The 449,501-nt window shown below is 72.8% G+C and carries 400 protein-coding genes, 8 pseudogenes and 1 riboswitch (2 of these 409 running past the window's edge); of the genes and pseudogenes, 185 read left to right on the plus strand and 223 right to left on the minus strand.

The genetic code is table 11. The features are described 5' to 3' along the window. Window positions 1-292, plus strand: the final stretch of a protein-coding gene (sigJ, locus tag ACQPW6_RS01675) for an RNA polymerase sigma factor SigJ (protein ID WP_433887694.1). The gene continues 755 nt to the left of window position 1, outside the view; 292 of the gene's 1,047 nt are visible here — the last part of the coding sequence; the start codon falls outside the window, past its left edge; it ends in the stop codon at window positions 290-292. A 236-nt stretch (window positions 293-528) separates the two neighbouring features. Here the strand turns inward: sigJ and ACQPW6_RS01680 are convergent, their stop codons facing one another. The 6 genes from ACQPW6_RS01680 to ACQPW6_RS01705 form a co-directional block, all read right to left on the minus strand. Continuing rightward, window positions 529-912, minus strand: a complete 384-nt coding sequence (locus tag ACQPW6_RS01680) for an antibiotic biosynthesis monooxygenase family protein (RefSeq protein ID WP_433887695.1) — start codon at window positions 910-912, stop codon at window positions 529-531. Between the two features lie 16 nt (window positions 913-928). Continuing rightward, window positions 929-1,297, minus strand: a complete 369-nt coding sequence (locus tag ACQPW6_RS01685) for an antibiotic biosynthesis monooxygenase family protein (RefSeq protein ID WP_433887696.1) — start codon at window positions 1,295-1,297, stop codon at window positions 929-931. Further along, window positions 1,297-1,797, minus strand: a complete 501-nt coding sequence (locus ACQPW6_RS01690) for a cupin domain-containing protein (protein WP_433887697.1) — start codon at window positions 1,795-1,797, stop codon at window positions 1,297-1,299. The genes ACQPW6_RS01685 and ACQPW6_RS01690 overlap by 1 nt, the downstream gene beginning before the upstream one ends. Window positions 1,798-1,944: 147 nt before the next feature. Next, window positions 1,945-2,484 (minus strand): flavin reductase family protein, encoded by a 540-nt coding sequence (locus ACQPW6_RS01695; protein WP_433887698.1) that lies wholly within the window; start codon window positions 2,482-2,484, stop codon window positions 1,945-1,947. Between the two features lie 188 nt (window positions 2,485-2,672). Continuing rightward, a complete protein-coding gene (locus ACQPW6_RS01700) occupies window positions 2,673-4,103 on the minus strand; it encodes a helix-turn-helix domain-containing protein (protein ID WP_433887699.1) in 1,431 nt (476 codons plus the stop codon). Beyond that, window positions 4,100-4,804 carry a thioesterase II family protein gene (locus ACQPW6_RS01705; protein ID WP_433887700.1) on the minus strand — a complete coding sequence of 235 codons (705 nt, stop codon included), beginning with the start codon at window positions 4,802-4,804 and terminating at the stop codon, window positions 4,100-4,102. Before ACQPW6_RS01705 ends, ACQPW6_RS01700 begins: the two co-directional genes overlap by 4 nt. A gap of 547 nt (window positions 4,805-5,351) precedes the next feature. Here ACQPW6_RS01705 and ACQPW6_RS01710 point away from each other — a divergent pair. From ACQPW6_RS01710 to ACQPW6_RS01720, 3 genes and pseudogenes are all read left to right on the plus strand, one after another. Next, window positions 5,352-5,699, plus strand: a pseudogene (locus ACQPW6_RS01710) (discoidin domain-containing protein); the annotation flags it as partial. Further along, window positions 5,686-6,674, plus strand: a pseudogene (locus tag ACQPW6_RS01715) (DUF1996 domain-containing protein); the annotation flags it as partial. The pseudogenes ACQPW6_RS01710 and ACQPW6_RS01715, both read left to right, overlap by 14 nt. A gap of 16 nt (window positions 6,675-6,690) precedes the next feature. Next, a complete protein-coding gene (locus tag ACQPW6_RS01720; protein WP_433887701.1) occupies window positions 6,691-7,272 on the plus strand; it encodes a hypothetical protein in 582 nt (193 codons plus the stop codon). Window positions 7,273-7,311: 39 nt separating this feature from the next. Here ACQPW6_RS01720 and ACQPW6_RS01725 read toward each other — a convergent pair whose 3' ends face one another. Then, complete coding sequence (locus tag ACQPW6_RS01725) at window positions 7,312-8,061, minus strand: L,D-transpeptidase family protein (RefSeq protein WP_433887702.1); 750 nt, start codon at window positions 8,059-8,061, stop codon at window positions 7,312-7,314. 166 nt (window positions 8,062-8,227) lie between these two features. Between ACQPW6_RS01725 and ACQPW6_RS01730 the strand changes: the two genes are divergently transcribed. Then, window positions 8,228-8,530, plus strand: a complete 303-nt coding sequence (locus ACQPW6_RS01730; RefSeq protein WP_433887703.1) for a hypothetical protein — start codon at window positions 8,228-8,230, stop codon at window positions 8,528-8,530. A gap of 30 nt (window positions 8,531-8,560) precedes the next feature. On the opposite strand, the gene ACQPW6_RS01735 is transcribed toward ACQPW6_RS01730, so the two are convergent. Both ACQPW6_RS01735 and ACQPW6_RS01740 read right to left on the minus strand, forming a co-directional pair. Further along, window positions 8,561-9,094 (minus strand): GNAT family N-acetyltransferase, encoded by a 534-nt coding sequence (locus tag ACQPW6_RS01735; RefSeq protein ID WP_433887704.1) that lies wholly within the window; start codon window positions 9,092-9,094, stop codon window positions 8,561-8,563. A gap of 147 nt (window positions 9,095-9,241) precedes the next feature. Further along, a complete protein-coding gene (locus tag ACQPW6_RS01740) occupies window positions 9,242-9,745 on the minus strand; it encodes an SRPBCC family protein (protein ID WP_433887705.1) in 504 nt (167 codons plus the stop codon). A gap of 229 nt (window positions 9,746-9,974) precedes the next feature. Between ACQPW6_RS01740 and ACQPW6_RS01745 the strand changes: the two genes are divergently transcribed. Further along, window positions 9,975-10,439 (plus strand): universal stress protein, encoded by a 465-nt coding sequence (locus ACQPW6_RS01745; protein ID WP_433887706.1) that lies wholly within the window; start codon window positions 9,975-9,977, stop codon window positions 10,437-10,439. Between the two features lie 34 nt (window positions 10,440-10,473). Here the strand turns inward: ACQPW6_RS01745 and ACQPW6_RS01750 are convergent, their stop codons facing one another. Both ACQPW6_RS01750 and ACQPW6_RS01755 read right to left on the minus strand, forming a co-directional pair. Next, window positions 10,474-11,031 (minus strand): winged helix-turn-helix domain-containing protein, encoded by a 558-nt coding sequence (locus ACQPW6_RS01750; RefSeq protein ID WP_433887707.1) that lies wholly within the window; start codon window positions 11,029-11,031, stop codon window positions 10,474-10,476. Between the two features lie 91 nt (window positions 11,032-11,122). Continuing rightward, window positions 11,123-11,251 carry a hypothetical protein gene (locus ACQPW6_RS01755; RefSeq protein ID WP_433887708.1) on the minus strand — a complete coding sequence of 43 codons (129 nt, stop codon included), beginning with the start codon at window positions 11,249-11,251 and terminating at the stop codon, window positions 11,123-11,125. 215 nt (window positions 11,252-11,466) lie between these two features. Between ACQPW6_RS01755 and ACQPW6_RS01760 the strand changes: the two genes are divergently transcribed. Beyond that, a complete protein-coding gene (locus ACQPW6_RS01760; RefSeq protein WP_433887709.1) occupies window positions 11,467-11,625 on the plus strand; it encodes a hypothetical protein in 159 nt (52 codons plus the stop codon). An 87-nt stretch (window positions 11,626-11,712) separates the two neighbouring features. Here ACQPW6_RS01760 and ACQPW6_RS01765 read toward each other — a convergent pair whose 3' ends face one another. Then, window positions 11,713-12,942: an acyl-CoA dehydrogenase family protein gene (locus ACQPW6_RS01765; protein WP_433887710.1), complete on the minus strand. Its 1,230-nt coding sequence runs from the start codon at window positions 12,940-12,942 to the stop codon at window positions 11,713-11,715. Between the two features lie 149 nt (window positions 12,943-13,091). On the opposite strand from ACQPW6_RS01765, the gene ACQPW6_RS01770 reads away from it, so the two are divergent. Beyond that, entirely contained in the window at window positions 13,092-13,736 is a 645-nt protein-coding gene (locus ACQPW6_RS01770; protein ID WP_433887711.1) for a TetR family transcriptional regulator, read from the plus strand. Between the two features lie 60 nt (window positions 13,737-13,796). Here ACQPW6_RS01770 and def read toward each other — a convergent pair whose 3' ends face one another. Beyond that, window positions 13,797-14,336: a peptide deformylase gene (gene def / locus ACQPW6_RS01775; protein WP_433887712.1), complete on the minus strand. Its 540-nt coding sequence runs from the start codon at window positions 14,334-14,336 to the stop codon at window positions 13,797-13,799. Between the two features lie 170 nt (window positions 14,337-14,506). On the opposite strand from def, the gene ACQPW6_RS01780 reads away from it, so the two are divergent. From ACQPW6_RS01780 to ACQPW6_RS01805, 6 genes are all read left to right on the plus strand, one after another. Beyond that, the gene (locus tag ACQPW6_RS01780) at window positions 14,507-15,745 is read left to right on the plus strand and encodes a MurT ligase domain-containing protein (protein ID WP_433887713.1); all 1,239 of its coding nucleotides are present in this window, start codon (window positions 14,507-14,509) and stop codon (window positions 15,743-15,745) included. 48 nt (window positions 15,746-15,793) lie between these two features. After that, window positions 15,794-16,522 (plus strand): type 1 glutamine amidotransferase, encoded by a 729-nt coding sequence (locus ACQPW6_RS01785; RefSeq protein WP_433887714.1) that lies wholly within the window; start codon window positions 15,794-15,796, stop codon window positions 16,520-16,522. Window positions 16,523-16,744: 222 nt separating this feature from the next. Then, entirely contained in the window at window positions 16,745-17,770 is a 1,026-nt protein-coding gene (locus ACQPW6_RS01790; protein WP_433887715.1) for a 6-phosphofructokinase, read from the plus strand. Between the two features lie 125 nt (window positions 17,771-17,895). Beyond that, on the plus strand, window positions 17,896-18,852 hold the full coding sequence (locus ACQPW6_RS01795; protein ID WP_433887716.1) for a cytochrome c oxidase assembly protein: 957 nt from the start codon (window positions 17,896-17,898) through the stop codon (window positions 18,850-18,852). Window positions 18,853-18,885: 33 nt separating this feature from the next. After that, window positions 18,886-19,899, plus strand: coding sequence for a hypothetical protein (locus ACQPW6_RS01800; RefSeq protein WP_433887717.1), 1,014 nt, complete (start codon window positions 18,886-18,888; stop codon window positions 19,897-19,899). A gap of 163 nt (window positions 19,900-20,062) precedes the next feature. After that, window positions 20,063-20,773: a lysophospholipid acyltransferase family protein gene (locus ACQPW6_RS01805; protein WP_433887718.1), complete on the plus strand. Its 711-nt coding sequence runs from the start codon at window positions 20,063-20,065 to the stop codon at window positions 20,771-20,773. A 26-nt stretch (window positions 20,774-20,799) separates the two neighbouring features. On the opposite strand, the gene ACQPW6_RS01810 is transcribed toward ACQPW6_RS01805, so the two are convergent. The 3 genes from ACQPW6_RS01810 to ACQPW6_RS01820 all read right to left on the minus strand — a co-directional run bounded on the left by ACQPW6_RS01810 (window position 20,800) and on the right by ACQPW6_RS01820 (window position 24,067). After that, complete coding sequence (locus ACQPW6_RS01810; protein ID WP_433887719.1) at window positions 20,800-21,399, minus strand: DUF1707 SHOCT-like domain-containing protein; 600 nt, start codon at window positions 21,397-21,399, stop codon at window positions 20,800-20,802. Between the two features lie 125 nt (window positions 21,400-21,524). Beyond that, complete coding sequence (locus ACQPW6_RS01815; RefSeq protein ID WP_433887720.1) at window positions 21,525-23,120, minus strand: alpha/beta hydrolase; 1,596 nt, start codon at window positions 23,118-23,120, stop codon at window positions 21,525-21,527. A gap of 158 nt (window positions 23,121-23,278) precedes the next feature. Beyond that, on the minus strand, window positions 23,279-24,067 hold the full coding sequence (locus tag ACQPW6_RS01820) for a CTP synthase C-terminal region-related (seleno)protein (protein ID WP_433887721.1): 789 nt from the start codon (window positions 24,065-24,067) through the stop codon (window positions 23,279-23,281). Between the two features lie 77 nt (window positions 24,068-24,144). On the opposite strand from ACQPW6_RS01820, the gene ACQPW6_RS01825 reads away from it, so the two are divergent. Beyond that, window positions 24,145-25,032 carry a LysR family transcriptional regulator gene (locus ACQPW6_RS01825; RefSeq protein ID WP_433887722.1) on the plus strand — a complete coding sequence of 296 codons (888 nt, stop codon included), beginning with the start codon at window positions 24,145-24,147 and terminating at the stop codon, window positions 25,030-25,032. A gap of 275 nt (window positions 25,033-25,307) precedes the next feature. Beyond that, the gene (locus ACQPW6_RS01830; protein ID WP_433887723.1) at window positions 25,308-28,781 is read left to right on the plus strand and encodes a discoidin domain-containing protein; all 3,474 of its coding nucleotides are present in this window, start codon (window positions 25,308-25,310) and stop codon (window positions 28,779-28,781) included. Window positions 28,782-28,893: 112 nt separating this feature from the next. Here the strand turns inward: ACQPW6_RS01830 and ACQPW6_RS01835 are convergent, their stop codons facing one another. The 7 genes from ACQPW6_RS01835 to ACQPW6_RS01865 all read right to left on the minus strand — a co-directional run bounded on the left by ACQPW6_RS01835 (window position 28,894) and on the right by ACQPW6_RS01865 (window position 33,901). After that, window positions 28,894-29,685, minus strand: a complete 792-nt coding sequence (locus tag ACQPW6_RS01835; protein WP_433887724.1) for an urease accessory protein UreD — start codon at window positions 29,683-29,685, stop codon at window positions 28,894-28,896. Continuing rightward, a complete protein-coding gene (gene ureG, locus ACQPW6_RS01840; protein ID WP_433887725.1) occupies window positions 29,682-30,374 on the minus strand; it encodes an urease accessory protein UreG in 693 nt (230 codons plus the stop codon). The genes ACQPW6_RS01835 and ureG overlap by 4 nt, the downstream gene beginning before the upstream one ends. Window positions 30,375-30,479: 105 nt before the next feature. Beyond that, complete coding sequence (locus ACQPW6_RS01845; protein ID WP_433887726.1) at window positions 30,480-31,163, minus strand: urease accessory protein UreF; 684 nt, start codon at window positions 31,161-31,163, stop codon at window positions 30,480-30,482. Between the two features lie 16 nt (window positions 31,164-31,179). Next, complete coding sequence (locus tag ACQPW6_RS01850; protein WP_433887727.1) at window positions 31,180-32,901, minus strand: urease subunit alpha; 1,722 nt, start codon at window positions 32,899-32,901, stop codon at window positions 31,180-31,182. Further along, complete coding sequence (locus tag ACQPW6_RS01855; protein ID WP_433887728.1) at window positions 32,894-33,205, minus strand: urease subunit beta; 312 nt, start codon at window positions 33,203-33,205, stop codon at window positions 32,894-32,896. The genes ACQPW6_RS01850 and ACQPW6_RS01855 overlap by 8 nt, the downstream gene beginning before the upstream one ends. A gap of 13 nt (window positions 33,206-33,218) precedes the next feature. Further along, complete coding sequence (locus ACQPW6_RS01860; RefSeq protein WP_433887729.1) at window positions 33,219-33,521, minus strand: urease subunit gamma; 303 nt, start codon at window positions 33,519-33,521, stop codon at window positions 33,219-33,221. Window positions 33,522-33,622: 101 nt separating this feature from the next. Next, the gene (locus ACQPW6_RS01865) at window positions 33,623-33,901 is read right to left on the minus strand and encodes a type II toxin-antitoxin system Phd/YefM family antitoxin (protein WP_433887730.1); all 279 of its coding nucleotides are present in this window, start codon (window positions 33,899-33,901) and stop codon (window positions 33,623-33,625) included. A gap of 59 nt (window positions 33,902-33,960) precedes the next feature. Here ACQPW6_RS01865 and ACQPW6_RS01870 point away from each other — a divergent pair, with 59 nt between their 5' ends. The 3 genes from ACQPW6_RS01870 (at window position 33,961) to ACQPW6_RS01880 (ending at window position 35,979) form a co-directional block, all read left to right on the plus strand. Continuing rightward, window positions 33,961-34,593, plus strand: a complete 633-nt coding sequence (locus ACQPW6_RS01870; RefSeq protein ID WP_433887731.1) for an ATP-dependent Clp protease proteolytic subunit — start codon at window positions 33,961-33,963, stop codon at window positions 34,591-34,593. Between the two features lie 6 nt (window positions 34,594-34,599). Continuing rightward, window positions 34,600-34,917: a hypothetical protein gene (locus ACQPW6_RS01875; protein WP_433887732.1), complete on the plus strand. Its 318-nt coding sequence runs from the start codon at window positions 34,600-34,602 to the stop codon at window positions 34,915-34,917. A gap of 407 nt (window positions 34,918-35,324) precedes the next feature. Beyond that, window positions 35,325-35,493, plus strand: a riboswitch (cyclic di-AMP (ydaO/yuaA leader). Window positions 35,494-35,496: 3 nt separating this feature from the next. Next, window positions 35,497-35,979, plus strand: coding sequence for a C40 family peptidase (locus tag ACQPW6_RS01880; protein ID WP_433887733.1), 483 nt, complete (start codon window positions 35,497-35,499; stop codon window positions 35,977-35,979). Between the two features lie 23 nt (window positions 35,980-36,002). Here the strand turns inward: ACQPW6_RS01880 and ACQPW6_RS01885 are convergent, their stop codons facing one another. Next, a complete protein-coding gene (locus ACQPW6_RS01885) occupies window positions 36,003-36,431 on the minus strand; it encodes an ATP-binding protein (RefSeq protein ID WP_433887734.1) in 429 nt (142 codons plus the stop codon). 261 nt (window positions 36,432-36,692) lie between these two features. Here ACQPW6_RS01885 and ACQPW6_RS01890 point away from each other — a divergent pair, with 261 nt between their 5' ends. Together ACQPW6_RS01890 and ACQPW6_RS01895 are read left to right on the plus strand one after the other, a co-directional pair. Continuing rightward, entirely contained in the window at window positions 36,693-37,547 is an 855-nt protein-coding gene (locus ACQPW6_RS01890) for a helix-turn-helix domain-containing protein (protein WP_433887735.1), read from the plus strand. Between the two features lie 44 nt (window positions 37,548-37,591). Further along, the gene (locus ACQPW6_RS01895) at window positions 37,592-37,825 is read left to right on the plus strand and encodes a DUF397 domain-containing protein (protein ID WP_433887736.1); all 234 of its coding nucleotides are present in this window, start codon (window positions 37,592-37,594) and stop codon (window positions 37,823-37,825) included. Window positions 37,826-37,902: 77 nt separating this feature from the next. Here ACQPW6_RS01895 and ACQPW6_RS01900 read toward each other — a convergent pair whose 3' ends face one another. Further along, window positions 37,903-39,075, minus strand: a complete 1,173-nt coding sequence (locus ACQPW6_RS01900) for an 8-amino-7-oxononanoate synthase (RefSeq protein WP_433887737.1) — start codon at window positions 39,073-39,075, stop codon at window positions 37,903-37,905. A 158-nt stretch (window positions 39,076-39,233) separates the two neighbouring features. Here ACQPW6_RS01900 and bioB point away from each other — a divergent pair, with 158 nt between their 5' ends. The 3 genes from bioB to bioD all read left to right on the plus strand — a co-directional run bounded on the left by bioB (window position 39,234) and on the right by bioD (window position 42,753). Further along, complete coding sequence (gene bioB / locus ACQPW6_RS01905) at window positions 39,234-40,430, plus strand: biotin synthase BioB (protein WP_433887738.1); 1,197 nt, start codon at window positions 39,234-39,236, stop codon at window positions 40,428-40,430. Window position 40,431: 1 nt separating this feature from the next. After that, window positions 40,432-41,796 (plus strand): adenosylmethionine--8-amino-7-oxononanoate transaminase, encoded by a 1,365-nt coding sequence (locus ACQPW6_RS01910; RefSeq protein WP_433894391.1) that lies wholly within the window; start codon window positions 40,432-40,434, stop codon window positions 41,794-41,796. A gap of 150 nt (window positions 41,797-41,946) precedes the next feature. Then, complete coding sequence (bioD, locus tag ACQPW6_RS01915; RefSeq protein WP_433887739.1) at window positions 41,947-42,753, plus strand: dethiobiotin synthase; 807 nt, start codon at window positions 41,947-41,949, stop codon at window positions 42,751-42,753. 68 nt (window positions 42,754-42,821) lie between these two features. On the opposite strand, the gene ACQPW6_RS01920 is transcribed toward bioD, so the two are convergent. Continuing rightward, on the minus strand, window positions 42,822-43,193 hold the full coding sequence (locus ACQPW6_RS01920) for a fic family toxin-antitoxin system, toxin component (RefSeq protein ID WP_433887740.1): 372 nt from the start codon (window positions 43,191-43,193) through the stop codon (window positions 42,822-42,824). Then, window positions 43,190-43,417 carry a toxin-antitoxin system HicB family antitoxin gene (locus ACQPW6_RS01925; protein ID WP_433887741.1) on the minus strand — a complete coding sequence of 76 codons (228 nt, stop codon included), beginning with the start codon at window positions 43,415-43,417 and terminating at the stop codon, window positions 43,190-43,192. The genes ACQPW6_RS01920 and ACQPW6_RS01925 overlap by 4 nt, the downstream gene beginning before the upstream one ends. 197 nt (window positions 43,418-43,614) lie before the next feature. Between ACQPW6_RS01925 and ACQPW6_RS01930 the strand changes: the two genes are divergently transcribed. From ACQPW6_RS01930 to mug, 7 genes and pseudogenes are all read left to right on the plus strand, one after another. After that, on the plus strand, window positions 43,615-44,043 hold the full coding sequence (locus tag ACQPW6_RS01930) for a GNAT family N-acetyltransferase (RefSeq protein WP_433887742.1): 429 nt from the start codon (window positions 43,615-43,617) through the stop codon (window positions 44,041-44,043). Between the two features lie 335 nt (window positions 44,044-44,378). After that, a complete protein-coding gene (locus ACQPW6_RS01935; RefSeq protein WP_433887743.1) occupies window positions 44,379-45,755 on the plus strand; it encodes a hemolysin family protein in 1,377 nt (458 codons plus the stop codon). Beyond that, window positions 45,752-46,768 (plus strand): hemolysin family protein, encoded by a 1,017-nt coding sequence (locus tag ACQPW6_RS01940; protein WP_433887744.1) that lies wholly within the window; start codon window positions 45,752-45,754, stop codon window positions 46,766-46,768. The genes ACQPW6_RS01935 and ACQPW6_RS01940 overlap by 4 nt, the downstream gene beginning before the upstream one ends. Before the next feature lie 47 nt (window positions 46,769-46,815). Continuing rightward, on the plus strand, window positions 46,816-47,610 hold the full coding sequence (locus tag ACQPW6_RS01945) for an SGNH/GDSL hydrolase family protein (RefSeq protein ID WP_433887745.1): 795 nt from the start codon (window positions 46,816-46,818) through the stop codon (window positions 47,608-47,610). 109 nt (window positions 47,611-47,719) lie between these two features. Next, complete coding sequence (locus tag ACQPW6_RS01950) at window positions 47,720-48,304, plus strand: PH domain-containing protein (RefSeq protein ID WP_433887746.1); 585 nt, start codon at window positions 47,720-47,722, stop codon at window positions 48,302-48,304. Between the two features lie 29 nt (window positions 48,305-48,333). Beyond that, window positions 48,334-49,767, plus strand: coding sequence for an adenylosuccinate lyase (gene purB / locus ACQPW6_RS01955; RefSeq protein WP_433887747.1), 1,434 nt, complete (start codon window positions 48,334-48,336; stop codon window positions 49,765-49,767). Continuing rightward, window positions 49,764-50,291, plus strand: a pseudogene (mug, locus tag ACQPW6_RS01960) (G/U mismatch-specific DNA glycosylase); the annotation flags it as partial. The gene purB and the pseudogene mug, both read left to right, overlap by 4 nt. 51 nt (window positions 50,292-50,342) lie before the next feature. Here mug and ACQPW6_RS01965 read toward each other — a convergent pair. Further along, window positions 50,343-50,846: a hypothetical protein gene (locus ACQPW6_RS01965; RefSeq protein WP_433887748.1), complete on the minus strand. Its 504-nt coding sequence runs from the start codon at window positions 50,844-50,846 to the stop codon at window positions 50,343-50,345. Window positions 50,847-50,997: 151 nt separating this feature from the next. Between ACQPW6_RS01965 and ACQPW6_RS01970 the strand changes: the two genes are divergently transcribed. Next, window positions 50,998-52,155 (plus strand): ROK family transcriptional regulator, encoded by a 1,158-nt coding sequence (locus ACQPW6_RS01970; RefSeq protein ID WP_433887749.1) that lies wholly within the window; start codon window positions 50,998-51,000, stop codon window positions 52,153-52,155. Window positions 52,156-52,251: 96 nt separating this feature from the next. Here the strand turns inward: ACQPW6_RS01970 and ACQPW6_RS01975 are convergent, their stop codons facing one another. Then, window positions 52,252-53,013 carry a GntR family transcriptional regulator gene (locus tag ACQPW6_RS01975; RefSeq protein WP_433887750.1) on the minus strand — a complete coding sequence of 254 codons (762 nt, stop codon included), beginning with the start codon at window positions 53,011-53,013 and terminating at the stop codon, window positions 52,252-52,254. A 203-nt stretch (window positions 53,014-53,216) separates the two neighbouring features. Between ACQPW6_RS01975 and ACQPW6_RS01980 the strand changes: the two genes are divergently transcribed. Beyond that, window positions 53,217-53,987 (plus strand): SDR family oxidoreductase, encoded by a 771-nt coding sequence (locus tag ACQPW6_RS01980; protein ID WP_433887751.1) that lies wholly within the window; start codon window positions 53,217-53,219, stop codon window positions 53,985-53,987. Window positions 53,988-54,151: 164 nt separating this feature from the next. Next, window positions 54,152-55,615, plus strand: a complete 1,464-nt coding sequence (locus tag ACQPW6_RS01985) for an NCS2 family permease (protein WP_433887752.1) — start codon at window positions 54,152-54,154, stop codon at window positions 55,613-55,615. A 281-nt stretch (window positions 55,616-55,896) separates the two neighbouring features. On the opposite strand, the gene ACQPW6_RS01990 is transcribed toward ACQPW6_RS01985, so the two are convergent. Continuing rightward, complete coding sequence (locus tag ACQPW6_RS01990; RefSeq protein ID WP_433887753.1) at window positions 55,897-56,880, minus strand: DMT family transporter; 984 nt, start codon at window positions 56,878-56,880, stop codon at window positions 55,897-55,899. A 46-nt stretch (window positions 56,881-56,926) separates the two neighbouring features. On the opposite strand from ACQPW6_RS01990, the gene ACQPW6_RS01995 reads away from it, so the two are divergent. Continuing rightward, window positions 56,927-58,456, plus strand: coding sequence for a PLP-dependent aminotransferase family protein (locus ACQPW6_RS01995; RefSeq protein ID WP_433887754.1), 1,530 nt, complete (start codon window positions 56,927-56,929; stop codon window positions 58,454-58,456). Between the two features lie 224 nt (window positions 58,457-58,680). Here the strand turns inward: ACQPW6_RS01995 and ACQPW6_RS02000 are convergent, their stop codons facing one another. Both ACQPW6_RS02000 and ACQPW6_RS02005 read right to left on the minus strand, forming a co-directional pair. Then, a complete protein-coding gene (locus ACQPW6_RS02000; protein WP_433887755.1) occupies window positions 58,681-61,608 on the minus strand; it encodes a tetratricopeptide repeat protein in 2,928 nt (975 codons plus the stop codon). Next, window positions 61,605-63,416: an HSP90 family protein gene (locus tag ACQPW6_RS02005; protein ID WP_433887756.1), complete on the minus strand. Its 1,812-nt coding sequence runs from the start codon at window positions 63,414-63,416 to the stop codon at window positions 61,605-61,607. The genes ACQPW6_RS02000 and ACQPW6_RS02005 overlap by 4 nt, the downstream gene beginning before the upstream one ends. Before the next feature lie 274 nt (window positions 63,417-63,690). On the opposite strand from ACQPW6_RS02005, the gene ACQPW6_RS02010 reads away from it, so the two are divergent. Then, the gene (locus ACQPW6_RS02010) at window positions 63,691-65,010 is read left to right on the plus strand and encodes an N-acetyltransferase family protein (RefSeq protein ID WP_433887757.1); all 1,320 of its coding nucleotides are present in this window, start codon (window positions 63,691-63,693) and stop codon (window positions 65,008-65,010) included. A 178-nt stretch (window positions 65,011-65,188) separates the two neighbouring features. Here ACQPW6_RS02010 and ACQPW6_RS02015 read toward each other — a convergent pair whose 3' ends face one another. Further along, complete coding sequence (locus ACQPW6_RS02015; protein ID WP_433887758.1) at window positions 65,189-66,382, minus strand: trans-sulfuration enzyme family protein; 1,194 nt, start codon at window positions 66,380-66,382, stop codon at window positions 65,189-65,191. Between the two features lie 60 nt (window positions 66,383-66,442). Here ACQPW6_RS02015 and ACQPW6_RS02020 point away from each other — a divergent pair, with 60 nt between their 5' ends. The 3 genes from ACQPW6_RS02020 to ACQPW6_RS02030 all read left to right on the plus strand — a co-directional run bounded on the left by ACQPW6_RS02020 (window position 66,443) and on the right by ACQPW6_RS02030 (window position 69,529). After that, complete coding sequence (locus ACQPW6_RS02020) at window positions 66,443-66,958, plus strand: Lrp/AsnC family transcriptional regulator (RefSeq protein ID WP_433887759.1); 516 nt, start codon at window positions 66,443-66,445, stop codon at window positions 66,956-66,958. Between the two features lie 51 nt (window positions 66,959-67,009). Beyond that, the gene (locus ACQPW6_RS02025) at window positions 67,010-68,698 is read left to right on the plus strand and encodes a DUF885 domain-containing protein (RefSeq protein WP_433887760.1); all 1,689 of its coding nucleotides are present in this window, start codon (window positions 67,010-67,012) and stop codon (window positions 68,696-68,698) included. Between the two features lie 306 nt (window positions 68,699-69,004). Further along, the gene (locus ACQPW6_RS02030) at window positions 69,005-69,529 is read left to right on the plus strand and encodes a GNAT family N-acetyltransferase (RefSeq protein WP_433887761.1); all 525 of its coding nucleotides are present in this window, start codon (window positions 69,005-69,007) and stop codon (window positions 69,527-69,529) included. Between the two features lie 46 nt (window positions 69,530-69,575). Here the strand turns inward: ACQPW6_RS02030 and ACQPW6_RS02035 are convergent, their stop codons facing one another. Further along, window positions 69,576-70,052 (minus strand): rhodanese-like domain-containing protein, encoded by a 477-nt coding sequence (locus tag ACQPW6_RS02035; protein WP_433887762.1) that lies wholly within the window; start codon window positions 70,050-70,052, stop codon window positions 69,576-69,578. 94 nt (window positions 70,053-70,146) lie between these two features. On the opposite strand from ACQPW6_RS02035, the gene ACQPW6_RS02040 reads away from it, so the two are divergent. Then, window positions 70,147-70,593 carry an Lrp/AsnC family transcriptional regulator gene (locus ACQPW6_RS02040; RefSeq protein WP_433887763.1) on the plus strand — a complete coding sequence of 149 codons (447 nt, stop codon included), beginning with the start codon at window positions 70,147-70,149 and terminating at the stop codon, window positions 70,591-70,593. A gap of 32 nt (window positions 70,594-70,625) precedes the next feature. Here ACQPW6_RS02040 and ACQPW6_RS02045 read toward each other — a convergent pair whose 3' ends face one another. Continuing rightward, window positions 70,626-74,087 (minus strand): AAA family ATPase, encoded by a 3,462-nt coding sequence (locus tag ACQPW6_RS02045; RefSeq protein ID WP_433887764.1) that lies wholly within the window; start codon window positions 74,085-74,087, stop codon window positions 70,626-70,628. Further along, entirely contained in the window at window positions 74,087-75,283 is a 1,197-nt protein-coding gene (locus ACQPW6_RS02050) for an exonuclease SbcCD subunit D (RefSeq protein WP_433887765.1), read from the minus strand. Before ACQPW6_RS02050 ends, ACQPW6_RS02045 begins: the two co-directional genes overlap by 1 nt. 355 nt (window positions 75,284-75,638) lie before the next feature. Between ACQPW6_RS02050 and ACQPW6_RS02055 the strand changes: the two genes are divergently transcribed. Continuing rightward, window positions 75,639-79,679 carry an SGNH/GDSL hydrolase family protein gene (locus ACQPW6_RS02055; RefSeq protein WP_433887766.1) on the plus strand — a complete coding sequence of 1,347 codons (4,041 nt, stop codon included), beginning with the start codon at window positions 75,639-75,641 and terminating at the stop codon, window positions 79,677-79,679. A gap of 104 nt (window positions 79,680-79,783) precedes the next feature. Next, complete coding sequence (locus ACQPW6_RS02060; RefSeq protein ID WP_433887767.1) at window positions 79,784-80,275, plus strand: hypothetical protein; 492 nt, start codon at window positions 79,784-79,786, stop codon at window positions 80,273-80,275. Here the strand turns inward: ACQPW6_RS02060 and ACQPW6_RS02065 are convergent. After that, window positions 80,260-80,889: a YigZ family protein gene (locus ACQPW6_RS02065; RefSeq protein ID WP_433887768.1), complete on the minus strand. Its 630-nt coding sequence runs from the start codon at window positions 80,887-80,889 to the stop codon at window positions 80,260-80,262. The genes ACQPW6_RS02060 and ACQPW6_RS02065 overlap by 16 nt on opposite strands. A 144-nt stretch (window positions 80,890-81,033) precedes the next feature. On the opposite strand from ACQPW6_RS02065, the gene ACQPW6_RS02070 reads away from it, so the two are divergent. Then, the gene (locus tag ACQPW6_RS02070) at window positions 81,034-81,450 is read left to right on the plus strand and encodes a CoA-binding protein (RefSeq protein WP_433887769.1); all 417 of its coding nucleotides are present in this window, start codon (window positions 81,034-81,036) and stop codon (window positions 81,448-81,450) included. Window positions 81,451-81,514: 64 nt separating this feature from the next. On the opposite strand, the gene ACQPW6_RS02075 is transcribed toward ACQPW6_RS02070, so the two are convergent. The 4 genes from ACQPW6_RS02075 to ACQPW6_RS02090 form a co-directional block, all read right to left on the minus strand. Then, window positions 81,515-82,045 (minus strand): YbaK/EbsC family protein, encoded by a 531-nt coding sequence (locus tag ACQPW6_RS02075; RefSeq protein WP_433887770.1) that lies wholly within the window; start codon window positions 82,043-82,045, stop codon window positions 81,515-81,517. A 103-nt stretch (window positions 82,046-82,148) separates the two neighbouring features. After that, a complete protein-coding gene (locus ACQPW6_RS02080) occupies window positions 82,149-82,901 on the minus strand; it encodes an acyltransferase (RefSeq protein ID WP_433887771.1) in 753 nt (250 codons plus the stop codon). A gap of 115 nt (window positions 82,902-83,016) precedes the next feature. After that, window positions 83,017-83,673 (minus strand): DedA family protein, encoded by a 657-nt coding sequence (locus tag ACQPW6_RS02085; RefSeq protein ID WP_433894392.1) that lies wholly within the window; start codon window positions 83,671-83,673, stop codon window positions 83,017-83,019. Between the two features lie 88 nt (window positions 83,674-83,761). After that, window positions 83,762-84,223 carry a DUF4442 domain-containing protein gene (locus tag ACQPW6_RS02090; protein WP_433887772.1) on the minus strand — a complete coding sequence of 154 codons (462 nt, stop codon included), beginning with the start codon at window positions 84,221-84,223 and terminating at the stop codon, window positions 83,762-83,764. 73 nt (window positions 84,224-84,296) lie between these two features. On the opposite strand from ACQPW6_RS02090, the gene ACQPW6_RS02095 reads away from it, so the two are divergent. After that, window positions 84,297-85,517 (plus strand): hypothetical protein, encoded by a 1,221-nt coding sequence (locus ACQPW6_RS02095; RefSeq protein WP_433887773.1) that lies wholly within the window; start codon window positions 84,297-84,299, stop codon window positions 85,515-85,517. Between the two features lie 75 nt (window positions 85,518-85,592). Further along, window positions 85,593-86,882: an MFS transporter gene (locus tag ACQPW6_RS02100; protein WP_433887774.1), complete on the plus strand. Its 1,290-nt coding sequence runs from the start codon at window positions 85,593-85,595 to the stop codon at window positions 86,880-86,882. 31 nt (window positions 86,883-86,913) lie between these two features. On the opposite strand, the gene ACQPW6_RS02105 is transcribed toward ACQPW6_RS02100, so the two are convergent. Both ACQPW6_RS02105 and tuf read right to left on the minus strand, forming a co-directional pair. Continuing rightward, a complete protein-coding gene (locus ACQPW6_RS02105) occupies window positions 86,914-87,924 on the minus strand; it encodes a spermidine synthase (RefSeq protein ID WP_433887775.1) in 1,011 nt (336 codons plus the stop codon). Between the two features lie 151 nt (window positions 87,925-88,075). Continuing rightward, window positions 88,076-89,257, minus strand: a complete 1,182-nt coding sequence (gene tuf / locus ACQPW6_RS02110) for an elongation factor Tu (protein ID WP_433887776.1) — start codon at window positions 89,255-89,257, stop codon at window positions 88,076-88,078. 442 nt (window positions 89,258-89,699) lie between these two features. Between tuf and ACQPW6_RS02115 the strand changes: the two genes are divergently transcribed. Beyond that, on the plus strand, window positions 89,700-90,965 hold the full coding sequence (locus tag ACQPW6_RS02115) for an MFS transporter (RefSeq protein ID WP_433887777.1): 1,266 nt from the start codon (window positions 89,700-89,702) through the stop codon (window positions 90,963-90,965). 225 nt (window positions 90,966-91,190) lie between these two features. Next, window positions 91,191-91,982, plus strand: coding sequence for a TVP38/TMEM64 family protein (locus ACQPW6_RS02120; protein WP_433887778.1), 792 nt, complete (start codon window positions 91,191-91,193; stop codon window positions 91,980-91,982). Window positions 91,983-92,061: 79 nt separating this feature from the next. Here ACQPW6_RS02120 and ACQPW6_RS02125 read toward each other — a convergent pair whose 3' ends face one another. Further along, a complete protein-coding gene (locus ACQPW6_RS02125) occupies window positions 92,062-93,849 on the minus strand; it encodes a multicopper oxidase family protein (protein ID WP_433887779.1) in 1,788 nt (595 codons plus the stop codon). Window positions 93,850-94,031: 182 nt separating this feature from the next. On the opposite strand from ACQPW6_RS02125, the gene ACQPW6_RS02130 reads away from it, so the two are divergent. Both ACQPW6_RS02130 and ACQPW6_RS02135 read left to right on the plus strand, forming a co-directional pair. Next, a complete protein-coding gene (locus ACQPW6_RS02130) occupies window positions 94,032-95,258 on the plus strand; it encodes a sensor histidine kinase (RefSeq protein ID WP_433887780.1) in 1,227 nt (408 codons plus the stop codon). Further along, window positions 95,255-95,956, plus strand: a complete 702-nt coding sequence (locus tag ACQPW6_RS02135) for a response regulator transcription factor (protein ID WP_433887781.1) — start codon at window positions 95,255-95,257, stop codon at window positions 95,954-95,956. Before ACQPW6_RS02130 ends, ACQPW6_RS02135 begins: the two co-directional genes overlap by 4 nt. A gap of 316 nt (window positions 95,957-96,272) precedes the next feature. Here the strand turns inward: ACQPW6_RS02135 and ACQPW6_RS02140 are convergent, their stop codons facing one another. After that, a complete protein-coding gene (locus ACQPW6_RS02140; protein WP_433887782.1) occupies window positions 96,273-96,887 on the minus strand; it encodes a flavin reductase family protein in 615 nt (204 codons plus the stop codon). A 427-nt stretch (window positions 96,888-97,314) separates the two neighbouring features. Between ACQPW6_RS02140 and ACQPW6_RS02145 the strand changes: the two genes are divergently transcribed. The 5 genes from ACQPW6_RS02145 to ACQPW6_RS02165 all read left to right on the plus strand — a co-directional run bounded on the left by ACQPW6_RS02145 (window position 97,315) and on the right by ACQPW6_RS02165 (window position 101,372). After that, the gene (locus tag ACQPW6_RS02145) at window positions 97,315-97,965 is read left to right on the plus strand and encodes a DUF7019 family protein (protein ID WP_433887783.1); all 651 of its coding nucleotides are present in this window, start codon (window positions 97,315-97,317) and stop codon (window positions 97,963-97,965) included. A 121-nt stretch (window positions 97,966-98,086) separates the two neighbouring features. Next, window positions 98,087-99,877: a HEAT repeat domain-containing protein gene (locus ACQPW6_RS02150; RefSeq protein WP_433887784.1), complete on the plus strand. Its 1,791-nt coding sequence runs from the start codon at window positions 98,087-98,089 to the stop codon at window positions 99,875-99,877. After that, window positions 99,874-100,005: a hypothetical protein gene (locus ACQPW6_RS02155; protein ID WP_433887785.1), complete on the plus strand. Its 132-nt coding sequence runs from the start codon at window positions 99,874-99,876 to the stop codon at window positions 100,003-100,005. Before ACQPW6_RS02150 ends, ACQPW6_RS02155 begins: the two co-directional genes overlap by 4 nt. Window positions 100,006-100,446: 441 nt before the next feature. Then, window positions 100,447-100,878, plus strand: coding sequence for a hypothetical protein (locus ACQPW6_RS02160; protein ID WP_433887786.1), 432 nt, complete (start codon window positions 100,447-100,449; stop codon window positions 100,876-100,878). A gap of 74 nt (window positions 100,879-100,952) precedes the next feature. Then, window positions 100,953-101,372, plus strand: coding sequence for a hypothetical protein (locus ACQPW6_RS02165; protein ID WP_433887787.1), 420 nt, complete (start codon window positions 100,953-100,955; stop codon window positions 101,370-101,372). Between the two features lie 440 nt (window positions 101,373-101,812). Here ACQPW6_RS02165 and ACQPW6_RS02170 read toward each other — a convergent pair whose 3' ends face one another. The 4 genes from ACQPW6_RS02170 to ACQPW6_RS02185 all read right to left on the minus strand — a co-directional run bounded on the left by ACQPW6_RS02170 (window position 101,813) and on the right by ACQPW6_RS02185 (window position 103,733). Then, complete coding sequence (locus tag ACQPW6_RS02170; RefSeq protein ID WP_433887788.1) at window positions 101,813-102,370, minus strand: hypothetical protein; 558 nt, start codon at window positions 102,368-102,370, stop codon at window positions 101,813-101,815. Between the two features lie 162 nt (window positions 102,371-102,532). Then, window positions 102,533-103,285 carry an amidohydrolase family protein gene (locus tag ACQPW6_RS02175; protein WP_433887789.1) on the minus strand — a complete coding sequence of 251 codons (753 nt, stop codon included), beginning with the start codon at window positions 103,283-103,285 and terminating at the stop codon, window positions 102,533-102,535. Then, window positions 103,282-103,461, minus strand: a complete 180-nt coding sequence (locus tag ACQPW6_RS02180) for a hypothetical protein (protein ID WP_433887790.1) — start codon at window positions 103,459-103,461, stop codon at window positions 103,282-103,284. Before ACQPW6_RS02180 ends, ACQPW6_RS02175 begins: the two co-directional genes overlap by 4 nt. Continuing rightward, window positions 103,458-103,733, minus strand: a complete 276-nt coding sequence (locus ACQPW6_RS02185) for a hypothetical protein (RefSeq protein WP_433887791.1) — start codon at window positions 103,731-103,733, stop codon at window positions 103,458-103,460. The genes ACQPW6_RS02180 and ACQPW6_RS02185 overlap by 4 nt, the downstream gene beginning before the upstream one ends. Window positions 103,734-104,027: 294 nt before the next feature. Here ACQPW6_RS02185 and ACQPW6_RS02190 point away from each other — a divergent pair, with 294 nt between their 5' ends. The 5 genes from ACQPW6_RS02190 to ACQPW6_RS02210 all read left to right on the plus strand — a co-directional run bounded on the left by ACQPW6_RS02190 (window position 104,028) and on the right by ACQPW6_RS02210 (window position 109,324). Beyond that, the gene (locus ACQPW6_RS02190; RefSeq protein WP_433887792.1) at window positions 104,028-106,109 is read left to right on the plus strand and encodes an MMPL family transporter; all 2,082 of its coding nucleotides are present in this window, start codon (window positions 104,028-104,030) and stop codon (window positions 106,107-106,109) included. A gap of 53 nt (window positions 106,110-106,162) precedes the next feature. After that, window positions 106,163-107,395 carry a sensor histidine kinase gene (locus ACQPW6_RS02195; RefSeq protein WP_433887793.1) on the plus strand — a complete coding sequence of 411 codons (1,233 nt, stop codon included), beginning with the start codon at window positions 106,163-106,165 and terminating at the stop codon, window positions 107,393-107,395. Next, window positions 107,392-108,117: a response regulator transcription factor gene (locus ACQPW6_RS02200; protein WP_433887794.1), complete on the plus strand. Its 726-nt coding sequence runs from the start codon at window positions 107,392-107,394 to the stop codon at window positions 108,115-108,117. The genes ACQPW6_RS02195 and ACQPW6_RS02200 overlap by 4 nt, the downstream gene beginning before the upstream one ends. After that, window positions 108,114-108,650, plus strand: coding sequence for a hypothetical protein (locus tag ACQPW6_RS02205; RefSeq protein WP_433887795.1), 537 nt, complete (start codon window positions 108,114-108,116; stop codon window positions 108,648-108,650). Before ACQPW6_RS02200 ends, ACQPW6_RS02205 begins: the two co-directional genes overlap by 4 nt. An 89-nt stretch (window positions 108,651-108,739) precedes the next feature. Continuing rightward, window positions 108,740-109,324 carry a hypothetical protein gene (locus ACQPW6_RS02210; protein WP_433887796.1) on the plus strand — a complete coding sequence of 195 codons (585 nt, stop codon included), beginning with the start codon at window positions 108,740-108,742 and terminating at the stop codon, window positions 109,322-109,324. Window positions 109,325-109,517: 193 nt separating this feature from the next. On the opposite strand, the gene ACQPW6_RS02215 is transcribed toward ACQPW6_RS02210, so the two are convergent. Further along, window positions 109,518-109,979 (minus strand): hypothetical protein, encoded by a 462-nt coding sequence (locus tag ACQPW6_RS02215; protein ID WP_433887797.1) that lies wholly within the window; start codon window positions 109,977-109,979, stop codon window positions 109,518-109,520. Between the two features lie 220 nt (window positions 109,980-110,199). On the opposite strand from ACQPW6_RS02215, the gene ACQPW6_RS02220 reads away from it, so the two are divergent. Next, window positions 110,200-111,072, plus strand: a complete 873-nt coding sequence (locus ACQPW6_RS02220; protein WP_433887798.1) for a hypothetical protein — start codon at window positions 110,200-110,202, stop codon at window positions 111,070-111,072. Between the two features lie 44 nt (window positions 111,073-111,116). Here the strand turns inward: ACQPW6_RS02220 and ACQPW6_RS02225 are convergent. After that, window positions 111,117-111,209: pseudogene (locus ACQPW6_RS02225) on the minus strand (IS5/IS1182 family transposase); the annotation flags it as partial. Window positions 111,210-111,803: 594 nt separating this feature from the next. Between ACQPW6_RS02225 and ACQPW6_RS02230 the strand changes: the two are divergent. The 4 genes and pseudogenes from ACQPW6_RS02230 to ACQPW6_RS02245 all read left to right on the plus strand — a co-directional run bounded on the left by ACQPW6_RS02230 (window position 111,804) and on the right by ACQPW6_RS02245 (window position 116,723). Beyond that, window positions 111,804-113,654, plus strand: a complete 1,851-nt coding sequence (locus ACQPW6_RS02230) for a TIGR03767 family metallophosphoesterase (RefSeq protein WP_433887799.1) — start codon at window positions 111,804-111,806, stop codon at window positions 113,652-113,654. 161 nt (window positions 113,655-113,815) lie between these two features. Further along, window positions 113,816-114,640: an SDR family oxidoreductase gene (locus ACQPW6_RS02235; protein WP_433887800.1), complete on the plus strand. Its 825-nt coding sequence runs from the start codon at window positions 113,816-113,818 to the stop codon at window positions 114,638-114,640. A 45-nt stretch (window positions 114,641-114,685) separates the two neighbouring features. Further along, a pseudogene (locus ACQPW6_RS02240) lies at window positions 114,686-115,642 on the plus strand (aldo/keto reductase). A 100-nt stretch (window positions 115,643-115,742) separates the two neighbouring features. After that, the gene (locus tag ACQPW6_RS02245; protein ID WP_433887801.1) at window positions 115,743-116,723 is read left to right on the plus strand and encodes an aldo/keto reductase; all 981 of its coding nucleotides are present in this window, start codon (window positions 115,743-115,745) and stop codon (window positions 116,721-116,723) included. Between the two features lie 117 nt (window positions 116,724-116,840). Here ACQPW6_RS02245 and ACQPW6_RS02250 read toward each other — a convergent pair whose 3' ends face one another. Next, on the minus strand, window positions 116,841-117,539 hold the full coding sequence (locus ACQPW6_RS02250; protein ID WP_433887802.1) for an alpha/beta fold hydrolase: 699 nt from the start codon (window positions 117,537-117,539) through the stop codon (window positions 116,841-116,843). 118 nt (window positions 117,540-117,657) lie between these two features. On the opposite strand from ACQPW6_RS02250, the gene ACQPW6_RS02255 reads away from it, so the two are divergent. The 3 genes from ACQPW6_RS02255 to ACQPW6_RS02265 all read left to right on the plus strand — a co-directional run bounded on the left by ACQPW6_RS02255 (window position 117,658) and on the right by ACQPW6_RS02265 (window position 118,645). Next, entirely contained in the window at window positions 117,658-117,996 is a 339-nt protein-coding gene (locus ACQPW6_RS02255) for a winged helix-turn-helix transcriptional regulator (protein WP_433887803.1), read from the plus strand. Between the two features lie 167 nt (window positions 117,997-118,163). Next, window positions 118,164-118,424, plus strand: coding sequence for a hypothetical protein (locus tag ACQPW6_RS02260; protein ID WP_433887804.1), 261 nt, complete (start codon window positions 118,164-118,166; stop codon window positions 118,422-118,424). Window positions 118,425-118,516: 92 nt separating this feature from the next. Beyond that, window positions 118,517-118,645, plus strand: coding sequence for an LPFR motif small protein (locus ACQPW6_RS02265; RefSeq protein ID WP_433887805.1), 129 nt, complete (start codon window positions 118,517-118,519; stop codon window positions 118,643-118,645). A 29-nt stretch (window positions 118,646-118,674) separates the two neighbouring features. On the opposite strand, the gene ACQPW6_RS02270 is transcribed toward ACQPW6_RS02265, so the two are convergent. The 5 genes from ACQPW6_RS02270 to ACQPW6_RS02290 form a co-directional block, all read right to left on the minus strand. After that, on the minus strand, window positions 118,675-119,766 hold the full coding sequence (locus ACQPW6_RS02270) for a hypothetical protein (protein ID WP_433887806.1): 1,092 nt from the start codon (window positions 119,764-119,766) through the stop codon (window positions 118,675-118,677). A gap of 383 nt (window positions 119,767-120,149) precedes the next feature. Further along, window positions 120,150-120,800 carry a DUF1349 domain-containing protein gene (locus ACQPW6_RS02275; protein ID WP_433887807.1) on the minus strand — a complete coding sequence of 217 codons (651 nt, stop codon included), beginning with the start codon at window positions 120,798-120,800 and terminating at the stop codon, window positions 120,150-120,152. Between the two features lie 171 nt (window positions 120,801-120,971). Further along, window positions 120,972-122,633, minus strand: a complete 1,662-nt coding sequence (locus ACQPW6_RS02280; protein WP_433887808.1) for a S41 family peptidase — start codon at window positions 122,631-122,633, stop codon at window positions 120,972-120,974. Between the two features lie 91 nt (window positions 122,634-122,724). After that, window positions 122,725-123,732, minus strand: coding sequence for a sensor histidine kinase (locus ACQPW6_RS02285; protein WP_433887809.1), 1,008 nt, complete (start codon window positions 123,730-123,732; stop codon window positions 122,725-122,727). A 464-nt stretch (window positions 123,733-124,196) separates the two neighbouring features. After that, on the minus strand, window positions 124,197-124,859 hold the full coding sequence (locus ACQPW6_RS02290) for a response regulator transcription factor (RefSeq protein ID WP_433887810.1): 663 nt from the start codon (window positions 124,857-124,859) through the stop codon (window positions 124,197-124,199). Window positions 124,860-125,074: 215 nt separating this feature from the next. On the opposite strand from ACQPW6_RS02290, the gene efeU reads away from it, so the two are divergent. The 5 genes from efeU to ACQPW6_RS02315 all read left to right on the plus strand — a co-directional run bounded on the left by efeU (window position 125,075) and on the right by ACQPW6_RS02315 (window position 131,221). After that, the gene (gene efeU / locus ACQPW6_RS02295; protein ID WP_433894393.1) at window positions 125,075-127,120 is read left to right on the plus strand and encodes an iron uptake transporter permease EfeU; all 2,046 of its coding nucleotides are present in this window, start codon (window positions 125,075-125,077) and stop codon (window positions 127,118-127,120) included. A 197-nt stretch (window positions 127,121-127,317) separates the two neighbouring features. Next, window positions 127,318-128,604, plus strand: coding sequence for an iron uptake transporter deferrochelatase/peroxidase subunit (gene efeB / locus ACQPW6_RS02300; RefSeq protein ID WP_433894394.1), 1,287 nt, complete (start codon window positions 127,318-127,320; stop codon window positions 128,602-128,604). Window positions 128,605-128,873: 269 nt separating this feature from the next. After that, window positions 128,874-129,665 (plus strand): polysaccharide deacetylase family protein, encoded by a 792-nt coding sequence (locus ACQPW6_RS02305; RefSeq protein WP_433887811.1) that lies wholly within the window; start codon window positions 128,874-128,876, stop codon window positions 129,663-129,665. A gap of 34 nt (window positions 129,666-129,699) precedes the next feature. Then, complete coding sequence (locus tag ACQPW6_RS02310) at window positions 129,700-130,128, plus strand: BlaI/MecI/CopY family transcriptional regulator (RefSeq protein WP_433887812.1); 429 nt, start codon at window positions 129,700-129,702, stop codon at window positions 130,126-130,128. 142 nt (window positions 130,129-130,270) lie between these two features. Further along, a complete protein-coding gene (locus ACQPW6_RS02315) occupies window positions 130,271-131,221 on the plus strand; it encodes a M48 family metalloprotease (RefSeq protein WP_433887813.1) in 951 nt (316 codons plus the stop codon). Window positions 131,222-131,250: 29 nt separating this feature from the next. Here ACQPW6_RS02315 and ACQPW6_RS02320 read toward each other — a convergent pair whose 3' ends face one another. The 7 genes from ACQPW6_RS02320 to ACQPW6_RS02350 form a co-directional block, all read right to left on the minus strand. Further along, window positions 131,251-132,102, minus strand: coding sequence for a COG4705 family protein (locus ACQPW6_RS02320; RefSeq protein WP_433887814.1), 852 nt, complete (start codon window positions 132,100-132,102; stop codon window positions 131,251-131,253). A 226-nt stretch (window positions 132,103-132,328) separates the two neighbouring features. Continuing rightward, entirely contained in the window at window positions 132,329-134,824 is a 2,496-nt protein-coding gene (locus ACQPW6_RS02325; protein ID WP_433887815.1) for an FtsX-like permease family protein, read from the minus strand. A 73-nt stretch (window positions 134,825-134,897) separates the two neighbouring features. Next, window positions 134,898-135,647: an ABC transporter ATP-binding protein gene (locus tag ACQPW6_RS02330; RefSeq protein WP_433887816.1), complete on the minus strand. Its 750-nt coding sequence runs from the start codon at window positions 135,645-135,647 to the stop codon at window positions 134,898-134,900. Continuing rightward, window positions 135,644-136,255: a helix-turn-helix transcriptional regulator gene (locus tag ACQPW6_RS02335; RefSeq protein ID WP_433887817.1), complete on the minus strand. Its 612-nt coding sequence runs from the start codon at window positions 136,253-136,255 to the stop codon at window positions 135,644-135,646. The genes ACQPW6_RS02330 and ACQPW6_RS02335 overlap by 4 nt, the downstream gene beginning before the upstream one ends. A gap of 138 nt (window positions 136,256-136,393) precedes the next feature. Beyond that, the gene (locus tag ACQPW6_RS02340) at window positions 136,394-137,107 is read right to left on the minus strand and encodes an FAD:protein FMN transferase (protein ID WP_433894395.1); all 714 of its coding nucleotides are present in this window, start codon (window positions 137,105-137,107) and stop codon (window positions 136,394-136,396) included. 34 nt (window positions 137,108-137,141) lie between these two features. Beyond that, window positions 137,142-137,639, minus strand: a complete 498-nt coding sequence (locus ACQPW6_RS02345; RefSeq protein WP_433894396.1) for an FMN-binding protein — start codon at window positions 137,637-137,639, stop codon at window positions 137,142-137,144. 16 nt (window positions 137,640-137,655) lie between these two features. Continuing rightward, window positions 137,656-139,020, minus strand: a complete 1,365-nt coding sequence (locus tag ACQPW6_RS02350; RefSeq protein WP_433887818.1) for a ferredoxin reductase family protein — start codon at window positions 139,018-139,020, stop codon at window positions 137,656-137,658. Between the two features lie 172 nt (window positions 139,021-139,192). On the opposite strand from ACQPW6_RS02350, the gene ACQPW6_RS02355 reads away from it, so the two are divergent. Both ACQPW6_RS02355 and ACQPW6_RS02360 read left to right on the plus strand, forming a co-directional pair. Beyond that, window positions 139,193-139,936, plus strand: a complete 744-nt coding sequence (locus ACQPW6_RS02355) for a response regulator transcription factor (protein WP_433887819.1) — start codon at window positions 139,193-139,195, stop codon at window positions 139,934-139,936. Then, complete coding sequence (locus tag ACQPW6_RS02360; protein WP_433887820.1) at window positions 139,933-141,387, plus strand: sensor histidine kinase; 1,455 nt, start codon at window positions 139,933-139,935, stop codon at window positions 141,385-141,387. The genes ACQPW6_RS02355 and ACQPW6_RS02360 overlap by 4 nt, the downstream gene beginning before the upstream one ends. Before the next feature lie 33 nt (window positions 141,388-141,420). Here the strand turns inward: ACQPW6_RS02360 and ACQPW6_RS02365 are convergent, their stop codons facing one another. From ACQPW6_RS02365 to ACQPW6_RS02390, 6 genes are all read right to left on the minus strand, one after another. Beyond that, on the minus strand, window positions 141,421-141,945 hold the full coding sequence (locus ACQPW6_RS02365) for a DUF2231 domain-containing protein (protein ID WP_433887821.1): 525 nt from the start codon (window positions 141,943-141,945) through the stop codon (window positions 141,421-141,423). 156 nt (window positions 141,946-142,101) lie between these two features. Beyond that, window positions 142,102-143,139, minus strand: coding sequence for a LacI family DNA-binding transcriptional regulator (locus tag ACQPW6_RS02370; protein ID WP_433887822.1), 1,038 nt, complete (start codon window positions 143,137-143,139; stop codon window positions 142,102-142,104). Window positions 143,140-143,173: 34 nt separating this feature from the next. After that, entirely contained in the window at window positions 143,174-144,898 is a 1,725-nt protein-coding gene (locus ACQPW6_RS02375; RefSeq protein ID WP_433887823.1) for a glycoside hydrolase family 13 protein, read from the minus strand. A gap of 55 nt (window positions 144,899-144,953) precedes the next feature. Further along, window positions 144,954-145,862 carry a sugar ABC transporter permease gene (locus ACQPW6_RS02380; RefSeq protein WP_433887824.1) on the minus strand — a complete coding sequence of 303 codons (909 nt, stop codon included), beginning with the start codon at window positions 145,860-145,862 and terminating at the stop codon, window positions 144,954-144,956. Between the two features lie 12 nt (window positions 145,863-145,874). Continuing rightward, window positions 145,875-146,870 carry a carbohydrate ABC transporter permease gene (locus ACQPW6_RS02385; RefSeq protein ID WP_433887825.1) on the minus strand — a complete coding sequence of 332 codons (996 nt, stop codon included), beginning with the start codon at window positions 146,868-146,870 and terminating at the stop codon, window positions 145,875-145,877. A gap of 140 nt (window positions 146,871-147,010) precedes the next feature. Beyond that, window positions 147,011-148,309, minus strand: coding sequence for an extracellular solute-binding protein (locus tag ACQPW6_RS02390; protein ID WP_433887826.1), 1,299 nt, complete (start codon window positions 148,307-148,309; stop codon window positions 147,011-147,013). A gap of 409 nt (window positions 148,310-148,718) precedes the next feature. Between ACQPW6_RS02390 and ACQPW6_RS02395 the strand changes: the two genes are divergently transcribed. Next, window positions 148,719-151,766, plus strand: a complete 3,048-nt coding sequence (locus tag ACQPW6_RS02395) for a carbohydrate binding domain-containing protein (RefSeq protein WP_433887827.1) — start codon at window positions 148,719-148,721, stop codon at window positions 151,764-151,766. A gap of 116 nt (window positions 151,767-151,882) precedes the next feature. Here ACQPW6_RS02395 and ACQPW6_RS02400 read toward each other — a convergent pair whose 3' ends face one another. The 7 genes from ACQPW6_RS02400 to ACQPW6_RS02430 form a co-directional block, all read right to left on the minus strand. Next, a complete protein-coding gene (locus ACQPW6_RS02400; RefSeq protein WP_433887828.1) occupies window positions 151,883-155,032 on the minus strand; it encodes a glycoside hydrolase family 15 protein in 3,150 nt (1,049 codons plus the stop codon). A gap of 155 nt (window positions 155,033-155,187) precedes the next feature. Beyond that, window positions 155,188-157,401 carry a carbohydrate-binding module family 20 domain-containing protein gene (locus tag ACQPW6_RS02405; RefSeq protein ID WP_433887829.1) on the minus strand — a complete coding sequence of 738 codons (2,214 nt, stop codon included), beginning with the start codon at window positions 157,399-157,401 and terminating at the stop codon, window positions 155,188-155,190. A 419-nt stretch (window positions 157,402-157,820) separates the two neighbouring features. Beyond that, a complete protein-coding gene (locus ACQPW6_RS02410) occupies window positions 157,821-160,202 on the minus strand; it encodes an FtsX-like permease family protein (protein WP_433887830.1) in 2,382 nt (793 codons plus the stop codon). After that, the gene (locus tag ACQPW6_RS02415; RefSeq protein WP_433887831.1) at window positions 160,199-160,951 is read right to left on the minus strand and encodes an ABC transporter ATP-binding protein; all 753 of its coding nucleotides are present in this window, start codon (window positions 160,949-160,951) and stop codon (window positions 160,199-160,201) included. Before ACQPW6_RS02415 ends, ACQPW6_RS02410 begins: the two co-directional genes overlap by 4 nt. Continuing rightward, a complete protein-coding gene (locus ACQPW6_RS02420; RefSeq protein ID WP_433887832.1) occupies window positions 160,948-161,472 on the minus strand; it encodes a PadR family transcriptional regulator in 525 nt (174 codons plus the stop codon). Before ACQPW6_RS02420 ends, ACQPW6_RS02415 begins: the two co-directional genes overlap by 4 nt. Window positions 161,473-161,577: 105 nt before the next feature. Continuing rightward, window positions 161,578-162,228 carry a hypothetical protein gene (locus ACQPW6_RS02425; protein ID WP_433887833.1) on the minus strand — a complete coding sequence of 217 codons (651 nt, stop codon included), beginning with the start codon at window positions 162,226-162,228 and terminating at the stop codon, window positions 161,578-161,580. After that, window positions 162,225-162,737: a SigE family RNA polymerase sigma factor gene (locus tag ACQPW6_RS02430; protein ID WP_433887834.1), complete on the minus strand. Its 513-nt coding sequence runs from the start codon at window positions 162,735-162,737 to the stop codon at window positions 162,225-162,227. Before ACQPW6_RS02430 ends, ACQPW6_RS02425 begins: the two co-directional genes overlap by 4 nt. 171 nt (window positions 162,738-162,908) lie before the next feature. Between ACQPW6_RS02430 and ACQPW6_RS02435 the strand changes: the two genes are divergently transcribed. Both ACQPW6_RS02435 and ACQPW6_RS02440 read left to right on the plus strand, forming a co-directional pair. Beyond that, window positions 162,909-163,667, plus strand: a complete 759-nt coding sequence (locus ACQPW6_RS02435; protein WP_433887835.1) for a hypothetical protein — start codon at window positions 162,909-162,911, stop codon at window positions 163,665-163,667. Beyond that, window positions 163,664-163,873, plus strand: coding sequence for a hypothetical protein (locus ACQPW6_RS02440; protein WP_433887836.1), 210 nt, complete (start codon window positions 163,664-163,666; stop codon window positions 163,871-163,873). The genes ACQPW6_RS02435 and ACQPW6_RS02440 overlap by 4 nt, the downstream gene beginning before the upstream one ends. A 48-nt stretch (window positions 163,874-163,921) precedes the next feature. On the opposite strand, the gene ACQPW6_RS02445 is transcribed toward ACQPW6_RS02440, so the two are convergent. The 3 genes from ACQPW6_RS02445 to ACQPW6_RS02455 form a co-directional block, all read right to left on the minus strand. After that, a complete protein-coding gene (locus tag ACQPW6_RS02445) occupies window positions 163,922-164,860 on the minus strand; it encodes a M56 family metallopeptidase (protein ID WP_433887837.1) in 939 nt (312 codons plus the stop codon). Next, window positions 164,857-165,309, minus strand: a complete 453-nt coding sequence (locus tag ACQPW6_RS02450) for a BlaI/MecI/CopY family transcriptional regulator (RefSeq protein ID WP_433887838.1) — start codon at window positions 165,307-165,309, stop codon at window positions 164,857-164,859. The genes ACQPW6_RS02445 and ACQPW6_RS02450 overlap by 4 nt, the downstream gene beginning before the upstream one ends. A gap of 64 nt (window positions 165,310-165,373) precedes the next feature. Continuing rightward, on the minus strand, window positions 165,374-167,080 hold the full coding sequence (locus tag ACQPW6_RS02455; RefSeq protein ID WP_433887839.1) for a SpoIIE family protein phosphatase: 1,707 nt from the start codon (window positions 167,078-167,080) through the stop codon (window positions 165,374-165,376). Window positions 167,081-167,435: 355 nt separating this feature from the next. Between ACQPW6_RS02455 and ACQPW6_RS02460 the strand changes: the two genes are divergently transcribed. After that, the gene (locus ACQPW6_RS02460; protein ID WP_433887840.1) at window positions 167,436-169,274 is read left to right on the plus strand and encodes an RICIN domain-containing protein; all 1,839 of its coding nucleotides are present in this window, start codon (window positions 167,436-167,438) and stop codon (window positions 169,272-169,274) included. Window positions 169,275-169,317: 43 nt separating this feature from the next. Beyond that, window positions 169,318-170,385 (plus strand): LacI family DNA-binding transcriptional regulator, encoded by a 1,068-nt coding sequence (locus ACQPW6_RS02465; RefSeq protein WP_433887841.1) that lies wholly within the window; start codon window positions 169,318-169,320, stop codon window positions 170,383-170,385. A 21-nt stretch (window positions 170,386-170,406) separates the two neighbouring features. Here the strand turns inward: ACQPW6_RS02465 and ACQPW6_RS02470 are convergent, their stop codons facing one another. Continuing rightward, on the minus strand, window positions 170,407-173,400 hold the full coding sequence (locus ACQPW6_RS02470; protein WP_433887842.1) for an IPT/TIG domain-containing protein: 2,994 nt from the start codon (window positions 173,398-173,400) through the stop codon (window positions 170,407-170,409). Window positions 173,401-173,716: 316 nt separating this feature from the next. Here ACQPW6_RS02470 and ACQPW6_RS02475 point away from each other — a divergent pair, with 316 nt between their 5' ends. Continuing rightward, complete coding sequence (locus tag ACQPW6_RS02475) at window positions 173,717-174,808, plus strand: esterase-like activity of phytase family protein (protein ID WP_433887843.1); 1,092 nt, start codon at window positions 173,717-173,719, stop codon at window positions 174,806-174,808. Between the two features lie 201 nt (window positions 174,809-175,009). On the opposite strand, the gene ACQPW6_RS02480 is transcribed toward ACQPW6_RS02475, so the two are convergent. The 4 genes from ACQPW6_RS02480 to ACQPW6_RS02495 all read right to left on the minus strand — a co-directional run bounded on the left by ACQPW6_RS02480 (window position 175,010) and on the right by ACQPW6_RS02495 (window position 180,500). Further along, window positions 175,010-176,281 carry a hypothetical protein gene (locus tag ACQPW6_RS02480; protein WP_433894397.1) on the minus strand — a complete coding sequence of 424 codons (1,272 nt, stop codon included), beginning with the start codon at window positions 176,279-176,281 and terminating at the stop codon, window positions 175,010-175,012. Window positions 176,282-177,341: 1,060 nt separating this feature from the next. Then, window positions 177,342-178,178 carry an SDR family oxidoreductase gene (locus tag ACQPW6_RS02485; RefSeq protein ID WP_433887844.1) on the minus strand — a complete coding sequence of 279 codons (837 nt, stop codon included), beginning with the start codon at window positions 178,176-178,178 and terminating at the stop codon, window positions 177,342-177,344. A gap of 85 nt (window positions 178,179-178,263) precedes the next feature. Further along, entirely contained in the window at window positions 178,264-179,031 is a 768-nt protein-coding gene (locus ACQPW6_RS02490; protein ID WP_433887845.1) for an SDR family NAD(P)-dependent oxidoreductase, read from the minus strand. A 92-nt stretch (window positions 179,032-179,123) separates the two neighbouring features. Then, the gene (locus ACQPW6_RS02495; protein ID WP_433887846.1) at window positions 179,124-180,500 is read right to left on the minus strand and encodes an RNA polymerase subunit sigma-70; all 1,377 of its coding nucleotides are present in this window, start codon (window positions 180,498-180,500) and stop codon (window positions 179,124-179,126) included. A gap of 107 nt (window positions 180,501-180,607) precedes the next feature. On the opposite strand from ACQPW6_RS02495, the gene ACQPW6_RS02500 reads away from it, so the two are divergent. Further along, window positions 180,608-181,081 (plus strand): GNAT family N-acetyltransferase, encoded by a 474-nt coding sequence (locus tag ACQPW6_RS02500; RefSeq protein ID WP_433887847.1) that lies wholly within the window; start codon window positions 180,608-180,610, stop codon window positions 181,079-181,081. Between the two features lie 30 nt (window positions 181,082-181,111). Here ACQPW6_RS02500 and ACQPW6_RS02505 read toward each other — a convergent pair whose 3' ends face one another. Then, window positions 181,112-181,579 (minus strand): winged helix-turn-helix transcriptional regulator, encoded by a 468-nt coding sequence (locus ACQPW6_RS02505; protein WP_433887848.1) that lies wholly within the window; start codon window positions 181,577-181,579, stop codon window positions 181,112-181,114. Between the two features lie 129 nt (window positions 181,580-181,708). Between ACQPW6_RS02505 and ACQPW6_RS02510 the strand changes: the two genes are divergently transcribed. Beyond that, window positions 181,709-182,092, plus strand: coding sequence for a TIGR03618 family F420-dependent PPOX class oxidoreductase (locus ACQPW6_RS02510; RefSeq protein ID WP_433887849.1), 384 nt, complete (start codon window positions 181,709-181,711; stop codon window positions 182,090-182,092). Between the two features lie 27 nt (window positions 182,093-182,119). On the opposite strand, the gene ACQPW6_RS02515 is transcribed toward ACQPW6_RS02510, so the two are convergent. Together ACQPW6_RS02515 and ACQPW6_RS02520 are read right to left on the minus strand one after the other, a co-directional pair. Continuing rightward, on the minus strand, window positions 182,120-183,205 hold the full coding sequence (locus tag ACQPW6_RS02515) for a hypothetical protein (protein WP_433887850.1): 1,086 nt from the start codon (window positions 183,203-183,205) through the stop codon (window positions 182,120-182,122). Window positions 183,206-183,256: 51 nt separating this feature from the next. After that, window positions 183,257-183,736: a MarR family winged helix-turn-helix transcriptional regulator gene (locus ACQPW6_RS02520; RefSeq protein WP_433887851.1), complete on the minus strand. Its 480-nt coding sequence runs from the start codon at window positions 183,734-183,736 to the stop codon at window positions 183,257-183,259. 97 nt (window positions 183,737-183,833) lie between these two features. Between ACQPW6_RS02520 and ACQPW6_RS02525 the strand changes: the two genes are divergently transcribed. Next, entirely contained in the window at window positions 183,834-184,745 is a 912-nt protein-coding gene (locus ACQPW6_RS02525; RefSeq protein ID WP_433887852.1) for an MEDS domain-containing protein, read from the plus strand. Further along, the gene (locus ACQPW6_RS02530; RefSeq protein WP_433887853.1) at window positions 184,742-185,200 is read left to right on the plus strand and encodes a hypothetical protein; all 459 of its coding nucleotides are present in this window, start codon (window positions 184,742-184,744) and stop codon (window positions 185,198-185,200) included. Before ACQPW6_RS02525 ends, ACQPW6_RS02530 begins: the two co-directional genes overlap by 4 nt. A 149-nt stretch (window positions 185,201-185,349) precedes the next feature. Here the strand turns inward: ACQPW6_RS02530 and ACQPW6_RS02535 are convergent, their stop codons facing one another. The 6 genes from ACQPW6_RS02535 to ACQPW6_RS02560 all read right to left on the minus strand — a co-directional run bounded on the left by ACQPW6_RS02535 (window position 185,350) and on the right by ACQPW6_RS02560 (window position 194,421). Continuing rightward, window positions 185,350-188,748, minus strand: coding sequence for a CARDB domain-containing protein (locus ACQPW6_RS02535; protein ID WP_433887854.1), 3,399 nt, complete (start codon window positions 188,746-188,748; stop codon window positions 185,350-185,352). A gap of 225 nt (window positions 188,749-188,973) precedes the next feature. Then, on the minus strand, window positions 188,974-190,692 hold the full coding sequence (locus ACQPW6_RS02540; protein WP_433887855.1) for a protein kinase domain-containing protein: 1,719 nt from the start codon (window positions 190,690-190,692) through the stop codon (window positions 188,974-188,976). Between the two features lie 425 nt (window positions 190,693-191,117). Continuing rightward, the gene (locus tag ACQPW6_RS02545; protein ID WP_433887856.1) at window positions 191,118-191,831 is read right to left on the minus strand and encodes a pyridoxamine 5'-phosphate oxidase family protein; all 714 of its coding nucleotides are present in this window, start codon (window positions 191,829-191,831) and stop codon (window positions 191,118-191,120) included. Window positions 191,832-191,945: 114 nt separating this feature from the next. Further along, window positions 191,946-192,644, minus strand: coding sequence for a TetR/AcrR family transcriptional regulator (locus ACQPW6_RS02550; protein WP_433887857.1), 699 nt, complete (start codon window positions 192,642-192,644; stop codon window positions 191,946-191,948). A 109-nt stretch (window positions 192,645-192,753) separates the two neighbouring features. After that, the gene (locus tag ACQPW6_RS02555) at window positions 192,754-193,869 is read right to left on the minus strand and encodes a hypothetical protein (RefSeq protein WP_433887858.1); all 1,116 of its coding nucleotides are present in this window, start codon (window positions 193,867-193,869) and stop codon (window positions 192,754-192,756) included. Between the two features lie 3 nt (window positions 193,870-193,872). Beyond that, window positions 193,873-194,421, minus strand: a complete 549-nt coding sequence (locus ACQPW6_RS02560; RefSeq protein WP_433887859.1) for a SigE family RNA polymerase sigma factor — start codon at window positions 194,419-194,421, stop codon at window positions 193,873-193,875. A 142-nt stretch (window positions 194,422-194,563) separates the two neighbouring features. Here ACQPW6_RS02560 and ACQPW6_RS02565 point away from each other — a divergent pair, with 142 nt between their 5' ends. The 3 genes from ACQPW6_RS02565 to ACQPW6_RS02575 all read left to right on the plus strand — a co-directional run bounded on the left by ACQPW6_RS02565 (window position 194,564) and on the right by ACQPW6_RS02575 (window position 197,178). Continuing rightward, window positions 194,564-195,256 carry a hypothetical protein gene (locus tag ACQPW6_RS02565; RefSeq protein ID WP_433887860.1) on the plus strand — a complete coding sequence of 231 codons (693 nt, stop codon included), beginning with the start codon at window positions 194,564-194,566 and terminating at the stop codon, window positions 195,254-195,256. 101 nt (window positions 195,257-195,357) lie between these two features. After that, window positions 195,358-196,062, plus strand: coding sequence for an SGNH/GDSL hydrolase family protein (locus ACQPW6_RS02570; RefSeq protein ID WP_433887861.1), 705 nt, complete (start codon window positions 195,358-195,360; stop codon window positions 196,060-196,062). Window positions 196,063-196,413: 351 nt separating this feature from the next. After that, window positions 196,414-197,178: a PIG-L deacetylase family protein gene (locus ACQPW6_RS02575; RefSeq protein ID WP_433887862.1), complete on the plus strand. Its 765-nt coding sequence runs from the start codon at window positions 196,414-196,416 to the stop codon at window positions 197,176-197,178. Window positions 197,179-197,315: 137 nt separating this feature from the next. Here ACQPW6_RS02575 and ACQPW6_RS02580 read toward each other — a convergent pair whose 3' ends face one another. After that, window positions 197,316-198,446, minus strand: a complete 1,131-nt coding sequence (locus ACQPW6_RS02580; protein ID WP_433887863.1) for a peptidoglycan recognition protein family protein — start codon at window positions 198,444-198,446, stop codon at window positions 197,316-197,318. 154 nt (window positions 198,447-198,600) lie between these two features. On the opposite strand from ACQPW6_RS02580, the gene ACQPW6_RS02585 reads away from it, so the two are divergent. Further along, the gene (locus tag ACQPW6_RS02585; RefSeq protein ID WP_433887864.1) at window positions 198,601-200,781 is read left to right on the plus strand and encodes an ATP-binding protein; all 2,181 of its coding nucleotides are present in this window, start codon (window positions 198,601-198,603) and stop codon (window positions 200,779-200,781) included. A 25-nt stretch (window positions 200,782-200,806) separates the two neighbouring features. Here ACQPW6_RS02585 and ACQPW6_RS02590 read toward each other — a convergent pair whose 3' ends face one another. After that, window positions 200,807-201,658, minus strand: a complete 852-nt coding sequence (locus ACQPW6_RS02590) for a helix-turn-helix transcriptional regulator (RefSeq protein WP_433887865.1) — start codon at window positions 201,656-201,658, stop codon at window positions 200,807-200,809. Between the two features lie 101 nt (window positions 201,659-201,759). Here ACQPW6_RS02590 and ACQPW6_RS02595 point away from each other — a divergent pair, with 101 nt between their 5' ends. Beyond that, a complete protein-coding gene (locus ACQPW6_RS02595) occupies window positions 201,760-202,467 on the plus strand; it encodes an SDR family NAD(P)-dependent oxidoreductase (protein ID WP_433887866.1) in 708 nt (235 codons plus the stop codon). On the opposite strand, the gene ACQPW6_RS02600 is transcribed toward ACQPW6_RS02595, so the two are convergent. Genes ACQPW6_RS02600 through ACQPW6_RS02620 form a run of 5 tightly spaced genes read right to left on the minus strand, consistent with a single transcriptional unit; the run spans window position 202,434 to window position 206,716 of the window. After that, window positions 202,434-203,807 carry a PP2C family protein-serine/threonine phosphatase gene (locus ACQPW6_RS02600; RefSeq protein ID WP_433887867.1) on the minus strand — a complete coding sequence of 458 codons (1,374 nt, stop codon included), beginning with the start codon at window positions 203,805-203,807 and terminating at the stop codon, window positions 202,434-202,436. The two genes, ACQPW6_RS02595 and ACQPW6_RS02600, sit on opposite strands and share 34 nt — an antisense overlap. Further along, complete coding sequence (locus ACQPW6_RS02605) at window positions 203,807-205,045, minus strand: ATP-binding protein (RefSeq protein WP_433887868.1); 1,239 nt, start codon at window positions 205,043-205,045, stop codon at window positions 203,807-203,809. Before ACQPW6_RS02605 ends, ACQPW6_RS02600 begins: the two co-directional genes overlap by 1 nt. Beyond that, complete coding sequence (locus ACQPW6_RS02610; protein WP_433894398.1) at window positions 205,033-205,386, minus strand: ATP-binding protein; 354 nt, start codon at window positions 205,384-205,386, stop codon at window positions 205,033-205,035. The genes ACQPW6_RS02605 and ACQPW6_RS02610 overlap by 13 nt, the downstream gene beginning before the upstream one ends. Window positions 205,387-205,430: 44 nt before the next feature. Beyond that, window positions 205,431-205,862 (minus strand): STAS domain-containing protein, encoded by a 432-nt coding sequence (locus ACQPW6_RS02615; protein ID WP_433887869.1) that lies wholly within the window; start codon window positions 205,860-205,862, stop codon window positions 205,431-205,433. Then, window positions 205,859-206,716 carry an STAS domain-containing protein gene (locus tag ACQPW6_RS02620; protein WP_433887870.1) on the minus strand — a complete coding sequence of 286 codons (858 nt, stop codon included), beginning with the start codon at window positions 206,714-206,716 and terminating at the stop codon, window positions 205,859-205,861. The genes ACQPW6_RS02615 and ACQPW6_RS02620 overlap by 4 nt, the downstream gene beginning before the upstream one ends. Window positions 206,717-206,978: 262 nt before the next feature. Between ACQPW6_RS02620 and ACQPW6_RS02625 the strand changes: the two genes are divergently transcribed. Beyond that, window positions 206,979-207,557 (plus strand): TIGR03086 family metal-binding protein, encoded by a 579-nt coding sequence (locus ACQPW6_RS02625; RefSeq protein ID WP_433887871.1) that lies wholly within the window; start codon window positions 206,979-206,981, stop codon window positions 207,555-207,557. A gap of 54 nt (window positions 207,558-207,611) precedes the next feature. Here the strand turns inward: ACQPW6_RS02625 and ACQPW6_RS02630 are convergent, their stop codons facing one another. Together ACQPW6_RS02630 and ACQPW6_RS02635 are read right to left on the minus strand one after the other, a co-directional pair. Continuing rightward, window positions 207,612-208,208, minus strand: a complete 597-nt coding sequence (locus ACQPW6_RS02630) for a GNAT family N-acetyltransferase (RefSeq protein ID WP_433887872.1) — start codon at window positions 208,206-208,208, stop codon at window positions 207,612-207,614. 62 nt (window positions 208,209-208,270) lie between these two features. After that, complete coding sequence (locus ACQPW6_RS02635) at window positions 208,271-209,794, minus strand: PLP-dependent aminotransferase family protein (protein WP_433887873.1); 1,524 nt, start codon at window positions 209,792-209,794, stop codon at window positions 208,271-208,273. A gap of 221 nt (window positions 209,795-210,015) precedes the next feature. On the opposite strand from ACQPW6_RS02635, the gene ACQPW6_RS02640 reads away from it, so the two are divergent. From ACQPW6_RS02640 to ACQPW6_RS02655, 4 genes are all read left to right on the plus strand, one after another. Continuing rightward, entirely contained in the window at window positions 210,016-210,792 is a 777-nt protein-coding gene (locus tag ACQPW6_RS02640) for a glutamate racemase (RefSeq protein ID WP_433887874.1), read from the plus strand. Further along, window positions 210,789-211,475: a YczE/YyaS/YitT family protein gene (locus ACQPW6_RS02645; protein ID WP_433887875.1), complete on the plus strand. Its 687-nt coding sequence runs from the start codon at window positions 210,789-210,791 to the stop codon at window positions 211,473-211,475. The genes ACQPW6_RS02640 and ACQPW6_RS02645 overlap by 4 nt, the downstream gene beginning before the upstream one ends. 342 nt (window positions 211,476-211,817) lie before the next feature. Next, window positions 211,818-212,729: a phosphotransferase family protein gene (locus ACQPW6_RS02650; protein WP_433887876.1), complete on the plus strand. Its 912-nt coding sequence runs from the start codon at window positions 211,818-211,820 to the stop codon at window positions 212,727-212,729. Between the two features lie 196 nt (window positions 212,730-212,925). Continuing rightward, window positions 212,926-214,197 (plus strand): D-alanyl-D-alanine carboxypeptidase family protein, encoded by a 1,272-nt coding sequence (locus ACQPW6_RS02655; RefSeq protein WP_433887877.1) that lies wholly within the window; start codon window positions 212,926-212,928, stop codon window positions 214,195-214,197. Between the two features lie 46 nt (window positions 214,198-214,243). Here ACQPW6_RS02655 and ACQPW6_RS02660 read toward each other — a convergent pair whose 3' ends face one another. From ACQPW6_RS02660 to ACQPW6_RS02680, 5 genes are all read right to left on the minus strand, one after another. Next, window positions 214,244-215,086 carry an alpha/beta fold hydrolase gene (locus tag ACQPW6_RS02660; RefSeq protein ID WP_433887878.1) on the minus strand — a complete coding sequence of 281 codons (843 nt, stop codon included), beginning with the start codon at window positions 215,084-215,086 and terminating at the stop codon, window positions 214,244-214,246. Between the two features lie 173 nt (window positions 215,087-215,259). Beyond that, complete coding sequence (locus tag ACQPW6_RS02665; RefSeq protein ID WP_433887879.1) at window positions 215,260-215,712, minus strand: DUF7144 family membrane protein; 453 nt, start codon at window positions 215,710-215,712, stop codon at window positions 215,260-215,262. Window positions 215,713-215,837: 125 nt separating this feature from the next. Beyond that, the gene (locus ACQPW6_RS02670) at window positions 215,838-216,683 is read right to left on the minus strand and encodes a hypothetical protein (protein WP_433887880.1); all 846 of its coding nucleotides are present in this window, start codon (window positions 216,681-216,683) and stop codon (window positions 215,838-215,840) included. 223 nt (window positions 216,684-216,906) lie between these two features. Further along, window positions 216,907-218,379, minus strand: a complete 1,473-nt coding sequence (locus tag ACQPW6_RS02675; protein WP_433887881.1) for an MFS transporter — start codon at window positions 218,377-218,379, stop codon at window positions 216,907-216,909. Between the two features lie 117 nt (window positions 218,380-218,496). After that, window positions 218,497-219,135, minus strand: a complete 639-nt coding sequence (locus ACQPW6_RS02680; protein ID WP_433894399.1) for a ricin-type beta-trefoil lectin domain protein — start codon at window positions 219,133-219,135, stop codon at window positions 218,497-218,499. Here ACQPW6_RS02680 and ACQPW6_RS02685 point away from each other — a divergent pair. Continuing rightward, window positions 219,031-219,303, plus strand: a pseudogene (locus ACQPW6_RS02685) (DUF3626 domain-containing protein); the annotation flags it as partial. The gene ACQPW6_RS02680 and the pseudogene ACQPW6_RS02685 sit on opposite strands and share 105 nt — an antisense overlap. Here the strand turns inward: ACQPW6_RS02685 and ACQPW6_RS02690 are convergent. The 9 genes from ACQPW6_RS02690 to ACQPW6_RS02730 form a co-directional block, all read right to left on the minus strand. Continuing rightward, window positions 219,297-219,596, minus strand: a complete 300-nt coding sequence (locus ACQPW6_RS02690; RefSeq protein ID WP_433887882.1) for a hypothetical protein — start codon at window positions 219,594-219,596, stop codon at window positions 219,297-219,299. The pseudogene ACQPW6_RS02685 and the gene ACQPW6_RS02690 overlap by 7 nt on opposite strands. A gap of 62 nt (window positions 219,597-219,658) precedes the next feature. Then, on the minus strand, window positions 219,659-220,225 hold the full coding sequence (locus ACQPW6_RS02695; RefSeq protein ID WP_433887883.1) for an isochorismatase family protein: 567 nt from the start codon (window positions 220,223-220,225) through the stop codon (window positions 219,659-219,661). 113 nt (window positions 220,226-220,338) lie between these two features. After that, on the minus strand, window positions 220,339-220,788 hold the full coding sequence (locus ACQPW6_RS02700) for a MarR family winged helix-turn-helix transcriptional regulator (protein WP_433887884.1): 450 nt from the start codon (window positions 220,786-220,788) through the stop codon (window positions 220,339-220,341). Window positions 220,789-220,867: 79 nt separating this feature from the next. Next, complete coding sequence (locus tag ACQPW6_RS02705; RefSeq protein WP_433887885.1) at window positions 220,868-221,779, minus strand: alpha/beta fold hydrolase; 912 nt, start codon at window positions 221,777-221,779, stop codon at window positions 220,868-220,870. Between the two features lie 133 nt (window positions 221,780-221,912). Next, window positions 221,913-222,170 carry a type B 50S ribosomal protein L31 gene (locus ACQPW6_RS02710; protein WP_433887886.1) on the minus strand — a complete coding sequence of 86 codons (258 nt, stop codon included), beginning with the start codon at window positions 222,168-222,170 and terminating at the stop codon, window positions 221,913-221,915. A gap of 67 nt (window positions 222,171-222,237) precedes the next feature. Further along, the gene (gene rpmG / locus ACQPW6_RS02715) at window positions 222,238-222,402 is read right to left on the minus strand and encodes a 50S ribosomal protein L33 (RefSeq protein WP_433887887.1); all 165 of its coding nucleotides are present in this window, start codon (window positions 222,400-222,402) and stop codon (window positions 222,238-222,240) included. 122 nt (window positions 222,403-222,524) lie between these two features. Next, window positions 222,525-223,376 (minus strand): hypothetical protein, encoded by an 852-nt coding sequence (locus ACQPW6_RS02720; RefSeq protein WP_433887888.1) that lies wholly within the window; start codon window positions 223,374-223,376, stop codon window positions 222,525-222,527. Then, entirely contained in the window at window positions 223,376-224,644 is a 1,269-nt protein-coding gene (locus ACQPW6_RS02725; protein WP_433887889.1) for a VWA domain-containing protein, read from the minus strand. Before ACQPW6_RS02725 ends, ACQPW6_RS02720 begins: the two co-directional genes overlap by 1 nt. A gap of 69 nt (window positions 224,645-224,713) precedes the next feature. Further along, window positions 224,714-227,452: a TIM-barrel domain-containing protein gene (locus tag ACQPW6_RS02730; protein WP_433887890.1), complete on the minus strand. Its 2,739-nt coding sequence runs from the start codon at window positions 227,450-227,452 to the stop codon at window positions 224,714-224,716. A 156-nt stretch (window positions 227,453-227,608) separates the two neighbouring features. Between ACQPW6_RS02730 and ACQPW6_RS02735 the strand changes: the two genes are divergently transcribed. The 3 genes from ACQPW6_RS02735 (at window position 227,609) to ACQPW6_RS02745 (ending at window position 229,916) form a co-directional block, all read left to right on the plus strand. Then, complete coding sequence (locus ACQPW6_RS02735; RefSeq protein ID WP_433887891.1) at window positions 227,609-228,283, plus strand: PhzF family phenazine biosynthesis protein; 675 nt, start codon at window positions 227,609-227,611, stop codon at window positions 228,281-228,283. Between the two features lie 161 nt (window positions 228,284-228,444). After that, on the plus strand, window positions 228,445-229,230 hold the full coding sequence (locus tag ACQPW6_RS02740; RefSeq protein ID WP_433887892.1) for a (Fe-S)-binding protein: 786 nt from the start codon (window positions 228,445-228,447) through the stop codon (window positions 229,228-229,230). Beyond that, window positions 229,227-229,916, plus strand: a complete 690-nt coding sequence (locus tag ACQPW6_RS02745; RefSeq protein WP_433887893.1) for a LutC/YkgG family protein — start codon at window positions 229,227-229,229, stop codon at window positions 229,914-229,916. Before ACQPW6_RS02740 ends, ACQPW6_RS02745 begins: the two co-directional genes overlap by 4 nt. Here the strand turns inward: ACQPW6_RS02745 and ACQPW6_RS02750 are convergent. Beyond that, a complete protein-coding gene (locus ACQPW6_RS02750) occupies window positions 229,903-230,913 on the minus strand; it encodes a LacI family DNA-binding transcriptional regulator (RefSeq protein WP_433887894.1) in 1,011 nt (336 codons plus the stop codon). The genes ACQPW6_RS02745 and ACQPW6_RS02750 overlap by 14 nt on opposite strands. 159 nt (window positions 230,914-231,072) lie before the next feature. Here ACQPW6_RS02750 and ACQPW6_RS02755 point away from each other — a divergent pair, with 159 nt between their 5' ends. Together ACQPW6_RS02755 and ACQPW6_RS02760 are read left to right on the plus strand one after the other, a co-directional pair. Then, the gene (locus tag ACQPW6_RS02755) at window positions 231,073-231,972 is read left to right on the plus strand and encodes an aminoglycoside phosphotransferase family protein (RefSeq protein WP_433887895.1); all 900 of its coding nucleotides are present in this window, start codon (window positions 231,073-231,075) and stop codon (window positions 231,970-231,972) included. A gap of 361 nt (window positions 231,973-232,333) precedes the next feature. After that, window positions 232,334-233,602 (plus strand): annotated as a pseudogene (locus tag ACQPW6_RS02760) (glycoside hydrolase family 71/99-like protein); the annotation flags it as partial. A gap of 69 nt (window positions 233,603-233,671) precedes the next feature. On the opposite strand, the gene ACQPW6_RS02765 reads toward ACQPW6_RS02760, so the two are convergent. Then, window positions 233,672-235,243 (minus strand): MFS transporter, encoded by a 1,572-nt coding sequence (locus tag ACQPW6_RS02765; RefSeq protein ID WP_433887896.1) that lies wholly within the window; start codon window positions 235,241-235,243, stop codon window positions 233,672-233,674. Window positions 235,244-235,468: 225 nt separating this feature from the next. On the opposite strand from ACQPW6_RS02765, the gene ACQPW6_RS02770 reads away from it, so the two are divergent. Continuing rightward, window positions 235,469-236,302 (plus strand): alpha/beta fold hydrolase, encoded by an 834-nt coding sequence (locus ACQPW6_RS02770; protein ID WP_433887897.1) that lies wholly within the window; start codon window positions 235,469-235,471, stop codon window positions 236,300-236,302. Window positions 236,303-236,372: 70 nt separating this feature from the next. Here the strand turns inward: ACQPW6_RS02770 and ACQPW6_RS02775 are convergent, their stop codons facing one another. Beyond that, on the minus strand, window positions 236,373-238,031 hold the full coding sequence (locus ACQPW6_RS02775) for an MDR family MFS transporter (RefSeq protein WP_433887898.1): 1,659 nt from the start codon (window positions 238,029-238,031) through the stop codon (window positions 236,373-236,375). A gap of 262 nt (window positions 238,032-238,293) precedes the next feature. Between ACQPW6_RS02775 and ACQPW6_RS02780 the strand changes: the two genes are divergently transcribed. Then, complete coding sequence (locus tag ACQPW6_RS02780; protein ID WP_433887899.1) at window positions 238,294-240,192, plus strand: ATP-binding SpoIIE family protein phosphatase; 1,899 nt, start codon at window positions 238,294-238,296, stop codon at window positions 240,190-240,192. Window positions 240,193-240,202: 10 nt separating this feature from the next. Here the strand turns inward: ACQPW6_RS02780 and ACQPW6_RS02785 are convergent, their stop codons facing one another. Continuing rightward, window positions 240,203-241,570, minus strand: a complete 1,368-nt coding sequence (locus ACQPW6_RS02785) for an NAD(P)/FAD-dependent oxidoreductase (RefSeq protein WP_433887900.1) — start codon at window positions 241,568-241,570, stop codon at window positions 240,203-240,205. A gap of 274 nt (window positions 241,571-241,844) precedes the next feature. Between ACQPW6_RS02785 and ACQPW6_RS02790 the strand changes: the two genes are divergently transcribed. Beyond that, a complete protein-coding gene (locus tag ACQPW6_RS02790) occupies window positions 241,845-242,921 on the plus strand; it encodes an NAD(+)/NADH kinase (RefSeq protein ID WP_433887901.1) in 1,077 nt (358 codons plus the stop codon). A gap of 31 nt (window positions 242,922-242,952) precedes the next feature. Here ACQPW6_RS02790 and ACQPW6_RS02795 read toward each other — a convergent pair whose 3' ends face one another. From ACQPW6_RS02795 to ACQPW6_RS02810, 4 genes are all read right to left on the minus strand, one after another. Further along, a complete protein-coding gene (locus ACQPW6_RS02795; protein WP_433887902.1) occupies window positions 242,953-243,654 on the minus strand; it encodes a ribonuclease H family protein in 702 nt (233 codons plus the stop codon). An 89-nt stretch (window positions 243,655-243,743) separates the two neighbouring features. Then, complete coding sequence (glgX, locus tag ACQPW6_RS02800) at window positions 243,744-245,933, minus strand: glycogen debranching protein GlgX (RefSeq protein WP_433887903.1); 2,190 nt, start codon at window positions 245,931-245,933, stop codon at window positions 243,744-243,746. A gap of 104 nt (window positions 245,934-246,037) precedes the next feature. Further along, on the minus strand, window positions 246,038-246,394 hold the full coding sequence (locus ACQPW6_RS02805; RefSeq protein WP_433887904.1) for a VOC family protein: 357 nt from the start codon (window positions 246,392-246,394) through the stop codon (window positions 246,038-246,040). Between the two features lie 29 nt (window positions 246,395-246,423). Further along, on the minus strand, window positions 246,424-247,125 hold the full coding sequence (locus tag ACQPW6_RS02810) for a beta-glucanase (protein WP_433887905.1): 702 nt from the start codon (window positions 247,123-247,125) through the stop codon (window positions 246,424-246,426). A 176-nt stretch (window positions 247,126-247,301) separates the two neighbouring features. Here ACQPW6_RS02810 and ACQPW6_RS02815 point away from each other — a divergent pair, with 176 nt between their 5' ends. Further along, window positions 247,302-247,847 carry a hypothetical protein gene (locus ACQPW6_RS02815; RefSeq protein WP_433887906.1) on the plus strand — a complete coding sequence of 182 codons (546 nt, stop codon included), beginning with the start codon at window positions 247,302-247,304 and terminating at the stop codon, window positions 247,845-247,847. 183 nt (window positions 247,848-248,030) lie between these two features. Here the strand turns inward: ACQPW6_RS02815 and ACQPW6_RS02820 are convergent, their stop codons facing one another. Beyond that, complete coding sequence (locus tag ACQPW6_RS02820; protein ID WP_433887907.1) at window positions 248,031-249,263, minus strand: MFS transporter; 1,233 nt, start codon at window positions 249,261-249,263, stop codon at window positions 248,031-248,033. A gap of 153 nt (window positions 249,264-249,416) precedes the next feature. Here ACQPW6_RS02820 and ACQPW6_RS02825 point away from each other — a divergent pair, with 153 nt between their 5' ends. Continuing rightward, window positions 249,417-249,881 carry a MarR family winged helix-turn-helix transcriptional regulator gene (locus tag ACQPW6_RS02825; RefSeq protein ID WP_433887908.1) on the plus strand — a complete coding sequence of 155 codons (465 nt, stop codon included), beginning with the start codon at window positions 249,417-249,419 and terminating at the stop codon, window positions 249,879-249,881. Window positions 249,882-249,927: 46 nt separating this feature from the next. Here the strand turns inward: ACQPW6_RS02825 and ACQPW6_RS02830 are convergent, their stop codons facing one another. Further along, window positions 249,928-250,245: a hypothetical protein gene (locus tag ACQPW6_RS02830; RefSeq protein ID WP_433887909.1), complete on the minus strand. Its 318-nt coding sequence runs from the start codon at window positions 250,243-250,245 to the stop codon at window positions 249,928-249,930. Between the two features lie 4 nt (window positions 250,246-250,249). Beyond that, the gene (locus ACQPW6_RS02835; RefSeq protein ID WP_433887910.1) at window positions 250,250-251,971 is read right to left on the minus strand and encodes a CHAD domain-containing protein; all 1,722 of its coding nucleotides are present in this window, start codon (window positions 251,969-251,971) and stop codon (window positions 250,250-250,252) included. A 123-nt stretch (window positions 251,972-252,094) separates the two neighbouring features. On the opposite strand from ACQPW6_RS02835, the gene ACQPW6_RS02840 reads away from it, so the two are divergent. Together ACQPW6_RS02840 and ACQPW6_RS02845 are read left to right on the plus strand one after the other, a co-directional pair. Next, a complete protein-coding gene (locus ACQPW6_RS02840; RefSeq protein WP_433887911.1) occupies window positions 252,095-252,505 on the plus strand; it encodes a DUF2795 domain-containing protein in 411 nt (136 codons plus the stop codon). A gap of 294 nt (window positions 252,506-252,799) precedes the next feature. Then, window positions 252,800-253,786, plus strand: a complete 987-nt coding sequence (locus ACQPW6_RS02845; protein WP_433892271.1) for an IS481 family transposase — start codon at window positions 252,800-252,802, stop codon at window positions 253,784-253,786. Here the strand turns inward: ACQPW6_RS02845 and ACQPW6_RS02850 are convergent. Both ACQPW6_RS02850 and ACQPW6_RS02855 read right to left on the minus strand, forming a co-directional pair. Beyond that, window positions 253,783-254,613, minus strand: a complete 831-nt coding sequence (locus ACQPW6_RS02850) for a VOC family protein (protein WP_433887912.1) — start codon at window positions 254,611-254,613, stop codon at window positions 253,783-253,785. The two genes, ACQPW6_RS02845 and ACQPW6_RS02850, sit on opposite strands and share 4 nt — an antisense overlap. 227 nt (window positions 254,614-254,840) lie before the next feature. Then, window positions 254,841-255,668, minus strand: a complete 828-nt coding sequence (locus tag ACQPW6_RS02855; protein WP_433887913.1) for a hypothetical protein — start codon at window positions 255,666-255,668, stop codon at window positions 254,841-254,843. 184 nt (window positions 255,669-255,852) lie between these two features. On the opposite strand from ACQPW6_RS02855, the gene ACQPW6_RS02860 reads away from it, so the two are divergent. The 4 genes from ACQPW6_RS02860 (at window position 255,853) to ACQPW6_RS02875 (ending at window position 261,080) form a co-directional block, all read left to right on the plus strand. Further along, window positions 255,853-256,398, plus strand: a complete 546-nt coding sequence (locus tag ACQPW6_RS02860) for a DoxX family membrane protein (protein ID WP_433887914.1) — start codon at window positions 255,853-255,855, stop codon at window positions 256,396-256,398. Window positions 256,399-256,480: 82 nt separating this feature from the next. Then, window positions 256,481-257,881: a Si-specific NAD(P)(+) transhydrogenase gene (gene sthA, locus ACQPW6_RS02865; protein ID WP_433887915.1), complete on the plus strand. Its 1,401-nt coding sequence runs from the start codon at window positions 256,481-256,483 to the stop codon at window positions 257,879-257,881. A 95-nt stretch (window positions 257,882-257,976) separates the two neighbouring features. After that, a complete protein-coding gene (locus ACQPW6_RS02870; protein WP_433887916.1) occupies window positions 257,977-258,720 on the plus strand; it encodes an HAD family hydrolase in 744 nt (247 codons plus the stop codon). After that, complete coding sequence (locus tag ACQPW6_RS02875; protein WP_433887917.1) at window positions 258,717-261,080, plus strand: glycoside hydrolase family 65 protein; 2,364 nt, start codon at window positions 258,717-258,719, stop codon at window positions 261,078-261,080. The genes ACQPW6_RS02870 and ACQPW6_RS02875 overlap by 4 nt, the downstream gene beginning before the upstream one ends. Window positions 261,081-261,152: 72 nt before the next feature. Here the strand turns inward: ACQPW6_RS02875 and ACQPW6_RS02880 are convergent, their stop codons facing one another. Further along, the gene (locus ACQPW6_RS02880) at window positions 261,153-262,136 is read right to left on the minus strand and encodes a magnesium and cobalt transport protein CorA (protein ID WP_433887918.1); all 984 of its coding nucleotides are present in this window, start codon (window positions 262,134-262,136) and stop codon (window positions 261,153-261,155) included. A gap of 55 nt (window positions 262,137-262,191) precedes the next feature. Continuing rightward, window positions 262,192-263,181: a YihY/virulence factor BrkB family protein gene (locus ACQPW6_RS02885; RefSeq protein ID WP_433887919.1), complete on the minus strand. Its 990-nt coding sequence runs from the start codon at window positions 263,179-263,181 to the stop codon at window positions 262,192-262,194. Between the two features lie 235 nt (window positions 263,182-263,416). Between ACQPW6_RS02885 and ACQPW6_RS02890 the strand changes: the two genes are divergently transcribed. Together ACQPW6_RS02890 and ACQPW6_RS02895 are read left to right on the plus strand one after the other, a co-directional pair. Then, entirely contained in the window at window positions 263,417-263,620 is a 204-nt protein-coding gene (locus ACQPW6_RS02890; RefSeq protein WP_433887920.1) for a hypothetical protein, read from the plus strand. Between the two features lie 196 nt (window positions 263,621-263,816). Next, window positions 263,817-264,950: an SMP-30/gluconolactonase/LRE family protein gene (locus ACQPW6_RS02895; protein WP_433887921.1), complete on the plus strand. Its 1,134-nt coding sequence runs from the start codon at window positions 263,817-263,819 to the stop codon at window positions 264,948-264,950. Between the two features lie 25 nt (window positions 264,951-264,975). Here the strand turns inward: ACQPW6_RS02895 and ACQPW6_RS02900 are convergent, their stop codons facing one another. Continuing rightward, a complete protein-coding gene (locus ACQPW6_RS02900; RefSeq protein WP_433887922.1) occupies window positions 264,976-265,173 on the minus strand; it encodes a DUF4236 domain-containing protein in 198 nt (65 codons plus the stop codon). Between the two features lie 72 nt (window positions 265,174-265,245). Next, window positions 265,246-265,515 (minus strand): glutaredoxin family protein, encoded by a 270-nt coding sequence (locus ACQPW6_RS02905; protein WP_433887923.1) that lies wholly within the window; start codon window positions 265,513-265,515, stop codon window positions 265,246-265,248. Between the two features lie 241 nt (window positions 265,516-265,756). On the opposite strand from ACQPW6_RS02905, the gene ACQPW6_RS02910 reads away from it, so the two are divergent. From ACQPW6_RS02910 to ACQPW6_RS02925, 4 genes are all read left to right on the plus strand, one after another. Next, entirely contained in the window at window positions 265,757-266,143 is a 387-nt protein-coding gene (locus ACQPW6_RS02910) for a chaplin (RefSeq protein WP_433894400.1), read from the plus strand. A gap of 124 nt (window positions 266,144-266,267) precedes the next feature. Beyond that, on the plus strand, window positions 266,268-266,867 hold the full coding sequence (locus ACQPW6_RS02915) for a GrpB family protein (RefSeq protein WP_433887924.1): 600 nt from the start codon (window positions 266,268-266,270) through the stop codon (window positions 266,865-266,867). Then, complete coding sequence (locus ACQPW6_RS02920; protein ID WP_433887925.1) at window positions 266,864-267,730, plus strand: aldo/keto reductase; 867 nt, start codon at window positions 266,864-266,866, stop codon at window positions 267,728-267,730. The genes ACQPW6_RS02915 and ACQPW6_RS02920 overlap by 4 nt, the downstream gene beginning before the upstream one ends. Window positions 267,731-267,859: 129 nt before the next feature. Continuing rightward, a complete protein-coding gene (locus tag ACQPW6_RS02925) occupies window positions 267,860-269,950 on the plus strand; it encodes a cellulose binding domain-containing protein (RefSeq protein ID WP_433887926.1) in 2,091 nt (696 codons plus the stop codon). Window positions 269,951-270,037: 87 nt separating this feature from the next. Here ACQPW6_RS02925 and ACQPW6_RS02930 read toward each other — a convergent pair whose 3' ends face one another. Next, complete coding sequence (locus tag ACQPW6_RS02930; protein ID WP_433887927.1) at window positions 270,038-270,805, minus strand: SDR family oxidoreductase; 768 nt, start codon at window positions 270,803-270,805, stop codon at window positions 270,038-270,040. 60 nt (window positions 270,806-270,865) lie between these two features. Next, window positions 270,866-271,315 (minus strand): ATP-binding protein, encoded by a 450-nt coding sequence (locus ACQPW6_RS02935; protein WP_433894401.1) that lies wholly within the window; start codon window positions 271,313-271,315, stop codon window positions 270,866-270,868. 432 nt (window positions 271,316-271,747) lie between these two features. Here ACQPW6_RS02935 and ACQPW6_RS02940 point away from each other — a divergent pair, with 432 nt between their 5' ends. Beyond that, the gene (locus ACQPW6_RS02940) at window positions 271,748-271,966 is read left to right on the plus strand and encodes a hypothetical protein (protein WP_433887928.1); all 219 of its coding nucleotides are present in this window, start codon (window positions 271,748-271,750) and stop codon (window positions 271,964-271,966) included. Here the strand turns inward: ACQPW6_RS02940 and ACQPW6_RS02945 are convergent, their stop codons facing one another. Further along, window positions 271,967-272,431 carry an ATP-binding protein gene (locus ACQPW6_RS02945; RefSeq protein ID WP_433887929.1) on the minus strand — a complete coding sequence of 155 codons (465 nt, stop codon included), beginning with the start codon at window positions 272,429-272,431 and terminating at the stop codon, window positions 271,967-271,969. 205 nt (window positions 272,432-272,636) lie between these two features. On the opposite strand from ACQPW6_RS02945, the gene ACQPW6_RS02950 reads away from it, so the two are divergent. After that, complete coding sequence (locus ACQPW6_RS02950) at window positions 272,637-273,737, plus strand: carboxylate-amine ligase (RefSeq protein WP_433887930.1); 1,101 nt, start codon at window positions 272,637-272,639, stop codon at window positions 273,735-273,737. A gap of 109 nt (window positions 273,738-273,846) precedes the next feature. Further along, the gene (locus tag ACQPW6_RS02955) at window positions 273,847-274,113 is read left to right on the plus strand and encodes a GlsB/YeaQ/YmgE family stress response membrane protein (protein ID WP_433887931.1); all 267 of its coding nucleotides are present in this window, start codon (window positions 273,847-273,849) and stop codon (window positions 274,111-274,113) included. A gap of 97 nt (window positions 274,114-274,210) precedes the next feature. On the opposite strand, the gene ACQPW6_RS02960 is transcribed toward ACQPW6_RS02955, so the two are convergent. Continuing rightward, the gene (locus ACQPW6_RS02960; RefSeq protein ID WP_433887932.1) at window positions 274,211-275,230 is read right to left on the minus strand and encodes a PHP domain-containing protein; all 1,020 of its coding nucleotides are present in this window, start codon (window positions 275,228-275,230) and stop codon (window positions 274,211-274,213) included. 152 nt (window positions 275,231-275,382) lie between these two features. Further along, window positions 275,383-276,132: a DUF4232 domain-containing protein gene (locus tag ACQPW6_RS02965; protein WP_433887933.1), complete on the minus strand. Its 750-nt coding sequence runs from the start codon at window positions 276,130-276,132 to the stop codon at window positions 275,383-275,385. Window positions 276,133-276,295: 163 nt separating this feature from the next. On the opposite strand from ACQPW6_RS02965, the gene ACQPW6_RS02970 reads away from it, so the two are divergent. Further along, window positions 276,296-276,694: a hypothetical protein gene (locus ACQPW6_RS02970; RefSeq protein ID WP_433887934.1), complete on the plus strand. Its 399-nt coding sequence runs from the start codon at window positions 276,296-276,298 to the stop codon at window positions 276,692-276,694. On the opposite strand, the gene ACQPW6_RS02975 is transcribed toward ACQPW6_RS02970, so the two are convergent. The 4 genes from ACQPW6_RS02975 to ACQPW6_RS02990 form a co-directional block, all read right to left on the minus strand. Then, window positions 276,681-277,331, minus strand: coding sequence for a DedA family protein (locus tag ACQPW6_RS02975; RefSeq protein ID WP_433887935.1), 651 nt, complete (start codon window positions 277,329-277,331; stop codon window positions 276,681-276,683). The genes ACQPW6_RS02970 and ACQPW6_RS02975 overlap by 14 nt on opposite strands. A gap of 51 nt (window positions 277,332-277,382) precedes the next feature. Further along, window positions 277,383-277,757 carry an ATP-binding protein gene (locus tag ACQPW6_RS02980; protein ID WP_433887936.1) on the minus strand — a complete coding sequence of 125 codons (375 nt, stop codon included), beginning with the start codon at window positions 277,755-277,757 and terminating at the stop codon, window positions 277,383-277,385. A 5-nt stretch (window positions 277,758-277,762) separates the two neighbouring features. Beyond that, the gene (locus tag ACQPW6_RS02985; RefSeq protein WP_433887937.1) at window positions 277,763-277,921 is read right to left on the minus strand and encodes a hypothetical protein; all 159 of its coding nucleotides are present in this window, start codon (window positions 277,919-277,921) and stop codon (window positions 277,763-277,765) included. 69 nt (window positions 277,922-277,990) lie between these two features. Then, window positions 277,991-278,347: a PRC-barrel domain-containing protein gene (locus ACQPW6_RS02990; RefSeq protein WP_433887938.1), complete on the minus strand. Its 357-nt coding sequence runs from the start codon at window positions 278,345-278,347 to the stop codon at window positions 277,991-277,993. Window positions 278,348-278,565: 218 nt separating this feature from the next. Between ACQPW6_RS02990 and ACQPW6_RS02995 the strand changes: the two genes are divergently transcribed. Next, window positions 278,566-280,296, plus strand: coding sequence for a RecQ family ATP-dependent DNA helicase (locus ACQPW6_RS02995; RefSeq protein WP_433887939.1), 1,731 nt, complete (start codon window positions 278,566-278,568; stop codon window positions 280,294-280,296). A 12-nt stretch (window positions 280,297-280,308) separates the two neighbouring features. Here the strand turns inward: ACQPW6_RS02995 and gndA are convergent, their stop codons facing one another. From gndA to ACQPW6_RS03025, 6 genes are all read right to left on the minus strand, one after another. Beyond that, window positions 280,309-281,751, minus strand: a complete 1,443-nt coding sequence (gndA, locus tag ACQPW6_RS03000) for an NADP-dependent phosphogluconate dehydrogenase (RefSeq protein ID WP_433887940.1) — start codon at window positions 281,749-281,751, stop codon at window positions 280,309-280,311. A gap of 83 nt (window positions 281,752-281,834) precedes the next feature. After that, on the minus strand, window positions 281,835-282,689 hold the full coding sequence (locus tag ACQPW6_RS03005; protein ID WP_433887941.1) for a response regulator: 855 nt from the start codon (window positions 282,687-282,689) through the stop codon (window positions 281,835-281,837). A gap of 302 nt (window positions 282,690-282,991) precedes the next feature. Beyond that, the gene (locus ACQPW6_RS03010) at window positions 282,992-283,210 is read right to left on the minus strand and encodes a hypothetical protein (protein ID WP_433887942.1); all 219 of its coding nucleotides are present in this window, start codon (window positions 283,208-283,210) and stop codon (window positions 282,992-282,994) included. Window positions 283,211-283,344: 134 nt separating this feature from the next. Further along, entirely contained in the window at window positions 283,345-284,544 is a 1,200-nt protein-coding gene (locus ACQPW6_RS03015) for an AI-2E family transporter (RefSeq protein WP_433887943.1), read from the minus strand. A gap of 239 nt (window positions 284,545-284,783) precedes the next feature. Beyond that, on the minus strand, window positions 284,784-285,068 hold the full coding sequence (locus ACQPW6_RS03020) for a GlsB/YeaQ/YmgE family stress response membrane protein (RefSeq protein ID WP_433887944.1): 285 nt from the start codon (window positions 285,066-285,068) through the stop codon (window positions 284,784-284,786). 78 nt (window positions 285,069-285,146) lie between these two features. Continuing rightward, window positions 285,147-285,995 carry a DUF1206 domain-containing protein gene (locus ACQPW6_RS03025; RefSeq protein ID WP_433887945.1) on the minus strand — a complete coding sequence of 283 codons (849 nt, stop codon included), beginning with the start codon at window positions 285,993-285,995 and terminating at the stop codon, window positions 285,147-285,149. Window positions 285,996-286,221: 226 nt separating this feature from the next. On the opposite strand from ACQPW6_RS03025, the gene ACQPW6_RS03030 reads away from it, so the two are divergent. After that, window positions 286,222-287,436 (plus strand): hypothetical protein, encoded by a 1,215-nt coding sequence (locus ACQPW6_RS03030; protein WP_433887946.1) that lies wholly within the window; start codon window positions 286,222-286,224, stop codon window positions 287,434-287,436. A gap of 142 nt (window positions 287,437-287,578) precedes the next feature. Beyond that, entirely contained in the window at window positions 287,579-289,882 is a 2,304-nt protein-coding gene (locus ACQPW6_RS03035; protein WP_433887947.1) for a protein kinase domain-containing protein, read from the plus strand. Window positions 289,883-289,898: 16 nt separating this feature from the next. Here ACQPW6_RS03035 and ACQPW6_RS03040 read toward each other — a convergent pair whose 3' ends face one another. The 3 genes from ACQPW6_RS03040 to ACQPW6_RS03050 all read right to left on the minus strand — a co-directional run bounded on the left by ACQPW6_RS03040 (window position 289,899) and on the right by ACQPW6_RS03050 (window position 291,074). Beyond that, window positions 289,899-290,282 (minus strand): ArsR/SmtB family transcription factor, encoded by a 384-nt coding sequence (locus ACQPW6_RS03040; RefSeq protein WP_433887948.1) that lies wholly within the window; start codon window positions 290,280-290,282, stop codon window positions 289,899-289,901. Beyond that, window positions 290,279-290,713 (minus strand): SRPBCC domain-containing protein, encoded by a 435-nt coding sequence (locus ACQPW6_RS03045; RefSeq protein WP_433887949.1) that lies wholly within the window; start codon window positions 290,711-290,713, stop codon window positions 290,279-290,281. Before ACQPW6_RS03045 ends, ACQPW6_RS03040 begins: the two co-directional genes overlap by 4 nt. A gap of 82 nt (window positions 290,714-290,795) precedes the next feature. Then, window positions 290,796-291,074: a helix-turn-helix domain-containing protein gene (locus tag ACQPW6_RS03050; RefSeq protein ID WP_433887950.1), complete on the minus strand. Its 279-nt coding sequence runs from the start codon at window positions 291,072-291,074 to the stop codon at window positions 290,796-290,798. 69 nt (window positions 291,075-291,143) lie between these two features. On the opposite strand from ACQPW6_RS03050, the gene map reads away from it, so the two are divergent. Further along, window positions 291,144-291,911 (plus strand): type I methionyl aminopeptidase, encoded by a 768-nt coding sequence (gene map, locus ACQPW6_RS03055; protein WP_433887951.1) that lies wholly within the window; start codon window positions 291,144-291,146, stop codon window positions 291,909-291,911. Window positions 291,912-292,090: 179 nt separating this feature from the next. On the opposite strand, the gene ACQPW6_RS03060 is transcribed toward map, so the two are convergent. The 4 genes from ACQPW6_RS03060 to ACQPW6_RS03075 all read right to left on the minus strand — a co-directional run bounded on the left by ACQPW6_RS03060 (window position 292,091) and on the right by ACQPW6_RS03075 (window position 295,641). Further along, complete coding sequence (locus ACQPW6_RS03060) at window positions 292,091-293,221, minus strand: P1 family peptidase (RefSeq protein WP_433887952.1); 1,131 nt, start codon at window positions 293,219-293,221, stop codon at window positions 292,091-292,093. A 69-nt stretch (window positions 293,222-293,290) separates the two neighbouring features. Next, the gene (gene ppk2 / locus ACQPW6_RS03065; RefSeq protein WP_433894402.1) at window positions 293,291-294,172 is read right to left on the minus strand and encodes a polyphosphate kinase 2; all 882 of its coding nucleotides are present in this window, start codon (window positions 294,170-294,172) and stop codon (window positions 293,291-293,293) included. A gap of 54 nt (window positions 294,173-294,226) precedes the next feature. Then, window positions 294,227-294,460, minus strand: coding sequence for a hypothetical protein (locus ACQPW6_RS03070; protein ID WP_433887953.1), 234 nt, complete (start codon window positions 294,458-294,460; stop codon window positions 294,227-294,229). A gap of 32 nt (window positions 294,461-294,492) precedes the next feature. Then, a complete protein-coding gene (locus ACQPW6_RS03075) occupies window positions 294,493-295,641 on the minus strand; it encodes an anion permease (protein WP_433887954.1) in 1,149 nt (382 codons plus the stop codon). A 310-nt stretch (window positions 295,642-295,951) separates the two neighbouring features. On the opposite strand from ACQPW6_RS03075, the gene ACQPW6_RS03080 reads away from it, so the two are divergent. Next, a complete protein-coding gene (locus tag ACQPW6_RS03080) occupies window positions 295,952-297,613 on the plus strand; it encodes a GDSL-type esterase/lipase family protein (RefSeq protein WP_433887955.1) in 1,662 nt (553 codons plus the stop codon). On the opposite strand, the gene ACQPW6_RS03085 is transcribed toward ACQPW6_RS03080, so the two are convergent. From ACQPW6_RS03085 to ACQPW6_RS03095, 3 genes are all read right to left on the minus strand, one after another. Continuing rightward, on the minus strand, window positions 297,603-299,399 hold the full coding sequence (locus ACQPW6_RS03085) for a CocE/NonD family hydrolase (RefSeq protein ID WP_433887956.1): 1,797 nt from the start codon (window positions 299,397-299,399) through the stop codon (window positions 297,603-297,605). The two genes, ACQPW6_RS03080 and ACQPW6_RS03085, sit on opposite strands and share 11 nt — an antisense overlap. A gap of 67 nt (window positions 299,400-299,466) precedes the next feature. Further along, complete coding sequence (locus ACQPW6_RS03090) at window positions 299,467-302,313, minus strand: glycosyl hydrolase family 95 catalytic domain-containing protein (RefSeq protein WP_433887957.1); 2,847 nt, start codon at window positions 302,311-302,313, stop codon at window positions 299,467-299,469. A gap of 387 nt (window positions 302,314-302,700) precedes the next feature. Beyond that, window positions 302,701-303,672, minus strand: a complete 972-nt coding sequence (locus ACQPW6_RS03095; RefSeq protein ID WP_433887958.1) for a LacI family DNA-binding transcriptional regulator — start codon at window positions 303,670-303,672, stop codon at window positions 302,701-302,703. A gap of 270 nt (window positions 303,673-303,942) precedes the next feature. Between ACQPW6_RS03095 and ACQPW6_RS03100 the strand changes: the two genes are divergently transcribed. The 7 genes from ACQPW6_RS03100 to ACQPW6_RS03130 all read left to right on the plus strand — a co-directional run bounded on the left by ACQPW6_RS03100 (window position 303,943) and on the right by ACQPW6_RS03130 (window position 314,018). Next, window positions 303,943-305,220, plus strand: coding sequence for an ABC transporter substrate-binding protein (locus tag ACQPW6_RS03100; protein ID WP_433887959.1), 1,278 nt, complete (start codon window positions 303,943-303,945; stop codon window positions 305,218-305,220). 85 nt (window positions 305,221-305,305) lie between these two features. Next, window positions 305,306-306,205, plus strand: a complete 900-nt coding sequence (locus ACQPW6_RS03105; RefSeq protein ID WP_433887960.1) for a carbohydrate ABC transporter permease — start codon at window positions 305,306-305,308, stop codon at window positions 306,203-306,205. Continuing rightward, complete coding sequence (locus ACQPW6_RS03110) at window positions 306,202-307,122, plus strand: carbohydrate ABC transporter permease (RefSeq protein ID WP_433887961.1); 921 nt, start codon at window positions 306,202-306,204, stop codon at window positions 307,120-307,122. The genes ACQPW6_RS03105 and ACQPW6_RS03110 overlap by 4 nt, the downstream gene beginning before the upstream one ends. Further along, the gene (locus tag ACQPW6_RS03115) at window positions 307,119-309,836 is read left to right on the plus strand and encodes a hypothetical protein (protein WP_433887962.1); all 2,718 of its coding nucleotides are present in this window, start codon (window positions 307,119-307,121) and stop codon (window positions 309,834-309,836) included. Before ACQPW6_RS03110 ends, ACQPW6_RS03115 begins: the two co-directional genes overlap by 4 nt. Before the next feature lie 360 nt (window positions 309,837-310,196). Further along, window positions 310,197-312,245, plus strand: a complete 2,049-nt coding sequence (locus tag ACQPW6_RS03120) for a CBM96 family carbohydrate-binding protein (protein ID WP_433887963.1) — start codon at window positions 310,197-310,199, stop codon at window positions 312,243-312,245. 68 nt (window positions 312,246-312,313) lie between these two features. Beyond that, window positions 312,314-312,814 carry a hypothetical protein gene (locus tag ACQPW6_RS03125; protein ID WP_433887964.1) on the plus strand — a complete coding sequence of 167 codons (501 nt, stop codon included), beginning with the start codon at window positions 312,314-312,316 and terminating at the stop codon, window positions 312,812-312,814. Between the two features lie 181 nt (window positions 312,815-312,995). Beyond that, complete coding sequence (locus tag ACQPW6_RS03130; RefSeq protein ID WP_433887965.1) at window positions 312,996-314,018, plus strand: LacI family DNA-binding transcriptional regulator; 1,023 nt, start codon at window positions 312,996-312,998, stop codon at window positions 314,016-314,018. Between the two features lie 24 nt (window positions 314,019-314,042). Here ACQPW6_RS03130 and ACQPW6_RS03135 read toward each other — a convergent pair whose 3' ends face one another. From ACQPW6_RS03135 to ACQPW6_RS03165, 7 genes are all read right to left on the minus strand, one after another. Further along, a complete protein-coding gene (locus ACQPW6_RS03135; RefSeq protein ID WP_433887966.1) occupies window positions 314,043-314,615 on the minus strand; it encodes a sugar O-acetyltransferase in 573 nt (190 codons plus the stop codon). A 9-nt stretch (window positions 314,616-314,624) separates the two neighbouring features. Beyond that, the gene (locus ACQPW6_RS03140; protein ID WP_433887967.1) at window positions 314,625-315,002 is read right to left on the minus strand and encodes a DUF427 domain-containing protein; all 378 of its coding nucleotides are present in this window, start codon (window positions 315,000-315,002) and stop codon (window positions 314,625-314,627) included. A gap of 146 nt (window positions 315,003-315,148) precedes the next feature. Further along, window positions 315,149-317,170, minus strand: coding sequence for a GTP-binding protein (locus ACQPW6_RS03145; RefSeq protein ID WP_433887968.1), 2,022 nt, complete (start codon window positions 317,168-317,170; stop codon window positions 315,149-315,151). Window positions 317,171-317,542: 372 nt separating this feature from the next. After that, window positions 317,543-318,196: a LysR substrate-binding domain-containing protein gene (locus ACQPW6_RS03150; RefSeq protein WP_433887969.1), complete on the minus strand. Its 654-nt coding sequence runs from the start codon at window positions 318,194-318,196 to the stop codon at window positions 317,543-317,545. Between the two features lie 194 nt (window positions 318,197-318,390). Then, window positions 318,391-319,140, minus strand: a complete 750-nt coding sequence (locus ACQPW6_RS03155) for a succinate dehydrogenase/fumarate reductase iron-sulfur subunit (RefSeq protein WP_433887970.1) — start codon at window positions 319,138-319,140, stop codon at window positions 318,391-318,393. Beyond that, a complete protein-coding gene (locus ACQPW6_RS03160) occupies window positions 319,137-321,086 on the minus strand; it encodes a fumarate reductase/succinate dehydrogenase flavoprotein subunit (protein WP_433887971.1) in 1,950 nt (649 codons plus the stop codon). Before ACQPW6_RS03160 ends, ACQPW6_RS03155 begins: the two co-directional genes overlap by 4 nt. A 39-nt stretch (window positions 321,087-321,125) precedes the next feature. After that, window positions 321,126-321,830, minus strand: a complete 705-nt coding sequence (locus tag ACQPW6_RS03165; protein ID WP_433887972.1) for a succinate dehydrogenase cytochrome b subunit — start codon at window positions 321,828-321,830, stop codon at window positions 321,126-321,128. Window positions 321,831-321,926: 96 nt separating this feature from the next. On the opposite strand from ACQPW6_RS03165, the gene ACQPW6_RS03170 reads away from it, so the two are divergent. Then, a complete protein-coding gene (locus ACQPW6_RS03170) occupies window positions 321,927-322,817 on the plus strand; it encodes a LysR family transcriptional regulator (RefSeq protein WP_433887973.1) in 891 nt (296 codons plus the stop codon). 94 nt (window positions 322,818-322,911) lie between these two features. On the opposite strand, the gene ACQPW6_RS03175 is transcribed toward ACQPW6_RS03170, so the two are convergent. Then, a complete protein-coding gene (locus ACQPW6_RS03175) occupies window positions 322,912-324,420 on the minus strand; it encodes an MFS transporter (protein WP_433887974.1) in 1,509 nt (502 codons plus the stop codon). A 213-nt stretch (window positions 324,421-324,633) separates the two neighbouring features. On the opposite strand from ACQPW6_RS03175, the gene ACQPW6_RS03180 reads away from it, so the two are divergent. Then, a complete protein-coding gene (locus ACQPW6_RS03180; RefSeq protein WP_433894403.1) occupies window positions 324,634-324,975 on the plus strand; it encodes a winged helix-turn-helix transcriptional regulator in 342 nt (113 codons plus the stop codon). Between the two features lie 69 nt (window positions 324,976-325,044). On the opposite strand, the gene ACQPW6_RS03185 is transcribed toward ACQPW6_RS03180, so the two are convergent. Beyond that, a complete protein-coding gene (locus ACQPW6_RS03185; RefSeq protein WP_433887975.1) occupies window positions 325,045-327,093 on the minus strand; it encodes a phosphocholine-specific phospholipase C in 2,049 nt (682 codons plus the stop codon). A 280-nt stretch (window positions 327,094-327,373) separates the two neighbouring features. Here ACQPW6_RS03185 and ACQPW6_RS03190 point away from each other — a divergent pair, with 280 nt between their 5' ends. Beyond that, window positions 327,374-328,972: a purple acid phosphatase family protein gene (locus ACQPW6_RS03190; RefSeq protein ID WP_433887976.1), complete on the plus strand. Its 1,599-nt coding sequence runs from the start codon at window positions 327,374-327,376 to the stop codon at window positions 328,970-328,972. 95 nt (window positions 328,973-329,067) lie between these two features. Here ACQPW6_RS03190 and ACQPW6_RS03195 read toward each other — a convergent pair whose 3' ends face one another. Continuing rightward, window positions 329,068-329,787, minus strand: a complete 720-nt coding sequence (locus ACQPW6_RS03195; RefSeq protein ID WP_433887977.1) for a class I SAM-dependent methyltransferase — start codon at window positions 329,785-329,787, stop codon at window positions 329,068-329,070. 65 nt (window positions 329,788-329,852) lie between these two features. After that, window positions 329,853-330,632, minus strand: a complete 780-nt coding sequence (gene uppS, locus ACQPW6_RS03200) for a polyprenyl diphosphate synthase (protein ID WP_433887978.1) — start codon at window positions 330,630-330,632, stop codon at window positions 329,853-329,855. A gap of 174 nt (window positions 330,633-330,806) precedes the next feature. Here uppS and ACQPW6_RS03205 point away from each other — a divergent pair, with 174 nt between their 5' ends. Both ACQPW6_RS03205 and ACQPW6_RS03210 read left to right on the plus strand, forming a co-directional pair. Then, window positions 330,807-332,276, plus strand: coding sequence for an MFS transporter (locus ACQPW6_RS03205; RefSeq protein ID WP_433887979.1), 1,470 nt, complete (start codon window positions 330,807-330,809; stop codon window positions 332,274-332,276). Between the two features lie 100 nt (window positions 332,277-332,376). Beyond that, on the plus strand, window positions 332,377-333,027 hold the full coding sequence (locus tag ACQPW6_RS03210; protein WP_433887980.1) for a TetR/AcrR family transcriptional regulator: 651 nt from the start codon (window positions 332,377-332,379) through the stop codon (window positions 333,025-333,027). Window positions 333,028-333,159: 132 nt separating this feature from the next. Here ACQPW6_RS03210 and ACQPW6_RS03215 read toward each other — a convergent pair whose 3' ends face one another. The 4 genes from ACQPW6_RS03215 to ykgO form a co-directional block, all read right to left on the minus strand. Beyond that, entirely contained in the window at window positions 333,160-333,819 is a 660-nt protein-coding gene (locus ACQPW6_RS03215; protein ID WP_433887981.1) for a double zinc ribbon domain-containing protein, read from the minus strand. A 175-nt stretch (window positions 333,820-333,994) separates the two neighbouring features. Beyond that, window positions 333,995-334,438, minus strand: a complete 444-nt coding sequence (locus ACQPW6_RS03220; protein ID WP_433887982.1) for a MerR family transcriptional regulator — start codon at window positions 334,436-334,438, stop codon at window positions 333,995-333,997. A gap of 97 nt (window positions 334,439-334,535) precedes the next feature. Further along, complete coding sequence (locus tag ACQPW6_RS03225) at window positions 334,536-335,336, minus strand: SDR family NAD(P)-dependent oxidoreductase (RefSeq protein WP_433887983.1); 801 nt, start codon at window positions 335,334-335,336, stop codon at window positions 334,536-334,538. 175 nt (window positions 335,337-335,511) lie between these two features. After that, window positions 335,512-335,634: a type B 50S ribosomal protein L36 gene (gene ykgO, locus ACQPW6_RS03230; RefSeq protein WP_433887984.1), complete on the minus strand. Its 123-nt coding sequence runs from the start codon at window positions 335,632-335,634 to the stop codon at window positions 335,512-335,514. A gap of 113 nt (window positions 335,635-335,747) precedes the next feature. Here ykgO and ACQPW6_RS03235 point away from each other — a divergent pair, with 113 nt between their 5' ends. Beyond that, window positions 335,748-336,056: a hypothetical protein gene (locus ACQPW6_RS03235; RefSeq protein WP_433887985.1), complete on the plus strand. Its 309-nt coding sequence runs from the start codon at window positions 335,748-335,750 to the stop codon at window positions 336,054-336,056. A gap of 81 nt (window positions 336,057-336,137) precedes the next feature. Beyond that, the gene (locus ACQPW6_RS03240; RefSeq protein ID WP_433887986.1) at window positions 336,138-336,839 is read left to right on the plus strand and encodes an excalibur calcium-binding domain-containing protein; all 702 of its coding nucleotides are present in this window, start codon (window positions 336,138-336,140) and stop codon (window positions 336,837-336,839) included. Between the two features lie 45 nt (window positions 336,840-336,884). On the opposite strand, the gene ACQPW6_RS03245 is transcribed toward ACQPW6_RS03240, so the two are convergent. Next, a complete protein-coding gene (locus tag ACQPW6_RS03245) occupies window positions 336,885-337,691 on the minus strand; it encodes a class I SAM-dependent methyltransferase (protein WP_433887987.1) in 807 nt (268 codons plus the stop codon). A 392-nt stretch (window positions 337,692-338,083) separates the two neighbouring features. Here ACQPW6_RS03245 and ACQPW6_RS03250 point away from each other — a divergent pair, with 392 nt between their 5' ends. Beyond that, window positions 338,084-341,008 carry a glycoside hydrolase family 3 C-terminal domain-containing protein gene (locus tag ACQPW6_RS03250; protein WP_433887988.1) on the plus strand — a complete coding sequence of 975 codons (2,925 nt, stop codon included), beginning with the start codon at window positions 338,084-338,086 and terminating at the stop codon, window positions 341,006-341,008. Here the strand turns inward: ACQPW6_RS03250 and ACQPW6_RS03255 are convergent. Then, a complete protein-coding gene (locus ACQPW6_RS03255) occupies window positions 340,999-341,904 on the minus strand; it encodes a LysR family transcriptional regulator ArgP (RefSeq protein ID WP_433894404.1) in 906 nt (301 codons plus the stop codon). The genes ACQPW6_RS03250 and ACQPW6_RS03255 overlap by 10 nt on opposite strands. 101 nt (window positions 341,905-342,005) lie before the next feature. Between ACQPW6_RS03255 and ACQPW6_RS03260 the strand changes: the two genes are divergently transcribed. Further along, on the plus strand, window positions 342,006-342,617 hold the full coding sequence (locus tag ACQPW6_RS03260) for a LysE/ArgO family amino acid transporter (RefSeq protein WP_433887989.1): 612 nt from the start codon (window positions 342,006-342,008) through the stop codon (window positions 342,615-342,617). A gap of 48 nt (window positions 342,618-342,665) precedes the next feature. Here ACQPW6_RS03260 and ACQPW6_RS03265 read toward each other — a convergent pair whose 3' ends face one another. Next, the gene (locus tag ACQPW6_RS03265) at window positions 342,666-344,756 is read right to left on the minus strand and encodes a SpoIIE family protein phosphatase (RefSeq protein ID WP_433887990.1); all 2,091 of its coding nucleotides are present in this window, start codon (window positions 344,754-344,756) and stop codon (window positions 342,666-342,668) included. Window positions 344,757-344,925: 169 nt separating this feature from the next. Here ACQPW6_RS03265 and ACQPW6_RS03270 point away from each other — a divergent pair, with 169 nt between their 5' ends. From ACQPW6_RS03270 to ACQPW6_RS03300, 7 genes are all read left to right on the plus strand, one after another. Continuing rightward, window positions 344,926-345,759: an aldo/keto reductase gene (locus tag ACQPW6_RS03270; RefSeq protein WP_433887991.1), complete on the plus strand. Its 834-nt coding sequence runs from the start codon at window positions 344,926-344,928 to the stop codon at window positions 345,757-345,759. Between the two features lie 120 nt (window positions 345,760-345,879). Next, entirely contained in the window at window positions 345,880-346,647 is a 768-nt protein-coding gene (locus tag ACQPW6_RS03275; protein WP_433887992.1) for an SDR family NAD(P)-dependent oxidoreductase, read from the plus strand. A 101-nt stretch (window positions 346,648-346,748) separates the two neighbouring features. Next, on the plus strand, window positions 346,749-347,345 hold the full coding sequence (locus ACQPW6_RS03280) for a TetR/AcrR family transcriptional regulator (protein ID WP_433887993.1): 597 nt from the start codon (window positions 346,749-346,751) through the stop codon (window positions 347,343-347,345). A gap of 121 nt (window positions 347,346-347,466) precedes the next feature. Beyond that, the gene (locus ACQPW6_RS03285) at window positions 347,467-348,063 is read left to right on the plus strand and encodes a hypothetical protein (RefSeq protein WP_433887994.1); all 597 of its coding nucleotides are present in this window, start codon (window positions 347,467-347,469) and stop codon (window positions 348,061-348,063) included. Window positions 348,064-348,180: 117 nt separating this feature from the next. After that, window positions 348,181-349,308 carry a hypothetical protein gene (locus tag ACQPW6_RS03290; RefSeq protein ID WP_433887995.1) on the plus strand — a complete coding sequence of 376 codons (1,128 nt, stop codon included), beginning with the start codon at window positions 348,181-348,183 and terminating at the stop codon, window positions 349,306-349,308. Further along, on the plus strand, window positions 349,305-351,164 hold the full coding sequence (locus ACQPW6_RS03295) for a 5'-methylthioadenosine/S-adenosylhomocysteine nucleosidase (protein ID WP_433887996.1): 1,860 nt from the start codon (window positions 349,305-349,307) through the stop codon (window positions 351,162-351,164). Before ACQPW6_RS03290 ends, ACQPW6_RS03295 begins: the two co-directional genes overlap by 4 nt. Window positions 351,165-351,382: 218 nt before the next feature. Next, window positions 351,383-352,225, plus strand: coding sequence for an SGNH/GDSL hydrolase family protein (locus tag ACQPW6_RS03300; RefSeq protein WP_433887997.1), 843 nt, complete (start codon window positions 351,383-351,385; stop codon window positions 352,223-352,225). A 97-nt stretch (window positions 352,226-352,322) separates the two neighbouring features. Here the strand turns inward: ACQPW6_RS03300 and ACQPW6_RS03305 are convergent, their stop codons facing one another. From ACQPW6_RS03305 to ACQPW6_RS03320, 4 genes are all read right to left on the minus strand, one after another. Further along, window positions 352,323-353,285, minus strand: coding sequence for a LacI family DNA-binding transcriptional regulator (locus tag ACQPW6_RS03305; RefSeq protein WP_433887998.1), 963 nt, complete (start codon window positions 353,283-353,285; stop codon window positions 352,323-352,325). Window positions 353,286-353,432: 147 nt separating this feature from the next. Next, the gene (locus tag ACQPW6_RS03310; protein ID WP_433887999.1) at window positions 353,433-354,413 is read right to left on the minus strand and encodes an ABC transporter substrate-binding protein; all 981 of its coding nucleotides are present in this window, start codon (window positions 354,411-354,413) and stop codon (window positions 353,433-353,435) included. A gap of 87 nt (window positions 354,414-354,500) precedes the next feature. Further along, window positions 354,501-355,565, minus strand: a complete 1,065-nt coding sequence (locus tag ACQPW6_RS03315; protein ID WP_433888000.1) for an ABC transporter permease — start codon at window positions 355,563-355,565, stop codon at window positions 354,501-354,503. Beyond that, on the minus strand, window positions 355,562-356,326 hold the full coding sequence (locus tag ACQPW6_RS03320; protein ID WP_433888001.1) for an ATP-binding cassette domain-containing protein: 765 nt from the start codon (window positions 356,324-356,326) through the stop codon (window positions 355,562-355,564). The genes ACQPW6_RS03315 and ACQPW6_RS03320 overlap by 4 nt, the downstream gene beginning before the upstream one ends. Window positions 356,327-356,637: 311 nt before the next feature. Between ACQPW6_RS03320 and ACQPW6_RS03325 the strand changes: the two genes are divergently transcribed. Further along, window positions 356,638-359,733, plus strand: a complete 3,096-nt coding sequence (locus ACQPW6_RS03325; protein ID WP_433888002.1) for a GH92 family glycosyl hydrolase — start codon at window positions 356,638-356,640, stop codon at window positions 359,731-359,733. Window positions 359,734-359,762: 29 nt separating this feature from the next. On the opposite strand, the gene glgC is transcribed toward ACQPW6_RS03325, so the two are convergent. The 4 genes from glgC to ACQPW6_RS03345 all read right to left on the minus strand — a co-directional run bounded on the left by glgC (window position 359,763) and on the right by ACQPW6_RS03345 (window position 364,852). Next, complete coding sequence (glgC, locus tag ACQPW6_RS03330) at window positions 359,763-360,980, minus strand: glucose-1-phosphate adenylyltransferase (protein ID WP_433888003.1); 1,218 nt, start codon at window positions 360,978-360,980, stop codon at window positions 359,763-359,765. A 67-nt stretch (window positions 360,981-361,047) separates the two neighbouring features. Then, window positions 361,048-362,220 (minus strand): glycogen synthase, encoded by a 1,173-nt coding sequence (glgA, locus tag ACQPW6_RS03335; RefSeq protein WP_433888004.1) that lies wholly within the window; start codon window positions 362,218-362,220, stop codon window positions 361,048-361,050. Between the two features lie 118 nt (window positions 362,221-362,338). After that, window positions 362,339-364,009, minus strand: a complete 1,671-nt coding sequence (locus ACQPW6_RS03340) for a glycoside hydrolase family 71/99-like protein (protein ID WP_433888005.1) — start codon at window positions 364,007-364,009, stop codon at window positions 362,339-362,341. 429 nt (window positions 364,010-364,438) lie between these two features. Next, entirely contained in the window at window positions 364,439-364,852 is a 414-nt protein-coding gene (locus tag ACQPW6_RS03345; RefSeq protein WP_433888006.1) for a nitroreductase family deazaflavin-dependent oxidoreductase, read from the minus strand. A 241-nt stretch (window positions 364,853-365,093) separates the two neighbouring features. Between ACQPW6_RS03345 and ACQPW6_RS03350 the strand changes: the two genes are divergently transcribed. Together ACQPW6_RS03350 and ACQPW6_RS03355 are read left to right on the plus strand one after the other, a co-directional pair. After that, window positions 365,094-365,651, plus strand: coding sequence for a GNAT family N-acetyltransferase (locus tag ACQPW6_RS03350; protein ID WP_433888007.1), 558 nt, complete (start codon window positions 365,094-365,096; stop codon window positions 365,649-365,651). Between the two features lie 285 nt (window positions 365,652-365,936). Beyond that, the gene (locus ACQPW6_RS03355; RefSeq protein ID WP_433888008.1) at window positions 365,937-366,836 is read left to right on the plus strand and encodes a SigB/SigF/SigG family RNA polymerase sigma factor; all 900 of its coding nucleotides are present in this window, start codon (window positions 365,937-365,939) and stop codon (window positions 366,834-366,836) included. Between the two features lie 126 nt (window positions 366,837-366,962). On the opposite strand, the gene ACQPW6_RS03360 is transcribed toward ACQPW6_RS03355, so the two are convergent. The 7 genes from ACQPW6_RS03360 to ACQPW6_RS03390 all read right to left on the minus strand — a co-directional run bounded on the left by ACQPW6_RS03360 (window position 366,963) and on the right by ACQPW6_RS03390 (window position 376,806). Beyond that, a complete protein-coding gene (locus tag ACQPW6_RS03360; protein WP_433888009.1) occupies window positions 366,963-368,777 on the minus strand; it encodes a beta-xylosidase in 1,815 nt (604 codons plus the stop codon). Then, entirely contained in the window at window positions 368,774-370,900 is a 2,127-nt protein-coding gene (locus tag ACQPW6_RS03365) for a glycoside hydrolase family 31 protein (protein WP_433888010.1), read from the minus strand. Before ACQPW6_RS03365 ends, ACQPW6_RS03360 begins: the two co-directional genes overlap by 4 nt. Further along, window positions 370,860-371,717 carry a carbohydrate ABC transporter permease gene (locus ACQPW6_RS03370; protein ID WP_433888011.1) on the minus strand — a complete coding sequence of 286 codons (858 nt, stop codon included), beginning with the start codon at window positions 371,715-371,717 and terminating at the stop codon, window positions 370,860-370,862. The genes ACQPW6_RS03365 and ACQPW6_RS03370 overlap by 41 nt, the downstream gene beginning before the upstream one ends. Beyond that, window positions 371,714-372,694 (minus strand): carbohydrate ABC transporter permease, encoded by a 981-nt coding sequence (locus tag ACQPW6_RS03375; RefSeq protein ID WP_433888012.1) that lies wholly within the window; start codon window positions 372,692-372,694, stop codon window positions 371,714-371,716. Before ACQPW6_RS03375 ends, ACQPW6_RS03370 begins: the two co-directional genes overlap by 4 nt. 20 nt (window positions 372,695-372,714) lie before the next feature. Continuing rightward, entirely contained in the window at window positions 372,715-374,001 is a 1,287-nt protein-coding gene (locus tag ACQPW6_RS03380; RefSeq protein WP_433888013.1) for an ABC transporter substrate-binding protein, read from the minus strand. Window positions 374,002-374,073: 72 nt separating this feature from the next. After that, a complete protein-coding gene (locus tag ACQPW6_RS03385) occupies window positions 374,074-375,120 on the minus strand; it encodes a LacI family DNA-binding transcriptional regulator (protein WP_433888014.1) in 1,047 nt (348 codons plus the stop codon). Window positions 375,121-375,288: 168 nt separating this feature from the next. Beyond that, a complete protein-coding gene (locus tag ACQPW6_RS03390) occupies window positions 375,289-376,806 on the minus strand; it encodes an MFS transporter (protein ID WP_433888015.1) in 1,518 nt (505 codons plus the stop codon). A 164-nt stretch (window positions 376,807-376,970) separates the two neighbouring features. Between ACQPW6_RS03390 and ACQPW6_RS03395 the strand changes: the two genes are divergently transcribed. The 4 genes from ACQPW6_RS03395 to ACQPW6_RS03410 all read left to right on the plus strand — a co-directional run bounded on the left by ACQPW6_RS03395 (window position 376,971) and on the right by ACQPW6_RS03410 (window position 381,243). Then, the gene (locus tag ACQPW6_RS03395) at window positions 376,971-377,702 is read left to right on the plus strand and encodes a YoaK family protein (RefSeq protein WP_433888016.1); all 732 of its coding nucleotides are present in this window, start codon (window positions 376,971-376,973) and stop codon (window positions 377,700-377,702) included. Window positions 377,703-377,850: 148 nt separating this feature from the next. Then, window positions 377,851-378,177 carry a YciI family protein gene (locus tag ACQPW6_RS03400; RefSeq protein WP_433888017.1) on the plus strand — a complete coding sequence of 109 codons (327 nt, stop codon included), beginning with the start codon at window positions 377,851-377,853 and terminating at the stop codon, window positions 378,175-378,177. After that, a complete protein-coding gene (locus tag ACQPW6_RS03405) occupies window positions 378,174-379,394 on the plus strand; it encodes an RNA polymerase sigma factor (RefSeq protein WP_433888018.1) in 1,221 nt (406 codons plus the stop codon). The genes ACQPW6_RS03400 and ACQPW6_RS03405 overlap by 4 nt, the downstream gene beginning before the upstream one ends. A gap of 487 nt (window positions 379,395-379,881) precedes the next feature. Then, the gene (locus ACQPW6_RS03410) at window positions 379,882-381,243 is read left to right on the plus strand and encodes a glycoside hydrolase family 3 N-terminal domain-containing protein (protein ID WP_433888019.1); all 1,362 of its coding nucleotides are present in this window, start codon (window positions 379,882-379,884) and stop codon (window positions 381,241-381,243) included. A 65-nt stretch (window positions 381,244-381,308) separates the two neighbouring features. On the opposite strand, the gene ACQPW6_RS03415 is transcribed toward ACQPW6_RS03410, so the two are convergent. Continuing rightward, window positions 381,309-382,076, minus strand: a complete 768-nt coding sequence (locus ACQPW6_RS03415) for a FadR/GntR family transcriptional regulator (protein ID WP_433888020.1) — start codon at window positions 382,074-382,076, stop codon at window positions 381,309-381,311. 84 nt (window positions 382,077-382,160) lie between these two features. Between ACQPW6_RS03415 and ACQPW6_RS03420 the strand changes: the two genes are divergently transcribed. The 3 genes from ACQPW6_RS03420 to ACQPW6_RS03430 all read left to right on the plus strand — a co-directional run bounded on the left by ACQPW6_RS03420 (window position 382,161) and on the right by ACQPW6_RS03430 (window position 385,911). After that, the gene (locus tag ACQPW6_RS03420) at window positions 382,161-383,639 is read left to right on the plus strand and encodes a sialate:H+ symport family MFS transporter (RefSeq protein ID WP_433888021.1); all 1,479 of its coding nucleotides are present in this window, start codon (window positions 382,161-382,163) and stop codon (window positions 383,637-383,639) included. Continuing rightward, window positions 383,639-384,556 carry a dihydrodipicolinate synthase family protein gene (locus ACQPW6_RS03425; protein ID WP_433888022.1) on the plus strand — a complete coding sequence of 306 codons (918 nt, stop codon included), beginning with the start codon at window positions 383,639-383,641 and terminating at the stop codon, window positions 384,554-384,556. Before ACQPW6_RS03420 ends, ACQPW6_RS03425 begins: the two co-directional genes overlap by 1 nt. A 128-nt stretch (window positions 384,557-384,684) precedes the next feature. Next, window positions 384,685-385,911 carry a sialidase family protein gene (locus ACQPW6_RS03430; RefSeq protein WP_433888023.1) on the plus strand — a complete coding sequence of 409 codons (1,227 nt, stop codon included), beginning with the start codon at window positions 384,685-384,687 and terminating at the stop codon, window positions 385,909-385,911. Between the two features lie 18 nt (window positions 385,912-385,929). On the opposite strand, the gene ACQPW6_RS03435 is transcribed toward ACQPW6_RS03430, so the two are convergent. Then, on the minus strand, window positions 385,930-386,859 hold the full coding sequence (locus ACQPW6_RS03435) for a LysR family transcriptional regulator (RefSeq protein ID WP_433888024.1): 930 nt from the start codon (window positions 386,857-386,859) through the stop codon (window positions 385,930-385,932). Window positions 386,860-386,988: 129 nt separating this feature from the next. Between ACQPW6_RS03435 and ACQPW6_RS03440 the strand changes: the two genes are divergently transcribed. From ACQPW6_RS03440 to ACQPW6_RS03460, 5 genes are all read left to right on the plus strand, one after another. Next, window positions 386,989-387,804 (plus strand): dienelactone hydrolase family protein, encoded by an 816-nt coding sequence (locus ACQPW6_RS03440; protein WP_433888025.1) that lies wholly within the window; start codon window positions 386,989-386,991, stop codon window positions 387,802-387,804. 178 nt (window positions 387,805-387,982) lie between these two features. Further along, window positions 387,983-389,176: an EfeM/EfeO family lipoprotein gene (locus tag ACQPW6_RS03445; protein ID WP_433894405.1), complete on the plus strand. Its 1,194-nt coding sequence runs from the start codon at window positions 387,983-387,985 to the stop codon at window positions 389,174-389,176. Continuing rightward, complete coding sequence (gene efeB, locus ACQPW6_RS03450; RefSeq protein ID WP_433888026.1) at window positions 389,173-390,510, plus strand: iron uptake transporter deferrochelatase/peroxidase subunit; 1,338 nt, start codon at window positions 389,173-389,175, stop codon at window positions 390,508-390,510. The genes ACQPW6_RS03445 and efeB (ACQPW6_RS03450) overlap by 4 nt, the downstream gene beginning before the upstream one ends. Before the next feature lie 209 nt (window positions 390,511-390,719). Further along, a complete protein-coding gene (locus ACQPW6_RS03455; RefSeq protein WP_433888027.1) occupies window positions 390,720-392,681 on the plus strand; it encodes an alkaline phosphatase family protein in 1,962 nt (653 codons plus the stop codon). Between the two features lie 221 nt (window positions 392,682-392,902). Further along, the gene (locus ACQPW6_RS03460; protein WP_433888028.1) at window positions 392,903-393,358 is read left to right on the plus strand and encodes an ASCH domain-containing protein; all 456 of its coding nucleotides are present in this window, start codon (window positions 392,903-392,905) and stop codon (window positions 393,356-393,358) included. Window positions 393,359-393,391: 33 nt separating this feature from the next. Here the strand turns inward: ACQPW6_RS03460 and ACQPW6_RS03465 are convergent, their stop codons facing one another. After that, the gene (locus tag ACQPW6_RS03465) at window positions 393,392-393,847 is read right to left on the minus strand and encodes a hypothetical protein (protein WP_433888029.1); all 456 of its coding nucleotides are present in this window, start codon (window positions 393,845-393,847) and stop codon (window positions 393,392-393,394) included. Between ACQPW6_RS03465 and ACQPW6_RS03470 the strand changes: the two genes are divergently transcribed. The 4 genes from ACQPW6_RS03470 (at window position 393,846) to ACQPW6_RS03485 (ending at window position 399,622) form a co-directional block, all read left to right on the plus strand. After that, the gene (locus ACQPW6_RS03470; RefSeq protein WP_433888030.1) at window positions 393,846-394,802 is read left to right on the plus strand and encodes a TIGR03621 family F420-dependent LLM class oxidoreductase; all 957 of its coding nucleotides are present in this window, start codon (window positions 393,846-393,848) and stop codon (window positions 394,800-394,802) included. The two genes, ACQPW6_RS03465 and ACQPW6_RS03470, sit on opposite strands and share 2 nt — an antisense overlap. 109 nt (window positions 394,803-394,911) lie before the next feature. Beyond that, complete coding sequence (locus tag ACQPW6_RS03475; RefSeq protein WP_433888031.1) at window positions 394,912-395,604, plus strand: maleylpyruvate isomerase family mycothiol-dependent enzyme; 693 nt, start codon at window positions 394,912-394,914, stop codon at window positions 395,602-395,604. A gap of 106 nt (window positions 395,605-395,710) precedes the next feature. After that, on the plus strand, window positions 395,711-396,688 hold the full coding sequence (locus ACQPW6_RS03480) for a class I SAM-dependent methyltransferase (RefSeq protein WP_433888032.1): 978 nt from the start codon (window positions 395,711-395,713) through the stop codon (window positions 396,686-396,688). A 360-nt stretch (window positions 396,689-397,048) separates the two neighbouring features. Further along, window positions 397,049-399,622, plus strand: a complete 2,574-nt coding sequence (locus ACQPW6_RS03485; RefSeq protein ID WP_433888033.1) for a discoidin domain-containing protein — start codon at window positions 397,049-397,051, stop codon at window positions 399,620-399,622. Between the two features lie 56 nt (window positions 399,623-399,678). Here the strand turns inward: ACQPW6_RS03485 and ACQPW6_RS03490 are convergent, their stop codons facing one another. After that, a complete protein-coding gene (locus ACQPW6_RS03490) occupies window positions 399,679-400,908 on the minus strand; it encodes an MFS transporter (RefSeq protein WP_433888034.1) in 1,230 nt (409 codons plus the stop codon). An 87-nt stretch (window positions 400,909-400,995) separates the two neighbouring features. On the opposite strand from ACQPW6_RS03490, the gene ACQPW6_RS03495 reads away from it, so the two are divergent. Next, on the plus strand, window positions 400,996-401,490 hold the full coding sequence (locus tag ACQPW6_RS03495) for a MarR family winged helix-turn-helix transcriptional regulator (RefSeq protein ID WP_433888035.1): 495 nt from the start codon (window positions 400,996-400,998) through the stop codon (window positions 401,488-401,490). Window positions 401,491-401,534: 44 nt separating this feature from the next. Here the strand turns inward: ACQPW6_RS03495 and ACQPW6_RS03500 are convergent, their stop codons facing one another. Further along, the gene (locus ACQPW6_RS03500; RefSeq protein ID WP_433888036.1) at window positions 401,535-402,977 is read right to left on the minus strand and encodes an MFS transporter; all 1,443 of its coding nucleotides are present in this window, start codon (window positions 402,975-402,977) and stop codon (window positions 401,535-401,537) included. Window positions 402,978-403,097: 120 nt separating this feature from the next. Here ACQPW6_RS03500 and ACQPW6_RS03505 point away from each other — a divergent pair, with 120 nt between their 5' ends. Then, window positions 403,098-403,838 carry a TetR/AcrR family transcriptional regulator gene (locus ACQPW6_RS03505; protein ID WP_433888037.1) on the plus strand — a complete coding sequence of 247 codons (741 nt, stop codon included), beginning with the start codon at window positions 403,098-403,100 and terminating at the stop codon, window positions 403,836-403,838. Here ACQPW6_RS03505 and ACQPW6_RS03510 read toward each other — a convergent pair. The 7 genes from ACQPW6_RS03510 to ACQPW6_RS03540 form a co-directional block, all read right to left on the minus strand. Beyond that, on the minus strand, window positions 403,813-404,583 hold the full coding sequence (locus tag ACQPW6_RS03510; protein WP_433888038.1) for a class I SAM-dependent methyltransferase: 771 nt from the start codon (window positions 404,581-404,583) through the stop codon (window positions 403,813-403,815). The genes ACQPW6_RS03505 and ACQPW6_RS03510 overlap by 26 nt on opposite strands. A gap of 114 nt (window positions 404,584-404,697) precedes the next feature. Then, window positions 404,698-405,975 carry a hypothetical protein gene (locus ACQPW6_RS03515; RefSeq protein ID WP_433888039.1) on the minus strand — a complete coding sequence of 426 codons (1,278 nt, stop codon included), beginning with the start codon at window positions 405,973-405,975 and terminating at the stop codon, window positions 404,698-404,700. Between the two features lie 128 nt (window positions 405,976-406,103). Continuing rightward, window positions 406,104-406,391: a DUF427 domain-containing protein gene (locus ACQPW6_RS03520; protein ID WP_433888040.1), complete on the minus strand. Its 288-nt coding sequence runs from the start codon at window positions 406,389-406,391 to the stop codon at window positions 406,104-406,106. A gap of 20 nt (window positions 406,392-406,411) precedes the next feature. After that, on the minus strand, window positions 406,412-407,014 hold the full coding sequence (locus ACQPW6_RS03525) for a hypothetical protein (RefSeq protein ID WP_433888041.1): 603 nt from the start codon (window positions 407,012-407,014) through the stop codon (window positions 406,412-406,414). Window positions 407,015-407,079: 65 nt separating this feature from the next. Then, a complete protein-coding gene (locus ACQPW6_RS03530) occupies window positions 407,080-407,577 on the minus strand; it encodes a DUF5709 domain-containing protein (protein WP_433888042.1) in 498 nt (165 codons plus the stop codon). Further along, window positions 407,574-407,744 carry a hypothetical protein gene (locus ACQPW6_RS03535; protein WP_433888043.1) on the minus strand — a complete coding sequence of 57 codons (171 nt, stop codon included), beginning with the start codon at window positions 407,742-407,744 and terminating at the stop codon, window positions 407,574-407,576. Before ACQPW6_RS03535 ends, ACQPW6_RS03530 begins: the two co-directional genes overlap by 4 nt. Before the next feature lie 149 nt (window positions 407,745-407,893). Next, on the minus strand, window positions 407,894-409,105 hold the full coding sequence (locus ACQPW6_RS03540; RefSeq protein ID WP_433888044.1) for a carboxylate-amine ligase: 1,212 nt from the start codon (window positions 409,103-409,105) through the stop codon (window positions 407,894-407,896). Window positions 409,106-409,278: 173 nt separating this feature from the next. Here ACQPW6_RS03540 and ACQPW6_RS03545 point away from each other — a divergent pair, with 173 nt between their 5' ends. Further along, window positions 409,279-410,811 (plus strand): MFS transporter, encoded by a 1,533-nt coding sequence (locus ACQPW6_RS03545; RefSeq protein WP_433888045.1) that lies wholly within the window; start codon window positions 409,279-409,281, stop codon window positions 410,809-410,811. Window positions 410,812-410,862: 51 nt separating this feature from the next. On the opposite strand, the gene ACQPW6_RS03550 is transcribed toward ACQPW6_RS03545, so the two are convergent. Next, entirely contained in the window at window positions 410,863-411,483 is a 621-nt protein-coding gene (locus ACQPW6_RS03550) for an alpha-ketoglutarate-dependent dioxygenase AlkB (RefSeq protein WP_433894406.1), read from the minus strand. A 90-nt stretch (window positions 411,484-411,573) separates the two neighbouring features. On the opposite strand from ACQPW6_RS03550, the gene ACQPW6_RS03555 reads away from it, so the two are divergent. Together ACQPW6_RS03555 and ACQPW6_RS03560 are read left to right on the plus strand one after the other, a co-directional pair. Next, window positions 411,574-413,115: an ATP-dependent DNA ligase gene (locus ACQPW6_RS03555; protein ID WP_433888046.1), complete on the plus strand. Its 1,542-nt coding sequence runs from the start codon at window positions 411,574-411,576 to the stop codon at window positions 413,113-413,115. An 81-nt stretch (window positions 413,116-413,196) separates the two neighbouring features. Next, a pseudogene (locus ACQPW6_RS03560) lies at window positions 413,197-413,852 on the plus strand (endonuclease). Here the strand turns inward: ACQPW6_RS03560 and ACQPW6_RS03565 are convergent. Continuing rightward, window positions 413,849-414,835, minus strand: coding sequence for an IS481 family transposase (locus ACQPW6_RS03565; protein WP_433894407.1), 987 nt, complete (start codon window positions 414,833-414,835; stop codon window positions 413,849-413,851). The pseudogene ACQPW6_RS03560 and the gene ACQPW6_RS03565 sit on opposite strands and share 4 nt — an antisense overlap. A 267-nt stretch (window positions 414,836-415,102) precedes the next feature. Here ACQPW6_RS03565 and ACQPW6_RS03570 point away from each other — a divergent pair, with 267 nt between their 5' ends. Further along, window positions 415,103-415,381 carry a hypothetical protein gene (locus ACQPW6_RS03570; protein WP_433888047.1) on the plus strand — a complete coding sequence of 93 codons (279 nt, stop codon included), beginning with the start codon at window positions 415,103-415,105 and terminating at the stop codon, window positions 415,379-415,381. A 108-nt stretch (window positions 415,382-415,489) separates the two neighbouring features. On the opposite strand, the gene ACQPW6_RS03575 is transcribed toward ACQPW6_RS03570, so the two are convergent. From ACQPW6_RS03575 to ACQPW6_RS03610, 8 genes are all read right to left on the minus strand, one after another. Further along, the gene (locus tag ACQPW6_RS03575; RefSeq protein ID WP_433888048.1) at window positions 415,490-417,349 is read right to left on the minus strand and encodes a complex I subunit 5 family protein; all 1,860 of its coding nucleotides are present in this window, start codon (window positions 417,347-417,349) and stop codon (window positions 415,490-415,492) included. Between the two features lie 8 nt (window positions 417,350-417,357). Beyond that, window positions 417,358-417,702 (minus strand): sodium:proton antiporter, encoded by a 345-nt coding sequence (locus ACQPW6_RS03580; RefSeq protein ID WP_433888049.1) that lies wholly within the window; start codon window positions 417,700-417,702, stop codon window positions 417,358-417,360. Further along, window positions 417,699-418,412, minus strand: a complete 714-nt coding sequence (locus tag ACQPW6_RS03585) for an MnhB domain-containing protein (RefSeq protein ID WP_433894408.1) — start codon at window positions 418,410-418,412, stop codon at window positions 417,699-417,701. The genes ACQPW6_RS03580 and ACQPW6_RS03585 overlap by 4 nt, the downstream gene beginning before the upstream one ends. Before the next feature lie 33 nt (window positions 418,413-418,445). Beyond that, window positions 418,446-418,787: a Na(+)/H(+) antiporter subunit B gene (locus ACQPW6_RS03590; protein ID WP_433888050.1), complete on the minus strand. Its 342-nt coding sequence runs from the start codon at window positions 418,785-418,787 to the stop codon at window positions 418,446-418,448. Next, window positions 418,784-419,158: a cation:proton antiporter gene (locus tag ACQPW6_RS03595; RefSeq protein WP_433888051.1), complete on the minus strand. Its 375-nt coding sequence runs from the start codon at window positions 419,156-419,158 to the stop codon at window positions 418,784-418,786. The genes ACQPW6_RS03590 and ACQPW6_RS03595 overlap by 4 nt, the downstream gene beginning before the upstream one ends. After that, window positions 419,149-419,463 (minus strand): monovalent cation/H+ antiporter complex subunit F, encoded by a 315-nt coding sequence (locus ACQPW6_RS03600; protein ID WP_433888052.1) that lies wholly within the window; start codon window positions 419,461-419,463, stop codon window positions 419,149-419,151. The genes ACQPW6_RS03595 and ACQPW6_RS03600 overlap by 10 nt, the downstream gene beginning before the upstream one ends. Continuing rightward, window positions 419,460-420,035 carry a hypothetical protein gene (locus ACQPW6_RS03605; RefSeq protein WP_433888053.1) on the minus strand — a complete coding sequence of 192 codons (576 nt, stop codon included), beginning with the start codon at window positions 420,033-420,035 and terminating at the stop codon, window positions 419,460-419,462. Before ACQPW6_RS03605 ends, ACQPW6_RS03600 begins: the two co-directional genes overlap by 4 nt. Window positions 420,036-420,214: 179 nt before the next feature. Next, a complete protein-coding gene (locus ACQPW6_RS03610; RefSeq protein ID WP_433888054.1) occupies window positions 420,215-420,595 on the minus strand; it encodes a hypothetical protein in 381 nt (126 codons plus the stop codon). Between the two features lie 367 nt (window positions 420,596-420,962). Here ACQPW6_RS03610 and ACQPW6_RS03615 point away from each other — a divergent pair, with 367 nt between their 5' ends. Together ACQPW6_RS03615 and ACQPW6_RS03620 are read left to right on the plus strand one after the other, a co-directional pair. Continuing rightward, entirely contained in the window at window positions 420,963-421,394 is a 432-nt protein-coding gene (locus ACQPW6_RS03615; RefSeq protein WP_433888055.1) for a YchJ family protein, read from the plus strand. Continuing rightward, window positions 421,391-422,074 (plus strand): hypothetical protein, encoded by a 684-nt coding sequence (locus tag ACQPW6_RS03620; protein WP_433888056.1) that lies wholly within the window; start codon window positions 421,391-421,393, stop codon window positions 422,072-422,074. The genes ACQPW6_RS03615 and ACQPW6_RS03620 overlap by 4 nt, the downstream gene beginning before the upstream one ends. A 137-nt stretch (window positions 422,075-422,211) precedes the next feature. Here ACQPW6_RS03620 and ACQPW6_RS03625 read toward each other — a convergent pair whose 3' ends face one another. Then, entirely contained in the window at window positions 422,212-423,474 is a 1,263-nt protein-coding gene (locus ACQPW6_RS03625; RefSeq protein WP_433894409.1) for an MFS transporter, read from the minus strand. A gap of 388 nt (window positions 423,475-423,862) precedes the next feature. Between ACQPW6_RS03625 and ACQPW6_RS03630 the strand changes: the two genes are divergently transcribed. The 5 genes from ACQPW6_RS03630 (at window position 423,863) to ACQPW6_RS03650 (ending at window position 428,916) form a co-directional block, all read left to right on the plus strand. Then, a complete protein-coding gene (locus tag ACQPW6_RS03630; protein ID WP_433888057.1) occupies window positions 423,863-424,036 on the plus strand; it encodes a hypothetical protein in 174 nt (57 codons plus the stop codon). A gap of 366 nt (window positions 424,037-424,402) precedes the next feature. Continuing rightward, window positions 424,403-424,648: a DUF5133 domain-containing protein gene (locus ACQPW6_RS03635; RefSeq protein WP_433888058.1), complete on the plus strand. Its 246-nt coding sequence runs from the start codon at window positions 424,403-424,405 to the stop codon at window positions 424,646-424,648. A 360-nt stretch (window positions 424,649-425,008) separates the two neighbouring features. Next, entirely contained in the window at window positions 425,009-425,827 is an 819-nt protein-coding gene (locus ACQPW6_RS03640; protein WP_433888059.1) for a chaplin, read from the plus strand. A 62-nt stretch (window positions 425,828-425,889) separates the two neighbouring features. After that, a complete protein-coding gene (locus ACQPW6_RS03645) occupies window positions 425,890-426,981 on the plus strand; it encodes an S-(hydroxymethyl)mycothiol dehydrogenase (RefSeq protein ID WP_433888060.1) in 1,092 nt (363 codons plus the stop codon). A gap of 168 nt (window positions 426,982-427,149) precedes the next feature. Beyond that, complete coding sequence (locus ACQPW6_RS03650) at window positions 427,150-428,916, plus strand: ABC transporter ATP-binding protein (protein ID WP_433888061.1); 1,767 nt, start codon at window positions 427,150-427,152, stop codon at window positions 428,914-428,916. A gap of 54 nt (window positions 428,917-428,970) precedes the next feature. Here ACQPW6_RS03650 and pgm read toward each other — a convergent pair whose 3' ends face one another. Beyond that, a complete protein-coding gene (pgm, locus tag ACQPW6_RS03655; protein ID WP_433888062.1) occupies window positions 428,971-430,611 on the minus strand; it encodes a phosphoglucomutase (alpha-D-glucose-1,6-bisphosphate-dependent) in 1,641 nt (546 codons plus the stop codon). 118 nt (window positions 430,612-430,729) lie between these two features. Here pgm and ACQPW6_RS03660 point away from each other — a divergent pair, with 118 nt between their 5' ends. Continuing rightward, window positions 430,730-432,265: an MFS transporter gene (locus ACQPW6_RS03660; protein WP_433888063.1), complete on the plus strand. Its 1,536-nt coding sequence runs from the start codon at window positions 430,730-430,732 to the stop codon at window positions 432,263-432,265. Here the strand turns inward: ACQPW6_RS03660 and ACQPW6_RS03665 are convergent. From ACQPW6_RS03665 to ACQPW6_RS03690, 6 genes are all read right to left on the minus strand, one after another. After that, a complete protein-coding gene (locus ACQPW6_RS03665; RefSeq protein ID WP_433888064.1) occupies window positions 432,256-432,768 on the minus strand; it encodes a MarR family winged helix-turn-helix transcriptional regulator in 513 nt (170 codons plus the stop codon). The genes ACQPW6_RS03660 and ACQPW6_RS03665 overlap by 10 nt on opposite strands. A gap of 32 nt (window positions 432,769-432,800) precedes the next feature. Beyond that, window positions 432,801-434,522: an MFS transporter gene (locus ACQPW6_RS03670; protein ID WP_433888065.1), complete on the minus strand. Its 1,722-nt coding sequence runs from the start codon at window positions 434,520-434,522 to the stop codon at window positions 432,801-432,803. A gap of 112 nt (window positions 434,523-434,634) precedes the next feature. Then, a complete protein-coding gene (locus tag ACQPW6_RS03675) occupies window positions 434,635-435,144 on the minus strand; it encodes a mycothiol transferase (protein ID WP_433888066.1) in 510 nt (169 codons plus the stop codon). A gap of 157 nt (window positions 435,145-435,301) precedes the next feature. Then, entirely contained in the window at window positions 435,302-436,741 is a 1,440-nt protein-coding gene (locus ACQPW6_RS03680; protein ID WP_433888067.1) for a ricin-type beta-trefoil lectin domain protein, read from the minus strand. A gap of 273 nt (window positions 436,742-437,014) precedes the next feature. Next, entirely contained in the window at window positions 437,015-441,304 is a 4,290-nt protein-coding gene (locus tag ACQPW6_RS03685) for a discoidin domain-containing protein (protein ID WP_433888068.1), read from the minus strand. A 354-nt stretch (window positions 441,305-441,658) separates the two neighbouring features. Next, on the minus strand, window positions 441,659-442,165 hold the full coding sequence (locus ACQPW6_RS03690; protein WP_433888069.1) for a MarR family transcriptional regulator: 507 nt from the start codon (window positions 442,163-442,165) through the stop codon (window positions 441,659-441,661). Window positions 442,166-442,383: 218 nt separating this feature from the next. Between ACQPW6_RS03690 and ACQPW6_RS03695 the strand changes: the two genes are divergently transcribed. Next, window positions 442,384-443,586 (plus strand): PP2C family protein-serine/threonine phosphatase, encoded by a 1,203-nt coding sequence (locus ACQPW6_RS03695; protein ID WP_433888070.1) that lies wholly within the window; start codon window positions 442,384-442,386, stop codon window positions 443,584-443,586. A gap of 61 nt (window positions 443,587-443,647) precedes the next feature. Here ACQPW6_RS03695 and ACQPW6_RS03700 read toward each other — a convergent pair whose 3' ends face one another. Next, the gene (locus ACQPW6_RS03700; RefSeq protein WP_433888071.1) at window positions 443,648-444,892 is read right to left on the minus strand and encodes an FUSC family protein; all 1,245 of its coding nucleotides are present in this window, start codon (window positions 444,890-444,892) and stop codon (window positions 443,648-443,650) included. A gap of 426 nt (window positions 444,893-445,318) precedes the next feature. Between ACQPW6_RS03700 and ACQPW6_RS03705 the strand changes: the two genes are divergently transcribed. Next, on the plus strand, window positions 445,319-447,415 hold the full coding sequence (locus ACQPW6_RS03705; protein WP_433894410.1) for a discoidin domain-containing protein: 2,097 nt from the start codon (window positions 445,319-445,321) through the stop codon (window positions 447,413-447,415). Window positions 447,416-447,589: 174 nt separating this feature from the next. Then, a protein-coding gene (locus tag ACQPW6_RS03710; RefSeq protein ID WP_433888072.1) for a glycoside hydrolase family 3 C-terminal domain-containing protein crosses the window boundary here: on the plus strand, window positions 447,590-449,501 show its 5' portion. It continues 1,355 nt past the right edge of the window; the window shows 1,912 of its 3,267 coding nt (coding positions 1-1,912); the start codon lies at window positions 447,590-447,592; its stop codon lies off the right edge, out of view.

Here is a 449,501-nt window from a genome sequence, read left to right on the forward strand (position 1 = left end):
CTACGCGGGCAACCGGCTGCCGGAGTCGCTGGACATCCGCTACCGGCACGTCAACGGCGACCCGTCGGCCGTGGTGTTCTCCGGCGACTCGCCCTACGCCGTCATGGTGATGGACCTCGACGAGAAGAACGACCAGGTCACCGACATCTACCTGGTCACCAACCCGGACAAGCTGTCCGGGGTCCGGCTGGACGACGACCAGCGGCAGGCCGCGGCGGGCGAGTCGTCCGCCGAGGGCGCCGAGGCCGCCGAAGACGCCGAGCCGGAGCACGACAGGGCCGCGGACCGCTGACGGCGCACCGCCGACCGGTACCGCGCACCACAGGCCCGGAGGCCGCCGGGTGAACCCCCGGACCGGCCGCCGCCCCGCCCGTCGGCGGGACGGCGGCCGGTCACCCGGCGGCCTCCGACTCCACCGCCCCGCGCACCCGGGGAGGGGAGGGCTCCCCGCCGCACGCGGGGAGGACGGACGGCGCCGCGAACCGCTGGACCGGTCCGCGACGCCATCGGCTCGCCGGCCGCGCCGGTTCAGGCGACGCAGACCCCGGGGACGGCCACCTTGCGGTAGACGTGCGGCAGCACCCGCACCCCGGCCGGGTACCGGCGCCCCTCACCCTGGAACGCGGGATCGGCGAATGCGGCGGCCAGCGCGGCGGTGGACTCCCACACCGCGACGTTCATCAGCAGGTTGCTGGCGCCGACGCCGCGGTGCAGCTGCGCCGAGATGTACCCGGGAGCGCCCTTCATGACGTCGCCGTCCCGCTGCCAGCTCTCGACCACCTCGTCCATCCGGCCCTCGGGCACGAGGAACGTGGTGACCACGACCACCGGGCCGGTGTCCGCGGCGAGCTGGTCCTCGAAGGAGGTCTCGGGGTCGAGGCTCTCCTGCCGCATCGCGTGGCCGCCCTTCATGTGACGTCGCCGCCCCTCATGAGACGCAGATCCCGGGGACGGCCACGGTGGTGAACAGGTGCGGGTGCGCGACGATGTCGGCGGGCAGCCTGCCCGAGAGCCGCCGGAAGGCCGGATCGGCATGTGCCGCGGCCAGCGCCGCCGACGACTCCCAGACGGCCAGGTTCACCAGCAGTTGGCTGCCGGCCGTGCCCTGGTGCAGCTGGATGGAGACGCAGCCGGGCTGCGCCTTCATGAACGCGGCGTCGTCCCGCCACAGTCCGAGGAACTCCTCGGTGCGCTCCCGCGGCACGAAGAAGGTGTTCATCAGCACCACGGGGCCGGCCTCCTCCTGGAACTGCGCGCGCATCGGCGTCGCGGGATCCAGGTCCACCGCTCGGGCCATCAGTTGCCGGCTCCGGCCGGCGGTCCGCCGTGCGGGCCGCCCTGCGGCCGGTCGGCGCTGATGCCGTGCCGCTCGCCGACCGCCTTGATCTGCTCCCACTCCGGCCGCTGCGGCCGGGTCAGCAGCTCGCTCAGCTCCTCGAAGAAGTGCTCGATGCCGCCGGGCGACATGGTGCAGAGCATCGTGCTGGTCCGGTGCCAGGTGTTGTAGAAGGAGTGCGGCACGCCGCGCGGCCCGTGGACCATGGTGCCGGCCGGCGCCTTGTGGATCTCGTCGCCGATCTTGACCTCGAACTCGCCCTCGGTGACGTAGAACGACTCGTCGGTGTCGTGGTGCACGTGCCACACCGAGCCCTCGGCCGCCGGCATCCGCACCTCGTAGAACGAGTACTGCCCGCCGGTGTCCTCGGAGCGCAGCAGGAACCTGGTCTCCTCGCCGCCGCCGTACGAGATCGGTACCACATCGTCCAGCCGGACGACCTTGCCGGAATCCACGGTCACCGCAACCTCCACAGGCATCTCGGAACGGGAATCGGAGCAGAGCGCGCACAGCCGCGCGGAACCGGCCGGCCGGGTCAGCCGGCGGGTCGGCGGGGTCGGCCGTCGGGGACGGTCGGCTGTCGAGGACGGTCGGCCGTCGCGGGCCGGTCAGCCGTCGACGATCGAGGGGACGCCGCGCAGTTCCTCGTCGAGCGCGCCCAGCCAGCCGCGGAAGAACACCAGCGGCTCCTGGTGCTGCCGGGGCACGCCGAGCTCCACCACCTCGCCGATGAACACCGTGTGGTCACCGCCGTCGAACTCGTCCACCAGCCGGCAGGACAGGAACGCCAGCGCGTCGCTGAGCACCGGCACGCCCGTCACCGACGGGTGGGTGGCGACATCACGGATCTCGGCGGTGCCCTTGCCGGCGAAGGCCCGGGCCAGGCCCTCCTGCTGTCCCTGGAGGAAGTTCACGACGAACTTCCGCGACGCGTCCACCACCGCCCGCAGCCGGGACTCCTTGTGCAGGCAGAACAGCACCAGCGGCGGGTCGAGCGACACCGAGGTGAACGAGTTCACCGTGGTGCCCTCCGCGTCGCCGTCCTCCCCACTGGTGATCACGGTCACCCCGGTGACGAACATGCCGCACACATCGCGCAGCGTGCGGCCGTCCACCGGCGCCGCCTCAGAAGACGTCGAGCCTGCCATCGTCCACCCCTCCCACCACGATCACCACGACCACCGCGACCGGCGGCGAACGGCCTCCGCCGACACCGCACCGGATCCTGACTAACAGGTTCTTCGCGCCGCCGGTTCGCCACAAGAACCCCGGTTTCAGAGCTCGGTCAGGAAGGACAGGGGCGCTGCCGGAATCTCCGGTGGCGGTCAGGGAGAGGTCAGAACGGTGTCGGCTGGGCGGCCTGCCGCGGGCCCGGCGAGGGGGTCCGCTGCCTGGTGACGAAGGTCCGGACGTGCCGCAGCATCCGGTACTCGTACACCGCCCCGCGGTGCAGCTGGAGCATCGAGGCGTCGGCGAGCTCGGCGAGCAGCCTGACCGCGTCGGCCCCGGTCAGGCCCTCCTCAGGCGCGGCAAGGCCCGGGGTGTCGCCGAGCACCGGCTGCGGCAGATCGGCGAGCCGGTGCATGAAGGCCCGCTGCCGGTCGGTGAGCAGGTTCCAGCTCCACTCCAGGCTGGCCGGCAGCGAGCGCTGGTGCGGCAGCAGCGAGAAGTCCGGGAACCCCAGGAGTTCCAGGGCGTGTTCCGGCGCCAGCAGGGCCGAGACCGGCATGCTGCGCAGCCAGTACGCGGCGAACTCGATCAGCCGCGGCAGGTGGTCGAGCTGCCTGCACAGGTCCCGGACGGCGCCGGGCCGGCAGGTCAGGTCCGCGGCGAGCGAGCTGCTGGCCAGCCGCATCCGCATCAGCTCGATCGCGGCGGACTCGGCCAGCGGAGCCGTCTCCCAGATCCGGGCCTCGGGCAGCACGGGCGGGCGGCGGGTGGTGATCATCAGGTGCAGATCGGGCCAGGACTCGCGCAGCTGCTCCACCAGCCGGGCGGTGACGCAGGGCAGGTGCTCGGCGGTGTCCAGGATCAGCAGCGCGGGGTAGCCGTCGGCCGGCTGCCGGTCGCCGCCGAGCAGTTCGCCGACCGCGTGCTGCGCGGCGGCCAGCGCCGCCAGGCCGTCCGCCCGGGTCTCGGGATCGCCGGCCCAGTCCCCTGAGCCGCCGGAGCCGTTCGGGACGGCCCGGATGGCGCCGAGCTGGGCCACCGCCACGCCGCCGCGGAACCGTACGGCGGTCCGGGCGGCGACGGACAGCGCGAGCCTGGTCTTGCCGGCCCCGCCGGGACCGGTCAGCACGGTGACCGGGCTGCCGGTGACCAGTTCCGACAGCCGATCCAGGTCCGGATCGCGGCCGACCAGCGCCGTTCGCGGCGGGTGCGGCCCGCGCCAGCGGGCCGGCGGCCGGCCGCCCGGCCGCCGGAACCGCGGACCGGCGGGCGAGCCGATGCCGAGCCCCGGCATCCCCACCGGCAGCACTCCAGACCCTCCTGGCCCACCGGGCACTCCGGCCGCCGGGCCGGTCGCCGTCCGCGGCCCCGCCCCTTCGCCCGGCCCTGTCCGGCCGGCGCCCAGTTCGTCGGCGCCGCCGTGCAATTCGGGGTCGAGTACCGAGAACAGCAGCTCCAGCGAGCTGCGCCGCGGGGTGTGGATACGGCCGCGTTCCAGATTTCTGATGGTGCGCACGCTGATCCCGGAGCGGGCGGAAAGCTCTTCCTGGGTCCAGCCGCGCTCGGTCCGTAACGCGAGAAGTAAGTCGTATCTCATACTCGTACCCCGTCCCGCAGTACGGTCCTGATGTGATCGGCGACGGAATCCGTTGACCCGTCGAGGTAGAAATGGCCACCGTCGAATTCGAGCAGTTCGAATTCAGCGGCGGTGTGCCGCGACCAGGCCAGCGCCCCGTCCTTCGACACCCGCGGATCGCGGTTGCCGATCAGGGCGGTGATCCGGCAGGCCACCTGCTCCCGGTACACGTCGGTGGCGAACCGGTATGACTGGAGCGCCCGGTAGTCCGCGCGCAGCGGCGGCAGCAGGATGCTCATCATGTCCGGGTCCTGGAGGATCTCCTCCGGTGTGCCGCCCAGCAGCCGGATATCGGCCAGCAGGGCCGCGTCGTCGAGCGGACCGGTGAGGTCGCCCGGCGGGTGCGAGGGCCCGACCCGGCCCGAGGCGAAGAGCGCGACGGGGGTCAGGCCGCCGCCCTCCAGCCGGCGGGCGGCCTCGAAGGCCACGGTCGCGCCCATGCTGTGCCCGAACAATGCGAAAGGCCCCGCTGCGACCCTTCTGGCCTCCGCCGCGACCGTTGCCGCGAGTTCGGTCAGGCTGGTCGCGAACGGTTCGCCGAAACGGTCCTGCCGCCCCGGGTACTGCACGGCGAGTACATCTATTTCCGGCGTCAGCGCGGTGGCCAGTCGCAGAAACGAGGTGGCCCCGCCGCCCGCGTGCGGAAAGCAGAACAGTGGCACGGAACCGGCTGCCGCCGGCTTGAATCGGTGAAACCAGGGTCCGAGTTCTCCAGACACGCCTTCCTGCCCCCCAAGTCGTCGCGCCGCATCATGGCACGGGAAATCCGGCCCGGACGAGTGTTCCGCCACTGACAGCGATGTCAACAGCCCCCGCACCCTCGCCACTTGATGAAGATTTTACAATCTCCGGCTCCCCGCGGGCCCGGTTCAGGACTTCGGTGAGCGCTCTCCGAACTCTCTCCGGAGCCGACGCCCCAGCTGGACGGCCGAGCTGTGAACCGCCACCGGGAGCACAGCCGCCACTTTCCGACCGTTGTGTACCAGCCAACCGGCCACTCTGCGCGGTCGGCTCGGTACAAACTCTTGACACCCTCGAAACGCCGGAGAAACCCTGTGCACCACAGGAGAGCGCTCTCCCGAGCGTCCTCCGCGCCTCTCCCTGGAGGTACCCGTGAGATCCCGCAGACGCCCGCCCCTCCGCCGCCGGCAGCTTCCACGGTGGCCCGCAAGGGCCGCCCTCGCCGTCGCGCTCGCCACCATGGTCTCGATGCTGACCTGGGGCGGCTCCGCCGCCACGCAGGCCAGTGCCGCCGACTCGCTGATCTCGGTGAGCCGGCCGACCATCGCCTCGTCCACCGAGAACGCCGGCACCCCGTCAGGGGCTGCCGTCGACTCCGACCCCACCACCCGCTGGGCCAGCGCCTGGAGCGACCCGCAGTGGCTCCAGATCGACCTCGGCGGCAACGCCACCATCTCCCGCGTCGACCTGAGCTGGGAGACCGCCTACGCCAAGGCGTTCCAGATCCAGACCTCGCCCGACGCCAACACCTGGACCCCGGTCTACTCCACCACCACCAGCACCGGCGGCAACCAGAGCCTGAACGTCACCGGCACCGGCCGGTACATCCGGGTCTACGCCACCGTCCGCGGCACCCAGTACGGCTACTCGCTCTATGACTTCAAGGTCTACGGGTCGGTCACCGTCAGCACCGCCGGCTACGTCCTGGCCAACCCCCAGGTCACCGGTGTGGTGCCGTCCACGTACAACCCGCCGCACGCGTACTTCCACGAGTTCCAGGCGAACTGCTCGACCATGAAGGAACTGCCCGACGACCCGATCGTCTTCCCCGGCCAGCCGGGCGCCTCGCACATGCACACGTTCCTGAGCAACGTCACCACGAACGCCAACAGCACGCTGGCCTCGCTCAACGCCGGCACCACCACCTGCAAGGCGCCGGGTGACAAGTCCGGTTACTGGATGCCGACGGTGTACAACGGCAGCCAGGTCGTCGAGCCGGTGGGCCCGCAGGTCATCTACTACAAGACCGGCGTGAACGACTACACCAGTGTCCGGCCGTTCCCGCCGGGCCTGCGCTTCCTGGTCGGCAGCCCGGCCGCCACCGCCACCCAGTTCCGCAACGACCCCGGCTTCGTGGCCGGTTGGGAGTGCGGCGACAACTACGGCAACATCGACTTCCCGGCATCCTGCCCGAACGGAGCCGACGTCCAGCTCAACATCCGCTACCAGGCCCCCAGTTGCTGGAACGGCCTCTACCTGGACACGCCGGACCACAAGAGCCACATGGCGTATCCGATCAACGGCGTCTGCCCGGCCGACCACCCGGTCGCGCTGCCGATGATCGAGTTCAAGATGGCCTTCCCGGTGCACGGGGACATGTCCCAGGTGCACCTGTCCAGTGGTCGGGGCTTCTCCTTCCACTACGACTTCTTCAACGCGTGGGACCCGGCCACCCAGGCCGCGCTGATCACCCACTGCATCAACGGCGGCCTGCAGTGCGACGCCCGCGGCTACGACGAGACCCAGCCGTCCAAGGGTGCCGCGCTCAACGCGCAGTACGAACTGCCGTAACCACCAAGGAGTCACTGTGAACAAGCCCGCGCCCCGGTGGTTGCCGGTCCTCGCCGTCGTGGCCGTCGCCGCCGGGGCGACGGGTTGCTCCTCCTCGCACCACTCCGCCGGCCCGACCCCCTCCGGCGCCCGGCCCACGGCCACCGCGGTGGCGTCCGCGAGCATCCCGGGCCCCACCCCCGCCACCGCGATCATCTGCGCGGACGAGGCGAAGTTCGAGATCAGCAGCGTCATCGGCGCCACCCCGACCGCCCCGCTGAAGCCCACCTGGACGAACGACCTCTACACTTGCGTCTACCACTACGGCCCGACCGCGGCCATGACCCTGTCGGTCAAGCAACTGCCCGACCAGGCCGGCGAGGCGGCGTACTACGAGTCCCTGCGGCACGCGGCCGGCTCCGGCGCGAAGGCCGTCCAGGGGCTGGGCGACCAGGCGTTCTCCGTCCCTGACGGCTCGGTCTACGTCCGCAAGGACCTGAACGTGCTGCGGGTGGACGTGCACGCGCTGCCGGCCCGCTTCGGGAATCCGGTCAGGACCCACCGGCAGGTCGGCCTGGTGGTGGCCACCACCATCATGAGCTGCTGGAAGGAGCTGTGAACCGGCCCGCCCGCGGCGGGAAGGCGGGCCGGGCGGCGCTCAGTAGCGGCTGACGGCGGTGTCCCCGCCGGTGGTGCCGATCGCGATGTGCGGGCTGTCGGCCGGCCGCAGCCAGGCCATGATCGCGTCCATCGACGCGGCCGGCACCGACACGCAACCCGCGGTGGCGCCGCTGCCGTTGACGTGCAGGAAGATCCCGGCGCCGCGGCCCTTGACCGGCTTGTCGTAGTTGAAGTCGATCAGCACGGCGTGCGCGTACTGGGTCGGGTAGTCGGCCAGGTGCTCGGACTCGCTGCCCCGGCAGTCCTTGGGCAGCGGGCTGACCCAGCGGTTGTACGAGGTCGAGGCGTTGTCCTCGCACCACCAGGCCGACGAGGTGACCCTGCGGTACGGCAGCACGGTGCCGGTCGGCGCGGCGGCGTTGCCGAAGGCGAACGGCAGCCCGAACAGGCCGGTGGGCGTGGTGCTGGTGTTCTGCCGGCGGGTCGCCCCCTCGGCGAGCCCGTGCGCGCCGAACCTGGCCGGCGCGCTGCCGGCCTTCTTCCAGACCGTGCCCTCCTTCTGCCACCAGATCAGGGTGCCGCTGGTGCTCGACAGCGTCGGCGCGGTGGCGGTGATCAGCTGGCTGCCGCCGCCGGTGTCCCGCATCAGTACCGGCGTCGGCAGCGTGATCGGCCCGGGCCGCCTGACCAGTGCGGACGCGTTTCCGGCGCCGAGCGTGAGGCTGGTGGTGACGGCGGCGACCGCGGCGGTGGCGGCGGCCAGGCGGACGGTGTTGCGGTGGGGCACGGCGGCTCCTCGGTGCGCGGGCGGGTGGTGGCGGGATCCCGCCGCCAGGTGTCGGCGGGTGTGCGGCGGGGCAGCACCTGTGGGTACGGCAACACCGCTTGAGAGGTTCCACGCTGATGCCGTCGTCTATCACGCGCGCGAGCGCGTCCACGAGGAGAAGCCAATCATGACCGCTCTGGTGATCGGCCGGATGGAGAGTGTTGTCAGCGCCGCTATCGCGGTGCTGCGCGAGGAGGGCTTCGAAGCCGTCGGGGTGACGACCGACGGGGACGCGGTGGCGCAGATCAACACGGGGAAGATCACCGCGCTGGTGATCGGCGGCGGGGTGGGCTGGGGTTCGCGCCGGCTGCTGCGCAAGGCGGCCGAGGCACACGGCACCGCCGTGATCCAGGGCGCCATGGGCGGCGGGAGCTTCGCCGACTACGTGCGCGGGCAGATCGTGCCGGGGCTGCGGGCGGCCGGCGCCTGAGCCGCGGTCCGGCGCGCCCGGGCCGGGTGGTCAGTCGCGGGGCTGCTCCAGGTCGATCGACCAGTCGTTGGACCTGATCGGATTCCCCTTGGGGTACTCAAAGGCGCACTCGCCGGCGAAGGTGAATCCGGCCTTGCGGCAGACCGCGTTGGACGCGGGGTGGTCCACCGAGGGGAAGGCGTGCAGCCGGCGGCGGTCGCCGTGGGCCGCCGCCCACTCCACCACCGCGCGGGCCGCGGCGACCGCGATGCCGCGGCCCTGGAACTCGGGCAGCACTCCCCAGCCGGTCTCGTAGACCGGCTCGTCCTGCCAGGTCTGCTCCCAGTAGCCGATCGAGCCGGCGACCTCGCCGCCCTGTTGGAGCACCACCCGGAACATGGTGCCCGCGGTGCCGCTGAGCCGCTGGTAGCGCTGGTGGCGGGCGAGCAGCTGCTGCTCGGTCTCGGGGCCGCCGAGGTGGTCGGTCATCTCGGGCGCGTTGGTCCTGCGCAGCAGCCAGAGGTCGTCGGCCGACCAGGGTTCGAGGCGGACCCGCTGCTGGGTGCGGTGTGGTGCGTCTGTCATGGCAGCACGCTACTGCGGGGGTCTGACAGCGGGCCGCGGGCCGTCGCCGGACAGAGAAGAGCCCCGGCCGGGACGGGGGGACCAGGCCGGGGCAGTCAGGGGCGAAGCTGATGTCTCCACCATTTCGTCACCTTGTTAGTTTAACACTCAATGAGCGTAGTCGAAGCCATGCGGCGTCGCCGGGGTCCGCAGCGGCGGGGTGGCCGGCGCGGCGGCGGGGCCGAGCAGGTCGCAGAACTTCTTGGCGTCGTTGGGCAGGTCCCGGCGCCAGGCCATGGCCACCACCGGGGCCAGCGCCAGCAGGCCGGCGCTGAGCGAGCTGTTCACCGACAGCCTGACCAGCGTGCCGTCCTTGTGCGGCAGCAGGTCGAAGCCGTACAGCGGTACCTGGGTGCCCAGCGGGCACCACATCCGCTGGCCGCGGAACGCTATCCGCCGGCACGGCTCGAAGCTGGCGCAGACCAGCCGGTGCGGGCGGCGGCGGCCGGGGTACCGGTAGCGGTACTCGGCGTCGGCGCCGGGCGGCACCGGGTCGGAGTCGACCGAGGAGACCCCGGAGCTCCAGAGGGCGAGGTTGCGGGCGTCGGCGAGAAAGTCGAACACCTCGGCGGGCCGCCTGGGTACGAAGACATCCGTGGACACACTCGGCATCACAAACCTCCCCGGTAGCGGCGTGGGCGGCGTGCTGTTCACACGGGGCGCGGACCGCACCTGAGTGCGTGCGCCGGGCGGAAGGACACCGCCTGTTTCACTCCTCACGGAAAGCGTGCATCGCAAAACTGCCCATGTCGTGGCAATGCGGCCATTGGAGTGAGGCCGGCCCGAGAACACCGCGTGCTGGGGGATGAACCCGCAGGCCATCGGCCGATAGCCTGGCCGCGTGGACGAGCAGAAGGTGCCCGCGCGCTTCGAACGCGGCACGGACGGACCGAAAGTGATCGTCGCCGGCCTCGACGGCTCCGATTCGTCCTGGCGGGCCGCGGCCTACGCGGCGGGCCTGGCGCGCCGGCAGAACGCGCTGCTGGCGCTCGTCTACGTGCAGCCCTACATGCCGACCGGCGCCGCGCTCGGGGTGCCGGTGACCCAGGTGGACACCGGGATCGCCGAGCAGCTGGTGGCCGAGATCCGCCGGTCGGTCGAGCGGCTGCGCGGCACCTTCGTGGTGCGCTGGGAGTTCCACACCTTCCGCGGCGACCCCTACGGCGGCCTGGCCACCGCCGCCGACCAGCTCACCGCCGACGCGGTCGTGGTGGGCGCCTCCGAGCGGGCCGGCCACCGGCTGGTCGGCTCGGTCGCCGTCCGGCTGGTGAAGGCCGGACGGTGGCCGGTGACGGTGGTGCCGTAGCCCCCGCCGGCGCGGCGGGGGCCCGGCGGTCCGGTCAGTGCCGGGCGGCGGCCACCGGGGCGTACTTGTAGCCGACCCGGCGGACGGTCACGATGCTGCCGCGGTGCTCCGCGCCGAGCTTGCGGCGCAGCCGGGCGATGTGGACGTCCACGGTGCGGCCGTCCCCCACATGGCCGTATCCCCAGACGGTGGTGACCAGCTGGTCGCGGGAGTGCACCCGGTGCGGGTGCGCGACCAGGTGGGCCAGCAGCTCGAACTCCAGGTAGGTCAGGTCGAGCGGGCGGCCGTCCACCTCGGCGGTGCGGCGGTCGTCGTCGATCCGCACCGGCAGCGAGGAGTCGTCCCGGGCGGACGGGACGGCCTGCGGTCCGATGTCGGGCAGGTGCTGGTCGGCCGGGACGAGCACCAGGTAGCCGACCATCGGGGCGCCGCCGACGGTCGCGGGCAGCACATTGCCGGGAGCGGGCATCCAGGTGGCGCCGGGCGGCAGGAAGTCCGGCGCGGGCGGCACCTCGTCGGGGCGTACCGCGCGCAGTCGCTGGCGGTGTGCGACGGGGGCGGGCACGGAGTGGATCTCAGGCAGGTTCGGCATGGTTCGGCTCTTTCGCGCGAAGGGTCGTGGGACTCCGTATTGCGCGGGACCGGTGTGCTGCCACCGCCGGGCTGGGCCGGGTGCGGGAAGGTCAGCGGGAGACGCGGGTCCGCGCGGGGATCGCGCGGCAACACCAGCGGTCGAAGTGGTGCTCCTGCCGGGACGGCCAGAAGGGCTCCAGGTCGCTGCGACCTGTCCCGGTGTCAGTAGTGCTGGCCATGTCCCCCATTGAAGCAGACCGCGCCCGGCGCAGGTACGGGGATCGGCCACGCCGCCGGGTGCCGGTCGTCACGTCCGGCTGCCCGGCGGCGGGCCCGCCCGCACATATGTGCCGCCTCACGGCTTTTGCCCGCTCCGGGTGGTGGATGCCCGCCCTGCGGCCGGGCCGCCGCGGAGGCGGGTCTAGGCTGGACAGCCGGACCAGAAGGAGACCTCATGCACCTCGGCGCGATGCACGCCCTCAGCATTCTCGCGGGGCCGTCCGACGACAAGGTCGGGCCGGGCGGCCTGATGCGCAGCATCATCGTGATCGCGGTGGTCGGCTCCGCGCTGATCGCGTGGTTCGTGCTGCGCGGCTACGGCAACAACGACTAGCCGGCCCCGCACCGGCGCACCCCCGCAGCGGCGCGGGCCCCGTGTCTGCACCGGGCCCGCACCTCCACCGCCACCGGCTCGCTCCGGTCAGCGGATCGGCAGCCCCGACAGCGTCCGGGCGATCACCAGGCGCTGGATCTCGCTGGTGCCCTCGAAGATGGTGTAGATCGCGCTGTCCCGGTGCATCCGCTCCACCGGGTACTCCCGGGTGTAGCCGTTGCCGCCGAGGATCTGCACTGCCTGGGCGGTGACCTTCTTGGCGGTCTCGCTGGCGAAGAGCTTGGACATCGAGCCCTCGGCCGAGGTAAACGGCTTGCCCGCGGTGGCCATCCAGGACGCCCGCCAGACCAGCAGCCGGGCCGCGTCGATCTGGGTGCGCATGTCGGCGAGCTGGAAGGCGACGCCCTGGTTGTCGATGATCGGCCGGCCGAACTGCTCGCGGGTGACGGCGTATTCGAGCGCGACCTCGTAGGCCGCCCTCGCGGTGCCGACCGCCATCGCGCCGACCGCCGGCCGGGACGCCTCGAAGGTGGCCATCGCCGCGTTCTTGGACCGCTCCCCCGCGCCCGACTTCGCCCGCTCGTGCGCCCTGGCCAGCCGCTCGTCCAGCTTCTCCTTGCCGCCGAGCAGGCAGTCGCCGGGCACCCGGACGTCCTCCAGCACCACTTCGGCGGTGTGCGAGGCGCGGATGCCGTGCTTCTTGAACTTCTGGCCCTGGGACAGGCCCGGGGTGCCGGGCGGCACGATGAACGAGGCGTGCCCCTTGGTGCCGAGTTCGGGATCGACCACGGCGACCACCACGTGGACGCTGGCGATGCCGCCGTTGGTGGCCCAGGTCTTGGTGCCGTTGAGCACCCACTCGCCGGTGGCCTCGTCGTAGACCGCGCGGGTGCGCATCGCGCCGACGTCGGATCCGGCGTCGGGCTCGGAGGAGCAGAAGGCGGCGACCTTGACGTCGTTCACGTCGCCGTACATCTGCGGCACCCAGGTGCCGATCTGCTCCTCGGTGCCGTTGGCCAGCACGCCGACCGCGGCCAGGCCGGTGCCGACGATGGACAGCGCGATCCCCGCGTCGCCCCAGAACAGCTCCTCCATCGTCAGCGGTATGCCGAGGCCGGTGGGGTCGAAGAACTGCTGCGCGTAGAAGTCCAGCGAGTACAGGCCGATCTTGGCGGCCTCCTGGATGATCGGCCAGGGCGTCTCCTCGCGCTCGTCCCATTCGGCCGCGGCCGGGCGCATCACGTCGGCCGCGAAGCCGTGGATCCAGTCGCGCACGGACTGCTGGTCGTCGTTGAGTTCGAGCGTGAAGTCGCCCATGGTCCCCTCCACGTGATGGTTACTAGCGGTAACAGCAGTCTGTTACCGCCCGGTAAGAGCTGTCAACTCCCTGCTCGGCGGGCGAGTACCGGCGCCGGGGATGTTACGTTGCGCAGACCACCGGCAATCGAACAGGCGGGGAGGCGCGGGTGGAGACCGGCCAGCGGCAGGACCAGCGGACGGCCGCGGAACGACGGCGCTCGCAATTGCTAGAGGCCGCCGACCGCGTGGTGCTGCGGGACGGCCCGGAAGCGTCGATGAACGCGATCGCCGCCGAGGCGGGCATCACCAAGCCGATCCTGTACCGGCACTTCGGCGACAAGAGCGGCCTGTACCGGGCGCTGGCCAAGCGGCACACCGACGCGCTGCTGGCCAACCTGCGCACCGCGCTCGACTCCCCCGGCGACCGCAGGGACCGGGTGGAGGCCACCCTGCACGCCTACCTGTCGGCCATCGAGACCCGGCCGCAGGTCTACCGGTTCCTGATGCACCCGGCCGAGACCCCCTCCGACGGCGAGAACGGCTTCGACGTCGGCCGGCACTCGGTCCCGCTGCTGCGCCGGATGGGCGAGGACCTCGGCGAGGTGATCGCCGAGCGGCTCGACCTCGGCCCCGACACCCGCGAGCTGGCCAGGATCTGGGGCCACGGCATCGTCGGCATGATGTACGCGGCCGGCGACTGGTGGCTCGGCGAGCGGCCGTGCTCGCGGGACGCGCTGGTCCGCACGCTGGCCGACCTGCTGTGGGGCCGGCTCGCGGCGGCCGGCGACCGGGCCGGCAGCCAGGGGCTGTGAGCGGCGCCGTACGGCTGTAGGGCCCAAGGAGCCGCGCGGCGGCGCCGGTTCCGCGGCAGCTCAGCGCGATCCGGCCAGCCGCCGCGCCGCCCACAGCGCGCGGGCCCGGCGGGGGCCGCGCAGCCGGTCGGTGAAGACCAGCCCGTCCAGGTGGTCGCTCTCGTGCTGGAGGCAGCGGGCGAAGAACCCGGTGCCGGCCACCGTCACCGGTGTGCCGTGGACGTCGAAGCCCTGGACCACCGCCTCGTCGTACCGCCGGGTGCCGGACTCCACGCCGGGCAGCGACAGGCAGCCCTCGGCGCCGGTGACGGACACCCCGCCGGTCGCCACCGGGCCCGGGTTGACCAGATGGCCCAGATGGCGGCGGTCCTCGTCGTCCGGGCAGTCGTAGACGAACACCCGCAGCGGTACGCCGATCTGATTGGCGGCCAGGCCGACGCCCGCACAGGCGTACATCGAGGCGAACATGTCCTCCACCAGCCTGGCCAGGGCCGCGTCGAAGGACGTCACCTCGGCGCACGGGGCGTGCAGGCAGGGGTCGCCGAACGGCCGCACCGGCCGGACGTCTCCGGTGCTGCCAGGGATGATGCCGGGTCGCATGCCGGTCAGGGTATGCGCTGACCGGGGCGGCGCGGTGCGGCCGGGGCCGCGGGAAGTCGATAGGCTGAGCACCGACCGGAACCTGCCGGCCGCCGCAGCGGCCCGCGGAGGCGGAGGACCGGCCGTCACCAGGGCAGGGCGGCGGCCGGAGTCGAGGAGGAAGACAGACGATGGCAGGCAACTCGGAGCCGCTGTCGCCGCGGGCCAAGCTGGCCGTGACGGCCGGCAGGGCCGCGGCGGCGGTGTCCCGCGCGGCGGGCAAGGGCAGCGGCTCGGTGATCGGCGGCAAGGTGGCGCTGAGGCTCGACCCCGACCTGCTGGCCCGGCTCGCCGGACACCTCGACGTGGTGCTGGTGTCGGCGACCAACGGCAAGACCACCACCACCCGGCTGCTCGCCGAGGCGCTGCGGGCCGGCGGCCAGGTGGTCTCCAACGCGCTCGGCGCCAACATGCCGGCCGGCATCACCTCCGCGCTGGCCGGCGGCTCCGCCGCGCGGTTCGCGGTGATCGAGGTGGACGAGAAGTACCTCGCCGGTGTCGCCCGGGACGTCAACCCCAAGGCCATCGCGCTGCTCAACCTGTCCCGCGACCAGCTCGACCGGGCCGCCGAGACCCGGATGCTCGCCGAGAAGTGGCGCGAGGGCCTGGCCGGCACCGACGCGATCGTGATCGCCAACGCCGACGACCCGCTGATCACCTGGGCGGCCTCCTCCAGCCCCACCGTGGTCTGGGTCGCCGCCGGGCAGGAGTGGAAGGACGACGCCTGGTCCTGCCCGTCCTGCGGCGGCGTGCTGCAGCGACCGTCGGAGGACTGGTTCTGCGCCGAGTGCGGCTTCCGCCGCCCGGTGCCGACCTGGGCGCTGTCCGGCGACCACGTGGTCGACCCGAACGGCGTCGCCTGGCCGATCCAGCTCCAGCTGCCGGGCCGGGCCAACCGGTCCAACGCGGCGGTGTCGGCCGCCGCGGCGGCGGCCTTCGGCATCGACCCCAAGGTCGCGCTGGAGCGGATGTACAAGGTGCAGGCGGTGGCCGGCCGCTATGACGTGGTCTCCTACCAGCAGCGCGAGCTGCGGCTGCTGCTGGCGAAGAACCCGGCCGGCTGGCTGGAGACGTTCTCGCTGATCGACGGCCCGCCCACGCCGGTGGTGCTGTCGGTCAACGCCCGCGGCGCCGACGGCACCGACACGTCCTGGCTGTGGGACGTGGACTACACCCGGCTGGCCGGGCACCCGATCCTGGTGATCGGCGACCGCAAGATGGACCTGGCGGTACGCCTCGAGGTGGCCGGGCTCCAGTTCCTGGTCTGCGCCGACCTCGACGAGGCGGTGCGCTCGGCGCCGCCCGGCCGGATCGAGGCGATCGCCAACTACACCGCCTTCCAGGACCTGCGCCGCCGGGTCAAGAACTGACCCGGCCGCTCAGGGTACGAACTTCAGAGGGTACGAGGAGAAGCACGCATGAGTGATTCCAGCCTGCGCCTGGTGTGGGTCTACCCCGACCTGCTCAGCACCTACGGCGACCAGGGCAACGCGCTGGTGGTGGAGCGGCGGGCGCTGCAGCGCCGGGTGCCGGTCACCCGGGTGGACGTCAGGTCCGACCAGCCGATCCCGACCTCCGGCGACATCTACCTGATCGGCGGCGGCGAGGACCGGCCGCAGCGGCTGGCGGCCGAACGGCTGCGCCGCGACGGCGGTCTGGGCCGGGCGGTGTCCAACGGCGCCATCGTCTTCTCGGTCTGCGCGGGCTACCAGATCCTCGGCCACGAGTTCGTCAACGACCTGGGCCGCCCCGAGCCGGGCCTCGGCCTGCTCGACGTGGTGAGCACCAGGGGCGACGGCGAGCGCTGCGTCGGCGACGTGCTGGCCGACATCGACCCGCAGCTCGGCCTGCCGCCGCTGACCGGCTTCGAGAACCACCAGGGCATCACGCACATCGGCCCGGCCGCCCGGCCGCTGGCCCGGCTGCGGGTCGGCAAGGGCAACGGCACCGGCGACGGCACCGAGGGCGCCTTCAACGACACGGTGTTCGGTACGTACATGCACGGCCCGGTGATGGCCCGCAACCCGCAGATCGCCGACCTGCTGATCAAGCTGGCGCTCGATGTGAACGCGCTGCCGCCGGTGGACGACCAGTGGTACGAGGCGCTGCGCAGCGAGCGGATCGCGGCGGCGGTGCAGCCCGCCTAGCGGCGGCGGGCCCACCGGGCGCGGCCGGGCGCCGCCACCCGGCGGCGTCGACGACCTGGCCACCGTCACGCTCCGCGCCCGTCTCCTGCCGTTCGGCCAACGGTCAGGTGTCCGCGGTACGGTCGCCGTGAAGCCTGCCCCGGCAGGCTCGGTAAGCTGGCTGCGATCCATCCGGACGACGGGGTCCGGCCGTCCGGTTGAGTTGCAGGATTGGCGAGAGCAATGCGTATTGGTGTGCTGACCAGCGGCGGCGACTGCCCCGGGCTGAACGCCGTCATCCGGTCCGTCGTGCACCGCGCCGTGGTGGACCACGGTGACGAGGTCATCGGCTTCCACGACGGCTGGAAGGGCCTGCTCGAGTGCGACTACCGCAAGCTCGACCTCGACGCGGTGAGCGGCATCCTGGCCCGCGGCGGCACCATCCTCGGATCCTCCCGGGTGCGTCCCGAGCACCTGCGCGGCGGGGTGGAGCAGGCCAAGGGCCATGTGGCCGACCTCGGTCTCGACGCGATCATCCCGATCGGCGGTGAGGGCACGCTCAAGGCGGCCCGGCTGCTGTCGGACGCGGGCCTGCCGATCGTCGGCGTGCCCAAGACCATCGACAACGACATCACCTCCACCGACGTCACCTTCGGCTTCGACACCGCGGTGACCGTGGCCACCGAGGCGCTGGACCGGCTGAAGACCACCGCGGAGTCGCACCAGCGGGTGCTGATCGTGGAGGTCATGGGCCGGCACACCGGGTGGATCGCGCTGCACTCCGGGATGGCGGCCGGCGCCCACGCGATCGTGGTGCCGGAGCGGCCGTTCGACGTCGCGGAGCTGGCCGCGGTGGTCGGCAAGCGCTTCGAGGCGGGCAAGAAGTTCGCGATCGTGGTGGTCTCCGAGGGTGCCAAGCCGCGGGAGGGCACCATGGAGTTCTCCGACGGCGCCACCGACGTCTACGGGCACGAGCGGTTCAGCGGGGTCGCCAACCAGCTCTCGGTCGAGCTGGAGGAGCGGCTCGGCAAGGAGGCCAGGCCGGTGATACTCGGCCATGTGCAGCGCGGCGGCACCCCCACCGCCTACGACAGGGTGCTGGCCACCCGGTTCGGCTGGCACGCGGTGGAGGCGGTGCACCACCGTCGGTTCGGCATGATGACGGCGCTGCGCGGCACCGACATCCGGCTGGTGCCGCTCGCCGAGGCCGTCGAGCACCTCAAGACCGTGCCGGCCGACCGCTACACCGAGGCCGAGTGCGTGCTGTGACCGGCTGATCTGCCGCAAGTCCGCCCCCGGCCGAGAACGGCGCCGGGGGCGGTTCTAGTCTGGAGCGGGCTGGGGGGCCGGATCGGCGCACGCCGGTCGGGCGCGCGGTGACGGAGGAGTGACGGATGGACCACGGCGGACACGGCATGCACATGGACCTGCCGCCGTTCACCGTCGGCCGGGGCCTGGCGTTCAGCAGCGGAGACCCGTTCTTCCTGATCGGCTGCGTCGTGGTGCTCGGGCTGTACCTGTGGGCGGTGCTGCGGCTGCGGCTGCGCGGCGACGCCTGGCCGGTGGGCCGGGTGCTGGCGTTCACCGCCGGGGTGCTGACGGTGGGTCTGGCGATGTGCACCCGGCTGAACGACTACGGCATGGTCATGTTCAGCGTGCACATGGTGCAGCACATGATCCTCAGCATGCTCTCCCCCATCCTGCTGCTGCTCGGCGCGCCGGTGACGCTGGCGCTGCGCACCCTGCCGTCGGCCGGGCGCGGCCGGATCGGGCCGCGGGAGCTGCTGGTGAAGCTGCTGCACAGCCGGTTCATGCGGGTGATCACGCACCCGGCGTTCACCATCCCGCTGTTCATCGCGAGCCTGTACGGGCTGTACTTCACCTCGCTGTTCGACACGCTGATGGACACCAGGGCCGGGCACATCGCGATGATGCTGCACTTCCTCGGCGTCGGCCTGGTGTTCTTCTGGCCGATCATGGGGGTGGACCCCGGGCCGCACCGGTCGGGCTACGTGATGCGGATGCTGGAGCTGTTCGCCGGGATGCCGTTCCACGCGTTCTTCGGGATCGCGCTGATGATGGCGAGCCAGCCGATGGTCAACACGTTCCTGCACCCCGCGGCCTCGCTCGGCATCGATCCGCTGGACGACCAGACCGCGGCCGGCGGCATCGCCTGGGCGTTCAGCGAGATCCCCTCGGTCCTCGTGCTGGTCGCCCTGCTGTTCCAGTGGTACACCTCCGAGAAGCGCCAGGCGCGCCGCACCGACCGGGCGGCTGACCGTGACGGAGACTCGGAACTCGTCGCGTACAACGCCTATCTGGCATCGTTGCAGGCGCGGGGGCGCGGCTGACCTTCGGTCGCGGCTGACGAAGGGGGGCCTTTCGTGGACGGTCAGGTGCGCTTATCGGGCGCGGCGCTGGAGCTGCCGGGCGGGGTGACGGTCCGGTTCATGCGGACGCTGCGGCTGCCGGAGCACGGCACCCATCCGCTGCCGCCGGGGCTCGGCACGTTCCCGCTGCGTAAGGTGGCCGACTACCCGGGCCGGGCGCCGTCCCGCTGGCTGGAGCGCGGCGGGGTGCTGCTGCCGGTCTACCAGCGCGAGGCGATGTGGCTCGGCTTCTCCTCGCCGGTGCCGGCCGCCCTCCAGGTGGGGGTCGGCAAGGTGTGCGCGGTGTCCGGGCGGCCGTGGAGCGACCGGCTCTCGCGCGACCCGCAGAACTACGTGGTGCTGCCGCGGCAGCCGTGGCTGGACGGCATCAACTCCGGGGCCGGCACGATCCGGCAGTTCGTGGCGGTGCCGCTGGGCCTCGGCGCCACCGTGGAGGGCCAGGTCTCGGGGGCGGAGGTGTGGGGCGGGGTGCAGCTCCAGGTCTTCGAGCTGCGCCGGGAGGCGCTGGACCGCTGGCGGGCGGCGCGCCGGCGGCAGGCCGCGGCGCGCGGCAACTGGGCGGACACCGGCGCGGGCTCGGCGCCCGGCGGCGCTCCGCTGCCGATGAGCACCCTCGGGCCGCCCGCGCCCGCCGCCCCGGCGATGGGCCTGGGGGCCGGCGGCCGGATGCGCCAGGAGGTGTTCCGCGACGAGCGGCCGGCGACGGACTGGCGGCAGGAGCCGTCCGGCCGGGTCTTCGTCCATCTGGCGACGGCCCCGCAGTGGCGGGCGGTCACCGGCGAGCCGGCCCCGGCGTCACCGGTGGACCGGGCGGCGTACAACTCGGCCGGCCTGCCCTGGTTCGACTACTACGACGCCGACGGCGACGACCTGGCCGCCGCCCCGCCGCTCACCGGCGTCCGACCGGTGGGCGACTGGCTCGGCGACGACGAGCAGGGCTGGGTGCCGCCGCAGCAGGTCCAGCCGCTCGGCGACGACCCCGGCCGGGTGACCGACGGCGAGTGGTAGCCCGGCCGGCCCGCGCGGCGACGGCAGGTGGCCCGGCGGGTCCGAGCGGCGCCGGCGGGTCCGCCCGCCGCCCGCTCTCGCGTCACCGGCCGTAAGGGCACTACTCTGCCGGGACACCGGAGCACCGGGCGGTGCGTTCCGGTCGAGGGGGAGGCAGCCGCAAGTGTTCTACCGTGTGCTCAAGTACGTCATCCTCGGGCCGCTGCTGCGGCTGCTGTTCAGGCCGCGGATCGAGGGCATGGAGCACGTGCCGGAGTCCGGCGCCGCCATCATCGCGGGCAACCACCTGTCGTTCTCCGACCACTTCGTGATGCCGGCGATCCTGCCGCGCCGGATCACCTTCCTGGCGAAGGCCGAGTACTTCACCGGCCGGGGCTTCAAGGGCCGGCTGACCGCGGCGTTCTTCCGCGGTATCGGGCAGATCCCGGTGGACCGCTCCGGCGGCAGGGGCTCGTCGGCGATCGACGCGGCGCTCGGCGTGCTGGGCCGCGGCGAGCTGCTGGGCATCTACCCGGAGGGCACCCGCTCGCACGACGGGCGGATGTACCGGGGGCGCACCGGCGTGGCGGTGATGGCGCTGCGCGCCGGGGTGCCGGTGATCCCCTGCGCGATGGTCGGCACCTTCGAACTCCAGCCGCCGGGGCGGAAGATCCCGCGGATCGGCCGGGTCACCATCCGGTTCGGCGAGCCGCTGGACTTCAGCCGCTACGCCGGCATGGCCGAGCAGCGGTACGCGGTGCGGTCGGTGACCGACGAGATCATGTACGAGATCCTGGCGATGTCGGGGCAGGAGTACGTGGACCGGTACGCGGGCGAGGTGAAGGCGGAGCAGGCGCACGGTGTGGCCGCCCGGCTGCGCCGCAAGTCCTCCTGACCGGCCGCTCCCCGTGCGGCGGGGGCTCAGCGGGACTCGTGCCAGGGCCACTTGAAGCGCCGGGTGACCCGGACATGGCCGAACACCGAGCGCCCGGTGATCCGGATCACCGGCCCGTCACCGCCCTTGGCCTCCCGGCGCCCGGTCTGCGAGCGCTTGCCGAACAGCGCCGTGCCGGTGTCGTAGACCTGGGCGTCGTCCGGGGCGACGATCACGACCTTGCCGCAGAAGGAGTTGGCCTCGATGACGACCTCGCGGCGGGTGAACACCGCTTGCCGCAGGTCGATCACGATCGCGCCGAACTGCGCCCTGGCGACGGTGTGCGGCGGCACCGGCCACTGGCCTGACCGCCGCACCTTGCTGAACAGCGCCCGCACCGGCGCGTTCTCGAACGGCGGCAGCGCCTCGGTGTGGGCGCCCGGCACGGGCAGGTCCGCGGTGATCGGCGCCAGCTCGCCCAGGGTGCGGGCGGCGTAGGTCGCCTCCAGCCGCTCGTTGTGCTCCTCGGCGGAGAGCCGGCCGGTGGCCAGGGCGTCGCCGAGCACGGCGGCGGTACGGTCGCGCTCCTCGTCGGAGGCCCGCAGCCGCCCGTCCGAGTGGTGCTGCCGTGGCGTCAGTTCGGACACCGGGGACCTCCTGGGGAAACGGGACACCGGTCACGCTATATCGCGTCTCACCCGTCGTGCAAGGCGCTCGCCCGCCCCCGGTGCGGGCCCTCCCTCGCCGCCGCATCGCGCGCCGCCGGCGGTCCCTACGACGTCGCGGGGACCGGTGCCGCGTGCGGGCCGCAGGTCACGTCGCGGGCGTCGAGGGTGCCCTCCAGCAGGTAGGCGTCGACCCGGGAGTTGACGCACGGGTTGACCAGTCCGGTGACGCCGTGCGAGCCCGCGTCCCGCTCGGTGACCAGCCGCGATCCGGCCAGCCTGCGGTGCAGTTCGAGCGCGCCCGCGTAGGGGGTGGCCGCGTCACGGGTGCTCTGCACGATGAGCACCCCGGGCAGTCCGGGCCGCGAGGTCACGTCCACCGGGCGCTGCTGCCGTACTCCCCAAGTGGCGCAGGGCAGGTTGAGCCAGGCGTTGGACCATGTCAGGAAGGGGTACTCGGCGTTGAGCGCGGTGTTGTCCCGGTCCCAACGGGGCCAGCTCGCGGGCCACTTGGCGTCGGTGCACTCCACGGCGGTGTAGACGGCGGTGCCGTTCTCCGCGGTCTTGTTGCCCGCGGTGTCGGACAGGTCGGGGCCGGCCGCGTCGGTCAGCGCCTTGGTGTCGCCGGCCTCGTACCTGCTCCACACTCCCGCGACGGTCGGCCAGTCGGAGTCGTAGTAGGGCGCGTTCTGGAAGAAGCCGATCAGTTCGGCCGGGCCGACCACGCCGCCGGCCGGGTGCGCCTTGACGGCGGCGCGCAGCGCCAGCCACTTCGCCTGCACCTTCGCCGCGGTGCTGCCGAGGTGGTAGACGGAGTCGTAGCGGGCGACCCACTTCTCCCAGTCCTGCCAGCGCCCCTCGAAGGCGACGTCCTGGTCCAGGTTGTTGCGGTACCAGATCTGGCCGGGGTCGGGGTTGACGACGCTGTCGACGATCATCCGGCGGACGTGGGTGGGGAAGAGCGTGGCGTAGACGGCGCCGAGGTACGTGCCGTACGAGGCGCCCAGGTAGTTCAGCCGCTGCTCGCGCAGCGCGGCCCGGATCACGTCCAGGTCGCGGGCGGTGTTGACGGTGGTCATCTGGGAGAGCATCGCGGCGCCGGTCCGCTCCAGGCAGCCGTCGGCGTACTCGGCCGCCAGCTTGCGCTGCGCCTGCTTGTCGGCCTCGTCGTCCGGCACCGGGTCGGCCTTCGGCGCGGCCACGTAGGCGCTCGGGTCCTGGCAGGAGATCGGCGCGGAGTGGCCGACACCGCGCGGGTCGAAGCCCACGAAGTCGTACGCCTTGGCCGTCTTCTTCCACAGCGCGGCGGAGGTGGTGGTGCGCAGCGGAAAGCGCAGCCCCGAGCCGCCCGGGCCGCCGGGGTTGTAGATCAGCGAGCCCTGCCGCTCGGCCGGGGTGCCGGTGCTCGCGGCCCGGTCCACGGCCAGCCGGATGCTGTCGCCGTACGGCCGGGTGTAGTCCACCGGCACGGTGACGTAGCCGCAGCTGACCGGCGCGGGCAGGCTCCAGCCGGCCGGGCAGGCCGACCAGTCGATGCCCTGCCGGCGGGCGTCCGCGGCGGCGATCAGCTGGCCGACGGCCGCCGGCACGGTGATCGTCCCGGGCAGGCCGGCATGCGGCGGCGCGGCGGCCACCGCCGGTGCCGCGGCGACGGCCCCGGCGACCAGCGCGCCGGCGGACACGAGCGCGAGCGTACGACGCACTTCCTGACCTCCCCCTCCGGACCGCGGCGGGCGGCCGCGGTGATCGCAGTGCTGATGTGCGGATCGTTCCCGCCGCCCGGCCGCCGCGAACGGGGCCAGACGGGTGACGTCGGGTCAGCCGCCGTCAGAAGGCCCGGTGAGAAACCGTCAGAACGGCGTCAGACCGGGGAGTTGGCCTGCCCCGCGTGCCGTACGGCGGCCTCGGCGAACGCCCGCAGGTACGGGTGCGGGACGGTGCCGTCGCCGGCCAGCTCCGGCTGGAAGAGCGCGGCGAGGTAGAACGGGTGCCCCGGCAGCTCGGCGACCCGGGGCTCGCCCTCGCTGTCATGGGCGGTGAACCGCATGCCGCCCTCCTCGAGACGCGGCACCAGCGCGCGCACCGGCCCGTAGGCGCAGTGGTAGCGCTCGACGCTCTCCCGGCTGCCGAGCAGCCGCTCGGCGAGGCTGCCCGGCAGGGTGCGCAGCCGGCCCTCGCGGCCGACCAGCGAGCAGCTGAGCGGCGCGATCAGGATGTCCGTGCCGCCCGCGCTGCCGGAGCCCCCCGCGGCCTCCGGGTCGTTCTCGGCGTGCCGGGCGCGGGCCAACCCGCAGGCGTCGCGGGCGAATTCGAGCAGCGCGTGCTGGAAGCCGCCGCAGGTGCCGAGGAAGGGGATGCCGTCCTCGCGGGCGGTGCGGATCGCGGCGAGCGCGCCCGCCTCGCTGCGGTACGGGCTGCCCGGCAGCGCCCAGACGGCGTCGAACCCGGTGACGGCGCCCGGCAGTTCGGCGTCCTCGGTGGGGATCCAGTAGGCGTCGACCGGCAGGCCGTGCCGCTCGCGGAGCGCGCCGAACAGGACGGGCACCCGCTGGTGCGAGCGGACGGCCGGGGAGCGGTCGCCGATCAGGGCGATCCTGGCGGTGCGGGGGCGGGCCGGCCGGGCGCCGGCGGAACGGGTCTCGGAGGTCATGGGACTCATCGTGCGACGCCGAGAAGTATCACGTCCAACGATGATCAGTGGTCTCGGCATCAGTAATACTGATGGCCATGGATCCGCATCTGCTGCGCACGTTCACCGCCATCGCCCGCCTGGGGTCGTTCTCGGCGGCGGCCGGGGAGTTGGGCTACACGCAGTCAGCCGTCTCCCAGCACATCGCCGCGCTGGAGGCGGACCTCGGCACGGAGTTGCTGAGCCGGCGGCCGGTCGCGCCCACCGAGGCGGGCGCCCGGCTGCTCGATCACGCCGGACCGCTGCTCACCCGTCTCGCGGCGGCCCGCGCGGACGTCGTACGGGTCGCCGGGGCGCCCGCCGCCGCGCTCGCCCTAGGCGTCTGCGGCATCGCCTTCGGGCCGCGGGCGGCGGACGCGCTCGCCACGCTGAGGGCCGCGCTGCCGCGCGCCGAGGTGACGCTACGGGCCCTGGACCGGGCCGAGTTGACCGCCGCGGTCGCCGCGGGTGACCTCGACGCGGGTCTGGTGGGCGGGGTCGCCGCCCCCACCGACCCGCTGCACCTCCCGCAGGACGCGGGCCTGACCGTGACCGGCTGCGGCGAGGAGCCGCTGTGCGTGCTGCTGCCCGCAGGCCACCCGCTGTCCGGCCGCGCCGGCCTGCGGCTGGGCGACCTGGCCGACGCGCTGTGGCTGGACGCCCCGGCCTGCGCGGCCCCGCTCGCCGACCTGCGCGCGGCCACCGGCGGCGGCTTTCCGGCGGCCCTGCGCTATGACGGACCCGATGTCCGTACGCTGCTGGCGCTGGTCGCGGCCGGCCACGGGCTGGCGGCACTCCCCCGCTCGGCGGCGCCCGGGGACCTGGCGGCCGGCACCGCGGCCGTACCGGTGACCGAACCGCGGCTGGCGCACCGGGTGGAACTCGTCCACCGCCCCGATCCGCGCGGTGCGGTGGCGCTGTTCGCCGAGGCGATGGGCACGGGATGAGGTCCGGGCGCATGCGGTAGGACAGTTGAGCGGTTCTCTCACGGCGCCGGCTGCCGTCGCGGCGGATACGGGCGAGAGAACGAGGGCTCCGCCAGGCCGCATCGCCCCGGTGGCCCCACCGCTTCCGCACCATTGCCTTCCCTTGGCACACGACCCTTGACGCCACCCTCGGCGGGCCGGTTCACTTCCGCGTTGGAGAGCGCTCTCCTAGCGCTGTCCTCCCCCACAACGGCACCAGCCTGTCCTCCCCCCACTGCGAAAGAGACATGTCTGCCATGCATCGCGTCACACGCCTCAAGCGTCCCTGGAATCCGAAGACCGCCAAGAGACCACCCGTCCTGTGGGTGGCACTCGCCTCCGTACTGGCGCTGCTCGCCTCGCTGTTCGCCACCGCCGGGTCGGCGCACGCCGCACCCACGCTGCTGTCGCAGGGCCGGCCGGCCACCGCCTCGTCCACCGAGAACGGCGGCACCCCGGCCTCGGCGGCCGTGGACGGCAACGACGGCACCCGGTGGTCGAGCGCCGCCGCCGACCCGCAGTGGGTCCAGGTGGACCTGGGCTCCACCGCGTCCATCACCCAGGTCGTCCTGAAGTGGGAGACGGCGTACGGGAAGGCGTTCCAGATCCAGGTGTCGGACGACGCCTCCACCTGGAAGCCGATCTACTCCACCACCACCGGAACCGGCGGTACGCAGACGCTCACCGTAAACGATTCCGGGCGCTACGTCCGGATGTACGGAACGGCCCGCGGCACCGCCTACGGCTACTCGCTCTGGGAGTTCCAGGTGTTCGGCACGGCGGGCGGCGGCAACACCGGCGCCGCCTGCGGAACGCAGAACGCGGCGCAGAACCAGCCCGCCACCGCCTCCTCCACCGAGAACGGCGGCACCCCGGCCTCGGCGGCCGTGGACGGCAACGACGGCACCCGGTGGTCGAGCGCCGCCACCGACCCGCAGTGGCTGCAGGTCGACCTGGGCTCCAGCGTGACGGTGTGCCAGGTCATCCTGAAGTGGGAGGCGGCCTACGCCACCGCCTTCCAGATCCAGCTGTCCGACAACGGCACCACCTGGACCCCCGCCTATTCCACCACCACCGGAACCGGCGGCAACCAGACCCTCACGGTGGCCGGTACCGGCCGCTACATACGGATGAACGGCACCGCGCGCGCCACGGGTTACGGCTACTCGCTGTGGGAGCTCCAGGTCCACACCGGCGGCAGCGGCACCACGGCCGGCGGCACCGGCGGTGACACCGGGGGCGGCGACACCGGAGGCACCGGCGGCGACGGCAACTGCGGCACCACCAACGCCGCGCTCGGCCACCCGGCCACCGCCTCCTCGCTCCAGGACGACGACCCGGGCTACGCCGCCTACTACGCGGTGGACGGCAGCACCATCAGCCGCTGGTCCAGCGCCTCGTCCGACCCGCAGTGGCTGCAGGTCGACCTCGGCGCGAGCCTGCCGGTCTGCCGGGTCGTGCTGCAGTGGGAGAACGCGTACGCCAAGGGCTTCCAGATCCAGGTGTCCGACGACGGCACCACCTGGCGGCAGCTGTACTCCACGGCGAACGGCCCCGGCGGCAAGCAGAGCCTGGACGTCTCCGGCACCGGCCGCTACGTGCGGATGTACGGCACCGCGCGGGCGACCACGTACGGCTACGCACTGTGGGAGTTCGAGGTGTACACCGTCGGCGGGGTGACGGGGACGATCCCGCCGCCGCCCACGAAGCCGGCGCCCGGCAACTGCGCCTGGCTCAACTCGACGGCGGCCACGTCCACCCGGGTCGCGCAGCTGATGGGGCAGATGACGCTCCAGCAGAAGGTCGCGATGCTGCACGGCACCGACGACCCGGACTACATCGGCAAGATCGACGGCATACCGTCGCTGTGCATCCCCGACCTCAACCTGGAGGACGGCCCGGCCGGGGTCGGTGACGGGCTCGGCGGGGTGACGCAGATGCCGTCCGGCATGGTGTCGGCGGCGACCTTCGACCCCCAGTGGGAGCAGGCGTACGGCAACGCGGTCGGCGAGGAGTTCGCCGGCAAGGGCGTGAACGTGGCCCTCGGCCCGACGATCAACATCATCCGCGACCCGCGCTGGGGCCGCTCGTACGAGACGTTCGGCGAGGACCCGTACCTGTCGGGGCAGATGGGCGCCGCCGACATCGAGGGCATCCAGCAGAAGGGCGTGATGGCCGAGGTCAAGCACGCGGCCGCGTACAACATCGAGCAGCCGGCGGGCACGGTGAACGTCGACGCGCGGACCCTGCAGGAGATCTACCTGCCGGCCTTCCAGACCGCCATCAAGCAGGGCGGGGCGGCGGCGGTGATGTGCGCGTACAGCAACGTCAACAACGAGCCGTCGTGCCAGAACCCGGACATCCTCAACAAGGGGCTCTACCAGCAGGCCGGCTTCACCGGCTTCGTCACCTCCGACTGGGGCGGCGCGCACTCCACCGTGGAGTCGGCGAACGCCGGCATGACGGTGGAGATGCCCGGCGGCTACTACTACGCCGACTTCCTGATCCAGGCCGTGCAGAACGGCCAGGTCAGCCAGGCGACCGTGGACACCATGACCTCCCGGGTGCTGACCCAGATGTTCAGGTTCGGGATGTTCGACAAGGCGCCGAGCGGCAACAACAAGGCGCTGGTCACCACGCCGGCCCACACCGCGGTCGCCCGGCAGGGCGTCGAGGAGGGCACCGTCCTGCTCAAGAACAACGGCGTGCTGCCGCTGAACGCGGGCGCGCTGTCCTCGGTGGCGGTGATCGGCCAGGACGCCGGCCCCGGCACCCAGACCATCGGCGGCGGCAGCGGCACCGTCACCAGCTCCGGCACGTTCACACCGGTGGTCGGCATACAGCAGCGGCTGGCCGACACCTCGGCGAAGGTCAGCTACGACGAGGGCACCGACCCGGCGGCAGCCGCCGCGCTGGCCAGGACCTCGGACGTGGCGGTCGTCTTCGCGTCGGACAACTACGGGCACGAGGAGGCCGACAACACCTCGCTGAACCTGCCGAACAACCAGGACGCGCTGATCTCCGCGGTGGCGGCGGCCAACCCGCACACCATCGTGGTGCTCAACAACAACTCGGCGATCCTGATGCCCTGGCTGGGCCAGGTCGCGGGCGTCTTCGAGGGCTTCTACGACGGCCAGGAGTACGGCCGGGCCATCGCGGCGCTGCTGTTCGGCGACGTGAACCCGTCCGGGCACCTGCCGGTGACCTTCCCGGCCTCGCTCTCCCAGGTGCCGGCCAGCACCACCGCGCAGTGGCCGGGCGCCGACGGCCACGTGGACTACTCCGAGGGCCTCAAGGTCGGCTACCGCTGGTACGACACAGCCGGCAGCACACCGCTGTTCCCCTTCGGGTTCGGCCTGTCGTACACGAACTTCTCGTTCGGGAACCTGCACGTCGGGGCGATCGCCGACGGCAAGGCCACCGTCACCGCGACGGTCACCAACACCGGAAGCAGAGCGGGCGCGGAGGTCGCCCAGCTCTACGTGGCCGATCCCGCGTCGGCCGGCGAACCACCGCACCAACTGAAGGGATTCCAGCGCCTCAACCTGGCGGCGGGCGCCTCCGGGACGGTCACCTTCACCGTCTCCACGCATGACCTGGCCAGTTGGAGCACCAGTGCGGGCCACTGGGTGGCGGGTGCGGGGACCTACCAGATCCTGGTCGGCGACTCGTCCCGCAACCTGCCGCTGACCGGAAACCTCAGCCTGCCGGCCACCGTGACCGCCGACTGACCCTCGGCGGCCCTTTCGAGCGCCGCGCGGTCGCCGTCCCGGGCGCCGCGCGGCGCTTCCCTTTTGCTCTTGCGCGCGGGCGTCGGGTCAGCTCGACGCGGCGGGCGTCGGGTCAGCTCTCCGCGCGGGCCGCCGCCAGGCCGCGGTCGAGCAGCCGGCGCAGGTGCAGGCCGTCGCGGGCCACGGCGGTGACCAGGACGGCCGGTCCGGCCAGCGGGGTGAGGACGGCCTGCCCCTCGGCCGGGTCCCGGGTCAGCGTCACCGCCTTCGGCGCCTGCGCGAACGACGGGCGGACCAGCAGGAGTTGGCCCACCGCGCGGTAGCCGCCGAGCGCGGCGGGGCCGTCCCAGGCGGGGGTGCGGGGGCCGAAGGCCAGGGTCTGGTCGAGCAGCGGGCGGCCGTCCACCCGGACGGTGAGCCGGGTGGTGAGGTCACCGGCGGGCTCCGCGTGCCGGCCGAGGATCTGCTCCTCGCGGAGCAACAGGGTGGCGTCCGCGGCGAGTTCGGCGCGGGTGGTCATCCGCAGGTCGCTGCCCCGGGCGGCGATCACCGGCTCGGGCAGCCAGTGCAGTTCGGCGCCGGCGCCGACGGTCAGCCGGACGTCGTAGGCCGCCTGCTCGCCGCTGCCGCCGGGCAGCGAGACGGTGGCGGCGGCCGACCCCACCGTCAGCCGGGCGCCCGCCGCGCACTCCGCCTCGATCCGCAGCCGGTCGCCGCCGAGCGGCGCGCTCATGGCGCCGACCACGGTGACCGCGGCGCCGCCGCCGGGCGCCCGGGTCCTGCGCAGGGCGAGCGGGCCGTCGCCGGCGAGCAGCGGCAGCGCGGTGCCGCCGCGGCCGTCGGCCACCGCGCCGATCCGCGCGGTGGCCCGGACGGCGCGGGGGCGCGGCGGGGCGAGGGTCATCCGGCCACCGAGGCCCAGGCGGCGAGCCGTTCGCCGATCCAGGCCGCGACCGGGGCGATGCCGTCGGGGGCGGCGAGCGAGGTGAACAGCACGGGCAGCGCCCCGCGTTGGGCGGCGGCGTCGCGGGCCATCCGCTCCAGGTCGGCGCCGACGTACGGGGCGAGGTCGGTCTTGTTGACCACCAGCAGGTCGGCGGTGGTCACCCCGGGGCCGCCCTTGCGCGGGATGTCGTCGCCGCCGGCCACGTCGATCACGAAGATCTGGGCGTCCACCAGGCCCTTGGAGAAGGTCGCGGTGAGGTTGTCGCCACCGGACTCGACGAGCACCAGGTCGAGCGGTCCCACCGCCTGCTCCAGGTCCTCGACGGCCTCCAGGTTCGCCGAGATGTCGTCCCTGATGGCGGTGTGCGGGCAGGCCCCGGTCTCCACCGCGACGATCCGCTCGGCGGGCAGCACGGCGTTGCGCAGCAGGAAGTCGGCGTCCTCCCGGGTGTAGATGTCATTGGTGACCACCCCGATCGCCAGCTCCGCCCGCAGCCGCCGGCACAACGCGGCGACCGTGGCCGTCTTCCCCGACCCGACAGGTCCCCCGAGCCCCACCCGCAGGGCTCGCCGCCGGCCGCCCCCGTCGAGCACGGGAGATGAGTGCGCGTACCGCTCGGGAAACGTCTCAGGATGATCGAGGTGCATGGCCAACTCCCTTGAGGATGAACGGATGACGGGTCGTTGCCTCCGGCCCGGCCTGAGCGCCCGACGCGGGTCGCTGGCCGTGCTCCCCCTTGCTGCGCGTGCCGCTCATGACGCGAACAGCCGTACCGGCCAGGTCGCATGGGACTCGGCGGCGATGTCGAGCAGCGGGGCCGATGGGGCGGGGAGGGCGGCCGGGCCTTCGGTCAGGGCGCGGGTCGCCGCCGTGGCCGCCGCGGCGGCCACCGCGTCGATCTCCGGGGACAGCCGGGCCAGTACCGCCGTGGCGTGGAACGGGTCGAGGCTGAGGAGGCGGACCGCCGCGGTGGCCGGGGACGCGGCGGACTCGTAGGCGGCGGCGTATGCGGCGTCAAGCGGTGAGAGGCCGGCCGCGGCGGCGGTGACGCCGAGGACGACCGGCTGGTGCGCGCCGCGCGGGCGGGCCGCGGCGAGCTGGTCGAGGGCGGGGGCCGGCCAGGCCGCGCGGGCGGCCCGGGTCAGCTGGCGGCCGAGCCGCCGGGACACCGCGCGCAGCGCGGGTGACGGTGTCCGGGCGTCCGCCGCCTCGTCGAGCCCGAGCGGGTCGAGCCCGGCGGTCGCCGCCGCGGCCAGTGCGGCGGCGACCAGTCCCGTGGTGTGCAGCCGCCCGCGGCAGAAGCCGGCGAGCGTCGCCGCGTCGCGGATCCGGCCGTCGGCGACCGCGGACTCCGCGCCGCCGGAGTGCGCGTGGCCGCCGGCCGGGAAGCGGCCGTCGGCGAGCAGCAGCAGCGCGGCCCGCACAGCGTGGGTCATGGTGTCGGTGCCCCGCTCAGAAGAGGAAGTACCGCTGGGCCATGGGCAGTTCGGCGGCCGGAGCGGGCTCCACCACCTCACCGTCGATCCGCACGGTGAACGTGTCGGGTTCGACCTCGACCCTCGGCAGCGCGTCGTTCTCCCGCATGTCGGCCTTGGTCAGCGCCCGGGTGCCGCCCGCGGCGACGAACTGCTTGCCGAGCCCGAGCCGTTCGGGAAGCCCGTCGTCGATCGCCGCCTGGGTCACGAAGTTGACGGAGTTCAGCGCGGGCGCGGCGCCGACCCCGCCGAACATCGGCCGGGGCAGCACCGGTTGCGGCGTGGGGATGGACGCGTTGGCGTCGCCCATCTGCGCGTAGGCGATCTGCCCGCCCTTGATGACCAGTTGCGGCTTGACGCCGAAGAACGCCGGTTCCCACAGCACCAGATCGGCCAGCTTGCCCGGCTCGACCGAGCCGATCTCGTGGTCGAGGCCCTGCGCCACCGCCGGGTTGATGGTGTATTTGGCGACATAGCGACGTGCCCGGTGGTTGTCGGCCGGGCCGTCGCCCGGCAGCGCGCCGCGCCGCCGCTTCATGACGTGCGCGGTCTGCCAGGTGCGCAGCGCCACCTCGCCGATCCGGCCCATCGCCTGCGAGTCGGAGCTGATGATGCTGATCGCACCGAGGTCGTGCAGCACGTCCTCGGCCGCGATGGTGGAGGGCCTGATCCGCGACTCGGCGAAGGCCAGGTCCTCCGGCACGGCGGGGTTCAGGTGGTGGCAGACCATCAGCATGTCGAGGTGCTCCTCGACGGTGTTGACGGTGTGCGGCCGGGTCGGGTTGGTCGAGGACGGCAGCACGTGCGGCTGCGAGACCACCGTGATGATGTCCGGCGCGTGCCCGCCGCCCGCACCCTCGGTGTGGTACGCGTGGATGCCGCGCCCGGCGATCGCCGCGAGGGTGTCCTCGACGAAGCCGGCCTCGTTCAACGTGTCGGTGTGGATGGCCAGTTGCGCGCCGGTCGCCTCGCACACCGTCAGGCACGCGTCGATCGCGGCGGGGGTGGCCCCCCAGTCCTCGTGGATCTTGAAGCCGACCGCCCCGGCCCGCAACTGGTCGTACAGCGACTGCTGGTTGACGGTGTTGCCCTTGCCGAGCAGCCCGACGTTGACCGGGTACTCCTCCAGGCCCGCGAACATCCGGCCCAGGTGCCACGCGCCGGGGGTGACGGTGGTGGCCTTGCTGCCCTCGGCCGGCCCGGTGCCGCCGCCGAGCACGGTGGTGACCCCGGTGCTCAGCGCCTGCCGCATCAGGGTCGGCGAGATGAAGTGCACGTGCGCGTCGATGGTTCCGGCGGTGAGGATCATGCCGTTGCCGGCGATCACCTCGGTCTCCGGGCCGATCACCAGGTCCGGGTGCACACCGTCCATGGTCTCGGGGTTGCCGGCCTTGCCGAGCGCGGCGATCCGCCCGTCCCTGATGCCGACGTCGGCCTTGACGATCCCCCAGTGGTCCAGCACGACCGCGCCGGTGATCACCGTGTCCGGCGCGCCCTCGGCGCGGGTCGCCCGCCCCTGGCCCATCGACTCCCTGATGACCTTGCCGCCGCCGAACACCGCCTCCTCGCCGGCCAGTCCGGGGCCGCCGGCCAGGTCCCGTTCGATCTCCACCAGCAGGTCGGTGTCGGCGAGCCGGATCCGGTCGCCGGTGGTGGGGCCGTAGAGGTCGGTGTAGACGGCGCGGGACAGTTCAGCCATCGAGGGCTCCGGCGGTCTGGCCGCGCAGTCCGGCGACGATCCGGCTTCCGGCTACGGGCACGAGTTCCACCTCGGCGGGGATGCCGGGCTCGAAGCGTACGGCGGTGCCGGCCGGGATGTTCAGCCGCAGGCCGTGCGCCGCCGCGCGGTCGAACTCCAGGCCGGGGTTGGCCTCGGCGAAGTGGTAGTGCGAGCCGACCTGCACCGGGCGGTCGGCGGCGTTGAGCACGGCCAGCCGGGTGACCGGGGCGCCGGCGTTCAGCGGCACCGGGTCCTGGGCGTGGACGATCTCTCCTGGAATCACGGCGGCTCCCCCGTCAGACGATCGGGTCGTGGACGGTGACGAGCTTGGTGCCGTCCGGGAAGGTGGCCTCGACCTGCACGTCGTGGATCATCTCGGGAATCCCCTCCATGACGTCGTCGCGGGTCAGCACCGTGCGGCCGGACGCCATCAGTTCGGCGACGGTGCGGCCGTCCCTCGCGCCTTCGAGCAGGTGCGAGGTGATCAGCGCGACGGCCTCCGGATGGTTCAGCCGCAGCCCGCGCTCGCGGCGGCGCCGCGCCACGTCGGCGGCAACGTGTACGAGCAGGCGTTCCTGTTCATGGGGGGTCAACCGCACAGCCACACCTCACAGTCGTCAGGACCCGCGAGATTAGTTCGGCGGGATTTCGACCGTGTTAACGCCTGTTACGAACACCGGTTACGAACCGCTGCCCGTGGTCAGCGGATCTCCGGTCCGCGGTGCTCCGCGGCGATCCCGAACCGCTGGCGTTCACCCTTGGCGGACGGGCCGGTGCTGATCGTGCTGACCGCACTGACCGCGTGCTCCTCGGCCTGTTCGTCAAGATCGCGGAGTCGTTGCAGGTCAGCGGCTGACACCAGGGCCACGAGCGGCTTGCCGTGGCGGGTGAGTACCACCTGTTCGCCGCCGTAGACCACGCGGTTGACCAGTTCCGCGAGCTGCGAACGCGCTTGTGTGACCGGGACGTCGTGAGTCATGCTCCCCATCATAACGAGATGTACGTCCTGTACATTTTGAACGTATGGAGGTGCACGCCATGATCCGTCCCACCGCCCGCTACGTGCTGCCGCAGTTCACCGAGCGCACCAGCAACGGGACCCTCACCACGGATCCGTACTCCAAGCTGCTCCAGGAGCGGATCATCTTCCTGGGCACGCAGATCGACGACACCGCGGCCAACGACGTGATGGCCCAGCTCATCCACCTGGAGAGCAGCGCCCCCGAGCAGGACATCAACATCTACATCAACTCCCCCGGCGGCTCGTTCTCGGCGATGACGGCGATCTACGACACGATGCAGTTCGTGACCCCGGACGTCGCCACGGTGTGCATCGGGCAGGCGGCCTCGGCCGCCGCGGTGCTGCTCGCGGCCGGCGCGCCCGGCAAGCGGATGATGACCCCGGCCGCCCGGATCCTGATCCACCAGCCGTCGCTGGGCGACGTGGTGCAGGGCGACACCTCCGACCTGGAGATCCAGGCCAACGAGCTGCTGCGCACCCGCGAGCGGCTGGAGGCGATGCTCACCCGGCACACCGGCCAGGACGCGGACCGGATCAGCGCGGACATCGAGCGGGACAAGGTCTTCGACGCCGAGGCCGCGGTGGCCTACGGGCTGGTGGACCGGGTGACGAGCAGCCGCAAGTCGATCCCCGCGTACCGGCCGCGGTGAGCCGCGGTGGTACCCGAACTGCCGCCGCTGCCCGCCCTGACCCGGTCGGAGGGCGAACTGATCGACAGCTACCTGGAGATCGTCGACCTGCTCGGCCGGATCAACCCGTCGCGGACCGCCGACACCTACAGCGCGCTGCGGGCCGCCCAGGCGCTGGTCGGCCGGGCGGCGGAGCTGCGTGACGCGCTGGCCACGATGCACCTGCGCGGCGAGTCCGCCTTCCACCACGCCACCCTCGGGCGGGCGCTGCGGGTGCTGGACGGCGAGCGCCGGTCGTCGCTGGTCGTGGTGGCGCCGGAACGGGCTCCCGGGCCGCCGGACTGAACCGCCAGACGTACCCGCCGGGGACCGGCCGGCCGAGCGGCGTCGCACCGCCGGTCGATCGCCGGGCCGGTCACTCAGCGGCAGGGGGTCCCCCGCACGGCGGTAGCGGCCACCTCCGTTGGGGTAGCCGGAAGCCGCCGGAAACGCGGCGTCCGACTTGCGCGTGGCGGCTTGACGCCGACCCGCGGATATGAGCCGCGCGCAGGTCAGGCGGTGCGGTAGTCGCACCGGTCGGGCTTTCGCGAGCGGACATTCACTCGATCGGATGACATGTGACGAGCATCACATAGCGCGTTTCCCGCCCGGTCGCGGCGGCCGGTGTGCGTGACGATCCGTAGTGACGACAAGCCCCCGCCGCCGTGGCGGGGCGGTCCGCGCGGAAGCCCAATCCCGCCGGCGCGCGGATGCCAGGTCGCGACTCGAGTGCAACGGCGGGAGCGGAGGACCCAGGCACGACGGGGCCGGTCCGGAACGCATCCGGGCCACTCCTTGGGGTGAAGCCGCAGCACGCGGCCGGGCATCTTCGCCTGCCCGAACCCGACAGGTCATCCTTCGCAGGCTGACGACGAAGGGTTGCGCATGACCACGCCCAACCGCGTGTCCACCCGGCTGACCCGGATCGGCGCCGCTTCCGTCCTGACCGCCGCCGTGGTCGCCGTACCACCGCTGCTGCCGCACACCGCGCAGCGGGCCGAGGCCGCCACCCAGGCCGCCAAGGCGCTCGGGGTCGCCGCCTCGAAGAAGGGCTCGCCCTACCAGTGGGGCGCGGCGGGCCCCAGCCGCTTCGACTGCTCCGGGCTGACCCTCTACTCGTTCAAGCGGGCCGGCAAGACCCTCCCCCGCACCGCCGCCGCGCAGTACGGCAGCACCAAGCACATCTCCGCCGGCTCCCGCCGGGTCGGCGACCTGGTGTTCTTCCACAGCGGCTCGGCGAGCTCCTCGGTCTACCACGTCGGCATCTACGCGGGCGACGGCCGGATCTGGCACGCGCCCAAGACCGGCGCCCGGGTGCGGCTGGAGAAGATCTGGACGGGGGGTGTCTGGTACGGGCGGGTGGGCTGACCCGCCGGGCGGCGCCGGTGCGGTCAACGCACCGGCACCGCCCAGGGGATCATCACCCAGACCGTCTTGCCGCCCTCGTCGGTCGGCGTGACCTGGAGCCTGCCGCCGGACTCCGCGGTGAGGTGACGGATGATCACCATCCCGCGCCCGTTGTCCTGCTGCACGGCCCCGGGTAGCCGCTGCGGCCAGCGCGGGTGGCTGTCGGTCACGCCGATGTGCAACCGCTCACCCCGCTCCCACCGGACGTCGATGGTGAAGGTCGGGGACATGCCCGAGGTGTGCAGCACCGCGTTGGTGGCCAGCTCCGAGACCATGAGCCGGACCGAGTCGGTGGCCGGGTCCCCGTCCGGCATGCCCCAGTCGGTGAGCAGCCCGCACACGTAGCGGCGGGCCGTCGTCACCGACGCCGGCTCGCTCGGCAGGGTGATGGACGCTTCCTGAAGATCTGCCATCGCGACACAGTCCCTTTCCCGCCGTGACCGGGCTCCGGTGCGTGGCGGCCGTCCGATGCGGGCCCGGAAGTGGGCCCGGATGCGGCGGGTTCGCGCCAGAGTGCCACTAATCGTGCCGCCATTGCCGGTGTCGCACAGCACAATGCATATATCTGTCGCTCAAATCGGTGAACTCTGCTACGTGAGAACGCATTAGGTCGGCACACTGTCGTAACGGTTCCCATACCGTCACACCGCGCACTTCTGGAGGTCCGAAGCACCATGGAACGAATGCCCGCCGTACGCCGGCGCAGGCTCGGCGAGGAGCTGCGCCGGCTACGTGATCTGGCCGGTCTGACAAGTGGGGAGGCGGCCCGGCTCGCGGGCTGGCACCAGTCGAAGGTCAGCCGGATCGAGACCGGCCGCAGCAGCGTCAGCGCCGAGGACGTCACCGTACTGCTCGACGTCTACGCGGTGCGCGACGAGGACACCAGGGAGCTGGCCGACACGCTGGCCGGGCAGGGCCACCAGCGCGGCTGGTGGCACGACTTCCGCGACGTACTGCCGGTGGAGTACCGGGACTTCATCAGCCTGGAGACCGGGGCGAGGCGGGCCAGGTCGATGGAGAACAACGTGGTGCCCGGGCTGCTGCAGACCCGGGCCTACGCCAAGGCACTGACCGGTGACGTCATGCCCGAACTCGGACCGCGCGAGGCCGACGCCCTGGTCGACGTGCGGATCGCCCGGCAGGCGGTGCTGCGGCAGGACCCGCCGCTGGAGCTGTGGGCGGTGCTCGACGAGGCGGTACTGCGCCGCGGTGTCGGCGGCCCCGAGGTGATGGCCGCTCAGCTGCGGGCGCTGGCCGGGGCCGCGGAACTGCCGAATGTCCGGTTACAGGTCTTGCCGTTCGCCGCCGGCGGGCACATAGGAGTTACGGGTTCGTTCGTTGTCTTCTCATTTCCGCGCATTGCCGATCTCGACGTGGTTGTTATTGACCATTTGACGAGTAGTCTCTATGTCGATCGGAAAGAGGATGTCGCAGCGTACGGTGCCGCATTCGCCCGATTGTGTAAGTTTGCTCTTCCTGACGACGAGTCCGTGGCGCTGATCGGTAAGATCGCGGACGATATGTCGTGATAGCCGGGCCCAACGACAGGCGGGCGCACTAAGAAGGGGGCTCCATGGCAGCTCTGTCCCGGTACGTTTCCTCCAGTGCGGCGCTTTCCGGCGTGACGTGGCGGCGCAGCAGCCACAGCACCGCCGCGAACAACTGCGTGGAGACGGCGAGACTCGCCACCGGTCTGCTGGCCGTCCGTGACTCCAAGGACCGGCAGGGGCCGGCGCTGCTCTTCGCGCCCGGCGCCTGGTCGGAGTTCGTGCGGGCACTGAGCGGGGACGAACTCGTCCGGTCCTGAACCGCTCGGTCCCGCTCGCTCCCGCTCGGTTCCGTTCACGCACCGCCCGATTCCGTCCGCGCTCTGCCCGGTTTTGTTCAGCCGCGCGGCGCGGTCCTCGCGATTGCGGCGACCGCCGCTTCGATCTGGCCCTCCGTCAGGTCGCAGCGGGCGGTCAGCCGCAGCCGGGAGATCCCGTCGGGCACGGACGGCGGCCGGAAGCAGCCGACGGCCAGGCCCTCGTCCCGGCAGCGCGCGGCCCAGCGCACCGCGTCGTCGGCCGACGGCGCGCGCACCGAGACCACGCAGGCGTCGGGGGCGGTCACGTCGAGGCCGGCCGCGGTCAGCCGCCGGTGGAACTCCCCGGCCACCCCGCGGGCCCGCTCCGCGCGCTCGGGCTCCCGGCGCAGCACCCCCAGCGCGCCGAGCGCCGCGCCCACCGCGGCCGGTGCCAGACCGGTGTCGAAGATGAAGGTACGGGCGGTGTTCACCAGGTGCTCGATCACCGCGGCCGGCCCGAGCACCACCCCGCCCTGCGCGCCCAGCGACTTGGACAGCGTCGCCGTGCACACCACGTCGGGCGCCCCGGCCAGTCCGGCGCCCCGCGCGGCGCCCCGGCCGCCGTCGCCCAGCACGCCGAGCCCGTGCGCGTCGTCGATCAACAGCCCGGCGCCGTAGGTCCGGCAGGCCGCCGACAGTTCCGGCAGCGGGGCGGCGTCGCCGTCCACCGAGAACACCGAGTCGCTGACCACGACGGACGGCCCCTCGTGCCCCCGCAGTGCTTTGCGTACGGCGTCCGGGGCCGCGTGCCTGACGACCTCGGTGGTGGCGCGGGACAGCCGGCAGCCGTCGATCAGCGAGGCGTGGTTGCCCGCGTCGGAGACCAGCAGGGTGCCGGGGCCGGTGAGCGCGGTGACCGCGGCGAGGTTGGCCGCGTAGCCGGAGGCCAGTACGAGCGCCGCCTCGAAGCCGGTGAACTCGGCGATCTCCGCCTCGAGTTCGGCGTGCAGCGCGGTGCTCCCGGTGACCAGCCGGGAGCCGGTGGATCCCGCGCCCCAGCGCAGGCAGGCGTCGGCGCCGGCCCGGGTCACCTCGGGGTGCCGAGTCAGGCCCAGGTAGTCGTTGCCGGCGAGGTCGAGCAGCGCCGAGTCCGCGGGGCGCGGGCGCAGTTCGCGCCGCAGCCCGGCGGCGGCGCGCACCGCGGCCTGCCCGCCGACCCAGTCGAAGGGCCCCGGCCCGGTGGGCGGCTGCGGTGCTCGCGTGCTGTTCACGGTGTTCCCTGGGGTCGCTGGCCTGCTGTCCGGTACGTCACCAGCAACGTACTGGCCCGCACACCTGTACCCGGTGTGGTGATGCACACACTCCCGGCCACCTCTGTTGTGCGGTCCGCCATTGGCCGCGGGCGCCCTCGTGAGCGAGGATCGCCCTCATGGATCTGCTGACCACGCTGGTGGACAAGGGGCTGCGTCGCGAGCTGCCCACCCGGGACGAGGCGCTGGCCGTCCTGAAGACCTCCGACGACGACCTGCTCGACGTGGTGGCCGCGGCGGGCAGAGTGCGCCGCCAGTGGTTCGGCCGCCGGGTCAAGCTGAACTACCTGGTGAACCTCAAGTCGGGGCTCTGCCCCGAGGACTGCTCGTACTGCTCGCAGCGGCTCGGCTCGAAGGCCGACATCCTCAAGTACACCTGGCTCAAACCGGACGAGGCCGCCGCCGCGGCGGGCGCCGGGGTGGCCGGCGGCGCCAAGCGGGTCTGCCTGGTGGCCAGCGGGCGCGGTCCCACCGACCGGGACGTGGACCGGGTCTCCCAGACCATCGCGGCGATCAAGGGCGAGCACGAGGAGGTCGAGGTCTGCGCCTGCCTCGGGCTGCTGTCCGACGGCCAGGCGCGGCGGCTGCGTGAGGCAGGCGCCGACGCGTACAACCACAACCTCAACACCTCGGAGAACACCTACGGCGACATCACCACCACCCACACCTTCGCCGACCGGGTGGACACCGTGCAGCAGGCCCAGGCGGCCGGCCTGTCGGCGTGCTCCGGTCTGATCGCGGGGATGGGCGAGAGCGACGCGGACCTGGTGGACGTGGTGTTCTCGCTGCGCGAACTCGACCCGGACTCGGTGCCGGTGAACTTCCTGATCCCGTTCGAGGGCACCCCGCTGGCCGAGGAGTGGAACCTCACCCCGCAGCGCTGCCTGCGGATCCTGGCGATGGTCCGCTTCGTCTGCCCGGACGTCGAGGTGCGGCTGGCCGGCGGCCGCGAGGTCCATCTGCGGACGATGCAGCCGCTGGCCCTGAACCTGGTCAACTCGATCTTCCTCGGCGACTACCTGACCAGCGAGGGCCAGGCGGGCCAGACCGACCTCGACATGATCGCCGACGCGGGCTTCGAGGTGGAGGGAGCCGGCACCACGACGCTGCCCCAGCACCGGGCCGATCAGGCCGCCGCGGCCGACTGCGGCACGCACGACGGGGGTTGCGGCTCCTGCGAGCACGGCGAGAGCGCCGCGGCGACGGTTCCGGCCGCCGCCGGGGCACCCGCGGCGGAGACGGTGACCGCCGCGCGTACCGATCTGGTCGCTGTACGGCGGCGCGGCGCGGGGACGGACCTGCCGCCGAATGCCTGAGCTGCCCGACCCGCACGTTCCGGCCGCCGGCCCGCGCTCCCCGGCGGCCGGTCGGCCCGATCCCGGCCTTCCGCTCGACCCCGGCGTACTGCTCGACCTCGACCGGGAGCACGTCTGGCATCCGTACGGCCCGATGCCCAGCAGGCAGCAGCCGCTGGTCGTCGCCTCGGCCTCGGGCGTCCGGCTGCGGCTGGCCGCGCCCGCCGAGGGCCGCGACGAGCTGGTCGACGGCATGTCCTCCTGGTGGTCGGCGATCCACGGCTACCGGCACCCGACGCTGGACGAGGCCGCCCGCGCCCAGCTCGACCGGATGAGCCATGTGATGTTCGGCGGGCTCACCCACGAGCCCGCGGTACGGCTGGCGGCCCGGCTGGTGGAGATCACCCCCGAGCCGCTGCGGCACGTCTTCCTGGCCGACTCCGGTTCGGTGTCGGTCGAGGTCGCGGTGAAGATGTGCCTGCAGTACTGGCGCTCGCTCGGCCGGCCGGGCAAGCACCGGCTGCTGACCTGGCGCGGCGGCTACCACGGCGACACCTGGCAGCCGATGTCGGTCTGCGACCCCGAGGGGGGCATGCACGAGCTGTGGTCGGGCGTGCTGCCCCGGCAGGTGTTCGCCGACGCGCCGCCGCCCGGTTTCGACGCGCCGCCGGACGCCGGCTACGCGCGGCGGCTGCGTGACCTGATCGGCGAGCACGCGCACGAACTCGCCGCGGTGATCGTCGAACCGGTGGTGCAGGGCGCGGGGGGGATGACCTTCCACTCCCCGGAGTACCTGCGGGTGCTGCGCGAAGCGTGCGACGAGCACGACGTGCTGCTGGTCTTCGACGAGATCGCCACCGGCTTCGGCAGGACCGGCGAGCTGTTCGCCACGGGACACGCCGGGGTCAGCCCCGACGTGATGTGCGTCGGCAAGGCGCTGACCGGCGGCTACCTGACGATGGCCGCGGCGCTGTGCACCTCACGGGTGGCCGAGGGCATCTCGCGCGGCGAGGTGCCGGTGCTCGCGCACGGCCCGACCTTCATGGGCAACCCGCTGGCCGCCGCCGTGGCCTGCGCGTCGATCGACCTGCTGCTCGGCCAGGACTGGGCGCTTGAGGTCAAGCGGATCGAGTCGGGGCTGCGCGAGGGGCTGGCGGAGGCGGCGCGGCTGCCGGGCGTCCGCGATGTGCGGGTGCTCGGGGCGATCGGGGTGGTCCAGCTCGACCACCCGGTGGACATGGCGGCGGCCACCCGCGCCGCGGTCAGGTCCGGGGTGTGGCTGCGGCCGTTCCGCGACCTCGTCTACACGATGCCGCCGTACGTCACCGGCGACGAGGACGTGGCGAGGATCTGCGCGGCCGTCACGGAGGCGGCCGCCCAGGGGTGAACGGGCCCGCCGCCGGGAGCGGCGGGAGTGAAGCGGCGGCCGGCGGGTAGCGGCGGATCTGCCGGCCCGCGAAACGGCCGGAACGAGACGCGGCCGCCTTGAGCTGGATGAGACGCCGCCGGAACGAGATGTCGAGGAACGGAGCAGTACATGGCCATCGTGGTCATCACCGGAACGGGTACCGAGGTGGGCAAGACGATGGCCACCGCCGCGGTCGCCGCCGCGTCACTCGCCCAGGGGCTGAGCGTGGCGGTGCTCAAGCCCGCGCAGACCGGGGTGCTCGGCGACGAGCCGGGTGACGCCGCCGAAGTGGCGCGGCTGGCGGGCGCGGTGACCGCGGTCGAACTCGCCCGCTACCCCGAGCCGCTGGCGCCCGCGACGGCCGCCCTCAGGGCCGGGCTGCCGACCGTCAGCCCGGAGGAGATCGCCGAGGCCGCCGCGAAGCTGGCCGCCGTGCACGACGTGGTGCTGGTCGAGGGCGCCGGCGGGCTGCTGGTGCGCTACGACGAGAAGGGCTCGACGCTGGCGGACGCGGCGGCGGCGCTCCGCGCCCGGGTGCTGCTGGTCGCGCCCTCGGGGCTCGGCACGCTCAACACCACGGCGCTGACCACGGAGGCGCTGGGCAGCCGGGGGCTGTCCTGCACGGGCGTGATCATCGGGAGCTGGCTCGGCGATCCCGGCCTGGCCGACCGCTGCAACATCAGCGACCTCCAGGAGGCCGCGAACGCCCCGCTGCTCGGCGCGCTGCCGCAGGCCGCGGGCGCGCTGGCGCCGGACGCCTTCCGGGCGGCGGCCCCCGACTGGCTGGCGCCGCAGCTCGGCGGCCACTGGGACGGCGAGGCGTTCGCCAGGGCGTACGCGCCGCCGCCGTACGTCAAGCCGCATGTCGAGGAGGAGCCGCAGGTCCCTGGGGACGTCCCGGAGCAGGCGGAGGCCGAGCCGGGGCCGGAGGCGTAAGGCGGGTCAGCTGCCTGGGGCGGGGCCGGGCGCCGGGGCACGCTGGATGCGGGGCCGGCGCGCGGTCGTCAGCGCGTCCAGGTCCGCAGCTCCCCGGCGATCCGGTCCACGCTCGCCGAGCCGTCCCGCACCATCCGGGCCAGGTCGCGGACCTGTTCCGGGGTGGTGCTGACCTTCAGCCCGCCGGCCACCAGATAGGCGTAGGCGACCGCGGTCGCGAACAGCGCGTTGGAGCGCTCCAGGGCCGGGACGAGCAGCAGCAGCTGCATCAGCGCGGCGGCCCTGGTGTGCTCGTCGGGGTAGACGGGCCGGCCGAATATCTCCGCCCGGTGCCTGGTGACGGCCGCGACCAGCGCGCCCCAGTCGGTGACCTGCGGATCCCCCGGGGTGTTGTGCTCGGCGACCATGAGGAGCCAGGCAAGGTCGATGCGCAGCGTCAACGCGCGCCTTCGTTCCGGGTGCCGAACTCCTCGTCGAAGACCTCCTCGTACTGCTTCATGAAGTCCGCCGCGGCCTGCACGAACGCCCGGCCGTTCTCGCCCTCGTCCTGCTGGACGAGTTCCTCGATATAGCGGTTCACGCTGATGCCGCGCTGCGAGGCGCGCTCCCGTGCGGTCTCGGCGGTGGCTTCTTCCACCCGCACGTTCAACTGGGTCTTCGCCATGACACCACGCTAGCGCCGATGCGCTAGTAGCGGCAAGGGCGCCTCCGCGCGCCCCGGCGCCGACCGACGGCTTCCAGCCGCCGCGCGCCCGCCGGCCCGCGCGCCCGCCCCGTCACGGCGCAGCGCCTCGCCCCGCCGCCGTCCCGGCAGCGGAAAACCACGGGCTCGCACCCCCCTGCCGGTGATTGGCTGGGCGCATGACCGATCTTCGTATACGGCCCGCCGCCCCCTCCGATGCCGACCGGGTGCTGGCCTTCTGGCGGATCGCCGCCGAGGGCACCAGCATCAGCGACGACGAGGCCGGCGTCGGCCGACTGCTGGCCACCGACCCGGAGGCGCTGCTGCTCGCCGAACGCGACGGCGAACTGCTCGGCTCGGTGATCGCCGGCTTCGACGGCTGGCGCTGCCACCTCTACCGGCTCGCGGTCCACCCCGACGCCCGCCGCCAGGGCGTCGCCCGGGCCCTGCTGGACGCCGCCGAGCTGCGGTTCGCCGCGCTCGGCGGGCGCCGCGGCGACGCGATGGTGCTCGAACGCAACGAGCAGGCCCACCACGCCTGGCGGGCCGCGGGCTACCGGCCGGAGCCGCAGTGGCGCCGCTGGACCAAGCCGCTGGCACTCGGCTGAGCGGGTCCGCGCCCGCGCGCAACGCGGCGCCCGACGTCCGGCCGCCGCCGAAGACGTAAGGGCGGGCGACCAGGCGCCGCCGAACCCGTGGGCGAGCGACCGGCCGCCGCCTGGAGACGTACGTACGCGCGACCGGCCGCTGCCGAACCCGTGGGCGAGCGACCGGCCGCCGCCTGGAGACGTACGTGCTCGCCACCGGCCACCGCCGAACCCGCGCGCGAGCGGCCGGCCGGCCGACGTAAGTGCTCGCGGCCGGGCGGCCCGTCCGTGGGCCGATTGCCCGGATGCCGTGCGGGCCGGGCGGCCGTAGCCGATCATGGGGTGCGAGGTGTCAGATGACCGAAGTGCTGCTTCTGCTGGTGGCCGTGGTGCTCAGCCTTCTCTGCGGGGTGTTCGTCGCGGCCGAGTTCTCGCTGACCACGATCGAGCGCGGCGAGCTGGAGCGGGCCGCGCGGGAGGGTGAACGGGGGGCCGCCGCCGCGCTGGCCGGGGTGCGCGGTCTGACGGTGCAGCTGTCCGGCGCGCAGCTCGGGATCACCGTGACCGGGCTGCTGATCGGCATGCTCGCCAAGGGTTCGATCGCCGAGCTGCTGCGCGGACCGCTGCGGGCCGCCGGCCTGCCGGGCTCCGCGGCCTCCTCGGTGGCGCTGGTGCTCGGCACCGCCCTGTCCACGGTGGTGCTGATGGTGGTCGGCGAACTGGTGCCGAAGAACTGGGCCATCGCCCGGCCGCTGCCGGTGGTCAAGGCGGTGGCCGCCCCGCAGGCCGCCTTCACCAGGGCGTTCGGCCCGCTGATCCACCACCTCAACAACACCGCCAACCGGGTGCTGCGCCGGATGGGCCTTGAGCCGGCCGAGGAGCTGGCGTCGGCCCGCGGGCCGCAGGAGCTGGTGGCGCTGGCCCGCCACTCGGCCAGCGTCGGAGCGCTGGAGGCCGACACCGCCGAGCTGTTCGTCCGCACCCTGAACCTGGCCGGCCTCACGGCCGAGAACGTGATGACGCCCCGCGTGCAGGTCACCGCCCTTGAGGCGCAGGCGACCGCCGAGGACGTGGCGAACGCGACCCGGGCCACCGGCCTGTCCCGCTTCCCGGTCTACCGCGGCAGCCTCGACCGGGTGATCGGCACCGTCCACATCAAGGACGTACTGGCCGTCTCCGCCGACCGCAGGGCACGGCTGCCGGTCACCGAGATGCTGCGCGAGCCGCTGCTCGTACCGGAGACGCTGGCCGTGGACCGGCTGCTCGACCGGCTGTCCGGGCGGCAGTCGATGGCCGTGGTGATCGACGAGTACGGCGGCACCGCCGGGGTGGCCACGCTTGAGGACATCGTGGAGGAGGTCGTCGGCGAGGTCAGGGACGAGTACGACCCGCAGGAGCTGCCCGACCTGCTGTATCTGCGGGCCGACGACCAGGGCCGGCGGATCTTCGACGCCGACGGCGCCACCCGCACCGAGGACCAGCTGGAGCGGATCGGGCTGCGTGCCCCCGACGGGCCCTACGAGACGCTGGCCGGCCTGGTGGCGCAGCGGCTCGGCCGGATCCCGGTCCGCGGCGACCGGGTCGAGCTGGCCGGCTGGCTGATCGAGGTCACCGAGGCGGCCGGGCACCGGGCGGCCAGGGCCCGGCTGGTGTCGCCGCCGCCGGGCGCCGAAGCAGAAGCGGACCAGGACGGGTCGCGGAGCCGGCCGGCCGCCGGGGGGCGCGGCCGATGACCGTACTGCAACTGCTGATCGGCCTGCTCACCGTGGTGGCGAACGCCTTCTTCGTCGGGGCCGAGTTCGCGATGATCTCGGTGCGCCGCAGCCAGATCGAGCCGCTGGCCGAGTCCGGCGACCGCCGGGCCCGCGCTGTGGTGTGGGGCCTTGAGCATGTGGCGCCGCTGCTCGCCGCCGCCCAGCTCGGCGTCACGGCCTGCACGCTGGTGCTCGGCATCGTCGCGGAGCCGGCCATCGCACACCTGCTGGAGCCGGTCTTCCACGCGGTGAACGTGCCGGACGGCGCCATCCATGTGATCGCCTTCGTGCTCGCGCTGGCGGTGGCGACGTATCTGCACATGCTGTTCGGCGAGATGGTGCCCAAGAACATCGCGCTGGCCGACCCGGTGCGCTCCGCGCTGCTGCTCGGCCCGCCGCTGGTGGCGCTGACCCGCGGGCTGCGCCCGGTGATCTTCGCGATCAACGCGCTGGCCAACGCGCTGCTCCGGCTGTTCCGGGTGGAGCCGAGGTCGGAGGTGGCCTCGGTGTTCTCCGACGACGAGCTGTCCCGGATGGTGCTCGACGCGGGCGCGGCCGGGCTGCTCGACCAGCGCGCCACCGGGCGGCTGCGGGAGGCGCTGGAGCTGGGCCGGCGGCCGGTCGGCGAGATCGTGCTGCCGGCCGGGAAGGTGGTGCGGGCGTCACTGGGGATCACCCCCGAGGGCCTGGAGGAGCTGTCCGCGCGGTCGGGCTTCTCGCGCTTCCCGGTGACCGGCGGGGACGGCCGGGTGCTGGGCTATCTGCACGTCAAGGACGCCCTGGACGCCGACCCGCGGGACGAGCCCTTCCCCCGGTCGGCGCTGCGCCGGGTCACCCGGGTCGGCGCGGCCACCCCGCTGGACGACGTGCTCACCGCGATGCGGGCCGGCAGCGCGCATCTGGCCGCGGTGGTGGACGACGAGGGACACGGCGTCGGCCTGGTCACCATGGAGGACGTGCTCAAGGAACTGGTCGGCCCCGGCCGCGCGTAGGGCCTGGGCGATCAGCTCCCGCCGGGGTCGCATAAGATCGCCGCGCCATGCAGAATCCTGTCACTTACACCAGTTTCGTCGCGATCGGCGACTCCTTCACCGAGGGCATGTCGGACCTGCTGCCCGACGGCGGCTACCGCGGCTGGGCGGACCTGCTCGCGGCCCGGCTGGCCGCGTCCGAGCCGGAGTTCCGGTACGCCAACCTCGCCGTCCGCGGCAAGCTGATCCGGCAGATCGCCGAGGACCAGGTCGACGTGGCCGCGGCCATGGGCGCGGATCTGGTCACCCTGGTCGGCGGCCTGAACGACGTGCTGCGGCCCAAGTGCGACGTGGACGCCGTCTGCGCGCTGCTGGAGAGCTCGGTGCGGCGGCTCGCGCCCGCCTGCGGGCAGCTGGTGCTGATGCGCAGCCCGGCCAGGCGCGGCCCGGTGGCCGCCCGGTTCCTGCCGCGGATGGAGCAGCTGTTCGGCTTCATCGACGACCTGGCGCTGCGCTACGGCGCGGTGGTGGTCGACCTGTACGGCGCCGAGGTGCTGGGCGACCAGCGGATGTGGGCCGACGACCGGCTGCATCTGACCGCCGAGGGCCACGAGCGGGTGGCCGAGGCGGTGTGGCAGGCGCTCGGCCTGCCCGCGGCGGCCGACTGGACGCTGCCGCTGCCGCCCGCGGTCCTCCCCGGCTGGTCCGCCAGGCGCGGCGCCGACCTGCGCTTCACCCGCGAGCACCTGCTGCCGTGGATCGGCCGCCGGCTGACCGGCCGCTCGTCGGGCGACGGCCGGCTGCCCAAGCACCAGGAGCTGCTGCCGTACGAGAGGGGCGACGGTACCCGCGGTCGGCGGTGAGCCGGCCGGCAGGTTGCCAGGGGTGGGACATGTGCGGGGACGGGGAGGGTGGGAGGATCTCGGGAGGCATCCCGGGCGGCGGACGTCCGGGCGGGGGTGGGGGGCCGGCATGTACGTCGAGCGGGAGTTCCTGGGCAGGGACCGCTATCGCATATCGTGGCCGAACGCGACGGGGGCTTTGGCGTTCGTGGCCCTTGAGATGGTCGTCACCCTGCTCCGGCTCGGGTTCGTCGGCTCCTGCTGGGTGGCTGCGGGCACTGTCGTGCTCATCAGCCTCATCCTCGTCGTGCTGCGCCGGAGCCGGACGGCTGTCGGCGCGGAGGGGATCAGCATCTCCTGGGGCTTCGGGCGCGGGCGCACCTATCCGTGGGCGGACATCCGCTGGGTCGAGGTCCGTGAGACGCAGAGCCGGACCGGGAGGGCGCAGACGGTGCGCATCACCCTCGCGGACAGCCGGCGCCGTTCGCTGCCCGCGGTCCAGAACAGCACGATGTACCCCGACCGGGACTTCGAGCTGAACGTGGCCCGCATCATGACCCGCTGGCGCGCGAACACCACCGAGGAGTCCCGCTACCGGCCGCCGGAGAAGCGGTACCAGCGCCTGTCCCCCAACGCGTGGGGCTACATCATCGGCGGTGTCATCCTGGTCGTGGTGCTGCTGGTCACGGTGATCGCCATCCTGGTCACCGGGTAGCCGCCGGCCGCCGGGTAAGCTCTGCATACGTGACTGCCAAGCCCCGTATCCCGAACGTCCTCGCCGGCCGCTACGCCTCCGCGGAGCTGGCCACCCTGTGGTCCCCCGAGCAGAAGGTGGTGCTGGAGCGCCGGCTGTGGCTCGCCGTGCTGCGGGCGCAGCGGGACCTCGGCATCGCGGTGCCCGACTCGGCGGTGGCCGACTACGAGCGGGTGCTCGAGCAGGTGGACCTGGCGTCCATCGCCGAGCGGGAGAAGGTCACCCGGCACGATGTGAAGGCCCGGATCGAGGAGTTCAACGCGCTCGCCGGGCACGAGCAGGTGCACAAGGGCATGACGTCCCGCGACCTGACCGAGAACGTGGAGCAGCTGCAGATCCGGCTCTCGCTGGAGCACGTCCGCGACCGTACGGTGGCGGTGCTCGCCCGGCTCGGCCAGCTGTCGGCGCAGTACGCGGAGCTGGTCATGGCGGGCCGCTCGCACAACGTGGCGGCGCAGGCCACCACCTTGGGCAAGCGCTTCGCGACCACCGCGGACGAGCTGCTGGTGGCCTTCGAGCGGGTCGAGGACCTGCTCGGCCGCTACCCGCTGCGCGGCATCAAGGGCCCGGTCGGCACCGCGCAGGACATGCTGGACCTGCTCGGCGGCGACACCGGCAGGCTCGCCGAGCTGGAGCACCGGGTCGCCGACCACCTGGGCTTCTCCCGGGCGTTCACCTCGGTCGGCCAGGTCTACCCGCGCTCGCTCGACTACGACGCGGTGACGGCGCTGGTGCAGCTGGCCGCCGCGCCGTCCTCGCTGGCCAAGACGATCCGGCTGATGGCCGGGCACGAACTGGTCACCGAGGGCTTCAAGCCCGGCCAGGTCGGCTCCTCCGCGATGCCGCACAAGATGAACACGCGGTCCTGCGAGCGGGTCAACGGCCTGATGGTGATCCTGCGCGGCTACGCCTCGATGACCGGCGAGCTGGCCGGCGACCAGTGGAACGAGGGCGATGTGTCCTGCTCGGTGGTGCGCCGCGTCGCGCTGCCGGACGCGTTCTTCGCCTTCGACGGGCTGCTGGAGACGTTCCTGACGGTGCTCGACGAGTTCGGCGCCTTCCCCGCGGTGGTCGCCCGCGAGCTGGACCGCTACCTGCCGTTCCTCGCCACCACGAAGGTGCTGATGGGCGCGGTGCGGGCCGGGGTCGGCCGGGAGGTCGCGCACGAGGCGATCAAGGAGAACGCGGTGGCCTCGGCGCTGGCGATGCGCGAGCAGGGCACCGAGCGCAACGAGCTGCTCGACCGGCTGGCCGCCGACGAGCGGATCCCGCTCGACCGGGCGCAGTTGGACGCGCTGATGGCCGACCGGCTGTCCTTCACCGGCGCCGCGGCCGGCCAGGTGGCCGAGGTGCTGCGCCGGATCGAGGACGTCACCAAGGCGCACCCGGTGGCCGCCGCCTACCGCCCGGGGGCGATCCTCTGACCCCGGAGGAGCTGGCCGCGGCCCGCGACCGCACCCTTCCGGACATCATCGGCAACGGGCTGCGGGTGCTGTTCTGCGGCATCAACCCGGGCCTGATGTCCGCCGCCAAGGGCCAGCACTTCGCCCGGCCCGGCAACCGGTTCTGGCCCGCGCTGCACGCCTCGGGCTTCACCCCGCGCCGGATGGCGCCGGCCGAGCAGCGCGAGGTGCTGGCGCTACGGCTCGGCATCACCAACGTGGCCGGGCGGGCCACCGCGCGGGCCGACGAGCTGAGCACGGAGGAACTGCTCGAGGGCGGCCGGCGGCTGCGGGCGAAGGTCGAGGCGTACGAGCCGGCCTGGCTCGCGGTGCTCGGCGTGACCGCCTACCGGGTGGCGTTCGCCGACAAGCACGCCCAGGTCGGCCCGCAGGCGCTGACCATCGGCCGGACCCGGATCTGGGCGCTGCCCAGCCCGAGCGGTCTGAACGCGCACTGGTCGCCTGCCGCCCTGGCCGAGGAGTTCGCCAGGCTGCGGGCCGCGGCCTTCCGGCCGCCGGCGCCGCGCCGCCCGGCCGTCCCGGCGCGGGCTGCCGCGCTACGGGCCGGACTGCCGGGGGATGTGGACTCCGGCGATCAGCAGCACCAGCCGGGACGGTAGTTCCTGGTCCCAGCGGCCCACGCCGAGCGCTATCCAGCGGTCGGCGACCTGCCAGCCGTAGGCCTCCGGCACGATCGCGGACAGCGCCACCATCGGCTCCGGTACCGGCTGGCCGGCCACCGCCCGTTCCAGATACGGCGTCAGGTGCACGGCCTCGGGCTCGCCCCAGCGGCCGGCCAGCGCGTCGACCAGCGCCTGGCAGTCGGCGGCGAAGTCCGCCTCGTCCTGCTCCCGGCGTTCGTCGTGCTCCCGGTCTTCGCCTTGCTCCCGGTCGCCGGGGCCGCCGACGTGCGGGTCGGCGCCGACCGCCAGATCGGCCAGCAGGAAGCCGGGCCCGCCGCGCACGCCGCCGGAGCCGGCCCGCTGCGCGGGCAGGTCCGCGACCCGCAGCCGGTCCAGCATCGCGAGCCGGTCGGCGAGGTCCATCCGCCCTTGATCCATGTGTCAAGTAAAGCGCCGCCCCATGACAATTGGCGACCCGTCAGGAAGCACCGGCCGGACGTCGGCGCACCGGGTGCGGAACGGCACTCGCCGCGCGGCCGTCGGCCGGGTACGATCCGCCACACACAGGTACAGGTTGGAAGGACATACGTTGGGGCGACTCACCGGCGGGGACCCGTCCCTGCTCCGTCGGATCAATTCCGCGGTCGTCCTGCACGCTCTGCGCGGGGCGCAGACCCCCACCATGACCGACCTGGTGCACAGCACGGGTCTGTCCCGGCCCACCGTCGAGGGCGTCATCGAGGGCCTGACCGAATCCGACCTGGTGGTGGAGGTCGGCCCGGACCCCGGCGACGCCCGCAGGCAGGGCCGGCCGGCCCGCAGGTTCCGCTTCCACGCCGAGGCCGGCCACCTGCTGGGCGTCGAGATCGGCGCGCACCAGGTGCGGGTGGTGCTCTCCGACCTCAGCGGGCAGGTGCTCGGCTCGCACGGCCGTGACGTGGCGGAGTCCGCGCCGGCCGACGACCGCCTCGAACGGGTCCGCGGCACCGTCGCCGAGCTGCTGCGCAAGGCCGGGGTGGCGCGCAGCACGCTGTGGGCGGTCGGGGTGGGCAGCCCCGGCATCGTGGAGGCCAACGGCGAGGTGCGGCTGAGCACGGCGCTGCCCGGCTGGACCGGGCTGCCGCTGGGCGAGCGGTTGCGGCGCTCGTTCCGCTGCCCGGTGCTGGTGGAGAACGACGCGAACGTGGCCGCGGTCGCCGAGCACTGGAAGGGCGTGGCGGTCGGCACCGACGACGTGGTGTTCGTCCTGGCCGGGCTCAGCCCGGGCGCGGGCTCGCTGATCGGCGGCCGGCTGCACCGCGGCTTCGGCGGCGCGGCCGGCGAGATCGGCGCGCTGCACCTGCTGGGCCGCGAGGTCACCCCCGAGTACCTGCTCTCGACCACCGGCACCCCGCTGCATCCGCTGGACGAGCCCGCCGTGGCGCGGGTGTTCGCGCTGGCCAGGAAGGGCGATGTGCAGGCCAAGGACGCGGTGGAGCGCTTCCTGCGCCGGCTGGTGCACGACGTGGCCGCGCTGGTGCTGGCGATCGACCCGGAGCTGGTGGTGGTCGGCGGCTGGGCGGCCGGCCTCGACGGGGTGCTGGAGCCGCTGCGGTCGGAGCTGGAGCGCTACTGCCTGCGCCCGCCGAAGGTGGTGCTGTCGGCGCTCGGCCAGGAGGCCATCGCGACCGGCGCGCTGCGGCTGGCGCTCGACCATGTCGAGGAGCAGTTGTTCGCGGTGGAGCAGACCTCGCTGGCCCGCCGCTGAGCGGTGCCGCCCGCAGCAGGGCCCGGACGTCACCCGGCCCGCCGCGTGCAGCTCTGCGGCGGGCCGGGATCGTACGACGGAACCTGATCCGGTGGCTCAGGAAGCCTGGCGGGCCTCCGGCTGGTGGTGGGTGACCTCCAGCGCGCCGGAGTCGCCGAAGGTCAGCCGGCAGGTGTCGGCGCGGTAGGTGGCGACCGAGGCGGCGGCGACCGCGCCGGCCACGAAGTACCGGGTGGTGACCACCAGCACCGGCGCGCCCGGCAGCCGGTCGAGCTGCTTGGCGTCCGCGGCGCCCGCCGAGCCCAGCTCGACCGCGCGGTCCTCGCCCTCCAGGTGCAGGTGGTGCAGTTCGCGCAGCACGGCGGCGGCGTGGCTCGCCGGGGTGAGCAGCTCCGACAGGCCGGGCACCGAGGCCGGCGGCACGTAGAGCAGTTCGGTGGCGACCGGCTGGCCGCGCATCACGCGCTCGCGGCGGATGGTGTGCACGGCCTCCTCGGCGGCGGTGCCGAGCAGCGCCCCGATCGCGGCCGGCGCGACCGCCTCGGCGCAGCCGACGGTGCTCCAGGCGTCCCGCCCGGCGCCGGGCCAGGTGCCGGTGGTCGGACCGACCGCCACACCCATCCGCGGCGGGGCCACCGTGGTGCCGACCCCGCGCCGCCGCTGCAGGCGTCCTTCCAGCTCCAGCTGCTCCAGTGCCTGCCGCAGGGTGGCCCGGGCCACGCCGAAGCGGGCCGCCAGGTCACGCTCGTTGGGCAGGATCTCGCCGACCTCGAACTCGGAGTCGAGCGCGTCGTTCAGCACGGTCTTCAGGTGCCAGTACTTCGGCTCCTGTACGGATTCGAGCTGCGTGGTCCCCACCCTGTCCTCACAATCAGCTCAAGGCTTGTTCAGCCTTGTTTCCGAACCACTGTTTATTAAAGGTTCTTGCACTACTCCCGACGATAGGGCCGCCGCCGGAGCTTGGTCAAGACCAATCGTCGAACGTGCGGCGGCCTGCGATAGCGTTCCGTGATCACCGCGGGAGCGCCTCTCCCCGCGGGAGCGTGCGAGGGAGTGGGCTCATGAGTTCTGCCACCGGTCCGGCCGGCGGTCCTGTCACGGTCGTGACGGGCGGCAGCCGCGGCATCGGCGCGGCGGTGGTGCTGCGGCTCGCCGCGGCGGGCCACCGGCTCGGCATCGGCTACGAGCGGTCCAAGGACGCCGCCGAGGACGTGGCCAGGCAGGTCCGCGAGGCGGGCGGCGCTTGCGTGGCGGTGCAGGTCGACACCAGTGACGCGGCCCAGGTGGACGCGCTGTTCGACACCGTCAGGGAGCGGCTCGGGCCGGTCACCGGGCTGGTGAACAACGCGGGCATCACCGGGCCGCTCGGCCGGTTCACCGAGACCCCGGTGGAGGTGATGCGCCGGGTGATCGAGGTGAACGTGATGGGCGCGCTGATCTGCGCCCGCCGCGCCACGCTGGAGATGTCCACCCGGCACGGCGGCGCGGGCGGCGCGATCGTGAACATCTCGTCGGGCGGGGCGTCGCTCGGCAGCCCGGGCGAGTACGTGCACTACGCGGCGAGCAAGTCCGCGGTGGACACCCTGACGGTGGGGCTGTCCAAGGAGCTCGCGGTCGAGGGGGTGCGGGTCAACTCGGTGCAGCCGGGCATGATCGTGACCGACATCCACGCGGCGATGGGCGACCCGGAGCGGCCGTGGCGCAATCCGGACCGGATCCCGATGCGCCGCCCGGGCCGGCCGGAGGAGGTCGCCGGCGCGGTGGCCTGGCTGCTGTCGGCGGAAGCCTCGTACACCACGGGCGCGGTGCTGCGGGTCACCGGGGGCCTGTAGCAGCCCGGGACCGTATCGGAATCGACACGGGTGTTGACCTGAACATGGCCGAAACCCGACGGTGATACCGGGTAACGCCACGGAAACCCGCGCGCGCTCGCGTACGGGCACAATCCGTGTGCCCTACCCGCGTTCCACCGGTTGTTGAATCCCTGAGGAGCCCCATGTCCGGACCCGTCGTGGACGACGTCAAGCCGACGTCCGCACCGCCGCCCGCCCCCCGCAACCCGCTGGACCGCTACTTCCGGATATCGGAGCGCGGCTCCACCCCCGGCCGGGAGATACGCGGCGGCCTGGCCACCTTCTTCACGATGGCGTACATCCTGGTGCTCAACCCGATCATCCTGGGCAGCGCGACGGACAAGTTCGGCCACCACCTCTCCACCACCCAACTGCTCACCGCCACCGCCCTGGTGGCCGCGGTGATGAGCGCGATCATGGGGGTCGGCGGCAACCTGCCGCTGGCCATCGCCACCGGCCTCGGCCTGAACGCGGTGGTCGCCTTCCAGCTCGCGCCCAAGATGAGCTGGCCGGACGCGATGGGCCTGGTGGTCCTCGAGGGCCTGCTGATCTGCGTGCTGGTCGCCACCGGGCTGCGCGAGGCGATCATGAACGCGATCCCGCTGCCGATCAAGCAGGCGATCAGCGTCGGCATCGGCATGTTCATCGCCTTCATCGGCCTGGTGGACGCCGGATTCGCCAGCCGGATCCCGGACGCGGCCAAGACCACCACGCCGGTGCAGCTCGGTGCCACCGGCACGCTCACCGGCTGGCCGGTGCTGGTGTTCTGCCTCGGGGTGCTGCTGACCGTGGCGCTGGTGGCCCGGAAGGTCAAGGGCGCGATCCTGATCAGCATCGTGGCGATGACGGTGGTGGCGATCATCGTCAACTCGATCGCCGACATCCCGGACGCCGCCTGGGGCCTGACGGTGCCGAAGATGCCCGACGACGTGGTGGCCAGCCCCGACTTCGGCCTGATCGGGCACTTCAGCCTGTTCGGCGGCTTCCGCGAGGCCGGTGTGGTCACCGCCGTGCTGTTCGTCTTCACGCTGGTGCTCTCGGACTTCTTCGACGCGATGGGCACGATCGTCGGCATCTCCAACGAGGCCGGGCTGCTCGACGAGCGCGGCCGGGTGCCGAACATCGGCCGGGTGCTGTTCATCGACGGCGCGGCGGCGGTGGCCGGCGGGATCGCCTCCAGCTCCTCCAACACCGCCTACGTCGAGTCGGCGGCGGGCGTCGGCGAGGGTGCCCGCACCGGACTGGCGAGCGTGGTGACCGGGGCGCTGTTCGCCGTCGCGCTCTTCCTGTCGCCGCTGGCCGGGGTGGTGCCCTCGCAGGCGGCGGCGCCCGCCCTGATCGCGGTCGGCTTCCTGCTGATGGCCCAGGTCCGCAACATCGACTGGACCCAGTACGACATCGCGATCCCGGCCTTCCTGACCATCGCGGTGATGCCTTTCACCTACAGCATCACCAACGGGATCGGGGCGGGATTCCTGTCCTACGTGGTGATCAAGGTGGCTCTCGGCAAGGTTCGCGACATCCACCCCCTGGTGTGGGGGGTCTCGGTCTGCTTCGCTGCTTACTTCGCCATCGATCCGTTGCAGCAGGCGCTCGGGGCCAAGTGACGGTCGCCGAGTGACGACGGCCGGGTGACGGCCGGGTGACGGTCGGGGCCGAGTGACGACTCGTCCGCCGGTGGAGGGGACCGGCGGACGCGGGGGCGGCGCCCCGACCGGGACGGGGGCGCCCGGCCGGGGCAGTTGGCCGGACCGGCGGGTTTCGCGCCGGCCCGTACTGAGACAACTCACCCCATCCTGGCGGAGTTCCCGCCTTCCGGAAAATCACCCTCGATCCATAGGAAGCGCCCGGGATCGCCGATTTCCCGCCGGCGCCGCCGGCGGCCCGATCACCCGCCGAAGCGGTCGGCGAGGACCGGCACCCGCCCTGCCTCCGGGACGGTGGCCACGGGCGCCTTCCCGGCCCGCTCCGAACTCACCGGCCGGCGGCGCGGCCCCTGCGCCCCCGCGCCGACCGCCACCCCGGCCGCGACCAGTACGCCGCCGGCCAGCTGCGCCGCGCCGAAGGTGCCGAGCGAGACCAGCGGCGCGGTCACGGCGGCCGACACCGGGATCAGCCCGGAGAAGAGCGTGGCGCGCTCGGCGCCGAGCCGCTGCATTCCCGCGTACCAGCAGACGAAGCCGATAACCGTGGCCACCACCGCCTGCCAGCCGAGCGCCATCGCCTCGTCGCCGGTCGGCATCCGCAGCGCGGCCCGGCCGTCGGCGGCCAGCCCCAGCACCATCGCCTCGGCGGCGGCCAGGCCGCACACGCAGGTCGACAGCAGCAGCGGGCCGAGCGGGGCGACCAGCGGGGCGGCGAGCAGCGCGAAGCCGACCTCGCCGACCAGGGCCATCACCGACCAGAACAGGCCGGGCCCGTCGCTGCCGCCCCAGCCCTGTACGACGAAGGCGCCGGCCGCCACCAGCAGGGCCGCGGTGGTCCCGGTCACCGCCGGCCGCCGGCCCCTCGCGAGCGGTACCAGGACGGCGACCACCACGGGCGCGCAGCCGACCATCACGCCGGGCACCGCCGGCTGAGCGGACCTTTCCGCCGCGAGCACCGACATGTTGAAGCCGACCATGCCGACGCCGGCGACGGCCGCGGCCAGCGCCCACTGTCGCCAGCCCAGGGCCCGCAGCCGGGCGGCGGCGTGGCGCCGGGCGGGCACGAGCAGCAGCAGGCAGGCGGCGCCGTACCGGAGCGCCTGGCCGCCGGCGTGCGGGTAGTCCACCAGGGCGCCGCCCGCGGTGAAGGACGCGCCGACCAGGACGCAGGCGGTGGCGGCGAGCAGCATGCCGGCCCGGGAGGAGGTGCGGGGTACGGAGTTCATGATCCGAGGCTAGGAACTGAGGCGGTCTGGTTTAAGGTCCAATCTCATGGATGTTACGAGGACCACTTCGGGGCCGGGGCCGGGGCCGGGACCGGGACCGGGGCCGGGGCCGGCGGCGGAGCCGGGAGCGGGCGGCGAGGGCGGTGACGGGGCCGGCCTGCCGGCCGCTCCTGCCGGGTGGACAGCGGCCTGGGAGCTGCTGCTGCCGTCCGCCGCGCTGCCCGCGCGCGGGCGGGGGCGGGCGCTCCAGACGGCGCTGCGGGAGGCGGTGCGCGACGGCCGGCTCGCGGCCGGAACGCAGCTGCCGTCGAGCCGGGAGCTCGCCGCCGACCTCGGCGTGTCGCGCGGGCTGGTCACCGACGCCTACGCGCAGTTGACCGCGGAGGGCTATCTGAGCGGGCGGCAGGGCTCAGGCACCTGGGTGACCGGGGCCGGCGGCGCGGCCCAGCAGCCGGCGGTGGCCGGGTTCGGCACCGACGACCGGGGCGGTCCCAGCGATCTGCGTCCCGGGCTGCCCGACCTGTCGCTCTTCCCGCGGGCGGCGTGGTCGGCCGCGCACCGGCGGGCGATGAGCGCGCTGCCGCACCGCGCCTTCGGCTATCCCGATCCGCGCGGCCTGCCCGAACTGCGGGCGGCGCTGGCCGACATGCTGGCGCGGCGGCGCGGGGTGGCCGCGGATCCCGAGCAGGTGGTGGTGACCTCGGGCGTGGCCCAGGCGCACACACTGCTCGGCCTGGTGCTGCACGCCGGCGGTCAGCGCGCGATGGCCGTGGAGGACCCGGGCAGCCCGGAGCACGCGGTGCTGCTCGGCGCGACGGGGCTGGCCGCCGTGCCGGTGCCGGTGGACGAGGACGGGCTGTCGGTGCCGGCGCTGGCGGCGACGGGGCTGCGGTCGGTGGTGGTGACCCCGTGCCACCAGTTCCCCTCCGGGGTGGCGTACTCGGCGGGCCGCCGGGCGGCGCTGGCCGAGTGGGCCCGGTCGGTGGACGGGCTGGTCGTCGAGGACGACTACGACGGCGACTTCCGGTACGACCGGGCGCCGGTGGGCGCGCTCCAGGGGCTGGCGCCCGGGCATGTCGCGTACACCGGATCGGTCAGCAAGACCCTGGCGCCGGGCCTGCGGCTGGGCTGGCTGGTGGCGCCGCCCGACCTGGTCGCCGAGATCGGCCTGCGCAAACGGACGATGGACCTCGGCCACCCGGTCACCGAACAGGCGGTGCTGGCCGACTTCCTGACCTCCGGCCAGTACGACCGGCACCTGCGCCGCTGTCAGCGGCTGTACCGCGGGCGCCGGGACGCACTGGTCGCGGCGCTGGCCGAGCACTTCCCGGGCGCGGCGGTCAGCGGCATCGCGGCGGGCCTGCACGCGATCGTCACGCTGCCCGCCGAGTACGGCCCGCAGGCCCGCTTCCTGTCCGCCGCGGCAGCCGCCGGAGTCCGCCTCCGCCCGCTGTCCGACTACCGGTCCACCGCGCCGGAACCGCCCGGGGCCGACGTATCGCTGGTGATCGGATACGCCCACCTCCCGGCCGAGTCCGTCACCCGCACGATCCGGCTACTGGCCGCGTCCCTCTGACCGCGACCGCGTGGGCGGGCCCCGCGGACCGCTACGCCTAAGCCTCCTTGGACGTGAAGTCCAGGATCGAGGCCGCCTCGGCCCGGCGGGCCGGTACGCCTAAACCTCCTTGCGGGTGATCGGCTACGCCCACCTCCCGGCCGAGTCCGTCACCCGCACGATCCGCCTGCTGGCCACGTCCCTCTGACCGCGACCGCGTGGGCGAGCCCTGCTGGCCGCTACGCCTACGCTCCCTTGGACGTGAAGTCCAGGATCGAGGCCGCCTCGGCCCGGCGGGCGTCCGGGAGCGAACCCGTGGCTTCCGCGTAGGCCGCGGTGACCTCGCGGGCGCGGGCTGCCGCCGTCGACGGGCGGCCCAGGTCGGCGTCGAGCCAGCCGGCCATCAGCAGGGCCGCGGTGCGGTCGTCGCGGGCCTGCGGGCCCAGCGGGGCGAGGGTCTGCGCGGCGAGGTCGGCCAGGGCCATGGCCTCCTCGTACGGGGGGACGGCGGCGGGGTCCTCCGCGGGGGACGTGGTGCAGCCACGGATGACGATCTCGGCCGTCTGCCGGTAGGTGTCGGCGAGGTCGGAGCGCAGGTGGGCCGCGCTCTCCTCGTCGGCGGCGACGTCGAGCGCCCGGGCGGCGGCCCGCGCCGCGGCGGCCATCAGCGGCCGGGCGGCGGCCAGGCCGGCGCGACCGTCGCGCTGCTCGATCCAGGCGCGGGCCCGCAGCGTGCGGACGACGGCGTGCGGGTCGCCGATCGCCCGCCACAGCTGCTCGGCGCGCTCATAGGCGAGGACGGCCTCGTCGTGCAGCCCGGCCCGGTTGAGCGCGTCCGCGGCGAGGTTGGCGAGCATCGCGTGGTCGTGCGGCTCGTCCCAGCCCTCGGCGATCCGCGCCGCCCGCAGCAGCTGCTCGGCCGCCTCCCGGGCCTCGCCCAGTTCGAGCTGGCAGTCGGCCAGCCACCAGCGGGCCTGTACGACCTCGCCCTCGTCGTGGCAGCGCTCCAGCTGCGGCAGCACCGACTCCAGGACGGACGCGCTCTCCTCGGTCCGGCCGAGCCGGAGCAGCGCGCCGCCGAACATCAGCCGCGCGGTGGCCCCGACGCCCTCGTCCTCGCCCGCCTCCTCGGCCCACTGCGCGGCGTCCAGGGCGTGCGCGGCGGTCTGTTCGTCGTCGCCGAGCGCGGTGTGCGCGCGGGCGAGCAGCAGGTGCAGGTGGACGCGGTGCGGCGGCTCCAGGATCTCGCCGCCGTGGTCGAGCGCGGCGAGCGCGGACCGGACCGCCCCCGCCGGGTCGCCGCCGTCGAGCAGCAGTCCGGCGAGCGCGTTCTCCGGTTCGGCCGCGAACCAGGGCTGCACCTCCCGGTGGCACAACTCGGCGGCACGGGTGAGCAGTTCGACGGCCCGGTCGGTGTCGCCGCGCTCCATGGCCAGCCGGCCGAGCAGCACCTCGGCGTCGGCGAGCCGTCCCGGCAGTCCGGGCTCGTCCTGGTGCCGGCGGGCGAACTCCGCCGCCTCCAAAGCCTGTCGCCCGGCCGCGGCCTGCTCGCCGGTCTGCAGCAGGATCCGGCAGCGCAGCAGTTGCGCCCCGGTCAACTGGCGTGCCGTGGCCCGCCCTTGGCCGTGCAGAGTGTGCAGCAGGGCGCACTGCTCCTCGACCGCGGCCAGTCCGTCCCCCGCGCCGGTGAGCGTCAGCGCGTACCCCGCGCGGGCCCGGCAGGCGGCGGCCTCGCCGGGCTCCCCCGCCGCCTCGAACTGCCGGGCCGCGTCCCGGAAGAGGGCCGCGGAGCGCTCCGGTTCGTCGATCGCGGTCATCGCCGCGTGGTCGGCGATCTCGGCGCGGGCCCTGGCGTCGAGCACCAAGCCGTCGCGCTCCACGGCCAGTTCGACCGCCGCCCATGCCTCGTGCGCCCGCGGGTGGCCGACCTCGCGCAGCCGGCGGGCCTCGGCCAGCAGCCCGGGCAGATCGGCCGGTGCGGGCGGGTCGGCGGCCACCGGCTCCGGCTGCGTCTGTGGCGGCGCCGGAGCGGTGGCCGGCGGCAGGCTGAGCCGCGCGGCCCGCAGACCGAGTGGCAGCCGCTGGGTGAACGGCTGCCTGGACAGCCGCTCGCGCAGTGCCGCCGACACCGCGCTGGTGCCGTTGCGCGCGTCGAACTGCCGCGCCAGCGCGGTGGCTTGGGCCCTGGCGTGGCTGTGGAGGGCTTCGGCGGTCCACTGCCGTCCCTCGGGCCCGGGCACCGGCTCCTCGCCGTGCCCGAGTCCGGTGAGCCGGCGGGTGAGGATCGCGGTGGCGGCCAGGTGGTCGAGCAGGCTGTCGGGGTCGCCGGTGGCGGTGAAGTACGACGGGTGCTGGGCCAGGATCTCCAGGCCGCGTGCCTCGTTGCCGGTGAGCGCGCAGAACTCGACGTGCTGGGCGACCGAGGCGCGCATGCTCTCCATGGCGCGGACCAGCCGGTAGCCGCGTAGGTGGTTGCCCCGGGCCTCGTCGAACCGGCCGAGCCGCAGCAGCGGCAGCAGTGAGGACGCCAGCACGCCGTGCGGCTCGTGCGCGCAGCTCTGCTCGCCGGCCAGCACCGGCTGCCAGCCGGCCAGCGCCTCCTTGTCATCGCCGAGTTGGGCCAGCCAGGCGCCCTGGAGGTGCAGCTCGCAGGCGTGGCAGTCGCTCATCCGGTCGCGGTCGGCCGACTGCCAGCGGGCGTAGGCCCGTCGGGCCCCGTCCAGGTCGCCGATGTGCCGGGCGATCCTGAACTCGCCCTGCCGCACCGCCCGTTCGGAGTGGCCGGCCAGCCGGTACCGGTGCTCCATCTCGCGCTGCCACTTCTCGATGGAGGCCAGCGGGATGTGCGGCTGGTCGAGCATGCCGCTGGAGACCCACTTGAAGTACCAGTGCAGGCTGTGGCCGGTGAACTCGTCGAAATCCGCCGGGTTCTCGTCCCACATCCGCAGCGCCTTGGCGAACGGCACGAACTTCTTGTCCGACTCGGAGCTGTAGTTGTACGCCGTCAGCAGGTTGAACAGCGCCTCGATCAGCAGCGGCCGGTCGCCGGTGCGTTCGGCCTCCTCCGCGAGGCGTTCGGCGCGGGCGTTGCGGGCCGTGCCCTCCGGTTCCGCGCGGTTGTCCTCCATGGCCTGGCGGATCGCGTCCACCGTCCGCGGCACCTGGGTGGTCATCGGCCCTCCTTGCGCTCTGCGGGGGTGTCCGTCGCCCACTGCAGCAGGTCGAGGAACGCGCGGTTGAGCAGCGCGGAGTCGGCCGGCCGCAGCGGGCGCTGGGCCATTAACAGTGCCTGTCCGTAGAGCGCTTCGACGGCGGTGCCGGCCAGCTCCATGCTGCCGAGGGCGCCGATGGTGCGGACCAGCGGGTTGAGCTGGTTGAGCACCAGCCGGGCCCGCGGCGCGCTGCCGCGCAGCGAGCCGAGGATGCCGGCCCACAGGTCGTCGGCCTGCTCCTGCTCCTCCTCGCGGGCCCGCTCGTGCCGCGCCGTGCGGTCGTCCAGGTGCAGGGCCGGCACGGTCAGCGGGTGGAAGGTGCGCAGCACGACGTCGCAGCCCAGCGGGTCGAGGGTGGCCCGGGCGGCGGCCAGGAAGCCGGACAGCGCCAGCTCCTGCTCGGGTTCGACGGTGTCCAGGTGGGCGGTGACGGTGTCGGCGTCGAGCTCGGCCACCACGCTGCCGGGCCGGACCCGGGGCAGCATCGCGATCAGCTCGGCGTCGTAGGTGTAGCCGCCGTTGACCACGCCGATGCCCTGCGCGGCCGCGATCGCCGCGACCTGGCGGTACTCCTCCACGGTGCGGGTGAAATGCACGGTGGGGTGCCGGCGGGCGAACTCGTCCAGCGACAGCCGACCGTCGGTGGTCTCGAACGGCAGCCACGGCAGCATCACCCGCAGCAGGTCGTGGTCGTGCCGGGCGAGCGTCTTCACGCCGAGGTGGTGCACCGACAGGAAGTGGGTGAGGCGCTCGGGTTCACCCGCTGCCATCGTGGTCATCCACTCCCTGATCCGGTCGCCGAGGGCGTCGCGGACGGCGGCGAGCGTGTCGTCGGCGTACAGGTGCTCGCGGGAGGCGGTGGGCCGCAGCGTGTCGGTGTCGATCACGCAGCGGACGAAGAACGCCCAGTCGGGCAGGAGTTCGTCGGCGCGATCGGTCAGCAGCATGCCCTTGAGGTGCACCCGGTGGCCGCCCCGCTGGGCCGGGCTGACCGCCGACGGCAGCACGTAGGCGACCCCGCGCACCCCGGCCAGCGGCACGTCCAGGTCGATGGCGTCGAGCGGCAGGAAGCCGAACTGGTCCCGGCAGTACCTGGCGAGTTCGGCCCTGCGGGCCGCGGCGCTCGCGAACGGCCGGTCCCACACCGGGGGCCGCTCGGTCACGGCCGTGCCGTCCACCGTCACGTCGTAGGGCAGCAGCGAGCCGAAGTCCTTCGCCAGCGCGGTGACCCGGGCGGGTTCGAACCACTCGGCCGCGCCGGGTCTCATCGTGAGGTGGACGGTGGTGCCCGGCTCGGTCCTGGCGCCGTCCGGCAGGGTCCTGACGGTGTACGAGCCGTCGTCGCGCGCGACCCACTCGACCGGCGGCGCGCCCGGCACCCGGGCGGACCTGCTGACCACCCTGATGGTGTCGGCGACCACGAAACAGGCGAGCAGGCCGATGCCGAACTGCCCGAGGAATTCGGTACGGGCGGTTTCCAGGCCGTCCCTTTTGGAACTGCGGCCGATGGTGGCGAGCAGGCTGTGCACGTCGGACTCGGTCAGGCCGATCCCGGTGTCCTCGACCCGCAGCCCGCCGGGCTGCGTCCGCAGCAGGACACGGGTGGGCGCCCCGGGGTCCACGGCGGTGCGCGCGGTGATCGCGTCCACGCCGTTCTGCAGCAGTTCGCGCAGGTAGACCCGGGGGCTGGAGTAGAGGTGATGGGACAGCAAGTCGACCAGGCCGCGAAGATCGACCTGGAACGTGTGCGGTGTCTCTTCTGCAGTCATCGTCGCAGCGCCGGTGGGGGGCGAGATTCGGCGCGGGTCGGGCGGCGCGGGGTCCGCGGCGGGCGAGGTCGGGCCATCGTAGGCGTGCGGGGACCTCGTTGACCATGGCTACCCGATGCAAAGAGGCACAACCTGCCCCGGAATTGCAGGGTTGTCTGGCGGCCAACCAACGGCAAAAACGTTGAAAAGGTAAGTTAACCCAGAAGATCCGTCCTTTACCGTCTGGCCATGGAACGTTCGTGGCGACGCAACACGGGTTGTGCAGGGTGGTTTCATGCCTGATTCGACTTCTGTCCATGCTCGCCCGCGGCGCCGCCGGCGGTCCCGCGATCTGGTCGAAGCGGCAGCCCTCCGCGCTGCGGGGGCCGCCGCCGACTTGGTCGCCTGGGCCAGACGGCAGGGCGGCCGGGCGGTCACGACCACCGCCGCGGACCTGGCGGGGGCCTGGCGGTGCCGGCTGACGGAGGGTCAACAGGCGGCGGGCGAAGGCGCGCAGGGCGCGGAGCCGTCGCTGTGGCGGATGCGCACCACCGTGCGGGACGCGCCCGGCAGCCTCGGCGCGGTGTGCACGGCGCTGGCCGGCCGCGGTGCGGACATCATCACGCTCCAGACCCACCCGCTGGCCGACAGCACGGTGGACGAGTTCCTGCTGCGGGCGCCCGCGGCGGTGTCGGCCGCGGCCCTGGCGCGTACGGCGGCCGAGGCCGGCGGCAGGAACACCTGGCTGGAGCGGGCCGACGCCCACGACCTGGTGGACGCACCGACCCGGATGCTCACGCTGGCCACCCGCACCGCGCTGGACACCGCGGAACTGCCGCTGGCGCTCCGGCAGTTGTTCGGCCGATGCACGATCAGCTCCACGCCCGCGGTGCTCGAGCCGGCCGAACCGGAGCCCGGCGAGGACGCGTTGCAGCCGACCGTGATGCGGCTGCGCGACCCGTCGGGCGGCACGATCACCGTGACGCGGGACCATCTGCCGTTCACGCCCACGGAGTTCGCCCGGGCCCGCGCCCTGGTCGAGCTCGACGCGCGGCTCGGCGTGCGGGTGCCCGGCAGCCGGCAGGTGCTCACGCTGCCGGAGGGCAACGCCATCAGCGTCCGCCGGGCGGGCCCGGAGGATCTGGCCGCGGCGCTCGCGATGCACGAGCGCTGCTCGGCCGCCACGCTCTCGCTGCGCTACCACGGCCCGGTCACCGAGGCCGACCGGTATCTGACGCACCTGCTGAGCCCGCGCTTCGGCCGGTCGCTGGCCGTAGAGACGGCATCAGGCCGGCTGGTCGCGCTCGGCCACCTGCTGTGGGACGGCGAGGAGAACGAGGTGGCGCTGCTGGTCGAGGACGACTGGCAGCGGCGCGGTATCGGGGCGGCGCTGCTGCGCCGGCTGGTGGAGATGGCGGCGGAGGCCGGCCGGGGCAGCGTCTACGCGGTCACCCAGGCGGGCAACACCGGCATGGTGGCCGGGATGCGCGAGCTCGGCCTGCCGCTGGACTACCAGGTGGAGGACGGCACGCTGGTGATCACCGCGACCCTGCCGACCGCGGCCGACCCGGCCACCCGGGCGCCGCTCCCCTGGACGGCCGGCCACCGCCCCTGACCGACGGCGCCGACCGCCGGGCGCGCCCTGTCGCGCAGCCCGGTCTCGCAGCCCGCTGATCCGATCACCAGCCTCGCCGGTGACCGCCGACGCTCAACTCCGTCACGCCACCGGCGTTCCCTGACCGGTGACCCCGCCGAGCCGACCGGCGGGGTCACCACCGGCCGGCCCGGAACCGTCAGCACTCCGCGACCGCCGCCGCATCGGCGGTCGCGGTCACCGACGCCGCAAGGGCGGTGTCCAGATCGCGCCACAGGTCCCCGGCGTCCTCCAGGCCGACCGACATCCGCAGCAGCCGGTCGCCGACCCCGGCGCCGTGCCGGTCCTCCTCGCCGACGATCCGGTGGCTGATCGAGGCCGGGTGCAGGATGAGGCTGTCCACGCTGCCGAGGCTCACCGCCGGGGTGATCAGCCGGACGGCGCCGATCACCGCGTGCGGGTCGCCGCGCACCTCGAAGGAGACCATCGCCCCGCCGATCCGCGGGTAGTGCACCGCGGCCACCCGGGGGTCGGCGGCCAGCCGCTCGGCGAGTTCGGCGGCGGTCGCGGACGCGGCCCGCATCCGTACCGGCAGCGTGGCGAGGCCGCGCAGCAGCAGGTAGCCGGCCAGCGGGTGCAGCACCCCGCCGGTGGCGAACCGCACGTGCCGCAGCCGGCGGGCGAAGTCCTCGTGGCAGGCGACCACGCCGCCGAGCACGTCGCCGTGCCCGCCCAGGTACTTGGTCGCGCTGTGCAGCACGATGCTCGCGCCGGACTCGGCGGGCCGCTGGAGCACCGGCGTGGCGAAGGTGTTGTCGACCAGCAGCGGCACCGCGCCGCAGGAGTACGCCACGGCCCGCAGGTCGACCTCTGCGAGCGTCGGGTTGGCCGGGGTCTCCACGATCACCAGGCCGGTGTCGGCGCGTATCGCGTCGGCGATCCCGGCCGGGTCGGTCCAGGTGACCTCGGTGCCGAGCAGGCCGGCGGTCAGCAGATGGTCGCTGCACCCGTACAGCGGCCGGACCGCGACCACATGGCGCAGTCCCTCGGCCACCCGGGCCAGCAGGCAGGCGCTGAGCGCGGCCATGCCGCTGGCGAAGGCGACCGCGGAGTCGGTGCCCTCCAGCCGGGCGAGCGCGGTCTCGAAGCGCGCGGTGGTCGGGTTGTCCAGGCGCGCGTAGACCGGCGGCCCCTGGATCTGCTCGCCGGTCGCGGCGAACGCGTCGATCCGGGCCGCCTCGCCCCGGCTGTCGTACGACGGATAGGTGGTGGACAGGTCGAGCGGTACGGCGTGCACGCCGAGCGCCGCGAGATCGTCGCGGCCCGCGTGCACCGCCTCGGTGGCCAGGGCCCGGTCGTGTTCGCGGGGCCCGGCGGAGGTGGTGGTCTGCATGCCGTCCACTCTGAACGCCTGCCGGGTGATGCGGGGGAACAGCCGTGCTACGTTCGCCCGATGGCCGATTCTGTCGCTCTCGACCCGGTGGATCTCACCATTCTCCGGCTGCTGCAGAACGATGCCCGGACGACGTACCGCGATCTGGCCGCGGCGGTCGGCGTGGCACCGTCCACCTGCCTGGACCGGGTGGCCAGACTGCGGCGCAGCGGGGTGATACTCGGCGACGAGCTGCGGCTGGACCCGGCCAAGCTCGGACGCGGGCTCCAGGCATTGCTGCTGGTGCAGGTCCGACCGCACCGCCGGGAGCTGGTCGGCCCGTTCGTGGACCGGATCCGCGGGCTGCCGGAGTCCCTGGCGCTGTTCCATCTGACCGGCCCCGACGACTACCTGGTGCATGTGGCGGTCGGCGACACGGCCGACCTGCAGCGGCTGGTGCTCGACGAGTTCACCTCGCGCCGGGAGGTGGCCCGGGTGGAGACCCGGCTGATCTTCCAGCAGTGGGACTGCGGTCCGCTGCTGCCGCTCGACCCGTCACCGGCGCCGCCGGTGCCGTCCGCACCCGGTAAGGCATGATCCTGCCGTTGGGTGATGACGTGGAGCCCGCTCTCATATCAGGATGTCCTTATGTCGCTAACCACCGGCAGTCCGCTGCCTCGCCAGATCGCCGACTCCTACCTCGACGATCTCCTCGAACTCGACCCGCTCCTCGGCACGTACCTCGGTGCGCCCGGAAGCGCGCGCCGGCTGCCGGACTTCTCGCCGGCCGGTGCGGAGGCGCTCGCCACGCTGGCGCGCGAGACCTTGGACCGGCTGACCGAGAGCGAGGGCCGGCCGGGCGCCGAGACCGGGGTGGAACGGCGCTGCGCGCGGCTGCTCCGGGAGCGGCTGACCGCCGAACTGGCCGTCCACGAGGCCGATGAGCACCTGCGGACGGTGAGCAACATCAGCTCGCCCGCGCACAGCACCCGCGAGGCGTTCACGCTGATGCCGCTGTCCTCCGCCGAGCACTTCGCGGACCTCGCCGCCCGGCTGCGCGCGGTGCCCGCCGCGATGGAGGGCTACCGCGCCTCGCTCGCCGAGGGCCTGTCCCGCGACCTGCCGGCCGGGCCGCGCCAGGTCGAGACGGTGATCGGGCAGTTCACCGAGTGGGTCGGCGACGGCGGCTCGGGCAGCTGGTTCGCCGAGCTGACCGCCGAAGGACCGCAGGAGCTGCGTACCGAGCTCGACGCGGCCGCCGCCGAGGCCACCGCCGCCTTCGTCAGCCTGCGCGACTGGCTGCGGGACGTCTACGCGCCGGCCGTCGCCGGCGCCCCCGACACCGTGGGACGCGAGCGGTACGCCCGCTGGGCCCGGCTGTGGAACGGCACGGACAGCGACCTGGAGGAGGCGTACGCCTACGGCTGGTCGGAATACCACCGGCTGTACGACGAGATGGTCGCCGAGGCCGGCAAGATCCTGCCCGACGCCACCCCGTGGGAGGTGCTGCGCCACCTCGACACGCACGGCGCGGCCGTCGAGGGCGTGGACGAGGTGCGGGACTGGCTCCAGGCCCTGATGGACGAGGCGATCACGGCGCTGGACGGCACGCACTTCGAGCTCGCCGACCGGATCAAGCACGTCGAGTCCAGGATCGCCCCGCCCGGCGGCGCCGCGGCGCCGTACTACACCGCGCCGTCCGAGGACTTCTCCCGGCCGGGCCGCACCTGGCTGCCGACCATGGGCAGGACCCGCTTCCCGGTCTTCGACCTGGTGTCCACCTGGTACCACGAAGGGGTGCCGGGGCATCACCTCCAGCTCGCCCAGTGGGTGCACGTCGCCGACGACCTGTCGCGCTACCAGGCGACCGCGGGCCTGGTGAGCGCCAACGTGGAGGGCTGGGCGCTCTACGCCGAGCGCCTGATGGACGAGCTCGGCTTCCTCACCGACCCCGAGCGGCGGCTCGGCCAGCTGGACGCGCAGATGATGCGCGCGGTCCGGGTGATCATCGACATCGGCATGCACCTGGAGCTGGAGATCCCCGCCGAGTCCCCGTTCCACCCCGGTGAGCGCTGGACTCCCGAGCTGGCCCGGGAGTTCTTCGGCGACCACAGCGGCCGGCCGGCCGAGTTCCTGGACAGCGAGCTGGTCCGCTACCTGGGCATGCCGGGGCAGGCCATCGGCTACAAGCTCGGCGAGCGGGCGTGGCGGACCGGCCGGGAGGCCGCCCGGGCCGCGCACGGCGACGCGTTCGACGCCAAGGCGTGGCACATGGCGGCGCTGTCGCTAGGCTCGCTCGGGCTGGACGACCTGGTGACGGAGATCTCCGCGCTGTGAGGCCGGCCGCCGGTCCCGGCGAGGTCGCGGTCGCGGTTGCGGTCGTGCGCCGGGAGCGGGACCGGCGGGCCGGGTGCCGGCGGCGAACGGGCCGCGGGTGACCGGTGGTTGCGGGCCACGGGTGCCCGGCGGGTGCGTGCCGGATGTGCCCGTCGGACGGGCGCCGGATGCCCCCCGCCGACGGGTGCCGGAGGTGCCGGCCGGGGCCATCTCGGACCCGAGCACACGAACCGGCCCGCCGGGCCGTTACGCTGCTTCTTCCCGGCGAGCGCCGGACCCCATCAGCGGACAAGGCGGTACGGCTCGATGACCCTGCACGCTTCCCATGACGGCGGACGGCTGGTCCTCACCCAGGGCCGCCTGACCCTGCGGGAGCAGCTGCCCGACGACGCCGCGCTGCTCGCCGACGGCAAGCCGGCGGGACTGTCGTGGATCGACGGTGTACCGGGTGAGGGCACGGTCGGCGCGGCCTCGATGACGGTGGCCGCCGCCGCGGCCGGCGTCTACACCTCCGGCTGGGGCGTCTTCGCCATCCAGCGCACCCAGGACCTGATGGCGCTGGGCGGCGCGGGCTTCCACGGCCCGCCGGACCGCGGCTCGGTGGAGATCGGCTACGACCTGTCGGAGTCGGCCCGCGGCATGGGCTGGGCGACGGACGCGGCGCGCACGCTGTGCCACTGGGCGCTGCTCCAGCCGGAGGTGGTGATCGTGCTGGCCACCACCGAGCCGGCCAACCGCGCGTCGCAGGCGGTGCTGGAGCGGGTCGGCTTCGTGCGGGTGCCGAACCGCGGCGAGTTGTGGGCGTACGAGCTGACGTCGCTGGTCACCTGACCGCCGGCCGGCCCGCCGGCTGCTCCGGGTGGGCCCGGCCGGCCGGTCAGCAGCCGCAGTCGTCGGCGCCGACGGGTGCGGCGAGCGGGTCGGCGTCGCGCCGGGCGGGGCCGTCCGCGGTCTCGTAGCCGAAGCCCTCCCTGATCCAGTACTCCATGCCGCCGAGCATCTCCTTGACCTGGTAGCCGAGCCGGGACAGGGCCAGCGCGGCGCGGGCGGCGCCGTTGCAGCCGGGTCCCCAGCAGTACACGACGACCGGCACGTCCCGGTCGAGGAACTCCGCGGCGAGCTGCGGGATCTGCCCGGTGGACAGGTGGACGGCGCCGGGGACGTGGCCCTGGTCCCAGGACTGCGTGCTGCGGGAGTCCACCACCACGAAGCCCGGGTCCGTGCCCGCCGCGAGTGCGGCGGCCACATCGGAGACGTCGGTGTGGAAGGCGAGTGCGGCAGCGAAGTGCCGGGCGGCCTCGGCCGGCGCGGCCGGCGGTACGGACAGGACGGGGCTCTCGTGTGTTGTCGTCATGACCGAGAATCTAGGCGGCCCGGGCCGCCGGTTGAACCGATGATCCACGGCATTCTGCTTGATTCGCGGGTGGATTCCCTGGTATTCATCGGCGATGACCGCTTATTCCCTTGACGCCACCGACTGGCGGCTGCTGGAAGCCCTGCAACGCGACGGGCGGGCCAGTTACGCGGAGCTGGCCCGTACCGTCTCGATGTCGCCGAGCGCCGTCACCGAGCGGGTGCGGCGGCTGGAGGAGGCGGGGGTGATCAGCGGGTACTCGGCGGTGATCGACCATGAGCGGGTGGGTCTTCCGCTGCTCGCGCTGGTCCGGCTGCGCTATCCGACCGGCAACTACAAGCCGTTCCACGACCTGCTCGCCGTCACGCCGGAGGTGCTTGAGGCGCACCATGTGACCGGTGATGACTGCTTCGTGATGAAGGTGGCCGCGCGTTCCATGCGGCACCTGGAGGAGGTCACCGGGCGGATCGCCGGCCTCGGGTCGGTGACCACCAGCGTGGTGTACTCCTCGCCGCTCGACCGCAGGCCGCTCAGCCTCTGACCGACCCCGGTCCCTGTCCGGCCCCTGACCGGTCAGTCCGCCCGGCGGCTTGCGGTACGCAGCCGTACGGTCGAGCCTTCCCGGCCCTTGACGACCCGCAGCTGGGCCGGGATGCGGTGCCGCAGGTCGGCGACGTGGCTGACGATGCCGACCGCCCGGTCCCGCTCGCGCAGGCCGTCCAGTACGTCGAGCACCTCGTCGAGGGTCTGGTCGTCCAGGCTGCCGAAGCCCTCGTCGATGAAGAGGGTGTCGAGCCGGACGCCGCCGGCCTCGTCGGTGACCACGTCGGCCAGGCCCAGCGCCAGGGCCAGTGAGGCGAAGAACGTCTCACCGCCGGACAGGGTGGCGGTGTCGCGCTCGGTGCCGGTCCAGGCGTCGACCACCATCAGGCCGAGGCCGGACTTGCCGCGGCCGCCGCTGCGGGCGTCGGTGTGCACGAGGGTGTAGCGGCCGGCCGACATCCGCTGGAGGCGTACGCCCGCGGCGGCGGCGACCTGTTCGAGCCGGGCCGCCAGGACGTACGTCTCCAGCTCCATCCGGTAGCGGTTCTCCGCGGTGGTCGCGGAGGCCAGGTCGGACAGCCGGGCGATGCGGGTGAACTCGGCGCGGGCCGGGGCCAGTTCGCGGACCGTGGCGGCGGCCTCGGCGCTCAGCCGGTCGAGTTCGGCGGTGCGCTGCTCGGCGGCGGACTCCGCGGCGGAGGCGGCGCGCAGCCGGTCGGTGGCCGCGGAGGCGGCGGCCTGCGCGGCGGCCGGGTCGGCGGGCGGGCGGAGCGCGGCGGCGGCGGGTTCGGGGGCGGCCAAGTCCGCCTCCACGGCGGCCTCTTCCCTGGCCCACTGCTCCACCTGCCGCTCCACGGACCACAGTTGCTCGGCAGGCAGCAGGGCCGCGGCGGCCTCCTCGGGCGTGGCGAATCCGGCGCGGGCCGCGGCGGCCACGAGGGCGGCTTCGGCCTCGGCGTGGCGGGCGGCGCTCTCGGCGCGGTAGCGGACGGCGTGCACGGCCCGGTCGAGCAGGGCGATCCGGGCGGAGAGCCGGCCGCGGCGGTCGGCGACGCTCGGGTGCCCGGCCCGCGCCCGGTCCAACTCGGCGCTCAACCGGGCGTGCTGCTCGTCCAGTTCCTCGCGCCGCGAGGTGCGGGCGGCGGCCCGGCTCAGCGCGTCGTGCCGCTGGGCGGTGCGGCGGTCGCGCTCCTGCCCGGCGCTCTCCAGCGCCCGGCGCGCCTCCGACAGGCCGGCCGCCTCCCGGGCGGCGTCGGCGTGCTCGGCCTCGAGTACGGCGCAGGCGGCGGTCAGTTCGGCCAGCGGTGCGTCGCCGGCGGTCGCGGTGGCGGCGTCCAGGGCGGCGGCGAGCCGGGTGGCGGCGGCGCGGGCCGCCTCGTGGTCGGCGGCGGCCCGCTCGTAGGCGGCGCCCGCGGCGTCCTCGTCGGCCCGGGTGACCTGCTGGGGCGCGGGCCGGGCGGGCGCCGGGTGCTCCGGTGAGCCGCACACACGGCAGGGCTCGCCGGAGGTCAACTGCGCGGCCAACTCGGCGGCGATCCCGTCGATCCGGGCCTGCCGCAGGTCCTGCCAGCTCTCCCGGGCCTGGGCGGCCAGGTCCCGCGCGTCCCGTACGTCGTCCTCGGCCCGCCGCAACTCCGCGCTGAGCCGGTCCCGTTGCCCGGCGGCGGCGCTGCGCCGCCGCGCCGCCTCCAGCTCGGCCCCCCGCTCACCGGCCCGCCCCACGGCCTCACCGGCAGCGTCCAGCCGCGCCTGAAGCCGATCCCGCACGGCCGGCCACTCCGCCAGCCACCCGTCCGCCTCCCGAACGGCCCCTTCGTCCACCCGCTCCTCGCGATCAAGCCCGATCCGCCGCGCGTGAATCTCCTCGACCCGCCCCTCGACCTCCCCGGCCTGAGCAAGCCCCCCCAACTCCTCCCGCAGTTCCCCCACCCGCCGAACAAGCGGCTCCACGAGCAGAACGGCCCCGCCGACGTCCCGACCGCCCTGGGCCACCACCCCGCCGCCCCCCTCGCGCCCGAAGGAGCTCGCAGCGATATCGCCCGCCCCGCCGGGAGCCCCCGTCTCGCCCTCGCCACCCGCACGCAGGCGTACGGCCTCCGGCTCCCGGACAACGGGGCCGGCCGCACCACCGTCGGCGGCCCCGTCCTGCCCAACGCCGTCACCCCGCCGGCCGGCCCCCGCCCGTTCCCCAGCAGTGGAGCCCGCAACCGGGTCCGCCGACCCTCCGGGGTCCGTCTCCGGCCGTGCCGCGCCCTCGCGTTCGAGCCCGGCCTGCTCCGGAACCGCGCCCAACGCGCCCTCTCGTTCGAGCCCGGCCTGCTCCGGGACCCCAGCCCCCGCCGGCGCGCCCTCCGCCGGGACCGTGGGTGCCCCGCCGCGTCCGCTCGCTCCCCGCGCTGCGGGCACCTGCGGCGCCGGGGCGCGGTCAACGGCGGGCAGCTCGCCCGCCGTTGCCAGGTCTGCCGTCACCGCGTGCTCCGCCGCGGCCGACTCCGCCGCTCGGGTCGCCGTCTTCTCGCGGGCCGCCAGGGCGTGTTCGACCGTTGCCGCGCGGTGGGCGCGGGTCAAGGTCGTGCGGGTGGATGTGCGGGTGGCCCGCGTTTCGGCGAGGGTGGTGGCGCGGCGCACGGCCTGGGCGTGGCGGGTCTGGAGGGCGTGCAGGTCGCGTTCTTCGGCGGCGGCCGCGGAGGCCGCGTCGTGCGCCGCCTCCGTGCCGCGCAGCGTCGCCGCGACGATCTCGTGCTGCTCGCGCGCGGTGCAGCGCAGGACCGCTGCCCACGGCAGCAGATCGGCCGCCGCGTCCGCCGGCAGCTCCGCCTCGGCGGCGGGGCCGGCGGCCTGCCGCAGGCGTTCGGCGAGGTGGCCGAGTTCCTGGTCGCCCTGCGCGAGCAGGTGCGCCGCCTCCTGCCTGCGGTCGCGCAGCCAGCTCTCCACCGCCTTGAAGCGCCGCGTGTCGAACAACCGGCCGAGCAGCGCGGCCCGTTCGATCGCGCTCGCCCGCAGGAACGTGGCGAACTCGCCCTGCGGCAGCAGCACCACCTGGCAGAACTGCTCGCAGCTCATCCCGACGAGCTGCCTGACCTCTTCGCCGATCTCCTGGTGCGACTTCGACAGCGCCCGCCACTCCCCGCCGGTCCACTCCCGCAGCAGCGTGACCGCCTTGTCCATCGTGGTGCCGCTGCCCCGCTTCTTGGCCCGCGGCTGCTCCGGGCGCCGGGTGATCTCCAACCGGCGCCCGCCGACGGTGAGTTCGAGCAGCACCTCGGTCGCGGTGCCGGCCGCCGCGTGGTCGCTGCGCAGCCGGGTGGCGGGCCGGGCGCCAGGAACCTGCCCGTAGAGCGCGAAGCAGACGCCGTCGAGCACGGAGGTCTTGCCCGCGCCGGTCGGGCCGTGCAGCAGGAAGAGTCCGGCGGCGGACAGCTCGTCGAAGTCCACGGTCTCGGTGCCCGCGAACGGCCCGAACGCGGTGAGCTGGAGGCGGTGCAGGCGCATCAGGCGCGTTCCGTCCGTACGGTGTCGGCACGTACGGCGTCGAACGCGTCGCCCAGCAGCAGCCGTTCGGCCGGGTCGGCCTCGGCGCCCCGCACGTGCGTGACGAAGTCCTCGGCGATCTGCCGGTCGCTGCGGCCGCGCAGCCGCCGCGCGTAGGAGAGCCGCTGGTCGTCGTTCCCGGCGTCGGGCTCGAACGCCAGGCTGAGGACGTGCGGGAAGCGTCCGGCCAGTGCCGCCATCGGCTCGTGCGGCCGGAACGGGTCGGTGAGGGTGGCCTCCACCCAGGCGTCCTCGTGCCGGTCGAGCGCCGGATCGGCCAGCAGGTCGTCGAGCCGGCCGCGGATCCTGGCCAGCCGGCGCGGTACCGGCGTGTCGATCCGCTCGGCGGCGGTCACGGCGCCGGGCCCGTCACCGACGCGGGAGGCGGGGTCGCCGCCGGGCCCGAGGGTGATCAGCCACATGCTCTTGCGGTGGTGCTCCTCGGAGAAGGAATAGGCGAGCGGCGAGCCGGAGTAGCGGATCCGCTCGGTGAGGGTCTGGCAGCCGTGCAGATGGCCGAGCGCCACGTAGTCGATGCCGTCGAAGACGGCGGCCGGCACCGCCTCCACGCCGCCCGCGGTGATGTCGCGCTCGCTGTCGCAGGGCGCGGCGCCGGTGACGAAGGCGTGCGCGAGGACGATGCTGCGGGTGCCGGCCGGGCGGGTCGCCAGGTCTGCTCTGATGCCGTCCATGGCGGCGGTCAGCACCGCCGTGTGGTCGGCCCGCTCGGCGTCGAACTCGGCCCGGGCCAGGGCGGGTTCGAGGTAGGGCAGGCCGTAGCAGGCGACCTCGCCGTCCGCGTCGGGCAGCATGACGGGCTGCCGGCTGCCGGCCGGTTCGGTGCGCAGGTGGACCCCGGCCCTGCCCATGATCCGGGCGCCGACGCCGAGCCGGCGGGCGGAGTCGTGGTTGCCGGAGATCATCACGGTGGGCACGCCGAGGTCGGCGAGCCGGTGCAGCACGTCGTCGAAGAGTTCGACGGCCGGCAGCGGCGGCACGGCCCGGTCGTAGACGTCACCAGCGACGAGCACGGCGTCCACCCGCTCCTCGCGCGCGGTGGCCACCAGGTGGTCGAGGAAGGCGCGCTGCGCGTCGAGCAGGCTCACCCGGTGGAACGAGCGCCCCAGGTGCCAGTCGGAGGTGTGCAGGAATCTCATGCCACCGCTCCGACCCGCACCTGTGCCCTCGCCGTTCCTGGAAGATCAGCCCCCATCGTGATCAAGATTGTAGAGGTCCCGGCCCCGCCCGGTGCTCCGACCGGCAGACAAGGCGCCCGCGACCGCGGGCCCGGTACCGGGCACGGGAATTCCCCCAGGGATCCGAACCTGCGGGTTCGTTGATCCGGACCCGGCCCTGTGCAAAGCTGATGAAGCTCGGATTTAGTACGAGTGTCAAATATTAAGAAGCCCCCGGTCTCTGCAATTCCCTGTAGCCGCACGGCCGATGCCGACGCGGTGTTCAGGCATGCCCCGGTCCGAATCGGCCGAGACCAGTCGAATCAATGGAGCCTCCTTGAAGCTGCGAAGAAGAACCCGAATACCGCTGGCCATCGCCACGGCCGCGGTGGCGGTCGCGGGCCTGACGCAGAGCGCCGCGCCGGCCTGGGCCGGCTCCTCCGGGACCGCCTCCTCCGCGGTGTCGCCCGCGAGTGACACCTCCCCGGCGCCGACCCAGGCGAAGTCCTCGCGGGTACTGGCACCGGACACCGACCTGCCCACGTCGTGGAAGTCCTCCGCCGACCAGGTGGTCACGGTGGCCGGGGACGGCTCCGGCCTGCACGTGCTGGCCGCCGACAGCGGCAAGGCCTACCAGTGGCGCACGGTCGCCACCCTCGGCGAGGCCGCCTTCGGCACCGACCTGTGGATCGGCAACGCCTGCGTGACCGGTTCGGGCAAGCGCGCGGTCGTGGTCTACGCGCCCCGGGAGTTCACCAACTCGCCGGACCTGATGGAGCACGGCGGCTTCGCGGCCGTCGTGGACCTGACCAGCGGCAAGGTGACCAAGCTGGCCGACACGGTGACGCTGGGGTACTTCAACCCCGGCTGCGGCACCGGTGAGACGGCCGTGCTGACGCAGCTCGGCGACGACAAGGACAACCAGACCCGGCTGCTGACGGTCGACACCGTCACCGGCCAGGTGACCCGCAAGCAGACTGAGAACGTCGAGGTCACCTCGGCCGTGCCGAACGGCGACACGATCGTCGGCGCCGCGGCCGGCCGGCTGATCGGCTTCGACCGGAAGAACCACGCGACCTCGCTCGGCACCACCTCGGGCGCCGCCTCGCAGCTGCGGGTGGACAGCCAGGGTGGCGTCAGTTTCCTGGACCACGCGAGCGGCAAGACCCGCGCCCGGCGCGCCTTCGGCGGGAAGACCACCACCTTCGCCCAGGGCCCGTCCGGCTCCCTCGGCCTCCAGTCGGGCACCGGCGGGCGGGTCTTCCTCACCGGCAGTCCGGCCTCCACCACGGCGCTGCCCTCGACGGTCCGGCGGCTGCAGGTGGCGGCGGACGCGACGGTCTCCTCCACCGGCGCGATCGCGGTGGACCAGGCGGTGTCCTCCACTCTGCGCAGCCACGTCGCCAACCCGCTGGCGGCCACCGCGTTCAACTCCCCGGCCACGCTGCAGATCAGCACCGAGGTGCCGGCCACCGGCAAGAAGCTCGCCTTCACCGCCGGCCAGGACTACGACAAGAACGACGCGGGCCGGGAGCTGTCACCCGCGCTCACCGGCGCCGGCGGCACGAGTTCGGGCACCGGTGGTGCGACGGTCCAGCCGAGGAGCGCGACGAAGTCCGCCGGTACCGCCACCGTCTCGCCGCAGGTGGCGGGCGACCCCAACACGCCGATCGACAACGACCGTACGTGCTCGATGGCGCGCAACGACGCCACCCAGCAGGCGTACCAGCCGACGCCCAACCAGGTGCAGTGGGCCGCGGACATGGCCGTCCGCGGCGACCTCACCAGCACCTACGTCCGGCAGGGCGGCTGGCGCACCGCGGACGGGCTCGGCACGGTGAACCCGCAGGGGATGTTCCCGCTGCCCGGCCTGGTCGGCGGCGGCCGGATCCCCGCGCAGGTGCTGCTGGGCGTCCTCGCCCAGGAGTCCAACCTGTGGCAGGCCGAGGGCGGCGCGCTGCCGGGCCAGACCAGCTCCACGCTGGCCAGCACCGACGGCTTCTACGGCCACCCGGCGCTGAAGGACGGTGAGGACCCAGAGGACCACTGGCTGATCAACTGGGACAAGGCGGACTGCGGTTACGGCATCGGCCAGCAGACCGACGGCATGAAGAACGGGGACGTCAACCCGCTGCCGGCCAGCCAGCAGAAGGCGATCGCCCTGGACTACACGTCCAACATCGCGGTCGCGGCCCGCACCCTGGAAGTGAAGTGGAACGAGCTGCACACCACAGTGGTGCAGCCCAACACGATCACGCTGCACACCGACAGCGCCTCCAACTTGGAGAACTGGTTCGCGGCGCTGTGGGACTACAACTCGGGCTTCAACTTCTACAACCCCGCCGCCCCCGCCTCGCCTTGGGGGCTCGGCTACCTCAACAACCCGGACAACCCGATCTACCCGCAGGACCGGGCCGCGTTCCTCGACAACAACGCGTACGCCGACGCCGCCCACCCCGAGTGGTGGTCGTACGAGGAGAAGGTGCTCGGCTGGGCCGCCTGGCCGATCGACACCGGCCGCGCGTATTCCGACAGCGGGCAGGCCGACAACAGCAACCCCGCGGGCTACTCGGCCGCGTGGTGGAACACCGGCAACAACCGCTCCCAGGTCAAGCCGCCGCTGGGCACCTTCTGCAAGCCCGACGTCAACGACTGCCACCCGGACGCCCCGCCGCGCTGCGAGATCGACCACCTCGGCGCGTCCTGCGACCCGCCGCACTGGTACCACGCGCCCATCACCAGCTGGCAGGTCGACTGCCCCGACAACTGCGGCCACGAGCTGATGGTCTACCAGACACTCAAGACCGAACTCGGCAACGGCAACAACGGAACCGGCCATATGTGCGACAACTCGGTGCCGGCCGGAGCGGTCGTGGTGGACGACGTGCCGAACTCGGTGCCGACACTGACCGACGGATGCAGCAAGGCCGGCTGGTCGAACGCGGGCACGTTCAGCTTCAGCCCGTTCAACGCCGATCCCGAGAGCCACTACGAGGCCAAGGCCGACCTCCACCAGATCGGCGGCGGCTTCGGCGACCACTTCTGGTACGCCCACACGCGGAACTACGGCACCGGCGTCGACAACCTGTACAGCAACAACCTGCTGCACACACCGCAGGTCTCCGGCAACATGGCGGTCACCGGCACCTGGAAGCTGAGCCAGCAACTCACCGGCTGGACACGGGTGCTGGTCCATCTGCCGGACACCGGATCGCAGACCCAGGACGCCACCTACACCATCCACGCCGGCGGCGGAGCGTCGCAGAACCGCACGCTGAACGTGGACAAGGAGGCCAACTCCTGGGTGAGCCTGGGGGTCTTCCAGTTCTCCCCGTCGAGCATCAACTACCAGGGCGTGTCGCTCAGCAACTGGACGAACGACGGCAACGCCGACGAGGACGTCTCCTGGGACTCCGTCGCCTTCCAGATCCTGCCGCAGAAGCCCAAGGACATCGTCGTGCAGATGGGCGACTCCTACTCCTCGGGCACCGGCACAGGACCGTACGACTACGGCACCGCCACCGGCCCGTACGCCGACATCGGCAGCCAGTCCTCGCCCGGCCACAACTGGAACGCCTGCCTGCGCAGCCCTGACTCCTGGGGCCGGCAGGCCAGGCTGCCCGGAACGACGACCAGCGTCGGAGCTCGCACCGACGCGCTGGACAAGACGATCGACTACCACTCGGTGGCCTGCAACGGGGCCTTCGTCTACGACCTCGACTCGTCCCTCGACACCGACGGGGACGGCGGGCCCGGCACTCTCGGGCAGTACGGCGAAGTGCCTCAGCTGGATTCGGGATTCCTCAACGACGACACCACGCTGGTCGAGCTGACCATCACCGGTAACGACGCCGAGTTCGGTTCGACGGTCTCCGACTGCGCCGATCCACGCAAGGGATGCCCGTCGGACGCCTCGGTGCAGAAGAACATCTCCGACGCCGTCGACAAGCTCCCGCCACTCCTGAGCCACATCAAAACCCTCGCCCCGCACGCGAAGATCGTCCTGATGGGCTATCCGCAGCTGTTCGGCTCGCACACTCCGTGCATCGGCGTGATCTCCTCCGCGCCACGCGACCAACTCGACAGCTGGGCGCGCGACCTACAGCTGAGCGAGACGGCCGCGGTCGGCGTGGCGGTCGCCGCGGGAGTGCCGGTGGAGTTCATGTCGCCCGACGCCGAGTTCGACGGCCACCGCGTCTGCGACAGCGCGAACGGGATCAACGACTACGTCGCCGGGCCCGCCTCCGACAACCCGGCCGACTTCTCCTGCCCGGGGGCGCTGATCTGCCCGGGCATGGAGAGCTACCATCCCAACCACAGCGGCACGCCGGCCTACGCCCGCGCGCTGGAGGACGCGCTGAACGGCTTCTACAGCTGATCCGACCGACCATCGCCGTCCACTGATCGGACCGGCTGACAGATTCCTGGTGGTGGCCCTCATGGCGTGAGGGCCACCACCCTCCTTCTCTTCAGGAGGCCCCTGTGACGCCCGCCACGGACGGCGCAAGCGCGGCCCGACCGCTGAAGTGGGCGGCCGTCGCCGCCGCCTGCCTGATCGCCGCCGCCATCGCCGGCTTCGTGCTGATCCTGTCGTTGTGGCCGCACCCGCCACCGGCCGGCTCCGTCAGCAAGGCGCAGGCGCAGCGCCGTATGGACCGCGAGGCCCAGCTGTACGCCGACGCCCTCGCACTGGCCGCACGGAGCGGCCCGCTCAGCACCGAGGGCCTGCGCGCCCACCCCGTGCCGCACGGCAGCACGGTCGGAGCCGCCGGGGTCAGCGCGCGCGGCGACCGCACCCTCGTGACGTTCCCGCAGGCCGCGCCTTACGGGCGGCCCGACCACACCGCCCGGTTGACGGTCTGCGTACAGGTCGTCCTCGCCCCCTCGCCGCAGGGAGTCGTGCCCGGCGGCGTCAGCGAGGTGGCGGCGTCCCGCTGCGCGCCCGCGCCGCGGCCGGCTCAGACATCCACGTAGGCGCTGCCCTCGACCGCGCAGCCGGCTGTCCCCGAGGTGGTGTCGGCCAGCCAGGAGCGGAACGCGGCGAGTTCGGGGTCCGGCACGCCGAGCGCGATCCGCACGCCCGTACCGCCGTAGGAGACCCCGCGCACCGCGTGGCCGGCGGCGCGCAGCTCGTTCTCCAGCCGGCCGGCCCGCTGGTGGTCGACGGTGACGGTCACCAGCGCCAGCAGCCGCCGCTGCGTGGTGCCGATCTCGTCGAGCGCGGCGGAGACCGCGCCGCCGTACGCGCGGGCCAGGCCGCCGGCGCCGAGCTGGACACCGCCGTAGTAACGGGTGACAACGGCGACGGTGTCCCGCACCTCCCGGGCCAGCAGCACCTGGAGCATCGGGGTGCCGGCCGTGCCGCCGGGCTCGCCGTCGTCGCTCGCCCGGTGCAGCCGGCCGTCCGGCCCGATGACGTACGCGAAGCAGTGGTGGCTCGCGCCGGGGTGCTCCTTGCGGACCGACCGGATCACGGCCTGCGCCGCCTGCTCGCTGCCGGCCGGGGCGAGCAGGCAGAGGAAGCGGGAGCGCTTGATCTCGCTCTCGTGCACGCCCTTGCGGGCCACCGTCAGGTACCGGTCCACCATCCGCCCAGCGTAGGGCGTCCCCCGGGTGGCGGACCGGGCGGGAATGGCCGGCCGCGGTTCCTCGTTCGTCCAGGCAGGACGCGGTCGCTCCGGGCGGCGGCGGGCGGGCAGGGCGATCCGGCGAGCGGCGGGAGTGAGCAGCGGATGTACGGCGACGAGGTCGGCGCGGATGCGGTACGCAGGATCCTGAAGGACAGCGGCGACACCTGGGCGGTGGTCGGCATGTCCAACAACACCTCACGCGCGGCCTACGGGGTCGCCGCGGTGCTCCAGCGGTTCGGCAAGCGGATCGTGCCGGTGCACCCGAAGGCGGAGACGGTACACGGCGAGCAGGGGTACGCCTCGCTCGCCGACATCCCGTTCCCGGTCGACGTGGTGGACGTCTTCGTGAACTCAGCGCTGGCCGGGGCGGTCGCGGACGAGGCGGTGGCGGTCGGCGCGAAGGCCGTCTGGTTCCAGCTCGGGGTGATCGACGACGCGGCCTTCGACCGCACCCGCGCGGCCGGTCTCGACATGGTGATGGACCGCTGCCCGGCGATCGAGATCCCGCTGCTGGCCTGAGCGGGGCGGCCGGACCGTTCGGACCGGACGGGCGACCCAGGACCGTCGGAACGGACGGGCCGGATCAGATGCCGAGACCGTCCAGCACCTCGGCGCCGGGCAGCGCCGCCAGCGTCTTGCCCGGCACGATGAGCTTGCCGCGCCGGTAGCCGCTGCCGAGCAGCACGTACGGGGTGTTCACCACCGCGGAGTCGATGAGCAGCGGCCAGTGCGCGGGCAGCCCGACCGGGGTGATGCCGCCGTACTCCATGCCCGTCTCCCCCACCGCGGTGTCCATCGCGGCGAAGGACACCTTGCGGGCTCCCAGGTGGCGGCGGACCGTGCCGTTGACGTCCACCCGGGTGGTGGACAGCACCACGCAGGCGGCGAGGGTGACCTCGCCGCCGCGCTTGCCGGCCACCACCACGCAGTTCGCCGAGGTCTCCAGCAGGCCGGGGCCGTAGGCGGCGGCGAAGACGGCCGTGTCCGCCTTGTCCGGGTCGCTGTCCACATGGATCATCTCGGCGGTGACGGCGGCGGCCACCGGGGGCGGCAGCAGGTCGAGGCGTTCGGTGGCGGGACTCGCGTCCTCGAAGGAGCCGATCGGTGCGCGCATACCGCCGAACCTAACAAAGCCCTGGGCGGGGGCCGTTGCCAGGCCGGTTCCCGCGGACGTTCTCCGGCGGGCGGACTTTGTCCGGCGGTCCCCGCGGACGTTCTCAGGCCGGTTCGTCCAGTTCGGCCAGCGCCGCCAGCTGGTCGGAGGTCATGTCCGCGGGCACCGGCACCGGCGCCGGAGTGCGCAGCGGCGGCTGCCAGCCGGTCTCCGGCTCCCAGCGGCGGACGATCCTGGCCGGCGCGCCCGCCACCACGGAGAAGTCCGGCACCTCGCCGCGGACCACGGCGCCGGCCGCGACGACCACGTTCCGGCCGAGCCGGGCGCCGGGCAGGATCACGCAGCCCGAGCCGAGCCAGCTGCCGCTGCCGATCAGCACCGGGGCGGTACGCGGCCACTGCCTGCCGATCGGCTGGGCGGTGTCGTCGTAGGAGTGGTTGTCGCTGGTGACGTAGACATACGGGCCGCAGTAGACGTCGTCGCCGAACACGACGGGCACCGAGGCGACCACATGGCTGCCGCGGCCCAGCACGACGCCGTTGCCGAGCAGCAGGATCGGGTCGGGGCCGAGGTCGAGGCCGGGCATCATGCCGGCGGTGAGGGTGACCTGCTCGCCGATGATGCAGTAGTCGCCGAGCTGGATCCAGCGCTCACCGAAGACGGTGCCCTGCGGGAAGGCCAGCCGGGTGCCCTCGCCGATCCGGCCGAACCGGAGCGCCCCGGGGCGCTCCGCGGTGACCGCCCCGGCCTCCTGGACCCAGCGCCAGCCGCGGTGCACCAGCCGGGATGCCGCGCGCCGCCGCCACGCCGCCGCGGCGCGGGCCGTGGAGGAGAACACGTTCTCATTCTTGGCCACGAGGCCACCGTATACGCTGCCGGCGGCTACCGGTGGACGGCGGGGGCGGCGTTCCACACGGCGCGACGGGCGGTCCGGCGGGACGGCGGGCGGCCCTGGCGGGTCGGCGGGCGGTTCACTCGCCGGCCGGTGCCACCGCCACCTCGCGCTCGGCGTCGCTCTCCAGCTCCGCCTGCGCCTTGGCCGCGCGCCGCCTGACAAGGACGAACGAGCCGATGCCGAACAGCACGGCGATGCCGAGGCCGACGTACCCGAACCGTTCGAGCCACGGCTCGGCGACCTTGCCGACGTAGTAGACGACGGCGGTGATGCCGCCGGCCCAGACGATGCCGCCGAGCGCGTTGGCGATCAGGAACCTCGGATACGGCATCTTCAGCACGCCCGCCAGCGGTCCGGCGAAGATCCGCAGCAGCGCGACGAAGCGGCCGAAGAACACCGCCCACATGCCCCAGCGCTGGAACGACCGCTCCGCGGTGGCCACATGGCCTGGTGAGAAGTGGCTGGGGAATCTCCTGCCGAGCCGTTCGAGCAACGGTTTGCCGCCCTTGTGGCCGATGGCGTAGCCGATCGAGTCGCCGCCGATCGCGCCGATGACGGCGCAGATGCCGACCAGCCACGGGTTGGCGTTGCCCTGCGAGGCCAGCAGCGCGGCCGTCATCAGCACGATCTCGCCCGGCAGCGGAATGCCCAGGCTCTCCACCCCGACCACCGCGAACACCATCAGATAGACGGCGACCGGCGGAATGCCGTCGAGCCAGTCCTGGACGTGCACAGCCGGTTCCTCCCCGAGCAGACGATCAGGTGTGCGCACGCGGCGCACACCGTCGAAGCCTAACCGACCGCCGATGTCCGCGGACCGGTCAGCGATTGGGCCGCAGCGTCCAGACGATGGTCAGGTGCGAGGTCTCGGCGCCGTCCTCGCGGCGGACCGCGACCTCGACCGGGAACTCCGGGCGCCGGCCCGCGTCCAGCTCCGCGATCACCTCGGCGACCGGCCGGCCGAGCTCCGCGGTGGCGGTCACCGGACCCTTCGCCAGCTTCATCCAGCCGAGTTCGGCCCGTACCGGCAGCGGCACCGCGCGGCCCATCTGGTCGCCGAACGCGGCGAGTACGACGGCGCCGCTGGCGGACTCCGCGAGGGTGAACATCGCCCCGGCGTGCGGCCCGCCGACGTGGTTGCGGTACTCGGGCTGGTCCGGCAGCAGCACCACGGCACGCTCGGTGGTGATCTCGGTGTACTCCAGGTTCAGCGTCCTGGTCATCGGCACGGTGGACTTGAGCATGTCGGCCAGCGAGGCCGTGAACTCTGATATCTCAGGCATGGCCTGATGTTACCAACCAGTAGCAGGCAGCCGCCGTGGAACCGCGCGGCCCGCTCCCCTAGTGTTTCCAGCCATGTGGCCAGGAGACCAGCAGTCCGGGGGACAAGGCGGGGGTCAGCAGTACCCGCAGGGCAGTCCTCCGCAGCAACCCCAGGGACCGTACGGACCGCCCGAGCCGTACGGCCGGCCCGGTTATCAGCAGCCGGGCACCCCGCCGCCGGGGCAGCAGCCAGGCGGCCAACAGCCAGGTCAGCAGCCCGGACAGCAGCCGGGTCAGCCGTCGGGCCCGCAGCCCGGTTACCCGACGCCGCCACCGCCGCCGCCGTACGGGCAGCCGGCGCCCAACCCGTACGCCCAGCCCGGCTACCAGCAGCAGCCCCCGCCCGGTGGCTACCCCACCCCGCAGAACTGGGGCCCGCTGACCCCCGGCGGACCCGAGGGGCCGCCGCCCGGCGGGCGCAAGACGTCCACCGTCGCCGTCGCGATCGTCGCCTCCCTCGCGGTGATCGCCGCGATCGTGGTCGGCGCCGTCTACCTCACCGGCGGCGACAAGAAGGACGACGCGGGCAAGGACCACTCCCCCACCCCGACCGCGACGGCCACCACGCCGGCGCCGACGGCCACCACCCCGACGCCCGCTCCCACCACCGCGGCCCCCGGGGCCGACGGCGGATCGAGCGACTCCCCGCGCGGCGCGCCGGACGCGCTGGTCATCAAGCCGGTGATCCCCGGCTGGAAGGTGGTCAGGCGCAGCGAGCGCAACGTCGCCTTCGACGTGCCGCCGGACTGGACGGTCGCCAGCGAGGGCCTGGACATCGGCTTCGAGGACGACAGCGGCAAGCCCGAGGTCCTGATGGGCGCACCGGCCTACTACAAGGAGGACTGGTGCACGGTCGGGAAGAACAGCACGGACGCGGCCGCGGTCGGCTCCAAGGGCGGCACCGGGGCCAAGAGCCTGCGTGACGCCGCGGAGTCCGCGGCGACGTCATGGGCCTACTGGGCCTTCCAGGAGAAGGGCAAGGGCACCTTCTCCAAGGCGCAGAACAGCAGGACGTTCCACAACGCGCACGGCATCAGCGGCTGGCAGGCCCAGGCCACCGCCACCAACGTGCCCAAGACCGGCAAGTGCACGACCGACGGCATCGCCTACACCGTCGCCTGGCTCGACCCGGCGCAGGCCGCGCCGACCCCGGTGGTGTGGGTGCTCTACGCCGCGCACAACGTGTCCGGCCAGGTCGCGCAGTCCGTGGTCGACCAGATCAAGAGCACCATCCGGCCGATCAAGACCAAGTAGCCGGCCGCCCGGCCGCCCCGACAGCCCGCAGAAACGGGTTTGCGGGCGGCCGGGGGCCCGGTGGATAGTCCCGGGGTGAAGACAGCCGGCGAATCCCTCGACCCGCGCACCCGTATCCCGGACTGGGCGGGACGCGACTTCCGGTTGCTGATCAGCGCGTCGTTCATCACCAACCTGGGCAACTCCGGTGCCACCATCGCCGCCGCCTACGCCGTCATCGAGTCCGGCGGCAGCGCCACCGACGTCGGCGTGGTGGCCGCCGCCAGGACGCTGGCCATGGTGGTCTTCCTGCTGCTCGGCGGGGCGGTCGCGGACCGGGTGCCCCGGCAGCGGGTGATGGCCGCGGCCAACTGCGTCAACGCGCTGTCCCAGGCGGCCTTCGCGGCCCTGGTGCTCGGCGGCGATCCGCAGCTCTGGCAGATGGCGGCGCTGACCGCGGTCGGCGGCGGCGCGTTCGCGTTCTTCTCACCGGCCTCCGAGGGCCTGGTGATGGCCACGGTGGAGACCGCGAGCGCCGGAAAGGCGTTCTCGGTCTACCGGCTCTCGATGAACGGCGCGACGATCGCGGGCGCGGCGCTCGGCGGCGCCCTGGTCGCCGGGATAGGCCCCGGCTGGGTGCTGGCGGTGGACGCGGCCGGCTTCATGGTCGCGGCGGCGCTGCGCTCCCGGATCGCCGTACCTCGGGTGGACCGGCAGCAGAGCGGCGGCATCGTGCATGAACTGCGGGCCGGCTGGCAGGAGTTCAGCTCGCGTTCCTGGCTGTGGGGCATCGTCGTGCAGTTCGCCGTGGTCAACGGCGTCGTGGGCGCCGCTGAGTCGGTCTACGGCCCGCTGATCGCCCGCGAGCACCTGGGCGGGGCCGGCCCCTGGGGCATCGCGATGGCCGCGACCGGGGTCGGCACGGTGTTCGGCGGCCTGCTGATGATCCGCTGGCGGCCACGCCGGATCCTGCTCGTCGGCACCCTGGGCATCGTCCCGCTGGCGCTGCCGAGCGCCGCGCTGGCTCTCACCGCGCCGGTGTGGCTGCTGTCGCTCGGGATGTTCTGCGCGGGAGTCGGCGTCGAGGTGTTCGCGGTCGGCTGGATGCTCGCGCTGCACCAGGAGATCCCGGAGGAGAAGCTGTCACGGGTCTCGGCGTACGACTGGCTGGGCTCGGTGTCCATGATGCCGATCGCGATGGCGGTGGCCGGTCCGGCGGCGAGCGTCTTCGGGATGGCCCCGACGCTGTGGGGTTCGGCGGTGCTGGTGCTCGTCCTGACCGGGGCGGTGCTGCTGCTGCCGGACGTGCGCAGGCTGGAGCGGGCCGGGCACGGGGCCGCCGCCGGGTCGGTGCCGGTGGCGGCCGGCTCCGTCGAGATGGTCTAGCTCTTTTCGGGCTGGGGGCTCCTTTGTGGGGTCAGCCGACCGAGAAGGCGCCCTCCGGCGGCACCGGGGACGCGGTGGCGGTGTCGTCGCGCACCGGCCGCGCCCGGCCGGTCAGCCGGGTGAGCGCCGGGCCGTGCACCACCCGGGCGGGGAACGCGTCGGCGGCCGACAGCCGGGCCAGCGCGTCCAGCGGCAGCGGGCGGTCGGTGGCCACCACGATCGCGTTGCCGAACCGCCGCCCGCGCAGCACGCCCGGCTCGGCCAGTACGCACATCTCGGCGTCGGCGCCGAACGCCGCCCGGACGGTGGCGAGCTGGCCGCCGAGGAAGCCGAAGGGCGCGGCGTCGGCGACGTTCGCCAGGTAGATCCCGCCGCCGCGCAGCACCCGGCGCACCTCGCGGACGAACTCCACCGACGTCAGATGGGCGGGCACCCGGGCGCCGCCGAAGACGTCGGCGACGACCAGGTCGGCGCTGCCGGTGGCCGCTGCGGACAGCCAGCGGCGGGCGTCGGCGGTGTGGACGGTGACGGCGTGGTCGCGGACGCCGTGGGCGCGGACGCTTCGGACGCCGTCGTCGCGGACGCTGTCGTCGCGCAGCGGCAGGAACTCGGCGACCAGCGCGGCCAGTTCACCGTCGGCCTCGATCACGTCCTGCCGCGCTCCCGGCCGGGCGGCGGCCAGCCAGCGGGGCAGGGTGAGGGCGCCGCCGCCGAGGTGGACGGCGTCGAGGGGTTCGGCGGCGGGCGGCTCGGGGTCGCGGGAACCGGGCTCGCGGGGGCCTTCGGGAGCGTGGGCACCAGGCTCTTGGGTGTCGGGCTCCTGGGGGTCCGCCGTGGCGAACGCGGCCCGGATCACGTACGACATCCGCCGCACGTACTCGAACTCCAGGTGCCCGGGGTCGTCCAGATCGACGTACGACTGGGGGGCGCCGTCCACGGTGAGCAGCCAGGCGCGCGGCCGGTCGAGGTCGGGCAGCAGCTTGGCGACGCCGAAATCGACGGTTCTGGTGACCGGTACCGGTTCGGCGTCGAGAGGGTTCACCCGGCCATTGTCCCAGCAGGGCGGGGTGCCGTCCGCGTCGGTGAGTGCTCGGCCGGGACGGGAGCGCGGCCCGCGCGGCACGGTTTCCCGTACCGCGCGAACCGCGCGCGTCCCCCTCTCGGCGCGGCCGCCAGTCGACGCGCCCCGCCGTTCAGCCGAGCGCGGTGACCGTACCCGCGCCGACCGTCCGCCCGCCCTCGCGGATCGCGAAGCCGAGCCCCGGCTCCAGGGGCAGGGCGCGGTCCAGCTCCACCGTCACGTCGGCGGTGTCGCCGGGCAGCGCGATGCCGCCGGGACCGAGGTCCAGGTTCCCGGCCACGTCCGCGGTGCGGACGAAGAACTGCGGCCGGTACCCGGTGGCGATCGGCGTGTGCCGCCCGCCGTCCGCCGCCGGGACCAGGAAGATCCGCGCGGTGAACCGGCGGTGCGGCGTGACACTGCCGGGCGCCGCGACGATGTCGCCGCGACCCACCTGGCTGCGCTGCACACCGCGCAGCAGCAGCGCCACGTTGTCACCCGCCTGCGCGGACTCCATCGGCTTGCCGAACGTCTCGAGCCCGGTCACCACCGTGCCGAGCGGCTCGCCGTCGCCCTCCCCGTACACCGCGACCCGCTCGCCGGGCCTGACGGTGCCGCGCTCGACCGCGCCGGTCACGACGGTGCCGCGTCCGGTGATGCCGAGCACGTTCTCCACCGACATCAGGAACGGCGCGTCGGTGTAGCGCTCCGGCACCGGCACCTGCTCGTCGATCGCGTCGAGCAGCCGCCCGACCGAGGCCGTCCACACCGGGTCGCCCTCCAGCGCGCGCAGCCCGGACACCCGGACCACCGGCAGCGTGTCGCCGGGGAAGCCGTGCTCGGTGAGCAGCTCCCTGACCTCCAGCTCCACCAGGTCGGTCAGCTCCGGGTCACCCGCGTCGGCCTTGTTGAGCGCCACCACGATGTGCCGGACGCCGACCTGCCGGGCGAGCAGCACGTGCTCGGCGGTCTGCGGCATCACGCCGTCCAGCGCTGAGACGACCAGCACGGCGCCGTCGAGCTGGGCCGCGCCGGTGATCATGTTCTTCACGTAGTCGGCGTGGCCCGGCATGTCCACGTGCGCGTAGTGCCGGGTGGCGGTCTCGTACTCGACGTGCGAGATGGTGATGGTGATCCCGCGCAGCGCCTCCTCCGGCGCCCGGTCGATCCGGTCGAACGGCACGAAGGTGCCGCTGCCGCGGTCGGCCAGCACCTTGGTGATGGCGGCGGTGAGCGTGGTCTTGCCGTGGTCGACGTGCCCCATGGTGCCGATGTTCAGATGCGGCTTGGTACGCACGTACGCCTGCTTGGGCATGGGTCTTTCGCTTCCTCGGAGCCCGGCTGGGAGCGGTGTCCCGCACGGGTGTGGTCGGCACGAGTGTCGTCAGCACGGTGCCCGGATCCCCTGGCCTGGCCGACCCTCCCCCTGCGGGGTCCGCCGGTGTGCGCTCCGGGGAGGGTCAGCTTCGTGCGCCGTCGAAGAAGGTGTTCAGGGCTGCCTTCGACGGCGCGACCGCTGCTGCGGTGGCGTCTGCGGGGAAGGTGAGCCGGAACATGGAAGTGATGGTGCCGTGCGGCGGGGCCCGGCGTCCAACGGTTTACCGGCCGGCCACGGGGGCGACGCGTCCGGCGGTTCACCGGCCGGCCGCCGGGGCTTGATCCCGTGGTGATGTGCGGGGCATGGATTTGATGCGAGGATTTGTTCCGCGCGTGAACTTAGCGCTGCCCGCCGTGCGTACCGCCCAGAAGGACCCTCCATGCCCCTGGCCATCCTCGCCCTGACCGTGTCCGCCTTCGGTATCGGCACCGCGGAATTCGTGATCATGGGCTTGCTGCCCAACGTCGCGGACGACCTGGGCACGTCGGTGCCCACCGCCGGCTACCTGGTCTCGGCCTACGCGCTCGGCGTCGTCGTCGGCGCGCCGCTGCTCACCGCGGTCGGCTCCCGGGTGCCGCGCAAGCGGATGCTCCTGCTGCTGATGGCGCTGTTCACCGCGGGCAACCTCGGTTCCGCGGTGGCCCCCGGCTACGGGACGCTGCTGGTCAGCCGGTTCCTGGCCGGGCTGCCGCACGGCGCGTTCTTCGGGGTCGGCGCGGTGGTCGCGGCCCGGCTGGTCGCGGAGGATCGCAGGGCGCGTGCGGTGGCCGCGATGTTCCTCGGGCTGACGGTCGCCAACATCGTCGGCGTGCCGGCCGCCACCGCGCTCGGCCAGCAACTGGGCTGGCGGGCCACCTTCCTGGTGGTCGCGGCGATCGGCGTGATCGCGCTGGGCGCGCTGGCGCTGCTGATCCCGCAACTGCCGGCCGAGGACCACGGCGGCGTCCGGCAGGAGATACGGGCGCTGTGCGAACCGCAGGTGCTGCTCGGACTACTCACCGCGGTGTTCGGCTTCGCCGGGGTCTTCGCTGTCTACAGCTATCTGGCCTCGATGATGACCGAGGTCACCGGCTTCGCCGACTCCTCCATGACGCTGCTGCTCGCGCTCTTCGGTATCGGTATGACCATCGGGGTGCTGGCCGCGGGCCCGCTCACCGACCGGGCGCTGCGCCCGACGCTCTACGGTTCGCTGGCGGCGCTCGCGGTGGTGCTGGTCGGCTTCCACTTCGCCGCGCAGTCGAAGATCGCGGCGCCGATCGCGGTGGTGGTGCTCGGCGCGGTGGGATTCCTCACCACCACGCCGTTGCAGATGCTGGTGATGAACAAGGCCCGGCTGGCCCCGACCCTGGCCTCCGCCTCCAACAACTCCGCCTTCAACCTGGCGAACGCGGGCGGTGCCTGGCTCGGCGGCGTGGCCATCGCGGCCGGCTGGGGCTGGACGTCACCGGCGCTGGTGGGCGCGGTGCTGGCGGTGGTCGGGCTGGGGGTGGCGGTGACGGCGGGCGTGCTGGATCGGCGTGCGCCGGGCGAGCCGGGGAGGGTGGCGGCGGGGGCGAGCGGGGCGCCGGCGGTGCCGGCAGGTCCGGGCGGGGCGGGAACGGGCGAGCCGGTGGCGGCGGATCTGACGGGGGCGGACGGGGCGTGACGGTCCCAGGTTGAGGTGCGCGGAGGGTTGAGGCGAGCCCTGTAGATCTCAACTTGACGGTGAGGTTCAGACCAGCCGGTCTGAAGTCGACGGGCGCGGACACGTTCGGCTCGCGGTGTCGTGCCGGCTCGTACCCGTACTGACGAAGGCTCAGCCGGCGGACCTGGCCGGGGCGCCCGCGACGTTCGTTCGTGGTCGGGCGCGTCGCTCGGATACGCTCGCCGGGTGGCTGACCGCTTGTCGTTCCTACACGGTCTCGGCGGACGGTGCTCGCGCGTGCTGGTGTCGCCGTGGGCGCGGTTCGGGCTTCTCGTCGTGCTGCTCGCGGCGGCGGCCGTCGCCGTGCTGGCCTGGCAGCCGCAGCATCTGCTGACCTCGGACCAGGGCTGGGCGCCCCGGAGTTCCGGCGGCGCGGCGGTGGTCGTCTTCGCCGTCGCGTACGGCCTGTGCACCGTCGCCTTCGTCCCCCGCCCGCTGCTCAACGCCGCCGCCGGCGCGCTCTACGGCATCCACGCCGGGCTCCCCGCGGCCATCGCCGGCACCGTTCTGGGCGCGGGGCTGGCCTTCCTGCTGGGGCGCTTCCTCGGCCGGGACGCCCTGCGCCCCCTGCTGCGCGGCCGGTTCGTGCTGTCGCTCGACCGGCAGCTCAGCCGGCACGGCTTCCGCAGCACCCTCGCGCTGCGGCTCTTCCCCGGCGTGCCGTTCGCCGCCGCCAACTACGCGGCGGCGCTCTCCCGGATCCGGCTGCTGCCCTTCCTGACCGCGACGGCGGCGGGCAGCGCGGCGAACACCGCGGCCTACGTGGTGGCCGGCAGCCGCGCGGCCTCCCCGACGTCCCCGGTCTTCCTCCTCGCCCTCGGCTTCCTCGGCGTCACGGGCGTGGCGGCAGCAGCGGTGGCCCGCCGCCGTACTTCTGGGCCGGGCCGCACGCCCACCGAAACACCGTGGCCCGAGCCCGCGTACGCGACCGTCAGCGACCCCGACGGGCCTCCCGCTCCCCCAGCGGAATCCGCCTGAGGTCCAGGACATCGTCCAGGACATCGCCCGGCGTCGACCACTCGACTGGCCGCAGCACCGAGGGTGACCTGGCCCGTGGTCAGACAATACGGAAGGTCGCCATCATCGCCATGTCCTCGTGCTCGAGGTTGTGGCAGTGGAAGACGAAGCGCCCCTTGAGATCGCTGAAGCGGATCGCGAGCTGGACTTTCTCGCCCTTGTTGACGAAGACGGTGTCCTTCCAGCCCTGGTCGTAGGGCCCCGGGGCTTTTCCGTCGCGTGCGACGACCTGGATGGTGGCGTTGTGGATGTGGAAGGGGTGGTGGAAGTCCGAGACGATCGTCCAGAGTTCTGTGCTGCCCGCGGGTACGTCCGCCTGCGAGACCGCGGGGTCGAAGGGCTGCTTGTTGATCAGCCATTCGCCCTGGCCACCGCGGACGAACTTCATGGTGCGCCGGGTCATGGAGCCGCTGGGAGTGATCGCGGTGCTCTTCGACAGCGCGGACGGAACGCTGCTGCTGTCCTTGGCCGCGCGCGCGACGACGAAGCGCATGACGGCGGCGGTGGAGTCCGAGCCGAGCTGGTTGAGCAGGGTGATCTCGTCGCCGACCTTGTGCCGGCTGAAGTCGATGACGACGTCGAACCGTTCGGCGGGGGCGATCACGATGGTGTCCTGGTGCAGTGGCGCCGGCAGCAGTCCGTGGTCGGTCCCGATCTGGGTGAACCCCTCGGAGGCGCCCTGGAGCGCGAGCTGGTAGGTGCGGGCGTTGGAGGCGTTCAGGATCCTGAATCGGTAGCGGGCGGTGTCGACCTTCATCACGGGCCACGGGGCTCCGTTGACGAGAATCACATCGCCCATGACGCCGTTGGCCGAAGGCTTGTCCACGCCGGGGGTCGTACGCATGGTGGGGTCGATCGCCGGATACATGAACGATCCGTCGGAGGCGAAAGCACGGTCGGCGATCATCAGCGGGACGTCGCGGGCGCCCCGCGGAAGCGGCAGTGCTTGTTCTTCGGCGTCGTGCGCGATGTGGAAGCCGGCGAGGCCGCGATAGACGCTGGCGCCGGTGAAGGCCATGCGGTGGTCGTGGTACCAGAGGGTTCCGGCACGCGGCTGCGGCGGGTAGGTGTAGTCGCGCCGCAATCTGCTGGTGACCGCGTCGGCATCGCCCATGGCGGGCATTCCAGGCATCGCCGGCATGGCGGGAAAGGTGCCGTAGGTCTCCGCGGGCAGGATGAAGTCGGTGGGATAGCCGTCGCTGTCATGGGGGGTCGTCCCGCCGTGCAGGTGGACCACGGTGGGTACCGGCAGGGCGTTCTTGTGCGTGACGACGACTCGGCGGCCGGGATTCTGCACGATCGTGGGACCGGGGAAGGTGCCGTTGTAGCCCATGATCGGCGTTCTCAGACCTGGGATGATCTCCACCTCGGCCTGCGAGTGCACGATGTCGTAGTAGTCGGTGTCGGAGGTCTGCCGGACGGGCTTGAGCTGCTGGGGAACCGGCAGGGGGGCGCGGAACTGCGCGGGGAGTCCGGCCTTGCTGGTCAGCGTGCGGATGTCGCTGTTCGGGTCGCCGCGGTCGGAGCCCTGGTACTGCCCGTTGTCGTGGGTGTCGTCGTGCTGGCCGTCTCCGTGCCCGTTGTTCTGGGTGTTGTCGTGTCCGCCCTTGTCGGGGACGGGTTTCGAGGGGTGAGCGGTGGGGTGGTCGGTGGGGTGGTCGCCTCCGGATGAGGTGCAGCCGGCGATGACGGCCAGTCCCCCTGCCGCACCCACCGATCTGACCAGGGTGCGGCGGCTCATCACGCCGTCCGGCAGAGGACGGCCGGAGGCTGCCCGCTCCGGGCCGTGAACGGGCGTGGACGCTGCGGGGGTGGTGGCGATCTTCATACCGTCAGCGTCGCAACGTCCCTGGCCGGGGGCGTCGCCTGACGGGAGGCTCCCGCTGCTGCACCGGATGTATCCCGGCCTACACCGGTGGATGTATACAAGCGGATGTACACCGGCGGATGTACACCGGAGCCTCCCGGCGGACGATCCCCCCGCCCCCACACGCGCCCTACCCTTGGCTTGTGGCGACCCTGAACATCACCAACTACTTCCGAGCCAGCGCGCACGGCACTCGGTGGCGGCTGCGGCCGCTGGGAGTCGACGTCGCCCTCGCCGCCGCCGTGACGGCCGTCACCCTGTGGGGCTGCTACAGCGAGTCCAACCCCTCCACCCAGGCCCTGCGCGTCATGCACGGGCACACCGTCACCCCCGCCCCCGCCTGGGCCTACCTGCTGGTGGCCGCCGCCGGCCTGGCGCTGATCTGGCGACGCCGCCACCCGCGAGCGGTGCTGGCCGCCGCACTCGCAGGCGTGCTCGCCTTCAACTCCCTCGGCTACGTCGGCAACGCCGCCCTGGTGATACCGCCCATCGCGCTCTACGCCGTGGCCCTGACAGCGCCGATACGCCACTCGGTCGCGCTGGCGGCGGTCACCCTCCTCACCCTGGGCACGATCGTCGCCACCAGTGCCTTCAACACCTTCGGCAGCGGTGACATAGCGCTGTGCGCACTCGTCGTGGTGGCCGTGCTCGGCGGGATAGCCAGCGCGAGCCGCCGCGAATACCTCGCCGCGGTCCGGACCCGCTCGGAACTGTTCGTACGCACCCAGGAGGAGGAGATCCGCCGCACCGTCGACGCCGAGCGGCTGCGGATCGCCCGGGAGCTCCACGACGTCGTCGCCCACACGATGTCGACCATCAACGTTCAGGCCGGCGTGGCGTCCTATGTGACCAGCGACCTGCCGCCCGCCGCGGCCGACGCCCTGCGCGCCATCAAGATCTCCAGCAAGGACGGCCTGCGCGAGCTGAGGGCCATACTGTCGGTCCTCCGCCAGGCCGACGACCCCGATTCCCACCAGCCCCAGCCGGGGCTGGCCCGCCTCGACGCCCTGGTCGCCGGGGTCAGCGCGGCCGGCCTGCCCACCCGCGTGATCTCGACCGGCCGTCCCTGTGCCCTGGCGCCCGCCGTCGATCTGGCCGCCTACCGCATCGTCCAGGAATCACTGACCAACGCCATCCGCCACGCGGGGCCGGCCACGGCCACCATCCGCATCGCGTACAACCCCCGTGATGTGTGCCTGTCGATCACCGACACCGGACACGGCCCCTCGGCCGGCTACCCGCACGCGGGACACGGCCTCATCGGCATGCGCGAACGGGCGGTGGCCGCCGGCGGATCGCTCAGCGCCGGGCCGGCCGCCAACGGCGGGTTCACAGTCACCGCACTCCTCCCGAAGGAACCCGGCACATGATCCGCGTCCTGCTGGCAGACGACCAGGCCCTCATCCGCGCTGGATTCCGCGCGTTGCTGGAGCACACCGACGGCATCGCCGTCGTCGGGGAGGCGACCGACGGCGAACAAGCCGTCAGCCTCGCCGCGACCACCCGCGCCGACGTCGTCCTCATGGACATCCGCATGCCGGGGGTCGACGGGCTGGAAGCGACCCGCCGCATCGCGGCCAGCGAGGATCTTGCCGGGGTGCGCGTACTGATCCTGACCACCTTCGAGTCCGACCACTACGTCTACGAGGCGATCCGCTCCGGCGCCTCCGGCTTCGTCGTCAAGGACACCGAGCCGGGAGACCTGATCCAGGCGGTGCGGATCGTCGCCCGCGGCGACGCGCTGCTGTCACCCGGCATCACCCGCCGGCTCATCGCCGACATCGCGGCCAAGGGCCGGCCGGACGCCGGCGCGACGGCCTACCGGACCGACCGGCTCACAGACCGCGAAAGCGAGGTGCTCGCACTGGTCGGCCGCGGCCAGTCCAACGACGAAATCGCGGGCGGCCTCTTCCTCAGTCCCCTCACGGTCAAGACCCACGTCAGCCGCATCATGCACAAACTCGCCGCACGAGATCGCGCCCAACTCGTCATCGTCGCCTACGAGACCGGACTCGTCACCGTGGGAGGCCCGGAGGCCGCCCCACCAGGGCTGCCCGAATCCGCGTGACACGGCGAGTCGATCCGCTTCGCGATGATCCGACGGGTGCCGGGGCCTCATCGTGGTCAGCCGGATCGGAGCTCGGCCGACTTCGGTTTACCGGGTCTCCCGCCACCCGTCGCCGTGGCGGGGCCGCGGCCTCCTCCCGGCGCGACGCCGAGCGGATCCTTGAAAACCTCGGCGCCGCGGAGCGGTCCGCCGCCACCGGCACGGCCGACGGCCGCGCACCTCCGGGGCCGGCCGCACGCCCGCTGAAACGCCTTGGGCGGGGAGAGCGGTGCCGGGACCGCATCCCGGCCCGGGACAGAGCCGCCGTACGGGACCCTCAGCGACCCCGGCCGGCTTCCCACTCCGCCAGCGGAATCCGCTTGAGGTCCAGCACATCGCCCAGCGTCGACCACTCGTTCCGCCCCATCCGGCTCAGCGGCCGCAACCGCTGCACCTCCGGGTGCCCGTCCACCAGCACGGCCTCCGACACCGCCGCGTGCACGACCCGCCCGAACACCACGGTGGAGTCCCCCAGCCGCAGCGTGCTGTGCAGCTCGCACTCCAGCGCGACCGGCGACGCCGCCACCCGCGGCGGCTTCACCCGCAGGCTCGGCTCCCGGGCGATCCCGACCTCGTCGAACTCGCTCGTCCCGCGCGGAAACTCCGTCGCCGTGGCGTTGATCTCCTCGAACAGATGCTCCGGCGCGAGGTTCACCACGAACTGCCCGGTCTCCTCGACATTCCGCACCGAGTCCTTCCGCCCCACGGAGGTGAACTGCACGACGGGCGGGCTGACACAGGACACGGTGAAGAAGCTGTGCGGCGCGAGGTTGTCCACGCCGGCCGCCGACGTGGTGGAGACCCACGCGATGGGCCGCGGTACGACGGTCGCGGTCAGCAGCCGGTAGAAGGCGTTCCGGTCGAGCTCGGCGGGGTCGAAGTCAATACGCATGAGCCTCAGTATCCATCCGGCGCCCGGTGTTCCCGACGCCGGACCGTGCCGCCGCCAGGCCCGTCATCGAGGGGTCACCTTCTACGACCTCGACCGGCTGATCCGGGGCCGTCTTCACCGGCTGCCTCTTGGGCGAGACCGCCTACTCGATCGCCACCGGGCTCAACCAGCGCGCCATCCCCGCCCCACAGGAATGCCTCGAAGTACGCCTCCGACCGCATGGCGGTCTACGCCCACGGGGGATCTGAGTGCCTGTGCGCCCGAACTGCCGCCGATCGGGCTCGGAGTGGTGGAAGGTGGGGAAGCGGCACATCCGCCGGTGAAGAACATCCACCGTGCGAGTTGATCCGGTTGGTAACGATGCGCGAGGATTGACGCTTCCGGTCGGCGGCATGTGACATGTGAGCATCCTGCAGGAGGGGGACGGGTGCGCTACTACACCTACATCTCGGACGCCAAGCTGGGGATGCTCCACGGGCAGGTCCCACGAAAACTGCTGTCACGGCTGGCCGGAGACCTGCAGATCGATCTGAAGGTCGCGAGCGTGTCGGTGCAGGGCGCACCCCCGGAGGTCACTCAGTTCGACCGGTTGCGGCTGGTCGAACGCTACATCGACGAGAACTGTGACGTCGGTTGGATGACCGAGCCCCGTTCCTGGTTCCGTGGCGAACTCGGCCTCCGCATGGGAATCGTGACCGGGGCGGCGCTCTACACCGGGTTGGACGGCGGGACGCTGGTCGCGCTGATCGGGTCCGGTATCCACGTCGTCGACCGAGGGCCGTCCAGGTCCGACAGCCGGCTGGAACACCGGACATCTGACCTGCCCGCTCTCGTCACATTGATGGAAAGCCGCAGCGAGGATTCCGTGAGCTATGGGTTCGCCCGTGACCGCGAGGATGCCGACGAACAGGTCGCGCTAAGCCAGGTCGTGTACTTTGCCCAGGAAATGCGCACGCCACGCCAGCCGTGTGAGTTCCTGGCCCGGCGGCTACTCGAAGGCACCACGAGAGGGCCCGACGGCAGGCCCGTGCACGTCGTGATCGGCACCCCTCTCTATGTTGCGCTGTCCGATGAGTGAACGACGCCTCCGACCGCCCTCAGAGCGCCCGGAATCCACACGGTTGCGCCACCGGCTAGTGCCGACGTTCAGGGTCGGACGGCTCCGGCTCCTGCGCGACGTCGACGGCCTATGCCGGATCGTGGCCGAAGAGGACCTCGTGTCCGCCTCCAGCGCGATCCACCTTCTCGCGGACTTGGGCGGTCCGACCGCGACCGAGATCATGCTGCGGGTTTTGGAAGATCCGGACGGTTTCCTCCACCACGGCTCCGACCCTCTTACGTTCGCTGCAGTCCAGGGCGTGGGCAGGCTTCACGAACACCGCGCCGTGCCCGCGCTCATCGCCTTGGTGAACAAGGACCTGAGAATTCCCGGCTACATGGCAGACGCGGCGTGCGAGGCTCTGGGCGAGATCGGTGACCCACAGGCGATCCCCACCCTGCTCGCCTCGGCCGCCAACCGGAACACCCTCGGCGATAAACCGGGTGGGGGCGCGGCGATCAAAGCCTTGGCCCGCTTCGAGCCCAACATCGCGGTGCCGCTACTGCTCGCTCATCTCTGGGACTACGTCAGCGACCGCCGTGCTCACATCGCCGTCCGGGAACTCGGCCGGATCGGCTCGCCCGCGGCTCTGCCCGCGCTGACGTACCTGATCCTCAACGCCAACCGCCAACATGCGCTACGGCGCACGGCAGCACAAGCCCTCGCTCGACTTACGGATGTCTCCGACATCGACTACCGGCTCCGGTCCGTCCTCGGTAGCCCCGACCCGTGGACCGCCCGCGCCGTTGCCGAGACGTTCGCCCGCAGCGAGCGTGGCCGAGAATGGCTCGCGCAGGACGTCCAGCACGGTGACCCCCTCGTGCGTCAGGCTGCCTGCCACGGCCTCGCCGGCACGAAGGATCCCCAGTTCGTGCCCGTCCTCGGTGAAACGCTTCGCAAGGACAGATCCGCGGTGGTTCGTCGCGCCGCTGCCACCGCTCTGCGCGACCTCGGCGGTGCGCCAGACATGCTGCTGTCCGCGCTCGGCGATCCGCGCGTCAGCGACATCATCGTTGACGCGCTCATCGCGTCGACCGACCCGCCCGTGACCGAACTCCTCGCACTCCTGGAACACGGCGAACCAGGCCAACAGCGCGACGCGGCGCGGTCCCTGGGGCGAATCGGGGAATCCCAGGCGAGCGCCACTCTTGTGGCCATGCTGCCGGAAACCGATGGTCAGCTTCGGGCGGCGGTGGTGGAGGCACTCGGCGCCCTCCGACACGAGCCCGCCCTGCCAGACCTCATGGCCATCGCGGCAGACACCGAGGAGATCGGGACCGTGCGCGCCCAGGCTGTTCTTGCAGTCGGTGCCTGCGGCAACCGCGATCTGCCGCTCCGCGCGCTGCATGATCCCGAGGAAGCCATCCGAGTACGCGCGGCTGAGGCGCTCGGCGACTTCCCGGACAGCGAGGTGGCCGCCGCCTTGTCAGCGACCGTCGGCGAGGACACGCGCGACGTTCAACGCGCGGCCCTGGAGGCTTTGGGAAAACACGGGCCCAGTGCGGAAAACGTGCTCTTCGACGTCCTGGGCCGGGCCCAGGACGACATTCGTGGCCATGCGGCTCGGCAGTTGCCGCAATGCGCCACGACCGCCGGGATTCCGCGGCTGGTCTCGCTCGCCCTCGACGAGGACCGTGCAGTCTCGCTCGCTGCGATAACGACTCTGGCCGGCCTCGACGATCCGTTGATCATCGCTCCGCTGACCGGCGTCGTCTCGCGCGAACTTCCGAATCCCTCCTGGGGCCGGGCCGACCCGCGCCACGTGATCGCGACGAAAGCCCTTGCCCGCTTCGACGACGAGCACGCCGTGACGGCGATCGCCGACAAGTCGTTGCTGGTCTGTATGAATGAAGCGAGGGAGGCACTGACGGCGATTGCCGAGCGGCGATGAACCGTCACGGCACCGGGCACCCCACCGCCGACGAACTCCCCGCCGTGCCTGGACATCCGGCCGACCTGCGGGCCACTCTCGGCTTCCTGGTGGCGGTGATCGGCGACCGTCGGCCAGGAGGCGCGTGATGAAGCGCAGGAGGCTGCGGGCGCGCTCTTTGCACTGGGCGGCCAGGACGTCGGGGTGGCGGGGCGAATTGCCGCAGCGGCCCGATGTGCGCCTCGAGTGGATGCGCACGCGCTGCGCCGTCAGGGGGCGGGCGTGGCGCTTGACCGGAAATGTCGAGGTCGACGCAAGCTTCATCGAGCACCAGGTTGCTCTCCGCGAGCACGGCGACGGGGACGTCGCCTCTTTGTAATCGACCCCACCGCTTTAGCCGTCGGGGCCGGCTCCACTGGCTTTTACCGCGCCTCTACGTGGGGGCACCCTGGCAGCTACCGGATCGCTGTTCGGGTGAATATGGCGACACGAGCGTGGCGCACAGTTATGGAAGCGACACGTCCTTGGCGGGAACCGTAATGATCATTCCGTATTGCTCCGCACCGGCGGGAGCATAGAGGGATGAGGCTGTGAACACCATGCGTTCGATCAAGCTGTCCAAGCCCGTGGTCGCCTGCGGGGCCCTGGCTGTCGTGGCTGCGGCGGTGATGGGCGGCGTCGCAGTCGCGGATGACTCGGCCATCAAGACCAAGGCGCCGCACGCACAGGCGGCCGCGTTCGTGAACACGGACGGGACACGTCTCCATTCCAAGGGGATCAAGTCGCTCACCCACCCCCAAACCGGCGTCTACTGCGTGGCGTTCGACGCCGATACGGGCATCGTGGTCAACCGGAGCACGCCGGTCGCCACCCTGCACGCGATCCCCGGCACTTCCCCCTGGGGGTGGACCGTCTACGCCACCACCACGCCGACGAGCCTGTGCGGCGACGGAGAACTCACCATGTACACGGGCAGCAACAGCGGCCCTGTCGACCATCCGTTCTACCTCGTCATGACCTGACCGACGTGACCTCCACCGGCTCCGTCCGTCCGGCCGCTCACACCGCGGCGCCTACGGCCAAGAAGGAACAGCACATGCGCACTCCCACGCCCCGAAGCCGCCGATTCCTCGCCCTCGCCCTCGGCGCCGCGTCGGTTCCGGCCCTGGCGGTCACCGCGTCAGCGGCCCCGACCGACCTGTACGCGCCGCACGCCCAGGCCGCCGCGAAGGTGAGAGCGGCCGCGAACGTGGCACCCGTCCTCGTCGCTGCCAAGAACATCGAGTCGGTCACCAGGGGCACCAGCGCGGGCAGCTACTGCGTCAAGGTGTCCGACCCCGACATCGACCTGACGAACTCGGCCGTGGTCGCCACGATGAGCCAGAACCGAGCCATGATCACCGCCATCCCCGACCCGCATCCGTGGTGCCGCAACGACCCGATGACCATCACGGTCGTCATCACCGACAGCGCCGGCGCGGCACTGGACGCCCCGTTCACCGTCGCCGTGCTGTAACGACCGAGCCGCTCCCAACGCTGACCCGGCCACCGGCCGCCCCGGCATCCTCTCCCCACGGACGGTGCCGGGGTCCCTTCAAAATCCAACAAAGCGGGGGAAGAGCACTCTTGGGGATTTTCACGGATCTGACCGCGCCCGGCACCGGGATCCAGAACCTGCGCGACCGCCTGGCCGATCCCCACACCCACCGAACCCGTCCCGACCTCCCGGCAGGTGGACCCGCGCGTCGCGGCCTCCCGCACCCGCTGACACCCCAACTCCGTTGGGGAACAGCTCTCACGGCCGTGAAGTAGATCTCAACCTCGGCGACCTGCGCGCCGACGAGCACGCGGGAGTGGCTGGAGACCAAGCGCGCGCAGGAACAGGCGGCCGCTGATGCTCAGCCCCAAGGCAGGGGGCGCTTCCTCCCGCCCTTGCCGACCACGACGCGGCTGTTCTCAGCTGTTGCCACGCGCCTTTTTTGCAACTTCTCGGCCCGCATTGCTTACGATCATGGCGAGCTCCGTATCGGTTAACGCGGTCGCATCGGCGGGGTCATGGCGATATGTGAACTGAACAGTGTATTTCCCATATCGCGCCCAGGTCCACCACGTCATACACGCGGATCCGTTCGTCTCACCGCACTTGAATTCTACTTCGTCTGCCCCATCCATTGTCGCCCCGATGTCGTCGTTCTTCACACCTCGATAGACGTCGGGTGAGATTTTCTCGGGCGCCAGGTTTCGAAAATGATCCTTCGCAGCATCTACGGAGCCAAAGGCATCTGCGATCTCGGTGAAGTCACTGACTCCTCGCAGCCACCTCCGCGAGGCAGAATTCCCCTTGTCCTGCTCCCACCAACTGGTGTGGCGCCAGACTCCTGCTCCCCGCGGTGCGTCAATCAGCAGGTTAACCGGTGGTCGCTGAGCCTGACCGCCGTTCTTCCCGCAAGCGGCGGGTGCCACGAGAATAATGGCGAGCGCGACACCCGTAGCCGGAGATTTTATCTTCACCATGCGGATGACCTTACCTGGGCAATATTGCCCTTTCGGGCCATTATCCGGATCAGATGCATGACCGATTGATTGAAATCACCGAATGACATCCTGGATCCGAACATGTCCTACATGTCGATCCCCGCCTGGGTGGTAGGGGTCTGGTGCACGGTCGGGTGACGTCTACTTGGTGTCGGGGTGCGGATGCCAGGTGCCGTCGAGCGGGATGCCGGCGGCTGTGGCGATCCGGTCTCGTGAGGCGAGCAGCCGGGTGCGCAGGGCGGGCAGGTCCACGCCCACCAGGGTGCCGTCGCGCTTGACGATGCGGCCGGCGACGAGCACGGTGTCGACGAGGCCGGGGTGTGCGGCGCTGACGATGGATCCGGCCGGTTCGGTGACCGGGAATATGGTCGGGTCGTCGGTGCGCAGCAGGATGATGTCGGCTTCCTTGCCGGGGGTGATGCTGCCGGTGCGGGTTCGCAGTCCGCAGGAAGCGGCGGCATCGACGGTGGCGAATTCCAACAGATCGCGGGCCTTGAGGCTGCCGTCCAGGCCACGCTGGGCGGCGAAAGCGGCCCGCATGGCGGAGAACATGTCGCCGGCGACGGAGGGGACGACGTCGACGGACAGGGTGGGGCGCAGGCCGGCGGCCAGGGCCCGTCCGGTGATCGGGGCGCCGAACCCCATCTTCAGTTCGACGTCGGGACTGACGGAGAGGGAGCTGCCGGCGTCGGCGAGCATGCGCAGTTCCTCGTCGCTGATGCCGTTGGCGTGGACGAAGGTGGTGGTGTCGCGCAGCAGGCCGTGCTTGTGCATGTCGGCGATGGGGCGCCGGGTTCCGTCGGAGCCGGTGTGCAGGCTGGTGCGCAGGTGCGGCGCGCTCGCCCGGCGACCAGAGTGGTGGGTGCCACGTGCCGTCGGCGGTCGGGCTGTCACGCGGTGATGGAGCCGCGGATGCACACGGTGGTAGCGCCGCTGATCCAGACGGTGCCGTCCGGATCGGCGGTGATCTCGATGCTGGCGGCCCGCCCCAGCCGGGCGCCCTGGGAGACCCGATAGCTGGTGGGTGCGCCACCGGTGGTGGTGAGCCACTGCCCGACACCGGCGTTCATGCTGCCGCAGGCGGGGTCCTCGGGAACGCCGGCCCCGGGGCGAAGGTACGCATCTCGAAGTGGTGCCCGGACCCCTCGGGGTGGGCCCCGATCGCCCCGACCATCGCGGTCGGGATGAGGGACAGGTCGGGCTCCAGGGCAAGGACTTCCTCGGCGGTGGCCAGCTGGACCGAGGTGTGTGCCCGTCGCAGGCAGCGTGCGGTCGGAGCGGGTGCGAAGTACCAGCTGGTCCTCGACGCGACCGAGATCCTGGGCGGGATCCTCCTCCTCACGTTGGACGGGACGGGCCGTCAGGGCCGGTGGGGCTCTCCTCACGATCGGGGATTACCGCCGCGGTGGTAACGGCCTCCGGTCGTTCCCGCCGTGGTGGTAACAGCATCTCGACCGTGCGCACGACGTGCTCGCCACCTGCGGAAACGACGATTGAAAGTGTTCAGTCGTCGTTGAAAGGGGTGCCCGCGATGAGGGCGTCAAGAGTGGGAACCGGGGCCGGCGCGGTGGCGCCCGGGGGTCCTTCGGGAGGACGTCGACGCGGGGCTGCCGGGCTGCCGTGGCTGGTGCTGGCGATGTGGGTTGTGGTCCTGGCGATCGCCGTGCCGCTGGCGGGCAAGCTGAGCGGTGTCCAGCGCGACAGTGCGGTGGACTACCTGCCGGCCAACGCCGACTCCACCCAGGTCGCGAAGATCCAGGACGAGCTGCCGGGCGGCTCCGCCACGGACCTGGTGATCGTCTACCACCGGGACGGCGGGCTGTCGGGCGCCGACAAGAGGACGGCGGCGGAACAGACCTCGGAGATCGCCGGGGCGTTCGCGTTGACCGGCGGCCAGCAGCCGCCGCGGGCGGTGCCGTCGAGGGACGGTACGACCCTGATGTACCCGGTCTCCAGTACCCAGCCGGGGGAGGACGCCAAGGCCAGGTCCCACTTCGTCGACGGTGTGCGCGACATCGCCAGGTCGGGCGACGGTCTGACGGTGAAGGTCGGCGGCCAGGGCGCCTTCGACACCGACGGGTCGGAGGTCTACGACCAGCTCGGCGGCCCGTTGCTCTACACCACGGTGCTGCTGGTCGCGGTGCTGCTCATCGTGATCTACCGAAGTCCCACGCTGTGGCTGGTGCCGCTGATCGCCGCCGGCATAGCGGATGTGCTGTCGATGGCGGTGACCTACCTGCTCAACAAGGGGTTCGGCGTCACCGTCAGTGGCCAGAGCTCCGGGGTGATGACGATCCTCGTCTTCGGCGTCGGCACGGACTACGCGCTGCTGCTGGTGGCCCGCTATCGGGAGGAACTGCGTTCCCATCAGAAGCCCTATGACGCGATGCGCACAGCGCTTCGCAAGTCCTCGCCGGCGATCCTGGCCTCGGCGGGAACGGTCGCCGCGGGCATGCTGTGCCTGCTGGCCGCCGACCTGAACAGCAGCAGCGGTATGGGGCCGACCGCGGCGGTCGGGGTGCTTTGCGCACTTCTGGCGATGGTCACGCTGCTCCCGGCGCTGCTCGTCGTCCTGGGCAGGTGGGTCTTCTGGCCGCTGATCCCGGCCTTCGGCAGCGAGCCCAAGCAGCGGCGCGGCGTCTTCACCAGGATCGGTGCCGGAGTCGGCCGCCGCCCGGTGGCCGCGGTCGTGGGCAGCGTGGTGCTGCTCGGCGGCCTGGCGGTGGGCATGCTCAACCTGCCCGGCACCTTGAAGCAGGAGGACAGCTTCTCCTCCAAGCCCGACTCGATCGCGGCGCTGGAGATCATGGGCCAGGCGTATCCGGACCAGGCGAGCCAGCCCATCACCGTCATCTCGCCGACCGGCGACGCCTCGGCCGCGCAGGATCAGGCCCGGGCCACCGCCGGCGTCGCCGACGTGTCGCCGGGCCGTTCCGGCGGCGGATGGACGGAGTTCTTCGTCACCTCCAAGAGCGCACCGCAGTCCGCGGCGGAGACGGCCACGATCAAGCAGTTGCGCGGCGAACTGCACGATTCCTACGTGGGCGGCCCGAGCGCGCAGCAGATCGACCTGAGCAGGACGGACAGCCGTGACCGGCTGGTGGTCATCCCGATCACCTTGGCCGCGGTGCTGCTGGTCCTGGTGCTCCTGCTGCGCAGCCTGGTGGCACCACTACTGCTCGCCTGTGCGGTCGTGGTGGTCTGGGCGGCCGCACTGGGGATCGGCGGCCTGGTCTTCGGCAGTGTCTTCGGATTCCACGGCACCGACCCGGGACTGGCACTGCTGTCGTTCGTGTTCCTCGTGGCGCTCGGCGTCGACTACGGCATCTTCCTGATGCACCGCATGCGGGAAGAAGCGCTGGCGGGAGCCGACCCGAGATCGGCGACGCTGAGGGCGCTCACCTCCACCGGCGCCGTGATCACTTCGGCGGGAGTCGTACTGGCCGCCACCTTCACCGTCCTGGTCAACATGCCGCTGGTGCAGCTGGCCGAGCTCGGCTTCGTGATCGCGGCGGGAGTGCTGCTCTATACGTTGGTGGTACGCACCTTCATGATCACCGGAGCGTCGCTGCTCCTGGGCCGCCGAGTGTGGTGGCCGGGCGCCCTGAGCAAGGAACCGGCGGAGGTGCCGCCGATCGAAGCGGCACACCCGCACGCCCGCTCCACCCGCTCCACCCGCTCCACCCGCTCCGCCCGCTCGACCCGCTCGACCCGCTGACCGACACCACACGACGGGCGCCGTCCCCGCTGAGGCGGTGCCCGTCGGCGAGGATGAAGACCGTGGACGACCTCCTGCCTGTACGGATCGGCCGGCGCATCACCGCCGCCGTCTACCGAGAGCAGCCGGACCCGCGCCGGGCGCTGCGCAACGACGCCCTCGTGGCGGTCGCCGTCATGGCGCTGTCCGTGCTGGTGGCGGTCCAGGTGGACCCCGGTGACGGCAAGCGGCCGGACGCTCTCGGCTGGGTGCTGCTGATGTGCGCGCAGGCACCGCTGGTACTGCGCCGGCGCCACACGGTCGCGGCGCTCGCGATCATGATCGTCTTCCTGGGCCCGTACCACGCGTTGGGTTATGCCCACACCGCACCGGTCATCGGCTCCATGACGCTGCTCTACACCGTGGCGATCCGGATGAGCCCGCGATTCACCTTCTGGACCGGCGTGGTCGTCGTCTCCGGCACCGTGATCGCGAACTGGATCACCGACGCGGGAGGCGCAGTCGGGACGCTGCGGGTGTCGGGCTGGATCGCCGCGGTCCTCGTGGCCGGGGTGAACGTCCGGATATACCGCCGCCTGGTCGCCGCCAGCGTGGACCGGGCCGAACGTGCCGAGCACACGCGGGACGAGGTCGCCGCCCGGCGAGTGGCCGAGGAGCGGCTGCGTATCGCGCGTGACCTGCACGACCTGCTGGCCCACTCGATCACGGTGGTGGGGGTGCAGGCGTCGGTCGCCTCCCACGTCCTGGCCGTCGCTCCCGAGCAGTTCGACCGGGATGCGATGGGCGAGGCCCTGTCCGACATCTCACAGACCTGCCGCGCCGCGCGGCGGGAGGTGCGGCAGACGCTGGAGGTGCTTCGCGGCGGCGGGGTGCCCGACGACAGCGGCCCCCTACCGAGCCTCGACGCGTTGGCGGATCTGGCCCGTCCGGCGGGCGCGCGGCTGACCGTGACGGTGCCCGAGCCGGCCCGGGTACCTCCCGCGGTGGACGCCGCCGCCTACCGCATCGTCCAGGAAGCGCTGACCAACACCGCCCGCCATGCCGGCCCTGAGGCCAGAGCGGAGATCGTGGTCGGGGCCGGGAAGCACATCCTGCAGGTCAGGGTCACCGACGACGGCACACCGCAGAACACCGCGACCGACCCCGGATTCGGTCTTATCGGCATGCGGGAGAGGGCTCGCAGCGTCGGCGGCACCCTGACCGCGGGCCCACGCCCCGAGGGGGGATTCGAGGTCGTCGCACAGCTTCCGCTGTCCCCGGTCCCAGCACAGGAGGACTCCGTATGATCCGCGTCATTCTCGCCGACGACCAGACCCTGGTCCGGTCCGCGTTCGCCGTGCTGATCAGGACGGCGCCCGACATGGAAGTGGTCGGTGAGGCCGGCGACGGCCGCGAAGCGGTGGAGCTGGCACGCAGCGTCCCGGCAGACATCCTCGTCATGGACATCCGCATGCCCGTCCTGGACGGCATCGCCGCCACCCGGCAGATCACCGCCGACGCCACGCTGCCCGACCTCAAGATCCTGGTCCTGACCACCTACGACACCGACGAGCACGTCGTGGACGCGCTGCGGGCCGGCGCGTCCGGCTTCCTGGTCAAGGACACCCTGCCCGCGGACCTGCTCGCCGCCATGCGCGTCGTCGCCGCCGGTGAGGCGCTGCTGGCGCCCGGCCCCACCCGCAGGCTGATCGCCCGTATCGTCGATCCGCCGACCGCCGAACCGGCCGGATCCGCCGAACTCATCGCCGCCCTGTCGGAACGCGAACGCGGAGTGCTCACCATGGTGGCCCGTGGCCGCAACAACGCCGAGATCGCGGAGGCGACCGGCCTCAGCCCGCTCACCGTGAAGACCCACATCAGCCGGATCATGCGCAAGCTCGGCGCCCGCGATCGCGCCCAACTGGTCATCACCGGATACGAGTCCGGCCTCGTCACCGCGGGCTCCGCCGGGTCGGAGCCCGGTCCCCGATCCCGGCACGGCTCGCCCGAAGCCGGTGACTCCCGATGAGCGTTCTGCCCGACGTGACCGCTTCCCCCGGCGAACGCCGTCGCCCCGGGGCGGGCGACGACATCGTCCCCCGCCCCGACATCGTCATGGACAGGGGCTTCGACCTCCCCGCACCGCCGCACGAGGTCTGGCCCTGGATCGTCCAGCTCGGCAAGAAGCGCTCCGGGTGGTATCTCCCCCGCCGCCTTGAGCGCCTGCAACCTCCCGGACGCCGGGCGCTGCGCCATGTCGACCCGGCCCTGCAAACCCTGAACACCGGCGATGTGATCCCGGACTACGGCCGCGACGAGACCTTCGAAGTCGCCCTCCTGGAGGCACCGACCCTCCTGGTGCACCGTTCGGTGCGCGGCCGGATGCACGTGAGCTGGGCCATCACCCTCACCGGACTCGACGACGACCGGACCCGGGTCCACCTGCGGCTACGTCTGGGCCCGGTCCGCCGCAAACTCCTGGTGCGCACCGTCGGGGAGTTCTTCGACCGGCTCACCATCGCGCTGGTGGCCGCGGGCCTGCGTGAGCGGGTGAGCGGGTGAGCGGGTGAGCGGCAGGCGGCGGTTTCGGGATGGTTAGCGCGTATACGGGCAAGCGCTACCCAACACCGCCTGTACATAAGGGAGTTGGCATGTGGCACCGGATCAGTGAACTGTTCGCCCGCCACCTGTGGCTGAGCCTCGCGGCGTCCTGGCTGCTCGGCACCGCGATGGTGCTCCTCCTGTATCCCGGCCGCTCACCGCTGAGTGCCCTGATCAGAGTCATGATCACCTCGGCGGGGGCGGTGTGGATAGCTGTCCGGCGCAGGCGTCGTGAGGAGCGAGCGGTGGGCGGGACCGACAACCTCATCGGTCTGGCCCAGATGCTGCGCCGCGGCCAGGTCCCCTCGGATCCCGGCCAGCGCCGGGCCATGGGCGAACTGGTCGACCGCCAGCTGCACCGCGGCCGGCACCGCACGTCGGCGATGGTCTTCATGGTCCTGCTGTTCGGCGCGGTCACGGCCATGACGGCGGCGACGGCCTCCCCATGGCGTTCCCTCGGCTTCGGCGTGTTCAGCCTGGCCTTCCTCGTGTACCTGTACGTCGTCGGCGGGGTGAGCCTCCACCGGCTGGAGCGGATGCGCGGCCTCCTCGCCTCCGAGAACGCGCCCGCAGGCCACCACCCCCACGACCGCCACGACCGCCACGACCGGACGGTCGAGCAGCCGCGCACCTGACTCGAACAGGCTGCACGCAGCGACGGGTACGGGCCGTCGCGGGCCGGTGAGCGCACGTTCAGCTCAAGGCTTGGGCATCGCCACCCGCTGCGACGGGGCCCAGGGAAGCTACCTCGCCGGCCTCCGCTTGCGCGCCTCGATGAGCTGGATCAGGGACCTCACGCGGGACCGCCCATAGGGCCACCATCGATGCCTAGCCGTATGGGTTGAGTGATCTGAAGCAGACGATGTCGCTGCGGCGGTCGAACCACAGCTTGGTGGAGTAGCTGCTTCCGTCGCGGTCGAGCTCGTGGGACCGGATCCACTGTGGGTTCTGCGGTCCCTCGCCCATGAGCGGCTTCTCGAACCACGAGGAGAAGTCCTCGGTCGGCGCCTCGGAGACGAAGGCGTGGGCCGCCGTCAGCCTGGCAAGCTTCCCCGGCCTCAGCCGGGCGAAGCCCGAGATCACCAACTCCGGCGAGGGTACGCCCCGATCGTTGTCCCGGCTGCTCACCCACTTGGCGTCGGCAAGCGGGCCCAACAGGGGGAATGCCCGCTCCAGCGGCGCGGTGTCGGTGTGCCAGTCTCTCTCCTCGGCATCGTTGACCACCTGACGCACGGTCCACCAGGCCGGCAGGACTGCCACCCCGACCCCGATCAGCCTCCGTCGCTCCAATGAGATCCCCCCACATGTCTGACTTCGGGGCACCCTATCCGGCACGACGCGCACCGCTCCTCACCATCGCGTACGCCCGCCGCGGGGTACGGTTCCACACCGTCACGCACGCGCGGACCGCTCGCCAACCCAAGGACCAACAGGTAGTCGGACCAGCGAGGGGACCTGGCTCCCATCCGTTTCTCACTCGGGGACAGCCTCGGTACGGCATGATCTGCGTGTGGACCTGGTGGGGGTTGGAGCCATAGCAGCGGCGGCCACTACAGCCGTCGGCATACCCGCAGCGATTCTGGTGGGACGATGGCAGATGCGCGCCGGGCTCCGCTCCGCCGAGGCAGGAATGGCCCAGGCCGAGGCCACTGGCCGAGCAGCCATCGCAGAAGCAGAAGCAACATACCGCGCCACTCTCGACGCGGTGCGCGCTCAGGCATCCGCCGAGCATTCGCAATGGCTCAGGGGGGTACGCAGGGATGCATACGTTGCCTTCTTGCTGGCCGTTCAAGGGGTGAACGCATCGGCCGAAAAGCTGGCAACTCCAACTAATGCGGCATCCGTGGACACGGACACGGTGGAGCGGATCAATAATTTCGAAAAGAGTCTGACGGCCCTCAATTCCGCTCTTCTCGTAGTTTCACTCGAGGGCCCATTCGACGTCAAGATAAGCGCGGACTACCTTGCTGGTGCCACTTTCACGATTGCACGCAAGAAGCGGCGAGACGCCGAAGCGGAGTGGGTCTGGACGAGACTTGAGCGTACCGGAGTTGTGTTTGGTCGCCATGGCACTCTCGCTCACGACGACCTCGACGTCGAAGATGCCCTCGAGAGACTGCGGAGGGCGAAGGAACGCATCATTGTCACCAGAGCGACGAGGGCCCCCATGCCTCCGCCGCAAAGCGTACTCGACGAATTCCGCGGGGCTGTTGGACTTGCCGCAGCGTACTTGAGCGAGGACATGGTCACCGCTCTGCTCTATTACGCGAACGGCGATCCGGACTATATCGGCCAGGTGGTTCGAGAAGCGGAGCGAGACATCGCTGCAACGACTCGCCGCTTTTTCGAGAGGGCGGAAGAAGCTCTCGCCGCGACCGATTAAACGCACGAAGGCTTGTCGATGCGCTCTGCCACTGGCTTCGGTACCAGCGGAAGACCCCATGGGCGTCCCTTGCGGATCGCGTCCGCCCCGTCGCGCGGCAGCGCGGTCACCAGCTTGGCGAACTGGCGCGGGCCCAGAGCAAGGACACAAACACCCCGTTCGGCCCGGACGGCATCGGAGCGATCTTCTACCGGCTGATCCCCGCCGGCTTCACCCCGTCCGGCTTCGCCGGCGCGGACACCCCCGTGCTCGGCAACACCATGGTGCTGGCCGACTCCCACGGCAAGGGCAGCGTCCACAACGGTGAGGACGCCCGTGGGGCGAGCGATCCCGGGGCCACCACCCCGTTCCGCAAGGACTACCCGCATGCGGTCAAGCTGCCGAACAGCGACCGGCTCGCCGGCCCGGCCCAATGCCAGGCCCGCGGGCCCTGCGCGGACTGTCTGGACGACGGGACTCCGCCCGCGGTGCGGGCACGGCACCGGTGCGAAATCCTGCCGCGGGCGGGCGGACACCGCGAATTCACGTTCAGGTCCGATTGTTCCGGCCGTCCCGGCTGTCCCGGCGCCCGGGAATTCCTCGGCGCCGCATCGATGAATGATGGGCCTTCCATGTTCCGGCGTCGTTCATATCCGCGTCACGGCGGGCGCCGAGGCTCATGAATGAGACGTTCGGTTCAGTGATGTGCCGCAAGCGGTCGAGTGCGTGCGGCACGACACCGGAGGCATTTCATGGCGAGGATTCCCTTTTCCGTTGACCGCCGTCATTTCCTGGTTGCTTCCGGTGCCGTCGCCGCGGGGACCGGTGCCGCGTGGGGGCTGCTGTCCGAGGGCGGGCGCAGCAGTGCCGCTCCGGCTGTCGGCGACTCCGGCAGCGCCGTACCGGCTGTCGGCGGGCACGGGCCGGTGCGCCGGCCGCAGACGCCGCGTACGCCGGTGCGCCGGGCGGCGCCGTACGGGTTGACGACGCTCGATTCGGCCGCGCGGCTCAGCGGACCGGCCGGGGGGTACCGGCGGATCGTCCAGGGGCCCGGGTGGCCGGTGGTCGTACGGTCCGAACTCGGCACCGCGCGCTCCGGACGGGCGCAGCGGCGTACACCGCTCGCCTGCTTCGTCCAGTTCACCGATCTGCATATCGCCGATGTGCAGAGCCCGTTGAGGACGGAGTTCCTGCGGGCGCGGTCGCCCGGCTCGTGGCGGGTGCAGGAAGCGCTGACGGTGAACGGGGCGGTCGCGCTCGTGGAGCAGGTCAACGCGCTCGGCGGCGGCCCCCACACCGGTCGGCCACCCGCCTTCGTCGTCTCGACCGGCGACAACGTCGACAACAACTCGGCGATCGAGCTGGAGTGGTACCTGACGGCCATGAGCGGCGGCCGGATCACCCCGAACACCGGTGACCCCAGGTCGTACGAGGGGGTGCAGAATTCCGGGCTGCCGCTGTACTGGCAGCCCGACGCCGATCTGCGCGACCAGGACAAGCTCCGCGGCCTGCCGCGGATCCCCGGATACCTGGCGGCCGCGATCCGACCGGTCGACAGCCCGGGCCTGGGCGTCCCGTGGTACTCGACGCCCGGCAACCACGACGACCTCCCCGGCGGATGCCTGGCGCCGCAGGACCCGCTGCTGCACGACGTCATCACCGGGTCCAGGAAGCTGTTCACGCTTCCGAAGGCCGACGTGGCCGCCTACCAGCGGGCGATGACGACCGGCGACGATCCCGGGAGCAGCGTGCTGAAGGACATCCTGCGGCGGAACGCGGCCAGGGCCCGTACGGTGACGCCCGATCCGCGGCGCCGGATGTACACCCCGCACGAGTTCCTGGCGGCGCACCTCGACCCGGCGAACGCCGGGGCGGGTCCGGCCGGCCACGGGTACACCGAGGACAACCTCAACGACGACCGGATGTACTACGCGTTCCAGGTGGCCGACGGCGTGATCGGCGTCAGCATCGACACCACGTACCGCAGCGGCCACTTCGAGGGGTCGCTGGGCGAGGACCAACTGCGGTGGCTGGAGCGGACGCTGACCGCCCACAGCTCGTTCTCCTACGGCACGGACGGCCGGCCGGTCCGCAACCGGGCGGCCGACGACGCGCTCATCCTGGTGTTCAGCCACCACCACAGCCCGAGCATGACGCGGCGGCCCGACGCGGCGCGCACGGACGAGCGTCGCTACGACGGGGCCGAGATCATCGCGCTGCTGAACCGGTTCCCGAACGTGGTGGCGTGGATCAACGGCCACAGCCACGTGAACAGGATCACCCCGCACCCCCACGCGACGCCGAGCCGCTCCTTCTGGGAGGTCAACACCGCTTCCCACGTCGACTATCCGCACCACGCCCGGCTGATGGAGCTCACCGACAACCACGACGGAACGGTCTCCCTCTTCACCACCCTCATCGAGTCCTCGGCCCCCTACCGCACCGACCCGACCGACCAGTCCTCCATCGGCCTCGCCTCCCTCTACCGCGAGTTGTCCTACAACGCCCCCGGCCTCGCCGCCGCACTGTCCGGCGGCGTCCAGGAGTCCCGGGCGGGAGCGAAGCGCGACCGGAACGCGGAACTGCTGGTACGGCGGCCGTAGCCGTACCCGCCGGGACAGGTGGCGATCAGGCCACGTGGCTGCGAGGTGTTCCAAGCGGGTCGTGGCGTTTGCCTTTGAGTCCACTCCAAGGTGTTGGCTGGTGGGAGACGTACCGAGGCCTGACGACCGTACGGGTGACGAGTTTCCTCAAGGAGCACACCATGGCACAGAAGATCTGGTTCATCACCGGTGCCTCACGCGGCTTCGGCCGGGAGTGGGCCGCCGCCGCTCTGGAGCGCGGCGACTCGGTGGCCGCGACCGCGCGGGACCTGTCCACCCTGGACGACCTCCGCGAGAAGTACGGGGAGCGGCTGCTGCCCCTGCGTCTCGACGTGACGGACCGCGATGCCGACTTCGCAGCCGTCCGGCAGGCGCAGGAGCGGTTCGGCCGCCTCGACGTGGTGGTCAACAACGCCGGCTACGGCCACTTCGGCCTGGTCGAGGAGCTCACCGAGGCGGAGGCCCGCGCCCAACTGGAGACCAACCTGTTCGGGGCGCTGTGGGTCACCCAGGCCGCGCTGCCGTTCCTGCGGGAGCAGGGCAGCGGCCACATCCTCCAGGTCTCCTCCATCGGAGGTATCAGCGCCTTCCCGCTGGTCGGCATCTACCACGCGTCCAAGTGGGGGCTCGAAGGTCTGAGCCAGGCGCTGGCACAGGAAGTGGCGCCGTTCGGCATCAAGGTCACACTGATCGAGCCCGGCGGGTTCGCCACCGACTGGGCGGGTTCCTCGTCGAGCACATCCGAGCCGTTGCCCGCGTACGCGGACTTCCACAAGGAAGTACAGGAGCAGCGGCGCAAGCGGGTCGGCACCCCGGGCGACCCGACCGCGTCCGCCGCGGCCGTGCTGGAGATCGTGGACGCCGAGGAGCCGCCGCTGCGCTGCTTCCTCGGTTCGGCGCCGCTCGCAATCGCCAAGGCCGACTACGAGCAGCGGCTCGCGGTGTGGGAGAAGTGGCAGCCGGTGGCGGAACGGGCGCAGGGCTGAGCCGGGGCCCGACCACAGAGAAGGAGTACCGCTGTGCAGCACATTATGCTCGGTGACCTGGAGGTTTCCCGGATCGGCCTGGGAGCGATGGGCATGTCCCACGGCTACACCGGTGCCGGGGCGGACGACGCGGAGTCGGTTCGCGCCATCCACCGGGCCTTGGAACTGGGGGTCACGTTCCTCGACACCGCCGAGGTCTACGGCCCCTACATCAACGAGGAACTGGTCGGCCGGGCCTTGAAGGGCCGCCGTGACGAGGTGGTGCTGGCCACCAAGTTCGGCATGATCTCGCACTCGGGCCGGGCAGCTCGACAGCAGCCCGGCCAGCGTCCGCGCCGCCCTCGAAGGGTCGCTGCGGCGGCTGGGCACCGACCATGTCGACCTGTACTACCAGCACCGTGTCGACCGGCAGACGCCGATCGAGGAGACGGCCGGCGCACTCGCGGAACTGGTCGCCGAAGGCAAGATCCGGTACATCGGCCTGTCGGAGGCCGGCCCGGACACGATCCGCCGTGCCCACGCCGTCCACCCCGTCACCGCGGTCCAGTCGGAGTACTCGCTGTGGACACGCGACCCCGAAGCGCGGGTGCTGCCGGTGCTGCGGGAGCTGAACATCGGCTTCGTGCCGTTCTCCCCGCTCGGCCGCGGCTTCCTCACCGGCACGATCCGCTCCACCGACGACTTCGACGCGAAGGACTTCCGCAGGACCAGCCCCCGCTTCGCCGGCGAGAACTTCGCGCGCAACCTGCGCAGCGCCGACGAGGTCCGCGCGGTCGCCGCTGACGCGGGGCCACCCCGGCGCAGGTCGCCCTGACCTGGCTGCTCACCCGGGGCGGCAACATCGCCCCGATTCCCGGTACCAAGCGCGTCGCCCGCGTCGAGGAGAATGCCGCCGCCGACACGGTCGAGCTGACCGCTGCCCAGATCGAGCGCCTGGACGGCCTCACTCCGGCGGTCGGCGACACCCACGACGAGGCCGGTATGCGCGCCGTCGAGCGCTGAGCAGCGGCCGCCGGCCCGCCACCCGCCGGGGCCGCGCACGGCCCGCCCCGCACGGCCCGCACCGCACCGCACGGCCCGCACGCTGAAAGGAACGAACACCGTGGAGTACACCCGTCTGGGATCGTCCGGACTGAAAGTCAGCCGCATCGCGCTGGGCTGCATGAGCTTCGGCGACCCGGCCAAGCGGATGCGGTGGGTGCTGGACGACGACCAGGCCGGACCGCTCTTCCAGCAGGCCGTCGACCTGGGCATCACCTTCTGGGACACCGCCAACATCTACGGCCTGGGCACGTCCGAGGAGATCGTCGGACGGGCCATCAAGAGGTACGTCCGGCGCGACGACATCGTGCTCGCCACCAAGCTGTTCCAGCCGATGGGCGAAGGTCCGGGCGGGGCCGGCCTGTCGCGCAAGGCCGTCATGGAACAGGTCGACGCCTCCCTCGATCGCCTGGGCACCGACTACATCGACCTGTACCAGATCCACCGCTTCGACCCCGAAACCCCGGTCGAGGAGACGATGGAGGCCCTGCACGACGTGGTCAAGGCCGGCAAGGCCCGCTACATCGGCGCCTCCTCCATGTGGGCCTGGCAGTTCGCCACGATGCAGCACACCGCGCAGGCCAACGGCTGGACCCGGTTCATCTCCATGCAGGATCAGTACAGCCTCGTCCACCGCGAGGAGGAACGCGAGATGTTCGGCCTGCTCGCCGCCCAGGGCGTCGGCAGCATCCCGTGGAGCCCGCTGGCCGCCGGACTGGTCGCCCGTCCCTGGGGCGAGAAGTCGACGAACCGCGGACAGGCCAACCCCGTCACCGACTTCAACGGCCGCCCGCTGTTCCTCGACAGCGACAAGGCCATCGTCGACACCGTCCAGCACATCGCCGAGAGCCGCGGGCTGCCGATGGCCCAGATCGCCATGGCCTGGGTCCTGCGCAACCCCGTCGTCTCGGCACCGATCGTCGGCGCCACCAAGCCCCACCACCTGGCGGACGCCGCCGCGGCGCTCGACGTCACCCTGACCGACGACGATGTCCGCTCGCTGGAGGAGCCGTACGTCCCGCGCATGCCCACCTACTTCTGAGAGCCTCCCCGCCCCGAGGCACCACGCCGGCCGGTACGTGGCCCTGCGGGATGCCGTGTCAGCCATGACGGCAACGCGAGCACAGGTACTCCTGATGATCACCCGTGCGTGCGGCCGCTAGGCCGTCTCGAGCAGCAGCGCGGTGAGCTCGACGGGCATGGTGATCATGCAGTCGTGGCCGGTCGGCAGCTCGCGTACTCGTTCGCCTGCCGGGACGGGACGCCGGGTGATGCCCGCCGGCCGGCCCTTGAGGCAGTGGATGTGTGTGCGCGGGATCGTGCGCGCGGCCGGGTCGTCCAGCAGGACCGGCTCCCGCAGGCACCGCACCGGCTGGTCCGACAGCATCGAGCGCAACCAGGTGAGGTCGTCGGGATCGGTGACGCCGAACAAGCCGAGCGGCGGCGGCTGCTCGGGCATCGGCGGAACCCGCCAGCCGTCGACGGCGAGGTCGATGAGCTGCTTGGTGACAGGGAGGACGTCGACAGCGGTCTCGCCGTCCTCGGGGACCATCGCGTCGAGGAACACCAGACGCGCGATCCGTTTCGGGACCCGGTTGGCGACTCCCGAGATGACCATCCCGGCGTAGCTGTGCCCGACGAGCACGACGTCGTCGAGGTGCTCGTCCTCGATCAGGCCGGCGACGTCGCCGATGTGGGTGCCGAGCCCGATCTCGGGGCTCAGCAGGTGTGCCTTGTCGCCGTAGCCGGTCAGCGACGGCGCGAGCACCCGGTGCCCGGCCGCCTCCAGCAGCGGGACCACCCTGTCCCAGCTTCGCCCGTTGTGCCAGGCGCCGTGTACCAGTAGAAATGTGGCCATGGCCGTGTGGTTCCTCCTCGTGCCTCGGTACTCTTTGGTAACTGCGAACATCGTGATCCCCACGACGCTCCCCAGGCAATACGGCACTTTTCGGTGCCCCGGTTCTCAGGAGGTAACCGTGCAGGACCCGTGCCAGGCCCGTGAGGTCCTCGGGATCGTCGGGGACAAGTGGGCGCTGCTGGTCGTGCGCATGCTCAAGGACGAGCCGTTGCGCTTCACCGAGCTCAAGCGGTCCATCGACGGCATCAGCCAGCGCATGCTCACCGTGACGCTGCGCGATCTCGAACGCGACGGGATCCTGACGCGCACGGTCCGCAGCGTCATGCCGCCGCACGTCAGCTACGAACTGACCGCGATGGGCCGGAGCTTGCGCGAGGCCACCGCACCGCTGCTCGAATGGAGCATCACGCACCTGCCACATATCGACGCCGCTCGCACGGCCTACGACAACCGCTGAACGAGTGCCCGGCCCGTAGCTCTGTCCCACCATCGCCGTGCAGACCGTCACCGCGGGGACCAGGCGTGGGGCCCGCGTCGTCCGGCCGGTGACCAGTGTGTGAGGGGCGATCGGCCGGGCACGCGAGTACGTGGGAAAGCGCCATCGACTGAGAGACGACGGTGGACATGTTCGACGACGAGATACCGGACCCCGTCACACGGGAGCTTCCGATCCCCGACTACAAACACTTGCCGCGCCTCGACGTGGAGACGCGCGCTGAGGGGTTGAAGGCCGAGGACCTGCAAATCGTCCTGCGCTACGAGCGAGGGCATCGCGACCGGACACCGGTCATCAGGCTGCTCACCGCCCGGCTGCGACGCCTGCGCGACCAGACTCGCGACACCGGAAGCGGCAGAGAAGGCTCCGGCCCGGCCCGTACGCCATGAAGACCGGCCGAGTGGGAAGGCGGACACCAAGGGGCGGTCTGGGCTCTGTCGGCTCGGGCTCCCGCGGCGATCCACGAGCGGAAGGTTCCACCATGCTCAAGGCAATCGGAGATGTTCTCGGCAAGATCGGCGGAGCCATTGCCACCGTCGTCTCGCTGCCCTTCCGGGCTGTCGCCCGCTTGTTCGGGGGCGCCTCGGACACCGCCCACGGCCACCACTGATCCTCCGGGCGCCGCCGGCGAATGGGCGATCAGCGGACGTCGTCGGCGGGCACCAGGGCCCGGCCGAAGTCGGCACGCGCCTGGTCAACGATCGAAGGCGCGGGGCCGCCGGGACGGAGCCATGCGGCCAGATCCGGTGCCTCGACGAGCGTGCGTCCAGGAGTGGCCTGCGTCGTGGTCCACCCTGAGAGGTCCGCGACCCGGTCCAGGTGTTCGTCGGTGAGCAGCTGCATGCAGTGCACGTCCGGGACGAACCGGCTCCACAGGTCCGCGTGCACGCGCAGCGCGTAGGCGGGTATCGACTCCCGCAGCGGCGGCAGGGCCCGGCCACGGTCGTCCCAGCCGTAGGCCCGGCGCGGCGTCGGAGCCACGAAGGCATAGGGGGCGTAATCCGCTTCGGCGAGGATCGCCGCGCGGGCCCGGTCGGCCTGGGCCGCCAGCGAACTGGACGCGTCGTGGGTCTGATAGATCGCCAGGCCGTCCGAGCCGATGTCAGCGATCGCCGCCCGCGACGCGAGCTCGTCCGCGTACAGCACCGCGCCGGACCACGCCACATGCAGGGAGGACGCCAGGTGCGCGGCCACCTCACCGGTGGCGTCGAGCTGATTCATCCCGGAACTGCCGACGTAGGCGTCGCCTCCGGCCTCGGCCGCCCAGCGCACCGCCCGCTCGGCCCAACCCGACATATCGGCACCGCTCAGCGCGGACAACGGGCCCAGCGCGACGTACGCCGTCACCATCGGATCGGACGAATCCCAGGCCGGCAGACGGACGGTCTCCGTGGCCCGCAGCTCACCCGACAGCCCGCCCGCCCCCACCCGGCCGCGGAACGCCTCCATCCAGATGTCCAGCGCCTCCTCGCTCTCCGGCGACCCCAGCCGCACCGAGAAACCCGCGAGGCTCGCCGTCAGCAAGGACGCCCAGATGGAGTCCGGCGCCACCCCGTTGGCCACCTCATTGGCCGTGTTCACCGCCTGACGCACCAGGTCGGCAACCGCCGCCGCACCGGCATCGGCACCATCATCCGGAGCGAACTCCACCCGGACCTCGTCGAAGCCATTGGCCTCCAAGCCATGGAAAATGCCGTCGCGATCGATGCGGACGCCTTCCAGGTTCGCCATCCCGCCAGACTAGGGCGAACCCCCGCCGTCAGAGCCGAACTCCGGTGCATACGCGCCACCTTGGCGGGCACGGCACTGCCCGCGTTCAGGGGCACCTCCGGGGGCTCAGTCGGCCGTGGTGAACACCGCGATGCCGGCCGGCGCGATCACCAGGAGCATCGAGCAGCCGACCACCTTCCCGAAGCGTTCGCGAGCCGGCCAGGCGCGCCCGCACGCGCGGCACATCGGGACCGTAGTGAGCGCCGCCTGAGTCCGGTCAGTTGACGTACATCGCGACGACTCCGGCAGCGGTCGGCAGCGGTCAGTTGACGGGGCCGTAGGCGTCGGCGCCGAACTGCTGGTGGCTGCTACGGACCAGACCTATTACGTCAACGACCCCTAGCTCACGAGCCGTCGCGCAGTTCGTTCAGGCGCTCACGGGTGAAGCGGATGTCGTCGAAGGTGACCACGCAGCCGTCACCGGTCGGCGATTGCGCCTCGAAGCCGATGGACACGGGCGCGGGCGTCGCCGTCACCGTCGCCCCCGCCGTGTCGTCGAGGGTGAAGAAGCGGATCATCCGCCAGGTCGTGCCGTCGAGGGACGCGTGGTAGGCGAAGGCGTGGTCGATTCGGGAGACCCGCAGCCACACCGTCCGGCCGTCGACGGCAAAGGCGTTGGCGTCGTCCGCGACGCCGCGGGCGACCACGGAGACGATCATGGGCTCGCGGTCGGGGGAGAATTCGAAGCAGAGCTTTCCCCAGTGGCGGTCGTCGATCCACAGCAGCAGCACGCCGGCGTCGAAGGTCGCCTCGAAGCCGACGGTGACGCGCGCGCTGAACTGGAAGTCGCCGTCCGGTGGGACGCCGAGCAGGGTCGCGGCATTGAGCATGGACTCGGCGTTGAGCTGGGAGTCCGCTCCCGGGTCGATGAAGATGTCGCTGTGGGCGGCCGCCGTGGCCGTCACCGCGGCGGCCGCCTCGTCGGTGGTCCATGCCTCGCCGGACGACGGCGAGAGGGTGAAGGGCAGTCCGGGCACCTTACGGGTGGCGGTCACGTCGTTTCCTCCTACGGTCCGATCGCCGGCAGGCCCGGCGCGAGCGGGCCGGTCCCGCGCCCCACACCCTCAGGCGCGGCGGCGCGGTCAACTGTTGGTCCGCACGCCACTATCTGCGGACGACCGACACCGGCACAAGCCGTGAAATCGCCCATGCCCTGACCGCAGCGGCTACGACGAGAGGATCGACGTCGCCTCGTCCAGCGCCGGGTCCTTGCCGGTGGACACGTCCGACGCGGTCAGCGGTGCCTCGCGGTCCGGGGGGACGCCGATCCCGTCGATGATCTCGCCGTTCGCGCCGACGGCGTGCTGCGACGGGAGGCGGATCGCGCTGGTGTAGTCGTCGAGCGCGTACAGGTGGGCCGGGCCGGAGTTCACTCCTGCCGTGCGGGTGCCGACGAGGGTGCCCAGGCGGAGGTCCTTGACGCCGGCCGCGAACACCTCGCACGCGGAGCCGCAGCCGTCGTCGGTGAGCGTGACCATCGGCAGGTGCAGCAACGGGACGCTGTCGTCGACGCGTTGCGGATCGCAGGTGCCGTCGGCGTCGCAGTAGGAGACGACGGTGGCGCCGTGGACGAAGGCGCCCAGCAGCTTGTTGCCCTCGTCGGCGACGCCGCCGCGGTTGCCGCGCACGTCGAAGATGACGCCGGTGAGCCTGGTGGTCGCCTGGAGGCCGGCGATGGCCTTGAGGGCGTCCGCGCCGGAGCCCGGGTAGAACGCGTCGAGGCGGATGTCGGCGATGCTGCCGTCCACCAGAGTGGCGTCCACGTGCGGCTGGGGCTGTGCGGGCAGCGGGCCGGGGGTGACGCGCACGTGCAGGGTGCGGCCGGTCGCGGGGCGTCGTACGGTCATGGCCACCGTCGTGCGCTGCGGGTACGCGGGGTGCAGGGAGGTCATCACGCCGGGGTTGAGCTGCCCGTTCGTCACGACCGGGACACCGTTCACCGACTCGATGACGTCTCCGGGCCTGAGCCCGGCAGCGGCGGCGGGCGCGCCGGCGGCGACCGTGGTCAGGAAGAGCGGCCCGGTGAAGGCCGGGGCGGTCTCGGCCGGCGGGAGGGTCGTGTTCAGGCCGACGCCCAGGCCCCACGGATGGGCGTCCGGGGTGGCACCGGGGGTGCCGGGGCCCTGGTACCCGGCGTGGTTGTCGTGCAGGGCGGCGATCATCCCCTGGATCGCGGTGACCGCGAGCGACGAGCGCAGGCCCGGATCGTCCGGCACCGCGGCCAGCACCTGCTGGAACCGCCGGGCGAAGAGCGGCCAGTCCTTTCCTCGGTCACCGGTCAGCGCCGGCAGTACCGCGTTCGGCCGGTCGACACCGCGTCGGCGCAGTTCCCGGACGACGGCCTGGAGGGCGTACTGGAGCAGGGGGCGGTCGTCGAGCCCGGCGCCGCCGTAGTAGTTGTCGAGGATGCAGTCGTACGCCTGCTGCACCGTGCTGACGGACGTCGGGACCGGGTCGTGCGCGGGCGGCGGGGGGTTGTTCGGGTCCTGCGGTACGCAGGCGGCGGGCCGGCCGGCGTCGTGCGGCGTCCCCGACGTGCTCGCGGACGCGGTCAGGCCGGTGACCAGGACGCTGCCCGCGAGTACGGCGATCCCGGTCGCGACCAGGACGCGGCGGTTTCGCGGCAGGCCGATCCGGCGGTGGACCGGCTTGCGGCCGGTCGACGGGGCTTCGGCGGCCGGGAGTTCGGCCGGCGAGGGATCTGCCTGCGCGGCTCCGGTGGCCGGCGTGGTCTCGGTCAGAGGAGGGTCGGCCGGTGTTGTCGCGGTCGGCCCGGAACCGGTCGGTGTGGTCGCGGTCGGCCGGGGGTCGGCCGGTGTGCTGCTCATGTGCTGTGCTCCTGAACTCGCGTCGATCGTGCGTGGACGCCGCCGCGACGGGTGCGGCGGCGCTGACGAACGTTCTACGCGGGGAGCGGTTTCACCGCGGTTGCGTCGCCGCCACGGGGAAGCCGACCGTGACGACCAGGCCGCCTCCCGGCCGCGGGACGGCGGTGAGGGTGGCGTCATGGGCGGACGCGATGGCCGAGACGATGGACAGGCCCAGGCCGAATCCCTGTGACCTCTGCGATCGCGCGCCGTTCCCGCCGCTCCCGGTGCGGGCCGTACCGAGGCGCTGGAAGGGCAGAAAGAGCCGTTCGACGGCGTCGGCGGGCACGTCGGAGCCGGTGTTGGCCACCGTGAGGACGGCGCGGCCGTCGTGGGTGCCGGTGCTGACCTCCACCTGCCCGCCGGGCACGTTGTAGCGGATCGCGTTGTCCAGCAGATTGGCCACCAGTTGCTCGGCGAGCGCCCGATGGCCCGAGGAGACGGCCGCGCCGGCCGTGGGGCGCAGCGCCACCTCCTGCTCGGCGGCCACGGCAGTGCGTGCCGCCACCGCGTCCCGGACGAGTCCGGCCAGGTCGAAGGGGCGGCGCTCGCCGAGGCCCGCCTGGCCGCGGGCCAGGGTGAGCAGCGCTTCGATGAGCCGCTCCTGCTGCTGCCCGGCGGCGAGTATCCGTTCGTGGGCGGCGCGCAGCGACTCGAAGGTCGGCTCGGGGTCGGCCAGTGCCACCTGGCCGAGCACGCGCTGACGGGCCAGCGGCGTCCGCAGCTCGTGGGAGGCGTTGGCCACGAACTGCCGCTGGGCCCGGAAGGAGCCGTCGAGCCGGGCCAGCAGCGCGTCGAACGTGTCGCCCAGTTCCCGCAGTTCGTCGCGCGGGCCGGCCAGCGCCAGCCGCCGGTGCAGGCTGGTCGCCGAGATGTCCCGTGCGGTGGAGGCGATGGTCCGCAGCGGGCGCAGGACCCGGCCGGCCACCACCCAGCCGAGCAGTACGGACGCCAGTGCCATCAGGCCGAGGGCCGTCCCCGACTGCACCAGCAGGGTGTGCAGCATGGCGGACCTCTGGTGGTCGAGGGTCCGCTGCGTGTCCTTCTGCAGCGCCTTCATGGCGGCGTCCATCGGCGCCCGGCCGCCGGGTGCGGGGGGGTGGCGCTCCGCCGTTTCCGGGCGCCGGGCCGACCGGTGCGCTCGGGCTGGGGCCGGCCACCGTCACGGAGCGCATGACGACCGTGGGCGGACGGTCCACGGCACCGGCCACCAGGCCGTACGTGACCGCGAGCAGCGCGGCGCCGGACACCAGGAACAGCCCGCCGTACAGGCCGGTCAGCCGCAGCCGTACGGTGCGGCGGGGCAGGCCCGCGCGCATGATCCGGCCGGTGAGCCGGTGCAGGACGGCGGGCACGAGGCCGCGGACGGGGGCTGGGGCGTCGGCGAGGGCGTGGGCGTCGGTGTGGACGGGCATGTGGTGGCGGCCACCTTTCTGGATCATGTGCGGCGGACTGCCTCGGTGTTCCGCCCGACAATCGGTGTTCCGCCCGACAACCTGTCAGATCCGTCGACCTGCCGGGCTGTCAGATCCGGTAACCGCTCCTGGCCACCGTCTCGATGACCGGCGGCGCCCCGAGTTTGACCCGCAGCCGGCTGACGGTGATCTTCACCGCGCTGGTGAAGGGGTCGGCGGCCTCGTCCCAGACGCGTTCGAGGAGTTCCTCCGCGGATACGGCCCGGCCCCCGGCGGCGAGGAGCAGCTCCAGGACGCCGAACTCCTTGGGTGTGAGGGCCAGTTGCCGGCCGGCCCGGACGGCGGTGCGCCGGGCGCTGTCGACCAGCAGGTCGCCGTGCCGCACCACGGGCGGCACGGCGGGGTGGGCGCGGCGGGCCAGGGCGGCGATCCGGGCGACGAGGACGGGGAAGTCGAAGGGCTTGGGGAGGTAGTCGTCGGCGCCCAGGCCCAGTCCGCCCACGATGTCGTCCGCCGTGGCCGCGGCGGTGAGCATCAGGATGCGGCTGCGGCACCCGGCGGCGATCAGCGCCGCGCAGACCTCGTCGCCGTGCGTCCCCGGCAGGTCCCGGTCGAGGACGACCACGTCGTAGGCGTCGCCGTCCGAGCCCAGCATACGTTCCAGCGCCCGCGTGCCGTCGAACGCCACATCGACGGCCATCCGGGCTCGGCGCAGGCCCACCGCCAAGGCCTGCGCCATCTCCTCGTCGTCCTCGGCAATGAGCACGCGCATCCCGCCGGCACCCCCCTGTCGTGTCGTCGCCCCAGTGTCCCGCGGACTCCGGCGGCGCGACCCGGCGGCCTCACCGGGCGGCACGGCGGCCGAGCCCTCGGCCCGGCGCCTCCCCACTGACTACTTCCGTGTAGACGAATCCCGGTCGCGTTGACTAAGGTGTGCCTTCGCTTACCAAGGCCAGGCACACCTAATCTTCTTCGGGAGTGGACCGTATGTGGGACGACGCGTTCCCGAGCTTCCTCATCGGGTTGCGGGAGGGGCTCGAAGCGGGCCTGATCGTCTCGATCCTCGTCGCCACGCTGGTACGGGCGGACGCCAGGTCGCGGCTGCCGCAGGTGTGGACGGGGGTGGCGGCGGCGGTCGCCATGGCGCTGAGCTTCGGGGCGGTGCTCACCTTCACCGCCGCGAACCTCTCGGCCACCGCGCAGGAGTCCTTCGGCGGCACGCTGAGCGTCGTGGCCGTCGCGTTCGTCACCGCGATGGTGTTCTGGATGCGGCGGTCGGCCCGTCATCTGTCCGGCGAGATCAGGGAGAAGGTCACCGCCGCGCTCACCATGGGCGCGGGCATGCTGGTGGTCACCTCCTTCCTAGCGGTGGGCCGCGAGGGTCTGGAGACCGCGCTCTTCTTGTGGACGACCGCCCGGGCCGCCGGGGAGTCCACCGGGCCCGCGCTCGGCGCGGGCGCCGGCCTGGTGATCGCCGCGGGCCTGTGCTGGGGCCTGTACCGCCGGGTGCTGAAGATCAACCTGACCAGGTTCTTCACGGCGACCGGCATCGTGCTGATCGTGATCGCCTCCGGCGTGCTGGGATACGGCCTGCGCGACCTCCAGGAGGGCGGGGCGCTGCCGGGGAAGACCGCCTTCGCGGTGGACCTCGGCGCCCAGGTGGACGCCGGTTCCTGGTACGCCACCCTGGTCCAGGGGGTGTTCAACCTGACCCCGACCATGACCTGGCTCCAGGTCATCGCCTACGCCGGCTATCTGGCCGTCGTGATGACGCTGTTCGTTCGCGGCGTGCGCGCGCCGCGGGCGCCGAAGGAAGCGACAACCGCGGGAGACTCCGCTTCGCAGCCGGCCGCCGACCCCGGTCCGGTCCCGCGCCGCCGTCCGGCGTGGGTCGTACCCGCGGCGGTGGTCGCCGTCCCGGCCGCCCTCGCCGGTCTGATCGTCGCCTTCAGCGACGGCAAGCCCGCCGGCGCGCAGACCGTCTCCGTCTCGGAGACCGACTGCGGGAAGGGCTTCAGCGCCCCGCAGGCCGGGCGCCGGACGTTCCAGATGCACAACACCGGTCGCAAGGCGTCCGAGGTCTATCTGATCAACCCCTCGACCAACGCGGTCTACGGCGAGATCGAGGGCCTGGCCCCCGGCACCACCCGCGACCTGGTCGCCACCGTCGTCGGCGGCGACTACGCCTGGCGCTGCGTGCCGACCGGCGGCAAGGCCGTCACCTCGGCGGCGGTACGGGTCTCCGGCGGCGGCACCGGCCGGGCGGTGCGGCCGCTCGCCGAGGCCGAACTCCGGCCGCCGCTGGCCTCGTACCGGTCCTACGTGACCGGCCGGCTCGGCACGCTCACCGCCCAGGCGGCCGAGCTCAGCGCGGACATCCGGGCCGGCGACCTCGCCGCGGCCCGCACCGACTGGCTCACCGCGCACCGCACTTACGCCTCGCTGGGCGCCGCCTACGGCACCTTCGCCGACTTCGACGCGAAGATCGACGGCCGCCCGGCCGGCCTGCCGGGCGGGGTGGACGACAAGGACTTCACCGGCTTCTACCGGCTCGAGTACGGCCTGTGGCACGGGCAGTCCGCGGCCCGGCTGGCGCCGTACGCCCAGCGGCTCGGCAGCGACATCGCCGGGCTCCGCAAGGCGTTCCCCACCCAGGAGTTCGACCCGGCCGACCTGCCGCTGCGCTGCCACGAGATCCTGGAGAACACCCTCCAGTTCGAACTGACCGGCGGCACCGACCAGGGCAGCGGTACCAACCTGGCCACCGCGGACGCCAATCTCGCCGGCACCCGTGAACTGCTGGGCGTGCTGCGCCCGTTGATCGCGGCGCGCGACCCGCACCTGCTCGGCACCGTGGACGCCGACATCGCCCGGCTCCAGGCGCTGCTCGACGCCGCCCACCACGGCGGCAGTTGGACGCCGGTGGACCGGCTCGACCCGGACGCCAGGGCCAGGATCAACGGCTCCACCGGGCAGTTGCTCGAAGACCTCGCACCGGTTCCCGACCTGCTCGAAGTCCGGAAGTCCGCCTGATGAGCGGGCACTCGGCCGAGGACCCACACCGCGGCGACGCGGCGAACGACCCACATCGCGAGCACTCGGCCGACGACCCGTATCCCGGGCACCCGGCGAACGACCCGCATCGCGGGGACGCGGCTGACGGCCCGTACCGCGGGCACCCGGCGAACGACCCGTACGACCCGCGCCACCGCCTCGAAGGGAATCCGCTCATGCCCGACCCCTCTGACATCCAGCGCCCGGCCGGCAGTTGCCCGGTCGGCGCGGGGCGCCGGTCCTTCGTGAAGGCCGCGCTGGGCGCGGGCGCCGGCGCCACGGCGCTGGCCGGCGGCGGCATCGCCGTCACCACGGCGCTCGGCGGGAGCAGCGCGCAGGCCGCGGCCCCCGGCAAGGCCAAGGCCGTCGCCTTCCACGGCACGCACCAGGCGGGCATCACCACACCCGCGCCCGCGGCGGCGACCTTCGTGTCCTGCCGCGTCATCGCCGACAACCGGGCCGAACTCGCCGCCCTGTTCAGGACGATCACCGAGCGGGCGCGCTTCCTGACCGCCGGTGGCACGCCCGCGGACCTGGGTGTCGGCGCGCCGCCGTCGGACAGCGGGATACTCGGCCCGGAGATCCCCGCCGACGCGCTGACCGTCACCGTCGGCGTCGGCCCGTCGCTGTTCGACGACCGCTACGGCCTGGCCGCCGCCAAGCCCCGCCGCCTCGCTCCGATGCCGGCCTTCCCCAACGACGACCTGGACCCCGCGCAGTGCCACGGCGACCTGTCGCTGCAGATCTGCGCCGGCAGCACGGACACGGTGCTGCACGCGCTGCGCGACCTCGCCCGGCACACCCGGGGCGCGATGCAGATCAAGTGGCGGGTGGACGGCTTCCAGAACGCCCCGCGGCCGGCCGGCGCCCAGCGCAACCTGCTGGGCTTCAAGGACGGCATCGCCAACCCCGACGTGGCCTCCGCCCGCGAGATGGACCGGCTGGTGTGGGTGACGGGCGCGCTCGGCGAACCGTCCTGGGCCACCGGCGGCAGCTACCAGGTGATCCGGGTGATCCGGATGCTGGTCGAGTTCTGGGACCGGGTCTCGCTGACCGAGCAGGAGAAGATGTTCGGCCGCCGCAAGGACACCGGCGCGCCGCTCGACGGGTCGGCCGAGACCGACATCCCCCGCTACCCCGACGACCCCCAGGGCAACGCGATCCCGCTCGACGCCCACATCCGGCTGGCCAATCCGCGCAGCGCCAAGACCGACGACTCCCGCCTGCTGCGCCGCGGCTTCAACTTCGACCGCGGGGTGGACGCGGTCGGCAACCTCGACATGGGCCTGGTCTTCTGCTGCTACCAGCAGGACGTGGTCCGGCAGTTCGAGGCCACCCAGACCCGGCTGATCGACGAGCCGCTGGTCGACTACATCTCCCCGGTCGGCGGCGGCTACTTCTTCGCGCTGCCCGGCGTGCGCGACCGCGGCGACTGGCTGGGCCGCGGCCTGCTGTCGGCCTGACGGAGCCACCGGCGGGGAACGGACCGGCCGCCGCCCGCACATCACCGACGGAACAAGCTCCCGGCCCCGGTTGTGGCAGCCCGGCCTACAGTTCTTTCTACAACGTGTAGTAGATTCACGCACGGCCCCAGGACCTCGACGTCACGCCGAGGTCACCGCAGGGGTGTGAGTGCGGCGCGCCCATGGGCCGGGCCGCCGATCGCCGAAGCGTATACCGACTCCCCGCGGAGCTTCGGCGCGATCTCCCACCTCCTCGAAGGAGACCGGTAATGAAGGCAGTTGCACCCCTTGCCCGTACGGTCCTGCGTACGGGCGGCGCGGCTCTCTCCGCACTGGCCGCCGTGCACGCGGGACCGGCCCTCTCGGCCTTCGGTCCGCTGCGCAACCGGCTCATGCCGCGGCTGTCCGGGCGCGGGCGGATCGACGATGTCGCGCTCACCTTCGACGACGGGCCCGACCCGCTGTCGACGCCCCGCTTCCTGCGGCTGCTCGACGACCGCGAGGTGCGGGCCACCTTCTTCCTGCTGGGCTCGATGGCCGTCCGCTCCCCCGGCCTGGTCAAGGAGATGGCCGAGGCGGGGCACGAGGTGGCGATCCACGGCTGGACCCACCGGGCGCCGCTGCTGCGCGGCCCCTGGACCACGTACGAGGACATGGCACGCGCCCGGGACCTGGTCGGCGGGCTCACCGGCAGCGCGCCCCGGCTGTACCGGCCGCCGTACGGCGTGATGACCGCCGGCACGCACCTGGCCTGCCGCCGTCTGGGGCTGACCCCGGTGCTGTGGACGGCGTGGGGCGAGGACTGGCGCGGGCGGGCGACACCGCGCAGCGTCCTGGAGACGGTCACCCGCGATCTGCGCGGCGGCGGCACCGTCCTCCTCCATGACTCCGACTGCACCTCCGCCACCGGCTCCTGGCGCAACACCCTCGGCGCACTCCCCCGGGTGCTCGACTTCTGCCAGGAGCGCGGCCTGACGGTCGGCCCGCTGCGCGGCCACGGCATGCTGCCGGCCGCGGGCTGGGCCGGCGGCCGGGGCCGGATCGACTCCTACACGTCGTAGTATCGTGAGGATCTGCTACGAAGGAGCGGGAAGCGTGGTCGAGCAGGATGGTGCCGGACCCGGGCGGCGCGCACCAGGCGAACTGGAGAGCGCGGTCCTCGCGGCCCTGTGGGCGGCCGGCGAGCCGGTCGGCGCCGGCACGGTACGCGCGAACGTCAGCGGCGAACCCGCGTACACCACCGTGCTGACGATCCTCACCCGGCTGCACGACAAGGGCCTGGTCACCCGGAAGCGCGCCGGGCGGAGCTTCCTGTACCAGCCCGTGCGCGACGAGGCCGGGCACGCGGCGGCCGGGATGCGGAACCTGCTGGAGCACGGCGGGGATCGCGCGGCGGTGCTCGCCCGGTTCGTTTCCGAACTGCCGGCTGAGGACGAGAAGCTGCTGGAGCTGCTTCTGCGCGACCACACGGCCGGCCCGGACAGCTCCGGGCCGGCGACCCGCCCACCCGGAGAGCGGGACTGACGATGTCCACCGTTCACGGTCGCGGGACGACCGGGACCGTTCCCGGTCGCGGGACGGTCGCCGAATCACCTGGACGCGATCCGGGGAGGCGACCTCGCGGACGCGCCCCGGAACCGGTCGTGGCATCAGGGACGGTACGGCGGTGAGGGACGCGGGGATCAGCCTGTGCGCGCCGCTGCTGGTCAGCGCGATCCTGGCGCTGACCGTGCCGCGGGCCGGAAGCCGGCTGCCGCCGCGGACGGCCGCGTGGCTTTCGGTGACCGCCGCCCTCGTCGCGGCCGGGGCCTGGGTGACCGGCCTGGCGATGATCGGCTCCACCATCGTCGGGCAGATCCCGCAGGTCGCCGAGGAGGGGCGCTGGTCCCCGCACGTACTGGCCGCGCACACCCCGTTCGACCGGCCGGTGGCGGGCGCCTGCGCGCTGGCCCTGATCGGCTGCGCCGTCGCACTGACCGTGGCCTCCATGCGGCGGGTCACGGTGCTGGTCGGCGCCTGGCGGGAATGCCGTGACCTGCCGGCGGCCGGCGGCCTGACGGTGCTGGACGACCCCGTTCCGGCCGCTTTCGCCCTGCCGGGCGCGCCGGGCAGGGTCGTGGTCTCCTCCGGCATGCTCCGGGCGCTGCCCGCGGACGAGCGGGAGGCGCTGCTCGCGCACGAGCGCGCTCACCTCCGGCACCACCACCATCTCTTCCTGCTGGTGCTCCAGCTCGCCGCGGCGGTCGATCCGCTGCTGCGGCCGCTGGCCAAGGCGGGCGCCTTCGCGCTGGAGCGCTGGGCGGACGAGGAGGCGGCCGACGTGGTGGGCGGCCGGCCGCTGGTCGCGCGGGCCATCGCCCGGGCGGCCCTCGCCGCGAAGAAGGCCCCGGGGCAGGCGCTCGCGGCCACCGGCGGTCCCGTCCCGCAGCGCGTCATGGCGCTGATGGCCCCGCGCGGCCCCGCCCGCCATCACCTGGTCGCCACGTTCGCGACCCTGATGGCCGTCTGCTGCGCCAGCCTCGCGCCGGCCGCCCACAACGTCGACGGCATGTTCGACGCGGCCACGTCCTCCCACGCGCAGACGCTGCCGCTCCGGCCGTCGGACCCGCCGTCGTAGAGCCGGAGCGGCCGTCGGGGAAGCCCTCGTCAGGCTTCGTTCTCCCCCGCGGTGTTCGCGGGCGCGTCGCGGCGGCCGGCCGCCAGGTAGCCGACCAGGACCACGATCAGCACGGTGAGCACCAGGCTGACCGGCCCCGTGCCCCAGCCCAGGCCGCCGCGCTGGGTGGACACCCCCATCCAGTCCGCGAAGGACGCGCCGAGCGGGCGGGTGAGGATGTACGCCCACCAGAACGCGGCCACCGGGTTGAGCCCGAGGAAGCGGCCGCCGAGCGCGGGGACGGCGATCAGCACCGCGAAGACCAGGCCGGAGGAGAAGTAGCCCAGGTGCAGGCTGCCAGCGGTGAGGTCGCCGGCGGCGGTGCCGAGCGCGAAGGTGGTCAGCACGGTCGCCCAGTAGAACTTCTCCCGGCGCGGGGTGCGGATGCTGTGGATGGACAGCGTTCCCTCGCTCCGGTACCAGGCGATCAGGACCGCCGTCAGGACCAGCGAGAAGACCACGGTGGACACCGCGTACGGCACACCGGCCACCACGTGCACGACGTCGGCGGCCATCGTGCCGAAGACGCTCACCATGACGACCGCCGACCAGTACGTCCAGGGCGAGTAGCGGCGGGCACGGAGTTGGAGCACCAGCAGGGACACCAGGCCGATCAGGCCGATCGCCCCGGCGACGACGGGCCCCAGCGCGTGGGCCAGGAAGTCCGAGGTCGTCTCGCCCATGCCGGTGGTGAGCACCTTGGTCGCCCAGAACCAGGCGGTCACCTCGGGCACCTTGCTCAGCGCGAACCCGCCCCCGCCGCCCGCTCCCCCGAGCCGGTGCCGCCCCGGCTCGTACCCCGCCGCCCCGGCCACCCGCGCATATTCGGACCGCTGCTCCATGCCACCGCAACTCTCCCGGCGCCGCACGCCGATTCCGCTCTCACCCGGCACGGCCCCGGGCACGCCGACCGGCGGCGAGGCCCGCCGGACCAACGACTACATGACTGTAGACGATACTGGACGGGCGAACTCCACCACGGGCCCGGAACACGGCGGGCCCGGCGACTCGGCATCTGACGCCGCCGGACTTCACGGCCCACGAGAACGGCCGGCAGCCGCCATCCACTCACTCGAGCAGCCGCCTGGCGATCCCCGAGGGCTGACGTCCCGCCAGCGTCCAGCCCGCCGCGGTGGCGATCAGCGGGACGCCGAGCAGAGCAGCGGCAAGGGGCACGTACGGGACGCGGTGGAGTTGGGAGAGGTCGTCGGCGAAGGCGGCGACCAGGACGGTGTAGGCGCCGAGCGTGCCGAGGACGGTGCCCGCGACGGCGAGGCTGCCCGCGGTGACGGCGGTCAGGGCGCGACGGGTCGCGGAGGCGGCTCCGGTGGCGGTCAGGGTGCGCAGGTCGTCGGCGGCCTCGGCGCGGATCGTGCCGACGGTCATCGCGAGCACGCCGAGCGCCAGTGCCGCGCCCGCAGCCATCGATGCCCAGCGGAGGGTGGCCAGGTCGTCGTGGTGGTCGCGGGTCTCGGCGACCAGGCCGCTCCTGACGGCGAGGTCGAGGGCCGCGGTGGTCTGCGCAGCGGTCAGATCGTGCGGCACTGAGACGAACCAGCCGACGGTGACGGTCCGCCAGCCGTAGCGGTGCAGGCCGCTCTCGGTGAGGAAGACCCGCGGCACCGAGCTGTACGCGGAACCGGGGACGTGCACGGTGCTGGCGCTGTCCAGGTCGCGCCGCGCCGCGCCGAGCAGTGACAGCGTGCCGTGGCCGCCCAGCGTGGTGACCACGTCGGTGCGGGCGCCGGCCGCCGCCGGGCCGAGGCCGAACCGCCGCGCGGCGGCGGGCGTGGCGACGTACAACGGGTCGCTGGCCCAGGTGTTGGGGCCCTGCCTGGTCCCGGCCTCGACGGCCGGCCGGCCGCCGGTGCCCGCGCGGGACCCGTCGTCGGACGCGCGCACGTGTGGGTCGTACGCCATGAGAAGCGGGGTGGCGGTGCCGCCGAGCGCGGTCGCGTACCCCTGCACCGCGGTCTGCTCCCGCCGGACGTCGGCTCCGCTGAGCAGCGGCACGACCGGGCCCTTCGCGGGGGTGCGGAAGAGCAGTTGGCGGGTGGAGAGGTTGCCGGCGGCGGCCCGGTCCTGGCTGGCGGCGGCGAGGGCGCTGACCGCCACCGCGATGCCGATGGCCAGGGTGATGGCCGCGAGAGCCGCACCGGAACGCGCCTGGTGCCGTCCGAGGTCGCGCAGGACGAGCCGGGTGGTGAACGGCGCCCGCCCGGCGGGGGCGGCGAGCGCCCGGATGACGAGCGGGCTGAGCAGCAGGGTCCCGAGGACCACGGCCGCGATGCCCACGCACATCAGCAGGGGGTTGGTCCGGTGCGCCGGGATCAGACAGCCGATTCCCGCGGCGGTCAGGATCAGCGCCGACCACGCGGACTGGCGGCCCGCGACCGCCCGCGGCGGCCGGGCGGACAGCGCCTGGACGGCGGGGATACGGGCCATGGCGCGGGCGGGCCACCAGGCGGCGGCGGTCGGAGCGAGCACCGCGATCAGTGCCATCAGGGCGATCAGCGCCCACGGCACGGCGAACCGGTCGATCCGGTGGCCGGCGGCAGCCTCCAGATGCGGGGCCAGCGGCAGCCAGGCGGCGATACCCACGGCGGTGCCGGCCGCAGAGGCCGCGACACCGGTCAGCGCGCCGTGCCCGAGCAGCACCAGCCGTACCTGCCGGTCGGTCGCACCGAGGGTGGCGAGCATGCCCACCTGCCGCAGCCGTCGCTGCGCGACGGCCGCGAACCCGGCGGCTGCGACGAGCGAGACCAGCAGCAGGGCGACGGTGGCGAGGACGAAGACGAAGGCGTCGGGAACCGCGCCGGTGCCGCGGAAGTCGGCACGGACCTCGAACGCCGGCCGGGCGGTGCCCGCATGGCGGAAGGCGTCGAAGGTGCCGGACGGCGCCGCGGCGAAGGCGTCGGCCGACACCGCGGGGCGGCCCGCGACGGTCATGCCGTCGGGACCGGGTGCGGTCAGCGCGAAGACGTCGTCGAGGTTGCCGGGGTTCTCCACGATGCCGACCACGGTGAGCCGCTGTCCGTCGAGTGCGACGGTGCGGCCGAGGCCGGTGCGCAGAAGGCCGGCCGCCGACCCGGTCAGCGCGGTCTCGGTCCGTGAACCGGGTGCCGGCCAGCGCCCCGCCCTCAGCCCCAGCATCGCGGAGCCGTAGCGGCCGTGCGGGTCCTGCGCGCGGATGTCGAGGGCCTGTGCCGAGCCGGGGATCCCCGCCTTGCGGTGGGCGATGATCTCGACCGGGCCCAACCCGGCCCGGGCGGCGGCCAGTTGTGTGTGCAGTACGGCGGGGTCGCCGACGTCGAGATGCAGGATCTGCCGGGCCGAGCCGAACGTGCCCGCCGGGGACGGCTGGTAGGCGTGGGTGGCGGTGAGGCCGCTGACGGCGGCGGCGGCCGTGCAGGCGATGAGCGCCAGCAGCAGCACCTGCCGCCGCCACTCGCGGCGCAGCAGCCGCCAGGACCAGCGCAGCACGGCGGCGCGTGCGGGCAGCCCGCCGTGCGCGGGCCGCCGGCCGCCGGCCGGGACGGCGGGCGCGGGCCTGGTGAGGGTCACCGTCGGACCTCCTGGCGGGACGGGCGCGGGCACGGGCGGCCGAGGAGCCCGTACGTCAGGGAAGCCCGGCTTCTCATCGGTCCGCCTCCCCGCTCTGCGGGCCGGTCGGGCCCGAGGCCAGCAGCGACTCGGGGCCGGGGAGCGGCGGTGTGCTGTCCACCACCTCGCCGTCGCGGACGAAGACCACCCGGTCGGCCCAGGAGGCGAGTTGGGCGTCGTGCGTGACGAGCACGGCTGCGGCCCCGTCTCTGCAGGCGGACCGGATCAGCCGCATCACGCCCTCGCCGCTGCGCGAGTCCAGGGCACCGGTCGGCTCGTCGGCCAGCAGCAGCCGGCGCTCGCCGACCAGTGCCCGGGCCAGCGCGACCCGCTGGCGCTGGCCGCCGGACAGCTCGTCGGGGAAGCTGTCGGCGCGGTCGGCCAGGTCGAGTTCCTCCAGGGCGCGAAGCCCCGCGCGGCGGGCCGGCCTGGCCTTCACGCCGTCCAGTTCCAGCGGCATCGTGATGTTCTCGACGGCGGTCAGACCCGCCAGCAGATTGAAGTCCTGGAATACGTAGCCGATATGGCGGCGCCTCAGCCGGGCCCGGTCGTCGCGGCTCAGCCCGGACAGCGCGGTGCCCTCGATGAACACCTGGCCGGCCGTCGGCTCCTCCAGGCTGCCGGCGACGGTGAGCAGAGTGGACTTCCCCGAACCGCTCGGACCCATGACGGCCACCATCTCCCCGGCGGCCACGGTGAGATCGACATCGACCAGGGCGCGGACCGCGGACGGACCTGCGCCGTACGTCTTCGACACACCGCGCAGTTCCAGCGGGGCGCTCATCGGGAAGCTCCTTTCGAAGCCGCGGGCGAGTTCGGGATCGCGGGCGAGACCGGCGGCGCGGCGGGAGCACCGGTCGCCCGTGCGGGCCCGGTGTCGTGGTGCCGCAGCCGCCCCTGCGTGGCGTCCAGCCACCGGACCACGGACTCCAGCCGGAAGAGCTGCGCGTCGGTCACCACCAGCAGCGACAGGTCGTCCGCCGCGTTCTCCTTGAGCCGGGTGTACTGCTGCATCTGCCCGATGATGTGGCGCCGGTGCGCCTGGAGGATCCCGGCGACATCGACGCCGGGCAGCCGCAGCGCCACCAGCACCTTGATCAGGAGTTCGTCACGGGGCGGGGTGTCCGCGCCCGGCGGGGTGCGCAGCCATACGGCCAGCTCGGCGCTGCCCGCCTCGGTGATCCGGAAGCTCTTCTGCGGACCGGCCTCGGCGGTGTCGTCGGGATCGGACTCGGCCAGCCCGTCGCGCTCGAGCCGCTGCATCGTGGTGTACACCTGACCGACGTTCAGCGGCCAGACCTCGCCGGTCCTGGCCTCGAACTCCTGCCGCAACTGGAGACCGTACTTCGGCCCCTCGCTCAGCAGGGCCAGCAGCGCGTGGCGCACGCTCACGGAACCTCCCAGGTTTATGTATACCGGGTATGATACCCGGTATACATAAAGAAGAAAGAGGCGCGCCTGAACGAATGTGCGGGCCTTCGCCGCCGGGCGGCAGGAAGGCGAGCCGCTCGGAGGGCGGGCCTTCGCCCGTCAGCGGCGCGGGGCCCGGAGCGCCGGGCCGGTGCTCCAGGACGTGCCGTCCGGGGTGATCGCGAAGGACCGGGTGCCGGGGAGGGATGCGAGCCAGTCGCGGGCCCCTGCGCCCATCGCGTAGCCGGCCGTGGCGTACGCGTCCGCGTCGGTCAGGCCGTGGCAGATCACCGTGAGCGAGGCCAGTGCGGGCGCCGGGGGGCGGCCGGTGCGGGGGTCGACGATGTGGCAGCCGCGTTCGGCGGGGCCCGAGGTGGCGACGGCCAGTTCGCCGTCGGCGGGTATGACCGCCGCCAGTTCACCGTGGCGCAGCGGGTCGCTCACGCCGATCCGCCACGGGCCGCCGTGCACCTGGACGTCGCCGCCGCCGTTGACGCACACCGCGTCCGCGCCGGCCGAGGCGATCATGGCGGCGGCGCGTTCCACCGCCCAGCCCTTGACCAGGCCGGTGGGATCGAGGCCGCCCGCGTACCGGGCGCTGAACCAGCCGCCTGTGCGCCGCTCAGCCTCCTCGCAGAGACGGAGCACCTCCCCCACCTCCGGGGCGCAGGCGGACAGCGCCAGCGTTCCGGCCGCCAGCCGGCTGATCTGGCTGCCGGGCCGGTAGGTCGAGAAGACATCGTCCACGTGGACCAGCCAGGCCGCCGCGGCTTCGAGCGCCGCTGCCGCCCGCGGGCCGCCGCCGCGTACGTCGAAGGAGAAGACCGTGCCCATGGTGTGCTCGACCTTGCGCAGCCGGTCCGGGATGTCAGCCACCGGCCTTGTCCAGGGCGCTCTGGAGGGACTGGATGTAGCCCTCGCTGGTGTAGGTCGCACCGGAGACGGTGTCGATGGTCGCGCTCTGCGCCGCCAGTGCGGCCTGGGTGAGTTCGGGCACGGCGAAGCCGGAGATCTCCTCGTCGCGGGGGTTGCCGCTGGGCAGCTGGACGGCCGACACGGCGGTGATCCTGCCTGCTTTCAGGGTGACCCGCAGCTGCACGGGCCCGTAGCGGGTCTGCACGGTGTCGCCGTCGACGGTCCGGGTCCCCGTCGTGCTGGCTGATCCCGTGCCGCCCGAGCCCGTGCTGCTTGAGCCGGCAGTGGTGGAGGGCGCCGAGGCGGACGGCGTGGGCAGCGGGGCCGCCGGCCGGCCGGCCGCGTCGGCCGCCCCGGCGGTCGCGTGCGGCTTGAGGCTGAGCAGGAGCAGTACGCCGGTGGCGGTCGCCAGGGTGCTGAGCAGGATGCGCCGCGCAGGGCGGCCGGACAGGCTGTTCACGGGCGTCTCACAGTTCGAACGACTCGTGGTGGATGTGGCGGCCCGGCACTCCGGCGGAGCGCAGGGCTTCGTAGGACGCCTGCGCCATGCCGGGCGGCCCGCACAGGTAGACGTCGTGCCGGGCGACGTCCGGTACGACAGCGCGCAGCAGCTCCGCGGTGAGCCGGGTGCCGCGGCCGTCCGGCTGGTTGAGGACGTAGTGCAGGCGCGCCTGCCGTGCGGCGGCTATCGACTCCAGCTCGCCGCGCAGCGCGAGGTCGTCCGCGGTGCGGGCCCGGTAGATCAGCGTCAGGTCGCCCGGGCGTGCGGGCAGTGACTCGAACAGGGCGCGCAGCGGCGTCACCCCCACCCCGCCCGCGAGCAGCAGCACCTTCTGCCGGGTCCTGCGGTCGGCCGTCAGGGCGCCGTACGGGCCCTCGGCCCAGATCCGGGTGCCGGGCCGCAGCCGGGCCAGCTCCGCGCTGTGGCCGCCCACCGCCTTGACGGTGATCCGCAGCAGGTCCGGCCGCGGCGCCGCGGACAGCGAGTACGGGGTCGCCGTCCACCACAGTCCGGGGGCCAGGAAGCGCCAGCGCAGGAACTGCCCGGACCGGGCCGCCAGTTCCGGCAGCCGCTCTCCGCGCACGATCACCGACACCACCTCCGGCGCCTCCCGGACCACCCCGGCCACCCGCAGGCCGTGCCGCAGGTTCAGCCGGAGCGGCGCGGCGACCCGGTACCAGAGCACGGCCGCCGTGGCCGCCGAGTAGAGCGCATACCAGAGGTCCCGCACGAGCGGGTGGGCGGCGAAGTCCGCGCCGAGGGCGAGCTGGTGCCAGAAGGCGAGGAAGAGGGCGAGGTAGGTGAGCAGGTGCAGGTAGTACCAGGTCTCGTAGCGGACCCTGCGCCGCACCGCCCGTACCGAGACAGCCCCGACGGTGAGCAGCAGCAGCCCGCCGATCGTGCCCTTGAGCATGTCGGGGTAGGTCAGCACCACGCTGGTCGTCTCGCCGACCACGCCGGTGTGGGCCTGCACGGCGTAGCCCCAGAGGATCAAGGTGATGTGCGCGAGCAGCAGGCACACGGTGTAGCGGCCCAGCATGGCGTGCCAGCGGGCCACCCGGTCGCTGCCGACGCCCTGTTCCAGCAGCGGGATCCGGGCCATCAGGCCGACCAGCAGCGCACAGCAGTACCCGGTGAGCAGGCCGGCGATCCGGCCCGCGCCGATCAGCCAGTCCGCGGCCCCGACCACGGCGCCGGTGTCCTGCCACCACAGCGCCAGGACGCCGGCCGCGCCCGCCCAGCACAGCGCCAGGACCGGTGCGGCCGGCGAGCGGCGCCGTGCGGGTGCCACCGCGTGCCGCGCCGGGCGCGGACTGTATGTGGTGGTCATGGGGTGAATTCCTCTCCTTCGCCCTGCACGGCCACTGTGCGGGTGAAACCTCTCAACCAGCTCTGAACCGGCCGCCCCGCGACGCCTTCACAGCCGATTCAGAAGGTTCACAGCAGACTCAGAGCGAGCGCGGCACCGCGGAGCGATCACGCTGAGGGATGCTGGAGGGACCATGGACAGCAGATCGCAGGCCCGGCCCGCGCCCCTCACCCGGCCCGACGGCTCGCCGGTGCGGGTACTCGTGGTCGACGACGAGCCCGACCTCACCGAGGTACTGGCCGGGGTGCTGCGCTACGAGGGGTGGCAGGTGCGCACCGCGGGCGATGTCGGCTCCGCGCTCGCGGAGGCCCGCGACTTCCAGCCGGACGCGGTGGTCCTCGACGTCATGCTGCCCGACGGCGACGGGATGGCGGCGCTGCACGGCCTGCGGGCGGCCCGCGCGGATGTGTGCGTGCTCTTCCTGACCGCGCGGGACTCCGTGGAGGACCGGATCGCCGGCATCACGGCGGGCGGCGACGACTACGTCACGAAGCCGTTCAGCCTGGAGGAGGTGATCGCCCGGCTGCGCGGCCTGCTGCGCCGGGCCGGCATGACCCGGGCACGCGACGACGCGGCGCTGCTCGTCGTCGGCGACCTCGCCATCGACGAGGACGCGCGGGAGGTCACCCGCGGCGGCCAGGCGATCGATCTGACGCCGACGGAGTACGAGCTCCTGCGGTACCTCATGCGCAACCCGCGCCGGGTGCTGAGCAAGGCACAGATCCTGGAGCAGGTGTGGTCCTACGACTTCGGCGGCCAGGCGCATGTGGTGGAGCTCTACATCAGCTATCTGCGCCGGAAGATCGACGCCGGCCGGGAGCCGATGATCCACACGCTGCGGGGCGCGGGCTACGTGCTGAAAGCCGCGCCGCGGTGAAGCGGCTGCTGCCGCGCACCCTGCGGACCCGGCTCACCTGCGGCCTGGTCGTGCTGCTCGCGCTGAGCTGCGCCGCGGTGGGGATCGCGGCCGTCGTCACGCTGCGCTCCTTCCTCACCGAGCAGCTCGACCAGCGGCTCGCCGAGGCCGGGGGAACCTTCCCCGCCAGCCTTGAGCACGGCGGCCACGGGGAGCCGGACTCGGACAACGGACATGTGGACACCCGCCGCCAGGCCCCCGGCACGTTCGGCGCCCGGCTGCTCGGCGGCACGGTCACGGCGGCGGGTGTGGTGCGGTCGGGAGCGGACACGTCCGTGGCACTGACCGCCGGCGACAAGGCGGCCATCGCCGCGGTTGCGGTCGACGGGCACAGCCACAAGCTGGAGCTGTCGGCGCTCGACGACTACCGCGTCAAGGCCGTCAAAGGTGACGACGGTGACGTCCTCGTGACGGGCCTGCCGCTCGGCGGGGTGGAGGACGCGGTGACCCGGCTGGTCGCCGTGGAGGCGGCGGTCTTCGGCGGCGCGCTGCTGATCGCGGGCGCGGCGGGGGCGTTCTGGGTGCGGTGGTCGCTGCGTCCGCTGCGCCGGGTCGCGGCCACCGCGGCCTCGGTCACCGCGCTCCCGCTGGCCAGCGGCGAGGTGGCACTGCCGGACCGGGTGCCGGACACCGACCCGCGCACCGAGGTCGGCCAGGTCGGGATCGCGCTCAACCGGATGCTGGGCCATGTGGAGAACTCGCTGGGCAAGCGGCAGGCCAGCGAGGAGCGGCTGCGCCGCTTCGCCGCCGACGCCAGCCACGAGCTGCGCACCCCGGTCGCCGCCATCCGCGGCCACGCCGAACTGGCCGGGCTCCATCCCGGCCCGGTACCGCCCGGGGTGTCGCGGGCACTTGAGCGGATCACCGCCGAGTCGATCCGGATGGGCGGCATGGTCGACGACCTGCTGCTGCTCGCCAGGCTCGACGCCGGCCGCCCGCTGGCCCGCGAGCCCGTCGACCTCACCAGGCTCGTGCTGGACGCCGTCGACGACGCCCGTGCCACCGGCCCCGGCCACCGCTGGGCCCTCGACCTGCCGGAAGATCCGATCATGACGACCGGTGATCCCCTCCGGCTCCAGCAGATCACCGGGAACCTGCTGGCCAACGCCCGCCTGCACACCCCGGCGGGCACCCGCGTCACCGTCCGGCTCCGCCAGGACAAGGCGGCTGCCCGGCTCACCGTCGAGGACGACGGCCCCGGCATCCCGGCGGACATCCGCGACACCGTCTTCGAACGCTTCACCCGCGCCGACCACACCCGCCCCGGAGCCGGTGGCCACGGCGCGGGCCTCGGCCTCGCCATCGTCACGGCGGTGGCCACCGCCCACGGCGGCTCCGCCGCGGTGCAGAGCCGCCCCGGCGCCACCGCCTTCACCGTCACCCTGCCCGGACGCCCACCGACGCCTCGCTGACCCGGCGCCAGGCGGCTGCGCGACCCGGGACCGTCAACCGCGGTGTCCGCTCGCGGACTTGTCGTAGTTGTCGTGCCAGGCCGCCTTGGCCCCCGACTCCCCGATCCGGTAGACGTCCACGACCGCGCCCGCGGACACGACGACGGCCAGCGCCACGGCCGCCGTGCGCAGCACGGCCGGCGAGGCCCACCGCGCGCCGCCGGCCGAGGACCCGTCCGCGGCGGGCTCCGCCGTACGGCGGCCCAGCCACCAGACCGCGAGCGTCATCAGGAACAGGCCGACCGCCCAGGGCAGCAGCCCGTCGCCGAGCTCCGCGTGCCTGCGCACCAGCGGATCGTTGCCGACCCGGGACCGCAGCCACTCCCCCGCGTGCGTGGTGACCGGCACCAGCGCCAGCGTCACCAGCCCCATCGCCGGAAGGACCAGGCCCATCCGCCGGGCGTAGCGCGGCTGGACCGCGCAGACCACCGCGGCCAAGGCCGTCAGCGGCACCATTACCACCACGAAGTGCACGAACAGGACGTGCGCCGGCAGACCGTCGATGTGCGTAAGGCTCATGGGACGTCTTCTCCACGAAAGGGGGACGCGCGCGGCGGGCCGCCGGGAACCCCGGCCGGCGCCGCTCGGCAGGAGACCGCAGCCTCGCACCCCAACTTCTCAGCAGTCTCTGAACCAGGCGGGGACGGTGGCTGGTTCGGGCCGCGCTACCGGAGCTCAGGCCCCCGGTGCCGCTGCGGCCGGACGGCGGGCCGCTGTCGAGCCGCGGACGACGAGTTCGGGCATGAAGACGAACTCCGTGTGCGGGGCCGGGGTGCCGCCGATCTCCTCGAGCAGGGCGTTCACCGCGGCCTGGCTCATCGCCGCCACCGGCTGGCGGATGGTGGTCAGCGGCGGGTCGGTGAAGGCGATCAGCGGGGAGTCGTCGAAGCCGACCACCGAGATGTCGCCGGGGACGGTGAGGCCGCGCTGCCTGGCCGAGCGGATGGCGCCGAGGGCCATCATGTCGGAGGCGCAGACGATCGCCGTGCAGCCGGAGTCCATCAGGACGTTGGCCGTGGCCTGGCCGCCCTCCAGGGTGTACAGGGAGTGCTGGACGAGGTTCTGCGCCGCTTCGCTGGTCAGGGACAGCACGTCCACCATGGCCTCGACGAAGCCCTCGATCTTGCGCTGCACGGGTACGTAGCGGCGCTGGCCGACGGCCAGGCCGATCCGCTGGTGGCCCAGCGAGGCGAGGTGGGTGACGGCCAGCCGGACCGCGCCGCGGTCGTCCGGCGAGACGAACGGGGCGTCGATCTTCGCGGAGAAGCCGTTGATGAGGACGAACGGCACGCCCTGGCCGCGCAACCGGGCGTACCGCTCGGTGTCGGCGGTGGAGTCGGCGTGCAGCCCGGAGACGAAGATGATGCCGGCCACCCCGCGCTCCACCAGCATCTCCACCAGTTCGTCCTCGGTGGAGCCGCCCGGCATCTGGGTGGCGAGCAGCGGGGTGTAGCCCTGCCGGGTGAGGGCCTGCCCGATGATCTGGGCGAACGCCGGGAAGATCGGGTTCTCCAGCTCCGGGGTGATCAGTCCGACCAGCCCGGCGCTGTGCTGCCGCAGCCGCACCGGCCGCTCGTAGCCGAGCAGGTCGAGCGCGGCCAGTACGGATTCGCGGGTGGCCGCGGAGACTCCGGGCTTCCCGTTGCACACCCGGCTGACCGTGGCTTCGCTGACTCCTGCCTGGGCTGCGATGTCAGCAAGTCGTGCGGTCATGACACCGGAGCCTAGGGGACGGAGTGCCACCACGTCAGATCGCCCACCAGACGGCGGTGTCGGCGGGGAGGACGACCTCGGCGGCGGCCGGATCGGCGGCGGGCGCCGGGCTGCTCGCCAGCAGCACCCGGGCGGTGGCCGGGACGATGCCCGGGAGCGCCGCCGGGGCCGCTCCCACGTTGACCGCGCACACGAAGTGCTGACCGTTCGGGCCGTCGCGGTGGAAGGCGAGTACGCCGTCGGGTGCGTCCAGCCAGGTCACGGCGGTGCCGGCGCCGAGCGCGGGGTGGGAGCGGCGGAGCGCGAGGGCGGCCCGGTACAGCTCCAGGGTCGACGCCGGGTCGCCCGTCTGTACCTCGACGCTCAGCCCGGCCCACTGCGAAGGCTGCGGCAGCCAGCTCGGGCCGCCGGGCCGGGGCCCGAACCCGTACGGCGGCTCGGTGCCCGACCAGGGGATCGGCACCCGGCAGCCGTCCCTGAACCCGTCCTGGCCCGAGGCGCGGAAGAACGACGGATCCTGCCGCACCTCGTCCGGCAGATCCGTGACGTCCGGCAGGCCCAGCTCCTCACCCTGGTACAGGTACGCAGAGCCGGGCAGCGCCAGCATCAGCAGCGTGGCCGCCCGCGCCCGGCGCAGACCCAGCTGCCGGTCGCCCGCCTCACGCAACTGGGTGCCCGCGCCCGGCGGGTTGCCGAACCTCGTCGCGTGCCGGGTCACGTCGTGGTTGGACAGCACCCAGGTCGCCGGTGCCCCGACCGCGCCCATCGCCCGCAGCGACCTGTCGACCACCGCGCGCAGCTCCCCGGCGTCCCAAGGAGTCGTCAGGTACTCGAAGTTGAAGGCCTGGTGCAGCTCGTCGGGACGCAGGTAGCGGGCCGCCCGATCGATCGTCGGCGTCCACGCCTCGGCCACCGCGATCCGATCGCCGGGGTACTCGTCGAGCACCCGGCGCCAGTCGCGGTAGACCTCGTGCACGCCGTCCTGGTCGAAGTACGGCATCGGCGCGGTGCCGAGCAGCGCGACCTGCCCGGTGTGGCCGACGTCCGGCAGCCCGTCGGCCTTGACCAGGCCGTGCGCCACGTCGATCCGGAAGCCGTCGATCCCCATGTCGAGCCAGAAGCGCAGCACCGAGCGGAACTCGTCGTGGACGGCGGGGTGTTGCCAGTTGAAGTCCGGCTGCTCGGGCGCGAACAGGTGCAGATACCACTCCCCCGCCGTGCCGTCCGGGCCGACCGTACGCGTCCAGGCCGGACCACCGAAGATCGACTCCCAGTCGTTCGGCGGCAGTTCACCGTGCTCGCCACGGCCCGGCCGGAAGTGGAAGCGTTCCCGCAGTGGCGAGCCCGGGCCCTCCCGAAGGGCCTGCTTGAACCACTCGTGCTGGTCAGAGCAGTGGTTGGGGACCACGTCCACGATCACCCGCAGGCCGACCGCGTGCGCCTCGCGCACCAGGTCGTCGGCGTCGGTGAGGGTGCCGAACATCGGATCGACGGCCCGGTAGTCGGCCACGTCGTAGCCCGCGTCGGCCTGCGGGGACGCGTAGAAGGGGGACAGCCACACCGCGTCCACGCCCAGATCGCGCAGGTAGGGCAGCCGGGCGGTGATCCCCGGCAGGTCGCCCATCCCGTCGCCGTTCCCGTCGGCGAAGCTGCGCGGGTAGACCTGGTAGATCACCGCCTCCCGCCACCAGTCTGTGTGCCCCGCGCCGGCGGCGGGAGCGGCTGAGGGGCTGGGCGCGTCGGAGAGGTGCTGGCTCATGGATTCCCTTGTCGGGTGCGGGGAAACGACAGTTGGAGGTCTGGCCGGGCGGGGTTCAGCCCTTGGTGCCGCCGGCGGTGAGGCCGGTCACCAGGTGCCGCTGGACGAGCAGGAAGACGACGGTCGCGGGTATGGCGATCAGCACCGAAGCGGCGGTCATGCTGCCCCAGTCGGCCCGCTCGTCGGCGGCGAAGGTGCGGATGCCGACGGCGAGGGTGGTGTGGCCGCCGCGCATGAACTGGTTGGAGTAGGCGACCTCGCCCCAGGCGGTCAGGAAGCTGTAGAAGGCGGTGACGGCCAGGCCCGGGCGGGCCAGCGGCACGATCAGCCGCCAGAAGGTGCCGAACGGGGTCAGACCGTCGACCCGGCCTGCCTCGTCGATCTCGTGCGGGATGGTGTCGAAGTAGCCCTTGAGCATCCAGGCGCTGAACGGCACCGCGATGGTGCAGTAGACCAGCACCAGGCCGAGATAGGTGTCCAGCAGGTCGAGTTGGACCAGGAGGTTGTACAGCGGCACGATCAGTACGGCCATCGGGAACATCTGGGTGATCAGGAACGCCCACATCAGCGACTTCTGGCCGGCGAAGCGCATCCGGGAGATGGCGTATCCGGCGCTGGCGGAGATCAGGACGCCGAGCAGGGTGGTGGCTCCGGCCACGATCACCGAGTTGGCGAACCAGGTCGGGAAGTCGCTGTGCAGCAGCACGAACCGGTAGTTGCCCAGGCCCAGGTGGTGCAGTACCTCGCCGGGCTGCTGCCAGGAGGAGCTGGGGCCGAGTGAGATGAACAGGATCCACAGCACCGGGAAGACCGCGACGGCGGAGGCCGCGATCAGCGTCGCGTGCAGGGCGATCGACGCTCCGGTGCCGCGCTCGCCGCGTCCGCGTCGGCGGGCGACGCCGGGTTCGGTGGCGGCCGGGGCGGCGGTCCGGTCGGTGGTGGCGGTCTGGGTGGTGACGCTCATGGCGGTCCCCTCCTATGCCTGGTCGGGCCGGACTTGGCGGCGGTAGAAGGTGGAGAAGGCCACGAGGATGAGGAGGATGACGATTCCGTAGGCCGCGGCCCCGGAGTAGTCGGACACCCCGGTGAAGGCCTTCTCGTAGGCGTAGGTCACCAGGATGTCGGTGTCGCCCGTGGTGTTGTTGCCGAGCAGCAGGAAGATGATCGGGAACATGTTGAACGTCCACACCGTGCTGAGCAGGATCACCGTGCTGGTCACCGGGCGGAGCCCGGGCAGGGTGACGCTGACGAAGCGCTGCAGCGGCGTGGCGCCGTCCATCTCGGCTGCCTCGTAGAGCTCTTGGGGTATCGCCTGCAGCCCGCCGAGCAGGGCGACCATCATGAACGGCACGCCGACCCAGACGTTGACGATGATGACGGCCGTCTTCTGCTGGAGCGGGGTGCCCAGCCAGTCCTGGGCGGGCAGGCCGACTCCGGTGATGATGTCGTTGAAGACGCCGTACTGGGAGTTGAGCATCAGCCGCCAGGCGAAGACACCGATGAAGGCGGGCACCGCCCAGGGCAGGATCAGTGCCAGCCGGTAGAACAGCCGGCCCTTCACCTTCCGGTTGAGCAGCGAGGCCAGGCCGAGCCCGATGCCGTAGGTGATCGCGACGCAGGAGACCGTCCACACGACCGTCCACTCCAGGCGCGGGTAGAAGTCGCCGTCCCGGCCGGAGAGGATCTGCCAGTAGTTGTGCAGGCCGATGAAGTGGTACGTCGCGGCGACATGGACCGGGCCGATGTCGGTGGCGACGTTGCGCTCGGTGGCGTTGGTCAGCGACAGGTACGCGCCGTACACCAGCGGGTATCCGACCAGGACGCCGAGCACGATGACCACCGGGGCGACCATGGCCCAGGCGTACCAGTGCTTGTCCCAGGATCGTCTGATCGCGGCAAGGAGGCCGGGGCGCCGCGCGCGCGGCGGGCGGGCCGTGCCCGGGGCGGGGTCGTCCATGGTGGCGGTGGTCATCGCTCCTCGGCTCTTTCGGTGGTGACGCTGGTGCTGCTCGCGCGTCAGGGGTGTCGGCCGGACCGGCCGGCCGGGCGCGTGGGCGCCGCTCGCCCGAGGGCGGGCGGGACCTCGGCCGGCCGGCCCGGGTCTGTGGGGGGCTACTGCACGGCGTAGTCGGGCAGCAGCTTGCCGAACTCCTTGGCGGCCGCGTCCAGTCCGGACTTCACCGAGGTCTTGCCCTGCAGGATCTTGATGTACTGCTGCTGGAGCGGTGTGAACAGGCTGCCGACCTGCGGGAGCGCGACCCGCGGCCGAGCGGTGTCCATGATCGGTTTGAAGCCGGCGATCTCCGGGTTGGCGGTGACCTCGGCGGTGTACGCGGACGTACGCGTGGGCAGCGTGCCGTTCTTCAGGGCGATCGTCTGCTGGCTCGCCGAGGAGGTCAGGAAGGCGGTGAGCAGGTAGGCCGCCTGGAGGTTCTTGGAGCCCTGGTAGACGGCCAGGTCGTGGCCGCCGGTCGGGGCGAGCGGCTTGCCGGTGGAGCCGGCCGGCACCGGCGCGTAGCCGAGGTTGGCCTTGTCCTTGAAGGCGGAGCCGGTCAGGTCGTCGCTGACCGACCAGGGGCCCTGGATGAGCATGGCGACCTTGCCGGTCCTGAACGAGGTCTGCATGTTGTCGTACGCGCTGGCGAAGTCGATCTTCAGCCCGGAGGTGTCGTTGACCTTCTTGGCGGCGGTGACCGCCTTGACGGCCTGCGGCGAGTTGACCGTGACCTTCTTGGCCGCAGGGTCGGCCAGATCGGCGCCCTCGCCGAACAAGAAGGGCAGCAGGAAGTACGCGTCCGGGTTCATGTAGGTGCCGGCGACGCCGGGCACCTTCGCCTTGATGGTCGCGGAGTCGGCGACCATCTCGTCCCAGGTGGTCGGCGGGGCGGTGATGCCGGCCTTGGCGAAGATCGCCTTGTTGTAGAGCAGGCCGAGCGTGTCGGTGACCGACGGGACGCCGTAGCTCTTGCCCTGGTACTTGGTGGTGTCGAGCGGTCCCGGCAGGAAGTCCGACAGGTCCGTCTGCGCCGCGGTGCCGTCCAGCGGGGCGATGTAGTGCAGCGAGGCGTACTCGGGGATGAGGCCGACATCGGTCCTGACGACGTCGGGCGCGCCCTTGCCGCTCTGCGCGGCGGCCTTGAACTTCTGCTCGACGGTGGTGAAGTCGACGTTCTGGTAGTTCACCTTGATCTTCGGGTACTTCGCCTCGAAGTCCTTGATGAGGGCCTGGTACGTCGGGGCCTCGGTCTTGGCGTCGGACGTGTCCCAGTAGGTGAGGGTGCCCGATACGCCGGCCGGGTCCTTCGCCGCGCCGCTGCCGTTGTTGTCGCCGCTGCCATTGCCGCCTCCACAGGCGGTGGCCCCGAGAGCGATGACCGCGGCCATCGCCACGACGGTTATGCCACGTCGCATGCCTGACTCCTTGATGAGGGAAGTGCCGTTCAGTCCCAGTCCGGCCGCGCCGGCGCCGGCGTCCGCCGCCCCGTTCGGTGCGGCCCGCCTCGGGCTGAGCAGGAACGTAACAGCAATGAAACTCCTTGCGAAAGACCTTGCAAGGAATTTTCTGCGCCAAGGCTTCCTGTGCCCCGACTGTGTCCGTTGTGTCAGGACTCTTTACGCGTTTGACATGTACCGGTAGCGTCCATGCCCGCAGATGCTTGCAACAACTTTCAGGTTGTGTGCGGCGTACTGCAGTTCGCCACGGTCCTGGGGCGCGTCAGGGCTTCACGGCGGGAGATCCACACGGGGACGCCGCCCGGCGGTTTCCCCTCCCTGTCGATCAGCCGCGGCCCCGGCCGCGCGAACCTCCTGGAGTCCTCACGTGACACCTTTCCTGCGCAGGCGGCTGCGCCGACCCGTGGCCGCGCTGCTCGCGGCAGCGGGCACGGTCGCCGTGCTGACGGCCGTGCCACCGGCCCACCACACTGTGGCCGCGGCGCCCGCCGCGGCCACGGCGGGCAACACCGCGACGGTGTTCTACTACACCAAGAGCCACAACTGGTCGCATTACTACCTGCATTACGCGCCCGACGGCGCCGCATGGACCCAGGTGCCCGGCGTCGCCATGGAAGCCGGATGCACCGACTGGGTGAAGAAGACCGTGGACCTGGGGGCGGCCACCACCTGGCAGTCCACGTTCAACAACGGCAGCGGCACCTGGGACAACAACGGCGGCAAGAACTACACGCTGGGCACCGGCACCATCACCGTCAAGGACGGTGTCATCGCCCACAGCGACCCGTGCGGCGGCGGGGGCACCGACCCGACCCAGAGCCCCACTCCGACCCCGACCGGGACCGCGACCGACGGCGCCACCGCGACCGTCTTCTACTACGCGCAGACCGTGGGGTGGAGCACCGTCAACCTGCACTACGCGCCGACCGGCGGCGCGTGGACCCCCGTACCCGGGATCGGGATGGAGCAGGCCTGCCCGGGCTGGTTCAAGAAGACCGTCGCGCTGGGCGACGCGTCCGGCCTGGCGGCCACGTTCAACAACGGCAACGGCACCTGGGACAACAACAACGGGAACAACTACGCCCTGACCGCGGGGCTGAGCACCGTCAAGGACAAGGCGGTCACCAAGAACGCCGCCGACCCGTGCGCGTCCGTCGTACCGGACACCACGCCGCCGACGGTGCCCAGCGCGGTGAAGGCCACCGCCACGGACACCTCGATCGTGCTGACCTGGGACCCGTCGACCGACGACACCGGGGTCACCGGCTACCAGGTGACCCGCAGCGGCGGCACCAAGGGCAGCCAGGTGACCACCATCGGCTCCACCGTGCTCAGCGAGTCGGGACTGGAGGCGGACACCGCCTACACCTACACGGTCAGGGCCCTGGACGCGGCCGGCAACGTCTCGGCGGCCTCCGCCTCGGCGTCGGCGACCACCGGCAGCGCCCCGCCGGCGGCCCAGCCGGGGACCCCGATCGGCACCGACCCGCGCAAGGACCCGATCTACTTCGTGCTCACCGCCCGCTTCTACGACGGCGACACCTCCAACGACCGCGGCGGCAACCAGGACGTGGCATCGGGCAACGCCGCAAACAACGACCCCATGTTCCGGGGCGACTTCAAGGGCCTGGTGCAGAAGCTCGACTACGTCAAGGCGCTGGGCTTCTCGGCGATCTGGATCACCCCGGTGGTCCTCAACCGCAGTGACTACGACTACCACGGGTACCACGGCTACGACTTCTACCGGGTCGACCCGCGCCTGGAGTCGGCCGGGGCCTCGTACCAGGACCTGATCAACGCCGCGCACGCCAAGGGCATCAAGATCTACCAGGACGTGGTCTACAACCACAGCTCCCGGTGGGGCGCCAAGGGCCTGTTCACCCCGACGGTGTACGGCGTACGCGACTCCCAGTGGTCGTGGTACTACGACCAGAAGCAGGACGGCTTCGAGTACGACGGCCTGACCATCGACCCCGCGACGGGCAAGTCGTACTACAACGGCGACGTGTGGTCCACCGCCGAGCCGGCCGGGAACACCTGCCTGAACTGGGGTACGCCCAACGGGCAGCACAGCCCGGAGGGCTACACCATCTACAACTGCCAGTGGCCGGGCCCGACCAACAAGCTCTTCCCCGCCTCGCTGTACCACCAGTGCTGGATCGGCAACTGGGAGGGCGAGGACTCCCGTTCCTGCTGGCTGGCCGACGACCTGGCCGACTTCAACACCGAGAACCCGCAGGTGCAGAACTACCTGATCGGCGCCTACAACAAGTACATCGACATGGGGGTGGACGGCTTCCGGGTCGACACCGCCGTACACGTACCGCGCGTCACCTGGAACCGCCGCTTCCTGCCGGCCATCCAGCAGCGCGTGCTACAGGACTGGGGGCAGGACAAGGCGAGCAACTTCTTCGTCTTCGGCGAGGTGGGCGCCTTCGTCAACGACAAGTGGAACCGCGGCTCGGTCAACCACTCGGCGCAGTTCTACACCTGGAAGGAGCGCAAGGAGTACACCTCGGACGACGTCCAGGCGGCGCTCGACCAGTACGACTACGAGGAGCAGCTCGGCACCGGCAACCAGCCCACCTCCACCAACGCCTTCCTGCAGGGCAACAGCTACCACACCCCTGACCACTCGAAGTTCTCCGGCATGAACATCATCGACATGCGGATGCACATGAACTTCGGTGACGCCCCCAACGCCTACCGGAACGGCAAGGACTCCGACGACTCCACCAACGACGCCACCTACAACGTCGTCTACGTCGACAGCCACGACTACGGCCCCAACAAGTCCTCGGTCCGCTACACCGGCGGCCAGGACGCGTGGGCGGAGAACATGGCCCTGATGTGGACCTTCCGCGGCATCCCGACCCTCTACTACGGCTCGGAGATCCAGTTCCAGGCCGGGAAGACCATCGACTGCGGCCCCAGCTGCCCGCTCGCCAGCACCGGGCGCGCCTACTACGGCGACCACCTGCAAGGCAGCGTCACCGCGTCCGACTACGGCGTGGTGTCCAGCGCCTCCGGCGCGGTCGCCGACACCCTGGCCCAGCCGCTGGTCAAGCACCTGCAGCGGCTGAACACGATCCGGCGGGCGATCCCCGCCCTCCAGATGGGCCAGTACAGCACCGACGGGATCACCGGCGACATGGCCTACAAGCGCCGCTACACCGACGCCGCCTCAGGGGTGGACAGCTTCGCCCTGGTCACCGTCACCGGGGCGGCCGGCTTCACCGGCATCCCCGACGGCCGCTACGTGGACGCGGTCACCGGCGACGTCCGCACCGTCAGCGACGGCACCCTGGCCGTCGCGGCACCCGGCAAGGGCGACATGCGGGTGTACGTGCTGGACCTGGGCGGCAAGAACGCCGCCCCGGGCAAGATCGGCACTGACGGCCCCTACCTGAAGTAGCCGCCGAGGAGTGCTGAGGGCCCGGCGGGAACGCCGGAAGGGCTGGCACCCTGATCCAGGGTGCCAGCCCGTTCTTCCGCTCCGATCACGCGCTTCCGGTCAGGTCAGGCACTGGGTCAGCAGGTGCCGTAGCCCTTCCAGTTGGCCACGGTGTCGTCGGTGGTGCCGCCGTTGATGACCAGGGTGCGGTTGCCCACATAGGCGCAGGAGCTGGTCTCCTCGTTGGTCGCCCAGTTACCGCCGAGGGTGTACTTGTACTGCAGGGTGGTGGGTCCGGCGGCCTTGATGGTCGCGGTCCAGTGGGTGGCGTCCTTGCGGGTGAAGTGGATGCCGTCGGGGGCCCAGTCGGGCTGGCCGCCGCCGAGCGCGGACAGGGTGCCGGCCAGGTCGACGGTCAGGCCGGCGGCATCGGTGGAGGCGGGGACGGTGACGTTGACGAGCTCGACGTTGTTCGCGGTGGTCGTCGCGGTGACCGGGGTGGAGGCGGCGGACTCGTTGCCGTCGGTGTCGAAGGCGGTGACGGTGTAGGTGTAGCCGGTGGTCGGGCTCAGCCCGGTGTCGTCGTAGGTGGTGCCGGCGGTGGAGCCCACCAGGGCGGGCGTGCCGGTCCCGGTGGCGCGGTGGACGTGGTAGCCGGCGACCGTGCCGCCGGCGGTGTCGGTGGCGGCGGTCCAGGCCAGGGACGCGGTGCTGCTGGTCGCGCTGGTGACCTTCAGCCCGGTCGGGGCGTCGGGCGGCGGGCTCGGCGCCTTCGTGGTGACGGCGACCTTGCCGGAAGCCGGTGAGGTGCCGACGTTGTTGTACGCCGTCACGTAGTAGCTGTAGCCGGTCGAGGCGGTCAGGCCGGTGTCGGTGAGGGTGGTGTTGCCGGTGGTGGCGACCAGCGCCGGGGTTCCGCTGCCGGTGGCGCGGTAGACCTTGTAGCCGGCGGCGAACTGCGATCCCGTCCACGACAGCGTCACGGACGTGGTGTGGACGGCGGTGGCGGCCAGTGCGGTGGGCGCGGCCGGGGCCTGGGTGGGCGCCGCCGCGCAGGCGTCGAAGGTCTCGCACACCGCCTGGGGGGTGTCCACGTCCTGGCCGGCGGAGATGTCCACGGCCAGCCGCACGTACTGGGCCATGGCCCACATCAGCGGGGTGGCCGAGTTGTCGGGCTTGCCGAAGGTGAAGCCGTTGGTGCCGGTGGCGCCGCCCCAGACCTGCTCGGAGATCTGGTAGTCGGCGGCGGCGTCGGCCATGGTCTGCAGGGAGCTCTGGGCGCCGGCCAGATCGCCGGCGGCGACGTCGTACTCGCCGCGTTCGCCGGTGAGCACCGGCCAGGGCTGGCCGACACCGGCGCCGGTGTAGTCCGCGCCGGCCGCGTTCTCGCCGTAGCCGTCGAATCCGTAGCGGTGGTCGATGGCGCCCTCGGGGGTGTGGACGGCGATCTGCGCGTCGTCGACCGCGAGGGTGCTGGTGATCTCGGTGGCCTTGGGGGCGATGACGCCGAGCCTGACCAGGTCGAGGAAGCTCTGGTCGACCACCGTGCGGTCGTCGTGGTTGCCGCCGCCGTTGGCCAGCCCGATGCCGGCCCCGGAGTTCGGCTGCCCGTCGGGGGTCAGCCGCAGGAAGTAGCTGCCGCTGCCGTAGGGGCCGCTGGTGGTGTAGGTCCAGCCGGCGACCTTCGCGGCCCAGCTCTTAGCGGTGGCCGTCCAGGACGCGGCGTCGGCGGTGTCCCCGTTGGTGGTGGCGATCTGCGCGGCGCAGAGCAGGCCGGCGATCTCGGCGGCGATGGTGGCCGGCGAGTAGCCGCCGTTCTCCTCCCAGCGTTCCTGGCCGGTGGTCGGCCCGTTGGCCGCGATGAAGGCCGCCAGCAGCTTGATCTTGGCGAAGTCGGCGGCGCCGGTGCGGCCGAGCTGGTAGGCGAGGATGATCGGATCGGCCTGCTCGTCCTGCTGGTTGCCGCCCCACATCGGGTTGCCGTTGAGCCAGGTGTTCTGCTTGACCTGCCCGTTGGCGTTCATCTCGTAGGTCAGGATGTAGGACAGGGCGTCGCTCGCGTCCTGCTTGTCGCCGGCGGCGAGCAGCGCCGAGGCCATCTGGTACTCGTCCCGCGTCCACACCAGGTGGTAGCCGTGCTGGCCGCCGCCGTCCGCGCTCACCGAGGCGCCCCACGGGGTGGACGGTGAGGCGACGAATCCGCCGGTGTAGGTCTTGTCCTCGTCGGCCTTCAGCTCCATCAGCGCGGTCTCGTACTGGGTGAGCAGGCCGGGGCTTGAGGCGACGGACGCGGGCGGCGAGTCGATGCCGTCCCACCAGGTGTGCCAGCCGGACTGGAAGGCGGTCTTCGCGGCGGCGAAACCGGCGGCCAGCGACGCGGAGGCGTCGGAGGTGGCGGCGGAGGTGGTGCTCCCGAAGGCCAGGGCCACGGTGAAGGTGGTCGAGCCGGCGGCGGCGACCGGGATCTGCGCGGTCTGCTCGATGTGGCCGGGGCTGGTCAGCGCGTCGTAGCGGCTGCTCAGCGTGTGGCCGCCGGTCAGCTGGGTGCTGCCGCTGCTGGGGGTGCCGACGTAGCCGGTGGAGGCCGCGGCGAAGGGCACCGAGGATGCCAGCGCGCTCGCCACGGGTCCGTTGGCGGCCACCAGGTCGCCGCTGGCGGTGTCGGTGCTGCCGGTGTTGCCGTTGCCCTGGTTGTTCAGCTGCGGCAGGTAGTCGGCGTACAGCGACAGGGGGCCGGCCGAGGTGTTGGTGAACGTGGTGTTGACCAGGATCACCGAGCGGGCGGGGTCGGCGACGTAGGTCTTGGTGATCGTGTACTTGCCGGAGGTGGCGGTGTTGGTCTGGGTGAAGGTCGGCGACCTGGGGTCGGCGAGGGCGACCTTGTGGGTGGTGCCGGCGATCTCGCTGTCGGTGAACGAGGAGCCGTCGGTGACGTAGAACTGCAGGCCGTAGGTGTCGGGGTTGTCGGTCTGCGGGTAGTACACGTTCTGCAGCGCGCCGTTGGCGAGCATGTACCAGACCTTGGAGGACGAGCCGATGGCGGTGGCGTAGCCCTGGGTGCCCATCGGCTCGTTCCAGGTGGAGGCGGAGCCGGGGCCGCCGGAGGCGGTGGCGGCCTGGACGCTCGGGGCGGCGGACAGGCAGGCCGTGGCGGCGAGGGTGAGCAGGGCGGCGCCGGTGGCGACGGCACGGTAGGACTTGCGGTGGAGGCGCGGTGTGGGTGCAGGGTCGGGTGCGGGTGCGGGGTCGGCTGCGGGTGCGGCGTGAAGCCATGACAACAAGGACATGAAAACTCTTTCCGCTGCATGGTGGTGGGGCACATGGTTGCGGTGAGCGGGGCGGCGGCCCGGTGGCGCCTTGCGGGAGGCCACCGGGCCGCGGCCCCGCCGCCGGGGAGTGCGGCGGGGCTGTCGGGGTTCGGCGTGTCTGCCGGGCCGGGCGGCTACTTCCAGGTGTCGGTCAGGGTCGTCCCGGAGGCGCCGCTGCCGGCGGTGCGGTTCGCGCCGGACTCCCAGGTCACGTTGCCGCCGGCGTCCTTGAGGATGTACTTGTACTCGAAGGACGTGTTCGGCGGCAGGTTGACGGTGCCGGACCAGTTGGTGTGGTCCGGTGAGGTGAGGGCGATCGCGGACTGCGTGTTCCAGTCGGCGAGCGTGGGGATCGAGCCGACGACGTAGACCGCCTGGCCCGCGGGTACGGCCTTCGCCTCGTGGAAGGTGACGGCCACCTGGTTGTCACCGCTGCCGGAGGCGGACTGCTGGCCCCACACGTCGGAGAGCGTCCCGGCCGAACTGCCCGTGGCCGCGGTGTGGTTGCCGGTCGGCTCCCAGGTGACGTCGCCGGCCGCGTCCTTGACGATGTACTTGTACTCGAACGACGTGCTGGCCGGGAGGTCGACGGCCGCGGTCCAGTGGGTGCCGTCGGTGGAGCTCAGCGGCACGGCGTTGCTGGTGTTCCAGCCGGCGAGCGCTGTGGGCGAGCCCACCAGGTAGACCTTCTGGCCGGCCGGAGCGGTCTCGGTCTCGTGGAAGGTCTCGGTCACCGAACCCGCGGGCGGGGTGGTCGGCGGAGTCGTGGGCGGGGTGGTCGGAGGGGTCGTCGGCGGGGTGGTGGGCGGCGTGCTGGTGCCCGCGCCGTACAACGCGACGGAGTCGCCCGCCGGGACGGTCACCGTGGCCGTGCCGGAGGAGCCGACCGTCACCGTCGAACTGCCGCTGCACGCGCCCGAGGAGTCGGGGGTGGCGTGGACGACGTCGCAGTAGGCGCCGGCCGGCAGGCCGGTGGTGAAGGTCTGGGTGAGGGCGCTGCCGCCGTTGTTGATCGCGATCCAGGCGGCGGAACCGCGGGAGAAGGCGATGGCGCTGCTGCCGTTGTCCCACCAGTTGGCGACCTGCTTCCCCTGCGCGGCGTTGTGCCAGCCGACGAGGTTCGCTATGCCCTGCACGCGGTCGGTGCAGATCCAGCTGCCGGAGGAGCAGTCGGTGGCGGTCACGAACCCGTTGGCATCGGCCGGCGGGGAGTCGTCGTGGCCGTTGAAGGCGTAGCCGGAGAACACGCTCGGGGCGCCGTAGCCGTAGGCGAGCATGAACTCGGTGGCCAGCGTGTACTGGGTGCCGTTCTTGTAGTTGAGGGTCGAGTTGTCGCGCTCGGTGTCGTGGTTGGTGACCATGACGCCGTCCTTGTCGGCCGGCTGCAGGCCGCCCGAGGAGGCCAGGTTCTTCAGGCCGGCGATGTTGCCCTGGAACGCGGACTTCACCGCGTAGGCGAAGTCGAAGCCGATCACGCTGCCGTTGGACTCGAACGCGGCCGGCGCCAGGTTGCCGCCGCTGCCGGGGTAGACCTCCTGCAGCACGTAGGGCCGGCCGCCCCACTGGGTGTCGTTCAGCCGCGACTCGATGTCGGCCATGTCGGCCTGGTTGATGTGCTTGGCCGAGTCGACCCGGAAGCCGTCGACGCCGTAGCCGATGAGCTTGTTGAGGAAGCCGGCGATCTTGCCGCGCACCCCGTCGGTCTCGGTGTAGAGGTCGTTGAGGTTGGACAGGTCGCACTCCTGGACCTGCTGCTGGCTGTTCCAGTCGTTGATGGCCAGGTTGGAGTTGGGGCAGTTGGCCGGGTAGCCGTGGAAGTCGCCCGCGCCGTACGGCACCTGGCCGTACGACTTGGAGCCGGCGTTGAACGAGTCGCCGCCGTAGGAGTCGGTGCTGGTCTGGTCGTTGCCCGACATGTGGTTGATCACCGCGTCGGAGTACACCTTGACGCCGGCCGCGTGGCAGGACGCGACCATCGACTTGAACTGCGCCTCGGTGCCCATCCGGCTGTTGAGGTCGTAGCCGACCGGCTGGTAGACCTCCCACCAGGGATGCGCCCCGGACAGCCGGATCGAGTCCTGCGGCGGCGAGACCAGCACCGAGCCGTAGCCCTTGGGCCCCAGCACGCTCGTGCACTCCGAGGCGACCGAGGTCCAGTTCCACATGAACAGGTTCGCGGTCACGTCACCGGAGTTGCCGGCGGCCTGCGCGGTGCCGCCCCCGTGGAGCACGGCGATCGGCACCACGGCACCGGCGACGAGCGCCGCGGCGGCGATCAGCCCCCGGCTCCGCCCGGCACGGTGCGGTCTGCGGACGCGCGGTTCGGCGCGATGAGAAGAACGAAGCATGAATGACTCCCGCATGTCACGGACGATGAGCTTGCTTTTTCACCAAGCCACCCTCCCGACGCGCCACGGGAAGAACGGCACAACGAGCCCGCCCGCCACCACCGCCCGCAGCAAACGCATAGCCACACGCAAGCCGCAAACCACCAGCAGCACCGGACGCGACGACGACGTTGCCCCGTCACCCACCGGCCGTCAAGACATCCTGCAAGGGTTTACAGAGACTTGTGCAAGAAACCCGGATTGATTGGCAGCGTCAGGCGCCGCATGTCGTTCGCCGCGCCTCCGGCGAAGGGTTCGCTGTGCGCCGTCTCGGCCGGCAGGGCGCTGGGTACATCGGGGACCGGAGCATCGTCGCTGAGGTTCACCCGGCCCACGCCGGCCAGCGCGGACCGGGCGCCCCGCCAACCGCCCCGCAGGGGCTACTCGTTGCGTGCCGTCTCAGGTCCCGTCATCCGTCTGAGCAGCGGCATCGTGGACGCGATCACCCCCAGCGACGCCGCCAGCCCGGCCAGCACGATCACGTAGTACTGGGTCCCCGGCGCCCGGATCGAGTAGTCGAACTGCGCCTGTACGAACAGCTGGGCGGCCAGGAAGCCCATCCCGATCGCCACCACCGCGACCACGAGGAGCGGCACCGCGCTCTCCAGCAGTACCACCCGGCGCAGTACCGCGAGCGGCGTCCCGGTCAGCCGCAGCAGGCTGAACGGGCGCTTGCGGTCGCGCAGGCTCCCGGCCACGCTCACCGCGAGGCTGCATCCCGCGATGGGGAAGCTGACCAGGACGACCGCGTTGGCCAGTTGCCGGTATCCGGCGAGCTGCGAGGATCTGTCCGCACGGTTCTCGCGGACGGTCCACGGGAAATCCTGGCCGGGGTAGGCGTTCGCCAGGATCGTCCGCGCCCGTTCGACCGCCGACGTCGACCCGTCGGTGGCCACGACGATCTCATGGACCGGAAGGCGGGCGAGCCGCTCGGTGGAGATCGCCGCAGCCGGCCATACCGCGGGCCAGTGCTCCCAGTCGTACGCGCCGAAGCTGCCGAAGTCCGGCGTGACCGAAGCCGTTTCGGCTCCCGCCGCGCACGCACCGTGCGCCGGCATCCTCGCAAGCTCCGCGCACGAGGCCAGCCCTGCCACCTGCGGTTTCCCGCCGACCGAGGGGCCCTTCCCGGCCGGGTCCGGGCTGCCGAGCGGGTTCGTGTGGATCGTCAGCACACCGTCGACGCCCGGTACGGAGTCCAGTTCGCGCCGGTCGGCCGGCGAGAGCGGCGGCACGCCACCGGCCGGGTGCCCTGACGTGGGAGCGGCTCCCCGGTCGAGCTCGGCGACGAGGGCGCCTGCCACCGCCCGGGTGCCCTGCGGGATGCCGCGCTCGGCGTTCAGCGAGCCGATGACCCCGACGGCCGCGCTGGTGACGCACAGCGCGAGCACCAGCCCGCTCACCGCGCGGAATCCTGCCTTCGGGTCGTCCGCGAGCCGCCGGCCCGCCACGAGCAGCGCGGGCCTGCTGGTGACCCGGGCGAGGACGCGGGCGCCCGCCATCGTCAGCCAGGGTCCCGCGATGACGAGCCCGGTCAGGACCAGCAGGATGCCCGGGACGAAGACCCAGATCTGCCCGTCGGTGCTGCGCGGCACCCGGCCGATGCTGTACGAGAGTTCGGCGATGCCGGCGACCAGCGGGAGCACCCGGTACGCCCGCGGCGGTCGCGGGGTGGCCCGCCGGGTGACCCCGAGTGGGGACACCTGCACGCGGCGCAGCGCGAGCCGGGCCGCGACGGCGGCGCCCACCGGCACGCCGAGGGCGACGAGCAGGATGTCGCGGGTCCCGAGCGTGAGGTCGGCGGCGAAGTACCGCGTGCCCGTGAGGTCGACCGCCGCCAACTGCGAACGGAGCAGGGCGAAGAGTGCGAAGCCAGCCGCCGTGCCGACGACCGCGGCCACCGCCGACTCGACGGTCGAGATGATCGAGATCTGCCGCGGTGTGGCGCCCACCAGGCGCATCGCGGCGAAGCGCTGCTCGCGGCGGGCGGCCGCGAGCCGGGTGGCCGTGCCGATGAGGATGAGCACCGGGAAGATCAGCGCGGTGCCGACGACGGACAGGATGAGCTTGGTGCCCCGGTTGTCGATGCCCGCCCTGACGTCGCAGTTCGTGCCGTTGCAGCTGCTGGGGGTGATGGTGGTGATCGAGGTGACGCGGCGGGCATCGTTCTTCTTGGCGAGCTGGTCGGGGCTGTCGCCGACGACGACGAGCAGGGAGTCGGGGCCGGGGAGCGCCGCGCTGCCGATGGTGCCGATCTGATGGCCGGGGTAGCGGTCGGCGAGTTCGGCGGCCGGGTGGGAGCGGAGGATCTTGCCGAGGGCCGGTGAGGCGTAGAACTCGCCGGGCCCGGGGAGGCGTGGAATGCCGGGCGGGACCGGGGAGTTCGGGCCGGTGGCGGCGACGTCGACGCGGCCGACGATCTTGCCGTCGAAGTGGTCCGCCCGCAGCAGCCACCACAGCGGGTCCGTTTTCGCCGCTGCGGCCGGCCGACCGGCCGCGCCCGACGCGCCCGCGCCCGGTGCGTTCGTGCCGGACGCGTTCGCGCTCGACGCGTTCGTCTGTGACGCGCCCGCGCTCGAAGCGCTCGTGCCGGAACCGGTGTTGAGCCAGGCGTTCCTGTCGTTCTGGGTGGCGGTGGCGTTGATCGCGGCCAGGATGCTGAGCAGCAGGCCGACCCCGAGGGCGACGGCGGCGGCGATGACGGCGAGGCGGGCGGCGGCCTCCCGGCCGCCGCTCAGCGTGAGGCGCAGACCGAGCCGGATCACGAGGCGAGCCGTTCGACGGACAGCGGCGTCACCTTGCCGTCGCGGACGACGACCTCGCGGTTGGCGTAGGCGGCCACCCGCGGCTCGTGGGTGACGAGGACGACGGTGGTGCCCTCCTCCCGCACGGCGGTGACCAGCAGGTCCATCACGTGCTCGCCGGTGAGCGAGTCGAGCGAACCGGTCGGCTCGTCGGCGAACAGCACCCTGGGACGGGCGACCAGCGCGCGGGCCAGCGCGACCCGCTGCGCCTGCCCGCCGGAGAGCTCGCCCGACCGGCGCCCTTCGAGGCCGTCGAGTCCGAGCCGCCCGAACCACGACCGGGCGTCGGCCAGCGCGCTCGCCCTGCGGGCCTTGGCGAGCAGCAGCGGCAGGGCGACGTTCTCCTCGGCGGTCAACTCGGGGACGAGCTGGCCGAACTGGAAGACGAAGCCGAAGTGGTCCCGGCGCAGCGCGCTGCGCTCGGGCTCGCGCAGGGTGTCGAGGCGGCTGCCGTCGAAGAGGATCTCGCCCGAGTCGGGGACGAGGATGCCGGCCAGGCAGTGCAGCAGCGTGGACTTGCCCGAACCGCTGGGGCCGGTGACGGCCAGGATCTCGCCGGCCCGCGCGGTCACGTCCGCCCCTTGCAGCGCGGGCGTCTGCCCGAACGACAGGACGGCGCCCCGCGCTTCGACGAGGAACCCGCCGTCCGAACCGGCCGCGCCGGCCGAACCCCCCGCGCCCCGCGAACTCGTCGAGCCCGCCCGGCTCATGACCGCACCTCCGCCGTCAGAGCGCCGAGCCGCGCCGCGGTGAGGTCCATCCACCGCAGGTCGGCCTCCAGATGGAACACGCCGTGGTCGGCGAGCAGCGAGTCGATCGTGCCGCCGGTCCGCCGCAGCTCGGTGAGCTCCCGCATCCGCTCCATGTGGGCGGCGCGCTGGATGTCGAGGTACGCGCGGGGATCGCGCTCCAGCAGCAGCGCCAGCACCACTTTGGTGAACAGCACGGTCTGCAGGTGCGGTTCACCCGCGACGGGCTCGGTCAGCCATGTCTCGACCTCCGTGACGCCCAGGTCGGTGATCACATACCGCTTGCGGTCCGGCCCCGAGCCGGGCTCGGTCTCGCCGACCTCGACCTTCCCGTCACGGGCGAGGCGTCCCAGGGTCGAGTACACCTGCCCGGCGGGCAGCGGCTTGCCCCGGCCGAAGTAGTTGTCGTAGTCGCGCTTGAGGTCGTAGCCGTGGCTCGACTCCCGTTCCAGGAGTCCGAGCAGCGCCAGAGGAACAGTCATACCCCAGTGTCTACACTCAGTATCTACCGGTCGTCAACCTCAAGCACGCGCGGCCCGGGGGTCGTTGGAACCCCCGGGCCGCGCTCCCCCGTGACCGGACCCCGGCTACCGCCGGTGCTCGGGCGGCGGTGTGGTCGTGCAGGTCAGCGGCGCGTTCTTGGTGATGATCCGCTCCACGGAGCCCGGGTTGCCGTGGACCGAGGCCAGCTGCGCCGGGTTCAGGTAGCCGATGAACAGCTCCTTCCCGGCCGGCATCGCGGACGGGTAGAACGTGAGGGTGACCCGGCCGCCGGATCCGTCGCTGCCCCGCATGACGTTGTCGATGCCGGGACCCTGCCCGGCCGGGTTCAGCGTCCCGTCGTCGTGCGGGCCCTTGCAGAACTCGCCGACCTTGACCAAGACCGGGAAGCCCGCGGCGTGCAGCGCGTTCTCCAGTCCCGCGTGGTCGGTGAAGTAGGCGCTCTTGTCCCAGGTGGCGACGATGCTGCCGTCCGTCTTGGTGTCCACGGTGTACGCGGCCGTCTGGACGTGTACGCCCCCGGCACTGTTCCCGGCCGACGGCGGCCCCGCCGACGGGTTGCTGAACATCGGCACCGCGACGGCCAACGCCGCGGCGGCCGCGACCCCGGCCGTGCCGGCGACGCGGCGCCGGTTGCGCCGCCTGCGCCCCTCGGCCTCGATCTTCTCGACAGGCGTGGACATGGTGACGTCGTCGAGGGAATCCCTCAGTGCGCTGAGTACGTCGTGCTCGCTCATGGGCCGACCTCCTGGTCGTTGACGGTGCCGTCGCCGGCGGTGGTGAGCTGGCCGCGCAGCGCCGAGACGGCCCGCGACAGGTGGGCGGTGACGGTGCCCTCGGCGATCCCCAGCACCGAGGCGGTGGCCTTGGTGTCGAGGTCGAGGAAGACCCGCAGCGCGATCACCTCCCGCTGCCGCTGCGGCAGTCCGCGCAGCGCCGCGAGCAGACCGGGGTCAAGGCCGGGATCGGCCTGCCGGGGGTCCGGCAGATCGAGAGCGCCCGCGTCCAGCACGACCTCCTTCCGCCTCCTGCGCCACCACGACACCCGGGTGTTCAGCGCGGTGCGCACGATCCAGGCGCGCGGCGCAGGATGCCTGCTGACCTTCGGCCAGGACATCCAGGCCCGGGTGAACGCCTCGGCGACCAGGTCCTCGGCGAGCTGCCGATCGCCCACACTCGCCAGGACCGCCCGCAGGCAGGCGTCCTGGCTGGCCCGGTAGAACTCCTTGAACTCCAGCTGCTTCACACCCCCTATACGCCGCAGCGCCCCCGCACACTTACTCCCCCGCGCACTTACTCCGCCGCGCACCGGATCAGGGGCCGGGCCCGTCGCCGCCGCCGGCGGCGTGGCACACTGATACCCACTTCGGTCTACAGAAATGTAGACGCCCACATACGGACGACGGGGAGGCGGGGTATGAGCCCCTTGGCGCTGTTCCTCGCCGTGTTCCTCGCCTGCGCAGTCGAGGCCGTGGAAGCGCTGACGGTGGTGCTCGCCGCCGGGACCGGCAGGCACTGGCCCTCCGCGCTGCAAGGGGCGGGCGCGGCGCTGGCGGCACTGGCCGCGGTCGTCGGGGCGCTCGGCCCGGCCGTCGCCCAGATCCCGCTGAGCGGACTGCGGATCGTGGTCGGCACGCTGCTGCTGCTGTTCGGCTTGCAGTGGCTGCGCAAGGCGGTGCTGCGGGCCTCCGGCTGGAAGGAGCAGCGCGACGAGGCCGCGGCCTTCGCCAAGGGCGTGGCCGCCGCCGGGCAGGCTCCGGCCGAGCACCGCGGCAAGGTGGCCGACTGGTACGCGTTCACCCTGGCCTTCAAGGGTGTCGCGCTCGAAGGGCTCGAAGTCGCCTTCATCGTGGTCACCTTCGGGGGCGGCCAGCATGACGTGCCGCTGGCGGCGCTCGCCGCGGCGGCGGCCGTGGTGGTGGTCGCCGGGGCCGGTCTCGCGGTGCGGGCGCCACTGGCGCGGGTGCCGGAGAACGCGGTGAAGTTCGTGGTCGGCACGCTGCTGACCTCGTTCGGCCTGTTCTGGTCGGCCGAGGGCGTCCAGGTCGACTGGCCCGGTTCGGACGCCGCGCTGTTGGTACTGGTCCCCGCGGTCGCGCTGCTGGCCCTGGGCTACGTCAGGGTGCTGCGGGGCGCCGCCCTGCGGGCCGGCGAGGTGCAGGAGGCGTCGCGGTGAACCGGATCCGGGCCTTCGGGCGCTTCTGGTACGACTTCGTGATCGGCGACGACTGGCGGGTGGCCTGCTGGGTCGCGCTCGCCCTCGGCGGGTCCGCGGGCCTGGAGGCGGCCGGGGTGAACGCCTGGTGGCTGCTGCCCGTCGCGGTGGCCGGGGCGCTGGCGGACTCGCTCCGCCGGGCGGTGAAGGCGGCGCGCGGACGCTGAAGCCGGGCCCGCGAGCGCGGGAGGCCGGGCGCGAGCACTAAACGGCGGCTATCCCTCGGACAGTTCCATCAGGTAGTGGATGTGCTCGATCGCGGCGAAGGTCGCCGCCCAGCACACCACGATCCCGGCCGCGGCCAGCGCCCACCCGAGCCGGTGCCGGGCAGGCGGGCGCAGCAGGAAGTCCACCCTGCGCCCGACGTCGGTCCGCGCGCCGTCAAGGCTTCCCGCGAACTGCGCCGGAGGCGGCGGCGCCGCGGCGGCCAGCGCGGCCGCGGCCAGCGCGCGGGCAACCGTCCCCCGGTCGCCGACCTCCGCCGCCGCGCTCTCGTCGGCCCACCTCTCGACCGCCAGGTCGATGGCACGCGAGACCGGCCGTACGAACGGGTTGGCGGCAGCCGCCAGCCGCCCCAACTGGACGTACCGGTGGTGCCGGTGGCTCAGATGGGACGCCTCGTGCGCGAGCAGCGCGCGGCGCTGGTCGGCGGACAGGTGCTTGAGCATGCCGGTGGAGACCACGATCCGGCGGTGCCGGCCGGGGATCGTGTACGCGATGGCCGCGTCGTCCTCCAGCAGGCTGAGGTCACCGCCGAGCCGCGGCAGGGACGCGGCTGCCGCCGACGCCCGCCGGGCGTCCCGGACGACCCGCACCAGATGGACGGCCGCGGAGCCGAGCAGCAGCACCGCGACCGCCCCGCCGATGTCGTCGGCCGCGGGCGGCACCGGAACCATGGCGCGCAGCGCGCTCGGCGACCAGTGGGAGAGGCCGGACAGGCCGGGCGCCTCGGCCAGCGCTATCACCGCGGCAAGGCAGAGCAGCAGTCCGGTGCTCAGTGCGACGGTGAGCGCGAGGCAGGTCAGCAGCGCCGTCGCCGCGGCCGGCGACAGCCGGGCACCTGCCCGGCGGGCGAGCCATCTGCTGGACGCGCCGAGCACGAAGGGCACGGCGGCCGGCACGAGGACGGGCCACTGCGCCCCGGACGCCGTCACGGCTCGTCCTCGCCCCTGCCCTCGCCCTCGTGCTCTGACTCCGGTTCCGGTTCCGGCTCCGGCTCCGGCTCCGGCTCCGGCTCCTGGAGCAGTGCCCGCAGCAGGCTCTCCGTCTCCTCGTCCAGCGCGCCGACGAAGCGGGCCAGGACGCTCGAACGGTCCGCTCCCGCTTCGAGCAGCAAGTGCATCCGGTGCGCGGTGACCCTCGCCTCCGCGTCGGCGGCGCCTTCTCCGGCCAGCCGGTAGGCGAAGGCGCGCCCGCGCGGCGACCGCTGGAGGGCCTGCTTGGCGTACAGCCTGGTCAGCGCGGTCAGCACGGTGTTGTAGGCCAGGTCACCGCCCAGTTCCGCCTGCACCTCCGCCGCCGTCATCGCGGCGCCGGACGCCGCGAGGCAGGCGATGACCTCACGTTCCAGCCCCCCTCGCGAACGACCGCGCCGCACGTCCATCGCACCCTTCCCCCACTGCCGCCCCACCGGCCCACCCCCCGGTGCGGCCGTCGTCCTCAGTGTGTCAGAGCGTCCCGGCGCGAAGATCCGCCGTATCGATGTCAGGCGTGCGCAGAGTGAGGATCGCGATGTCGTCGTCGTTCCGGCCGGCGGCGGGGCGGGCGCGGGCGAGGAGCAGGTCGGTGAAGGCGGCCAGCGGGCGGTGGGCCAGGGAGGCGGCGTGCTTGCGGAGCTGGTCGAGACCGTCGTCGATGGGGCGGTCCCGGCTCTCGACCAGGCCGTCGGTGTACAGGACCAGGGTCGAACGGGCCGGCAGCACCAGGCTGGCGTCGGGGCGCGGCGGGGCCAGGCCGGTGCTCATCAGCAGGCCGTGCCCTTCGGTGAGGTAGCGGGCCCGGCCGTCGTGGGTGACCAGCAGCGGCGGCGGATGGCCCGCGTTGGTCCAGGCGAGCCGCCAGGTACCGTCGCCGGTCTGCCGGACGGTTGCGAAGACCAGCGTCGCCATCGGCACGCTCGTGAGGTGGGCGATCGAACTGTCCAGCAGCCGCACGATCGCGCTGGGCGGTTCATGGTGGGTCCACGCGTGCGCCCGGAGCATGTTGCGGACCTGCGCCATGCCCGCGGCGGCGTCCAGGTCGTGGCCGACCACGTCACCGATCACCAGGGCCGTCGTGCCGTCGGCGATGGTGAACGCGTCGTACCAGTCGCCGCCGACCTGTGACTCGTCCGGCGCGGGGACGTAGCGCGCGGCCATCTGCAGGCCCGGCACGGTGGGCAGCTGCGGCAGCAGGTGGCGCTGCATGGTCTCGGCGATCTTGCGCTGGCGCTGGTAGAGCCGGGCGTTGTCCAGGGCGAGGCCGGTGCGGCGGGTGATGTCCTCGAGCAGCGACAGGTCGGCGGCGGTCAGCGGTTCGCGGTGCTCCGACCGTCCCAGGGTCAGGGCGCCGAGCACGTCCCGCAGGCCGCGTATCGGCGCGATCGCCGCCGAGCCCATGCCGGTGGCCTCGAACAGCCGGCGCTGCTCGATGGCGATGCCGGAGTCCGGCGCCCCCTGGTACGTCCGCGGGGTCACGAGGGTGGAGGCGGCGCCGCGCAGGGCCCGCGACAGCGGCATCGGGGACTCCTCGGGGACCGGCGGCATCGGCCCCTGCAGGTCCTCCCGGGCGACGAACTCGCCGTCCTCGTAGTGCACCACGATGGCGCGCTCGACCTCGTCGGCCTCGGTGATCAGGTCGACCACCGCCCAGTCGGCGATCCTGGGGACCACCAGGCGCACCAGCCGGCGCAGCGCCTCGTCGCTGTCCAGGGTCGACGTCAGCTGGGTGGTGGTCTCGGCCAGCAGCGCCAGCCGCTCCAGCTCCGACAGCGCAGGGGCGACCTCGCCCGGCAGGTCGGCGCCTTCCGGCGCGCGGTCCGTCTCGGCGAAGACCACGATCGTCTCCGCGCGGTCGCTCGCGGGGGCGCAGGGCGCGACGAGCCAGGAGAGTTCGACCAGCGAACCGTCGCCCCGCTCGAACCAGTCGCAGCCGACCTGCGCGCGCCGGGCGAGGAACGACTCGCTCATCCGGCACTGGGCCCGGGTGAGCGGCTGGCCGTGCCGGTCGCGGTGCAGCAGCTCGTGCGCGTCCTGGCCGACGAGTTCGGCGGCGCATCTGCCGAGCAGTCGCTCGGCGTGCGCGTTGACCTGGGTGATCATCCCGCGCTCGTCCACCAGGTACACCGCCGCCCCGAGCATGTCGGGCAGCCCCGCCGGGCGGGTCGAAGCGGTCATTGCCGCGCTGTCGGCCCCGGCGTCGGACACGATCTCCCGCGCCTCCTCCGGCGTTCCTGATTCCTGCGGTCACCCTCTCACGAACCGCCTCGCCGCGCTGGGTCGAACCGGGTACCTGGGCCTGCGCCGGCCGGCCCCGCCGCCGCCTTCCGGCGGATGGATCCAAGGCATTGGCATCGATAACATATTCTGCCATAGTCCCTGACATGAACACGCGCCCGCCGACGTGACCGGGCCCGCGTCGCGCTTGTTATCGATATCAGCCTGACGACAAGAGCGAAGTGGCCCCCGCGCCGGGCCCGTTCGACACGAGCTGCCGTCCTGCCATCGGCACCATGGAACGGAGAACAGAACGATGTCACTTCCCGGAAGACTCGCCGTGGCGGCGCTCGCCGCGGCCCTGGCCGCCGGGCTCGGCGGCACGCTCGCGCCGGCCGCCGCCGACTCCCCGACCACGGCCGCGGGTTCGCCGGCCGCCGCCGCGCACTCCCCCGCCGCCTCGTACACCGTCACCGTCGGCGCCAAGGGACCGTGGACGCAGCCGGACGACACTCCGGCCAGCGTGTTCACCGACAAGGACGGCACCTTCTACTACCAGCAGTCACACTCCCTCTACGGCGCCGACGACGACCGCGCCTGGAGCTTCTACACCGGCGCCGACTTCGACGCGGCCGGCTTCTCCGGCGCGATCAGCGACGCCGGGACGAACCCGGACACCACCGCGCTGTGCAACAACAGTCCCACGGGGGTGGACGCCACCAACGCGCCCAGCGGATCGGGCTACTCACAGCGCAACTACTGCGACCTGGCCGGGGTGTGGGTCGATCCCGACACGGGCGACTGGTACGGCCTGGTGCACAACGAGTTCACGCCGCAGCCCTTCGGCGACGGGATCCACTTCGACGCGATCGACTACGCGGTCTCCAAGGACCAGGGCAGGTCGTGGACGATCAAGGCCCATGTGATCACCTCGCCCTACAGCACCGAGCGCGGCGACGCGGCGGCCTTCCCGAACCAGAGCTACTACTACGGCGACGGCGACCAGCGGCTCTACGTGGACACCGCCTCCGGCTACTTCTACGTCTACTACGGCTCGCGCGCGGTGGACAAGAACGGCGGCTGGCAGGCGTTCTACTCGCACGTGGCCCGGGCCCCGATCTCGGCCAAGATGGCGCCGGGCTCCTGGCAGAAGTGGTACGACGGCCACTGGTCGCAGCCGGGCGTGGGCGGCAAGGAGAGCAACATGGTGCCGGTGACCTCCGGCGACACCGCCGGCTACACGCCCGTCGCCAAGGAGTACAGCCCGGCGAGCACCGGCACGGTGAGCCAGCAGGTCGCGGCCGGCACCGCCCCGCCGACCTCGCCGCTGTTCGTCATGGACATCACGTACAACGCCTATCTGGGCCTGTACATCGGGGAGCCGCAGGCGGTCGACCAGAGCGGTGACGCGCCCCAGCAGTTCTACGCCACCGACAACCTGGCCACCCAGAAGTGGCGGCCGATCGGCGACACCGGCAGCTACCACACCGCCTCCTGGTACCGCTGGTTCCTGGACAGCGCCAACCTGACCAGTTCCAACGTGGTCGGCAAGGACTTCCGCTCCTACTGCTCCTTCGGCTGCTCCGACGGCTCGTCCTCCGAGTACGTCAACGTCGGCATCACCTCCTCCAAGCCCGCCGCCGCTCCCTTCGACCCCGCCAGGTCCTACCGGATCAGCAGCGGGAACGGCCGGGTGCTGGCGCAGGCGTCCCACGGCTCCGCCACCACCGCGGTGGCCGGCGCCGCCCGATCCCCGCTGGCCGCCTGGACGTTCACCGGCAACGGCGACGGCTCGTACCGCATCACCAACGCCGCAACCGGCCGGCTGCTCGGCGTCCCCACCACCCCGGCCGCGGGCCGCGCCTGGGGAAGCACGCCCACCGCCACGCCCGCGGGCGCCGGCGGCCCGACGGTCGGTCAGCAGTGGTTCGTCATCCGGTCGACCTCGGCCGCGGGCGGCCGGGCGACGGGTACGTACAAGCTGGTGAACCGCTACAGCGGCCTGGTCATCGGCCTGCCGGCCGGGGCCGGAGGGCACGTCGAGACCCTTCCGGTGCGCACCTGGACCGGCGCCGCGCACGGCGGAGTCGGCGCGGGCCGCGACGCCGGCGAGCAGACCCTCGCCATCACCGCCGTGTCGCCGTGGCGGAATTGATGTAATCAACTGTCAGCGACGACCGGCAGGCGGTGGGAGCCCGATGGTGCACGAGGAAACGCGGCCGGAGGGCGGCCCGCCGGGAATGGTGGACGTGGCCAGGGTCGCGGGGGTGTCCGCCCAGACCGTCTCGCGCGCTCTGGCCGGCCACCCCAACGTCCAGGCGAAGACCCGGGCGAAGGTGCTGGCCGCCGTCGACCAGCTCGGCTACCGGAAGAACAACGCCGCCCGGATGCTGTCCTCCGGGCGCAGCCGGACCATCGGGGTGGTCACCCTGCAGACCGGCTACTACTCGCGCGCCGCGCTCACGCTCGGGATCGAACGCGCCGCGCAGGCGGCGGGCTACACGGTCAGTACGGCCACCACGGTCTCGCTCGACACCTCCGCGATCGAGGCCGCGGTGACCCGGCTGTCCGAGCTGCACGTCGAGGGCATCGTGCTCGCCGTGCCGCTGATCCACGTCAGCCGGCGGATCGAACAGCTCACCTCCGCGGTGCCCACCGTCACGATCGACGGTTCGCGCACCCCGGCGGCCGAGACGGTGGCCGTCGACCAGTCGCTGGCGGCGGTGCTGGCCACCCGGCACCTGCTCGACCTCGGCCACGAGACCGTCTGGCATGTGGCCGGACCGCGGGACTGGCTGGACGCGGCGAGCCGCTGCCAGGGCTGGCGCCGGGTGCTGGAGGACGCCGGCCGGGCCGTGCCGCCGGAGCTGGCGGGCGACTGGTCGCCGGCCTCCGGCTACCGCAGCGGCCTGGCGCTCGGCCGCATCCCGGACGTCACGGCGGTCTTCGTGGCCAGCGACGAGATGGCCTTCGGGGTGATCCGCGCGCTGCACGAGCTGGGCCGCCGGGTGCCGGCGGACATCTCGGTGGTCGGCGTGGACGACATCGCGCTGGCCGAGTACTGCTCGCCGTCGCTGACCACGGTGGCCCAGCCGTTCGCGCAGATGGGCGCGCTCGCCGTGGGCCACCTCCTGCGGCACATCGACGAGCCGGCCGCCTCACAGGACCCGGCGACGGTGGAGCCCACCCTCGTCGTCCGCGCCAGCACCGGGCCACCCCCAGGTGGCCGGGGGCCCGGTGCCTTGAGGCGCCCGGAACCCGCCTGACCGAGGGTGGCCGGCGCGTCGTCAGGCGGGGTTGTCGACCTCCAGCCCGTCGAAGGTCGCGTACTGCCCGGACACCTTGGCCACGACGATCGTGTGGACGCCCGCGGCGAGCCCGGGGCTGGTGTAGACGGCGACGTTGCTGTGCCGGGCACCGTCGGCCGGCACCGTGCTGACGACGACCGGCGTCCCGCCGTCGATCGACACGCTGATGTCGCCCTGATCGGTGTACTGCTCGCCGAGGACCTTCACGCCCGTTCCGATGAACGTGGAGGTCAGGCTCTTGCCGTCGGTCTGCGTGTAGTGCAGGTCGTTGTTGTAGTCGCCGTCCCCCCGGCCCGCCGAGTAGTCCCAGCCGTCGTACGTGATCGACGGATCGGTGTCGTCGAGCCGCGCGGCGCCGGCGGGCGTGCCCACGTAGACCACGAGCCCTGCCGACGCCTTGGAGACGGCGCCGCCCTTGGCGGTCTGAGTGGCGGTCAGCGTGTGCTGGCCGGCCGAGGCGCCCTCGATCACGCAGGTCCAGGCACCGGACGCGGCCGCGACCGCCGTGCAGCCGGTCGCCCCGTCGGTGACGGTGACGGTGGCTCCGGCGATCCCGGTGCCGCGCACGGTGTAGCTCGCCGCCAGCCCCGTGGTGCCGTTGGCCGGCGCGGTGATCTGCGGCCGGGGCACGTAGGTGCCGACCGTGACGTCGGTGCCGTCGGCTCCGGCGGGCACGGTGGCGATCAGGAAGCCGTGCGAGAGCCACCGGACGTCGGTCGCGGGCCGGCCGCCGAAGAACACCGGTGTGGAGGGGGCGAAGCCGGAGCCGGCGATCAGCACCTGGCCGCCGGTGGAGTTCGCCCCGCCCTGGCTGACGGCGGAGATGTAGTCCGCCTGCGGAAGGCCGGCGGCCGGCGCCTGGTGCCCGGCGGTGACTCCGGCACCGGCGAGGGCCGCGTCCGGGATGTCACCGGGACCGGGTGAGGCGGGGATGCGGGTGTTGCCGCTGACGTTGGAGTCGACCGGCGCGTTGCACATGTAGGAGCCGGCGGCGTCGGAGAAGAAGTTGCCGGTGACCCAGAAGTGGCCGGTGGCCGAGCAGCCGCCCTGCGCGCCGATGGACGTCAGCGGGTGGAACTCCACGTTGCCGCTGAAGGAGATCCACTCCGAACCCGCGTCGTCGTAGAAGGCGTTGTACTGCGAGCCGTCGTTGTAGGCGACGTTGCCGGTGACGTGCAGGCCGTTCGCCAGAGTGGCCCGCGGGTCGAGCGTGCCGTCCGGCTGGTAGGCGTACTGCGCCTGGTGGCCCTCCATGTAGACGGCCCCGCCGTCGTCGAGCACCTGCATCACGTCGTGGATGAGGTTGTCGCTGATCGTGTTGTCGGCGTTGATGTTGGTGGAGTTCTGCGGGTGGTCGGCGTCGTCCACGTGGCCCTCGATCACGCCCGCGGTGATGCCCGTGTACGGCAGGTCGTACAGGTCGTTGTGCGTGATGGTGGTGTGCTGCGAGAACAGCAGCGTGATGCCGCAGGCGGAGCGGTAGTCGGTGCCGATGGCGTGGATCACGTTGTCCGCGACCGTGGTGTGGTCCAGGATCTCGTTCGTGCCGACCCGGTCCCCTGCCACCGCCTTCGGGTCCGGGGTGCAGCCGTCCTGGATCACCGAGGCCGCGGTGGCCGTGGGCGTGGGGTCGTAGGTGCAGCCGAGGGAGAGCGCGGTCGAGGCGATCTGGGTGAACTCGTTGCCCTCGATGAGGTTGTGGGTGCCGCCGTACTTGAAGCTCAGGCCGGCGCCTCCGAGGTCGGCGAAGCGGTTGCCGGTGATCGTCACGTCGCTGGCGGCGGTGAAGTCGACGTTGGCGAGGGGCTGGGTGAGCGCGCCCCACGGGCAGCTGCCGGCCGGCGTCGAGAAGGTGCACAGGCCCTGGTTGTTGGCGCCGGTCCTGTGCAGGTTGCTCTGCACGTCGGCGAATCCCGAGGCGGCCGACGGGCCGTTCCAGGTGGCGTAGGAGAACTGCAGGCCGGCGAACGTGATGTCGTGCAGCGGGTGGGCCAGGCTCCCGGCGCCCTGCAACAGGGTCTCGACGCGCGGCAGTTCGACGTCCGGCGCGGAGGGCCGCTCGCCGCTGCGCGGCGCGTAGTAGAGCCGGTCCTGCGAGGTGTCGAGGAACCACTGCCCGCTGCCGAGCAGGGCGCGGGCGCCCTGGATCGTGGCGGGCATCTGCGAGGCCGGCATCGACGGCAGGCCGCCGCTGCCGTCGCTGAACGGGGCGCCGTCGGTGGCGTCGGTCCAGCACGGCTGGTCCATGACGAGGCTGCTGCCGGACATCCGGGCCACCCCGCACTTGGAGTCGGTCCACGGCCCGTTGCCCGCCGGGTAGTCGAACTCGACCTGCGCGAGCTGGGCCGGTGTGAGGGCGGCGAACCAGGCGAGGGCGGCCGGGTCGCCGGACAGGTCGTATCCGGTGCTGGAGCCCGCCCAGCCGCCGGCGAAGTGCAGGGCGGCCGGGGTGGCCTGGGCGACGGGCGCCTCGGCGCCGTCCACATAGAGCTGCCGGCTGGCGCTGCCGTGCGGCACGCGTGCCGACCACACGTCGCTCCGGCCGACCCGGGACCAGCCGGTCACCTGGGAGGCGCCGGAGATCACCGGGTGGGCGCCGGGGGCCGCCTGCCATACGACGGGGTGCCCGGCGGTGCCGGAGTCCTGCGCGCCGAACTTCCACGTCGAGCTCAACCGGTAGGTGCCGTCACGCAGTTCGACGGTGACGCCGCCGGGTTTTCCGCGGTGCTCGATCCCGCGGACGGCGGCCTGGGCGGAGGCGAGCGAGCAGGGGTTCCTCGACGTGCAGGACGCGCCGTGGCCGTCGGGCGCGGCCCAGAGCACCGTCGGGGGTGCGGCGTGCGCGACCGGGGCGGCCTGGGCTGCCGGGGCGGCTTGGGCGGACGCCGCCGACCCGCCGAGCGCCAGGGCGCCGGCGAATCCGAGGGCGACCATCGAACTGAGAACCGTACGCGCTGACGCCAGCCACTTCATGTCCGCTCCGGAAACCACAGGCCCCACGGCAGCGCCGCGGGGAGACCAAGACATCGGATGACTCGGCAGCCTTGCAGTCGTCGTGGTCGGCGTCAACTGGTTGTACGCGATAAAGGAGTTGCGGGTGGTCCTTCGACGGAGAGGAAGGTCCGATGTTCGGGCCCTGGGAGTTGACGCTGCCAGGCCCGCCGGAGCCGCTCCGCCCGGGCGCGTGGCCGACGTTCAGCCCTCCGTCAACCGCCGTACGCCCGCCGCCGCGGCCGAGGGTCGACAATCGGGCTGATACGTACGCCCGTTGTCGATGTGGAGTGCCGCTGTGCGCGTTAGAGCTCTTCTCGCAGGTTCGTCCGTCGTCCTCACCGCGGCCACCTGCCTGGCCGTGGCAGGACCGGCCCAGGCCCACGGCGGCCCCGGCGGCCACCACCCGACACCGCCCGCCGCCGGGCGGTGCTCGTCGTCCGTCACGATCGGCGGCTTCTCCGACGCGCTCGACAAGACCACCTTCGACGGCACGTTCGTCGGCAACCTCTCCGCGCTCGCGCCCGACGCGCACGGCACGCTCGACGCGCTCTCCGACCGGTCCTCGCTGTTCACCCTCAGCGGCCGCACCCTGGGCGACCTGGCGCCGCGCGAGGTGGTACCGCTCGCCGACGAGAAGGGCCGGCCGCTCGACTCCGAGGCCCTCGTGGTGGACCGGGACGGCACCCGGCTGATCTCCTCCGAGGTGGAGCCGGCGATCCGCCGCTACAGCCGGGACGGCAGCACCGTCCTCGGCAGCCTGCCGGTGCCCCAGGAGCTCAAGGTCGCCCCCGCCGGCCGCGCCACGACCAACCTCACCTTCGAGGGCCTCGCCTTCCAACCCGGCGGCCGGACGCTGGTCGCCTCGATGGAGGGCGCGCTGTCCGGCGACGACGCCACCACCGTCCGCTTCCAGACCTGGCAGCGCGCCGGCTCCTCGGACTTCAGGCTCGGCCGCCAGTACGCCTATCCGGTGGACACCGACGCGCACGGCACGATCCTCGGCGTCTCCGACATCGCGGCCACCGGCGACGGCCGGCTGCTGGTCCTGGAGCGCGGGTTCACCGCAGGGGTGGGCAACACCGTGCGGCTCTACCTGGCCGACCCCTCCCGCGCCACCGACGTCAGCCGGGTCACCGACCTGACCGGCCAGAAGAGCGTCCGGCTGATCCACAAGACGCTGCTCGCGGACCTGGGCGACTGCCCCACCCTCGGCGCCACCGCCAAGCAGCCCCAGCCCAACCCGCTGCTCGACAACATCGAGGGCATGGCCGTCACCGCCCACACCCCCGGCGACCGCCTCCGCCTGCTCCTGGTGAGCGACGACAACCAGGGCGCCACCCAGACCACCCGCTTCTACGACCTGACCGCCCGCCTCCCCAGGCACTGACGGCCCGGCGTCCCCCTAGGCGGCCGGTGACAGCGGGCGGACGCCGGGGGGGAGCGGGGAGCGGGGTGCGGGGTCTCCGCACCGAGGCCGCCGTCCGGGCAGCGGCCACCGCCAAGTCCGTGGCTGTCGCATCTACTTCGCGCGCTGCCGTCCGCGGTGCCCGGCCCGGACGTCCGGGCCGGGCACCGCGGGCGTTCGGGTTCAGCAGGTGATGCTGCCCTTGCGGAGGGCGTGGCCGCCGTCGTCGGCGTCGTCGGACCAGTAGACGGGCTTGGAGCCGCTGACGCACGCGTCGGCGGCGGAGACCGAGAAGCCCTCGTTGTTGTAGTCGGACATCCCGCTCGGGCGGTTGTAGGTGGCGGAGATGGTGAACGCGCCCGAGGAGTTGACCTGGAGCGTCCGGTGCTCACCGTCGCAGGTGTCGTCGCAGACGGCCCACAGGCGCGATGCCTGCGGCTCCCACTGGAGCTCCATGACGCCGTCCATCCCGCTGCTGACCGTCGCGACCCGGGTGAAGGCGCCGGAGTCCTGCAGGACGTAGCCGTAGATGGTGCCGGTGTCCTCGACGCCGACGAAGAACACGCCGCCCGAGTGCGAGCCGTAGCCCGCCGGGTTGTACGCGGCCCCGGTCGCCGAGTCCTTGAACCCGGCGCCGGTCAGGTAGCCGTCGGGGACCCAGGTGACGCCTTCGAGGCCGAGGTTGGAGCCGACGGAGGGCAGGTCAGGGGTGAGGTTCCACTCCTTCGTGGCGGTCAGGGTGCTGCCGGTGCCCGAGACGTCGTAACGCAGCACGGACAGCCGGCTGGTGCCGGACGAGTCGTTGTTGCGCTCGCTGGAGACGAACACCCCGCCGGCCGAGCCGGCGCCGGTCACCGTGACGCCCTCGTCGTCAGGGGTGCCGGAGCCGCCGGGGAAGCGCAGGCTCTTGCCCGAGGACCAGCCGCCCGACGTGTCGGGCTTCCAGCCGGTCGAGCCGTCGGGGACCAGCCGCCACAGCTTGCCGCTGTTCTGCGCGCCCCACAGCACGTTGCCCTCCTGGTAGAGGCCGCTGAGGTCCTCGCCGAAGACGTTCGAGCCGTCGGCGGTGCTGACGGAGCTGCTGCCGGGCCAGGCGACGGGCTTCAGCGGGTCGGTCGCCGGCGGACTCGTCGGAGGGGTGGTGGGCGGAGTCGTCGGCGGGGTGGTCGGCGGTGTCGTGCTGGTGCCCCCGTCGGTGGGCGCGAGGGCGACGCCGCGGAACGCCTTCTTGCTCGCGGCCGTGGCGAGGGTGGTCACCGAACCGGACATGGCGGAGCCCGCTCCACTGCCGTCGGTCACCGTGGAGAGCTTGCCGCTGGTGCCGGAGGAACCGCTGCTGGTCGCGTAGAGGACGGCCTTGCCGCCCACCACCGAGCCGGTCAGGCCGGTCACGTCGGACACGCTCTTGCTGCCCTCGGCCTTCCAACTGCCGCTGACCAGGCTGAACTTGTTGATCTTCCCGGCGCTGCTGTCCGCGGCGTAGAGCGTGTCGGGGGTGGCGCTCCCTGACAGGCTCAGCAGCACGTAGCCGTACGGGTCGCCGCTGCCCTCCGGGCTGCCGGGCAGGTTGGCGAGCTTCTGCCCGGAGGTGGTCGGCGTGCCGGAGCCCACCGTGGAGATGCCGATGCCGTCCTTCTCGGAGGAGGTGTAGAGCCGGCCGCCGGCGATCTGCACCGCGCGCACGTTCTTGTCCGTGAGCTGGGTAAAGCCGCCGGAGCCGAGGGTGGTGTAGCCGATGCCGCCGGCCGCGCCGGAGACCCAGATGTGGTCGCCGTCGGTGCTGGTGACGCCGCGGACGTTGTTGTCGTCGGCGAACTCGTCCAGCATCGTGGAGGTGTCCACGCCGCCGTCGGCGCCGACGCGGGCGATGGTGACGTCGTCCGTGGTGGCGACGCTGTCGGTGCCGACCGGCTTGTGGTAGCCGGGCGCCATCAGGTAGCGGCCGTCGGCGGACAGCGTGATCTGCCCCTCCGAGGTGGCACTGCCGGCCGCGGTCAGCTCGTGCGTGCCACCGCTGTCGCCGGTGGGCAGGGCGATGGAGCGCACGAGCGTGCCCGTGGGGCTGTACTCGTCGAGGAAGACGGGCGCGGCGTTGTCGCTCAGCGACGAACTCCCGTCGCCGACCCGGTAGACCACGACGTCGCCGGAGGCGAACGCGCTGCCGGCGCCGGTGCTGGCGTGGGCGGCGATCGGGACGACGACCGCGCCGAGCGCCAGCACCCCGGCGAGCGCGGCACCGGCCGCGGTCCTGCGGCTCGTTCGGGCGGACGGGGGGCGAGCGGGCTGGCGGATACTGCCACTCATGGGGCGGCTGCCTTTCAACGGGCGAAAGTGCGCCTGCCGCCGAGGCCCGGGGACCTTACGACGGCAGAGGTCACCGGGACGACGCAAACGGCTGTACCCTGCCCACGCCGAGTGACATCCGGATGAACCACGCACGTCGCACCCCCGCCCTCCACCCCACAAGACGGATCACCGCCCCGCCTCGGCGAGTTGTGGACGCCGACGGGTGCGGTCAGTCCCGGCGGCGAAAGCCGCCCTCGGTGTTGATGACCTGTCCGGTGATCCAGCCGGCCTCGTCGGTGGCGAGCCAGGCGATCAGGCGGGCCGGGTCGTCGGGCTCGCCCCAGCGCCCGGCGGGAGAGTGCCGGCGGACCGCCTCGTGGACTTCGGGGGTCGCGTAACCGGTGTCCACCGGGCCGGGGTTGACGGTGTTGAGGGTGATCGACCGGTCGGCGAGGTGGTCGGCCAGGGTCGGCGTGATCGCGGCGAGGGCCCCCTTGGCGGTGGCGTAGGCGATCTCGTCCGGCATCGGGCCCAGGCCCTGGCCGGACGTCATGAGGACGACGCGTCCGCCGGGCCGGCCGTCATGCTGACCGGCGAAGGCCTGGGTGAGCAGCAGGACGGACCGGGTGTTCGCGGCCCAGTGCGCGTCGAGCATGTCCGCGTCCAACGTGCCGAGCGGTCCGTCCCCGCCGCTGCGCGCGTGGTTGCAGACCAGGATGTCGACGTGCCCGAAGGCTTCCGCGGCGGCGGCGATCACCCTTTCGGGCGCGCCGGGAAGGGCCAGGTCCCCGCCGAGGTGCTCGATCCGCGCGCCCGGGCCGGCCAGCGCCCCGGCCACCGCCCCGGCGACGCCCTCCGGCCCGTCAGGGTCCTCGCCCCAGGGCTGTTCACGGTCGTGCGGCGCGTAGTGGTGCAGGAACAGGCTCGCGCCCAGGGCGCCCAGCCGGCGGGCGATCGCGAAGCCGATCCCCTGGCGCCGGCTGACTCCGGTGATGACGGCGACCCGGCCGCGCAGTGGCAGCGGATCGCGTTGCAGCCCCGTGACGGCGGGGTCGGTGGCAGACATGCGGGCAAGTCTCGGCGCCGCCGCGGGGCGCGTCCAGTCAATACCGGCGGCGTGGTCTGTCGCCGTGGTCCGGCCCCGCGGGCGGTCAGCTCGGGAACATGCCGGCCGTCGCGTTGACCCAGGTGCCGGTGATCGAGGCGCCCGCGTCGGACGCCAGGAACGTCGCCAGCGCGGCGATGTCGGCGATCCGCGGCGAGCGCCTGGTCATCCGGAGGCTGTCGAGGTGGCCGCGGATGCCCTGCACGGCGGCCTCGTCCATGGCCGGGGCGCCGGCCGCGGTCAGCTTCTCCGGGGTGAGGGTGTCGGTGACGCCGGCGGTCCAGATCCCGCAGACCCGCACCCCGGCGGGCCCGCACTCCTGGGCGAACTGCCTGATCAGCGCGTCGATCGCGCCGTCGGCCGCCCCGGTGCCGCCGAGCATCGGGCTGCCGTTGCCCGACGCGCTGTCCAGCGAAAGGATCACGCCGGAGCCCTGGGCCGTCATCCGGCGGGCGGCGGCCCGCGCGGTGATGAACTGGCAGGCGATGCCCTGGACGACCGGCCGCGTGTAGTCCTCGACCGACATCTCGGTCAGCGGCTGCCCCTGGAAGTCGCCGCGCGGCACCAGGTTGAAGGAGATGTCCAGCCGGCCGGCCCGCTCGACGACCGATGCCGCGTGCGCCTCGACGGCCGCCTCGTCCCGCGCGTCCAGCACGTCGTACTCGGCGCCGGTCTCGGCGGCGGCCTTCCGCAGCGCCGACTCGGTGCGGCCGGCGAGGAACACCCGCGCCCCCGCCTCGGTGTATGCCTTCGCGATCCCCGAACCCAGCGAACCCGCTCCGCCGTAGATGACCGCGACCTTGTCCTTGAGCATCTTTCTCGTCTCCTCCGGTGCGGGGCGCCGAGTGCGCCCGTTCACACCTCATAGGACGCGGCGGCGGCCCGAACTCATCGCAGCGGCGCGCCTCAGAGGGTCATCGGCAGCCCGAACGCGGGGAAGAGGTGCGGCTCGAAGGTGGTGATCTCGGCGATCAGCCCCTCCTCGACCCGCAGCACGTCGATCAGCTGGGCCCGGAACACGCTGGTCCCGGGGCGTTGCAGGTAGCCGGCCACCGCCGGCTGGCCGTTGGCGCGCAGCGGCAGGTGCCGCCAGTGGCCGGCGAACATCGGCGACGCCGGATCCAGGTTGGGCCGGACGAAGGCGAAGAGCGCGTCCCGGGTGGTGAACCAGAACGGGTTCGGCGGCATGGTGAGCACGGCGTCCTCGCGCACCAGCTCCACCATGGCGTCGATGTCGGCGCCGGCCGCCGCGGCCATGTAGCGCCGGAGCAGCGCCAGATCGCCGGCGCTCGGCTCGGGCGCCGACCAGTCCTCGCGCCGGCCGGGCAGCGCCTCACGCAGGGCCGTTCTGCCGCGCTGGACGGCGCTGTTCGCGGAGGCCACGGTGGATTCCAGCAGGTCGGCGGTCTCCTGCGCCGACCAGCCGGCGACGTCGCGCAGGATCACCGCGGCCCGCTGCCGGGGCGGGAGCTGCTGGATCGCGGTCAGGAAGAGCAGTTCGAGGGTCTCGCCGCCGACGGCCTGCTCGTCGGGCGCGCGCTGCGGCGCGGGGCGCTCGGGCAGCTGGTCGTCGGGGAACGGCTGGAGCCAGGGCAGCCGGGGCGGCGGCGGTCCGTCACCGGAGTCCATGCCCGGCACGGGCTCGTAGACGGTGGGGCGCCGGTTGTGCTTGCGCAGGAAGTCCAGGCAGAGCCGGGTGGCGATCTTGTAGAGCCAGGCGCGCGGGTTGTCGACGTCCTCCAGCGAGTCCCTGGCCCGCCAGGCCCGCAGGAACGCCTCCTGGACCAGGTCCTCCGCCTCGTCGTACGAGCCGAGCAGGCGGTAGCAGTGGACGCGGAGCTCGGCGCGGTGCTCCTCGAAGAGGGCGGAGAGGGCGTCGTCGCCGAGTTTCGTCACGGCGGCAGGTGTGACGTTTCGCGGGGTGACGGTTTCCGGCTCGCCGGGGACGGCCGCGGGCCGGGCCGCGTCGTGGCCCGGGGTGTCCTCGCCCGGGGCCTCGTGCACCGGCGTGTCCTGGCGCGCCTGGCGGGCCAGCCGCCGGAGTTGGGCGAACCGGGGTGACAGCGCCTCGACGTCGGCGTGGAAAGCCGGCGCCGGGTCGAGCCGCAGCCGCCGCAGCCGGTCCCCGAGGTCGGAGACCAGTTCCCCGGCCGGCGCCCCCGGCGCGGGCTGCCGCCGTTCCCGGTACGCGCGCTGCCGGCACGCCTGCGAGCAGTAGGACGCGGCCCGCCCCGGACCGCCGCTCTCGATCGGACGCCCGCACACCCCGCAGTTCGCTGCCACGCCGCACAGGCTAGTGGCTGGGCGCCCGGCCGCCGCTCTGCAATGATCGCCGAAGCGCCTCACGGGGCGCACGCACACGTTCACGCGCACCAGACGGGGAGTCCACGGTGGAGATCACGCTGCGAGAAGTGCGGGACGACGACCTGCCGGTCTTCTACGCCCAGTCGAACGAGGCCGAGGGGGTCAGGCTGGCCGCGTTCACCACCAAGGACCCGTCGGACACCGCTTCCTTCGAGGCCCACTGGGCCCGGAACCGGCAGAATCCCACGGTGGTCATGCGGACCGTCGTCGCCGCCGACGGTGAGGTCGTCGGCCACGTCGCCGTGTTCGGACCGCCCGAGGAGCGCGAGGTCACGTACTGGATCGGCCAGCGGTTCTGGGGCCGCGGAGCCGCCACCGCGGCCCTGCGCCAGCTCCTGCTGCTCGCGCCGGAGCGCCCGGTGCACGCCCGCGCGGCCTCCGACAACGCCGGCTCCGTCCGGGTGCTGGCCAAGTGCGGATTCATACCCGTGGGCACCGACCGGGGCTTCGCCAACGCGCGGGGCGAGGAGATCGAGGAGACCCTCTTCACCCTGTCCTGACGTCAGCCCCGGGCCCGGCGGGCCCATGGGCTACTCGTCGACGGCCCGGGCGGCGCTGCCCGGCCCGGGAAGCACGTCGACATCGTCCGCGTGCATCGGCGCGCCGCAGTGCGCACAGCGCAGGTCGACCCCGCTGATCTCGCCGCAGGCGTGGTGCCGGTAGAGCGCGGGCGGCCCGGCCTCGCCGGCCAGCCACCGGTCGCCCCAGCCGGCCATGACCATGAGCACGTCCACGAGTTCGGTGCCCCTGGCGGTCAGGTGGTACTCGTACCGCGGCCGCGCGTCGTACGGACGCCGCTCCAGGACGCCGCGTTCGACGAGGTGGCTGAGCCGCTCGGCCAGCACCTTGCGGGAAACGCCGAGGTCGGCCTGGATCTGGTCGAAGCGGTTCATCCCGACCCACACGTCACGCAGTACCAGGGGCGACCAGGGCTCCCCGATCACCTCGAGCGTGCGGGCGATCGAGCAGGCCATCTCGCCGAAGTCGGTCCGTTGCATGGCGGAAGTCTAGCAATTGGAGTTCCTTCACGGAACTCCATCTGATACGGTCACGGAGTCTCCTGAAGGAACCCCAAGGGAGGCGAACGGCCACCGACGACGAACGACGCTTACCGAAGGAGCGCCACCATGCTCGACCCCGACGTCCGCCGCGTACTCGACGGCACTTCGATCGCCCACCTCGCCACCGTCCTCCCGGACGGCGCCCCGCACTCCGTCCCGGTCTGGATCGGCACCGAGGGCGACCACATCGTGGTCTTCACCGGCCCGCACAGCCGCAAGGCGGAGAACCTGCGCATCGACCCGCGCGTCGCCCTCTCCGTGGCACCGGCCGACAACCCCTTCCAGCCGGTCGTCGTCCGCGGCCGCGTCGTCGAGTGGCTCGACGGCGACGCCGGCTGGAAGATCATCGACCGCATCTCCACGAAGTACACCGGCGGCCCCTACTCCCGCGAGGTGGAGCGCGTCGCCCTGGTCATCGCCGCCGAGCACCAGACCGTGGGCGTCCGCTGAGCGGACCCCGACGGTCGCGACGGGCCGTCAGCGGGCCGCGTGTTCGGCGTGGTGGCGGCGGTGGACGGCGTCGAGGCGCAGCAGGGGGAGGGTGAGGACCAGCAGCAGGCTGATCGCGCAGTAGGCGGTCAGGGTGAGCAGGGCCGGGGCCAGGTGGCGGGCGTCGAAGTACTGGATGTCGGTCAGGGCGGTCACCCCGGCGCCCGCGGGGATCAGCTGGCTGACCCAGCGCCAGCCGCCGGGCAGGAAGTGCCAGTTCAGCGCGCCGCCGCTGGTGGCGTTGCCGACGATGACGAAGACCAGGGAGGCCACGGCGAGTCCTGCGGTGTGCAGCAGCCTGGTGAGTGCGAGCGTGGTGAGGGTGACCGCGTAGGACAGCAGCGCCGACAGGCCGGCGACCGCCCAGATATGGCCGCTCAGCGCCCCGAATCCGGCGTCGGCCACCGCCGTGAGGCCGGCCCCGAGGATCGCCGCGAAGACCAGCGGCACGGCGACCCGGACGGCCAGCGACGCCCCCGAGGCCGCCTGGTGGAAGAACATCGCGAAGAGGAACGAGCTCAGTCCCACGCCGAACACGTAGTAGAAGATCACCAGTCCGCGGCTGTCGCCCGCCGACAGCGGCGCCGCGTCGGTGACGACGAGCCGGTCGCCGAGTCCGGTCGCCACGCCGGTGGCCGCGGAGGTGACGGCCTGCACGACGCCGCTCCCGTTGGCGCCCGCCAGGGTCAGATGCGCGGTTCCCGGCCGGCTGAGGTCCAGCGTGGCGTAGGTGTCCCGGTGGCGTACCGCGCTGACGGCCGCCGCCGGATCCGCGGCGGAGGTGACCCGGAAGCCGCCGGGCATCTGCCGGTCCAGGCCGGTCTCGACGGCGGCGACCGCCTGCGGGCGGCCGGTCACCGTCAGCGGCAGGCCGTGCGGCTTCGGGGCGTGCAGCGCGGCCAGGAAGACGGTGACGAAGACCGCGGCGATCGCGAGGCCCGCTGCCACCGGGGCCAGCAGCGCCCGCCGGCCGACCGGGCTCGACGCGCCCAGGCGGTGCTGCCGGTACGCGTGCTCCTGCTGCGGCTCCGGCTGCCGCGCGGTGCCGACAGGGGACGGTTCATGGCCTGACATGGGGATCCTTCCGTTCGGGCAGGCAGGGAGGACGGCGGGGCCGTCCGGCGCTCAGAGCGAGTCGAAGACGATGTCTCCGGGCAGCGCGTCGGCGCAGGTCCGCATGTACCCCAGGAGTTGGGCGCGCTGCCGGTCGGTCAGCGGGGCGAGCAGCCGGTCCTCCGCCGCGTCGATCACCGGGTGCGCCCTGTCCGCGAGCTCGCGGCCCGCGTCGGTGAGGAGGGCCAGCCTGACCCGGCCGTGGTGCGCGCTGACCTGCCGCACGATGAGCCCCGCCTGCGACATCCCGGCCAGGATCCGGGTCATCGTCTGCGGCGTCACCGCGAGTACCCGGGCCAACTGCGCGTTGTTGATGCCGTCGTGCCGCTGGAGCACGGCCAGGACCGCGTACTGACTGGTGGTCAGCCCCAGCGGGCGCAGGCCGTCCTCGACCTGCGCGCGGATCGCCTGGTTGAAGCGCCGTACGACGTAGCCGACCCGGGAGCCGAGCACTTCATCGTGTGCTACATCGATGTCCTCTGCATCAGTCATGTTCGTATGCTTACATAGATGGCGCCCGGACGACAAGCCGCGCCGGTCCCGGCCGGGGCGGTACCGTCGCACCAGCAGAGTCGAGAAGGGCACGACGATGGATGTCTCCCAGACCGGGGCGGCGATCGCCGCCGTGGGCGCCATGGCCTACGGCAGTCACTGCTGCTTCATCGCCGACGGGGAGGACGTGACCCGGATCGCGGTGGCCGGCTACGTGCTCGACGGGCTGGCCGCCGGCGACCGGGTGCTGTGCGTGCTGGGGACACGCGAGCGCTCCTGGCTGACCGACTGCCTCCGGTGGGCCCGGCTACCCGTGGACGCCCATCTCGCCGACGGTTCGCTGGTGATCGCGGACATGAGCACGACCCCGATGTGGCAGGGCGACTTCTCCCCCGCCGGCGCGGCCGGGATCATGTTCGGCGCGATCGACGGCGCCCTGGCCGACGGCTTCCGGGGCTTACGGGTCTTCTCCGACATGTCGTGGGGCCCGGTCCACCAGGTCGCCGTCCCCGAGCTGATCGAGATGGAACGGCTGCTCGAAGCAGGTCTTCCGGGGCGCCGCGGTATGGGGATGTGCTTCTACGACCTGGGGGCGTTCACCCTCGACGAGATCGGCGAGCGCGCCTGCCACCACGCCCTCGTCGCGGGCCCGTTCAGCCGGCAGACCTCGATCCTGCAGATCCTGGAGACCGACCGGGGCCTGCGGCTGATCGGCGAGGCCGACCTCACCACCAAGGGCCAGCTGGAGTCCGCGCTCGGCAACGCCGTGGCCCGCGCGGCGCCGGGCGCCGACGTCGTTCTCGACGTCTCCTCGCTGGACTTCGCCGACACCAGCTCCATGGAGGCGGTTTTCGAGGCGGCGGCCCGGCTGGGACCGGGGCGGCAGGTCGTCGTACGCCATCCCAGCGCCATCGTGCGCATGATCCTCTCCGTGATCGGACAGGACAGCCTGGACAGCGGAGCGAACGTCAGAACCGAGCCGGACCCCTCCGCGGGAGGAGGAGCGTGACGCGCCGGCAGCCCAGCGGCGGCGACCAGCCCCCGGACGCCATGCTGTTCGGCCCGCTCGACCTCTTCCACGTACGGGGTCTGGTGCGGCTCCGCGCCCAGCTGGCCGGGCTGTCCGACGAGCGGACCGACGGCCTGGTGCTGGCCGTGCACGAGATCGCCGCCCATGCCTTCACCCTCGGCGAGGAGCCGGCCTGGCTGGTGGTCAACTCCGGTGCGGACCACGTGCTGTGCGAGATCCGCGAGACGGACCGGGACGGCGCCGCTGACGAACGCGCGCCGGACCGCGTCCCGCGGCTGGCGGAACCGGTGGGCGGCAGCGCCATACGGTGGCGGGTCGCCCGGCTGATGGCCGACGAGGTGCGGGTCACCGCCGACAGCACCTCGGTCCAGCTGCTCATGCGCCTGGCCGCGCCTGCCCGCCGGGTGCCACCGGGCCGTTCTCGCAGGCGATGAGGACACCGGGCGCGGCGGGGCGGCGGGGCGGCGGGGCGGCGGGGCGGCGGGGCGGCGGGGCGGCGACGGGCACTCGGCCGCCCGGAGGTCCGGGCGGCCGAGCGGTGGCGCACGCGGTGTGGGAGCCGCGTGGCCGGGTCAGGGGTTCGCTAGCTGCCGTTGATCACGAAGCCGGAACCCGGTTCGACCACGATGTCGCCGTTGGCCGAGTTGGTGATGGTCACATTGCTGAGCGTCGCGTCACCGCGGGCTCCGCCCTGGGCCCGGATGCCGGCGCCGTTGTTGGACTTGTCGATCTTCACGTTGCTGATCTTCAGTCCTGGCACGCTGCCGCCGCCGGTCTTGAACTGGATGCCGTCGTAGGTGGAGTCGGAGATGTCGGTGTCCCGGATGGTGACACCTGTGATGTTGCTGGTGGACGGGAAGAGCGTGATGGCGCCGAACTTCTGCGCCTCGCCCCAGAAGACCCCGCCGCCGCGGTAGATGCCGTTGTTGGCGATCAGCGTCGTGCCGGAGAACGGCAGCGGGTCGTGGTCGGTGGCCAGCATGATGCCGGGGTAGTTCATGGTGTCGTACACCAGGTTGTTCTCGATCGTGTTGCCGTAACCGCCGTAGATGGCCAGGCCGTTGGCCCGCCACGGCAACTGGATGGTGTTGTTCAGGAAGTGGTTGTCGTGGCCGATGTCCACCGACTGGTCCTTGACGTACTTGTTGGCCCAGACCGCCAGGGAGTCGTCGCCGGTGGTGCGGAAGGAGGAGTTGAACACCGTGGAGTTGCGGGTGCCGTTGGTGAAGTTGATGCCGTCGGCGTAGGTGTCGCGGATCCGCATGCCGCTGAACTGCAGGCCGTCGGCCGGACCCCACAGGGCGGGGATGTTGTCGTAGTCGCGGCCGACCCAGACACCGACGTTGGAGTGCTCGATCCACACGTTGGAGATCTTGGTGTTCTTGCCGAACCGGCCGTTCAGGCCCACGCCGCCCTCGGCGTTGCCGTCACCGCCGCGGATCCGGCCGGAGCCGAAGATCGCGATGTCGGAGATCTGCGTGTTGTCGTCGATGTCGAAGCCGAAGTTGCCCTCGTGCGGGTGGTTGATGCCGCCGGCGTTCTGCGGCTCGGTCAGCGTGTAAAGCTGCGCGTACCACATGCCCGCGCCGCGGATGGTGACGTTGCTGATGCCGACCTGGTTGTACTGCCCGCGGTTCAGCGGGTCGTCGGTCAGGATCTTCTGCTCCTGCCGCCACTGCCCGGCCGGGATCCAGACGCAGTTGATGACGCCGTTCTGGTCGTCGGTCACCGCGTGCTGGATGGCGGCGGTGTCGTCGATCCCGTCGTCGGGCACCGCGCCGTAGGAGGTGATCGAGGTGCACTCGGCCGGCTTGGCCTTGGGCGGGGCGACCTGTTCGAGGTCGATCAGGTCGAGGATGTAGAACGAGGCGGTGTCGTCGGCGTCCCGCTGCAGCCGGAAGGTGGTGCCGACCGGGTAGGTGGACGGGAGCAGCGCGCTGCTCTCGTCGAACAGCCGCCGGGCGTCACCGCCGGGGTGGTTGGTCAGCGACTCCGGGTCGTCGCTGTTGCCGTACAGCCAGCTGTGCTTGGAGGACAGGTTGAGCTTGCGGACGAAGGTGTTGTTGGCGTAGAGGCTGATGGTGGCCTCGATGCCGGTGCCGTCCGCCGAGTCCGGGATGGAGTTGCGGACCACGATGGAGTTCGTGGGGTTGGTCGAGGTGAACTGCACGTACTGGCCGGTGCTGTTGAGGCGAACCGACTTGCGGCCCGATGACTCGGTGGCGAAGTTGGTGTGGCCGAAGGTGCGCAGCGGGTCGGTCTCCAGCAGCGTGCCCTGGTACGTGCCGGACTCGGCCTCGTACTCGGTGTAGGGCAGCGCGGCGCCGCGGCCGACGACGATCGAGCGGGAGAAGTCGTTGTTGGTCTCGTTGGTCTCGGTGACCTGGCCGGTCGCGTCGGCGGTGGCGACCAGGGTGGCGCCGCCGCTGACGGCCGTCCAGGTGCCGGTGACGTTGACCGTCGTGGTGGCCCCGGCCGCGACGGACGGGGTGTTGGTGTTCAGCGTGGTGCCGCCCACCGTGAGCCGGGTGACCGAGGCGCCGGAGGCGGTGGTGCCGCGGTTGTGCACCGACACGGTGAACGAGACCGAGGCGCCGACGGCCGGGCTGGCCGGGTTGGAGTCGATGCCGAGCACCTGGAGGTCGGGGCCCGGGCTCTGGGCGACGACCAGCTTGGCGGGGGCGGTGAAGCTGTTGTTGTCGTTGTCCTGCTCGGGGATGGTGTCGGTCGGGTCCACCACAGCGGTGACGGTGTAGCTGCCCATCGCGTGCTTGCCGACGTCGACCGGCACGACCGCGGAGGCACCGGCGGCGAGGGCGCCCACCGAGGCGCTGCCCGCGACGGTCCCGCCGACGCTGACGTTCACCGTGCTGGCCGCGGAGGCCAGCTGGCCGATGTTCCGTACGGTGGCGCTGACCTGGGTGGTGTCGGTCTCCACCGGGTTGGCCGGGGTCCAGGACAGCGCGCTGACGGTCAGGTCGGGGCCGGGCGCCGGCACCCCGATGACCTGGACCTCGGCGACCTGCCCGCCGGGCGCGCCGGTGTTGGAGAAGAAGGTCAGCCGGAGGTCGGCGGCGCGCCCGGTGACCGGGATCGTCACCGTGTTCTGGTTGCCCGAGGGGCTGAAGGCGTAGTCGGCGCGGGCCTTGAGCGAGCTGAAGTCGGCGGCCGACTGGTCGCGGCCGAGCACCTGGATGTTCTGCGTCCGGTTGCCCCACGCGCCGTCGGGGTTGAGCTTGACCACGACCGAGCTGATGTCGGCGTTCGAGCCGAGCTTGACCGTGAGGCTCGACGGGTAGCCGTTGGACTCCCAGTAGGTGCCGGTCTGGCCGTCGTTGGCGTTGGCCGCGACGAAGTTCTGCACCGAGGAGGTGGCGTCGACCGGCTTGCCGTGCGCGAGGTCGGTGCCGACGGCCGGGTTGCCCGGATCGCCGGGGTCGCCTGGGTCACCCGGATCGCCGGTGTCGGTGCCGTAGATCTCGAACTCGGATATCTGCGCGGCCTGCCAGCCGGTGTTGCCGGTGATGTCCAGCCGCACGTAGCGGGCGCTCGCCGCGGTGAAGCCGATGGTCACGGTGTTGGCGGTGGCCGGGTCGAAGACCCGGCCCTGGCCGGTGGACAGGGTGCTGAACGCGGTCCCGTCGGTGCTGCCGCGTACGGCGACGGCCTCGGTGCGCGCGCCCCAGCTCGGCGGCAGCTTCAGTACGACCTGGTCCACGTCCACCGCGTGGCCGAGGTCGATCTGGATCCAGCCGGGGAAGCCACCCGCAGGGCCCTCCCAGTACGACTGCTGGTTGCCGTCGGTGACGTTGCCGGTGGGGTATCCGCCCACCGATCCGCTGGCGGAGGCGGACCTGCCCGAGGACAGGTTGGGCCGGTCGGCCGCGGTGGCCGAGCCGGCGAGCGGTGAGATCCCGAGGGCGATCAGGCCGGCGGCCAGAAAACCGGTGAGCAGCCGCAGGCGGCGTTGCTTGCGTCTCATGCTGTCCTCTGTTCTGTCGGAACGAGAGCGGGGGGCGGACCGCAGGAAATTGCAGAGATGTGGTGAAAAAATGGATCTCGTTGACCATGTTTTTGCGACTCACAGGTTGCAATCATGTCAACGACTTGTCAACGGTTTCCGCAGAATCATCGTGTTGGCGACATGCCAAAACACCGCCGCCCGGTTCGCGCGAACCGGGCGGCGGTGAGGGGGTGCGTCAGCGAGTCAGGAGGCGGCCGCGTTGCGCCACACCGTGAGGTCCACGGTGACGTACTGGCTCGGCGAGTCCTTCGAGGAGAAGGCCCGCACCAGGACCAGTGCGTAGTGCCCGGAGCCGGTCTTCACACAGATCCGCGATCCGGTGCCGATCTTGTCCTGCGTGATGGAGGTGGCGTAGCGGGTGTTGGCCCGGCAGCCGTCCAGCGAGGACGGATCGCCGGAGTTCTGCAGCGCCATCGTGTTCTTGCCCTGGTCGGTGGCCACCGCCGACCCGTTGACGATGTCGCTGGCGTAGCCGAAGTCGCCCTCGTAGAACACGTCCGCGCGCTCCGGGTGCGGCGGATCGTCGGCGAACTTCACCGAGTAGTCGATCGGGATGGTGAGGTTCTTGTACACCGCGGGCTTGGGGTCGGCAGGCGGCCGGCTCGTGGCGCCGCCGCCGCCCGCGTCGGACGCCGTGCCGGTCGGGCCCGAGCCGGTGGAGGCCGGAGCGCCGCTCCGCTTGCCGTCGTTGGCCCTGGTGTTGTCGTCGGAGCCCTGGTGGCCGAGCGCGTAGGCGCCGCTTCCGATCAGCACGGCGGCCACCACGCCGGCGATGACCATCCCGGCCCGGTTCCGCCTGCGGGGCGGCAGCGGCAGCGGGCCTCCCGGGTACGGGTATCCCGGCTGGCGCGGCCCGGGCTGCGGGTAGCCGGGCCGGCCCTGCGGGTGGACGGCGGGCGGGTAGCCGCCCGGCGGGATGTACGGGGCCGACTGGGTGGGCGTCATGTGCGGCGGCGGGGTGTGCGCGGCCGGCTGCGTCGGCGGGTGCGGCGGCTGCGCGTGCCGCTGCGGCGGCGGGGTCGGGGCCGCGGCCTGGGTGAGGTCGGCGGCGAAGGACGACGGCAGCCAGCCGTCCGGCCTGCGCAGCGCCGGGTCCTGCGACGCCTGGCCGCACAGCTCGATGATCCGGGTGGTGGACGGCCGCTGCGCGGGGTCCTTGCTGAGGCAGCCGCCGACGATCTCGCGCAGCTCGTCCGGCAGCCGGGACAGGTCGGGCTCCTCGTGCACGATCCGGTAGAGCACGGCGTGCGAGGGTCCGTCGCCGAAGGCCGCGGAACCCGTCGCGGCGAAGGCGGCGATCTGGCCGAGCGCGAAGATGTCGGTCGCCGCGGTGCAACTGCCGCCGGCCGCCTGCTCGGGGGACATGAAGGACGGGGTGCCGATGCTGACGCCGGTGCCGGTGAGCGCGGTGGCGTCGGCGGCCCGGGCGATGCCGAAGTCGATGACCCGCGGTCCGTCGGCGGCGAGCAGCACGTTGGACGGCTTGAGGTCGCGGTGCACGATGCCCGCGTGGTGGATCACCTGGAGCGCCTCGGCGATCCCGGCCACCAGCAGCAGGACCGATCCGACCGGCATCGCGCCGTGCGCGTCGACCGCCGCGTGCAGCGAGGGCCCCGCCACGTAGGCGGTGGCAAGCCAGGGCTGCGCGCCGTCGGTGTCGCTGTCGATCACCGGCGCGGTGTAGAGCCCCTGCACCCGCTGCGCGGCCCGTACTTCCTGCTGGAACCGGCGGCGGAACGCCGGGTCCTCGGCGAACTCCGGCCGGATCACCTTGATCGCGACCGGTCGGCCGCCGGGGGTGTAGGAGAGGTAGACCTTGCCCATGCCGCCGGAGCCGAGCTTGGCGCTGAGCGGGTACCCGGCGACGGTCCGCGGGTCGTCAGCGGCCAGCGGCTGGAACACCTCCCGGTCCGACCGGTCCGACCGGTCCGCGGGCGGCGCCGGAGCTGCCGGGGCCGCCCGGTCCGCCGCCGAAGGGTCCGCGCCGCCCGCGCGCCCTGGTTCCTGCTGATGATCCGTCACGTCTGCCCCCGAGTCCGCTGAGCCTGATCCTCCACTTGCGGCGCAGAGCCTACCGAAGTCCGCGGACCGTGCGGCGCCGCCGTTACCGGCGGTGACCCCTGACCCGGAGTCAGCACACCTGACCCGGAGTCAGCACGCCACCGCGACCGCCGCCGAGCGGTCCACCCGCGGATCGCCGCGCCGGCACCGCGGTTGGTGTCGGGTAAGCCACCGGAGCGGCTGTCCTGGCACTTCCGCGTGCTGACCAACGGCATCGCCGGGACTGCGACGCCCCAGGCGCCCGAGCCGGGAGGCGAGGGGCCGGCTCAGACCGTGCCGACCCGGCGTCCGCTGACGGTCTGCGGCCTGATCCGGATCCACCGGGACAGGTCGCCGCCGGCCCACGGCTCCGTCGCGTGCCGTTCGGTCAGCCGCCACACGGTGTCCGGGTCCTCGATCAGCTCGGCCGCGCCGATGACGAGCACGCTCCAGCCGGCGCAGACCCGGTCGTCCAGCCGGTCCACCTCGAACGACACGGTGGCGTCCAGATCCGGCACCGCGGCACCGGCGACCGCCGTCCGGTAGACGATCGACCGCTCCTCGACCCCGTAGTTGACCGGGAACACCGCGGGTCCTGGCGTCACCGGAAGGGCCACCCGGCCGAGGCCCCCGCTGCCGATCCGGTCCCAGCACTCGGACTCGGTCAGATGCACCAGCACCGGCCGCGGGGCAGGATCACCCTCCCCGATCGGCTGGTCGGCCGCTCCGCCCTCGATCAGCTCCTGGTAGGTCATCCGCAGAACGGTGACGACCCGCAGCAGCCCGCCGGGGTCGAAGTCCGCCCCCGCGCTCAGCATCTCCTGGAGGTGCCGGGGCGGCATGCCGGCCTGGGTGGCGAGCGCGCTCTCGCTGAGGCCGAGCCGCCGGCGGCGCTGGGCGATGCGGCGCGCCAGGACCCGCGGCTCGGGCGGCGGCGCGCCGCCCCCTGCCTCGGCTGCCCCGGTCGCCCTGGATGCCTCGGATCCGGTCTGTTCGATCACGGCGGGCCTCCCTCCGGCCCCTGACCACGCCGACCGCGCCGGGGACGTGCTTCAAGCGTCACTCATCCGGCCCAACGACGCCAGGCGGAGCCCGGGCCGGGTCCGCGGCGGCGGCTACCGGGGGCCGGCGAAGAAGGTGCCGGCCAGGCCGTCCAGCAGGAAGCCGAGCCGGCGGTCGAAGGCCCGCTCCGGTTCGGCGCGGGCGCCGGCGCCGCGCAGCGCCCGCGCGGTGAGCGGGTACCCGCCGGACTCCGCGACCCGGTCCAGGTAGGAGGAGGGGGCGGCCGCCGCCTCGCGCGCGCCACCGCGCCGGCCGGCTTCCAGCCGCCGCGCCTCGGCGTGGGCATAGCCCTGGACGAAGGCCAGCACGGTCCGCCAGATGTCCAGCATCTGCTCGATGTCGAAGCCGTGGCCGTCGAGCAGTGACAGGTGGGACTCGGTCATCGCGATCGTGCCGGGCCCGAACGCGTCGGCGGTGGGCACCTGCCGGGCCAGCCACGGGTGGCGCAGCGCGACCTGCCGGATGGTGTGCGCCATCGCGGTCAGGTCGGCGCGCCAGTCCCCGGTGGGCGGCGCGGCCACCGCCTCCGCGCTGACCCGGTCGACCATCAGGTCGATCAGGTCGTCGCGGCTGTCCACGTACCTGTACAGCGACATGGCGCCGGCGCCGATCCGGTCGGCGACCTTGCGCATGGTCACCGCGTCGAGGCCGTCGCAGTCCGCGAGCTCGATCCCGCCGATGGCGATGACCTCGAAGGACAGTGCGCTCCGTGCCGCCCTCGGCGGCCGCCCGACCTTCTCCCAGTTCACCATGCGCCATCATGATAGAGACTGCGTACGACGTACGCGGAGTACGTCGTACGCACTCGTCGCCGATACCCGTCGCCCTCCCGCGCCCGTCGCCCTGGAGCACCGGCCGCCGTCAGTACAGCGTGCCGGGCCACGCCCCGCCGAAGCCCGGCTCGATCCTCTCGTAGAAACCTTCGGCGAAGCCCCCGGTCAGCCCGCCGGTGCGCGCGCCGCTGTCGGCACCGAGCCGATCGCAGCCGTCGAAGTGCAGGAACACCTTGAGCGGCGGCCCCGACGGGTAGCTGAACACGACCAGATAGCCGTCACGTGCGTCATCGGCACACCAGTCGCCCTCCCCGCCGGACCGCTTCAGGCCAGGGGACAGGCCGTTCAGCAGGCTGCGCAGCTCGCCGAGCCGGCCGTCGCTCAGCCGGGTGGAGTGGCCGAGGCGGTTGTCGGAGTAGTGGCAGAGCACGGCCCCGGTCGGCGCGCCAGGCACCAGCCGGTCGGCCGCGCCCGCCCGGTCCGGCGGGCCGCCGGGCCGCAGTGACGTCACGCTGCTCGCGCAGCCGTTGCCGTCCACGGCGGCGAAGCGGGCGGAGGCGATGATCGCCGCGGTCAGGGTGGGCGACTTCGTCTGCACGTCCACCGAGGCGTCGAGTCCCGGCACGGTGAGGATCTCGCGGGTGAGCCCCGCCGTAGCCCGCTGCGTCGCCACGGTTCCGGGCCGGCCGCTGATGACGACCTTGCGGGTGGCGGTGGACCTCTTGGCCTCGCTGCCCGCGGAACTCCCCTTCAGCGTGTCGAAGGTGACGGACTGGAAGCGCTGCGGGCCGGTCATCGCGCAGGCCGTGGTCGCGCCCTGGTCGACCACGACGGTGTCCTTCAGGGGACTGCCGCACTCCGTGGCGTTCATCGCCCAGTTCTCCGGCGCGTCCACCTCCAGTCCCTGGAAGTTCCACGCCCTGGCCGACTGGCCCGCGAGGTGCGTCACTCGCTCCGCCGTGGTCGCGTCCGGGCCGCCGTGGCCACCCCGGTCGGCGGCGACGAACGCCCCGGTGCCGCCGGCCACCACCACCGCGGTCACCACGCCGAGCAGCGCGGCCCTGCGCCGTACGATCCGCCTGCGGGCCGCCCTGGCCGCCACCGCGTCGAGCAACGACGACGCCGGCGGGGCGAGTTCGGCGTGCGCGTGCAGGGTCTCGCTCAGTACGTCCTCGACACCGCCGCCTGGCTGGTTCTGGTCCATCGCTCATGCCTCCTTGGTGACGGTGCCGCGACCGGTCAACGACCGCAGCAGCACGGGGTCGGTACGCAACGTGGCCAGCGCCCGCGCGGCCTGGCTGCGGACGGTGCCGGCGGCGCAGCCGAGCACACCGGCTATCTGCGCGTCGGTCAGGTCCTCGTAGAAGCGCAGGACCAGCACCGCGCGCTGCCGCCGGGGCAGTGTGGCGAGCAGGTGCCAGGCGGCCTCGCGCCGCGCGACCTGCTCGCCGAGGTCACCGTCGGCCGGGTCCTCGGGTCTGCCGGTGCCGCCGTCCGGCTGGGGAACGCCGAGCAGCTCCGAACTGCTGCGCCGGCGCCGCCAGCTCAGGTACTCGTTGAGCAGCATCCGCTTGACGTAGGCGTCGGGGTGGTCGAGTGCGGCGATCCGCCGCCAGCGGCCGTGCACCCGCAGCAGTACGTCCTGGGTCAGGTCCTCCGCGAGATGGGCGTCGCCGCACAGCAGGAACGCGAGACGGAGCAGCGCCTGGCCGCGGCCGGCCACGTACTCCTCGAAGGTCAGCACTGTCTGGCTCACATCACTTCTCCCGACTGCTTCGGATACCCACACCACCTAGAACGCGATGGGCGCGCGCAACTGCTGCACGGGCGAGGATCGCAGGGGGATCGCAGCGGATCGAGGGCTCGTGAGCGGGTCACCGTCCGGCTAGGGTGACCGGATGGAGCCGCCCCCGTACTGGATGACCAGGCCCGGGCAGCTCCCGGACCGCGCGACGGCGGCGGCCTTCGACCGGCTGCTCGACCAGGCCGTGGCGGACGGTCCCGGCCGGCCGATCGACTACCGGCTCGCCGCGCCGAAATGGCAGTTCCTGTGCCACGCCGCCGACCGGTCCGACCTCGTCCTGCACGGCTCCGGCAACCCGGACATCGCCCTCTTCGAGCCCCGGCAGCCCGGCGACACCCTCGAATTCAGCAACCGCCGCGCGGTGTTCGCCGCCACGGACGGGATCTGGCCGATGCATTACGCCACCCTCGACCGGGACCGGCACCCGGGCGTCACCACGGTCAACGCGTGCGTCCGGCTCGGCACCGCCGAGGGCGGACTCGGCGATCCCGCCTACTTCTTCTCCGTCAGCCGGCCCGCGCTGGAGCGCCGGCCGTGGCGTACCGGCACGGTCTACCTGCTGCCGGCCGCCGGCTTCGAGCGGCAGCCGCCGCTCGCGATCGGCGCGGACCTGGTGCACATCGCGCAGGCCGCGAGCGCGGTCCCGGTGGCCCCGGTCGGCAGGATCACCGTGCACCCGGCCGACTTCCCGTTCCTGGACGCCGTCCGCGGCCATGACGACGACGTGCTCAAGGCGCGGATCGCCGCGGACCCGCAGGGGTTTCCCTGGTTCTCCGAGCGGCCCTGACCACACCGCTCCGGGCCGACCCGCCTCGCGGGCCCGATCGGCCCGCGCCCTAGGCTGGCAGGCGCTCAGGCCCGGAGGACGCCACCGAGGGGGACGACGTCATGAACCCGCTGCTGCTGCCCGTCGTCGCCTTCCAGGGGATACGGGTGCGCTCCACGACGGAGGTACTGCCCCCTGCCGCGGGCCCGGCCCGCGGGACGGCGGGTGACGGCGCCGCCGGTACGCCGCTGCGGCTCGCCGTGCTGGGCGAGTCCACCGCGGCCGGCTGCGGGGCCGGCAGCCACGACCTGGCCTTCCCGGGGCTGATGGCGCGCGAACTCGCCGCCAGGACCGGCCGCCCGGTCAGCTGGGAGGTGGTCGGGCAGTACGGCGCCACGGCCCGCCGGATCAGGCTCGAACTGCTGCCCCGGCTGCCCGCGGCCGGCGGGCGGCTGGACGTCGCGGTGCTCCTGTCGGGCGTCAACGACGTGCTCACCCGGCGCTCGCCCGCACGCTGGGGTGAGGATCTGACCGCCCTCGTGGACGACCTCGCCGAGCGCGCCGGACGGGTCGCGGTGACCGGCATCCCGCCCTTCGAGGTCTTCCCTTCGCTGCCCGCCACCCTCGGCCGGTACCTCGCCGGGCGCGGCCGGGCCCTCGACGAGGTGTCCCGGCAGGTGTGCGCGCGGCGGGAGCGGGTCACGTGGGTGGACTCGACCGGCATCATGCCGACGGACACGGACTTCTACGCACCGGACGGCTTCCACCCCTCCGCGGTCGGCTACCGGCACTGGGCCGCGGTGGTGGCGGACGGCCTCGCGCTCTGAGCGGTCGGCGGCGCCGGGCCCGGTCGCCGCGGTGCGCTCGCCGCTCCGCCGGGTGAGGGTGGGAGTAGCCACGATCCGGCGGGCAGAACCGCCGGACCCGCGGCCTGCCGTGCGCTCGTACGACCCCTTTGTCCGCGAGTCCCGCCCGAGAGACGGGACCCCATCGCGCCGAGGAGCTGCCCAGATGCACAGCGCCACCACCCAGAGTCCGGCCGCCGCCCGGAACCGGGCCGTCCCCCGGACGGCCCAAGGACCAGCCGCCCGCTGCCCCGCCGTGATCCCGGCCGGCCCCGGCCCGGCGGCACCGCCGGACGAGAGGCGGCCCGCGGCCGGCCGTACGGAGCCGTCGCTGTGACGGCCGGGCAGGACGGCCGGCCCGGCTACGCCAATCCCATCAAGGCCCCCGGCACCGACGAGAGCCGCTGGCGGTCCTGGCGGGGGCTGGCCGGCCTCCCCGAGTTCCCGCTGCCCGACGCCGGGCGGGTCGTGGTGGTGTCCGCGCACCCGGACGACGAGGTGCTCGGAGTCGGCGGCACCATCGCCCAACTGGTCGCCTCGGGTGTGGAGGTGACCGTGGTGTCGGTGACCGACGGCGAGCGGTCCCGGGAGGGCGGCAGGTCGGTGACCGAAAGGGAGCTCGCCCGGATCCGGGAGGCCGAACTGCGCAAGGCGCTGGCCGAGTTGGGCGGCGCCGAGGTGGTACGGCTGACCGTGCCCGACACCGAGGTCGCCTTCCAGGAGGACGAGGTGATCGCGGCGCTCACCCGGCTGCTGCCCGGCGCCCGGCTGGTGCTGGCGCCCTGGATCGGCGATCTGCACGGCGACCACGAGGCCGCCGGCCGGGCCGCGCTGGCCGCCGCCCGGGCGACCGGTGTGACCTGCCGGATGTACCCGGTGTGGATGTGGCACTGGGCGAGCCCGGACGACGACCGGGTGCCATGGTCGTCGGCGGCGCGGGTGGGTCTCTCGGCGACCGCGCTTGACCGCAAGCGCGCCGCCGTCGGCTGCTTCACCAGCCAGATCACCCGGCTGGGTCCCGGCCCGGAGAACGCGGCGGTGCTGCCGCCCGACGAGCTGGCGCACCATCTGCGCGATGTCGAGGTGCTCTTCGAGTGAAGGTGCTTCGCGTGACGGTGCTCTTGACGGTGCTCTTCGCGTGAGCGGCCGGCCCGGTGCCGGCCCGCCGGTCGAACCGGCGGGCCGGCGGGCCCGGCGGCCCGGCGCCGCGCGGGGTCGCGGCCCGGGCGGCGGGCTCAGAAGCGGAACGCCTCCCGTACCGATCCCCCGACGACCGCGCACCAGGTGCCCAGGTTCACCCGGCCGGTGGGGATCAGGCCGTGCAGCAGCTGCATGCGCCGCACCGCCTTGGTGGTCTCGTGGTCGAACGTGCCGGTGACGGCCACGTCGCTGTAGCCCTTCCGGCTCAGCATGAGCTGGAGCGCGCTCACCGACGGGCCGGTGTCGGACTGGTGGAGCGCGGGGACCAGCGCGTCCCAGGTGGCGCGGTCGAAGGTGGCGTCCGGGTCGACCGGAATACCGTTCTTCGCCTGGAAGTCGGCGACCACCGCGTTCATGTCGTAGCCGAAGACGCCGTCGGGCACCAGGTCGTACCCGGCGTTGACGAGCAGGTACTGGGCGACCTCGACGACCGGCCCGTCCACGAACCGCCAGATGTCCGGCCACCGGCGGTCCGGGATGTCCCGGTGCGGGGTGCGCATCGCGGTCAGCACGCGCGAGCGCACCCTCGGGAACTCCGCGTAGAACGCGATGCCGGGGCAGTCGGTGGTGTAGAAGTCCCAGTGGCCGAAGATGTCCCATGCCTTGAGGTCGAACTGCCGGCACACCGCGACGCACAGGTGCACCAGCGAGTCGAGCAGCGCCCTCGGCGGGGTCTGCGTGATGTACGTGCCCTCGTTCTCGATGCCGATGGCGTTGCCGTTCTCGCCGGGGCAGTGCGCGGCGGTCACCTGGTGCTCCCCGGTGACCAGCGTCTCCAGGCTGCGGTGCCGGCCTTCCAGCACGTAACCGCCGCGGCTGACGGTGAAGTGCTGGCCGGTGTCGGCCCAGCCGTTGGTGTCCATGTGCAGGTTCTGGCAGTCCTTGGCCAGCTGGAGGGCGTGCTCCCTGGAGTAGTCGGTCACGTTGGGGAACGCCATGTGGTGCAGGATGATCTTGTTCGTGGTGTTCCCGGTGATCTGGATCGGGCTGGACGGCGGGCGGGCGCCCCAGCTGTCGCAGTCGATGATCCAGGGGAACTCGGGCGAGGGCGCCGCGTCCGCGGCGCCGGGGAAGGCCAGTTCGGTGCCGACGACGGCGGCGACCGCGGCCCCCAGACCGGCCTTGAACAGGATCCGCCGGTCAGCCTCGTGCTCGTGTATGGCCATGCACACTCCGGGGTACGTGGCAGCTGCTTCTGACTGCCAGTGACACCGGGAGGGTATGCAGCGCGCTGACCCGGAGCCATATCCGCGCCGTGAAATGTGAGGCTGCGTGGAGGTCCCGTTTCCCTACGTGCTCAGGTGATGTCAGGCTGTCGTCATGACGGGCAGCATTCCGCAGGAGACAACGAGTTTCGTCGGCCGGGGGCATGAACTGGCCCGTCTGGACTCGGCCTTGCGGCAGCATCGGCTGATCACGCTGACCGGCCCGGGCGGCGTCGGCAAGACGCGGCTGGCCCAGCGGGCCGCGACGGGCGCGGCGGCCGGTCCCGGCGCCGCCGACCGCGGGGGCAGCGGGTGGCGAATCGGTTCTGTGCGGTCGGCCGAAGACCTGGTGGAGGGCCCGTTCGGCAGCGCGCCCGGTTCGCCGCAACCCGGCGCGGCCGGGGCCTCGTTCTTCCCCGACGGCGCCTGGTGGGCCGATCTCAGCACGCTGGACAGCCCCCGGCTGCTGCTCGCCACGGTCAGCGACGCCGTCGACCTGGCCGACCACTCCCCCAGGATGCCGCTGGAGGCACTGTGCGAGTGGCTGGCGGACCGGCAGCTGCTGCTCGTACTCGACTCCTGCGAGCACCTGGTGGACGAGTGCGCCCACCTGGTGGGTGAACTGCTCACCGCCGCCCCCGGGTTGACCGTGCTGGCCACCAGCCGCCGCCCGCTGTCCTCCTGGGTGGAGGAGCTGGTCGAGGTCGCTCCGCTGCCGGCCGACGGCCCTGACGCGCTCGCACTGTTCGGCGAGCGGGTGACCGCCAGGCTCGGCCACGGCCCGCTCGCCGAACCGGGTGCGGCCGGCGCGGCCGAGGCCATCTGCCGCCGCCTGGAAGGCATACCCCTGGCGATCGAGCTGGCCGCCGCCCAGGTCGGCCCGGCCGGGGTCGCCGAGGTCGCCGGGCAACTGGCCGACCGCTTCGACGTGTTGACCCGTACCGGCTTCGTCTGGCCGCAGCGGCACCGGGCGCTGCGGACGGCGATCGGCTGGAGCCACGAGCTGTGCGCGCCGCTCGAACGGCTGCTGTGGGCCCGGCTCAGTGTCTTCCGCGGCGCCTTCGACCTCGCCGCCGCGCAGGCCGTGGCCGCCGGCGGCCCGCTCGGCGCCGCGGAGGTGGCCGCGAACCTGGACCGGCTGGTGGTGCAGTCCGTGGTGAGCAGGACCCGTACCGACGGCGGCGACCGCTACCGGATGCTCGACACCATCCGCGAGTACGGCGCCGACTGGCTGCGCGAGCTCGGCGAGGTCACCGCCACCGAGCGGCGGCACGCCGCCCACTTCTCCGCGCTCGCCCGCCGGGCCGACGCCGGCTGGTCGGGCAGCGACCAGCTGCCCGGCTACCGCAGGATCGAGGAGGCGCACCCCGACCTGCGGGCCGCCCTGGACTACTGGCTGCAGCACGATCCGGCCCAGGCCGCCGAACTCGCCGGGCTGCTGGTCTACTTCTGGACCTGCTGCGGCCACCTGAAGGAGGCCCGCACCTATCTGGAACGCGCCCTGGAGCGGCACACCGTGCCCGGCCCGGCCCGCACCCGCGCGCTCACCGGGCTCGGCGCGACCATCACCCTCCAGGGCGACTACCAGCTGGCCGCCCGGATCGACGCGGAGGTGCGGGCCGCGGCCGAGGCGAGCGACGACCCGGAGGAGCGGATCGCGGTCGCCTGCCTCACCGGGCTGCTCGGGATGCTGATGGGACGGCCGCAGCAGGCCCTGGACGCCGTACGGGAGGCGCTGGCCGCCGCGCCGGGCACGCCGTTCGACTCCCCCGACCGGCTGCGGTGCAGCCTGGTCGAGGTGCTCTCGCTCACCGGTCTCGGCGCCTTCGCCGAAGGCCAGGCGCGGGCCCTGGAGTTACGCGAGCAGTGCGTACGGCTCGGCGAGGTGTGGACCCGCTCCTACCTGGACTACCAGCTCTCCGTCGTCGCCCTGTTCTCGTCCGCGCCCGGTGACGCCGTCGCGTACGCCCGCACCATGCTGGAGAGCAAGCGGCTGCTCGGTGACGCGTTCGGCATCGCGCTCGGCCTTGACCTGCTGGCCGCCGCCCTGGCCGCGGACCGCCAGTTCGAGCAGGCGGCCTCGGTGTACGGGACCGGCGGGGCCTACTGGCGCAGCGTCGGCCACCCGCAGCGCGGGGCGCCGGAGCTCCAGCCGATCCGCGACCGCTGCGAGGAGCGGGCCCGCGCCGCGCTGGGCGACGAGGGGTACGCCGCCGCGTACGCCCGTGGCTCCGCCGCCCACGGCCCCACCGCGCTGGCCGCCGCGCTCGCCCCCGACGACCTGGCCAGGCCCTGAGGCCCCGCCTGTGCGTGGGCCCCGGTCAGCGCTGTTCCGCGCGCGGTTCCGCCGCGAGCGACTGGGTGCCGAGCACCGCGAGCAGCTCGAGCCGCTCCGCGTCCTGAGTGCCGGGCTCGGCGGTGTAGACCATGATCCGCAGGTCGCTGCCCGCGACGCTGAGCACGTCGCAGTCGAGCGTCAGCGGGCCCACCTGCGGATGGTCGATGACCTTGCGGGCGGCCTCGTGGCGGCCGACCGCGCCGGAGTCCCACAGTTCGGCGAACCGCTCGCTGCTGGCCCGCAGGTCCGCGACCAGCCGGCGCAGCCGCCGGTCGGCCGGATACCGGCCGGCGGTGGCCCGCAGGTCGGAGACCACCGTGCGCTCGAACGCGTCCCTGGACCGGGGGCTGTGCCTGACCCGGCCGCCGCCGGTGACGAGGTTGCGCCACACGCCGTTTCGGTCCCTGCCGTGCCACTCGCCCATCAGCGCCGTGTACATCGGGTTGGCCAGCAGCAGCGTCCAGGAGGCGTCGGAGACCGAGACGGGTGTCCCGGACAGCCGGTCCAGCAGCCGCTGCACGCTCGGCGTGATGTACGCCGGCACCGTCTCCTGCCCCGGCGGCACCAGCCCGGCGACGGTGAACAGGTGCTCCCGCTCGGCCCCCGACAGCCGCAGGGCCCGGCCCAGGGCCTCGACGACCTGCTCGGAGGGGTTGGCCGCGCGGCCCTGTTCGAGCCGGGTGACGTAGTCGACCGAGATCCCGGCGAGCAGGGCCAGCTCCTCGCGGCGCAGCCCGGCCGCGCGCCGGTGGCCGCCGGCCGGCAGCCCGGCCGCCTCAGGGGGGACCCGGTCACGCCAGCGCCGTACGGTCTGCCCGAACTCGGTGGTCGCCATGACACCACTGTGCACCGTGCCGCGCGAATCATCCTGGTACCGCGGGTCCCAGGAAGAGCAGACGGCTGGCTGGTCCCGGCGGCCGGCCGCAGTGTGGAGGCATGACCACCACATTGATCACAGGAGCGAACAAGGGCCTCGGCTTCGAGACCGCCCGCCGGCTCGTCGCAGCGGGCCACACCGTCTACGTGGGCAGCAGGGACCCCGAGCGCGGCCGGCTGGCCGCCGAGCGGCTGGGGGCGCGGGCGCTCGTCATCGACGTCACCGACGACGCGTCCGTCGAGGCCGCGGCCAAGACCGTGGAGGCGGCCGGCGGCCTCGACGTGCTGGTCAACAACGCCGGCGTCGAGGAGCGGGGGCCGGGCAACGAGGTGATCGGCGCCGCGGACGTGACCGCCGACCTGCTGCGCACGACGTTCGAGACGAACGTCTTCGGCCTGGTCCGGGTCACCCACGCGTTCCTGCCGCTGCTTCGGCGGTCCGCCGCGCCGGTCGTGGTGAACCTCAGCAGCGGCCTCGCCTCGCTGTCGAAGATCAGCGAACCGGGCAACCCGGTGCACGCCTATCCGGGTGTCGCCTATCCGGCGTCGAAGACCGCGGTCAACATGATCACCGTGCAGTTCGCGAAGGCGTTCCCCGCCATGCGGATCAACGCGGTGGAGCCCGGCTTCACCAAGACGGACCTGAACGGCAACACCGGCGTGCAGACCGTCGAACAGGGCGCCGAGGTCATCGTCAGGATGGCCCTGGCCGGCCCGGACGGGCCCACCGGTGGCTACTTCAGCGCCACCGGGCCGCTGGACTGGTGAGTGGCGGAGTCACTCGGCGGGTCCAGGTGGACGGCGAAGACGATCAGATCGTCCTCCGGCCCGCTGCCGAAGACGTCCAGCAGGTGATCGCACAGGGCGTTCGGCCCTGACGGGCCGGCCGCGGCCTCCTGGCGCAGCTGCTCCATGCGGTCCAGCAGATCCTCGTCGCGGGTCTCGATCAGCCCGTCGGTGACCATCAGGAGGATGCTGTCCGGCTTGACCGGGTGCCGGGTGGCTTCGGGCTGCGGGAGCCCCAGGCCCAGCATCGGGCCGTGGGGGTGCAGGAAGTCGCCGCTCTCACCGGGCGCCACCAGCAGCGGGGGCAGATGGCCGCCGTTGGCGATCTGGACGGCGGCCGCCCCCGGCTCGACCAGTACCACGCACAGGGTCGCCGACCACCCGGGCTGGTGCAGCCGCAACAGGTGGTCGAGTCGCTCCAGCAGTACGTGCGGCGGATGGTCCTCGGCCGCGTACGCGCGCAGCGCGTGCCGCAGCTCCCCCATGACGACCGCGGCCTGCAAGGAGTGGCCGACGACGTCGCCCACCGCGAGGAGCAGCCCGGCGGGGGTGACCACGGCCTCGTAGAAGTCACCGCCGATCTCGGCCTCCGCGGTGGCCGGGATGTAGCGGACGGCCAGCTCCACCCGGGAGGCCCGGGGCAGCTCGCCGGGCAGGAAGGTGCGTTGCAGGGTCAGGGCGAGCTGGTGCTCCTCGCCGTACAGCGCCACGACCCCGCGGTTGGTCTCCTCCAGTTCCGCCGAGAGCTCGGTGTACAACGCCATGACGCCCTGGTTGGTCTCGGCCAGTTCGGTGTTCAGCCGCTCCAGCTCGTCGCGCTGCGTGCGGGACTCCTCCAGGGCGGAGATCAGGTCGATCGTCTGCGCCCTCAGGTCGTCGAGCGCGGTGCTCGGACCCGTCGCCGCGTTGAGCACACCGCTCACCGCCTCGGCGGTCTCCTTCAGGTCCGCCCCCTGCGGCAGCGGGCAGGCGACCTCGACCGCGCCGAGGCCGCCGTCCGCGGGGCGGCAGCGGATCATCGGCAGCAGTTTCGCGACCAGCCGCAGTGAGTCCTCGCTCGGCTCGCGGTCGTCCGTCCAGGCCAGCTCGACCCGCAGCGAGGCGGGACGCCCGGCCGTCGGCTCGTCGAGGGCGAAGGAGGCGGTCATCGGAACGGCCGTCCGCAGCAGATCGCGCCCGAGTTCGCTCAGCGTGGTGGCCAGGCGCACCTGCTGGCGCGGTTCGAGGCCGGCGGCCTCGGCAGCCGTCTTGGCCTGGCGGCGCAGCGTGAAGACGTCGTGCTCGGAGGAGAGCAGTACGGTCAGCAAAGAGGGCGTCGTCATCACCACAGATCCTTCGCGATCACCACACTGGCATCGTCGCGCCGCGTTCCCGCACCGCGCAGCAGGCCGACAGCCGCGACCGTGGGCCGGTGCGACAGCAGGCCGGCCAGATCGGCCGGGGTCCAGCGTTCGTTGAGTCCGTCGGAGTGCAGCACCAGGGCGCCGTACGGCGGCAGCGGGTACTCGTACGTGCGCGGCTGGTGCATCTGGTGGCCGACGATGCCGGGGTGCGAGAGCAGGTTGCTGCGGCTGTCGGCGGTGACCAGCGCCGTGGTGATGTTGCCCACCCCGCAGAACAGCACCCGCCGGTTCTGCGGCTCGATGCGCGCGACCGCGACCGCGGCACCTCGCGTGCCGCGCAGACCCGCGTGCAGTTCCTGCATGATCTGCTCGGGCAGCCGAGCGTGTCCTGAGCGGAAGGCGTGCACCGCGGCCTGGCCGGCCATCGCCGCCATGGCGCCGTGGCCGAGGCCGTCGCACAGCATCACCAGCACCGCGGGGCCCGGCCCCGCGCTGACCGACCGCAGCGCCAGACCGCGGTCGGTCCGGCGAAGGGTGGCGGCGGACAGCGCCGAGCCCGCCGCGGAGGACGGACCCTTCGGCCGGCGCGCCGTGCCGGTCATGGACGCCCAGTCGATCGGGGCCGAGGCCGGTTCCGGCGCGGCCGCCGCCGGTCCCGCGACGGAACGCTCCTCGTGTGCGGTGCCGCCCGGATCGCTCCTGGCGGCCCAGGCGTCGCCGCAGACCTGCTCGCCGCTGATCGGCCGGGTCACCCCGCCGACCGCGGGCTCGGCCGCCGCACCCTCGGGGAGCGGCGCCGGCCAGAACCGGGCCAGCTGCACGGTTCCGAGGCCGGAACGGGAGTGCACGTCGAAGACATCGGCCAGCCGCCGCACCGCGCCCAGTCCGATGCCCAGGGTGCCCGCGGTTGACATGCCGTCCCGCAGCGCCGCGGGCACGTCGGCCATGCCGGGGCCGCCGTCGGTCACCACGACCTCCACCCCGGCCGTCAGCGGCGTGCGCAGCACCCGCAGCAGCAGCGAGCCGTCCACCGCGTGCTGCCGCATGTTGGTCACCAACTCGGTGACGGCGAGCACGACTTCCGCCGCGCGCCGGTCGGTGAACCCCAGCCGCCTGCACAGGGCCGCCACCGCTCCGCGGGCTCCCTCCGAGCCGTCGCGGAACCACGCCACGTCCTCGTGGTCCACCAGCAGCGGTGCGCCGGTCACCTGGCCCACTTGGTGATCGTGACGGTGGTGCCGCGGCCGACGACGCTGTCGAGCACGAAGTCGTCCACCAGCCGCCTGGACCCGGAGAGCCCCAGGCCCAGACCGGAGCCGGAGGTCCAGCCCTCGGTCAGCGCCAGCTCGATGTCCTCGATACCGGGGCCCTGGTCGACGAAGACCACCCGCACACCGCGCCTGCCCCGCTCGTCGACCAGTGCCGCGGTCATCGTGCCTCCACCACCGTAGATCAGCGCGTTGCGGGCCAGTTCGCTGGCCGCCGTCACCAGCTTGGTCTGCTCGACCAGGGACAGCTTGCACTCCTGAGCCAGGGCGCGGACGGTCTGGCGGGCCATGACCACGTTCTCGTTGGCCCTGATCGTCAGCACCCTCGGCTCGGTCACGGGGTGCCCGGGCGGAGGACGGCTGGTACGTCGTCGGGCTCCGGCGGGACGTCGTCCTCGTCGTCGGAGCCCGCACCGGCGCGCTTGAGGACCTCAAGGCCCTTGTCCAGGGTCAGCGCGGTGGCGACGCCGCCGAGCGACAGGCCCAGTTCGACCAGCGTGATGGCCACCGCGGGCCGCATGCCGACCACGACCGTGCGGGCGTCCAGCATCCGTGAGATCGAGGCGATGGTCGCCAGCATCCGGCCGACGAAGGAGTCCACGAATTCCACGGCGGTGATGTCGATCACCACGCCGTGCGCCCCGGTGTCCACCACCCGGGAGGCCAGTTCGTCCTGGAGCGCCAGCACCGCCTCGTCGTCGAGGTCGGTCTGGATGGAGACCAGCAGCACCTTGCCGATCTGCAGGACCGGGATCTGATCGCTCATCGGGCCGCTACCGCGCCCTTGGTGGCGGCCAGGGTGGTGCCGGAGCGGCGCAGGGCGTGCCGCAGGGCGTCGGCCAGGGTCGCCTTGGTGGTGATGTCGCCGAAGTCGATGCCGAGCGCGACGATGGTCTGGGCTATCTGCGGGCGGATGCCGGATATCGTGCATTCCGCGCCCATCAGCCGGGCCGCGACCACGGTCTTCAGCAGGTGCTGGGCGACCTCGGTGTCCACCGCGGGCACGCCGGTGATGTCGATGATGGCCTGCTCGGAACCGGTGTCGAGCAGCGCCTGGAGCATCTTCTCCATCACCACCATCGTCCGCGCCGAGTCGAGCGTCCCGACCAGCGGCACACCGATCACGCCGTCCCACAGCTTGACCACCGGAGTGGACAGCTCCAGCAGCTGCTCGGCCTGCGCGGTGATCAGCTCCTCGCGCGCCCCGGTGTAGGTCTCGATGGTGAACAGGCCCAGGGCGTCAAGCAGCCCTGACAGCTGGAGGTACGCCTTGATGTCGGCGCTGTCGCCGTCGGAGAGCGCCGGCTCAAGGACCTGCTTGAGCGCGAAGACGCTCATCGCGGTCTCCGTCGGCGTGAGGCCCTGCCGGGCCCGGCTCCGCGACAGCTCGGTCAACAGGGCCCGCACTTCGCCGAACGCCTCGCCGTACGCGTCCAGCTCGTCGCGCCGGAGAGCCGACAGCAGCGCGGTGTACAGCTCCCGCAGCTCACGCTCGACCTCCGCCCGGCTCACCCGGCCACCCAGCGAGACCACCACCTGGTCGACCCACTTGGCGGCGAGATCCTCTTCGCTCCCCGCGAGCAGGCTCACCAGTCGCTCGGTCGCGCTTCCACCAGTCACAAGACACTTCCCTCACCATAGACACGCGGACAATGGGCCAGGCTGTGGCGTGTACCCCCAGTTGCTGCCGACTACCTGACGCTGCGGGCCCGCCCCCCGTCGGCGGCAGCATATCGCCTGCCCAGAGGGCTCAAGCCAGTCGGCGTGAACGGCGGCCGGCCGACCGGGCGGCCGGCGTGCGGCGGCGCGCCGCGGCCGAGGACATGCGTCCGGTGACGCGTTTGTTCAAGCCCCCGGGCGGCGAGCGTCCTACTGTCGGGGCATGGACGCAATCGACCTCCTCTCGGGTGTTCTGACCAAGACCGGCGACCTCGTCGACGGCGTGACCGCGGACCAGCTCGGCCTGCCGACGCCCTGCGACGAGTACGACGTGGAGACGCTCCGCAACCACCTCGTGGGATGGCTGCTGGTGTTCGCGGCCGGCAGCCAGGAGCGGCGCCACGAGGGCGACCCGACGGCGTACGTCTGCGGCGCCGACCCGGCCGGCGAGTTCCGTGCCGCCGCGGCCGACCTGGTGGCCGGCTGGCGCACCCACGGCTTCGACCGCGAGGTCCGCGTCGTGGGCGGGAGGTCGCCGGCGGAGTCGGTCTTCAACATGGCGCTCATGGAGTACATGGCGCACGGGTGGGACCTGGCCGTCGCCACCGGGCAGCCGGTGCCGTTCACCGAGCAGGAGGCGGCCCGGACGCTGGCCCGCGCCGAGGCCACCCTGCCGCCGCAGTACCGGGGCGAGGGCATGCCCTTCGGCGACATCGTCCCGGTGGCCGAGGACGCGCCCGCGGTGAGCCGGTTCGCCGGCTTCCTCGGCCGCCGGGCGGCGGCGGACGACGCCACCGGCTGACGGCCGACCGTCCGGCGCCGCGAGGGGTCGTCACCGAACGGACGGGGGCCCGGGTCACGGGCGGCCGCGGTGCCGGGACCACTCGTGGGACAGGATCGACATCACCGTGGCGTCCACCCACCCGTCGCCGAAGCGCAGCGCCTCCCGCATGACGCCTTCCGCGACGAAGCCGGCCTTCTCGTAGACGTGCCGGGCCCGCGGGTTGAAGGCGTAGACCTCCAGCGAGATCCGGTGCAGGGCGAGTTGCTCGAAGCCGTAGCCGACGACGATGCGCACCGCCTCGGTGCCCAGGCCGCGGTCGCGGCCCGCCGCGGCCAGCGCGATCCGGAAGTTGCAGCTGCGGTTGGCCGCGTCCCACTCGTTGAGCACGATCTCGCCCACGCAGTGGCCGGTCGCCCGGTCGGCCACCGCGAGATCCAGCCGGTCGGGCTGCGCGTTGCGCCACCGCCTGAACTGCTCGTCGCGCTCCGGATCGGCCGGCGCGGGCTCCGCGGCGCGGTCGTGCGCGCTGCCGGTCAGCCGGAGCAGCTCGCGGTCGTTCAGCAGCACCCGCAGCGCCGCCACGTCCTCGGCGACGAACGGCCGCAGGACCACCTTCTCGCCGATCAGCGTGGGCTTGACGGTGAAGTCCGCGATCTTCTGAGCTGTCATCGGGGAATTGTCGGCAGCGGCGGGCCCCGGCCGCAACAACCGAGGGCCGGCGGGCGTGCCGGTCAGGCGACCCAGTGCGGGCGGCGGCCGGCCGAGGGCGCCGGGAGCCCGTCGGCGAGCGCGGCGGCCATCCGGCGCACGGCCTCCCGCAGGGTGTCGGCGGGCGCGGTGTACGGGATGCGCAGGCGCTGGTCGAAGAGGCCGGGGTCGGTGCCGAAGTGGGCGCCGCCCTCGATCCACACCCCGTAGTCGAGCGCCCGGTCGGCCAGTGCGAGGGCGACCGGCTCGCCCAGGTCGACCCACAACGACAGTCCGCCGGGCGGCGGTCGCCAGCTCCACTGCGGGAGGTGTTCCGCCAGGGCCGCGGTCAGCGCGGCGCGCTGCCCGCGCAACTGCCCGATGCGGCGCGGCAGCAGGTCATCCGCCCGCTCCAGCAGGGCGAGCGCCAGGAGCTGGTCGAGAACGGCGCCGCCCATGTCGGTCGCGACCCGCTGGGCGGCGAGCTCGGTCACCAGCTGGCCCGACGCACGCAGCCAGCCGATCCGCAGGCCGCCCCAGTGGGTCTTGCTCATCGAGCCGATGGTGATGACCTGCCCGCCGGCGCCCGGTGCGGCGTGCGCGGCGAACGGCGGGCCGCCGGGGACGTCGAGCGCGAGGTCGGCCAGCGTCTCGTCGATCACCAGCCAGCTGCCGGAGCGCTGCGCGGCGCGCAGGACCCGGGCCCGCTCGTCCTCGGGCATCAGGCAGCCGGTCGGGTTGTGGAAGTCCGGGATCAGGTAGGCCAGTCGGGGAACCGCCTGGCGCAGCGCCGACTCGGTGGTCGCGATGTCCCAGCCGGTGTCGGTCACCGGCACCGACACGGTACGGAGCCGGGCACGCCGCATCGCGTCCAGCGCGTTGGGGTAGGACGGGTTCTCGACCAGCACCCGGTCGCCCGGCCCGCACAGCAGCCCGAGTACCAGCGTCAGGGCGTGCTGGGCGCCGGAGGTCAGCAGGATCTGCTCGGGCACGGTGGCCAGGCCGCGCCGGGTGAAGCGGTCGGCTACGGCGGCCCGCAGCCCGTCGAGGCCGTAGGGGTGGTAGCCGGGCGTGTCCGCGTGCTCGGCCAGTTGCGGGGCGATCTGCCCGAGCGCGTCGACGAGCGTCTGCCGCGGCAGCCCGGGGGCGGCCCTGGCCAGGTCGATCGCGGTGTCCTCGGTGGCCAGCAGCCGGGTGACTCCGGTCGGCGTGCGGCCCTCCGGCAGCGCCGTCCAGGTGCCCGAGCCCTGCCGGCTGTGCGCGTAGCCGCTCTCGCGGAGCAGGTCGTAGCAAGCGGTGACGGTGGCTCTGCTGGTGCGCAGGGCCGTGGCCAGCTCGCGTTCTGCGGGCAGCCTGACGTGCAGGGCGATCCGGCCGTCCAGGATCAGCGCGCTGATCGACTGCGCCAGGTGCCGGTAGGCGGGCCGGACGCCCGCCGGGTCGGGCAGCAGGGCGGCCAGCTGCCGGCTGCCCAGCGTCCGGCCCGTGCGGTCCGCCCGGCCCGTGCGGTCCGCCTGACCTGCGCGGTCCGCTGAGCCCACCCGTGGGGACGGCTGCCCGTCAGCCATACCACTCTCCTGAAATTGGCCATGCCATCTGGGCCAATCACTGTACAGACTCGCGGCCAGTGGCCTTGAGGCCAGCCGGGTACAGCCGGGTACAGCCGGGTACAGAGAGGCGAGCGCCGATGCGGCAACGGATCAGTGACGACGGACCGGGGCGCGGGCCCGGCGGACGCGGCCCGGCCGCACCGGAGCCGAGCCGCCGCGGCCGGGTCAGGATCGCGCTCATGGACGCGGGCATCGGGCTGCTGGCGGCTGCCGCCGCGGTACGCGGGCTGCGCCCGGACGCCGACATCGTGCTGTCGTCGGACCCCGACGGGATGCCCTGGGGGCCGCGCGCCCCGCAGGATCTGGTGGAACGGGCACTGGCCGTCGCCGAGGCGGCCGTCGCGCACCGCCCGGACGCGCTGATCGTCGCCTGCAACACCGCCTCCGTACACGCCCTGCCCGCTCTGCGGGCCCGCTTCGAGCCCGGCCTGCCGGTCATCGGCACGGTCCCTGCGGTCAAACCGGCCGCGGCCGGTGGCGGACCGTTCGCCGTCTGGGCCACCCCGGCGACGACCGGCAGCCGCTACCAGCGCGCTCTGATCGACGAGTTCGCGGCCGGGGTGCGGGTCACGGAGGTGCCCTGCCCGGGACTCTCCGACGCCGTCGAGTCGGGGGACGCGGCGGCCGTCACCCGGGCGGTCGCCGCCGCCGCGGAGCGCACCCCTGCCGACGTAAGGGCCGTCGTCCTGGGCTGTACCCATTACGAACTCGTCGCCGACCGGGTCCGCGCGGCCCTGCGGCGGCCGGGCCGTCCGCCGGTCGTCCTGCACGGCTCGGCCGCCGCGGTGGCCGCCCAGGCGCTGCGCAGGATCGGCGAGCGGCCCGCGCCCCAAGCGCCCGCCGTGGGCACGCTCAGCGTGATCCTCAGCGGGCGGCCGGGGCCGCTGCCGGCGGTGGCGCCGGCCTACGCCGAAGGCCGGCTGGTGCGGGCCGCCGGGCCCGGGGCGCTCCTGTGAACAGTGACGTGTCCCGGTCGCCGCTCGGCTGCCTGCCGTTCGGCGAGCGCCCGTGGCGGCGGCTTCCGCAACTGGTCGCCGGGCTCGCGCTGTACGGGTTCAGCCTTTCCCTGATGGTCAGGGCCTCGCTGGGCGTCAACCCCTGGAGCGTGCTGTACGAGGGCGTGCAGCGGCACACCTCGCTGAGCTTCGGCACGATCAGCGCCGTCGTCGGGGTGCTGGTGCTGCTGCTCTGGATCCCGCTCCGGCAGCGGCCGACGTTCGGCACCGCCGCCAACATCGTCGTCCTGGCCTGCTCGTCCGACCTCGGGCTCGCGCTCCTCCCCCGGCATCCCGGGCTGCCGGCCAGGGCCTGCCTGCTGGTTGCCGGCGTGCTGCTCAACGGGTGCTCGGTCGCGGTCTACGTCGGCGCGCGCTTCGGGCCGGGCCCCCGGGACGGGCTGATGACCGGCGGTTCCGCGCTGACCGGTCGCTCGCTGCGGGCCGTGCGGACGGCGATGGAGATCGCCGTGCTGGTCGCCGGCCTGCTGCTGGGCGGCGGCGTGGGCGTCGGAACGGTGCTGTACGCGCTCGCGGTCGGCCCGCTGACGCAGATCCTGCTGCCCCGGTTCGCCTACCGGACCGCGGCCGAACGCCCCCCGCGGGCGCCTGAAACGCGTCCGGCCTGGTCTCTTCCGTCCTGAAAAAAACCCGAATGCGCTGACGCTCCGTCAGGTACGCTCGTTGTCGGGGAGGCGTGGTGGTGCCCACGGAGCGAGTGGAACAAGTGGAGCGGGTGAAGCGGGCGGGGCCTGAGCGCGGTGCGCGGATCGCGGAAGCTCACCTTGGAGGCCGGTGGTGACGGCGCGGCCGCGGTGGCGCCGCCGTTCGGCCGTGTGGCGAAAAGGGGGTGAGGGCCATGGCTGACTGTGACCACGAGTGGGTGCGGTGGAGTGGCGCGCAGCGCTGCCGGAAATGCGGGGCGACGCAGTAGCCTGTCGGGCTCCGGGGCCGGTCGGGCCGCGGACCCTTCTGGAGGTTGCCCCATGGCCCGTGCGAAGGTCCGTGCCATAGCCCGCGTCGCATGGGCGGAACTGCCGGCCGCCGTGCGCGTCGCGGTCGGGGCGCAGGTCGGTCCGGTGCTGGACGCCGCGCCGGTCGCCGACGGGCTCACCTGCGCGATGGCCGAGGTGCTGACGACCTCCGACGGCCGGGTGTTCGTGAAGGGCGTACCGGTCTCGCAGGAACGCGGGGTGGCCGCCCAGAGCTGGGAGGTCGCGGTGAACCCGCTGGTCGCCGGGATCGCCCCGCTGCTGCTGACCCGGATCGAGGTCGCCGGCTGGGACGTGCTGGTGTTCGAGCACATCGAGGGCCGGCACGCGGACCTGTCCCCGCCGTCGCCCGACGTGCCGCTGGTCGCCGACGCGCTGCGGCAGACCCAGCAGCTGACGGCGGGCGGGCTGGCGCCGCGGCTCGCCGACCGGTTCGCGGGCTTCCTCGACGCCGGCGAGCAGTCGCTGCTCGCCGGTGACGCGCTGCTGCACACCGACACCAACCCGCACAACTTCCTGATCGGCGGCGGCCGCGCGCACGTGGTGGACTGGGCGATGGTGGCCTCAGGCCCCGCCTGGGTGGACGTGGCCTATCTGATGGTGCGGCTGATGGAGGCGGACTGGACGGCCGCTCAGGCGCTGGAATGGGCCGGGCAGTTCCCGTCGTGGCGCGGGGTGGACCCGGTGGCGGTCCGGGCGTTCGTCCGGGGCGCGTGCCGCCAGTGGGAGAGCATCGTCGGCACGGTGGAGGCCCGTCCGGGCAACGGGCGGTACGCGGCGCTGCTCGGCGCGACGGAGCCGGCGGCCGTCCCGGGCCCTGCCGTCCCCGACCCCGCCGTGCCTGACCCGGCCGTTCCGAGCGCCGTCAGCCGGTCGGCGATCGGCCCGCGCGAGGCCACCACCTGACGGGGCACCCGCGCGCCGGGCGCCGCGGCCCGCGCGCGGCTGCCGTCTGACGGCGCACCGGGGTGTCCGACCGGGATGGCCGACTGGGGTGTCCGACCGGGATGGCCGGCAGTCGCCGGCCCCCCTCCGCGCCCCCGCTCATCCGGATGGACTTCGCCGCCGGGCCCGCGGGCGCCGGTGTTCCTACGGTGGCGTTATGACGTGGACTCCCACCCGACGCGCGGCCCGCCTGCTGTCCGGTCTCGCCCTCGGCTGCCTGCCGGTCGCCCTCTGCACCGCCGCCGCGGTCGGGTCGGGCGGCGACGGGGGCGGCAGCGCGGCGCTGCCCGCGCCCGCGCAGCCGGCGCCCGCCCGTCCCGCACCGGCGCTGCCCGCCCCGGCGGCCCCGGTCGGCGGGCCGCTGCTGGGGCGGCCGGGAGTCCAGGTGCTGCCGAGGGCCGGTGCGCCCGCTCTTCCCAAGGATCTGTCAGGGCTGTCCTGGGTCGTCTCGGACGCGGGCACGGGCCAGGTGCTGGCGGCGAAGGACGCGCACCGCAAGCTGCCGCCCGCCAGCACGCTGAAGACGCTGTTCGCCGACACCGTCCTGCCCCGCTTCACCGCCACCACCACCCACAAAGTCACCGACCAAGACCTCGCGGGCACCGGCGAGGGCAGCAGCCTCGTCGGCGTCCAGGCCGGCCAGACCTACACCGTCGCCGACCTCTGGCGAGGCGTCTTCCTCGCCTCCGGCAACGACGCCGTCCACGTCCTCGCCCACATGAACGGCTCCGTCCAGCAGACCGTCACCCAGATGCAGGCCAAAGCCGACATGCTCGGCGCCCACGACACCCACGTCGTCTCCCCCGACGGCTACGACTACCCCGGCCAGCTCTCCTCCGCCTACGACCTCGCCCTCTTCGCCCGCGCCGGCCTCACCAACCACGACTTCGCCCAATACGCCGACACCGCCACCGCGACGTTCCCCGGCGGGCACGACGCCCACGGCAAGGCCGTCCCGCCGTTCGGCATCCACAACACCAACCGGCTGCTGAGCGGCGCCAAGGGAGTGCACCCCTACCCGGGCATCATCGGGGTCAAGAACGGCTACACCACCAACGCCGGCAACACCCTGATCGCCGCCGCCACCCACGGCGACCGCACCCTCATCGTCACCGTGATGAACCCGCGCTCCGGCACGCCGGAGGCCGTCTACCACGAGGCCGCGTCCCTGCTGGACTGGGGCTTCGCCGCCGCGGACCGCACCGACGCCGTCGGCACCCTCAACGCGGTGCAGGCGGCCGCCTCGCCGCACCCCGAGGTGGCGGGCGCCCACCCGCATGACGGGCGCGGCCAGGTGGCCGACGCCGCGCGGGCCGTGGCCGACCCGCTGCCCGCCACCGCGTGGTACCTCGGCGGCGCGCTGGTGCTGATCCTGGCCGCGGCCGGCTCGATCCTGGTGCTGCGCCGCCGGGCCGCCAGACGGCGCTGAGCCGGGTGCCGCCGACATCTCCTGCGGGCGGCACCCGAGACCGCGTTCAGGACGCGACGTGCTCGCGGATCGCGGCGGCGAACCGGCCCGGCTGGTCGAGCGGCAGCAGCGTGTAGCTGTCCGGCACCTCGACGAGCCTGCCCTGCGGCAGCAGCCCGGCCAGCCGGCGGCCGTGCTCCGGCGGCATCACCCGGTCCTGCTCCGCCCAGACCACCAGGGCGGGACGGTCGAAGGCGGCCAGCCGCTCGGTGGCACCGGCCAGGATCCCGCGCTCGGCGGCGATGCCGCGCAGCACCCGTACGGTGTCCCGGCGGACGCCGGCCTGCGTGAGCACCGGCTTGATCCAGCGGGCGCTGACCGCGTCGCCGCGCCTGGTCAGCCAGCCGAAGGCGATCGGCAGCCGGCGGACCGGCTTGAGCCGCATCTGCTGCATGAACAGGCCGAACATGGTGGGCGACAGCTTCCCGGTGAGCACCAGGGTCTTGCCGGTCAGGCCGGGCGGGAAGTTGTCGAACGCGTCGCAGGACGCCAGCACGATCCGGCCCACCCGGGCGTCGTCCTCGCCGATGAGCAGCTGGACCAGGGCTCCCCCGGTGTCGTTGCCGACCAGGGTGACATCGGCCAGGTCGAGCTTCGCCAGGAACTCGCCCACCAGCCGGGCCAGGCCGCGCGGCGAGAGGTCGGCGTCCTCGGTCATCGGGTGGGTGTGGGCGCCGAGCGGCAGCACCGGCACCAGGCAGCGGTGGTCGGTGCGCAGGTCCTCGACGACGTCCTGCCAGAGGGAGGCGTCCATCAGGAGGCCGTGCAGCAGGACGAGCACCGGCCCGTCGCCGCCGGTGTCCTGGTATGCGATCGTGCCGGCCGAGAGCTGGGTCTCATGGGTGGTCATCTGCTGAACCCCGTCCATCGGCTCGCCGGAGCGAGCACCCGTCCGGGCCGCGACCGCGGCCCGACCGCCCGAACCGGTCCCGCACCGTCGGCAGCTCCGAGCTTATAGCGGGCAGGCCCGATCCCCGCCGGACGGGTCGCCGACGGGGACTCGGGGCCGCTGCGGGCCGGCCGTCAGACGGCCGACCGGCCGCGGTCGGTGAGCAGCGACCAGATCACGAAGACGCCGAGCGCGACGGCGATGATCGCCCAGATCGGCTGGTACGGCAGCCACATGAAGTTGGCGACGATGCTGACCGCCGCCATGCCGACGCCCACGAACCGGGCCCAGAGCGCGCCTCTGAGGATGCCGATCCCGGTGAGGATCAGCAGGATGCCGATCACCAGGTGGATCCAGCCCCAGCTGGTCACGCTGAACCGGTACGTGTAGTCGCCGATCCGGGTGTAGACGTTGTCCTTGTTGATGCCGACGATGCCGTTCAGTACGGCGATGACACCGTCGACGAAGAGCAGCACGCCGGCGAACAGGGTGCCGCCGGTCGCCCACCCGCTGCTGCCGCCGCGGCTCTGGCCGGGCGGAGTGGGGCGGGATGCCGGAGCCCCTGACGGGGTCGCGGTCTGAGCCATGTGGAGCCTCCTCTGCCGAGAACGCCGGTGGCGCCCGCGTGCAGCCGACCCTCCGCCTCCCGCCAGGGGGCCGCCACCCGGACGCGTCCGTCCGGGTGAACGGTGAACAGAGGGGGTGTCCGGCGTCAGCCGGTGGTGGGCTTGTAGCTGTAGACCGTGGTGGTCACCGCGCAGACGCTGGGCGGCACGATCTCCACCCGCAGCACCTTGGCGGCCGGGTCGTAGTCGATGCCCTCGGTCTCGTAGGTGCCGGAGCAGATGCTGCTGCGGGGCACCTGGAACAGGGTGCTGACCTGGCCGGTGACCGCGGTGCCGTCCAGCGGGTGCGGCAGGTCCACCTGGAGCACGTCCTTGGCGGCGTCGTCGGAGGCGCACACCAGCCGGGTGGCGGAGACGAAGTCGCAGCCCTGGATGTCCTGGACGCTGTGGTCGAGGGTGATCTGCCCGGCCTGGGCGAGCGCGCCGCCGGTGGCCGGGGTGGCCGGGTTGGTCAGCGGGGCGGGGAAGACCTGGAGCCGGTTCATGGTGTTCCACTCGCCGGCCACCAGCCACTGGGCGTCGGGCGAGACGGTGGCGAAGGAGTTGTTCAGCAGCTCGCCGGCGTCCAGCTTGTGGGTGTAGTTGTACGACTTCCCCGCGGGCGTGCTGACCTGGAACATCTTCGAGGTGGCGGAGTCGCCGCCCTGGTAGGCGTCGAAGACGTAGTCGCCGGCGATGTCGGGGTCGCCGACGTGGTTCCAGCCGTCGATGCGCAGGCCGAGCGGGATCGAGCCGAGGCCGCGCGTCAGCAGCGAGCCGTCCGGGTGGGTGGCGATGCCCTCGCCGCCGGTCAGCGAGTTGATCGTGGAACTGCCGGTCTTCGTCCAGCCGCCGGGCGAGCCGGCGTGCGCGGTACCGGTGCCGACCGCGGCGAGCGCGGCGGTGGCGAGCAGCAGCGCGGCGGCACGGCGGCGCGGTGCGGTTGCGGTCAACGGGACCCCCGGGGTGAGTGGTCGGGCGGTCGGCGGCTCGGCTGCCGGCGACCTCGGGCAGCAAGACAGTAGTCCCGCCTTTCCCACCGGCACCACAGCGCACCGGCCAACACCGCCTGAACAGAGCGCGGTTGGCGACGGCAGGGGGTATCCGGGCGCCGGGCGCGCGGGGCCACGCCACCGCACGGGCGCCGGCCGCACTGGAGTGCCGGCACCGCCCGCCTCACTCCGGCTGGTCGCCGACGATCGTCCCGCCGGCCAGCAGCGCCGACTCGGCGTGCTCGGGTTGGCCGGTGCCGCCGCCGCGCGTCCGGCCGCGGCCTCCGGCGGGCATCAGGACCGCCGCGAACGCCGCGACGACGAGAGCGCCGGCCAGCATGGCGAAGCCGTTGGTGTAGCCCGACTCGCGGGGCAGGCCGTCTGCTGCCGGGTTCGCGGTGACGATGCTCGCCATCAGCGCCGCGCCGATCGAGCCGCCGATCGTCCGGATGTTGGCGTTCATGCCGCTGGCCACGCCGGTCTGCTCCGGCGGCACCGCGCTGACGATCAGGCTGGACATCGCGGAGAAGGCCAGGCCGAAGCCGACGCCCATGACGGCGGTGGAGACGTACAGCTCCCACTTCTCGTCGTGCGCGAAGGCGAGGATGGCCATCGAGACGACCCCGACCAGGCAGCCGACCACCACCAGGGCCTTGGCGCCGACCCGGCGGGCCATGCCGCCCGCCCCCATGCCGACGAAGAACATGGTGATCGAGGCCGGCAGCAAGATCAGACCGGACTGGGTGATGCTCGAACCGAGCCCGTATCCGGTCGACTTGGGGGTCTGCACGAACTCCGGCAGGAAGGCGAAGACGGCGTACATCCCGATGCCGATCAGCAGCGCGACCAGGTTGTTGGTCCACACCGCGGGCAGCCGCATCATCTTCATGTCGATCAGCGGAGTGGCGGCCCGCAGCTCCACCCGCACCCAGCCGGCCGCCAGCACGACGGACCCCACCAGCAGGCCGATCACCCGGCCGGAGCCCCAGCCCCACACCGGCGCCTGGCTGAGCGCGACCAGCAGCGCCACCAGCCACGCGGACAGCAGCACGGCGGGCAGCCAGCTGATCCGCCCCGGAGTGCGTACCGGCGACTCGGGGACGAAGAAGTGCGCGGCCAGTGCGGCGGCCACGGTCAGGATCATCGGCAGCCAGAACAGCCAGTGGTAGTCGAGTGCGTTGACGATCGGCCCGGCCAGCACGATGCCGAGCCCGGCGCCCACCGCGCTGAGCGAGGCGATGGCGCCCACGGCCCCGTTCAGCTTCTCCTTGGGGAACTCGTCGCGGATGATGCCGAACGCCAGCGGCAGCACACCGCCGCCGATGCCCTGGATCACCCGGGCGACGATCATCACCTGCACGTTGGTGGCGAGCGCGGCCAGCAGCGAGCCCGCCGAGAGCGCGATGAGCGTCGCGACGAAGACCCTTTCCTTGCCGATCATGTCGCCGATCCGGCCCATGATCGGGGTGAATATCGACGCCGACAGCAGATAGGCGGTCAGCACCCACGTCACGGTGTTCTGCGTGGTGTGCAGATCGACCGCGATGGTCGAGAGCACCGGTGTGACCAGCGACTGGAGCAGTGCGTAGGCGGCGACCGCCGCGGCCAGCACCGCGAAGGTGACCTGGTGGTGGACTCTTCGGGTCTGCGACGCCATGGGATTCCCTCGCCCGCCCTTCGTAACCGGAACTATGGTTCCGCGTAGCGGCGGGCAGACTATCGTACGGGAGCGGGACGAGGGTCCCCCTTGCTCACATCAGCCGCGAAGGCTCCATCACCTCAGGCTCCACTGCTGGTTGGCGCCGCTGTTGCAGTTCCACAGTTCCAGCGCGGTGCCGTTGACGTTGCCCGCGCTCACGTTGCCGCCGGTCACGTCGAGGCACAGGCCGGACTGGCCGCCGGTGACGGTGCCGTCGGCGTTGAGCTGCCACTTCTGGTTGGCGCCGCCGTTGCAGGTCCACAGCTCGACCTTGGTACCCGGCGCGGTCTGGTTGTTGAAGGCGTCCAGGCACTGGGTGCCGCCGTAGAGCCGCAGTTCACCGGCCGCGGTGAAGGTGCCGGCCTGGCCCGCGCCGCCGTTGCAGTCCCAGATCTCGATCTTGGTGCCCGGCGTGGTGGCGCCGCCCTCCGCGTCCAGGCAGCGGTGCGAGGAGGCGCTGATCAGCGGGTGGGTGGTGCCGGTGCTGCTGCCGCTGCCCACCGAGACCCGGTACATGACGGTGCCGTGGGCCGGCACCGGGGCGCTGATCGTGCCGCCGGTGCTCGAGACCGCCTTGGTCCACAGATTGGACAGCTTGTACGAGGACGCCCGTGCCACCGCGGCACCGCCGTGGAGAGCGCGGCCCGCCGCCTCGGCTTCCCGGTCGAGTGGCACGCCGGGTTCCGGCTGGCGGTCGACGAGCTGCGGCGCCATCCGGACTACCGCGGGCCGGAGTTCGTGGCGCTGGGCGAGCAGATCGCGGTGGACGGACGGCTCGACCCCCGCGCCATCGGCGACGCCGCCCGCACCGGCCGCCATGACGAACAGTCACTCAAGCGCGTCTGGCACTGCCTGGCCCGCTTCGGCGCGCCGGACTACTGAGGCCCGTTCCACTCCTGGACCACGGACGGGCCTTCGGGCGCCGCCGGGGTCATGGCGGAGCGGCGGCGACGCCGCGCGGCGAGCAGCCCGGCCGCCGACCCCGCCAGCACGGCCAGCAGCAGCGCCGCCTGCACGATCCGCAGGCCGGAGTTCTGCCAGCCGGCCGCGACGGCCACCAGGCCGATCAGTGACAGGGCGCAGCCGAGCAGGCTCAGCCGCAGACCCCAGCGCAGCGTCAGCGCTGTGCGCTGGGGCAACGGATAGACCGTCTTCTTCCGGGTGAGCATCGTCATGCCCCTCGCCTGCCCCGGATCCGGCCGGGCAGCGCCGCTGACCGGTCCGAACGGGAACCCGGTCAGCGGGACTTGGCGAGCTGGTCGATCACCTCGGCGGCGGTGGTGCTCTCGCCGAGGCGCGGGAAGATCCGCTCGACGCTGTTGTGGTGCCGGTCGGCTTCCATGTCGGTCATCGCGTCGGTGGCCAGCACCACGTGGTAGCCGTGCTCGTGGGCGGCGCGGGCGGTGGACTCGACGCCCGCGGAGGTCGCCACACCGGTCAGCACGATCTGGGTGACGCCGAGCTCCTGGAGCAGCGAGTCCAGCGGGGTGTTGTGGAACGCGCCCCAGGTCTGCTTGGTCACCCGGAGGTCGGTGGGCTGCGGGTCGAGCTCCGCGACGATCTCGGTCCAGTCCGGCTCCGGGGTCCGGCCGGACCGCGGCGACACGGCGTCGGTACGGCCCGGCGCGCCGCCGCTGGCGTTGACCAGGACGACCGGCAGGCCGTGCGAGCGGAAGGCCGCCGCCAGGTCCGCCGACCGCCGCACGACGTCCTCCATCGGGTGCACCGTCGGATAGCCGGTGATCCCCTTCTGGAGGTCGATCACCACGAGCGCGGGCTTCGGGTCGAGAACGGACAGCGTCATCTGCGTGCCTCTTTCATGGGTTCATCGGCATCGGTTCATCGACATGGGTTCACCAGGTCGAACGGGCCCACGGCCGCGCGCGCCGGGCGCGGGCCGGACGGGGGCCGGGCGCGTCAGAGGTTCTGGGCCAGCCGCTCCAGCAGCGGCGCGACCTCGTTCAGCAGCCGCAGCTCCTGCGGGGTGAAGCCGTCGGCGAGCGCCTCGGCGAGCTTCTGCGCCTTGGCGTTGCGCCGGTCGCCCAGCACCGCGCGCCCGGCTCCGGAGATCGACAGCACCACCCGGCGGCCGTCCCGCGGGTCGGCGCTGCGCTCGATCAGGCCGCGCGCCTCAAGGCCGCCGAGGGTGGCGCCCATCGACTGCGGGCTGATCTGCTCCAGCTTGGCCATCTCGCTGGACGTGGCGGGGCCGCCGCGGTCCAGCCGGCCGAGCGCGGCGGTCTCCGGCAGCGTCAGATCGCCTTCGCCGGGGAGCTGGCGCACCCGCCGCACCAGCAGCCTGACGCCGAGCAGCAGTGCTTCCGCGACGCGGTCCGGCTCCGGCGCCCGCTCTGGTTCCTGGGTCATGCGTTAAGGCTAACTGATAAGGTGAACTTAGCAAAATAACGCGCCAGCGCTATCGCCGTACCGGTGCCGCCACCCGGCCTCAGGCAGAAGCAGGCGCCAGCCAGCCGAGCATCCGGCATTCGTCGTCCTCGTCGGGAACGTGCCCGCCGGGGAACGTGAAGGACTGCGCGCCCGGCACCTGGGTACGCAGCCAGTCGCCGTGCTGCCGCGGCACGAACGCGTCCGCCAGCCCGTACCAGATGCTGGTCGGGGCGCCGATCTCGCGCACGTCGAAGCCCCAGGGGCGGCTGAGCGCGGCCAGGTCGTCGAGCCGGCCGTCGACGCCGTCGAGCCACATCGCCCGGTTCCTGGCGACCCGGCCGGGATCGGCCGCGGCCGGGCGGGCGCGCAGCCGCTCCAGGTCGCTGTCGGGCGCGCCCCCGTCCGGGGCGAGCATCGGCTCGCCGCGCTCGACCCGGGCCACCGCCTCCGCCCCGCCGCGCTCCAGCAGCGGCCGGAGCGCCGGGTCGCCGGCCGCGGCGAGCCGGTAGCAGCGGACGTCGTCGGCCGCCATGCCGGCGAAGAAGTCGAGGCCGGGCGCGTCGAACGGGGCCGGGCTCATCATCGCCGCGCACCGGGTCACCCGGCCGGGCAGCAGCGCGGCGCAGGCCAGCGCGTGCGGGCCGCCGCCGGAGAAGCCGGTGACCGCGAACCGGTCCCAGCCCATGGCCCGCGCGAGCGCCCCGACGTCCTGCGCGGCGTCGCCGACCGTCCGTCCCGGCCTGCGGGTGGAGCCGCCGTATCCGGGCCGGTCGTACACCAGCACCCGCAGGCCGGCGTCCTCGTACGCGGCGACGCCCTCGGGGCGCACCCAGCGGGTGTCGGGAGTGCCGTTGAGCGCGAACACCGGCTCGCCGCCCTCCGGCCCGTACAGGCAGTAGCGCAGCAACCGGCCGTCGGGGGTGCGCAGTTCACGGGTGGCGGGCGGGGTCCAGCTCGCTTCGGTGCTCACGCGGCCCCATCCAACCAGAGCGGGCCGCGGACCGTTCCCCCGTCCTCGGAGCGGACAGGGAGCGGCGGCCGGAACCGTCTGGTTCCGGCCGCCGTCAGTGGTGTCCGGTGTTCGCCCCGTGAGGGGCGGCGGGTCAGTCGCGGGCCGCCTTGGCGCCGTAGCGGCGCTCGAAGCGCTCCACGCGGCCCGCGGTGTCGAGCACCCGGGCGGCACCGGTGTAGAAGGGGTGGCTCGCCGAGGAGATCTCGACGTCGATCACCGGGTAGCTGCGGCCGTCCCGCCATTCCACGGTGCGCTCGGTGGCGGCGGTGGAGCGGGTGAGGAAGGCCAGTCCGCCGACGTTGTCGCGGAAGACGACCGGGCGGTACTGCGGGTGGATGCCGTGCTTCATGTGGTTGCCTCGCAATCGGGTCCAGCGGTGGGCGGACGGGGTGGCGCCGGGCCGGAAGGCCCGCGGCTCAGCGCTCTTCGCGGAAGGTGACGTGCCGGCGGACGACCGGGTCGTACTTGACCAGTTCCAGCCGGTCCGGGTCGTTGCGGCGGTTCTTGCGGGTGACGTACGTGTGGCCGGTTCCCTCGGTGGAGCGGAGCCGGACGACCGGGCGCAGTTCACTGCGTGCCATGGATCTTCCTTCCCGAAACGGAACGGTTATCGTTTCCGTCTCACGCGATGTACCTGACAACGCGAGGAGGACCCTGTGCATTCCCGGCCGCCCGGTCCCTTGCGTGCGGGCAGCCGCGGCCGTCAGTTCACATAGCCGGCCGGCTCCGACCGGGACCGGTCGTACTCCCCCGGCCGAGGTCCTGACCTGCCGCTGAGCCGGACGGGCCCGCGGGCCAGCCGGTGGGCGCCGACCCCGATCAGGGCCGCCAGCAGACCGCCGCCGCCGGTCCACAGCCAGCGCGCCGACCACCAGGTGCCGGCCCAGCCGCCGGACGGCGCCACGGCCGCGGAGTTCGCCGACACCACCGGGGCGACCGAGCCGTCGACCGCCTGCCGTCCCGCCGTGCCCGACGAGGTGGCCTTCACCGCTGCCTGCACCGGCAGCCCCAGGTCGGTCGGCGGCAGGTCGAGCACCGTGAGCCGCAGGTAGTAGGCACCGCGCAGCGGGTCGTTGGACCACGGTTCGGCCCAGGCCCGGATCGCGCGCAGCGAGCAGGACAGCTCGACCGACGTGGCGTCGGCCGCGGCGGTCCTGGTCTGGCTGCCGAACCGGCAGGACTGGCGTCGCCGCAGCCCGTCGTAGACGTCGAGCTGCCAGGTCGAGGCGCCGTGCCTGACCGAGGCCGCCGGGAAGGTCACGGTGGCCTTGACCGTGACGTGCTCGCCGCTGTCGGCCGGGAAGGCCCAGTAGAGGTAGTCGCCGGCCGACGCGTTCGCGGTGGCCTGCTGCCCCTGCTTGATGGCGGTGGCGGTACGGAAGTTGGTGCCCGCCTCGGTGGGAGCGGCGTCCTTGCCGGCGTCCGCGGTGCTGCTCGCGCTCGGATCGGCGGACGGGGTGCTGCTCGAGTCGTCGGCGGCGGCCGGGCCGGTCAGCCCGGCCAGCGCGGTGCCGGCCAGCAGGGCCGCGGCGGCCAGCAGTCGTACGGTGCGCATCAGGCGTTCCTCCGGACGTTCAGGCGCCAGCGGGCGATCCAGCCGGACAGCAGGCCCATCACCGCGCCGGTCGCCGCGAGGGCGCCGAGCAGCCACCAGCCGCTGCCGAGGCCGTAGAAGGCCACGTCGGACGGCTGGTCGGGGGACGGCACCAGGTCGATGGAGAGCTCCACCGGCAGTCCCGGGCTGACCTTGACCGAGGCGGGCGCGGAGAAGGAGTTGCCGACCTGCAGGCAGACGGTCTCCGGCGGCGTGTCGTCGTCGGTCGACGGCTTGGGGTAGCGGATGCCGGCCGAGACCACGTCGGTACGGCCGGTGCCGCCCTCGTCGTCGCGGACGATCTCCCGCCCGTGCAGCGTCACGCCGCGCAGCAGGATGCCGTAGTCGGCGTTGACCGCGCGGTCGTCGGAGATGCTTGCCGAGGCCCGCAGCTCCTGCCCCGGCGGCACGTCCACCCGGTACCAGCGGTTCTGCGAGAACGTCTCGCGGTCGGTGTAGACGCCGGCCTTGAGCTGCGGCGCGCCGGTGCACTGCGCGCCGCCCTGGGTGGCCACCGGGGCGACCTGGACGTCGGTGCTGCGGTCCACCAGTTGCTTGACCTTGGTGGTGAGCTGCTGGCGGTGCTGTACGGCGGTGTAGGTGCCGCCGGTCGCCTCGGCGATGCAGCTGAGCTGGTTGCGGGTGGAGGCGTCGGGGACCAGGCCGAGGGTGTCGATCACCAGGTGGATGCCCTTGGCGGCGATGTCGCGGGCCACGTCGCACGGGTTCAGCGGCGCGCAGGTGTCCTCGCCGTCGGTGATCAGCACCAGCCGGTGGGTGCCGCTGCCGCCCTTGATGTCGTCCGCGGCCCTGAGCAGCGCCGGGCCGATCGGGGTCCAGCCGGTGGGCGCGAGCGTGGCCACCGCGGTCTTGGCCTCGTTCCGGTCCAGCGGGCCGACGGGGTAGAGCTGCCTGGTGTCCTTGCAGCCGGTCTTGCGGTCATTGCCGGGGTAGTCGGCTCCCAGTGTCCTGATGCCCAGCTCCACGTTCGCGGGCGTGGAGTCCAGCACGTCGTCGAACGCCTGCTTGGCCGCGGACATCCGGGTCTGGCCGTCGATGTCGCGGGCGTTCATCGAGCCGCTCACGTCGAGCACCAGCTCGACCTTGGGCGCGGGCGGCGCCGCCGCGGGCTGCTCGTCGGCCGCGGCGAGGGTGGGCAGCAGTCCGCCGGCCGCGAAGGCCAGCAGACCGGCGCCCAGACCAGCCGTCAGCAACTTTCTTATGATCATCGGCGGATCGTAGTGAAGATCGCGCCCAATACTGAAGTCGGCTGGTCAGGGCCCCGGTTGCCGGTGCCGTCAGGTGGTGTATCCGATGGTGTGTGCGGCGCTTGTACTCAATTCGCCTGTATGCACGGTGAGTTGGTGGGTGGCGGCGCTGTACGACCAGCCGGAGCCGGCCGCCAGCGGCTGCCCGTCCACCGTGACGGAGGCCGGAGTGGCGGTCAGATCAAGGAGGTTGACGGTGTAGGAGCGGCCGGAAACCAACCCCGGGTAGCTGCCGGCCGCCGCCGCGATGTGCACCGCGCGGCCCGCGTTGTCGAACGTGACGGCGGTACGGGCGGACTGCCCGGTGGTGAACGCGTTGGTGTCGCCGGCGTCCTCGTAGAGCGAGAACGAGCCGTTGGCGCCGGCCCCGATGTCCAGGGTGAGCTGGGTCAGCGGCTTCTGCCCGGCGTTGTCGACGTAGTCGGTGCGGGTGGCCATGATGCCGCCGGAGCGGATGAACACCGGCATGGTGGACAGGTCGTCGGTCACCTGGACGGTCGCCGGGCCGGTGTACGTGGTGTGCGAGAAGTAGTCGGTCCAGGTGCCCGGCGGGATCCACACGCTGCTGGTCGCGGAGGTGCCTGCGGTGGTCACCGGGCGGACCAGCACGTCGTCGCCGTAGAGGTACTCGCCGGCGTTGGCGTAGGCCGCGTCCTGCTCGGGGTAGTCCAGGTACAGCGGGCGGACGATCGGCACTCCGGTGTCGTACGCCTGCCGGGCCAGCGAGTAGGTGTAGGGCACCAGGGACTCGCGCAGCCGGAGGAACTTCGCCGCCGAGGCGTTCGCCGCGGTGCCGTAGTTCCACGGCAGCCGGTCGCCGTGGTCGGAGTGCAGCCGGTCCACCGGCTGGAAGGCGCCCAGCTGCACCCAGCGGGCGTAGAGGTCGTCGGCGAGGTGGCCGCCGTGGAAGCTGCCGATGTCGTCGCTGACGTTGGACAGGCCGATCGACGCCTCGTCCGCGGTGAACTGCGCCTCGTAGGCCAGCATGTCCCAGGTCGCCGGGGTGTCACCGGTGAACTGGAGGGTGTTGCGGTGCTCGGCCCAGGGCCCGGCCGGGTAGCTGCCGCCGTAGTTCTGGTAGGAGGCGCCGGCCCGGGAGAAGGCGAAGCCGCGCACCCCGCGGGCGTCGTCGTGCTGCTTGTACAGCTGGTTGATCCAGGCGTCCGGCGTGATGTTCGGCGCGCTCGCCTGGCTGGCGTCGCAGCACCAGTCGAGCCACCACTCGCGTACGCCCTGCTGCTCGAAGGACGCGTGCAGGTCGAAGTACGCCTTGGCCTGCTGGGGTTTGCTCCAGTCGAAGACGTAGCCGTCGCCGGACGGGCTGAGGCCGCCCGCGGTGGCGTCGGCAGCCGGGAACTTGGGGTCGTTGCCGGGGATGCCGGCGTGCACGTTCAGCGAGACCTGGAGGCCCTGCTGTCTGGTCCAGGCCATGAAGCCGGCCGGGTCGGGGAACAGCGCGGAGTTCCAGTTCCAGCCGTCCCAGGTGCTGGGCGACTTGTAGTCGGTGTCGATCACCAGGGCGTCGATGGGCACCTGGTTCGAACGGAACCCCGGCAGCAGGGAGTTGCGGTAGTCGGCGTCGGTGTAGGCGTAGTAGCGCGAGTACCACACGCCGTACGCCCAGCGCGGGAGCAGCGCGGTGGGCCCGGTGGCGGCGGTGAAGTCGGTGAGGGCCTGCTTGTAGTCGTGGCCGTAGCCGAAGAAGTAGCCGTCCTGGTAGGGCTGTCCGGCGTGCGAGGGGCGCTGCGCCACCGTCCCGTCGGCGTTCTGGATCGGCGTGCTGCTGTCGTCGAGCAGGTAGTAGCCGTCCCGGCTGAGGATGCCCGGGTGCAGCGGCACCGGCAGCGCCGACGGATTGTCCAGGCCCCGGTACCAGCCGCCGAGCTGGCCGGACGAGCCGCCCGGCGGGGTGACCGTGCCCGGCGGGTAGCCGGCGCCCTGGTTCAGCAGCGCGAGGCTGTCGACGTTGACCCGGCCGGAGTCGGCGGACGTCCGGCTGATCTGCACGGTGTTGGCGCCGGCCTTCAGCGGGACGGTCAGGTCGGCCACCTTCCAGGTGTCCCAACTGCCGCTGACCGGCAGCGTGAGCGTGACCGGCGCGGCGCCGTTGACCGACGCGGAAAGCGTCCGCTGGGTGGTCTGCCCGTCGCTGCCGGCCGCGTTGGCGTAGCGGACGCCGATCGTGTAGTTGCCGGCCGCCGGGACGCCGGCCACGGTGGCGGTCAGCCCTGCGCCGGTCTGCTCGAAGCCGGCCGCGAATCCGGTGCCGGTGAACCCGGTGTGGTCGCTCGCCACCGTGACGCCCGTGGTGAGCTGGGCCTGCTCGGCCTCGCAGAGCGTGCCGAAGCCGCAGCCGCCGGAGGAGCCGCCGGCGCCGAACGGGTGGACGGTGACGGTCTTGCTGCCGACGGTCAGCTGGGCGGAGGTGTTGGCGTCGGTGAACGGGCCGGAGCCGCGCTGGTAGCGCAGTACCACCTTCGAGGTGCGGATCTCGCGGTAGCCGTCGGAGGTGACGGAGGTGGTGTACGGCACGGCCGGGTGGTCGCGGTCGACCATGTTGAACGTGGGCCGGTCCTCGAACTTCCCGTCGCCCGCGTACTCCATCCGGATCAGGGTGGGGCTGATCACTTCGAAGCGGGCCGAGCCGTCGACCACGGCGTTCGAGCCGTCGTCTGCGGCGGCGGACGGGGCCGGCAGCAGCGGCGACAGCCCCGCGGCGACCAGCGTGAAGGCGAGGACACCGGTGCGGACGGACGTGAGCAGGCGCATGGGACGCCTCCGTATCTCCGTGGCGACCGCCGGTGGTGGCCAAGTGAGCGCAGTCGCCTCATGGAGCGGGTGGGGGGTGAGGTGAGGTCGTGGAGGTTCCTGCCCGCCGCCACCCCGTCACAACCCCCGGGCGCCCGGGGATGCTTGAATACCCCGGTGAACTCGACGCCGGCCGCCATCGACGTGCTCCGGGTCTTCTGCGGACCCGACAACGGGCACGGGAACACGCTCGGCGTGGTGCGCGACGGCGCCCGCTTCCCCGACCCGGCGGCCCGGCAGGCGCTCGCCAAGCACCTCGGCTACAGCGAGACGGTGTTCGTGGACGACCCGGAGCGCGGGGTGCTCGACATCTACACCCCCGGGCTGCGGCTGCCGTTCGCCGGGCACCCGGTGGTCGGCGCGGCCTGGCTGCTCGACCTGGAGGTCCTCGAACTGTGCGTCGGCGAGGTCTTCAGCCGGCACGACGGCGAGTTCACCTGGATCACCGCCCACCCGAAGTGGGCGCCGCCGCGCACGCTGCGGCAGTACGCCTCGGCCGCCGAGGTGGACGCGCTCGCGGTGCCGGCGCCCGGCGAGTGGGTCTACGCCTGGGCGTGGCAGGACGAGGCCGCCGGCCGGATCAGGGCGCGCGCCTTCCCCGGCCGCGGCGACGGCATCGAGGAGGACGAGGCGACCGGCGCGGCGGCGCTGCTGCTCAGCGAGCGGCTCGGCCGGGCGCTGAACATCGCCCAGGGCCGGGGCTCGCAGCTGCTCACCGCGCCGAGCCCGGACGGGACGATCGAGATCGGCGGCCGGGTGCGGCTGGCCGGGACGCTCACCGGGATCCCGTGAACGGGCCGGCCCGCGCCGGGGTGCATGAATTGATTCAGGTCCGGCACACGGGCCACCGGTCTTAGCGGCAACCAACCTTGACAGGGGTACGCACCCGCTCTACCGTCTACATGAATCGTTTCACAATGCCGACCGACCGACGACGCCGCCAAAGGAGCCTCATGCGTGTAGGGCTCTTCGTGACCTGCGTGAACGACCTGCTCTACCCCGGCACCGGGCAGGCGGTGGTCACCCTGCTGGAACGGCTCGGGGTGGAGGTCGGCTTTCCCGCCGCGCAGTCCTGCTGCGGCCAGCCGCAGTACAACACCGGCTACCGGCACCAGACCGAAGCCCTGGTCCGCCGCTACGCCGACGCCTTCCAGCCGTACGACTACGTGGTGACGCCGTCAGGTTCGTGCGCCGCGATGGTCCGCGACAACTACCCGCGGATCGGGGCGAAGGCCGCCGCCGAGGGCCGGGGCCAGGCGCTCGCCCAGGCGGCGGCGCCGGCCGTGCCCAAGACCTACGAACTCACCGAGTTCCTGGTGGACGTGCTCAACGTGACCGACGTCGGCGCGTACTTCCCGCACGCCGTCGCCTACCACCCCTCCTGCCACGGGCTGCGGATGCTCGGCCTCGGCGACCGGCCGCGCCGGCTGCTGGAATCCGTGCAGGGCCTGGAACTGCGCGAACTGGAGGGCGCGGAAGAGTGCTGCGGCTTCGGCGGCACCTTCGCGGTGAAGAACCCCGACGTGTCCACCGCCATGGGCCAGGACAAGGTCAGACACGCCACCGACACCGGCGCCCCCCTCCTCTGCGGCGCCGACAACTCCTGCCTCATGCACATCAACGGCATCGCCCGCCACCAGAACGCCCCCCTGCACACCATCCACCTCGCCGAAATCCTCGCCTCCACCCGACAACACCCCTACACACCGCCCGCGCCGGCACAGGACAGGCATCGATGACCGGTGACTCCCCCGCCGCCGGGCCCGCTCCGGCCGGCTCCTCGCGCGAGGTCGTACTCGGCCGGGTCCGGGCGGCCCTCGCCGACATCCCGTCGGACGAGCGGCCCGAGGACCACCCCGTCCCGCGCGACTACCGGGCCGCGCACGTGCCGGACGACCCGGCGGCGCTCACCGAGCTGCTCGCGGTGAACCTGGCCGACTACCGGGCCCTGGTTCACCGCTGCGACGAGGCCGGACTGCCCGGTGTCATCGCCGGGCTGCTGTCGGAGCACGGCAGCCGCAGCGTGATCGCGCCGGGCGGGCTGCCGCCGCGCTGGCTCGCCGGGGCGCAGGGCATCGAGCGGCCGGCCGACTCGGCGGAGCTGACCGCGGCGCGGCTCGACGCGGTGGACAGCGTGGTCACCGGCTGCGCCCTGGCCATCGCCGAGACCGGCACCATCGTGCTGGACGGCGGCGACGGCCAGGGGCGGCGGATGCTCACGCTCGTCCCCGACCACCACATCTGCGTGGTGCGGGTGCCGGACCAGGTGGTGGCCTCGCTGCCGCAGGCGATGCCGCGGCTGGATCCGCGCCGCCCGCTGACCTGGATCTCCGGGCCCTCCGCGACCAGCGACATCGAACTGGACCGGGTGGAGGGCGTGCACGGGCCGCGCACCCTGGAGGTCGTCCTGGTCAGCGCGGGGTGAGGCTGGAGCCCCTGACGACCAGCTCGGGCAGCAGCACCGCCCGCTGGTGCTGGTGCCGCGCGGCCTCCGGGCCGGTCTCCTCCAGCAGCAGGTCGGCGGCCATCCGGCCCATCTCGACGGCGGGCTGCCGTACGGAGGTGAGCGGCACGACCGCCGCCGCCGCGAACTCGATGTCGTCGTAGCCGACGATGGCCAGGTCGCGCGGCACCGCGATGCCGGCCGCGTAGACCACCTGGAGCAGGCCGAGGGCGAGCAGGTCGTTGGCACAGAACACCGCGGTGGGGCGCTCGGCCAGCCCGAGCAGCCGGGAGCCGGCGTCCCGGCCGGCGGCCACGTCGAGTCGCTCGGCGGGGATCTCCAGCAGCGCCTCCGGCGGCAGCCCGGCCTCGGCGATGGCCTGGAGCATGCCCTCGCGGCGGTCCTTGACCTGCTGGAGGTGCGGCGGACCGCTTATGTACGCGATCGTCCGGTGCCCGGCGCCGATCAGGTGCCGGCCGGCCAGCGCGCCGCCGATCCGGTCGTCCACCGACACCGAGCACTCCTCGACGCCCTCGGCGACCCGGTCCACCAGTACGAACGGGATGCTCTGCTGGCGCAGCCGGTCCAGGTTGCCCGCGGTGGAGTCCACCGGCGTGACCAGCACGCCGCGCACCCGCTGCTCCACGAAGAGCGAGAGGTAGGTGGCCTCCTCGGTGATGCTCTGCGCGCTGTTGCAGACCATCACGCCGAGCCCGGCGCGGCGCGCCGCGGACTCGGCGCCGCGGGCGACGTCCACGAAGAACGGGTTGCCCATGTCGAGCACCAGCAGCGCCATGATCCGGCTGTGGCCGGCCCGCAGCTGGCGGGCCGATTCGCTGCGGACGTAGCCCAGTTGCCTGATGACCGCCTGCACCCGCTCCTTGGTCTCGGTGGAGACCATGTCGGGGCGGTTGATCACGTTGGATACCGTGCCCACGGAGACCCCGGCCTGCCGGGCCACATCCTTGATTCCGACCATCCCCCTATTGAAACAGTTCACTCAGCGCCGCGGCGCCGATTCGCCGCGGGCCGTCCGGGCGGGCCGGGAAAACGGCTGGCATCACGTCGCCGGGAGCGCTCGAATGGGCGCTGACCTGGTTCCTTGCCGGGCCTGACTGATCCCATGGGAAGGGGCCCGATGCGCACCGGGCGGATGCACGCCGACGAGGCGGAGATCGACACGGCTCTCGTCCGGCGGCTGCTCGCCGGTCAGTTCCCGCGCTGGGCGGAGCTGCCGCTGCGGCGGTTCCCCTCGGCCGGCACGGTCAACGCGGTGTACCGGCTGGGCGAGTCGATGGCGGTACGGCTGCCGCTGAACGAGGGCGGCGCGGGGGACGTGGCGAAGGAGGCGCGGTGGCTGCCGCGTCTCGCCCCGGGGCTGCCGGTGGCCGTCCCGGAGGTGCTCGGCGTGGGCAAGCCCGCGGCCGGCTACCCCTGGCCGTGGGCGGTGCACCGGTGGCTCGACGGCGCCGTCCCGGTGGTCGGCGAGCTGGCCGATCCGGCCGGGCTGGCCGCCGGATTGGCCGCGTTCGTCGGCGCCTTGCAGCGGATCGACCCCGAGGGCGGCCCGTCCGCGTACCGGGGCGGGCCGCTCGGCGCGGCGGACGCCGGGACCCGGGCGGCGATCGGCGCGCTGCACGGCGAGATCGACACCGCGGCGGCGACCGCCGCCTGGGAGTCGGCGCTCGGCGCGCCCGGCCGGCGGGGCCGGCCGGTGTGGCTGCACGGCGATCTGATGCCGGGGAACCTGCTGCTCGGCGGCGGCCGGCTGACCGCGGTGATCGACTTCGGGACGCTGGGGGTGGGCGACCCGGCGATCGACACGATCACCGCGTGGAACCTGCTGCCGGCCACCGCCCGGGCCGGCTTCCGTGCCGCGCTCGGGGTGGACGAGGCCACCTGGGCCAGGGGCCGCGGCTGGGCGCTGTCGATGGCGCTCATCCAGCTGCCGTACTACCGGGACACCAACCCGGCGATGGCCGCCAACGCCCGCCATGTGATCGGCCAGGTCCTCGCCGAGCACGCCGCGGCGGGCTGAGCCGGCCCGCGTGCGGGCCGTCGGGGCCGTGCCGATCCGGCAACTCTTGAACGCACCCCTCCGACCTTTCGGCCTTGTTGCACCCTGTGCAACGGCTCGTCAGACGGCAGGAATCGGCTGCTAAGCGGACGAATTGTCAATCCCGTCCTGGCTCTTGACGGGATGTTTGTTTCGGCAGTTGAATCAGCGCGGAATTGAAACCACTCGTTCAGAAGTGCTCAGCGTGGTGTGTGTGACGGGACCGTACACACCTCCCCCACCGCAAGCCGTCCCGAATACCGTGGAATCGAGCAGCGGATCACCGGACGTGCCGGCATGCCGTCGTGGGGCACTGAGTTCAGCCAGTGAACAGGAGTCATCCATGGCAGTGTCACGTCGCACGATCCTCGGTACGGCGGCCGGCGGGGCGACCGCCGCCGCGCTGGGCGCCCTCGGCCTGGCCAGAACGGCATCGGCCAGCACCTCCACCTCCACCGCGGCGCCGGCGGCCAGCGGGCCGGGTGACGTGGTGGGCAAGGTGACGGTCGGCTACCAGGGCTGGTTCGCCTGCATAGGCGACGGCGCGCCGATCGACGGCTGGTGGCACTGGACGCAGAACTGGGGTCAGGCGCCGTCACCGTCGAACGCGGGCATGAAGTGCTGGCCCGACATGCGCGAGTACACCAAGACCTACCAGACCGGGTACGCGGCGCTGGGCAACGGGCAGCCGGCCACCCTGTTCTCGTCCTACGACCAGCAGACGGTGGACACCCACTTCAGCTGGATGCAGCAGAACAACATCGACACCGCCGCGCTCCAGCGCTTCAACCCCACCGGCGGCGAGGGCCCGACCCGGGACGCGATGGCGACCAAGGTGCGCAGCGCCGCGGAGTCGCACGGCCGGAAGTTCTACATCATGTACGACGTGTCCGGCTGGACGAACATGCAGTCGGAGATCAAGACCGACTGGACCAACAAGATGAAGGCGCACACCGCGTCCTCCGCCTACGCCAAGCAGAACGGCAAGCCGGTCGTCTGCATCTGGGGCTTCGGCTTCAACGACGACAACCACCCGTTCTCCACCGACGCCTGCCTGGACGTCATCAACTGGTTCAAGGGGCAGGGCTGTTACGTCATCGGCGGGGTGCCGCGCGAGTGGCGCACCGGCGGCGCGGGCACCCGTACCGGGTACACCGGCGTGTACCACGCGCTGGACATGATCTCGCCGTGGATGGTCGGCGCGATCGGCAACGCGGGCGACTCCGACAACGCGTACAACACGTACACGGTGGGCGACCAGGCCGACTGCGACGCCAACGGGGTCGACTACCAGCCCTGTGTGCTGCCCGGTGACGTCTCCGGGCGGCAGCGCGCGCACGGCGACTTCATGTGGCGGCAGTTCTACAACATGTGCCGGGCCGGCGTGCAGGGCATCTACATCTCGATGTTCGACGAGTACAACGAGGGCAACCAGATCGCCAAGACCGCCGAGTCGCAGGCGTGGTCGCCCACCAACGGCGGCTTCCTCGCGCTGGACGAGGACGGCACCGCCTGCTCGTCGGACTACTACCTGCGGCTGACCGGCGACGGCGGCCGGATGCTCAAGGGCCAGATCGCGCTGACCGCCAGCCGCCCCACCCAGCCCGTCGTCTGACCACCGACCTCACCCAGGCCGCGGCGGCCGGCCCCACCGGGCCGGCCGTCGTGGGTGGCCGCCGGGTCAGCCGCGCTCGGCCGGCTTCCCGGCCGGATCGTCCTCCGGGGCCGGTTCGGGCTCGACCAGTTCGGTCTGCACCCCGCGCCTGAGGCCGAAGTGCGCGACGATCGCGGCCGCCGCCATGATGCCGGCCATCACGTAGAAGACCGTACGGGTGGAGTAGGCGAAGTCGAGCCTGACATAGGCCGGGATGCCGCCGCTGCCGCCGCTCTGGGAGTGCGACTGGGAGATGTCGGTCGCCTGCGCCGACGCCTGCCCGGCCGGCACGCCCCGGTCGAGCAGCGACGACTTGAGCCGGCTCCTGAACTCCGACACCGAGATCGTGCCGAGGATCGCCAGGCCAAGGCTGGCGGCGTAGTTGCGTACCGTCTGGGTGATGCCGGTGGCCTCGCCGTAGGACAGCCGGGACGCCCGGTTCACCGCGTCGGTGCTCGCCGGGGTGAGCATCATGCCCATCCCGGCGCCGGCCAGCACCACGTACCAGATCTGGTCGCTGAGGCTGAGGCCGGTGACCTTCCCGGCCAGCAGGTAGAAGCCGACCGCGGCCAGGACGCAGCCGAGGAAGACCGGCCGCTTGGCGCCGCCCTGGTCCAGCATCCGGCCGCCGATCTGCGAGGCGACCACGAAGCCGAGGAAGAAGTACAGCAGGTACAGGCCGGCCTCCTGCGCGGACTTCCCCAGCGCGATCTGCGCGTACTCGCTGAAGAAGAAGAACACCGGGACGAACACCAGCATGCTGATCCCGAGGATGAGGTTCTCGGCCAGGAACGCGCGGTCGCGGAAGATCCGCATCTGGATCAGCGGCGAGGCGGTGCGCAGCTCCACGAACGCGAAGGCGGTCAGCAGCAGCACCCCGGCGGCGATGCACAGCCCGATGCCGGGGTTGTGCCAGCCCCAGATCTGCGACTGCTGGAAGCCGAAGACGCTCAGCGTCACGCCGCCCGCGATCAGCGCCAGGCCCCGGTAGTCCATCCGGGCCGGCCGGTGCTCGGTCACCGGCTTGGAGACCGCGATCAGCACCAGGGCGATCACCGCCACCGGGATGTTCACCCAGAAGATGGCCCGCCAGGTCCACTCGGTCAGATAGCCGCCGAGGATCGGGCCGACCGCGGTGAGGCCGCCGGCGATGCCGAAGAACAGCGCCAGCGCCTTGCCGCGCTCCCGCAGTGCGAAGGTCTGCACCACGATGCCGAGCGCGGCCGGGAACATGATCGCGCCGCCGGCCCCCTGGAGCACCCGGAAGACCACGATCCAGGTCTGGGCGGCGGAGCCCTTCGGGGTGAGCCCGCACATCGCGGAGGCGGCGGCGAACAGCACCACGCCGGCGACCACGACCTTGCGGTGCCCCACGGTGTCGGCCAGCCGGCCGCCGAAGGCGAACAGCGCCGCCAGCGAGAGCAGGTAGGCGTTCACCGCCCACTGCACGCCGGTGTTCGACAGGTTCAGCTCGTCCTGGATCTGCGGTACGGCGATGGACACGATCGTCTGGTCGATGAACGTCATCGCCACGGCGAAGATCATCGCGGCGAGCACGAGATTCCGTGATCGGCCGGATACGGCCGCGGTGTCGGTCATGGTCGGCCTCTCCTCGTCAGGGCGACCGCGCGGCCGTCCCGTCCCGCTCCACATTCGGGCACCGCGGACGTCCCTGCCAGCCGGGACGGGCCGCCGGCGGGGGCTCCGGTTCACTCCGGTGGCGTACGGCTGGGGCCCGGTGTTGACTGGTGAACGGCAGTTTCCAGCAGCCGACCGTGTGATCGGTCAGAGGCGGCCGGCACGACAGAGAGCGGGCAAGAAACGATGCCATTCGTCACCGTCGGCCAGGAGAACACGGCCACGATCGAGATCTACTACGAGGACCACGGCAGCGGCCGGCCGATCGTCCTGATCCACGGCTACCCGCTCGACGGGGACTCGTGGGAGAAGCAGCAGCGGGTCCTGCTGGAGGCGGGCTTCCGGGTCATCACCTACGACCGGCGCGGCTTCGGGCGGTCCGGCCGGCCGACCGTCGGCTACGACTACGACACGTTCGCCGCCGACCTGCACGCGCTGCTCGAACACCTCGGCCTGCCCGAGGTGGTGCTGTGCGGCTTCTCGATGGGCACCGGCGAGGTGACCCGCTACCTGGGGACGTACGCCTCCGGCCGGGTGAGCAAGGCGGTGCTGCTCGGGGCCATCCCGCCGTTCCTGCTGAAGACCGACGACAACCCCGAGGGCGTGGACGGCTCGGTGTTCGAGGGGATCAAGCAGGCGGTGATCGCCGACCGGCCGGCCTACTTCAAGGCCTTCCTCGACGACTTCTACAACACCGACACCTACGCCGGCACCCGGATCAGCGACCAGGCGTGGACCAACAGCCTCAACGTGGCCCTCGGCGCGTCGCCCTTCGCCGCGTACGCCTGCGTGGACACCTGGCTGACCGACTTCCGGGCCGACCTGCCCAAGTTCGACATCCCCACGCTGCTCGTGCACGGCGACGCGGACCGGATCCTGCCGTACGACAACACCGCCAAGCGGCTGCCCGGGCTGATCGCCGACCTGACCTTCGTGACGGTCGAGGGCGGCCCGCACAACGTGGCCTGGACCCACCCCGAGGTGGTCAACCCGGCGCTGCTGGACTTCCTGGCGAAGTGAGCGGGCCGGGCCCGGCCCGGAACGTGTGCGGGCCCGGCCGGGAGTGACCGGCCGGGCCCGATGACCGCGGTCAGCCCTGCTGCGGCTGCTCCTGCTCGTCCTTGGAGAAGGCGGCGGCCGTGGTCCGCAGCGGGACCTCCTTGATCAGCGTCGACAGCACGAACGCGATCACCAGCACGCCGGCCCCGACCAGGAACGCCACGTTGATGGCGTCGGTGAAGCCGACCTTGAACGGATGGCCGAGCACCGGGTCCACGTGCTTGAGGAACGAGGTGTCGTTGAGCGTGCCGGAGCCGCCGTTGGAGGCCGAGGTGAGCGTCTTGAGCTGGTCGGGGTGCGCCTTGGCGGCCTGCTGGAACGCGGTGCTGGTGCGGGCGTCGGAGTAGGCGGCGCCGATCTTGTCGCCGACCACCGAGTAGACGATGGACAGGAACACCGCGACGCCGAGCGTGCCGCCCATCTGCCGGAAGAAGGTGGTCGAGGAGGTGGCCACACCGATGTCACGCGGCGGCACCGCGTTCTGCATGGCCAGCACGATGGTCTGCATGTTCAGGCCGAGCCCGGCGCCGACGACGAACATGGCGGCGTCCACGTAGACCAGTCCGCTGTCCGCGCTCATCTGCCAGAGCATCAGCATGCCGGCCACCAGCAGCGCGCTGCCGATGATCGGGAAGATCTTGTAGCGGCCGGTCCGCGAGGTGACCTGGCCGGAGACCATCGACAGCATCATGATGCCGAGCACCAGCGGCAGGGTGAGCAGGCCGGCCTTGGTCGGCGAATTGCCCTTGACCAGCTGGAGGTACAGCGGCAGCAGGGTGATGCCGCCGAACATCCCGATACCGATGATCGCGGACTGCGCGGAGCCGAGGGCGAACACCCCGTTGCGGAACAGCCGCATCGGCAGCAGCGCCTCGTCGCCGGCCTTGCGCTCGGCGAACAGGAAGGCCACGATGCCGATCGCGCCGACGATGTAGCAGCCGAACGCGGTCCCGCTGCCCCAGCCCCACTCGCGGCCCTGCTCGGCGATGATCAGCAGCGGCACCAGCGCCACGATCAGCGCGATGGCGCCCGGGTAGTCCACCCGGTGCCTGCGCGGGTCGTGCTTGACGTGCAGCACCCTGCCGACCACGACCAGGGCGAGGATGCCGATCGGCACGTTGATCAGGAAGATCCAGCGCCAGCCGTCGATGCCCAGCAGCTGGTTCTGGCCGGCCAGCGCGCCGCCGACGACCGGGCCGAGCACGCTGGAGGTGCCGAACACCGCCATGAAGTAGCCCTGGTACTTGGCCCGCTCGCGCGGCGGGATGATGTCGCCGACGATCGCAAAGGCCAGCGAGAACAGGCCGCCGGCGCCGATGCCCTGGAAGGCGCGGAACCCGGCGAGCATGTACATCGACGTGGAGAGCATGCACAGCGCCGAGCCCAGGATGAACACGGCGATCGCGAACAGGAAGAACGGCTTGCGGCCGTACTGGTCGGACAGCTTGCCGTACAGCGGGGTCGCGATGGTGGACGTGATCAGGAACGCGGTGGTCACCCACGCCTGCGCGGTCAGCCCGTTCAGGCTCTCGCCGATCTTGTAGATCGCGGTCGAGACCACCGTCTGGTCCAGTGCCGCCAGGAACATGCCCAGCAGCAGCCCGGAGAGGATCACCATGATCTGGCGGTGGCTGTATTCGGTCGGCGATGCGGCGGTGTCTGCCTGCGCGGAGTCTGCGTGGGCGGTCATTGGCGCTGTTTCCTCTCGACTGTCCGGTGGTCTGTTCAGTCGTCTTGTCTGATCAATCGCACCGTTGCCTAGGGCAACAACAGTATGCGCCCGCGATGTCGATTGATCACCACCGGGTACCCGCCGGCCGCCCTCCGCACCCCGCCGGCCGCCGTCCGTGCCCCCGTCGCCCGCCGATCCGTCCGGCGCACCTGAGCTGCGCGCACCGCCGACGCGGCGGAGCATGGGTACGAACCCGATCGGATGGGACGAAAGGCACTCGATGGCAGACGGAGGAGATGAACGCTCGCCGAAGGAGCGGTCCGCCGAGCTGGCCCAGATCGAGGCCCTGAACCGGATCGACGCCACCGAGGAGACCCGTGCCCCACCCCGGCGGCGCAGTGGGGAGCCCGGCGAGGGCTCCGGCCGCGACGGCGGGCCCGAGGGAGCGGAGGCCGCGGCCGGCCGCACCTCTCGGCGCCGCGACGCGCTGCTGCTTGACACCGGCCGGGCGCTCGCCGAGGCGGACTCCATCAACGAGGTGGCCAGGACGGTCTCCCACCTGCACTCCCCCGACTTCTCGCTGGACGGGGTGGTGATCTTCGGCGTGACCGAGCGGTTCCTGAACATGCTGGGCCAGTACGGCTACCGCAAGCGCACCGACCGGATGCTCCGGATGCCGATCAACACCGAGTACCCGGCGGCCGAGGTGGCCAGGACCGGGCGGCCGGTCTACCTGTCCACGCCCGACGAGTACCGGCGGCGCTTCCCGGCCACCTGGGCGCTGTCGGCCAGGAAGGGCCGCCAGTCCTGGGCGTTCCTGCCGCTGGTGACCGCTGGGAGGATCACCGGGGTGCTGCTCGCCTCCTTCCGGGACCCGATGGCCTTCGACCCGGAGGAGCGCAGCCTGCTGGTGCTGACCGCCCGGCTGATCGACCACGCCCTGGAGCGCAACAGGACCGGCGAGGCGGAGCTCGCGCTCTCCCGCGGCCTGCGCCGCAGCATGGGCTCCGGCGGCTCGGCGACCGCCGGGATGACGGTGGCCACCCGCTACGTGCCCACCGGCGGCGGTCTGATGGTGGGCGGCGACTGGTACGACGTGATCAACCTGCCGGCCGACCGGATCGCGCTGGTGATCGGCGATGTCCAGGGGCACGACGTGCACGCGGCCAGCCTGATGGCCCAGCTGCGCACGGCGGTGCACGCGTACGCCGCCGAGGGGCACGGGCCCGACGCGGTCCTGGCGCGCACCTCGCGCTTCCTGACCTCGCTCGACGAGGACCGGTTCGCCACCTGCATCTACATCGAGGCCGACCCGGGCACCGGCGTGCTGCAGCTGGCCAGGGCCGGCCATCCGCACCCGGTGCTGCGGATGCCGGACGGCACCTGCATGCTCAAGCACATCAGGGGCGGCCTGCCGCTCGGCCTGATGCCCGACGAGGACGACTACCCGGTCACCAGGATGGAGCTCGGCTACGGCGAGATCCTGATGCTCTGCACCGACGGCCTGATCGAGACCGGCGGGCACGACATGTACAGCGGGTGGGTGCGGGTGCGGGATGCCCTCTCCCCCGGGCCCACCGAGGACCTGGAGGGCATCGCCGACTCGCTGATCACGGCGGTGAACAACCCGGGCGGGCGCACCGAGCAGGAGCAGCTCACCCCGCGCAACGAGGACGACATCGCGTTGCTGCTGCTGCGCAGGGACGCCGACGGGCACGAGCCGGTGCTGCCCGAGCGCCGCCTGGTGCTGACCATCGAGCAGGACCAGGCCGAGGGCCTGGCCGAGGCCCGTACCGAGCTCCAGGCGCTGCTGCACGACTGGGCGGCGCCTGACCAGGTGGACACCGCCGTGCTGCTGGCCTCGGAGCTGCTGGGCAACGTCCTGGTGCACACCGACCAGACCGCCGCGCTGACCGCGTCGGTCACCGGCGAACGCGGCCGGCGCCGGCTGCGGGTGGAGGTCACCGACCGCGGTGACGAGCTGCCGCACCAGCGCACCCCCGGCGAGCTGGCCTCCTCAGGGCGCGGCCTGATGCTGCTCGACATCCTGTCCGACCAGTGGAGCGTGCGCCCGGAGTCCGAGGGCAAGACGGTGTGGTTCGCCGTCGACGAGGGCGGCGAGGACGGCGAGGACGGCGAACCCGACGAGGGCGCAGGCAGCGCCGAAGGGGCCGGCTGACCCCCGCGGCTCAGCCCTCGGCGATGAGCCCCGCGGTGTGCTCGCGGATCTGGTCGGCGGTGAGGTAGGCGTCGGAGTACTCGAAGTCGCGCAGCGTGGCGGGGTTGCGGGACTGGAAGCCGGTGCGGACGAAGTCGTCGCCGGCCACCGCGTTGAGCATCCAGTTGGTCAGCACCCGGGTCTTGGCCACATTGGTCCGCAGCGCCGACCAGTGGTAGCCGCGGGCCACCGCCTGGGCCGGCAGGCCGCGCAGCTCGATGCCGAGCGGCTTGGACACCGCGTCCTTGCCGCCGAGGTCCACCACCAGGCCGAGGTCGCGGTGGTGGTAGGGCTCCAGCGGCCGGCCGCGCAGCGACGCCAGGATGTTGTCGGCGATCGTCTTGCCCTGCCGCATCGCGTGCTGGGCGGTGGGCGGGCACACCGCGCCCTCCTCGCCCTTGGCGAGGTCGGGTACGGCGGCGGCGTCGCCGAGGGCGAACACGCCGTCGAGCCGCGGCACCGTCATGTCCGCGTTGACCGCGAGCCGGCCCTTGATCGTCTCGGAGCCCAGGGTGGCGACCAGCGGGCTGGCGGCCACCCCGGCGGTCCAGATCAGCGTCCGGCAGGGCAGCACCCGGCCGTCGGTGAAGGTCACCTCCTCGGGTCCCGCCTTGGCGATCGACACGCCGAGCGAGACCTCGATACCGCGTCGGCGCAGTATCTCCAGCGCGCTGCGGCCGAGCTTGTCACCGAGCTCCGGCATCAGCTTGGGCGCGATGTCGATCAGGTGCCACTTGATCAGCTTCGGGTCGAGCCTGGGGTAGCGCTTGAGCGCGCTGGTGGTGAGCCGCTGCAGGCAGGCGGCGGTCTCGGTGCCCGCGTAGCCGCCGCCGACCACCACGAACTGGAGCCTGGAGGCGATCTCGGCCTCGTCCTGGCTGGCGTCGGCCAGGTCCAGCTGGGAGATCACGTGGTCGCGTACGTAGGCGGCCTCGGCCAGCGTCTTCATGCCGCGGGCGTTGTCCAGCAGGCCGGGGATGTCGAAGGTGCGGGTGATGCTGCCGGGCGAGAGCAGGATGTAGTCGTAAGGCTCGTTGACGGTCTCGCCGGTGATCTTGCGGATCACGCAGACCTTCGCCTTGGCGTCCACCCCGATCGCGCCGCCCGGGATGATCCGGGTGCGGTGCTTCTTGCTGCGGCGCAGCGACACCGCGACGGACTGCGGGGTGAGTATGCCCGAGGCCACCTGCGGCAGCAGCGGCAGGTAGAGCTGGTAGGAGAACGGGGTCACCAGCGAGATGTCCGCCTCGCCGGGGGCGAGCTTGCGCTCCAGACGGCGTACGCACTGCACCCCCGCGAAGCCGGCTCCCACCACGAGGATCCTGGGTCGTGTCGTCACGTTGTCGGTCCCTTCTCAGGCCAAGGCGGTCGTGTGGTTCCCCTGCCCCCGGATCGCCGCGAGCCACCTCGTCCTGTCTTAACCCGTCCGGCGGCGCCGCGCCAGCCGATCGGGGCCACCGGATGACCGGACACGGCGGCGGCGCGGGGCGCCGGGTCATTGACCGGCGGCGGCGCCTGCTGTGTATTGGCTGCCTGCACACCGCCCGCCGCCGGCCGCGCGCTCCGGCCGGGACCGGGCGGCCGGCGCCACCGACCGCAGGGAGATCCAGGACATGACGCTCAGCCGTCTCGGGCTCGTCGTGCACGAAGGGCGGCCGGCGGCGGTCGCCGGGGCCGAGACGGTACGGGAGTGGTGTGACCGGCACGCGGTCGGCTGCGTCGCGCTGGACGTCTGGGACGACCAGGGCGGCCGGCGCAGCGGCAAGGCCGAGGTGGAGGCCGCCGGCCGGCTCGACCTGATCGTCACCCTCGGCGGCGACGGCACCTTCCTGCGCGGGGCCAGGATCGCGGCGAAGAAGGACATCCAGGTGCTCGGGGTGGACCTCGGCCGGGTCGGGTTCCTGACCGAGCTGCCGGTCAGCGACGTCGAGGAGGCGCTGACCGCGATCCACGGGGGCGGCGGGGTCTGCGAGGAGCGCATGACGCTCACCATGCGGGCGTCCCGGCCGCTGGGGATGCCCGGCGGGATGGACGCGCTGCTGCGCTACGGGCGCGGGCCGGCGCTGCCGCCGCCGCAGGTCAGGCCGGAGGCGGCGGAGGGCGACGGCTGGGGGGTGGCGCTCGACGTCACCGCGCTCAACGACATCGTGCTGGAGAAGCTGGCCAGGGACCGGCAGGTGAGCCTGGGGGTCTACGTCTCGGGGCGGCTGCTCGCGTCCTATTCGGCCGACGGGGTCATGGTGGCCACCCCGACCGGTTCCACCGCGTACAGCTTCGCGGCCGGCGGCCCGGTGCTCTCGCCGCGGATGCGGGCGCTGGTCTTCACCCCGGTGGCCCCGCACATGACCTTCGACCGCTCGGTGGTGGTCGGCGCCGACGAGCCGGTCGCGCTGCGGGTGCTGCCGCACTCCGGCCAGGCGGCGGTGAGCGTGGACGGACAGCTGCGCGGGACGCTGGACCCGGGCGACTGGATCGGGATCTACGCCGCGGAGCGCCCGCTGCGGCTGGTCCGGCTGAACCCGACCGACTTCTACGGCCGGCTGCGGGAGCGGCTGCGGCTGACCGACGCGCCGGCGACCGCCGCCGACGGCGAGTCGGCGCCGTTCTTCCGCCCGTCGGGGCCGGTGCCCGACGACCTGGCGCACCTGCACCTGCCGCCGGACGCGAACCTTCGGCCGGACGCCGGCTGACGAGGTCGCGAGCGCGGCGGTCAGCGGCTGCTCAGCACTCCGGGTGGCCCCAGCCGTCCGGGTTCTTGGCGATCTGCTCGCCGGCCGCGTAGGGGCGCCCGCAGCGGCAGCGGCCGGGGTACTTGGCGGCCAGCGTGCGGGCCGGGCCCTTGCCGTCGGCCGCCGACGCCTTCCGGGCGGCCGGCCTGCCGGCGGACGCCTTGCCCGAGGGCGACTTGCGCACCGCGTCGGGTGCGGCGGGCGGCGGCGGGGAGTCGAGCGCGCTGCCCGCGGCCTGCTGGGTGATCGCGGTGTGGCTGGCGGCCCGGTCGGCGAAGTCGTTCAGCCGGTCGCCGTCCACCTGGTGCGCGGGCACGTAGCGGAACTCCACCGAGCGGCCGGCCAGCAGGGTGTCGATGCCGACCACGAGCTCCTGGTTGGCGACCGGCTTGCCCGCCGAGGTCTTCCAGCCCTTGCGCTTCCAGCCGGGCAGCCAGGTGGTGACTGCCTTCATCGCGTACTGCGAGTCCATCCGGATCTCCATCGGGACGGCGGGATCGACGGCCGCCAGCAGGCGTTCCAGAGCGGTGAGTTCGGCCACGTTGTTGGTGGCGGTGCCCAGCGGGCCGGCCTCCCAGCGGTCCGGCACCCCGGCACCGTCCGCGATGACCCAGGCCCAGCCGGCCGGACCCGGATTTCCCTTGGACGCCCCGTCACACGCGGCGATGATGCGCTCGACCATGCGACCGATCATGCCACGGCCCGGCGGCGGCCAGGACCGGCGCCCCGCGGCCGTGCCGGTGGTCCCGGCACGGCCGCGGGGCGGCCCCGGACGGCCGCGGATCAGCGGACGCGGGTGGTGCCGCGCTTGGGCGGCCGGGGCCTGCGGGCCGCGGCGAAGGCCCGCCGGAAGCGGCCTCCGGCCGGCCGCCGGACGCTCATCAGCACCATCATTCCGCGGCCCTGCACCTTGATCGAGCCGGCCGCCTTCACCTCGGACTCGTCGGCCGCGTCCGGCTCCGCCGCCGTGTCGATCACGATCTTCCAGGCGTCGGCGAACTCCCGTGCGGGCAGCGCGAACTCGACCGGTTCGTAGTGCGCGTTCAGCAGCAGGAAGAAGGAGTCGTCCACGATCCGGCCGCCCTGCGCGCCGGGCTCGCTGATGGCGTCGCCGTTGAGGAAGAGCCCCACCGCGTGCGCGTCGGCGCGGTGCCAGTTCTCCTCGCTCATCTCGTGGCCGTCGGGCCGGAACCACACCGAGTCGACGTGTCCGGCCGTGCCGGTGTCGCCGCGCAGGAACCTGCGGCGGCGCAGCACCGGGTGGGCCTTGCGGAGCGCGATCAGCCGCCGGGTGAAGTCCAGCAGTTCGCGCTGCGCGGGGTCGTGGTCCCAGTCCACCCACGAGGTGGGGTTGTCCTGGCAGTAGGCGTTGTTGTTGCCGCCCTGGGTGCGGCCGAACTCGTCGCCGTGGGTGAGCATCGGCACGCCCTGCGAGATGAACAGGGTGGTGAGGAAGTTGCGCTGCTGCCTGGCCCGCAGCGCCCGCACCTCCCGGTCGTCGGTCTCGCCCTCGGCGCCGCAGTTCCAGGACCTGTTGTTGTTGTCCCCGTCGGCGTTCCCCTCGCCGTTGGCCTCGTTGTGCTTGTCGTTGTACGAGACCAGGTCGCGCAGGGTGAACCCGTCGTGCGCGGTGACGAAGTTGATGCCGGCCCGCGGGCGGCGGCGGTCGTCCTCGTACAGGTCGGAGGAGCCGGTCAGCCGGGACGCGAAGTCCGGCAGCGTGGAGTCGATGCCGCGCCAGAAGTCCCTGACGGTGTCCCGGTACTCGCCGTTCCACTCGCTCCACAGTGCGGGGAAGTTGCCCACCTGGTAGCCGCCCTCGCCGACGTCCCAGGGCTCGGCTATCAGCTTGACCTGGGAGACCACCGGGTCCTGCTGCACCAGGTCGAAGAACACCGAGAGCCGGTCCACCTCGTGGAACTGCCGGGCCAGGGTGGCGGCGAGGTCGAACCGGAAGCCGTCCACGTGCATCTCGGTGACCCAGTAGCGCAGCGAGTCCATGATCAGCTGGAGCACGTGCGGGTGCCGCATCAGCAGGCTGTTGCCGGTGCCCGTGGTGTCGAAGTAGTGCGCCTGGTCGTCGTCCACCAGCCGGTAGTACGAGGCGTTGTCGATGCCGCGGAAGGACAGCGTGGGCCCGCGGTGGTTGCCCTCGGCGGTGTGGTTGTAGACCACGTCGAGTATCACCTCGATGCCCGCCGCGTGCATCGCCTTGACCATCGACTTGAACTCGGTGACCTGCTGGCCGCGGCTGCCGGCGGCGCTGTAGTCGTTGTGCGGGGCGAAGTAGCCGATGGTGTTGTAGCCCCAGTAGTTGCGCAGGCCCCGGTCGAGCAGGTGGCCGTCCTGCACGAACTGGTGCACCGGCATCAGCTCCACCGCGGTCACCCCGAGCCCGGTGAGGTGGTCGAGCACCGCCGGGTGCGCCATGCCGGCGTAGGTGCCGCGCAGTTGCCGGGGCAGCGCGTCCAGCGTCCGGGTCAGGCCCTTGACGTGGGCCTCGTAGATCACCGACTGGTGGTAGCTGTGCCCCGGCGGGCGGTCCTCGCCCCAGTCGAAGGAGGAGTCGGTCACCACGGCGAGCATGGTGTGGCCGAGGCTGTCGTCGTCGTTGCGGGCGTCGGGGTCCTCGAACCGGTGGCCGAACAGCGACGGGTCGTTGTCCGCCTGGCCGTCCACCGCCCGGGCGTACGGGTCCAGCAGCAGCTTCGACGGGTTGCAGCGGTGGCCGCGCGCCGGGTCGTACGGCCCGTGCACGCGGTACCCGTACCGCTGGCCCGGGCCGACCTCCGGCAGGTAGACGTGCCAGATGAAGCCGTCCACCTCGGTGACGGCGACCCGGGTCTCGCCGCCCGAGTCATCGATCAGGCAGAGCTCGACCCGTTCCGCGACCTCCGAGAACAACGCGAAGTTGGTGCCGGAGCCGTCATAGGTGGCTCCCAGGGGGTTGGGACGGCCGTTCCACTTCTGCATTCCGCTGACCCTCTCGGCTGTTCCAGTGACGGTGTCGACGCTCTCCTACCCGCTGACGACGTCGGCAAAGTCGCGAGGGCCCGCGGCCCGGACGGCCGCCGCCGTCAGCCCGCGGCGCGGGCGCCGAGCACGCAGAACTCGTTGCCCTCCGGGTCCCGGAGCACCACCCAGCCCTGCTCGCCCTGCCCGATGTCGGCGCGCCGGGCGCCGAGTCCGAGCAGCCGGGAGACCTCGGCCTCCTGGTCGTCGGGGCGGAAGTCCAGGTGCAGCCGGTTCTTGGCGGTCTTCGCGTCCGTCACCTGGACGAAGAGCAGGCCCGGCAGCCGGTCCGCGGTCTGCCGGATCTCGTACTCCTCGGGGTCGTCGTTGACCACGACCCAGCCCAGCGCCCGCGCCCACCAGGCCCCCAGCGCGGCCGGGTCGGCCGCGTCCACCACGATCTGTTCCCATTCAAGTGCCATGCCTGGAGCCTAGGCCGTGGCGGTGCCTGTCAGCGGCGGACGGCCAGCCCGGTGCAGCTCCAGTGCATCTCGTGCGCGCCGGGCCCGGGGGCGTCGTGCCCGTAACCGCCCGCAGAGACGCTGATGTTGACCACGATCCAGGCCCGCCAGCGCGGGCCCACGCCCTGCCGGTCCTGGAAGACCGGCGTGCCGTCCACCGACCACTCCACGGAGCCGGTGCCGAAGACGACCCGCAGCTCGAACGGGGTGCCGGGGGTGATCGCGTCCTGCACCACCCGGCCGGCCCCGCGGACGTGGTTGGACAGCTCGAGCACCCGCGGGTTGCCGGCGTGGTACTCGAAGAGGTCGATCTCGCCGTGCCCCGGCTGCGGGCGCCCGCCGGGGTCGTCCCGCCCCCAGGTCCAGATCGCCGGCCAGGCGCCGGGGGTCTCGTGCACGGTGCAGGTGGCCGACAGCTCGTCGCCGGGGAGCAGTTCGAAGCCGCCGGGCGCGTACTCGGTGGAGACCAGGTCGGTCCGCCACAGGCCGCCGGTGGCGCGGCGGGCGCCGAAGACACCGGCCGCGGTGGGCGCGGACCGCGGGCCGATCAGGTCGAGCTTGTTGTCACCGGGGTTGCGCCCGTCCGCCGGGTAGGCGGAGGTGCGGCCCACGGCCCATGCCGTGCGGTCGGAGAAGGGCGCGTCGAAGACGACTTCCCTGGCGGGGGCGGGCGGATCCTGGCTGTCGATCACGTTCCTCCTCGCGCCGGACGGCTACCGGCCGGATCCGGTACGCCGCGACTCCCCGCAACTCCCGCGCCGGACGCGCGTCGGCCGCCGGCCGGCGGCGTCGGGAGGCGGCTCCGGGGTAGCCGACGTAAGAACAACGTTCCCACACACGGCACTTACGGCATCAAGGACGTGACGGTATGTCTCAGGACAATTCAGGCTGGCGTCGGTGGCTGGGCAAGTGGTGGGTGCTCAGCCTGTTCTATTTCGTGGTGTACGGCGGATTCCAGCTGCTCAGGCCCGGCCGCACCTGGGCGGACGCGGCGATCGGCGCCGCGATCTACGCGGCCTGGATGACCGGGTGGCAGGTCCGCAGGCGGCGCAGGGACAGCCGGGCCGTGGGGGCGAAGGCCGACGAACTGCCCCAGCTGGAGCGCAGGATGCGGCGCGGTGAGGTGCCGGAGGATCCGGCGGAGCGGCAGGCCATGCGCAAACTGGCGCAGCGGCGGCTGGCCAAGCTGCAAGGGGGCGCCAAGTGGGCTCTCCCGTTGCTCGGCTTCCTGTGGCTGGCCGTCTCGGTGATCTCGCTGGCCGTAGGCCAGTTCGGGTCCGGCCTGGCCTTTCTCGGCGCGGGTGTGGTGCTCGCGGGCCTGATCGTGTGGGGACGGCGGCGCAACATCGAGCGGCTGACCCGGGCCGAGCGGCGGCTGAGCGCCGCGGACGGCGACCGGAGCCGGACCGCCTGAACGGCCGGAGGGCCGCCGGTGCCGCCGCCGGACGCGTGTGGGTCCGGTCGGCAGTGGCACCGGCCGACCGGACCCGTCCAGGGAGGGACAGGGGTCGCCTGCCCGCCGGGCGGCATCGCACTCCCTCGGACGGGCGGGCTTTCGAACGTTTCTCGCGGCGCTGTGCGGTTTCCCCGGGCGGCCTCACCCGGCGTGCTGGTCCGCCGCCACCGGGACGGGTTCGGCGGCGCCGTCGCCGTCATCGGAGCGTACGACCAGCCGGCCGGGGCGGCTCGCCCGGCGTTCCAGCGAGCCGGCCACCACCGCCAGGATCAGCGCGGAGGACGCGAGCGCCACACCCACCCAGTTCGCGGCGGCGTAGCCGTGGCCGGCCGAGATGACCAGGCCGCCGAGCCAGGCGGCGAGCGCGTTGCCGAGGTTGAAGGCGCCGATGTTGACCGCCGAGGCCAGCGTGGGGGCGCCCGAGGCGTGGTCGAGCACCCGCTTCTGCAGCGGCGGCACGGTCGCGAAGCCCAGCACGCCGACCAGGAAGATCGTCACAGCGGCCGCGGCCTTGTACTGCGCGGTGAAGGTGAAGAGCCCCATCACCACCGCGAGGGCGGCGAGCGCGGTGTAGAGCATCGGCATCAGCCGGCGGTCGGCGAACCGGCCGCCGATCAGGTTGCCCGCCACCATGCCGAGGCCGAGCAGCACCAGCAGCCAGGTGACCGAGCTGTCGGCGAAGCCGGCCACGTCGGTCATCATCGGCGCGATGTAGGTGATGGCGGCGAAGACGGCGCCGAAGCCGAGCACGGTCATCGCCATGGCGAGCACCACCTGGGCGTTGCGGAAGACGGCCAGTTCGTGGCGCAGCCGCACCCCGGCCGGCTTGGGCATGTCGGGCACCAGCCGGGCCACGCCCAGCAGGCCGACCACGCCGAGCCCGGCGACCAGGACGAAGGTGATCCGCCACCCGGCGCTCTGCCCCACGTAGGTGCCCAGCGGCACCCCGACGACGTTGGCGACGGTCAGGCCGGTGAACATCAGCGCGATGGCGCCGGCCCGCTTGGCGGGCGCGACCAGGTCGGCGGCGACCACCGCCCCGATGCCGAAGAACGCGCCGTGCGCGAGCGAGGTGACGATCCGGCCGATCAGCAGCACGGCGAAGACCGGCGCGACCGCGGAGATCAGGTTGCCGACGACGAACACGCCCATCAGCAGCATCAGCATGCGCTTGCGGGTGACCTTGGTGCCCAGCAGCGTCATCAGCGGCGCGCCGGCCACGACGCCGAGCGCGTAGCCGGTGACCAGCAGGCCCGCGGTGGGCACCGACACCCCGAAGTCGCCGGCGACCTGCGGCAGCAGCCCCATGATCACGAATTCGGTGGTTCCGATGCCGAAGGCGCCGATCGCGAGGGCCAGCAGTGCGAGTGGCATGGGGACCGCCTTCCAGGAAGAGTGCGTGAGCTCCTTACTGGCGTAGACAATAGTTGCAGGCGCTGGTTAATTGCAAGCGCGCTATATCTGCTGGCGCGGTATGTGTGAGATGGGTACAGTTGTAGACGCGTGATGTCATCGAAGGAGGCCCTCATGACCGCGACCGACCCGGCGCTGACCGCCCTGGCGGGCAGCTGGTGCGCGCTGTCCCTGCTGCACGACCGGATCGAGGCGCACATCGAGCGGGCCCTCCAGGCCGGGCACGGGCTGAGCGTCCGCGAGTTCTCGCTGCTCGACGTGCTCAGCAGGCAGCACGACGGGGACGGCGGCCATCTGCAGATGAAGCAGGTCGCCGACGCGGTGGTGCTCAGCCAGTCGGCCACCACCCGGCTGGTGACCAGGCTGGAGGAGCGCGGGCTGCTGTCCCGCTACCTGTGCCCGACCGATCGGCGCGGCATCTACACCGACGTCAGCGCGTCGGGCCGGGCCCTGCTGGAAGCGGCCCGGCCCACGAACAACACGGCGCTGCGCGAGGCGCTCGACACCGCCGCGCTCGATCCGCGACTGGCCCCGCTGGTGCGGGCGGTGGAGCGGACCCCGAGCCCGCAGCCGGCCTGAGCCCGTCCGCTACCAGCCCGAGCCCGGCCCCCGGTCGGGGGACGGCTCACTCCGAGTCGATGCCGGTGATCACCGGGTCGCCGAGCGACACCGCGTGCTCGTCGAAGCCCGTACTGCGCAGGGCCGCGGTCGCCATCGTGCGGGCCGCGCCCTCCGCGCTCGGGGAGTCGTCGGCCTCGATCTCCAGGCGCAGGCTGAAGGCGCTGGTGCCGCTGTAGAGGGTGAGGGCGTCCAGATCCTCGGCCTCGCCGAAGTCGGTGCCGCGCGGATCGGCGGCCCGCAGCGCCCGCTTCAGCTCGGCGGTGTCCTGCTCGGACGGGGCCTGCGCGAATGTGCCCGGAACGGTGACGACGTAGGTGGTCATGGGGTCATGCCTTCCCGCTGGTGAAACGGACAAGACGGCGGTGGCCGGCCTTTTCCCACACGCCCGGCAGCGCGTGCCTGGCGTCTGCCGCCAGGTCGTCCTGGAGCGCGTAGAGCCTGCCGTAGCCGAAGGTGTCGGCGCCGGCGGCGTGGCCGCGGACGGCGAGTCCGGGCAGTTCGGCGCGGGCCACCACGGCGTCCTGGTGGTCGCCGAGCACCTGCTGCAGCGCCTTGGTGCGCTTGCGCAGCTTGGCGGCCGGCTTGCCCCCGTACGGCAGCGCGCTCTCGGCGGTGTGCCGGGTCCTGCGGGCGGCCTTGCGTGCCGAGTGCAGCGCCCGGTCGCGGCGCGGCCCCGGCTTCGTGTCCGCCGCGGCCTCGATCCGTGCGGCGAGCCGGTGCCGGTCCTTGGCCGCCACCTTGCGCAGGTGCTTGACGGCGGACTTGCCCGCCCTCTTGCGGCGCAGCGGCGGATCGGCCCGCAGGTCCTCCAGGGCGTCGAGCAGCGCGTGGTAGCGGGGCGAGTCCAGCTCCGCCAGCGCCGACTTCAGCGCCTTGGCGTGCCGTACGGCCTCCTGCGCGGCGATCCGGTCGGCCAGCCCCTCGGTGCCGGGGCCGCCGAGCCGCCCGGCCTGCCGGGACAGCCGTGCCGCCAGCACCTCGTGGTCGCGGGCGCCGGCCAGCGCCCCGGTCAGCCGGCGCAGCTCGTCGGCGACCGGATCGGTACGCCGGCGGTCCAGCACCCGGCGGTGGCTGCGCAGCAGGTTGCGCAGCCGGCGGCTGGTGGTGCGCATCTGGTGGACGGCGTCCGGCGCGTCGGCGCGCACGGCGGCGTCCAGCGACAGCAGCACGGTCAGCTGTTCGGCCAGCCGGTCCATCACGACGGCCCCGGCGGAACCGGCACGCGGCCGGCGGCCGGGCTCCAGGTCGGTGAAGCCGGGCGGCAGGGCGCCGGCCAGCGCGTGGTCGAGCTTGTGGGCGCTGGGGGAACGGTGCCAGCCGTCGGCTTGGAGCCGCCGGGCCGCGGCGCGCAGCAGACCCGCGTCGCCGTCCTCCCGCTCGATCTCGATCTCCGACCACTGGGTGACCAGCGTGCTGGTGCCGGACGAGTCGTTCCGGGCCGGGGCGGGCCCGGCGCCGTTCTGCCGGCCGGCCGCCTTGCCGGTCCGGGCAGCGGGCTTCGCGTTCCGGCCCGCGGGCTTCGCGGTCCGACCGGTGGCCTCCACGGTCCGGCCCGCCGGCCTGGACGTCCGGCCCTCGCCGTCCGGGTGCAGCCGCTCGGTGCCGAGCACCTGCGCGGACACGCTGTCCTGGGCCACCTCGGCCAGCACCCGGCCGCTCTTGTCCAGCAGCAGATGGCGCCGTCGGTGGGTATGCAGATGGGCCACCGGGACGAGCGCGCCGCCGCGGGCGTACGCCTTGATCCAGCGGTTCAGCTCGCCGGGCACCTTGCCGCCGCGGCCCGCGCGCAGCGGGGCGTGGATCTCCTTGCGGGCGTCGCCGGCCGGCAGCTTCACGTGCCAGCCCTCGTCGTGGCCGCCGCCGCGGCGCCGCAGCGTCACGCCATGGGCGAGAAGCCGCAGGTCAGCCGTGTCGTAGTAGACGGCGTCCAGCTCCTCAGGGTCCGCCTCGCGGATCCGGGAGACCGACGGCAGCCCGCGCAGCGACTGCGGATCGAACGTGCCTGTCCCTTCGAATTTCGCTTCCTGTTCTGTGTGCGTTGCGGTCATGAAGGGCGACTGCCCGTCGTGCTCCCGGGCATTCGGCAATCGGGCGGACTCAGATCGTTTTGGCCCGATTCGCTCGGGTACCCGACTCGACCAGAGCAGAACGCCAGAGGAGGTCACCCCCTTATGACGGACCAGGGAAGCAACAAGGCCGGGTTCGCCCGCGACGACGAGCTCAAGCGGGAGACGCGCGCCGAGCTGGCGGCCAACGGCGCCGTGCCCGTCCAGGAGAGCCCTGCTCCCGAGCCCTTGGGCGAGGACCAGCCGGTCGCGGAGTGGAGCAGGCCGGCGGTGCAGGGTTCGGCGCCGGCCGGCATGACCCCGGGTGACGTGTTCGTCCGCGCGGAGCTGGCCAGGCACCTGGAGCGGAGCATCTTCCCGGCCCGCCGGGACACCGTGCTCGACACGCTGCGCCGTCACCAGGCGCCCGACGGCCTGCTCGACCGGGCCGCGGCGCTGCCCTCCGACGTGGAGTACCCGAACGTCCAGGCGGTGGTGAAGGGGCTCGGCTTCGGGGTCGAGAACCGCAGGGACTGAGCGGCCGGGTGTACGGGCCCGCGGGCCGGCGGTGCCGGATCTCCCGGCCCCGCCGGTCCGGTGCCTGCCGGCACCCGTAGTCCCTGGTTCGCGAGTCTCGGCCTCGACGCGCCGGTAGTCCCTGGTTCGCGACTCTCGGCGTCGAAACGCCGGGGCCCGCAAACGCTCCGGAGTGCCTGGCGCGAGTGCCTAGCTGTATTGATCACGAGCGTTGTTGACACGTGTCGGGCTTGATCATGGCGAAGACCTCCGATGCAGTGGAGCTGTCTAGGACTGCACCGCATGGAGGTCTTCGTGTCCCACCGTAATGCCCGGCTGACCGTTCACGGCAGACGGCTGCTGGTTCAGCGGGTCGATGCCGGCCGGCCTGTGGCTCATGTGGCAGCCGAGATGGGAATCTCCCGGGCAACGGGCTACAAGTGGGTGAAGCGGTGGCGGGACGAGGGTGAGGCGGGTCTGGCCGACCGGCCGAGCAGACCCCGCACCACGCCGCACCGGACTGAGCCGGCTATCGAAGTGCGCGTGTGCGAATTGCGCCGGGAACGCAAGCTCGGGCCCGCCCGGATCGGCCCGGTCCTCGGCCTGCCGACATCGACGGTGCACCGGATCCTGACCCGGCACGGCCTGAACCGGCTGGCCTGGATGGACCGTCCGACCGGCACGGTGATCCGCCGCTACGAGCGGGACCGGCCGGGCGAGCTGGTCCACATCGACATCAAGAAACTCGGGAACATTCCCGACGGTGGCGGCCACCGCGTCATGGACCGCCAGGCCGGCGAGGCGAACCGCCAGGCCACCACACCCGCCCGCAGCCCCTCCGGCACCCCGAAGATCGGTTACAGCTTCATCCACACCGCCGTCGACGACCACTCCCGCCTGGCCTACAGCGAGATCCTGGGCGACGAGCGGAAAGAGACCGCCGTGGCCTTCTGGCAGCGGGCCCAGGCGTTCTACACCGGCCACGGGATCACCGTCGAGCGTGTCCTGACCGATAACGGCTCCTGCTACAAATCCCACGCCTGGCGCGACGCCCTGACCGCGGCCGGGATCACCCACAAACGAACCCGGCCCTACCGGCCCCAGACCAACGGGAAAGTAGAACGCTTCAACCGCACCCTGCTCGACGAATGGGCCTACCTCAAGCCCTACGCCAGCAACACCGAACGCACCGAAGCCTTCGCACCCTTCCTGCACGCTTACAACTACCATCGCTGCCACACCGCACTCGGAGGACAACCCCCGATCAGCCGTGTCAACAACCCTGCGGGTCAATACACCTAGCGAGCCGCCGTCACCGTGAACAGCGCCCCGTCCGGGTCGCGCAGGTCCGCGTACGCCCCGGAGCGCAGATCGCCCTCCGCCACCACCCAGCCGCCGGCCGCGTGGGCCGCCTCGACGCAGGCGGCCACGTCACGGACCGTGAACTGCACGTTCCAGTGCGGGCGCAGCGTCGGGTCGGGCGCCGCCTCGACCGCTCCGGAGTTCAGCCGGGCCACCACCTGGCCGCGGCTGCGCACCACCACCTCGTCGTGCTCGTAGTCCACCGTGCAGCCGCCGGGCCGGCCGTCGGCCCACTCCAGCACGCCGCCGTAGAAGATGGCCGCCTCGAAGGCGTCCCGGGTGCGCAGCCGCACCACGACGGGGCCCTGCGCGTGCCAGTCCTCCCAGCCGGACGGCAGCCGGCCCTCCCAGATGCCGAACACCGCGCCGTCGCGGTCGGCGGCCAGCACCGCGCGGCCGGAGGCGAAGGCGACCGGGCCGAGCGCGACGGTGGCGCTGCGCTCCCGGATCCGGGAGGCGGCCACGTCGGCGTCATCGACCGCGAAGTACGGGGTCCAGGCCACCGCGACCTGCATGTCGGCCGCGACGGCGCCCACCCCGGCCACCGGCTTGCCGTCGCTGAGCGCGATGGCGAACTGGTCGCCGAGCGTGGTCGAGCGGAATTCCCAGCCGAGCACGGCGCCGTAGAACTTCTCCGCCTTCTCCAGCTCGCGCGCGGTCAGCAGCACCCAGCAGGGGGCGCCGCCGACGCTGTCACTGGTCCTGGCGCCGCCGGCAGACGTCGCAGCGGCGCGCTCGGGTATTCGCTCGGGTACTCGCTCGGTCATCTCAGACGCCGTCTCGTCGTTCGGATCGGGCCGCGGGCCGGGCCACCGCGCCCTCGGGTACCCGGCTACCGCGCTTTCATGCGCGCGGTCGGACCCGGGCCTGCGCGGCCCGCGGCACCAGTCTGCCCCGAACCCCCGCATATCTCTCGGCGAGCCGCCCGGGCGGCCCCCGAAGCGCGCGACGGGCCTCAGCGACAGGCTTCGGCGAAGGGCCTCAGCAACGGGCGTCAGGCGGGCAGTACCGCGAGCGATCCCGAGCGGACGTCGAGCGAGACCCGGTGCGCGGCGCCGGCCTGCCGCGGCACCTGGATCCGTACGTCGGCCGACGTCGCGGTGGAGCTGACGGCGTAGGCGTCGCCCGCGGCGGCCGGCAGCCGCAGTGCCGTGGAGGCCGAGGTCTCCTGGAGCGCGAGGGTGTCGGGCGCGGCCGCGAAGCCGAGGTCGGCGCTGCCGGAGGTGACCGCGATGTCGGCGTGCGAGGGGCGCAGCGCGGTCGCGGTGAGCCGGTCGGAGGCGACGCTGACGTCCAGTACGCCGCTGAGGCCGGTCAGCACGGTCTCCCCCGAGGTCTGCCGGAGCCGCAGCCCGGTGTGCGCGGGCAGGGTGACGGTCAGATCGCCCGCGCACGGGCCGCCGGCGTCGCCCGGGTCGTCGGAGCCGCCGGACGTGCAGCGCAGCGTGACCGTCCGCAGTCCTGCCGCCTGGTCGACGCTGCCGCGCACCTCGGCGGCGGGCCCGCCGTCCCGGTGGAAGGTGCCGGACACGGTGTCGGCGGCGGAGTCCGCGGTGACCCGGATCCGGCCGGAGACCCCGTCGAGCACCAGCAGGTCGGCGTCACCGGCCCGGAAGGCGGCCGGGTCGGCGCTGCCCGGTCCGAGGCCGCCGAGTCCGGCACGGCCGGGCTCGCCCGCCGCTCCCCCGCCGTGGTGCGCGTGCCCGTGTCCGGTCAGGATCACGGTGGCCACGACGGCGAGTGCGACGAGCAGGACGCACACCAGCACGGCGGGCCGCACCGGTCGTCGCCCGGGGCGCCCCGGCAGTTCGGCGGTATCCATGGCGGCCGTCTGCCCCGGGCCCGGCGGGTGAACCCCGCACCGCGCACGGACGGGGGGCGGTCGGGCCCGCTCGATCGGCGCAACACCTACCACCGCGCCGGTGATCCGCGCGCTCAACACGCATGCCCGCCGCCCGGTCGGGCACCCGCATCCCATGGCTCTCCTCAGAAGAATCGCCCGGCCCATGCTGGCCAGTACCTTCATCAACGGCGGCTTGTCCACCGTCCGCGACCCCGCCAGGGTCGCCCCGCACGCGGAGTCGGTGACGACCCCGCTGACCGACCGCGTCAGTTTTCTGCCCAAGGACCCGGAGCAGCTGGTGCGGATCAACGGCGCCGTCCAGCTCGGTGCCGGGGCGCTGCTGGCGCTCGGCCGGCTGCCGCGGCTCTCGGCGTTCGCACTGGCGCTGTCGCTGGTGCCGACCACGCTGGCCGGCCACCCGTACTGGACCATGGAGGATCCGCAGGAGCGGGCCGCGCAGCGGATCCACTTCTTCAAGAACCTGTCGATGATGGGCGGGCTGCTGATCGTCGCGGCGGACACCCACGGCAAGCCCTCGCTGGCCTACCGGACCCGCAGCGGCACCCGGCACGCGGCGGCCGAGGCGTCGCACCGGGCGCACGCGGCGACCGACGCGGCCGGCAACGCGGCCGGCAGCCTGGCCGGGAACGTCACCGGCGCGGCCGGCAGCCTGGCCGGCGGCGTCCGGGACCACCTGCCGTCCCGCTGAGGCCGCCGGCCGGGAGAGGGCGGCGGCCAGCCTCCGGGGGATGCCCCTTCCGGGCCGGGCGGCGGACTGACAGACTCGCCCCGTGCCCGATTTCGACATCCTCGTCATAGGTTCAGGTCCCGGCGGACAGAAGGCGGCCATCGCCGCGGCCAAGCTCGGCCGCCGGGCGGCGATCGTGGACCGCCCCGACGCGCTCGGCGGGGTCTCCCTGCACACCGGCACCATCCCCTCCAAGACCCTGCGCGAGGCGGTGCTCTACCTCACCGGCCTCAACCAGCGCGATCTGTACGGCCAGAGCTACCGGCTGAAGGACGACATCACCGTCGCCGACCTGACGGCCAGGACCGAGCACGTGATCAGCCGCGAGGTCGACGTCGTGCGCAGCCAGCTGGCCAGGAACCAGGTCGCGCTGCTGCCCGGCACCGGCCACTTCCTCGACCAGCACACGGTCGCCGTCCGGGACGCGGCCGGCCAGGACCGGGTGGTGACCGCGGAGAACATCGTCATCGCCACCGGCACCAGGCCGGCCCGCCCGGCGACCGTGGAGTTCGACGACGTCACGGTGATGGACTCCGACAGCGTGGTCAGCATGGAGCGGGTGCCCCGCTCCATGGTGATCGTCGGCGCCGGGGTGATCGGCATGGAGTACGCGTCCATGTTCGCCGCGCTCGGCAGCAAGGTCACGGTGGTCGAGCAGCGCGAGGCGATGCTCGACTTCTGCGACGGCGAGATCGTCGAGGCGCTCAAGTACCACCTGCGCGAGCTCGCGGTGACCTTCCGGTTCGGCGAGACGGTCGCGGCCGTGGAGCGGCACCCGCGGGGCACGCTGACGATCCTGGCGAGCGGCAAGAAGATCGCCGCCGACGCGGTGATGTACTCGGCCGGCCGGCAGGGCCTGACCGACGGCCTCGACCTGGACAAGGCGGGGCTCACGGCCGACAAGCGCGGCCGGATCTCGGTGGACGAGCACTACCGCACCGCCGTCCCGCACATCTACGCGGTCGGCGACGTGATCGGCTTCCCGGCGCTGGCCGCGACCTCGATGGAGCAGGGCCGGCTGGCCGCCTACCACGCCTGCGGCGAGTCGGTCGGCGTGGCGGGGGACGCCCAGCCGATCGGCATCTACACCATCCCGGAGATCAGCTTCATCGGCCGCACCGAGGACCAGCTGACCGACGACATGGTCCCGTTCGAGGTGGGCGTGTCGCGCTACCGCGAGCTGGCCCGCGGCCAGATCATCGGCGACGCGCACGGCATGCTCAAGCTGCTGGTCTCCCCCACCGACCGGCGGCTGCTGGGCGTGCACTGCTTCGGCACCGGCGCCACCGAGCTGGTGCACATCGGGCAGACGGTGATGGGCTGCGGCGGCACCGTGGACTACCTGGTCGATGCGGTGTTCAACTACCCGACGCTCGCGGAGAGCTACAAGGTGGCGGCGCTCGACGTCACCAACAAGATCCGGCAGATCGACCGGCTCGGCTGAGCCCGCCGCCGCGGCGCGCCGCCCGGTGGCGCCAAGTCGGCGTTTTTGCACGACAGGCGGGTTGCCGGGGTCCCGAAGCGGGCACAAGGTGCCGCATGACGGAGATCGGCCTGCCCGCAAACGTGACTGCCTGCCTTTTCGACCTCGACGGCGTACTGACCCCGACCGCGCTCGTGCACGCGGCGGCGTGGAAGGAGACGTTCGACACCTTCCTGCGCCACCGCGACGGCGAGGGGTTCCGGCCGTTCGACGCGACCGAGGACTACGACGAGTATGTGGACGGCCGGCCACGGGCCGACGGGGTGCGCAGCTTCCTGGCCTCCCGGGACATCGAACTCCCCGAGGGCGAGGACGACGACCCGCCGACCCGCGACACCGTGCACGGCCTCGGCAACCGCAAGAACATCGCCGTACTGGAGAAGATCCGCACCCAGGGCGTCAAGCCCTACCCCGGCTCGGTGCGCTATCTGGAGGCGGTACGGGCCGCCGGGCTGAAGACCGCGGTGGTCTCGTCCAGTGCCAACTGCCGTGACGTGCTGGTGTCGGCCGGCATCGAGCACCTGCTCGACGTGCGGATCGACGGCGGGACGGCCAAGGAGCGCGGGCTGCGCGGCAAGCCCAAGCCGGACACCTTCCTGGAGGCGGCCAGCGACCTCGGGTTCGGCCCCGACCAGGCGGCGGTCTTCGAGGACGCGCTGGTCGGCATGGACGCCGGGCGGGCCGGGCGGTTCGGCTACGTGGTCGGCGTCGACCGGGTCGGCCAGGCCGACGCGCTGCGTTCACACGGTGCGGATACGGTGGTCAAGGACCTAGCCGATCTGATCGGGGTGACCGTGTGATCAACGACCCGGCCTACGAGGTCGCGCCGTGGAGCCTGCGTGAGTGCGAGCTGAACCTTGAGGTGCTGCCGCAGAGCGAATCGGTGTTCGCGCTGTCCAACGGCCACATCGGCTGGCGCGGCAACCTCGACGAGGGCGAGCCGAACGGGCTGCCCGGGTCGTATCTGAACGGTCTGCACGAGCTGCACCCGCTGCCGTACGCCGAGGCCGGCTACGGCTACCCGGAGTCCGGCCAGACCGTCATCAACGTCACCAACGGCAAGCTGATCCGGCTGCTGGTCGACGACGAGCCGTTCGACCTGCGCTACGGCACGATCCGCAGGCACGAGCGCGAGCTCGACCTGCGGGCCGGCGTGCTGCGCCGGGTCTGCGAGTGGGTGTCGCCGGCCGGGCGCGCGGTGCGGGTCACCTCGACCCGGATGGTGTCCTTCCAGCAGCGCGCGGTCGCCGCCATCGCCTACGAGGTGGAGTCGCTCGACGGCCAGATGCGGGTGGTCGTGCAGTCCGAGCTCGCGGCCAACGAGGAGCTGCCGAGCGCCAAGGGCGACCCACGGGTGGCCGCGGCGCTGGAGTCGCCGCTGACCCCCGAGGAGCACTCGGCCAGCGGCACCCGGCTGCGGCTGGTGCACTCCACGGCCCGCAGCAAGCTGCGGGTGGCCGCCGCCGCCGACCACCGGGTCGACGGCCCCGGCACCACCCAGATCTCCGCCGAGGCCACCGAGGACGTCAGCCGGCTCACCGTGACCTCGGTGCTCGAAGAGGGCCAGACGCTGCGGCTGGAGAAGTTCGTCGCCTACGGCTGGTCGGCCACCCGGTCGCTGCCGGCGCTGCGCGACCAGGCCGACGCGGCCCTGGTCGGCGCCCGCGACACCGGCTGGGACGGGCTGCTGGAGCAGCAGCGCGCGTACCTGGACGACTTCTGGGAGCGGGCCGACGTCGAGGTGGACGGCGACACCGAGATCCAGCAGGCGGTGCGCTTCGCGCTGTTCCACGTACTGCAGGCCGGCGCCCGCGCCGAGGAGCGGGCGATCCCGGCCAAGGGCCTGACCGGCTCCGGCTACGACGGCCACACCTTCTGGGACGCCGAGACGTTCGTCCTGCAACTGCTGACGTTCACCTCGCCGCGGGCCGCCGCCGAGGTGCTGCGCTGGCGGCACAACACGCTGCCGGCCGCCCTCGACCGGGCCAAGCAGCTGGGCCTGGCCGGAGCGGCCTTCCCGTGGCGGACGATCACCGGCGACGAGGCGTCCTCGTACTGGCCGGCCGGCACCGCGGCCTTCCACATCAACGCCGACATCGCCGACGCCGTGGGCCGCTATGTGGCCGCGACCGGCGACGTGCAGTTCGAGATCGACACCGGCCTCGAACTGCTGGTGGAGACCGCCCGGTTGTGGCGCTCGCTGGGCCACCACGACCACTCCGGGGCGTTCCACATCGACGGGGTGACCGGGCCCGACGAGTACAGCGCCATCGCCGACGACAACGCGTACACCAACCTGATGGCGCAGGCGAACCTGACCGCCGCCGCGGACGCCGCCGAGCGGCACCCCCGGCACGCGGCGGAGTTCGGCGTCACCTACGAGGAGACCGCGGCCTGGCGGGACGCGGCGGCGGCGATGACCCTGCCGTACGACGACGAGCTGGGAGTGCACCAGCAGTCGGCCGGCTACACCCGGCACGAGCGCTGGGACTTCGACGGCACCGACGCCGAGAGCTACCCGCTGCTGCTCAACTACCCGTACTTCGACCTGTACCGCAAGCAGGTGGTCAAGCAGGCCGACCTGGTGCTGGCGATGTACCTGCGCGGGGACGCGTTCACCGCGAAGGAGAAGGACCGCAACTTCGCCTACTACGAGGCCCTGACCGTCCGGGACTCCTCGCTCTCCGCGTACTGCCAGTCGGTGATCGCCGCCGAGGTGGGCCACCTCCAGCTCGCCTACGACTACCTCGGCGAGTCGGCCATGATGGACCTGGAGGACCTGGAGAACAACTCCAGGGACGGGCTGCACATCGCGGCGCTGGCCGGCACCTGGACGGCGCTGGTGGCCGGGCTCGGCGGCATGCGGCTGTTCGACGGCGACTCGATCCGCTTCGCGCCCCGGCTGCCCGACGCGCTCAGCAGGATCGCCTTCCGGCTGCAGTTCCGCGGCCGGCGGCTGCGGGTCGAGGTCAAGCACACCTCGGCGACGTACTCGCTGGCCGAGGGCTCCGAGCCGCTGGAGATCCTGCACTACGAGGAGCCGTTCACGCTCAGCGCGGACAAGCCGGTGACCCGGGACCTGCCGGAGTTCCCGCACCGCCCGCAGCCGGCGCAGCCGGCCGGGCGGGCCCCGCTGCGGCGCCCGAAGCGCAAGAACTGACCACGCTGATCCCGTCGCCCGGCCCCGGCCCCGGCACACCGCCCCGGCCGGGCGACGGCTGTCAGAGGTGAGTCAGAGCCAGCCGCGGCGCTTGAACTGCCGGTGCAGGACGAACACCACCGCGGCCATCAGGGCGAGCGCCGCGGGATAGCCCCAGATCTGGTGCAGCTCCGGCATGTGGTCGAAGTTCATCCCGTAGATGCCGGCGATCATGGTCGGCACCGCCGCCATGGCCGCCCACGCGGAGATCTTCCGCATGTCGTCGTTCTGCCGCACGCCCACCTGGGTCAGGTGGGCGGCCAGGATGTCCGACAGCAGCCGGTCCAGGCCGTCGCCGGCCTCGTTGGCCCGGCTCAGGTGGTCGGCGACGTCCCGGAAGAACGGCCGGGTGTGCTCGCCGGCGAACGGCACGCTGCCGCCCGCGAGCCGGTCCATCGGCTCCGACAGCGGGGCGGTGGCCCGCCGGAACTCCATCACCTGGCGCTTGAAGGCATAGATCACCGAGGCCAGCCGGCTGGAGTCGCCGCCGGAGGGCGCGAAGACCTGCCCCTCCAGCTCCTCCAGGTCCACCTGGAGCGCCGCCGCGATGTCCAGGTAGTCGTCCACCACGGCGTCGCAGATGGCGTAGAGCACCGCCACCGGGCCGTGGCCGAGCACCTCGGGGCGGTCCTCCATCCGGGACCTGACGTCGGCGGCGGTGTGCGCGTCGCCGTGCCGGACGGTGACCACGAAGGCGTCGCCGATGAACACCATCAGCTCGCTGGCGGTGACCTGGGCCCGCTCGTCGTCGTAGCTGAGCGGCTTGACGACCGTGAACAGGGCCTCGCGGTAGGTCTCCAGCTTGGGCCGCTGGTGGGCCTTGAGCGCGTCCTCGACGGCCAGCGGGTGCAGCCCGAACTCGGTCGCCACCCGGTCGAACTCCCGCTCGGTGGGCTCGGCGAGCCCGATCCAGATGAAGGAGTCCGCCGACGCCCTGGCCTGGGCGAGCGCGTCGGAGAGGTCGTCGGGGGTCTTGGTGCGGCGGCCGTCCTGGTAGATGGCGCAGTCAACGATCACACGACCATCCCTTCCGCGGACGCCGGCGGCCGTACCGGGCACGGGGTCCGGTCCGTCACCGGCGCCTTCCGTCCCTGGCGGCCTCTGTCTCCTTTGTACCTCGCTGCTCGGCCACCGCCACCGCCACCGGGTCCGCCGGTTCGGGAACCGGCCGGACGGCGCGGGAGCGCTCCGCGTTGAAGTGGGCGCCGATCATCAGCGACAGGTTGGAGAACCACAGCCACACCAGGAAGACCACGGTGCCGGCCAGCGGCCCGTAGAGCCGGTTGTAGGTGCCCATCCGCGAGGTGTACGCGGCGAAGCCGGCCGAGGCCAGCAGCCACAGCGCGACGGCCAGCGCCCCGCCGGGCGCGAGCGAGCGCAGCGAGCGGCCGGCCCGCGGGCCGGAGCGGAACAGGATCAGCACCAGCAGCGCCGCGACGAACACCAGCAGCGGCCAGCGCAGGCTGCGCCAGGCCGCTATCACCGGGCCGCTCATGTGCAGCAGGGTGCCCGTCCTGCGGGCCAGCTCGCCGCTGACCACCAGGCAGACCGCGCTGCACACCAGCAGCACCAGCAGGGTCACGGAGGTGATCACCACCCGCGGCGCGGTCCGCCACGCCGGGCGGTGGTCCTCGGTCCCGGACATCGTGTGCAGGGCCCGCCGGAAGACGCTGGCGTAGCTGCACGCCGACCACACCGCGCCGAGCCCGCCGACCACCGCGACCGACACGGTGGCGGACCGGTCCTCGGCCATCTGCTGGAGCGCGGAGGCCACCACGGGCCGCGACTGGGCGGGCAGCAGCGTCGTCAGCCCGTCCGTCAGGCCGCTGTCGGACCCGCCGCCGGCCAGCCCCATCACCGTGACGGTCATCAGCAGCGCGGGAAACAGCGCGAGCACCGCATAGTAGGTCAGGGCCGCGGCGCGCTCGGTGGCGTCCTGGTCCCAGGCGGCGCCGAGCGTGCGGCCGAAGGTGCGGGTGAAGCGCAGCACCGCCATCGTGCGCCGCAGCCTGGGCCGCCGGGCGCGGCCGGACTCCCGCACCGCGCTGTCGCCAGTGCTCACAGACTGCCCCTCGTCGTCGGACGGCCGTTGCGCCGCGGTCAGAGAGCTTCTGCCCGGCCACGGCGCGTTCATGGCAGTGCCTCCGTGTGACGGCCGGAGTCGTTTGCCCGGCCCGGCGCAGGGCAACCGGCCGGACAGGGACCCCCGGCCGGAAACGGACCCCGGGCAAGGACCCGCGGTCCCCGACCGAGCGCCGTCCCCTGACGGAACGGCCCCCGACGGAGGAGGACACGACATGTCCGAGCAGCAGCCGAGAGCGGGCGCGCCCGAGCCGAGCCGGTACGTGGTGGACGAGCCGCTGGTACCGCAGTGGGAGCAGACGGTACGGCCGACCCCCGAGCCCACCCCGCGCGGCACCGGGCGGGCCACCCTGGTCGTCCTCGCCCTGATCGTGATCGCCGTGGTGGTGGTGCTCGCGGTGATCATGGCCAAGAACTGACCCGAAGCGGATCATGCCGGTGGCATCGGCAGCGGCCGGGCGTTTGCCCCGGTCGCGGGCCGGGCAGCCGCTGCTGAACGTCGAGTTCGGCAGGGAGTCCGCATGTCGGTAGGGAACGGGTCCCGCTCGGGGACCGCAGACAGGCAGCGCGCGCGGCATGTCCCGCGCGGGCAGTACGGGCGGGAGGCGGGCCGCGATGTCCTCGCCCGCCGATAGCGCCACCGACAGCACCACCGGGCGCGCGGCCAAGCCCGCCATGCGGCCCGTGGTGTGGGATCCGCCGCCGCACCCGGCGCGCAGCGCGCAGCGGGTCAGCCGGATACCGCTGCCGATGGTGGACCTGCTGCCGCTGGGCGGCGAGGGGCCCGAGCATGTGGTGGCCGAGGGTCCTGGACGGCTGCTGACGGGGGTGGCGGACGGCCGGATCCTGCGGGTGTACACCGGAGGCGGCCGGGTGGAGCAGGCCGCGCGGATCGACGGCCGGCCGCTGGGCCTGCACCCGCTGCCCGACGGGCGGCTGCTGGTCTGCGACGCCGACCGGGGTCTGGTGCGGATCGACCCCGCGACCGGTGACAGCGAGCTGCTGTGGCAGGGCGGGGATTCGGCCACGCTGTGCAGCAACGTGGCGGTCGGCGCGGACGGCACCGTCTACGTGTCGTCCTCCAGCGGGCGCTACCGGCTGCGGCACTACAAGGGCGACCTGCTGGAGCACTCCGGCACCGGCCGGGTGGTCAGGATCGCGCCCGGCGAGCCGCCCGAGGTCGTGCTCGACGGGCTGCACTTCGCCAACGGCCTGGCGCTCGCGCCGGACGAGTCCTGGCTCACCGTCGCGGAGACCGGCGCCTACCGGCTGACCCGGCTGTGGCTGACCGGGCCGCGCGCCGGGGAGCGCGAGCCGCTGGCCGACGACCTGCCGGGCTTCCCCGACAACCTGTCACGCGGCGCCGGCGGTCTGGTCTGGGCCGCGCTCGCCGGGCCGCGCGATCCGCTGCTGGACCGGCTGCACCGCGGCCCGGCAGCGCTCCGCCGGTCGCTGTGGCGGCTGCTGCCCTACCGGGCGCTGCCCGGACCGGCGCCCACCGCCTGGGCGATGGCGTTCGACGCGGACGGGCGGGTGGTGCACGACCTCCAGCGCCCGCTGGACGGCTTCCGGATGGCGACCAGTGTCTGCGAGCACGAGGGCCGGCTGTATCTCGGCAGCCTGACCGGCTCGGCGCTGGCCCGCGTGGACCTGCCGGCGGGGCCGACCGGCCCCGCCGGACCGACGGGTCTCGGCGGGACGGCGGGTCTCGGCGGGACGGCGGGGCAGGACGGGCCGGCCGGCCGCTGAGCGGAGGATCCCGGCCGCGGGCCGGTCAGTCGCGGTCCCGCCTGCTGTCGGTGTGCCGGTAGCCGAAGGGGCCCGGCAGATCGGCGGACGTGGTGCGCCGGCCGCTGGTGGACCAGGTCCGGTGGGCGCCCTTGCGGCCCAGGGTCAGCGACAGCGACTTGCGGTTCACGTTCACCCGCACGCCGGGCAGGATGTGGAACGACTTGCGGAAAGTCATCGGCATGGTGTCCTCCAACGGTTGGCCTGTCGCTCTTCTGCCCGCGACAACTGACCTCATCCGCGCGGTTGTTCGACCTCAGGCCAGCAGTTCTGGCGCGTACTGCCGCACGGCCGCGCGCAGTTCGCCCATCGACGGGTTCACCATCGGCCGGCCGGCCACCGTCACGGTCGGCACGGTCTCGTTGCCGTCGGCCACCGAGCGGACGAAGGCCGCCGCTTCGGGGTGCCGCTTGATGTTCACCTTCGCGTAGGGCAGCCGGGCGAGGAACATCCGCAGCCGCAGGTCCATGCAGTAGACGCATCCGCGCCGCCAGTAGACGACCACTCCGTCACTCTCCGCCGCCATCGGCTCCCCCTTGTCCCGTTCGCGCGCCGGCCGTTCGCCGCACTCCCTCCCCGAGCGTACGTGCGGGCGGCCGGACGGCGCCGGTGGGGCGGCTCCCCCCGTCCGGGTGACTTGTGGGCGCGGCAGCCGTCCGCGTCGCGGTTCGTGACGAACTGTGAGTGCTCTGACCGGCGAACCGGATGATCACACCTCGGCCCGTCGGCGAAGTCCACCAGCCTTCAAGGGAGTAGTTGTGAAGCTCATGCGCAAGGGTGCGGTCCTGGCCGCGCTGGCCGGCGGGATCATGCTGTTCGGCGCGGGTGTGGCCAGCGCGGACGCGGGCGCCACCGGTGCCGCCATCGGCTCGCCCGGTGTCCTGTCCGGCAACCTGATCCAGGTCCCGGTGCACGTGCCGGTCAACGCCTGCGGCAACTCGGTCAACGTGATCGGCCTGCTCAACCCGGCGTTCGGCAACACCTGTGCCAACGTCGACGGCGGCACGTACGACGGCCGGATGTCGGACGGGCGCATGTCGGACGGCCGGACGGACCACGCCGGCATGACGGGCGACCACCGTGACGGCCTCGCCCGTCAGGACCGCGACCACAGCGCCCACGCCTGGCACCACATGAAGGACGACTGCAAGTAGCAGCCGGCCCCCATGACCCGGGCCGCCGCCACCCCGAGCAGGCGGCGGCCCGTACCCCACCTCCGGCCGGGGTCCGCAAGCCCTCCGGCAAGCCCTCCGGCGCCGCCCGGAGGTAGCCTGCGGTATGCCCTTCGCCGATGAGATCAAGCCGGTCTCGGTGGTCGACTACCGGCCCGACTGGCCCGCCGACTTCGAGCGGCTGGCGGACCGGCTGCGTGCCGTACTGGGCGGGGACGCCCTCGCCGTCGACCATGTGGGCTCCACCTCGGTACCCGGTCTGGCCGCCAAGGACTGCGTGGACGTGCAGGTGCGGATGGCGCTGGTGGACGAGGCACGTGACGTGCCACGGCTGGCCGCGATCGGCTTCCGCTGCCGCCCCGAGCCGTGGAACCGCTCCGAGACGTCGAGCGGACAGGTCGGCGCCAAGCTGGTGTTCGCGCCGCCGGCCGGAACCCGCTCCTGCAACGTCCACCTGCGGCAGAGCGCCGGCGCCGGCGCCCGCTACGCGCTGCTGTTCCGCGACTTCCTGCGTGCCGACGACGAAGTGCGGCGCTCCTGGGGCGAGTTCAAGCGGCAGCTGGCGCGCAGCGCGCCCGACCTGCTGGACTACGGGCGGATCAAGGGGCCCGCCACCGACGTACTGATGGCCGCGGCCGAACGCTGGGCGGCCGGCACCGGCTGGTCCCCGCCCGGCACACCGCAAGCAGGGAGTATCCGCTCATGACCACCTCCACCCAGCCCGCCAAGGCGTCCGGCAGCTTCTCGCTCGGCGGCGAACTGCCCGTGACCCGCCTCGGCTTCGGCTCGATGCAGCTCACCGGCCCCGGCGTCTGGGACCAGCCGGCCGACCCGGACGAGGCGGTACGGGTGCTGCGCCGCGCCGTCGAGCTCGGGGTGACGCTGATCGACACCGCCGACTCCTACGGCCCCGCGGTGGCCGAGCCGCTGATCAGGAAGGCGCTGCACCCGTATCCCGACGACCTGGTGATCGCCACCAAGGCCGGGCTGACCCGCTCGGGTCCGGGCGACTGGCGCGCGGTCGGCCGCCCCGAATACCTGCGGCAGCAGGCGGAGATGAGCCTGCGGCACCTCGGCGTGCAGCGGATCGGCCTGTTCCAGCTGCACCGTGTGGACCCCAAGGTGCCGCTGGCGGAGCAGGTCGGCGAGCTGAAGCTGCTCCAGGACGAGGGCAAGATCGCGCACATCGGGCTGTCCGAGGTGACCGTCGACCAGCTCGAACAGGCCCGCGCCAGCACGGAGATCGTCTCCGTGCAGAACCGGTACAACCTCGCGGACCGGTCCGCGGAGGAGCTGCTCGACCACGCGGCGGCGGCCGGCATCGGCTTCATCCCGTGGTTCCCGCTGGCCACCGGCCGGCTGGCCAAGCCGGGCAGCCCGCTGGAGTCGCTGGCCCGGGAGCACAGCGCGTCCCCGTCCCAACTGGCGCTGGCCTGGCTGCTGCGCCGCTCCCCCGCCATGCTGCCGATCCCGGGCACCTCCTCGGTGGCGCACGTCGAGGACAACATCGCGGCGGCCGAACTCTCCCTCACCGAGGAGGAGTTCGAGGCGCTGACCGACGCGGTCTGAGCCACCCGCCGCAACCGGTCCGGCCGCCTCGGTCGGACCGGCCCGACACGTCCTGGTCATTGACAAGCCGTCAGCGGGACTCCAATCATGGGAGCGCTCCCACCATCCCCCCACGCGAAGGTGAGACCCATGCGCTCCGCACCTCCACCGCCCCGGACACCACCACGCCACCGCCGCCTCCTCGCGGGCGCCGCCGCACTGGCCCTCGGCGCCGCCCTGCTGGCCGGCGGCGGCTCCGCACTGGCCGCCCCGGCCGCCGGCGCCGCCGCCCCGGTGGACGTCCAGGTCAACGTGAACGAAGGTCTCGGCACCATCCCGGACACCGCCTACGGCCTCAACAGCGCGGTCTGGGACTCCCAGATGAACGTCCCCGAGGTCCAGGACCTGCTGAAGTCGGCCTCGGTCGGCATGCTCCGCTACCCCGGCGGCTCCTACGGCGACCTCTACCACTGGCAGACCAACACCGCGCCGGGCGGCTACGTGGCGCCGGGCACCGACTTCGACTCGTTCATGGGCACCGTGCGGAAGATCGGCGCGCAGCCGATCCTGATCGCCAACTACGGCTCGGGCACCCCGCAGGAGGCCGCCGACTGGGTGCGCTACGCCAACGTCACCAAGGGCTACGGCGCGAAGTTCTGGGAGGTGGGCAACGAGCTGTACGGGAACGGCCACTACGGCTCCGGCTGGGAGCGCGACGACCACGCCGACACCTCCCCCACCGCCTACGCCGACAACGTCCTGGACTACGCGTCGGCCATGAAGGCGGTCGATCCCTCGGTCAAGGTGGGCGCGGTGCTGACGCTGCCGGGCAACTGGCCGGACGGTGTGATGGCGGCCGGCGAGACCGCGGACTGGAACCACACGGTGATCCCGCTGATCGCGGGCAAGGCGGACTTCGTGATCGTGCACTGGTACCCGGGCGGCTCGGACGCGGCGCAGATGCTCGGCGAGCCGTCCCAACTGACCGGTGAACTGGCCCAGTTGCGGGACGAGCTGGACGCGGCGGGCGCGGCCGGCACGCCCATCGCGCTCACCGAGGTCAACTCCAACGTGGACGAGGACACCCAGCCGGACGCGCTGTTCGGCGCCGACACCTATCTGACCGCCCTGCGCAGCGGGGTGTTCACGGTGGACTGGTGGGACACCCACAACGGCGCCGGGACGATCAGCACCGCGCCGGACGGCGCCACCGACTACGGCGACTACGGCATCCTGTCCAGCGGCGGCTGCACCGGCGCGGTGTGCGAGCCGCCGGTGAACACCCCGTTCCCGACCTACTTCGCGATCCGGATGCTCAGCCAACTCGGCCGGCCGGGAGACCAGTTGGTCGGCGCGGACAGCGGCAGCCCGCTGGTGGCGGCGCACGCGGTGCACCGGGCCGACGGCGATCTGAGCGTCATGCTGATCAACAAGGACCCGGCGAACGCGCAGCCGGTCACGCTCCATTACGCCGGCTTCACCCCGGCCGACTCCCCCGCGACCGTGGCGACCTACCGCGACCTGGCGACCGGCATCGACACCGTGAGCGAGCCGGCCGGCGGCACCCGCGAGCTGCCGCCGTACTCGATCACCACCGTCACCCTGCACCCGAAGTCCGGTACGGCGTCGGCTCTCTCGGCGCCCGGCGGCCCGCACGCCACGGCGGTCACCGACAGCAGCGTGACGCTGGCCTGGAGCCCGGCGGCCGGCGGCCGGGTCGACCGCTACGAGGTCTACCGGCAGTCCGGCACCGCCAGCGAGCTGCTGGCCGACACCACCGGGACCTCGGCGACGGTGCCCAACCTCAGTCCGGGCAGCGGGTACACGTTCAACGTGCTGGCGCGGGACTCCGACGGGCGGCTGTCCCGGCCGTCGGCGCCGGTCACCGTGCGGACCGGCACCCCACAGGACTCCGGCTGCCGGGTCTCCTACGGCATCACGGCGGGCTGGGGCAACGGCTTCAACGCGAGCGTCAGCGTGACCAACACCGGCCCCGTTCCCCTCACCGGCTGGACGCTGGCCTTCGCCTTCCCCGGCAGCGGCGAGTCGGTCAGCGGCTTCTGGAACGCGAACCTGGTCGAGCACGGGCAGAACGTACTGGTCACCCCGCTCGCCGAGAGCCCCACGCTGGCGGCGGACGGCGGCAGTTCGGCCACCTTCGGCTTCACCGGGGCCAACTCCGGGGCGTATCCGTCCCCGACGGTGTTCACCCTCAACGGGACGGTGTGCACGACCGTTTGACGCCGGCGGCGCGGCGGGGCCCGGAACGCCCGGGGTCCCGCCGCATCCGCCGGCCGGAAGCGCCGAACCGGGGCCGGTGGGAGGCGGTCAGGAGCCGGACTGCGGCTGCCCCAGCCAGTCGCGGACCGGCAGCAGCCTGGGCGGCTCGCCGCCGGCGCAGACCACGGTCCGGCCGGCCAGCGTGTCGTCCGCGATCAGGCCGGCCACCACCTCGGCGATGTGCTCGGCGGGCATCACCGGTGGCAGCGCGGCCAGTTCGGCGTCCGTCATCCGCGCCCGGCTGCGCCGGGACGAGGGGGTGTCCACCATGCCGGGGCACACGCAGTTGACCCGGATGCCGGCGCTCTCGCGCAGCGGCGCGGAGACCGCGGTGAGCCGCACCACCGCGGCCTTGGCCGCCGCGTACTCCGGGATCGGATGCGCGTCGGTGCCGAGTCCGGCCGAGGAGGCGATGTTGACGACGGCCCCGCCGCCGGCCGCCGTCATCCGCTCGATCGCGAGCTGGCTCGCCAGCATCACCGCGTAGAGGTTCAGGTCCAGCGTCCGCTGCCACTCGCCGGCGCCGACCGCCGGGTAGTACGGTCCCGCGGTGGCGCCGCCGGCGTTGTTGACCAGGATGTCGATGCCGCCGAGCAGTGCCGCGGCCCGGTCCAGCATCGACGGCACGGCCGAGCGGTCGGCCAGGTCGGCGCCCACGAAGGCGCCGCCGATTCCGGCCGCGGTGGCGGCGCCGGCCTCGCGGTCCAGGTCCACGACCGCCACCCGGGCGCCCTCGGCGGCCAGTTTCGCGGCCACCGCCGCCCCGATGCCGGCTGCCGCTCCGGTCACCACTGCCGCCCTGCCCGCGATCTCCATGCGCTGCTCCGTTCCGTTCCGCTCCGTTCCGCTGCGTCCGGTCCCGATGCCGCCGCCGGCTCACTGCCGCTGGTCGTCGGCCTTGGGCGGCTCCAGCGGACGGAAGTGGTGCGGGTCGGGCCGGCCCGGGGCGTGGAAGCAGGCGGTGATGGTCTTGCCGTCCGGCCTGGTGTGCGCCTCCCAGCCGTCGGACAGCGCGTCGATCAGCGCGAGCCCGCGGCCGGACTGGCGGCCGACGTCGGGGGCCTGGACGGCCGGCAGCGCCTCGGAGGAGTCGCTGACGCTGATGTGCAGGCAGCGGCTGTCCCAGACCAGGACCAGTTGGGCGTCGCTGTGCGCGTGCACATGCGCGTTGGTGATCAGCTCGGAGACGGTCAGCAGGGCCGAGTCGGCCGTATCGGGCGCGTCGGTCGTCCAGCCGAGGCCGTCGAGGTGCTGGCGGGCCCAGTCACGTCCCGCCTTGACGCCGTTGGCCACCGGGAACGACCTCGCCCAGCCCACTGCCTTGATTCCCACCGCGCGCTCCCTCCCGGAGGTACGAACTCATGGTCTGGGCCCCAGGGCCCTGGCCGGTGCGTCGCGGGACCCGTGTGTCCCCGTCCGCTGCCGGACGTGGGCGCCCGGCCGCCGTGCTGGGGGGCGAGTGGCGGCCGGGCGCGACCCAGCGTCGCTCGGGGGGGGTGAGCGCCGCTGAGCGGAGGCCCGGCCTTCTTCTACTGACACCACCGGCCGGACCGTCCCCGGCGGTTTCATCCGCGGGGGATGACGTTCGGCTGCCCGTACCCGGCGCCGTCATGCCACCTTCCGCCGAGGAGTTTTTCGGACGCGGGTTCGGACGCCGGTGGACGCCGTTCCCCTGCGGGGCTCGCGCAGGTCGGACACCGGTTCGAAGAAATACCGCCGCCGCCCCGGTGAAACACGGCAGCCGGGTAGACGGAGGTCATGAGCGACTATCGAGCCAAGCATCTGCCGCACGACCTGCCGCCCTCCGTCGAGACCCCGGATCTGCCCGGGGCGGGCGGACCGGCGGCGGGCGGGCCGGCTCAGCGCGGCCAGGCCGCGACGTCCGACGAGCAGGGTTCCCCGGCGGGGCGGGAGGAGCCGGCCGAGGGGGAACCCGCCGGCGGGAAGGCCGCCGGCGACCGGCGGCAGCCGCGCTGATCAGCCGCCGAACGTACCGTCCTGGCTCAGCGCGACCCGTACCTTGATCCGCTTGCCGACCGGCTCGCGGCGGACGTCGAAGCCCTCACAGAGGGCCAGGATGATCTCCAGGCCGTGCTGGCCGATCCGCCCCGGCTCCGCCGCGCGGGCGATCGGCATCGCGGAGCTGGTGTCCCACGCGGTGATCTCCAGGACCGAGCCCTGGACCTCCAGGTTCAGCGCGCACGGCCCCGAGGCGAACTTGCACGCGTTGGTGACCAGTTCGCTGACGATCAGCTGGGTGTCGGCGACGACGCTGGGCGGGACGGTGACGCCGTGCTCGGCGCGCATCCGGGCCAGGAAGTCGGCCGCGAAGGACCGCGCCGCGGCGATCGACTCCGTTCCCCCGTCGTAGGCCGCTCCGGCCCAGACACCCTGCCGGGCCGGCCGCTGCCGGCTCCCGCCGACCGTGGTTCGCGCTTCCATGCACCTCGCCCCTGTTCCGGCCGCCCCGCGACGGCCTGCGGCCGGTCCACACGGCCGAGAGGCCGTCTACCCACGTACTCCCACCTCATTCACACCAATCTCCGCCGGGTTCCGGCACCCGCCCGGACCTGGCGTTCCACCGCCCGGCGGCGGTGAACGCGGGCCCGCCCCGGTTGACATCCGGCGCCGCGGGCAGCCGACCGGCATGATCACGCTCGGTGTGGAAGAGGAGTACTTCCTCCTCGATCCGGAGACCGGTCTGCCCCTCCCGCGGGTGGACGCCGTACGGGCCGCCGCCGGACTGCAGCCGGCCGCGGACAGCGGTGAGGTACAGGAGGAGCTGCTGCAGGCCCAGGTGGAGGTGGCCACCCCGGTCTGCCGGGACCTCGACGAGGTGGCGGGGCACCTGCTGCGGCTGCGGCACGCGGTGAGCGCCGCCGCGGAGGAGGCCGGCTGCCGGCTCGCGGCCTGCGGCGCGGCGCCGCTGGCCGCGCGGGACCCGGTGCCGGTGGCGCACGCGGCCCGGGCCGGCGCGACCAGGGAGGGAGCCGCCCGGCTGGCCGACGAGCAGCTGATCTGCGGCATGCACGTCCACGTGGGGGTGCCGGACCGGCCGACCGCGGTGGAGGTGCTGAACCGGATCAGGCCGTGGCTGCCGGCGCTGGTGGCCATGGCCGGCAACTCGCCGCTGTGGCAGGGCGAGGACACCGGTTTCGCCAGCTGGCGCACCATCGTCTTCAACCGCTGGCCGGTCAGCGGACCGCCGCCGGACTTCGACGGCCTCGCCGACTACGACGGCCGGATCGGCGACCTGGTAGCCACCGGCACCGTGCTGGACCGCGGCCAGGTGTACTGGCAGGCGCGGCTGTCGGAGCGCTACCCGACCATCGAGGTGCGGGCGCTCGACGTGCAGCTGCGCACCGACGAGGCCGTGCTGTTCGCCGGCCTGGTGCGGGCGCTGGTGGCCACCGCGCTGCGCGAGCACGCCGCCGGGGCGCCGTTCGAGGCCCCGCCCCAGGAGCTGGTGCGGCTGGCCGACTGGCATGCCGCCCGCTACGGCCTCACCGACACCCTCATCGACGGCGCCGCCGGCCGGCGGCCGGCCAGGGACGTGGTGTCCGGCCTCGTCGACCACCTCGTACCGGCGCTGGACGCGGCCGGTGACACCCGGCAGGTGATGTCGCTGCTGCACCGGCTGCTGGCGGAGGGCACGCCGGCCGAGCGGCAGCGCCAGGCGCTGGAGGCCGGCGGCATGCCGGGGCTGATCGGGCTGATCACCGCTCAGACGGTGGGCGTGGACCACTGACGGGGCCGGTGGCAACGCGCGGGTCGAACGCGCGTGTTCATGCCAGACGGGGGCAGACGGCGGTTGACAGTGCACGTGGGCGAGTCCACGTCTGTGAGGAGAGGAACCCATGGAGATCTCGGGGATCATCAGCGCCATCATCATCGGCATCGTGATCGGCGTGCTCGGCCGGCTCGTGGTGCCGGGCCGCCAGCACATAGGCGTCCTGTGGACCATCGCCATCGGCATCGTCGCGGCCTTCATCGGAGCGGCCATCGCCGCCGGGTTCAACGTGGACGACACCAAGGGTGTGGACTGGATCGAGTGGCTCATCCAGGTCGGTCTGGCGGCCGTCGGTATCGCCGCCCTCGACCGGTCGTACCCGCGTCGCCGGTGACCGCGCCGCTCTCGGCCGCGCACACGACGGGCAGACCGTCGTGCCGCGCGGCCGAGGTGCGTTCCGGGCCCTTCCGCCCGGTCCTGCGCGGGGGCGGTCAGGGCAGCCGGCGGGTACGGGTCCACTCCAGCAGCCGGTCCGCCGGCCAGCTGGTCAGCACCCGCTCGGCGGGGATGTCGCACTGCTCGGCCCGCGCGCAGCCGTAGATCTGCCAGTCCAGCTGGCCCGGGGCGTGCGCGTCGCTGTCGATCGAGAAGAGGGTGCCGGTGTCGCGGGCGAGCCGCAGCAGGCGCAGCGGCGGATCGAGCCGGTGCGGGCTGCAGTTGATCTCCACGGCGGTGCCTCCCGCCGCGCAGGCGGCGAAGACCGCCTCGGCGTCGAACTCCGACTCCGGGCGCTGCTTGTCGTTCAGCAGCCGCCCCGTGCAGTGCCCCAGCACGTCGACCAGCGGATTGGACACGGCCGCGACCAGCCGCTTCGTGAACTCCGGCGCGGCCATCCGCAGCTTGGAGTGCGCCGAGGCCACCACCAGGTCCACCCGGTCGAGCAGGTCGTCGACCTGGTCGAGCGAGCCGTCGGCGAGGATGTCGCACTCGATGCCGGTGAGCAGCCGGAAGCCGTCGAGCCGGGTGTTGATCTCCGCGACCACGTCGAGCTGCTGTCGGAGCCGGTCGGCGGACAGGCCGTTCGCGACCGTCAGCCGGGGCGAGTGGTCGGTGAGTACGGCCCACTCGTGGCCGAGGTCGCGGGCGGTCCTGGCCATCGCCTCGATCGGTGAGCCGCCGTCCGACCAGTCGGAGTGCAGATGGCAGTCGCCGCGCAGCGCGGCGCGCAGCGACAGGCCGCCCTCGGTGAGCGGTTCGCCGGCGTGCTCCTCCAGCCGGGCCAGGTACTCGGGCACCTGGCCGGCGTTCGCCTCGGCGATGACCTTGCCGGTGGTGCTGCCGATGCCCTTGAGGTCGGTGAACCGGCCGGTGCGGGCCCGCTGCTCGGCCTCGGCGGCCGGCAGCCCGGCCAGTACGGTGACGGCGTTGCGGAACGCCCGCACCCGGTAGGTGGGTTCCTGCGCGCGCTCCAGCAGGAAGGCGATCCGTTCAAGTGCCTCCGTCGGCTCCATGCAGACCGCTCTTCCCCGCTGGAGGCCCCGCTAACGCCGCCGGCCGCCGATGCCGCCCTTTCGGGCCCGCTGCCGATCCTGCGGGCCCGCGCCCGGCGCGGTGCGGCTCGCAGCGGCATGACTCACGGCGGCATGTCTGACCGCGGCATGGCTCACTGCGGCGAGCCGACATGCAGCGGGCCGACGTCGAAGGTGTCGCCGCAGACCACCGGAGCGCTGGTGCGCAGCGTCATCGAGTCCTTGGAGCCGGGCGGGTAGACCTTGAGCAGGTCGGGCGCGCTCCAGCAGCCGTTGCCCTTCAACCCCTTGTTGATGGTGTGCAGATCGGCCTCGGCGCTCTTGCCGGGGGCCAGGCTGACGGCGCCGAACTTGACCCCGGTGCGGTCGGCGGGCTTGCCGATGGTGCTGCCGTCCCGCTTGATCAGCGACACGCCCGGATACCCGTTGAGTACGCAGGTGTGGCTGCTCTTGTTGGTGAGCGTCAGCGGGTAGTAGATGTTGCCCGCGCCGGGGTCGCCGCGGCCCAGGCTGAGCCCGAGCTCGGTGGCCAGGCAGCGCGAGGAGGCCGCGGCGGCGCCGGGGGACGACGGGGGCGCCGCGGGCGCGGTGGTGGCGGGTGCGCCGGGCTCCGTGGTGGGCGCGGGCGCCTGCGGCGCGGTGGTGGCCGGGGTGCCCGCCGGGGTGGTGGCCGCGGCCGGGGCCGTCCCGGTGCTGTTCGAGCCGCCGCCGTCGCCGCCGTCACTGCCGCAGGCGGCGGCGCCGAGCGCGAGCAGTGCCACGGCTGTGGCGGCGGGTATCCCGCGCCGGGCCCGCCGGCTCCAGCGGCGGTCGTGGCCGGTCGTCGGGGCGGCCGGGACCGGGGCGGCTGTGGACGGTGTGCTGGGTGTTGGCTGAGTGTCCATACTCTCCGGCTACTCAGCTCGGGCCCGGCTCGAACCTGCCGGCCCTCCTTTGTTGCCGTTTCCTGACATCACTCCATGTCACCGGCGAGCCTGTTCGTCCCGTATGAAGACCTTACTTCTATATTGTGACAGTCAGTCACGCTTTGATCACTCAGGAGCCTTCATGAACCGCCTGTCGTTGGCCGTCGCGACCGGACTCACCGCCGCCACCCTGCTGACCGCCCCGGCCGCCTACGCGGTCACCGCCGACGCGGTGGCCGCAGCGCCCGCGCTCGCGCCCGCCGCCGCCAAGCCCTCGCTCACCGCGAAGGCGTCCGTCAGCTCGATCGGCGCCTGGCAGCAGTTCCGGATCTACGGCAGCGGCAAGAACTTCAAGGCCGGCAGCCGGGTCACCCTCCAGCAGCTGCAGGGCAAGAAGTGGGTCTCGCTGCCCGCGTCGATGAACACCAACCACGCGCTCGGCTACAACCTGCGGGTCAAGATCGGCATCAAGGGCCGCAACCAGCTGCGGATCGTCGGCGGCGGCGCGATCTCCAACGTCGTGGTGGTCAACGTCCGCTGACGTCACCGCTGTCGCCGCCGCTGCCGCCGGGTTCGTCCTCGCGGCGCCGGCGGCGGACGTGCCAGACGACGACCGCGGCCACCACGACCACTGCCACGGTGACCGCCACCGCCGTACCGGCGGTCTTCTCGACCTTCTGGTAAGCCGAACCGGCGAAGTAGCCCAGAAGGGTGAAGCCGACCCCCCAGATCAGGCCGCCGAGCGCGTTGAAGAGCAGGAACGTGCGGTACCGCATCCGCGAGATCCCGGCCAGCGCCGGCATCAGGGCGCGGAAAAAGGCGATGAACCGGCCGAGGAAGACCGCGGCCGGACCGCGGCGGCGGATCAGCTCCTCGGCCCGGTCGATCCGGTCGCGGTGGCCGCGCAGCGCGCGGGTGTCCAGGATCCGGGTGCCGTACCTGCGGCCGATCTCGTAGCCGACGCTGTCGCCGGCGATGGCGGCGAGCACCACGACGACCGCCATCCAGTACACCGACACCCGGCCCTGCCCCGCGACCACCCCGCCGAGCACCGCGGCCGTCTCGCCGGGCAGCACGAAGCCGAAGAACAGCGCGTCCTCGCAGAACACCAGGGCCGCGACGACCGCGTAGACGGCGGGTCCTGAGGAGCGCGACAGCCAGTCGGTGATCGAGTGCATTCCCCTACCCTGCCGCATGGGCCTGTCGCCCGGAGATCCGGGCGACAGGCCCTAGACCGCGACCACCGCCTCGACGGTCTTGCCGCCGCCCTCGCGCGGGCGGATCCGCACCTGGCCGGCCAGTCGCTGGACCATCACCCAGCCGAAGCCGCCGGCCCGGCCGGTCCAGTCCGGCAGGCGGGGCAGCGGATAGCGCGGGCTGGGGTCGTCCACCGCGACCACCAGGCCGTCGGGCTCCCGGCTGAAGCGCAGTTCGAGCACCGTGCCGGCGTGCCGCAGGGCGTTGGCCACCAGTTCGGCCACCACCATCAGGAGGTTCTGTGCCGCGTGGCCGTTCTCCGACAGGTGCAGCGAGTCGAGGAAGGACCTGGCCGCGTCCCGGGCCTCCGCCGAGGACCGCGGGCGGCAGCTGACGTCGTCCACCATGCCGATCACCTGACCGGCCGGCGGCGCATCCGGCGGAAGCCGTAGCCGAGGTCGACCACCAGCAGCAGGACGCCCAGGGCCAGCAGATAGCCGAGCCCGTCGGCGACCGCGCCGATCAGGCCGAGCACCATCGCCACGATGACGACGAACAGGAAGACGGCCATCGTCTTTGCTCCCTTCTCGTGCGGACGGTTGCCCGGCCGGGCGGCACGGCCGGCCCCGGCGGGCGGTTCTCAGCGGCGGGCGAGCTGTCGCTTGCCGTCGAGACCCGGTTTGTACGGCAGGTCGTAGTGCTGGAAGATCGCTTCCTCGTCCTCGGCCGGCAGGACATCGTCCGTACCGATCGAGGGGGCCGACTTCACCAGCGACCTGTTGTACGGCACCTTGACGTACCTGGGTCCGACGATCGCCTCGCCGACCGGTACGAAGACCAGCCGGTGACGGGTGGGCAGCCCGGTCCTGACCGTCAGCATCGACGGCAGGTCGGTTCCGGTGTCCACGTAGACCGCCTCCAGGACGCCGAGTTTGTGGCCTTCTTCGTCGACCACGTCCTCGGCACGCCACTCGCGGAGATCAGCAGGCTGGATCATGAACTTCCTCCGGCAGGAGAACGGTCTGTGTCTCTTCGTCCCTACTACCTTCTGTCTGCCCCGGCCGGTGCGCCACACACGTGCCGATCAGCGGCGACCTCGCCGCGGCCACCGCCCGGCCCCCGCGGTGCCATGGCCCGGGCCCGCGGGGGTAGCCGACGCCGCACGGTGACCGGCGCGCCCGCGGGGCGCGCCGCCGTACTCACGCAGGGAGCACCATGTTCGGATCGACGTCCCGCCGGCTGCGGCGCTGCGCACGCGAGGTCTTCGGCTGGCAGCGGCTGCGGCCGGCCCAACTGGCCGCCATGAAGGCGGTGATGAGGCGCCGGGACGTGATCGTGGTGATGCCCACCGGGGCCGGCAAGTCGGCCGTCTACCAGGTGCCGGGCGTTCTGCTGAAGGGCCCTGTACTGGTGGTCTCCCCGCTGGTGGCGTTGCAGCGCGACCAGGTGGAGGGGCTGCTCGGGCGCGGCGGGCCGGGTGCGGCGGCGGTCAACTCCACCCATCGGGAGGCGGAGAACGCGGCCACCTGGGACCGGGTCGCGGGCGGCTCGATCGACTTCATCTTCCTGGCGCCCGAGCAGCTGGCCAGGCCGGACGTGGTGCGGCGGCTGGCCGAGGCCCGGCCTGCCCTGTTCGTGGTGGACGAGGCGCACTGCGTGTCGTCCTGGGGCCATGACTTCCGGCCCGACTACCTGCGGCTGGCCGAGGTACGGCAGCGGATCGGCGGACCGCCGGTGCTCGCGCTCACCGCCAGCGCGGCGGCGCCGGTGCGGGCCGACATCGTCGAGCTGCTCGGCATGCGCGACGCCCGGCAGGTGGTGGCCGGATTCGACCGGCCGAACATCCGTCTGGAGGTGGCCTTCTTCCAGGACGACAAGGCCAAGCGGCGCGCGGTGGTCGAACGCGCGGTGGGCGAGGCCAAGCCCGGCATCATCTACGCCGCCACCCGCCGCGACGCGCAGTCCTACGCCGACGAGCTGGCCGAGATCGGCCTCGACGCGGCGGCCTACCACGCGGGGCTGCGGGCGGCCGAGCGCTCGGACGTACAGGACCGCTTCCAGCGCGGCGCGCTGGACGTGGTGGTGGCGACCTCGGCGTTCGGCATGGGCATAGACAAGCCGGACGTGCGCTTCGTGCTGCACGCGTCGGCGCCGGGATCGCTGGACGCGTACTACCAGGAGATAGGCCGGGCGGGCCGGGACGGCGAGCCGGCCAACGCGTTCCTGGCCTACCGGCCGCAGGACCTGGGGCTCCAGCGGTTCTTCTCGGCCGGCCGCCCGGACGGCGACGCGCTGGCGAAGGTGGCCGACGCGGTCGCCCGGCGCGGCGCGCCCGCCTCGGCCACCGGGCTGCGCGAGGACACCGGCCTGTCCGCGAGCCGGCTGACCGCGGTGCTGAACCTGCTGGAGAAGGCGGGCGGGGTGGAGAAGACGGCCGGCGGCGAGGTGGCCGCGGCGCCGGGCTGCGACACGGCGGCCGGCCGGGAGCAGGCCGTGCGGCGGGCGGTCGGGCTGTCGGAGGACCACCGGCAACTGGAGCAGTCGCGGGTGGACATGATGCGCGGCTTCGCCGAGACCGGGCGCTGCCGCCGCGGCTACCTGCTGGGCTACTTCGGCGAGGAGCAGGCGGGGCCGTGCGGCAACTGCGACACCTGCGCGTCGGCCGACGGCTCCGCGCCGGGCGGCGGCGAGCGGCACGCGGGGGTGCTGCGCGGCACCGGCTCCGGGCGCCGGGCCGCGCCCGCGGAGCAGTCCGACCGGCGCGACCAGGGCGCCCGCTTCGCGGCGGGCAGCCTGGTCAGGCACGGCCAGTGGGGCCAGGGCGAGGTGATGGACTGCTCGGACGAGACCGTCACGGTGCTCTTCGCATCGGCCGGCTACCGCACCCTGTCCCTGGCCCTGGTGCGGGAACGCGACCTGCTGGAGCCGGTGAAGCGCCGCCGCTAGAGCACGGCCGGGTCAGTCGGCGGAGACCTCGGAGCGGTCGCCGCCCCAGAGGGTGTGGAAGGAGCCCTCGCGGTCGGTGCGGCGGTAGGTGTGGGCGCCGAAGTAGTCGCGCTGGCCCTGGGTGAGCGCGGCCGGCAGCCGCTCGGCGCGCAGCGCGTCGTAGTAGGCCAGCGCCGCCGAGAAGCCGGGCACCGGCACGCCGTGCCTGACCGCCTCGGTGACCACGGCCCGCCAGTCGTCCTGCGCGCCGCCGATCTCCTCGGCGAACTTCGGGTCGGACAGCAGGCTGGGCAGCTCCGGGTCGCCCTGGTAGGCCGCGGTGATCCGGTCCAGGAAGGCCGCCCTGATGATGCAGCCGCCGCGCCAGATCGACGCGATGGCGCCGAGGTCGATGTCCCAGCCGTAGGTCTCGCTGCCGGCCCTGATCTGGTGGAAGCCCTGGGTGTACGAGACGATCTTGGACGCGTAGAGCGCCTGCTCGACCTGGTCGGCGAAGGCCGCGGCGGCCTCGCCCTCCAGCGCGCCGCCGCTCGGCCCCGGCAGGTTCCTGGACGCGGCCCGCAGGTCGGCGTGGCCGGACACCGAGCGGGCGAAGACCGCCTCGGCGATCCCGGAGACCGGCACGCCGAGGTCGAGCGCGATCTGCACCGTCCAGCGCCCGGTGCCCTTCTGCTCGGCCTGGTCGGCCACCACGTCCACGAACGGCTTGCCGGTCGCCTCGTCGGTGTGCGCGAGCACCTGCGCGGTGATCTCGATCAGGTACGAGTCGAGCCGGCCGCCGTTCCAGGTCCTGAAGGTCTCGGCGATCTGCTCGGGGCTGTAGCCGGCCACGGCCCGCAGCAGGTGGTACGCCTCGGCGATCAGCTGCATGTCGGCGTACTCGATGCCGTTGTGCACCATCTTCACGAAGTGGCCGGCCCCGTCGGGGCCGACGTGGGTGGTGCAGGGGCTGCCGTCCTTGGCCTTGGCCGCGATCCGCTCCAGCAGCGGTCCGAGCGAGGAGTAGGACTCGGCGGAGCCGCCGGGCATGATGGACGGCCCGTTCAGCGCGCCCTCCTCGCCGCCGGAGATGCCGACGCCGACGAAGTGGATGCCCTGCTCGCGCAGCTTGCGCTCGCGGCGCCGGGTGTCCTCGAAGTGCGCGTTGCCGCCGTCGATGATCACATCGCCGCTCTCCAGCAGCGGCGCGAACTCGTCGATCACCGCGTCGGTCGGGTCGCCCGCCTTCACCATGATCACCAGCCGCCGGGGCCGCTCCAGGGCGGCCACGAACTCCTCGGCGGTGCGCGCGGCGATGAAGCTGCCCTCGTCGCCGTGCGCCTCGACCAGGGCGTCGGTCTTCGCGGTGGTGCGGTTGTGCAGCGCCACGGTGAATCCGTTGCGGGCGAAGTTACGGGCGAGGTTGCTGCCCATCACCGCGAGTCCGGTGACTCCGATGTCGGCCGATCCGCTCATGCGCTGCTCCTGGATGCTCGCTGTCGACGCTGGCTGGACGCTCGGTTTCCCGTCCCATTCTTACCGGGCGGCCGGCTGGGCGCTCAGTGGCCGTCGCGGGGCAGCGGCGCGGAGGTGTCGAGGAAGAACGTGTCGATGCGCTGCACGGCCTCCAGGAACTCGTCCAGGTTCACCGGCTTGGTGACGTACGCGTTCGCGTGCTTGCGGTAGGCGTCGGCGATGTCGTCGGGCGCCGCGGAGGTGGTGAGCACGACCAGCGGGATGGAGCCGAGGTCGGGGTCGTCCTGGAGCACCGCGAGGAACTCCCGGCCGTTCATCCGCGGCATGTTCAGGTCGAGCACGATCAGGTCGGGGCGCTCGTGGTCGGGGTCGCGCAGGTACTCCAGCGCCTCGACACCGTCGCCCACATGGGTGAGCGACCTGGTCATGCTGCCCTCCCCCAGCGCGTCCTGGATGAGCATCACGTCCGCCGGGTCGTCCTCCACCAGCAGGACGCTGTAACTGCGGGGCAGGCTGAGGCCGTTCATCGGGTCGCTCCTGGACATGAGGGGTCGGGACGGGGGTTGTGCGGTGAAGACCAGACCGGGCCAGCGCTTGCGGGCGCCCTGCCGGGTGATCCCCCACGCCTCGCCGATCTGCGGGTACCTGGCGCCCTGCCGGGCGGCGGAGGTCGCCTCCTCCTGGGCCCTGCGGTCCACGGCCCGCATCAGGTGGGCCAGGACGTGCAGCCGGGCCAGCGGGCCGGGCGGGCCGCCGGGCGCCATGCCACCGGGCCCGGACGCGGCGGACCGCCGGGCCAGTTCGTGCACCAGGTCCCTGACGGCCTCGTCGGCGAGCCGGGACATGTCCCGCTCGGGATCCGGCCCGGGCTCCGGTGCGGAGTCCCGGTGGGGATCCTGGTCGAGGCCCGGAGCGGCGGACACCGTGGGATGCGGCATGGTCGCATCGTAGGGAGTCCGCGACCACGTTGACAACAAGGGTTGTCCAAATCCGGCGGCCCGCGATGGCCTTGACGGCGGCCGAGGGGGGAAAGAGGTTCACTATCCCCGGTGCGGTAGTAGCGGGGTACGGCGTCCGCGGGGCGGCCGGGTGGCAACCGTTGGTAGCCGCACCGCGGGCGCCGGCCGCTGTCCGGGCGGTGCGTCAAGTGGCCGGACGGGGCCTGCCGGGCTGTGCCCGAGCAGTGTGTCGAGGGGGCGTACGGGCGCGCCGCGGCGCCCCGTGACTCGCCGGGAGCGGGCTACAGCACGGAGGCGGCGACCAGCACCCCGCACACCGCGAGGGCCGCGCCCACCGCCAGGTTGAACGCGATGGTGTAGCGGTGCGGGCCGGCGCCGCCCGCCGGGGCCTCCTCGGCCGCTATCCGGGTCCGCGGGTACTGGCCGCGGGCCATCCGGCGGCTGAACAGGACGAAGAACGCTCCCCAGAGCGCCAGCAGCACACCCAGCGCCACATGCATACGGTCCTCCTCCCGTTCACGGCCCAGCGGGCCCCTGCGCGCCGTACGGTTCGGCCGGCAAGCCTCCGTCTTGCCCGTCCGCCGGTCGCCAAACGGCCCCGCGGGGCGCTTGCGCGGGTCGAACCGCCGGGCCGTCAGGCGGCGTCGGTCTTCGGGAACACGTACTCGTCGAGCACGATGCCGATGGCCACCGCCGCCGGGATCGCCACGAGGCCGCCGATGATGCCGAGCAGCGAGCCGCCGGCCAGTACCGCCACGACGGTGACCACCGGGTGCACGTTGACCGCGAACCTCATCACCCGCGGCATGATCAGGTAGTCCTCGGCCACCCGGAAGCCGATGTAGAACACGGCGGTGGACACGGCCACCGGCAGCGAGACCGACAGCGCCACCAGGCTGACCGCTATGCCGCCGACCGTGGACCCGACCACCGGGATCATGTCCATCAGGGCCACGAACAGGCCCATCGCGGCCGGGTAGGGCACCCCGAGCACCTCGCACCAGATGAAGGTGGCCAGGCCCGCTATGGCCGAGGTGGCCACGTTGCCGAGCATGAACCGCCCGACCCGGCTGAGGATCTCCTCCACGACGCTCTCCGCGCGCTCCCTGCGGGTGCCGGGCACGAAGCGGTAGCCGAACCGCTTGATCGCCGGCAGCCCGGCCATCACGTAGAGCGCCACCGTGATGACGATGACGGTCGAGGTGACGGTGCTGACCACCAGCTGGCCCGCGCCGAGCACTCCGCCGGCCACCTTGGAGGCGCCGCCGCCCGACAGCTGCTGCTGGGCCTTCTCGATGATGTGGTAGCGGTCCTCCAGGTGGCCGAGCGCCGAGTGGTGGTCGTGCAGCTGGTGGTTCCAGCGGGGCAGCGCGTCGCTCAGCGCGTTGACCGACGCGCTGACCGGCGGGATCACCAGCGCGAGGAAGCCGGCGAAGAGCCCGGCGAGGCCGAGCACCACGACGGCGACCGCCCAGGTCCTGCGCAGCCCGCGCCGGCAGAGCCAGGCCACCACCGGCTCCAGGCTGACGGCGATGAAGAACGCGAGCAGCAGCAGCGTCAGCAGCTCGCTGAGCCGCAGCACCGTCTGGACCAGCAGCCAGGCCAGCACGGCGCCGAGGCCGAGGCCGAAGCCCACGCCGAACCAGGAGCGGCGGGCCGGCAGCCCGCCGAGCAGCGACTCGCGCGCTCCCCTGCGCGGGGTCGGCACACCGGGTCCTGAGCCGGCACCGGGGCCTGCGCCAGGCCCGGCGCCGGAGTCCGCCCGGGTCGGCGGCGCTCCCGGGTCGGGGACGGCGCCGGACGGCGCTGCGGCCTCCGCCTTCGTGTCTGACATGGCGCGGTCTCCCTCGTGAGTGGCCCTGCGGGCCCGTCCTGCGCCGGACGGGCCGCCGCCGGTGCCTGCTGCCCGGCGCGGCGGCCGCGGCGGTCAACCGGACAACGCGGGCACGCCCCGCACGTCACCGGAAGGCGCCCGGTCGGCCGTGCCTGATGCGGCCGACCGGGCGCCGGTCCCGGGTTCGCGGGGCGTCGCGTTGCCGGCCGGACGGCGGGGGCAGCCCGCCGGCCGGTCGGTCAGCGCCTTCGGGGCCTGCGGTCCCGAGAGTCGCCGAACAGGATCCGGTAGCCGATCAGCAGGACCAGCGCTCCCGCGATGGCCGAGATCCAGGTGGCCGCGTCGAAGAACTGGTGCTGCACCGGGCGGTCGAGGAACTTCGCGGACAGCCAGCCGCCCAGGAACGCTCCGGCGACGCCGAACAGCCAGGTGCCCAGCACACCGCCGGGGTCCCGGCCGGGCAGCAGAATCTTTGCGACCGCTCCGGCGAGCAGTCCGAGGACGATCCAACCGATGATTCCCATGCGGGTCGTCTGCCCCGGAGCGGCGCGAACACACGGGCGACCGCGCCGGGTTGGCGCCCCGGCCGGGGCGCCGGACGGTCAGAACCTGCGCCAGCGCGCCGAGGCGAACGAGAACAGGCCGAAGAGCGCCAGCCCGACGGCGGTCAGCACCAGCAGCCAGGGACCGGCCGGGGTGTGGGCGAAGGACCGCAGCGTGTCGTCCATCCCCTTCGCCTTGCCCGGGTCGAACCGGACCGCCGCGACGATCACGAACACGCCCGCGCCGGCGAACACCGCGCCCCGGGCGATCCCGCCGGCCACACCGGTCGCGGTCACCGACTTCCTGACCGGCGGCGACATCCGGGCGGTCTCCAGTTTCTTGAGGAACTTGCGCATCCCGGCACGCACCGCGAGCCCGACGCCGACCGCGACGAAGCCGACACCGACGATCCCCACCAGCCAGCGTCCCGCGGGCAGTTTGAGCGCCGACGCCGTCCAGTCCTTCGACTTCTGGTCGCTGCCGCTCGAACCGCCGGAACCGGCGGCGTAGGCGGCCGTTCCCCAGCAGACCGACGCGTAGAACACCGCGCGTCCGGCGTTCAGCAGCCGCGAGCCGGTCTTGTCCTTGCCGCCGCTGCTGCCGCTGCCGAAGACGGCCTGCGCGGCGCGCCACAGCGTCATGCAGGCGAAGCCGGCGGCCAGGATCCACAGCAGGGCGGTGCCGAACGGCTGGGCCGCGATCTGGTGCAGCGCGCCCTGCCGGTCCGCCTCGCCGCCGCCCGAGCCGAACGCGACCCGGATCGCGATGTATCCGACGAGCAGGTAGACCACACCGCGGGCGACGAATCCCGCCCGCCCCGCGGTCCGCATCCCCTGGCCCTGCGCGCTGTCGCCCGCCTTCCTGGCCGCTCTCGCCGCCTTGCCGCGGCCCTGCGCCTGTGCCGACATCGTCACTGCCTCCCCTGGTCCGCGGGGACACCCGCATATTCCGGAGGGGTCGTCTGCCCCGGGCCGCCGCCGGCACGCTTTTCACCCGTCCGTGTCAGGCCCCGGCGGGGAGCCGTGTCGTTGCCCGGGTAGGGAGTTCATACGGCGGTCACCGAAACTTCCCGTGTCCGGGCACAACGTCAGCAGGGGTTGGACCGTCAAACTGGCATCAGGGGGAGGTAGACGGGTGTCACCACTGGCTTTTCGCGCCGGGCGGCCGCGGCCGGCGCGGCGGCGCGGCCCGCTGCGCGGGCGGGGGGCGGCCGGCTGCGGCCTGGCCGGGCTGCTGACGGCGCTGGTCCTGCTGGCTCCGCAGGCCCACGCCGCGCCCGGCGACGACACGGGCACGCCCGGCCCTGACCAGGGCTATGCCTTCACGGAGTTCGCCGGCAGCGCGCCCGGCACCGACTACGACCACCGCACGGTGACCCTGACCGGCCGGCTGCTGCGGTACGACCCCGCGGGCGGCGCCGAACTGCCGGCGGCGGGCGTCCAGGTGGAGCTGACCCGCGGAGCGCCCGGCACCACCGGTCCGGACGCCGGCTCCGCCGCCGGCACCGAGCCGCTGGGCACCGTGACCACCGACGCGCAGGGGCGGTTCCGGCTGGCCGGCGCCGAGATCGACCCGCCGGCAGACGCGGGCGCGCTGGAGCCGTCCGTGGTGCCGGTCTTCGCGGTCTACGACGGCGAGACGTCGCCCGGCTCGGCGGACCCCGGCCGGACCCCGTCGGTACCTGTGGTGGACGGCGCGGGCCAGGCGCTGGCGGAGCTCGACCTCACGGTGACACCCTCGGCGGCCCGGCTGACCATGGACTACCGTCCGGGTCCGGTCACCGCGGACGGGCGGACGATCACCGCGGAGGGCGTCGTCGAACGGCGGACGGACGGCGGCTGGGCGCCCGCCGAGGGTGTGCCGGTCTCGGTCGGCTTCAGCACCCCCGACGGCGCCCATGACGTCCGGCGCGACCAGCCCACCGGCGCCGACGGGCGGTTCTCGGTGCCGTTCACCGCCGCCAGCACGGGAGTCGTGTCCACCACCGCGGACTGGACGGCCGATCCGTTCCTCGTGCCCACCGGCGCCGGCGGCCTCGACGAGACCGTCTACGTCGCCACCACCCCGCCGGCCACCAGCGCCCCGGCCGCCACCAGCGTGCCGCCGCCGGTGCACCGCGCCGCCGCTCCCCCGATGACCCTGACGTCGGCGGCCTCGGCGGCGCCGCCGGTCGCCCGCACCACCCCGCCGGCCACCACCGCGCGCTCGGTGCCGGCCGCGGCGCCCGACCGGCTGGCCGCGACCGGCGAGGGCACCCCACGGGCGTCCTTCCTGGCGGGCGGCAGCACCCTGGTCGCCGCGGGCCTGGTGCTCGCCGTGGCCCGCCGCCGGATACGCCGGGCGCGCTGAACGGCGGCCGTCGGGGTCGCGGCAGCCACGGCCGGGGGCCGAAAGGCGAACATTGGGTACCGGAGCAGAGCTTGACGGCCATTCGGCCGCGGCGGTAGTCAGATCCCGTCACCATGGGGGCAGTGACGGAATGGGGGGCACCATGAAGCCGCTGGAAGCGGGCGATCCCACATCGCTGGGAGACGGCAGATACCGGCTGACCGGGCGACTGGGCCAGGGCGGGATGGGCGTGGTCTACTTCGGCCGCTCCCAGTCGGGCCGGGCGGTCGCGGCCAAGGTGGTACGGCCCGAGCTGAGCACGGAGCCGGGCTTCCGGCGCCGGTTCGCCGACGAGGTGGCCGCCGCCCGCAGGGTCGGCGGGTTCCACACCGCGCCGGTGGTGGACGCCGACCCGCTCGGCGAGCCGGCCTGGCTGGTGACGGCGTACGTTCCGGGACCGACCCTGCACGCCGTGCTGGTCGACGTCGGGGTGCTGCCGGTCGACACGCTGACCGTGCTGGCCGCCGGGCTCGCCGAGGCGCTTGAGGCGATCCACCGGGCGGGAGTGATCCACCGCGATCTGAAGCCGGCCAACATCATCGTGGCGGAGGACGGCCCGCGGGTGATCGACTTCGGCATCGCGCGCGCCCTTGACGGCACGTCACTGACGCAGACCGGGCTCCAGGTCGGCACGCCCGGCTTCCTGGCGCCCGAGCAGCTCACCGGCGGGGCGATCACCGCCGCGGTGGACATGTTCGCCCTCGGGGTGGTGCTCAGCCAGGCGACGGGCGCGGCCCCGTTCGGCGACGGCCCTTCGGCGGCCCGGCACTACCGGGTGGTGCACGAGGAGCCCGACCTCAGCGGCGTACCGGACGAGCTGCGCGACCTGATCGCGGGCTGCCTGTCCAAGAACCCGCTGCACCGGCCCTCGCCCACGGAGTTCCTCGGCCGGCTGACGGTACGGGAGCGGCCGGACGGCGAGTGGCTGCCGGCCGAGGCCACCGCGCTGCTGCCGCGCACCGCGCCGACGGTCAGCGGGCCCGGAGCCGCCCACCCGCCGACCGTCAAGTCCGGCCCGGCGCCCGCCGGTTTCGGCCCGCCCTCGCCGGAGTACGAGGCGGCGCCGCCGGGTGACGCCGGCTCAGGCGGCCCCGCGGGCTCAGGCGGCTCGTACGGGGTCGCGCCGCCGCCGGAGCAGCCTGGCGGCTACGAGCCCACCGCGCGGGTGGAGTCCGCCGGGGCCGGCCAGGAGAGCCCGCCGTACGAAGGCAGCCCCTACGGCGCCGGATCACCCGGGTCCGGCTCCTACGAGAGCAGTCCGTACGGGGCGGGGTCGTACGAGGCCGCCCCGCCCGAGGGCGCGGCGCCGTACCGGTCCACCACGCCGTACGAGTCCCCGTCCTGGTCAGGACCGGGGTACGGGCCCGGCACCCCGCCGCCCGCGGAGCCGGCTCCGCCGCGCGGCGGGCGCCGCAAGGCGGTGGGCGGGGCCGCGGCGGTGGTGGCCGTCGCCGTGGTGGCCGCGCTGCTGGTCTGGCAGCCCTGGTCCAGCGGCTCCTCGGACGACAAGCACTCCGCCTCCGGGGGTTCGCCGGGCACGGCCTCGGCCGGCAGCAGCGCGAAGGCCGGACCCGCAGGGCTGCCCACCGCTCCGCTGCTGGTCAGGATGGACACCGCGCCGGGCTGGCCGAAGGCGTGCCACGCCGAGATCGCGCTCCGGGACTCCGGCACCGACAACCCACGGCCGCTCGTCCCCGGCGGCACCTGCGACACGCTGCCGTCCTGGTCGCCCGACCACAGCAGCTTCGCCTTCACCCGGTCGCTGGGAAACGGCGACCAGTACGCGTGGGTGGCGAAGGCGGACGGCTCGGGCGCGCACGAGGTCACCACCATGTCCGGCGGCCGGATCTCCTGGTCGCCGGACGGGAAGCAACTGGCCGTGCTGCGCAAGAAGAACGGGATTGCGCAGATCTTCATCGTGGACATCGCCGGCGGCTCCGCCCGGCAGCTGACCACCGGAACCCGCTCCATCCAGGACCCGGCCTGGTCGCCCGACGGCACCCACTTCGCCGTCTGCCTGGACACCTCACCGGCGCTGCCGCAGGTCTACCTGATCGAGTACGCGCACCCGGGGGCCGCCCCGCGGCAGGTCACCACCGGCACCTCGCGCGCCACGGACCCCCAGTGGTCGCCGAACGGCAACTATCTGGCCTACACCTACGGCAAGCCCGGGGTGGCCACCCAGGGCGACATCCACGTCGTCGGGTCGGACGGCGGCGGCGACTACCCGCTGGCGGCCACCCCCGACCAGGAGATGGACCCGGTCTGGTCGCCCGACGGCAAGTGGGTGGCCTACGTGCGCGGCCCGATCGAGACCCCGGCGGTCTGGACCAGCCGGGTGGACGGCAGCGGAACCCGGAAGCTCACCACCGGCACCGTCCCGGAGGGCCACCCCGCCTGGCGCTGACCGGCGCACCCGCCGGTCAGGCCGGCGGGTCGGACTCGGCGCGCTGCTTGAGCAGCCGGAGCCGCTCGTCCCAGGTCTCGGCGAGTGCCGTCATCCAGGACGCGGTGGCCGTCAGGGACTCGGGGCGGACGCTGAAGAGCACCTCGCGGCCGACCCTGCGGCTGCTGACCAGCCGGGAGCGTTCCAGCACCGCCAGGTGCTGGACGACCGCCTGGCGGGAGACGGTCACCTGGCCGGCCAGCGCGGTGGCGCTGCTGGGGTGCCGGGCGGCCAGCAGTTGCAGCAGCCTGCGCCGGGTGGGGTCGGCGAGGGCGCCGAAGACCCCGTCCACGTCCGCCGCGGGCTCCCGCGCCGGCCCGCCGGGATCGGCGCCGGCGCCCGGTGGAGCGCCGGTGGTCACCCCTGCTCCGCCCGGGACTTGAGGCCTGCCATCTCCTCCTGCCAGCCGTCGGTGTTGGAGCGCAGTCCTGCCTCCCGCACCCCGTCGGAGGCGTCGAGGTGGGCGAAGCCGCTCTCGGTGACGGTGACCCGCACGCCGTCCGGCAGCACGGTGAGGTCGAACGCGATCAGCGTGGTGCGGCCGGGGGCCAGCTCCGCGCCGGGGAACTGGCTGGCCCAGCGGAACTCGGCGTGCGTCCTGGCGTCGAGCCTGACCACCTCGACGGGGAAGCGCCCGTACTTCACGCTCTCCCTGACCGTCTGGCTGCCCGGGGTGCGGTCCGGCGGCTCCTCGATGTCGGAGGGCACCCACCAGCCGGGTTCTGTGACCAGGTCCCAGACCCGTTCGAGGTCGGCGTTGATGGTGATGTCCTGCACGATGCGGTCTTCCATGACTGCGCGTCCTCTCGCTCGATGTGCAAGTCAATCCTTGCACTCGATGCTCTCAGGCGCAAGCACGCGCTTGCACAAGACGTCAGGCGGACAGCGCCTCCTCCCCCGCTTCACCCTCCCCCGCCGCGCAGGCCGCCACGAGGTCGTCGAGCGACACCTCCAGGGCGGCGGCCAGCGCCACCACCGTGAAGAACGCCGGGGTCGGCGCCCGTCCGGTCTCGATCTTGCGCAGCGTCTCGGCGGACACCCCGGCCAGGGCCGAGATCTCCACCATGCTGCGGTCGCCGCGCGCCCGGCGCAGCAGCGCGCCGAACCGCTCGCCTCTGCGGCGTTCCAACGGGGTCAACGGAGTCCTCACCATGACCGTGATACTAATACCGGTATAAGTATTGGGCCCCGGCAGGGGGCGGCATGGCGGGAGTGGCAGGACATGGTGGAGATCAAGACCGACGCGGCACTGGAGGCGATGCGCGAGGCCGGACGGGTGGTGGCGAACGCGCTGGCCGCCACGCGGGAGGCGGCCGCGGTCGGGGTGTCGCTGACCGAACTGGACGAGGTGGCCCGCGCCGTGCTCGACAAGGCCGGCGCCCGGTCGCCGTTCCTCGGCTACCAGCCGGCCTTCGCCGACACCCCGTTCCCCGCGGTGATCTGCACCTCCGTCAACGACGCGCTGGTGCACGGCATCCCCACCGGCTACCGGCTGCGGGACGGCGACCTGGTCAGCGTGGACTGCGGGGCCGAACTCGACGGCTGGACCGGCGACGCGGCGATCAGCTTCATCGTCGGCACCCCGCGCCCCGAGGACCTGCGGCTGATCGAGACCACCCAGCGGGCGCTGGACGCCGGGATCGCCGCGGCCACCGTCGGGCACCGGATCGGCGACATCTCGCACGCGACCGGCACGGTGGCCACGCAGGCCGGCTACGGCATGCCCGCGGACTTCGGCGGCCACGGCATCGGCCGCCGGATGCACGAGGACCCGCACGTGCCGGGCCGCGGCCGCCCCGGGCGCGGCTTCCCGCTGCGGCACGGCCTGACGGTGGCGATCGAGCCGATGATGATGGCCGGCGGCGTCGACAGGTACCGCACCGGGCCGGACGGCTGGACCCTGCTCACCACCGACGGCAGCCGCGCCGCGCACATCGAGCACACCGTGGCCGTCACGAAGGACGGCCCGCGGGTCCTCACCGCCCCGTGACGGCAGGCCGTGACCGCCGGGACGTGACCACCGCGCTGTGACGCGAACGCGCCCGCCGACCGGTCCGGCGCCGTCGCCGGACGGGGGCGCCGTAGGACCCGTGACGCGAAGACGCCCGGAGACCGGTCCGGCGTCGTAGGACCCGCGACGCGGCGGCGGCCGCCGGTGCCTCCGGCCCGTCAGCCCGACCTGACGCCGTAGACGTCCCGGTAGGACGGGAAGCTGCCGCCCGGTCCGCTGACGCCCTCGGCGGCGAGCATGGCGTGCGCGATGGCCCGGGCCAGGGTGTCGGCGCCCGTGGCCAGGACGGCGTTCAGTGCGCCGGCCTCGTGGTGCACCCGGAAGGCCGGGGCGACCGGCGGGCCGCCGGCCGGCAGCAGCGGGCGGCGGGCGGTCGAGATCGCGAAGACCGTGTCGCCGTCGGAGAGCGAGTGCGCGGGGCGGATCGCCCGGGCGAGCCCGTCGTGCGCGGTGCCGGCCAGCTTGTGCGCCTGCGACCGGGTCAGCACGGCGTCGGTGCCGACCACCGCGAGGGTGGTGTTCAGCGGCCCGGCCTGCTGCCGGGCGGCGGTCTCCGCGGCGGCGTCGGCGAGCCGCCGACCGGCCCGCTCCAGGGCCTCGGGGCCGACCGGCAGCCCGTACGTGCCGAACTCGGCGGAGCGGACCGGCCCGGCGCCCCACAGCGCGCCGCTGCCGGGATCGACCGCCGACCCGGCGGCGTTGACCACCGCGAGGGCGCCCACCGTGGCGCCGGACTCCAGCACCAGGCTGGCCGTCCCGACCCCGCCCTTGAGGCCGCCGGCCACCGCGCCGGTGCCCGCGCCGACGCAGCCCTGCGGCACCGGCGCGCCCTCCTTCGTGCCGGCCGCCGCCCGTACCGCGGCGCGCCCGAGGTCGGGGCCCGGCCGGCAGCGCCAGCCGCCACCGCGGCCGAGGTCGAACAGCGCGGCGGCCGGCACCACCGGCACCACCTGCCCGGGGCCGCCGACCTGGAAGCCGCGGCCCTGCTCCTCCAGCCAGCCGGCCACACCGCCGGCCGCGTCCAGGCCGAACGCACTGCCGCCGGCCAGGACGACCGCCTCGACGCGCGGCACCAGGTTGCGCGGGTCGAGCGCGTCGGTCTCCCGGGTGCCGGGCCCGCCGCCGCGTACGTCGACGGCGGTCACCGCGCCGCCCTCGGGCGCCAGCACCACCGTGACCCCGGTCAGCCAGCCGTCCCCGGTGCGCCGGGCGTGGCCGACCCGCAGCCCCGGTACGTCGGTGAGTCCGTTGCCCGGCCCGGAACGCGGGGCCGGTCCGTTCGCGGTCATGCGTACTCCGTCCCGGCGGCCGAACCGCTCGGCCGCCGGGACGATCATCACCCCTGGGAGCCGCCGACGTCAGGACTGCGGGAGGTCGGAGCGCGCCGCCGCGTCCTCACCGGCCTCCAGCAGGTTGGCGGCGGCACCGATGATCCGCGGGTCGGGCCTGCCCACCACCTCGTCGTCCCGGTCGGTGTACGGGAAGCGGGCCAGCACGCTGCGCATGGCCTCCACCCGGGCGCGCTTCTTGTCGTTGCTCTTGACCACGGTCCAGGGCGCGTACTCGGTGTCGGTGTCGTGGAACATGGCCACCTTCGCCTCGGTGTACCGGTCCCACAGGTCCAGCGAGGCCAGGTCCATCGGGCTGAGCTTCCACTGCCTGACCGGATCGACCTGCCGGATGGTGAACCGGGTGCGCTGCTCGTTGCGCGAGACCGAGAACCAGAACTTCACCAGCGCGATGCCGTCGTCCACCAGCATCCGTTCGAAGCCGGGCGCCTGCCGCATGAAGCGGTGGTACTCGTCGTCGGTGCAGAAGTTCATCACCCGCTCCACGCCGGCCCGGTTGTACCAGGACCGGTCGAAGAGCACGATCTCGCCGGCGGTCGGCAGGTGGGCGACGTAGCGCTGGAAGTACCACTGCCCGCTCTCCCGCTCGGTGGGCTTCTCCAGCGCCACCACCCGGGCGCCGCGCGGGTTGAGGTGCTCGATGAAGCGCTTGATCGTGCCGCCCTTGCCGGCCGCGTCCCGGCCCTCGAAGAGGATCACGATCCGCTGGCCGGTCTCCTTGACCCAGCGCTGCAGCTTGAGCAGCTCGATCTGCTGGAGCCGCTTGTGCCGCTCGTACTCCGGCCGCTCCATCCGGGAGTCGTACGGGTAGTTCTCCCGCCAGGTGTCCACGGCGCTGCCGTCGGGCCGGATCAGCACCGGGTCGTCCTGGTCGGTGTAGTCCACCGTCATGCCCGCCAGGAGCTCGGGCTCCCTCGTCGTGCTCAACCGCCTCGCCGCCCTTCGTCACTGGTGGAACTGCGGGATGATCAGATACAGCCCGTACAGCACCGCGCAGGCGGACACCAGGAAGCAGGCGCCCGCGCCCACCAGCTGGACCGTGCCGTCGCCGCCCGCCTCACGTGCGCTGTCCCGCTCGGCCAGCGCCCGCACCCCGAGGGTGAACAGCAGCACCACGCCGACCGTGGCGCCGAAGCTGACGACGGCGACCTCCCCCAGGGAACCCCACTTCACGTTCATCCGCGTACTCCCTGTCTGCTCAGTCTGTCTGCTCAGGCACTCGCGCCGGCATGCGCGGCCGGGCGGACCGATGTGGTCGGGGCGTTGTTGACGTTGTCGGCGTGCACCGGGTTGCGCCGGGACAGCATCACGATGACGCCGGCCACCACGACCGCGGCCACCGCGATCAGCACCAGGCCGGTGTTGCCGCCGTGCACCACGGCGCTCGCGGCCACCGCGCCGACCGCCGCGGCGGCGGGCAGCGTCACCAGCCAGGCCAGCGCCATCCGGCCGGCGGTGCCCCAGCGGACCTCGGCCAGCTTGCGGCCGACCCCGGCGCCGAGGATGCCGCCGGAGCAGACCTGCGTGGTGGACAGCGCGAAGCCGAGGTTGGCGGAGGTCAGGATGACCGCGGTGGCGGCCGACTCGGCGGCGAAGCCCTGCGGCGACTCGATGTCCACGATGCCCTTGCCCATGGTGCGGATGATCCGCCAGCCGCCGATGTAGGTGCCGAGCGCGATGGACAGGCCCGCGGTGAGGATCACCCAGACCGGCGGCCCGGCGTCGTGGCCGAGCGCCCCGCAGGAGATCAGCGCCAGGGTGATCACGCCCATGGTCTTCTGCGCGTCGTTGGTGCCGTGCGCGAGCGAGACCAGCGAGGCGGAGGCGATCTGGCCGGTCCTGAACCCCTTGGAGACGGTGTCCTGCGGCGAACGGCTGGTCAGCCGGTAGGCCAGATAGGTGGCGGCGAGCGCGGCGAGGCCCGCGACCAGCGGCGAGGCGACGGCCGGGATCAGGATCTTCTCCACGACCGTGTCGAAGTGCACCCCGCTGCGGCCCGCGCCGACCCACACCGCGCCGATCAGCCCGCCGAACAGCGCGTGCGAGGAGCTGGAGGGCAGCCCGAGCAGCCAGGTCATCAGATTCCACATGATGGCGCCGACCAGCCCGGCGAAGATCATGCCCGGGGTGACCAGCGAGTCGTCCACGATCCCGCCGGAGATGGTCTTGGCCACCTCGGTGGACAGGAACGCGCCGACCAGGTTGAGGACCCCGCTGATCGCGACCGCGACCTTGGGCCGCAGCGCACCGGTGGCGATCGAGGTCGCCATCGCGTTGGCGGTGTCATGGAAGCCGTTCGTGAAGTCGAAGGCCAGGGCCGTGACGATCACCATTGCCACAATGAATGTGATGTGGTCCATCAGCCCAGCCAATCAGCTCCAGGCGTACGCGCAAGGACGACAGGGTGAAGGCACGGTAGCGGCGGACGGCGAGTCGGGGGCCCTGGTGCGGGTGCCGCCGAGCGGCCCAGAGGTCCGATGACAGCGGGGCAATCCCGGGCCGACGGGCGATCAGATGCCTTGCTCCGTCCACAGCCATCACCCAGTCATCGGAACTCTGGGCCGCCCAGGGGATTGGCTGGGTACTCCACGGCGACTAAAGTTCCAGTCCGTCCGCCGCCGTCTCACCGCCGGACGTGTTCTCCGCACACCCCCACACCAGGAGACGCCCATGCAACGACCCGCCCTCCGCAGCAGGCGTACGGCGGTCCTCGCGACCGCCGCCGTCGCGCTCGGGCTGTCAGTCCCGGCGCTGTCCCCGATCGCCTCGGCCGCCGCGCCGCCGGCCCGGGCCGCCGCACCCGCCGCTGCCGCGGCTCCCGCCGCCGACGGCTGGACCGGCACCTGGGCGGTGTCCCCGCAGAGCGGCGGCCCGTCCTACAACCAGCAGACGCTGCGGCAGATCGTGCACACCAGTATCGGCGGCAGCGCGGCCAGGATCCGGCTGTCCAACGCGTTCGGCTCCGGGCCGCTGACCGTGTCCGACGTGCATGTCGCCCAGCGCACCTCCGGCTCGTCGGTGAACACCGGTACCGACCGCGCGGTGACCTTCGGCGGCCAGACCTCGGTGACGGTGCCGGCCGGCGGCACCGCGGTCAGCGACTCGGTGGCGTTCACCGTGCCGGCGCTGTCCGACGTGGCGGTCAGCCTCTACGTGCCGCAGCCGACCGGTTCTGCCACCTACCACCAGCAGGGCACCCAGACCAACTACGTGGCCGGCGGCGACGTCAGCGCCAACGGCACGCTCTCCGGGGCGTCCACCAACGGCAGTTACGCGTTCCTCAGCAACCTGGACGTCACCAACACCGCCGCCACCGGCTCGGTGGCCACCCTCGGCGCGTCCATCACCGACGGGGTGGCCTCCGCCCAGGACTCCAACCGGCGCTGGCCCAACGACCTCGCGGTCCGGCTGGCGAACGCCGGCCGGACGATCGGCGTGCTCAACCAGGGGATCAGCGGCAACAAGCTGCTCAGCGACGGCGCCGGGCAGAGCGCGCTGAACCGCTTCGACCGGGACGTGGTCGGCCAGCCCGGGGTGAAGTGGGTGATCTTCTCCGACGACCCGATCAACGACCTCGGCTCGGGCAACCCGCCCTCCGGCGCGCAACTGGTCACCGCGCTCCAGCAGTTGATCTCCCGGGCACACGCGGCCGGGATCTCCTTCATCTGCTCGACGCTCACCCCGTTCCAGGGCTCCGGCGGCTGGTCGCAGGCCGGCGAGAACGGCAGGGCGGCGGTCAACGCGTTCATCCGCGGCGCCGGCAGCGGCTGCGACGGCGTCGTCGACCAGGACACCGCCACCCACGACCCGGCCAACCCGACCCGCTACCTGCCCGCCTACGACGCGGGCGACCACCTGCACCCCAACGAGGCCGGGTTGCAGGCCATCGCGAACGCGGTGAACCTCAGCCTGTTCGGCGGCCCCTCGGTGCCGCCCGCCGACTTCATCGCACTGCGCTCGCACGCCAACGGCAAGTTCGTGACGGCGGACAACGCGGGCGCCTCGCCGCTGATCGCCAACGGCGCCTCGGCGGGCACCTGGCAGCAGTTCGACGAGGTCAACCAGGGCAACGGGATGATCGCGCTGCGCGCGCACGCCAACGGCCAGTTCGTGACCGCGGAGAACGCCGGCGCGGCCAGCCTGATCGCCAACCGGGCCGCCGCCGGCTCCTGGGAGACCTTCCAGCTGATCCAGAACCCCGACCACAGCTTCAGCCTGAAGGCGCAGATCAACGGCAAGTACGTGACGGCGGAGAACGCGGGCGCGGCGCCGCTGATCGCCAACCGCACGGCGATCGGGCCGTGGGAGGAGTTCGACCTCGTCACCCCGTGAGGGCGGGCGGTCCGGCGCCGGTCCCGGCGAACCGCGGAAGCAGCAGCCGGGACGGCCGGGCCGCGGTGTGGTGCACGGTCTGGGTGACCGGCCCGGCGAGGGCGGCCGGGCTTCGGTCCCAGCGCGGGAACCCGGCCGCCGCCACCTGCACGCGGAGCCGGTGCCCCGGCAGCAGGACATGGGCCGTGGACCACAGATCGACGGCCACCTCCCGGGCCTGGCAGGGAGCGTGGCCGGCCCGGGCGATGCCGTCGGCGAGGTTGTAGGAGACCCCGTCGGGGCCGACGTCGCAAAGCCGCACGACCCAGTCGGCGCCGGGCGCGTCGGCCGTGACGACCAGGACGGCGCGGATCCGCCCGACCACCGCGAGCGGCCGGGTCAGCGGCGCGCCGGTGTACACGAGGACGTCCGGCCGCCGTTCGACCGCCCGCTGGTCGTACGGCCCGGCGGGAAAACCGTCCGCGAGCAGCAGCGCGCCGCCGCGCACGGGTGCCGGATCGTCGCCGCTGTGCCGGATGACCCCGGCCGCGCCCGCGTCCCCGTCGACCGGCGGGGGTGCGGGCGCGAGGCCGCCGCCCGGGTGCAGATACCAGGCCGTCTCGGTGGCGGGCGGCGGCCAATCAGCGAGCGGCAGCCACCGGTTGACTCCCATGACGAAGACGTTCACGGGGTACGCGTCAGCGCCGGCCGGCCCGGTCGTCGGGTCGGCCGACTCGGCCTCGGCTGGTTCGGGGGCGAGCGGGCTACCGGCCGGGCTCGCCGACGGCCGGCCGCCGACCGCGGCCCCGGCCTCCCGCTCGGCCAACCGGGCGTCCAGCCAGTCCAGTTCACGTGCCGCCAACGACCTCCCGCCGTCCAGGGATTCCGCTGCCGACCGCGCGCCGAAGTCCAGCTCGCCCACGTACCGGGTCTGGTTGTCGTGGGTCCAGGGGCCGACGATCAGGGCGGCCGGGCGGCCGGCGGCCCGGGTTCGCCGGTAGTTGTCCAGGCTGCCCTGGAGGAAGACGTCGTACCAGCCGGCCACCGTGAGCGTCGGCACCCCGACGTCGGCCAGGGCCGTGTCGCGGACCGGCGGGCCGCCGGGCCGGCCCGGTACCGGAAGGGCCAGCCGGCGCAGGCTCGGGAGGTCGTCGGCGGGCAGTTCCCAGTGCACCCGGCTGCCGAGCGCCCCGGTCGAGTCCGCCAACTCCGCCAGCGCACGGCTCAGTTCACCGGACCCGGCGGCGTACCGGCGGCGCAGCACCTCCTCCCCCAGGCCCAGCGACCACTGCGCGAGCAGGCCCAGTTCGCGGGCGCCGCCACGGGCCAGCAGCCCGTCGTACGGATCCGCCCAGGTGAACCCGGGTACGGCGGCGACGAGTTCGGGCGCCCCCGCGGCGATCGCCGCCCACTGGGTGTGGCCGAGGTAGCTGGGGCCGTACATCGCGACCCGCCCGTCACAGCCGGGCAGCCGGGCCGCCCAGCGGACGGTGTCGTACCCGTCGTCGTACTCGTGGACCAGCGGCTCCCATTCCCCGCCGGAGCCGAACCGGCCCCGGGTGTCCTGGATGACGACGAGGTAGCCGCGGGCGGCCGCCGCCCGCGGCCGGAGCCGGTCGAGGATGCCGGGGTCCCGGCGGCCGTAGGGGCAGCGGGCCAGCAGCACCGGCCACGGTCCCGGCACCGTCGGCGGCGGCCGGTAGAGGTCGGCGCGCAGGACGGCGCCGTCACGCAGCACCGCCTCGGCCGGCTCCGGGCCGCGCACCCCTGCTTCGCCGTCCGGCACCGCACTCACCGAGCCGCGCACCGCGCCTTCCTTCGTCAGTGGGCGTGGGCTCCCGCCGCCGGCAAGCCGGCGGCGGGAGCCCACGGGTTCAGTTGACCGTCAGGTCGTCGATGTAGCCGCGGTAGCCGCCGCTGCCGCCCGGGTGGTCGTAGCCGACCAGGATCCGGGCGATCTGCTTGCCCGCGCTCTTGGTCGCGAGATTGACCGTGACGTGGTTCCAGGTGTCCAGGGTCAGGTGCCCGCACTGGTGGGCCGGATGGGCGAGGTTGCCGTTCTGGTCGACGGCACCGGAGTCCCGCAGCGTGCTGTTGTCGGTGAAGACCAGGTCCACCGCCACGCACTCGCTCTCGGTCGAACCGGCCGGCACCCAGGGCGTACTGGCGTTGCTCTGCGGATAGATCCAGTAGCCGAGGGTCTTCGAGGTGCCGATGGCGAGCGGCGATCCGCTGAGGTCGTAGACCTTGAGGTAGGCGTGCGGGCTGCTGCCCGACGCCGACCCGGCGTACATCAGCGAACTGCCGCCGGTGCGGGAGGTCTCACCGGTGCGCGGCCCGGTCTGCGGGCCGGCCGAGTCGGAGTTGATGCCGACGACGCCGACGTCGTTGCCGCCCGCGGTGTCCACCGTGTCGATCCAGGCCGGCGCAGGGTCGCCGGGCTCGGAGCCGGAGCTGAAGCTGCTGCTGGTGCCGCCGGTGCCGGTGCCCGAGCCGAGCGGCTGGGCGAGTTCGGTCTGCACGGTGGCGTACGAGGTGCCGGGCGGGGCCAGGGTGACGGTCTCGCCGGCGGACGTGCCGAGGGTGAGCTTCGTGCCGCTGACCGTGCCGGCGTCGCTGCCGTTGCGGTAGACCTGCACGGCGCTGCCGGGCCAGGGGTTGGTGACGACGAGGTTGCCGCCCTTCTGGCTGACCGCCCTGACGTACTGCACGGCGGTGTCGGTCTTCCCGCTGGAGATCAGGAAGTTGCCCGCCGCCATCAGGTCGCCGAACTTGCCGCTGGTGTTCGCGGGCCAGTCGGCGAAGACCTTCACGTCGTTCTGGAACGACTGGAGCAGCATCTCGTCCAGGCCGGAGGTGGTGACGTTGATGTTCTCGATGCCGCCGCCGCTGTGGTGGATCGCCATGTTGGGGTAGCTGTTGCCAGCCGCCTCGGTGTGCAGGTTGGACATGATCGTCGCCGGGTCGTAGCCGGTCCGGGCGGCGGCCGCGTAGAAGGTGGCGGGGGCGTTGCCGCCGTGCCAGGCCGCGGTGAGCTGGCCGACGGTGTTGCGGGCGGTCTGCAGCAGCGTGGCGTTGCTGTCCAGGCCGACCTGGCCGCTGGGGTAGACCGCCTGGATGTCGATGTCGTTGCCGTCGTTGACCCAGCCGTTGCCGGTGGAGGTCTCACGGAAGACGGTCTGCCCGTTCTGCGTCATGGTGGGCAGCGGCGCCAGGTGGGCGTTGATGTCGTTCCAGGTTGCCCGGGTGCCGGCGTCCTGGCCGAGCGCGGTGGACATGTCGCTCAGGCCCTGCATGAGCAGGTGCACCAGGCCCAGCGAGAGGATGCTGTTGGTCTGCGGGTAGGCGTTGTCCTCCTGCGGCGCGTCGTTGGTGATGGTGTACGTGCCCGAGGAGTCCTTGGTCAGGTAGTTCTGCCAGAACAGGCCGACCTGCTTCAGGAACGGGTACACCTTGGCCGCGTAGGCGGTGTCGCGGGTCTGCTCGAAGCGCATGACCATGTCGCTGGCGACGTTGGCCGCGTTGGACTTCTGGTTGTGCAGGTTGGTGTCGGCGCTGGTGCCCTTGGGCGACAGGCCGACCGGGTACAGCACGCCCTGGAAGCCGTTCTGCTGGGCGAGTTGCTGGCCGCGGGCCGTCCAGTCCAGGACCGGCTGGTCGTAGGGGTCCATCAGCGGGATGTGGTTGGTGGTCAGGGCCGCGTAGAACGGCGCCTGGTAGTTGTAGTTGGTGTGGTAGTCGCCGTTCCAGTTCATGTTCCCGGTGATCCAGTTGCCCCACAGGCCGGGCGCGTACTTGCCCGAGCGGGAGACGCAGCCCAGCAGGTACAGCGAGCCGTACCAGCTCTTCTCCACCGCCTTGTCGGGGATCTGGACGTAGGACTGGGACCAGAAGTCGGACCACCAGTTCTGGTGCGAGGTGCTGAGGTTGTTCACGTCGGCCTGCTGGAGGCCGCTGACCATCGAGGTGGCGTTCGCCTGGTAGCTGCCGGTGTCGATGCTGCTGAGGGTGGAGGCCGCGAAGGTGTAGGTGGTGCCCGGCTGCAGGCTGACGTTGATCTTGTTGCCGGAGACGGACGGGCTGCCGCCGATCACCTTGGAGGCGATCCGGGCCAGCGGCGCGCCGCTGCTGCCGTCGGCGGCGACGTCGGCGTTCAGCACCCCGCCGGAGCTGGAGACGGTGGGCGCGGCGCCGCTGCCGTTCTGCACGGTGAAGCTGGCACTCTGCGCGCTGCCGCCGCTGAGCGTCATCGAGGTGACGAACAGGTTCTCGGTGGCCGACACCCAGCTGGTGGTGCTGAGGGTGGCGCCGCCGAGCGTGTAGGTGCCCTTGACCTGGGCGTGCGCGATGTCCTGTACGACGTGGTAGCTCGCGCTGTTCATCCCGGGGACCGACAGCACGATCCGGCCGAGCGGCTTGATGGCGTGCGACGACAGCGAGAAGAAGTCGTTCTTGCCGAGGTAGAAGGTCTGGTTGCCGATCCCTCCGCCGACGGCCACGCCGACGTCGCCGTTGCCCATCAGGGGCGCGTCGACGGTCCCGCCGCCGGTGAGGGTGGTCGGCGGGGAGTTCCACACGCCCTGGTACTGGGCGACGGTGCTCCTCCCCTGGTTCGCGGTGATCGAGTCGGCCGTGGCCGGCTGGGACAGCACGGTGGTCAGCGCGGTGCCGATCAGGGCCGCGGCCGTGATCGCGCTCCCCGCGCTTCTGGCAAGCGACATGGGCCTCATGGGGGCTGCTGCCTCTCTGCTGGCTGGTGCGCGCCGCGCCGGCACGGTGTTCCTCCGGCCGGTGCCGTCAGCCGCCCGCCCGATTCAGCCGATACATCGGATGAATCGGGGCGCGGTGGTTGACAGCGTTGTCAGCCACCGCCCGTGGGGCAGGCGGCGGCGACCCGTCCTGCCGATCGGCGCGGACGGTGAAATGCCAGGTGAAACCGGTTCTGACGGCGGCGCACTGGATGGGGGGACGACTGAGGACGCCGGCGGCTGGCCGGATCCTCCGGCGTTCTCCCGGGGCGGCTCGCGATCGGGAGAACGTTATCTTCGGATGTCTCGGTCGTTTATAGAGGCGGCCGCGCCGGTTGTAAAGGGGCTCGCACGAGACCGTCAGGGCGCGATCTCGCCGGACCCCCGGGTGATCAGCGTGGTCGCCACGATGACGGTCCGCACCGGCCGGGCCGGTTCCGCCAGCCGCTCCCTGAACAGCTCGATGGCCGTCCGGCCGATCTCCCGGTCGCCCTGCGCGACCACCGTGACACCGGGTCGCAGCAGGTCGGCGAGGCCGAAGTCGTCGAAGCCGACCAGCGCGGTGCTGCCGAAGTCGGGGCCGAGCGCGCGGATCACCTCGATGGTGCTCATGTGGTTGCCGGTGACGATCGCGGTGGCCGGCTCGGGTCCGGCCCGCAGCGCGTCCAGCGCGGCGCCGATCCGGCCCGGCTCGATCGGGCCGGGGTGCACCATGCCGTCCAGCGCCACCCCGGTCCGCCGCAGGCAGTCCCGGAAGGCGGCGGCCCGCTGCTGGCCGGTGTGGATCCGCTCGTCGTCGCCGATGTAGCCGATCCGCCGGTGGCCCTGCGCGGCCAGGTGGCCGAAGGCCAGCTCGATGCCGCCGCGGTTGTCCGACAGCACGGTGTCCACGCTGACGCCGGTGGCGGGGCGGTCGAAGGCGACCACCGCGAGGCCGGAGTCGATCTCCGGCTGGAGGTACTGGTGGCCGTCGGCGATCGGCTCGATGATGATGCCGTCCATCCGCCGCCGGCACATGGACATCACCGCCTCCCGCTCGCGCACCGGGTCGTCCTCGGTGGACATCGCGACCACCGTCAGCCCCAGCCCGCGGGCCGTCTCGTCCACCGCCCGCAGCACCGGGTGCGCGTCGGCGATGTGCCGGACGGCGGCGCCGATGGTGCCGGTACGGCCGCTGCGCAGCTGCCTGGCCCGCTCGTCGGGCTGGTAGCCGAGCCGGTCTATGGCCTGCCGGATCCGTTCCGCCAGCTTGTCGCCGACGGTGGCGTCGCCGTTCACCACCCGGGAGACGGTCCGCAGCGCCACTCCCGCCTCGCGGGCGACGTCAACCATCGTGGGACGGCGCGGGCGTCTCGGGCCGCGCCCGCCCACAGCTCCAGGACCAGGCACTTCGCTTCCCTCCGGTCGACCGCTGATGACCTGCCCTCGGCGCTCCGAGATCTGTCCGTGATCGCCGGGGGGCTTGACTTGCTGTCGCGGAACCATACTGTACTCGGCGAGATAACGTTATCCGGCCGACCGGAGCAGAGCCGCCCCTCCGTGCTCGCCGCGCCCCGGCCGGGCCGCTGTCTCCACAGACACCCATCCAGGAAAGGGACGGCCATGTCCAGACGAACTGCCGCTGTGGCGGCGGCCGCAGGGCTGATGATGCTCGCCGCTTGCTCGAACTCCTCGTCGAGCGGCGGGTCCGGCGGCTCCGGCGGCACCTCGCTGTCGTACATGACCTTCAACTCGCCCTCGCTGACGCCCGCCTTCTGGAAGGCGTCGATCGACCGGGCCGAGAAGAAGACCCCGGGCGTGTCGATCAAGCAGATCGTGGCACCGAGCACCGACCGCGACTCGTACGCCAAGCAGCTCCAGGCGTCCGGGCAGTTCCCCGACCTGCTGCAGTCGATCACCCCGTCGCAGTACACCGACGCCGGGCTGCTCAAGCCCTACGACCAGACCTGGATCGACGACAACTTCCTGCTGCCGCAGGGCAACGCGATCAAGGGCAAGGTCTACATCCCGCCGACGAACTCGCAGATCATCCCGCTGGTCTTCTACAACAAGTCGCTGTTCACCAAGGCGCACGTCCAGGCGCCCACCACCTGGGCGCAGTTCCTGCAGGTCAACGAGAAGCTCAAGTCGGCCGGCATCACCCCGATGGAGCTCGGCGGGAACGACCCGTTCGCCGCGGCGATGCCGCTGACCGGCGCGATCAGCGCCGACGTGCTCGGCAAGAACCCGCAGTGGATCCAGCAGCGGCAGGCCGGCAAGGTCAAGTTCACCGACGCCGACGTGGTCACCGCCGCGGCCAAGATGCGCACGCTGGTGGAGAAGGACTACTTCGAGAAGGGCGCGCTGAACGTCAGCTACGCCGACTCGATCAAGAACTTCAACGCCGGCAAGGCCGCGATGTACCCGATGGGCAGCTGGTACCTCGGCTCGATCCCGAAGGACCAGTGGAGCAACATCGGCGTCTTCCCCTGGCCCACCGACGACGGCTCGGTCGTGGTGCCGTTCGCGGTCGGCGGCTCGATGGCGGTGAGCACCAAGGCCAAGGACACCGCCAAGGCGACCGACTTCGCGAAGGCGTGGTCCCTCGACCCCGACAACCTCAAGGCCCTGATCGAGGGCGACGGCGCGTACCCGATGCTCAAGGGCAAGTCCCTGACCGACTACGGCGTCACCGTCAGCCCCGCCTTCACCGACTCCTACGCCTTCGTCACCAAGACCGACACCAAGGTCAGTTCGATCGGCTGGGCCACCAACGACGACGCGCTGCCCGGCTCGCTGAACAACGACTTCTACGCGGCCGCGCAGGCGCTGTTCAACAGCTCCGACGTCAAGGGCCAGATGGCCAAGCTCGACTCCGCGTGGAACACCGCGACCAAGTGACCCCGCGCACCCCGACCACAGACCGCCGCCCCGGCCCGGGGCGGCACCGGCCGCAAGGCCGCCCCGGCAGGAAAGGACAGGGACGGTGAAGCCGCTCTCACACTGGTTCCGCGACTCCTCGCAGGATCTGGGACTGCGGCTGATCGCCGCCCTCGGCCTGCTGCTCTACCTGGTGTTCATCGTTGTGCCGGTGTTCATGAGCCTGCGCAGCAGTTTCACCGACGAGAACCCGCTGAAGTCGGGGAGTGACTACATCGGGTTCGCCAACTACTCGGAGATGCTGCACGACAGCCAGCTGCGTTCCAGTGTCGGCTTCACCCTCGCGCTGGCGGTCGGGGTGACGCTGGTGGCCAACGTGGTCGGCCTGGCGTTCGCCACGCTGCTCGACCGGACCGAGCTGAGCTACCGGGTGCTGCGGACCATCGCGTTCCTGCCGCAGGTGATCTCCGGGGTGATCGTCGGCTTCGTCTGGAAGACGATCTTCACCGAGGACGGCCTGCTCAACGACGTGCTCACCCGGCTCCATCTGGCCGACCAGCCGGTGGACTGGCTGGGCAAGCCGCATCTGGCCCAGCTCTCGGTGGGCATCGTGGTCGCCTGGGTGCTGTCCGGGTTCACCACCGTGGTCTACCTGGCGGCGCTGCAGAACATCCCGCGGGAGCTGTACGACGCCGGCTCCATCGACGGCGCCAACTCCCGGCAGCTGTTCCGGATGATCACGCTGCGGATGGTCGCCCCCGCGACCACCATCAGCGTGACGATCTCGCTGATCACCGTACTGAAGCTCTACGACATCATCACCGTCCTCACCTCGGGCGGACCGGCCAACGCCACCCAGTCCACCGCGCAGTACATCGTGAAGACCGCGTTCACCAGTGATCGGTTCGGCTACGCCTCGGCGATCGCGATGTTCCTGCTCGCACTGTCCGCGGTGATCGCCCTGTCCGTCACCAGCATCCTGCGCCGCAGGGAGATCGACCTGTGACCGTTCACGCCACCCCCTCGTCCACCGCCCGGCCCGCGGCCCGCCGCTCCGCCGCGCCGCGCCCGGCGGGTCCCGCGCGACCGCGCGGGCGCCGCAAGCTGCTCAGCCCGCTCCGGCTCACGCTGGCGATCATCGTGGTGCTGGTGTTCGTCAGCCCGATCTACCTGACGATCGTCAACGCCTTCAAGAAGGAGGACGACATCGTCGCCGACCCGGCGGCGCCTCCGATCCATCCCACGCTCAGCAACCTCAGCACCGCGCTGAACCGCCCCGACCACCTGCTCCAGCTGGGCCTGCGCAACTCGCTGATCGTGGTGGCCTGTTCGGTGCTGCTGCTGATCCCGCTGGGTTCGGCGTTCAGCTTCTACATCTCCCGCCGGCGCAGCCGGCCGAGGGCGGTGCTGCTGGCGGTGCTCGCGGCAGGGCTGATGATCCCGCCGCAGGTGGTGCTGCTGCCGACGATCCGGATCCTGACCTTCCTGGGGCTCGACCACAGCTACCCGGGGCTGATCCTGTCCAACCTGGGCGGCGGCTACTTCTCCTTCGCGGTCTTCGTCTACGTCGGCTTCATGCGGGCGGTGCCGGACGAGATCGTGGAGGCGGCCCGACTGGACGGCGCGGGCGGCCTGCGGATCTGGTGGACGATCATCATGCCGCTGGTGCGGCCGGCCACCGCCACCGTGGCCATCTTCCTCTCGCTGTGGATCTGGAACGACTTCCTCAATCCGCAGTTCATCCTGGGCCCGTTGCAGGGCCAGACCATCACCACCGGTCTCTATCTCTCCGTGGGGCAGTTCCAGATGGATTACGGCCAGCTCTTCGGCATCATGTTCCTCGCCGGAGTGATCCCCGTCGTCGGCTACCTGGCGATGCAGAAGCAGTTCATCGCCGGTCTGACCTCGGGATCGACCAAGTGAGCGCGGCGCCGCGGGCGCAGGCCCCGGCCGGACCCGCCGCGGACCCCGGCACCGAGGGCGTGCCCGCGCTCGACGAGCTGGCCGGCGGCTGGCTGCCGGCCGGAGAGCTCGCGCATCTGCCGACGCTGCGCAACCAGTGGGGCCAGGGGCACGTGAACCGGGACCTGACATCGTTGTCTTGGCTGGCCTTCGCGCCGTACAGCGGCGGTTACCACACCGGTGTGCTGCGGATCGACGGCGAGCCGCTCGCGGCCGAGCGGATGCGCTGGGCGCCCTGGGGCGTGCGGCGGGAGGCGGGCCACGGCCCGCTGTCGGTGCACACCGAGGTACGGATGGTCTACGAGCGCAGCCGGCTGATGTGGCGGCTGACCGTGCGCAACGACTCGGCGCTGCCCGCCTCGGCGACCGTCGAGCAGGAACTGCTCGCGATGTTCGCGCACTCGGAGGTGGACTGGGGCTGGCTGTACGGCTGCCCGTGGAACGACGGCCACCACCACGACTTCTACGCCACCGAGCGGCTGCGCGCCGAGGTCACCGCCGGCCGGCCGCGCCAGGTGCAGCTGCTGCCGCACGGCGAGCGCTGGGTGCGGCTGGGCTCGCCGCGGATCCCCGGCATCCAACGGGACGAGGACGCGGCCCCGATGCTGCTGGAGTCCGAGCTGCCCGACCACTCGGCGCCCGACTCGGGCCGGGTACGGGCGCCCGGCGCCGCCTGCCGACTGCGCGGCATACGCGTGCTGCGGGCCGGCGGCGGCAGCGAACCGGTCGGCGACCCGGCGGCGCTGTACGCCGTCGAGCCGGACACCGACCTGCGGATCGGCACGCTCACCCTGGCCGACGGCGACACCTTCGGCGTGCAGGTGAAGGTCGAGGCCGACGGCGTGACGGGGGTGGTCGCCACCCACGGCAACCACCCCGACTCGGCGCAGCTCTCGCTGGCCGCCGGGGTGCCCGCCGTGCGGATCGGCGGCGAGTACGTGACCGCGCGGGAGGCGCTGCCGGCCGGCTCCTGGCACCGGCTGGACGTCCGCGTCACCGGCGGCGGCGCCGAGCTGTCGGTGGACGGCACGGTCGTCGCCCGTACCGCCCCGTGGTGGGGCGGGCAGCGCTGGACGGCGACGGCGGCCGACGGGATGCTGCTGGTCCGGGACGCGCGCAGCGTCGCGCGGTCTGCCTACGCGTTCGCCACCGCGCCCGACTCGCTGACCGCCGAGGGCGCCCGCGGGGTGGCCCGCTGGCAGCTCACGCTGGCGCCCGGCGAGAGCCGTGAACTGGGCTTCGTGCTGGCCGTGGCGGGCTCAGAAGGGGACGCCCGGCGGGCGGCGGGCGGCACCGCCGGGTCGTTCGACGCGGCCTTCGCGGGCGTCGCGAGGCGCTGGCGCGGCACCTGGGCGGACGCCTTCACCCCGGACAACCCGGAGTTCTCCGGCCATCTGCCCACCCTGCGGACCGCGGACGCCGACCTGGCCAGGACGTACTACCTGGGCGCCCTGCTCGCCGTCTACCTGCGCAACACCCGGGTGTCGCGGACCGGCCCGGTGTTCCTGACCGGCGGCCCGCGGCTCGGTCCCACGACCACCTTCTTCTGGGACCAGTCGGAGTGGGCGCGGACCGCGGCGATGCTGGAGCCGCGCGGCATGCGGGCCTGGATCCTGGCGGCGCTCGGCCGGCCGTACGACCACTGCCACTCCTTCGACACCCGCGGCCTGCTGCCGGTCGGCAACCACTACGCGGCCAACGACCACGCGCTGTTCCGCACGGTGACGGAGTACCTGGCCGTCACCGGCGACCTCGGGCTGCTGCCGGAGACCGCCGCCGGGCGCAGCGTGCTGGACCACCTGCGGGCGATGGCCTACCGGCCGCGGGAGCGCCGGGCGGCCTTCGGGGACGGGGTGCTGGTGGATCTGGGCCGGGACGCCTGGGAGTTGCTGGAGTGCGTGCCCAACTACCGGGACGCGGTGGTGTCGTTCAACGCCGGGTACGCCGGCATGCTGCGCTCGCTGGCCGGACTGCTGCGCACGCTCGGCGCGAGCGCGGAGGCCGACCTCGCCGAGGCCGACGGCGAGCGGCTGGCGCGGGCGGTGCTCGGGCAGTACGCGGGCGGCGGACGCTGGCTGATCGGACACCCGGAGGGCCCGGAGGCGATCGGCCACTGCCTGGACTTCGCGCTGGTCGCGGCCGACATGGCGGAGGACCTGTCGCCCGTACAGCGCGAGGAGATGGTCCGCTTCGTCACCGGCCGGCTGGTGGACGGCGACTGGATGCGGGCGCTGGATCCGCGCGATCCGATCGCGCCGTTCTCCGACCGGCCCGACCACGGCGCGGCCGGCGCCTTCGCGGCCTGGCCGGGTGCCACCGCGTACGGCCTGTGCCGGCTCGGCAGGCCCGACGCGGCGGCCGCCGTGCTGCGGCGCGCGCACCGCGCGACGTCGGGCGGGCTGTGGGGCCAGGCGATGGAGGTGACCCCGGGCGGCGGCTACCGGGTCGCGGAACGCGGGGTGTCCAACCGGGAGAGCGTCGCCGCGGTCGCGGTGACCGAGGCGGTGATCGCCGGCCTCTTCGGCGTCCGGCCGTCGGTGCACCGGGCGGGGTCCGCTGCACCTGGCGCGCCCGGCGGGGTGCGCGGGCCGTTCGGCGAGCTGCTCAACATCCGGGCGGTCGGCTTCGACCTGCCGGGGCCGGTCGGCCTCGAACTCCCCGGGTCCGTCGGGTGAACGGACCCGGGCCGGCCGGCTGATCAGGCCCGGGCACACCAGCCGAACCGGCCCCGGCCGGTCGGCTGAACCGGCCCGGGCCGGCCGGCTGGGACCGGCGCCGCGACGACCCGTCGCGAGTCGGCCGGGCCACCGGCGCGTGCCACCGAGGTCGGCTCTGGTGGCGCACGGCGGTGGCCCGTGCGGCGGGTGGGCGGGCAGGGGCCGAACAGGCGCGGCCCCTGCCCGTATCCAGGCCCCTTGTGTGACAGGAACGCAACAGTCCGGACCCCGGCACTTGCCCTGAGCAGCGAAAAGGCTAGCCTTACCCCAGATTGCGGCCGTCTGGCCGCCGGGGTTTTTGGCCCAGGGGGGCTTCTCATGCGCAGGAAAAGCGCGATAGCCGCCGTCTTCTCGCTCGGGGCGGCGTCGCTGATCGGAATCACCACGGGGGGCCCGGCGGGTGCGACCACCCCGCCGGTCGCCATGACGGCGGACGACCTGCCCACCTGGCAGACCAACGGCGTGGTGTGGGCACTGGCCCAGGCCGACGGCGTGGTCTACGCGGGCGGCACCTTCTCCGCGGTACGGCCGCCGGGGGCCGCGGCCGGCACCGGTGACCAGCCGGCCCTGAACTTCCAGGCGTTCAACGCCGCGACCGGCGCGCCGACCTCGTGCAAGCTGTCGTTCACCGTCGGCAGCGGCACCGCCACGGTGCGGGCGCTCGCGGTCTCGCCCGACAAGTCCACGCTGTACGCGGGCGGCACCTTCGGCGCGGTCAACGGCGTGCCGTCGAGCAACCTGGCGGCGATCAACCTCGCCGACTGCACGGTGAAGACCACCTTCAAGGTGTCGGTGTCGTCCCAGGTGCGGACCATCGTGCCGACCGCCGACACGGTGTACTTCGGCGGGAACTTCAGCTCCGTGGCGGGCGTGGTCAGGCAGCACTTCGCCGCGGTGTCCACCACCGGCGCGCTCAAGCCCTGGACGGCCAACGCCGACAAGGCGGGCAAGGCCATGGTGCTCAGCCCGGACGGCACGAAGATGGTGCTCGGCGGCGACTTCGTCACCCTCAACGGGGCCAACTCGCACGCGCTGGCGGTGGTCAACGCCACCACCGGCGCGAACGTGAAGACCTACCCCGGCTTCATATCGCCGACCTCCACCGTGCAGGCCCTCGCCTCGGACGGCACCTCGTTCTTCACCGGCAACGAGGGCACCGGCGGCGGGGTCTTCGACGGCCGGATCGCGCTGAACTTCAGCGACCTCAACCAGCACTGGCGGGACACCTGCCTGGGCGCCACCCAGGCGCTGGACGTGTACAAGGGCGTGCTGTACAGCAGTTCGCACGCGCACGACTGCTCCTCCATGGGCCAGTTCCCGCAGGCGGACGCCCGGCACCACCTGCTCGCCGAGTCGGTGGACACCCCCACGCCGCTGCTCGGCTGGTTCCCCAACACCGACGACGGTCCCGCGGGCACCGAGCAGATCGGCCCGCGCGCGATGACCACCGCGACCAGCGGCAGCACCGACTACATGTGGGTGGGCGGCGAGTTCACCCGGATCGCCAGCAACGGCAACCGGCTCCAACAGGGCCTGGTGCGGTTCGCCAACACCCCCGACACCCGCACCCCCACGGTGCCGCAGCAGGTCACCGCGGCGAAGGTGAGCGGCGGGGTCAAGGTGAGCTGGCAGGCGAGCACCGACCTGGACGACGGCACGCTGACCTACAAGGTCTACCGCGACGGCATCCAGGTGGGCTCGTTCACCGGTGTCTCCCGGTTCTGGAGCCTGCCGGTGTTCTCCTTCACCGACACCCACACCGAGCCCGGGACCACGTACTCCTACCAGGTCACCGCCGTTGACGCGGCCGGCAACACCAGCGCCAAGTCGGCCGCGGCGAGCGTCACCACGGCCGGCACCCCGACCTCCGCCACCCTGACCGCGCCGGCCACCGCCGACTCCTACGTCAACGCCGCCGCGGCCTCGTCGAACTACGGCAGCGACCAGCAGCTGGCGGTACGCGGCAGCTCCGCCTACAACGCCTACCTGCGGTTCGCGCTGCCGGCCGCGCCCAGCGGGATGGTGCTCAAGAGCGCCCAACTCACCGTACGGAGCAGCTCGGACGTCAACGCGGCCTCCACCGACCCGCTCAGCGTGCAGCCGGTCACCGGCGCCTGGACGGAGACCGGGGTGACCTGGGCGAACAAGCCGGCGCTCGGCCCGGCGATCGGCACCCTGCCGGCGCCGTCCGCGCAGCAGACCGACTACTCGGCGCCGCTCACCGCCTCGGCGCTGGCCGGCCATCTGGGCGCCGACTACGACCTGGCGCTGACCTCGACGGGTACGGACTCGGCGTGGTTCTGGTCGAAGGACGCACCGGGCACCTCGGGGCATCCGCAGCTCACGCTCGTCTTCGGCCAGCCGTGAGGGCGGTCAGGCCCGCGGGGGCGGTCGGGGCCGTGAGCGCGGTCAGGGCCGTGAGGGCGGTCGGGGCCGTGAGGGCGGTCAGGTTCAGGCTCGGCGCGGCCGCCGTCATCGTGGCGGCGACCGCGGCGGCGCTGTCCGGGTGCGGCAGCGGCGGCGGCCACACCGACGCGCGGGGGACGACCCGGCCGCCGTCGGCCACCGCCTCCTCGTCCTCGTCCTCGGCCGGCACCATGGAGCCGCCGGCCGCCTCGGCGCCGGGCATCGGACCTGACGGCACCACCGAGTCGACCGGTCCGGCCGGCCCGCAGAAGACCCTGCCGAAGGCCCAACTCACCCCGGCGACCGGCACGTTCACCGATTCCCAGCGCGACTACCTGGTCGGCAGGGTGCCCACCGGGATGGACCCGTCGGCGGTGCTGCAGACCGGCCAGGAGTCCTGCGACCGGATCGCGACCACCGCGGGCGTCGATCCGGGCGCGGCCCGGGAGGCGATCAAGTCCGGCCAGATCGCGGACGCCAAGGGCGCGATCACCTATCTGTGCCCGAAGTACAAGAACCTGCTCGACTGAACCGCGGTACGCCACCGGCGACTTGCCGGTACCGGTGCCTCACGCCGGTACCGGCCCGCCGGCCGCACCGCCGCCCGCCGGCTGTGAAACGCCTCGTGTAACGTCCCCGCCCCGTCTGGTCCCATACGGCCCGGAGCCTTGGCAGGCTAAGCTGCCGCCATGAAACGACGGGCTGTAACGGGTGGCTAGGCCGCAGAGCGGCAGCCGGGCCACGGTCCGGGCGATCGCCGCGGAGGCCGGCGTGTCCATCGCCACCGTGTCGCGGGTGATGAACGGGCGGGTCAACGTCGCGCCCGACACCCAGGAACTGGTGCGCCGCGCCGTGGCCCGGCTGGGCGCGCCGGCCCCGGCCAGACGCGGGGCGGCCGGCGGCGCGATCTACGTGCGCTGCCCCTACGTGCTGACCGACTACTTCGGGGTGATCGTCTCCTCGGTCGCCGAGACGCTCGACCTGCACGGCAGGCGGCTGGTGCTCAGCGCCGGCGACGCGGCCCGGCAGGCGCAGGTGCTGGCCGGGCTGCCCTCCGATCCGGGGATCGCCGGCGCGGTGCTCATCGTGCCGCCGGAGCCGGAACGGGAGCTGGAGAGCCTGCGGGCCAGGGACTTCCCGTTCGTGGTGGTCGATCCGCGCACCCCGCTCCCCCGCGACATCGCCTCGGTGTCGGCGGCCAACCTCACCGCGGCCCGCAGCGTCAGCGCCCATCTGGTGCAGCTCGGCCACCGCAGGATCGGGGTGATCGGCGGTCCCGGCGACTGGCTCGCCAGCCAGTCCCGGCTGGCCGGCCACACCTCGGCGCTGGCCGACGCGGGCGTGCTGCCGGCCCCCGAACTGCTGCGCAGCATCGAGCCGACGGCCGACTGGGGCTACGACGCGGCCTGCGAGCTGCTCAGCCTGCCGCAGCCGCCGACCGCCCTGGTCGCGTTCAACGACAAGGCGGCGGTCGGCGCGCTGCGGGCCGCCTACGAGCGGGGGCTTCGGGTCCCGGAGGACCTGTCGATCACCGGCTTCGACGACATCGACCTCAGCCGCAGCACGGTCCCGCGGCTGACCACGGTCCGCCAGCCGCTGGAGGAGATGGGGCGGATGGCGGTCTCGCTGCTGATGCGGCTGCTGGACCGGCACACGGTGGACACCCTGCACATCGAGCTGGCCACCCAGCTGGTGCTGCGCGGCTCGACGGGTCCGCCGCCGGCCGCCGGTTAGCACCGCCGGCGGCCGGGGGGCGGATCAGCCCGCGTCGTCCTGGCCGGTCAGCTTCCTGACCACCCGCGCCGGGTTGCCGACGGCGAGCACGCCCGCGGGCAGGTCCCTGGTGACGACGGCGCCGGCGCCCACGACGGTGTCCTCGCCGATCGTCACGCCGGGGCAGACGACGACCCCGCCGCCGAGCCACACGTTGTCGCCGATGGTGATCGGCAGCCCCTTCTCCCAGCCCGCCCGGCGCCGCTCGGCGTCCAGTTCGTGGGTGGGCGTGAGGAGTTGGACGTTGGGGCCGATCTGCACGTCGGCGCCCACCGTGATCGGGGCCGCGTCCAGGAAGACCGCGCCGAAGTTGATGAACGTACGGGCGCCGATGCTGATGTAGGTGCCGTAGTCGCAGCGGAACGGGGCCCGGATGCCGACCCCCTCACCGACCGAGCCGAGCAGGTCCTCCAGCAGCTCGCGCCGCTCCGGGTCGTCCAGCTCGGCGGTGTTGTACGCGTGGCAGAGCTCGGCGCGGCGGCGGGTGTCGGCGCCCAGCTCCTCGTCGTCGGCGATGTACCACTCGCCGGCCAGCATCCGGTCCTTGTTCTCGCCCATCGCCCGGCGCTACCGGGCGTCGCCGACGGTGAGCTGGACGTGCTGCGGGTAGAAGGCGACGTGCCCGGCGATCCCGGCGACGGCGTCGTACGGCTTCTCGTACGTCCACACGGCGTCGGCGATCTCGCCGTCGGGGGTGCTGAGCGAGTAGTACGAGGCGTCCCCCTTGTACGGGCAGTAGGTCTGCGAGTCGGTGGGCCGCAGCGCGGTGCCGGCGACGTCGGCCAGCGGGATGTACTGCACGGCCGGGTAGTCGGCCTCGCGCAGCGTCAGCGCGCTGGTGGTGTCGGCGATCACCTCGCCGGCGGCACGGACGACCACTCGGGCCGGGTTCGGCTCGACGGTGATCGGGTGGTCGGGGCCCGGCGTCTTGACGGGGCGTTCCATGGCGTCTCCAGGCGAGTAGACCGGTCTGTCCAATGAACGTCTCGACCGTAGGCAGGCCGGTCGGTCCGCGTCAAGCAGGTCCGGCGCCGGGCCCGCGCCGGGCCGCCGGCGGGCTGCCGCCGGCCCGGCGACCCGGCGGCCGGGTGTCACTCCCGGTCCCCGAAGCCGGCCAGCCGGCGCTGGACGTGCAGCAGGTACTCCTTGCGGTCCAGCGGGTTGTGGTCGGTCCGCGGCCGGTCGGGGACCGGGCCGCGCACCGGCCGGTAGTGGTCGAAGGCGCTCTCCAGGACGCCTTCACCGCTGGTGAGGGTCGGCAGCTGCAGCTCCAGGGCGTGCACCTGGGCGGCCGGGATGTCGCCCTCCAGCAGATACGAGGCGCCGAGCGCGGTCTGCGTGTGCGGCACCGCGCCCAGCCGGGACAGCGCCGGCAGCACCGTGCCGACCGCCGCCACCGGCAGGTCCAGCCGGAAGCGGTGCATCGGCTCGTGCACCCGGGTGCCGGCCCGCCGCAGCGCGTCCATCAGCACCAGCGGGGTCAGCGCGCGGAAGTCCCCCGACGTGCTGGACATGCTCTTGTCGAAGGTGCCGTGCGCGTGGCTCTGCCGCGGCCAGTAGCCGGAGTGCGTCATGGTGACCACGCAGTCGGTCACCTGCCAGCCGTGCAGCCCCTGCCCGAGCGCCTCGCGGACGGTCTCCTCCACCGCCCGGAAGAACGAGTACGGCATCGAGCCCAGCTCCACGCCGAGCGCGAACTCCACCCCGCTGCCGGCGGCGGCCGGCGCCACCCGCAGTCCGACGGTGGCCAGGAACGGGTTGGCCTCCTTGGCGATGATCTCGAAGGCCGCGCCGGTGCCGGCCGGCCGCTCGACGTGCAGGGTGGTCGTCTCGCGGAAGCCGACCTCGACCCCGAACTCCTCGGCCAGCGTGGCCTGGATGACCTCCTTCTGCACCTCGCCATAGAGCGACACCGCGATCTCCTGGCGCAGTTCGTCCCTGCGCAGGTTGATCAGCGGGTCCTGCTCGGCGAGCTGGGTCAGCGCGCTGTGCAGCGCGCCGCGGTCGGCCGGCCGGGCCGCGCTGACCACCGTCTCCAGGGTCGGCGGCGAGAAGTGCTGCTGCACGGAGGGGGCTTGGCCGGGCTCGCCGACGGTGTCGCCGATCCGGACGTCGCCGAGGCCCCAGAGCCGGGCGATCCTGCCCGCCGGTGCCTGGTCGCCGACCAGTGCCGAGCCCTGGTCGAAGACGCTGACCGCGGTGACCCGGTCCTCCGCGACCAGCACACCGGCGCGGTGCACCGGCAGCCGGTCCCGGGTGCGTACCGTGCCGGAGACGATCCGGGCGTAGGCGATCTTCTCCCCCGCCGCGCCGCGCTCGATCTTGAAGACGGTGCCGGACGCGGGCGCCGCCGGGTCGCCCTGCGCGGCCGGCAGCAACTCCCTGATCCCGGACAGCAGTTCGCCCACCCCGGCGCCGCTGATCGCGGACCCGGTGAACACCGGGTGCACCGTCGCCCGGCCGGTCTGCCGCGCCAGTTCGGCGCGCAGCCGGCCGTGGCCGACCGCGGCCTCGTCGGTCACGTAGGCGGCGAGCAGCGAGTCGTCGTGGCCGGCCAGCAGGTCGACCAGCTGGTCGCGGAAGTCCGGGTCGGCGGCGGTGCGCGGGACGGTGTAAGCCTGCCGGGTGCCGCAGTCGCCGGACGCGGTCATCTGGACCACGTCCGGGGTGAGCTTGGCGGCGATCTCGCGCAGGGTGCGGTCCGGGTCGGCGCCGGCCCGGTCGATCTTGTTCACGAACAGCAGGGTGGGGATGCCCAGCCTGCGCAGCGTCCGCATCAGCACCCGGGTCTGCGCCTGGACGCCCTCCACCGCGGAGACGACGAGCACGGCGCCGTCGAGCACGCCGAGCACCCGCTCCACCTCGGCGATGAAGTCCGGGTGGCCGGGGGTGTCGATCAGGTTGACGGTGATGTCGTCGACGGCGAAGGACACCACGGCGGACTTGATGGTGATGCCGCGGCGGCGTTCCAACGCCAGGGTGTCGGTGCTGGTACTGCCGTCGTCGACGCTGCCGACGCGGTCGATGACTCCGGCGGCGAACAGCAGCCGCTCGGTCAGGCTGGTCTTACCGGCGTCGACATGGGCCAGGATCCCGAGATTCAGCGTGTGCACGAAGCGTCATGTCCTCAAGATAGGGAGTGGTGATTCCTGTCGAGACGGGCACGAACGCTCGGCGCATGGTCGGATCTCCTCGGGTCGCGGTCAGGTGGGTGTTGCTCAGGCAGTCCGGCGCCTGGGCACGGCTGCCGCTTGGGACTACACCAGAGCCGCGGCCCGGCGGCAACGTGATTTCGGCGCCGGCCACCGTGATCCGCTGTGGCAGCCACCGCCGAACGGTGTTTCCGCCGGGCGGTCCGCCCGGCGCAGGATGGACGCGTTCCCAGACGACGCCGCGGCGGAGAAGACGCTGGCCGACGTCACCGACGAGGACTTCGACCACCAGCGGCCAGACCGTGCGGGCCAACGGGGCGATGTTCTAGCCGGTCAGGCCGGGTTCTGGCACGTCCAGCCGGTGAGCGCGCGGACCTCGGCGGCCACCCGGGCCATCAGCGCCTCCGGCGCCCGGGCGGTCCAGCACAGCGCGAGCCGCGAGGGGGCCGCGTCCGTGACGTGCGCCCAACTGACCAGCGACATCGGGAAGTAGCGCCTGAGCGGCTCGGGCGCCAGCCACACTCCCCGGCCGCGCGCCACCGGCGTCAGCCGGTCCTCGATCCGCGGGGCCTTCGGGCCGCGGAGCGCGGGCCGGCCGTCCGGCCGGGGCTCGGCCAGCCAGTGCCGGGTGACGTCCTCGCTGACCCGCACCTCGGGGACGATGACCGGCTCGTCGGCGAGATCGGCGAGGGTGACCTCGGTCCGTCCGGCGAGCCGGTGGCCGCCGGGCAGCGCCATCATCCGGCGGTCGGTGCGCACTTCGGCGTACCGCAGCCGCTCGTCGCCGGTGGGCACCCAGAGGAAGGCGGCGTCGGCGCCGCCGCTCCACAGCAGTTCCAGCTCCTCGGGCAGCGTGGAGACGGTGACGAGGTCCATCGCGAGTCCGGGCACGGCCGATTCGACGGCCTCGGCCGCCGTCACGGCGAACTCGTAGGTGGCGTGCGGCTTGCACACCAGCCACAGCCGGCCGGCCAGGCCGCCCGCCACCGCCTTGACCTGACCGGTCAGCGTGTCAAGGCCGTCGAGCAGATCCTTGCCGCAGGTCGAGGTCGGCCATGACGGGCAGCCTACGGTGGGGAGTTGGCGGAGGGAGCGGTTCCGCCGCCGACGTTGCGCCGCCGGAGTTCCGCCGTCTCAGGGCCGTGGGGACGGGGGCGTGCGGCCGGGCCGCGGCCGGCCGGTCAGTCCCGGCCGACCTTGCGGTTCGCCCGCAGCCACTCCTTGTTCATCGCGGTGATCGAGGTGAGCGGGATGCCCTTGGGGCAGGCGGTGGCGCACTCGCCCGCCAGCGTGCAGCCGCCGAAGCCCTCCGCGTCCATCTGCGCGACCATGTCGAGCACCCGGGTCTCGCGCTCGGGTCCGCCCTGCGGCAGCACCCCGAGGTGGTTGACCTTCGCCGAGGTGAAGAGCATCGCGGAGCCGTTGGGGCAGGCCGCCACGCAGGCGCCGCAGCCGATGCACTCGGCGTGCTCGAAGGCGCTGTCCGCGGCGGACTTGGGCACGGGGGTGGCGTGCGCCTCGGGCGCGGCGCCGGTGGGCACGCTGACGTAGCCGCCGGACTGGATGATCCGGTCGAAGGCGGAGCGGTCCACCACCAGGTCGCGGACGACGGGGAAGGCCGCGGCCCGCCAGGGCTCCACGTCGATGGTGTCGCCGTCCCGGAACGCCCGCAGGTGCAGCTGGCAGGCGGTGGTGCGCTCCGGGCCGTGCGCCTGGCCGTTGATCACCAGGCTGCACGCGCCGCAGATGCCCTCCCGGCAGTCGTGGTCGAAGGCGACCGGCTCGCCGCCTTCGAGCGTCAGCCGCTCGTTGAGGGTGTCGAGCATCTCCAGGAACGACATGTCCGGTGAGAGGCCGTCCACTTCGTAGGTCGTCATGCCGCCGGCCGCCTCGGGGTCGTGCTGGCGCCAGACGCGCAGGGTGAGCCTCATGCGTAGCTCCGCTGGGTGGGGTGTACGTGTTCGAAGACCAGGTCTTCCTTGTGCAGGACGGGTGCGGTGCCGGTGCCGGTGAACTCCCAGCCGGCCGCGTACGAGAACTCCTCGTCGCGGCGGGCCGCCTCGCCGTCCGGGGTCTGCGACTCCTCGCGGAAGTGGCCGCCGCATGACTCGGCGCGGTGCAGCGCGTCCAGGCACATCAGCTCGGCGAGTTCGAGGTAGTCCACGACGCGGTTGGCCCGCTCCAGCGACTGGTTGAACTCTCCCTCGGTGCCCGGCACCTTGATCCGGCGCCAGAACTCCTCGCGGATCTGCGGGATCCGCTCCAGCGCCTTGCGCAGGCCGTGCTCGGTCCTGGCCATCCCGCAGAACTCCCACATGAGTTCGCCGATCTCGCGGTGGAAGGAGTCGGCGGTGCGGTCGCCGTCCACGCCGACCAGCCGGCGCAGCCGGTCCCGGGTCTCCGCCAGCACCCCGGCGACCACCGGGTGCGTGTCGCCGATCTCCTGCTGCCCGGGGTTGCGGGCCAGGTAGTCGTTGATGGTGGCGGGCAGCACGAAGTAGCCGTCGGCCAGGCCCTGCATGAGGGCGGAGGCGCCGAGCCGGTTGGCGCCGTGGTCGGAGAAGTTGGCCTCGCCGATCGCGAACAGGCCGGGCACCGTGGTCTGGAGGTCGTAGTCCACCCACAGGCCGCCCATGGTGTAGTGCACGGCCGGGTAGATCCGCATCGGCACCTCGTACGGGTCCTCTGCGGTGATCCGCTGGTACATCTCGAAGAGGTTGCCGTACTTCTCGGCCACCGCCTTGCGGCCCATCCGGCCGATGGCGTCGGCGAAGTCCAGGTAGACGCCCTGGCCGCCGGGTCCGACGCCGCGGCCCTCGTCGCACACGTTCTTGGCGGCCCGGGAGGCGATGTCCCGGGGCACCAGGTTGCCGAACGAGGGGTAGATCCGCTCCAGGTAGTAGTCCCGCTCGGCCTCCGGGATGTCGGCGGGCCTGCGGGTGTCGCCCTTGGCGCCGGGCACCCAGATCCGGCCGTCGTTGCGCAGCGACTCGCTCATCAGCGTCAGCTTGGACTGGTGGTCGCCGGTGCGCGGGATGCAGGTCGGGTGGATCTGGGTGAAGCACGGGTTGGCGAAGTACGCGCCGCGGCGGTGCGCCCGCCAGATCGCGGTGGCGTTGGAGTTCATGGCGTTGGTCGACAGGTAGAAGACGTTCCCGTAGCCGCCGCTGGCCAGCACCACCGCGTCCGCGAAGTACGTGCCGAGCTCGCCGGTGACCAGGTCGCGGGTCACGATGCCGCGGGCCCTGCCGTCGATCACGATCAGGTCAAGCATCTCGGTGCGCGGGTGCATCTCGACGTTGCCCGCGGCGATCTGCCGGGACAGCGCCTGGTAGGCGCCGAGCAGCAGCTGCTGGCCGGTCTGGCCGCGGGCGTAGAAGGTGCGGGAGACCTGGACGCCGCCGAACGAGCGGGTGTCGAGCAGCCCGCCGTACTCGCGGGCGAACGGCACCCCCTGGGCCACGCACTGGTCGATGATCTCCACCGAGATCTGCGCCAGCCGGCGGACGTTGGACTCCCTGGCCCTGAAGTCGCCGCCCTTGACGGTGTCGTAGAACAGCCGGTGCACCGAGTCGCCGTCGTTGCGGTAGTTCTTGGCGGCGTTGATGCCGCCCTGCGCGGCGATGGAGTGGGCCCGGCGGGGCGAGTCCTGGTAGCAGAACTGCTCCACGTGGTAGCCCTGTTCGGCCAGCGTGGCGCCGGCCGAGCCGCCGGCCAGCCCGGTGCCGACCACGATCACCGTGTGCTTGCGGCGGTTGGCGGGGTTGACCAGCTTGGCGGTGAACCTGCGGGTGTCCCAGCGCTCGGCGATCGGCCCCTCGGGCGCGGCGGTGTCGGCGAGCGGCGTGCCGGTGGCGTAATGCGGGTATTCGGTCATGTCAGCTCACTCGGCTCACTCGGGCCCGCGCGGGCGCGGTCAACTTACGATTCCGGTCATGACGCCGACGGGCACCGCGATGAAGCCGGCCGTCAGCACCAGGGCGAGGCCGTCGGCGGTGGCCTTCAGCACCCGGTCGCGGGTGGCGCTGCCCGCGCCGAGGGTCTGCGCGGCGCTCCAGAAGCCGTGCCTGATGTGCAGCCCGAGGGCGAGCATGGCGACGATGTAGATCACGTCGCCGTACCAGGTGTGGAAGGTCGCCACGACGTTCTGGTACGGGTGCCCGGGCTGCGCGTTGCGGTTCACCGTCAGGGTGGTGAGATCCAGCAGGTGCCAGACGAGGAACAGCAGCAGGATCACCCCGCCCCAGCGCATGGTGCGGGTCGCGTAGCTGCTGCGGGCCCGCTTGTGCACGTAGCCGACCGGCCGGGCCCGCAGGTCGCGGCGGCTGAGCTGGTACGCGCAGACCCCGTGCAGCAGCACCGCGGCGACCAGCACCACCCGGATGATCCACAGCGCCCACTCGTAGTGCAGGAACGGCTCGCCGAGGGTGCGCAGCCAGTGCGCGTAGCCGTTGAAGGTGCCGGGGCCGAAGAAGATCTTGAGGTTGCCGAACATGTGCACGACCAGGTAGCCGAGCATGATCAGGCCGCTCACCGCCATGATCGTCTTCTTGCCGACGGTGGAGTCCCAGACCGTCCTCGGGATCGACGGCCGGCGGTCCGGTCGCGTTGCCAATGCCATGGTCATGACGCTACGACCGCGGATGACCAGTGGTCCAAGACATGATCCGGCTGGTCTCCATAGGCAACGGCTATCGAGGGCGCTTATCGTGGCGGCATGCAGTTCCAGCAGCTCGCGTATTTCGTGGCCGTCGCCGACGCCCGGCACTTCACCCGGGCCGCCGAGGCGGTGCACGTCTCGCAGCCGTCGCTGTCGCAGCAGATCGGGGCGCTGGAGAAGGAGCTCGGTGCCGCGCTGTTCAGCCGGGCGCGCGGCAACATCACGCTGACCGACGCGGGCGAGGCGCTGCTGCCGCTGGCCCGGCGGATCCTCGCCGACGCCGACACCGCGCGGCACGAGGTGCTCGAACTGGCGCAGTTGCGCCGCGGCCGGGTCAGGCTCGGCGCGACCCCGAGCCTGTGCACCGGTCTGCTGCCCGAGGTGCTGCGCGCCTTCCACGACCTGCACCCGGGGGTGCGGCTGCTGATCGAGGAGGGCGGTTCGCACGACCTGGTACGGGAGTTGGCCCGCGGCGCGCTCGACCTGGCGCTGGTCGTGCTGCCGCTGCCGACCCCGTCACCGGCGCTGACCACGGTGGAGCTGTTCCAGGAGGACCTGGTGGTGGTCTCCTCGGCCCGGTCGCCGGCGCCGCGCTCCCCGGTGCGGATCGCCGACCTGGCCGGGCGGCCGATGGTGATGTTCCGGCACGGCTACGACCTGCGCGACCTGACGCTCGCGGCCTGCCGGGCGGCGGGCTTCGAGCCGGAGTTCACCGTGGAGGGCGGCGAGATGGACGCGGTGCTCGGCTTCGTCCGGGCCGGGCTGGGGATCGGGGTGGTCCCGCAGATGGTCGCCTCCAGCGCGGGCCACGAACTGCGGGTGACCCCGCTGGCCCGCCCCGGGCTGCGCCGCACGATCGCCCTCGCCCACCGCAGCGACGTGGCGCCGCCGCGTGCGGCCCGGGTGCTCCAGGAGGTCCTGCTGTCCCGCCACCCGGGCCGGCCCTGAGGCGCGGCCGGATACGGCGGACGCCCCGCCACGGACGGGCGCCGGCCCGTCACACGCACCCGGTTGGAACCGCCGGCCGGGCCGGCAGGCCCCGTCAGGGCGCCGGCTCCGGTTCCGCCACCGGGACCTGGTCCTGCGTGCCGGCCGCCGCCGGGAGCGGCGCCGACGGGCGCATCATCGGCAGCAGCGCCACCGCCAGCACGAGCGCCAGCGCCGCGAAGCACGCGGCGGCGAAGAACGCGTGGTGGAAGCCGCTCGCCCGGGCCGCCCGCAGGGCGCCCGCCGAGGTGCCGGACTTCGTCAGGTCGGCGATCCGGGTGAAGGCGATCGTCGAGACGACCGCCACCCCGAGCGCGCCGCCGGCCTCCTGGCTGGTGTTGATCAGGCCGGCCGCGACCCCCGACTCGCGCTCCCCCACCCCGAACGCCGCCGCGATCTGCAACGGTACGAAGGTCATCCCGAGCCCCACCCCGACCAGCAGGAACGGCGGCAGCACCCGGCCCGCGTACCCGGCGTCGGCCGGCAGCCGGGCCAGCAGCAGCAGTCCTGCCAGGCTCAGCAGCAGCCCGGCGACGAGGACGGGCTTGGCGGGCAGTCTGGTGATCATGCCGGAGGCGACGCCCGCGCCGACGATGGTCGCCGTCGCCAGCGGGATGTAGGCGAGCCCGGTCTTGAGCGCGTCGTAGCCGAGCACCTGCTGCATGAACAGGCTGGCGAAGAAGAACAGCGTCACCAGCGCGCCGAACGTCAGCACGGTGGTGGCGTTCGCGGTCCGCAGCGCCGGCAGCCGGAAGACCCGCAGCGGCAGCAGCGGCGAGTGCGCCCGCGCCTCGATGACCAGGAACGCGGCCAGCAGCACCGCCGCCCCGGCCAGCCCGCCGACCGTCCTCGCGGCGCCCCAGCCGGCGCCGACGGCCTCGTTGAGCGTGTAGATGAGCAGCAGCAGACCGGCGGTGAGGGCGACCGCTCCCCCGGCGTCGAACCGCTCGGCGCGGCCGGCGCCGCGGGTCTCGGGGAGCACGGCGGGCGCGGCCAGGACGCCGAAGACGGCGATCGGCACGTTGATCAGGAACACCCAGCGCCAGCCTGGACCCTGGGTGAGCAGGCCGCCGCAGAGCACGCCGAGCACCGAGGCGACCCCGGCCAGCGCGCCCCAGATGCCCAGCGCCTTGTTCCGCGCGGAGCCCTCGGTGAAGGTGGTGGTCAGGGTGCTCAGCGCGGCTGGCGCGGTGAGCGCGGCGCCGAGGCCCTGCACCCCGCGGGCGGTGATCAGCAGTCCGGCGTCCTGCGACAGTCCGGCCGCGAGCGAGGCCGCGCCGAACAGCGCGAGGCCGGTCCGCAGCAGCCGGCGCCGGCCGAGGGTGTCGGCCAGCCGCCCGCCGAGCAGCAGGAAGCCGCCGAGCACGGTGCCGTAGGCGGTCACGACGAACTGGAGGTCGCCGTCGGCCATGTCCAGGCTGTGCTGGATCGACGGCAGGGCGACGTTCACGATCGTCACATCGAGATAGACCATCGACTGCACGAGGCAGAGGAAGGCCAGGATCAGGCCCGGCCGGGCGGCGGCGGCCGGGGCGGGGGTGGGCGCGGGATCGGCGAGGGCCATGGGCTGCTTCGCTTCCGTCGTGGATTTCCGGCACCGGGGAGGGCTGTTGGCCCGCCCTCCGGTGGCTGACGCCGCGAAGCTAACATCCTGCGTATAGTAGGTACCTATAGGATAGTGACTACCCGGAGGCCGCCCGTGACCAGCGTCGCCCCGCCACCTGCCACCGCCCCGCCACCTGCCACCGCCCCGCCCGGGACGACGGGACCGTGCTCGATCTCGCCGGCCGTCGACCTGGTCTTCAGCCGCTGGACGACCCCGATCCTGTGGCTGCTCAACGAGTCCGGGCGGATGCGGTTCGTCGAGCTCCAGCGGACCATCGGCACCATCACCCCGAAGGTGCTGACCCAGCGGCTGCGGCAGATGGAGCGCGACGGGCTGGTGGTCCGCACGTACCACCCGGAGGTGCCGCCGCGGGTGGAGTACGAGATCAGCGAGCTCGGCCGCAGCCTGTCGCCGCTGTTCGCGGCGCTGTCCCAGTGGTCCAGCCGGCACTGGGACGAGGTGGAGGCCGCCCGCGGCCACTACGACGAGCAGCCGGACCGGCCCCGCCCCTGAGACGCGGTCTTGTAGATTCAGCCTCGGACGGCGGCACCGGGCCTGACCCCGGTGCCGCCGCTTCCGCCGTCAGCCGGTGGCCAGGGCGGGGTCGCTGACGCCGGGGCGGCCGGTCTCGACGTGGCCGGCGAAGCGCCGCAGGAACTGCCGGTCGTGATCGCCGACCACCGTCAGGTCGTACCACTGGCGGCCGTGCCGGGTGTCCACCGTGTGCGTCTCACGGCGGCCGGGGCGCAGCACGAAGGTCTGCCGCCCGCCGTCGTAGGAGTCGCGCAGGGTGAGGGTCACGGAGCTGCGCCCGGCGTTGGTCATGGTGAGCTCCACCCGGCCGCTGTCGCCGTCGTGCCGGGCGGTCACCTCGGGTCCGGCGTGCGCGGTGGAGCCGCGGAAGGTGCGCAGGAAGCCGTTCGGGCCGTACGCCGACAGGTCGTAGCCGCCGCCGGCCGCCGCGGTGTCCCAGTGCCCGGAGATCTTCGCGCCGGCCTGCGCGGTGTAGGACCAGGGGCCCTCGGCGCCGTCCGCGCCGGTGACGTGGAAGCAGGCGCCGGCCGCCACGCCGCCGCCGAAGGTGAGGGTGATCCGCCCGTTCGACGGGGTCACGGCGGCGTCCACCAGCGGCGCGTAGCGCAGCGGGCGGGTGGGCCGCGATCCCCGCTCCTGCTTGGGCAGCACCTGGTCGGCGGGCGGCACCGGCACGTAGCTGTCGTGCCGGTCGCGGTCCGGCGGTTGATAGCCGTCGGTGTCGGGCAGCCCGGCCGGCCGCTCCCGGCTGAGACCGAAGTCGAAGGCCGAGGTGAGGTCGCCGCAGACGGCCCGCCGCCACGGCGAGATGTTGGGCTCGCGGACTCCGAAGCGGCGCTCCATGAAGCGGATGATCGAGGTGTGGTCGAAGACCTCGGAGCAGACATAGCCGCCGGTGCTCCACGGCGAGACCACCGTCATCGGCACCCGCTGGCCCAGGCCGTAGGGGCCGGCCGCGTAGGTGCCGCCGCCGGGGTAGACCTCGAGGCCGGTGTCCGCGGTGGAGGCGCCGCCGGGCAGCACCATCGGCGGTACGACGTGGTCGAAGTAGCCGTCGTTCTCGTCGTAGGTGATGAACAGCGCGGTCCTGCTCCACACCTCGGGGTCGGAGGTCAGCGCGTCCAGGACCTGCGAGATGTACCAGGCGCCGTAGTTCGCGGGCCAGTTGGGGTGCTCGGAGAACGCCTCGGGGGCCGCGATCCAGGAGATCTGCGGCAGCCTGCCGCCCTTGACGTCGGCCCTCAGTACGTCGAAGAAGCCGTCGCCGGCCGCCGCGTTCGTGCCCGTACGGGCCTTCTCGTACAGCGCGTCGCCGGGCTCGGCATTGCGGTACTGGTCGAAGTACAGCAGCGAGTTGTCGCCGTAGTTGCCCCGGTAGGCGTCCTCGATCCAGCCCCAGGAGTGGTCGGCGTCCAGGCCGTCGCCGATGTCCTGGTAGATCTTCCAGGAGACCTTGGCGTCCTCCAGCCGCTCGGGGTAGGTCGACCAGGCGTAGCCCGCCTCGGTGTTGTCGAGGACCGGGCCGCGGCCCTTGCCGTCGTTGCCGGTGTAGCCCGACCACATGTAGTAGCGGTTGGGGTCGGTGCCGCCGATGAACGAGCAGTGGTAGGCGTCGCACACGGTGAAGGCGTCGGCCAGCGCGTAGTGGAACGGGATGTCCTCGCGGGTCAGATAGGCCATCGTGCCGGCCGACTTGGCGGCGATCCACTGGTCGTACCTGCCGCCGTTGACCGCCGCGTGGCTGCCGATCCACTCGTGGTTGAGGCCCTCGATGAACTGCAGGCCCAGGTTCCCGGCGTCCGGGTGGTAGGGCAGCACCTCGCCGGCGCCGTCGGGCTGGTGCCAGACGGACTTGCCGCCGGGCAGCCGCACCGGGCGGGGGTCGCCGAAGCCGCGTACGCCGCGCAGCGAGCCGAAGTAGTGGTCGAAGGACCGGTTCTCCTGCATCAGGACGACGATGTGCTCGACGTCCTTGATGGTTCCGGTTCTGCGGGCGGCCGGGATGGCGGCGGCCCGGCTGATGCTGCTGGACAGGGCCGTGAAGCCCGCGGTGGCGCCGGCGATCTGGAGGAAGCGCCGCCGGTTGAGTTCTGACATGGCTTCGGGGACCTCTTCGCTGCTGGTGGGAGCGGTGAGAACGGTGACCCAAGGGCAGCGACTCCAGGCCACGGCCGGGTGTCACGGGTGTGAAAGCGGGCGGTACGCGCCGCGAACAGCCCGCGCGCGGCCGGCTCCGCTTGGCGTGATCGGGCACGTTCCGACGTGATCCGGCAAAGCGGCGTTCAACTGGGCGTCGCCGTCGGGCGCGAGTCTTCGGTGGTTCACCGCCCGCGCGGCGGGCGGTTCGCAGTCCAGGCACCAGGCACGAGGAGCAACGATGGTCGCACCGTTGGACACACCGGCCGAGTCCGGGGACCACCTCAGCCGGCGCACCGCCGTCGGCCTGCTCGGCACCGCGGGCGTCGGCGCCGTCGCGGCGCCGCTGCTGACCGCGGGCCAGGCCACGGCCGCCCCGGCCGGCGCCCCCGCCTTCCACCCGACTCCCGACGCGGGCGGCGCGTCCCCGGTGCAGGGTCTGCACCTGACCTTCGGCAAGGACCCCAGCAGCCAGATGACGGTCTCCTGGCTGACCGACGCCCCGGTCAGCCGGCCGCGGGTGCTGTACGGCACGCTCAGCCACGGCCTCGGCTCCGGCGCCTCGGCGCAGACCGTCACGTACACCGACGGGAAGTCCGGCCGCACGGTCTACGTGCACCACGCGGCGCTGACCCGGCTCGCGCCCGACACCGAGTACCTGTACCTCGTCTCGCACGACGGCGCCACCCCGGACAGCGCCACCTTCAGGACCGCGCCGCGCGGCCGGCAGCCGCTGACCTTCACCAGCTTCGGCGACCAGTCGGCGCCGCAGGTGAGCTGGTCCGTGACCAACACGGTGGGCCTGGACGCCAACTCCACCCCGGCCACCAAGGACATCGTGACCGGTGTCGAGCAGGTCGCGCCGCTGTTCCACCTGCTCAACGGCGACCTGTGCTACGCCAACCTCGACGTGGACCGGGTGCGGACCTGGAACAACTTCTTCACCAACAACACCCGTTCCGCCCGGTTCCGGCCGTGGATGCCGGCCGCGGGCAACCACGAGATCGAGTCCGGCAACGGGCCGATCGGACTGGGCGCCTACCAGGCGTACTTCGAGCTGCCGTCCACCGAGACCGACGACGAACTGGCGGGCCTGTGGTACGCGTTCACCGCCGGCTCGGTGCGGGTGATCGTGCTCCAGAACGACGACAACTGCCTGCAGGACGGCGGTGACGTCTACATCAACGGCTACTCCGGCGGACGCCAGCTCGCCTTCCTGGAGCGGGAGTTGAAGAAGGCCCGGGCGGACCGGGAGGTGGACTGGATCGTGGTGGCGATGCACCAGGTGATGGTCAGCACCTCGGACGCCAACGGCTCCGACCTCGGGCTGCGGGCGCTGTACGGCCCGCTGTTCGACCGCTACAGCGTCGACCTGGTGGTCTGCGGCCACGAGCACGACTACGAGCGGTCGCTCGCGGTCCGCGGCGTGGTCTCGGGCAGCGAGACGCTGACCCCCAACCCGGCCTCGCAGCGCACCGACGACATCGACACCTCGATGGGCACCGTGCACATGGTGCTCGGGGGCGGCGGGGTGTCCGGCACCACCAACGGCGCCTTCTTCAAGGACGGCACCGGCAAGGTGATCACCGCGGTCACCTCGGCGCCGGGCTCCAACGGCAAGCGCACCGCGACCTACGTCAAGGAGGAGGCGGTCTGGTCGGCCAAGCGCGACCTGGACAACCCCTACGGCTTCGCGGCGTTCACCGTCGATCCCGGCCGCTTCCCCGGTGACACCACCCGGATGCACGTCACCTACTACAACGTGACCATCCCCACCGGCGAGCTGTCGGTCTTCGAGAAGTTCACCCTGCACCGCAAGCGGTCCGACGGCCACCGCTGACCGTTTGACCGTTCCGGCAAGCGGCAGGCCCGCGGGGGCCGGCGGGGAATCCGCCGGTTCCCCGCCGGCCCCGTCCGGGCAGGGCCGCCGTCCGGTCAGGCCCGGCGGGCCAGCACCAGCCGGCAGCGCGGGCTGCCGTCGTCGCGGCGGCCGAACTCCTCCAGCGGCAGCGTCGTCACGTCGAACCCGGTCCTGGCCAGGTCCTTGGCGACGGCCGGCAGCGGGAACGTGCGGTAGTACATGACGAACGGCGGCCGCCACACCGCGTTCCGCACCCGCATCCCGGCGTCGAAGCCGGCCAGCGCCCAGTACAGCGCGGAGCCGACCGGCGGCGGCGCGGCGACCGGGAAGGCGAACAGCCCGCCGGGCCGCAGGCACCGGTGCACCTGGGCGAACAGCCCGGGGCGCTCGGCGGGCAGGAAGTGCCCGAACGCGCCGAAGCTGACGGCGAGATCGAACGCCCCGGTGAACGGCAGCGCGCGCACGTCGGCGCGCACCCAGTGCGGGGCCGGCTCGGCGTCGCCGGCCCGGTCGCGGGCCTCCGCGAGCATCCCGGCGCTGAAGTCCACCCCGGTGATCCGCCGGCACAGCGGGCGCAGCGGGCGCGCCCCGGCGCCGGTGCCGCAGCACACGTCGAGCCCGGCGTCGAACGGCCCGAGCGGGCGCAGCGCGTCGCCGACCGCGTCGAGGAACCGGTCGGGGGTGCGGAAGGGCGTCTGGTCGAACTTCGGGGCCAGCAGGTCGTAGCCGCGGTCCACGGACGAGAGGGCCTGCACGGCGAGTTCGCGCAGTGTCGGGCCCTGGGGGGAGAACATCCGGTCAGGATAGGCGGCCCGGCGGCCGGGTGGGCGGCGGCTCGACGGGCCGGCGCGGGCGCGGCTCAACGGCCGTGCCGCCGCTGCCTTTCGGTGTAACTGCGCAGCGCCCGCAGGAAGTCGATCTCGCGGAAGGCCGGCCAGTACGCGTCGCAGAAGTACAGCTCGGAGTAAGCGCTCTGCCAGAGCAGGAAGTTGGACATCCGCTGCTCGCCGCTGGTGCGGATCACCAGGTCGGGGTCCGGCTGCCCGGCGGTGTACAGGTGCCTGGCGATGTCGTCGGCGCCGAAGCTCTCGGCCAGGTCGGCCAGCGAGAGCCCGGCCTGCGCGCTCTCGGTCATCAGATCGCGCAGCGCGTCGACCACCTCCTGCCGCCCGCCGTAGCCGATGGCGAGGGTGACCTGCGCGCCGGTGGCGCAGTGCCGGGTGGCGTCCACCGCCTCCTTCAGCGCGTGCGCGGTGCTGTCGGGCAGGATGTCCAGGGTGCCGGCCAGGTGCACCTGCCAGCGCGCGTCGGGCCTGGCGAGCTTGTCCCTGACCACCCGCTCGATCAGCCCCATCAGGAAGTCCACCTCGGCGGCGTCCCGGCGCTGGAGGTTCTCGGTGGAGCAGACGTATACGGTCACATGGCGGATGCCGAGCGACTCGCACCACGACAGCACGTGGTCGACGTGCTCGGCGCCGTACCGGTGGCCGACGCCGGGGCCGGCCATGCCCATCTGCCGCGCCCAGCGCCGGTTGCCGTCCATGATGAGTCCGATGTGCCGCGGCAGTTCCCCGCCACCGCGCACCTGGCGACGCAATCGGCGGGTGTAGTAGGCGTATACGGGGTCCGAGAGGCGCATCCGGCCATCCTTCCACGGGGCCGCGGGAAACCGGCGAACGCCTGACAACGGCCCGCGTATTCCTGACGAAGATGTGCCGTTTACCTCACGCGGACGAAACGGAGTCGTCATTCCTCATGCGTTAAGCTGTGTACTTAACGGAATGATCGTTCCGGTTCAAGCTTGAGGAGTTTCATGGCGTCCGAGACCAGGCGCACGCCCCACCAGGTCACGTTCGCGGTACTGGCGGCCGGCGTGTCCGCCTACGCACTGCTTCAGTCCCTGGTGACCCCGGTTCTCCCGACGATTCAGGAGAGCCTGCACACCAACCAGAACACCGTCACGTGGGTGCTGACCGCCTACCTGCTGTCGGCGTCGATATTCACCCCGATCATGGGCCGGATCGGCGACATGATCGGCAAGGAACGCGTCTTCGTCGCCACGATGTCCGCGCTGGCCGCGGGTTCGCTGCTGGCCGCGCTCGCCACCAACGTGCAGGTGATGATCATCGCCCGGGTGATCCAGGGCATCGGCGGCGGTGTGCTGCCACTGGCCTTCGGGATCATCCGCGACGAGTTCCCCAAGGAGAAGCTGTCCGGCGCGGTCGGCGCGATCGCCTCGCTGATCGCGGTCGGCGCGGGCCTGGGCATCGTCCTTGCCGGGCCGATCGTCAACGCGCTGAACTACCACTGGCTGTTCTGGCTGCCGATGATCCTGTGCATCGTCGCCGCCGTGGCCGCGCACTTCCTCGTCCCGGAGTCCCCGATCCGCACCCCGGGCCGGATCAGCTGGCTGCCCGCGGTGCTGCTGTCCGCGTGGCTGGTCGCCCTGCTGGTCGCCCTCAGCCAGGCTCCCGTGTGGGGCTGGGCCTCGGGCAAGGTCATCGGCCTGTTCGTCGCGGCGGTCGTGCTGGCCGTCGGCTGGGTGCAGGTGGAGCTGCGGGCCGCGATGCCGCTGATCGACATGAAGATGATGCGGCTGCCCGCGGTGTGGACCAACAACCTGGTCGCGCTGCTCTTCGGTGTCGGGATGTACGCGACCTTCGCCTTCCTGCCGGAGTTCGTACAGACCCCCAAGTCCACCGGCTACGGCTTCGGTTCGAGCATCACCGAGTCCGGGCTGATCCTGCTGCCGATGTCGGTCGCGATGTTCTTCGTCGGCCTCTACGCGAACCGCTTCGCGCAGCGGGTCGGCGGCAAGGTCGTGGTCGTGCTCGGCTCGCTGATCGGCACCCTGTCGCTGGCGCTGCTCGCGTTCGCCCACGGGGCGACCTGGGAGCTGTACATCGCCACCGCCGTGATGGGCGTCGGCTTCGGCCTGGCCTTCGCGGCCATGTCCAGCCTGATCGTCGCCGCGGTGCCGCCGGAGCAGACCGGCGTGGCCAGCGGCATGAACGCCAACATCCGGACGATCGGCGGCTCGATCGGCGCCGCGCTGATGGCCAGCGTCGTCACCGCCAGCCCCGCCGCCGACGGACTGCCGCGCGAATCGGGCTACACCAACGGCTTCGCGATGCTCGGCGGCGCGCTGCTGGTCGCCGCCTTCGCCGCCATGCTGATCCCGGTCGGCCGCCGCCTGCACACGGTGGATTTCGCGGACGAGCCGGAACACGCGGAGCTCGCGATGGTTCCCGGCGGTACGGTCGTGGGCGACAAGCCCGAATAGCCCGACGCCGAACGTGCCGAGCCGGTCTGGACCGAGCCGACCTGAGCCGAGTTCAGCCGAGCCGGGCACCGAACGCCGCATCGACCGGGAGTGACTGACGATGACCGCGCACGACACCCCGCACCGGCCGATGCGGCGGGACGCCGTACGCAACCAGCAGTTGGTGATAGACGCGGCCCGTGACGTGCTCTCCGAGGTCGGCACCGACGCCAGCATGGAGCTGATCGCCTCACGGGCCGGCGTGGGCGTCGGCACCGTCTACCGGCGCTTCCCCAACAAGGAGGCGCTGGTGGACGAGATCGCCGGGCTGATGCTCAGCGAGCTGGTCGAGGAGGGCAGGCGGGCGCTCGCGCTCGGCGACGGCACCGGCCTTGAGGTCTTCATGCGGGCGATCGGCCACTCGCTGGCCAGGCACCGCGGCTGCGCGGACAAGCTGATCGGCCACTCGAAGACCGGCAGCGTGGAGGAGCTTCGCGACCTGGCGGCCGAACTGCTGGACCAGGCACGGCAGTCGGGCCGGGTCGGCCCGGTCATCGAACTGGGTGACGTGATGACCGCGCTGTGGGGCATGCGCGGGATCGTCGAGACCTCTGGCGGTACCGCCCCGGACGCCTGGGAGCGCTACCTGGACATCCACCTCGCCGGGTTCCGCGCGCCCGACCTGGCCAGTGAGCGGCCGGCGGTCACCCGCGCGCAGCTGTCGGAGATCAGCCACAACAAGACGAGCGCGGCGGCGGCCGAACGGCGCTGAGCGCCTCGGGCGCCGGGGATTCCGCTTCGGCTGCTGAGCGGTGACATGGTGAGGCCCGCCGCGGGTGCGGCGGGCCTCACCGCCGTCATGGGCGCCCCGGCTTTCGCGGTTCAGGCCCCGGGGCGCCTGGCCTCAGCGCCGGGCGCCGCAGCCCGGGCAGAAGGCCGCGCCCTCCGGCACCGTCGCGCTGCACGAGCCGCAGGTGTCGGACTGCGCCAGCTGGTGGCCGCAGCCCGGGCAGAACGGGGTGCCGTGCGTCTCGGTCCTGCACTGCGGGCAGACCAGCTGCCGCTGCGCGTTGACGTCGAAGGCCTGGCCGGAGTTCGCGCCGACGGCGTAGGCGCGCTCGGCGACCGCGTCGTTGAGGCCGCGCTGCTGGGCGGCGAGCGCCTCGGCCGCGGTGTCCGGCGCGCAGCTCAGGCAGATGCCCTGGCCGGCGTTCCAGCAGCGGTTGCAGACGTAGTCGGTGCACCGCGGGCAGCGGTTGAAGTGCCCCTGCGCGTTGCTGATCGCGCGCTGGAACGCGGTGTCGCGGGCACCGCCGTAGCCGGCGCCGGCCAGGCCGTCCGCGGCGCTCGACACGCCGCTGCCGGTACGGCCGAGGGCGCCCCAGGCCGCGCTGACGCCCTTGCCGACCCAGCCGGCCAGCCGGGCGCTGGTGTACGCCTCGAAGGGCGACCGCCAGGTGTCCTGGCAGCGCGCGCACGAGAACTCGAACTGGAAGCCGGCTCCCGTGCCGTGCTCCTGGCACAGATCCCGGTAGTTGTTGCTGAAGTAGATCTCCGAACTCACCGCACGCCTCCCCGAGCGCCTGCCGCCGGGCCCCCTGACCCGCCGGTACCCACCGTCAGTTGACGCCCCGCACGTCCCCTCCGGTTCTCCGAGCAAGGACACTTTGGCATACGTACCCCGCTTCGGGACATCGACAGCTGCCAACGGCGCCCGGCAGGCGGCTCGTTGGCCCCGCTCAGCGGTGTGCGGGGCCGGCTTCGGCGTGCTCGGTGCGGTGGGAGGGGCCCGCGGGCCTGGTGCGCCCGGTGGCGCTGCCGGGGTCGGCGCGCTCCCCGGCCGCCTGCCGCAGTACGGCGGCCAGCCGGTCGCGGACGGCGGTCTGCGCGGCGATCCGCGCGTCGAGCACCGCGAGCCGTCCCGCGGCGACGGCCAGCGCCCGGTCCGGGACCGGTCCCGTCGTCATGTCACCGTCCAGGCACGGCAGGAAGAGGCGGACGTCGTCCAGGGTGAGCCCCGCGCCGAGCAGGAAGCGGATGTTGCGGACCCGCGCGGCGGCCAGGTCCGGATAGACCCGGTAGCCGTTGGGCGCCCGGTCGCTCTCCAGCAGCCCCGCCTGCTCGTAGTGGCGCAGCGAACGCACGCTGGCGCCCGTCAGTGCCGCCAGTTCGCCGATCCGCATCCCGGCCCACCTCCGGTCGCCTGCCGTTCCGTACCCAGGCCGGGCCGGTGCTCCGCTCCATCATGCGTGGGCCCGTCGATCGAGGGGCCGACGGGTCTCAGGCCACGACCGCGCCGCCGTCCACCGGCAGCACCACGCCGGTGATGAAGCCGGCCTCGGGCGAGGCGAGCCGGGTGATCGCCCAGGCGACCTCCTCGGGCTGCCCGGTGCGGCCCAGCGGGGTGTGCGCGATCTGCCAGCGGCGCACCGCGGCGGAGGCTTCCGGCGCGAGGCCCTGGTGGTTCGCGATCGGCGTGCTGATCGCGCCGGGCGCCACCGCGACCACCCGGATGCCGCGGGGCGCCAGTTCTACCGCCCAACTGCGGGTCAGCAGCTCCAACCCGCCCTTGGTGGCGGCGTAGACGGCGCTGCCGAGCTCGCTCGGCCAGGCGCGCTGCGCGATCGAGGTGGTGACGTTGACGACCACTCCGCCCGCGGCTTCGAGCGCCGGCACCGCGGCCTGGGTGAGCAGCACGGGCGCGACGAGGTTGGTGGCGAGCTGGTCGTCGATCGTGGCGCGCTCGAACGTGCCGAGACGGCCGCTGCGGACGATGCCCGCGTTGTTGACCAGGACGTCCAGCCGGCCGTGCGCCTCCGTCACGGCGGCAAGGATCCGCTCCGGCTCGCCCGGAGCGGTGATGTCGGCGCTGAACGGGAAGATGCCGTCATGTCCTTCGGCGGCCTGGGCGAGCGGCCCGGGCCGGCGGCCGACGGCGACCACCCGGTCGCCGGCCGCCGCGAAGGCCCGCGCCGTGGCCCGGCCGATGCCGGTGCCGGCGCCGGTGACCAGAACGGTCCTGATGCCGTCGGACGGCGCTGCTGCGGTCTGTGCCGCGGTGCTGTGCTCCATGCCGGCCATCGTCGGACCCTGCCACCGGCGTCAGGGTCAAGCCGTGCCGCCGCGCGACCTGCCGGCCACCCGGGCCCGAGGGCGCGCCCGGTGCCGGGCGCGTGCGGCACGGCGGTGGCCGGCCCGGCGGTGGCCGGCCCGGCGGTGGGCGGCCCGGCGGTGGGCGGCCCGGCGGTGCCGCGCGTCAGCCCTGGCGGGCCTTGCCGCGCGGGTCCTTGCGGTTGATCACGAAGACCTTGCCGCGGCGGCGGACGATCTGCGCGCCCGGCCGGTTCTTCAGCGAGCGCAGTGAGTTGCGTACCTTCATCACGACACCTTTCTGCTCGTCGTGCTCGTATCCTTGCGGTCACCACAACGGCGGCGGTGTCATGTTCATTCCGCAGCCCGTTCCGGCAGGTCAGACGCGCGGAGGCGACGGATATGAGCGAGGAACGGGAGCGTCCGGCCGAGGACGGCGGACACGCGGGCGAGGAGGACGGGCCGGACTTCTCCAGCCCCGGGTTCTCCAGTCCCGACTTCTCCAGCCCGGACTTCACCGGCCCGGAGTCCACGGTGCACGAGTACACGCCGCCGCCGTACGAGGTGCCGCCCTTCGAGGGCCCCGACTACGAGGCGGGCGACGACGACGGACCAGGATTCTCCAGCCCCGACTTCTCCAGTCCCGACTTCAGCAGCCCCGGCGCGATGGGCGAGCCTGAGGAGGAAGGCGGGGCGCACGGGGAGGCGTAGCGCGGGGGCGGCGGGCTCGCCGAGCGCTCTCCCGCCAGGGGGCGCAGGCTGGAACGGGGGGACCCCCGTGAGGTGAGTCCCATGAGACGTGGACCTGTCCGCCGCATCCCCGCAGCCCTGCTCCTGACGGCCGCAGCCGCGGCCACGGCGGTGAGCTGCGGCACCCAGTCCGGCTCCGCCCCGGCGACCCCGCCCCCGACAACCGCGACCACCACGGTCACCACCCAGCAGCCCCAGCCGAGCACGACGACCCCGCCCCCACCCCCTGCCCCGGCCACGACACCCCCGGCCCAGGCCGACCCCGCGTCGGTGGTCAACAACTACTTCGCCGCGATCAACGCGCACGACTACCGCACGGCGTGGGCGCTGGGCGGCAAGAACCTCAACTCGTCCTACGCCGCCTTCGTCCACGGCTTCGCCGACACCGTGAACGACACGGTCAGCGCGGTCGACGCCGGAGGCTCGACGGTCGACGTCGGGCTCGCCGCCGAGCAGTCCGACGGGTCGGTCAAGGTGTTCGACGGCACGTACACCGTTCGTGACGGTGTGATCGTCTCGGCGAGCATCCACGAAGTGACCACTTCGGAGTCCAGCCCGCCGCCGAGCACCGGGCCCGACTCCCCGTCGGACACGTCCTCCGGCGCCGCGAGCTTCGACAACTGCTCACAGGCGCACGCCGCCCACAGGTACAGCATCCCGCGGTCCGACCCCGCCTACGCGCCGCATCTCGACGCCGACCACGACGGATACGCCTGCGAGCCGTACGAGTCGCCGTCCCCCTGACGCCGCCGTCCCCCTGACGCCGTCCCCGGTCCCTGACGGGCCTCTTCAGGCCCGGCCGCGGGCCAGCAGCGCCTGGTAGCGCAGTGCCAGGCGGCCGTCGGGGCCGGTGTACTGCGGGGTCAGGGTGTCGTAGGCCGCCTTGATCCGGGCGATCGTCTCCGGGGTCTGGCGGCTGACGGTCTGACCGATCAGGCCCACGCCGGCCGCCGCCCCGCCCCACCACTCCTCGGGCGTGGCGAGGTGGTCCCAGACCACCGGCTCGCAGGACACGTCGGCGAGGCCGGCCGCGGTGAACAGGGCCGCGAAGCCCTCCGGGGTGCGCGGGAAGTCCTCCGACGGGTCGAGCCGGGGCGGATCGGCGAGGCCCGGCGCGCCGGCCGCCTCCACCGCGCGGGCGAACAGCTCGTGCCCCGCGCCGGCCGGGCTCGGCCAGATCGTCGCGGCCACCCGGCCGCCGGGGCGGGTCGCCGCGCGCATCGCCGTGACGGCCGCGGCGGGCCGGCCGACGTGGTTGACCACGAAGTTCGCCACCACCGCGTCGAAGCTGCCGTCGGCGAACGGCAGGTCGGGCAGTACGGCCACCCGGAAATCGGCCTCCGGCGCGTTGTGCCGGGCCAGTTCGATCATGCCGGGCTCGGCGTCCACCGCGGTCACCTGGGCGCCGCGGGCGCCCGCCGCGGCGGCGACGGTGCCGATCCCGGTGCCGACGTCGAGCAGCCGGACGCCCGGTCCCGCGCCGGCCGCGTCGAGCAGCACCGGCGCCGTGTGCGCGCAGAGCTTGGCGAAGCTGTCCCGGAACGCCGCGGCCCGGCCCGCCCAGATCTGCCGTTCCTCCGCATCGAAGTCCAACAAGTGCGCCGGCCCCCTTCGTTGCCCCGGCCGGACGTCCGCCCGGCCGGGGCCGACTCTACTGCGGCCGCTCCCGGCGGAACGCCGCCGGTCACGGCACGGGTCCGTACCCGGCCGGCCGCCGGTTGCGGCGCGGGTCCGCGCCCGGCCGGCCGGCACGCGCGGCCGAAACGGCGCGGACCGCTTTCGGAGAGCGCTCTCCGGGGCTCTTGACAGACCGCCGGAGGCCCAGCATCGTCCTTCCCGCGGCCCGTGTGTAACCGGTTCCTAGCGGGTCGCGCCGTCGCACGCTCCGAGCCGCCGCTTTCGCAGTCTGGAGTCCCCCCATGCGTCCGCTGTCCCTGCTGTCCTTGCGCCACTGGAAGAGAAACCTGCTGCCCTTAGTGGCAGTGCTCATGCTGATCACCAGCGCGGGCGCGTTCACCGCGAACCAGTCCCGCGCGCACGCCGCCGCCGCGCAACCGTGGATGAACACCGCGCAGACGCCCGAGCAGCGGGCCGACGAGCTGCTCGCCGCGATGACCCAGGCCGAGAAGCTGACCATGCTGCACGGCGGCGCGGGCTGCGGCTACGTCGGCTGCGTGGACGCCAACACCCGGCTCGGCATCCCCGCGCTGCACCTCCAGGACGGCCCGGTCGGGGCCGGCGACGGGCTGGCGAACGTGACGCAGATGGCCGCCCCGGTCGCCGGCGCGGCGACCTGGGACACCGCGCTGATGCAGAGCTACGGCCAGGTGCTGGGCTCCGAGCAGTGGGGCAAGGGCACCAACGTGGTGCTCGCGCCGACCATCAACATCGTCCGCGACCCGCGCTGGGGCCGCGCCTTCGAGTCGCTCGGCGAAGACCCCTACCTCGCCGGCCAGATGGGCGCCGCCGACATCCAGGGCATCCAGAGCCAGGGCCCGATGGCCCAGGTCAAGCACTACGCGGTCTACAACCAGGAGACCAACCGCAACAACAGCTCGGACAACGCGATCATCTCCGACCGCGCCGAGCGGGAGATCTACACCCCGGCGTTCGAGGCCGCCATCAAGCAGGGCGGCGCGGACTCGGTGATGTGCTCGTACTCGGCGGTCAACGGGCCGTTCGCGTGCGAGAACGGCCCGCTGCAGAACGGGCTGCTCAAGGGCGACCTGGGCTTCACCGGGTTCATCACCTCCGACTGGGGCGCCACCCACTCCACCGTCGCCTCGGCCAACAACGGCCTGGACATGGAGATGCCGGGCAGTGACTACTACGGCACCGCGCTGACCAACGCCGTCAACAGCGGGCAGGTCTCGCAGGCCACCCTCAACGACCACGTCCGGCGGATCCTGGTGTCGATGTTCCGCCAGGGCCTGTTCGACAACCCCAACACCGGCTCGCTGAACGCGGTGGTCAACACCCCGGCGCACGCGGCGACCTCGCAGCAGGTCGCGGAGGAGGGCAGCGTGCTGCTGAAGAACTCCGGTCCGGTGCTCCCGGTGGCCTCCTCGGTGAAGTCGCTCGCGGTGATCGGTGACGACGCCGGCACCGACGCCATGACCCAGGGCGGCGGCAGCGCGGGCGTCAACGCGCCGCACGTGGTCACGCCCTACCAGGGCATCAAGTCCCGGGCGGGCAGCGGTACCTCAGTGACGTACTCGCAAGGCACCGCCTCGTCCAGCGGCACCCTGTCGCCGGTCGGCAGCTCGTACCTCAAGCCGTCCACCGGCAGCGGAAGCGGCCTGTACGGGCAGTACTTCAACAACACCAACCTGACCGGCACGGCGGTCACCAGCCGGGTGGACGCCTCCATCGACTCGGTGTGGGGCGGCGGTTCGCCGGCTCCCGGCGTCAACTCCACCAACTGGTCCGCGAAGTGGACCGGCACGCTGACCCCGCCGACCAGCGGCAGCTACACCTTCTCGCTCAACAGTGACGACGGCAGCCGGCTGCTGATCAACGGCCAGCAGGTGATCAACAACTGGTTCAACCAGGGCCCGACCACCCGCACCGGCACCATCACACTGACCGCCAACCAGCCGGTGAACATCGAGGTGGACTACTACCAGGCCGGCGGCGGCAGCAACGCCAGCCTCGGCTGGCAGATCCCCGGCCAGTCGCTGCACGACCAGGCGGTCGCGGCGGCCCGTGCCTCCGACCTCGCGGTGGTCTTCGTGAGCAACTTCGAGTCCGAGGGCGGCGACCTCAGCAACATCGACCTGTCGTCCGCGCAGAACACCCTGGTCTCGGACGTGGCCGCGGCCAACCCCAACACCGTGGTGGTGGTCAACAGCGGTTCCGCGGTGACGATGCCGTGGGCCAACGCGGTCCGCGGGATCGTCGAGAACTGGTACCCGGGACAGGAGGACGGCACGGCCATCGCCCGGCTGCTGTACGGGGACGCCGACTTCTCCGGAAAGCTGCCGGTCACCTTCCCGAGCAGCCTGGCCGACGTGCCGGCGCACACCACCGCGCAGTGGCCGGGGCAGAACAACACCGTCCAGTACAGCGAGGGCGTGGACGTCGGCTACCGCTGGTACGACTCGCAGAACAAGACGCCGGCCTACCCGTTCGGCTACGGCCTGTCGTACACCACGTTCGCGTACTCCGGTCTGACCGTCGGCCAGCCGGACGCGAGCGGGAACGTGGCTGTCGGCTTCGACGTCAAGAACACCGGCACCCGGGCCGGCGCCGAGGTCCCGCAGGTCTACGTCGGCCAGCCGTCGAGCACCGGTGAGCCGCCCAAGAGCCTGCGCGGCTTCCAGCGGGTCAGCCTCAACGCGGGCCAGACCCAGCACGTATCGATCACCCTCGACGCGCGCAGCTTCCAGTACTGGGCGAACAACGCCTGGACCAACGCGTCGGGCACCAACACCGTCTACGTCGGCGCGTCCTCCCGGGACATCAAGCTGACCGGCACCACCACCATCGGCGGCGGTGGCACCACTCCCCCGGGACACACCGTGATCTCGCGCACCGGCTGGACGGCGACGGCGTCGGCGACCGGTGGCGGCGACGTGCCGTCGAGGATGCTGGACGGCGACAGCGGGACCCGCTGGAGCACCGGCACCCCGATGGTCAACGGGCAGACGGTGACGGTCGACATGGGCTCCTCGCACAGCGTCAACCAGATCACCATGGACTCGGCGGGCAGCACGGGTGACTACGCCCACGGCTACTCGGTGTCGCTGTCCGCCGACGGCAGCACCTGGTCGGCGCCGGTGGCGACCGGCACCGGGACCGCGCCACTGGTCACCGTGCCGTTCCCGGCGCAGAACGCCCGCTACATCCGGGTGACGCAGACCGGCAGTTCGAGTTCCTGGTGGTCGATCGCGGAGTTCAACGCCTACGGCTGACCACCGAGCGCGGTAGCGGCGGTCCGTTCCACGGCGTCGGCCAGTGCGGCCAGCGCCGGGGAGTCGAGCTTCCACTGCTGCCAGTAGAGCGGGACGTCCACCGGGCGGCCGGCCGCGAGTTCCACCAGCGCGCCGGCCGCCCGATGGGCCGCGGCCTGGTCCTCGGGGATCATCCCCCAGCCGAGGCCCGCCGCCACCGCCCGGACGAAGGACTCGCTGGACGGCACGTAGGTGCGGGCCCGGCCGCCCGGCGCGCCGCCGGGCGCCAGGTCGCGCAGGAAGCGGTCCTGGAGGTCGTCCTTGCGGTCGAAGACGATCACCGGTGCTTCGGGCAGCAGCTCCGGCAGCGGTCCGTGCGAGAGCCGGCGGGCGGCGAACGCGGGCGCGGCCATCGCCAGATAGCGCATCCGGCCCAGCGGGCGCACCGAGCAGCCCTGCACCGGGTCGGGCGAGGAGGTGACGGCGGCCATCACCCGGCCCTGCCGGAGCAGGCTCGTGGTGTGGTCCTGGTCGTCGCGGTGCAGGTCGAAGCAGACGTCGAGCTGCTGCGACACCTCGGCGAGCGCGGGCAGGAACCAGGTGGCGAGCGAGTCGGCGTTCACCGCGACCGGCAGCGTCACCGGTCCGGCCGCGCCGCTGAGGCCGAGCTCCGCTGCCGCGTCCCCTTCGAGCCGGGCCAGCTGCCGGCCGAAGCGCACCACCACCTCGCCCGAGCCGGTCAGCCGTACCGGCTTGGAGCGCAGCAGCAGGATCCGGCCGGTGCGCTGCTCGAGCGCCTTGATCCGCTGGCTGACGGCCGACGGCGTCACCTGCAGGGCCGACGCGGCGGCCTCGAAGGTGCCCTCGTCCACGGCGGCCAGCAGGGTGCGTACCTGGTCGAGCGGGAGATCGATCATCGGCGCCACCCGGTCCTCAGCAATGCCTGCCATTAGTTCTGCTTATCTTAGGTAAGAAAGATTAGCTGGTCTGATGACCGTGCGCTGCCTAGCCTTCCAGGGTGAGTGGAGAAGCTGTCGCCGCGCTCGCCGGGCTCGGCACCGGACTGTCGCTGATCGTGGCCATCGGGGCGCAGAACGCGTTCGTCCTGCGGCAGGGCATCCGCCGCGAGCACGTCGCCGCGGTGGTCGCGATCTGCGCGCTGTCGGACGTGGTGCTCATCGCGCTCGGCATCAGCGGGATCGGCGCGGTGGTGGGCGCCTGGCCGGCCGCGCTGCGGGTGACGGCCTGGGTCGGGGCCGCGTTCCTGGTCGGCTACGGGCTGCTGGCCGGCCGCCGCGCGCTGCGCCCGCGGGGTCTTGACGCGGCCGCGGGCGCCGGCGGTTCGCTGCGCACGGCGGTGCTCACCTGCCTCGCCATGACCTGGCTGAACCCGCATGTCTACCTGGACACCGTGCTGCTGCTCGGCTCGGTCGCCGGCGGCTACGGCGCCGACCGGTGGGCGTTCGGGGCAGGCGCGGCGACCGGCAGCGTGCTGTGGTTCGCCTCGCTCGGCTTCGGCGCCCGGCTGCTGCGCCGGCCGTTCTCCCGGCCCGCCGCGTGGCGGGTGCTCGACGGGGCCATCGCCTGCACCATGGTCACGCTGGGGGTGCTGCTGCCGGCCAGGCTGTGAGCCGGGGCAGCGCCCGCCGGGCCCGTCCACGGCTTCGCACCCGGTCCGTCATCCTCCGGGGCTGTCCGCCGGCGGCAGCAGCACCGGGCGGAAGCCGATGATCGCCGCGTCGTCCCGGCGGTCGCCCACCGAGGCCAGCAGCCGGGCGCACATCTCGGCCAGCGGCACCCCGTCGGCCCTGGCCCGTTCTGCGTTGTCGGCCAGGTGGCCCATGCCGACCGAGAGGTCGGTGCCCGGCACCTCGATCAGCCCGTCGGTGTAGAGCAGCAGGGTGTCGCCGATCCCGAGGTCGCGGTGCCAGGTGTGCCGGGCCATCGTGGAGTCCACGCAGAGCGGCAGGTCGGGGCCGTTGCCGCGCAGGAAGCGCGGCCGGCCGGCCGCCGGGAGCAGCAGCGGCGGCGGGTGACCGGCGTTGGACCAGGCGGCGTGCCAGCCGCCGTCCGGGCGCGGGGTGAGGTTGGCGTGCACCACCGTGACCAGCGGGGCGGCGTCGAGCCCCTCGGTGACCCGGTCGAGCCTGGCCAGGCCGTGCGAGGGCTTGTAGGGCCTGGCGTGCTCGTCGAACCGGTCGTAGGCGATCACCCGCAGCATGCTGCGCAGCTGGCTCATCCTGGTGGCCGCCTCCAGGTCGTGGCCGGCGATGTCGCCGATGGTCAGGGCCACCGAGCCGTCGGGCAGCAGCAGGGCGTCGTACCAGTCGCCGCCGATCTCCGCGGTCTTGCTCGCGGGCTGGTAGTGCGCGGCCAGCTCGGCGCCCGGCACCCGCGGGGTCGAGGTGAGCAGCGCGCGCTGCAAAGTGAGCGCGGTGTGCCGGGTGGCCTGGAGTTCCATCGCCTGCCGCAGTGGGTCGCGCACCTCGTGCAGCACCTCGCCGAGCAGCGCCAGGTCGGCCGGGCCCGGCGGCGGCCCGTCCGCGCAGCCGGCCGCGGCGGCGAAGGCCACCACGGCGGCGTCGATCACGATGGGCACCAGGATCAGGCTGGTGGCGCGGGCGGCCCGCAGCCAGGCGTCGGACACGTCCGGCAGCACCCCGGGCGGCGGCTTGCCGCTCTCGAAGGTGAGCAGCTGCGGGCGGCGGCTGGCGACGACCTGCTGGACGACGGGGCCGATGGTGTACGTCTGGTGGTGCATCGGCGGCAGCTCGGGCAGTCCGTTGCGGGCCACCGATGCGACCCGGGTCGCGGTCAGCGGGCCGACCGCGGAGCCGTGCACGGCGGGCGGCAGCAGGAACACCACGCAGGCGTCGGTCAGCTCGGGAACGACCGCGGCGGCCACCGCGGCCAGCGCCTCGGGCACGTCGTTGGCGGCGCTGACGGTGGCCACCCGGGCCAGCAGGCGCTCGCGCAACCGGTTGCGCCACTGGTCCTCGATGTCGGCGGTGGTGCCGATCCACTCCTCGACGACACCCTCTCGCATGATGGGCACCGCCCGGGACTGCACGTGCCGGTACGCCCCGGAGGCGGTCCGCATCCGGAAGGTGCAGACGAACATCGACGGGGTGCCCGACGAGGCGTCCTGCCAGGTCTTGAGCAGCCCGGCCCGGTCGTGCGGGTGCACCCCCGACAGCCACACGGAGTCGATCACCGGCCGCCAGGGGGTGCCGGTGTACTTCTCGAACCCGCCGACCAGCTCGGTGATGGCGCCGTCCGGCTTCATCAGCCAGACGATCTGCGACACCGCCGACATCAGGGCCTCGTAGCGCTGGAGCGCCTGCCCGCGCTGCTCCGACAGGCTCTCGCTGCGCTCGACCGCCTCGATCTGCCGGGTGTTGTCCACCGCGACGGTCAGCACGCCGGGCCCGTACCTGGACACCACGGGCGAGGAGCTGTAGACGAAGTGCCGCCGGCCGGGTGCCCCGTGCGCGCTGCTCTCCGAGACGCGCGGTGTGGTGACCTGCCGGGGGGTGTGGGTGTCGTAGACCTCGTCGAGCATCCGCAGGAACGGCGCGGCGGCCGGCTCGTCGAACGCCTCGGCGGCCCTGGCGCCCAGCCGCCGGCGGCCGAACAGCTGGAGAAATGCCTCGTTGTAGTACGCCAGCCGGTGCTCGGGACCCGCGGTCAGTGCCACGGACACGATGGAGCGGTCGAACACCTCGGGTTCGAGCTGGGGAACACCCCCGGATCCACCGTTGCGGCTCATCCTCCGATCATCGCGCCACCGGCGCCGTCAGGCGCGTCGGAGCCGGGCCGGACGGCCGCCGACAGGACGGTCCCACCCGAAACCATTACCGTGGGTGAGGGCGGGCAGGAGCCGGAAGAACCTCGTGAGATCCAGAGAATCCCAAGGGAACACTAAGGAAGTCACGCATATGAACCCAGTGCCCAGCCTCACCCTGAACAATGGCGTCGAGATCCCGCAGCTCGGCTTCGGTGTGTTCCAGATCGAGCCGGAGAACACCCGGCAGGCGGTACTCACCGCGCTGGAGACCGGCTACCGGCACATCGACACCGCCGAGATGTACGGCAACGAGAAAGAGGTCGGCGAGGCGATCCGGGAGTCCGGAGTGCCGCGGGACGACATCTTCGTCACCAGCAAGCTGAACAACGGCTTCCACGCGTACGGCGACGCGCTGACCGCGTTCGCCCGCACGCTGGACGACCTCGACATCGAGACGCTGGACCTGTTCCTCGTGCACTGGCCGCTGCCCGCGGTCGGCGACTACACCGAGACATGGAAGGCCATGGAGGAGATCTACAGCTCCGGCCGGGTCAGGGCGGTCGGCGTCTCCAACTTCAATCCGCACCACCTCAAGCGGCTGTTCGAGCAGACCACGGTGGTCCCGGCGGTCAACCAGATCGAGGTGCACCCGTATCTCGCGCAGGACGACGTGCGGGCCTTCAACGCCGAGCACGGCATCGCCACCGAGGCGTGGTCGCCGATCGCGCAGGGCAAGGTGCTCGACGACCCGGTGATCACCGCGATCGCCACGCGGCTCGACCGGACCGCGGCGCAGGTGACACTGCGCTGGCACATCCAGCGCGGGGACATCGTCTTCCCGAAGTCGGTGACGCGCGAGCGGGTCGAGGAGAACTTCCGGATCTTCGACTTCGAGCTGACCGGCGAGGACATGGCCCAGATCACCGCACTGGACCGCGGCGAGCGCACCGGGCCCGACCCGGAGACCTTCAACTACGTGCCCTGACCGGCCCCGCTCTTTGGACCCTGCGGTCCAGAACGTGCTACGTTTTCATGGACCGCGCGGTCCATTCTGCGCGGCACCCCACGACTCGGGGCACCGACGCAGGAAGAGGGCCACAGCGACATGACCGCACGTCTGCAGAACAGGACCGCGCTCGTCACCGGCGCGACGAGCAACATCGGACGGGCCATCGCCGTCGCGTTCGCGGCCGAGGGCGCCCATGTGGTCGTCTCCGGCCGCAGCCGGGAGCGCGGTGACGAGGTGGTGGCCGAGATCAGGGCAGCCGGCGGCAAGGCCGACTTCGTGGCCGCCGACCTGGACGGCAGCCCGGCGGCCAGCAGGTCGCTGGCCGAGACGGCCACCGGCGTGCTCGGCGGCCGGATCGACATCCTGGTGAACAACGCCGGGATCTATCCCGGGGCGGTCACCGCGGACACCGACGAGGCGTCCTTCGACCGGGTCTACGGGGTGAACGTGAAGGCGCCGTTCTTCCTCACGGCGGCCGTGGCACCGGCGATGGCCGCGGCCGGCGGCGGTTCGATCATCAACCTCGGCTCGTGGATCGCCCGGCTCGGCATCCCGGTCGGCGCGCTCTACAGCTCGTCCAAGGGCGCGGTGGAGACGCTGACCCGGGCGTGGGCCGCGGAGTTCGGCCCGTCGGGGGTGCGGGTGAACGCGATCTCGCCGGGCGTGGTCCTGCCGCCGGGAACCGAGGCCGCGGGGCCGGCCGCGTCGATGATGAAGGGCACGCCGGCCGACGCGCCGGGCACCCCGGACGCCATCGCGCACGCGGCGGTGTACCTGGCGGCCGACGAGTCGGCGTTCGTCCAGGGCACGGTGATCGACGTGGACGGCGGACGGGTCGGCGTCGCGGTGATCGCGGCTGCCTGAGGGCGGCGACGGGTACTCTTGGACCGTCGGGTCCAGTCGGTCGGCGGCCCGGCTCTCGCCCAGCGTCCGGCCGCTGCGATCCGACGACGGGAGGCGGGCACATGCCGACTCGGCAGCTGACCACCAAGGGCGCCGCCACCCGGCAGCGGATCATCGAGGGCGCCGCCGAGCTGCTGCGGCAGTCCGGCGCGGGCGCCTCGCTGGACGAGATCAGGGCGGCGACCAGCACCAGCAAGAGCCAGCTGTTCCACTACTTCCCCGACGGACGCGAGCAGTTGCTGCTCTCGGTCGCCGCGCACGAGGCCGACCAGGTGCTCGCCGACCAGCAGCCGCATCTGGACGACCTGGCCTCGTGGGATTCCTGGCACGCCTGGCGGGACACCGTGCTCGACCACTACCGGCGGCAGGGCAGGCACTGCCCGCTGAGCGTGCTGATCGGCCAGCTCGGCCGGGACAGCGACGGGGCCCGCGCCGTACAGGCCGACCTGCTGGACCGCTGGCAGCGGGCACTGGCGGCCGGGGTGCGGCAGATGCAGGAGCAGGGTCTGATGAGCCGCGACCTCGACGCCGAGCGGGCCGGCGACGCGCTGCTCGCCGGGGTGCAGGGCGGTGCGCTGGCCCTGATCGTCACCGGCAGGACGGGTCCGCTGGAGAGCGTCCTCGACCTGATGCTGGATCAGCTGCGGGTCCGGCCGTGACTGCCTGACGGACCGGCAGAAACGCTCACCCGCCCGGCAATTGCCGCCGGACTTCGCCGACCGCTCCCCCGGCTGCCGCGCGCACTGAGATGCTGTCCCCGCGAGTGAGAGGGGGTGGCGGGTGGCCGAGCGGGACCAGGGCGTGACGGCCGGCGAACTGCTGCTGGCGGAGTACACGGCCGTCAAGGACGAGCAGCGGGCGCGGATCGGCTTCCGCGACAACCTGCTGTACGCCACGATCGCCGCCATGGCCGCGGCCGTGGCCGGCGCCCTCCAGGTCGACCACCACGGGGCCGAGCTGCTGCTCGCGCTGCCGCCGGTCTCGGTCATCCTGGGCTGGACCTACCTCGTCAACGACGAGAAGATCTCGGCGATCGGCCGCTATCTGCGGGACGACCTCGCGCCCCGGCTCGGCGCGCTCACCGCGGGTCCGGCGGGCGGCGAGAGCGGGGCCGGTGCGGACGGGGCCGGCGCGGACGGAAGCCGGGTCTTCGGGTGGGAGAGCGCGCACCGGGGCGACCCGCGGCGCCGCACCCGCAAAGTCCTGCAACTCTCCGTCGATCTGCTGACCTTCTGCGGGGCGCCGGTCGCGGCGGCCGCCGGCTACTGGTCGATCGGCCCGGTCCACCCTCCGCTGCTCCTGGTGTCCCTCGCCGAGACGGCCGCCGTTGGGGTGCTGGCCTGGCAGATCGTGGTCTATGCCGAGGTGCGCCGCTAAATATCCGGTTTTCCATAATCATCTGTGGAAACTTCATGACATCCATGACAGACAGTGAAACACTGGCTACGAACTGACCATGGCGGCGCGGGGACGCCGATCCATCTGGGGGGACACATGCTGGACACAGAGGGACTACGAACACTGGGCTGGAGAGGTGGCGACGGAAACGCCGCCTACCTGGACAAGACCCTGCTGCACGGCGGGATGGAGATCTCGCTCGACGACCGGGTGTCGGCCCGGGCCATCGGCATCCTGGCCATCTACGCGCTGGCCGCCAGCGTGCTGTCCTTCGTGCCGTTCTTCTTCCTCGGGCTGGTGCTGCTCGTGGTGGGCGGCGCGTCGGTCTTCTACGCGCTGCTGGTGATCGGCTGGATCGTGTCGGCCGTCGTCTTCTGGGTGGTGCTGCTCGGCGCGAAGGTGCCGGAGCCCATCTCGGAGTGGCGGGTGCTGCTCGACGCCCGCACCGAACACGCGGAGTCGGTCTACAGCAAGATCTCCGGCACCCTGGCCCACCGGGGCATCCCGCTGAACGTGACACGGCGGCGGATCCGTACCGGCCTGCGGCCCGACCAGGTCAGCAACCGGCTGGTGATCAACGACGGCCCCTACGTGGCCTACATCTCGGTGTTCAGGTACGGCAGCAGCCTGTATCTGGGCTGGATGATGTGGCGCTCCCGGCGCGGCTTCGGCCTGATCAAGCAGTACGTCTCCGACCTGGTGCTGAGCATCACCGGCCGGGCCGACACCGAGCTGCTGATGCTGCGCACCGAGCGGCCGCGGGCGATGCGCGAGGCGGTGCACGCGGCCTGCCGCGAGGGCCTGGTGGTGGCCATCGACCAGACGCTGGTGCCGCTGGACTTCGGCTTCCCGATGGGATTGCCGCCGATCGAGACGCGCGGCTCGGGACAGGGCGGATTCAGCGGTGCCGACCTGCCCTCGACGGCCTTCCCGATCCCGCCCCGACACCCGCAGGGACAGACGCAGTCGCAGGCCCCGCACCAGCCTCCGCAGGAGCAACCGCAGGCCCCGCGGCACCAGGCTCCGCAGGGACAACCGCAGGGACAACCGCAGCCGCCCGTCCACCAGGCGCCGGCCCACAGCCGGCAGCCGGAGGCCGCCCCGGCGGCCGACCTGACCGACGTGACCACGCCCTTTCCGGTGCAGCCGCCGGTCAGCCTCGACGGCAGCACCCCGCCGCCGGCCGGCCACCCGCCGTACGGTGAGGAGCCGCTGCGCCCGTGACCGACCGTCAACCTGCCGGAGTGCTGGTCAACTCGGCTCCGGGGTACGGCAGTTCGGCATGGATCGGGCTGCGGGTGCTGCCCGCGCCGGTCCATGCCGGATGGCACCCCGGGCCCGGGGCGCAGCCGGGACCGCCGTCGCCGCAGGAGCAGCGCGGCTGGCTGGCCGCGCAGTGGCAGACCGCGTGGCTGCGCCGGTTCGAGATCCGCTACACGAGCGACCCGGCCTCCGGCCTGCTGACCTGCACGCTGCTGGGCGCGGTGCAGGCCGCCGAGCCGGCCGACGCGATCGGCGCGGCGGTCGCGCTGCGCGACGACCTGTGCCGGCTGCCGCCCGGGCTGCGGGCCGAGCCGATCACCGACGGAGACGAACTCCTGGCCCGGCTGGTCCCGTTCGCCGCCGCTCCGGGCTCGACCGCGGAGATCCGCAAGCTGCTGCGCGGCGCCTCCTTCCACCACCTGGACGCCCCGCCGCGCGCACTCGGCGTGGACGTCAGGCCACTGCGCACCGACCCGGTGTCCTGGGATCCGCTGTGGCCGATGCTCACCGCGCTGCCCGATCCGGCGACGGTGAGCATCGGGCTGCGGCCGTACCGGCTGCCGGACAGCCACCTCGGCTGGCTGCGGCTGCTGGCCAAGGAGTACGGCCGGCTGGCCGCGGCCGGCAGCAGGCAGGGCGCGCCGAACCCGTTCCTCAACCGCAGCGGGGCCGATCCGTTCGCCGCCGCGGCGCAGCAGACCTTCGGCGAGGCCGTCGAGCGGTATGCCGACCGGGCCTTCCGGCTGCGGGTGTCGGTCAGTTCCGCGGGCGGGCTGCCGACGCAGGTCACCGGCTTCCTGGCCGACGCGCTCGGCGGGGCCGCGGTGCAGATCGCGCCGCCGGACGAGGCTGCGGCGGCGCGGGCGCTGCGCACGCTCGACCACGTGTGGTGCGAGACGTCCTACCGGCAGGGCCTGCCGGAGGGCGCGGTGCAGGATCCGGAGCTCTCCCTGACCGACCTGGTCGATCCCGCGCAGGCCGCGGCGGCCTTCCGGCTGCCGTACGCGCCGGCCGCCGGTCCCGCCGTCTTCGCCGGGCAGCCGGAGCCGCCGTCGGCCGTCGTCGTGGTGCTGACCGCGCTGAAGCTGGAGTATCTGGCGGTACGCGAGCTGCTGACCGGCCATCAGACCCTGCGGCACGAGGACGGTCTGATCGTGGAGGCCGGGACACTGCCCGGCACCGGGTGGACGGTGGCGGTGGCCGAACTGGGCCCGGGCACGATGAGCGCGGCGAGCGCCACCCAGGTGGTGCGCGGCTGGCTGCGGCCCCGGGCGGTGTTCTTCGTCGGGGTCGCCGGCGGGCTGCGCCGGGAGATTCCGCTCGGGGACGTGGTGGTGGCCACCAAGGTCTATGCCTACGGCGGCGGCCGGGAGACCGACCAGGGCTTCCAGGCCAGGCCGCAGGCGTGGCCGGCCCCCGAGTGGCTGCTCCAGGAGGCCAGGCTCGCGCTGCGCTCCGGCGACTGGGGCCGGCCGCGGGATCCGGCGGCGCCGGTCCCCGAGGCGCACTTCAAGCCGATCGCCGCCGGTGACGTGCTGCTCGACGGCGACGAATCGGCGCTGGCCCGGCGACTGCGGGAGCACTACCAGGACGCGGTGGCCGTGGAGATGGAGGGTTCGGGCGTGGCGCACGCGGCCCACCTGCTCGGCGGGCTCTCGGTGCTGATCGTCCGGGGCATCAGCGATCACGCCGACGGCCGCAAGGGCGCGGCCGACCGGGAGGGCAGCCAGCCCCGCGCGGCGACCAACGCGGCGCGTGCCGCCCTCGCCGTGATCGCCGCACTCGACCCGCACGCACCGCCCCGCGGCGGCCACTGAGCCACACGCCCGACGGCCGGACAGCCGCATAGTCGGGCAGGGCGGGGTAGGAAGCGCCGACCGGCCGTACTCCGCCGCCCGGACAGATCGCGGGCCGCCCCGATGATCAACGGGCCGCTCCGCAACCGAACCGCAATCTTCTGCGTCTACCGTTGAAGATCCGCGGCACGGGGGGTGTCGCGTGGGTGAACTCGGCGCGCGGGCCACGGAGGCGGGGCATGGGGAGCGAAGGACCGATACGCGTCGGAGCGGTGGTGACGGCGGTGGTCGCGGTGATCGCGGCGGTCGCCGGGATCGCGCTGGCGCTGCCGGCGCACGGTCCCGCGGGTGCGGGGCTCTCGGCGCCGGCCGGCGCGGGAGTGGCGCTGCCTCCGGTGCGGGCGTCGTCGCCGGTGGACGTGCCGGCGCCGGCACGGGTGGTGCCGCAGCCGGTACGGGTGCTGCCGCTCGGCGACTCGATCACCTGGGGCCAGGGCAGCCCGACCGAGTCCTCCTACCGGGCGCCGCTGTGGCGGATGGTGGCCGGCCAGTCGAGGTTCTCGATCCGCTTCGTCGGCGAGCAGGTCTCCGGCGACCTGCCCGAGCCGGCCAACGAGGGCCACCGCGGCTACACGATCGACCAGATCGCCCAGAACGTCGACGGCTGGATGGCGGCGGCCCGGCCCGACGTGGTCATCCTGCACATCGGCATCAACGACCTCGCCAAGAACCTCGACATACCGGGGGCGCCCGACCGGCTGGCCGCGCTGGTGAACCGGATCTACCGGGACCGCCCCGGGGTGAGCGTCGTCTTCATGGGCCTGCTCCCGACGACCCCCGGTCTCGTCCCGCAGGTCGCCGTCTACAACGCACGCGCCGCGGCGCTGGAGCGCGTGGAACGGCGGGCCGGGCGGTCGTTCAGCTATGTCACCCCGCCGGCGCTGACCAGCACGGAGCGGGTGGACCGGCTGCATCCCGACGACACCGGGTACCGGCTGATCGCACAGGCGATCTTCCCGGTGCTGAGCCGTACGATCGCCGACCGCGAGGCAACCCGCACGGTGCAGGCGGCGGCCCGCTGACCCTGCGTCCCGGGCGGGCGGGCGGCCGGGCGGGAGCCGACCGCCGACAGGGAGCCGGCCGTCAGCGGCGAGCGGGCCGTCATGACCGAGCCGGCCGTCATGACCGGGCCGACCGGGACCTGCGCACCCCCGAGCCGCGGACCACGAACCGGGTGAGCAGCACCACCGAGCGCGGCGCCGACCGGTCCCCGGCGATCCGGGAGAACAGCAGGTTGGCCGCGGTGCCGCCGATGGCCACCGGGTCCTGGCTGACCACGGTCAGCGGCGGGTTGAGCCGCTCGGCCAGCGGCAGGTCGTCGAAGCCGACGATGGCCACCGGCGCCGGGCCGTCGAGACCGTCGAGCACGCCCATCGTGATCAGGTCGTTGCTGCTGAACAGCGCGGTGGGCGGGTCGGGCAGGGTGCGCAGTTCGGCCAGCGCGTCCCGGGCGGCCCGGTGCGAGCGCAGTTCGTGCCGCACCAGGCCGGGGTCCTCGGCGACGCCGTGCGCGGCGAGCGCGTCGAGATAGCCCAGGTAGCGCTCGCGCTGGGTCCAGATGTCGAAGCGGTCGCCGAGGTAGGCGATCCGGGTGTGGCCGTGGCCGAGCAGATGGCTGACGGCCCGTTCGGCGCCGGCCCGGTTGTCCACGGTGACGGTGTCCACGGCCAGTCCCCTGGCCGGCCGGTCCACGCAGACGACCCGGGTGCCGCCCTCCATCGGCTGCTTGAGGAAGCCGTGGCCGCCGCTGGTCGGGACGATGATCAGCCCGTCCACCTGCCGGGCGGTGAACGCGGCGATCACCTCGCGCTCCCGCCGCGGCTCGTCGTTGGTGCTGCCGACCAGCACGACATAGCCGCGGCGGTGCGCCTCGTCCTCGATCGAACGGGCCATCAGCGCGTAGAAGGGGTTGGCCAGGTCGTCCACGACCAGGGCGATGGTGGAGGTGCCCAGGTTCTTCTGCCGCAGGTGCCTGGCGTTGTCATTGCGCTGGTAGCCCAGCCTGCGGACGGCCTGCTCGACCTTGGCGGCGGTGCCCGGGGCCACCCCCGGCTCGCCCGAGACCACACGGGAGACCGTCATGGGGCTGACTCCCGCGGCGTGGGCGACGTCCTTCATCGTCGGTCGTCTCACGGCCCTCCTCGTATCCGCACCGCTCCCGGGCCGCCGGCCGGCCGGGCGTTCGCACCGATCATGGCAGGCGCCCCGGGCAGGGGCCGCGCTCCCCCGTCAGCAACCGGCCTTGTAGTAGTACTTCTTGACGTCCGGCTGGTCCATGTTGGCCTTGGTGATGGCGACCATGGTGGTGCCGATGTTCGCGGTCACCTTCTTCTTGTCGATGGCGTCGAGCGCCTGGTCGACGCCCTGGGTGCCGATCGAGGCCGGGTCCTGGGCGACCAGCACGTCCAGGGTGCCGTTCTTCAGCGAGGTGATCTCGTCCGGCTCCGCGTCGAACGCGGCGACCCTGACCTTGCCCTGCTTGCCCGCCGCCTGAAGGCCGGTGGAGATGCCCTGCGCGGTGTTGGTGTTGCCGGCGAAGACCCCGCCGAGGTCGGGGTGCGCGGCCAGCGTGGACTGGATCTGCGAGGCGGCGGTGGCCGGCAGGTCGTTGTCGTAGAGCACCGGCAGCAGCGTGATGCCGGGGTGGTTGGCCTTCATCTCCTCGTTGAAGCCCTTGATCCTGGCGTCGGTGGTGGTCACGCCCGGCTTGACGCTGATCACGATCGCCGAGCCCTTGTCGCCCATCAGCTGGGCCAGCGCCTTGGCGGCCTGCTTGCCGCCGGCCTCGTTGTCGGAGGAGATCCGGGAGACCCCGACGGACTTGTCGTCCACCTCGGTGTCCACCAGTACGATCTTGGTCCCGGCGGACTGCATCTGGGTCAGCGACGGAGTGAGCGCGGCGCCGTCCACCGGGGAGATCAGCAGCGCGTCGGGGTGCTTGGCGGCGACCGAGTCGATGATCGGCCGCTGCACCGACACGTCCCACTGCGCCGACCCGTTGAGGGTGAGCTTGACGCCGCGCTTGGCGGCCTCCGCCTTCGCCGCGCAGCCCATGGTGATGTAGAAGGGGTCGCTCTTGACGCCGGTGATCATCTCCAGCGACTTCTTGCCGGAGCCGGACGATCCGCCGCCGCAGCCGGCGGTTGCGGCGGTCAGCGCCAGTACGGCGCAGCAGCCGGCGATCATGGTGGTTGTTCTGGTCTTGCGCATGCGGGAGTTCCTTCCGTGACGGTGCGGCGGGTCTCGGAGCCGGAATGGCGTGGAAGGCAGGGAGGGCGTGGGGGGACGCGGCGGCGGTCAGCCGCGGTCGCGGCCCCGCCTGCGGAACTGGTCGAGGTAGACGGCGAGCACCAGGACGACGCCGATGGCCACGTCCTGCCAGTACTGCTGCACGCCCATGATGATCAGACCGGTGGTGAGCACGGCCGGGATGAACACCCCGATCACCGTGCCCAGTACGGTGCCCCGGCCGCCGAAGAGGCTGGCGCCGCCGAGTACCACGGCGGTGATGACCTTGAGGTTGTCGGTGGAGTGCCCGGCGATGGAGGTGGTGCCGAAGTAGGCCAGCCACATCATGCTGCCGAGCCCGGACAGCAGCCCCACCAAGGCGTAGACCTTGATCAGGTGCCGGTCCACCGCGATGCCGACCCGGCGGGCGGCCTCGGGGTTGGAGCCGATGGCGTAGGTGTACCGGCCGAAGCGGGTGAAGGCGAGCACCAGTCCGAAGACCAGGGTGGTGCCGAAGGCGATCACCACCAGCCAGGGGATCTGGCCGAAGAGCTTGCCGAAGCCGATGGAGTGCTGGAGCCGGCCCGACACCGCGCCGGTCGGGTCCTGGCCGCCGGTGATGATCTGCGCGATGCCCAGGGCCGCGCCGAAGCCGCCGAGGGTGACGATCAGCGGCGGCACCTTGGCCTTGGCGACCAGCCAGCCCTGCAACGAGCCCCAGGCCAGGCCGGTGGCGAGCGCGATCAGGGTGCTGACGGCGATGGTGCCCCAGCCGGACTTCGCGCCGCCGTGGTGGATGGTGTACTCGCCGGAGAGCACCGCGGCCAGCACCAGGACCGAGCCGACCGACAGGTCGATGCCGGCCACGATGATGACGTAGGTCATGCCGACGCCGAGTACCAGGTAGATCGCCGCGTTGGTGGCGATCTGGGTGATGTCGTAGGTGGTCAGGAAGTCGCCGGGCGAGGCGATCGTGAAGAAGACGACGAGCAGCAGCAGGACGCAGAAGGTCCATGCCTCGTTGACCGCGGCGATCCGCCTGACCCACTCCGGTACGGCGAACCGGCCGGTGCCGGGCAGGGTGTCGAGGTCGTCGTCCCGGCTGGCGGATGAGGTGGACGGGTCGGCCTTCATGCCGCACCGCTCTCGTCGAGGGCGCCGGTCATGGCGCCGACCAGTTCCTCCACCGAGCTGTCCGCGGCGGTGAAGGCGGCCACCCGGCGGCCGAGCCGCAGCACTTCCACCCGGTCCGCCACCGACAGCACCTCCGGCATGTTGTGGCTGATCAGTACGACGGAGATGCCGCGGTCCCTGACCCGTCTGATGGTGTCCAGCACCCGTCCGCGCTGGACGACGCCGAGGGCGGCGGTGGGTTCGTCCATGAAGATGATCCGGTTGGCGAAGGCCACCGCGCGGGCCACCGCGACGGACTGCCGCTGGCCGCCGGACAGCGAGGCGACCGGCACCCCGACGTCCTGGAGGTCGACGCCGAGTTCGGCGAAGGCGGTGACCGCGGAGCGGCGCATGGCCGCCCGGTCGAGTACCCGCAGCCGGCCCAGCAGGCCGCCGCGGTACAGCTCGCGGCCCAGGTGCAGATTGGCCGCCGCGTCCAGGTCGGGGGCGAGGGCGAGGTCCTGGTAGACGGTCTCGATGCCGTGCCTGCGGGCGTCCAGCGGGCTGCCGAGCTGGACCGGGGTCCCGTCCACCAGGATCTGGCCGCCGTCCGGCCGCATGGTGCCGGACAGCGTCTTGACCAGGCTGCTCTTGCCGGCCCCGTTGTCACCGATGAGGGCGACCACCTCGCCGGCGAAGGCCGTGAAGTCGGCGCCCTGGAGCGCCCTTACGTGCCCGAAGCGCTTGGTCACTCCGCGCGCCTCCAGGAGTGGTGGTGACACCAGCCGACCTCCCGTGTATTGGTAACGTTCTCATTGGTCTGGGGATTGTGGTGACGCCCTGATGGGCTGTCAATACATTGCGCAGAAGCCGCCGATGATCGGTCACCCGGCACATCCGACCTCTTTCCCGCCGCCGCGCACACTCTTGACAGCTCGGCAGGTACACCTCAATATTCAGGCTTGCTTGGTAACGTTCACAAGCCTTGCTCTCAGCACTCCGCGCAGCCCCGTGCCCCCCGAGGCCGCCACCGGGCCCCCGGCCACGACGCCGGCCTCCGCGAGAAGGTGTGGTCCCCCACGTGCTTCCAACCGTGCTCAGATCCAGAGCGGCAGGCGCGCTGAGCGCCCTGTTACTCGCCACTCTCGGCGTCGGCGGCCTCGCCTCCGTGCCGGCCCACGCGGCGAGCCTGTCGCTCACCCAGTACGCCGACCCGTTCGTCGGCACCGACGACAGCAACGCGCCCAACCCGGTCGGCGGCGGCGCCGGCGGCAGCACCTACCCGGGCGCCGTGGTGCCCTTCGGCGGGGTGCAGTTCAGCCCGGACACGCCGACCGCCTCGCCGTCCGGTTACCGCTACTCCGACACCTCCGTCGAGGACTTCAGCCTCACCCACTTCGACGGCGCCGGCTGTGCGAACAACGAGGACCTGCCGCTGATGCCGATCACCGGCGCGGTCGGCAGCTCGCCCGGCACCAACTGGACGAGCTACGCCTCCGGTTACACCAAGTCCAACGAGTCGGCGGCGCCCGGCTACTACAAGAACCGGCTCGACAAGTACGCGACGAACGTCGAGCTGACCGCCACCACCCGCAGCGGCATGGGCCGGCTGACCTACCCCTCGTCCACCAGCTCCCGGCTGCTGATCAACACCAGCCGCAGCGCGACCGGCAACCGGTCGGGCAGCGTCACCGTCAGCGGCTCCGAGGTCTCCGGCAGCGTCACCGCCGGCGGCTTCTGCGGCTCGTCGAAGACCTACCAGATCTACTTCGACATCCGCTTCGACCGGGCACCGACCGGCTACGGCACCTGGTCGGGCGGCACGGTGAACGCCGGCTCGGCGAGCGCCAACGGCACCAACACCGGCGCGTACGTCACCTTCGACACCACCAGCGCGGCGACCGTGCAGTTCAAGGTCGGCCTGAGCTACGTGAGCACCGCGGGCGCCAAGGCGAACCTGACGGCGGAGAACAACGGCTGGGACTTCAACGCCGTACGCACCGCCGCCGACACCTCCTGGAACGCGGTTCTCAACCGCGCCCAGGTCACCGGCGGTTCGGCCGACAACGTGAAGAAGTTCTACACCGCGCTCTACCACGTCTTCCAGAGCCCGAACATCTCCAGCGACGTCAACGGCGACTACCGCGGCTTCGACGGCGCGGTGCACAACTCGGCCAGACCGGTCTACCAGAACTACTCCGGCTGGGACATCTACCGCTCCTGGTCGGCGCTGGTCGCGCTGATCGCACCAACGGAGGCGGCCGACATCGCCAACTCCATGGTGCTCGACGGCCAGCAGGGCGGCCTGCTGCCCAAGTGGTCGCAGCAGACCAACGAGGACTTCGTGATGACCGGCGATCCCGGGCCGATCATCATCAGCAGCATGTACGCCTTCGGGGTGCGGGGCTTCGACACCGCCTCGGCGCTGTCGCTGATGGAGAAGGCGTCCAACGGCGGTACCGCCCAGGGCTCACCGATCCGCGGCAACCAGGGCACTTACACCAACCTGCACTACATCAACAACTCCCCCTCGGACTCGCTGGAGTACTCGGCGTCGGACTTCGCCGTCGCGCAGTTCGCCAAGGCGCTCGGCAACACCAGCAGCTACAACACCCACATGACCCGGGCCCAGTGGTGGCGCAACACCTACGGCCCCGAGTCCGGCTACGTGCAGCCGCGCAACAGCGACGGCAGCTGGACCTGGCCGCTGGACCCGGCGAGCCCGAGCAACTTCACCGAGGGCAACGCCGCCCAGTACACCTGGATGGTGCCGTACGACTTCGCCGGCCTGATCAACGACATGGGCGGCAAGCAGACCGCGGTGCAGCGGCTCGACCACCACTTCACCCAGGTCAACGCCGGGCAGAGCCTGCCGTACTACTACATAGGCAACGAGCCCGAGCACGGCGTGCCGTGGGCGTACGACTTCGCCGGCGACCCGGCGGGCGCCGCCGACGCCGCCCGCAAGGTGATGACCGAGTCCTTCACCACCGGGCCCGGCGGACTGCCCGGCAACGACGACCTGGGCGCGACCTCGGCCTGGTACGTGTGGGCGGCGCTCGGGATGTACCCGGCCACGCCCGGCGCCGACACCCTAGCCGTCAACGGCCCGCAGTTCCCCTCGGTGCTGCTCCAGCGGCCCGGCGGCAACATCACCATCAACTCCGCCGGCAGCGGCGGCTACGTGCAGGGCCTGAAGGTCGGCGGCACCGCCACCAGCCACAACTACCTGCGGTATCCCGACATCGCCGGCGGCGCCACCCTCGACTACACGATGGGCGCCTCGCCCAGCGGCAGCTGGGGCACCGCGGCCGGTGACGTGCCGCCGTCCTTCGAGGACGGGGCCACCCCGATCCCGACCGCGCCCGCGCTGGGCACCAACCTCGCGCAGGGCAGGACGGTCACCGGCTCCACCGCGTGCGCGACCGCGGAGTCCGCGGCGAAGGCGGTGGACAACTCCCTGAAGAACAACAGCAAGTGGTGCTCCAAGGACGCCAACCCGACGCTGACGGTGGACCTCGGCTCGACCCAGACCGTGGGCTCGTTCGTGGTCAAGCACGCCGGCCTCGGCGGGGAGAACACCGGCTGGAACACCGGCGCCTTCCAGATCCAGACCAGTACCGACAACAGCACCTGGTCCACCGCGGTCACGGTGAGCGGATCGCGCTCCAGCCGGACGTACCACTCGATCGCGCCACGCCAGGCCCGCTACGTCAGGCTGGCCGTCTCCAACGGCACCAACGTGTCCACCGACTCGGCGGCCAGGATCTACGAGCTGGAGGCGTACAGCCAGAGCTCCGGCGCCGCCGCCGGCCCCATCACCGGCCTGGCGGGCAAGTGCGTGGACGTGGCGAACTCCGGCACCGCCGACGGCACCCACGTCCAGCTCTACGACTGCAACGGCTCAGGGGCGCAGTCGTGGACCGTCGGCACCGACGGCACCATCCGGGCGCTGGGCAAGTGCCTGGACGACGCCAACTCCGGCACCGCCGACGGCTCGCTGGTGCAGCTGTGGACCTGCAACAACTCCGGTGCCCAGGTCTGGAGCCGCAACAGCAGCGGCCAGATCGTCAACACCGCGGCGAACAAGTGCCTCGACGTGCCGGCGTCCAACACCGCCAACGGCACCCAGCTGGACATCTGGACCTGCAACACCGGCGCCAACCAGAAGTGGACGGTGGGCGGCTGATCACCGGGTGATGCGCCCGCCCGCGGGCGTCACTGGACCAGCTGCGCCTTTCCCAGGGCGATGACCCCGGCCGCGGACACCGTGTACAGCTCGCGGTCGCGGTCGGGGTTGACCCCTATCGTGGCGCCCGGCGGCACATCGACGTTCTTGTCGAGCACCGCGCCGCGGACGATCGCGCCGCGGCCGATCCGCACGTTGTCGTGCAGCACCGAGCCCTGCACGACGGCGCCCGGGTCCACCACCACGCCGGGCGACAGCACCGACCGGGTGACCTGGCCGCGCACCACGCAGCCGGGGCTGATCACCGACTCCCCCACGATCCCGCCGGCCGCGATCTTGGCCGGCGGCAGCTGCCCGGAGTGGGTGTAGATCGGCCACTGGGGGTTGTACAGGTTGAAGGCCGGCTGGTCGGTGATCAGGTCCATGTGCGAGTCGTAGTAGGTGTCCAGGGTGCCGACGTCCCGCCAGTAGCCGTGGTCGCGGGCGGTCTCGCCGGGCACGTGGTTGTCGCCGAAGTCGTAGACCTGGGCGACGCCCGCACCGGTCAGCAGCGGCAGGATGCTGCCGCCCATGTCGTGCACCGACTGCGGGTCCTCGGCGTCCTCCTGGAGCGCGTCGAGCAGCGTCTTGGTGCTGAACAGGTAGTTGCCCATCGAGGCGAAGACCTCGTCGGGGCTGCCCGGCAGTCCCGGCGGGTCGGCCGGCTTCTCCAGGAAGCGCTCGACCTGGATGCCGTCCGAGGCCGGGGTGATCACCCCGAAGCCCTTCGCCTCCGACCGCGGCACCCGGATGCCGGCCACCGTCACCCCGGCGCCGTGCTCGATGTGCTGCTCCAGCATCTGCCGGGGGTCCATCCGGTAGACGTGGTCGGCGCCGAACACCGCGATGTAGTCCGGCTGCTCGTCGTAGACCAGGTTCAGCGACTGCAGGATGGCGTCGGCGCTGCCCAGGTACCAGCGCGGGCCGAGCCGCTGCTGGGCCGGTACCGGCGTGACGTAGTTGCCGAGCAGGCTGGACATCCGCCAGGTGGTGCTGACGTGCCGGTCGAGCGAGTGCGACTTGTACTGGGTCAGCACGCACACCCGCAGGATGCCGGCGTTGACCAGGTTGGACAGCACGAAGTCCACGAGGCGGTAGGTGCCGCCGAAGGTCACGGCCGGTTTGGCCCGGTCCGCGGTGAGCGGCATCAGCCGCTTCCCCGCGCCGCCCGCGAGCACTATGCCGAGCACCGAAGGTCTGCCGCGCATACTGGTCCCCCCTCAAGTCCGCCATGTCCGTCCACTGGCCTGCTGCCCGTTCCGTCGCCGCGCACCGCTAGCCGGCCTTGAGGACCGTCTCGTAGAGCTCGGTGGTGCGGCGGGCGACGGTGTCCCAGCCGAACTCGCGCACCGCGCGGTCCCGGCCGGCCTCGCCCATCCGGGCCGCCTGCCGCTCGTCGCCGACCACCTGGTTCAGGGCGGCGGTCAGACCGGCCTCGAACTCCTCGGCGTGGCCCTCGCGGTAGGGCACCAGCAGCCCGGTGTCGCCGTCGGCGACCACCTCGGGGATGCCGCCGACCGCGGAGGCGACCACGGCGGTGCCGCAGGCCATCGCCTCCAGGTTGACGATGCCCAGCGGCTCGTAGATCGACGGGCAGACGAAGACGGCCGCGTGGGTGAGGAGCTGGACGACGGCCGGGCGCGGCAGCATCGCCGGGATCCAGTGCACCCCGTCGCGCACGGCGCTCAGCTCGTCGAACAGGGCCCGGAACTCGCGGTCGAGCGCGGGGGTGTCGGGCGCGCCCGCGCACAGCACGAGCTGCGCCGCCGGGTCGAGTTCGCGCGCGGCGCGCAGCAGGTGCGGTACGCCCTTCTGCCGGGTGATCCGGCCGACGAACAGCACGTAAGGGCGGTCGGGGTCGACACCGATCCGGCGCAGTACGTCGGTGCGCTCGTCGGGGCGGTAGGTGACGGTGTCGATGCCGTTGCGGATGACGTGCACCCGCTCGGGGACCAGCTCCGGGTAGCAGGACAGGATGTCGCGGCGCATCCCGTCGGAGACGGCGACCACCGCGTCGGCGGACTCCATCGCGGTGCGCTCGGCCCAGCTCGACAGCGCGTACCCGCCGCCCAGCTGCTCGGCCTTCCAGGGCCGCAGCGGTTCCAGCGAGTGCGCGGTCAGGACGTGCGGGATGCCGTGCAGCAGCTTGGCCAGATGGCCGGCCAGATTGGCGTACCAGGTGTGCGAGTGCACCAGGTCGCGGCCCTGGAGTCCGCTGGTGACGGCCAGGTCGACGGCGAAGGTGCGCAGCGCGTCGTTGGCGCCGTCGAACGAGGAGGGGGCGCGGTGGCGGTACACCCCGCCGTCGGCGTCGTCCGCGCCCTCTCCCCAGCTGTGCACCTCGAGGTCGACCAGCGCGCGCAGCTCGCGGGCGAGGAACTCCACATGGACACCGGCCCCGCCGTAGACATCCGGCGGATACTCCCGCGTCACCAGCCCCACCTTCACCGAGCTCTCCCGCCTTCGACGATTCCGTGCACTCCGTGCCGGTTGCCTTCCCCGCCAGGACCCGATCTACCGTCCTGGAGGGGAAGATCCCCGACACGCTGCCGGTCAGGAGGAGAGACTACGACGTGATCAGGTCGAACTGCTCCCAGTTGCCGATGGAAGTGCGGTTGGCGACCAGTGCGCCGGCGCCGGCGTTCTCCGCGGTGACGTAGTCGCCGTTGGCTGCGGCGCGCAGGCTGACGGTGCCGTTGGAGTTGCGCACCAGCTGGAAGGTCTCCCACTGGCCGGCCGAGGGGCGGTTGGCGATCAGCGGCGAGGCGCCCGCGTTGTCGGCGCACACGTACTGGTTGTCGGCGTGGGCGCGCAGCGACACGTTGCCGCCGCCCAGGTCCATCATGTCGAACTGCTCCCAGGGCCCGATCGACGTGCGGTTGGCGATCAGCGGCGAGGCGCCGCCGTTGTCGGCGGTGACGTACTGGCTGTTGGCCCGGGCCCGGAAGCTCACCACCGTGCCGGTGACCGGCGGGGTGCTGCCGCCGACGACGGGCTGGGTGGGGCGGGTCGCGGTCAGCGCGATCTGGCCCTTGAGCATCCGGCCGCCGTCGCCGGTCAGCCGGAGGTAGTAGTCCGAGGAGCAGGCGGTGCCGTCCTCGTCCAGTGGCAGCATCCCGGAGTTGGTCGGCAGCCAGGCCGCCGACTCGGCGGTCTTGGCGATCTGGTTGCCCTCGTTGAACTCGTCGAACATCGAGATGTAGATGCCCTGCACCCCGGCCCGCTTCATGTTGTAGAACTGCCGCCACATGAAGTCGCCGTGCGCCCGCTGCCGCAGGGAGACGGCACCGGGCAGCACGCAGGGCAGGTAGTCGATGCCGTGCGCGGCGCAGTCGGCGAGGTCGGGCACGGTGGCCTGGTTGTAGAAGTTGTCGGCGTCGCCGACGTTGCCGATCCGGCCGACCATCCACGGCGAGATCGCGTGGAAGGCGTGGTAGACGTCGATGAAGCCCGCGCGGGAGTCGCGGTCGCCGGTGCGCCACCAGGTCGGCACCCCGCCGATCACGTACACGCCCTGCGACTTGAACCAGTTGACGACGTCGAGACAGGGCGCGGCGTCGAACGGCCGCTGGTTGTCGGCGAAGCCGAAGCCCCATATGCAGACCACCGGCAGGCCGTTCTGCTTGGCGTACATCGGGGATGAGGTGTACGCCTTCATCTTGTTGGTCCAGTCGGCCTTGATCTCCGACTGCATGTTCGTCCAGCCGGACACGTCGTACATGATGTAGAACTTGCGGCTGTGCGACTCGGCGGCGCTGCGCACCTTGGCGGCCATGGCGTCGCGGGTGGGGCCCTCGCCGCCGACCGGGTTGAAGCGCTGGAGCGCGGCGGTGTCGATGTTGTTCTGCTGCATCCAGGCGAAGTGCGTGTCCACGGTCTGCTGGTCGTAGGACGAGAACAGGTTCGCCGGCTGGCCGTTGCCGAGGTTGGCGTAGGACGAGTGGTAGGTCTTGGTGAACTCCCGCACGTCCGGCCAGGCCACGATCGTGGTGTTCGACGGCGACGGGCTGCCGCCGTTGGCGCCGTAGTGCCACCAGGAGTTGATCGGCGCCCCGTCCCCGACGCAGGCGAACCAGCCCTGGTAGCCGACGGTCACCTTGCCCACCACGTCGCCCGGCCCGCTGGCCGCCGGTGTCGCGGCCGCCTCAGCGGTTCTGGCCAGGCCGATCGCGGACAGGGCCGCGGCGGTGGTACCGCCGGCGGCCGTACCGATGAACGTACGACGTGAGACTCCCATGGCTGACTCCGAACGGCGGCGCACGGCGATGGCGGCCGGGCGCGACGGGGTGGACTGAGTGGATGGTCCGATGTTCAACAGCTGAACTCAGTGCCCCGCGGTGAGGCCGTGGCCGGGCAGGCCACGGCCTCGCCGTGGAATCCGCTTCCTTGCACTGACTCGCGGTGGGGGGAGGCGCGCGCAGTCCCATGACACGCGCCACGCTGAGCACTTCTGAAAGAGCGGTTTCAGGTACGCAGGGATTCAACTGCCGAACCAAACATCCCGTCAAGGGTCCAGACCAGATCTATTGTTTATCCGGAATTGCCCTCATTCACCCGGTGGGAGCCGCCGTTGCACAGGGTGCAATGACGCCGAAAGGTCGGAGGGGTTTGTTCATGGCTTGTCGTACCGCATCACAAGGCGCGTCACCGGGGGATCAGCACCGGATCACCGCCGGACGAGCGCGATGACCGGGATCACCCGGCTGGTCTTGGCCTCGTAGGCGGCGAATCCCGGGTAGAGCGCGGCCTGCTCGGCGTACTTCCGGTCGCGCTCGGCGCCGGTGACCTCCTCGGCACGCACCGCGACGGTCTCGTCACCGACCTCGATCTCCACGTCCGGGTGGGCCACCAGGTTGTGGTACCAGGCCGGGTTCTCGTCGGCACCGCCCTTGGAGGCGAACACCAGATACCGGTCGCCGTCGGGCAGGTACATCATCGGCTTGACCCGGACCTGGCCGCTGCGGGCCCCCTTGTTGTGCAGCAGCAGAAGCGGGGCTCCCTCGAAGTTCCCGCCGACCTTCCCGTGGTTGGCTCGGAATTCGGCCACAATCTGCGCGTTGTAGTCCTCGGCCTCACTCATGACTTCTCCTCTTCTCGCCCCTGGTAATGGGCTGTCAGGTTACCCAAGCGACACCTGGGGTGACCGCGGCGCACCGGGATCGACGCAGTGTCACGGCAGGTTCACGTTCGGCCTAAGCACAAGGCCGCTGAGCCGGTGCCAATACCGCTGTTCTGCCTCACCCGCACCGACAGTGGATTGACGCTTTATGGACGGCTGCACCCACCCGGACCCGGGCACACGTAGGAGAGACAGAGACGTGATGACCAACACCCCCTCCGACGCGCCTGTTCCGCCGCACACCGGGGAGCGGCTGGCACTGGCGCCGGCAAGGGAGGAGATGATGCGGGACTACCACCGGTGGGAGACCGATCCGGCGACCGTCGTAGGCTTCGGCGCCCGCTGGCCGGTGTCCTGGGAGGTCTTCCAGTCCCGCTTCCGCACCCGGCACACCTGCAACCACTACCAGCTCTTCGAGGTGATCACCGCGGCGGGCGCGACGCCGGTGGGGACCACGGCGCTCAGCGTCGACCAGTCCGTCAACAGCGCCGAGTACACGCTCGTGATCGCCCCGGAGCACCGCGGCCGGGGCTACGCGGCCGAAGCCACCGACCTCACCCTCCACTGGGCGTTCGGCATCGCATCCCTCAGCTCGGTGTGGCTGGAGGTGCTCGCTCCGCACGCCGTCGCCGTGAACGCCTACCTCAAGTCGGGATTCCGGCCCGCCGGACGGCTGCGCAGCGCCGCCCTGTGGCAGGGCAGGCGCGTTGACAAGCTGCTGTTCGACTGCGTCCCCGATGATCTGGCAGAGAAGAGGTGACCCACCATGTCATGTCCCGACGTGAACTGCCGCAAGGGCGGCTGCACGACCGACCCGGGCCGGGACCGCCCGGCCGGCGAAGGAGCCGGCGGCGCCAAGCGCGGCTGATCCCCGGCCGTCCGGCGGTGGGGCCGGCCAACCGGCCCCACCGCCACCGCCCTTCACGCTCCCCCCTCCTGACCGGCCGCCGACGCCCCCGGAAAGAAAGTCCGGACGGATGTGGCATAGGTTCGGGAGGTGCGGGCAAGAGCGCGTTGACAAGCCGGATGAGGGCGAGGCGATGACGTGACCACAATGGTTCAGCAGTCGGAAGACACGGACGCGAAGGCGGCGCGGGAGCAGTCCGCCGGAGCGCGGGAGGACTCGACCGGTGGGCTGCCGTGGATCGACGACGCGAAGGCGGTGGCTCCGCAGGACGCGCGAGCACTGTCGAAGCTCTTCTTCGACCGTCTCCAGGTCTTCGAGGAGGGCACCCGCGAGTACAGCTACGCCCGCGGCACCCTGATCGAGATGAACCTCTCCCTGGTGCACTTCGCGGCCGGCCGGTACCGCAACCGGCCCGCGACCGACCATGAGGAGATCATCCAGGTCGGCACGATCGGCCTGATCAAGGCGATCGACCGGTTCGACCTGTCCCGGGAGACGGAGTTCACCACCTTCGCCATCCCCTACATCGTGGGCGAGATGAAGCGGTTCTTCCGTGACACCTCCTGGGCGGTGCACGTACCGCGCCGGCTCCAGGAGCTGCGGGTGGAGCTGAGCAAGGCCAAGGAGCACCTGTCGCTGCTGCTCGACCGCGACCCCACGGTCGCCGAGCTCGCCGCCCAGCTCGACCTGTCCGAGCAGGAGGTCATCGAGGGCCTGGTGGCCGCCAACGGCTACACCGCCGGCTCGATCGACACCCCTTACAACGACGCGGAGAGCGGCTCGGAGGGCGAGGGCCGCACGCTGGCCGACACCTTCGGCTCCTGCGACCCGGCGATGGACCTGTTCGAGGACTTCCACACGCTCGGCCCGCTGATCGAGAAGCTGCCCGAGCGGGACCGGCTGATGCTCCAGATGCGGTTCGGCGAGGAGATGACCCAGGCGCAGATCGGCGAGGAGCTCGGCTACTCGCAGATGCACGTGTCCCGGCTGCTCAGCCGGACGATCGCCAAGCTGCGCACCGGGCTGCTCGCCCAGTAGCCCGCTTCCCGCACACCCCTGACCCCCTGTGTGACGACGACGGCCGTGCCCCGGACTTCCCCTCCCCGGGCCACGGCCGTCGTACGTCGTGCGGTCATCCGTCGCGCGTCCTGATCGCGCGCGGTGTCAGGGTGTCGTGACGTCCGCGCGGTCGATCGCGATGTTGTTGCCGCTGCTGGCGCCGTTCTTCCGGCCGCTGTTGGTGATGGTCAGGGTGTGGTTCCCCGCCGCCAGCACCGGGCTGGTCCACACCGCGCCCGAGGCGTTCCTCGCCGGCGCGTAGCCGTCCACGTCCACCGGGGCGCCGCCGTCCAGCGAGAGCGTCATGATGCCCTGGTCGGTGTCCCGTACAACGTAGAGGACGGCCTTGGTGCCGCTGAAGTGGAAACCGGCCTGAGCGCCGCTGGTGAAGGACCAGTTGGCGGTCTGCTGGTACATGTCGCTGACGCCGTTGGTGACGCCCCAGTTGGCGCCGTACTGGAAGTGGTCCGGGTCGGCGGTGTTGGTCGCGGTGCCGTCCACCGTCACCGTGTGGTCGACGGGACCGGTCGAGCCGTTGCCCGGGGTGAGGGTGACGGTGTACGCGTCGGTGCCGCCGGTGACCGAGACCGGCACATGCAGGGTGTTGCCGTTCGGTGCCACATCGCTGTCGAACACGGTGACCGGGCCGCCGCTGAGCGGGTTGGCGTCCGGGATGCGCTGGATGGTGGCGTGCACCTTGCCGTTGCCGAGCAGCCAGGAGGCGGCGGACAGGTTCTGGAAGTCCACCGACGTGGTGCCGCCCTGGCCGGAGTTGTTGCCGATCAGCGCCCTGACCTGGCGGGCGCCGCTGTCCAGCGCCGCGGCCACCGCCGTGCCGCCGTTGGTGGTGCTGCCCAGCAGGTGGCCGCTGAGCTTGGCGTACGCCTGGTAGACGTACCACTGGCCGGTCGGCTGCCCGTTCACCAGCAGCGAGTCCAGGGTGCCGGCCGTGCAGCAGTCGCTCCAGATGGCGTGTGCGGCGCCGGTCACCCCGGAGGCGGCGAGCCGGTCGAGGAACCAGGCGGTGTATGCGGAGTTCTGCTGCTGCGAGAACAGGTACTCGTTGATGGTCAGCGGCAGCCCGCTCACCCCGTGCGCGGCCAGCAGCCCGCGGGCGTCGGCGGCGTCGGCGGCCGGGTCGTTGCCGAAGTGCCAGTTGACCACGTTCGGCAGGGTGTTGTCGGTCCTGGTCTGGCCGAGGAAGCCGTCGAGCCAGCCGTGGTTGTAGCCGCTGTAGGACGGGCCGACGATCTGCGCGGAGGGCGCCAGCCGGCGGATCTCGCGGACCGCGGTGTCCCACATCTGGTAGTACTGCGGGCTGTTGACGCCGCGCTGCCAGAAGCCGGTGCCGTCGGGCTCGTTCCATATGTCGTACGACACCCGCACGCCGGACGCCTGCACATCGGTGACCAGCCGGTCGATGAAGGACTTCCAGTTGGAGCAGTCCCCGTTGTCGCACGGGTAGACGGTGTTGGCCGGCTGGGTGGTGTCGGCGCCCCACACGTCGGAGACGAGCAGGTGGTAGGTGGCGGAGTAGGGGGCCGCGGTGACCCGGCGGGCCTGGGAGAGCGCGGAGTCGAGCCGCACCCGGTAGCCGGAGCCCGCGCTGTAGCCGTCGCCGAGCCAGCCGGCGCCGGCGATCCGGGCACCGCCGCCGCGGAACAGGCCGGGCTTGAGCGGTTGCAGCAGGCTGTCGGCCGGTCCCGAGCCGTCCTGGCTCAGGCCGTACAGGAACCCGGAGCCGACGGCGGTGGGGGCCGCGCCCTGGTTCGCCAGGTCCACCGAGACCGTGGTGTCGGCGGCGGCGGCCCGCGACGGGCTGAGGGTGGCGGCCGCCAGGGCGGCGGCGCCGAGAACGGCGAGCGCGGCGAGCGTGCGGGCCCGCGGCCGCCTGGTGGATGGTGCCGAGCGACGTGTCATTGCAACTCCCTGTGGGGGGTGAAGGGTTGGGCGTTGTCGCGTACGAAGAGCGGGACGGCGTCCAGCGGCGCCGCCACGGTGATCCAGCTGCCTCCCTCGTAGCGGGTGGTGGGGGCGCCGGCCCCGTCCAGTCGCGTCCAGGCCGGGCCGGCCGGCAGGTAGACCCGGCGTTCGCGGGCGCCGGGCCGGACGACCGGGGCCACCAGCAGGTCGGAGCCGCACAGGAACTGGTCGTCCACGTCCCAGCCGGCCGGGTCGTCGGGGAACTCCAGCAGCAGCGGCCTGATCAGCGGCAGCCCGGTGGCGGCCCCGGCGTCCAACTGCTGGTGCAGGTACGGCCGCAGCCGCTCGCGCAGCCGCAAGGAGGCGGTCATCGCCGCCTCGGCCCGCTCGCCGTACGACCAGATCTCGTTGGGGCCGCCGCCGACGCCGATCGGGCCCTGGAAGACCCGGGGTTCGCGGTGGCCGTGCAGCCGCAGCAGCGGGCAGAAGGCGGCGAACTGGAACCAGCGGACCATCAGTTCGCGGTACTCGGTGTCCTCCGGGTCGCCGCCGTGGAAGCCGCCGATGTCGGTGGTCCACCACGGGATGCCGCTGAGCGCCACGTTGAGCCCGGCGCGGATCGAGTCGGCCAGCGCCTCGAAGGTCGCGGGTATGTCCCCCGACCACAGCGCGGCGCCGTACTTCTGCGAGCCGGCCCAGGCCGATCTGACCAGCGAGAGCACCTCGGTCTCGCCCTGCTCGACGAGGTGCTCGTGGATGCCGCGGGCGTGCTCGCGCGGGTAGAGGTTGGCGACCTCGGCCCCGGGGCCGGCCGCGTAGTTGAGGTTCTGCGGATGGCCGGGGCGCATCTCGGGCTCGCAGGCGTCCAGCCAGAAGGCGCGGATGCCGAGCTTGTAGTAGTGCTCCTGGAGCCGGTCCCACAGCGCGGCGCGGGCGCCGGGGTCGGTGGCGTCGTAGAAGGCCACCCCGATGCCCTCGGGGGCGTCCTCGTGGTCGGGCCATTCGGCGTGCACGGTGGCGCCGCTGTAGGTGGCCACCAGGTGCCCGGCGTCCCGCAGTTGCGGATAGGCGGCCGACAGCGGGCTGACCGAGGGCCACACCGAGACGGCCAGCTCGACCCCCAGCGCGCGCAGTTCCTCCACCATGGCCCGCGGGTCGGGCCAGTCGCGGCGGTCGAAGTCCCAGTCGCCGAGGCTGCGCCAGTGCAGGTAGTCCACCACGATCACCGACAGCGGCAGCCCGCGGCGGGCGTACTCCCGTGCCACGTCCAGGACTTCGGCCTGGTCCCGGTAGCGCAGCTTGCTCTGCCACAGGCCGGACGCCCAGCGCGGGAAGGCCGGCGCGTGGCCGGTGGCGTCGGCGTAGCGGGCGAGGATGTCGGCCGGGGTGCGGCCGGCGGTGAGCCAGTAGTCGAGCTGCCTGGCCCGGTCGGCGACCCAGCGGGTGCCGTTGGCGGCGAACTCCACCCGGCCGACGGCCGGGCTGTTCCACAGGAAGCCGTAGCCGCGGCTGGACAGCGCGAACGGGATGGACACCTCGCCGTTGCGCTGCTGGAGTTCGAGCACCGTGCCCTTCTGGTCGAAGCGGCCGTGCCCGTGCTGGCCGAGGCCGTGCACGCGCTCGTCGTCGTGCCCGGCGAAGCGCTGCTCGATCCGGTAGGTGCCGCCGCCGGCCGGGTCGAAGTGCCGGGCGCCCGGCCACCAGAAGTGCGGCGGCTGCTCGCGCAGCAACTCCTCGCCGGTGTCGGTGCGTACGGCGCTGAGCAGTCCGTCGGCGGCGTCCACGGTGATCCGCAGCAGGCCGTTGCTGAGCGTGGCGTGCGTGTCGTGCACGTCGATCTCGCAGGGGGCGTCGGCCGGCACGTGCTCCAGTGCGCCGGGCAGGCCGTCGAGTACGCGGTGCAGGCCGGCCCTGACGCGGACGCTGTCGGGTCCCCACGGCTGGATCTCCAGCACGTGGTGGCCAAGGCGCCACCGCAGAAGATTCGGGAGGCGGGTGAACGCGGACGGCAAGGTGGTTCTCCTCAGGGTGAGTTCGGGGTGGGGACGGGCCGGGTGCGGCGGGCCGGGGGAAGGGCGGTCAGTCCTTGACGGCGCCGCTGGTGACGCCGGCCGCGACATAGCGCTGGGCGACGACGAGCAGCACGGCCGCGGGCAGCGACGCGATGATCCCGGTGGCCATCACGCTGTTCCAGTCGCTCAGGTGCGCCCCGATGAAGCGGTAGATGCCGACGGTGACCGGGGCCCGGTCGTCCTGCGTGGTGAGGGTGACCGCGAAGAGGAAGTCGGCCCAGGCGAACAGGAAGGAGAACAGGCTCGCGGTGACCACCGCGTTGCGGCAGACCGGCAGGATCACCGACCACAGCGTCCTGATCCGGGAGGCGCCGTCCAGCACGGCGGCCTCGCTGAGCTCGGCCGGCACCCCGCGCATCGCGGTGGTCAGGATCAGCGCGGCGAACGGCACGCAGAGCGTGGAGTCGGCCAGGACCAGTGCCAGCGGCGAGTTCAGCAGATGCAGCTTGTTGGCCGCGGTGTAGAAGGAGTTGGCCATCACCACGCCGGGGATCATCTGGGCGATCAGGAAGGCGAAGGTCAGGGTGCGGCCGCCGGGCGCCCGCAGCCGGCCGAGGCCGAACGCCGCCGGCACGGCGATCAGCAGCGTCAGCGCCACGGTGCCGGCCGACACCCCGAGGCTGACCAGCAGATGGCCGCCCTGGCTGGACAGCGCGTTGCGGTAGCCCTGGAAGGTGCCGTGCACCGGGATCCAGGTCGGCGAGCTCTTCACCAGGTCGGTGGAGGGCAGCAGCGAGGCGTTCAGCATCCAGTACAGCGGGAAGAGCATCACGGCCAGGATCAGCAGCGCGATCACGGTGTTCAGCGGGCGGCTGATCCGGCCGCCCTCGGCCCCGCGCCGCGCGCGGGCGGCGGGGGCGCTCATCGGTCGGCCTGCCGCTGGGTGCGGGTGCTGCGCAGGTAGACGGCCGCGAAGACCACCGCCACCAGGATCAGCAGGTTGCCGACGGCCGCGCCGCGGCCGAACAGCAGCTGCTGGAAGGACAGGTTGTACGCGAACGTGGTCAGGGTCTGCGAGGAGCCCGCGGGCCCGCCCTGGGTGAGGATCATGATCACGTCGAAGACCTTGATCGTGTAGATCAGTCCCAGGGTCAGCACCACGGCGGTCACCGGCCGCAGCAGCGGCAGCGTGATGTGCCGGAAGCGCCCCCAGGCACCGGCGCCGTCCAGCGCCGCGGCCTCGTACAGCTCGCCGGGGATGCTCTGCAGGCCGCCGTAGAGGATCACCATGTTGAACGGGATCCCGACCCAGATGTTCACCAGCGTCACCGCGATCAGCGAGTCGTGGGTGCTGGCCAGCCACGGGATCGGGTGGCCGGTCAGGTGCAGCGAGAGCAGGGCGTGGTTGAGCACCCCGGAGTCGGTGTCCAGGATCCAGCGCCAAGCGGTGCCGGAGACCACCAGCGGCAGCAACCAGGGGATCAGCAGCAGCGAGCGCAGCGGTCCGCCCAGCGGGAACCTGCGGTTGAAGAACACCGCGAGCGCCAGCCCGATGCCGAACTGGAAGACCAGCGAACCGGCGGTGAACACCGCGGTGTTGAGCACCGTGCGGCCGAAGTGGCTGTCGTGGAAGACGGCCCGGTAGTTGTCCCAGCCGACGTAGGGGGCCACGCCGGTGTAGAACGACGAGACCGTGTAGTTCTGGAAGCCCATCCGCACGCTGCCGGCCAGCGGGTACAGATAGAACCCGGCGACGTACAGCCAGGCGGGGGCAACGAAGGCGACGGCCGCCCAGCGGGCCCGGCCGCTGCCGGGCCCGCCGCGGCCGCGGCGGCCGGCCGGCGGGCCTGCGGGCGCGTTCTTCGCCGCGGGCACGGCGGCGCCCTGAACGGTGGTGGACATGGTGTGCATCCCGTCCGGTGCTAGTTCTGTGCCGACTGCTGGGCCTGGGCGAGCGCCGACTTCGGCGCGGTGCCGCCGGCCAGCGACGCCTGGATCGCGTCGGCGAGGGCCTGGCTGACCTTGGGGTAGGCGGTGCCGAGTTCGGTGGTGCGGGCCTTGGCGGTGCCGATCTCCTGCACGAAGGCGGCCATCTGCGGTTCGGAGGCGGCCAGTTGGGCGGCGGCCTGCTGGTTGCTCGGGATGTAGCCGGCGTCCTTGGACCACTTGGCGCTCTCGTCCCTGCCGAGCAGGCACTTGACGACCTTGAGCGCGTTCGCCTCGCGCCCCGCGTTGCTGTGGCCGACCGTCCAGGTCTCGCCGCCCAGCGGGGTGACGGGCTTGGCGGCGGCGTCCGGCACCGGGATGGGCACGATGCCGAAGTGCAGCTTCTTGTTCCCGTTGAGCGTGGGCAGCTGCCAGGGCCCGTTCACCATCATGGCCGCGTTGCCCGCCATGAACTGGTCGTTGACGTCGGCCTGGGTCCAGGTGACCACCGACTTGGAGGCGGATCCCGAGCCGACCAGGTCCTTCCACAGCCCGAGCGCCTTCTCCGCCTGCGGCGAGTCGAGCTTCTTCAGGTCGGCGCCCGCGGTCCAGAAGAACGGCTCGAACTGGAAGGCGCCCTCCTCGGTGCCGACCGCGCTGAACGCCACCCCGTACCGCGAGCCGTGGGTCAGCTTCCTGGCGTCCGCGGTGAGCTCGTCCCAGGTCTTGGGCGGGGTGAGTCCGGCCGCCGTGAAGGCGTCGGTGTTGTAGTAGAGCGCCAGGCCGTTGACGCCGGGCGCGATGCCGTACGTCTGGCCCTGGTACTGCCCGGCCTGCACGATCGACGGGTACAGGCCGGTGGTGCTCAGGCCGGCCTTGGACAGCGACACCAGTCCCCCGGTGGCCGCCAGCTGCTGGAGGTCGGGGTTGTCGATCAGCGCCAGGTCGGGCAGCGAGCGGGCGGACGCCTGCTGGAGCAGCTTGGGCATGAACTGGGCGCGCGGCACCTGCTGGTGCTTGATCGTCACGCCGACCTGCTTGCCGCAGGCGTCGAGTATCTGCGGCAGCTGGGTGTTCTGCGGAGCGGCGTCGTAGTAGTCGATCTCGGTGAGGGTGTCCGAGCCGCCGCCGGAGCCGCCGGAGCCGGTGCCGCAGGCGGCCAGGGCCAGGACGCCGACGGCGGCGAGTGCGGCGAGGGTGCCGGGCCGCGCCGCGGTCAGCGGGGTCCGGCCGGCTCTGGCCGGTGCCTCGGCGGAGCGGGAGAAGCGTGTGGTGCGGCTCATGACGTGCCTTTCGAATTGATTCGACAGTGGCGTCGCGGCTGTCGGTGCCATCCACCGGCCGGCGGCCGGGCGTCAGTTCAGGGGGCGGTCCGGCGCGGGCCCTGCGGCGCGTGCGCGCCGCGGGCCGGTGCTCGCCCGGACCTTCAAGGTGGGCGCCAGCAGCGTCTCGGCCGGCAGCTCCTCACCCTCGATACGGCGGGCCAGGCTGCGTACGGCGGCCCTGGCCAGTTCCTCCGCGGGCAGCGACACCGAGGCCAGCGGCGGCGCGCACCGCTCGGCCTCGTCGTCGGTGCAGATCGCGATGACCGAGACGTCCTGCGGGACCCGGGCGCCGAGCCCGGCCAGCCGGTCGATCACCAGCGACAGCACCCGCTCGTTGTAGACGATCAGCGCGCTCAGGTCGGGCTGCCTGGCGAAGAGTTCGTCCAGCGCCCTGACCACCCCGCCGGGCGCCGGGTCGCACGCGGCCCAGGTGCCCCGCTGGCCGCGGGACTCCAGCGCGCCGAGCACCGACTCGCGGGCGTGGAAGGCGTAGGCCACGTCCCGGTCGAACGCGTCGGGCGACTGGGCGAGGTAGCCGACCTCGGTGTGGCCGAGCTCGTACAGGTGCTCGGCGCAGGCCCGGGCGGCCAGCGCGAAGTCGAAGTCCAGCCGGGGCAGTCCGTGCGCGTCGTCGGGGGTGCCGACCAGCACGGCGGGCCGCTTGAGCTTGGTCAGCAGCGGGATCCTGGGGTCCTGCCGCTGCACCTCCATCAGCATCACGCCGTCGACCAGCGCGCCGGCCACCGCGTCCCTGATCGCCGCCTCGCCGTCGTCGTCGGTGAGCATCAGCACCTTCAGGCCGCAGTCCTGAGCGGCGGTCAGGGCCGCCCAGACGTACGGCATCTGCACCTGGTTGTGCGGGCCGTAGACCATCGGCAGGGCCATCGCGATCACGCCGGTACGGCGGGTGCGGATGGAGCGGGCGCCGGCGTGCGGCCGGTAGCCGAGGGCGGCGATGCTGCGTTCGACGTGCTTGATCGTGTCGGGCGAGATGGTCCGGTTGCCGCTGAGGACGTACGACACCGTGCTGCGCGACACGCCCGCGTGCCGTGCCACATCCGCGATCGTCACCGTCATCGAACCGTCCCGACTCCCGTTCCTGATCCGGCCTGGCGGCCGGACCGTCGAACTGTCGAACTGATTCGACTGCCCGATTGGCGCAGAACGTAGCACGGCCGGGACGGGCCGACAAGGGATCTGTCCGAGCGGCCCGCCACCGCGTCGACCACGGTGGACGGCGGACCGTCAGGCCGCCGCCGCGGACTCCGGCTCCGCCGAGGACAGCGGCGAGGCGATGTCCTCCAGCGACCGGCCCTCCGCCTTCACCGCCAGGAACGCGGCCACCAGACCGGCGGCGCACATCAGCGAGGCGCCGATCACGAACGCCTCCACGGTGTCGCCGACCACCCCGGACTTGGTGAGGTCGGAGAAGACCAGCGGCCCGGTGATGCCGCCGGCCGCGGTGCCGATGGCGTAGAAGAACGCGATGGCCATCGCCCTGGTCTCCATCGGGAAGATCTCCGAGACCGTCAGGTAGGCGCTGCTGGCGCCGGCCGAGGCGAAGAACAGCACGACGCACCAGCAGGCGGTCATGGTGGTCGCGTCCAGCGAGCCGCGGTTGAACAGGTAGGCGGTGCCGAACAGCAGCAGACCGGACAGGATGTACGTACTGGAGATCATGATCCGCCGGCCGACGGTGTCGAAGAGCCGGCCGAGCAGCAGCGGGCCGAGGAAGTTGCCGGCCGCGATCACCGCGAAGTAGTAGCCGGTGCTGCCGGTGGACACGTCGAAGAAGGTGGTCAGGATGTTGCCGAAGCCGAAGGTGATGGCGTTGTACAGGAACGCCTGGCCGATGAAGAGCGACAGGCCCAGCACGGCGCGCTTGGGGTAGCCGCGGAACACCGTCTTGGCGATCAGCCAGAAGCCGATGCTCTTGCGCTGGTGGATGACCATCTCGGTCTCGGCGCGCGGCAGCCGCTTGCCCTTCTCCCGCTCGATCTCCTTCTCCACGTCTCCGACCAGCGCGTTCGCCTCGTCGGCCTGGCCGTGGATGAACTGCCAGCGCGGGCTCTCCGGGACGTGCCGGCGGACCAGCATGATCACCAGGCCGAGCACCACGCCGAGCGCGAAGGTCAGCCGCCAGCCGACGTTGACCGGGAAGATGTTCGTGTTGAGCGCGACGACCGACAGCAGCGAGCCGCCGACGGCGCCCAGCCAGTAGCTGCCGTTGATGATCAGGTCCACCCGGCCGCGGTACTTGGACGGGATCAGCTCGTCGATCGCGGAGTTGATGGCCGCGTACTCGCCGCCGATGCCGAAGCCGGTCAGGAACCGGAAGGTGAAGAACCACCAGGTGGAGAACGACAGCGCGGTCATCGCGGTGGCGGTCAGGTACACCGCCAGGGTGATCATGAACAGCTTCTTGCGGCCGAAGCGGTCGGTCAGCCAGCCGAAGAAGAGCGCACCGGTGCAGGACCCCGCCACGTACAGCGCGGCGGTGAGGCCGGTGATCTGGGAGGCGGAGATGTCCAGGCCGCTGCCCGGCTCGGACAGCCGGCCGGCGATGTTGCCGACCGTGGTGACCTCGAGGCCGTCCAGGATCCACACGGTGCCGAGACCGATCACGATCATCCAGTGCCAGCGCGACCACGGCAGCCGGTCGAGTCTGGCGGGCACGTCCGTGGTGATGGTGCCGCCGCCGGCGGAACCTGCCGCGGGGCCTCCCGCGGGCTCCCTGTGGCGCTTCGGTGCGGAATCCGACATCTCAAGATCACCTCCTCTTCGCAGTGTCACATCGGTGCGCGGGCCGCGCGCGGCGGCCGCGTCCACCCCGGCATACCAGGGACGATGGTGCGTCAGCTCCCGCTCAGCCCGCGGACATACGTCTGTCCCGTACACGGGCTGGTACGCACCCACGGAGGATCATCGTGCACACCGCGATCCGCGAGGCCCGCGACACGCTCGTCCCCGACCTGGCCGGACGGCACGGGCCGCTGCCCCCGCTGCTGCTCGGGCTGACCGTCGTCACCGGTCTGGTGGACGCCTTCAGCTATCTGGCGCTCGGTCATGTCTTCGTGGCGAACATGACGGGCAATGTGGTCTTCATGGCGTTCTCGCTGGCCGGTGCGAAGGGTTTCTCGCTGACGGCGTCGGTGGTGTCGCTGCTCGCCTTCGCCGCCGGGGCGCTGCTCAGCGGCCGGTTCGCCGGTCACCGGACGCCCGCCCACCGGGGCAGGCTGCTGCTGGCCACCACCGGGCTCCAGGTGCTGCTGGTGCTCGCCGCGCTGCTCGCCGACCAGCTGGCCGGCCGGCCGTCGTCCGGCTGGGGGCGGGTGGTGCTGATCGTGCTGCTGGGGCTCGCGATGGGTGCGCAGAACGGGACGGTACGGCGGCTCGCGGTGCCCGATCTGACCACCACCGTGCTCACCCTGACGATCACCGGGATCGCCGCCGACTCCCGCCCGGCGGGTGGCGCGGGCGGCAAGCCGGGGCGGCGGGTGCTGTCGGCGCTGGCGATGTTCCTGGGGGCGCTGGCCGGGGCGGCCCTGGTCGGGCACGATCACGCGGGGCTCTCGCTGCTGGCGGCCGCGGTGCTGCTGGCGGGCGTGGCGGCGGCGCTGGCGCCGCTGCGCCGGTCGGAGCAGCCGTGGACGCGGTGAGGTGCCGCGGAGGGCGCTTCCGGAAGTTTTTCCCCGCGTCCGGTCCGCGATGTACATCTGGCCGGCCGCCGATCGTCGTAAGGGTGAACGAGGGAACGGACGGACAGCCGAACCGACGGCCGGCCGGCGAGAACGAGGAGATCAGACGATGAAGTACCTCCTGCTCATCTGCAACGAGGGATCGTTCGACGCGACCCCGGAGGAACTGGACGCGACCGCCTGGGTGACCGAGATGGACGGCCGCGGGGTGCGGCTGTCCGGCAGCAGGATCCACGACGCGGCGGACGCCACCACCGTACGGAGCAAGAACGGCTCGACGCTGGTCACCGACGGCCCGTTCGCCGAGACGAAGGAGCAGATCTGCGGCTTCGACATCATCGACTGCGCCGATCTGGACGAGGCGATCGAGATCGCCGCGAAGCACCCGGTGGCCCGGTACGGCATGGTCGAGGTGCGGCCGTTCTGGACGGAGTGAGCGAGGCCGTCGCCACCGCCTGGGCGCAGGAGTGGGGCCGGGTGGTGGCGGCGGTGATCGCGACCACGGGTGACTGGGACCTGGCCGAGGAGTGCGCCCAGGACGCCTTCGCGCGGGCGCTGGAGCGCTGGCCGGACGAGGGCGTGCCGCGCCGGCCGGGCGCCTGGCTCACCACCACCGCGCGCAACCGGGCGCTCGACCGGCTGCGCCGGGCGGCGAACGAGAAGGCGAAACTGAAGGAGGTGGCCAGGCTGACGCCGACCGCGCAGCCGCCGCCGGTCGTCGGGGACGAGGAACTGCCCGACGACCGGCTGCGGCTGATCTTCACCTGCTGCCACCCGGCGCTGCCGCTGCCGGCCAGGGTCGCGCTGACCCTGCGCACCCTGACGGGCCTGAGCACCGCCGAGATCGCGGGGGCGTTCCTGGTGCCCGAGGGCACGATGGCGCAGCGGCTGACCCGCGCCAAGAACAAGATCAAGAACGCCGGCATCCCGTTCCGGGTGCCGCCCCGGGAGCAGCTTCCCGAGCGCACCGACGCCGTACTGGCCGTGCTCTACCTGCTGTTCAACGCCGGTTACGCGCCGGGCGCCGACGGTGCGGAGCAGCGCCGGGTGGCGGCCGAGGCGATCCGGCTGGCCCGGCTGCTGGCGGCGCTGCTGCCGGCCGAGCCGGAGGCCCGCGGCCTGCTCGCGCTGATGCTGCTGCACGACGCGCGGGCCGCCGCCCGTACCGGTCCGGACGGCGCCCTGGTCCCGCTGGACGAGCAGGACCGCACCGGCTGGGATCGGGACGAGATCGCCGAGGGCCTGACCGTCCTGGAGGACGCGCTGCTGACCCGGCGGCCGGGCCCCTACCAGGTGCAGGCGGCCGTGGCGGCCTGCCACGCCGAGGCGCGGGAGGCGGCGGAGACCGACTGGCGGCAGATCGCGCTGCTGTACGCGGAGCTGGCCCGGATGGCGCCGGGCCCGGTGGTGGAGCTGAACCGCGCGGTCGCGGTGGCGATGGCCGACGGGCCGGAGGCCGGCCTCGCGCTACTTGACCCGCTGCTGGCCGCCCGCGAGCTGACCGGCTATCACCTGCTCCCGGCCACCCGCGCCGACCTGCTGCGCCGCCTCGGCCGCCACGACGAGGCCGCGGCGGCCTACCGGGCAGCCCTCGACCTGGCCCCGACGGAGGCCGAGCGTCGCTTCCTCGCCATGCGGCTGGCAGAACTCTGACGGCGGCGACCGGCCGCCGGCGGGGTGGCCGCGCCTGACCGGCGGCGGAGAGCCGGCGTCCGGTTGCCACCCAGCGCCATAGCACCGTCCGCCCACGCGCCACCGGCCCGCGCGGCGGGTCCCGGGTTGGGACGCCGCGGGCCGCCCGGGATCTCTCCCACCTCGGCGATGCGGTCCGGCCGCCGCCGGTCCGGCCGAGCCTGACCGGCGGCAGGGGCCCGCGTCCGGTTGCCACCCGGCGCCACAGCACCGTCCGCTCGTGCGCCGCCGACCGGCGCGGCGGGACATCGCGGGGCGCCCGGGGGGTCTCCCACCTCGGCGATGCGGTCCGGCGCGGCCGCGCGCGGTAGCGTCCCCCGAGTCGCCGTACGCCCGCTCGGACGTATCCCGTCGCCACTTGGATTGACTCCTGTCACAGTGGCACGCAGGAACGTGCAAGGCTGACCGCGGCGTTCCGCTTCCGACCGACGAGGTGCGAGGTTTCCACGTGCGTTTGCCGACCGCTTGCGACGACCGCCACGACTCCGAGAGGACCCGCGGGCGCCGGCCGGCGTTCTCGCCGGTGCCCGGCCGGCGGCGCGCGGCGGCCGTAGCGGCGGTCGGGCTGCTGGTCGGGCTGGCGGGCTGCGGCAACGGCGGCTCCGGGACGCCGGCCGCCTCCGCCGAGTCGAGTTCCGCCACCACCTCGTCCGCCGCCCCGACCACCACCACCGCCTCGCCGAGCGCGTCGCCCAGCCCGTCCGCGAGCGGCACGACCCGCAAGCCGCCTCCGCCGGCGACCAGCACCAAGCCGGTGCCGGCGAGCTGCGTCGACCGGGCGATCTCCGGCATGAGCCGGGCGCAGCAGGTCGGGCAGCTGTTCATGTCCGAGGTCGGCTCCACCCGGATGAGTACGAGTCAGGCCGCGGCGATCACCCAGGGCAAGGTCGGTTCGGTCTTCCTGATGGGCCACACCTCCGCGGGCACCGCGGCGGTCCGGAAGGTCACCGACCAGGTGCGGAAGCTGGCCCCCTCGGTGCGCGGCGCCGATGTGGGGATGCTGGTGGCCACCGACCAGGAGGGCGGCCAGGTCCAGGTGCTCGGCGGCCCCGGCTTCAGCCCGATGCCGAGCGCGGCGGACCAGGGCAAGTGGTCGGACGCCAAGCTGCAGGCCGAGGCGACGACCTGGGGGCGGCAGCTCAGGTCGGCCGGCGTGACGATGAACCTGGCGCCGGTCGCCGACACCGTGCCGCCCGACCTGGTGAACGTCAACGAGCCGATCGGCAAGCTCGACCGCAACTTCGGCACCGACCCGGCGACGGTGGCCGGCCACAGCGACGCCTTCCTGCGCGGAATGCGCCAGGCGGGCGTGGTCCCCAGCATCAAGCACTTCCCCGGCCTCGGCCGGGTGACCGGCAACACCGACCTGACGGCGAACGTCAAGGACAACGTCACCACCACGACCGACCCGTACCTGCAGCCCTTCCGCAGCGGCATCCAGGCCGGCACACCGTTCGTGATGGTCGGCTCGGCGATCTACACCCGGATCGACGCCAAGAACCAGGCGGACTTCTCCCCGGCCGTGATGCGCACGCTGCTGCGCGGCAAGCTCGGCTTCAAGGGCGCGATCATCTCCGACGACATCGGCGCGGCCGTCGCCGTCAGCGACCGCTCCCCCGCCCAGCGCGCGCTGGACTTCATCGGCGCCGGCGGCAACGTGGTGCTCACCGTCAGGCCCGCCGACATCGTGCCGATGACCAGTGCGGTGATCAGCCGGATGGCGACGGACTCGGCGCTGCGCTCGTCGGTGGACGACAGCGTACGGCGGGTGCTGACGGCCAAGCTGAACGCGGGCCTGCTGACCTGCTGACCCCGAGGTTCTTGGGGCTCCCGGAGACCGGCGGCCCCGCCGGGCCGGACGGGCACCGGCGGCCGTCAGCCGCCGGAGACCGCCGGCCCCTTCTTGCCGGTCCTGCCGGCCGCCCACTGGTCCATCCGGGCGGTGATCTCGGCGAAGTGCTCGGCGATGGCTGCCGCGGCGGCCTCCGGGTCGCGGGAGCGCAGCGCCTCCAGCATGTGCCGGTGCTGGCGCACGACCTGCCGGTGGTCGGTGCGCGCCTTGCCCACACCGCCCTCCAACTGCCGGTACACGTCCCAGAACAGCGCGATGAGCTGGAGCACGAGGGCGTTGCCGAGCGGCTCGTAGATCAGCTCGTGGAACCGCCGGTCGTGGTCGGCCCGCCCGGCGTCGCCGTCGGCCTCCAGGCCGGCCAGCTCCTCGGCCAGCCGGTCGAGGTCGGCGTCGCTGAGTTCGAGCGCCGAGCGCCTGATCAGCCCGCTCTCCAGCAGCGCGCGGACCTCGACGATGTCGAGCATCGCCCGCGGATCCTCGCGGCGGACGGCCAGCCGGGAGTGGAAGAGCAGCCCGGGAGCCATCGAGCGCAGTTCCGCGGTGCCGACGTAGGTGCCGTAGCCGTGCCGGATGTCCACGATGCCGAGAGCTTGCAGCCCCTTGAGCGCCTCGCGCACCGAGTTGCGGCTGACCCCGAGGCTGCGCATCAGCTCGGGCTCCGGCGGCAGCGCGTCGCCCGCGTCGAGGTCGAGCCCGACGATCAGGTCGACGATCTGATCCTGCACGCTGGGCCGCCGGCCGCGGCCTTGATCCGGCTCCGGCTGCGCGGGGGGCTTGCGTTGCGCTGGCATGAGGCTTATGTTACCGCGATGTGTAGGACGTCGGACGTCCTACGTCCTACATACCGTTGACCTGCTCCCGAGGATGCGAGCCCCATGAGCGACTCCGCCGCACCACCACTTCGCTGGCGTGCCGAACTGTCCGGCCGGGACTGGAAGGCGTTCTCCGCCGCCTGGCTCGGCTATGCCATGGACGGCTTCGACTTCGTCCTGATCACCCTGGTCCTGACCGAGATAGCGAAGGACTTCCACCTCTCCACCGTCACGGCCGCCACCCTGGTCTCGGCCGCGTTCGTGTCCCGCTGGTTCGGCGGCCTGGCCCTCGGGGCGCTCGGCGACCGGTTCGGCCGCCGGCCCGCGATGGTGCTGAGCATCGCGCTGTACGCGGTCGGCTCGGTGCTCTGCGGCTTCTCCTGGGACTACTGGTCGCTCTTCGCCTTCCGGATGGTGGTCGGCCTCGGCATGGCCGGCGAGTACACCGCGAGCGCCACGTACATCATCGAGAGCTGGCCCGACCGGCTGCGCAACACCGCCAGCGGCATGCTGCTGTCCGGCTACCCGCTGGGCGGCGTGCTCGCGGCCAAGACCTACTCCTGGGTGGTGCCGCACAGCAGCTGGCGGGTGCTGTTCTGGATCGGTGTGGTGCCGGTGATCCTGGCGATCTACCTGCGCCGCCGGCTGCCGGAGGCCGACCAGTGGCAGAAGGCGCGCGAGGCGGGCGAGAAACCCGTCAGCGCGACCACGATGCTCTTCGCCGGGCGGCGCAAGAACTGGAACCTGCCGGTGTCCGTGGTGGCGGCGGTCGCCGTGCTGCTGGTGCTGCGCAACCAGTCGATGGCCGTCACCCTGCTGCTGATCGCGCTGATCGTGGCCTGCTTCGTGGCGCTGACCATACAGTTCGCCGGGCGGCTGTGGCCGGTGGTGGTGGCGCTGATGGTCACGGTGTTCTTCGCGTTCCTGTACTCCTGGCCGCTCCAGTCGCTGCTGCCGACTTACCTCAAGACCAACCTGCACTACGACGCCGGCCAGGTCTCGGACGCGCTGCTGTACGCCGGGTGCGGATACGCCGTGGGCACGGTGCTGGTCGGCTATCTCGGCGACCGGTTCGGCACCCGGCAGGCGTACATCGCGATGCTGCTGGCCTCACTGGTCTTCGCCTATCCGGTCTTCGCGCTCGGCTCCGGCCACACCACCACCATGTGGGTGCTGCTGTTCCTGCTGGTGGGCACCGGGTCGGGCGCCTCGGGTGTGCTGCCGGCCTACGTCTCCGCCTACTACCCGCTGCGGATCCGCGGCGCCGCGCTCGGCTTCAGCTACAACGTCGGCGCGCTCGGCGGCGCCGCCGCGCCGGTGCTCGGCGCCAAACTCGCCAAGCCGCTGAGCCTGGGCGCCTCCATCGGGGTGCTCGGCTTCGCGTTCACCGCCGTGGTCGTGCTGCTGGTCGGCTTCGACCTGCCCGGCCGGATGCAGAAGTTGGCGGACCGGCGGAACCCCGAACCCGGTGATGCCGTGCCTGTCGAACAACCCCAACAACCCGGACAACCCCCGACAAGCGAAACGAGTGAGAAGGTCTGATGTTCCACGGAGTCGTCCCTCCCCTGTGCACCCCGCTGACCGAGGACGGGGAGGTGGACACCGCCTCGCTGGAGCGCCTCACCGCCTTCCAGCTCGACGCGGGCGTGCACGGCCTGTTCGTCGGCGGCTCCACCGGGGAGATCGCCCAACTGACCGACGCCGCGCGGGACACCGCGCTGCGTACGGTCGTCCGCACCGCCGCCGGCCAGGTGCCCGTACTGGCCGGCGCGATCGACACCGGCACCCTGCGGGTGCTGGAGCACGCCAGGCGCGCCCAGGCGCTGGGCGCCGACGCGGTGGTGGTCACCGCGCCGTTCTACGTGGGCGTCGGCGAGCAGGAGGTGCGGGCCCACTACGAGTTGCTGCACGCGGCACTCGAACTGCCGGTCGTCGCCTACGACATCCCCTCCAACGTCGGCTACAAGCTGCCGCCGGGGCTGGTCGCCGAGCTGGCCCAGGCGAAGGTGATCGCCGCCGTCAAGGACTCCTCCGGTGACCTGGAGGGCTTCCGGCGGGTGCTCGACGGCACGGCCGGCAGCGGGGCTGGCTGCCTGACCGGGTCGGAGACGCTGGCGGACCTGGCGATGGCCAGCGGCGCCGACGGCATCGTGCCGGGCCTCGGCAACGTCGATCCGCACGGCTACGTCCGGCTCTACGAGGCCGCGCGCACCGGGGACTTCGAGGCGGCCAGGGCCGAACAGCGGCGGCTGGCCGAGCTGTTCGAGATCACCACGATCGCCGATCCGCGGCGGATCGGCCGGATCTCCGGCGCGCTCGGCGCGTTCAAGGCCGCGATGGTCGCCAGAGGGGTGATCAGCCACCCCTACACGCAGGCGCCGCTGCTGCCGCTGACCGGGGACGAGGCGCGGGCCGTCGCCGAACGGGTGTCGTCGGCCGGACTCGGGCAGGTGCACTGACGGGACGCCCTGAGGGGCCGCGCCCCGGCCCCCGATCCTCGCACCCGCCGGGCGCCCGGGTCCGCAGACGTTCAGCTGTTCCGGTCTTCCGCTCTTCCCATCTGTTCCGCAAACAGGAGGTCGCCATCATGCCGTTCACGCGACGCGCGCTGGTCGTACTGCCGCTGGCCACCGGGGCGCTGGCCTGGTCCGGCCTGGCCGGCCGGGCCGCCGCAGCCGACACGGGCGCAGGTACCGGCGCCGGCGCCGGAGGTCCGGCCGCCGAGCCGGAGTCCGTGCCGTTCGCCGCGGGCGCCGGCGGCTACGCCGTCTACCGGGTGCCGGCCGTGCTGAGCACCGCCACCGGCACGCTGGTGGCCTTCGCCGAGGCCCGCGCGAGCACCTCGGACACCGGCACCATCGTGGTGGTCGCCAGGCGCTCGGTGGACGGCGGGCGCAGTTGGGGGCCGCTGGCGGTGGTCAGCGGCGACGGCAGCGACACCCGGGGCAACCCGTGCCCGGTGCTCGACCGGCGCTCCGGCGCGATCGTCCTGCTGACCTGCTCCAACGCGGCCGACGCCACCGAGGAGCAGATCATGTCGGGCGAGCTGCCCGCGGCCGACGGGCGCCGGGTGTGGGTGCAGCACAGCACCGACGACGGCCGGAGCTTCGGCAAGCCGGCCGAGATCACCGCCGAGGCCAAGCGGCCGGACTGGCGCTGGTACGCGACCGGCCCCGGCCATGCCGTCCAGCTCGCCTCCGGCCCGTACCGCGGCCGGCTCGTGGTGCCGGCCAACCACTCGGCGGCGCCGCCGGCCGGCTCGTCCGACACCGGCACCGAGGACAGGTACTACGGCGGCCACTGCCTGCTCAGCGACGACGGCGGCCACAGCTGGCGGATCGGCTTCACCGATGACGACCCCGACGGGGTGGTCAACGCCAACGAGACCAGTTGCGCCCAACTGCCCGACGGCACGCTGTACTTCAACGCCCGCGACCAGAACGGCAGCGCACCGGGCGTGCGGGTGGACGCCCGCAGCGCGGACGGCGGCCGGACGCTGCTGCGCCCCTACGGCCCCCAAGTCGAGCTGGCCGGACCGGTGGTGCAGGGCAGCGTGCTGCAACCGGCCCTCGGGCCGCTGCTGTTCTCCGGCCCGGCCGACCCCGGCGCCCGCGCGGTGATGACGGTGCGGGCCAGTGCGGACGGCGGCCACACCTGGAAGGCGGTCCGCACCCTGTCCCAACTGCCAGCCGCCTACAGCGACCTGGTGCAGATCGACCACGCCGAGGTGGGCCTGCTCTACGAGACGGGCACCGAGACGTCCTACGACCGGATCGCGTTCGCCCGGCTGCCGCTCCGCGAGCTGCTGCCGTGACACCCGTTCGCCGTCGGATCAGCCGGTGGCGGCGGCCACCGAAAGCGCCGCCGCGGTGAAGGCGTCGGCGAGCTCGGAGGTCCGGTCGGCCGGACGGGCCAGCGCCACCTGGTCGGGCGGCAGATCGACCACCGGCAGGTAGCTGACGTCCGGGCGGCTGTGCAGCAGCGCGGCCGACCTCGGCAGGTAGCAGATACCGCGGCCGGCCGCCACGTACTCCAGCTTCTCCTCCACCGTACGGACCGCGGAGACCGGGCGGGCCGCCCCCGGTTCGGGCTGTACGCACAGGTGCAGGATCTCGGTCTGCCGGGCCAGGTCCGCGCTGGTCAGCTCGGTGCGGGCGGCCAGCGGATGGCCGGCCGGCAGCGCGGCCATCCGCGGTTCGCCGTACAGCGGGGTGAGCGCGAGGCCGGACTCGACCACCGGCAGCCGTACGTAGGCCAGGTCGACCCGGCCGTCGAGCACCGCCTCCGCCTGGTCGTCCCAGTCCACCCGGCGGGCCTCGACGGTGGCGCCGGGGTGCGCGGCGGCGAAGGCCCTGGCCGCCTCGGTGACCCGGATGCCGGTCCTGAAGCCGACCACGAGGGTGCGCGGGGCCTGGGTGGCCCGGGCCACCCGCCGCCTCGCCGCGTCGGCGGCGGCCAGCAGCGGCCTGGCGTCGTCCAGCAACCGCCGTCCGGCCTCGGTGAGTTCGACCCGGCGGCTGTCGCGGACGAACAGCTCGGTGTGCAGCTCCCGTTCCAGCGCCCGGATCTGCCGGCTGAGCGCGGGCTGCGCGATGAGCAGCTCCTCGGCGGCCCGGCTGAAGTGCAGCCGCTCGGCGACCGCGACGAAGTAGCGCACCTTGCGCAGGTCCAGATCCATGCCGCCGGCCGCCTCCTGTCCGCTTCGCGCCGTGCTGTCCGCCGCCCGCCGCGCCGCGGCCCCCTGGTCCGCGGCCCCGGCCATGCGCCGAGGGTATCGCCGGCGCCGGAACGGGTCTTGGACGCCGGCCGGGACCGCCGCGCAGACTCGGTCGTGCCCGCCGTCGGAGCGGCCCCGGGCCCCGCCCGGACCCCATGAGCAGCAAGGAACGACATGAGCGCAGCACCGTATCCGGTCGTCACCGAGACCGCCGCCGTCCCGGTCGGCGGCGGCACGATGGCCGCCCATCTGGTCCGACCGGCGGCGCCGGGACCGTGGCCCGCGGTGATCGTCGGCTTCGAGATGTTCGGCGTCACGGACTACATGCGCCGGACGGCCGCCCGGATCGCCGCGCTCGGATACCTGGCGGTGGTGCCGGACTTCTACCACCGCACCTCCCCCGGTTTCGAGGGCGTCGCCGACGAGGCCGGGCGGGCCGCCGGGCTCGCGCTGCTGCGCCGGCTGGAGCGCGCCGAGGTGCGCGCCGATCTCCGGGCGGTGCTCGACCACCTGGCCGGGCGCGCGGACACCACCGGCCGAGTCGGCATGGTCGGCCTCAGCCTCGGCGGCCATCTGGCGTACTTCGCCGCGACCCAGGTGGAGCTGGCCGCGACCGCGGTGGTCTACCCGGGCTGGCTCGACGTCACCGGCACCGCGCTCGGCAGCCCCGATCCGGTGCTCTCCCTCACCCCCGACATGGCCGGGCACGGCGGCCGGCTGCTCTACCTGATCGGCGCCGACGACCACGTGGTGACCGCCGATCAGAGCCGGCTGACCGAGCGGGCGCTGACCGCCGCCGGCATCCGGCACGAGGTCGTGGTCTATCCCGACACCCCGCACGGCTTCCTCGCCGACGAGCGCGACACCTACCGGCAGGAGCAGGCCGAGGACGCCTGGCGGCGGATCGCGGGCCTGCTCGGAGCCGAGCTGGCGCCCGTCGATCCGGCCGGGAACGTGGCCGAAAACCCCGGTAAGGCTACCCTTACGTGACTGGTCGGTGAACTGCCGGGGAATTGTGAATTCCCGGCCTCGGCCTCGGTACGCCGGTGCGCCGCGGGGTGCTTAGCATGAGCCGCACCCCGATCCGCCGCACCGACACTGGAGGTCAGGTGTGACCGCCGAACCTGACGGCACCGCCCCGCCGCCCTCGCGCTCCCGCCGCCCCAGGATGTGGCAGGCGGCCGTCGCCGGGCTCGCCGCGGCCGGCGCGATCACCGCGGCCGTACTGGCCACCGGCGGGGGCGCCGGCTCGGCGCCGGCCGCAACGTCCGGCGCCGCACCTGCCGCCGACGGCCTGCCGCACACCGCGGTCGACGTCTCGCCGAGCGGCTGCGGCCACGGCTGGAGCAAGCCGCACGCCGGCAGCCAGGTCTTCGACCTGCACAACTCGGCGGGCAGCGCCACCGAGGTCTATCTGACCGACCCGCACAGCGGGAAGGTCTACGGCGAGGTGGAGGGCCTGGCGCCCGGCATCACCCGGCCGATGCGGATCGACCTCGGCGGCGGATCGTACGCCTTCAAGTGCCTCCAGGAGGACACCGACGCGGTGACCGGTCCGACCGTCGTGGTCCCCGGCAAGCAGCCGCAGGGCCCGGCGGCGGTGCCGGTCACCCAGCACGACCTGATCCCGCCGACGCTGGCCTACCAGAAGTGGGTCGGTGACCGGATATCCGACCTGGCCCGCGGCACCGCCGCCCTGAAGGCGGACATCGACCGCGGCGACCTGAAGGCGGCCCGCGCGGACTGGCTGTCCGCGCACCTGGTCTACGAGCGGATGGGCGCCGCGTACGGCACTTTCGGTGACGCCGACGGCGCGATCAACGGCACGGTGGGGCTCGACCCCGACGCTGTCAACGACCCGGACTTCACCGGTTTCCACCGCATCGAGTACGGCCTGTGGCACGGCCGGCCGGCCTCCGCGCTGCGCGGTCCGGCCGCCACCCTGGTCAGCGATGTGAAGGCGCTGGGGGCCAGTTGGGCCGACCAGCGGATGGACCCGGCCGACATGGGCCTGCGGGCGCACGAGATCGTGGAGAACACCGAGCAGTTCGAACTCACCGGCCGCACCGACTACGGCAGCGGTACGAACCTGGCGACCGCCCGCGCCAACCTGGACGGCAGCCGCGAGCTACTGAGGCGGCTGCACGCGCTGCTCGCCCCGCGCGACCCCGGGCTGCCCGCGCTCGACGCGACGCTGGACCGCACGCAGGCGGCGCTGGAGGCCGAGCACCACGGCAGCAGCTGGACCCCGCTGGACAAGCTGAGCCGCGGCTCGCGCGAGCGGATCAACGCCGACTTCGGCGAGCTGCTCGAACAACTCGCCCCGGTGGCGGCGATCTGTGATGTACGGAGGACGGTATGACGGACATCCACGAGCCGGCCGGTGCCCGCGTGCCGGCCGCCGACCAGGGGACCTGCCCCTACCGGCCGGCGTCCGCACCTCAGCCGGCCGGCGGCGACCTGCGGCGGCGCGGCTTCCTGCGCGGCGCGGCGGTGGGTGTCGGCGCGGTCGGCGCCGTGGCGGGCGGGGCGGCGGCACTGGCCGGCGGCTCGGCCTCGGCCGCGACACCGAGCCCGAGCCCGTCCAGGTCCGCCTCCGCGCGGGCCGACTTCCACGGCGCCCACCAGGCCGGCATCGTCCAGCCGGTGCAGCCCTCCAGCGTCTTCCTCTCCTTCGACGTGACCGCAGCCGACAAGCGCGAACTCACCGAGCTGCTGCGTACGGTGACCGAGCGGGCCCGCTTCCTGACCGGCGGCGGAAACCCGGCGCCGGTGGGCATCACCGACTCGCCGTCCGACAGCGGCACCCTGGGCCCGCGGGTACCCGGCGACGGCCTGACGGTGACCGCCGGGGTCGGCGGCTCGCTCTTCGACGACCGGTTCGGCCTGTCCGGCCGCCGGCCGCTGCGGCTTGGCACCATGCTGGCCTTCGATGACGACGACCTCGACCCGGCCTGGTGCCACGGCGACCTGAGCCTGCAACTCAGCGCCCCGCACCCGGACACGGTGCTGCACGCGCTGCGCGACATCGCCCGGCACACCCGCGGCGGCATGCAGGTGCGGTGGCGGATGGACGGCTTCACCAGCCCGCCGCGGCCGAGCGGCACGCCCCGCAACCACATGGGGTTCAAGGACGGCACCGCCAACCCGGACGTCGCCGATCCGGCCGTCGCCAAGCAGTTGCTGTGGGTGGACGGCGGCGGCGAGCCGGCCTGGACCACCGGCGGCTCGTACCAGGTGGTGCGGCTGATCCGGATGCTGGTGGAGTTCTGGGACCGGGTCTCGATCACCGAGCAGGAGCGGATGTTCGGCCGCAGCCGGGAGAGCGGCGCGCCGCTGGACGGGGCCGCGGAGTTCGACACGCCGAAGTTCGCGCAGGACCCGACCGGGGACGTCATCCCGCTGGACAGCCACATACGGATGGCCAACCCGCGCACCGCCAGGACCGACAACTCCCGCCTGCTGCGCCGCGGTTACAACTACGACCGGGGCATGGACGCCAACGGCAACCTGGACATGGGGCTGATCTTCGTCTGCTACCAGCAGGACCTGGCCCGGCAGTTCGCGGCGGTGCAGAAGCGGCTGAGCGGCGAGCCGCTGGTCGACTACATCACCCCGTTCGGCGGCGGCTACTTCTTCGCGCTGCCGGGCGTCCGGGACCGGTCCGACTGGCTGGGGCGCGCGCTGCTGGCCTGAACCGACCGGTTCGGAATCGCCGTAAGTAAAAGGCAGGTCAAGACTTGTCCTGGATTTACTGACTCGCTGTTCACCCGGCCGCCACCGCCCTGCCGTTGTCATGTCGCGGATCGACCGGAGCATCACGTTCGACACCGTGTACGACTCGACACCGTGCACGAACTGACGGCGGCACGAGTACAACGCCACTTAGCGGAGGCTGAGAACGTATGAGCACGACTAGCGGTACGGGCAGAGGAAGAGGGGCGGCAGCGCGAAAGCGCGCCGCGCGCTGGGGGGCGCTCGGCGGAGCGGCAGCGCTCGTACTGCTCGGCGTGACGGGGCCGGCCAGCGCCGACTCGCCCGACCACCACGGCGGCGGCAGCACGTCCACCAGCACGCCGATCAAGCACCTTGTGGTGATCTTCCAGGAGAACGTCTCCTTCGACCACTACTTCGCCAGCTACCCGGTGGCCGCCAACACCGACGGCACCAAGTTCACCGCCAGCCGGAACACCCCGAAGGTCAACAACCTCCGCAACTCCGGGCTGCTCAAGACCAACCCGAACCAGTACCCGCCCAAGCGGCTCTCCCCGGACCAGGCCGTCACCTGCGACCAGAACCACTCCTACGGCCCCGAGCAGTACGCGGCCGACGGTGGCAAGGCCGACGCCTACGTCCAGAACACCGACTCGGGCAAGTGCTCGGGCAACCTGTTCGGCGAGCCCGGCCTGGTGATGGACTACTACGACGGCAACACCGTCACCGCCTGGTGGAACTACGCCCAGCACTACTCGCTCGGCGACAACTCGTACAGCTCCACGTACGGCCCCTCCACCCCCGGCGCGCTGAACCTGGTCTCCGGCCAGACGCACGGCGTGATCTCGGTCGACCCCAAGACGGGCACCGAGCACCCCAAGCAGACGGCGACGCCCGACCCGTACACGGTCGTCTCGCCCGACGCCAAGGGCGTCGGCACGGTCACCAACGACCCCGACCCGGCCTACGACGACTGCTCGGACAACAGCCACACCAGCACCAACGCGCTCGCCTCCATGCAGGGCAAGAACGTCGGTGACCTGCTGAACTCCAAGAACGTCAGCTGGGGCTGGTTCCAGGGCGGCTTCCGGCCCTCCACCGCGTGGGACGGCAAGCAGGGCGACTACGCCAGCTGCGCCGGCAGCACGCACGCGAACGTGTCCGGCGCGGCCTCGGTCGACTACAGCCCGCACCACTCGCCGTTCCAGTACTACAAGTCCACGGCGAACCCGCACCACGTGGCGCCGAAGAACACCGCCGAGATCGGCCACAACGGCCAGGCGAACCACAACTACGACCTGACCGACTTCGACTCGGCGCTGAAGGCCGGCAACCTGCCCGCCGTCAGCTTCCTGAAGGCCGCCGAGTACCAGGACGGCCACGCCGCGTACTCCGACCCGACCGATGAGCAGAACTTCCTCGTCAAGGAGATCAACGCGCTGCAGAAGTCGTCGGAGTGGAAGGACACCGCGGTCGTCCTCGCCTACGACGACTCCGACGGCTGGTACGACCACGCCTACGCCACGCCGCAGAACGGCTCCAAGGACACCGCGGTCGGCTCCAACGGCAAGGCCGCCGACAGCCCCGCCTGCCAGGCCGGCCCCAAGGCGGCCGGCGGCTACTCCGACCGATGCGGCCCGGGCACCCGGCAGCCGCTGATGGTGATCTCGCCCTACAGCAAGACCAACTCGGTCGACCACACCCGCACCGAGCAGGCCTCGATCACCAAGTTCATCGAGGACAACTGGAAGACCGGCCGGGTCGGTGACGCGGCGTTCGACAGCCGCGCGGGATCGCTGACCAACGCGTTCGACTTCCGGCACCCGAACAACCAGCAGGTGCTGCTGAACACCGACGGCTCGGTGAAGTCGGTCAAGCCGATCGGCAAGACCACCCCGCCCAGCCACCCGGGCGGCCCCGGGCAGGGCAACGGCGGCACCAGCGGCGGCCACTCGTCCGGCGGCTCGTCCGGCGGCGGCTCGTCCTCCGGCGGCGGCCACGGCAACTCCCCGTCCACCCAGACCCTGGCCGAGACCGGCGGCTCCTCGCCGGTGCTGCCGCTGGGCATCACGGCCGGCGTCCTGCTGGTCGGCGGCGGCTCGCTCTACTACGCCCGCCGGCACCGCGGCGGTCGGACGATGACCAGCGCGTGATCGCTCGCGCTTGAACGTGTACTTGAACGTGTAGGGGCCCGTTGGGGCTTGTGGGGGCCGTCCCGGCGCTTGCCGGGGCGGCCCCTTCTTTGGTTGCGCGGGGCCGGGCGGTCGCGCCGCTCGGCGGGGGCGGGCCGGGGCGCCGGCCGGCGTGGCGGGCCGTCGTGCCGCTCGGCGGGGGCGGGCCGGAGCGCCGGCCGCCCGTTGGCTAGGGTCGGCGGATGACCGACTCCCCCGCCGCTGACGCGGCCGCCGCCGAAGCCGAGGGCCTGCCGCTCGCCGAGTTCGCCTTCCCCGGCCCGCTGCGCGACCAGCTGGTGGCCGCGATCCTCGACGGCAGCAAGACGTCCACGACCGGTGTGGAGGCCGACTACCTGCACGAGGACGAGCCGCTGCCTGTCGTGGGCGAGCGCAGAGCCGTCGTCGACTCGGCCGGCCGCCGAGTGGCGGTCATCGAGGTGACCGGCGTCCGCGTCGCCCCGCTGTCCGAGGTGGACCTGCGGCATGCGATCGACGAGGGCGAGGGCTATCGGACGGTCGCCGAGTGGCGAGCGGGCCACGAGTCCTACTGGCACAGCCAGGAGATGCGGGAGGCCCTGGACGACCCGCACTTCACGGTGACGGACACCACCCCCGTGGTCATGGAGCGGTTCCGCCTCGTCGCCACTCTCGGCTGACGGTCCGGGGCCGCGTTTCCGGCCCCAGGGGCGTCAGGGCGACGGGAGCAGCCAGTCGCGGAGGCGCGGGCTGAGCCGGACGGCGTGCGGCAGGCGTCCCAGTTCTGCCGCCTCGACCTGCACGCCCTGCCGGGCGAGGGTGGCGGCCAGGGCGGACCAGTGGGCCGAGGCCGCCTGCTCGGCGGTGCTGCCGTCGGGCGGCTCGTCCGGGCCGACGACCATGCGGGCGGTGCGCTCGACCTCCTCGGGCGAGAGGTGCGCGCGGATGTCCCGGCCGGACGAGGAGGTCCAGCCGCGGTCGTCGAGCAGCACCAGGCTCCGGCCGTCGGCGAGTTCGGCGTCGAGGCGGGCCGACACCGACAGCTGCCGGTCACTCGTCCCGGCCTCGTCCAGATCGGCGTACGTGACCAGCCGGGCCACGACAGCCGCGCGGCCGCGGCCGCGCACATGCCTTGAGAACCTGCGGGCGATGGCCATGATGGCTCCCATGCGTCCTTTCCGCTTCCTCGCCGACACCGGCGAACACCTCGACGGCCCGGGCCTGGCCGCCTTCGCGCGGCGCGCCGAGGCGATCGGCTACAGCGCGCTGATGATCCCCGATCATCTCAGCGCCCAGCACTACTCGCCGATCCCCTTCCTCACCGCCGTGGCCGCGGCCACCGAGAAGCTCCGGGTCGGCACCTTCGTCTTCAACGTGGGCCTGCGGCACCCCGCGGTACTGGCGATGGACCTCGCCACCGTCGACCGGCTGTCCGGCGGGCGCCTTGAGATCGGCCTCGGCGCGGGCTGGAACAAGCCCGAGCACGACGCGATCGGCATCCCGTTCGAGCCGGTCGGCACCCGGGTCGACAAGCTCACCGAGGCGGTGCGGGTCTTCAAGGGCTGCTTCGGCGAGGAGAAGTTCTCCTTCGACGGCAGCCACTACACGATCACCGACTACGACGCGCAGCCGAAGCCGGTCCAGCGCCCACACCCGCCGATCTTCATCGGCGGCGGCGGCCGCCGCCTCCTGACACTGGCCGGCCGCGAGGCCCAGATCATCGGCCTCGCCCCCCGGCTCACCAGGGACGCCCAGGGCCTGCCGTCCCTCGACACCCCGAGCATCACCCTGGCGGCCACCGAGGAGAAGATCCGCTGGGTCCGCGAGGCAGCCGGCGCCCGCTTCGCCGACCTCGAACTCAACACCTACCCGACCGGCGGCCCGATGGTCCTGACCACCGACACCAAGGCCGAGGCCCGCCGCCGCGCGGACCGCCTCCGCGAGCGCACCGGCGTGCAGCTGACCGTCGACGAGGTGATGGAGTCCCCCCACATCTTCATCGGCTCCGTCAAAGAACTGACCCAGAAGTTCAAGAACCTCCGCGCCCACCTCGGCATCAGCTCCTTCCTCCTGGACGACCTGGAAACCTTCGCCCCGATCGTCGAACAACTCTCCGGCACCTGACCCCGTATCAGCGCCCGGGCCGGCCCCGGGTGGGGCCGTACGGTGGATGGGGGCTCGGGGGTGCGGCGGGGCGCGGGGGGAAAGGTGGGGGGGTGGTTAGGGTCGGGGGATGGAGACGGCCGCTTATCTTCCCGCGCTGCGCCGCGAGCTCGGGGCTTTTCGGGCGTGTCTGGGTGGTGACCTCGACGCGCCCGTGGCGCACTGCGGGAGCTGGACGCTGCGGGAACTGGCCGAGCATGTGGGCGGGTCGAGCCGGCGGGCGGCCGTGGCGGTGACCGCGCGGCACCCCGGGTACAGGGCGCCGGCCGCGCCGCGGGAGGCGGCGGCGCTGCTGAGCTGGTTCGACGAGCAGGCCGCGGCGCTGCTCGCCGCGCTCGACACCGATCCGGGCACGCCCGCGTGGACCTTCCACCCGCCGCACACCGTCGGGTTCTGGCAGCGGCGGCGGGCCCTGGAGACCCTGGTGCACCGCTGGGACGCCGAGCACGCGCTCGGCGCGGCGGGTCCGCTCGATCCCGAGCTGGCCGCCGACGGGGTCGCCGAGGTGTTCGACACCATGGCGCCCCGGCAGATCGCGGTCGGGCGCGCCCGGCCGCCGCGGCAGGCGCTGCTGCTTGAGGCCACCGACACCGGGACCTCGTGGACCTACGGCCCGGGCGCGCCGGCCGCGGCCGTCACCGGGACCGCCGAGGAGCTGCTGCTGATGCTCTGGGGGCGGCTGCCGGGCACCGGCGGCGGGCTGGTCTGGAAGGGCGACCAGCAGGCGGGCCTCGCCGTCCTCGACGGACCGCTCGTCGCGTGACCCCCTCGCACCCGGCGCCCTGCACGACTGGCGGCCGCCCCCGGGCGATTTCCCGGAAACGGCAACAGAACTTGCCGCCGCCGCACCCCGCGCGCAGAGTCGGCCCATGACCAAGGACGACCACCCCGGCCAGGCCGCAGGCCACCCGCACGGACACGCGCACGGCCACCGGCACGACCACGGCCACAGCCACGACTTCCGCTTCGAGGACCGCGACTGGGCCGCCATGGCCGACGATCTGGAGCGCGGCGCCGCCGTCGAGTTCCCGTCGCTGCGGACGGCCGCCGGCTGGCTGCGCGACCTCCTCAGCGGGGGCGAAAGCGGCACGGACACCCCGCACCCCGTCCACCGCGCCCTGGACGTCGGCAGCGGCCCCGCCGTGGCCGGCCGCCTCCTCGCCGAGGTCTTCCCCGAGGCCGAGGTGGTCGCCGTGGACAGCTCCCCCGAACTCCTCGAACGCGCCCGCGAGCGCGCCGCGCAACAGGGCATCGACACCGCCCGGTTCACCACCCTGACCGCCGAACTCCCCGCCGGCTTCGACACCTTGGGCCGGGCCGACCTGATCTGGACCAGCCGCGCCCTGCACCACCTCGGCGACCAGCAGCACGCCCTGGACCGGCTGGCCGGAACGCTGAGCGACGGCGGGCTGCTCGCCGTCGCCGAGGGCGGCCTGCCGCCGCGCTTCCTGCCGCGGAACTTCCAGCCCGGCCGCCCCGGTTTCCAGGCCCGGCTGGACGCGCTCGTCGAGGACTGGTTCGTGCGGATGCGGGCGGAACTGCCGGAGGAGAACGAGACGGTGGAGGACTGGCCGGCGATGCTGGAGCGCGCCGGGCTCACCCCGAGCGGCTCCCGGACGTTCCTGACCGAGCACCAGGCCCCGCTGAACGAGCCGGCCCGCGACTACCTGCACACGTATCTGACCCGGATCGCCGACCGCTACGCCGACGGTCTGAACGAGGAGGACCTGCGCACGCTCAAGGCGTTGCTGGACGACGACGCCCCCACCGGCATCCGCCGGCGGCCGGACGCCTTCTACCTCAGTGCCACCACCGTGCACACCGCCCGCGCCCGCCGCACCTCCTGACACCTGAACGCCCGCGCCCCGGCAGCCCCTTCGCCGTGTTCACGATCTGAAGGGATCATGCCGGGGCGCGGGCGTCCCACTTGCGCGAACGCGTTACAGCCCCGGATTCGGCGTCCCCGCTTTGTCCCCAACTCTTGACATGCATGAAACACAGGGTGAAACATCACCGTGTCGGGAGAGCGCTCTCAGTCACCAACTGACCGGAGCGCGCCCGGATTTCACCGTTCACGCATCTCAACGTCCGGTTCCGCAGTACCGGGGTGCCGGACGACTCCCCACGACCCCCCACATGTGGAACCAGGAGAGTTGCCCATGCTCGCTCCCCCCACCGGTTCACCGGCGCTGAGAACCTCGGCACCAATGAGCCGGCGCAAGATCGCAGCGGTGGTCATCACGGCGCTGATCGCCTCTCTGCTCCTCTTCATACCGCTGCGCTCGGCGCACGCCGCCGACACCCTGCTCTCGCAGGGCAAGGCCGTCACCGCCTCGTCCACCGAGAACGCCGGCACCCCGGCCTCCGCGGCGGTCGACGGCAACGACGGCACCCGCTGGTCCAGTGCCGCCGCCGACCCGCAGTGGCTCCAGGTCGATCTCGGCTCCACCCAGAACATCACCTCGGTTGCGCTGAACTGGGAGACGGCATACGCCAAGGCGTTCAAGATCCAGACGTCCGCCGACGGCACGGCCTGGACGGACATCTACTCCACCACGACCGGTCCTGGCGGCAAGCAGACGCTTACCGTAAACGGTTCCGGGCGCTATGTCCGTATCTACACGACCCAGCGCGCGACCCAGTACGGCGTCTCGCTCTGGGAGTTCCAGGTCTTCGGCTCCACCGGTGGCAGCACGCCGCCGGCCGCCGGCACCCTGCTCTCGCAGGGCAAGACCTCTTCCGCGTCCTCGACCGAGAACGGCGGCACGCCCGCCTCGGCCGCGTTCGACGGCAGCACCACCACCCGCTGGTCGAGCGCCGCGTCCGACCCGCAGTGGCTCCAGGTCGACCTGGGCGCCACTTCGACGATCAGCTCGGTGACGCTCAACTGGGAGGCGGCGTACGCCAAGTCCTTCAAGATCCAGACGTCGGACAACGGCACCACCTGGACCGACATCTACTCCACCACCGCCGGCACCGGCGGCAACCAGACCCTGGCGGTCTCCGGCAGCGGCCGGTACGTCCGGATGTACGGCACCGCCCGTGCCACCGGATACGGCTACTCGCTCTGGGAGTTCCAGGTCTTCGGCAACGGCGGGGGCGGCACCACCACGCCGCCGCCCACCGACCCCGGCGGTCCGATCCAGGGCGGCGGCGACCTCGGCCCCAACGTCAAGGTCTTCGACCCGTCAACCGCCAACATCCAGGGCCAGTTGGACTCGATCTTCGCGCAGCAGGAGTCCAACCAGTTCGGTACCGCCCGCTACCAGGTGTTCTTCAAGCCGGGCACGTACAACAACATCAACGACCAGATCGGCTTCTACACCTCGGTCTCGGGCCTCGGCAAGAACCCGGACGACGTCCAGATCAACGGTGACATGACCGTGGACGCCGGCTGGTTCAACGGCAACGCCACCCAGAACTTCTGGCGTTCGGTGGAGAACATGGCCATCAAGCCGGTCAGCGGCACCGACCGGTGGGCCGTCGCGCAGGCCGCGCCGTTCCGCCGGATTCACGTCGAGGGCGGCCTGAACCTGGCGCCGAACGGCTACGGCTGGGCCAGTGGCGGCTACATCGCCGACAGCAAGATCGACGGCACCGTCGGCCCGTACTCGCAGCAGCAGTGGTACACCCGTGACAGCTCCATCGGCGGCTGGACCAACGGCGTGTGGAACATGGTGTTCTCGGGTGTCCAGGGCGCTCCGGCGCAGGGCTTCCCGAACCCGGTCTACACGACGCTGAACACCACGCCGGAGTCGCGGGACAAGCCGTACATGTACCTGGACGGCAACAACTACTCGGTGTTCGTGCCGAACCTGCGCACCAACGCCAGCGGAGTGGACTGGCCGAACACGCCGGGCACCTCCATCCCGCTGTCGCAGTTCTACGTGGCCCACCCCGGTGACACCGCCGCGCACATCAACGCGGCGCTCGCCCAGGGCCTCAACCTGGTCCTGACCCCGGGCATCTACCACGTGGACCAGCCGATCAACGTGACCCGCGCCAACACCGTGGTGCTGGGCCTGGGTTACGCCACGGTCATCCCGGACAACGGGGTGGACGCGGTGAAGGTCGCTGACGTGGACGGCGTCAAGCTGGCCGGCTTCCTGATCGACGCCGGTACCGGCAACTCGCCGCAGCTGCTCCAGGTCGGCGCGCCCGGCTCGTCCGCGAGCCACTCCGGCAACCCGACCACGATCCAGGACGTGTTCGCCCGGATCGGCGGCGCGGGCCCGGGTCAGGCGCAGACGGCGTTCGAGATCAACAGCAACGACGTGATCATCGACCACACGTGGCTGTGGCGCGCCGACCACGGCGCGGGCGCCGGCTGGACCACCAACCCATCGGACTACGGTCTGCGGGTGAACGGCAACAACGTGCTGGCCACCGGCCTCTTCGTGGAGCACTTCAAGAAGTACGACGTGGAGTGGTCCGGCCAGAACGGCAAGACGATCTTCTTCCAGAACGAGATCGCCTACGACCCGCCGAACCAGGCGGCGATCCAGAACGGCAACACCAGAGGGTTCGCGGCCTACAAGGTGGATGACAACGTCACCACGCACGAGGGCTGGGGACTCGGCAGCTACTGCAACTTCACCACCGATCCGTCGATCATCCAGGATCACGGGTTCGAGGCGCCCACAACGCCAGGAGTGAAGTTCCACGATCTGCTGGTGGTGTCGCTCGGCGGCATGGGCCAATACGCCCATGTCATCAACAACACCGGTCCCGGCACCTCGGGGACCGGCACGACGCCGTCGACTGTGACGTCGTACCCGTAACAACAGCGGTACCGCAGGTGAGTGACACGTAGTGCTCAGGAGGGGCCGTCGTCCTGCTACAGGGCGGCGGCCCTTCCGCGTTCCCGCGCCTCGCCGGGATCGGCGCGGGCGGCGCGGACACCCGGCACCGCCGCGGTGCCCAGGCAGGCGGCGGCGACCAGGGCGGAGCAGACGTAGAGCGGCGCGGCGGCGCCGAAGGAGTCGGCGGCGAGCGGGGCGACCGCGTACCCGACGGGCATCGCGGCCAGCGAGAGCAGCCAGTCGTAGGAGGTGACGCGGGCGAGCACCCCCGGTGGGACGGAGGCGTAGACGTACGTCTCCCAGACCGGTGTGAGGAAGCCGAGGGCGGCCAGCGCCAGGCCGTAGGAGGCCACGAGCAGCCAGCCGGGCGCGTCGGCGGCGAGCATCGCCAGCGGCAGCGCGTAACTGGCCAGTCCGATGTTGCCGGTGAGGATCGGGCGGCGCAGCCGGGCGCGGGAGGCGAGCAGCGACCCGAGCAGCAGCCCGACCGAGCCGGCTTCGAGGACCGCCACCCACAGTCCGTCGCCGCCGGACCTGCGGTGGACGACGAGCGGGCCGAGCGTGGCCAGCACCGCCGCCGTGCCGTTCCAGATCCCGTGTGCCACCAGGCTGGTCCAGTACCAGTCGCGGGAGCGCACCTCGCTCCAGCCCTGGACGAGGTCGGCGCGCATCGAGCGCTTGGGGATCGGCTCCCGCCGCACCCGGATCACCGCGAGCAGCGCGGCGCTCACGGCGAACGAGGCCGCGTCCAGGACGAAGGCCCAGCCGGGTCCCGCGGTGAAGATCAGCGCGCCCGCGACGGCCGGGCCGGCCAGCCGGGTGGCGCTGGTCGCCGAGGCGCTCAGCGCGTTGGCCCGCAGCAGCCCCTCGGCCCCCACGGTGCCGCGGATCAGCGTCGCCGTGGTCGGCATCGCGAAGGCCGAGGCGGTGCCGCCGATCGCCTCGGCGATCGCGATGTGCGCCAACCGCGGTGTCCCGCTGACGAGTTCGAGCCCGACCAGGAGCTGCGCGGCGCAGCGCACGAGGTCGGTGGTCAGCGCGATCCTGCGGGCGTCCATCCGGTCGGCGAGTACGCCGCCGAGCGGAAGCAGCAGCAGGCGCGGCACCATCGCGCAGCCGAGCACCAGGGCGAGCGCGCCGGCCGAGCCGGTGGCACGGCTGATCGCGATGGCCAGGGCGGCGGGTACGACGGCGTCGCCGAGGGCGGACAGGGTGCGGCCGGTGAAGAGCAGGCGGAAGGCGGGGAGCCGGAGCGGGTGGGTCACGTCCCGCAGAGTATTTCGACGCCGAATAGTTCGTCAACGAATAATTCCATGCCGACAGAACGTCGGGATCCGGCATAGGATTCGGCCATGACTTCCGCGCGGGACTGGACCGACGGCCACGTCGAGCGCTGGGCGCCGGTGCTGAAGGGGCTCGACCCCGACATCGAGGGCGCGGTCACCCGGGCCAAGGCGCTCACCGACCACCTGCGCCGGGTCCGGGAGCGCTCGCTGAGCGACTTCGGGCTGCACAAGCACGAGCACGACACCCTGCACACGCTCGCCGGCCGGGGCGGCCGGGCCGCGCCGTCCGATCTCGCCGCCGACCTGAAGATGGCGCCCGCCTCGATCAGCGGGCGCCTCGACGGCCTGGAGCGGCGCGGGTTCGTCCGGCGTACCCATTCCGCCGAGGACCGCCGCCGGGTGGACGTGGAGCTGACCGACGAGGGCCATGCCGCCTGGCTCGGCGCCCTGGACGTCGTCGGCCACGAGGAGTACCGGCTGCTGGGCATCCTGAGCGCCACCGAGCGCCGCACCCTGTCGGACCTGCTGCGCCGGGTCATGATCGTCGCGGAGCGCGAGTAGCTCCGTCCGTCTGTTTCGTCGCGGTTCGCGAGCAGCGCAGGACGTCAGTGCGCCCCGTGCGGCCCGCCGACGATCTGCGGCCGGTCTGACGGGACAAGGCCGACGGCGAGCACGGCCGCCACGCCCGCCGCCACCGCGGCCACCACGAAGGCGCGCCCGAACCCGCCGGGCACGCCCGCCTCGATCCCGCCGGCGGCCACCGTGGACACCACGGCCACCCCGACAGAACCGCCCACCTCGTGGAAGGTGTTGACCACCGCCGAGGCGAGCCCCGACTCCCCCGGTTCGACCATCGCCATCGCCATCGTCACGGCGGTGACCAGCACCGCGCCCAGGCCGAACGCGGCCACCGCCAGGCAGGGCATCAGCACCGAGTAGACCCCGGTGCCGCCGTCGAGGCCGCCGAGCGGGGCGATCCCGGCCGCCGCGACCGCCATCCCGGCGACCGCGGTGGTCCGGCCGCCGAGGTGGCCGAGCAGCCGGCTCGCGAGGTGCGCGCCGATCCCGGTGCCGATGGCGACCGGCAGGAAGACCAGACCGGTGCGCACCGCGCTGAAGCCCCGCACGTGCTGGAGGTAGACCGAGCCGAGGAAGAACGCCGAGATCAGCAGCGCGGTGGCGACCAGCATCAGCAGCGCGCCGCCCAGCACCGGCCGCCGGGTCAGCATCGTCACGTCCATCAGCGGGGCCCGGCCGGCCCGCTCCACCACCGCGAAGCCGGCGTAGCAGAGCGCCGCGCCGGCCAGCGGCAGCAGGGTGGCGGGGGCGCCCCAGCCCGCGTCGCCTGCCTTGACCAGGCCGTAGATCAGCCCGGCGGTGCCGGCCGTGACGAGCAGCGCGCCGGGTATGTCAAGCGGGGCCGGCCGCCGCGGCCCGGCCGGCACCAGCCGGGGCAGCAGCGCCAGGATCAGCACGCCTACCGGCACGTTGACGTAGAAGATCCAGCTCCAGCCGGGCCCGCTGGTGAGCGCGCCGCCGAGCAGCACGCCGACGGCGGAGCCGGTGCCGCCGATGCCCGCCCACACGCCGAGCGCCTTGGCCCGCTCCGGGCCGTGGAAGGTGGTGGTGACCAGCGCGAGCGCGGACGGTGAGAGCAGCGCGGCGCCGACGCCCTGTGCCATCCGGGCGCCGAGCAGGACGCCCGCACCGCCGGCCAGCGCCGCGGTCAGCGAGGCCGCGGTGAAGACGGTGAGGCCGGTCAGCAGGGTGCGGCGGGCGCCGAACGTGTCGGCGAGCCGGCCGCCGAGCAGCATCAGGCCGCCGAAGCACAGCGTGTAGGAGGTGACCACCCAGGTCAGGGTGGCGCGGTCGAGGTGGAGGTCGGCCGCGATGTCGGGCAGCGCGACGTTCACCACCGTGACGTCCAGGATCAGCATGAACTGGCCGAGGCAGAGCAGCGTGAGCACCACCCAGCGGCGCCGGTCGGCGGCCGGGCGGCCGTGGTCGTGTTCCGGCGCGTGCGGGGCGCCGAGGGCGGAGTGGGACATGGCAGATCGCATCCTCGAGAGTCGGAGGGGCCTTGGTCGGAGGCTCTTACTGAACTGAACTGTACGGAACAGTACAGGTGAACTCAACGGTTCAGTTCAGTTCGGCGTAGACTCCAGGCCATGAGCACGACGCACCGGACGGACCATGCGGCAGGCACACCAGGTGGGAACAGCCGGAAGGACTCCGGCGGGGACCCGGCGAAGCGGCCGCCGGCCGGTCCGCGCGCCGAGCGCAAGCGGCGGGCGATCGTCGAGGCGGCCCGCGCGGTCTTCCTGGCGGACGGCTTCGACGCCGGCATGGACCTGATCGCCGCCCGGGCCGGCGTCTCGAAGGTGACCGTCTACAACCACTTCGGCAGCAAGCAGGCGCTGTTCATCGAGGTGATCAAGGACTCGATCGACGCGCCGCTCGGCGACGCGCTGGGCGGCCCGGCCGGCCTCCTGGCCGACGGCGAGGACCTGCGGACGGCGTTCGTCAGCACCGCCCGCGCCTGGGTGGACAACCTGCGCAACAACCCCGAGATGCTCGCGATGCGCAACCTGGTGGCCCGCGAGGCACACCGCTTCCCCGAGCTGCACGACGCCTGGCAGCACGGCGGCGGCCCGCTGCTGCACCACCCGGCGGTCGGCGCCGCGCTGGAGCGGCTGGCCGCGGCCGGCCGGCTCGACATCCCCGACACCGAGCTCGCGGTGCTGCAGTTCTACTCGCTGCTGGTCTTCCCGCACCTGGTGTTCAGCACGTACGGCGCCGAGATCGACGACGAGACCGCGGACCGGATGACGACCGGCGGCGTCGACATGTTCCTGTCCTACTACGCCCCCGGGCCGCGTCCGTTCAGGCAGGCTTCCGGGCCTCGATGAGGTAGCGGGCGGAGTGCGCGACGAACGGGCCGCGCTCCTGGATCAGCTCGTGCAGCGCCAGCAGCCGGTCGCGGTGGGCGGCCACGGTGAAGCCGGGCACCATCCAGATCACCTTGCGCAGGAAGTAGACCACCGCGCCGATGTCGAGGAACTCGATCCGCAGCGACTCGGCGCGCAGATCGGCCACTTCGAGCCCGGCCGCCCGCGCCCCCGCCCTGGCCAGGTCCGGGTGCCGCCCCTTGCGGCTCTCCTCGGGCAGCGGGCCGAGGAAGAACTCCACCAGTTCGAAGACGCTGGCCGGGCCGACGTGCTGGGCGAAGTACGTACCGCCGGGCCGCAACACCCGGGCGATCTCTTGCCACCACACCGTCACCGGATGGCGGCTGCTCACCAGGTCGAACGCCTCGTCGGCGAAGGGCAGCGGCGGCTCGTCGGCGTCCGCGACCACCACCGCGCCCCTGGGGTGCAGCAGCGCGGTGGCCTTGGCCACGTTCGGCGGCCAGGACTCGGTGACGGCCATCAGCGGGGGCAGCTCCGGCACCCCGGCGACGACCTCGCCGCCGCCGGTCTGGATGTCCAGGGCCGCCGAGGCGCGGGCCAGCCGCTCGCCCAGCGCGCGCTGGTAGCCCCAGGAGGGCCGCTGCTCGGTGGCCCGCCCGTCCAGCCAGGAGAAGTCCCAGCCGTCCACGGACACCGCGTCGGCCTCGGCCACCAGATCCTCGAAGGTGCGTCCCGTGCGTCCCATGCCTGCATGATCGTCACCCGACCGGGCCCGGATCAAGGCGTTTTCCCGCGCCCGGGCGTCAGGAGCCCGGGCGTCAGGAGCCCTTCACGAGCCCGGGCCCCAAGGCGCCGCCCGTCACCTCCCGGTCGTGTACGCCTGCACGATCGGCCGCCACGGCGGGTCGAACCGCGGCAGCGTCGAGCCGACCGCCCACGCCGACGGGCCGCCGGGGTGCGGATGCGGCACCGCGGCCACCCCGAACAGCGAGGCGCCGGCGCCCGCCGGGTCGGTGGCGGCGGGTTCCGGAAGCCAGCGGCCGCCGTCCCAGCGCATCGTGTACGCCGGGGTGGCCGCGCCCTGCCGCTCCCCGAGGGCGATCAGGACGTGCCGGCCGTAGGCGGTGACCGCGTGCAGGTCGACCGGCACGTCGGGCACCGCGACCGCGGACCAGGTACGGCCGTTCCAGTGCAGCGCCAGCGGCCGCGGCGTGCCGTCCGGCGTGCTGGACACGCCCACCGCCCACACGTCGTCAGGGGCGAGGACGGCGACGCTCTCCAGCGACTCGCCGCGCCCCGCGGTGTGCGGCGCGGGCACGATCCGCCAGCTCCGGCCGTCCCAGCGCTCGGTCAGCGGGCGCCCGGCGCCCTGCGCGTCGTAGACGGTGCCGACCGCCCAGACCGTGCCGCGCCCGTCCGCGGCGGCGTCGAGCAGCAGCGCGTCGCCGCCGGGCTCCGGGGTGGCGACCGACGACCAGGCGCGGCCGTTCCAGTGGTAGGCCAGCGGCTTGGGCGTGCCGATCCGGTCCTGCGCGGTGGTGCCGACCGCCCATACGTCGTCGCGCCGGACTCCGGCGAGCGCCGAGGGGTAGGCGGAGCGGTCGGCGGGCTCGGCCGGCAGCGCGACCTCCCGCCAGGCCCGGCCGTCCCAGTGCTCGGCCAGCGAGCGGTCCTGATGGGCCGGCTGGTCGTTCCAACTGCCCACCGCCCACACGTCGGTGCGCCGCAGCGGGAGTACGTCGTCGAGCTGGCCGATCCGGGTGCCGCCCGCCAGGTGGCCGAGCCCGGCGGTGGCGTGCCAGCCGAAGCCGTCGAAGTGCTCGGCGACCGGCACGTCGAGACCGGAGGGCTCCTCGCGGTAGCCGGCCGACCAGGCGTCCCCCGGGCCGCGGGCGGCCACCGCGCGCAGTTCCTCGTCACGCCGCGGGCCCGCCGCCTGCCGGCTCTGCCAACCGGGCGGGTGCGCGGCGGACTTGCCCGCCGTGCCGCCGGCGCCGGCCGGTGCGGCCCCGGTCAGTGCGGTGACCGCGGTGGCCGCCGCGAGCAGCGCGACGGCGAGCGCGCCGCCGCGCCCGCCGCGCCGCACCCGGCGCCGTCCGTCGCGGCCGTACGCCGGTCCCTGCCCTCGCCCGTCCATGCGTGCCGCCTCCGCCGAGTGTCGTCGCGTCACCGGTGCGGTCGAAGTGACCGCTGTGGTTGGTGTGGTGACGATGACACTGCCCTACGGCACCCTGCGGAGGCGGCCGGCCACGCCGGGCGCGCGGGTCATCCCTCCGAGATGTCCACCCCGCGCCAGAACGCGACATGGTCCTTGATGTGCGCGGCCTTCTCCTTCGGGGCCGGGTAGTACCAGGCCGCGTCGGCGTTCTCCGCGCCGTTGACGCTGAGCGTGTAGTAGGAGGCGCCGCCCTTCCACGGGCAGACCGACGTCATCTCGGACGGCTTGAAGAACTCGGTGCGCACCGAGTCCGGCGGGAAGTAGTGGTTGCCCTCGACCAACTGGGTCTCGTCGCTCTGCGCGATGACCTCACCGTTCCAGGTTGCTGTGATCATCACTCCAGTATGCCGCGCCGTCAGTCGTTGAAGCGGCCCGCCAGGTGCTCGCTCTCGCCCAGCGGCAGTTCGCGGTCGATCAGCGGGATCAGATCCCGCCGCTCGTGCACCAGGTACTGGTCGATGTCGGCGACCACCCCGCCCGCGGTCAGCGCGTACGTTCCCTCGGGCGGCGCGCCGGCGATCATCGCGTCCAGCATCCGTACCAGCTGGTCGCCCTCCTCGCGGTCCCGGCGGACCGGCTGGGCGATGTGCGGGCCGTGCTGCTCCAGGGCGTCGCGGGCGGTGCTGTTGGCGGCGGCGACGTGCCGGCGGAAGCCGTCGGCGAGCGGGCGCAGCTCGGCCGGGCCGGGGACGCCGTGGTTGCGCATCTCGTCGATCAGCTGCCGCAGCCGGTCACCGGACTGGATGATCCGGTACGACAGGCCGGCGGTGTACCCCGGCGGGTAGTGCGGCGAGGCGGCGTCGTCGGCCGCGACCTGGCCGGCCTCGTCGAACCGCACGCTCTGGTTGAGGATGTTGTGCGGTCCGCTGATCCGCGGGTGGGTGCCGGGGCCGCCCGGCTCCCCCGGCTGCGGCTCCTGGGGTTGGCGCTCCTGCGGCTGCTCGCTCACATGGCTCATGTCACCGGCTCCTCGTCTGTGTCGCCTCGCACGCTTCCCGCCGTCCGGCGCGGCTGCCGGTCCGGTCAGCCGTCGTCCTCCGCGTCCGACCACTCCGGGTCGTCCACGATGTGCACCGCGGCCTCCTCGGCGGAGGCGGCGCCGCCGTCGATGCCGACGTCCTCGCCGGCCGTGCCGTCGCCTGCCGTCGCCTCGTCGCGGTCCCGCGTTCCCTCGTCCGGGCCGACCAGCCGGCCGGAGCGGGCGTCGCCCACCTCGGAGTCGAGCAGTTCGCCGTCGGAGTCGGGGTTGTCGCCGAGCCCGTCGCCGCTGTACGGCGGGGTGTCCGGCCGCTCCCTGGCCAGCCGGGAGTCCAGCGACTCGCCGTCGTGCTGCTCGGCGGCCGTGGTGCCGGTGTCCTCCACCGCGCGCGGGCGCTCCGGCGGGGAGTAGCCCTCGTCGAGCACGTCGGACAGGCCCCGGTCCTCAAGGGTGTCCTCCGGCTCCAGCGGTCCGGCGTCCTCCTGGATCTCGGAGCCGTCCGGCTGGTAGACGTCGTCGCCCATCTCGCCCTGATCGGTCATGCGCTCGCTCCCACTTCACGCGGCACGGCCCGGTGGAGGGCCGGGACGGTGCCGGACGTGGTGGGCACCGGCCGCTGGGTCTCGCCGGCCGCGGACAGCGGCTGCCACGCGGACGTCGGCTCGATCTGCCCGACACCCGCAGGCGCCGCCAGGAATGCGGTTCGCACGGTCACCACGTCCTCTCCGTCCCGGGCGCCCCGGAACGCCGTGTGCGGCTCGGTCTCCTCTTGCTCGCCTGTGTCGGCTTCCTCGGGCTGGCGCCTACCCGGCGGCCAGGAGCGGAAACGGTCGGTCCACCCGTCACCACTGTCCCCCATCACGGCCGATCCGGCGCGTCACCGGCGCCGCCCGGATCCTCCCCGGGACCGGTCGCGGGCGCGGTGCCGCGGGCCTGCGGGGCGATCACTCCGAGCAGCCCTTCGAGGCCGCCGTCGCGCAGCGCGCGGCGCTGCCGGGCGGCGCCGGTGCCCTCCTCCAGCAACTGCCGCACCCCGTCGGTCACCCGCCGGGTGTCGCCGAGCTCGTCCAGGGCGGGGGCGAGGTGTTCGAGCAGGGCATCGGCCACCTCGGCGGCCGGCGCGGGGACGCCGGACAGCGGGTGGACGAGGTCGGCGTCCAGGCCGTGCCGGGCCGCGTGCCAGCCGGCCGCGTAGACGATGCTGCCCGGCGGGTCGAGCGCCGGGGCCCCCTCGCGGGTCTCGCGCAGCGCCGTCACCACCAGGGCGCGGGATATGCCGGCAAGCGTCACCGCGCTCGCGGTGTCCAGCTGCACGTCGGGGGCGCGGACCTCCAGTGTGGGGTACTCGTCGGAGAGCCGGGCGTGCCAGTAGAGCTGGTGGCGGTCCCGGATCACGCCGGTGGCGAGCAGCGCGTCGGCCCGCTCCTCGTACTCCTTGGCGTCGGTGGTGAACGGCGGCGAGCCGCTGACCGGCCAGCGGCCGAAGACCACCGTCCGCCAACTGCCGAACCCGGTGTCGCGGCCGTTCCAGAACGGCGAGTTCGCGCCCAGCGCGACCAGCACCGGCAGCCACGGCCGCAGCCGCCCCAGTGCGGCGGCGCCGGCCGACCGGTCGGGCACCGCGACATGGATGTGCATGCCGGTGATCAGCTGCTCGTCCACCAGCTGGGCGGCGTCGGCGCGCATCAGCCGGTAGCGGGGGTTCTCGGTGACCGGCACCTCCTCGTCGGAGGCGAAGGGGGCGGCGCCGGTGGCGGCCAGCAGGCAGCCGGCCCGGCCGGCCGCGGTGGCCACCGCCGTACGGAACCGGTCCAGGTGGCCGGCCACCTCCGCCAGCGAGCCGCACACCGGAGTGGCCACCTCGACCTGCGCCTGGAGCAGCTCGTCGTCCACCTCGTCGGGGCCGAGCCGGTACTCCAGGTCGGCGGCGGCCTGCACCTGGGGCGCGCGCGGCGACGGCAGCCAGGTCCGGCGGTCGAGCAGCAGGTACTCCTCCTCGACGCCGAGCGTCGGGCCGGAGCTTCCGGACGCGTCGGATGTGCCGGACGCGTCCGCGGGGTCAGTCGTCATGTGCGGCCGCCTACCCCGCACGGGCGATCGCACCGCCCGAACTGCGGACCGCGGTGTGCGGACGCGCATGCGAGGCGGACTTTCCGGGCACCCGTGCCTGCGGACGGGCAGAGCGCCGCCGCGGCACCGGCGGCGGCCGACACGGCGGGGGCAGACCAGGAAGAGGGCACCGCATGAGCGCATCGTCCGCACCCTCCGCACCGCGCGAGGACTCCGGCCGGGGCGGGCGGGAGCGCGACCACCGCTGGCCGGCGCTCGCGGTGTGCCTGACCGCGAGCTTCATGACCCTGCTGGACGTGAGCATCGTCAATGTGGCGCTGCCGTCCATCCGCAGCGGGCTGGACGCCTCGCAGGGCGGCCTGCAGTGGGTGCTGTCGGGTTACGCGCTGACCTTCGGCCTGGTGCTGGTGCCGTCCGGCCGGATCGGTGACGTGCGCAGCCGGCGCGCGGTGTTCATGGTCGGCCTGGTGGTCTTCACCGCGACCAGCGCGCTGGCCGGTGCCGCGCAGAACGAGACGTGGCTGGTCGTCGCCCGGCTGCTGCAAGGCATGGCGGGCGGCATCCTGGTGCCGCAGGTGTCCGGCTTCATCCAGCAGATGTTCCGCGGCGCCGAGCGCGGCCGGGCGTTCGGCATGCTGGGCGCGACCATCGGGGTGTCCACGGCGATCGGCCCGCTGCTCGGCGGGCTGCTGATCCAGGCGTTCGGCACGCAGGACGGCTGGCGCTGGGTGTTCTACGTGAACCTGCCCATCGGACTGGCCGCGCTGCCGCTGGCGCACCGGCTGCTGCCGGGACCGCCGGAGAAGGACTCCGACGAGGAAGAAGGCGGGCGGCGGCGCAGCGACCTCGACCCGTTCGGCGTCGTCCTGCTCGGCGTCGGGACGGTCGTCCTGCTGCTGCCGTTCGTGCAGGAGCAGGAGTGGAAGAGCGCCCTGAAGTGGCTGCTCGTGCCGCTGGCCGCGCTGATCCTGGCGGCCTTCGTCGGCTGGGAGCGGCGCTACAGCCGCGAGCACGAGCCGCTGGTGGACCTGAGGCTGTTCCGGGAGCGGTCCTTCGGGCTCGGCACGCTGCTGTCGCTGCTGTACTTCGCCGGTTTCACCGCGATCTTCTTCATCCTCACGCTCTACCTGCAGAACGGTAAGGGGTACTCGGCGCTGGAGGCGGGCCTGTCGATCATGCCGTTCGCCCTGGGTTCCGGGGCGGCGGCGGCCGTCGGCGGCCGGATCGTGACCAGGGTCGGCCGGCCCCTGGTGGCGGCGGGTCTGGTGATGGTGGTGGTCGGGCTGCTCGGGGCGGCGCTCGCGGTGCACCTGGACTCGACGAGTTCGGTCGGCTGGGCGACCGCGGCCCCGCTGCTGTTCGCCGGGCTCGGCAGCGGTCTGGTGATCGCGCCGAACCAGACGCTGACCCTGAGCGAGGTGCCGGTGGCCCGGGCGGGCAGTGCGGGCGGGGTGCTGCAGACCGCGCAGCGGATCGGGTCCGCGGCCGGCATCGCGGCGGTCGGGTCGGTCTTCTTCTCCCGGGTGGACAGCCGGGGCGCGGACTGGTCGGGCGCGTTCCAGCTCGGCCTGCTCACCGCGACCGGCCTGGCGGCGCTGGCGCTGGTGGTCGCCCTGGTGGACATCTTCGGCGGTTCGGGCGACCCGGCCCCTGACGGCAGGGGCCGGGGTGCCTCCCGGCGCCGGGCCGACACGTCGAGCCGCTGAGGTGGTCCAGGGCGCGCGGAGGGCAGCCCCGTTCAGTGCACGATGCGGGGCTCAGCGCACGTTGTGCGGCCGGAACTGGATGCTGATCCGGCCGCCCACCGCCGACCGGGTCTTGGGGATCGCGTGGTCCCAGGTGCGCTGGCAGGAGCCGCCCATCACGATCAGGTCGCCGTGGCCGAGCGGGCGGCGGATGGTCGGGCCGCCGCCGCGGGGCCGCAGCAGCAGCGGGCGCGGGGCGCCGAGCGAGAGGATGGCCACCATCGTGTCCTGCTTGGCGCCCCGGCCGGTCCGGTCGCCGTGCCAGGCGACGCTGTCCTGCCCGTCCCGGTAGAAGCACAGGCCAGCGGTGGCGAACGGCTCGCCGAGCTCGGCCCCGTAGTGCGCGCTGAGCCGGTCGCGGGCCTGGTCGAGCAGCGGGTCGGGCAGCGGATCGCGCTCGCCGTAGTGGGCCAGCAGCCGCGGTACGGGGACCAGGTTGTCGTACATCTGGCGCCGCTCGGCCCGCCACGGCACCCGCTCGGCCAGCTCCGCGAACAGCTCGTCGGCGCCGCTGAGCCAGCCGGGCAGGGTGTCGATCCAGGCGCCGTGGTCGAGGCCGGTGCGCCGCACTCCGCCCAGGTCACCGAGGGCCGGTGCCCCGGTGCCGAACAGTGATGCCTGCTGGTGCTCCATGTCCGCCACCCTAACTCCTTCCTCGTACATCCATTCGATTAAGTGCGTGTCGCACGCGCGTTCCCGGCCGTCGCGACGCAGGATGGGAACATGCTCTTCGCCGATGTCGCCCGGGTCTCGCGGGAGGTCGCGGCCACCTCCGCGCGGTCCCGCAAGACCGCGCTGCTGGCCGAGTTCTTCCGGGCCACCGGGCCGCAGGACGTGCCGATCGCCATCGCCTACCTGGCGGGACGGCTCCCGCAGGGCCGGCTCGGGGTCGGCTGGGCCGCGCTGCGGGACCGGGCCTCGCCCGCCCCGGAGCCCGCGTTGACGGTGACCGAGGTCGATGCGGCGCTGACCGCCGTCGGCGCGGCCGTCGGTCCCGGATCGCAGGGCGTGCGGCGCACGCTGCTCCAGGATCTGTTCGGCGCGGCCACGGCGCCGGAGCAGGAGTATCTGATCGGCCTGATCAGCGGCGAGGTGCGGCAGGGCGCGCTGGACGCGGCCGCCGCGGAGGGCCTGGCGGCGGCGACCGGCGCCGCGCCCGCGGACGTCCGCCGCGCGGTGATGCTGGCGGGCGCGCTCGACCCGGTGGCGCAGGCGCTGCTGGCCCGCGGCCCCGAGGCGCTGGCCGGCTTCTCGCTCACCCTGGGGCAGCCGGTGCTGCCGATGCTGGCGAGCAGCGCCGGATCGGTGGCCGAGGCCGTCGCGAAGGCGGGCGCCTGCGCGGTGGAGGAGAAGCTCGACGGCATCCGGGTGCAGGTGCACCGGGACGGCACCGCGGTGCGGATCTTCACCCGGACGCTGGACGACGTCACCGCCCGGCTGCCGGAGGTCGCCGCGGCCGTGCTGGCGCTCGACGGCGAGCGCTTCATCCTGGACGGCGAGGTGCTGGCCCTCGACCGGGACGGCCGGCCGCGGCCGTTCCAGGAGACGGCGGGCCGGGTCGGCTCCCGGGTGGACGTGGCCGCCGCCGCCCGCGCGATGCCGGTCTCCGCGGTCTTCTTCGACGTGCTGTACGCAGACGGCCGCGATCTGCTCGACCTGCCGTACGGCGAACGGCACCAGGTGCTGGAGCGGCTGCTGCCCGACGAGCTGCGGGTCCGCCGGGCGACCGTCGCCGACCCGGCCGACGAGGCGGAGCTGCGCGCCGCCGACGACTTCTTCGCGCGGACGCTGCGCCGCGGCCACGAGGGCGTGGTGGTCAAGGCGGCCGGCGGCCCGTACGCGGCCGGGCGGCGCGGCGCCTCGTGGCTGAAGGTCAAGCCGGTGCACACGCTCGACCTGGTGGTGCTCGCGGTCGAGTGGGGGCACGGCCGGCGCACCGGCAAGCTGTCCAACCTGCACCTGGGCGCGCGGGACGAGGACGGCTCGTTCGTCATGCTCGGCAAGACGTTCAAGGGCCTGACCGACGCGCTGCTCGACTGGCAGACGGAGCGTCTGCGCTCGATCGCGGTCAGTGACGACGGCCATGTGGTCACCGTACGCCCCGAGCTGGTGGTGGAGATCGCCTACGACGGGGTGCAGGCCTCCACCCGCTACCCCGGCGGGCTGACCCTGCGCTTCGCCCGGGTGCTGCGCTACCGCGAGGACAAGACGGCGGAGCAGGCCGACACGGTCGCCACCGTGCGGGCGGCGCACGACGGCGAGTGACAGCGGCGACTGACGGCGCCCGCTCCGGGTACCCGAGGGGCCGGGGCGGAAGGCGTGGCGGAATCGGAAGTGGAGGCATCCATGACCAGGCCGACGCAGAAGAAGATCGTCCAGGCACTCGTCCAGGCCCACGGCCGCACGTACGCCGCCGAGGCCGGCATCACCCTGCGCGACACCCCGCAGCCGCTGTACCGGCTGCTCGTGCTGGCCGGGCTGCTGAGCACCAGGATCCGCGCGGAGATCGCGGTCGCCACCGCGAAGGAGCTGGCCGCGGCCGGGATGCGCGACCCGCGCCGGATGGCCGGCGCCACCTGGCAGCAGCGGGTCGACGCGCTCGGCCGGGGCGGCTACCGGCGGTATGACGAGAGCACCGCCACCCGGCTCGGCGAGGGCGCGGAGCTGGTGCTGAGAGAGTACGGCGGCGACCTGCGCGAGCTGCGCGCCCGCGCGGACGGGGACCTGGCCGAACTGCGCCGCGGGCTGCGGAAGTTCCCCGGGGTCGGGCCGACCGGCGCCGACATCTTCCTGCGCGAGGTCCAGCAGGTCTGGCCGGAGGTCGCGCCCTACCTGGACGCCAAGACCTCCAGGGCGCGGGGCTGCTCGGGCTGCCGGAGGACCCCGGCGCGCTGACCCGGGCGGCCGGCGGCACCGAACCGGCCGTACTGGCCGCCGCCCTGGTGCGGGTGGCGCTGCACAAGGACGCGGCGGGCGAGGTGCTTGAGCAGGCCGGCAGCTAGCTGTATTGACCCGCAGGGTTGTTGACACGGCTGATCGGGGGTTGTCCTCCGAGTGCGGTGTGGCAGCGATGGTAGTTGTAAGCGTGCAGGAAGGGTGCGAAGGCTTCGGTGCGTTCGGTGTTGCTGGCGTAGGGCTTGAGGTAGGCCCATTCGTCGAGCAGGGTGCGGTTGAAGCGTTCTACTTTCCCGTTGGTCTGGGGCCGGTAGGGCCGGGTTCGTTTGTGGGTGATCCCGGCCGCGGTCAGGGCGTCGCGCCAGGCGTGGGATTTGTAGCAGGAGCCGTTGTCGGTCAGGACACGCTCGACGGTGATCCCGTGGCCGGTGTAGAACGCCTGGGCCCGCTGCCAGAAGGCCACGGCGGTCTCTTTCCGCTCGTCGCCCAGGATCTCGCTGTAGGCCAGGCGGGAGTGGTCGTCGACGGCGGTGTGGATGAAGCTGTAACCGATCTTCGGGGTGCCGGAGGGGCTGCGGGCGGGTGTGGTGGCCTGGCGGTTCGCCTCGCCGGCCTGGCGGTCCATGACGCGGTGGCCGCCACCGTCGGGAATGTTCCCGAGTTTCTTGATGTCGATGTGGACCAGCTCGCCCGGCCGGTCCCGCTCGTAGCGGCGGATCACCGTGCCGGTCGGACGGTCCATCCAGGCCAGCCGGTTCAGGCCGTGCCGGGTCAGGATCCGGTGCACCGTCGATGTCGGCAGGCCGAGGACCGGGCCGATCCGGGCGGGCCCGAGCTTGCGTTCCCGGCGCAATTCGCACACGCGCACTTCGATAGCCGGCTCAGTCCGGTGCGGCGTGGTGCGGGGTCTGCTCGGCCGGTCGGCCAGACCCGCCTCACCCTCGTCCCGCCACCGCTTCACCCACTTGTAGCCCGTTGCCCGGGAGATTCCCATCTCGGCTGCCACATGAGCCACAGGCCGGCCGGCATCGACCCGCTGAACCAGCAGCCGTCTGCCGTGAACGGTCAGCCGGGCATTACGGTGGGACACGAAGACCTCCATGCGGTGCAGTCCTAGACAGCTCCACTGCATCGGAGGTCTTCGCCATGATCAAGCCCGACACGTGTCAACAACGCTCGTGATCAATACAGCTAGCGGGGGCAGGGGGCTTCGCGGAGGCCCCCGGCGGGTGCCTCGCGGGGGCTCCGGGGCCGAATGGCGGCGGCCCGCCACCCGTTCGTGCGCCCCGAAGTGCGGCTCCGCGCGCACCGGGTGAGGGTGAAGGCACATACCCACCCCCCTTCACAGGAGAGTGTCATGCTTCGTCGTATCGCCATCACCCTCGCCGCCACCACCGCTGCCGGCTTCCTGGCCGTCGGCACCGCCTCCGCCGCGCCGATGGGCCACTCCGCCCAGCACGACGCGGGCGGCTGGGCGTCGGGCGAGTACTCGCACACGGGTGGCAACGCCGGGTTCGAGGCGGTCAACCTCGGTGGCCCGTGGGGCATCACCAAGGTCAGCGGCCACATCGCCGGCCACCACAACACGGGCGCCTTCGACCTCGGCGGCTTCGAGCACGACTCGATCGGCCGCTGACACCGGCGCTCCCCGCGTCGCCCGCCGGCCCCGTCCCACGGCTGCTCCCGCCGTGCGACGGGGCCGGCCCGCGTCCCGGGGTCTTCCGGTGCGGGGCCGCCGTCGGCGTCACATCTGGGTGCCCACCGCCACCAGCAGCACGGCGAGGCCCACCGTCAGCCAGGTGAGGTAGTCGCCGAGCAGGCCCGAGTGCAGCCGGCGCAGCGGCAGCACCAGCCGGCGGTCGGCCGCGCCGGCGCCGGCCCGGGCGGCCCGGACGGCGGCGCCGGCCCGGCCGGGAAGCCAGACGGCCGCACCCGCCAGGGCGACGGCCAGAACGGTGGAAAGCAGCCCGAGCAGCACGCCCGGCAGCGTCCACGCCGTCTCCGGCAGCGGGTGCGGCAGGGCGGGGGCGGGCAGCCCGCGCACCTGGGCCAGATAGCCGGTGCGGTCCTCGAACGCGCGGGCACCGCCGGCCAGGGCCCGTCCGACCCCGGGCCAGACGCCGACCGCCAGGCCCGCCGCCAGCAGCGCCGCGGGCACCGCCGTCATCACCAGCGGCACCGGCCGCCGGGGGTCGCGTACCTCGGGCTCCTCGCCCTCGCCGCTGGTCTCGTTGTCGGAGTGGCTGCGGGTCGGGACGGGACCGGCCCCGGCGAAGATCCGCAGCCCCGCGCGCAGCACGGCGCCGCCGGTCACCGCGGACACCAGGACGTAGACCGCGGGCAGCCAGCCCGCGTACCCGCCGGCCGCGTGCTCCGCGACCGCCTTGCCCAGCGCGGTGCCGAACGGCGGCAGCCCGGCCAGCGCGAGGCCGCCGAGCAGGAAGAGGCCGCCCTGCACCGGGGTGTCCCGGCTGCGGCCGTGCAGCCCGTGCTCGTCCACCGAGCCGTGCCGGTCGAGCAGCACGCCGACCAGGCCGAACAGCGCCGCCTTGACCCCGGCGTGGCCGGCCACGTAGAGCGCGGTGCCCGCGGTGGCCTCCGAGGTGAGCAGGCTCACGCCCAGCAGGTACAGCCCGGTGTGCGCGATGGTGGAGAAGGCGAGCAGCCGCTTCAGGTGCCGCTGCTGCCAGCACATCACCGCGCCGACCAGCGCCGTGAGCACGCCGAGCGCCGCCATCGTGTGGGTGAACGCGGCGGCCGGCACCCCGCCCGCGCCGGCGAAGACCGTGCGGTAGATCCGGGCGGTGCCGTACACGCCGAGCTCCACCATCACGCCGGACATCAGCATGCAGACCGGGCTGGGCGCCACCGCGTGCGCGTCCGGCAGCCAGAAGTGGAACGGCACGGTCGCCGACTTCACCAGCATGCTCGCCATCACCAGGACGAACGCGGTGACGATCAGCGCGTCCGCGTGGTGCCCGGCCAGCGCCGCCCCGGTCTGGGCCATGCCGAGCTCGCCGGTGCGGGCGTAGAGCAGGCCGATGCCGAGCAGCGAGCAGTAGGCGGCCAGCGAGTTGACGACGCCGAAGGTCAGGGCGCCGTGCAGCGGGCGCGGGTCCTCGATCCGGTAGCCGGTCAGCGCGTAGGCGACCACCCCCATCAGCTCGAAGAACACGAAGGCGTCGAACAGGTCGCCGGTCAGGGCGAATCCGCACATGCCCGCCTCGAAGAGCAGCAGCAGCGCCGGAAACGTGCCGCCGTGCCCGCGCGGCGGCTCGTCGAAGTACTGCCAGGAGTAGACGAGCGCGGCCAGGATCAGCGCCGCCGCGAGCAGCGCCATGCCGATGCCGAGCCGGTCGCCGACCAGCACGATGCCCACGCTCCGCCCGCCGTGCACCGTCCAGCCGCCGGCCCACGACACCACCCGGCCGTCGCCGGCCCGAGCCCAGAGCAGGGCCAGCTCCGCGGTGGACAGGACGGCGAACGCGGTCGCCAGCGCGTCGATCGCCGGCCGGGGCAGCAGCCGGCCGCCGAGGGTGAGCAGCACGGCACCGATCAGCGGGATGACGACGGCCAGCGGCAGCAGATCGACCGTTTCCGGCACGGGCGGCCTCAGCCCCTCAACTCGGTGAGGGCTTCCGGGTCGACGGTGCCGGTCCGCTTCCTGATCTGGATCACCAGGCTGAGCAGCAGCGCGGTGACGGTCGCGCCGACCACGATGTCGGTGAGGACCAGCGCCTGCACCACGGGGTCGACCACGGTGCTGCCGACGGGGATGTCGGAGAAGACCGGTGCGGTGCCGCCGTGCCGGAAGCCGACGCCGATCAGCAGCACGTAGGTGGACGACTGGGCGACGGCGAGCGAGCCGACGGCGTGCACCAGATTGCGGCTGGTCACCATGCCGTACAGGCCGATCAGGAAGATCCAGCCGGCGGCGACGAAGGGCAGTGCGGTCATCTCGGGTCGTCCTCCGGTCCGGTGATCTCCACGGCCTGGTCGAGGAACTGCGCCAGCAGCACGATCACCCCTGAGGCGACCTCGATGCCGACGGCCGCGTTCACCAGCGGCACCAGGCCGGCGGAGGAGAGCTGGTTGAACGTGCCCAGCGGCAGCACGTTCTGCAGGTAGGCGCCGCCGGCGATCAGCCCGGCCAGGCCGAGCGCGGTGAAGGCGCCGGCGCCGATCGCGTCCAGTGCGGAGAAGACGGCCAGCGGTCTGACCCGGCGCAGCACCCGGTAGTCGGCGGCGACGTAGGCCAGGTGCAGCCCGGTGGCCAGCACGACACCGCCCTGGAAGCCGCCGCCGGGGCTGAGCTGGCCGTGCGCCACCACGTAGGCGCCGACCAGGACGGTCACCGGCAGCAGGCCGGCGCCGAGCAGCAGCGTGGAGGGCAGCACCCGGCCCGGTTGCGGCCGGGCCCGGTCCTCGTCGCGGGCCCGGCGCAGCAGGGCGACCGAGCCGAGCACCGCGCCGAACAGGATCGACTCCTCGCCGAGGGTGTCGAGCGCGCGCTGGTCGAAGTTCACCGCGGAGATGACGTTGGCGGTGCGGTGCTGGACGGCCGCCTGGACCGCGCGGGTGCCGTAGGGGTGGTCGGCGGTGCCGAACCTGGGCAGCTGCGTGCAGGAGAGAGTGAACGCGACGGCGAAGACCGCGGCGGCGGCCAGGAAGAGTGAAGAGTACGGTCCGCACCTTGCGGGTCATGGCCGCTCACCGCCCGGCGGGTGCGGTTCGTCGGACGCTTCCGACGGCTGCTCCGGGTCCGGTCGGCGCCGTTCACGATCGCTCGGCAGCCGTCGCACCTTGCGGACCGTCAGCAGGATGAGCAGCGGGGTCACGGCGCTGCCCACCGCGAGCTGCGACAGCGCCACGTCGGGGGCCTGCGCGGCGAGGAACAGCAGCGAGAGGCACAGGCCGAGGACCGAGAGGACGACGGCCTGCCGGGCCGGGTCTCGGGTCAGTGCGGCGGCGGTGGCCGCGATCACCACGAGCACCAGCGCCGCTGCCACCAGGAAGTCGACGGCGCCCGAGGTGCCGGTCACGCGGGACGCTCCCGGGGCATCGGGTCGGTCGTGGCGTCGTCGGCGCCGCGCGCGCCCTGTGTGCCGGCCGCGTCGTCCTCGCGGTCTTCCTCGGTCTCGCGGGCGATGGTCCGGCCGATCACGATCGCCAGGGCGGGGCCGGTCACCGCGGTCAGCGCGCCGATGAACAGCAGTTTCACCGCCGCCCTGCCGGGGCCCGCGTCGAGCGCGAGCGCCAGGGTCACCAGCGGCACCCCGAGCGAACCGGCAGGCGACAGCGCGTGCAGCCTGCCGTACGGCCCCGGCAGCACCAGCAGCGCCAGCGCGGAGAGCAGCAGTACGGCGGCGCCGCAGCCCAGCAGCGCCAGCGCGACCGCGTGGGTCACGTCCATTCGTCACGCCTCCGTCCTTGCCGGCCGGGGTCCGCGGGCCGCGGCGGCGGGCCCTCGCCGCCGGCCAGCAGCCGGGCGAAGACCAGCGTCCCGGCGGGGGCCAGCACCGCCGTCACCAGGGCGAGGTCGTTGTACGAGGGACGGTGCAGGCCGCGGGCGGTCAGCAGGAAGACGGCGACGCAGACCACACCGCCCATCGCCATCCCGGTGAGCCGCTGCGCGGGGCCGCCGCGGCAGGCCCGCCACAGGCAGGGGGCCATGCCGGCGGGCAGCAGCACACAGGCGGCCAGCAGCCAGGCGTTCACGTCAACCGCCGTCCGCCGAGGGCGCGTTCGACCGCGGACGCGGCGGGGCGCAGCAGATGCGCCGTCAGGTCGTGGCCCGCGGCGGGTGTGCGGGCGGCTTCGCCTCTCTTCGCCGTCCCGGTGGTGGCGTCATCAGCGGTATCGGGGGCGCCGTCTTCGGGCGGCCCGGCGGCGGCCCGGCGGATGTCGATGACGCAGGCGCCCGGGCTCGCCGAGAGCAGGGCGGCGGCCAGGGCCGCGTCCACCTCGGGTGCCGTCCTGATGGTGACGAGCACGCCGGGATCGCCCCGGCGGAGCAGGGTCCGCAGGACGGCCAGGGCGAGTTGCCCGGTCTCCCGCAGCAGGGTGCCGGGGAAGGCCGCGGCGGCGACGGCCAGCCGGCGGCCGGTCCGCGGCCGCGGGTGCTCGGCGCGGCGGACCGCCTCCGCGGTGACCGCGCCCAGCAGGGCGAAGCCGGCGCCCACCATCAGTTCGAGCGCCGACACGGCGGAGATCAGGACGAGGTAGAGCACGAAGAGCAGCACCCACCAGGCGAGCAGGTTCACCGCGGCTGCTGCCGTCCCCCGAGCCATCCGACGTCGCCTCCTCGCTCGCGCACCGGCCTCCGCCCGGTATACCGGCAGACCCGGGCCCTGGCGCGCTCCCGCGGCGGACACGCCACCGCGGGGCACTCCGATGCCACGGGCAGCGTCTGTCCCGGGGGCAGGAGGTGAAACGCGGTGCGCGGGCCGGCCGGCGCCGGCTCATCGCGTCACTGGTTGTCCAGCCGCAGCCGGGCCTCCTGCTCCTGGTCGCCGGCGGCGGTGCCGGTCACCTTGACGCTGAACGCCTCCGCGAGGCCCTCCCGCAGCCGGTCCACGGCGCGGTAGCCGCCCTGGGCGGTGAGGTCCACGGGGGCGGTGAGCCGGGCCGGGCCCGGCAGGCCGAGCGTGCGGGACACGTCGAAGGTCGCGGTCCACACCATCGGGCTGCCGTCACCCGAGTCGGCGGGCAGGTCGTCCGGCGAGCGGTCGGAGGAAAAGCTGGCGTGCAGGGTGCCGAGGACCGTGGCCGCGTCCTCCTTGGCACAGTCGTCGAGCGTGACCGCGACCTGGGCTGACGGGTCTGCTGACTGATCGGGCGCCGTACTCACGGTGGTTCCTTCCGTCGGTGTACCGGTTCCGCGCGCGCGGCGACCCCGGGTGCTCAGCGCATTTCCGTTCACGGCGGCATAAAACCAAGGTTGCTGCGAATGGCGGGCGCTCACGGCCTTCCGCGGGACCCCGCCCACCTCCCGCCCGCCCCGGGGTCGGACCCCGTTGAGCCCGGGCGGCCGAGGCGGGCGGCCGGTTGCCTCCGGCGGGCGGGGCGGGACGTCAACCCCGGCCGTACAAGGCCAGGGCCCGCCCGCCCCGGGGTCGGACCCCCACTGACTCCAGCCGCGCAGGCTGGGCCCCGTTCGCCTTCGCCCGCCCCGGGGCGGGTTCGGCGCCGCGGCGGGTGCGCGGCACAATCGGGGGATGGCCAGACGAACCGCGCGCCGACCGGCCGCCGCTCCCCCGCCGACCGCCGGCTGCCCGTGCGGGACCGGGCGGCCGTACGGCGACTGCTGCGGCCGGCTGCACAGCGGCGCGGCCGGGGCGGCGAGCGCCGAGCAGTTGATGCGGTCGCGCTACAGCGCCTTCGCCGTCCAGGACGCCGGCTACCTGCTGCGCACCTGGTCCGCCGCGACCCGCCCGCGCGAGCTGCGGTTGGACGCGGACGTGCGCTGGACCGGCCTCGACATCCTCGCCACCACCGGCGGCACCGCCTTCCACACCGACGGCACGGTGGAGTTCCGCGCGCACTTCACCCACGACGGCCGGCCCGGCGAGCAGCACGAGAACAGCCGCTTCACCCGGGAGGACGGCCAGTGGGTGTACGTGTCCGAGGCGGAGGCGACGCCCCGGTGAGTGACGGCACCGGCGGGAGCGGCGCGCCCCGGTTCGGGTCCGAGCCCGGCCGTACGGTCCTCGACCCGGCCCGGAGGGCCGCTCTCGCCGACGAGGTGCGGGCCTCGCTTGAGGCCGCGTGCCCGGGGTCGCGGGCGCGGCTGCGCGGGTCGCTCGCGGCGGGGACGGCCGACCCGTACAGCGACATCGACGTCGAGTGGACGGTGCCCGCCGGGCGGTTTCGCGAGTGCGTGGAGGGCACGCGGGCGGCGCTTGAACGGGTCGGGGCGCTGATGTCGCTGCGGTCGGACCCGGATCTCGCGGCGGCCGCCGGGCAGCGGCTGCTGTTCGCCGCCTTCAGCGGGCAACCGCTGTTCTGGCGGCTCGACCTGGAGGTCCACGCGGAGCCGCCGGGCGCGGCGGGCGTGCCCGACCCGGGGGCCACCGACCCGTGGTCCCCCGCTGCCAGCGCCCTGGCCAACGCCGTCGCCGCGGTAAAGGCATTGCGCCGCGACCGCCCCGACCTCGCACTCTGCCTGCTCGAACGCGCCCTGACCCGAGTCGGCTCCCCCGCGCGCCCCACCACCCGATGGTCCGCCGACATCCAGGTGCTCGCCGAGGCCGCCACAGCCTCCGACCCGGCACAACGCCCCCTGGCCGAGGCGGTCCTCACCCTGGCGGACGAATACCTGCCGAACTGACCCTGCCGCGCAGCAGCCCGTCAGGCACCGGGGAGAGCGCGAGTCACAGGCCACCGGCCGGACCATGCCACCCGACCGCGCGCGCCTGCCCGGACCGGCCCGCCCCGCCTCGTCGAACAGGCGCGGCCGCGCCGGGATCACGCCACCGGTCGGCGCGAGTCGTAGCTGATGAAACTGCGCTGGAACAGCGCGATCAGGGCGATCGCCGCGATGCACGCCAGGCCGCCGCCGACGACCGCCACCGTCGGGGTGAACGCGTCGGCCACCGAGCCGGACAGGAAGTCGCCGAGGCGGGGGCCGCCGACCACCACGACCAGGAAGACGCCCTGGAGGCGTCCGCGCATGTCGTCCGGGGCCGCGGACTGGAGCATCGTGTTGCGGAAGACCATCGAGATCGTGTCCGCGCAGCCGGCCAGCGCGAGGAAGACCAGGGCGAGCCAGAGGTTGCGGGTCAGGCCGAAGACGGCGATGGCGGCGCCCCAGGAGCCGACGGCGAACAGGACGGCCATGCCCTGCCGCTTCACCCGGCCGAGCCAGCCGGAGAACACGCTGCCGAGCAGCGCCCCGACCGCGGGCGCGGCCGCCAGCAGGCCCACCGTGCTGGTGTCGCCGCCGAACCACAGCCCGGCGACCGCCGGGAAGAGCACCCGCGGCTGCGCCAGCACCATCGCGGCCAGGTCGGAGATGAACGTGGTGCGCAGGTTGGGCCGGGCGGCCAGATAGCGCAGGCCCTCGATGACCGAGGGCCGCCGCCGTACGGCACCGTCGCCCTCGCCGGGCAGCATCGCCGGCAGCCGCCACATCGCGTAGAGCGAGGCGGTGAACGCGACGGCGTCGATGATGTAGGCGGCCTGGTACCCCCACAGGCCGACCAGCACCGCGCCGAGCATCGGGCCGGCCATCTGCCCGACGCCGCCCGCCAGTGAGGCGAGCGCGTTGGCCGCGGGGAGCTGCCCGGGCGGCAGCAGCCGCGGGATCATCGAGGAGCGGGCCGGCGAGTTCATCGCGAAGCACACCGCCTGGAGCGCGACGATCGCGTAGAGCACGCCGACCGACCGCAGGTGGACCACCGCCACGGCGGCCAGCGCCACCGACAGGACGGTCAGCCCGGCGGCGGTGACCAGGCCCAGCCTGCGCCGGTCCACGGCGTCGGCGACGGCCCCGCCGTAGAGCCCGAAGACGATCAGCGGAACGAGCGAGCACAGGCCGACCAGGCCGACGTAGAAGCTGGAACCGGTGATCGCGTAGACCTGGAGCGAGACGGCCATGGCCGTCATCTGCTGGCCGATGTACGACACGGTGTTGCCGAACCACAGCCGGCGGAAGTCCGGGTGCTCGCGCAGCGGGCTGATGTCGGCGAGCAGCCCGGAAGTGCGCCGGGCCGGCGCCTTGCCGGGTATCGGGGGCGCCGGCGGCCCGGGCCTGGCGTTCCGGTCCTTCTCGCTGTTGAGCACGTCGAAGGGTAGCAACGGTGCCCTCGGCCGCCGGTGGCCGGGTCCACCGCCCCGTACACGCGCTCGAATGGACCCGTTCGGCTCAGTGACCGGTAAACCGGCTGGTGGCGGGGGTCGGGGCGGCATACGCTGACCGGGACGAGCAGGCTTCACGACCGTTTACCCGGCCCCCGAGCCCGTCCCGGAACGAGTCGCCGACTAGGCCGCGGTTCCGGTCACAGTCACAAGGCGCCACCGCGTCCGCACCGCCCGAAGAAGGAATCCAGCCGGGCGCCCGACGCGCGGGCATGGCCGCGTCAGGCGAACTCGGCCACTCGACGCTAAGGAGTGCGCGGTGTCAGCAGACCAGGGCAAGCACAAGGACGAGGCAGCCGAGCCGGGCGACACGGTCGCGGTGCGGCGCGACGAGGAGCGCCCGCTGGACACGTGGGCGCGCTGCGCTCCGATCCGGCTGGCCGGCTACGAGGACGACCTGTCGGAGACGCACATCCTGCGCAGTATCGACTGACGGCGGCAGCCGGAGCACCAGCCGCGGCATCGCGCCGCGACCGGCACCGGCGCACCTGACGGCGGGCCCGCCCCCTTACCTGACGGGGGCGGGCCCGCCGCGTGTCCGGCGGGCTGACGGTGTGCCAACTCCCGGCGGAAACAGGTGAGTCCCGACACAGACCGGCCTCACTGGCGAATTCCCGACGTATGGTGGAGCGGGCGGCAGCCGACGGCAGCGACGGCATCGGCTTCTCACCCGCCCCCCACTCTTCTTCCTGAAGCGGCCGCGAGTGAGACCTACGTGACACTCCCCGTGTATCACGCATGCTCACGCCGATTCCGGGCAGACGCGCTGCGAGTTCGCCGAACACCGAGGAGTACAACGATGCTGATGGCCCACCCGACCGTATTGCGGAACCTGGTGGCACGTTACGAATCACTGAGCTCACACACCGCGCCCGCGGTGGACACCGACGGCAAGGGCGCCGCCGGCCGCATGACCGTCGAGGCCGACCCGGAGATCCACCGGCAGCTGGCCGACGTGTCCTACACCCTGTGCGTCTCCACGGGGACCCGGGAGATCGGCTCCGCGCTGGCCGCGGCGCGCGAGCACATCGCCTCGGCGGCCTGACATCAGGACCCGCCGCGGTTGCCGCGGGCACCGGAAGTTGACACCCGCTCAGATGGCGCCGGTCCGCCCGGTCGGACCGGCGCGAAGTACCCCGGGAGTATTCACCGGGCATCTGCGATTCCCTTCCGGTCCTTCCGGAACGTTCATGGGTAATTCATAGTTTCCCGTCGGCACGTGCCCGGAATTTCCCGGGAAAGTGCTGCTCAGGGGCCATTTCCGGGCTCCGGGAGCGCAGTTGGCGCCCGGTCACCCGTTGGGATGAAAAAGCCCCTTGCCATGACCTGATTGGCCCTGTCGAGCGTTGTCCATGGTGCGGGCACGCTGTCCGTGGTGATTTTCCGGAAGGCAGGAATCAATCATATGAACAACGTCGCCCGAAAGGGACTTGTCACCGCGATGGTCGCCGGCGGTGTGCTGGCCTCGGTCGGCTACGCACAGGCTGACTCGGCCGCCGAGGGCGACACCGCCGGCTCGCCCGGAGTCCTGTCGGGCAACTCGGTGCAGGTGCCGGTGAACGTCCCGGTCAACGTGTGCGGGAACACGATCAGCGTGGTCGGCCTGCTCAACCCGGTGATGGGCAACGTGTGCGCGAACCAGTCGGGCGGCGCCGCCTCCGGTGCCACCGCGGGCAACACATCCTCGGCGGCGGCCTTCACCGCGCACCGGGCGTCGACCGGTGCCCGCCCGGCCCGGCACGCGGGGCCCGCCGCCGACGAGTCGCAGCTCGCCGGATCCGCCGGCCACGCCGCCGGCCAGGCGTCCACCGACCGGGCGGCCGGCAGCGAGTCGCAGTCAGGCGGCGGCGCGCACGCGGCGGGCCGCAGCGCCGGCTCCCCCGGCCTGCTGTCGGGCAACGACCTCCAGCTGCCGCTGCACCTGCCGGTGAACGTCTCGGGCAACTCGCTCAACGTGGTCGGCATCGGCAACCCGGCCTTCGGCAACACCGCGGTCAACGGCGACACCCCGGCGCCGCCCGCCACCCCGGCCCCGGTCCCGGCGCCGCCGGCCCACGCCCCGATCCCGGCCCCGCCGAACCCGGCCACCAGCGGTGTCCCGGCGGCCGCGCCCACCCTCGCGCATACCGGCGCCGACGGCCTGGGCTACGCGGCCGGGTCGAGCGCGGCCCTGCTCGGCGGCGGCGTGCTGCTCTACCGCAGGTTCCGCCCCGGCCGCGGCTGACTGACGGCGAGCGCTGCCTGCGCCTATCGTCAGCAGCGGAAGTCGGCGAAGGAGGCGTGAGGATGGCACAGGAAGTCCGCGGCGTGATCGCACCGGGCAAGGGTCAGCCGGTGCGGGTGGAGACGGTGATCGTTCCCGACCCGGGACCCGGCGAGGCGGTGGTCAGGGTCCAGGCGTGCGGGGTCTGCCACACCGACCTGCACTATCGCGAGGGCGGTATCAACGACGACTTCCCGTTCCTGCTCGGCCATGAGGCCGCGGGAGTGGTCGAGGAGGTCGGTCCTGACGTGACCGAGGTGGCGCCCGGCGACTTCGTCATCCTCAACTGGCGCGCGGTGTGCGGACGCTGCCGGGCCTGCCGCAGGGGGCGCCCGTGGTACTGCTTCGACACCCACAACGCCACGCAGAAGATGACGCTGGCCGACAGCGCGCGGACGGAGCTGTCGCCGGCCCTCGGCATCGGGGCGTTCGCGGAGAAAACCCTGGTCGCGGCCGGCCAGTGCACCAAGGTCGACCCGTCGGTGTCGGCCTCGGTGGCCGGGCTGCTCGGCTGCGGGGTGATGGCCGGCATCGGCGCGGCCATCAACACCGGCGGGGTCGGGCGCGGCGACTCGGTCGCGGTGATCGGCTGCGGCGGCGTCGGCAACGCGGCGGTCGCCGGCGCCCGGCTGGCCGGCGCGGCCCGGATCATCGCGGTGGACCTGGACGACCGCAAGCTGGCCACCGCCTCGGCGCTCGGCGCCACCCACACCGTCAACTCCCGCAGCACCGACCCGGTGGCGGCGATCCGCGAGCTGACCGGTGGCAACGGGGCCGATGTGGTGATCGAGGCGGTGGGCCGGCCGGAGACCTACCGGCAGGCGTTCTACGCCCGCGACCTGGCCGGCACTGTGGTGCTCGTCGGGGTGCCGACGCCGGAGATGCAGCTCGAACTGCCGCTGCTCGACGTGTTCGGCCGCGGCGGCTCCCTCAAGTCGTCCTGGTACGGGGACTGCCTGCCGTCGCGGGACTTCCCGATGCTGATCGACCTGCATCTGCAAGGGCGGCTCGACCTCGGCGCGTTCGTCAGCGAGACGATCGCGCTGGACGAGGTCGAGGCCGCGTTCGACCGGATGCGCTCCGGTGACGTGCTGCGATCGGTCGTCGTGATGTGACCGGCGGCCGGCCGGGGCGGCGCGGGCCGGGAAAAACTCCCGGGCGCCCCGGCCGGTGCCGGCCGTAAGGTATGTGCGCGCACATGAACACATCGGCACCTCCGCGCCGGGGTGTCGTTCGGCGCGCCCTTTTACCCACGGCGAAGACGTGATTCCGAGGAGCCCGCAATGGCGTTGCCGCAAGGCACGCTCAGTCACCGCTATCGCGGCGAACATCCCGTCCGTACCCTTCTCTACCTCTTTCAGCCCGACCGGAGGCGGGTCGCGCTCGCCGTGGCCGCCTTCTTCTGCAAGCACACCCCGGTCTGGCTGCTCCCGCTGATCACCGCGAACGTCGTGGACGTCGTGGTGCAGCACCGCCCGATATCCGTCCTGTGGTGGAACTCCGCCGTCCTGCTGGTGATCCTGGTCCTCAACCTGCCGCTGCACCTGGCCTATGTGCGCTGCATGCAGGGCTCGATCCGGCGCACCGGCACCCGGCTGCGCACGGCGCTGTGCCAGCGCATGCAGCAGCTGTCCATCGGCTACCACACCCGGGTCAGCGCCGGGGTGCTGCAGGCCAAGGTGATCAGGGACGTCGAGAGCATCGAGACCGCGGCCCAGCAGACCGCGGACAACGGCCTGGCCGCCACCGCGACCCTGACCGGCGGCCTGGTGGTGATCGGCATCCGGGCGCCGGCCTTCCTGCCGGTCTATCTGATCGTGGTGCCGGCCTCCGCGGTGCTGGTGGTCAGGCTCAGGCAGCGGCTGCGTGAGCGCAACGAGTCCTTCCGCCAGCAGGTGGAGCAGCTGTCCTCGCGGGTCGGCGAGATGACGACGCTGATCCCGATCACCCGGGCGCACGGCCTGGAGGACACCGCGCTGCACCGGGTGGACCGCACGCTCGGCGAGGTGCTGCACGCCGGGCTGCGGCTGGACCGGCTCAACGGCTGGTTCGGCTCGATCGCCTGGATCCTGCTCAACGCGATCGGTGTGGCCTGCCTGTCCGGCTCCGCGCTGGTGGCGTACTACGGCTGGCTGAACGTCACCCCCGGCACGGTGGTGATGCTCAGCGCGTACTTCTCCAGCCTGACCGCGTCGGTCACCACCCTGCTGACCCTCACCCCGCAGATCGGCAAGGGCCTCGAGTCGGTCCGCTCCATCGGCGAGGTGCTGCAAGCCCCCGACCTGGAGCAGAACGCCGGCAAGTCCCAGGTGTCCGGTGTGGTGGGCCGGTTCGAGTTCCGCGGGGTCGGCCACACCTACCCCGAGACGGACCGCCCGTCCGTGGACGGCTTCGACCTGGACGTCCGCCCCGGCGAGACGATCGCGCTGGTCGGCGGCTCGGGTGCGGGCAAGTCGACGGTGCTCAACCTGGTGATCGGCTTCCTGCGGCCGACCGAGGGCAGCATCCTGCTCGACGGCGTGGACATGGAGACGCTGGACCTGCGGGACTACCGCAGCTGGCTGTCCGTCGTCCCGCAGGAGTCGATCCTGTTCGAGGGCAGCATCCGGGAGAACGTCATCTACGGCATGACCGACGTGCCCGAGGAGCGGGTGCGGGCGGCGCTGCGGGACGCCAACGCGCTGGAGTTCATCGACCGGCTGCCGCACGGCCTGGACACCGTGGTCGGCGAGCGGGGCGCCAGGCTCTCCGGCGGCCAGAAGCAGCGGCTTGCCATCGCCCGGGCGCTGATCCGCGACCCGCGGGTGCTGATCCTGGACGAGGCCACGTCATCGCTCGACTCGCGCAGTGAGGCGCTGGTCCAGCAGGCGCTGACCCGGCTCGTCCGCGGCCGGACGGTCTTCGTGGTGGCCCACCGGCTGTCCACCATCCGCAACGCGGACCGGATCGTCGTCCTGGACGAGGGCAGGATCGCCGAGGTCGGCTCGCACGCGGAGCTGCTCCGCAGCGGGGGTGCCTACGCCGGCCTCCAGGCCGCCCAACTCGCCTGACCCCTGCCGGATCGGGGCGCTCCCGGAAAGGAGCGCCCCGTCAGGGCGCGGGGCTCAGGCGTGCAGGGCGTGGTTCACCAGCGACTGGGCCTCCTCCTGGACCTGGGCCAGGTGGGCGTCGCCGAGGTAGGACTCGGCGTAGACCTTGTACACGTCCTCGGTGCCCGACGGGCGCGCGGCGAACCACGCGTTGTCGGTGCTGACCTTGATACCGCCGAGGGCCGCGCCGTTGCCGGGGGCCTCGGTGAGGATGGAGGTGACCTTCTCGCCGGCCAGCTCCTTGGCGTGCATCTGCTTCGGCGAGAGCTTGGCGAGCACCGCCTTCTGCTTGCGGTCGGCGGGCGCGTCGATCCGGGCGTACGAGGGCGCGCCGAACCGGCCGGTGAGGTCCGCGTAGTGCTCGGAGGGCGTGCGGCCGGTCACCGCGGTGATCTCGGCGGCCAGCAGCGCGAGCAGGATGCCGTCCTTGTCGGTGGTCCACACCCCGCCGTCGCGGCGCAGGAAGGACGCGCCGGCCGACTCCTCGCCGCCGAAGGCGAGGCTGCCGCCGAGCAGCCCGTCCACGAACCACTTGAAGCCGACCGGCACCTCGGTCAGCGGCCGGCCGAGGTCGGCGACCACCTTGTCGATCATCGAGGACGACACCATCGTCTTGCCGATCGCCAGGTCGGGCCGCCACTGCTCGCGGTGCCTGGACAGGTAGGAGATGGCCACCGCGAGGTAGTGGTTGGGGTTCATCAGCCCGCCGTCGGGGGTGACGATCCCGTGCCGGTCGGCGTCCGCGTCGTTGCCGGTGGCGACCTGGTACTCGTCCTTGCGGGCGATCAGCGAGGCCATCGCGTACGGCGAGGAGCAGTCCATCCTGATCTTGCCGTCCCAGTCCAGCGTCATGAACCGCCAGGTGGGGTCGGCGACCGGGTTGACCACCGTCAGGTCAAGGCCGTGCCATTCGGCGATCCGGCCCCAGTAGGCCACCGAGGCGCCGCCCAGCGGGTCCGCGCCGATCGTCACGCCGGCCCGCCGGACGGTCTCCAGGTCGAGCACCGAGGACAGGTCGTCCACGTACCGGCCGAGGAAGTCGTAGCGGCCGGTGGTGTCGGCGGCCAGCGCCCGCGCGTAGGGGATCCGGCGTACGTCCGCGAGCCGGCCTGCGATCAGCTCGTTGGCCCGGTCCTGGATCCAGCCGGTGGCCTCGGACCCGGCGGGGCCGCCGCTGGGCGGGTTGTACTTGAAGCCGCCGTCCGGCGGCGGGTTGTGCGAGGGGGTGACGACCACGCCGTCCGCGAGCCCGCCGGTGCGGCCCTTGTTGTAGGCCAGGATGGCGTGCGAGACGGCCGGGGTCGGGGTGTAGCCGTCGTTCTCGTCGATCAGCACGGTGACGTCGTTGGCGGCGAACACCTCGAGCGCGGTGACCCGCGCGGGCTCTGACAGGGCGTGGGTGTCGGCGCCGAGGTACAGCGGCCCGTCGGTGCCCTGCCGCGACCGGTAGTCGCAGATCGCCTGGCTGGTGGCGGCGATGTGGTCCTCGTTGAACGCGGTCGCCAGCGACGAGCCGCGGTGGCCCGAGGTGCCGAACGCCACCCGCTGGGCCGGCTCGCCGGGGTCCGGGTGCAGGGCGTAGTAGGCGGTGATCAGGCGGGGTACGTCCACCAGGTCGTCCGGCCTGGCCTGAGTCCCGGCACGCTCGTGCGGCATCCACGTCTCCTTCACTGCGTCCTGCGGTTGGCTGCCCGACCATTGTTACGGTTCGTGCCCCGAACAGGCGCGCGGAACCACCCGTGGCCGAGCCGGTAGAGGCCCTAGGGTGGCGGACATGACCACCGCTGCTCAGCCCTCCTCCGACGGAGTGCCCCTCTCCTCGGCCACCGGCCGGTGGGTGCTGGCCTGCTCGGTGCTCGGCTCCGGGATGGCGATGCTGGACGGCACGATCGTCAACATCGCGCTCCCGCACATCGGCGAGAGCCTGAACGCCCCGCTGTCCGCGCTCCAGTGGACGGTGAACGGCTACCTGCTGACGCTGGCCGGGCTGATCCTGCTGGGCGGCGGCCTCGGCGACCGGTACGGGCGGCGCAAGGTCTTCGTGATCGGGGTGGTCTGGTTCGCGCTGGCGTCCGCGATGTGCGGGGCCGCGCCCAACAGCGGGGTGCTGATCGCGGCCCGCGCCCTCCAGGGCGTCGGCGGGGCGCTGCTGACACCGGGTTCGCTGGCGCTGGTGCAGTCCTCGTTCCGGCGCGAGGACCGGGCGAAGGCGGTCGGCGCCTGGTCCGGACTCGGCGGGGTGGCCGGCGCGGTCGGCCCGTTCCTCGGCGGCTATCTGGTGGACGGCCCGGGCTGGCGGTGGATCTTCCTGATCAACCTGCCGATCGCGGCCGTGGTGGTGGCGGTCGCGGTCCGGTACGTGCCGGAGAGCCGGGACCACACCGCCTCGGGCTCGTTCGACGTGGGCGGCGCGGCACTCGCCGCGCTCTGCCTGGCCGGGGTCACCTACGCGCTGATCACCGCGTCCGGGAATCCGACCGTGCTGACGGTGGCGGTGCCCGCGGTCGCCGGCGTGCTGTGCGGGGCCGCCTTCGTCCGGTTGGAGCAGCGCAGGAAACATCCGATGCTGCCGCTGACGATCTTCTCGTCCAAGCTGTTCACCTCGATGAACCTGGTGACGCTGTGTCTGTACGCGGCCATCGGCGGGGTGTTCTTCGTCCTGCCGGTGCAGTTGCAGATCGCGGCCGGCTACAGCGCGCTGCGGGCCGGGATCGCCACGCTGCCGGTCACCCTGCTGATGCTGCTGCTCTCGGCGCCGGCCGGCGCCCTGGCGCAGCGGATCGGGCCGCGCTGGCCGCTGACGGCCGGGCCGCTGATCGCCGCGGCCGGGCTGCTGCTGCTCACCCGGGTCTCGCCGGACTCGACGTCGTACTGGGTGGACGTACTGCCCGCGGTGGTGGTGCAGGGTCTGGGGATGAGCCTGTTCGTGGCGCCGCTGACGGCCACCGTGCTGGCGTCGGTCGAGGTCGACCACGCCGGGGTGGCGAGCGGCGTCAACAACGCGGCGGCCCGGGTCGCGCAGCTGCTGGTGGTGGCCGCGCTGCCGCTGGCCGTCGGCCTGTCCGACAAGGCGTACCGCTCGCCGCACGCGATGGACAGCGCCTTCGGCAAGTCGATGGTGATCTGCGCGGGGCTGTGTGTGGTCGCCGGGCTGCTGGCGGCGCTGCTGGTGCCGTCGGGAGCGCTCCAGGAGGACCCGGCCGCCGGGCCGAGGGCGAAACCGGAGTGCCTGGCGCACTGCGGGGTGACGGCGCCGCCGCTGGAGCCGGGCCGGCACCGCGGGACGGCGGCGGAGCCCGGTCAGCCCTGACCGGTGGCGGCCACGGCCTCGTCCTTGGGCTCGTACTGGAGCAGTTCGAGCACCGGCAGCGCGGCCAGCAGCGTGTCGAGCTGCTCAGGGGTGAGCCGGGACAGCCGGCGGGAGAGCAGCTCGGAGCGCTCCCTGCGGACCTCGCCGAGCAGTTCGCGTCCCGCGGGGGTGATGCTGACCAGCGAGGACCTGCCGTCGGACGGGTCGGGCTCCTTGCGGATCAGCCCGGCGGCGGCCAGCGGCTGCACGGTACGGGTCAGCGACGGCGCGGCGACCTGCTCGTGCGCGGCCAGCTCGCCGATCCGCAGCGGGCCGTACTGGTCGGTCCTGGCCAGCGCGGAGATCTGCGAGAAGGTGAGTTCCCTGTCGCCGCCCGAGGCCTGGGCCATCTGCCGGTAGAGCCGGGCGAGCACCAGGCGCAGCCGGGCCACGTCCGCCGGGTCAGGTGCCGCGGACGGCCCGCCGGATGCTGAGGGCGCCCTGCGGCCGTGGTCGTCGGTCATGGCGGGGCGCCCTTCCTCGGTGGTGTGCGGGGTCAGTCCCGCGTGGCCGCGCGGTCCGCCCGGCTACGGATCAATGATGCGGCAGCCGCGATCAGGGACATCACGATGGCCAGCCCGAACACGATCTCCAGGCCGTCGTGGAAGGGCCCGGAGATCAGGTGCGGGAAGAACTCGCGGCCGGTGAGGGTGTGCACGTTGGCCGCCGGGAGCTTGCCGAGCAGGTCGGGGCCGAGCAGCTGCTGGATCGGGTTGTAGCCGAGGAACGCGGCGAAGAGCGTGCCGACCGGTGGCAGCCCGGCGATCTGGTGCGCGTTGGCCGCCGGGACGCCCTGGGCGACCAGGCCGGAGCTGAGCGTGTCGGGCAGCGACCTGGCGAGGCCGGCCACCATCAGCGAGAAGAACACGCCGATGGACAGCACCATGCCGGCGTTCTGGAAGGTGGCCCGCATGCCGGAGGCGGCGCCGCGGGCCTCGGCGGGCACGCTGGCCATGATGATGGAGGTGTTGGGCGCGGCGAAGAGGCCGCCGCCGACGCCGTTGAGGAACACCAGGAAGGCGAAGACCAGGTAGTTGAAGTCGGTCGGGATCAGCAGCAGCCCGAGGAACGAGGCGGCCATCACCACGAAGCCGGCCGCCGCGAACAGCCGGGCGCCGTACCGGTCGGACAGGTAGCCGGCGATCGGCCCGGCGAGCAGGAAGCCGACGGTCAGCGGCAGCAGGAAGATGCCGGCCCACAGCGGGGTGTCGGCGTAGTTGTAGCCGTGCAGCGGCAGCCAGATGCCCTGCAGCCAGATGATCAGCATGAACTGCAGGCCGCCGCGGGCGATCGAGCCGAGCAGGGTGGCCGCGTTGCCGCCGGCGAAGGCCACGTTGCGGAACAGCTTGAGCGGGAACATCGGCTCGGCGACCCGCGCCTCGATCAGGCAGAAGGCCACCAGGACGGCGACGCCGCCGATCAGGCCGGCCAGCACCCAGGGGTTGGTCCAGCCCATGGTGTGACCGCCGTAGGGCTGGATGCCGTAGGTGATGCCGGCCAGCAGCGCGGTGAGGCCGACGGCGAAGGTGACGTTGCCCCACCAGTCGATCTTCGCCGGGCGGCGCACGCCGGTCTCGTGCAGCGAGCGGTAGGCCCACACGGTGCCGATCAGGCCGATCGGCACGTTCACCCAGAAGATGGAGCGCCAGTTCCACTCGGCGAGCAGGCCGCCCAGCACCAGGCCGATGAACGAGCCCGCGATGCCGGCCACCATGTTGACGCCGAGCGCCATGCCGCGCTGCCTGGCCGGGAAGGCGTCGGTGATGATCGCCGCGGAGTTGGCCATCAGCATCGAGCCGCCGACCGCCTGGGCGACCCGCCAGCCGATCAGCCACAGCGCTCCCCCGCCGCCGTGCATCGGGTCGACGGACAGGATGATCGAGGTGATGGTGAAGATCAGGAAGCCGGCGTTGTAGATCTTGACCCGGCCGAGGATGTCGCCGAGCCGGCCGAGGGTGACCACCAGGACCGCGGTGACCAGCATGTAGCCCATCAGCATCCACAGCAGGTAGCTGACGTTGCCGGGCTCCAGCGGGTTGAGCCGGATGCCGTTGAAGATCGCGGGCAGCGAGATCAGCACGATCGAGGAGTTGATGGTCGCGATGAGCATGCCGAGGGTGGTGTTGGACAGCGCCACCCACTTGTAGTGCGGATGGTCGGCCGCTATGCGCGGTGGTCGCCGCTGCGGAACTCGTGTCGTCGCGTCTTCGGTCGCCATAGGGACGGTCACACCCCACCCGTGAGCAGTTACTTAACTTAGGTTAAGTAACTCTATCATCGCATTATCGGGCTCGGCAGGGCGGCCAGGGAGTGCGGCGGGGCGCGCGGGATCACCGCCGGCGCAGCAGCAGCCCCCGCAGGAAGGCGGCCTGACCGGCGTGCTGGAGGTCGTCGGAGATCACGCTGACCAGCCGGACTCCGAGCGTCACCGGCGGGTCCCAGCGCTCGTCCACCACCTTGTCCAGGTCGGCGTCCGCCAGGTCGCGGACGTAGTCCAGGGTCCGCTGGTGCACCGCGTCGAAGTAGCCGGTCAGCAGCTCCGCGCCGGCCCGGACGGCGGCCACCTCGTCGGGCCCGTCGCCGTAGCCGGTGGCGCCGGCCGGGAAGGGCAGGCCGAAGCGGTCGTGCCAGCCCTGGGAGGTCCAGACCTGCTCGCCGCCCGCCACTCCGGTGACGTGGTCGTCCTGCACCCGGGTCAGGTGCCAGACCAGCCAGCCGACGGAGTTGGCCTCGTCGTCCGCGCGGTCGGCGAGCTCGGCCTCGGTCAGACCGTCCACGGCGCCGTGCACCTCCTCCCTGACCCGGTCGAAGGCGTCGGCCAGCAGGTGGCTTGAGTTCATCGGGGGCTCCCCACTCGGTGCTCGGGTCCGCTCGGTACGCGGTGGAGACATTCTTCCCCGGATCGCTGAGCGGCGGAGGGCGGAAAACGCCGGTCCCGGGCGGAGGTCTCACTCCCCGCCCGGGACCGGCTGCTCGTCCGCTGCTCGCGTCAGATGCTCAGGCGGGCAGAGTGTACTGCTGGTTGGTGCCGCCGGCGCAGGTCCAGATCTGCAGCCGGGTGCCGTTGGCCGAGCTGGGCCCGGTGGCGTCGAGGCACTTGCCGGACTGCGGGTTGACCAGGGTGCTGCCGGACTTCTGCCACACCTGGGAGCCGGTGCCGTTGCAGTCGTACAGGTCCACCTTCGTGCCGTTGGCGGTGCCCGCGGCGGTGACGTCCATGCACTTGCCCAGCGCCTTCAGCGTGCCGTCCGAGCCGACCGTCCAGCTCTGCGCGGTGGTGCCGTTGCAGTCGTAGAGCTGCACGGCGGCGCCGTTGGCGCTGGAGGCCCCGGCCACGTCCACGCACTTGTTGGCGTAGGCGGAGTTGATCGGGCCGGTGCCGCCGGTGGGCGGCGGCGGGGTGGTGCCGCCGCCTCCGGTGATGCCGTTGAAGATGCTGGAGAACTGCCACGGCGACTGCGAGGTGCCGCTGCACCCGGACTGCGCGGAACCGCCGTTGCTGGAGCAGGCCTTGTCACGGCCCAGGGCCCAGAAGGACAGCTCCTGTATGCCGTTGGTCTTGGCGAAGTTCGCCACGTCGGTGGCGTCCGAGGTCGAGAACACCTCGACCGAGCTGTCGTTGACCCCGATCATCGGGGTGTTGCCCTCCATCGCCCACAGCTGCGCGGAGGACTTGGTGTTCCAGATCTGGCCGAGCTGGCCGTGCAGGGCGTTGGCCGCGGAGATGGCCGCGTTGCCCATGTCCATCGCGCCGCCGTAGTCCATCGTCATGATGTTGACGAGGTTGACGTTCACGCCGTGGCTCTTGGCGTTGTTCAGCAGGCTCAGGCCGTTGGACTCCAGGCCGGTGGGGTTGACCGGGAGGGTGTAGTCGACGTCCAGCCGCTTGCCCTGGGCGGCGTACTGGCTCTGCAGGTCGGCCAGCGCGGTGTTGCGCCGGTCGTTGGCGGCGGTGTTGCTCAGCGCGCTGCCTTCGATGTCGAAGTCGAGCCGGGTCAGGTTCAACCCGTCGATGACCCGCTTGTACTGGGCCTCCAGGGACGACACCGACGTACAGGCGAGTGCCTCCTCGCTGCCCGAGGCGCCGCCGAAGGACGCGATGACGTCGCCGCCGCCGGCCCGCAGGCTGTTGATGGCCGACGTCCAACTGCCGTCGGTGATCGAGGTGTCACCGTTGAAGGTGGCGTTGCAGCCGCCGCCGTCGATGACGAACGCCAGGGTGAAGTACTTCAGCCCGGTGGCGTTCTTGACCGTGGTGAGCGCGGACGGGGAGTTCCAGACCTCGGCGTAGGGGGCGGCGTAGTGCGCCGGGAATCCGGGGCCGGGGTTGGCGGCGGCCTGGGCCGTGCCGCCGGCCGCCAGCAGCATCCCGCCGGCCAGGGCGGGAACGGCGATCAGCGAGCCGAGCGCCTTCAGTTTCAGGGACGGTCTTTTCATGGGGGGAGGGCCTTCCGGTACGGGCAGCCGAGCCCGGCCGTCCACCTGCGATTCAGGTGAATGAACCGGGGACGCCGACGTGACTGACGGCGCACCGGTGACGGTAGGACTAGACCAATGCCCCGTCAACCCCCCGCGTTCGGCAACTGAAGGCAGGTTCGCGCGAGTTGCCCTCCAGACACACCGCAGGGTGTGTCCGCGTTCAGTAACCGAACGCGGACACACCCCAGGCACTAGTTCACTTCTGTTGGTTCATGTCCTCCGGAAGTGGGGCTAGTTGTTGACGGTGATGGTGAAGTTGGGCGCGGTGTTCTGAATGTCCACCGCGTTGTTGCTCTCGTGCAGCCCGTTGAACGTCACCGAGCCGACCGCCGGACCCTGGCCCGCTTCCGGCTGCGGGTTGGCCCAGATACCGAAGCCCGACTTGGCGTCGTAGGCGTCACCGCTCTTCTGCGCACCGCTGATGCTGATGTTGGTGAAGACGGTGTCGGTGATCGGGTTGAGCGAGGTGCTGCCGTTCCACTTGGTCTGGAACATGATCCCGGAGTACGTCGGGTCGGTGATGTCCACGTTGCTGATCCGCAGCCCCTGGAGCTTGAACTCCGCGGAGTAGACCCACATCCCCGGGAAGGTCTGGCCGCCCCAGAAGTGGCCGCCGTCTCTGGCCAGCGAGATGTTGTCGAACGTGGTCGTCGGCGAGGACTCGAACCCGAGGGCCGGGATCCCGCCGAACTGCAGCGAGCCGATGGTGATGCCGGAGTAGGTCAGCGTGTCGGCGATGTAGAGGTTGGTGAACTTGTTGCCGCCGCCGCCGTAGACCGCCAGGCCCGCCGCGCGCCACGTGGTCTGCACGCTGAGGTTCTGGAAGGTGTTGTTGGTCTCCTGGTCCGAGCTGTGGTCGGTGGCGGGGAACAGCGCGAAGCTGTCGTCACCGGTGGACCGGGCCTCGTCGTTGCTGACCAGGTTGCCGGTGCTGCCGTTGGTGAGGTTGATGCCGTCGGCGAAGGTGTCGCGGATCCGCAGGTTGGTGAACGTCGAGTTGTCGACGTCCGTGCCCCACACACCGCAGATCGTGTGCTCGACCCAGATGTTGTCGATGGTCAGGTTGGCCATGCCGGTGATGTCGAAGACCTTGCCGGGGCCGTCGATCCGGCTGGTGTAGTTGCCGAAGAAGGAGAAGCCGGAGAAGGAGGAGCCGCCGGCACCCGACTGCAGCGAGAAGCCGCCGTCGGTGTTCTCCTGGGCCTGCGGGGTGGAGAACCTGGTGAACCAGGGTCCGGCGCCGACCACCTTGATCGCCCGCCCGTAGACGGTCATCTTGTTGGAGGTGGAGTAGTCACCAGCGGGCAGGTAGACACCGAGCTTGGTGGTGTCCTGCCGGGCGGTGTCCAGCGCGTTCTGCACGTCCTGCTGGGTGAAGCCGGCCGGGACCACGTACTTGGTCGGGTCCGGGTTGGCGACCGCGGTCGCCTGCTCCAGGTTGATGTAGTCGATGTTGTAGTAGGCCGCCGTGTTGGCCGAGTCCTTCTCCAACTTGATGGTGTGGCCGGCCGGGACGGTGGTCCCGAGCATCACGTTGGCCTCGTCGTAGATGTGCCGCGGGCCGCCGGATCCCGGCGAGTTGCCCGGGCTTGCCTCGTCGCCGTACAGCCAGGCGTACTTCGAGGTGAGGCTGATGGTCTTCAGCAGCGTCCCGTCGACGTAGATGTTCAGCGTCGTGGAGTCGGTGCCGTCCGGGACGTTGTACCGGGTGACCAGCGTGTTGGTGCTGGCGCGGGTGGTGAAGGAGACCGAAGCGCCGTTGGCCGCCAGGTGCACGGCCTTGCGGCCGGACGCCTCACCGGCCGGGTCGCCGATGGTGCGGTTCGGCCCGAGGATGGTGGCGCCGCCGCCGAGCACGCCGTCCTCGGCCTCGTAGGAGTCGTACGGCATGTTGGCGCCGCGGCCCACGAAGAAGGACAGGTTGCTGGTGTTGTTGGCCTGCTTGGTGGAGACCTCGTTGGCGTCCACCGCGATCACGGTGCGGACGGTGTACTTGCCGTTCACCGCGGTCCAGCTGCCCAGGCTGACCGGCGCGCCGGTGGCCCCCGGAGCGAGCGCCCCGGTGTAGGTGCCGGTGAGCGTCTTGATCACGCTGCCGCTCGTGGCGTCCAGGATCGACAGCGTGATGCCGTGCGCGCCGCCCGCCGAGGCGACCGTGCCCTGGTTCTTGACCGCGACCGTGAAGTTGACGTTGTTGCCGGCCGACGGGTTGCCCGGCGACCAGGAGACCGGGGCGGCCACCAGGTCGGAGGTGTCAACCGGCTTGACCACCAGGGCGGTCGGGTTGGTGTAGCTGTTGTTGGTCTCGTTCTGCTCGACGACCGTGTTGGCCTCGTCCACCTTCGCGGTCAGCTGGTAGCTGCCCGCGTCCTTGGCGCCGATGTTGGCCGTCACGGTGCTGCTCGCACCGGCGGCCAGCGCGCCGACCGCGGCGGTGCCGACCTTGGTGGTGCCGAGGTACAGGTTGACGCTGCTCGCCGGTGAGGCGTTGGTGCCGATGTTCTTCACCGTCGTGCTGAGCGTGATCGGGTCGGTCTCGACCGGCGCCGCGGGGGACGCGGTCAGGCTGCTGACGGTCAGGTCGGGGTTCGGCCCCGGCACGCCGATGACCTGGAACTCGGCCACCTGGCCGCCGCCCGCCCCGGTGTTGGAGGTGAACGTCAGCCGCACGTCGGCGACCCGGCCGGTGACCGGGATGGTGATCGCGTTGCCGGTGGTCGGGCTGAAGTTGTACGCCGTCGCGGGCGAGAGCTGGGTGAAGGTGCTCGAGCTCTGCTCCCGGCCGGAGACCGCGATGGTCTGGGTGCGGTTGCCCCACGAGCCGTCGGGGTTGAGCTTGACCACCACCGAGCTGGTGTCCACGTTGGCACCCAGCGAGACGGTCAGCGTGGACGGGTAGCCGCTGCCCTCCCAGTAGGTGGACGTGCTGTCGTCGTTCGCGTTGGCCGCGACGAAGGTCTGCACGGTCGAGGACGCGGTGATCGGCTTGCCGACCGCCTGGTTGGTGCCGCCGGTGGGCGGGGTGGTGCCGTTGCGGGTCACGGTGTTGCTGTTGCCCGACTGGTTGCCCGCCGCGTCCTTGGCCCGCACGTAGTAGGCCACGGTGGCGCTGTCCGGCTGGCTGTCGGTGTACGTCAGCACGTTGGCCGCGGTGGTGCCGACCTGGGTGCCGTTGGCGTAGATCTGGTAGCCGGTGACCGCGGTGTTGTCGCTGGCGGCGGACCAGGTCAGCTTGATCTGGCCGGAACCGGGCTGGGTGTAGGCGAGGTTGCCGGGCGCGCTCGGCGCCTGCGTGTCGCCCGAGGTGCCGGTGCGGGTCACGCTGTTGCTGGCCGGCGACTGGTTGCCCGCCGCGTCCTTGGCCTTGACGGTGTAGGTGACCGTCGCGGTGTCGGGCTGGTTGTCGGTGTACGTCAGCACGTTGCCGGCCACCGAGGTGCGCAGCACGCCGTTGGCGTAGACGTCGTAGCCGGTGACACCGGTGTCGTCGGTGGCCGCGGACCAGGTCAGCTTGATCTGGCCGGAGGCGGGCTGGGTGTAGGCGAGGTTGGCCGGCGCGCTCGGCGCGGTCACGTCACCGGTGGTCGGCCCGTACACCTCGAACTCGGAGATCTGGCCCGCGGGCCAGCCGGTGTTGCCGGTGATGTTCAGCCGGACGTACCGGGTGGTGACCGTGTTGAAGCTGATGGTCACGGTGTTCGCCGAGGACGGGTTGAAGACGTAGCCCTTCGACGCGACGATGTCGGAGAAGGTGTTGCCGTCGTTGCTGCCCTGCACGGCCAGCGTCTGGGTGCGGGTCGCCCACGCCGTGGCCGGCGGCAGCTTCAGCACCACCTGGTTGACCGGCACCGCGCTGCCCAGGTCCACCCGCAGGGTCTGCGGGAAGGCGTTGTTGGCGCTCTCCCAGTAGGAGTTCGCGTTGCCGTCGACCGCGTTGCCCGAGGTGTAGACGTCGGCGTGGCCGGAGTCCAGGGTCGGCCGGTTCGCGGCGAGGTTGGTCGTCGCGAGCGGCGCGGCCTGGACGCTGAACTCGGACAGCTGGGCGGTCTTGGCCGCCGAGTTGGCGGTCACGCTCGCCCGCACGTACCTGGCGAGCGAGGCGGGGAAGGAGATCTTCACCGTGTTGCCCGCGGACGGCTTGAACGAGTAGGCCGCCGAGCTCTTCAGCGTCTCGAAGCTCTGGCCGTCCTGGCTGGCCTGCAGCGAGAGCGTCTCGCTGCGGGCGCTCCAGGAGGCCGGCACCTTCAGCTGCACCTGGTCGATCCGGGTGTTCTTGCCCAGGTCCAGCTGCGCCCACTGCGGCAGGCTGCCGCCGGCGCTCTGCCAGTAGGAGTTCTGGTTGCCGTCGTTGAGATTGGCCGCGGAGGCGCCGCCGCCTGCACTACTGGCCGAGGCCGCCTTGCCGGTCGCCGGAGCGGCCGTGGCGGAGGAGGCCGCGGGCAGCGCCTGTACGCCGAGGAAGGCGAGGCTGGCCGCGATCACCCCCGCCGTCAGCCGCGGGATGGTGCGCATCGATCTCATAGCGTCCCTCTATGTCGTGGGGGTCCCGGAGGATCAGAGAACGGGCTATACGAAACGTGCGGGGTTGTGCATGTGAAGTTGCGCTGTTCCTATGCAGATCCATCGTTGTTCTGCTCATATTTTGCGGCCGTGTTGGCAGAGTGTTACAGACGCGCTACGGCGGCGTCCATGCCTCGGAAGGCAACGATTCATGCCCGTGCAAAGGAAGTCGGGGTGCGCCGCCGGCGGCACCGTGCCGATCCGGTCAGAGCGGCTCAAAACCCGCCGGGCCGTACCGGGGCTACTCTGTGCCGGACCGGTGCGGGCGACGACGACGGAAGGGTGCGGCAGGTGACACGGCTGAGCGGAGTGCGGCTAGGCGGAGTCCGCCGCCCGCTGGACGTGTTCGGCGGCGAGTCCGGCCGGCCGGGCCGCCAGCGCGGCGGCGCGGCGGAAGGCCGCCAGGCCCTCGGCGAGCGCGGCCAGCTCGCGCGGCGCCATCCTGGCCAGCACCGCCCTGACCTCGCGGGACCGGAAGTCGCGGAACTCCGCGAGTGCGCTCTGCCCCGCCCTGGTCAGCCGCAGCTCCACCTCGCGGCGGCTGGTGCTGCTCGGCAGCCGGCTCACCAGGCCGACCGCTTCGAGGCGGTCGCACAGCCGGCTCACCGACGACGGGAGCGAGCCCAGCGCGTCGCCCAGCGTCCGGAGGTTGGCGCCCTCGTACTGCTCGATCGCGAAAAGCGCCCGCACCTGCGACGGTGACAGCGGACCGCCGGGTACCGCCTCCTGGCCGCGTCCCCAGAGCACGTCAAGCAGCTCCGACACAGCGCCGGCGTCCTGAGCGGCCTGCTCAGGACGGTGCGGGGGGACGATGTGCGGCATCCGGCCACTGTGTCACCCGGGACAGCCCATTGCCAGCCCGCACCGCCGGGGGCGGCGCGACCGCGTTCCGGCCCGGCACCGTTGCCGCACTGTCCTGATCCGTTCCGATCCGTTCCCCGCCGCGCCCCTGCCTGTTCCCACCACTTCTTACCTTTTCCGACCTGTTCCGACCTGTTCAGACCTGTTCCGCCCGACGACACGCAAAGGCTGCACCGCCCGTGACGAACTACCCGGCCGTCGAACGCGCACTGCGCGCCGCCGCACCGTACGCGCTGCTCGATGTCGCCCGCTCCGTGCTCGCCGAGCACTACGGGGCGCTCTCGGTCGACCTGTTCGTCGCCGACTACAGCCTGAGCGTGCTGCAGGCGGTGGACGCCGACCCGCCGTGGACCCACTCGCTCGCCGTGCACAGCAGCCGGCAGGGACGCGCCTTCGGCAGCCAGCAGCCGGTGTCGGACCAGGACCAGGCGCCGGGCCCGGTCGATCTGCACCTGCCGGTGACCGTGCACGGCGACCGCCTCGGGGTGCTCAGCGTCCGGCTGCCGGTGGAGCGGTGCACCGCGGAGGCCACCGCGGAACTGGCCGACGCGGCCAAGCTGCTGGGCCACGAGATGGTCGTCGCCGAGCGGGACACCGACCGCTACCTCGTCGCCCGGCGGGTCACCCGGCTCACACTGGCCGCCGAGATGCAGTGGCAGCTGCTGCCGGGCCGGGCCTTCACCCGTCCCGAGTACGCCCTCGGGGCCGGCCTGGAGCCCGCGTACGCCATCCGCGGCGACAACTTCGACTGGTCCGCCACCGAGAGCACCCTGTCGCTGACGATCACCAACGGCATGGGCGAGGACATCGACGCGGCCCTGCTGACCAGCCTGGCCGTCAACGCGCTGCGCAACGCCCGGCGGGCCGGCGTCGGGCTCGCCGACCAGGCCGCGCTGGCCGACCAGGCGGTCTGGTCGCGCTACCGGGGCGCCGCCCATGTGGCCACGCTGCTGCTCAGCTTCGACCTGGCCACCGGCGTGGTGCAGGTGGTGGACGCCGGGTCGCCGCGGCTGTGGCGCCGCCGCGGCAAAGCGATCGACCAGGTCGGCTTCGAGGCGCAGCTGCCGCTGGGCATGTTCGAGGAGACCCTCTATGTGACGGAGGAGTTCCAGGTACTGCCCGGCGACCGGCTGGTGTTCGCCAGCGACGGCGTCTACGACACCGCCTCCCCGGCCGGCGCCGCCTACGGCGACCGGGCGCTGGCCCGGGCGCTGGCCGGCACCGGCCTGCTGCCGGCCGCCGACGTTCCCGCGTCGATCCTGCGGCAACTCCCCGACTACCGGGGGCAGGAGGCCGACGACGACGCGCTGGTGGTCTGCATGGACTGGTACGGCCGGCAGCAGGAGCCGGCGGAGAGCACCGGGCAGGAGTCCCCGTCCTGACCGGCCGGCACCCCGCGGAAGGCCCCGCCCTGACCGGCCGGCACCCCGCCGAAGGGCACGCTCACCGTCCGCGCTTGATGCCGTCCACGATCCGCTCGCCGGCCCCGGCGCCCGCCGCGCTGAGCCGGCGCTTGAGCATCTGCAGCCTCGGGTGCCGGTCGGTCGCCTCGCGGGTGTAGCGGTCGAGCTCCTCCACCAGCCGACCGGAGCGCTTCTCGACCGCGAGCTCGTCCAGGATCCGGTCCACCTCGGCCAGCAGCGCCCCGTACAGCTGCCACTGCCGCGGATGGCTCTGGACCTGGGCCAGCAGCAGGTCGGCGGTGCGGTCCCGGCTCTCCCCCGCGTCGGACAGCGCCCGGGTCAGCCGGTCCTCGGCGTCCTCGGCGTTGCTGGCGACCTGGGTGGTGATCAGCACCGCGAAGTTCTGGATGGCGTTGGCCACATGGTCGAACAGCTGCTCAAGCTCCACGGCCACGTACTCGGGGAACAGCGGCTCGTCGGTGCGGTGGGCGGCCAGGTCGGTCAGCGTCCTGGAGAGCACCCGGATCACCACCGCGCAGATCTCCAGGGTGTCGAGGCCGGTCCGCAGCACCACCCGGGACAGCGCCCCCTCCTTCACCCGGGGGTTCCAGCGCAGGCTGTCCTCGGCCTGCCGCAGCGATTCGTCCACCTCCGCGATGGCGTGGTCCACCCGGCGCGCCTCGTGCAGCCGGGCGGCGGCCCGCTCCACCGGGAGGTGGCCGGCCAGCTCGCCGCCGATGTCCCGGAACAGCCCGCCCATCCGGCGGGCCATCGACTCGATCGAGTCGCCGGCCGGCTGCACCCAGACCGGCGGCGCCAGCAGGTTGAACAGCAGCCCGACGCCGGCCCCGATCAGCGTCTCCCAGATCCGGTCCCAGGCGGTGTTGGCCACCCGGGTCACCCCGAGGACCAGCATCGCGCTGATCGCCACCTCGATCTCGAACTCGCCGGCCCGCACGAACCGTCCGATCAGCAGCGAGGTCAGGATGATCAGGCCCAGGCTCCACCAGCTCAGGCCGACCAGCACGCTGAAGCCGATGGCGATCAGCACGCCGGCGACCACCGCGTTGACCCGGCTGATCCCGGTGGTGAGGGTGGAGTACAGCGTCACCTGGACGACCAGCAGCGCGGTGAGCGGCGCGGTCAGCGGCGCGGGGTTCGGCAGCAGCCACACCGCGACGACATAGGCGATGACGGACGCCGCGGCGGACCGCAGGATCTGCGCGGCGGCCGGCTCAGCTGACCACCGGACGAGCTTGACCATGGGCTCTGGAACATCGGGCATCCGGTGCCCTTTCCCGCTGTCGGCGATCTCACTGGTTCCGGCACAGCCTAGGTTCGATCACCGCCCGATCCGGGTGCGGCGCGGCGGGTCCGGACGGGTGCACCTGGCCGCCGACCGGCGCCGGCCGCTCGCGTCAAGCTCTTGGACACAGCGCCGAATCGCATAACTCGCCTATCAGGGCAAGGAGTTCAAAATTCCTTCAAAGGTCTGAGCCATGTTTCACGGGACGGTTTCCGTGCCATCGAATCCCGTTCAATTTCTTGACGTGTCAGCAACAGGACCGTAATCATCGCTGGCAACCAGAGAGCGCTCTCTCTTCCGGCGACCAGCACAGGAGACGCCGTGACCGGCACCCCCCACGCAACCCCCCACGCACCATCGAGACGATTCCCCCGCTCGCTCGTCCTCGCGTTCGTCGCGGCCGTCATCGCGACCTTCGCCCTCGTGGCCACCCAGTCCCCCGCCAAGGCCGCCGACACCCTGCTCTCGCAGGGCAAGGCCGTCACCGCCTCGTCCACCGAGAACGCCGGCACCCCGGCCTCCGCGGCGGTCGACGGCAACGACGGCACCCGGTGGTCCAGTGCCGCCGCCGACCCGCAGTGGCTCCAGGTGGACCTGGGCGCGACCCAGAACATCACCTCGGTTGCGCTGAACTGGGAGACGGCGTACGCCAAGGCGTTCAAGATCCAGACGTCGGCCAACGGCACGGCCTGGACGGACATCTACTCCACCACGACCGGTCCTGGCGGCAAGCAGACGCTTACCGTAAACGGTTCCGGGCGCTATGTCCGTATCTACACGACCCAGCGCGCGACCCAGTACGGCGTCTCGCTCTGGGAGTTCCAGGTCTTCGGCTCCACCGGCACCGGCAACGCGGCGTGCAGCACCACCAACGCGGCGCTGAACAAGACCGCCACGGCCTCGTCCACCGAGAACGGCGGCACGCCCGCCTCGGCCGCGGTGGACGGCAACAACGGCACCCGCTGGTCGAGCGCCGCGTCCGACCCGCAGTGGATCCAGATCGACCTGGGCAGCACGCAGAGCATCTGCGGGGTCCAGCTGAGCTGGGAGACCGCGTACGGCAAGGCGTACCAGATCCAGACCAGTGACAACGGCACGACCTGGAACACCGTCTACTCCACCACCACCGGCCCCGGCGCCACCGAGCTGATCACGCTCACCGGCTCCGGCCGCTACGTCCGGATGAACGGCACCCAGCGGGCCACCCAGTACGGCTACTCGCTCTGGGAGTTCCAGGTCTTCACCGGTGGCAGCGGCGGCAACGGCGGGACCACCACCGGCGGCGGCGACAACGGCGGCACCGGCACCACGCCGCCCGCCGACGGCGCCGTCCTGCTGTCGTACAACAAGCCCGCGACCGCCTCGACCTACCAGGACGCCAACAGCTGCACCGGCTGCACCGCGGCCAAGGCGTTCGACGAGGACCCGGCCACCCGCTGGGCCACCAGCGACAGCAACGGCTGGGTGGACCCGGGCTGGATCTCGGTCGACCTGGGCGCGACCGCGCACATCACCCAGGTCGTCCTCCAGTGGGACCCGGCCTACGCCACGGCCTACCAGATCCAGACCTCGCCCGACGGCAACAACTGGACGAGCATCTACTCCACCACCACCGGCAAGGGCTTCAAGGAGACCCTGAACGTGGACGGCAACGGCCGCTACGTGCGGATGTACGGCACCGCGCGCAGCAACGGCTACGGCTACTCGCTGTACACCTTCGACGTGTACGGCACCGGCGGCAACCCGACCCCGCCGCCGGCCCTGCCGCCGAACCCCGGCAACCCCGAACACCTGGTGTGGAGCGACGAGTTCAACGGCGCCGCGGGCACCAAGCCGGACACCTCCAAGTGGACCCAGGACACCGGCGGCGGCCAGAACGGCGAGCTGGAGTACTACACCAACGGTGACAACACCACCATGGACGGCAACGGCGACCTGGTCATCGAGGCAAGGAAGGAGAACGTCGAGGGCCACCAGTACACCTCGGGGCGGATCAACACCTCGGACCACTTCAACTTCACCTACGGGCACGTCGAGGCCCGGATCAAGGTGAGCGGCACGCAGGGCCTGTGGCCCGCGTTCTGGATGCTGGGCTCGAACTTCAAGACCGGCACGCCGTGGCCCGCCAGCGGTGAGATCGACATCATGGAGCACGTCGGCAAGGTCCCGGACTCGGTGTACTCCACCCTGCACGCCCCCGCCTACAACGGCGGCAACGGCTACGGCCAGCCGTACACGGTGGCCGGCAGCGACTTCGCAAGCGACTTCCACACCTACGCCGTGGACTGGGACTCCAGCCACATGACGTTCTCGGTGGACGGCAAGGCGTTCTTCACCGCGGACAAGGCGACCGTGGAGTCCACCCGCGGCCCGTGGGTGTACGACCACCCGTTCTACATCATCCTCAACAACGCGGTGGGCGGTGACTGGCCCGGTGCTCCGGACGCCACCTCCGTCTTCCCGCAGAAGATGCTCGTCGACTACGTACGCGTGTCGCAGTAGCGGCAGCAGCGGCCGACAGGCCCCCACCGGCCGCCCGGGTCCCGGATCACTCCGGGGCCCGGGCGGCCGCCCCCACCCCCACCACCTCTGACGCGGGCGGCCGGGACGCCGCCCGGAGAGGCGTCTTACATGCTGCAATCGCACGGGAACACTCCCCCCTTCCGCAGAAGGCGGATGGACTCCGCCCGCTCCCGGCTGGCCGCGCTGGTCGGCTTCGTCCTGGTCGCCGCGCTCGCGCTGGTGGTCACCCAGTCCCCGGCCAAGGCCGCCGACGCCCTGCTCTCGCAGGGCAAGCCGGCCACCGCCTCCTCCACCGAGAACGCCGGCACCCCGGCATCGGCCGCCTTCGACGGCGACCCCGGCACCCGCTGGTCGAGCGCCTTCAGCGACCCGCAGTGGGTGCAGGTCGACCTCGGGAGCAGCCAGACGGTGTCCAAGGTCGTGCTGACCTGGGAGCCGGCCTACGCCAAGTCCTTCAAGCTCCAGACGTCGGCCGACGGCAGCTCCTGGACCGACATCTACTCCACCACCGCGGGCACCGGCGGCACCCAGACGCTGAACGTCACCGGCACCGGCCGCTACGTGCGGATGTACGGCACCGCCCGCGCCACCCCGTACGGCTACTCGCTGTGGGAGTTCCAGGTCTACGGCGGCTCGTCGGGCGGCGGCACCACGCCGAGCGCCTGCGGCAACTCCGGTGCGGCGACCGGCCGTCCGGCCACCGCGTCGTCCACCCAGGACGACGGCACCTTCCCGGCCTCGGCGGCCTTCGACGGCAACACCGGCACCCGCTGGTCGTCCGCGGCGACCGACCCGCAGTGGATCCAGGTCGACCTGGGCTCCTCGCAGGACATCTGCGGGGTGACCCTCAACTGGGAGGCCGCGTACGGCAAGGCGTTCCAGATCCAGACCAGTGACAACGGCACCACCTGGGCGACCGGCTACTCCACCACGGCCGGCACCGGCGGTGTGGAGACGCACGACTTCACCGCGCACGCGCGCTACGTGCGGGTCTACGGCACGCAGCGGGCCACCCAGTGGGGCTACTCGCTGTGGGAGGTGCAGGTGCTCTCGCCCGGCGGCGGGACGACCGAGCCGCCCGGCGGCGGCACCGGCGGTGACGGCGGCAACGGCGTCTGCCCGTGGGTGGGTTCGACCGCGCCGGTCGCCGACCGGGTGGCGCAGGTGCTGTCGCACATGACGCAGGCGCAGAAGCTGACGATGCTGCACGGCAACGGCCAGGCGTCCCCGTACATCGGCGACACCGACGCGATCGCGTCGCTGTGCATCCCGGCGATGGGCTTCCACGACGGGCCCAGCGGAGTCGGCGACGGCTTCGGCGGGGTGACCCAGCTGCCGTCCGCGGTGTCGTCCGCGGCGACCTGGGACACCGGGCTGCAGAAGCAGTACGGCACGGTGGCCGGCAACGAGTTCGCCGGCAAGGGCGTGGACGTGGCGCTCGGCCCGACGATGAACATCGTCCGCGACCCGCGCTGGGGCCGGGCCTTCGAGACGTACAGCGAGGACCCGTACCTGAGCGCCCAGATGGCCACGGCCAGCATCCAGGGCATCCAGAGCCAGGGCGTGATGGCGCAGGCCAAGCACGTGGCGGTCTACAACCAGGAGACCAACCGCAACGGGCCGGCCGACAACGCGATCGTCGACCAGCGCACCCTGCACGAGATCTACCTGCCGGCCTTCCAGGCGGCGGTCAGCAAGGGCGCGTCGGCGTCGGTGATGTGCGCGTACTCCACCGTCAACGGCGTGTACGCGTGCCAGAACGCGGACCTGCTGAAGAAGGGCCTCTACCAGGAGGCGGGCTTCAACGGCTTCGTCACCAGCGACTGGGGCGGCGCGCACTCCACGGTGGACGCGGCCAACAACGGCATGACGGTGGAGATGCCCGGCGGCTACTTCTACGCCGACTTCCTGGCGCAGGCGGTCGCCAACGGCTCGGTCAGCCAGGCCACCCTGGACACGATGGTGACCCGGGTGCTCACCCAGATGTTCACCTTCGGCATCTTCGAGAAGCACAAGACAGGCAACCGCGACTCGGTGGTCACCAGCGCCGCGCACCAGACCACCG

Source organism: Streptomyces sp. CA-111067, from assembly GCF_050956065.1.
GTDB lineage: Bacteria > Actinomycetota > Actinomycetes > Streptomycetales > Streptomycetaceae > Actinacidiphila.

Excerpts from the sequence above, each read along its gene's own strand:
- ACQPW6_RS01680 (WP_433887695.1), bottom strand. The coding sequence starts at position 912 with ATGAAGGGCGGCCACGCGATGCGGCAGGAGAGCCTCGACCCCGAGACC.
- ACQPW6_RS01685 (WP_433887696.1), bottom strand. The coding sequence starts at position 1,297 with ATGGCCCGAGCGGTGGACCTGGATCCCGCGACGCCGATGCGCGCGCAG.
- ACQPW6_RS01695 (WP_433887698.1), bottom strand. The coding sequence starts at position 2,484 with ATGGCAGGCTCGACGTCTTCTGAGGCGGCGCCGGTGGACGGCCGCACG.
- ACQPW6_RS01700 (WP_433887699.1), bottom strand. The coding sequence starts at position 4,103 with ATGAGATACGACTTACTTCTCGCGTTACGGACCGAGCGCGGCTGGACC.
- ACQPW6_RS01730 (WP_433887703.1), top strand. The coding sequence starts at position 8,228 with ATGACCGCTCTGGTGATCGGCCGGATGGAGAGTGTTGTCAGCGCCGCT.
- ACQPW6_RS01735 (WP_433887704.1), bottom strand. The coding sequence starts at position 9,094 with ATGACAGACGCACCACACCGCACCCAGCAGCGGGTCCGCCTCGAACCC.
- ACQPW6_RS01740 (WP_433887705.1), bottom strand. The coding sequence starts at position 9,745 with ATGCCGAGTGTGTCCACGGATGTCTTCGTACCCAGGCGGCCCGCCGAG.
- ACQPW6_RS01750 (WP_433887707.1), bottom strand. The coding sequence starts at position 11,031 with ATGCCGAACCTGCCTGAGATCCACTCCGTGCCCGCCCCCGTCGCACAC.
- ACQPW6_RS01755 (WP_433887708.1), bottom strand. The coding sequence starts at position 11,251 with ATGGCCAGCACTACTGACACCGGGACAGGTCGCAGCGACCTGGAGCCC.
- ACQPW6_RS01760 (WP_433887709.1), top strand. The coding sequence starts at position 11,467 with ATGCACCTCGGCGCGATGCACGCCCTCAGCATTCTCGCGGGGCCGTCC.
- ACQPW6_RS01765 (WP_433887710.1), bottom strand. The coding sequence starts at position 12,942 with ATGGGCGACTTCACGCTCGAACTCAACGACGACCAGCAGTCCGTGCGC.
- def (WP_433887712.1), bottom strand. The coding sequence starts at position 14,336 with ATGCGACCCGGCATCATCCCTGGCAGCACCGGAGACGTCCGGCCGGTG.
- ACQPW6_RS01780 (WP_433887713.1), top strand. The coding sequence starts at position 14,507 with ATGGCAGGCAACTCGGAGCCGCTGTCGCCGCGGGCCAAGCTGGCCGTG.
- ACQPW6_RS01785 (WP_433887714.1), top strand. The coding sequence starts at position 15,794 with ATGAGTGATTCCAGCCTGCGCCTGGTGTGGGTCTACCCCGACCTGCTC.
- ACQPW6_RS01790 (WP_433887715.1), top strand. The coding sequence starts at position 16,745 with ATGCGTATTGGTGTGCTGACCAGCGGCGGCGACTGCCCCGGGCTGAAC.
- ACQPW6_RS01795 (WP_433887716.1), top strand. The coding sequence starts at position 17,896 with ATGGACCACGGCGGACACGGCATGCACATGGACCTGCCGCCGTTCACC.
- ACQPW6_RS01820 (WP_433887721.1), bottom strand. The coding sequence starts at position 24,067 with ATGACCTCCGAGACCCGTTCCGCCGGCGCCCGGCCGGCCCGCCCCCGC.
- ACQPW6_RS01825 (WP_433887722.1), top strand. The coding sequence starts at position 24,145 with ATGGATCCGCATCTGCTGCGCACGTTCACCGCCATCGCCCGCCTGGGG.
- ACQPW6_RS01830 (WP_433887723.1), top strand. The coding sequence starts at position 25,308 with ATGCATCGCGTCACACGCCTCAAGCGTCCCTGGAATCCGAAGACCGCC.
- ACQPW6_RS01835 (WP_433887724.1), bottom strand. The coding sequence starts at position 29,685 with ATGACCCTCGCCCCGCCGCGCCCCCGCGCCGTCCGGGCCACCGCGCGG.
- ureG (WP_433887725.1), bottom strand. The coding sequence starts at position 30,374 with ATGCACCTCGATCATCCTGAGACGTTTCCCGAGCGGTACGCGCACTCA.
- ACQPW6_RS01845 (WP_433887726.1), bottom strand. The coding sequence starts at position 31,163 with ATGACCCACGCTGTGCGGGCCGCGCTGCTGCTGCTCGCCGACGGCCGC.
- ACQPW6_RS01850 (WP_433887727.1), bottom strand. The coding sequence starts at position 32,901 with ATGGCTGAACTGTCCCGCGCCGTCTACACCGACCTCTACGGCCCCACC.
- ACQPW6_RS01865 (WP_433887730.1), bottom strand. The coding sequence starts at position 33,901 with ATGACTCACGACGTCCCGGTCACACAAGCGCGTTCGCAGCTCGCGGAA.
- ACQPW6_RS01870 (WP_433887731.1), top strand. The coding sequence starts at position 33,961 with ATGATCCGTCCCACCGCCCGCTACGTGCTGCCGCAGTTCACCGAGCGC.
- ACQPW6_RS01880 (WP_433887733.1), top strand. The coding sequence starts at position 35,497 with ATGACCACGCCCAACCGCGTGTCCACCCGGCTGACCCGGATCGGCGCC.
- ACQPW6_RS01885 (WP_433887734.1), bottom strand. The coding sequence starts at position 36,431 with ATGGCAGATCTTCAGGAAGCGTCCATCACCCTGCCGAGCGAGCCGGCG.
- ACQPW6_RS01890 (WP_433887735.1), top strand. The coding sequence starts at position 36,693 with ATGGAACGAATGCCCGCCGTACGCCGGCGCAGGCTCGGCGAGGAGCTG.
- ACQPW6_RS01895 (WP_433887736.1), top strand. The coding sequence starts at position 37,592 with ATGGCAGCTCTGTCCCGGTACGTTTCCTCCAGTGCGGCGCTTTCCGGC.
- bioB (WP_433887738.1), top strand. The coding sequence starts at position 39,234 with ATGGATCTGCTGACCACGCTGGTGGACAAGGGGCTGCGTCGCGAGCTG.
- bioD (WP_433887739.1), top strand. The coding sequence starts at position 41,947 with ATGGCCATCGTGGTCATCACCGGAACGGGTACCGAGGTGGGCAAGACG.
- ACQPW6_RS01925 (WP_433887741.1), bottom strand. The coding sequence starts at position 43,417 with ATGGCGAAGACCCAGTTGAACGTGCGGGTGGAAGAAGCCACCGCCGAG.
- ACQPW6_RS01930 (WP_433887742.1), top strand. The coding sequence starts at position 43,615 with ATGACCGATCTTCGTATACGGCCCGCCGCCCCCTCCGATGCCGACCGG.
- ACQPW6_RS01935 (WP_433887743.1), top strand. The coding sequence starts at position 44,379 with ATGACCGAAGTGCTGCTTCTGCTGGTGGCCGTGGTGCTCAGCCTTCTC.
- ACQPW6_RS01940 (WP_433887744.1), top strand. The coding sequence starts at position 45,752 with ATGACCGTACTGCAACTGCTGATCGGCCTGCTCACCGTGGTGGCGAAC.
- ACQPW6_RS01945 (WP_433887745.1), top strand. The coding sequence starts at position 46,816 with ATGCAGAATCCTGTCACTTACACCAGTTTCGTCGCGATCGGCGACTCC.
- ACQPW6_RS01950 (WP_433887746.1), top strand. The coding sequence starts at position 47,720 with ATGTACGTCGAGCGGGAGTTCCTGGGCAGGGACCGCTATCGCATATCG.
- ACQPW6_RS01965 (WP_433887748.1), bottom strand. The coding sequence starts at position 50,846 with ATGGATCAAGGGCGGATGGACCTCGCCGACCGGCTCGCGATGCTGGAC.
- ACQPW6_RS01980 (WP_433887751.1), top strand. The coding sequence starts at position 53,217 with ATGAGTTCTGCCACCGGTCCGGCCGGCGGTCCTGTCACGGTCGTGACG.
- ACQPW6_RS01985 (WP_433887752.1), top strand. The coding sequence starts at position 54,152 with ATGTCCGGACCCGTCGTGGACGACGTCAAGCCGACGTCCGCACCGCCG.
- ACQPW6_RS01990 (WP_433887753.1), bottom strand. The coding sequence starts at position 56,880 with ATGAACTCCGTACCCCGCACCTCCTCCCGGGCCGGCATGCTGCTCGCC.
- ACQPW6_RS01995 (WP_433887754.1), top strand. The coding sequence starts at position 56,927 with ATGGATGTTACGAGGACCACTTCGGGGCCGGGGCCGGGGCCGGGACCG.
- ACQPW6_RS02000 (WP_433887755.1), bottom strand. The coding sequence starts at position 61,608 with ATGACCACCCAGGTGCCGCGGACGGTGGACGCGATCCGCCAGGCCATG.
- ACQPW6_RS02005 (WP_433887756.1), bottom strand. The coding sequence starts at position 63,416 with ATGACTGCAGAAGAGACACCGCACACGTTCCAGGTCGATCTTCGCGGC.
- ACQPW6_RS02010 (WP_433887757.1), top strand. The coding sequence starts at position 63,691 with ATGCCTGATTCGACTTCTGTCCATGCTCGCCCGCGGCGCCGCCGGCGG.
- ACQPW6_RS02015 (WP_433887758.1), bottom strand. The coding sequence starts at position 66,382 with ATGCAGACCACCACCTCCGCCGGGCCCCGCGAACACGACCGGGCCCTG.
- ACQPW6_RS02020 (WP_433887759.1), top strand. The coding sequence starts at position 66,443 with ATGGCCGATTCTGTCGCTCTCGACCCGGTGGATCTCACCATTCTCCGG.
- ACQPW6_RS02025 (WP_433887760.1), top strand. The coding sequence starts at position 67,010 with ATGTCGCTAACCACCGGCAGTCCGCTGCCTCGCCAGATCGCCGACTCC.
- ACQPW6_RS02030 (WP_433887761.1), top strand. The coding sequence starts at position 69,005 with ATGACCCTGCACGCTTCCCATGACGGCGGACGGCTGGTCCTCACCCAG.
- ACQPW6_RS02035 (WP_433887762.1), bottom strand. The coding sequence starts at position 70,052 with ATGACGACAACACACGAGAGCCCCGTCCTGTCCGTACCGCCGGCCGCG.
- ACQPW6_RS02040 (WP_433887763.1), top strand. The coding sequence starts at position 70,147 with ATGACCGCTTATTCCCTTGACGCCACCGACTGGCGGCTGCTGGAAGCC.
- ACQPW6_RS02045 (WP_433887764.1), bottom strand. The coding sequence starts at position 74,087 with ATGCGCCTGCACCGCCTCCAGCTCACCGCGTTCGGGCCGTTCGCGGGC.
- ACQPW6_RS02050 (WP_433887765.1), bottom strand. The coding sequence starts at position 75,283 with ATGAGATTCCTGCACACCTCCGACTGGCACCTGGGGCGCTCGTTCCAC.
- ACQPW6_RS02065 (WP_433887768.1), bottom strand. The coding sequence starts at position 80,889 with ATGGTGGACCGGTACCTGACGGTGGCCCGCAAGGGCGTGCACGAGAGC.
- ACQPW6_RS02070 (WP_433887769.1), top strand. The coding sequence starts at position 81,034 with ATGTACGGCGACGAGGTCGGCGCGGATGCGGTACGCAGGATCCTGAAG.
- ACQPW6_RS02075 (WP_433887770.1), bottom strand. The coding sequence starts at position 82,045 with ATGCGCGCACCGATCGGCTCCTTCGAGGACGCGAGTCCCGCCACCGAA.
- ACQPW6_RS02090 (WP_433887772.1), bottom strand. The coding sequence starts at position 84,223 with ATGCCTGAGATATCAGAGTTCACGGCCTCGCTGGCCGACATGCTCAAG.
- ACQPW6_RS02095 (WP_433887773.1), top strand. The coding sequence starts at position 84,297 with ATGTGGCCAGGAGACCAGCAGTCCGGGGGACAAGGCGGGGGTCAGCAG.
- tuf (WP_433887776.1), bottom strand. The coding sequence starts at position 89,257 with ATGCCCAAGCAGGCGTACGTGCGTACCAAGCCGCATCTGAACATCGGC.
- ACQPW6_RS02115 (WP_433887777.1), top strand. The coding sequence starts at position 89,700 with ATGCCCCTGGCCATCCTCGCCCTGACCGTGTCCGCCTTCGGTATCGGC.
- ACQPW6_RS02125 (WP_433887779.1), bottom strand. The coding sequence starts at position 93,849 with ATGAAGATCGCCACCACCCCCGCAGCGTCCACGCCCGTTCACGGCCCG.
- ACQPW6_RS02135 (WP_433887781.1), top strand. The coding sequence starts at position 95,255 with ATGATCCGCGTCCTGCTGGCAGACGACCAGGCCCTCATCCGCGCTGGA.
- ACQPW6_RS02140 (WP_433887782.1), bottom strand. The coding sequence starts at position 96,887 with ATGCGTATTGACTTCGACCCCGCCGAGCTCGACCGGAACGCCTTCTAC.
- ACQPW6_RS02155 (WP_433887785.1), top strand. The coding sequence starts at position 99,874 with ATGAACCGTCACGGCACCGGGCACCCCACCGCCGACGAACTCCCCGCC.
- ACQPW6_RS02165 (WP_433887787.1), top strand. The coding sequence starts at position 100,953 with ATGCGCACTCCCACGCCCCGAAGCCGCCGATTCCTCGCCCTCGCCCTC.
- ACQPW6_RS02170 (WP_433887788.1), bottom strand. The coding sequence starts at position 102,370 with ATGGTGAAGATAAAATCTCCGGCTACGGGTGTCGCGCTCGCCATTATT.
- ACQPW6_RS02180 (WP_433887790.1), bottom strand. The coding sequence starts at position 103,461 with ATGAACGCCGGTGTCGGGCAGTGGCTCACCACCACCGGTGGCGCACCC.
- ACQPW6_RS02190 (WP_433887792.1), top strand. The coding sequence starts at position 104,028 with ATGTGGGTTGTGGTCCTGGCGATCGCCGTGCCGCTGGCGGGCAAGCTG.
- ACQPW6_RS02195 (WP_433887793.1), top strand. The coding sequence starts at position 106,163 with ATGAAGACCGTGGACGACCTCCTGCCTGTACGGATCGGCCGGCGCATC.
- ACQPW6_RS02200 (WP_433887794.1), top strand. The coding sequence starts at position 107,392 with ATGATCCGCGTCATTCTCGCCGACGACCAGACCCTGGTCCGGTCCGCG.
- ACQPW6_RS02205 (WP_433887795.1), top strand. The coding sequence starts at position 108,114 with ATGAGCGTTCTGCCCGACGTGACCGCTTCCCCCGGCGAACGCCGTCGC.
- ACQPW6_RS02210 (WP_433887796.1), top strand. The coding sequence starts at position 108,740 with ATGTGGCACCGGATCAGTGAACTGTTCGCCCGCCACCTGTGGCTGAGC.
- ACQPW6_RS02230 (WP_433887799.1), top strand. The coding sequence starts at position 111,804 with ATGGCGAGGATTCCCTTTTCCGTTGACCGCCGTCATTTCCTGGTTGCT.
- ACQPW6_RS02235 (WP_433887800.1), top strand. The coding sequence starts at position 113,816 with ATGGCACAGAAGATCTGGTTCATCACCGGTGCCTCACGCGGCTTCGGC.
- ACQPW6_RS02250 (WP_433887802.1), bottom strand. The coding sequence starts at position 117,539 with ATGGCCACATTTCTACTGGTACACGGCGCCTGGCACAACGGGCGAAGC.
- ACQPW6_RS02260 (WP_433887804.1), top strand. The coding sequence starts at position 118,164 with ATGTTCGACGACGAGATACCGGACCCCGTCACACGGGAGCTTCCGATC.
- ACQPW6_RS02265 (WP_433887805.1), top strand. The coding sequence starts at position 118,517 with ATGCTCAAGGCAATCGGAGATGTTCTCGGCAAGATCGGCGGAGCCATT.
- ACQPW6_RS02270 (WP_433887806.1), bottom strand. The coding sequence starts at position 119,766 with ATGGCGAACCTGGAAGGCGTCCGCATCGATCGCGACGGCATTTTCCAT.
- ACQPW6_RS02280 (WP_433887808.1), bottom strand. The coding sequence starts at position 122,633 with ATGAGCAGCACACCGGCCGACCCCCGGCCGACCGCGACCACACCGACC.
- ACQPW6_RS02285 (WP_433887809.1), bottom strand. The coding sequence starts at position 123,732 with ATGAAGGCGCTGCAGAAGGACACGCAGCGGACCCTCGACCACCAGAGG.
- ACQPW6_RS02290 (WP_433887810.1), bottom strand. The coding sequence starts at position 124,859 with ATGCGCGTGCTCATTGCCGAGGACGACGAGGAGATGGCGCAGGCCTTG.
- efeU (WP_433894393.1), top strand. The coding sequence starts at position 125,075 with ATGTGGGACGACGCGTTCCCGAGCTTCCTCATCGGGTTGCGGGAGGGG.
- efeB (WP_433894394.1), top strand. The coding sequence starts at position 127,318 with ATGCCCGACCCCTCTGACATCCAGCGCCCGGCCGGCAGTTGCCCGGTC.
- ACQPW6_RS02305 (WP_433887811.1), top strand. The coding sequence starts at position 128,874 with ATGAAGGCAGTTGCACCCCTTGCCCGTACGGTCCTGCGTACGGGCGGC.
- ACQPW6_RS02320 (WP_433887814.1), bottom strand. The coding sequence starts at position 132,102 with ATGGAGCAGCGGTCCGAATATGCGCGGGTGGCCGGGGCGGCGGGGTAC.
- ACQPW6_RS02330 (WP_433887816.1), bottom strand. The coding sequence starts at position 135,647 with ATGAGCGCCCCGCTGGAACTGCGCGGTGTGTCGAAGACGTACGGCGCA.
- ACQPW6_RS02340 (WP_433894395.1), bottom strand. The coding sequence starts at position 137,107 with ATGGGCACGGTCTTCTCCTTCGACGTACGCGGCGGCGGCCCGCGGGCG.
- ACQPW6_RS02350 (WP_433887818.1), bottom strand. The coding sequence starts at position 139,020 with ATGACCACCACATACAGTCCGCGCCCGGCGCGGCACGCGGTGGCACCC.
- ACQPW6_RS02355 (WP_433887819.1), top strand. The coding sequence starts at position 139,193 with ATGGACAGCAGATCGCAGGCCCGGCCCGCGCCCCTCACCCGGCCCGAC.
- ACQPW6_RS02365 (WP_433887821.1), bottom strand. The coding sequence starts at position 141,945 with ATGAGCCTTACGCACATCGACGGTCTGCCGGCGCACGTCCTGTTCGTG.
- ACQPW6_RS02370 (WP_433887822.1), bottom strand. The coding sequence starts at position 143,139 with ATGACCGCACGACTTGCTGACATCGCAGCCCAGGCAGGAGTCAGCGAA.
- ACQPW6_RS02375 (WP_433887823.1), bottom strand. The coding sequence starts at position 144,898 with ATGAGCCAGCACCTCTCCGACGCGCCCAGCCCCTCAGCCGCTCCCGCC.
- ACQPW6_RS02380 (WP_433887824.1), bottom strand. The coding sequence starts at position 145,862 with ATGAGCGTCACCACCCAGACCGCCACCACCGACCGGACCGCCGCCCCG.
- ACQPW6_RS02385 (WP_433887825.1), bottom strand. The coding sequence starts at position 146,870 with ATGACCACCGCCACCATGGACGACCCCGCCCCGGGCACGGCCCGCCCG.
- ACQPW6_RS02390 (WP_433887826.1), bottom strand. The coding sequence starts at position 148,309 with ATGCGACGTGGCATAACCGTCGTGGCGATGGCCGCGGTCATCGCTCTC.
- ACQPW6_RS02400 (WP_433887828.1), bottom strand. The coding sequence starts at position 155,032 with ATGTCCTTGTTGTCATGGCTTCACGCCGCACCCGCAGCCGACCCCGCA.
- ACQPW6_RS02405 (WP_433887829.1), bottom strand. The coding sequence starts at position 157,401 with ATGCTTCGTTCTTCTCATCGCGCCGAACCGCGCGTCCGCAGACCGCAC.
- ACQPW6_RS02415 (WP_433887831.1), bottom strand. The coding sequence starts at position 160,951 with ATGAGCCGGGCGGGCTCGACGAGTTCGCGGGGCGCGGGGGGTTCGGCC.
- ACQPW6_RS02420 (WP_433887832.1), bottom strand. The coding sequence starts at position 161,472 with ATGACTGTTCCTCTGGCGCTGCTCGGACTCCTGGAACGGGAGTCGAGC.
- ACQPW6_RS02425 (WP_433887833.1), bottom strand. The coding sequence starts at position 162,228 with ATGAGCGAGCACGACGTACTCAGCGCACTGAGGGATTCCCTCGACGAC.
- ACQPW6_RS02435 (WP_433887835.1), top strand. The coding sequence starts at position 162,909 with ATGAGCCCCTTGGCGCTGTTCCTCGCCGTGTTCCTCGCCTGCGCAGTC.
- ACQPW6_RS02450 (WP_433887838.1), bottom strand. The coding sequence starts at position 165,309 with ATGGACGTGCGGCGCGGTCGTTCGCGAGGGGGGCTGGAACGTGAGGTC.
- ACQPW6_RS02455 (WP_433887839.1), bottom strand. The coding sequence starts at position 167,080 with ATGACCGCTTCGACCCGCCCGGCGGGGCTGCCCGACATGCTCGGGGCG.
- ACQPW6_RS02460 (WP_433887840.1), top strand. The coding sequence starts at position 167,436 with ATGTCACTTCCCGGAAGACTCGCCGTGGCGGCGCTCGCCGCGGCCCTG.
- ACQPW6_RS02465 (WP_433887841.1), top strand. The coding sequence starts at position 169,318 with ATGGTGCACGAGGAAACGCGGCCGGAGGGCGGCCCGCCGGGAATGGTG.
- ACQPW6_RS02470 (WP_433887842.1), bottom strand. The coding sequence starts at position 173,400 with ATGAAGTGGCTGGCGTCAGCGCGTACGGTTCTCAGTTCGATGGTCGCC.
- ACQPW6_RS02485 (WP_433887844.1), bottom strand. The coding sequence starts at position 178,178 with ATGTCTGCCACCGACCCCGCCGTCACGGGGCTGCAACGCGATCCGCTG.
- ACQPW6_RS02490 (WP_433887845.1), bottom strand. The coding sequence starts at position 179,031 with ATGCTCAAGGACAAGGTCGCGGTCATCTACGGCGGAGCGGGTTCGCTG.
- ACQPW6_RS02505 (WP_433887848.1), bottom strand. The coding sequence starts at position 181,579 with ATGCAACGGACCGACTTCGGCGAGATGGCCTGCTCGATCGCCCGCACG.
- ACQPW6_RS02510 (WP_433887849.1), top strand. The coding sequence starts at position 181,709 with ATGCTCGACCCCGACGTCCGCCGCGTACTCGACGGCACTTCGATCGCC.
- ACQPW6_RS02515 (WP_433887850.1), bottom strand. The coding sequence starts at position 183,205 with ATGTCAGGCCATGAACCGTCCCCTGTCGGCACCGCGCGGCAGCCGGAG.
- ACQPW6_RS02520 (WP_433887851.1), bottom strand. The coding sequence starts at position 183,736 with ATGACTGATGCAGAGGACATCGATGTAGCACACGATGAAGTGCTCGGC.
- ACQPW6_RS02525 (WP_433887852.1), top strand. The coding sequence starts at position 183,834 with ATGGATGTCTCCCAGACCGGGGCGGCGATCGCCGCCGTGGGCGCCATG.
- ACQPW6_RS02535 (WP_433887854.1), bottom strand. The coding sequence starts at position 188,748 with ATGAGACGCAAGCAACGCCGCCTGCGGCTGCTCACCGGTTTTCTGGCC.
- ACQPW6_RS02550 (WP_433887857.1), bottom strand. The coding sequence starts at position 192,644 with ATGGTGAACTGGGAGAAGGTCGGGCGGCCGCCGAGGGCGGCACGGAGC.
- ACQPW6_RS02555 (WP_433887858.1), bottom strand. The coding sequence starts at position 193,869 with ATGGACCAGAACCAGCCAGGCGGCGGTGTCGAGGACGTACTGAGCGAG.
- ACQPW6_RS02565 (WP_433887860.1), top strand. The coding sequence starts at position 194,564 with ATGGAGCCGCCCCCGTACTGGATGACCAGGCCCGGGCAGCTCCCGGAC.
- ACQPW6_RS02570 (WP_433887861.1), top strand. The coding sequence starts at position 195,358 with ATGAACCCGCTGCTGCTGCCCGTCGTCGCCTTCCAGGGGATACGGGTG.
- ACQPW6_RS02580 (WP_433887863.1), bottom strand. The coding sequence starts at position 198,446 with ATGGCCATACACGAGCACGAGGCTGACCGGCGGATCCTGTTCAAGGCC.
- ACQPW6_RS02585 (WP_433887864.1), top strand. The coding sequence starts at position 198,601 with ATGACGGGCAGCATTCCGCAGGAGACAACGAGTTTCGTCGGCCGGGGG.
- ACQPW6_RS02590 (WP_433887865.1), bottom strand. The coding sequence starts at position 201,658 with ATGGCGACCACCGAGTTCGGGCAGACCGTACGGCGCTGGCGTGACCGG.
- ACQPW6_RS02595 (WP_433887866.1), top strand. The coding sequence starts at position 201,760 with ATGACCACCACATTGATCACAGGAGCGAACAAGGGCCTCGGCTTCGAG.
- ACQPW6_RS02600 (WP_433887867.1), bottom strand. The coding sequence starts at position 203,807 with ATGACGACGCCCTCTTTGCTGACCGTACTGCTCTCCTCCGAGCACGAC.
- ACQPW6_RS02610 (WP_433894398.1), bottom strand. The coding sequence starts at position 205,386 with ATGGCCCGCCAGACCGTCCGCGCCCTGGCTCAGGAGTGCAAGCTGTCC.
- ACQPW6_RS02615 (WP_433887869.1), bottom strand. The coding sequence starts at position 205,862 with ATGAGCGATCAGATCCCGGTCCTGCAGATCGGCAAGGTGCTGCTGGTC.
- ACQPW6_RS02625 (WP_433887871.1), top strand. The coding sequence starts at position 206,979 with ATGGACGCAATCGACCTCCTCTCGGGTGTTCTGACCAAGACCGGCGAC.
- ACQPW6_RS02630 (WP_433887872.1), bottom strand. The coding sequence starts at position 208,208 with ATGACAGCTCAGAAGATCGCGGACTTCACCGTCAAGCCCACGCTGATC.
- ACQPW6_RS02635 (WP_433887873.1), bottom strand. The coding sequence starts at position 209,794 with ATGGCTGACGGGCAGCCGTCCCCACGGGTGGGCTCAGCGGACCGCGCA.
- ACQPW6_RS02640 (WP_433887874.1), top strand. The coding sequence starts at position 210,016 with ATGGACGCGGGCATCGGGCTGCTGGCGGCTGCCGCCGCGGTACGCGGG.
- ACQPW6_RS02650 (WP_433887876.1), top strand. The coding sequence starts at position 211,818 with ATGGCCCGTGCGAAGGTCCGTGCCATAGCCCGCGTCGCATGGGCGGAA.
- ACQPW6_RS02655 (WP_433887877.1), top strand. The coding sequence starts at position 212,926 with ATGACGTGGACTCCCACCCGACGCGCGGCCCGCCTGCTGTCCGGTCTC.
- ACQPW6_RS02660 (WP_433887878.1), bottom strand. The coding sequence starts at position 215,086 with ATGACCACCCATGAGACCCAGCTCTCGGCCGGCACGATCGCATACCAG.
- ACQPW6_RS02665 (WP_433887879.1), bottom strand. The coding sequence starts at position 215,712 with ATGGCTCAGACCGCGACCCCGTCAGGGGCTCCGGCATCCCGCCCCACT.
- ACQPW6_RS02675 (WP_433887881.1), bottom strand. The coding sequence starts at position 218,379 with ATGGCGTCGCAGACCCGAAGAGTCCACCACCAGGTCACCTTCGCGGTG.
- ACQPW6_RS02680 (WP_433894399.1), bottom strand. The coding sequence starts at position 219,135 with ATGGCGCCGCAGCTCGTCGACCGCCAGCCGGAACCCGGCGTGCCACTC.
- ACQPW6_RS02690 (WP_433887882.1), bottom strand. The coding sequence starts at position 219,596 with ATGACGATGCTCACCCGGAAGAAGACGGTCTATCCGTTGCCCCAGCGC.
- ACQPW6_RS02695 (WP_433887883.1), bottom strand. The coding sequence starts at position 220,225 with ATGACGCTGTCCGTTCTCGACCCGAAGCCCGCGCTCGTGGTGATCGAC.
- ACQPW6_RS02700 (WP_433887884.1), bottom strand. The coding sequence starts at position 220,788 with ATGACCCAGGAACCAGAGCGGGCGCCGGAGCCGGACCGCGTCGCGGAA.
- ACQPW6_RS02710 (WP_433887886.1), bottom strand. The coding sequence starts at position 222,170 with ATGAAGCACGGCATCCACCCGCAGTACCGCCCGGTCGTCTTCCGCGAC.
- rpmG (WP_433887887.1), bottom strand. The coding sequence starts at position 222,402 with ATGGCACGCAGTGAACTGCGCCCGGTCGTCCGGCTCCGCTCCACCGAG.
- ACQPW6_RS02720 (WP_433887888.1), bottom strand. The coding sequence starts at position 223,376 with ATGCGCACCGTACGACTGCTGGCCGCCGCGGCCCTGCTGGCCGGCACC.
- ACQPW6_RS02725 (WP_433887889.1), bottom strand. The coding sequence starts at position 224,644 with ATGATCATAAGAAAGTTGCTGACGGCTGGTCTGGGCGCCGGTCTGCTG.
- ACQPW6_RS02730 (WP_433887890.1), bottom strand. The coding sequence starts at position 227,452 with ATGCGCCTGCTCACGTCCGTCCGCACCGGTGTCCTCGCCTTCACGCTG.
- ACQPW6_RS02740 (WP_433887892.1), top strand. The coding sequence starts at position 228,445 with ATGCGTGTAGGGCTCTTCGTGACCTGCGTGAACGACCTGCTCTACCCC.
- ACQPW6_RS02745 (WP_433887893.1), top strand. The coding sequence starts at position 229,227 with ATGACCGGTGACTCCCCCGCCGCCGGGCCCGCTCCGGCCGGCTCCTCG.
- ACQPW6_RS02750 (WP_433887894.1), bottom strand. The coding sequence starts at position 230,913 with ATGGTCGGAATCAAGGATGTGGCCCGGCAGGCCGGGGTCTCCGTGGGC.
- ACQPW6_RS02755 (WP_433887895.1), top strand. The coding sequence starts at position 231,073 with ATGCGCACCGGGCGGATGCACGCCGACGAGGCGGAGATCGACACGGCT.
- ACQPW6_RS02765 (WP_433887896.1), bottom strand. The coding sequence starts at position 235,243 with ATGACCGACACCGCGGCCGTATCCGGCCGATCACGGAATCTCGTGCTC.
- ACQPW6_RS02770 (WP_433887897.1), top strand. The coding sequence starts at position 235,469 with ATGCCATTCGTCACCGTCGGCCAGGAGAACACGGCCACGATCGAGATC.
- ACQPW6_RS02775 (WP_433887898.1), bottom strand. The coding sequence starts at position 238,031 with ATGACCGCCCACGCAGACTCCGCGCAGGCAGACACCGCCGCATCGCCG.
- ACQPW6_RS02780 (WP_433887899.1), top strand. The coding sequence starts at position 238,294 with ATGGCAGACGGAGGAGATGAACGCTCGCCGAAGGAGCGGTCCGCCGAG.
- ACQPW6_RS02790 (WP_433887901.1), top strand. The coding sequence starts at position 241,845 with ATGACGCTCAGCCGTCTCGGGCTCGTCGTGCACGAAGGGCGGCCGGCG.
- ACQPW6_RS02795 (WP_433887902.1), bottom strand. The coding sequence starts at position 243,654 with ATGATCGGTCGCATGGTCGAGCGCATCATCGCCGCGTGTGACGGGGCG.
- glgX (WP_433887903.1), bottom strand. The coding sequence starts at position 245,933 with ATGCAGAAGTGGAACGGCCGTCCCAACCCCCTGGGAGCCACCTATGAC.
- ACQPW6_RS02805 (WP_433887904.1), bottom strand. The coding sequence starts at position 246,394 with ATGGCACTTGAATGGGAACAGATCGTGGTGGACGCGGCCGACCCGGCC.
- ACQPW6_RS02815 (WP_433887906.1), top strand. The coding sequence starts at position 247,302 with ATGTCTCAGGACAATTCAGGCTGGCGTCGGTGGCTGGGCAAGTGGTGG.
- ACQPW6_RS02820 (WP_433887907.1), bottom strand. The coding sequence starts at position 249,263 with ATGCCACTCGCACTGCTGGCCCTCGCGATCGGCGCCTTCGGCATCGGA.
- ACQPW6_RS02825 (WP_433887908.1), top strand. The coding sequence starts at position 249,417 with ATGACCGCGACCGACCCGGCGCTGACCGCCCTGGCGGGCAGCTGGTGC.
- ACQPW6_RS02830 (WP_433887909.1), bottom strand. The coding sequence starts at position 250,245 with ATGACCACCTACGTCGTCACCGTTCCGGGCACATTCGCGCAGGCCCCG.
- ACQPW6_RS02835 (WP_433887910.1), bottom strand. The coding sequence starts at position 251,971 with ATGACCGCAACGCACACAGAACAGGAAGCGAAATTCGAAGGGACAGGC.
- ACQPW6_RS02840 (WP_433887911.1), top strand. The coding sequence starts at position 252,095 with ATGACGGACCAGGGAAGCAACAAGGCCGGGTTCGCCCGCGACGACGAG.
- ACQPW6_RS02850 (WP_433887912.1), bottom strand. The coding sequence starts at position 254,613 with ATGACCGAGCGAGTACCCGAGCGAATACCCGAGCGCGCCGCTGCGACG.
- ACQPW6_RS02855 (WP_433887913.1), bottom strand. The coding sequence starts at position 255,668 with ATGGATACCGCCGAACTGCCGGGGCGCCCCGGGCGACGACCGGTGCGG.
- ACQPW6_RS02860 (WP_433887914.1), top strand. The coding sequence starts at position 255,853 with ATGCTGGCCAGTACCTTCATCAACGGCGGCTTGTCCACCGTCCGCGAC.
- ACQPW6_RS02870 (WP_433887916.1), top strand. The coding sequence starts at position 257,977 with ATGACGGAGATCGGCCTGCCCGCAAACGTGACTGCCTGCCTTTTCGAC.
- ACQPW6_RS02890 (WP_433887920.1), top strand. The coding sequence starts at position 263,417 with ATGTCCGAGCAGCAGCCGAGAGCGGGCGCGCCCGAGCCGAGCCGGTAC.
- ACQPW6_RS02895 (WP_433887921.1), top strand. The coding sequence starts at position 263,817 with ATGTCCTCGCCCGCCGATAGCGCCACCGACAGCACCACCGGGCGCGCG.
- ACQPW6_RS02900 (WP_433887922.1), bottom strand. The coding sequence starts at position 265,173 with ATGCCGATGACTTTCCGCAAGTCGTTCCACATCCTGCCCGGCGTGCGG.
- ACQPW6_RS02905 (WP_433887923.1), bottom strand. The coding sequence starts at position 265,515 with ATGGCGGCGGAGAGTGACGGAGTGGTCGTCTACTGGCGGCGCGGATGC.
- ACQPW6_RS02910 (WP_433894400.1), top strand. The coding sequence starts at position 265,757 with ATGCGCAAGGGTGCGGTCCTGGCCGCGCTGGCCGGCGGGATCATGCTG.
- ACQPW6_RS02915 (WP_433887924.1), top strand. The coding sequence starts at position 266,268 with ATGCCCTTCGCCGATGAGATCAAGCCGGTCTCGGTGGTCGACTACCGG.
- ACQPW6_RS02920 (WP_433887925.1), top strand. The coding sequence starts at position 266,864 with ATGACCACCTCCACCCAGCCCGCCAAGGCGTCCGGCAGCTTCTCGCTC.
- ACQPW6_RS02925 (WP_433887926.1), top strand. The coding sequence starts at position 267,860 with ATGCGCTCCGCACCTCCACCGCCCCGGACACCACCACGCCACCGCCGC.
- ACQPW6_RS02930 (WP_433887927.1), bottom strand. The coding sequence starts at position 270,805 with ATGGAGATCGCGGGCAGGGCGGCAGTGGTGACCGGAGCGGCAGCCGGC.
- ACQPW6_RS02940 (WP_433887928.1), top strand. The coding sequence starts at position 271,748 with ATGAGCGACTATCGAGCCAAGCATCTGCCGCACGACCTGCCGCCCTCC.
- ACQPW6_RS02945 (WP_433887929.1), bottom strand. The coding sequence starts at position 272,431 with ATGGAAGCGCGAACCACGGTCGGCGGGAGCCGGCAGCGGCCGGCCCGG.
- ACQPW6_RS02950 (WP_433887930.1), top strand. The coding sequence starts at position 272,637 with ATGATCACGCTCGGTGTGGAAGAGGAGTACTTCCTCCTCGATCCGGAG.
- ACQPW6_RS02955 (WP_433887931.1), top strand. The coding sequence starts at position 273,847 with ATGGAGATCTCGGGGATCATCAGCGCCATCATCATCGGCATCGTGATC.
- ACQPW6_RS02960 (WP_433887932.1), bottom strand. The coding sequence starts at position 275,230 with ATGGAGCCGACGGAGGCACTTGAACGGATCGCCTTCCTGCTGGAGCGC.
- ACQPW6_RS02965 (WP_433887933.1), bottom strand. The coding sequence starts at position 276,132 with ATGGACACTCAGCCAACACCCAGCACACCGTCCACAGCCGCCCCGGTC.
- ACQPW6_RS02970 (WP_433887934.1), top strand. The coding sequence starts at position 276,296 with ATGAACCGCCTGTCGTTGGCCGTCGCGACCGGACTCACCGCCGCCACC.
- ACQPW6_RS02975 (WP_433887935.1), bottom strand. The coding sequence starts at position 277,331 with ATGCACTCGATCACCGACTGGCTGTCGCGCTCCTCAGGACCCGCCGTC.
- ACQPW6_RS02980 (WP_433887936.1), bottom strand. The coding sequence starts at position 277,757 with ATGGTGGACGACGTCAGCTGCCGCCCGCGGTCCTCGGCGGAGGCCCGG.
- ACQPW6_RS02985 (WP_433887937.1), bottom strand. The coding sequence starts at position 277,921 with ATGGCCGTCTTCCTGTTCGTCGTCATCGTGGCGATGGTGCTCGGCCTG.
- ACQPW6_RS02990 (WP_433887938.1), bottom strand. The coding sequence starts at position 278,347 with ATGATCCAGCCTGCTGATCTCCGCGAGTGGCGTGCCGAGGACGTGGTC.
- ACQPW6_RS02995 (WP_433887939.1), top strand. The coding sequence starts at position 278,566 with ATGTTCGGATCGACGTCCCGCCGGCTGCGGCGCTGCGCACGCGAGGTC.
- gndA (WP_433887940.1), bottom strand. The coding sequence starts at position 281,751 with ATGAGCGGATCGGCCGACATCGGAGTCACCGGACTCGCGGTGATGGGC.
- ACQPW6_RS03005 (WP_433887941.1), bottom strand. The coding sequence starts at position 282,689 with ATGCCGCATCCCACGGTGTCCGCCGCTCCGGGCCTCGACCAGGATCCC.
- ACQPW6_RS03010 (WP_433887942.1), bottom strand. The coding sequence starts at position 283,210 with ATGCATGTGGCGCTGGGTGTGCTGCTGGCGCTCTGGGGAGCGTTCTTC.
- ACQPW6_RS03015 (WP_433887943.1), bottom strand. The coding sequence starts at position 284,544 with ATGTCAGACACGAAGGCGGAGGCCGCAGCGCCGTCCGGCGCCGTCCCC.
- ACQPW6_RS03020 (WP_433887944.1), bottom strand. The coding sequence starts at position 285,068 with ATGGGAATCATCGGTTGGATCGTCCTCGGACTGCTCGCCGGAGCGGTC.
- ACQPW6_RS03025 (WP_433887945.1), bottom strand. The coding sequence starts at position 285,995 with ATGTCGGCACAGGCGCAGGGCCGCGGCAAGGCGGCGAGAGCGGCCAGG.
- ACQPW6_RS03035 (WP_433887947.1), top strand. The coding sequence starts at position 287,579 with ATGAAGCCGCTGGAAGCGGGCGATCCCACATCGCTGGGAGACGGCAGA.
- ACQPW6_RS03045 (WP_433887949.1), bottom strand. The coding sequence starts at position 290,713 with ATGGAAGACCGCATCGTGCAGGACATCACCATCAACGCCGACCTCGAA.
- ACQPW6_RS03050 (WP_433887950.1), bottom strand. The coding sequence starts at position 291,074 with ATGGTGAGGACTCCGTTGACCCCGTTGGAACGCCGCAGAGGCGAGCGG.
- map (WP_433887951.1), top strand. The coding sequence starts at position 291,144 with ATGGTGGAGATCAAGACCGACGCGGCACTGGAGGCGATGCGCGAGGCC.
- ACQPW6_RS03060 (WP_433887952.1), bottom strand. The coding sequence starts at position 293,221 with ATGACCGCGAACGGACCGGCCCCGCGTTCCGGGCCGGGCAACGGACTC.
- ppk2 (WP_433894402.1), bottom strand. The coding sequence starts at position 294,172 with ATGACGGTGGACTACACCGACCAGGACGACCCGGTGCTGATCCGGCCC.
- ACQPW6_RS03070 (WP_433887953.1), bottom strand. The coding sequence starts at position 294,460 with ATGAACGTGAAGTGGGGTTCCCTGGGGGAGGTCGCCGTCGTCAGCTTC.
- ACQPW6_RS03075 (WP_433887954.1), bottom strand. The coding sequence starts at position 295,641 with ATGGACCACATCACATTCATTGTGGCAATGGTGATCGTCACGGCCCTG.
- ACQPW6_RS03080 (WP_433887955.1), top strand. The coding sequence starts at position 295,952 with ATGCAACGACCCGCCCTCCGCAGCAGGCGTACGGCGGTCCTCGCGACC.
- ACQPW6_RS03090 (WP_433887957.1), bottom strand. The coding sequence starts at position 302,313 with ATGTCGCTTGCCAGAAGCGCGGGGAGCGCGATCACGGCCGCGGCCCTG.
- ACQPW6_RS03095 (WP_433887958.1), bottom strand. The coding sequence starts at position 303,672 with ATGGTTGACGTCGCCCGCGAGGCGGGAGTGGCGCTGCGGACCGTCTCC.
- ACQPW6_RS03100 (WP_433887959.1), top strand. The coding sequence starts at position 303,943 with ATGTCCAGACGAACTGCCGCTGTGGCGGCGGCCGCAGGGCTGATGATG.
- ACQPW6_RS03120 (WP_433887963.1), top strand. The coding sequence starts at position 310,197 with ATGCGCAGGAAAAGCGCGATAGCCGCCGTCTTCTCGCTCGGGGCGGCG.
- ACQPW6_RS03135 (WP_433887966.1), bottom strand. The coding sequence starts at position 314,615 with ATGGGCGAGAACAAGGACCGGATGCTGGCCGGCGAGTGGTACATCGCC.
- ACQPW6_RS03140 (WP_433887967.1), bottom strand. The coding sequence starts at position 315,002 with ATGGAACGCCCCGTCAAGACGCCGGGCCCCGACCACCCGATCACCGTC.
- ACQPW6_RS03155 (WP_433887970.1), bottom strand. The coding sequence starts at position 319,140 with ATGAGGCTCACCCTGCGCGTCTGGCGCCAGCACGACCCCGAGGCGGCC.
- ACQPW6_RS03160 (WP_433887971.1), bottom strand. The coding sequence starts at position 321,086 with ATGACCGAATACCCGCATTACGCCACCGGCACGCCGCTCGCCGACACC.
- ACQPW6_RS03165 (WP_433887972.1), bottom strand. The coding sequence starts at position 321,830 with ATGGCATTGGCAACGCGACCGGACCGCCGGCCGTCGATCCCGAGGACG.
- ACQPW6_RS03170 (WP_433887973.1), top strand. The coding sequence starts at position 321,927 with ATGCAGTTCCAGCAGCTCGCGTATTTCGTGGCCGTCGCCGACGCCCGG.
- ACQPW6_RS03175 (WP_433887974.1), bottom strand. The coding sequence starts at position 324,420 with ATGGCCCTCGCCGATCCCGCGCCCACCCCCGCCCCGGCCGCCGCCGCC.
- ACQPW6_RS03185 (WP_433887975.1), bottom strand. The coding sequence starts at position 327,093 with ATGTCAGAACTCAACCGGCGGCGCTTCCTCCAGATCGCCGGCGCCACC.
- ACQPW6_RS03190 (WP_433887976.1), top strand. The coding sequence starts at position 327,374 with ATGGTCGCACCGTTGGACACACCGGCCGAGTCCGGGGACCACCTCAGC.
- ACQPW6_RS03195 (WP_433887977.1), bottom strand. The coding sequence starts at position 329,787 with ATGTTCTCCCCCCAGGGCCCGACACTGCGCGAACTCGCCGTGCAGGCC.
- uppS (WP_433887978.1), bottom strand. The coding sequence starts at position 330,632 with ATGCGCCTCTCGGACCCCGTATACGCCTACTACACCCGCCGATTGCGT.
- ACQPW6_RS03205 (WP_433887979.1), top strand. The coding sequence starts at position 330,807 with ATGGCGTCCGAGACCAGGCGCACGCCCCACCAGGTCACGTTCGCGGTA.
- ACQPW6_RS03210 (WP_433887980.1), top strand. The coding sequence starts at position 332,377 with ATGACCGCGCACGACACCCCGCACCGGCCGATGCGGCGGGACGCCGTA.
- ACQPW6_RS03220 (WP_433887982.1), bottom strand. The coding sequence starts at position 334,438 with ATGCGGATCGGCGAACTGGCGGCACTGACGGGCGCCAGCGTGCGTTCG.
- ACQPW6_RS03225 (WP_433887983.1), bottom strand. The coding sequence starts at position 335,336 with ATGGCCGGCATGGAGCACAGCACCGCGGCACAGACCGCAGCAGCGCCG.
- ykgO (WP_433887984.1), bottom strand. The coding sequence starts at position 335,634 with ATGAAGGTACGCAACTCACTGCGCTCGCTGAAGAACCGGCCGGGCGCG.
- ACQPW6_RS03235 (WP_433887985.1), top strand. The coding sequence starts at position 335,748 with ATGAGCGAGGAACGGGAGCGTCCGGCCGAGGACGGCGGACACGCGGGC.
- ACQPW6_RS03240 (WP_433887986.1), top strand. The coding sequence starts at position 336,138 with ATGAGACGTGGACCTGTCCGCCGCATCCCCGCAGCCCTGCTCCTGACG.
- ACQPW6_RS03250 (WP_433887988.1), top strand. The coding sequence starts at position 338,084 with ATGCTGATCACCAGCGCGGGCGCGTTCACCGCGAACCAGTCCCGCGCG.
- ACQPW6_RS03255 (WP_433894404.1), bottom strand. The coding sequence starts at position 341,904 with ATGATCGATCTCCCGCTCGACCAGGTACGCACCCTGCTGGCCGCCGTG.
- ACQPW6_RS03265 (WP_433887990.1), bottom strand. The coding sequence starts at position 344,756 with ATGAGCCGCAACGGTGGATCCGGGGGTGTTCCCCAGCTCGAACCCGAG.
- ACQPW6_RS03270 (WP_433887991.1), top strand. The coding sequence starts at position 344,926 with ATGAACCCAGTGCCCAGCCTCACCCTGAACAATGGCGTCGAGATCCCG.
- ACQPW6_RS03275 (WP_433887992.1), top strand. The coding sequence starts at position 345,880 with ATGACCGCACGTCTGCAGAACAGGACCGCGCTCGTCACCGGCGCGACG.
- ACQPW6_RS03280 (WP_433887993.1), top strand. The coding sequence starts at position 346,749 with ATGCCGACTCGGCAGCTGACCACCAAGGGCGCCGCCACCCGGCAGCGG.
- ACQPW6_RS03290 (WP_433887995.1), top strand. The coding sequence starts at position 348,181 with ATGCTGGACACAGAGGGACTACGAACACTGGGCTGGAGAGGTGGCGAC.
- ACQPW6_RS03300 (WP_433887997.1), top strand. The coding sequence starts at position 351,383 with ATGGGGAGCGAAGGACCGATACGCGTCGGAGCGGTGGTGACGGCGGTG.
- ACQPW6_RS03305 (WP_433887998.1), bottom strand. The coding sequence starts at position 353,285 with ATGACGGTCTCCCGTGTGGTCTCGGGCGAGCCGGGGGTGGCCCCGGGC.
- ACQPW6_RS03310 (WP_433887999.1), bottom strand. The coding sequence starts at position 354,413 with ATGCGCAAGACCAGAACAACCACCATGATCGCCGGCTGCTGCGCCGTA.
- ACQPW6_RS03315 (WP_433888000.1), bottom strand. The coding sequence starts at position 355,565 with ATGAAGGCCGACCCGTCCACCTCATCCGCCAGCCGGGACGACGACCTC.
- glgC (WP_433888003.1), bottom strand. The coding sequence starts at position 360,980 with ATGCGCGGCAGACCTTCGGTGCTCGGCATAGTGCTCGCGGGCGGCGCG.
- ACQPW6_RS03340 (WP_433888005.1), bottom strand. The coding sequence starts at position 364,009 with ATGGGAGTCTCACGTCGTACGTTCATCGGTACGGCCGCCGGCGGTACC.
- ACQPW6_RS03345 (WP_433888006.1), bottom strand. The coding sequence starts at position 364,852 with ATGAGTGAGGCCGAGGACTACAACGCGCAGATTGTGGCCGAATTCCGA.
- ACQPW6_RS03350 (WP_433888007.1), top strand. The coding sequence starts at position 365,094 with ATGACCAACACCCCCTCCGACGCGCCTGTTCCGCCGCACACCGGGGAG.
- ACQPW6_RS03360 (WP_433888009.1), bottom strand. The coding sequence starts at position 368,777 with ATGACACGTCGCTCGGCACCATCCACCAGGCGGCCGCGGGCCCGCACG.
- ACQPW6_RS03365 (WP_433888010.1), bottom strand. The coding sequence starts at position 370,900 with ATGTCGCGGCCGGCGTCACCAGCGGCGCCGTCAAGGACTGACCGCCCT.
- ACQPW6_RS03370 (WP_433888011.1), bottom strand. The coding sequence starts at position 371,717 with ATGAGCGCCCCCGCCGCCCGCGCGCGGCGCGGGGCCGAGGGCGGCCGG.
- ACQPW6_RS03375 (WP_433888012.1), bottom strand. The coding sequence starts at position 372,694 with ATGTCCACCACCGTTCAGGGCGCCGCCGTGCCCGCGGCGAAGAACGCG.
- ACQPW6_RS03380 (WP_433888013.1), bottom strand. The coding sequence starts at position 374,001 with ATGAGCCGCACCACACGCTTCTCCCGCTCCGCCGAGGCACCGGCCAGA.
- ACQPW6_RS03385 (WP_433888014.1), bottom strand. The coding sequence starts at position 375,120 with ATGACGGTGACGATCGCGGATGTGGCACGGCACGCGGGCGTGTCGCGC.
- ACQPW6_RS03390 (WP_433888015.1), bottom strand. The coding sequence starts at position 376,806 with ATGTCGGATTCCGCACCGAAGCGCCACAGGGAGCCCGCGGGAGGCCCC.
- ACQPW6_RS03400 (WP_433888017.1), top strand. The coding sequence starts at position 377,851 with ATGAAGTACCTCCTGCTCATCTGCAACGAGGGATCGTTCGACGCGACC.
- ACQPW6_RS03415 (WP_433888020.1), bottom strand. The coding sequence starts at position 382,076 with ATGCCAGCGCAACGCAAGCCCCCCGCGCAGCCGGAGCCGGATCAAGGC.
- ACQPW6_RS03420 (WP_433888021.1), top strand. The coding sequence starts at position 382,161 with ATGAGCGACTCCGCCGCACCACCACTTCGCTGGCGTGCCGAACTGTCC.
- ACQPW6_RS03425 (WP_433888022.1), top strand. The coding sequence starts at position 383,639 with ATGTTCCACGGAGTCGTCCCTCCCCTGTGCACCCCGCTGACCGAGGAC.
- ACQPW6_RS03430 (WP_433888023.1), top strand. The coding sequence starts at position 384,685 with ATGCCGTTCACGCGACGCGCGCTGGTCGTACTGCCGCTGGCCACCGGG.
- ACQPW6_RS03435 (WP_433888024.1), bottom strand. The coding sequence starts at position 386,859 with ATGGCCGGGGCCGCGGACCAGGGGGCCGCGGCGCGGCGGGCGGCGGAC.
- ACQPW6_RS03440 (WP_433888025.1), top strand. The coding sequence starts at position 386,989 with ATGAGCGCAGCACCGTATCCGGTCGTCACCGAGACCGCCGCCGTCCCG.
- ACQPW6_RS03445 (WP_433894405.1), top strand. The coding sequence starts at position 387,983 with ATGTGGCAGGCGGCCGTCGCCGGGCTCGCCGCGGCCGGCGCGATCACC.
- efeB (WP_433888026.1), top strand. The coding sequence starts at position 389,173 with ATGACGGACATCCACGAGCCGGCCGGTGCCCGCGTGCCGGCCGCCGAC.
- ACQPW6_RS03455 (WP_433888027.1), top strand. The coding sequence starts at position 390,720 with ATGAGCACGACTAGCGGTACGGGCAGAGGAAGAGGGGCGGCAGCGCGA.
- ACQPW6_RS03460 (WP_433888028.1), top strand. The coding sequence starts at position 392,903 with ATGACCGACTCCCCCGCCGCTGACGCGGCCGCCGCCGAAGCCGAGGGC.
- ACQPW6_RS03470 (WP_433888030.1), top strand. The coding sequence starts at position 393,846 with ATGCGTCCTTTCCGCTTCCTCGCCGACACCGGCGAACACCTCGACGGC.
- ACQPW6_RS03465 (WP_433888029.1), bottom strand. The coding sequence starts at position 393,847 with ATGGGAGCCATCATGGCCATCGCCCGCAGGTTCTCAAGGCATGTGCGC.
- ACQPW6_RS03475 (WP_433888031.1), top strand. The coding sequence starts at position 394,912 with ATGGAGACGGCCGCTTATCTTCCCGCGCTGCGCCGCGAGCTCGGGGCT.
- ACQPW6_RS03480 (WP_433888032.1), top strand. The coding sequence starts at position 395,711 with ATGACCAAGGACGACCACCCCGGCCAGGCCGCAGGCCACCCGCACGGA.
- ACQPW6_RS03485 (WP_433888033.1), top strand. The coding sequence starts at position 397,049 with ATGAGCCGGCGCAAGATCGCAGCGGTGGTCATCACGGCGCTGATCGCC.
- ACQPW6_RS03495 (WP_433888035.1), top strand. The coding sequence starts at position 400,996 with ATGACTTCCGCGCGGGACTGGACCGACGGCCACGTCGAGCGCTGGGCG.
- ACQPW6_RS03500 (WP_433888036.1), bottom strand. The coding sequence starts at position 402,977 with ATGTCCCACTCCGCCCTCGGCGCCCCGCACGCGCCGGAACACGACCAC.
- ACQPW6_RS03505 (WP_433888037.1), top strand. The coding sequence starts at position 403,098 with ATGAGCACGACGCACCGGACGGACCATGCGGCAGGCACACCAGGTGGG.
- ACQPW6_RS03510 (WP_433888038.1), bottom strand. The coding sequence starts at position 404,583 with ATGGGACGCACGGGACGCACCTTCGAGGATCTGGTGGCCGAGGCCGAC.
- ACQPW6_RS03515 (WP_433888039.1), bottom strand. The coding sequence starts at position 405,975 with ATGGACGGGCGAGGGCAGGGACCGGCGTACGGCCGCGACGGACGGCGC.
- ACQPW6_RS03520 (WP_433888040.1), bottom strand. The coding sequence starts at position 406,391 with ATGATCACAGCAACCTGGAACGGTGAGGTCATCGCGCAGAGCGACGAG.
- ACQPW6_RS03525 (WP_433888041.1), bottom strand. The coding sequence starts at position 407,014 with ATGAGCCATGTGAGCGAGCAGCCGCAGGAGCGCCAACCCCAGGAGCCG.
- ACQPW6_RS03530 (WP_433888042.1), bottom strand. The coding sequence starts at position 407,577 with ATGACCGATCAGGGCGAGATGGGCGACGACGTCTACCAGCCGGACGGC.
- ACQPW6_RS03540 (WP_433888044.1), bottom strand. The coding sequence starts at position 409,105 with ATGACGACTGACCCCGCGGACGCGTCCGGCACATCCGACGCGTCCGGA.
- ACQPW6_RS03545 (WP_433888045.1), top strand. The coding sequence starts at position 409,279 with ATGAGCGCATCGTCCGCACCCTCCGCACCGCGCGAGGACTCCGGCCGG.
- ACQPW6_RS03550 (WP_433894406.1), bottom strand. The coding sequence starts at position 411,483 with ATGGAGCACCAGCAGGCATCACTGTTCGGCACCGGGGCACCGGCCCTC.
- ACQPW6_RS03555 (WP_433888046.1), top strand. The coding sequence starts at position 411,574 with ATGCTCTTCGCCGATGTCGCCCGGGTCTCGCGGGAGGTCGCGGCCACC.
- ACQPW6_RS03570 (WP_433888047.1), top strand. The coding sequence starts at position 415,103 with ATGCTTCGTCGTATCGCCATCACCCTCGCCGCCACCACCGCTGCCGGC.
- ACQPW6_RS03580 (WP_433888049.1), bottom strand. The coding sequence starts at position 417,702 with ATGACCGCACTGCCCTTCGTCGCCGCCGGCTGGATCTTCCTGATCGGC.
- ACQPW6_RS03595 (WP_433888051.1), bottom strand. The coding sequence starts at position 419,158 with ATGGACGTGACCCACGCGGTCGCGCTGGCGCTGCTGGGCTGCGGCGCC.
- ACQPW6_RS03605 (WP_433888053.1), bottom strand. The coding sequence starts at position 420,035 with ATGGCTCGGGGGACGGCAGCAGCCGCGGTGAACCTGCTCGCCTGGTGG.
- ACQPW6_RS03615 (WP_433888055.1), top strand. The coding sequence starts at position 420,963 with ATGGCCAGACGAACCGCGCGCCGACCGGCCGCCGCTCCCCCGCCGACC.
- ACQPW6_RS03635 (WP_433888058.1), top strand. The coding sequence starts at position 424,403 with ATGCTGATGGCCCACCCGACCGTATTGCGGAACCTGGTGGCACGTTAC.
- ACQPW6_RS03640 (WP_433888059.1), top strand. The coding sequence starts at position 425,009 with ATGAACAACGTCGCCCGAAAGGGACTTGTCACCGCGATGGTCGCCGGC.
- ACQPW6_RS03645 (WP_433888060.1), top strand. The coding sequence starts at position 425,890 with ATGGCACAGGAAGTCCGCGGCGTGATCGCACCGGGCAAGGGTCAGCCG.
- ACQPW6_RS03650 (WP_433888061.1), top strand. The coding sequence starts at position 427,150 with ATGGCGTTGCCGCAAGGCACGCTCAGTCACCGCTATCGCGGCGAACAT.
- pgm (WP_433888062.1), bottom strand. The coding sequence starts at position 430,611 with ATGCCGCACGAGCGTGCCGGGACTCAGGCCAGGCCGGACGACCTGGTG.
- ACQPW6_RS03660 (WP_433888063.1), top strand. The coding sequence starts at position 430,730 with ATGACCACCGCTGCTCAGCCCTCCTCCGACGGAGTGCCCCTCTCCTCG.
- ACQPW6_RS03665 (WP_433888064.1), bottom strand. The coding sequence starts at position 432,768 with ATGACCGACGACCACGGCCGCAGGGCGCCCTCAGCATCCGGCGGGCCG.
- ACQPW6_RS03670 (WP_433888065.1), bottom strand. The coding sequence starts at position 434,522 with ATGGCGACCGAAGACGCGACGACACGAGTTCCGCAGCGGCGACCACCG.
- ACQPW6_RS03675 (WP_433888066.1), bottom strand. The coding sequence starts at position 435,144 with ATGAACTCAAGCCACCTGCTGGCCGACGCCTTCGACCGGGTCAGGGAG.
- ACQPW6_RS03680 (WP_433888067.1), bottom strand. The coding sequence starts at position 436,741 with ATGAAAAGACCGTCCCTGAAACTGAAGGCGCTCGGCTCGCTGATCGCC.
- ACQPW6_RS03685 (WP_433888068.1), bottom strand. The coding sequence starts at position 441,304 with ATGAGATCGATGCGCACCATCCCGCGGCTGACGGCGGGGGTGATCGCG.
- ACQPW6_RS03690 (WP_433888069.1), bottom strand. The coding sequence starts at position 442,165 with ATGCCGCACATCGTCCCCCCGCACCGTCCTGAGCAGGCCGCTCAGGAC.
- ACQPW6_RS03700 (WP_433888071.1), bottom strand. The coding sequence starts at position 444,892 with ATGCCCGATGTTCCAGAGCCCATGGTCAAGCTCGTCCGGTGGTCAGCT.